The 445,514-nt window shown below is 41.3% G+C and carries 362 protein-coding genes, 3 tRNA genes and 2 pseudogenes (1 of these 367 running past the window's edge); 168 read left to right on the top strand and 199 right to left on the bottom strand.

Annotation, left to right across the window (positions count from 1 at the left end; translation table 11 throughout):
- Positions 1–1,150 (top strand): WD40 repeat domain-containing protein (locus AACU32_RS37450; protein WP_445223206.1); only part of this gene is annotated, 1,150 nt, incomplete at its 5' end.
- Positions 1,151–1,485: 335 nt separating this feature from the next.
- Positions 1,486–1,737: a hypothetical protein gene (locus AACU32_RS37445; protein ID WP_339378593.1), complete on the top strand. Its 252-nt coding sequence runs from the start codon at positions 1,486–1,488 to the stop codon at positions 1,735–1,737.
- Positions 1,738–2,107: 370 nt separating this feature from the next.
- Here the strand turns inward: AACU32_RS37445 and acsF are convergent, their stop codons facing one another.
- Entirely contained in the window at positions 2,108–3,184 is a 1,077-nt protein-coding gene (gene acsF / locus AACU32_RS37440) for a magnesium-protoporphyrin IX monomethyl ester (oxidative) cyclase (RefSeq protein WP_096607292.1), read from the bottom strand.
- 423 nt (positions 3,185–3,607) lie between these two features.
- Between acsF and hemF the strand changes: the two genes are divergently transcribed.
- The 3 genes from hemF to AACU32_RS37425 all read left to right on the top strand — a co-directional run bounded on the left by hemF (position 3,608) and on the right by AACU32_RS37425 (position 5,910).
- Positions 3,608–4,672 (top strand): oxygen-dependent coproporphyrinogen oxidase, encoded by a 1,065-nt coding sequence (hemF, locus tag AACU32_RS37435; protein ID WP_096607291.1) that lies wholly within the window; start codon positions 3,608–3,610, stop codon positions 4,670–4,672.
- A 140-nt stretch (positions 4,673–4,812) separates the two neighbouring features.
- Positions 4,813–5,658, top strand: a complete 846-nt coding sequence (locus AACU32_RS37430) for a fatty acid desaturase (protein WP_096608348.1) — start codon at positions 4,813–4,815, stop codon at positions 5,656–5,658.
- 102 nt (positions 5,659–5,760) lie between these two features.
- Complete coding sequence (locus AACU32_RS37425; RefSeq protein ID WP_339378592.1) at positions 5,761–5,910, top strand: hypothetical protein; 150 nt, start codon at positions 5,761–5,763, stop codon at positions 5,908–5,910.
- A gap of 35 nt (positions 5,911–5,945) precedes the next feature.
- Here AACU32_RS37425 and AACU32_RS37420 read toward each other — a convergent pair whose 3' ends face one another.
- Positions 5,946–7,121, bottom strand: a complete 1,176-nt coding sequence (locus AACU32_RS37420) for an AGE family epimerase/isomerase (protein ID WP_096607290.1) — start codon at positions 7,119–7,121, stop codon at positions 5,946–5,948.
- Between the two features lie 318 nt (positions 7,122–7,439).
- Between AACU32_RS37420 and AACU32_RS37415 the strand changes: the two genes are divergently transcribed.
- The 8 genes from AACU32_RS37415 to AACU32_RS37380 all read left to right on the top strand — a co-directional run bounded on the left by AACU32_RS37415 (position 7,440) and on the right by AACU32_RS37380 (position 21,522).
- A complete protein-coding gene (locus AACU32_RS37415; protein WP_096607289.1) occupies positions 7,440–8,057 on the top strand; it encodes a hypothetical protein in 618 nt (205 codons plus the stop codon).
- Positions 8,058–8,123: 66 nt separating this feature from the next.
- Positions 8,124–9,173: a tyrosine-type recombinase/integrase gene (locus tag AACU32_RS37410; RefSeq protein ID WP_096607288.1), complete on the top strand. Its 1,050-nt coding sequence runs from the start codon at positions 8,124–8,126 to the stop codon at positions 9,171–9,173.
- A 348-nt stretch (positions 9,174–9,521) separates the two neighbouring features.
- Positions 9,522–9,656 (top strand): hypothetical protein, encoded by a 135-nt coding sequence (locus AACU32_RS37405; protein WP_339378591.1) that lies wholly within the window; start codon positions 9,522–9,524, stop codon positions 9,654–9,656.
- 161 nt (positions 9,657–9,817) lie between these two features.
- Complete coding sequence (locus AACU32_RS37400; RefSeq protein ID WP_096607287.1) at positions 9,818–14,461, top strand: plasmid replication protein, CyRepA1 family; 4,644 nt, start codon at positions 9,818–9,820, stop codon at positions 14,459–14,461.
- 422 nt (positions 14,462–14,883) lie between these two features.
- Positions 14,884–15,432, top strand: a complete 549-nt coding sequence (locus AACU32_RS37395) for a hypothetical protein (RefSeq protein WP_096607286.1) — start codon at positions 14,884–14,886, stop codon at positions 15,430–15,432.
- Positions 15,433–15,436: 4 nt separating this feature from the next.
- Positions 15,437–20,116 (top strand): tape measure protein, encoded by a 4,680-nt coding sequence (locus AACU32_RS37390; RefSeq protein WP_096607285.1) that lies wholly within the window; start codon positions 15,437–15,439, stop codon positions 20,114–20,116.
- Between the two features lie 178 nt (positions 20,117–20,294).
- Positions 20,295–20,696 (top strand): hypothetical protein, encoded by a 402-nt coding sequence (locus AACU32_RS37385; RefSeq protein ID WP_096607284.1) that lies wholly within the window; start codon positions 20,295–20,297, stop codon positions 20,694–20,696.
- Positions 20,697–20,847: 151 nt separating this feature from the next.
- Entirely contained in the window at positions 20,848–21,522 is a 675-nt protein-coding gene (locus AACU32_RS37380) for a recombinase family protein (protein WP_096607283.1), read from the top strand.
- Positions 21,523–21,694: 172 nt separating this feature from the next.
- On the opposite strand, the gene AACU32_RS37375 is transcribed toward AACU32_RS37380, so the two are convergent.
- The 3 genes from AACU32_RS37375 to AACU32_RS37365 form a co-directional block, all read right to left on the bottom strand.
- Positions 21,695–21,895: a hypothetical protein gene (locus tag AACU32_RS37375; protein WP_339378590.1), complete on the bottom strand. Its 201-nt coding sequence runs from the start codon at positions 21,893–21,895 to the stop codon at positions 21,695–21,697.
- 151 nt (positions 21,896–22,046) lie between these two features.
- The gene (locus AACU32_RS37370) at positions 22,047–22,538 is read right to left on the bottom strand and encodes a hypothetical protein (protein WP_096607281.1); all 492 of its coding nucleotides are present in this window, start codon (positions 22,536–22,538) and stop codon (positions 22,047–22,049) included.
- Between the two features lie 271 nt (positions 22,539–22,809).
- A complete protein-coding gene (locus tag AACU32_RS37365; RefSeq protein ID WP_339378589.1) occupies positions 22,810–23,034 on the bottom strand; it encodes a hypothetical protein in 225 nt (74 codons plus the stop codon).
- Between AACU32_RS37365 and AACU32_RS37360 the strand changes: the two genes are divergently transcribed.
- Positions 23,021–23,335 carry a hypothetical protein gene (locus AACU32_RS37360; protein WP_096607280.1) on the top strand — a complete coding sequence of 105 codons (315 nt, stop codon included), beginning with the start codon at positions 23,021–23,023 and terminating at the stop codon, positions 23,333–23,335. The two genes, AACU32_RS37365 and AACU32_RS37360, sit on opposite strands and share 14 nt — an antisense overlap.
- 365 nt (positions 23,336–23,700) lie before the next feature.
- Here the strand turns inward: AACU32_RS37360 and AACU32_RS37355 are convergent, their stop codons facing one another.
- The 14 genes from AACU32_RS37355 to AACU32_RS37290 form a co-directional block, all read right to left on the bottom strand.
- Positions 23,701–24,003 carry a hypothetical protein gene (locus AACU32_RS37355; RefSeq protein ID WP_096607279.1) on the bottom strand — a complete coding sequence of 101 codons (303 nt, stop codon included), beginning with the start codon at positions 24,001–24,003 and terminating at the stop codon, positions 23,701–23,703.
- Between the two features lie 203 nt (positions 24,004–24,206).
- Positions 24,207–24,383: a hypothetical protein gene (locus AACU32_RS37350; protein WP_339378588.1), complete on the bottom strand. Its 177-nt coding sequence runs from the start codon at positions 24,381–24,383 to the stop codon at positions 24,207–24,209.
- Positions 24,377–26,236, bottom strand: a complete 1,860-nt coding sequence (locus tag AACU32_RS37345; protein WP_096607278.1) for a hypothetical protein — start codon at positions 26,234–26,236, stop codon at positions 24,377–24,379. The genes AACU32_RS37350 and AACU32_RS37345 overlap by 7 nt, the downstream gene beginning before the upstream one ends.
- Before the next feature lie 62 nt (positions 26,237–26,298).
- Positions 26,299–27,045, bottom strand: coding sequence for a hypothetical protein (locus AACU32_RS37340; protein WP_096607277.1), 747 nt, complete (start codon positions 27,043–27,045; stop codon positions 26,299–26,301).
- Entirely contained in the window at positions 27,045–27,425 is a 381-nt protein-coding gene (locus AACU32_RS37335; RefSeq protein ID WP_096607276.1) for a hypothetical protein, read from the bottom strand. Before AACU32_RS37335 ends, AACU32_RS37340 begins: the two co-directional genes overlap by 1 nt.
- A 33-nt stretch (positions 27,426–27,458) precedes the next feature.
- Positions 27,459–27,722, bottom strand: a complete 264-nt coding sequence (locus tag AACU32_RS37330; protein WP_096607275.1) for a hypothetical protein — start codon at positions 27,720–27,722, stop codon at positions 27,459–27,461.
- Between the two features lie 4 nt (positions 27,723–27,726).
- Entirely contained in the window at positions 27,727–27,882 is a 156-nt protein-coding gene (locus tag AACU32_RS37325) for a hypothetical protein (RefSeq protein WP_339378587.1), read from the bottom strand.
- Between the two features lie 43 nt (positions 27,883–27,925).
- Positions 27,926–28,138 carry a hypothetical protein gene (locus tag AACU32_RS37320; RefSeq protein WP_339378586.1) on the bottom strand — a complete coding sequence of 71 codons (213 nt, stop codon included), beginning with the start codon at positions 28,136–28,138 and terminating at the stop codon, positions 27,926–27,928.
- Between the two features lie 187 nt (positions 28,139–28,325).
- Positions 28,326–28,607, bottom strand: a complete 282-nt coding sequence (locus AACU32_RS37315; RefSeq protein WP_096607273.1) for a hypothetical protein — start codon at positions 28,605–28,607, stop codon at positions 28,326–28,328.
- Positions 28,608–28,625: 18 nt separating this feature from the next.
- Positions 28,626–28,838 (bottom strand): hypothetical protein, encoded by a 213-nt coding sequence (locus AACU32_RS37310; RefSeq protein ID WP_096607272.1) that lies wholly within the window; start codon positions 28,836–28,838, stop codon positions 28,626–28,628.
- Positions 28,835–29,281, bottom strand: coding sequence for a GIY-YIG nuclease family protein (locus AACU32_RS37305; RefSeq protein ID WP_096607271.1), 447 nt, complete (start codon positions 29,279–29,281; stop codon positions 28,835–28,837). Before AACU32_RS37305 ends, AACU32_RS37310 begins: the two co-directional genes overlap by 4 nt.
- 158 nt (positions 29,282–29,439) lie before the next feature.
- Positions 29,440–29,619: a hypothetical protein gene (locus AACU32_RS37300; protein WP_339378585.1), complete on the bottom strand. Its 180-nt coding sequence runs from the start codon at positions 29,617–29,619 to the stop codon at positions 29,440–29,442.
- 29 nt (positions 29,620–29,648) lie between these two features.
- Entirely contained in the window at positions 29,649–30,200 is a 552-nt protein-coding gene (locus AACU32_RS37295; RefSeq protein ID WP_096607270.1) for a hypothetical protein, read from the bottom strand.
- Positions 30,201–30,211: 11 nt separating this feature from the next.
- A complete protein-coding gene (locus AACU32_RS37290) occupies positions 30,212–30,613 on the bottom strand; it encodes a hypothetical protein (protein WP_339378584.1) in 402 nt (133 codons plus the stop codon).
- A 564-nt stretch (positions 30,614–31,177) separates the two neighbouring features.
- Here AACU32_RS37290 and AACU32_RS37285 point away from each other — a divergent pair.
- From AACU32_RS37285 to AACU32_RS37275, 3 genes are all read left to right on the top strand, one after another.
- Positions 31,178–31,342: a ribbon-helix-helix domain-containing protein gene (locus AACU32_RS37285; protein WP_096607268.1), complete on the top strand. Its 165-nt coding sequence runs from the start codon at positions 31,178–31,180 to the stop codon at positions 31,340–31,342.
- Between the two features lie 193 nt (positions 31,343–31,535).
- Entirely contained in the window at positions 31,536–31,751 is a 216-nt protein-coding gene (locus AACU32_RS37280) for a hypothetical protein (protein WP_096607267.1), read from the top strand.
- 651 nt (positions 31,752–32,402) lie between these two features.
- Positions 32,403–33,227 carry an alpha/beta fold hydrolase gene (locus AACU32_RS37275; protein WP_096607266.1) on the top strand — a complete coding sequence of 275 codons (825 nt, stop codon included), beginning with the start codon at positions 32,403–32,405 and terminating at the stop codon, positions 33,225–33,227.
- Between the two features lie 554 nt (positions 33,228–33,781).
- Here AACU32_RS37275 and AACU32_RS37270 read toward each other — a convergent pair.
- Positions 33,782–34,600: a GH25 family lysozyme gene (locus AACU32_RS37270; protein WP_096607265.1), complete on the bottom strand. Its 819-nt coding sequence runs from the start codon at positions 34,598–34,600 to the stop codon at positions 33,782–33,784.
- 104 nt (positions 34,601–34,704) lie between these two features.
- Complete coding sequence (locus tag AACU32_RS37265) at positions 34,705–35,259, bottom strand: retropepsin-like aspartic protease family protein (RefSeq protein WP_096607264.1); 555 nt, start codon at positions 35,257–35,259, stop codon at positions 34,705–34,707.
- A 318-nt stretch (positions 35,260–35,577) separates the two neighbouring features.
- Between AACU32_RS37265 and AACU32_RS37260 the strand changes: the two genes are divergently transcribed.
- The 9 genes from AACU32_RS37260 (at position 35,578) to AACU32_RS37220 (ending at position 64,008) form a co-directional block, all read left to right on the top strand.
- Positions 35,578–57,747: an FG-GAP-like repeat-containing protein gene (locus tag AACU32_RS37260; RefSeq protein WP_096607263.1), complete on the top strand. Its 22,170-nt coding sequence runs from the start codon at positions 35,578–35,580 to the stop codon at positions 57,745–57,747.
- A gap of 284 nt (positions 57,748–58,031) precedes the next feature.
- On the top strand, positions 58,032–58,736 hold the full coding sequence (locus tag AACU32_RS37255) for an ankyrin repeat domain-containing protein (RefSeq protein ID WP_096607262.1): 705 nt from the start codon (positions 58,032–58,034) through the stop codon (positions 58,734–58,736).
- A gap of 350 nt (positions 58,737–59,086) precedes the next feature.
- Positions 59,087–59,947 carry a phycobilisome linker polypeptide gene (locus tag AACU32_RS37250; protein WP_096607261.1) on the top strand — a complete coding sequence of 287 codons (861 nt, stop codon included), beginning with the start codon at positions 59,087–59,089 and terminating at the stop codon, positions 59,945–59,947.
- A gap of 41 nt (positions 59,948–59,988) precedes the next feature.
- Complete coding sequence (locus AACU32_RS37245; RefSeq protein WP_096607260.1) at positions 59,989–60,738, top strand: phycobilisome rod-core linker polypeptide; 750 nt, start codon at positions 59,989–59,991, stop codon at positions 60,736–60,738.
- A gap of 111 nt (positions 60,739–60,849) precedes the next feature.
- Entirely contained in the window at positions 60,850–61,608 is a 759-nt protein-coding gene (locus tag AACU32_RS37240) for a phycobilisome rod-core linker polypeptide (RefSeq protein ID WP_096608347.1), read from the top strand.
- Positions 61,609–61,783: 175 nt separating this feature from the next.
- Positions 61,784–62,209: a phycobilisome linker polypeptide gene (locus AACU32_RS37235; RefSeq protein ID WP_096607259.1), complete on the top strand. Its 426-nt coding sequence runs from the start codon at positions 61,784–61,786 to the stop codon at positions 62,207–62,209.
- Between the two features lie 121 nt (positions 62,210–62,330).
- Positions 62,331–62,861, top strand: coding sequence for a phycobiliprotein lyase (locus tag AACU32_RS37230; RefSeq protein WP_096607258.1), 531 nt, complete (start codon positions 62,331–62,333; stop codon positions 62,859–62,861).
- 180 nt (positions 62,862–63,041) lie between these two features.
- Positions 63,042–63,665, top strand: a complete 624-nt coding sequence (locus AACU32_RS37225) for a CpcT/CpeT family chromophore lyase (RefSeq protein WP_096608346.1) — start codon at positions 63,042–63,044, stop codon at positions 63,663–63,665.
- Complete coding sequence (locus AACU32_RS37220) at positions 63,643–64,008, top strand: CpeR family transcriptional regulator (RefSeq protein WP_096607257.1); 366 nt, start codon at positions 63,643–63,645, stop codon at positions 64,006–64,008. Before AACU32_RS37225 ends, AACU32_RS37220 begins: the two co-directional genes overlap by 23 nt.
- Before the next feature lie 173 nt (positions 64,009–64,181).
- On the opposite strand, the gene AACU32_RS37215 is transcribed toward AACU32_RS37220, so the two are convergent.
- The 3 genes from AACU32_RS37215 to AACU32_RS37205 form a co-directional block, all read right to left on the bottom strand.
- Complete coding sequence (locus AACU32_RS37215; protein ID WP_096607256.1) at positions 64,182–64,877, bottom strand: hypothetical protein; 696 nt, start codon at positions 64,875–64,877, stop codon at positions 64,182–64,184.
- 102 nt (positions 64,878–64,979) lie between these two features.
- A complete protein-coding gene (locus tag AACU32_RS37210) occupies positions 64,980–66,077 on the bottom strand; it encodes a hypothetical protein (RefSeq protein WP_096607255.1) in 1,098 nt (365 codons plus the stop codon).
- Between the two features lie 259 nt (positions 66,078–66,336).
- Positions 66,337–67,026 carry a response regulator transcription factor gene (locus tag AACU32_RS37205; RefSeq protein WP_096607254.1) on the bottom strand — a complete coding sequence of 230 codons (690 nt, stop codon included), beginning with the start codon at positions 67,024–67,026 and terminating at the stop codon, positions 66,337–66,339.
- Positions 67,027–67,935: 909 nt separating this feature from the next.
- Here AACU32_RS37205 and AACU32_RS37200 point away from each other — a divergent pair.
- The 4 genes from AACU32_RS37200 (at position 67,936) to AACU32_RS37185 (ending at position 72,687) form a co-directional block, all read left to right on the top strand.
- Complete coding sequence (locus tag AACU32_RS37200) at positions 67,936–68,685, top strand: phycobilisome rod-core linker polypeptide (RefSeq protein ID WP_096607253.1); 750 nt, start codon at positions 67,936–67,938, stop codon at positions 68,683–68,685.
- A gap of 495 nt (positions 68,686–69,180) precedes the next feature.
- Positions 69,181–70,923: a GAF domain-containing sensor histidine kinase gene (locus AACU32_RS37195; RefSeq protein WP_096607252.1), complete on the top strand. Its 1,743-nt coding sequence runs from the start codon at positions 69,181–69,183 to the stop codon at positions 70,921–70,923.
- Between the two features lie 521 nt (positions 70,924–71,444).
- Entirely contained in the window at positions 71,445–71,726 is a 282-nt protein-coding gene (locus AACU32_RS37190) for a phycobilisome linker polypeptide (protein WP_096607251.1), read from the top strand.
- 205 nt (positions 71,727–71,931) lie between these two features.
- A complete protein-coding gene (locus AACU32_RS37185; protein ID WP_096607250.1) occupies positions 71,932–72,687 on the top strand; it encodes a phycobilisome rod-core linker polypeptide in 756 nt (251 codons plus the stop codon).
- 162 nt (positions 72,688–72,849) lie between these two features.
- On the opposite strand, the gene AACU32_RS37180 is transcribed toward AACU32_RS37185, so the two are convergent.
- Positions 72,850–73,269 (bottom strand): helix-turn-helix domain-containing protein, encoded by a 420-nt coding sequence (locus tag AACU32_RS37180; protein ID WP_096607249.1) that lies wholly within the window; start codon positions 73,267–73,269, stop codon positions 72,850–72,852.
- Between the two features lie 147 nt (positions 73,270–73,416).
- Here AACU32_RS37180 and AACU32_RS37175 point away from each other — a divergent pair, with 147 nt between their 5' ends.
- Entirely contained in the window at positions 73,417–73,542 is a 126-nt protein-coding gene (locus AACU32_RS37175; protein ID WP_339378583.1) for a hypothetical protein, read from the top strand.
- Positions 73,543–73,656: 114 nt separating this feature from the next.
- Here AACU32_RS37175 and AACU32_RS37170 read toward each other — a convergent pair.
- Positions 73,657–73,973, bottom strand: a pseudogene (locus AACU32_RS37170) (glutamine amidotransferase-related protein); the annotation flags it as partial.
- A gap of 47 nt (positions 73,974–74,020) precedes the next feature.
- A complete protein-coding gene (locus AACU32_RS37165; protein WP_096607247.1) occupies positions 74,021–74,542 on the bottom strand; it encodes a hypothetical protein in 522 nt (173 codons plus the stop codon).
- Positions 74,543–74,644: 102 nt separating this feature from the next.
- Here AACU32_RS37165 and AACU32_RS37160 point away from each other — a divergent pair, with 102 nt between their 5' ends.
- On the top strand, positions 74,645–75,124 hold the full coding sequence (locus AACU32_RS37160) for a hypothetical protein (protein ID WP_096607246.1): 480 nt from the start codon (positions 74,645–74,647) through the stop codon (positions 75,122–75,124).
- An 18-nt stretch (positions 75,125–75,142) separates the two neighbouring features.
- Here AACU32_RS37160 and AACU32_RS37155 read toward each other — a convergent pair whose 3' ends face one another.
- The 9 genes from AACU32_RS37155 to AACU32_RS37115 all read right to left on the bottom strand — a co-directional run bounded on the left by AACU32_RS37155 (position 75,143) and on the right by AACU32_RS37115 (position 86,084).
- On the bottom strand, positions 75,143–76,555 hold the full coding sequence (locus AACU32_RS37155; RefSeq protein WP_096607245.1) for a vWA domain-containing protein: 1,413 nt from the start codon (positions 76,553–76,555) through the stop codon (positions 75,143–75,145).
- A complete protein-coding gene (locus tag AACU32_RS37150; protein ID WP_096607244.1) occupies positions 76,500–77,594 on the bottom strand; it encodes a hypothetical protein in 1,095 nt (364 codons plus the stop codon). The genes AACU32_RS37155 and AACU32_RS37150 overlap by 56 nt, the downstream gene beginning before the upstream one ends.
- Positions 77,595–77,609: 15 nt before the next feature.
- Positions 77,610–79,874: a hypothetical protein gene (locus AACU32_RS37145; protein ID WP_096607243.1), complete on the bottom strand. Its 2,265-nt coding sequence runs from the start codon at positions 79,872–79,874 to the stop codon at positions 77,610–77,612.
- Between the two features lie 19 nt (positions 79,875–79,893).
- Positions 79,894–80,775, bottom strand: a complete 882-nt coding sequence (locus AACU32_RS37140) for a hypothetical protein (protein ID WP_096607242.1) — start codon at positions 80,773–80,775, stop codon at positions 79,894–79,896.
- Positions 80,762–81,646, bottom strand: coding sequence for a hypothetical protein (locus tag AACU32_RS37135; protein WP_096607241.1), 885 nt, complete (start codon positions 81,644–81,646; stop codon positions 80,762–80,764). The genes AACU32_RS37140 and AACU32_RS37135 overlap by 14 nt, the downstream gene beginning before the upstream one ends.
- A complete protein-coding gene (locus AACU32_RS37130; protein WP_096607240.1) occupies positions 81,643–82,443 on the bottom strand; it encodes a hypothetical protein in 801 nt (266 codons plus the stop codon). Before AACU32_RS37130 ends, AACU32_RS37135 begins: the two co-directional genes overlap by 4 nt.
- On the bottom strand, positions 82,440–83,027 hold the full coding sequence (locus AACU32_RS37125) for a 4Fe-4S single cluster domain-containing protein (RefSeq protein WP_096607239.1): 588 nt from the start codon (positions 83,025–83,027) through the stop codon (positions 82,440–82,442). Before AACU32_RS37125 ends, AACU32_RS37130 begins: the two co-directional genes overlap by 4 nt.
- Positions 83,028–83,146: 119 nt before the next feature.
- Entirely contained in the window at positions 83,147–84,301 is a 1,155-nt protein-coding gene (locus AACU32_RS37120) for a hypothetical protein (RefSeq protein WP_096607238.1), read from the bottom strand.
- A 115-nt stretch (positions 84,302–84,416) separates the two neighbouring features.
- A complete protein-coding gene (locus AACU32_RS37115) occupies positions 84,417–86,084 on the bottom strand; it encodes an AAA family ATPase (protein ID WP_096607237.1) in 1,668 nt (555 codons plus the stop codon).
- Between the two features lie 116 nt (positions 86,085–86,200).
- Here AACU32_RS37115 and AACU32_RS37110 point away from each other — a divergent pair, with 116 nt between their 5' ends.
- Positions 86,201–86,458: a hypothetical protein gene (locus AACU32_RS37110; RefSeq protein WP_339378582.1), complete on the top strand. Its 258-nt coding sequence runs from the start codon at positions 86,201–86,203 to the stop codon at positions 86,456–86,458.
- Positions 86,459–87,062: 604 nt separating this feature from the next.
- On the opposite strand, the gene arsS is transcribed toward AACU32_RS37110, so the two are convergent.
- The gene (gene arsS, locus AACU32_RS37105; protein WP_096607236.1) at positions 87,063–88,070 is read right to left on the bottom strand and encodes an arsenosugar biosynthesis radical SAM (seleno)protein ArsS; all 1,008 of its coding nucleotides are present in this window, start codon (positions 88,068–88,070) and stop codon (positions 87,063–87,065) included.
- Positions 88,071–88,650: 580 nt separating this feature from the next.
- Here arsS and AACU32_RS37100 point away from each other — a divergent pair.
- Positions 88,651–90,873 (top strand): pentapeptide repeat-containing protein, encoded by a 2,223-nt coding sequence (locus tag AACU32_RS37100; RefSeq protein ID WP_096607235.1) that lies wholly within the window; start codon positions 88,651–88,653, stop codon positions 90,871–90,873.
- 183 nt (positions 90,874–91,056) lie between these two features.
- Here AACU32_RS37100 and arsM read toward each other — a convergent pair whose 3' ends face one another.
- From arsM to AACU32_RS37085, 3 genes are all read right to left on the bottom strand, one after another.
- The gene (gene arsM / locus AACU32_RS37095; RefSeq protein ID WP_096607234.1) at positions 91,057–92,025 is read right to left on the bottom strand and encodes an arsenosugar biosynthesis arsenite methyltransferase ArsM; all 969 of its coding nucleotides are present in this window, start codon (positions 92,023–92,025) and stop codon (positions 91,057–91,059) included.
- A gap of 213 nt (positions 92,026–92,238) precedes the next feature.
- Complete coding sequence (locus AACU32_RS37090; protein WP_096607233.1) at positions 92,239–92,913, bottom strand: response regulator transcription factor; 675 nt, start codon at positions 92,911–92,913, stop codon at positions 92,239–92,241.
- Between the two features lie 186 nt (positions 92,914–93,099).
- The gene (locus AACU32_RS37085) at positions 93,100–93,387 is read right to left on the bottom strand and encodes a Mo-dependent nitrogenase C-terminal domain-containing protein (RefSeq protein WP_096607232.1); all 288 of its coding nucleotides are present in this window, start codon (positions 93,385–93,387) and stop codon (positions 93,100–93,102) included.
- Positions 93,388–93,832: 445 nt separating this feature from the next.
- Between AACU32_RS37085 and AACU32_RS37080 the strand changes: the two genes are divergently transcribed.
- On the top strand, positions 93,833–94,447 hold the full coding sequence (locus AACU32_RS37080; RefSeq protein WP_096607231.1) for a class I SAM-dependent methyltransferase: 615 nt from the start codon (positions 93,833–93,835) through the stop codon (positions 94,445–94,447).
- Positions 94,448–94,611: 164 nt separating this feature from the next.
- Here the strand turns inward: AACU32_RS37080 and AACU32_RS37075 are convergent, their stop codons facing one another.
- Together AACU32_RS37075 and AACU32_RS37070 are read right to left on the bottom strand one after the other, a co-directional pair.
- Positions 94,612–97,863: a CheR family methyltransferase gene (locus AACU32_RS37075; protein ID WP_096607230.1), complete on the bottom strand. Its 3,252-nt coding sequence runs from the start codon at positions 97,861–97,863 to the stop codon at positions 94,612–94,614.
- 266 nt (positions 97,864–98,129) lie between these two features.
- A complete protein-coding gene (locus AACU32_RS37070; RefSeq protein WP_096607229.1) occupies positions 98,130–98,630 on the bottom strand; it encodes a GNAT family N-acetyltransferase in 501 nt (166 codons plus the stop codon).
- A gap of 202 nt (positions 98,631–98,832) precedes the next feature.
- On the opposite strand from AACU32_RS37070, the gene AACU32_RS37065 reads away from it, so the two are divergent.
- From AACU32_RS37065 to AACU32_RS37050, 4 genes are all read left to right on the top strand, one after another.
- Complete coding sequence (locus AACU32_RS37065) at positions 98,833–99,033, top strand: hypothetical protein (protein WP_096607228.1); 201 nt, start codon at positions 98,833–98,835, stop codon at positions 99,031–99,033.
- Between the two features lie 320 nt (positions 99,034–99,353).
- Entirely contained in the window at positions 99,354–101,576 is a 2,223-nt protein-coding gene (locus tag AACU32_RS37060) for a CHASE3 domain-containing protein (protein WP_096607227.1), read from the top strand.
- Positions 101,577–101,621: 45 nt separating this feature from the next.
- The gene (locus AACU32_RS37055; RefSeq protein ID WP_096607226.1) at positions 101,622–102,065 is read left to right on the top strand and encodes a response regulator; all 444 of its coding nucleotides are present in this window, start codon (positions 101,622–101,624) and stop codon (positions 102,063–102,065) included.
- Positions 102,066–102,448: 383 nt separating this feature from the next.
- Positions 102,449–103,645 carry an ATP-binding protein gene (locus AACU32_RS37050; RefSeq protein ID WP_096607225.1) on the top strand — a complete coding sequence of 399 codons (1,197 nt, stop codon included), beginning with the start codon at positions 102,449–102,451 and terminating at the stop codon, positions 103,643–103,645.
- A 250-nt stretch (positions 103,646–103,895) separates the two neighbouring features.
- Here AACU32_RS37050 and AACU32_RS37045 read toward each other — a convergent pair whose 3' ends face one another.
- The 19 genes from AACU32_RS37045 to AACU32_RS36960 form a co-directional block, all read right to left on the bottom strand.
- Positions 103,896–105,353: a sensor histidine kinase gene (locus tag AACU32_RS37045; RefSeq protein ID WP_096607224.1), complete on the bottom strand. Its 1,458-nt coding sequence runs from the start codon at positions 105,351–105,353 to the stop codon at positions 103,896–103,898.
- Positions 105,350–106,069 carry a DUF4079 domain-containing protein gene (locus AACU32_RS37040; RefSeq protein WP_096607223.1) on the bottom strand — a complete coding sequence of 240 codons (720 nt, stop codon included), beginning with the start codon at positions 106,067–106,069 and terminating at the stop codon, positions 105,350–105,352. The genes AACU32_RS37045 and AACU32_RS37040 overlap by 4 nt, the downstream gene beginning before the upstream one ends.
- A gap of 108 nt (positions 106,070–106,177) precedes the next feature.
- A complete protein-coding gene (locus tag AACU32_RS37035) occupies positions 106,178–106,636 on the bottom strand; it encodes a DM13 domain-containing protein (RefSeq protein ID WP_096607222.1) in 459 nt (152 codons plus the stop codon).
- Between the two features lie 189 nt (positions 106,637–106,825).
- Positions 106,826–107,605, bottom strand: coding sequence for a GNAT family N-acetyltransferase (locus AACU32_RS37030; RefSeq protein ID WP_096607221.1), 780 nt, complete (start codon positions 107,603–107,605; stop codon positions 106,826–106,828).
- A gap of 290 nt (positions 107,606–107,895) precedes the next feature.
- On the bottom strand, positions 107,896–108,927 hold the full coding sequence (locus AACU32_RS37025; RefSeq protein ID WP_096607220.1) for a WD40 repeat domain-containing protein: 1,032 nt from the start codon (positions 108,925–108,927) through the stop codon (positions 107,896–107,898).
- Between the two features lie 29 nt (positions 108,928–108,956).
- On the bottom strand, positions 108,957–109,253 hold the full coding sequence (locus AACU32_RS40840) for a WD40 repeat domain-containing protein (protein ID WP_445223246.1): 297 nt from the start codon (positions 109,251–109,253) through the stop codon (positions 108,957–108,959).
- A 9-nt stretch (positions 109,254–109,262) separates the two neighbouring features.
- Positions 109,263–109,997 carry a WD40 repeat domain-containing protein gene (locus AACU32_RS37020; RefSeq protein ID WP_096607219.1) on the bottom strand — a complete coding sequence of 245 codons (735 nt, stop codon included), beginning with the start codon at positions 109,995–109,997 and terminating at the stop codon, positions 109,263–109,265.
- A gap of 156 nt (positions 109,998–110,153) precedes the next feature.
- The gene (locus AACU32_RS37015; protein WP_339378581.1) at positions 110,154–110,276 is read right to left on the bottom strand and encodes a hypothetical protein; all 123 of its coding nucleotides are present in this window, start codon (positions 110,274–110,276) and stop codon (positions 110,154–110,156) included.
- Positions 110,277–110,347: 71 nt separating this feature from the next.
- Positions 110,348–111,268 carry an NAD(+) kinase gene (locus AACU32_RS37010; protein WP_096607218.1) on the bottom strand — a complete coding sequence of 307 codons (921 nt, stop codon included), beginning with the start codon at positions 111,266–111,268 and terminating at the stop codon, positions 110,348–110,350.
- A 6-nt stretch (positions 111,269–111,274) separates the two neighbouring features.
- Complete coding sequence (nuoK, locus tag AACU32_RS37005) at positions 111,275–111,580, bottom strand: NADH-quinone oxidoreductase subunit NuoK (protein WP_011319473.1); 306 nt, start codon at positions 111,578–111,580, stop codon at positions 111,275–111,277.
- Between the two features lie 59 nt (positions 111,581–111,639).
- Positions 111,640–112,251 carry an NADH-quinone oxidoreductase subunit J gene (locus AACU32_RS37000; protein ID WP_096607217.1) on the bottom strand — a complete coding sequence of 204 codons (612 nt, stop codon included), beginning with the start codon at positions 112,249–112,251 and terminating at the stop codon, positions 111,640–111,642.
- A 103-nt stretch (positions 112,252–112,354) separates the two neighbouring features.
- The gene (ndhI, locus tag AACU32_RS36995; RefSeq protein ID WP_096607216.1) at positions 112,355–112,939 is read right to left on the bottom strand and encodes an NAD(P)H-quinone oxidoreductase subunit I; all 585 of its coding nucleotides are present in this window, start codon (positions 112,937–112,939) and stop codon (positions 112,355–112,357) included.
- An 86-nt stretch (positions 112,940–113,025) separates the two neighbouring features.
- Positions 113,026–114,144, bottom strand: a complete 1,119-nt coding sequence (gene nuoH, locus AACU32_RS36990; RefSeq protein WP_096607215.1) for an NADH-quinone oxidoreductase subunit NuoH — start codon at positions 114,142–114,144, stop codon at positions 113,026–113,028.
- A 342-nt stretch (positions 114,145–114,486) separates the two neighbouring features.
- Positions 114,487–115,623 (bottom strand): citrate synthase, encoded by a 1,137-nt coding sequence (locus AACU32_RS36985; protein ID WP_096607214.1) that lies wholly within the window; start codon positions 115,621–115,623, stop codon positions 114,487–114,489.
- Positions 115,624–115,735: 112 nt separating this feature from the next.
- Positions 115,736–116,230, bottom strand: coding sequence for a phosphohistidine phosphatase SixA (gene sixA, locus AACU32_RS36980; protein ID WP_096607213.1), 495 nt, complete (start codon positions 116,228–116,230; stop codon positions 115,736–115,738).
- 424 nt (positions 116,231–116,654) lie between these two features.
- Positions 116,655–117,878 (bottom strand): HNH endonuclease, encoded by a 1,224-nt coding sequence (locus AACU32_RS36975; protein ID WP_096607211.1) that lies wholly within the window; start codon positions 117,876–117,878, stop codon positions 116,655–116,657.
- 74 nt (positions 117,879–117,952) lie between these two features.
- Positions 117,953–118,099: a hypothetical protein gene (locus tag AACU32_RS36970; protein WP_339378580.1), complete on the bottom strand. Its 147-nt coding sequence runs from the start codon at positions 118,097–118,099 to the stop codon at positions 117,953–117,955.
- A 182-nt stretch (positions 118,100–118,281) separates the two neighbouring features.
- A complete protein-coding gene (locus AACU32_RS36965) occupies positions 118,282–119,568 on the bottom strand; it encodes a DHH family phosphoesterase (protein ID WP_096607210.1) in 1,287 nt (428 codons plus the stop codon).
- Between the two features lie 968 nt (positions 119,569–120,536).
- Entirely contained in the window at positions 120,537–121,034 is a 498-nt protein-coding gene (locus tag AACU32_RS36960) for an HNH endonuclease (RefSeq protein ID WP_096607209.1), read from the bottom strand.
- Between the two features lie 307 nt (positions 121,035–121,341).
- On the opposite strand from AACU32_RS36960, the gene alr reads away from it, so the two are divergent.
- The 9 genes from alr to AACU32_RS36915 all read left to right on the top strand — a co-directional run bounded on the left by alr (position 121,342) and on the right by AACU32_RS36915 (position 134,042).
- Positions 121,342–122,529: an alanine racemase gene (alr, locus tag AACU32_RS36955; RefSeq protein WP_096607208.1), complete on the top strand. Its 1,188-nt coding sequence runs from the start codon at positions 121,342–121,344 to the stop codon at positions 122,527–122,529.
- A gap of 161 nt (positions 122,530–122,690) precedes the next feature.
- Positions 122,691–122,772, top strand: a tRNA-Leu gene (locus tag AACU32_RS36950).
- Between the two features lie 1,270 nt (positions 122,773–124,042).
- The gene (locus tag AACU32_RS36945; protein ID WP_096607207.1) at positions 124,043–125,089 is read left to right on the top strand and encodes a response regulator; all 1,047 of its coding nucleotides are present in this window, start codon (positions 124,043–124,045) and stop codon (positions 125,087–125,089) included.
- Positions 125,090–125,162: 73 nt separating this feature from the next.
- A complete protein-coding gene (locus AACU32_RS36940) occupies positions 125,163–125,540 on the top strand; it encodes a response regulator transcription factor (protein ID WP_096607206.1) in 378 nt (125 codons plus the stop codon).
- A 4-nt stretch (positions 125,541–125,544) separates the two neighbouring features.
- A complete protein-coding gene (locus AACU32_RS36935) occupies positions 125,545–126,042 on the top strand; it encodes a chemotaxis protein CheW (RefSeq protein ID WP_096607205.1) in 498 nt (165 codons plus the stop codon).
- A gap of 59 nt (positions 126,043–126,101) precedes the next feature.
- Positions 126,102–128,930 (top strand): methyl-accepting chemotaxis protein, encoded by a 2,829-nt coding sequence (locus AACU32_RS36930; RefSeq protein WP_096607204.1) that lies wholly within the window; start codon positions 126,102–126,104, stop codon positions 128,928–128,930.
- 233 nt (positions 128,931–129,163) lie between these two features.
- The gene (locus AACU32_RS36925) at positions 129,164–132,247 is read left to right on the top strand and encodes a hybrid sensor histidine kinase/response regulator (RefSeq protein ID WP_096607203.1); all 3,084 of its coding nucleotides are present in this window, start codon (positions 129,164–129,166) and stop codon (positions 132,245–132,247) included.
- A gap of 314 nt (positions 132,248–132,561) precedes the next feature.
- Complete coding sequence (locus tag AACU32_RS36920) at positions 132,562–132,999, top strand: TOBE domain-containing protein (protein ID WP_096607202.1); 438 nt, start codon at positions 132,562–132,564, stop codon at positions 132,997–132,999.
- Between the two features lie 467 nt (positions 133,000–133,466).
- The gene (locus tag AACU32_RS36915; RefSeq protein ID WP_445223205.1) at positions 133,467–134,042 is read left to right on the top strand and encodes a Crp/Fnr family transcriptional regulator; all 576 of its coding nucleotides are present in this window, start codon (positions 133,467–133,469) and stop codon (positions 134,040–134,042) included.
- 136 nt (positions 134,043–134,178) lie between these two features.
- Here the strand turns inward: AACU32_RS36915 and AACU32_RS36910 are convergent, their stop codons facing one another.
- Together AACU32_RS36910 and AACU32_RS36905 are read right to left on the bottom strand one after the other, a co-directional pair.
- Positions 134,179–134,463: a DUF427 domain-containing protein gene (locus AACU32_RS36910; RefSeq protein ID WP_096608345.1), complete on the bottom strand. Its 285-nt coding sequence runs from the start codon at positions 134,461–134,463 to the stop codon at positions 134,179–134,181.
- A gap of 228 nt (positions 134,464–134,691) precedes the next feature.
- A complete protein-coding gene (locus AACU32_RS36905) occupies positions 134,692–134,997 on the bottom strand; it encodes a small RNA NsiR4-regulated ssr1528 family protein (RefSeq protein WP_096607200.1) in 306 nt (101 codons plus the stop codon).
- A 165-nt stretch (positions 134,998–135,162) separates the two neighbouring features.
- Between AACU32_RS36905 and AACU32_RS36900 the strand changes: the two genes are divergently transcribed.
- Complete coding sequence (locus tag AACU32_RS36900) at positions 135,163–135,549, top strand: hypothetical protein (RefSeq protein WP_096607199.1); 387 nt, start codon at positions 135,163–135,165, stop codon at positions 135,547–135,549.
- A gap of 85 nt (positions 135,550–135,634) precedes the next feature.
- Here the strand turns inward: AACU32_RS36900 and AACU32_RS36895 are convergent, their stop codons facing one another.
- The 3 genes from AACU32_RS36895 to AACU32_RS36885 form a co-directional block, all read right to left on the bottom strand.
- Positions 135,635–135,889: a hypothetical protein gene (locus AACU32_RS36895; protein WP_096608344.1), complete on the bottom strand. Its 255-nt coding sequence runs from the start codon at positions 135,887–135,889 to the stop codon at positions 135,635–135,637.
- A gap of 201 nt (positions 135,890–136,090) precedes the next feature.
- Positions 136,091–139,183, bottom strand: a complete 3,093-nt coding sequence (locus AACU32_RS36890; protein WP_096607198.1) for a phosphoenolpyruvate carboxylase — start codon at positions 139,181–139,183, stop codon at positions 136,091–136,093.
- A 103-nt stretch (positions 139,184–139,286) separates the two neighbouring features.
- Positions 139,287–139,523, bottom strand: a complete 237-nt coding sequence (locus tag AACU32_RS36885) for a hypothetical protein (protein ID WP_096607197.1) — start codon at positions 139,521–139,523, stop codon at positions 139,287–139,289.
- Between the two features lie 220 nt (positions 139,524–139,743).
- Between AACU32_RS36885 and AACU32_RS36880 the strand changes: the two genes are divergently transcribed.
- From AACU32_RS36880 to psbA, 3 genes are all read left to right on the top strand, one after another.
- Complete coding sequence (locus tag AACU32_RS36880) at positions 139,744–142,764, top strand: D-alanyl-lipoteichoic acid biosynthesis protein DltD (RefSeq protein ID WP_096607196.1); 3,021 nt, start codon at positions 139,744–139,746, stop codon at positions 142,762–142,764.
- A 64-nt stretch (positions 142,765–142,828) separates the two neighbouring features.
- Positions 142,829–144,328 carry an MBOAT family O-acyltransferase gene (locus AACU32_RS36875; RefSeq protein ID WP_096607195.1) on the top strand — a complete coding sequence of 500 codons (1,500 nt, stop codon included), beginning with the start codon at positions 142,829–142,831 and terminating at the stop codon, positions 144,326–144,328.
- A gap of 244 nt (positions 144,329–144,572) precedes the next feature.
- Complete coding sequence (psbA, locus tag AACU32_RS36870) at positions 144,573–145,655, top strand: photosystem II q(b) protein (protein WP_096607194.1); 1,083 nt, start codon at positions 144,573–144,575, stop codon at positions 145,653–145,655.
- 153 nt (positions 145,656–145,808) lie between these two features.
- On the opposite strand, the gene AACU32_RS36865 is transcribed toward psbA, so the two are convergent.
- The 3 genes from AACU32_RS36865 to AACU32_RS36855 form a co-directional block, all read right to left on the bottom strand.
- Positions 145,809–148,262: an EAL domain-containing protein gene (locus AACU32_RS36865; RefSeq protein WP_339378579.1), complete on the bottom strand. Its 2,454-nt coding sequence runs from the start codon at positions 148,260–148,262 to the stop codon at positions 145,809–145,811.
- Between the two features lie 472 nt (positions 148,263–148,734).
- Positions 148,735–149,466 carry a DUF928 domain-containing protein gene (locus AACU32_RS36860; RefSeq protein ID WP_339378578.1) on the bottom strand — a complete coding sequence of 244 codons (732 nt, stop codon included), beginning with the start codon at positions 149,464–149,466 and terminating at the stop codon, positions 148,735–148,737.
- A gap of 262 nt (positions 149,467–149,728) precedes the next feature.
- Positions 149,729–151,318, bottom strand: coding sequence for an NF038122 family metalloprotease (locus tag AACU32_RS36855; RefSeq protein ID WP_339378577.1), 1,590 nt, complete (start codon positions 151,316–151,318; stop codon positions 149,729–149,731).
- A 627-nt stretch (positions 151,319–151,945) separates the two neighbouring features.
- Here AACU32_RS36855 and AACU32_RS36850 point away from each other — a divergent pair.
- From AACU32_RS36850 to AACU32_RS36820, 7 genes are all read left to right on the top strand, one after another.
- Positions 151,946–152,485, top strand: a complete 540-nt coding sequence (locus AACU32_RS36850; protein ID WP_339378576.1) for a late competence development ComFB family protein — start codon at positions 151,946–151,948, stop codon at positions 152,483–152,485.
- 56 nt (positions 152,486–152,541) lie between these two features.
- Positions 152,542–155,547: a beta strand repeat-containing protein gene (locus tag AACU32_RS36845; protein ID WP_096607191.1), complete on the top strand. Its 3,006-nt coding sequence runs from the start codon at positions 152,542–152,544 to the stop codon at positions 155,545–155,547.
- Complete coding sequence (locus AACU32_RS36840) at positions 155,537–158,140, top strand: CHAT domain-containing protein (RefSeq protein ID WP_096607190.1); 2,604 nt, start codon at positions 155,537–155,539, stop codon at positions 158,138–158,140. The genes AACU32_RS36845 and AACU32_RS36840 overlap by 11 nt, the downstream gene beginning before the upstream one ends.
- On the top strand, positions 158,104–158,253 hold the full coding sequence (locus AACU32_RS36835) for a hypothetical protein (protein ID WP_339378575.1): 150 nt from the start codon (positions 158,104–158,106) through the stop codon (positions 158,251–158,253). The genes AACU32_RS36840 and AACU32_RS36835 overlap by 37 nt, the downstream gene beginning before the upstream one ends.
- A 6-nt stretch (positions 158,254–158,259) precedes the next feature.
- Positions 158,260–158,520 carry a ribbon-helix-helix domain-containing protein gene (locus AACU32_RS36830; protein WP_096607189.1) on the top strand — a complete coding sequence of 87 codons (261 nt, stop codon included), beginning with the start codon at positions 158,260–158,262 and terminating at the stop codon, positions 158,518–158,520.
- A 6-nt stretch (positions 158,521–158,526) separates the two neighbouring features.
- The gene (locus AACU32_RS36825; protein ID WP_096607188.1) at positions 158,527–158,859 is read left to right on the top strand and encodes a type II toxin-antitoxin system RelE/ParE family toxin; all 333 of its coding nucleotides are present in this window, start codon (positions 158,527–158,529) and stop codon (positions 158,857–158,859) included.
- Between the two features lie 136 nt (positions 158,860–158,995).
- The gene (locus AACU32_RS36820; RefSeq protein WP_096607187.1) at positions 158,996–160,351 is read left to right on the top strand and encodes a YcjF family protein; all 1,356 of its coding nucleotides are present in this window, start codon (positions 158,996–158,998) and stop codon (positions 160,349–160,351) included.
- 42 nt (positions 160,352–160,393) lie between these two features.
- Here the strand turns inward: AACU32_RS36820 and AACU32_RS36815 are convergent, their stop codons facing one another.
- The 3 genes from AACU32_RS36815 to AACU32_RS36805 all read right to left on the bottom strand — a co-directional run bounded on the left by AACU32_RS36815 (position 160,394) and on the right by AACU32_RS36805 (position 164,995).
- Positions 160,394–161,239, bottom strand: coding sequence for a hypothetical protein (locus AACU32_RS36815; RefSeq protein ID WP_096607186.1), 846 nt, complete (start codon positions 161,237–161,239; stop codon positions 160,394–160,396).
- Positions 161,236–163,569, bottom strand: coding sequence for a hypothetical protein (locus AACU32_RS36810; protein WP_096607185.1), 2,334 nt, complete (start codon positions 163,567–163,569; stop codon positions 161,236–161,238). Before AACU32_RS36810 ends, AACU32_RS36815 begins: the two co-directional genes overlap by 4 nt.
- 445 nt (positions 163,570–164,014) lie before the next feature.
- On the bottom strand, positions 164,015–164,995 hold the full coding sequence (locus AACU32_RS36805) for an aldo/keto reductase (RefSeq protein WP_096607184.1): 981 nt from the start codon (positions 164,993–164,995) through the stop codon (positions 164,015–164,017).
- Positions 164,996–165,243: 248 nt separating this feature from the next.
- Here AACU32_RS36805 and AACU32_RS36800 point away from each other — a divergent pair, with 248 nt between their 5' ends.
- A complete protein-coding gene (locus tag AACU32_RS36800) occupies positions 165,244–167,154 on the top strand; it encodes a GTPase family protein (RefSeq protein ID WP_096607183.1) in 1,911 nt (636 codons plus the stop codon).
- An 866-nt stretch (positions 167,155–168,020) separates the two neighbouring features.
- Here AACU32_RS36800 and AACU32_RS36795 read toward each other — a convergent pair.
- The 3 genes from AACU32_RS36795 to AACU32_RS36785 all read right to left on the bottom strand — a co-directional run bounded on the left by AACU32_RS36795 (position 168,021) and on the right by AACU32_RS36785 (position 170,089).
- Positions 168,021–168,299, bottom strand: a complete 279-nt coding sequence (locus tag AACU32_RS36795) for a hypothetical protein (protein WP_096607182.1) — start codon at positions 168,297–168,299, stop codon at positions 168,021–168,023.
- Between the two features lie 101 nt (positions 168,300–168,400).
- Positions 168,401–169,447 carry an ABC transporter permease gene (locus AACU32_RS36790; RefSeq protein WP_096607181.1) on the bottom strand — a complete coding sequence of 349 codons (1,047 nt, stop codon included), beginning with the start codon at positions 169,445–169,447 and terminating at the stop codon, positions 168,401–168,403.
- Positions 169,448–169,570: 123 nt separating this feature from the next.
- Positions 169,571–170,089 carry an adenine phosphoribosyltransferase gene (locus AACU32_RS36785; protein WP_096607180.1) on the bottom strand — a complete coding sequence of 173 codons (519 nt, stop codon included), beginning with the start codon at positions 170,087–170,089 and terminating at the stop codon, positions 169,571–169,573.
- Between the two features lie 567 nt (positions 170,090–170,656).
- Between AACU32_RS36785 and AACU32_RS36780 the strand changes: the two genes are divergently transcribed.
- Complete coding sequence (locus tag AACU32_RS36780) at positions 170,657–171,283, top strand: DUF3038 domain-containing protein (RefSeq protein ID WP_096607179.1); 627 nt, start codon at positions 170,657–170,659, stop codon at positions 171,281–171,283.
- Positions 171,280–172,767, top strand: coding sequence for a DUF4335 domain-containing protein (locus tag AACU32_RS36775; protein ID WP_096607178.1), 1,488 nt, complete (start codon positions 171,280–171,282; stop codon positions 172,765–172,767). Before AACU32_RS36780 ends, AACU32_RS36775 begins: the two co-directional genes overlap by 4 nt.
- A 142-nt stretch (positions 172,768–172,909) precedes the next feature.
- Here the strand turns inward: AACU32_RS36775 and AACU32_RS36770 are convergent, their stop codons facing one another.
- Positions 172,910–175,180 (bottom strand): transglycosylase domain-containing protein, encoded by a 2,271-nt coding sequence (locus tag AACU32_RS36770; protein ID WP_096607177.1) that lies wholly within the window; start codon positions 175,178–175,180, stop codon positions 172,910–172,912.
- Between the two features lie 435 nt (positions 175,181–175,615).
- Between AACU32_RS36770 and AACU32_RS36765 the strand changes: the two genes are divergently transcribed.
- The gene (locus AACU32_RS36765; RefSeq protein WP_096607176.1) at positions 175,616–176,311 is read left to right on the top strand and encodes a hypothetical protein; all 696 of its coding nucleotides are present in this window, start codon (positions 175,616–175,618) and stop codon (positions 176,309–176,311) included.
- Between the two features lie 321 nt (positions 176,312–176,632).
- Here the strand turns inward: AACU32_RS36765 and lspA are convergent, their stop codons facing one another.
- The gene (lspA, locus tag AACU32_RS36760) at positions 176,633–177,109 is read right to left on the bottom strand and encodes a signal peptidase II (RefSeq protein WP_096607175.1); all 477 of its coding nucleotides are present in this window, start codon (positions 177,107–177,109) and stop codon (positions 176,633–176,635) included.
- 147 nt (positions 177,110–177,256) lie between these two features.
- Positions 177,257–177,838, bottom strand: coding sequence for a biotin transporter BioY (locus AACU32_RS36755; RefSeq protein WP_445223204.1), 582 nt, complete (start codon positions 177,836–177,838; stop codon positions 177,257–177,259).
- Positions 177,839–178,268: 430 nt separating this feature from the next.
- Here AACU32_RS36755 and pstS point away from each other — a divergent pair, with 430 nt between their 5' ends.
- The 4 genes from pstS (at position 178,269) to pstB (ending at position 182,359) form a co-directional block, all read left to right on the top strand.
- Positions 178,269–179,444 (top strand): phosphate ABC transporter substrate-binding protein PstS, encoded by a 1,176-nt coding sequence (gene pstS, locus AACU32_RS36750; RefSeq protein ID WP_096607174.1) that lies wholly within the window; start codon positions 178,269–178,271, stop codon positions 179,442–179,444.
- Between the two features lie 202 nt (positions 179,445–179,646).
- Positions 179,647–180,597, top strand: coding sequence for a phosphate ABC transporter permease subunit PstC (gene pstC, locus AACU32_RS36745; protein ID WP_096607173.1), 951 nt, complete (start codon positions 179,647–179,649; stop codon positions 180,595–180,597).
- 19 nt (positions 180,598–180,616) lie between these two features.
- Positions 180,617–181,498 carry a phosphate ABC transporter permease PstA gene (gene pstA / locus AACU32_RS36740; protein WP_096607172.1) on the top strand — a complete coding sequence of 294 codons (882 nt, stop codon included), beginning with the start codon at positions 180,617–180,619 and terminating at the stop codon, positions 181,496–181,498.
- 54 nt (positions 181,499–181,552) lie between these two features.
- The gene (gene pstB / locus AACU32_RS36735) at positions 181,553–182,359 is read left to right on the top strand and encodes a phosphate ABC transporter ATP-binding protein PstB (protein WP_096607171.1); all 807 of its coding nucleotides are present in this window, start codon (positions 181,553–181,555) and stop codon (positions 182,357–182,359) included.
- A gap of 143 nt (positions 182,360–182,502) precedes the next feature.
- Here pstB and AACU32_RS36730 read toward each other — a convergent pair whose 3' ends face one another.
- The 7 genes from AACU32_RS36730 to grpE all read right to left on the bottom strand — a co-directional run bounded on the left by AACU32_RS36730 (position 182,503) and on the right by grpE (position 191,617).
- Entirely contained in the window at positions 182,503–183,135 is a 633-nt protein-coding gene (locus AACU32_RS36730) for a Uma2 family endonuclease (RefSeq protein WP_096607170.1), read from the bottom strand.
- A 117-nt stretch (positions 183,136–183,252) separates the two neighbouring features.
- Positions 183,253–184,845: a glycoside hydrolase family 57 protein gene (locus AACU32_RS36725; protein WP_096607169.1), complete on the bottom strand. Its 1,593-nt coding sequence runs from the start codon at positions 184,843–184,845 to the stop codon at positions 183,253–183,255.
- Positions 184,846–185,149: 304 nt separating this feature from the next.
- Positions 185,150–186,295, bottom strand: a complete 1,146-nt coding sequence (gene rsgA, locus AACU32_RS36720; RefSeq protein ID WP_096607168.1) for a small ribosomal subunit biogenesis GTPase RsgA — start codon at positions 186,293–186,295, stop codon at positions 185,150–185,152.
- The gene (locus AACU32_RS36715; protein ID WP_096607167.1) at positions 186,292–186,549 is read right to left on the bottom strand and encodes a sulfurtransferase TusA family protein; all 258 of its coding nucleotides are present in this window, start codon (positions 186,547–186,549) and stop codon (positions 186,292–186,294) included. Before AACU32_RS36715 ends, rsgA begins: the two co-directional genes overlap by 4 nt.
- Positions 186,549–187,676, bottom strand: coding sequence for a molecular chaperone DnaJ (gene dnaJ, locus AACU32_RS36710; protein WP_096608340.1), 1,128 nt, complete (start codon positions 187,674–187,676; stop codon positions 186,549–186,551). The genes AACU32_RS36715 and dnaJ overlap by 1 nt, the downstream gene beginning before the upstream one ends.
- 676 nt (positions 187,677–188,352) lie before the next feature.
- On the bottom strand, positions 188,353–190,311 hold the full coding sequence (gene dnaK, locus AACU32_RS36705; RefSeq protein ID WP_096607166.1) for a molecular chaperone DnaK: 1,959 nt from the start codon (positions 190,309–190,311) through the stop codon (positions 188,353–188,355).
- 565 nt (positions 190,312–190,876) lie between these two features.
- Positions 190,877–191,617, bottom strand: a complete 741-nt coding sequence (grpE, locus tag AACU32_RS36700; RefSeq protein WP_096607165.1) for a nucleotide exchange factor GrpE — start codon at positions 191,615–191,617, stop codon at positions 190,877–190,879.
- A 415-nt stretch (positions 191,618–192,032) separates the two neighbouring features.
- On the opposite strand from grpE, the gene AACU32_RS36695 reads away from it, so the two are divergent.
- The 4 genes from AACU32_RS36695 (at position 192,033) to AACU32_RS36680 (ending at position 197,269) form a co-directional block, all read left to right on the top strand.
- Positions 192,033–194,045: a GspE/PulE family protein gene (locus AACU32_RS36695; RefSeq protein WP_096607164.1), complete on the top strand. Its 2,013-nt coding sequence runs from the start codon at positions 192,033–192,035 to the stop codon at positions 194,043–194,045.
- Positions 194,046–194,135: 90 nt separating this feature from the next.
- Positions 194,136–195,263: a type IV pilus twitching motility protein PilT gene (locus tag AACU32_RS36690; protein WP_096607163.1), complete on the top strand. Its 1,128-nt coding sequence runs from the start codon at positions 194,136–194,138 to the stop codon at positions 195,261–195,263.
- 137 nt (positions 195,264–195,400) lie between these two features.
- Complete coding sequence (locus tag AACU32_RS36685) at positions 195,401–196,621, top strand: type II secretion system F family protein (RefSeq protein WP_096607162.1); 1,221 nt, start codon at positions 195,401–195,403, stop codon at positions 196,619–196,621.
- A gap of 90 nt (positions 196,622–196,711) precedes the next feature.
- Positions 196,712–197,269 (top strand): hypothetical protein, encoded by a 558-nt coding sequence (locus tag AACU32_RS36680; RefSeq protein ID WP_096607161.1) that lies wholly within the window; start codon positions 196,712–196,714, stop codon positions 197,267–197,269.
- Between the two features lie 101 nt (positions 197,270–197,370).
- Here the strand turns inward: AACU32_RS36680 and bioU are convergent, their stop codons facing one another.
- Positions 197,371–198,393, bottom strand: coding sequence for a (S)-8-amino-7-oxononanoate synthase BioU (bioU, locus tag AACU32_RS36675; RefSeq protein WP_096607160.1), 1,023 nt, complete (start codon positions 198,391–198,393; stop codon positions 197,371–197,373).
- Positions 198,394–198,715: 322 nt separating this feature from the next.
- Here bioU and AACU32_RS36670 point away from each other — a divergent pair, with 322 nt between their 5' ends.
- From AACU32_RS36670 to AACU32_RS36650, 5 genes are all read left to right on the top strand, one after another.
- Positions 198,716–198,982, top strand: a complete 267-nt coding sequence (locus tag AACU32_RS36670; RefSeq protein WP_096607159.1) for a ribbon-helix-helix domain-containing protein — start codon at positions 198,716–198,718, stop codon at positions 198,980–198,982.
- A complete protein-coding gene (locus tag AACU32_RS36665; RefSeq protein ID WP_096607158.1) occupies positions 198,979–199,161 on the top strand; it encodes a type II toxin-antitoxin system RelE/ParE family toxin in 183 nt (60 codons plus the stop codon). Before AACU32_RS36670 ends, AACU32_RS36665 begins: the two co-directional genes overlap by 4 nt.
- A 74-nt stretch (positions 199,162–199,235) precedes the next feature.
- The gene (locus AACU32_RS36660; RefSeq protein ID WP_086766708.1) at positions 199,236–199,475 is read left to right on the top strand and encodes a hypothetical protein; all 240 of its coding nucleotides are present in this window, start codon (positions 199,236–199,238) and stop codon (positions 199,473–199,475) included.
- 77 nt (positions 199,476–199,552) lie between these two features.
- Positions 199,553–199,738, top strand: coding sequence for a type II toxin-antitoxin system RelE family toxin (locus AACU32_RS36655; RefSeq protein WP_339378732.1), 186 nt, complete (start codon positions 199,553–199,555; stop codon positions 199,736–199,738).
- 21 nt (positions 199,739–199,759) lie between these two features.
- Positions 199,760–200,428 (top strand): hypothetical protein, encoded by a 669-nt coding sequence (locus AACU32_RS36650; RefSeq protein ID WP_339378574.1) that lies wholly within the window; start codon positions 199,760–199,762, stop codon positions 200,426–200,428.
- Positions 200,429–200,434: 6 nt separating this feature from the next.
- Here the strand turns inward: AACU32_RS36650 and AACU32_RS36645 are convergent, their stop codons facing one another.
- Together AACU32_RS36645 and AACU32_RS36640 are read right to left on the bottom strand one after the other, a co-directional pair.
- On the bottom strand, positions 200,435–202,378 hold the full coding sequence (locus AACU32_RS36645) for a tetratricopeptide repeat protein (protein ID WP_096607157.1): 1,944 nt from the start codon (positions 202,376–202,378) through the stop codon (positions 200,435–200,437).
- Positions 202,379–202,417: 39 nt separating this feature from the next.
- Positions 202,418–202,747, bottom strand: coding sequence for a toll/interleukin-1 receptor domain-containing protein (locus tag AACU32_RS36640; RefSeq protein ID WP_096607156.1), 330 nt, complete (start codon positions 202,745–202,747; stop codon positions 202,418–202,420).
- Positions 202,748–203,084: 337 nt separating this feature from the next.
- Here AACU32_RS36640 and AACU32_RS36635 point away from each other — a divergent pair, with 337 nt between their 5' ends.
- Positions 203,085–203,402 carry a hypothetical protein gene (locus AACU32_RS36635; protein WP_339378573.1) on the top strand — a complete coding sequence of 106 codons (318 nt, stop codon included), beginning with the start codon at positions 203,085–203,087 and terminating at the stop codon, positions 203,400–203,402.
- Between the two features lie 100 nt (positions 203,403–203,502).
- Positions 203,503–205,785: an FUSC family protein gene (locus AACU32_RS36630; protein WP_096607155.1), complete on the top strand. Its 2,283-nt coding sequence runs from the start codon at positions 203,503–203,505 to the stop codon at positions 205,783–205,785.
- A 631-nt stretch (positions 205,786–206,416) separates the two neighbouring features.
- On the opposite strand, the gene AACU32_RS36625 is transcribed toward AACU32_RS36630, so the two are convergent.
- From AACU32_RS36625 to yidD, 4 genes are all read right to left on the bottom strand, one after another.
- Complete coding sequence (locus tag AACU32_RS36625) at positions 206,417–206,863, bottom strand: DUF2127 domain-containing protein (RefSeq protein WP_096607154.1); 447 nt, start codon at positions 206,861–206,863, stop codon at positions 206,417–206,419.
- Between the two features lie 69 nt (positions 206,864–206,932).
- Positions 206,933–207,649, bottom strand: a complete 717-nt coding sequence (locus AACU32_RS36620) for a M15 family metallopeptidase (RefSeq protein WP_096607153.1) — start codon at positions 207,647–207,649, stop codon at positions 206,933–206,935.
- A 145-nt stretch (positions 207,650–207,794) separates the two neighbouring features.
- Positions 207,795–208,379, bottom strand: coding sequence for an SH3 domain-containing protein (locus AACU32_RS36615; protein WP_096607152.1), 585 nt, complete (start codon positions 208,377–208,379; stop codon positions 207,795–207,797).
- Between the two features lie 188 nt (positions 208,380–208,567).
- Positions 208,568–208,807 (bottom strand): membrane protein insertion efficiency factor YidD, encoded by a 240-nt coding sequence (yidD, locus tag AACU32_RS36610; RefSeq protein WP_096607151.1) that lies wholly within the window; start codon positions 208,805–208,807, stop codon positions 208,568–208,570.
- A gap of 62 nt (positions 208,808–208,869) precedes the next feature.
- On the opposite strand from yidD, the gene AACU32_RS36605 reads away from it, so the two are divergent.
- Positions 208,870–209,577, top strand: coding sequence for a diacylglycerol/polyprenol kinase family protein (locus AACU32_RS36605; RefSeq protein WP_096607150.1), 708 nt, complete (start codon positions 208,870–208,872; stop codon positions 209,575–209,577).
- A gap of 181 nt (positions 209,578–209,758) precedes the next feature.
- Positions 209,759–210,622, top strand: coding sequence for an N-acetylmuramoyl-L-alanine amidase (locus AACU32_RS36600; RefSeq protein WP_096607149.1), 864 nt, complete (start codon positions 209,759–209,761; stop codon positions 210,620–210,622).
- Positions 210,623–210,897: 275 nt separating this feature from the next.
- Here the strand turns inward: AACU32_RS36600 and ribBA are convergent, their stop codons facing one another.
- Positions 210,898–212,580 (bottom strand): bifunctional 3,4-dihydroxy-2-butanone-4-phosphate synthase/GTP cyclohydrolase II, encoded by a 1,683-nt coding sequence (gene ribBA / locus AACU32_RS36595; RefSeq protein ID WP_096608339.1) that lies wholly within the window; start codon positions 212,578–212,580, stop codon positions 210,898–210,900.
- 544 nt (positions 212,581–213,124) lie between these two features.
- Between ribBA and argC the strand changes: the two genes are divergently transcribed.
- Positions 213,125–214,183, top strand: a complete 1,059-nt coding sequence (gene argC / locus AACU32_RS36590; RefSeq protein ID WP_096607148.1) for an N-acetyl-gamma-glutamyl-phosphate reductase — start codon at positions 213,125–213,127, stop codon at positions 214,181–214,183.
- A 93-nt stretch (positions 214,184–214,276) separates the two neighbouring features.
- On the opposite strand, the gene eno is transcribed toward argC, so the two are convergent.
- Complete coding sequence (gene eno, locus AACU32_RS36585) at positions 214,277–215,566, bottom strand: phosphopyruvate hydratase (protein ID WP_096607147.1); 1,290 nt, start codon at positions 215,564–215,566, stop codon at positions 214,277–214,279.
- A 266-nt stretch (positions 215,567–215,832) separates the two neighbouring features.
- Between eno and AACU32_RS36580 the strand changes: the two genes are divergently transcribed.
- The 3 genes from AACU32_RS36580 to clpB all read left to right on the top strand — a co-directional run bounded on the left by AACU32_RS36580 (position 215,833) and on the right by clpB (position 220,640).
- The gene (locus AACU32_RS36580) at positions 215,833–216,678 is read left to right on the top strand and encodes a LolA family protein (protein ID WP_096607146.1); all 846 of its coding nucleotides are present in this window, start codon (positions 215,833–215,835) and stop codon (positions 216,676–216,678) included.
- Between the two features lie 111 nt (positions 216,679–216,789).
- Positions 216,790–217,221: a lactoylglutathione lyase gene (gene gloA, locus AACU32_RS36575; RefSeq protein ID WP_096607145.1), complete on the top strand. Its 432-nt coding sequence runs from the start codon at positions 216,790–216,792 to the stop codon at positions 217,219–217,221.
- 749 nt (positions 217,222–217,970) lie between these two features.
- Positions 217,971–220,640, top strand: coding sequence for an ATP-dependent chaperone ClpB (gene clpB / locus AACU32_RS36570; protein WP_096607144.1), 2,670 nt, complete (start codon positions 217,971–217,973; stop codon positions 220,638–220,640).
- 124 nt (positions 220,641–220,764) lie between these two features.
- Here the strand turns inward: clpB and AACU32_RS36565 are convergent, their stop codons facing one another.
- The 3 genes from AACU32_RS36565 to AACU32_RS36555 form a co-directional block, all read right to left on the bottom strand.
- Positions 220,765–221,556 carry a DUF6745 domain-containing protein gene (locus AACU32_RS36565; RefSeq protein WP_096607143.1) on the bottom strand — a complete coding sequence of 264 codons (792 nt, stop codon included), beginning with the start codon at positions 221,554–221,556 and terminating at the stop codon, positions 220,765–220,767.
- A complete protein-coding gene (locus AACU32_RS36560) occupies positions 221,556–223,181 on the bottom strand; it encodes a HEAT repeat domain-containing protein (RefSeq protein WP_096607142.1) in 1,626 nt (541 codons plus the stop codon). Before AACU32_RS36560 ends, AACU32_RS36565 begins: the two co-directional genes overlap by 1 nt.
- A 141-nt stretch (positions 223,182–223,322) precedes the next feature.
- Positions 223,323–224,135: an HAD family hydrolase gene (locus AACU32_RS36555; protein ID WP_096607141.1), complete on the bottom strand. Its 813-nt coding sequence runs from the start codon at positions 224,133–224,135 to the stop codon at positions 223,323–223,325.
- 105 nt (positions 224,136–224,240) lie between these two features.
- On the opposite strand from AACU32_RS36555, the gene AACU32_RS36550 reads away from it, so the two are divergent.
- Positions 224,241–225,056: a hypothetical protein gene (locus AACU32_RS36550; protein WP_096607140.1), complete on the top strand. Its 816-nt coding sequence runs from the start codon at positions 224,241–224,243 to the stop codon at positions 225,054–225,056.
- A gap of 121 nt (positions 225,057–225,177) precedes the next feature.
- Here AACU32_RS36550 and AACU32_RS36545 read toward each other — a convergent pair whose 3' ends face one another.
- The 3 genes from AACU32_RS36545 to AACU32_RS36535 form a co-directional block, all read right to left on the bottom strand.
- Positions 225,178–225,891: an ATP-binding cassette domain-containing protein gene (locus tag AACU32_RS36545; protein ID WP_096607139.1), complete on the bottom strand. Its 714-nt coding sequence runs from the start codon at positions 225,889–225,891 to the stop codon at positions 225,178–225,180.
- Positions 225,892–226,052: 161 nt separating this feature from the next.
- Positions 226,053–227,249 (bottom strand): ABC transporter permease DevC, encoded by a 1,197-nt coding sequence (gene devC / locus AACU32_RS36540; RefSeq protein ID WP_096607138.1) that lies wholly within the window; start codon positions 227,247–227,249, stop codon positions 226,053–226,055.
- Between the two features lie 136 nt (positions 227,250–227,385).
- On the bottom strand, positions 227,386–228,804 hold the full coding sequence (locus AACU32_RS36535; RefSeq protein WP_096607137.1) for an HlyD family efflux transporter periplasmic adaptor subunit: 1,419 nt from the start codon (positions 228,802–228,804) through the stop codon (positions 227,386–227,388).
- A 1,119-nt stretch (positions 228,805–229,923) separates the two neighbouring features.
- On the opposite strand from AACU32_RS36535, the gene AACU32_RS36530 reads away from it, so the two are divergent.
- A complete protein-coding gene (locus AACU32_RS36530; protein ID WP_096607136.1) occupies positions 229,924–230,184 on the top strand; it encodes a hypothetical protein in 261 nt (86 codons plus the stop codon).
- A gap of 147 nt (positions 230,185–230,331) precedes the next feature.
- Here the strand turns inward: AACU32_RS36530 and AACU32_RS36525 are convergent, their stop codons facing one another.
- The 5 genes from AACU32_RS36525 to AACU32_RS36505 form a co-directional block, all read right to left on the bottom strand.
- Complete coding sequence (locus AACU32_RS36525; RefSeq protein ID WP_096607135.1) at positions 230,332–231,573, bottom strand: SUMF1/EgtB/PvdO family nonheme iron enzyme; 1,242 nt, start codon at positions 231,571–231,573, stop codon at positions 230,332–230,334.
- Between the two features lie 7 nt (positions 231,574–231,580).
- On the bottom strand, positions 231,581–232,657 hold the full coding sequence (locus AACU32_RS36520; protein WP_096607134.1) for a trypsin-like peptidase domain-containing protein: 1,077 nt from the start codon (positions 232,655–232,657) through the stop codon (positions 231,581–231,583).
- Between the two features lie 331 nt (positions 232,658–232,988).
- Positions 232,989–233,585 carry a Maf family protein gene (locus tag AACU32_RS36515; protein ID WP_096607133.1) on the bottom strand — a complete coding sequence of 199 codons (597 nt, stop codon included), beginning with the start codon at positions 233,583–233,585 and terminating at the stop codon, positions 232,989–232,991.
- A 170-nt stretch (positions 233,586–233,755) separates the two neighbouring features.
- Entirely contained in the window at positions 233,756–234,301 is a 546-nt protein-coding gene (psbP, locus tag AACU32_RS36510) for a photosystem II reaction center PsbP (protein ID WP_096607132.1), read from the bottom strand.
- A 105-nt stretch (positions 234,302–234,406) separates the two neighbouring features.
- Positions 234,407–234,877, bottom strand: a complete 471-nt coding sequence (locus tag AACU32_RS36505; protein ID WP_096607131.1) for a hypothetical protein — start codon at positions 234,875–234,877, stop codon at positions 234,407–234,409.
- A 5-nt stretch (positions 234,878–234,882) separates the two neighbouring features.
- Between AACU32_RS36505 and AACU32_RS36500 the strand changes: the two genes are divergently transcribed.
- The gene (locus AACU32_RS36500; RefSeq protein WP_339378572.1) at positions 234,883–235,521 is read left to right on the top strand and encodes a hypothetical protein; all 639 of its coding nucleotides are present in this window, start codon (positions 234,883–234,885) and stop codon (positions 235,519–235,521) included.
- Between the two features lie 193 nt (positions 235,522–235,714).
- Positions 235,715–236,713 (top strand): DUF2278 family protein, encoded by a 999-nt coding sequence (locus AACU32_RS36495; protein ID WP_096607130.1) that lies wholly within the window; start codon positions 235,715–235,717, stop codon positions 236,711–236,713.
- 112 nt (positions 236,714–236,825) lie between these two features.
- On the opposite strand, the gene AACU32_RS36490 is transcribed toward AACU32_RS36495, so the two are convergent.
- The 20 genes from AACU32_RS36490 to AACU32_RS36395 all read right to left on the bottom strand — a co-directional run bounded on the left by AACU32_RS36490 (position 236,826) and on the right by AACU32_RS36395 (position 264,788).
- A complete protein-coding gene (locus AACU32_RS36490; protein WP_096607129.1) occupies positions 236,826–238,217 on the bottom strand; it encodes a PP2C family protein-serine/threonine phosphatase in 1,392 nt (463 codons plus the stop codon).
- Positions 238,218–239,063: 846 nt separating this feature from the next.
- Positions 239,064–240,752: a signal recognition particle-docking protein FtsY gene (ftsY, locus tag AACU32_RS36485; protein WP_096607128.1), complete on the bottom strand. Its 1,689-nt coding sequence runs from the start codon at positions 240,750–240,752 to the stop codon at positions 239,064–239,066.
- A gap of 149 nt (positions 240,753–240,901) precedes the next feature.
- Positions 240,902–241,531: a transcription antitermination factor NusB gene (nusB, locus tag AACU32_RS36480; protein ID WP_096607127.1), complete on the bottom strand. Its 630-nt coding sequence runs from the start codon at positions 241,529–241,531 to the stop codon at positions 240,902–240,904.
- A 541-nt stretch (positions 241,532–242,072) separates the two neighbouring features.
- Entirely contained in the window at positions 242,073–242,822 is a 750-nt protein-coding gene (locus AACU32_RS36475) for a DUF502 domain-containing protein (RefSeq protein ID WP_096607126.1), read from the bottom strand.
- A gap of 520 nt (positions 242,823–243,342) precedes the next feature.
- On the bottom strand, positions 243,343–244,236 hold the full coding sequence (locus tag AACU32_RS36470) for a glycosyltransferase family 2 protein (protein ID WP_096607125.1): 894 nt from the start codon (positions 244,234–244,236) through the stop codon (positions 243,343–243,345).
- Between the two features lie 70 nt (positions 244,237–244,306).
- Entirely contained in the window at positions 244,307–245,149 is an 843-nt protein-coding gene (gene hpsJ-B, locus AACU32_RS36465; RefSeq protein ID WP_096607124.1) for a hormogonium polysaccharide biosynthesis protein HpsJ, read from the bottom strand.
- 466 nt (positions 245,150–245,615) lie between these two features.
- The gene (locus AACU32_RS36460; protein ID WP_096607123.1) at positions 245,616–246,287 is read right to left on the bottom strand and encodes a TIGR04282 family arsenosugar biosynthesis glycosyltransferase; all 672 of its coding nucleotides are present in this window, start codon (positions 246,285–246,287) and stop codon (positions 245,616–245,618) included.
- A gap of 92 nt (positions 246,288–246,379) precedes the next feature.
- Positions 246,380–246,898 (bottom strand): pilus assembly FimT family protein, encoded by a 519-nt coding sequence (locus AACU32_RS36455; RefSeq protein WP_096607122.1) that lies wholly within the window; start codon positions 246,896–246,898, stop codon positions 246,380–246,382.
- A gap of 54 nt (positions 246,899–246,952) precedes the next feature.
- Entirely contained in the window at positions 246,953–247,915 is a 963-nt protein-coding gene (locus AACU32_RS36450; RefSeq protein ID WP_096607121.1) for a glycosyltransferase, read from the bottom strand.
- A 39-nt stretch (positions 247,916–247,954) separates the two neighbouring features.
- Positions 247,955–248,929, bottom strand: a complete 975-nt coding sequence (gene hpsE / locus AACU32_RS36445) for a hormogonium polysaccharide biosynthesis glycosyltransferase HpsE (protein ID WP_096608337.1) — start codon at positions 248,927–248,929, stop codon at positions 247,955–247,957.
- Positions 248,922–249,914 carry a hormogonium polysaccharide biosynthesis glycosyltransferase HpsE gene (gene hpsE, locus AACU32_RS36440; protein ID WP_096607120.1) on the bottom strand — a complete coding sequence of 331 codons (993 nt, stop codon included), beginning with the start codon at positions 249,912–249,914 and terminating at the stop codon, positions 248,922–248,924. The genes hpsE (AACU32_RS36445) and hpsE (AACU32_RS36440) overlap by 8 nt, the downstream gene beginning before the upstream one ends.
- 225 nt (positions 249,915–250,139) lie before the next feature.
- Positions 250,140–250,823, bottom strand: coding sequence for a pilus assembly FimT family protein (locus tag AACU32_RS36435; RefSeq protein WP_096607119.1), 684 nt, complete (start codon positions 250,821–250,823; stop codon positions 250,140–250,142).
- A 25-nt stretch (positions 250,824–250,848) separates the two neighbouring features.
- Positions 250,849–251,829 carry a hormogonium polysaccharide secretion pseudopilin HpsC gene (gene hpsC / locus AACU32_RS36430; RefSeq protein ID WP_339378571.1) on the bottom strand — a complete coding sequence of 327 codons (981 nt, stop codon included), beginning with the start codon at positions 251,827–251,829 and terminating at the stop codon, positions 250,849–250,851.
- 307 nt (positions 251,830–252,136) lie between these two features.
- Positions 252,137–252,817: a hormogonium polysaccharide secretion pseudopilin HpsB gene (gene hpsB, locus AACU32_RS36425; RefSeq protein WP_096607118.1), complete on the bottom strand. Its 681-nt coding sequence runs from the start codon at positions 252,815–252,817 to the stop codon at positions 252,137–252,139.
- A gap of 143 nt (positions 252,818–252,960) precedes the next feature.
- Complete coding sequence (gene hpsA, locus AACU32_RS36420) at positions 252,961–257,565, bottom strand: hormogonium polysaccharide biosynthesis protein HpsA (RefSeq protein ID WP_096607117.1); 4,605 nt, start codon at positions 257,563–257,565, stop codon at positions 252,961–252,963.
- Positions 257,566–258,532: 967 nt separating this feature from the next.
- The gene (gene rpmB / locus AACU32_RS36415; protein WP_096607116.1) at positions 258,533–258,769 is read right to left on the bottom strand and encodes a 50S ribosomal protein L28; all 237 of its coding nucleotides are present in this window, start codon (positions 258,767–258,769) and stop codon (positions 258,533–258,535) included.
- Between the two features lie 415 nt (positions 258,770–259,184).
- Positions 259,185–261,173 carry a molecular chaperone HtpG gene (gene htpG / locus AACU32_RS36410; RefSeq protein ID WP_096607115.1) on the bottom strand — a complete coding sequence of 663 codons (1,989 nt, stop codon included), beginning with the start codon at positions 261,171–261,173 and terminating at the stop codon, positions 259,185–259,187.
- 280 nt (positions 261,174–261,453) lie between these two features.
- Entirely contained in the window at positions 261,454–262,533 is a 1,080-nt protein-coding gene (locus AACU32_RS36405) for a radical SAM/SPASM domain-containing protein (protein ID WP_096607114.1), read from the bottom strand.
- A gap of 456 nt (positions 262,534–262,989) precedes the next feature.
- A complete protein-coding gene (locus AACU32_RS36400; RefSeq protein ID WP_339378570.1) occupies positions 262,990–263,871 on the bottom strand; it encodes a CPBP family intramembrane glutamic endopeptidase in 882 nt (293 codons plus the stop codon).
- A gap of 476 nt (positions 263,872–264,347) precedes the next feature.
- Positions 264,348–264,788, bottom strand: a complete 441-nt coding sequence (locus tag AACU32_RS36395) for an AbrB family transcriptional regulator (RefSeq protein ID WP_096607113.1) — start codon at positions 264,786–264,788, stop codon at positions 264,348–264,350.
- 1,790 nt (positions 264,789–266,578) lie between these two features.
- Between AACU32_RS36395 and AACU32_RS36390 the strand changes: the two genes are divergently transcribed.
- Positions 266,579–267,586: a succinate dehydrogenase/fumarate reductase iron-sulfur subunit gene (locus AACU32_RS36390; protein WP_096608334.1), complete on the top strand. Its 1,008-nt coding sequence runs from the start codon at positions 266,579–266,581 to the stop codon at positions 267,584–267,586.
- Between the two features lie 108 nt (positions 267,587–267,694).
- On the opposite strand, the gene AACU32_RS36385 is transcribed toward AACU32_RS36390, so the two are convergent.
- From AACU32_RS36385 to psbX, 4 genes are all read right to left on the bottom strand, one after another.
- A complete protein-coding gene (locus AACU32_RS36385; RefSeq protein WP_096607112.1) occupies positions 267,695–268,219 on the bottom strand; it encodes a TolB family protein in 525 nt (174 codons plus the stop codon).
- Between the two features lie 87 nt (positions 268,220–268,306).
- Positions 268,307–268,876, bottom strand: coding sequence for a TolB family protein (locus tag AACU32_RS36380; protein ID WP_096607111.1), 570 nt, complete (start codon positions 268,874–268,876; stop codon positions 268,307–268,309).
- Positions 268,877–268,913: 37 nt separating this feature from the next.
- Positions 268,914–269,825: a Ycf66 family protein gene (locus AACU32_RS36375; RefSeq protein ID WP_096607110.1), complete on the bottom strand. Its 912-nt coding sequence runs from the start codon at positions 269,823–269,825 to the stop codon at positions 268,914–268,916.
- A 254-nt stretch (positions 269,826–270,079) separates the two neighbouring features.
- Positions 270,080–270,199, bottom strand: a complete 120-nt coding sequence (gene psbX / locus AACU32_RS36370) for a photosystem II reaction center X protein (RefSeq protein ID WP_096607109.1) — start codon at positions 270,197–270,199, stop codon at positions 270,080–270,082.
- A 581-nt stretch (positions 270,200–270,780) separates the two neighbouring features.
- On the opposite strand from psbX, the gene AACU32_RS36365 reads away from it, so the two are divergent.
- Positions 270,781–271,074 (top strand): YggT family protein, encoded by a 294-nt coding sequence (locus AACU32_RS36365; protein ID WP_096607108.1) that lies wholly within the window; start codon positions 270,781–270,783, stop codon positions 271,072–271,074.
- 250 nt (positions 271,075–271,324) lie between these two features.
- On the opposite strand, the gene accC is transcribed toward AACU32_RS36365, so the two are convergent.
- Positions 271,325–272,668 carry an acetyl-CoA carboxylase biotin carboxylase subunit gene (accC, locus tag AACU32_RS36360; RefSeq protein WP_096607107.1) on the bottom strand — a complete coding sequence of 448 codons (1,344 nt, stop codon included), beginning with the start codon at positions 272,666–272,668 and terminating at the stop codon, positions 271,325–271,327.
- 370 nt (positions 272,669–273,038) lie between these two features.
- Between accC and AACU32_RS36355 the strand changes: the two genes are divergently transcribed.
- Both AACU32_RS36355 and AACU32_RS36350 read left to right on the top strand, forming a co-directional pair.
- A tRNA-Leu gene (locus tag AACU32_RS36355) sits at positions 273,039–273,119 on the top strand.
- 225 nt (positions 273,120–273,344) lie between these two features.
- Complete coding sequence (locus tag AACU32_RS36350) at positions 273,345–273,968, top strand: chorismate lyase (RefSeq protein ID WP_096607106.1); 624 nt, start codon at positions 273,345–273,347, stop codon at positions 273,966–273,968.
- Between the two features lie 69 nt (positions 273,969–274,037).
- Here AACU32_RS36350 and AACU32_RS36345 read toward each other — a convergent pair whose 3' ends face one another.
- A complete protein-coding gene (locus tag AACU32_RS36345) occupies positions 274,038–276,185 on the bottom strand; it encodes a peptidase domain-containing ABC transporter (protein ID WP_096607105.1) in 2,148 nt (715 codons plus the stop codon).
- A gap of 605 nt (positions 276,186–276,790) precedes the next feature.
- Positions 276,791–277,018 (bottom strand): hypothetical protein, encoded by a 228-nt coding sequence (locus tag AACU32_RS36340; protein ID WP_096607104.1) that lies wholly within the window; start codon positions 277,016–277,018, stop codon positions 276,791–276,793.
- Between the two features lie 904 nt (positions 277,019–277,922).
- Between AACU32_RS36340 and AACU32_RS36335 the strand changes: the two genes are divergently transcribed.
- From AACU32_RS36335 to AACU32_RS36315, 5 genes are all read left to right on the top strand, one after another.
- Positions 277,923–279,902: a response regulator gene (locus tag AACU32_RS36335; protein WP_096607103.1), complete on the top strand. Its 1,980-nt coding sequence runs from the start codon at positions 277,923–277,925 to the stop codon at positions 279,900–279,902.
- Between the two features lie 518 nt (positions 279,903–280,420).
- Complete coding sequence (locus AACU32_RS36330; RefSeq protein ID WP_096607102.1) at positions 280,421–282,121, top strand: DUF3352 domain-containing protein; 1,701 nt, start codon at positions 280,421–280,423, stop codon at positions 282,119–282,121.
- Between the two features lie 195 nt (positions 282,122–282,316).
- Positions 282,317–283,372, top strand: coding sequence for a c-type cytochrome biogenesis protein CcsB (gene ccsB, locus AACU32_RS36325; RefSeq protein ID WP_096607101.1), 1,056 nt, complete (start codon positions 282,317–282,319; stop codon positions 283,370–283,372).
- A gap of 238 nt (positions 283,373–283,610) precedes the next feature.
- Complete coding sequence (locus tag AACU32_RS36320) at positions 283,611–284,411, top strand: hypothetical protein (protein WP_096607100.1); 801 nt, start codon at positions 283,611–283,613, stop codon at positions 284,409–284,411.
- 74 nt (positions 284,412–284,485) lie between these two features.
- Positions 284,486–285,151 carry a hypothetical protein gene (locus tag AACU32_RS36315; protein ID WP_096607099.1) on the top strand — a complete coding sequence of 222 codons (666 nt, stop codon included), beginning with the start codon at positions 284,486–284,488 and terminating at the stop codon, positions 285,149–285,151.
- Between the two features lie 228 nt (positions 285,152–285,379).
- Here the strand turns inward: AACU32_RS36315 and AACU32_RS36310 are convergent, their stop codons facing one another.
- Positions 285,380–285,631, bottom strand: coding sequence for a hypothetical protein (locus AACU32_RS36310; protein WP_096607098.1), 252 nt, complete (start codon positions 285,629–285,631; stop codon positions 285,380–285,382).
- A gap of 65 nt (positions 285,632–285,696) precedes the next feature.
- On the bottom strand, positions 285,697–286,377 hold the full coding sequence (gene sufR, locus AACU32_RS36305; RefSeq protein ID WP_096607097.1) for an iron-sulfur cluster biosynthesis transcriptional regulator SufR: 681 nt from the start codon (positions 286,375–286,377) through the stop codon (positions 285,697–285,699).
- Positions 286,378–286,621: 244 nt separating this feature from the next.
- Between sufR and sufB the strand changes: the two genes are divergently transcribed.
- From sufB to AACU32_RS36285, 4 genes are all read left to right on the top strand, one after another.
- Entirely contained in the window at positions 286,622–288,061 is a 1,440-nt protein-coding gene (gene sufB / locus AACU32_RS36300) for a Fe-S cluster assembly protein SufB (RefSeq protein ID WP_096607096.1), read from the top strand.
- A 113-nt stretch (positions 288,062–288,174) separates the two neighbouring features.
- Complete coding sequence (gene sufC, locus AACU32_RS36295) at positions 288,175–288,963, top strand: Fe-S cluster assembly ATPase SufC (RefSeq protein ID WP_096607095.1); 789 nt, start codon at positions 288,175–288,177, stop codon at positions 288,961–288,963.
- On the top strand, positions 288,963–290,297 hold the full coding sequence (gene sufD, locus AACU32_RS36290) for a Fe-S cluster assembly protein SufD (RefSeq protein ID WP_096607094.1): 1,335 nt from the start codon (positions 288,963–288,965) through the stop codon (positions 290,295–290,297). Before sufC ends, sufD begins: the two co-directional genes overlap by 1 nt.
- 31 nt (positions 290,298–290,328) lie before the next feature.
- Positions 290,329–291,591, top strand: a complete 1,263-nt coding sequence (locus AACU32_RS36285) for a cysteine desulfurase (protein WP_096607093.1) — start codon at positions 290,329–290,331, stop codon at positions 291,589–291,591.
- Between the two features lie 40 nt (positions 291,592–291,631).
- On the opposite strand, the gene AACU32_RS36280 is transcribed toward AACU32_RS36285, so the two are convergent.
- A complete protein-coding gene (locus tag AACU32_RS36280; protein ID WP_096607092.1) occupies positions 291,632–291,928 on the bottom strand; it encodes a hypothetical protein in 297 nt (98 codons plus the stop codon).
- Between the two features lie 605 nt (positions 291,929–292,533).
- Positions 292,534–292,752 carry a hypothetical protein gene (locus AACU32_RS36275; RefSeq protein WP_339378569.1) on the bottom strand — a complete coding sequence of 73 codons (219 nt, stop codon included), beginning with the start codon at positions 292,750–292,752 and terminating at the stop codon, positions 292,534–292,536.
- Positions 292,753–292,892: 140 nt separating this feature from the next.
- Here AACU32_RS36275 and AACU32_RS36270 point away from each other — a divergent pair, with 140 nt between their 5' ends.
- On the top strand, positions 292,893–294,437 hold the full coding sequence (locus AACU32_RS36270) for a glycosyltransferase family 39 protein (RefSeq protein ID WP_096607091.1): 1,545 nt from the start codon (positions 292,893–292,895) through the stop codon (positions 294,435–294,437).
- 33 nt (positions 294,438–294,470) lie between these two features.
- Here AACU32_RS36270 and AACU32_RS36265 read toward each other — a convergent pair whose 3' ends face one another.
- From AACU32_RS36265 to AACU32_RS36250, 4 genes are all read right to left on the bottom strand, one after another.
- The gene (locus tag AACU32_RS36265; protein WP_096607090.1) at positions 294,471–295,091 is read right to left on the bottom strand and encodes a TenA family protein; all 621 of its coding nucleotides are present in this window, start codon (positions 295,089–295,091) and stop codon (positions 294,471–294,473) included.
- A gap of 102 nt (positions 295,092–295,193) precedes the next feature.
- Positions 295,194–295,964 (bottom strand): pentapeptide repeat-containing protein, encoded by a 771-nt coding sequence (locus AACU32_RS36260; protein WP_096608333.1) that lies wholly within the window; start codon positions 295,962–295,964, stop codon positions 295,194–295,196.
- 70 nt (positions 295,965–296,034) lie between these two features.
- On the bottom strand, positions 296,035–296,187 hold the full coding sequence (locus AACU32_RS36255; RefSeq protein ID WP_339378568.1) for a hypothetical protein: 153 nt from the start codon (positions 296,185–296,187) through the stop codon (positions 296,035–296,037).
- A gap of 652 nt (positions 296,188–296,839) precedes the next feature.
- Positions 296,840–299,995, bottom strand: a complete 3,156-nt coding sequence (locus AACU32_RS36250) for a hypothetical protein (RefSeq protein ID WP_096607089.1) — start codon at positions 299,993–299,995, stop codon at positions 296,840–296,842.
- A gap of 704 nt (positions 299,996–300,699) precedes the next feature.
- Here AACU32_RS36250 and AACU32_RS36245 point away from each other — a divergent pair.
- The 5 genes from AACU32_RS36245 (at position 300,700) to AACU32_RS36225 (ending at position 307,005) form a co-directional block, all read left to right on the top strand.
- A complete protein-coding gene (locus AACU32_RS36245) occupies positions 300,700–302,598 on the top strand; it encodes a hypothetical protein (RefSeq protein ID WP_339378567.1) in 1,899 nt (632 codons plus the stop codon).
- A gap of 108 nt (positions 302,599–302,706) precedes the next feature.
- Positions 302,707–303,177, top strand: coding sequence for a BON domain-containing protein (locus tag AACU32_RS36240; protein ID WP_096607088.1), 471 nt, complete (start codon positions 302,707–302,709; stop codon positions 303,175–303,177).
- A 237-nt stretch (positions 303,178–303,414) separates the two neighbouring features.
- Positions 303,415–303,846, top strand: a complete 432-nt coding sequence (locus tag AACU32_RS36235) for a CAAD domain-containing protein (RefSeq protein ID WP_096607087.1) — start codon at positions 303,415–303,417, stop codon at positions 303,844–303,846.
- A 375-nt stretch (positions 303,847–304,221) separates the two neighbouring features.
- Positions 304,222–304,629 carry a hypothetical protein gene (locus tag AACU32_RS36230; RefSeq protein ID WP_096607086.1) on the top strand — a complete coding sequence of 136 codons (408 nt, stop codon included), beginning with the start codon at positions 304,222–304,224 and terminating at the stop codon, positions 304,627–304,629.
- Positions 304,630–304,758: 129 nt separating this feature from the next.
- The gene (locus AACU32_RS36225) at positions 304,759–307,005 is read left to right on the top strand and encodes a cation:proton antiporter domain-containing protein (RefSeq protein ID WP_096607085.1); all 2,247 of its coding nucleotides are present in this window, start codon (positions 304,759–304,761) and stop codon (positions 307,003–307,005) included.
- A gap of 69 nt (positions 307,006–307,074) precedes the next feature.
- Here the strand turns inward: AACU32_RS36225 and AACU32_RS36220 are convergent, their stop codons facing one another.
- Positions 307,075–312,462: a trifunctional serine/threonine-protein kinase/ATP-binding protein/sensor histidine kinase gene (locus tag AACU32_RS36220; RefSeq protein WP_339378566.1), complete on the bottom strand. Its 5,388-nt coding sequence runs from the start codon at positions 312,460–312,462 to the stop codon at positions 307,075–307,077.
- A gap of 232 nt (positions 312,463–312,694) precedes the next feature.
- Between AACU32_RS36220 and AACU32_RS36215 the strand changes: the two genes are divergently transcribed.
- On the top strand, positions 312,695–313,555 hold the full coding sequence (locus tag AACU32_RS36215) for an SGNH/GDSL hydrolase family protein (RefSeq protein WP_096607084.1): 861 nt from the start codon (positions 312,695–312,697) through the stop codon (positions 313,553–313,555).
- Here AACU32_RS36215 and AACU32_RS36210 read toward each other — a convergent pair.
- Together AACU32_RS36210 and AACU32_RS36205 are read right to left on the bottom strand one after the other, a co-directional pair.
- Positions 313,552–315,114 (bottom strand): metallophosphoesterase, encoded by a 1,563-nt coding sequence (locus tag AACU32_RS36210; protein WP_096607083.1) that lies wholly within the window; start codon positions 315,112–315,114, stop codon positions 313,552–313,554. The two genes, AACU32_RS36215 and AACU32_RS36210, sit on opposite strands and share 4 nt — an antisense overlap.
- A gap of 118 nt (positions 315,115–315,232) precedes the next feature.
- Positions 315,233–316,198 carry a YegS/Rv2252/BmrU family lipid kinase gene (locus AACU32_RS36205; protein ID WP_339378731.1) on the bottom strand — a complete coding sequence of 322 codons (966 nt, stop codon included), beginning with the start codon at positions 316,196–316,198 and terminating at the stop codon, positions 315,233–315,235.
- Positions 316,199–316,835: 637 nt separating this feature from the next.
- Between AACU32_RS36205 and AACU32_RS36200 the strand changes: the two genes are divergently transcribed.
- The 5 genes from AACU32_RS36200 to glgA all read left to right on the top strand — a co-directional run bounded on the left by AACU32_RS36200 (position 316,836) and on the right by glgA (position 326,025).
- Positions 316,836–318,440, top strand: a complete 1,605-nt coding sequence (locus tag AACU32_RS36200; protein ID WP_096607081.1) for an AAA-like domain-containing protein — start codon at positions 316,836–316,838, stop codon at positions 318,438–318,440.
- A gap of 200 nt (positions 318,441–318,640) precedes the next feature.
- Complete coding sequence (locus AACU32_RS36195) at positions 318,641–321,214, top strand: AAA-like domain-containing protein (protein WP_096607080.1); 2,574 nt, start codon at positions 318,641–318,643, stop codon at positions 321,212–321,214.
- A 1,224-nt stretch (positions 321,215–322,438) separates the two neighbouring features.
- Complete coding sequence (locus AACU32_RS36190; RefSeq protein ID WP_096607078.1) at positions 322,439–322,861, top strand: lysozyme inhibitor LprI family protein; 423 nt, start codon at positions 322,439–322,441, stop codon at positions 322,859–322,861.
- 630 nt (positions 322,862–323,491) lie between these two features.
- Positions 323,492–324,463 (top strand): hydroxymethylbilane synthase, encoded by a 972-nt coding sequence (gene hemC, locus AACU32_RS36185; protein WP_096607077.1) that lies wholly within the window; start codon positions 323,492–323,494, stop codon positions 324,461–324,463.
- A 116-nt stretch (positions 324,464–324,579) separates the two neighbouring features.
- On the top strand, positions 324,580–326,025 hold the full coding sequence (gene glgA, locus AACU32_RS36180; protein ID WP_096607076.1) for a glycogen synthase GlgA: 1,446 nt from the start codon (positions 324,580–324,582) through the stop codon (positions 326,023–326,025).
- Between the two features lie 315 nt (positions 326,026–326,340).
- Here glgA and AACU32_RS36175 read toward each other — a convergent pair whose 3' ends face one another.
- The 7 genes from AACU32_RS36175 to AACU32_RS36145 all read right to left on the bottom strand — a co-directional run bounded on the left by AACU32_RS36175 (position 326,341) and on the right by AACU32_RS36145 (position 338,282).
- Positions 326,341–328,323, bottom strand: coding sequence for an ATP-binding response regulator (locus AACU32_RS36175; RefSeq protein ID WP_096607075.1), 1,983 nt, complete (start codon positions 328,321–328,323; stop codon positions 326,341–326,343).
- A 147-nt stretch (positions 328,324–328,470) separates the two neighbouring features.
- Entirely contained in the window at positions 328,471–334,473 is a 6,003-nt protein-coding gene (locus tag AACU32_RS36170; protein WP_096607074.1) for a hybrid sensor histidine kinase/response regulator, read from the bottom strand.
- A 220-nt stretch (positions 334,474–334,693) separates the two neighbouring features.
- The gene (gene wecB / locus AACU32_RS36165) at positions 334,694–335,809 is read right to left on the bottom strand and encodes a non-hydrolyzing UDP-N-acetylglucosamine 2-epimerase (RefSeq protein WP_096607073.1); all 1,116 of its coding nucleotides are present in this window, start codon (positions 335,807–335,809) and stop codon (positions 334,694–334,696) included.
- A 346-nt stretch (positions 335,810–336,155) separates the two neighbouring features.
- Positions 336,156–337,067 carry a metallophosphoesterase family protein gene (locus AACU32_RS36160; protein ID WP_096607072.1) on the bottom strand — a complete coding sequence of 304 codons (912 nt, stop codon included), beginning with the start codon at positions 337,065–337,067 and terminating at the stop codon, positions 336,156–336,158.
- A gap of 79 nt (positions 337,068–337,146) precedes the next feature.
- Positions 337,147–337,542 (bottom strand): cupredoxin domain-containing protein, encoded by a 396-nt coding sequence (locus AACU32_RS36155; protein WP_096607071.1) that lies wholly within the window; start codon positions 337,540–337,542, stop codon positions 337,147–337,149.
- A gap of 85 nt (positions 337,543–337,627) precedes the next feature.
- Positions 337,628–337,918: a peptidase gene (locus tag AACU32_RS36150; protein WP_096607070.1), complete on the bottom strand. Its 291-nt coding sequence runs from the start codon at positions 337,916–337,918 to the stop codon at positions 337,628–337,630.
- Positions 337,919–337,928: 10 nt separating this feature from the next.
- Positions 337,929–338,282, bottom strand: a complete 354-nt coding sequence (locus AACU32_RS36145) for a hypothetical protein (protein ID WP_096607069.1) — start codon at positions 338,280–338,282, stop codon at positions 337,929–337,931.
- Between the two features lie 438 nt (positions 338,283–338,720).
- Here AACU32_RS36145 and AACU32_RS36140 point away from each other — a divergent pair, with 438 nt between their 5' ends.
- The gene (locus AACU32_RS36140; protein WP_339378565.1) at positions 338,721–339,335 is read left to right on the top strand and encodes a sigma-70 family RNA polymerase sigma factor; all 615 of its coding nucleotides are present in this window, start codon (positions 338,721–338,723) and stop codon (positions 339,333–339,335) included.
- A 6-nt stretch (positions 339,336–339,341) separates the two neighbouring features.
- Positions 339,342–340,115 (top strand): anti-sigma factor, encoded by a 774-nt coding sequence (locus AACU32_RS36135; protein WP_096607067.1) that lies wholly within the window; start codon positions 339,342–339,344, stop codon positions 340,113–340,115.
- Between the two features lie 209 nt (positions 340,116–340,324).
- Here AACU32_RS36135 and AACU32_RS36130 read toward each other — a convergent pair whose 3' ends face one another.
- Positions 340,325–340,699: a hypothetical protein gene (locus AACU32_RS36130; protein WP_096607066.1), complete on the bottom strand. Its 375-nt coding sequence runs from the start codon at positions 340,697–340,699 to the stop codon at positions 340,325–340,327.
- Between the two features lie 717 nt (positions 340,700–341,416).
- On the opposite strand from AACU32_RS36130, the gene AACU32_RS36125 reads away from it, so the two are divergent.
- The gene (locus AACU32_RS36125; RefSeq protein WP_096607065.1) at positions 341,417–342,754 is read left to right on the top strand and encodes a type IV pilus twitching motility protein PilT; all 1,338 of its coding nucleotides are present in this window, start codon (positions 341,417–341,419) and stop codon (positions 342,752–342,754) included.
- A gap of 163 nt (positions 342,755–342,917) precedes the next feature.
- Complete coding sequence (locus AACU32_RS36120) at positions 342,918–343,718, top strand: circadian clock KaiB family protein (RefSeq protein WP_096607064.1); 801 nt, start codon at positions 342,918–342,920, stop codon at positions 343,716–343,718.
- A 93-nt stretch (positions 343,719–343,811) separates the two neighbouring features.
- Here AACU32_RS36120 and AACU32_RS36115 read toward each other — a convergent pair whose 3' ends face one another.
- Positions 343,812–343,964 (bottom strand): lmo0937 family membrane protein, encoded by a 153-nt coding sequence (locus tag AACU32_RS36115; RefSeq protein ID WP_096607063.1) that lies wholly within the window; start codon positions 343,962–343,964, stop codon positions 343,812–343,814.
- A 145-nt stretch (positions 343,965–344,109) separates the two neighbouring features.
- On the opposite strand from AACU32_RS36115, the pseudogene AACU32_RS40835 reads away from it, so the two are divergent.
- Positions 344,110–344,517 (top strand): annotated as a pseudogene (locus AACU32_RS40835) (circadian clock KaiB family protein); the annotation flags it as partial.
- Positions 344,518–345,000: 483 nt separating this feature from the next.
- Here AACU32_RS40835 and uvrA read toward each other — a convergent pair.
- Positions 345,001–347,901, bottom strand: a complete 2,901-nt coding sequence (gene uvrA / locus AACU32_RS36105; RefSeq protein WP_096607062.1) for an excinuclease ABC subunit UvrA — start codon at positions 347,899–347,901, stop codon at positions 345,001–345,003.
- A 566-nt stretch (positions 347,902–348,467) separates the two neighbouring features.
- Complete coding sequence (locus AACU32_RS36100) at positions 348,468–352,349, bottom strand: PAS domain-containing protein (RefSeq protein ID WP_096607061.1); 3,882 nt, start codon at positions 352,347–352,349, stop codon at positions 348,468–348,470.
- A gap of 100 nt (positions 352,350–352,449) precedes the next feature.
- Between AACU32_RS36100 and AACU32_RS36095 the strand changes: the two genes are divergently transcribed.
- On the top strand, positions 352,450–352,617 hold the full coding sequence (locus tag AACU32_RS36095) for a hypothetical protein (RefSeq protein WP_339378564.1): 168 nt from the start codon (positions 352,450–352,452) through the stop codon (positions 352,615–352,617).
- 30 nt (positions 352,618–352,647) lie between these two features.
- On the opposite strand, the gene AACU32_RS36090 is transcribed toward AACU32_RS36095, so the two are convergent.
- The 4 genes from AACU32_RS36090 to AACU32_RS36075 all read right to left on the bottom strand — a co-directional run bounded on the left by AACU32_RS36090 (position 352,648) and on the right by AACU32_RS36075 (position 357,867).
- Complete coding sequence (locus tag AACU32_RS36090; RefSeq protein WP_096608330.1) at positions 352,648–353,214, bottom strand: Uma2 family endonuclease; 567 nt, start codon at positions 353,212–353,214, stop codon at positions 352,648–352,650.
- A 143-nt stretch (positions 353,215–353,357) separates the two neighbouring features.
- Positions 353,358–354,854, bottom strand: coding sequence for an amidophosphoribosyltransferase (gene purF / locus AACU32_RS36085; protein ID WP_096607060.1), 1,497 nt, complete (start codon positions 354,852–354,854; stop codon positions 353,358–353,360).
- A 254-nt stretch (positions 354,855–355,108) separates the two neighbouring features.
- A complete protein-coding gene (purL, locus tag AACU32_RS36080; protein ID WP_096607059.1) occupies positions 355,109–357,472 on the bottom strand; it encodes a phosphoribosylformylglycinamidine synthase subunit PurL in 2,364 nt (787 codons plus the stop codon).
- Positions 357,473–357,612: 140 nt separating this feature from the next.
- On the bottom strand, positions 357,613–357,867 hold the full coding sequence (locus AACU32_RS36075; RefSeq protein WP_339378563.1) for a hypothetical protein: 255 nt from the start codon (positions 357,865–357,867) through the stop codon (positions 357,613–357,615).
- Between the two features lie 146 nt (positions 357,868–358,013).
- Here AACU32_RS36075 and AACU32_RS36070 point away from each other — a divergent pair, with 146 nt between their 5' ends.
- From AACU32_RS36070 to AACU32_RS36055, 4 genes are all read left to right on the top strand, one after another.
- Positions 358,014–358,268 (top strand): TIGR03643 family protein, encoded by a 255-nt coding sequence (locus AACU32_RS36070; RefSeq protein WP_096607058.1) that lies wholly within the window; start codon positions 358,014–358,016, stop codon positions 358,266–358,268.
- Positions 358,269–358,510: 242 nt separating this feature from the next.
- Positions 358,511–358,708 (top strand): DNA-binding protein, encoded by a 198-nt coding sequence (locus AACU32_RS36065; RefSeq protein WP_096607057.1) that lies wholly within the window; start codon positions 358,511–358,513, stop codon positions 358,706–358,708.
- A complete protein-coding gene (locus AACU32_RS36060; RefSeq protein ID WP_339378562.1) occupies positions 358,708–358,863 on the top strand; it encodes a hypothetical protein in 156 nt (51 codons plus the stop codon). The genes AACU32_RS36065 and AACU32_RS36060 overlap by 1 nt, the downstream gene beginning before the upstream one ends.
- Positions 358,806–359,111, top strand: a complete 306-nt coding sequence (locus AACU32_RS36055) for a type II toxin-antitoxin system death-on-curing family toxin (RefSeq protein WP_339378729.1) — start codon at positions 358,806–358,808, stop codon at positions 359,109–359,111. Before AACU32_RS36060 ends, AACU32_RS36055 begins: the two co-directional genes overlap by 58 nt.
- 165 nt (positions 359,112–359,276) lie before the next feature.
- Here the strand turns inward: AACU32_RS36055 and AACU32_RS36050 are convergent, their stop codons facing one another.
- The 3 genes from AACU32_RS36050 to AACU32_RS36040 form a co-directional block, all read right to left on the bottom strand.
- Positions 359,277–360,041, bottom strand: coding sequence for a chromophore lyase CpcT/CpeT (locus AACU32_RS36050; protein WP_339378561.1), 765 nt, complete (start codon positions 360,039–360,041; stop codon positions 359,277–359,279).
- Positions 360,042–360,253: 212 nt separating this feature from the next.
- Positions 360,254–360,877, bottom strand: coding sequence for a hypothetical protein (locus AACU32_RS36045; RefSeq protein WP_339378560.1), 624 nt, complete (start codon positions 360,875–360,877; stop codon positions 360,254–360,256).
- A gap of 603 nt (positions 360,878–361,480) precedes the next feature.
- The gene (locus tag AACU32_RS36040) at positions 361,481–361,966 is read right to left on the bottom strand and encodes an allophycocyanin subunit alpha-B (protein ID WP_096607053.1); all 486 of its coding nucleotides are present in this window, start codon (positions 361,964–361,966) and stop codon (positions 361,481–361,483) included.
- A 236-nt stretch (positions 361,967–362,202) separates the two neighbouring features.
- Here AACU32_RS36040 and rlmD point away from each other — a divergent pair, with 236 nt between their 5' ends.
- Complete coding sequence (gene rlmD / locus AACU32_RS36035; protein ID WP_096607052.1) at positions 362,203–363,609, top strand: 23S rRNA (uracil(1939)-C(5))-methyltransferase RlmD; 1,407 nt, start codon at positions 362,203–362,205, stop codon at positions 363,607–363,609.
- 388 nt (positions 363,610–363,997) lie between these two features.
- On the top strand, positions 363,998–364,453 hold the full coding sequence (locus AACU32_RS36030) for an ATP-binding protein (protein ID WP_096607051.1): 456 nt from the start codon (positions 363,998–364,000) through the stop codon (positions 364,451–364,453).
- Positions 364,454–364,582: 129 nt separating this feature from the next.
- Here AACU32_RS36030 and AACU32_RS36025 read toward each other — a convergent pair whose 3' ends face one another.
- Positions 364,583–364,861: a DUF6439 family protein gene (locus tag AACU32_RS36025; RefSeq protein ID WP_096607050.1), complete on the bottom strand. Its 279-nt coding sequence runs from the start codon at positions 364,859–364,861 to the stop codon at positions 364,583–364,585.
- Positions 364,862–365,102: 241 nt separating this feature from the next.
- Between AACU32_RS36025 and AACU32_RS36020 the strand changes: the two genes are divergently transcribed.
- Together AACU32_RS36020 and asnS are read left to right on the top strand one after the other, a co-directional pair.
- A complete protein-coding gene (locus AACU32_RS36020) occupies positions 365,103–365,471 on the top strand; it encodes a hypothetical protein (protein ID WP_096607049.1) in 369 nt (122 codons plus the stop codon).
- 139 nt (positions 365,472–365,610) lie between these two features.
- A complete protein-coding gene (gene asnS / locus AACU32_RS36015; protein WP_096607048.1) occupies positions 365,611–367,002 on the top strand; it encodes an asparagine--tRNA ligase in 1,392 nt (463 codons plus the stop codon).
- A gap of 90 nt (positions 367,003–367,092) precedes the next feature.
- On the opposite strand, the gene AACU32_RS36010 is transcribed toward asnS, so the two are convergent.
- The 3 genes from AACU32_RS36010 to AACU32_RS36000 all read right to left on the bottom strand — a co-directional run bounded on the left by AACU32_RS36010 (position 367,093) and on the right by AACU32_RS36000 (position 370,057).
- The gene (locus tag AACU32_RS36010) at positions 367,093–367,569 is read right to left on the bottom strand and encodes a hypothetical protein (protein ID WP_096607047.1); all 477 of its coding nucleotides are present in this window, start codon (positions 367,567–367,569) and stop codon (positions 367,093–367,095) included.
- Positions 367,570–367,832: 263 nt separating this feature from the next.
- The gene (locus AACU32_RS36005) at positions 367,833–368,627 is read right to left on the bottom strand and encodes a hypothetical protein (RefSeq protein WP_096607046.1); all 795 of its coding nucleotides are present in this window, start codon (positions 368,625–368,627) and stop codon (positions 367,833–367,835) included.
- Positions 368,624–370,057, bottom strand: coding sequence for a serine/threonine-protein kinase (locus AACU32_RS36000; protein WP_339378559.1), 1,434 nt, complete (start codon positions 370,055–370,057; stop codon positions 368,624–368,626). Before AACU32_RS36000 ends, AACU32_RS36005 begins: the two co-directional genes overlap by 4 nt.
- A gap of 731 nt (positions 370,058–370,788) precedes the next feature.
- Between AACU32_RS36000 and AACU32_RS35995 the strand changes: the two genes are divergently transcribed.
- On the top strand, positions 370,789–371,103 hold the full coding sequence (locus AACU32_RS35995; protein WP_096607045.1) for an ATP-binding protein: 315 nt from the start codon (positions 370,789–370,791) through the stop codon (positions 371,101–371,103).
- A gap of 567 nt (positions 371,104–371,670) precedes the next feature.
- On the opposite strand, the gene AACU32_RS35990 is transcribed toward AACU32_RS35995, so the two are convergent.
- Together AACU32_RS35990 and AACU32_RS35985 are read right to left on the bottom strand one after the other, a co-directional pair.
- Complete coding sequence (locus tag AACU32_RS35990; protein ID WP_010997804.1) at positions 371,671–372,348, bottom strand: response regulator transcription factor; 678 nt, start codon at positions 372,346–372,348, stop codon at positions 371,671–371,673.
- Between the two features lie 333 nt (positions 372,349–372,681).
- Entirely contained in the window at positions 372,682–373,155 is a 474-nt protein-coding gene (locus AACU32_RS35985) for a (2Fe-2S) ferredoxin domain-containing protein (RefSeq protein ID WP_339378558.1), read from the bottom strand.
- Positions 373,156–373,491: 336 nt separating this feature from the next.
- Between AACU32_RS35985 and groES the strand changes: the two genes are divergently transcribed.
- The 10 genes from groES to AACU32_RS35935 all read left to right on the top strand — a co-directional run bounded on the left by groES (position 373,492) and on the right by AACU32_RS35935 (position 383,791).
- Entirely contained in the window at positions 373,492–373,803 is a 312-nt protein-coding gene (groES, locus tag AACU32_RS35980; protein ID WP_096607044.1) for a co-chaperone GroES, read from the top strand.
- Positions 373,804–373,887: 84 nt separating this feature from the next.
- Positions 373,888–375,525, top strand: a complete 1,638-nt coding sequence (groL, locus tag AACU32_RS35975; protein ID WP_096607043.1) for a chaperonin GroEL — start codon at positions 373,888–373,890, stop codon at positions 375,523–375,525.
- A gap of 168 nt (positions 375,526–375,693) precedes the next feature.
- Positions 375,694–376,089 (top strand): hypothetical protein, encoded by a 396-nt coding sequence (locus AACU32_RS35970; RefSeq protein WP_096607042.1) that lies wholly within the window; start codon positions 375,694–375,696, stop codon positions 376,087–376,089.
- Between the two features lie 11 nt (positions 376,090–376,100).
- Positions 376,101–378,794 carry a P-loop ATPase, Sll1717 family gene (locus tag AACU32_RS35965; RefSeq protein WP_096607041.1) on the top strand — a complete coding sequence of 898 codons (2,694 nt, stop codon included), beginning with the start codon at positions 376,101–376,103 and terminating at the stop codon, positions 378,792–378,794.
- Positions 378,795–378,873: 79 nt separating this feature from the next.
- Positions 378,874–379,692, top strand: coding sequence for a DUF4351 domain-containing protein (locus tag AACU32_RS35960; protein WP_096607040.1), 819 nt, complete (start codon positions 378,874–378,876; stop codon positions 379,690–379,692).
- Positions 379,693–380,028: 336 nt separating this feature from the next.
- The gene (locus tag AACU32_RS35955) at positions 380,029–380,967 is read left to right on the top strand and encodes an SPL family radical SAM protein (RefSeq protein ID WP_096607039.1); all 939 of its coding nucleotides are present in this window, start codon (positions 380,029–380,031) and stop codon (positions 380,965–380,967) included.
- Entirely contained in the window at positions 380,960–382,246 is a 1,287-nt protein-coding gene (locus AACU32_RS35950) for a photosystem II assembly protein (RefSeq protein ID WP_096607038.1), read from the top strand. The genes AACU32_RS35955 and AACU32_RS35950 overlap by 8 nt, the downstream gene beginning before the upstream one ends.
- 32 nt (positions 382,247–382,278) lie before the next feature.
- Positions 382,279–383,118 (top strand): urease accessory protein UreD, encoded by an 840-nt coding sequence (locus AACU32_RS35945; protein WP_096607037.1) that lies wholly within the window; start codon positions 382,279–382,281, stop codon positions 383,116–383,118.
- Positions 383,119–383,161: 43 nt separating this feature from the next.
- On the top strand, positions 383,162–383,464 hold the full coding sequence (gene ureA / locus AACU32_RS35940) for an urease subunit gamma (protein WP_096607036.1): 303 nt from the start codon (positions 383,162–383,164) through the stop codon (positions 383,462–383,464).
- An 18-nt stretch (positions 383,465–383,482) separates the two neighbouring features.
- Complete coding sequence (locus tag AACU32_RS35935; protein ID WP_096607035.1) at positions 383,483–383,791, top strand: urease subunit beta; 309 nt, start codon at positions 383,483–383,485, stop codon at positions 383,789–383,791.
- Between the two features lie 137 nt (positions 383,792–383,928).
- On the opposite strand, the gene AACU32_RS35930 is transcribed toward AACU32_RS35935, so the two are convergent.
- Positions 383,929–384,714 carry a DUF6602 domain-containing protein gene (locus AACU32_RS35930; protein ID WP_339378557.1) on the bottom strand — a complete coding sequence of 262 codons (786 nt, stop codon included), beginning with the start codon at positions 384,712–384,714 and terminating at the stop codon, positions 383,929–383,931.
- A 230-nt stretch (positions 384,715–384,944) separates the two neighbouring features.
- Here AACU32_RS35930 and ureC point away from each other — a divergent pair, with 230 nt between their 5' ends.
- From ureC to AACU32_RS35915, 3 genes are all read left to right on the top strand, one after another.
- Positions 384,945–386,660 carry an urease subunit alpha gene (gene ureC, locus AACU32_RS35925; RefSeq protein WP_096607034.1) on the top strand — a complete coding sequence of 572 codons (1,716 nt, stop codon included), beginning with the start codon at positions 384,945–384,947 and terminating at the stop codon, positions 386,658–386,660.
- Between the two features lie 3 nt (positions 386,661–386,663).
- Positions 386,664–387,617 carry a transposase gene (locus AACU32_RS35920; RefSeq protein WP_096607033.1) on the top strand — a complete coding sequence of 318 codons (954 nt, stop codon included), beginning with the start codon at positions 386,664–386,666 and terminating at the stop codon, positions 387,615–387,617.
- A 171-nt stretch (positions 387,618–387,788) separates the two neighbouring features.
- Complete coding sequence (locus AACU32_RS35915) at positions 387,789–388,100, top strand: hypothetical protein (RefSeq protein ID WP_339378556.1); 312 nt, start codon at positions 387,789–387,791, stop codon at positions 388,098–388,100.
- A 26-nt stretch (positions 388,101–388,126) separates the two neighbouring features.
- On the opposite strand, the gene AACU32_RS35910 is transcribed toward AACU32_RS35915, so the two are convergent.
- Positions 388,127–390,562 carry an NACHT domain-containing protein gene (locus tag AACU32_RS35910; protein ID WP_096607032.1) on the bottom strand — a complete coding sequence of 812 codons (2,436 nt, stop codon included), beginning with the start codon at positions 390,560–390,562 and terminating at the stop codon, positions 388,127–388,129.
- Between the two features lie 168 nt (positions 390,563–390,730).
- Between AACU32_RS35910 and AACU32_RS35905 the strand changes: the two genes are divergently transcribed.
- The 3 genes from AACU32_RS35905 (at position 390,731) to AACU32_RS35895 (ending at position 393,906) form a co-directional block, all read left to right on the top strand.
- A complete protein-coding gene (locus AACU32_RS35905; protein ID WP_096607031.1) occupies positions 390,731–390,961 on the top strand; it encodes a hypothetical protein in 231 nt (76 codons plus the stop codon).
- A gap of 340 nt (positions 390,962–391,301) precedes the next feature.
- Positions 391,302–392,447: a hybrid sensor histidine kinase/response regulator gene (locus AACU32_RS35900; RefSeq protein WP_096607030.1), complete on the top strand. Its 1,146-nt coding sequence runs from the start codon at positions 391,302–391,304 to the stop codon at positions 392,445–392,447.
- Between the two features lie 76 nt (positions 392,448–392,523).
- Positions 392,524–393,906, top strand: a complete 1,383-nt coding sequence (locus AACU32_RS35895; RefSeq protein WP_096607029.1) for an aldehyde dehydrogenase — start codon at positions 392,524–392,526, stop codon at positions 393,904–393,906.
- A gap of 130 nt (positions 393,907–394,036) precedes the next feature.
- Here AACU32_RS35895 and AACU32_RS35890 read toward each other — a convergent pair whose 3' ends face one another.
- From AACU32_RS35890 to AACU32_RS35880, 3 genes are all read right to left on the bottom strand, one after another.
- Positions 394,037–394,630, bottom strand: a complete 594-nt coding sequence (locus tag AACU32_RS35890) for a sulfite oxidase-like oxidoreductase (protein ID WP_096607028.1) — start codon at positions 394,628–394,630, stop codon at positions 394,037–394,039.
- Positions 394,631–394,924: 294 nt separating this feature from the next.
- Entirely contained in the window at positions 394,925–395,101 is a 177-nt protein-coding gene (gene rpmF / locus AACU32_RS35885; RefSeq protein WP_096607027.1) for a 50S ribosomal protein L32, read from the bottom strand.
- 472 nt (positions 395,102–395,573) lie between these two features.
- Positions 395,574–396,143 carry a hypothetical protein gene (locus AACU32_RS35880; RefSeq protein WP_096607026.1) on the bottom strand — a complete coding sequence of 190 codons (570 nt, stop codon included), beginning with the start codon at positions 396,141–396,143 and terminating at the stop codon, positions 395,574–395,576.
- 193 nt (positions 396,144–396,336) lie between these two features.
- Here AACU32_RS35880 and AACU32_RS35875 point away from each other — a divergent pair, with 193 nt between their 5' ends.
- Positions 396,337–398,337, top strand: a complete 2,001-nt coding sequence (locus AACU32_RS35875; protein ID WP_096607025.1) for a caspase family protein — start codon at positions 396,337–396,339, stop codon at positions 398,335–398,337.
- Positions 398,338–398,461: 124 nt separating this feature from the next.
- Here the strand turns inward: AACU32_RS35875 and AACU32_RS35870 are convergent, their stop codons facing one another.
- Positions 398,462–398,839 (bottom strand): Mo-dependent nitrogenase C-terminal domain-containing protein, encoded by a 378-nt coding sequence (locus AACU32_RS35870; RefSeq protein ID WP_096607024.1) that lies wholly within the window; start codon positions 398,837–398,839, stop codon positions 398,462–398,464.
- 721 nt (positions 398,840–399,560) lie between these two features.
- On the opposite strand from AACU32_RS35870, the gene AACU32_RS35865 reads away from it, so the two are divergent.
- Both AACU32_RS35865 and AACU32_RS35860 read left to right on the top strand, forming a co-directional pair.
- The gene (locus tag AACU32_RS35865) at positions 399,561–400,757 is read left to right on the top strand and encodes an anion transporter (RefSeq protein ID WP_096607023.1); all 1,197 of its coding nucleotides are present in this window, start codon (positions 399,561–399,563) and stop codon (positions 400,755–400,757) included.
- 65 nt (positions 400,758–400,822) lie between these two features.
- Entirely contained in the window at positions 400,823–401,860 is a 1,038-nt protein-coding gene (locus AACU32_RS35860) for a hypothetical protein (RefSeq protein WP_096607022.1), read from the top strand.
- Between the two features lie 133 nt (positions 401,861–401,993).
- Here AACU32_RS35860 and AACU32_RS35855 read toward each other — a convergent pair whose 3' ends face one another.
- The 4 genes from AACU32_RS35855 to AACU32_RS35840 form a co-directional block, all read right to left on the bottom strand.
- A complete protein-coding gene (locus tag AACU32_RS35855; protein WP_096607021.1) occupies positions 401,994–402,389 on the bottom strand; it encodes a hypothetical protein in 396 nt (131 codons plus the stop codon).
- A gap of 188 nt (positions 402,390–402,577) precedes the next feature.
- Complete coding sequence (locus AACU32_RS35850) at positions 402,578–404,350, bottom strand: ribonuclease J (protein ID WP_096607020.1); 1,773 nt, start codon at positions 404,348–404,350, stop codon at positions 402,578–402,580.
- A 284-nt stretch (positions 404,351–404,634) separates the two neighbouring features.
- Complete coding sequence (gene dapA / locus AACU32_RS35845; RefSeq protein ID WP_096607019.1) at positions 404,635–405,519, bottom strand: 4-hydroxy-tetrahydrodipicolinate synthase; 885 nt, start codon at positions 405,517–405,519, stop codon at positions 404,635–404,637.
- Between the two features lie 125 nt (positions 405,520–405,644).
- A complete protein-coding gene (locus tag AACU32_RS35840; protein ID WP_096607018.1) occupies positions 405,645–406,682 on the bottom strand; it encodes an aspartate-semialdehyde dehydrogenase in 1,038 nt (345 codons plus the stop codon).
- 942 nt (positions 406,683–407,624) lie between these two features.
- Here AACU32_RS35840 and tig point away from each other — a divergent pair.
- The 4 genes from tig to AACU32_RS35820 all read left to right on the top strand — a co-directional run bounded on the left by tig (position 407,625) and on the right by AACU32_RS35820 (position 412,449).
- The gene (gene tig, locus AACU32_RS35835; RefSeq protein WP_096607017.1) at positions 407,625–409,043 is read left to right on the top strand and encodes a trigger factor; all 1,419 of its coding nucleotides are present in this window, start codon (positions 407,625–407,627) and stop codon (positions 409,041–409,043) included.
- Positions 409,044–409,369: 326 nt separating this feature from the next.
- On the top strand, positions 409,370–410,068 hold the full coding sequence (gene clpP / locus AACU32_RS35830; protein WP_096607016.1) for an ATP-dependent Clp endopeptidase proteolytic subunit ClpP: 699 nt from the start codon (positions 409,370–409,372) through the stop codon (positions 410,066–410,068).
- A 9-nt stretch (positions 410,069–410,077) separates the two neighbouring features.
- Complete coding sequence (gene clpX, locus AACU32_RS35825; protein WP_096607015.1) at positions 410,078–411,421, top strand: ATP-dependent protease ATP-binding subunit ClpX; 1,344 nt, start codon at positions 410,078–410,080, stop codon at positions 411,419–411,421.
- A 110-nt stretch (positions 411,422–411,531) separates the two neighbouring features.
- Positions 411,532–412,449: an alpha/beta fold hydrolase gene (locus tag AACU32_RS35820; RefSeq protein WP_096607014.1), complete on the top strand. Its 918-nt coding sequence runs from the start codon at positions 411,532–411,534 to the stop codon at positions 412,447–412,449.
- Positions 412,450–413,512: 1,063 nt separating this feature from the next.
- Here the strand turns inward: AACU32_RS35820 and AACU32_RS35815 are convergent.
- A complete protein-coding gene (locus AACU32_RS35815) occupies positions 413,513–414,100 on the bottom strand; it encodes a Uma2 family endonuclease (RefSeq protein ID WP_096607013.1) in 588 nt (195 codons plus the stop codon).
- Positions 414,101–414,174: 74 nt separating this feature from the next.
- Positions 414,175–415,158 carry a GntR family transcriptional regulator gene (locus tag AACU32_RS35810; RefSeq protein ID WP_096607012.1) on the bottom strand — a complete coding sequence of 328 codons (984 nt, stop codon included), beginning with the start codon at positions 415,156–415,158 and terminating at the stop codon, positions 414,175–414,177.
- A gap of 178 nt (positions 415,159–415,336) precedes the next feature.
- On the opposite strand from AACU32_RS35810, the gene AACU32_RS35805 reads away from it, so the two are divergent.
- Both AACU32_RS35805 and AACU32_RS35800 read left to right on the top strand, forming a co-directional pair.
- A complete protein-coding gene (locus AACU32_RS35805; protein WP_096607011.1) occupies positions 415,337–416,077 on the top strand; it encodes a dienelactone hydrolase family protein in 741 nt (246 codons plus the stop codon).
- A gap of 79 nt (positions 416,078–416,156) precedes the next feature.
- Positions 416,157–417,059: a S1 RNA-binding domain-containing protein gene (locus AACU32_RS35800; protein WP_096607010.1), complete on the top strand. Its 903-nt coding sequence runs from the start codon at positions 416,157–416,159 to the stop codon at positions 417,057–417,059.
- A gap of 419 nt (positions 417,060–417,478) precedes the next feature.
- On the opposite strand, the gene AACU32_RS35795 is transcribed toward AACU32_RS35800, so the two are convergent.
- From AACU32_RS35795 to AACU32_RS35785, 3 genes are read right to left on the bottom strand one after another with little or no spacing between them, the layout of a single operon-like run.
- Positions 417,479–417,721 carry a YgiT-type zinc finger protein gene (locus tag AACU32_RS35795; protein WP_096607009.1) on the bottom strand — a complete coding sequence of 81 codons (243 nt, stop codon included), beginning with the start codon at positions 417,719–417,721 and terminating at the stop codon, positions 417,479–417,481.
- Positions 417,722–417,725: 4 nt separating this feature from the next.
- Positions 417,726–418,022 (bottom strand): DUF4258 domain-containing protein, encoded by a 297-nt coding sequence (locus tag AACU32_RS35790; protein WP_096607008.1) that lies wholly within the window; start codon positions 418,020–418,022, stop codon positions 417,726–417,728.
- A gap of 60 nt (positions 418,023–418,082) precedes the next feature.
- Positions 418,083–418,556, bottom strand: a complete 474-nt coding sequence (locus AACU32_RS35785; protein WP_096607007.1) for a hypothetical protein — start codon at positions 418,554–418,556, stop codon at positions 418,083–418,085.
- A 222-nt stretch (positions 418,557–418,778) separates the two neighbouring features.
- On the opposite strand from AACU32_RS35785, the gene AACU32_RS35780 reads away from it, so the two are divergent.
- Positions 418,779–418,991, top strand: a complete 213-nt coding sequence (locus AACU32_RS35780) for a helix-turn-helix domain-containing protein (protein WP_096607006.1) — start codon at positions 418,779–418,781, stop codon at positions 418,989–418,991.
- A 118-nt stretch (positions 418,992–419,109) separates the two neighbouring features.
- Here the strand turns inward: AACU32_RS35780 and AACU32_RS35775 are convergent, their stop codons facing one another.
- From AACU32_RS35775 to AACU32_RS35765, 3 genes are all read right to left on the bottom strand, one after another.
- Positions 419,110–419,562: a type II toxin-antitoxin system VapC family toxin gene (locus AACU32_RS35775; RefSeq protein ID WP_096607005.1), complete on the bottom strand. Its 453-nt coding sequence runs from the start codon at positions 419,560–419,562 to the stop codon at positions 419,110–419,112.
- The gene (locus tag AACU32_RS35770) at positions 419,559–419,825 is read right to left on the bottom strand and encodes a FitA-like ribbon-helix-helix domain-containing protein (RefSeq protein ID WP_096607004.1); all 267 of its coding nucleotides are present in this window, start codon (positions 419,823–419,825) and stop codon (positions 419,559–419,561) included. Before AACU32_RS35770 ends, AACU32_RS35775 begins: the two co-directional genes overlap by 4 nt.
- A 78-nt stretch (positions 419,826–419,903) precedes the next feature.
- Positions 419,904–420,935 carry a serine/threonine-protein kinase gene (locus AACU32_RS35765; RefSeq protein WP_096607003.1) on the bottom strand — a complete coding sequence of 344 codons (1,032 nt, stop codon included), beginning with the start codon at positions 420,933–420,935 and terminating at the stop codon, positions 419,904–419,906.
- Positions 420,936–421,136: 201 nt separating this feature from the next.
- Here AACU32_RS35765 and AACU32_RS35760 point away from each other — a divergent pair, with 201 nt between their 5' ends.
- Complete coding sequence (locus AACU32_RS35760; RefSeq protein WP_096607002.1) at positions 421,137–422,543, top strand: hypothetical protein; 1,407 nt, start codon at positions 421,137–421,139, stop codon at positions 422,541–422,543.
- Positions 422,544–422,570: 27 nt separating this feature from the next.
- The gene (locus AACU32_RS35755) at positions 422,571–423,287 is read left to right on the top strand and encodes a flagellar motor protein (RefSeq protein WP_096607001.1); all 717 of its coding nucleotides are present in this window, start codon (positions 422,571–422,573) and stop codon (positions 423,285–423,287) included.
- 2 nt (positions 423,288–423,289) lie between these two features.
- On the opposite strand, the gene AACU32_RS35750 is transcribed toward AACU32_RS35755, so the two are convergent.
- Complete coding sequence (locus tag AACU32_RS35750; protein WP_096607000.1) at positions 423,290–423,490, bottom strand: hypothetical protein; 201 nt, start codon at positions 423,488–423,490, stop codon at positions 423,290–423,292.
- 130 nt (positions 423,491–423,620) lie between these two features.
- Between AACU32_RS35750 and AACU32_RS35745 the strand changes: the two genes are divergently transcribed.
- Positions 423,621–424,001, top strand: coding sequence for a hypothetical protein (locus AACU32_RS35745; RefSeq protein WP_096606999.1), 381 nt, complete (start codon positions 423,621–423,623; stop codon positions 423,999–424,001).
- Positions 424,002–424,301: 300 nt separating this feature from the next.
- Here AACU32_RS35745 and AACU32_RS35740 read toward each other — a convergent pair whose 3' ends face one another.
- The 4 genes from AACU32_RS35740 to AACU32_RS35725 form a co-directional block, all read right to left on the bottom strand.
- Positions 424,302–424,598, bottom strand: a complete 297-nt coding sequence (locus tag AACU32_RS35740) for a type II toxin-antitoxin system RelE/ParE family toxin (RefSeq protein WP_096606998.1) — start codon at positions 424,596–424,598, stop codon at positions 424,302–424,304.
- Entirely contained in the window at positions 424,595–424,783 is a 189-nt protein-coding gene (locus tag AACU32_RS35735; RefSeq protein ID WP_096606997.1) for a hypothetical protein, read from the bottom strand. Before AACU32_RS35735 ends, AACU32_RS35740 begins: the two co-directional genes overlap by 4 nt.
- A 131-nt stretch (positions 424,784–424,914) precedes the next feature.
- Positions 424,915–424,999 (bottom strand) — tRNA-Ser (locus AACU32_RS35730).
- Between the two features lie 88 nt (positions 425,000–425,087).
- A complete protein-coding gene (locus AACU32_RS35725) occupies positions 425,088–426,017 on the bottom strand; it encodes a TIGR04168 family protein (RefSeq protein WP_096606996.1) in 930 nt (309 codons plus the stop codon).
- Positions 426,018–426,186: 169 nt separating this feature from the next.
- Here AACU32_RS35725 and nadA point away from each other — a divergent pair, with 169 nt between their 5' ends.
- Both nadA and AACU32_RS35715 read left to right on the top strand, forming a co-directional pair.
- A complete protein-coding gene (gene nadA, locus AACU32_RS35720; RefSeq protein WP_096606995.1) occupies positions 426,187–427,161 on the top strand; it encodes a quinolinate synthase NadA in 975 nt (324 codons plus the stop codon).
- A 184-nt stretch (positions 427,162–427,345) separates the two neighbouring features.
- Positions 427,346–428,023, top strand: a complete 678-nt coding sequence (locus AACU32_RS35715; RefSeq protein ID WP_096606994.1) for an HAD family hydrolase — start codon at positions 427,346–427,348, stop codon at positions 428,021–428,023.
- An 88-nt stretch (positions 428,024–428,111) separates the two neighbouring features.
- Here AACU32_RS35715 and AACU32_RS35710 read toward each other — a convergent pair whose 3' ends face one another.
- Complete coding sequence (locus AACU32_RS35710; RefSeq protein ID WP_096606993.1) at positions 428,112–429,188, bottom strand: PEP-CTERM sorting domain-containing protein; 1,077 nt, start codon at positions 429,186–429,188, stop codon at positions 428,112–428,114.
- A gap of 446 nt (positions 429,189–429,634) precedes the next feature.
- Between AACU32_RS35710 and AACU32_RS35705 the strand changes: the two genes are divergently transcribed.
- The 4 genes from AACU32_RS35705 (at position 429,635) to AACU32_RS35690 (ending at position 436,770) form a co-directional block, all read left to right on the top strand.
- Positions 429,635–431,212 (top strand): CPBP family intramembrane glutamic endopeptidase, encoded by a 1,578-nt coding sequence (locus AACU32_RS35705; protein ID WP_096606992.1) that lies wholly within the window; start codon positions 429,635–429,637, stop codon positions 431,210–431,212.
- A 1,443-nt stretch (positions 431,213–432,655) separates the two neighbouring features.
- Entirely contained in the window at positions 432,656–432,931 is a 276-nt protein-coding gene (locus tag AACU32_RS35700) for a TM2 domain-containing protein (protein WP_096606991.1), read from the top strand.
- A 725-nt stretch (positions 432,932–433,656) separates the two neighbouring features.
- Entirely contained in the window at positions 433,657–436,074 is a 2,418-nt protein-coding gene (locus tag AACU32_RS35695) for a heavy metal translocating P-type ATPase (RefSeq protein WP_096606989.1), read from the top strand.
- A 192-nt stretch (positions 436,075–436,266) separates the two neighbouring features.
- A complete protein-coding gene (locus tag AACU32_RS35690; protein ID WP_096606988.1) occupies positions 436,267–436,770 on the top strand; it encodes an FHA domain-containing protein in 504 nt (167 codons plus the stop codon).
- Positions 436,771–436,938: 168 nt separating this feature from the next.
- On the opposite strand, the gene AACU32_RS35685 is transcribed toward AACU32_RS35690, so the two are convergent.
- The gene (locus AACU32_RS35685; protein WP_096606987.1) at positions 436,939–437,286 is read right to left on the bottom strand and encodes a hypothetical protein; all 348 of its coding nucleotides are present in this window, start codon (positions 437,284–437,286) and stop codon (positions 436,939–436,941) included.
- Between the two features lie 575 nt (positions 437,287–437,861).
- On the opposite strand from AACU32_RS35685, the gene thyD reads away from it, so the two are divergent.
- A complete protein-coding gene (gene thyD / locus AACU32_RS35680; protein ID WP_096606986.1) occupies positions 437,862–438,782 on the top strand; it encodes a thylakoid membrane protein ThyD in 921 nt (306 codons plus the stop codon).
- Between the two features lie 33 nt (positions 438,783–438,815).
- Here the strand turns inward: thyD and AACU32_RS35675 are convergent, their stop codons facing one another.
- The 3 genes from AACU32_RS35675 to AACU32_RS35665 all read right to left on the bottom strand — a co-directional run bounded on the left by AACU32_RS35675 (position 438,816) and on the right by AACU32_RS35665 (position 440,064).
- On the bottom strand, positions 438,816–439,058 hold the full coding sequence (locus AACU32_RS35675; protein ID WP_096606985.1) for a hypothetical protein: 243 nt from the start codon (positions 439,056–439,058) through the stop codon (positions 438,816–438,818).
- Between the two features lie 99 nt (positions 439,059–439,157).
- Positions 439,158–439,580, bottom strand: a complete 423-nt coding sequence (locus AACU32_RS35670; RefSeq protein WP_096606984.1) for a tetratricopeptide repeat protein — start codon at positions 439,578–439,580, stop codon at positions 439,158–439,160.
- A gap of 127 nt (positions 439,581–439,707) precedes the next feature.
- Complete coding sequence (locus AACU32_RS35665; protein ID WP_096606983.1) at positions 439,708–440,064, bottom strand: HesB/IscA family protein; 357 nt, start codon at positions 440,062–440,064, stop codon at positions 439,708–439,710.
- Between the two features lie 307 nt (positions 440,065–440,371).
- Here AACU32_RS35665 and AACU32_RS35660 point away from each other — a divergent pair, with 307 nt between their 5' ends.
- From AACU32_RS35660 to AACU32_RS35645, 4 genes are all read left to right on the top strand, one after another.
- Entirely contained in the window at positions 440,372–442,012 is a 1,641-nt protein-coding gene (locus AACU32_RS35660; protein WP_096606982.1) for a DUF6930 domain-containing protein, read from the top strand.
- Between the two features lie 507 nt (positions 442,013–442,519).
- Positions 442,520–442,723 (top strand): high light inducible protein, encoded by a 204-nt coding sequence (locus tag AACU32_RS35655; protein ID WP_096606981.1) that lies wholly within the window; start codon positions 442,520–442,522, stop codon positions 442,721–442,723.
- A gap of 44 nt (positions 442,724–442,767) precedes the next feature.
- Positions 442,768–442,971, top strand: coding sequence for a high light inducible protein (locus tag AACU32_RS35650; RefSeq protein ID WP_096606980.1), 204 nt, complete (start codon positions 442,768–442,770; stop codon positions 442,969–442,971).
- A 44-nt stretch (positions 442,972–443,015) separates the two neighbouring features.
- Positions 443,016–443,219 carry a high light inducible protein gene (locus AACU32_RS35645; protein ID WP_096606979.1) on the top strand — a complete coding sequence of 68 codons (204 nt, stop codon included), beginning with the start codon at positions 443,016–443,018 and terminating at the stop codon, positions 443,217–443,219.
- A gap of 193 nt (positions 443,220–443,412) precedes the next feature.
- Here AACU32_RS35645 and AACU32_RS35640 read toward each other — a convergent pair whose 3' ends face one another.
- The 4 genes in view from AACU32_RS35640 to AACU32_RS35625 are tightly spaced (at most 36 nt apart) and all read right to left on the bottom strand, a layout consistent with a single transcriptional unit that may run on beyond the window.
- Positions 443,413–444,534 (bottom strand): sensor histidine kinase, encoded by a 1,122-nt coding sequence (locus AACU32_RS35640; RefSeq protein WP_096606978.1) that lies wholly within the window; start codon positions 444,532–444,534, stop codon positions 443,413–443,415.
- 36 nt (positions 444,535–444,570) lie between these two features.
- The gene (locus AACU32_RS35635) at positions 444,571–444,972 is read right to left on the bottom strand and encodes a hypothetical protein (RefSeq protein WP_096606977.1); all 402 of its coding nucleotides are present in this window, start codon (positions 444,970–444,972) and stop codon (positions 444,571–444,573) included.
- On the bottom strand, positions 444,973–445,470 hold the full coding sequence (locus AACU32_RS35630) for a Rab family GTPase (protein ID WP_096606976.1): 498 nt from the start codon (positions 445,468–445,470) through the stop codon (positions 444,973–444,975).
- Between the two features lie 10 nt (positions 445,471–445,480).
- Positions 445,481–445,514, bottom strand: partial view of an OmpA family protein gene (locus AACU32_RS35625; RefSeq protein WP_096606975.1) — the 3' portion only. It continues 1,832 nt past the right edge of the window; the window shows 34 of its 1,866 coding nt (coding positions 1,833–1,866); the start codon falls outside the window, past its right edge; its stop codon occupies positions 445,481–445,483.

The raw sequence follows: 445,514 nt of genomic DNA, 5'->3' as shown, positions 1-445,514 counted from the left end.
CAAAACCCTCAAGGGGCATAGCGGTTTTGTCTTTAGTGTGAGTTTCAGTCCCGACGGCAAGACGATTGCCTCTGCTAGTTTTGACAGGACAGTCAAACTCTGGGACATCTCTGGCAAACTACTCAAAACCCTCAACGGGCATAGCGGTTCTGTCAATAGTGTGAGTTTCAGTCCCGACGGCAAGACGATTGCCTCTGCAAGTTCTGACAGCACAGTCAAACTCTGGGACATCTCTGGCAAACTACTCAAAACCCTCAAGGGGGATAGCGGTTTTGTCTTTAGTGTGAGTTTCAGTCCCGACGGCAAGACGATTGCCTCTGCAAGTTCTGACAGCACAGTAATTTTATGGGATTTGGATTTAGATAATTTATTAACTAGTGGTTGCAATTGGCTGAATAATTACTTAGTTATTCATCCAGATGTGCTGGCAGACCTCAAAGCCTGCCAAACTACAGCTATTAAAAAAGAAGCCGCACCAGCATTAGTTACCCAAGGTGAAGAATTAGCCCGAAATCAAGATATTAATCTTGCGGTTGCCAAGTTCCGCCAAGCATTAGAATGGAATCCCAGCTTAAAATTTGACCCCCAAGCAAAAGCCAAACAATTGGCAAAAGCTTCAGCCTTAGTTGAAAAAGGTGAGAGCCTAGTACAAGCAGGCAATCTTGACGGTGCAGTTGCTAATTTCCAGCAAGCATTACAACTAGACCCCAGTTTAGACTTTCAACCAAAGGCAAAAGCATTTTCTCTGTTGGTTGAGCAAGGAGCAAGCCTGATCGCAGAAGATAAGTTTAAGGAAGCATTAGCAGCTTACACCAATGCCCAACAGTTAGATCCAAAAGTCAAAATTTCTGCCGGTTCTTGGAATAATTTATGCTGGGAAGGCAGTTTGCAAAAACAAGCCGCCGATGTGATGGTTGCTTGTGAACAAGCCGTGAAGCTTGCCCCTAAAGATGGCAATATTCGTGATAGTCGTGGCTTGGCGCGGGCGTTAACAGGTGACTATCAAGGCGCAATTGCTGATTTTAAAGCCTACATCGCCCAGGCTGATAATAAAGATTGGAAAGCACAACGGGAAAGCTGGGTAAAAGACCTCAAGGCTGGGAAGAATCCTATTACAGATGATGAGTTGAAGCGTTTAAGTAATTTGTAATTCAGAAAGCTGCTATATGAAAAGTGCCGCGCTTTCACTTCACCAATTTGAAAGTTGACATTAGGGAGCAAGATGCTTCTTAGGGAGCAAGATGCGGGAGCATCCCAAATGTGTAAAAACATATTTTGTCATTGCGAGCGTAATGAAATGAAGCGTTCGCTGAAAGCGTTCCCGCAGGGTAGCAATCGCAGCAGATAGACTTTGCGATTGCTTCATTGGGCTGACGCTCCTTCGTCGCTAACGCTGCGCTAACGCTCCATTCGCAATGACTAGTTTTAATTTGATAAATTTGCACTCATTGGGATGCTCCCGCAAGATGCTGCTTAGGGAGCAAGATGCTCACTACAAATTTATTCAGGTCAAAATTGGGATGCTCCTGCGCTTTCATTACACCTATTTTCCAGTGCGATCGCAATTACAGCCTGATTCAAAAACAGCGATCGCTTTTCCACAACACCAATTTACAGCAGCAAGTACAGATAATTGTCAGGGCATGGCAGTGCCATGCCCCTACCCGCATACCTGATTTACCTAAAATACGCTGTAAAAGTGCGATCGCAATGAAAATGAATGCATTTCTCGTGTAACAACTTCAGGGTTCTTTGAATCAACTTCAGGGTTCCCGGAATCAACTTCCGGGTTGACGTTTCCGTGTTTCGCGTACCCGGAATCAACTTCAGGGTTCCCAGAATCAACTTCCGGGTTGACGTTTCTGTGTTTCGCGTACCCGGAATCAACTTCAGGGTTCCCAGAATCAACTTCCGGGTTGACGTTTCCGTGTTTCGCGTACCCGGAATCAACTTCAGGGTTCCCGGAATCAACTTCAGGGTTGATGTTTAAGTGTTTTCCTCAGACATAAGAAAATGTAGAGACAGTACTGAACAATCTCTACATACCATAGGGTTGCAAAATTGTAGTTGTTTTACTTGAAATTAAAAAAGCGATCGCTTCGGCAAATTAACAAACTTGTCCGCGCAAAGCTTCGGTATTGATGGGTTTAATCAAGTAAAGTAGCAATAGATTCCAAACAATTGCCGCAACTAAGGGTATTTTCCGAATTACCTTCACAAATTTAGGCTGAGAACTGCCCTCAATTTCTACCAATTTCAAGTTGTAATCAGAGCAGCGATGCAAACGCGAGAAAAACTTGGGATGTTCCGTATTTAACATTACAGGAAAAGCTCGTCCAGCCGTTTCATTAGTTTTGCACACAACTTGGCGGTCAAATTCTGTGGCATCCAGCCCCAATGAGTCATAAAATCCTGCCCGTTCGTGAACTGTTAAAGTGTGGGTAGCAAACACCGATAACAGGAAAAAGCGACTTAACAGCCTGGCTTTCCAAGTTTTCCACAGTTGGGGTTGCGATCGCAATAAAGCTTTAAATATATCCCCATGACGGTTTTCATCCTGACACCAGCTTTCAAAATAGCGGAAAATTGGGTAAAACTGGTTTTCTGGGTGCTGTTGCAAATGGTGATAAATAATGATGTAACGCCAGTAGCCAATTTTTTCTGAGAGATATACCGTGTAAATTACCCAATCGATGGGGAAAAACGTATAGGTGCGTCTTTTCGTCACATCAGCCAAATCCAGCGACAGTTTAAAATCGCCCATTGCTTTGTTCAAAAATCCTGCATGACGCGCTTCATCACGCGCCATCAAATTAAATATCTCCGCCAACAGGGGATTGCGAGTTTTCAGCTTGCGCGATAGTTCCTTAAACAGCAAAAACCCAGAGAACTCGGAAATACAAGAACGTTCCAAATACTCAATAAAAGACTGGCGTGCTTGTGCGCCGATATCTTCCCAAGACTGCTCAAACGCCTCATCCCGCACAAAATGGTGGCGGTTGTAATCTGCCCGCATTTCTGCTAACATCGCCTGCAACTCTTTTTCCTGAGCAGACAAATCTAGGCTAGCCGCAGTTTCAAAGTCTGTAGTGTAAAACCGGGGAGTCAGTACAGTTTCTTTGCTTGGTGCTTTAATTCCCTGCTTTGGTTCCTTAGGCGCAGACTGGGATAAGGTATTAACCATGAGTTCTCCGGTAGTTAGCTTAACAATTAGATAGCTATCAAGTTATGATTAGTGTAATTTGTAGACTAGCTATTTTTGCTAAAAGATTTACAATCCTTTAATTTTGCAATTGGGGGATGAGGGAGACAAGGAGGAAATGTTGACGGTTGACTGTTGACTGTTGACGGTTGACTGTTGTAAGGGCGGGTTCACAGATATCCTCGTGGATCAACAATGATCTAAATAAACCCGCCCCTACAGACTGTTGCCCAATGCCCAATGCCCCATGCCCAATGCCCAATGCCCCATGCCCAATGCCCAATGCCCCATGCCCAATATCCTATTTGTTAAGTTTTAAAACGTACCTGCAATATAAAAACTCAATAACTATAGAGTTATTTAAGAGGGTAATCACGCTTACTAAGAGTTTAAGAGATATTCAGTATGGGTCGTAATTCAGACAATCGTCCTCAGGAAAACAAAAATCACACACTATTGCTCACACCTCCCGTCAATGCAGGGAATATACCGCCCGTAGATTCACGCCAACGGGTGAAGCAGTTTATGCAGAAAATCCAGGATGAAATTTGCACCGGCTTAGAGCGGCTGGATGGCGAAGCCAAATTTCATGAGGATCATTGGGAGCGGAAAGCTGGTGGTGAAGGACGTACCCGTGTGATTCGGGAAGGGCGAGTGTTTGAACAAGGTGGTGTCAACTTTTCGGAAGTTTGGGGTGATACTTTACCGCCTTCGATTTTGACTCAACGCCCAGAAGCAGCCGGACATCAGTTTTTTGCCACTGGAACTTCGATGGTGCTGCATCCGCGCAATCCCTATGTACCAACGGTACACCTCAACTATCGCTACTTTGAAGCAGGCCCCATTTGGTGGTTTGGTGGTGGCGCAGATTTAACACCTTACTATGCCTTTGCCGAGGATGCGGTTCATTTTCACCAAACATACAAAGCCGCTTGCGATCCTCATCATCCAGAGTATTATCCAACCTTCAAACGCTGGTGTGATGAATACTTCCACCTGCGTCATCGCCAGGAACAACGGGGTATAGGCGGTATCTTCTTTGACTATCAAGATGGCAGTGGTAACCTGTATGTCACCTCCCAGACGGATACACCAGCAGCGCTTTACAGTCAGCAAGTAGGAAAAGTCACACGTACTTGGTCAGATTTATTTGCTTTTGTGCAAAGCTGCGGTCAGGCATTTTTACCTGCTTACTTGCCAATTGTAAACCGACGACAAGAAACTGAATATAGCGATCGCCAGCGCCAATTTCAACTATACCGTCGCGGTCGTTACGTAGAATTTAACTTGGTATACGACAGAGGCACAGTTTTCGGCTTGCAAACCGATGGTAGAGCCGAATCAATATTGATGTCCCTACCACCGTTAACACGCTGGGAATACGGCTATCAGCCAGAACCCGGTACACCGGAAGCACAACTCACCGAAATCTTCCTGCAACCTCAAGATTGGGCAAGTAAGACGATTTGATGTATTGGGCATGGGGCAAGAGTCAAAAGTCAAAAGTCAAAAGTCAAAAGTGAAGAATAATTAGTTATTTCTTCCTTGTCTCCTTTGTCCCCTTTGTCCCCCTACCCCCTGCCTATTCTGTGTGAGGAAGTATTGTGAGATTGAAATTACAAAATTTGCCAGAGAAAGACGAACCTTTGCGTCTTGATTGGCTGACGGTGTTATTTTTTGGGGCTATTCATGCAGTAGCATTATTGGCTCCCTGGTTTTTTTCTTGGTCGGCTGTAGGTATTACGCTGTTACTACATTGGCTATTTGGTAGCATTGGAGTCTGCTTAGGCTATCACCGACTCCTTAGCCATCGAAGTTTTAAAGTGCCACGATTTTTAGAATATGCGATCGCTATTTTGGGTGCTTTATCATTACAAGGCGGGCCTATCTTTTGGGCGGCTGGACATCGTTTGCACCATGCTCATACTGAAGACGAAAACAAAGATCCTTACTCCGCCCGCAAAGGTTTCTGGTGGAGTCACATGATGTGGATTTTTTATCCCCGTGCAGAGTTCTTCAATTATGACAACTACCAGCGATTTGCTCCCGATTTGGTGCGAGATCCTTTTTATCGCTGGCTCAATAGCAACTTTCTCTTCTTGCAAATTCCCGTTGCATTATTGCTGTATGCATTAGGCGGTTGGTCATTTGTTGTGTATGGTGTGTTTGTTAGAGCAGTCATTCTTTGGCATACAACCTGGCTGATTAACTCAGTCACCCATATGTGGGGATACCGCACCTTTGAAATTAATGATAACTCCCGCAATCTCTGGTGGGCAGCTATTCTCACCTACGGCGAAGGCTGGCACAACAATCACCATGCATATCCTCATGTCGCCAAGTGTGGCTGGCGCTGGTGGGAAATTGACATTACTTGGTGGGCGATTTGGTGTTTAAAAACAATCGGCTTGGCAAAGGATTTAAATCTACCACCTGCTCAGGCTGGGAAGGCGTAATGGACTAACAAATTATGGGAAGATTGAGGCTGACGCGGGGACAGGGAGAGTGGGTGACGCGGTGATTGTTGTTGATGAAAATTCCCAGATTATCCTGCAATTATGCAACGCCCAAATTATTTTATCGCCGTGTATGCAGAGAAGGCAGAGGAAGAAGAATCTGATTATCGTCTTTCCTCTGTGTTCTCTGTTACCTCTGCGGTTAAAATAATTATTTTTTTGACCCGCAGAGGACACAGAGGCGCAGAGTAGAGATGTGTGTAAACTGTAGCTTCCGGTGGGGAGTTTCAATGCGAACTTAAAGCCTCAAATTGCTGCCAGCAAAGATACAATGCACGCGGTACGTGGAAACAGCCTTTCCATTTACCGCCTTTGAGGTTTAAAAGTACTTCCCCACGGCGATTAAGATAGCCGAACCATTCACCATGCTGGGGATCGGCAAAGTGTGACCAAGCATAATCATGCACTTTTTGATACCATTCCCAACAAACGTCACGCCCTGTCAATTGATAGCCCATTGCTAATGCAACCAAAGTCTCTAGGTGAACCCACCACAGCTTTTGATCCCATTCCAGTTGTTGTGGGGGATGTCCCTTGGCATCCATAAAGTAATACAATCCGCCGTATTCGCTATCCCAGGCAAAATTGAGGATATTCATCACCACATCTACAGCTTGGTTGATGGTTTGGGTATCGTTGCGGCGATGGGCAATATCCATAATGAACCACATCGCTTCAATTCCGTGGCCAGGATTAATTAATCTGCCTTCAAAACAATCAATGTGGGAACCATCAGGAGCAACATTTTCATACATTAAACCCTGGTCTTTATCAAGGAAATCGCCCATTACTTCCTGAACAGTCATATCCAAGACTTGCTCCAAGGTTTCGCTGGGTAGCAACCATGCCATTTCTAGAGTTAGGTTGGCTAAAATCATGGGTACAGCCAAAGATTTCATCGGGCGTGTACCTGGATAAGTTTTGGTATATTTACCTTTTGGGTTATCCTTACGGCGTAAAACATTGTTATAAGCCTGCATTGCGATATCTCTAGCCCAATCTTCATCACAGGCGAGGGCGTATTGACTAAAAGCCATTGCGGCAAAGCAATCAGAAAAGATATTGTAAGGCTGGACTAAGGGCTGTCCTTCACGGGTGAGGGCAAAGTACCAGTTACCATCAGCATCTCTGCCATGTTGAGAAAGAAAATTTGCGCCATTAGTAGCAATTTTGAGCCAATTATCGCGGTTTTCTAGCTGGTTGTAAAGCATGGAGAAAGTCCACACCTGACGGTTTTGTAACCAGATAAATTTATCTGTGTCATACACATTACCAACGCGATCGAGACAAGTAAAATAGCCACCTTGCTCCCAATCAATTGAGTGTTTTTCCCAAAAGGGGAGTACATCGTTAAGCAGTGCGTTTTTGTAGAGTGCCGCTAGTTCTTGAAAATCCTGTCTCATAAATGTACCCCAATTTTGCGTCAAAACCACAGTAATCCAATTGTGATATTTTTGATGACGCGATCGCTCTTTTTCATTGAAAGCGTCGGGAAGCCCGCAAATCAATGAAAATCTCTCTTAAGAGTCAACAGTCTGTAGGGGCGGGTTTATTTAGATCATTGTTGATCCACGAGGATATCTGTGAAGCCGCCCCTACAACCGTCAACCGTCAACCGTCAACCGCGCCGCACTGAAGCTCACTCGAAGTGTCAACCGTCAACATTATTTTCCAGACAGTGCAGAATAGAAAACAAAGAGCAATTTATCCAGAGTGTGTACATGAGCGCTGATGTAACATCTACGGCTACACCTGATTTTGCGATCGCATTATCTCAAGCTGCGGCTGCCTATCGTGGAGACGGTGGTAAACTTCCGACTCCGGCTTTGCTGGTGGATGCATTGCTAGCAGCAGAAAAAGCCGCCAAGCAGCAACGTTTAGCTTATAATTTTGAGTCTCTTGTAGGTAAATGGCGGCTGTGCTTTGCTACTGGGACTCGTAAAGTCAGACAGCGCGGGGGAATTGTTTTAGGTAAGGGTGTGTATCTGCCCAAATTTGCCGCAGCGCAGATTTCCTTTAGTGCGACTTCAGAACAGGATTTAGGTAGAGGCGAAATTGGTAATCAGGTGCAAGTCGGCCCGGTGTTGTTGAAGCTGACAGGGCCAGCAAAATATTTAGATAAGAAAAATTTATTGGCGTTTGACTTTACGCAAATGCAAATTAACCTGTTTAGTCTGACTGTTTACAAAGGACAGATTCGTTCTGGTAAAGTGCCCTCAGGAGATTTTTACAATCAGCCCATAGCCAAATTACCGTTTTTTGCCTTCTTTGTGATTACAAAAGATTTTATCGCAGCTCGCGGTCGTGGGAGCGGATTGGCTCTGTGGATTCGAGAATAGAGTCAAGAGTCAAATAAAGAAGTCGAGTTAGCTGCCCTACTTTAAGATGCAAAATTGGTGCAGCCTATGCCACGGAATCGTAAGGGGACAGTATCAGTACGCGATCGCAACGGAAACATCACATTAATCTGGCAGTACGGGGGGAAACGCTTTTATTTAGCGCTAGGACTCCCTTACACCCCGCTAAATCTCGGATTGGCAACTGTAACTAAATCACAAATAGAAATAGATATAGTTACAGGCGCGTTCGACGTAACTTTAGAAAAGTACCGACCCGATCATCAAAACAAACTAAATATACCCGCACAAAGTCTGTCTTTCGTAGAAGATTTTCTAAAAAAACCAATGCTCCGCCAGACTTCTGATGTCTATCGCGGTGCAGTCCTCAAATTTCGAGAGCATTTTGGCGATCGCAAAACAGAAATTACCAAACCGGACGTTGAGGACTTTATACAATGGCTACGCACTCAAACCGCAATCACCACGGCTAAGGAGTACACAGCGAGACTTGCAGCGATTTGGACATGGGCAATAGAAGAAGAAAAAATACAGCCTCCAAATCCCTGGACGACGCAGTGGCGAAAAATCAAAACACCTCCACCACAGCCAAAACCATTTTCAAAAGAAGAAGTAGCGAAAATACTCCAGTCGGCTCAATCTAAACATTACGGCAGTTTTATCGAATTCCTATTTCGCACAGGCTGTAGATTGGGTGAGGCAATATCACTGAAATGGGACAACATCAGCGAGGATTGCAGCAGAGTGACAATATACTCGCCAAAAACGAATAGAACTAGGGTTTTTAGTCTCTCCCCTAATACACAGCAGCTATTGATCACCCAGCCTAGAATTAGCGACCATGTTTTTACAGCGCCCCGTGGCGGAAAGATATTAGGGACGACGTTTCGGGAACGGATATGGAAGCCATTACTGGCAGAATTACAAATCCCCTACCGCAAGCCCCATAACATGAGAATCACCTTAGTGAGTCACTCCCTAGAATCGGGAATCGATCCGGTGCGACTCTCAAGAATCACCGGACATAGTACCCAAACAATGTTTAAGCACTACTTAGGTAACACCGGAATAGATTCTGTTGTCCCTGAAGTTTTTTAGAGTCTAACTTTATTCTCTGAAGGTAACTTATTCGCAAGTTAGAGTCTAAGGATTATTTTACGGCTGTAACTAATTCACGAGTTACAGTCTAAGGAATAAGTTACAGCCGTAAAAAAACGCTCTAACTCTAACTCACTCAATTTAGAGCGATCGCCCTGACCACTGTCAGTAATTTTTACTATTTCTCAAAATATTTTTTGAACCCCGAAAGCCAAGCTCAGAGCTGCTTTCAACGTCTGAAAGCCTTATTTAGAGCTAATTACGGCGTGAGTTAGAAACTACTCAAACACTGTTTGAAGCTGTAGAATAAACGTATAAAAGCGAACTCAGTACAATTCCTCGTTTTTTATGAAAGGAACAACTGTAAGTATTCGGGTAACACACGAGGAACTAGCGCAGATTAAAGCGCTAGCTAGACAAAACCTCACCTCTGTAGCCACGCTCATCCGCCAAAGCTTGGATCTACCTCCTAAAGAAAAGTAAGCGAGATTCGCTAGACCGCTACAGAAATTAAAAAGCGCCTCGGACGGCAATCCAAAAGCGCTTTTAAGTTTCTTCAAAAATGTAAACCCCATCCAGTTAGCTTTACCAGGGCGAGTCTGGATGGATTCGTAAAACAACGACGTAAGGAACGTCGATTAACCATGATTTCTAATAGTAAATTATTCCGTAAAAATCATCAAGATAATTCTACCTCTAATTTTAGCACGGATGCACCGAAACTCTATGGTAGAGAGGCTTTCGATGCTCAAGTAAATTTATCTTACAGCGAATACGATACCATCTGGATTAAGCTGGGGAATGGTATTTTTTTCGTTGGCGAAGTCTCAGAAGATGGTCGTTTTGGTGTTTGGGCAACAAAGGGACAGAAAAAAGACCGTGTTCAAACTACTTACTATGACGACGCTTTTGATCACATCTCAGAATTAGCTTACGAGCAAGACGGTGGTGTGTTTTACATACCAGGGAAGCCCGAAGAATTCCCGCTAACAGAATATTGCAAAGAATCAAACGACATCGGCGCAGAAATGGATGATGGTTCCGAAGCCGATCAGCGATTTAGGATCGAAAATTTCGCCATCCATAGCGGACTGATTCCCAACTTCCTTGTTAGCTCTGGAGGGAAAAGTCTACACCCTCACATCATCTGTAAGGAGCCTCTAGAAATAAAGGTACGCACACACTTTTCCAGATTATTTGCGATCGCTATCTTGGGAGATCCGCACGTAACAAGCCCTCACCAACCGATGCGGATCTCTGGGTTTTACCGTAAACGTGAGAAAGAAGGTAAAGAAGGGAAAGAACAATACCTACAGGTATTTACGGACAGTCGCTACAGCGAGGAAGCATTAGAAGAAGGATTTAGGAAGTATTTCGAGTTTCACAATTACAAGTTCCCGACTCAATCAGAATTGTCTGATAGTGTTTGGACAAAAATATATGGAGTCTTGACCAACAAGAGCTTAACGCTAACTGACAAGCAGAATACAATTAGAGATTTGCTTGTCAACCCAGATAAAAAAAAGGTAGCTGTCGCTAAAGACAGCGAAGATTACACGCGGGGAAGTGTGCCCACTGTTAGCTATAAGGGACAAAAGATTAAACCACTTCTTGCCTATGTCTCTCGGAAAACCTCGCAATTCGTCACAGAAGGTGTAACAGAGGGGGGACGTAATAAAACTGGGTTCAGAGTTGCGTTTCACCTTATAGGGGCGGAGAATGCACTTAGAAGGCTTGGAATTGAATATAGTGGCGATTCCAAAACTTTATTCGAGCAGTACTGTAACAACTGTAATCCTCCAATAGATGATTGGGAGAGGTCACAAATTTGGGACTCTGCTGAAGGACGTGACCCATCATCAGTAAAAAGTGATGAAATTTTAACTGCGATCGCAACTGAAGACTGGTCAAAAATTAAAAAATCTTCTAAATCCGAAGTTACAGAAGTCAGTTTAGAAGTTAGCCCTGCCACCGAAGCTACGACAGGAGAATTAGAGGTTAGCTCTAGCACTGAAGTTACAGAAGAAAACTTAGAAGTTAGCCCAAGCCCTGAAGTTAGAGAAAGAAAGTTAGAGGTTAAGGAATTTAACTTAGAGGAATGGCGCAAAGCTAAATTAGCCGAGGCTTACCCAGATGGTGGCATTAAATTGTGGCTTAAGGGCAAGGTAATCAAGTCTACGAAGGTAGAAAGTGAAGACCTAGAACCAGGCGAAATATACCAGCATCCATTATCGGAAGCGATAGCAGAAAAAATTATCGATCGCTATGGCAGCAAGGTTAAATACAAATGGCGAAATTCAGGATGGACGATCGCCTACGGAAATCCTAACCTCCCTCTAACTATCGCGAGTCCTAAGCGCTCTCAAGAACTTTTAGAGACTGGCATCGTAGCTCTAAGCTACACCAAAGGCGGGAAAATCAAAACCACCAAAGAACTCAACGACTCTCTAAAAATTTTCGCCACCAAAAAGCGTGATATTACCTTAGACGTTGACTCTTTAGACGAAAAAACGACAGAAATCTTAGGTATTGCGCTTATTGAGCAAAAATGTAAGGTTTACGTAAGTCACGGTAACTTACGGATGCCTTTCTTACGCTGGCAACAGCGAAATTTATTCTCTATCTCTCACGACACGCATAAATTAGACTCTCAATACTTAGACAAGGACATTTATCTAAGTATTGACGACTTCTTAACAGGTGTTAAGAGTCCCAAAGGGAGTGGGAAAACACACGCGCTCAAGAGCCTTGTTGACGATACCAGAAAGAGATTAAAAAAAGTTTTGGTCATTGGGCACAGGCGGCAGTTGTTGTCCGGTATGGCTGTTGACCTAGATTTATTCCTCCCCGAAGACGTAACGGAGTCCAACGATGATATTTACACCTACGGAATGGCTATCTGTGCAGATTCCCTAGTAGAAGATAGTAAAGCGAAATTCATCCCCAGTGATTGGGACGGAGCGCTATTGATTATTGATGAAGTAGAGCAATTTCTAGATCACCTACTATCAGGAAACACGTCTGTCAAAGAACGCAGAGTTAGAGTACTAGAGAATTTAGGAGAATTACTAGTGCGACTCCAACGTAGCGGTGGTCGTATCTTGTGTATGGACGCTGACCTGACAGATGTCTCCATTAATTTCTTCAAACAGTTAATTATTGATAACGGTGGTGTAGATTTTACCCCCAGGATTGAAGAAAACATCTGGCAACGTTCGAGTGGGACACGGGTATTGAACCTATTCCACGAAGCTAAACCCACACAGGCTTACGAGAAGCTATGCGAATTTATCGAGGCGGGCTACCCCGTAATTTCGATGATCGACTGTGTTGATGAGGCTTCGCCTTTTTCAGCCCGTACTCTAGCTTCTCGTATTGCTGAGAAATACGAAAACAAGCGGATTTTGGTTATTGATTCGCAAACGACACACGATCCAAGACATGAAGCTTTTTCGATAGCTGAACGCATTAATGAAGCCTTGTTGGATATTCCAGAAGAGGATAGAGCAAATGCTACGGCTAAATATGATGTTGTTTTTATCAGCCCTGCTCTAGGGACAGGTGTAAGTTACGAGCCTGAGAAACTGGGACTGCCCAGAGTTTACAACAAATCTGTAAGTTTCTTTAGCGGTGTAAATGGTGCTAGTGGCGCAATGCAGCATCTGGAGCGCGATCGCTGTGATGAAACAGAAAGGTGGGTATGGGTACGATCTAGAGGCACGGGAACCTACAAGTACAACCAGAAAACGAGCTTAGACGATTTTACAAAGTGCCGTGACGCTAGATATGTCAGCGATCGCAACACATTGAGAAATACCGGAAGATACTCCTTAGACCTAACTACTGGCACACTAACAGGGTCATCTATAGCGGAACTAACTCACGTCAAGTTGATGGTGCGGAAAAATGTCGAGTGTGTAGATTTTAGAGATAACTTTATTTTCTACGCTCAGTCGCAAGGTTACATCATCAACGATGTTGAACATCAGGATGGTGATAAGGCTAAGGAAATTATGGAGGAGATGAAAGACGTATGTGATCGTAATTTCACCTCTGTAGCTAAAGATATTAAGTCATCTCCTGTCCCCGAAGGGAGAGAAATTTGGAAGCTTAAGGAGAAACTGAAAGAAAAGAAAGTAAAAACCAAGGACGAGCGTAATTTAGAAATCAAAGTTAATCTGCTCGATCTTTATGCAATCGAAAACGACGAAGACCTAACCGTAGAGTTGATTAAGAAAGATAAAACTGAGGACTTTTATCCTAAAGCACAATTAGACTTCTACAGGACAGTCGGTCGTGAATATTTGTCAGACCGTGACGCTAACGTGGCCGATAGCATCAAAAAAACTAACCCAAAAATCATGAAACATGATTTACAAGGTAAAGTTCTGGGTGGCATTATCCAGTGGATGGATGCGGTAAAAGTAACCGAGATTGCGTCTATGGAACAGTTAGAAAGTGATGATAAGAATTTAGAGGAATTCGCGGATCGTGTTTTGGGCGATCGCACCAAAGAACGACTGATAGAGGTATTCGGGCAGAGTGGAATTACATTCTCTAAATCTGACTCACCTATAAAAGTGATATCCCGTATATTCGACAAGCTCGGTTACAAGTTGGAAATCGTAGAACGTAAACGGAGAGTAAACGATGAAAGGTATAGAGTTTATAAACTAACTGACGAGTTTGGCACGATAAGAACCGAGCAATTTAAGCGGTGGAAAGGACGCGAAATTAAAAAACGGCGTGAAACCCTTACACAGAGTACGTCCCAGCCCGGGCCACTCGATTCTTATATATTAATAGAAAATAAAACATCATCAAGTGGCCCGGAATCAAGTGGCCCGGAATCAAGTGTCCCGAAATCAAGTGTCCCGAAATCAGGTGGACAGGCTCCTACTCCCACTCCTACCCTTGCCGGACGTACACCAGGACTTACTTTAGAAGCTTACTTGACAGACGCTTTCTTGTTAGATAACTTAGCTTCCTTAAAGTGGCAGTTAGCCTCATTAGAAGAGAGATCCTTAGCCTCATCTGCTTTAGAATTACCCAAGTCCTTGTTAGACGGTCATTTTGATAACCCTTCTAACTCTACTCGTGCCGAGATTTTAATTAGAAGTAAAGCTAAGAGCGAAATGCCACACTACAAAGATGTTTTACTCCGCGATGCGGATCACTGGACACGCTTCTTTAAGATTACGGACACGGAATTAGAGTCAATATCCTCTAAACTACCGAATAGCCCTAAACAGTTGATTGTGTCTGACTGTGAGTGTATTGCCTTCTAACTTAGGTTTAGCTTAGACATAGCTTAGGATTTTACCTCTAACTCTTAAAATCCTAAGTTACGCCTAACTCTAAAAAATCCTAACTCTAACCGAATGGTTAGACTTGAGGCGATTGGATGGCTCGAAACTATTCCTGCTTACGCATTAGAAGGCGGTGCATAAAAATTTCTGGATGTCTGCTAATACGGAGTATTCTAAGCTACAATGTAGAAGTTGATAAATTCGTTTTTTTATAACTAAAGTTTTATATTTTTACCTTTGGGATTGCGAAAGTAGGTGAGAGTTAGTGGGCTGGAGCCTCCGTATTAAGCGGAGGCTTTTTAGTATTTAAAAGTACCGTAGAATTGTATTAAGCACATAAAAAATACGTAAACGTAATTTTCTACCCATACTCCAGCAACTAACACAAACTCACTCTAAAAATGGCTAAAGAAGGAATTATAAAAAAACCGCAGCATCCTTGGGACTTCGACCCTAGCATAGACACGTCCAAATCTTATGAAGCTTTCTGTATCTACAGAGATTTAGGGGTAAATAGAAGCTGTGCCGAAGCTGCGAGGATATTAGGAAAGAGCTACAAAATCGTAAGTGATTGGGCAACAGCAAATAATTGGCAAGAACGTGCAATCGCCTACGATTTAGATCAAGATAAGATTCGTAGAGATTTCTTAGAAAAGCTCACTATTGAAGAGCATGTAAACAAGCTTTCTAAATTCCGCATGTTATGCGAAAACCTTGGATGGGCGAACTTAGAGCTAGCAGCAGATTGCTTAGATATCTCTAAAAAAGCGATCGCACAATATAGAGAAGATCCGTCCATCGTGCTTAAACCATTTGAAGTTAAAGCCCTCGCATCTGCTGGCGTTTCGAGTGCAGAAATAGGGATTAAATTGGTCGCAGAAGCATTAGCTGTAGATAAATTACTGCAACAGCTTCCAGTAGACGTTGAAGCCGAGGAAGTGGAGGAATAAAGCAATGGATTATGGTCAGTTAGTTGTCGAGTTGGTCGGCGATTATTCTAAGCTGAAACGCGATTTAGAGAACGCTAAACAGCAAGCTCTAAAGGATGCACAGGATTTAGAACGGATTTACAGACTATCGCCCTCTCTAAATACAGAACAACTTAAGCGTGATGTGCAATTTTTGGGTCTGGAGTCGGGGCGATCGCTAGCCAAAAATCTCCAGCAAGGGTTGAATAACCAGAAGATTTCTCTAACTAACGTAACTATCGATGCCAAATCCCTAAAAAAGGTAGGTGTGGAAGTTGGCGCAGGACTCGCAGAAGGTATCCGGCAGAGTAATTCGCAAGCACGTAAAGCGGCCGCTGATTTAGCTGTAGTCACAATAGACGAAACCAGACGGAAGCTTAAGATCCACTCTCCGTCGCAAGTGTTCAAAGAGATTGGGGAGAACATTGTCCAGGGTTTAGCCAGTGGCTTGGCGACAGGAGGAACGTTAGCCGTAGGCAGTCTAATTAATGGCGTAATAGATACAGCTAAAAATGCTGTAGACAAGGCTTTTGAGTTCACGGGCGACTCAATTAACAAATACGCGAACCAGAAGGCAGTTACAGCCCAATTAAGCATCCAGTTAGGCGACACGAAAGCTGCTCAAAATTCCCTAAAGTTTGTCCGGGAAGAAAGCGATCGCTTAGGATTCTCTTTAGAAAATTCACAGAAACAATTCGCCAGCTTAGTCTCTAATGCCAAGGGGTCAAAATTAAGCCTGGAGCAACTTAAGGAAGTTTACAGTGCTTTTAACACGTTAGGACGTATTAACCAACTGTCTAACGATGACTTGAAAGGCGTATTTACAGGTTTAGAACAGAGTTTTAGCAAAGGCAAACTTCAGGCAGAAGAATTGCGTGGGCAGATAGCCGAACGCTTACCCGGAGCGCTTGCTATCGTTTCAAAAGCATTAGGTGTAACGCAAGCGCAGTTAGACAAATTACTTTCTAGCGGACAACTTAAGCCTGACCAAGTTTGGTTACTATTCGCCCGTGAAGTGCAGAAGGAATATGGCGGTAAACTTACGGATTCTCTAAATAATTCAACCGTAGGCTTTACTAAATTAAGTAATACTATTTACGAACTTCAGACCAGCTTAGGCGAAGCGGTGGAACCTGCTGTAATTAGCGGTTTGACTTTTATCACCGACGTAGTTAAGCAGTTAGGTGAAGCAGGATTATTTAACGACCTTAACCAAGGCGCACAACAGTTTAGCGAATATTTGAAGCAGAATCCGCAGATTGCTAAGGAAACGGCTGATATTATCTCTAATGCGTTAAAAACGTCTCTAAATTATGTTGTAACTTTATCTTCCAACTTACTTGGGTATCTTAAACAGCATCCAGATGCGATCGCGCAATCCGTAGATACGATGAAAAGTTTTGCGGATAAAATCATCGTGGCGACTCAAGCGGCCTGGAAGTTGGTGGAACCATTCGCCAAGTTAGCTGGATTCATAGCCGAAAGTGAATCAAGGTTACAACAAGCACAGAAGAATGTGTCTGAGTCAAAGCAGGGATTGTCCCTTTTTGACGATGGACAACCGTTAGGGGCTGTAGGCGGTCTGTTGCCCTTTTTACGTACTCCTGGGCGTAACAGTGCTTCTACAGCCACAACTAACGCTACAGGCTCTCCTACATCGCCTTACGGCACAATCTCGCCCATCCCAGGTATGACCAGTTCAGGTGGTGGAGGATACCCGGAGGATACGGGATTAGATATTTTGTCTAAGTTAGGTTCGACTGTTGTTGCTGCAAAGTCTGGGACTTTAATTTACGCCGAACAAGGGCATAACAGGCAACAGAATCAGGATTCAGATCCGAGTACACCAGGCTTCCAGCCATCTCACAGCGCTTTGGTTAAGCTTGATGAGCCAATTACATATAAAGGTAAAAAATACTCTTATATGTGGTATACCCACATGCGATCGCTCAATCCTGAGATTGCGAATCGGGGAACTGATAAGGGACAGGCGATCAGGATTCCTCAAGGGATGCAGTTGGGTGAGGTTGGCGTAGCGAATAATGTCAGCCATTTGCACTTTGGGATTGTTGGCGATCGCAATCAGCGACAATACCTGAACTACAAAGAAGTTCAGGATGTTCTGTACAACGGACTTTCTAACGCCAGAACGGTAACTCGCCCACAGCTACCGACTAGACCGACTGCACCAAATATCAATCCTGCTGACGGCTGGATGAGAACCAAAGTAAGTTACTATGGTGGCGGCGATGGATTCGACAACTCACCCACAGCTAGCGGTGAACGTTTCGACGCAAGAAAACTTACAGCCGCGATAAACGAAAATTTAAAACGTAATTTAGGTTTGAAGTGGGGCGATCGCGTTGAAGTTGTCAATCCCAAAACTAACCAAACTGTAGTTGTAAGAATTAACGATCACGGCCCGTACGAGCCAGTAAAACCCGGACAGAAACCGATTCCGCATCACGAAAGAGGTTTCGACCTTAGCGCCGCAGCCGCAGCACAGTTAGGAATTACAAATGAAGGCGTAGCGAATATAATTTTTAGAGTTTTAGGTAAAAATCCTAAGACAATAACTCAAAATGTACCAAAGACAACTTCTAACAGCACAATCCCTACCCCTAATTCTGTTTCTAATTCAGGTGAATTAGGTCAAAGACCCGCTAATATTGACGCAATTTTACGCCAGCAAGATGAAGAAAATAAGATTAAGCGCAGGAACGCAATCAGACAGTCTCAGGATTTGGCTAGAAGTAACGCTAAAACCGTCTCTGACGCTATCTATAGCTCTAATTTAAATCCTACTCAGGATGAACGTAATGTTAGAGCGGCACAGGAGAAATTAAGGCAGTTAGACGACCAAATACTGGTTATCCAGCGAAAGAAAGAAGACGCGCAGTCACGAATCAACATTAACCAGAATAAGGTTAAATCTGGCAGTTTAACCGAGGATGAATTAGCCGATACTAAGCAAGCCTTAGACCTAGACTTTAAACTTATTAAGCAATTAGACACTTCCCTAACTCAACTAACAGCAACTCGTAAAAAGACATCTGATGTTTACGCTGAATTCAACGATCGCGATCGCAAATTTAGGTTACAAGCCTCAGACTTGCGCTTAGACCAGCAACAGAACGAAACTTTAGAGAAGAAAATCACGGGACTTAGGGAATTACAAAACATCAATCCTTACGCCAAGGAGCTAGAAGCATTACCAAAGCTAGAGCGTGAGTTAGCCTTAAGGCAAGAACAATTAAAGCTAAACCAATCCTTACTTGAATTAGAGCAAAGTTACTCAAAAGGGGAAATAGACTCCGCAGAATATAGCGTAAGACTCGACAACTTAGAAAAATTAAATGCTGCTGAAGTTAGAAATATAGACATTAGATATAAAGCAGCCCAAGCCGCAGAACAACAGCGAACCAGCACTTTAGAACTTAATAAAGTATTACGGGAATTAGGCGATATTTCAGATGATTTAAAGCTTAAATCGCAACTACGAGAATATGGTATTGGCGATGGCGATCGCTATGAAATAGATAGGGATTCAGCCTTAGTTGACGCGAACTCTAAATATTTGCAAGATGCAGCGCAATTAACAGAACGAGCAAGATTAGAGCAGTTTACGCCGGAGCAACTTACAGGTGAACGTATCCGTCAAGCCATTAGAGATAACCAACGACGTAGCTTAATCAATGCCCAGTACGATCGCCAAATTAGCGATAGAGACTTTAACTCTGGATCTAAGGTAAGTGAGAGCTTACAGAATCTTCTGTCTGCACAAGTCGAACAACGTCAAGGTTTAGGACTAGATGCTAGACCGTTACAGAAACAAACGGCTATCTTGGGTCAAAATTTAGACTTTAGGAACCAAATTAGAGGACTGGAGGATTTATTTAGAAAAGGAGATATTACAGCCGATGCGTTTGACGTAATTCGGGAGAATTTAACAGCCCTAAATCAGGTGAAGTTACAGAGTATTAACAATGAATTTAACCAGTTTAGCGACGTAATTAAGGGCGTTAAAGCTGATACACAGAACGTATTTAAGGATTTTATTTTGGGCACTGAAGACTTTGGCTCTAGCATCTCCAAAATATTCCAAAGTATCCTAAATAATCTTGCTGACATGGCTAGCCAGATGTTAAGTGACCAGTTATTTGGCTCTATCTTCGGCGTGGGTCAAACACCTGACTTTGGCGAAAACTTGTTTGGCGATTTATTCGGAGGTTTATTCGCCAACGGTGGTGAAATTCCTAATTACGCTAGCGGCGGTTTGGTTGGCTCTATCGCTGATGCTATGAGTAAAGAGCGATCGCTCACTGGCCGCCAGCCTCATTTAATCGTAGCGAGCGAGGGGGAACGGGTACTGAGTGCGGACGAAAACAAGCAATGGCATCGCATCCAGTCAAGCGGACGTTTACCTAATTTCGCCAGTGGCGGTGAGGTGGGGATGTCTTCGGGTATTTCTCGTATTGCTATCGCAGGCAGTGGCGATAGCATAAATGCACCTGTAACTGTGACTGTGAACGGGGGGAACAGCGAAAGTATGAATATTCCAATGTTCCAGAAGCTTATGGAAAATAAAATCCAAGCTGTAATCCGAGAAGAACGACGGCCCGGAGGAACTCTAAGCAATACCCGAAGCGAAATGTACGGGCGTTAGTTCGGAAAGGGGTTCGGGAGAAAAACCCCGCACAAGATTTGAGTCAGTGTAAGCCTTTGGGCGATTTCTAAGGCAATATCCCCGTAACCTTTAAAAAATATCTCCTATACCTTTACCCCTACGTAGTAGGGGTTTTGACCATTTAAAACTCGATTATCTCCTCTCCGGTTTTGTACCTATGTTTACAAACGAATTACTAAAACCCAACCTAAAGCTCACTTTTAAATTAGGCTCTAGCGAATTTACACAAGACGAAAGCGGAAATGACTTAGAAATTACGAGAGATATCATAATCTACGCCAGTGTTAAGCGTGCGAACTCTCCGCAGTTATACCAAATGCCGGGAGTTAAAATTACAGATTTGTTTCTCAAAGGCAAAGTTGTGACACAGATGGGACAACCTCGTAAGTTACCCGCCGGAATAAATTACGAATTAGATGCGATCGCAGTTTTAACCGAAGTCCACAAAAACACAACAGGGAGATTTAGATTAATTCCTGTAGTTCAATCGCGCTTAAGCGAAATTAGAGATACGTTTGGTGAACGCATAAGCGGAGTATTGCAAATTACTGCGCGTTAGACTTAATGTGCCAATTGTCACATATAAATTAGTTTCTAGAATTTTAGATAATTCATAGAGATATGCTTATATGTGCCAGTTGCTTTATTACATTTATTTCAATAAATGTAATGCTATAATTGCTGTATAGATTATATAGAAAGAAATATAAATGAAACTGGTAGGTTATATTAGAGTCAGTAGTGAGTCGCAAGCGGAAAATACCTCTCTTACCGAACAACGTAAGAAGATAGAAGCTTACTGTTACGCTTTCGGTCACGAACTATTACAAATCTATGAAGAAGTCGGCAGTGGTAAAAATGTCGAGCATCGTCCGCTATTTCAAGAAGCGCTTAAGCTCGTAAGTGAACAAGCCGATGGAATTATTGCAGCAAAGTTAGACAGACTCGCTCGTAACACCCGTGATGTGTTGGCGTTGGTGGACGATGTGTTGCAGCCGCAAAAGAAAGCTTTAATTCTTCTGGATCTGCAAGTGGACACAACCACACCACAGGGTTACATGATTCTGACTGTAATGTCAGCCGTCGCCAAATTAGAGAGAGACATTATTAATGAGCGAACGCAGGGCGGTAGACGTGCGAAAGCTGCTAAGGGCTGTTACGCCTATGGCGCTCCGGCTTTCGGCCAGAGAGCTATCGAGGGGGAACTAGTCCCTGACGAGGATGAATTAGCAGTAGTCGAGATAATCCGTAAACATCACAAGTCGGGTAAGTCATTTGGTGCGATCGCCCAGTTTTTAAATCTGAACGGCTACACAACCAAACGTGGATCGCAGTGGCAAGCGAATTCTGTTAAGAGGGTAGTTGATCGCTTATACGCACGGTAAAAGCTATACTCACGACGTAAACAACCCCTTTCTAGAATCGCCTAGAGAGGGGTTGTTTTTTTATTCGGCTTATGATTGCACCTACCATTTAGGTTAAATATTACGCACACGAACTATTAGAGTAAAAAAAATAAGGCGTTTGGATAACCCAAACGCCTTACGGAAGTTGTGCCTAAGCGGCAGCCTCTAATATTTCGTCGTAGACTTTGACAAACGCCTCGACCTGCCTTAGAGCTAGCGCCAATAATTCTACTGGCACTTCCCAAGCACCACAGCCAGCACCGGAATAGCTTTGGTCTAATTCAATTCTTAGGTACACGTCAACATATTCTGAGTCTGTCAGGTATTTGATGTTTATCGAATAGTCGGGCATGGACGGTAACTGGGATGTGATAGACCCATTATCGTTTTGTCTAACATCGTTTAATCCATGAATCTGAGCGAGTGTAGTTAATTGCATTTGTCTAATTTCCTAATTTCGTAAGTTAACTTAGACAGTTTAGAGTCATGTCCAGGACGTGGAGTTACGCCACGGTTAGCACTCGCAATCCTAAGCTTGCGATCGCATCTCTGGCGCAACCAAAGTAATGATTATTGCTTCGTAAGTTACGCCGAATGTACCAATAGCCCTTAGAATTACAGCCTAAGTAACAAACGCGATCGCCAAAGTAACTGAGGTAAGTTCCAAAGCTTAACCAGTCTATTTGACCGTAAGTTAGGTTGTAGGGTACGCACGCTTGCTTAAGTTCTTTGACTTGGCGTGCGTTACGCTCGGCGACTGTCTCTTCTGCTAACTCAGCTTTTACGATCGCTACCAGAGATTTAAATTGACTAACGTTAAACCGTGCATAACCACTGGTAACTTTAACAACAACTACGCCAGCATCTATCCATAACATCTCAAAGTCGTCGGGTGTAACTTCGTAGGGGTAATCGCTCCGATTGATGATGATTGAGATTATCTTGCGGTCTGTGTAAGTCCATATCTTGTTCTTGTTTCGAGTTAAGGTAGTCATAGTTCAATTCCTGTTTAGGTTTTGGATTCTTGAGATAGGGCGGTCGCTAACTTTGGTAGGTGGGCGATCGCCCTTTTTAATTGCATCTAGTAGCAGCCGTTGTAGTGTGGGCTGTTGCTAGATGTTTAGTTTCACTGCGTTGCAAACTCCATCTCTGGGAAAGGTCTACGGCTTGGTTTCTCGTGCTAGCTGCACTAATCGGTTAAAGTGTGATGGCACTGAGTTTTAACTACCCAAACTCTAAAGTGACTCAAGTTCCGTCTCGCGTTGGTCATACATGGCTGTGCAGGCGTTTATCGAGTAGCTCATGCTCGATAGCGTTAGCTTTTAACTGTGTTGTGACCTCATCGTTAGGCGACCGAGTGCTGGGGCATTTACGGCTACCATCAGCATCTTTCGCATCACCTCGGAGTTTCTTGCGTCCCTCCCTCACCGCTATATTTATAGTATAACACGGTATACCGTGGCAAACAAGCGATTTTATGCTGCGATTCATACGTTTTTTCGGTAATTTTATCTCTAAATACGCGATCGCAATTAGTACAACTTATCAATGGTATACCGTGGATATGATATATTTAGGAATAGTTGAGGGAATTAATATGACTAGACCAATAGATTCGGCAGGGAGAAACGACAGAGGACAGTTTATAGAGGAACCTGGATCATTAGCGGATTCACCTATATGCACTAAATTCTCTAAGGAAGTTGACGCGCTACTGCGATCGCTGCCAAATAGAAGCGAGTACGTTAGGGATGCGGTGATAGCCAAACTAAAGCAGGACGGATTGTTGTAAGGTAGCCTACCGGGGGGGTCGAGAAACACCGGGGGTGTTTACAAAGGCGTGGGGGTACTTGACAGTCACAACTTCCGCTAAAAAAAATATCAAAAACAAAAATCCCCTCTAGCTTCTGTAATCTTTGCTAGAGGGAATTTCACTGTTGTTAGGATATGAATATTATAGCATTTTTACAAAGGGAATCACCCTGGTAACTATAGCGGGGTGATTAATAATAGATGTCATCTAATTTTAGCTCGATCACACGGTTTTCACCTTGGATAAATGTGTGATAGGTAGGGGGGGGAGTCCCGAAGAAGGGGGGTGTATTGTAAGTCTCGCTTGCCCCAAAAAAATTTAAATTTTACCCCTAAAATCATCGCTTAAGCGCTCTTAAGTTTAGATGAATATTTAATGCGATCGCCTGATTCAAATTCTAATTCACCGTTAGCGATCGCCTGTTTCTTGTATTGGTGAAATAGCAAATCGTTAGCTTGGTTTGTGAAATCTGGCGCGTAGATATCACCAAAACCTATAGCCTGTTTATAGCGTATCTTCTGTTCTTCTAGTGTTTCAATGCCAGCGTACATCAAGCATTTGTTTAGGGTACCTGAAATTGGATCGGAGCGGTCGCCAGCAGGGAAGAAGATCCAATTCGGTGCGTCAGCAGGGAAAGTTTTACACATTAGTTTAGACCTTATGGTTTGCAAGTAATTGTCAGTTAGCTTAAATTCATTGTAACTAAAAAAGCCCTCTTACGCCTAGTTTCGTTGTGGCGTAAGAGGGCTTAAGGTTTAAGTGAGTATTTAAAAAATTCTCCTAACAGTTATTTAAAAAATTCTAACCATAACATTTGCATTTTTACGTGGCGGTAATGGTAACCGACGGGTTACCGACCGTTAACGGAGTCGGTAATGCTCCGGTAAGGCTTCGGTAACGTTACCGACCTTACGCAGTAAGCATTACCGAGTTTTGCGCGGTAACCGTTAACGGTGGCGTTAACGGAGTCGGTAAGGGTTTTAGGGCTAGTTTTTACCCTTACCGAAGCCGTTAACGGAGCTACCAATCTACTTTTAAATAATTGCCATCCTCATCAACATCCAGAATCTCGGCTGCTACCAATTGGGCTAAAGCCTTCATTAACTGCTGATGGTTTAGCTCTCGTAATTTGTTAGCGTCCTTTAGATCCTTAACTGATTTTGGGGACTTAACTTTGACATTATTGAAGTAACTAAGTAGTAGTTCAGCGTCGTTACTTAACCTAACTGACTGTTTTGGGTCGTCGTCTGTGCGCTTATCATCATCCTTCACTTCCATCTGGAATAATTGCTCTAAGGTTTCTCTTTCTTCATCTTCTAATTCGGAAATTACTTCACTAGCAGTAAACCAAGTAGATCTATAAGCCTGATATTCTTCATAGATATCTTTTGGCACTATCCCTAATCTCCAGTTGTTAAAGTTTGCTAATACCCACGGTTCATTGTCACTGGCAACTTGCGTAGTAAAAACTTGTTTAAGCTGCTGACGTTTTTGGTTGTCGCCGATAAGGTTAGGATTATTCATCGCTTGTTCAATGAATTCACGTTTATCATTCTTGGCTAAGAATATTAAATCGCCTACGCTCCTACTTTCCCTACTCCCTACAAAAGGGAGCGCATCAACATTACTAGAATGAGAGCTAACCCAGAGACATAAATTATATTCCCTACCCACTAACCAAGCTTCGTTCAATGAAGAATAGAAGCAATCAATCATCGGTACAGCTTCGTTATCCTCTAGTTCTATTGCGGTCTTTTTATCAAAGTAAATCTGGAGGGTTCGTGGGTTGATAAACTTGCCCTTTAGCGACATTTGGAAGTACTGGTTAGCGGTCAGAAAGTCGTCGATAAACAGTCTTTTCACGTAACCATCCGTTTTTTTTCCCTGACTGATAAACTTGATAACCGCGATCGCAGCATCTATTACCGAATCGTGAATACAGAGTGCCTTGTCGCTACAAGCTTGGAATGCCTGTAAATCGCTACTCTTCACCACTATGGAGAGAGATTTAAATTTAGTTCCGTAAATCTTCTTCAATCTACCCCAAGCAGTGCCCAGGAAAGTAGTTTTACCAGCACCGGGCGCTGCAAGAATCACACAACCACCAAGCTTAGATTTATCAGCATCCTTCACCAATCCTTCTAAGATGTCCAGGGCATTTTGCAGTGGATTCAAATCTTCTCCTGAAGGCTGTAGCACTGTAGGCGCATCAGCCTGTAAAACCGTTATCGCGGAAACTTGCTCTAATGCTTTAGGAACAGTAGGACATTTAACCGACACGCCAGATTTAAGCTTACGGATCGCGTCGATCAACTCATCGCGTGTTAGACCGTAATACTGGCAGCAAGAATCCAAAGCAGCAGCCATCGGATTCTTACCATCATTCCTAATCAACGTGCGATTATCTTCCAGATGTCCGGCACTAGCAGCGTACAGGGAACCTAAAAATATATCTGTTCTCGCAAACTCCCATAGACACGCCCAGTTAATCGCCTGATCACTATTTAGAGCAATTCTGTATTTACGTAATCTCTCTAAAATAGGCTGGCGTTCATGATGTTGCGCGATCGCTAGACTTACAACTCCGATAGCTGAAGCCGCAGCACTGGTAGCAGCCGCTAACCCTAAGAACGGATTTAAAACCGTAATCCCTGAAATTACGCCAGCAGCCGAAAAGACTGAGAATATACTCGACCAGTGTAAAAAGGTGTGTTCGTTTTCCGAATTAGATTCTAATTCTTCTAAATCCCTCACAAAATCTTGAATAGCTTTAGTCTTGGAGGGAATATCGTTAGAGTCGCAGGATTCTAAAAACTCTAAAAATAGTGATCGGAATGGATCTCTAGACAGGTTAGACGGAACAATGTTAGAGTTATTCATATTTCTCCGTAAGAAATTAATTGATAGCCCCTAAGCATTGATCGTGCTTGGGGCTATTGTGTTTAGATTTGTGCGTGGTCTTCTTCGGGCGAATTAACTTTGTCACTGACTGCACCTAAGACAGCAACGGTAGAACTAACTAGCTCCAGACATTTCTCAGGAAGAATTAGAGAAATTGCAGCTTGAACAATGGCGAAGAAATTTAAGCCCGTAGCAAGGAATGCATAAGTTACAACCAAACCCGTTTCTATGGCGTAAGTTGCTAAACGAATTCCCTTAAGAGTTCCGTGATCCATCGAGAGCCAATTCTGTAACCGTTCGCCTACGTTCTCGTGTGACTCGGTTTCGTGTTCTGGGTTGATTCCCAGAGTTTTGTAGGCTTCCGCAATATCTCTTCTAAGTTTCCAAAGTTGCGGCGCTAATTGGTAGATGTTTAAGCCTGTGCCTAACAACACGCCAAGACCGCCAGCACCAATACCCCAGATTCCCGACAAACCGAGCAACCGACCTAACCAAACTCCGATCGCATACCATTGAGAAGCGGCTACGGTACACACTGCGCCGAAAGAGACGATCGCAACTAAACAAGGTGTGGTTGGACTGGAGAGTAATTTAACTAATAACGAGAAGCAGAATACTGTAAGCTGTGACGCATTTTCGATTATGAGCCATGCTAACTTGGCTAACGCCTTAAGTACACTAAAAATCTTACGTATTAGGGCTTGCAAGCCATCAAAGAATGTACGCTTGGCGCGTCTTTCTTTGCGGTTGGTGTTGGATTGTTCAGAAGATTTTGGGTTTAAGCCCATTATTTTTCACCTTTGATAGATAATTGGTTGCGTACTTCTTTGCGGCTGTAAACCTGCGTAACTTGTAATTCTCCATCCAGGTAAGAGACTTGCAAGAATTGCTGAGTTTGTGGCGAATAAACACAAGTGCTTGGCAGTCGTCCGTATTCCGTCCCGCCGACAGTGACGAAATCGCCTAATTTCCAAGGTGCAGATGCTTTTACTTTCCAACACGTATCGGCTTTAACGTGTTTGGCTAAATTCTCTAAGCCTTTAGCCCTAGCTGCGATCGCATTGTCCGAAGTTACGCGATTCTGGATGACTGACGCACTTACAGATAAAACAGTACAGACATTTACTCCTAAAAACAGGCGAAGTAATACGTTAGATGCGAATTTCATATTTAAAGAGGCGACAAAAGCCGCCCCAGTGGATTAATTAGGCTGTGATAGTGCGCGAAGTAAAGCTATTTTTTCGTGGCGTTTAAGTTCGTGTAGGCGATCCACGATTTCCTCTGCTTCCGCAGTTGGCGGATTCTCGTAATCACTTTCAAGCCACAGAATATGAGCAATTCTGCTGATAATCCAGAGACAATCGTCCTCACTCATCGCTGATGCACCGTCTCCGAAAGTTTCCGTGATGTCTTGGATTAGAGGATTATCTTGAGAAAGTCCGAAATATCCGAATGGCTTGGTCATGGTTTTATTTCCTAATTCCTGTAATTTGTAGTCCGTCAATCGTGTTAACGAGGGTAATCAATCCTTTACGCTGCAATGGATACAGCACTCGCTCGCTAATATTCCCGATGGGTAAATATTGCTGTGTCTTAAGTCTCGTGAGTAGTTGTGTGGAGGTCATTTTAAATTCACTTGATGCTGTAATTTGTGCTAAAATTTCCCTATCAATCTTTTGATTGTGGATGAACTAGAGGGCGATCGCTGGTAACTGATGGAAGGTTTACGCGATCGCTTTCTAATTTTTTGTGTCTACTGTGCAGAATTAGAGTTAGGGAAAGGATAGTTAGAGTTAGCGCACCCCAATTCACCAGAGGGTAAGCTGCACTGCGTCTGGTGTAATTTCGGTGATATTTCGATGAAGGTTGGTGACGTAACATTTTGTATGTACCTTTTGTCTGTTCAAGATAATTCGTGACTGTTTTCGCTGTCCGGGCAGTGGCTCAAAATGATATTGCGGATGCTTAATTGAGCCTTTATCAAATAAAAAGCGGCATAAAATTCCATCAATTTGGTAAATTCTGCCGCTACTTAACAGCGTCGTGTCATACACACGTTCTAAGTCTTTCATGCTTCTGCTAATGCCAGTTCTAAGTAATAAGCGTCAAGTTCTCGCTGTAACTGTCCCGGTATTGAGTTCCAAGGTAAGCCGTCCGGGTTTACGTTACGTAAGTTGGAGTCAATTTCTAAATAAGCCGATGCTTGTTTTATGTTGGCGATCGCGTCCTCTAAATCGCTGTCGGCGAAGCTTAGAAGTAAGAGATTTAGAGCATCCCAAGTTACAGCGTCTTGCTTTAGAGTTTGGAGCGAAGCTAAAGCCACGTTGAGCAAGTCTTGATTTAGGTTCATAGGGTAAAGTCCGTTTGTTTAGTCGTTGGTTAGGGAATCTAATTCAGCACTTAAGCTATTTAGGAATTGTCTGCAATCTCCTAAAGTTACGTCACCGTTTAAATCTTCCGAAATGCTCTGATAGTAAGGGTTCTGGCTAATGAGATTTAGCGTTTCTTGCGCGATCGCTACGAGATGTTCCAAGTTGTCTCGGTAGTGCTGATTAATCATTTCAGATATAGTTTGAGTCATTTAGAAACAACCAATTCTTGTATAGCTAATAATGCCTCATCTAATGTGAAGTCACCGTTGTCTCTGGACAACTCACAAAGATGTGAAAACAAGTAGGGGTTTGATGTCTTGAGAGTATCTAACTTGTTAAAGATAAGTTTCAATTCAGCAAAGAATATGTCACCTGGCTCTCTCTCTATAGCGTTCATAACGACGGTTACGGATTCGTAATCATCAAACTCGAACCATTCGTTATGCCGTCTAAATGATTCGTACTGATTATGTAGCTTATTCTCTACATTTTTGTAGTTAGGAACCGTAATCCAATGAATAAGTGTGACAGGATGAGGTTGTTGCATCCGATTTAATTCTTTAATTCGTAAACTGATAGGTCTACGAGAACTACCTATTTTGTAAAGGCTTGTTCCCTCTGCTCTAACTAGATATACGTGACCAATATCCATTACTTACCTTCCTTCTAACTGCGATGTATATTCCGTTGGTGGCTTATGCGAGACTTCTAAACTCTTGGCTACGTAAGCTCCAAAAAAAGCAGGGATTGTAATTAGCAGAAGTAAAATTACAATCCCTGTATTTGTCTTATATCTGTAGGGTGTAAGCATTATCTATCTTGAATTACCTTCCAAGCTACTCCGGCAACGATCATGCCCATTCCTAACGGGCTAATTACAGCACCAAAGCCAACAGCAAAGCTTAAAGCAGCAATACCAGTACCGCATACTAAATTATTCAAAAATTGCACTTGATTAATCTCCTCAAAATAATGTTCATATAGCCTCAAGAGGCTATCTCTTAAGGCTATTTCCTGACTTAAGCCGAGAACGAATTGATTAGAGATTGGAATTCGTTCAATACTTCCGTTGCTGTCGGACGCTTTTTTTTAATTCCTTGCCGTCTCAGGAATTCGTGCGGATCTCGTGATTGTGCTGCCTTCAAAATACTTGAGGCTTGTTCTGCAAAACTTTGGTGATAATCGCTTAACCCAGCCTCCACAGTCTCGCTGTGAATTAATTTGTAGTCAGCGACTAGCTTTTGAGCATTGATATAAGCTAACTGTTCTACAATTAACCCGCTTAATTCACCAAAGTTTTGTGGAAACACCTCCAAAACTTCACGTCTAATTTCGGCTAACTGACTGATTTTTTCAGGTTCCAACTCTTCCTGTAATTCAGCCTCGTAAGATGGTTGACTACCTGTAAGTTGTGCTTGAGACTCCGCCTTAAATATCTTCAGAAGTGTGTTGTATTCGCCATCCGAAATTTCCGTCACACTGTCGTAATTGGTCACGATTCCGTCTAACGAAACACGGATAAAGTCTTCGTCCAAACCTAATTCTTTAACGATATCTTTGATAGCTTTCATGTTTCAGTCTCCTATGCAGATTTGCGAATAACTTGTGAGTAGGTTGCTTGAAATTTGAACTCAGAGAACTCTTTAGGATTTGCTTTAAGGTAATTCTCTACTTGGTAAGCTTTGCGAGTAGCCATCATCAGTCGTCCGACTTTCTGAAGTACCCAACACTGGTATGGGGTTAAGAATGCTTCTCTGTCAGGCGCAAGTATCTTTAATGCGCCTTGTGGTCGTTTTGGGTATGCATCTCGGTATTCTGAGAGATGCTTGAATGCGATCGCATCCCAACTGATCAGCGTACTTCTTGCTATCTGCAAAAACTTAGCTAGATGTGTTTTAGGGGTAAATCCCTCGAAATATATAGGGATAGAGTCTAAAGCTAGACCCTGTAAGGGTTTTTGTTCGGTCGTACACGTATCGGTCATTGGGACTACATTAGTGTCTAGTAGGTGTCGTATTTGTTGGCTGCAATCATTGAGATTAAAGAAAAAATACTGTTTAGTCACTGTCGTGTGAGTGACTCGCTAGTTGGAATCAATCACTGGTTAATGATTGACGAGTGACTTACAAAAAAAATGGGATTGGTACAGTCGATTGACTGTAGACAAGCCAAGAAAAAAAGAACACAATCCCTAGCATCTATTCGGCTGCAAATCCGCTTCCCGTTTTTATTGCAGCGTACTCTCTACGTGGTCTCAGATAAGTCTTCCGGCTCTCCACCATGTCCCTCATCCCTTCTTGCGCAAAGTTTCCGTTACGGCGATTGTGGTTTATTTAGTTGTCATGGTTCTGTAAAAGTCTTGTCTAGAGCTAGTTTCACGCCTCACTCTTGCTTTGTTCTTACAGGTTGCTTCTGCTGTCGTGTGGGTGTCTTGTCCCTGTATGCTCTTACTATAGCATAGAATTCTAGGAATGTGTAATAGGATTCTATGACTAAGTGCAAAAATGCAATGATAAAAGAGTAGAATTGTGAAAGAGTGAATTAAACTATGACTAAAAAAACTACTATTGTTGTGCCAGACGCGATCTATGCAGATTTGATTACATGGGCAACCGAAGAGGGACGACCCACAGCTAATTTATGTGCATTCATCATAGAGACCGCTATCAGGAACAGATTCCCTGAGAAATATCCCTCGATTACCAAGAGATAGACAGCTATATATATGTAGCAAATCATACTCAACCGTGTGATCGCTAGTCCTAACCTCATGCCTAAGCCTAACTTTTATTCTTCCTAGGTAACTTATTCTCTAACTCTAAGAGTCGTAAATCCTAATTTTTAGAGTTAGAGTTCTAACTTCTGTAAGTTAGAGCTTAGGTCAGGCGATCGCTTATTCGTAAAAAATGCGACGGTTAAGCTTTGTTAATGAATTGCGACATGAAGGATATAAAAGGCGCAAAATTGGTGCAGCTAACTCGCGTTCTGGTAAAGTGCCCTCAGGAGATTTTTACAATCAGCCCATAGCCAAATTACCGTTTTTTGCCTTCTTTGTGATTACAAAAGATTTTATCGCAGCTCGCGGTCGTGGGAGCGGATTGGCTCTGTGGATTCGAGAATAGAGTCAAGAGTCAAATAAACCTCGTCCATTTTGAAACCTGGAATAGTGCGGGCAAGATGCCCGCTACGAAGAACAGGGAGCAAGATGCTCCCACTACTTTTAAAACTATGGTTCTCAAAATAGATGTGGTTTAATCTCATGAGTACGATTATTAGTACTCACAATTATGACTAAAGATGGTGCAGTTCCTGCTGCCCTGGCTGAGGGTTTTGTAGTGATCGCGCTGGCTGCTTTTATCGTTACCAGTTGATATCACAAAGTGTGTAATATCTCAGTTAACTGGTATCTTAAATTAAGAACTTCAGGAGTCTAAGTTTAACCAAAGTTTAAGAATAAAGATAACTGATTAGGGACTTCCAATTAAAAAAATACCTCCGGGGGTAGGGGCACGGCATCTACAAACTTTCGGTATTACCAATATTTTATCGGTGCCGTGCCCCTACAAGTTGGATAATTTATTTTTTGGAGTTCCCTTAAAAGTTAGATCATCTGCCTGAGCGAGTAATCAGGTAATCAAAATAAGACTGCTGAAATCAGTTATATATCAACCGATCAATTGCTACTTTATCGGTTTGCGATCGCGGATGCAGTTATCTTTACAGTCGGAAGCAGATACAGATTGGGAAACGCTCACAATTTACATAGGAGCCACATGAGTACAATCACGACTAAAGATGGTACGCAAATATATTATAAAGACTGGGGTACAGGACAGCCCATTGTCTTCAGCCACGGCTGGCCACTGAGCGCGGATGCTTGGGAATCGCAGATGTTTTTTCTCGCTTCCCACGGTTACCGCTGCATTGCACATGATCGTCGCGGTCATGGCCGATCCAGTCAACCGTGGCACGGTAATGACATGGATACCTACGCCGACGATCTGGCGGAACTCTTCGAGGCGCTGGATATTCAAGATGCGGTGATGATCGGACACTCTACCGGCGGCGGTGAAGTGGCGCGTTTCATTGGACGGCATGGCACCAAGCGCGTTTCCAAGGCAGTGCTGGTGGGTGCAGTGCCGCCACTGATGCTCAAGACCGAGGCAAATCCGGGTGGGCTACCCATTGAAGTCTTTGATGGCTTTCGGGCGGCGTTGTTGGCTGACCGCTCCCAGTTCTTCCTGGATGTACCCAGTGGGCCATTCTTTGGCTTCAATCGACCTGGTGCCAAAGTCTCCCAAGGGCTAATCAATTCCTGGTGGATGCAGGGGATGATGGCTGGGCATAAAAACACCTATGACTGCATTAAGGCGTTTTCGGAAACAGATTTTACTGAGGATTTGAAGAAGTTCGATGTGCCGACGTTGATCATTCATGGTGATGACGATCAGATCGTGCCGATTGGTGCTTCTGCGCTCCTGTCTGCGAAGCTCGTTAAAAATTCGATTTTGAAGATTTATCCCGGCGGAGCGCACGCTCTGGGTGACACGAGCAAGGAACAGATCAACGCCGATCTGCTGGAATTTATCAAATCCTGATGCATGGATTTAAAAACCTCAATGGGTGCATTCTTGTAATACCAATTCAAATAATGTTTGCGACACATCAATATATTCTAGAGGGCACGGCAGTGCCCACCTGTGTCAACTTAAGTTAAAAGGCTTATTCCACAAGCGTTTTACCCCACCCCTTTATCCCCTCCCCGTAAACGGGGAGGGGAAGTTTTGGCTTTAGACAAAACTGGGGTGGGGTAACGGGGATCTTGATGGTAGACGATTTGAGGCAAAATCAAGTCTTGATAAGGCTTTCACGTTAAGTTGACACCAATGGGCAGTGCCGTGCCCCTACACGCTAGGATATAATTTTGTATTGCATCCAACTCTTAAGTAAAGCGTGGTCTATTTACCTGAAAATTGCTGTAATCTCCTTAGTTGTAAACGAAAAATTAAGCTATATAAACCTCTCCCGGTTGCGGGGAGAGGTTTGGAGACGGGTTCTTAATCTCTAGAACTCCTTAATTGACAATTTAAATATAAGTATTTGTGTTACAAAAAATGCTTATGAAATCAAAATAAATAACGCCAACTAAATTTTAAGCAACCAGCAATTTGTCACCAGGCGGAACAGTGGCTGTAACCGCAATTTTGTTAGCCTGCTGATAAGCTGTAACAGCTTTTTTCGTACCTGGGCCAAAAATTCCATCTGGTACACCTGGATCAAAGCCAAGTTTTTTGAGATTTTGTTGTAACCTCTTCACTTTCGGACCCATACGACCTTCTATAACCGGAACTTCCTTCACAGTTTCCGCTTGTAGACGATCCAAAGTACCATTAAATCTATTTCGGTCTACATCACCTGGGATACCAGGAAAACCAGTTTGATCGCCGATGTACTGATGGAAAGTATGAATTTCCCAACCACCGGGAATACTGGGATTATTAGTTTCATAATGTGCAATCCACAAGTCATAGTCAGCGAAGCGTTTGGTATTTCCCATCGTATCTCGCCAAAAACTAGGGCCAGTATAAATTATTGGCTTGTAGCCTGTAGCCAGTTCTACAGCTTTTAATACTTCAGCAACACGGTCTAGTCTTTGGGAGAGACTCAAATCATGCCAACTTTTAGCCGTTTCAATGTCTACAACCGGGGGAAGATCACCTGATTCTATTTCGAGATTTTGGGCGAAAATTTTAACTTGCGCATCAATATCCTGGGTAGGGCGGAAGAAAAAATATGCTCCCCGAATAATACCAGCTTTTTTCATTGCCGGCCAGTAAGTAGAAAACAGGGTATCTGTATGGATTGTGCCATCGTTAACTCTGGCGAAAGCAAAACGAATACCTTGACTTTTGACTTTTTCCCAATTGATATTTTCGCTGAATTCAGCAATGTCAATACCTTCGACTGCCATAGGTAGTTGTCCTTGAATGTAAGTAGACTGCAATAACTACCAATAACTATCAGGTAGTTACGGAAATTTTTTAGCATATAAATAAAATTTTCACCAACTGCGACTCAGCGGTGGCGAAATTCTACTTCAGTTTCCAGAATCTTGATATCGTAGTTATCAAAAAAATCGTGCCCTAGTAATCCGATAGCCGCTTTAGGCGCGATCGCAACTTCAATATTATTAGCTACAGCTGAACCAACAGTAATATAATTTACTTTGCTCGTCACAAATTGCACTTCCGTACCATCGGCAATTTGGGCGTTTATCTTACCTGTTGGCTGAAGTTTGAGCGCATTTGCCATTTTGAGAGTAATCAGGGTACTGCTAGCACCAGTATCTAAAATCATCTCAAAAGTTTGTTCCTGATTGAAGGTAACATCAAGAACAGGAGTTTTACCCATCCGGCGTTTAATGGGAACGCGAAACACTCTACTATCTATAGGTGTTGCACCACAAAGCGTTCCTAAACTGATAGTTTTCCCAGATGAAGTTACCATAAAACAACTTCCTGGATCTTCAGCCCTTGCTTGATGCAGAAATGCTAAAAATATCAGCGTTGGCATTACTACCATCGCCGCTTGGTTAATAGACATCATCCAACGCTTTTTAGCATTCTTCATACAATTGTCTGCTCCAGAGTTCCATATACCCCTGATTATTAGATTACCCAGATTCCTGTGAAAATTGGGCATGAACATTGGGCATTGGCTCTTGTTAGGCCTTATACACTGTATTAACCGTCGTATAAACTTATCGTTTCCGGGCTAGATGTGCAATCAACTTATTTGGAGTGATTTTACGTGCTTATACTCATGGCAAAATTGCTTATACTTCACACATTCCTGTTTCTAGAACCGGAAACTTTACAGTATATTTATCATGTGCATGTAAAACATAACACACAATATAATATTTAGTTATTATCCTAACAGTGAAGTATGACATCCTCTGTTTCGCCCTTCTTACTGCTCAGCGACAACTCTCTTGTTCTTGATGTCAACTCTCTGTTAGCCCTAGAACAGGCTATATTAACTACAAGGCAAGAATTGCAGAGCTTTGCCCACAGATCTGAGTTTGGGCTATTAATGAAAGTGGCTTTTGGCGATCGCTTCCAGCCAGATCAGCTACAGCAGGCTTGGGTAATAGGAGACTTTCAACAACTTCCCCGGATTCAAATTTGCGCATCAGCTACAATTAATGGACTAAATGGCGGATATGTAGCCGCCAATAATACTATTTATCTATCTCAAGAATTTCTCCGCAACCATATCGACAACCCCCAAGCGATCGCTAGTGTCTTCGCTGAAGAAATTGGACACTTTCTCGATCAACAGGATGGTATAGATGCGCTGGGGGATGAAGGGGAACTTTTCTCGAATTTTGTGCGCGGAATAGTCCTAAATCCGCTGCAAATCCAGCAAATTCAGCAGGAAAACGATAACTTTGCGGTTAATATCAACGGACAAACCGTCAACTTAGAAGCCTCTGGCGGCTTAAGTGAAGCGATCGTTAGAGAGATTCGAGATAACTTAGATCGTGTTCTCGCAGGTATTCAAGACACATTAGATAGCCAGTTACTCAAAAATTCGGTTATTAGAGCAATTTTTGGCGATCGCCTAGAAAATAACCCTCTGGTTGATCAACTAGATAGTCTGCGAGCAAAACTCCAAACCATTAATATCCAGAGTTATTCTGCTTCAGAATTAGTAACTACATTAAATACTCAAGTTCTTCAAGGTACTGGGGCTAGTCTGAACTATAACCAAACTAGTGATAAATTTACTTTCAATTTTAGCAGTACTAAATCAAATAATTTAGGTTTTAACAGTAATTTAGGTCTGGCTAATGTCGGCATAAATTTCTCAGGAAATGCAACTTTAACCGCCACATTCAATAGTGGCTTTGATTTTAGTGTTGGTTCGGGAACATTTATTCTCAATCCAACTGCTAATAAAGAATTTTCCTTCAATTTCACAGCACAAAACAACGGTAATCTCACAGGAAAGTTAGGTTTTCTCGACCTAACTGCTGCAAATAATGGTACAGCACAAGCTTTTTCTAGTAACTTTAGTTTAAATGCAGATCTCAACAGTAGTGGTTTAATAGAAAGTATCACGCCTACAGCAAATCTCAATTTAAATTCTTTAGCAACCCTTAGTGGTGGTCAGTATTTACCCACTTTTACAACTAATTTAGTTTACAACAGCAGCAATTCCAACCTAGCGTTTAATGATGTTAAAGTCAGTTTAGGTTCCATCTTCAAAACAGCTAGTCCCTTTATTAAAGATGTTAAGGGAGTTGTAGATAAATTCGATCCAATTCTTGACTTTTTAAATAAACCACTACCTGTAATTGATAAATTCGGTCTTAAATACTCTATTTTAGATTTAGCCAAAAACCCGGTTCTGAAAGCTTATTTTTCTCAAGTTTCTGGGCTTCCTCCTATTGATACTAGCTTTATTAACAGTATTAGTAAGCTCAGTAATCTCATTAAAAAAATAGATGGCTTAACTAGTTCAGGTTATTTTAATCTGGGAGGCTTCAATGTCACGAATTCAGGCCAAATTGTAAATACTACATCAAATAACAGCGCTAATACCAAGGCTACCAGTCTCATTGGTGACACCGCCTTTACTTTACCAATTCTCAGTAATCCGACATCAGCATTTCAATTATTATTAGGTAATCCCAATGTTGATTTATTTAAATTTACTGTTCCAGGTTTAAATGTCAATGTCGGGGGGATGCTTACCTTTCCCATTTGGGCTGTTCCCCCTGTATCAGTTGGCTTTGGAGGTAGTATTGGAGCAACGATTCCCAAAACAACTTATGGTTTTGATGCCACAGGATTACTAAAGTACAGAAATAGTGGCAAATATGAGAATATTTTTGAAGGATTATATCTCTATAGTAAAGATCCAGCCACAGGTAAAAGAGCAGGGCTTCAGTTAAATTCCAAATTATTCTTAGACGTTAATGCTGGCATTAGAGGCATTGCTAGTGTCGGTGGTGAAGCTTATATTCAAGGGATAATTAATCTGGCTCTTAACGACCCCAATAATGATGGCAAAATTCGCTGGTTAGAAATTAAAAATAATTTTAATCAAGGTTTCTCTTCACTGTTTGATGCCTCTGGCGGCGTTTCTGCTGGCGCAAATATTTATATTGAATATCCCACTTATAAACCTTCTAAGTGGTTCTCAGGAAAAGTCTTTGAACGGGAAAATATTTATGAATTTGGGCCGATTCCTATTCCCGGTTTACAGTTTGGTTCTAAACCAGCTTCTCGTACAGTAGTTGCACCCAATCTTGCAGTTTTAAGTAATGGGCAATTGCGGTTAAATATTGGCACTTACGCAGCTGCCAGAACTAATAATAAAGACGATGTAGGAGAGGTATATAACTTAACCCTAGGCGCAGGGAAAGTTATTGTCACTGGCCCTACCAAAGGTCAAGAAAAAGAAGAATTTTCTGGAGTTAGCCGCATCATCGGTAATGCCAATAAAGGAAATGATAACCTGAATGCTTCTGCCTTAAATATTGCCGTGGAATTTAGCGGCGGAGTCGGGCGAGATACCTTAAGCGGCGGAAATCAAAATGACTCTTTAGCCGGAGACGAAGACAATGATATCCTGTTTGGTAATGGCGGGAATGATACCCTCACAGGTGATGGTGGAGATGACCAACTTGATGGCGGTGCAGGAGATGACAATCTTAAAGGTGGCGAAGGAAGCGATCGCCTTTACGGACAAGCCGGAAATGATAACCTGTTAGGTAGTATCGGCAACGACACCCTCGAAGGCGGTACAGGCAATGATACTCTAGACGGTGGCTTAGATAACGATACATTAATTGGGGGAGACGGCGCTGACAAGCTGTTAGGTAGTGCAGGTGACGATCTTTTACAGGGAGAAAATCAAAATGACACCCTTGATGGCGGTTATGGGCAAGATATTCTAGAAGGTGGAGAAGGAGACGATAACCTTCAAGGTGGTCAGGGAAATGACTCCCTCAAAGGACAAGGTGGAAATGATTTTCTTGCAGGCGATGAAGGCAAAGACTACTTAGATGGTGGAGTTGGCAATGATACTATCTATGGAGGTACAGGAGATGATCTTCTCCTTGGCAATGAAGGAATAGACTCTCTTAAAGGTGGCGATGGCAACGATACCTTAATCGGCGGACAGGATCAAGACTACTTGTCTGGAGACGCAGGTAACGATATTCTGCTAGCCAATAGCGGTGATGACAGCCTTGAGGGCGGCGATGGTGAAGACACGCTTTATGGCTATGAAGGTATAGACACTCTTACAGGTGGCAATGGCAACGATACCTTAATCAGCGGTCAGGATCAAGACTATGTTTCTGGAGACGCAGGTAACGACTCCTTAGAAGGAAATGAAGGCGACGATATTTTATGGGGTGGGCGACAAGATAACCTCAAAGGTGAGGGAGATGTCATCGGTGGTGGCGATGATACACTTTTCGGCGGTGCAGGTAGCGACAAACTCTATGGTGGAATTGGTAGCGATCGCCTAGAAGGAGAAGCGGATAATGACGAATTATATGGTAATGCTGACAACGATACCCTCATTGGTGGTCAGGGAATAGACTCACTTTATGGTGGTGCGGGAATAGACTCCCTTTATGGTGGAACTGAAAGCGATCTCCTAGTAGGTGGTACAGAAAGCGATCGCTTAGAAGGAAATGAAGGCGACGATATTTTATGGGGTGGGCGACAAGATACCCTCACAGCAGGAAAAGCCGATGACATCACTGGTGGCGATGATACACTTTTCGGCGGTGCAGGTAACGATACACTCTATGGTGGAGTAGGTAAAGATCGCCTAGAAGGAGAAGCTGATAATGACGAATTATATGGCAATGCTGACAACGATACCCTCATTGGTCAATCTGGCAGAGATACTCTGACTGGCGGAGAAAACGACGATTTACTACTAGGCGGTACTGGAAACGATACCCTATATGGCAATGAGGGTAATGACAGTCTTTATGGACTTTATGAAGATGACAAACTCGACGGAGGTACTGGTAAAGATAGCTTAATCGGGGGTTCTGGTAATGACACGCTCTTGGGTGGGGACGAGAATGATACACTCCGAGGAGATGGAGAAGCCAGCGATTCCCTGTTGGGAGGCGAAGATAGTTTAGTAGGTGGTAAAGGAAATGATCTTCTCTGGGGAGGTGAATTAAAAGATACTCTCCTAGGACAAGAAGGTGATGACACACTATATGGAGAAACTGGTAACGATATCCTCAATGGCGGTGCAGGAATTGACACTGTTGACGGCGGCGAAGGAAACGATACCCTCAGCGGTGGTGCAGAAGACGCAAGTAAAGACTACCTCTATGGAAGAGCAGGGGATGATTCCTTAACAGGTAACGCTGGTGATGACGAACTTTACGGAGGTAGTGGCGAAGATACACTCTCCGGTGATGATGGCAACGACACCCTTACAGGAGAAGATGGCAATGATACCCTCATCGGCGGACTAGGGGGTGATAGTCTCATCGGGGGACTGGGAGATGATGTCCTCAAGGGGCATTTACTAGAACTCAAAACAGAAATTGCCAATAACGATGGTAACGATACCCTAGATGGCAATGAAGGCAATGATGAACTTTGGGGTAGTGATGGCAATGATTCGCTGATTGGTGGCGTAGGCAATGATATTCTCTACGGCGATGATTCTGATAACCCATCATTAGACACCAGTCCTAATATTGCTGCCCCCTATGGCAAGAGAGGAAATGATACCTTAGAAGCGGGTGCAGGTAATGACACCCTTTATGGTGGTTTAGGAGATGATATTCTCAAAGCCGGATCGGGGTTTGATCGCCTGTATGGTGGACAAGGTAATGATACCCTTTATGGCTATAAGGGAGCAAAAGAAACATCAAATGATGGCGTTGTATTTGTATTTGCCCCTGGTTCTGGTACAGATACAGTCTTTGATTTTGATATTACAAAAGATGTGATTTTCTTAACTGGTGGACTAAGTGCCAGTTTTATCAAATTTGAAGAAACACTAGAAACAATCCAAGGTCAATTAAAATCTGTTACTACACTAATTGACCTCGACACTGACCAAGTTTTGGCGAAGTTTGTTGGGGTGGCGGCGGCGGATTTGCGTAGCAGAATTGACGAGCAAAATGTACCACCAGACCGCTTAGAATTTAATAGCAAGAAACCAATCTACGCTAAAGAAGAAACTATCAGCCTTGTTGATGCTCAAGTCAGAGATCCTAACGGCGCAAGCGACATCGAAAAAGTTGATTTTTGGGTGCAAGATCCAAATGGCGCTTGGAAAGATTTAAAAGACGTAGGCTTAACTGGAGTTAAGTACGGTAATGCTGATTGGGGTGATTTTGATAAAGATGGTGATTTAGATGTTTTGGTGACTGGTTACACAGCAAAAGTTAGAAGTGAAGGACAAAAGGATAAAACTTTCGATCTCGTTCCAGTTACAAAGCTCTATCGTTACGATAAACCGAGCAATCAGTTTGTTGAAGTTTTTGATTTAAATAATGTCAAAGGTAATTTTGATATCGTTCAAGGACTTACCTCACCCCTTGCCCAACTTTATGATGGCACAATTACTTGGGGAGATATTGAAGGCGATGGAGATTTAGATATCCTGCAAACGGGTAGTAATGTACCTGGTGGTTATAGTGTTGTGAAGATTTATCGCCAAAATTATACTGGTAATTTTTCTGCACCGATTACTATCTCACTTCCTCAAATCGTCAATAAAGAAGTAACTTGGGGCAAATTTGACGGAGATAATGTCCTCGATTTGATGATGGGACATGGAATTTATAGAGGACTTAATTTAACCAATGCAACCTTTAGCGTAACTCCCTCCCCAGTTATTACTAACGCCTATAACGCTACCCCTGGTACTCGTATCTCTACTACCTCAAAACCGACATCGCCACAGTTAGGCATTTCCGGAAATAGCATAGTTTGGTACGATTACAGCTCCTATACTAGCAGCAATGAAATCTTTTTCTATAACGGTATTTCTGGTGGCACTCCCATTGAGCTACGTAATATTGGCTACAGTTCTGACAATATTAATCCTCAAATTTCGGGAAATAACGTAGTTTGGCAAGGCTATGACGGCAGTGATTATGAAATATTCTTATATAACAGTAGTTCTGCTAGTAAGCCAATTAAACTAACTAATAATTATAACAGTGATACTTCCCCACAAATTTCGGGAAATAACATAGTTTGGCATGGCTATGACGGTAGTGATTATGAAATTTTCTTCTATAACAGTAGTTCTGGTGGCGCTCCCATTCCAATAACTAACAATAATTACGCTGACTATACTCCGCAAATTTCCGGAAATAATGTAGTTTGGTATGGCTATGATGGCAATGATTATGAAATTTTCTTCTATAACGCTAGTTCTGGTGGCGTTCCTATTCAGCTAACTAACAACAATTACGATGATACTTCTCCACAAATTTCTGGAGATAACGTAGTTTGGTATGTCTATGATGGCAATGATTCAGAAATATTCTTTTATAACAATAGTTCCGGAATTATTCAACTAACTAACAATAATTATTATGACAATTCTCCGCAAATTTCGGGAAATAACGTGGTTTGGTATGGCTACGACGGCAATGATTATGAAATATTCTTGTATAACAGTAGTTATGGTGGCGTTCCTATTCAGCTAACTAACAACAATTATGATGATTATTCTCCGCAAATTTCCGGAAATAACGTAGTTTGGTATGCTTACGACGGCGGTGATTCTGAAATATTTTTCTATAACGGCAGCAGCATATTCAAGATTACAAACAATGATTACTCAGATAGCTCTCCTAAAATATCAGGAAATAATATTGTTTGGAGTCGCCTTCCTGGTAATAATGCTAATTACGAAATATATACCCAAGATGTCTCCAAACTTGGGGTAAGTTCTAACGATTGGAGTGATTTTGATAGTGATAATGACCTCGATTACGTTCAAACTGGTTATAACCTAAATGGTGTTCCATACACCACAGTTTTTGAACAACAGTCTCCTGGATTCTTCCCAGCTGATCGACAAATTAACCTTACTGGCGTTGGCGATGGTAAAGCTGTTTGGGGAGATTACGACAACAATGGCAAGAAAAATGATATTCTTCTGAGTGGTAGAGCCTCAGATGGTAGTACCGTTACTAAGATTTACAAACTTAATGTTAGTTTTCCTGTTATTAATGGCTTAAGTGTTAAGCAAGTAACACCAGAAGAAGTCCCAGTTCTGTTAGCGCAAGATACTAACAAGAACGGAATTTTAGATGCCGCAGAACGTAGCAATCTCACTTCCCTGACAGGAATTTATCAAGGGGATATTAGCTGGCAAGATTTTGACGGAGATGGAAAATTAGATATTCTCCTGACTGGTTTTACCGGACAAACTCGCCGCACTGCGGATGGTAAAACTGTTCCAATTCCTGTTACTAAAGTCTATCAATTAAAAGATGCCGTCGCCGGAATTTATTTCGATGCCAACATTAATTTAAGCGGTGTCGCTAATAGTTCCGTTAAAGTAGAAGACTTTGATGGCGATGGTAAGAAAGATTTATTAATTACTGGGGAAGATATCTTTGTCCGTCCAGACGACCAAGCGCAGTTGTCTTCATCCCAGATGGAAGGCGGAAATCCCACAACTACTGTTTATCGTAATGTTTCCAGTAACGGACAGATTAAATTTGTTAATCCCGTCTTTAATACTAACGAAAATGATAAACGTTGGGCAAACTTTAATTATCAATTTGAAAGCAGCAATCTTACCCAACCTGGTGTTTATCAACTCAAAGGAATCGCCTACGACCATCCGACTGGGGGATTAGAATTAGTTCCAGGTTATGGAAATGAATCCACTAGGCTGGAAAAGACTTTTAATGGCGTAAATGATTATGTTGGTTTAACCACAAACACTACTTATGGTGGGGCTATTACTGTTGAAGCATGGGTTTACGTTGAGAATGTAAAGCAGAATTGGGCTAGAATTATCGACTTTGGCAATGGACAACTCAGTGACAACATTATCTTGGGTTGGTACGGAGACAGTGGTCTGATGTTCTGGGAAACTTATCAGGGGGCGAATTCTCAAAAAATAGTTACTAGTGAAGTTTTTCCCGAAAAACAATGGGTTCATGTCGCTGCTGTCAATGATGGTCTTGGTAACGCTTCTATCTATTGGAATGGTCAGCTAAAAGCATCTAGTAATAACATTTTTGCTCCCAATTATATAACTCGTAACAATCAGTATGTTGGTAGAAGTAATTGGCCATATGATGCTTACTTCAATGGCAAAATGGATGAATTACGTGTCTGGAATACGGCACGAACTCAAACGGAAATTCAAAATAATATCAATACAAAGTTGAATCCAGCCCAACAAAGCGGATTACTTCAGTATTTACCCTTTGATGACAGCCAATCCCTACAAGGTACAGCCGGACAAAATATATTTGTCATTGGTAATAAAAACCAGAACTTTTACAACAGAACAATCATAATTGAGGGCTTTAACCCTAACCTCGACCAGCTACAACTTTACAATAACCAAGATGACTATTCTGTAGTCGCCAGTGGAAATGATACTATTGTTAAAGTCAAGTCTGGGACTAAAGCGTTTCTGCAAACTCCAAACCTTCAAGTAATTCTCAAAGGAGTCACGAAAGATGCGATCGCTTTAAGTAATAATTTCAAACAAGGAAATGTCATCTTTGCAGATCCCAAACGGGATGACACCGAAAGCGTCCAGTTTGTCATCACCAATAATGGCGACAAGAATGATAATAACCTTACTGCTTCCAGTGCTTATGTAGTAGAAGGTTACCGAGTAGAGCAAAATCAGCTGCAATCAGATTCTTTGAATAAATTGGGAGTTTTAGCTGGTGGAGATGGAAATGATAGTCTTTATGGTAGCCAAAGCCTCACTGATACTAAAGACGGAGTATTAGTAACTTACCTTGATGGCGGTGCTGGAAATGACACGATTAAAGGTAGCAACCTCAATCTCGATAATTTGGGAAGACCTGTTACTGATGTGCTGTTGGGTTGGGAAGGAGATGATAACCTCCAAGGCTTACAAGGGCGTAATTACTTAGATGGCGGTAGTGGAAATGATTCCTTAGTCGGTGGTTTAAATAGTGATACTCTCGTAGGTGGACAAGGTAACGATAATCTCAATGGCGGGGGAGGAGTCGATACTGCTACTTATGCAGATTCTCCCGCAGGTGTGATAGTTTCTCTAGCAGCAGCAACAGCTAGTAACGACGGTTATGGAACTCAAGACACTTTCGTCAAAGCGGGTACTTTATCCACTGTTGAAAATGTCAGCGGCTCAAATTATGGAGATAAACTGACAGGAGATAACCAAAATAACCTCATCTTAGGGTTAGCAGGTAATGACACTCTCAGCGGTGGTATCGGCAATGATACCTTGGACGGCGGTACAGGTATTGACTCACTAGAAGGCGGAGATGGGTTTGATACCTTAATTAGCGGTGGTGGCGCAGATATTCTTAAAGGCGGTTTAGGGGTAGATACTTATATTGTTCGTTCTAATCTGCTTACCCTGGAACAAGCTTTTGCTGCTTTAGGCGGTAACTACAAAACACGGGGTAGTGTTAATGTCAAGCTGAATGGACAGGATAAAGCCATTACCTGGGAGATGTTCCGAGTTTGGTCTGATCCCGATCGCTGGAGCGATCGCCAAGTACAATGGGAAAAATATCGGGCGATTGGACTAGAAGCAGACCCCTTGCTATATGAAAAAGCCAAAACAGATCCTCAGCAAGGATGGTTGCGTCAATCTCTTGCGGGTACACAAATTACCGATCAAGGTGGTGAAGATACCCTCATCATCGCTGCTGATGCTCCTCTATCAAACACTGGTCTTAATGTTGGCAAAATTGGCTTTTATCAGTCAGGAAATGATTTAATTCTTGACCTCAATAAAGATGGTATACCTAACGTACAAGATGACCTTACCATTAAAAACTTCTTTGATGGCAATACAGGCGGTACAGGTAGCATTAGCACAATTCGCGTTTCTGGTTTAGAAGCAACTTATTACGCTTTAACAAACGGCACGAATTTTAATCAACCTGTTATCACTCGCATCGACCCGACGATTAATTTCAACTGGGGAAATCAAGCCCCCACAGCACTGAACAAACGCAGCGATAACTTTGGTGTTATTTGGCAAGGCTTCATCAAAACTAATGTCACAGGAAGTTATAAGTTCAAGTGGAATATAGACTTGGACGATCCTGCGGGAACGCAAAAAGTTAGACTTTTTATTAACAACACGCAAATTACAGACCCTAGCCAAACCTTAAACCTCAGTGCCAATCAAGAATATAATCTGCGCTTAGAGTATATCGAAAAAACAGGTAATGCTCAGGTTGAACTTCAGTGGTCAATTAATAATTCAGAATTCCAAATTATTCCCGAATCACAACTTTTATCTCCGCAAACAATTGGGGCAGCAGATATTCTCAACACCAATAGTGGGTTTACTCCTGTCCTATCTCCAGACGCACAAAAGTTGAATATTGTCACCACCAAAGGTTGGAATAGCTCTGCTAGTTTTGGTGATTATGACCAAGATGGGAATCTTGATTTTCTATTGGTTGGCCGCGATCAATATGGTAATGGGACGGCGCGCATTTATCATAATAGTGGTAATTTCTTCAACCCAGCAGAAACCTATACTATTGCTTTTGAATTAACTCAGCTTGAACGTTTTGATACTGCTGTTTGGGGAGATTATGACAACGATGGTGATTTAGATATTTTAGCCACTGGCAGCAATACGATTCTTAATTCTACTACTGGTCTACCTGAAACAAAATACCAGGTTAAAGTATTGCTGAATCAGAATGGTCAACAATTCACCGAACTTCCTATTACTGGTCTATCAAACCAAAACTTTAATAGTGTAGTTCAAGCTCACTGGGTAGATTTTGATAATGATGGCAAATTAGATATTGTTTCCACCAACGATAACCAAGTTAAAGTCTATTTTGCCAATAATAGTCAACAATTAATTTCTACCATTGTTAATAATGGCAAAATTACCTTAGGAGATTTAGACAACAATGGTTATGTTGACATCGTTCTCACCGGAAAATCTTTAGCTTCAAATTCATGGACTCCTACTGGTACACAATCCCTATCTTCCACTAGTCTAAAAAATAGTAGCAACAACAAATATTATCAAGATTTCACTTTACAACAAATAGACTTTGATCCGTCTACTACTGTTAGAGGGTTTACAGATAAACATTTATATCAAATCAGTTTATCTTCCAATCAGTTTGACACCTATTTGGAAATTATTGATGAACAAGGCAATGTTTTTGCCTCTGATGATGATAGTGGAGAAGGGTTAAATTCTTTATTATCTTTTGAATATGACGGCAATAAATATGCTAACTACAAAATTCGAGCAACTAGCTATGCAAGTGATACTGTAGGGCAGTTCCAACTATCAGTTAAAGAAATTAATGATAGTGTTCAAATTTTCAAAAATACTGGAAATTCGTTTACATCCTTAAATCAGCAATCTCTGAATATTTATGGTGCGGAAACAGCAGCATTAGGAGATTATGACTTAGATGGAAAATTAGATCTAATTATCACGGACAAAGATCGGAGTAAAGTTTATCACAATCGGACAGATGTAGCAAATCAAGGTAATATCTCCTTTAGTGAATTTATTGGGCGAACCTTAACAGGGCAATTAATTAATACAGATTCAAACAATCCTCTGCGTTCAGGACGTTACTACAAGTCCTATACTATTACTGATTTTGTTAATGATACAAACAAAGAGCAGTTAGTCGAACTGAATTTAATCGCAGGCTTTGATACTTATCTACAAATTGTTCAACCAGATTCTACTGCTTCATCTGGCTACCGAGTAATTACTTACGATGATGACAGTGGAGAAGGGTTAAATTCTCTGCTTCGCTTCAACTACACCCCAGATTTAAAAAATGCTCAAGTATGGGTAACAAGTTTTAGTTCTGGTACGACAGGTACTTATAACCTAGCTGTCGGCGGAATAGGTTTATCTAATAGCGTCAATGGGGCTACAGCTTGGGGAGATTATGACAATGATGGAGACTTAGATGTTGCTTTGAGTGGATTAGGAGACAATGGTTCATTTACTAAAGTTTTCCTGAATCCGGTTGTGAGTCCTACCATCAGTCAAACCTTTAGCGAACAACCAGCTTTTCTACCAGGGCTGCAAAATGGTTCTACAGCTTGGGGGGATTATGACAGCGATGGGGATTTAGATTTATTAGTAACAGGAACATTAGGTGCTACAGGACAGCCGTTTGTCCAACTTTATCGTAATAATACTTTCGATCCCGACCTAAACAGTGGGACACCGAATTTACTTCCTACTGCTCCTGTGTTCGCTCAAGAACGTCAAATTGATACAGTTATTTTATTCAGTTGGTTCGACTTAGACGAAGGTGCAGAACCTTACACCTACAACCTCCGCATAGGAACTACTCCAGGTGGTACAGATGTGCTGTCTCCTCTAGCAGATAGTGAAGGAAAGCGGACAGTTGCTCAGATAGGAAATGCTGGCTATGTTCCTAGAAAGGCATTTAATAATAGTAATTTTGCTAAGGGAGTTACTCACTACTGGAGTGTACAGTCAATAGACAACAGTTTTGCTGGTTCTGCTTTCTCTGAAGAGAGTTCTTTTACTACAAGTCCCTTTTCTTCGCTATCAGTAGGTGTAACGATTATTCCTCCTACTCTGCTAGTAACCAAAGAAGCAGGAGACTCAGCAAGTTTTAGCATCCGCCTTAACAGTCGCCCGACTCAAAATGTAGTTCTAGAGTTTACAATTTCCGACTCTACCGAAGGGCAATTATTACTCCCTAGCCTGACCTTTACCCCAGATAATTGGAATGTAGTCCAGAATCTAATAGTAAAAGGAATTGACGATACTTTAGATGATGGAGATATTAACTACGCTCTACAAACTACTGTAAAAAGTGCTGACCTAACCTATAATAACTTGCCTATCTCCCAGATAAGTCTTGTTAACCAAGATAATGATGATGTTATCAATCGAGTTAGTGTAGCTAGCGATGGAACTCAATCTAATAACAGTAGTATTTCTTCTACTCCTAAAATTAGTGCCAATGGCAACTATATTGCTTTTACTTCCAGCGCCAATAATCTAGTTGTTAATGATACAAATAGTAGGCAAGATATCTTTGTTTATGACCTGACTACAAAACAAACAACCCGCGTTAGTTTAGCTAGTAATGGAACTCAATTATTTAATGATAGTTCTAACCCTAGTATTAGCGCTGATGGTTCATTTGTTGCTTTTATTACCTATAGTTCTTACGTATCCAATGGGCTTTTAATTGCTTCAGATGATATATCAATCTATAACAGGACTACAGCGCAGACGACCCGAATAAATAATGCTACTGATGGCAGCAGAGCTAATAGTCGCAGTTTTAATCCTAGTATTAGTGGTGATGGCAATTATATTACTTACACATCTGCTGCTACTAATTTAGTTCTAAATGATAGTAATAGTGCAGACGATATATTTGTCTATAACCGCAATACAGGAGAAACCACCCGTGTCAGTATCGCAAATGATGGGACTCAGGCTAATGCTAGTAGTTCTTTGGCTAGCATCAGTGCTGATGGACGCTACATTGTTTTTCAGTCTAATGCTAGCAATTTAGTTGCTAACGATATAAATGCTCAAACAGATATCTTCCTTTACGATCGCACAACCTCAAATATAACTAGAGTTAGTGTGGCTAGTGATGGCACTGAAGCTAATGGCAACAATTACGGGGCTAGCATTAGTGCTGATGGTGGCTATATTGTCTATTCGTCTGCGGCAAGCAATCTAGTTGCCAATGACAACAATAATAGATCTGATGTTTTTGTTTATGACAGGACTACAAAACAAACAACTCGGATTAGCATAGCTAGCAATGGCACTGAAGGTGATGACAGCAGTTTCAGCCCTAGTATCAGTAGTGATGGGCGTTATATAACTTATATCTCTGCTGCTACTAATTTAGTTGCCAATGACAGTAATTTTCAAAGCGATGTATTTGTCTATGACCGCAATACACAACAGACGACTCGTGTCAACCTAGCCGGCAATGGCACTCAAGCTAATTTTAGTAGTTCCAGTCCTAGTATCAGTGGTGATGGTCGCTATGTTGCCTTTGACTCTTTGGCAAATAACTTAGTCCTTAATGATACTAATAATGGTCGGGATATTTTTGTCTACGATCGCAGTTCAACTTTTAACACAATTTCCCCGAATGTAGTTCAGGGTTCTTGGGTAGATTTCGACAATGACGGGGATTTAGATATCTTAAGTCCTCTGAATACTGACCTGATTCTCTATCGCAATCAAGGCGGAAACTTTACTGCTGTTAAAAACTTTAGCAGTGCTTCCCAAGGTTCTTGGGCAGATTACGACAATGATGGCGATTTTGATCTGCTTGTCATCCAAAATAACCAAGCCAACCTCTACACCAATCAAAATCAAACTTTTAACTCATCGATTTCTCTTGACTGGACAAATCAAGGACTTTGGGCAGATTATGACAATGATGGCGATCAAGACATGATTCTCCTTGGTCGTTCTCAAGCAGGAACTGGAACCCGTCTGCTGCAAAATAACTCTGGTATTTTTAGCGAACAATCAATATTACCAAGTTTAATCGTCGGCACAAGTGCAGTCACAGGAGATTATGACCATGATGGCTGGATAGATTTAGCCATTACAGGTAATAGTGGCACAAAGATTTATTTAGGTAGTGTGAATGGCTTCAAGGAATATATCAATCAAATTTCCGGTAATTACGCCACCATTACCCAAAAAGATGTCGATAACGACCAAGATTTAGATCTATTCTTCTCTAATGGCACAGGAATTAGCCAAATCTTGCGAAATGATGCTTTCAATCGCAATACTGCCCCAATTGCACCGATTAATTTCCAAAGCATCATCAATAATACCAGTGTTACCTTGCAATGGGGTGGGGCGACTGATGATCATACTCGCACTGCGGGACTGAGCTACAATCTGCGGGTAGGCACAGCAGCTGGTCAAGGAGATATTTTCTCCAATGTAGTCACAATTAATGGACAAACAATTCAACTGCCAACGGGTAATGTTGGTCAAGGTGTTGGCTTAGCAAATGGCGATCGCGCTTGGACATTAAAAGGACTTGCACCTGGGGTATATTTCTGGAGTGTGCAAGCTATTGATGGTAGTCTCGTTTCTTCGTCTTTCTCTAGCGAGCAGACTTTTAGCATTGCTGCGCCCCCGGTACAGGAAACGCCTACTCCTAACATCACATTTGCTTTATCCAGCCTATCGGTAACTGAAGGTGATAGTGGAGAAACGCCGCTGACGGTCACAGTGCAATTGTCGCAAGCCAGCACTCAAACAATCACTGTCGATTATAGTGTCTATCAGTCTGCCTCAAATACAGCAGTTGCAAATGAAGACTTTCAACCCCTGGTTGGGCAGATTACCTTTAACCCTGGTCAAACTACCCAAACAATTAACTTGACGATTCTCGGAGATACGCTCCCAGAAGCCGGGGAAACTTTGACAATTGCGCTGCAAAATCCCACCAATGCTCAACTAGTACCCAACCAAGACCAAGCAACTGTCATCATCAACAGTGAATTGAGTGATGGGGTGATTCTGTTACCAGACTTGCAACTACTGCAAATATCTAGCCTGAACACTGCGCAACAAACCCAAACCCTAGATGTCGGTTGGAAAGTTCAGAATATTGGCTCTGCTGGAGATGCGCAAACTCAGTATAATACCTACATTTACCTCTCCACTGATGACCAACTCAGCCAAGATGACCAATTCCTAGGATTTAACTCGCAACTTTTACCAGGCGCAGGTCAAACCCAAAGTGGTACTCAGTCTATTACCATTCCTCAGGCGGTAAACAGTGGCAATTACTACCTGCTGTTAACGACCAATCCTGAGCAAGAGCCGAGAGAAAGTAGCGCTTTTAACAATACCATTGTTCGTCCCATCAGCATTACTACCACCATACTGCCAGATTTAAAATTGGTGGATGTTTCCTCCCCCGCCACCGCTAGCCCGGGAACAATCATCCCAGTCACGGGGACAGTGAGTAACATTGGCACAGTTGCAGCGCCAGCGGGTTGGCAAATATTGGGCTATTTTTCTGCGGATAATGTCTTAGATGCCAATGATATTTCTTTAGTAGCTAATTCTGTTACTAACCCGCTGCTCAATGCTGGTGCGACAACATCCTTCAGTAGTCAATTTACTCTTCCGACTACTAGCTTGAGTCAAGGATATCTGCTATTTAACCTGGTTCCAGCTAATGGTAATTACGATGTAGATATCAAAAATAATATTCTCGCACAGGCGATTACTATTCCTTACACCAGTCAAGGGCAAATCTCTCTGAGTGCTTCCCTAGTCAGCATTCTGGAAGATGACAGCAAGCAGTTGACTTATACCTTCACTCGTACTGGCTCTTTGAGCAACCCGTTAACTGTTAACTTTACTGTGTCCGGAACGGCTCAATTTAATAGTGACTACAGCCAATCAGGGGCGACTACCTACACCACTACAGGAGGTAGCATCACCTTTGCAGCGGGATCGAATACAGCCGTTCTTACCCTCAGCACACAAAAAGATGCGATCGCAGAATTAGATGAAACCATTACCCTAACTCTCAGCTCCAGTAGCGACTATATCCTAGAGACAACGGTTCCAGTTACTACGACGCTTGTCAATGATGATCGCCCTCTCAATGATGACTTCGCTAATGCGTTCAGCCTGAACGGTTCATCGATTAGCACGAGCGCCGCCAATCGTCAAGCTACCGCAGAAGTTGGCGAACCTGTGCTGCTGAATGAGACAACAAGTAATTCTATTTGGTGGGAGTGGACTGCACCCATCTCTGGTAAAGTGCAAATCTCGACTAATGGCAGTGATGTTGATACTTTACTAGGAGTCTTCACGGGCGCAAGTGTATCTAACTTAACTCTAGTAACTCAAGACGATGACTCCGGTGAAGGAGAAGCTAGTGTAGTTACCTTTGATGCCGTTGCGGGAACTTCTTACCGGATTCTGGTAGATGGGGCAGAAAGTAATACAGGTAATATTAGCCTGAATCTCCAGTTCATTCAAACTAGCCTCAGTATTGTTGATTTCACTGTCATCGAACGGGATACTCTCAGCGAAGTTATTGTTACCGTTACCTTAGACCAAGCGAGTACAGAAGACATTACCGTCGCCTATACTACTAATAACGGCACAGCGATCGCTGATCAAGACTATACCGCTACATCGGGTACTCTCACCTTCGCGGCGGGAGAGACGAGTAAAACGATTAACATTGCAATTTTGGCTGATGCTTTAGCTGAGGCGGACGAAACTTTTACCCTCAACTTCTCTGCCATTACTAACAATGTTCTGCTTCCCAACGCAACTACCCTAATTACGGTTAAAGATCCAGTTAAGGCTAATGTCAGCACTACTTTGGGAACAACAGACAATAACCTGTTACTAACTGGTGCTGCGGCTATTAATGGTACTGGAAACAGCGCCGATAATATCATCCTCGGCAATTCCGGCAACAATATCTTGGATGGAGGCGACGGAAATGATACCCTTGATAGCGGAGACGGGAATGATACGCTGATTGGGGGTAATGGTAGCGATCGCTTAGACGGTGGCGCGGGTATTGATACCGTCAGAGAATCAGCCGATGTGAATTTTATCCTCAGCGATTCCCAACTCCAAGGCTTAGGCGTAGATGCTCTCAATAACATTGAGCAAGCTGATTTGACTGCCGGCACAGGTAACAATATTTTAGATGCTTCCGGTTTTAGTGGTAATGCTCTGCTCAGTGGCCAAGCCGGAGAAGATCTGCTGATGGGTGGGCTGGGTAATGATACGCTCAACGGGGGCGATGGCAATGATATCCTCAGTGGAGGAGTAGGCAATGACAACATCATCGGCGGTTTAGGAAACGATCTGTTAGTAGAGTCAGGCGATCTCAACTTTACCTTGACTAATACCCAACTCATGGGCAATGGTACAGATACCTTAAATACCATTGAACGGGTGAATCTCACTGGCGGAGATACGGACAATATCCTCAACGCTGCTACCTTCACTGCTGGCTCAGTTGTGCTGAGTGGTGGTGCAGGCAATGACAGCCTCACTGGTGGGTCAGGCAATGATACTCTTGATGGTGGCAGTGGCAACGATACCCTGAGCGGTGGGCTAGGAAACGATGTTTATGTTGTAGATAGCTCGACTGACACCATTAAAGAAAATTCTGGGCAAGGTACAGATACCATTCTCTCCTCGTTGACCTTTAGTTTGTCTGCCTTACCTTATGTAGAAAACTTAACTCTAACTGGAATAGATCATCTCAATGCTACTGGTAATACTACCCACAACCAAATAACGGGAAATGCAGGTAATAATAACCTGACAGGTGGACTGGGCAATGATACCCTTGATGGCGGTGCAGGTGTAGATACCGTCATTGAATCAGGTAATGTGAACTTTACCTTAACTAATACTCAACTTACTGGCAATGGTATAGACACCCTCACTAAAATTGAACAGGCAGACTTAACTGGAAGTAGTGGGGATAACATTATTGATGCTTCAGCCTTTAGCTTGGGCGATGTTACTCTCAATGGCGGTAGCGGAAATGATACCCTCAAAGGCGGAACGGGTAACGACATCCTCACAGGTGGACTGGGTAATGACAGCCTTGATGGCGGTGCAGGTGTTGATACAGTAGTTGAATCAGGTAATGTGAACTTTACCCTCACTAATACTCAACTTATTGGCAATGGCACAGATTCCCTCAGTAATATCGAATCGGTGAGACTGACTGGAGGAACCGGTAATAATCGCCTTGATGCTTCTGCTTTCACTGGTGATGCGATCTTAGACGGTGGCGCTGGGACAGATCAACTCCTGGGCGGGACTGGTAATGATACTTATATCGTCGATCGCATTACGGACAGTATTACAGACAATGGTGGCACTGATACAGTAGTTGCCAATTTTACCTATACTTTGGCTAGCTTGCCCAACATTGAAAACCTGAGCCTCAGTGGTAATGCCAATATTAACGCTACTGGAAACAATGCCAATAACATCATTACAGGTAACTTGGGAGATAATCGCCTTGATGGTGCGGCTGGTAATGATACTCTGATTGCTAACGGTGGCAATAACACCCTCATCGGCGGTTTGGGTGATGATATTTATCAGGTAGATAACACCACCGACATGATTACTGAGTTAGCAGGCGAGGGCACAGATACAGTGGTAGCTTCTGTCAGCTTCTCCTTAGCGGCCCTTTCCCAAGTGGAAAACCTAACTCTTATTGGTTTCAACAACTTGCAAGCTGCTGGTAATGCTAGCAACAACGTAATCACAGGCAATTTTGGCAATAATCTGCTTGAGGGTGGTGCGGGTAACGATACTCTTAACGGCATTGCCGGAATTGATACCTTACAGGGTGGTACAGGAGATGATACTTATATTGTGGATACCACCACTGACGCGATCGCAGAAAATACAGCGGAAGGGATAGATATTGTACAATCTTCTGTCAGCTACGAACTGGGCAACAACGTAGAAAATCTGCTTCTCACTGGTACAGAAAACATTGACGGTACGGGTAACGCTCTCAATAACGCGATCGCGGGGAATAGTGGCGATAATATCCTCAACGGTGGATTAGGTAACGATACCCTGGTTGGCGGTAACGGCAACGACACTTATATTATCGATAGCACCGCAGACACAATTACAGAAACGGCAAACTCCGGTATTGATACTGTAGTTGCCTCTGTTGACTACAACCTTGGCGCTAACTCAAACTTAGAGAACCTGACACTGAGTGGCATTGTAGTTAATGGTATCGGCAACGAACTCGACAATGCGATCACAGGTAATGCTGCTGCCAACACCCTCATTGGTGGATCTGGGAATGATACCTTAATTGGTGGCGATGGCAATGATTTCTTGGATGGTGGTACAGGCAATGATCTGCTTACAGGTGGAGTTGGCAATGACAGTTATACTGTGGACAGCATCGGCGACACCATCATTGAGGAAGTCAATACAGGCACAGATTTAGTCCAATCTTCAGTCAGTTGGTTACTGGGAACGAATCTGGAAAACTTGACTCTAACTGGAACTGAGGCAATTAATGGCACAGGTAACAGTCTCAATAATATCCTCACCGGAAATACTGCTGCCAACATCTTGAGTGGAGACGATGGCAATGATACCCTCATCGGTGGTACAGATAATGACAGCTTGTTAGGCGGTGCAGGTAACGATAGCCTTGATGGTGGTGTTGGTAACGATAGCCTTGATGGTGGTCTGGGCAATGACATTTACACTGTAGACAGCCTCAGCGATACAATTACTGAAACAGCGAATGCAGGCACAGATTTAGTCAACTCTTCAGTAACTTGGGTACTGGGAGCGAATCTGGAGAACCTGACTCTCCTCGGAACTGGAGTAATTAATGGTACTGGTAACATTCTCAGTAACATCATCACCGGAAATACTGCTGCCAACATCTTGAGTGGAGACGATGGCAATGATACCCTCATCGGTGGCACAGGTAATGATAGCTTGTTGGGCGGTTTGGGTAATGACAGTTTAGATGGTGGTGTCGGTACTGACAGCCTAGATGGTGGACTTGGTAATGACATTTACACCGTAGACAGCCTCAGCGATACAATGACTGAAGCCGCGAATGCAGGCACAGATTTAGTCAATTCTTCAGTAACTTGGGTACTGGGAGCGAATCTAGAAAACCTTACTCTACTGGGAACTGGGGTAATTAATGGTACTGGTAACAGTCTCAGTAACATCCTTACCGGAAATACTGCTGCCAACATCTTGAGTGCAGGAGATGGCAATGATACCCTCATCGGTGGTTCAGGTAATGATAGCCTCAATGGCGGGGCAGGTGACGATAGCCTAGATGGTGGTATCGGTACTGACAGCCTAGATGGTGGACTTGGCAATGACATTTACACCGTAGACAGCCTCAGCGATACAATGACTGAAGCCGCGAATGCAGGCACAGATTTAGTCAACTCTTCAGTAACTTGGGTACTGGGAGCGAATCTGGAGAACCTGACTCTCCTCGGAACTGGAGTAATTAATGGTACTGGTAACATTCTTAGTAACATCATCACCGGGAATACTGCTGCCAACATCTTGAGTGCAGGAGATGGCAATGATACCCTCATCGGTGGTACAGGTAATGATAGCCTCAATGGCGGGATAGGTGACGATAGCCTAGATGGTGGTGTCGGTACTGACAGCCTAGATGGTGGACTTGGCAATGACATTTACACCGTAGACAGCCTCAGCGATACGATTACTGAAGCAGCAAATGCAGGCACAGATTTAGTCAACTCTTCAGTAACTTGGGTACTGGGAGCGAATCTGGAAAACCTTACTCTCCTGGGAAATGGGGTAATAAATGGCACAGGTAACAGTCTCAATAATCTCCTTACTGGAAATACTGCTGCCAATATTTTAAGTGGAGACGATGGCAATGATACCCTCATCGGTGGTACAGGTAATGATAGCCTCAACGGTGGTGCAGGCAACGATTTACTAATTGGTGGCACTGGTCGAGATCTACTGACTGGTGGCACTGGTCGAGATAGCTTGTACCTGACTGATACGCGCACTGGGGGTTATGATATTATTACTGATTTTAGTGTTGCGGATGATACACTGTTTATTTCCCAAGCCGAATTCGGACTGAGCCAATCTCCGGATACTTCCCTTGACCCTAGCTTGTTACGACTTGGTGCTAGTGCTACAGCCGCGAGCGATCGCTTTATCTACAATCAAACTACAGGTAACCTGTTCTTTGATGCAGACGGAATTGGTACTGCAACGCAAGTTCAGATAGCGCAGTTATCGAATAAGGAACAGATCACGAGTGTCAATATTATTGTAATTGCATAGCTTTGTTAAGCTGTGCCCCTGCCGACTTACTTAAGGGAACTCCAAGATATTATCCCACAAGTAGAGGCACGGCTCCAATAAGATGTCTGTTTGAACGAAAATCTTGCGGTGCCGTGCCCCTACAATTAGGGTATTTTTTAAATTGGCAGTCCCTAATTACCAGTTCGTAATTCGTAATTCGTAATTACAATAAGTACGAGTAAGCACCCCGATCAAAGATTTGTGGTGCTTCTAGGTGGATGTTTTCAGCCGCCCACTCATTGTAAATACGAATTATTTTAATAATGTCTTCTCTCAACGAAAACCTGATCCGCGCGATCATCAAAGGTGACACTGCTACAGTGGAAAGCTTACTATCCCAAGGCGCAGATGCCAACACTACTGGCGGTGTCACAGCCTTGGGAGCCAGTAATACAGCATTGATGTGGGCAGCCACAGAAGGTTATCTTGAAATTGTGGAACTGCTACTAGCTCAAGGTGCTGATGTGAATGCGAAAAATTCAGCAGACTACACAGCTTTAATGTTTGCCGCTGAAAGCGATCGCCGTAATATTGTTTCTGTGCTACTGGATCGCGGTGCTAGTCTTGGCGATCGCAATCCCTACGGCGAGACTGTACTGATGACAATGGCGCGGCGTGGTCAAACAGATATTGTACAACGTCTAGTCCAGATGGGCGCCCAGGTAAATGCCAGCAATAAGATTGGTGACACAGCATTATATCTAGCCGCAGATAATGGACATTCGTACACCGTCAAAGCATTAATTGAACTGGGTGCTGAAGTTAATACTGCTAACATCGGTGGTTGGACTCCCTTAATGATGGCAGCAGCCCGGGGCGATCTAGAAACCATCACAATTTTATTAGAGCATGGCGCAGACTTCCGCCCCCAAAATCGCTGGGGTGCTACAGCCTTAAGTGAAGCCCGCAATTCCTTCCGTTCTAGGCAAGCCGTTGATTTGTTAATCCGCGCCGGGGCGACGGAGTGAAATAAGGGGGCAGGGAGGCAGGGGGGACAAATGCCCAATGCCCTGTTTGCCCAATGACATCAAAATCATTTGTGCAAACTAAGTGCAAAATGTTCTAAGTTTATCAAGATTTACAAATCTTGACGCTCACCGTTACGCGCTCATAAGAAAATTGATCATAACAAAGCGTATAAAACGCCTAGAAAGCTTCAGCATCCAGGTAATTAGACTTTCCATACAGATGGAATCTGGGGATTTGGCTGCCAGCTAATGTATCCAGTAGTCTGATTTACCAGGATGAGCAATCTGAAATTTCTTTACATCTTGAAACATTTTTCTCAAATTACTTCGTTAACAGGAGATAAAATCTGATGCCATTTGGACCAGCTTCACGCTTGGGAGTTAGCCTATTTGATGAAACCCCTCCCATTGAGTGGGTACCCGGTCGCTCACAAGAAGAAGCAGAAACAATCATTAAGGCAGTCTACAGACAAGTTTTGGGCAATGCCTATGTGATGGAAAGTGAGCGGTTGACTGTACCCGAATCCCAGTTTAAGTTGGGTCAATTGAGCGTCCGCGAGTTTGTCCGGGCCGTAGCTAAATCTGAACTGTATCAGTCTCGCTTTTTCACCAGCTGTGCGCGCTACCGGGCGATAGAACTCAACTTCCGGCATTTGTTGGGTCGTCCGCCACTAGATTTAGAAGAAATGCGGGCACATAGCACAATCCTTGACACCAAGGGTTTTGAAGCCGAGATTGATTCCTATATCGACAGCGACGAATATCAAAATACTTTTGGGGAAAACTTTGTTCCCTATATTCGGGGCTACAAGACAGAAGCCTGCACAAGCATGGTGCAATTTACCCACACCTTCCAGTTGGTGCGGGGTGCTTCTAGCAGCAGCCTCAAGGGTGACTTATCGGGTAAGACTCCCAAACTGAATGCTCTGGTAATTCAAAGCACACCTACAGCAGTAATTTCACCTGCTAGTGACGGTGCTACCTTCTCGACACCACCCATTGGTGCGCGTACTCGTCTGGGAGTGGATGCGAGTGCTGGTGGTAAGGTCTATCGGATTGAAGTCACAGGTTATCGCTCCAAAACCTTCAATAACATTTCCAAGTTCCGCCGCTCTAACCAAGTCTTTCTGGTGCCCTTCGATAAGCTCTCTCAGGAGTATCAGCGGATTCACCAACAAGGCGGTGTGATTGCCAGTATCACTGCTGTATAAATCAGCTAAAAACTTATCAAAATAGAGGAGTATAGATTTTAATGGCATCCCAGACAATTCTTGAACTATGGCCTAGCAGTAGCTTAGAAGAAGTCCAGACAGTTATTCGGGCAGTTTACAAGCAAGTATTAGGTAATCCCCATGTCATGGAGAGTGAGCGGTTGGTGACAGCAGAGTCACAATTGTGCGATCGCTCGATCAGCGTGCGAGAATTTGTCCGCGCCGTTGCCAAGTCTGATTTTTATCGTACCCGCTACTTCTCATCCTGCGCTCCCTACCGCTTTGTGGAACTCAACTTCCTGCACTTGCTCGGTCGCGCACCACAGGATCAAAGAGAAGTGTCCGAGCATATTGTTCGCACTGTAGCTGAGGGCTACGATGCTGAGATAGACTCCTACATCGATAGCAGTGAATATCAAGCAGCCTTTGGCGAAAACGTAGTACCCTACTATCGTGGCAAAAACAGCGAAGCTAACGCTAAACAAGTCGGCTACAACCGCATATTTGCCCTTGATCGTGGTCCAGCACAAATTGACAGTGCAGTCAAGTCTGCTCAATTGGTTTATGCAGTTGCTACCAACAGTGCCAATGCTATTAAAGCCTCTTCGGCAAATGTGATTGGTTCTGGTAGCGAAAAACGCTTTAAAATCTTGGTCAGAGGCTCCAAATTTGACAGCCCCCGGCGCATCAGTACCACTGAGTACATTGTCCCGGCTAGTAAAATGACCCCCCAAATTCAGCGCATCAATCGCACTTCTGGCAAAATCATCAGCATTACTGAAATTGCTTAAGTCCTGGTGACGTTTAACAGGCTGGGCTTAGCCCAGCCAACATGATTAACTTTTTAATTTTCAATTTTTCAAAAAATCGCAACACAATCATAAACTTTAGGAGGCATGGATATGGCACTTTGGATCGAAACAGAGTCCGTTGAATTACGCCCCAACGCTACCGAGGACGATCTGCAAGCAGTAATCCGAACAGTGTATCGGCAAGTTCTGGGCAATGCGCATATATTCGATGACCAACGGCTCACCAGTGCAGAGTCTCAATTACGGAATGGCGATATCACAGTCAGAGAATTTGTCCGCGCCGTAGCTCAATCCGATCTGTATCGTTCGCTGTTTTTTGAAACTTCCTCTGCCTATCGATTTGTGGAATTGAATTTTAAACATTTGCTCGGTCGTGCGCCCCAGGATCAGACTGAAATTTCGGAACACGTACAAATTTATCACGAGCAGGGCTACGAAGCTGAGATTAATTCCTACATTGGTAGCGACGAATACTCCAAGAGCTTTGGTGACAATGTCGTACCCTCTGCCCGTGGCAATCGTACCCAAACTGGGATAAAAAATGTCGGCTTCAATCGGACATTTGCCTTAATGCGCGGATTTGCTGCTAACGATCTGGGCAAATCCGCAAAATTGATTAGTGATATTGCCAGTAATTTGCCGACCAAAATTGTTGCCCCAGTCAGTGGTTCCGGTGCTTCTAGTAATACGGGTAAGCGGTTCCGTGTCACGGTTTCTAAAGGCAGTTTTGGCCCTCGCGTGAGCCAAAGCCTAGCCACATTTGAAGTCGGATACAACCAACTCTCCCAAAAAATTCAGAGCATCCAGAAAACTGGCGGTAAAATTCTCAGTATTACGGAAGCAGGTTGATACTAAGTTTTAGCTAAGAGTTTAGTCCTGTTTTCCAGCACGCTTTTGGCTGACTACAAAAAGGGTGAATAATTTCGTAGTCAGCATTTTATTCGTTACTGAATGATTCGGTTGTCCATCGATTCCAGTTGATGATAAGTTGCGATCATGAAGCATCGAATTCAAGGTGATTTGTATGGCAAGCACGATTATTGCTGCTAGCGGACTCAGTGACTATAGTAGTCGCCGAGTCAAGCTGGAAGTCACAGGGGGTTATCAGGGGATGATGCGGCGAGGGAGATATACAATTACCATTCCTTATAGTTGTCTGTCTCAAACGATTCAAAGTATTCATCGCCTCGGTGGCAAGATTACCAAGATCACCTTACCGTCTGCTCATCCTCAAGCCTTACCGATTGAGTTCATTCAGCCGTTACCGCAAATAACTCAAAGCAATACTCTAGCTTCACCACAGAAGGCTGAATATAGATCTCCACAACCCCAATCTCATGAGCCGCAAAACACTACCGATAAGTATCAGGAGGAAAAACCACCTCAGCAAGAAAAACAATCCATACCAGTTTTCAAATCAGTAGAGTACACCTTTACAGAGGAGTGGTGATTGGGTTCTGGGTACTAGCATGGTTTTGATTAATCACTAATCCTTAATCTCCAATCCGAAAAACCATAATGGTGTACCCACATCCAAGACAAAATAGAAAGAAACGGAAATCAAAGAGTTGATGGATATTCAGGAGTTTGTGGCAAATTCTATTGGGCGTTGGCGATCGCAACGCAGCGCCCATCATTTAGCATTCGGTCACTTTGAAGCCGTACAATCTGAGATAGATATCATTGCTCTGGCAGATGATGACCCGGCAGTGATAGAGCTTTGTAAAAGCTATAACATTGATCAAAAAACGGTGGTTTCCCCCTTTCGGATGAGTTGGTCAGGTCAATCAGACTGGGATGACAGTGAAATCAAAGGCAGTTGCATCCTTGTCCCCGTACCCGACTCCACCGATTCTCATCGCGGTAAACTCCTGCGCGATCAAGGCTATGCGGAAACGATCGCAGCGGCTGGTGACTATTACTTGACGGAAGACGGCACATTTGTGCTGATTACCGCCTATGATCGCGCCGCCGCTGAAGAAAAAATCTGGTTTGTCAACCCTAATGTCCGTTGTCGGGTTTCCCTAATCAAAACCAGTGCCGGTACGGGGGTTGTAACTGCCTCATTTTCCTCGGAAATTCGCCAGAATATTCAAAAATAAACTAGATCCAAAAATGCAAGGCTAGGTATTTCTAGTCATATATATACAAAGTTAGGGCGTGCAGTCTAAATAGGAACTGAGCACCTTAGTTTTGTCATGCCATTTTTCATTGGTTATTGGTCATTTGTCATTTATGAACGAATTTTGAATTCTGTATTGTTTATTTATCCTGATGTACTTATGACTTCTTCACCACCAGATATTTGGGAAACTACAGCTAATAATTTAATTACCCTGGCTCGTTGGATGGCAGGTGATTTTAGCAATTATAAACAGGCTTTTGAAAATTCTAAAGATTTCGCCCATATTCATGTTTTTTTTCGGCCGTTACCGTTTGAATTCTTCTCGGGAATTGGGCTTTATTCAGAACAAGTTTATGACTATGATTTGTGGCGACCTTATCGACAGGGAGTCCATCGTTTAATCGATCAAGGCGAGCAAATTTACATCGAAAACTACAGTTTAAAAAATGCACTCTTCTATGCTGGTGCAGCCCGTGAGTTAAGCATTCTCAAAACCATCACCCCAGACTGCATTGAACGCCGATATAACTGCTCAATGATTTTTAAACGAGAAGGAGATAAATTTATCGGCAGTGTTGAACCGGGAAATCTGTGCTTAATTGAGAAAAATGGCTGTCAGACTTATCTTGATAGTTACGTTGAAATTACAGAAACAACCTGGGTGAGCCTAGATAAGGGCATGGATGTCAATACAAAAGAGCAAGTTTGGGGATCTACCTTTGGACCCTTGCGGTTTGAAAAACGGGAGAGTTTTGCCCATGAAGTCCCAAATATCATATGATCTTTCCCTGGCTAATCTGGAGTCTGTTAAAGCGAATATGCTACCCCCAGAAGCGCAGAAAAAAATGCAGTGCTGGATTCGTAGCAGGCATTTAATTTGTTCAGGTAATTTCTTTGTTTTTGAAACTGTAGATTATAGTGCAGTTGAGCGTTTTTCCCAGTGTGTCTCAGCGTTAGGCGGGACTGTTATTTCAGTTGACCCAATTGACAAAATTTGGATGGGCGATCATCGTCAAGTTATTTTATATCAAGCAAAAGCTAGTTTACATACTCCCTGCCACAATTTGAAACAATATTGGCTAAAATACGGTGGCTTTCGCACCCGATTTGATGCACAGGCGTGAAGTAATACCAATTCAAATAATGTTTGCGACACATCAATATATTCTAGAGGGCACGGCAGTGTTCCCTACCATCTGTCGCATTCTTTTTTCAAATTGGTATTAGGCTTTCACTCCCCTCTTCTTTGAGAAGAGGGGTTGGGGGTGAGGTCAAAATTTTGTGCATCGAACTCACATTAATTTGTCACCCATCCATTTGCAGAGCATACTCCTAGTTGATTTTGAGGGATAAGTGTAGACAAGCACCAGTAATTTTTTCCATCATAAATAACGCCATTTTTAATCAATTTCAACTCAGAAATAGGTCGCCATTGATGAGATGCCTCTTCATCATAATATCGATATGCGCTCCCCTTAATTTCTAAACCCTGATCCGTATTTCCTAACCAATACAAACCTTCTGATATTTCTGATATTTCTGAAGCTACTGCACAAACACTACCTAGTAATGAGAGGCTTCCGGGAGAATTTGCTGGAATTGCAGTCACCGTACCATTTAAATTCACTATCCATCCAGGCTCTGTAATCAATTGACTCAAATTAGAGATATTGGATATTTGCTGAATATCTTTGATTTCTTGAGCATTTGCCCAGGAAGGAATAGGTAAGTTTAATTGACTAACACTTTCATTGCGTTGAATCTTTTCTTTATCACAATATGGTGTAACTCCAATATTTTGTCTGTAGGAATCATTTTTTTCTATTCCATATCTGAATACTGTCCAACCACTTTGGCTAACAGGTTCGGCATTAGTGAAAACAGACAAAGTAGCTCCATCGCTTGTTTTATCTCTCATCCTGATTGTTCTAGCTGTGGCAGATAGAGGAGTTACGAAAAAAATAATCAGTGAAAATGCTAAGATTTTTTTCATGATAAGGGTCTTCCAGTTCAATACAATTAATAGCTAAACTTGATTTTTTGAGTAATCATAAATTCTCGGGTGATATCTGCTCAATTTTGCTGTTGACAAAAATTATTTCGCTGGAATCCAGCCATTTTCAGAGCATACTCCTATTTCGCGTCTTGGCGGGATACACCAATAATTTTTTCCATCAAATACTAAATTTTCTTTGATGGAATTTAACTCAGAAATTGGTCTCCACTCTTTTTTTCCTTCCTCGTCATAATATCGATACTGTTCCCCTTTTACTTCTAAACCCTGATCTGTTCCTCCGAGTATATAAAACCCGTCTGCAATTGGAGGTGATGAGGCTTCGAGCAAAGATGACTCACAAACTGTTCCTTCACCTTTACAACCTTTTGCTATTTGTCCATCAGATGTTAGGCTGTAAATTTTACCGTCTTTTAAAAGTAATCCTAAGCCACTTCCATCTTGCAAGATGATGGGATTAGAAAATTTACCATTATATTGGACCGAACTTTCAAATTTACCGTGAAGCTTAACTATAGTGGTTCCGTCAGACGCGATCGCAATCGATTGACCAGTTCCATTTCCGCCGAGAAAATTAAACAATCGAGTGCCGATAAACGGTGGTTTTCCTTGCTCAGAAGAAACCAAGGTTTGTTGATTACTATTTGTCCCCTTCTCAATCCACCAACGCCAAACCACTCGTTCTATATTACTGCGGTCAGCTATCGTCGCCGAGATCGACAAAAGTTCTCCAGCTTTGTTAGTAAACTCAAATAGACAAGCCCCGATTCCTGTTCCTGAACAGTCTTTAACCTCCTCATACCCGAAATCAAATAATTCTTTCACAGAGGTATCCTGGAGATTGGGAGCATCGCCCTGTAAATTCGGTTGCCAACCTTGTTGAATCACCAAATCTCGCGCTTTTTGATATGGCATACCTTCTTTGAGATCGAGTTTTGCGACTCTATTGGCAGAATTTTTAGTACTCGAGCGAACCTTCTGCGCTTGATTTACTCTCGTTGAGGAATTGTTTTCTAGTTCGCCGCCAACAGTTTGAGTTGGAGTGTTAGTATTTACACCGTTGCCTTGCTGCACATTTGGAGTCGCAGAGCTAGTACATCCAGTTGCGATCGCTCCCACTAAACTTGTAAACATAGCTCCGGCGATCATAGAGCCACACAAATTCCTGTTTTTCAACATAGGTTACAAAACTTAATAAAAAATGCCAAACTTTCAATCGACGACATCAAAATTTAGGTAGAGTCCTAACTAGATTTTGATGATTTGTCGATTGCATAAACAGGTTAAGAGTTTGAAAAAGAACGCAGAAACAACTAGACAGCAAGCTAATTGCATAATTAATCAAAACAATTCAGGCAGAACTGTAAATTAATACATATAATTAACACTTCTTTCCGCAAATTTACTTGGAGTTGTTGTTGTTTTCCCTGTTCATAAATCAGTGTTGGAGTGGGGAGAATTCATTGAGGCGATAACCCATGCTGTGAACTGTCTCGATCAGGTCTTCTATGGCTCCTGCTGCTTTGAGTTTTTGGCGCAAACCCCGGATGTGAACCTTCACTACATGTTCTTCCGGTGGCGATTCTAACGCCCAAATATGTTCAATCATCACACGACGACTGAGAACCCGGCGACCATTCCGCAACAGCAACTCTAAGATTCCGTACTCTTTGGGGGTTAAATGGATGGGGGTTTGTCCATAGCTGACTTCATAGGTGCTGGGATTGAGACGCAAGTCACCCCATTGCAGAATCGGCGGTGATGTAATACACCCCCGACGTAGTAAGGCGCGAATCCTTGCAAATAATTTTTGTAAATCGACTGGTTTAACTATATAGTCATCTGCACCCACATCCAGCCCATTAATTTCATCGTTGATGGTGTCACAGGCTGTGAGCATGAGGATCGGCCAGTTATAACCATGCGATCGCAACCGATGGCAAAGACTTATACCATCCAATTCTGGTAACATCACATCCAGCAACAGCAAATCATAATCTAAGACTTTTGCTTGATACCACCCGGCTTCTCCATCATGGACAACATCAACCACATAAAGCTGGTCGGTTAGGGCTTCTGCCAAGGTTTCTGCAAGGCGCACATCATCTTCAACCAGGAGAATCCTCATAAAAAATCGCAATTATGTTTGACAACTCTGCGTCTTTAGCCATGAGATCCCCTGCACAATTTTACTGCGCTTTGCGTGTCATTTGTCAGTAATCAATTGTCAGTTGTTGTTGTTCTTTTCAAGAAAAAGCACTTATATCATATTTTGTGAATAATATTTTTAAATAAATAAAACCAAATATCAATATTTATTGAGTTTAGTAATTCTTTCCGATTTCTTTACCATTTTCTCACCAGTTTCCTTACTGGCGGTATGCGATCATCTAGTCTTAGAGGCGAATGGCACGCTTGTTAAACCGATGCTCTGAGGCTCTGACAGGGAGACATGGGGAAAATTCATATAAAAATATCTCCGCATCTTTGTGTATCTCCCTTTTTGCCTCAGTCTCAACCCTTAACAAGCTTGCTATTCGATTCACACAGCCCAAACATCACAGGCGATCCTCAATTCAAAATCCTTGCATCCAAAATCCAAAATGGTATGAGTCTCGCGATCGCTTCCGTTAAAATACTGCCATCTACAGCCCAAAAAAAGTTGCAAAGCTGAATTCGCAGTCGTCATGTCATTTGTTAGAGAAACTTTTTTATCTTTGAGACTGTAGAGTATACAGCCTGAGAACGATTTAGTGAATGTATTGCGGCCTTAGGGGGAACGGTGATTTCCGTAGACTCGATTGGCAAGTTTTGGATCGGCGATCATCGTCAAGTAATTCTGTATCGAGTCATAGCCAGTTTGCACACTCCGCACCATGACTTAAAACAATACTGGATTAAATACGGAAGTTTTCGGACGAGATTTGATCAACAAATTTGACTGTGCCAATTTGAAATTTTGGATTGCCGATTTGAGATTGAAAGATTTTCCTCATCCAAAATTTAAAATCCAAAATTGATTGACTGGAGAATCCTTATGTCAATTCCTCTGTTAGAGTATGCTCCCTTATCTCAAAATCATCGAGTAGAGGGGTTTGAGGTTCCTGGTGATGAACAACCTAGGATTTACACAACTGATAATCTCCTAGCTGGCTCGGAAATGGATATGTTGATCATGGCAGCCTATCGGCAAATTTTTAACGAGCAACAAACACTAGATAGCTATCGTCAGCGATTTTTGGAGTCTCAGTTGCGGGCTGGTCAAATTACTGTGAGAGACTTTATTCGGGGATTGGTAATGTCCGATTCCTTTCGCCGACTCACCTACAACAGTAACAATAACTATCGGTTTGCAGAGATTTGCATTCAGCGGCTTTTAGGTCGTAATGTGTATAGCGATCGCGAAAAACTTGCTTGGTCAATTGTGTTAGCTACCAAAGGACTCCAAGGCTTTATCGATGAATTACTCAATACCGAAGAATACCTGAGTAACTTTGGGTATGATACCCTTCCATATCAACGTCGCCGTATCTTACCACAACGCACTCAAGGTGAACTACCCTTTGCTCGGATGGCGCGTTATGGTGTAGAATATCGCAACAAACTTCCCTTTCCTAGCCGTCCACTGCGATCGGTTCCCACTGGAATTTTTGACCAATTTGAGCGGTTTAGTCTCTATACCTTCGTAAAAAGAGCTAACTGGACTAACAGCTTCACTGTGATCGGTTTTTTCATGGTATTGGTAATCCTCCTGATCCTGTTTTCTCAAGTCCACAATTTGACATGAGGTTAATTTTGCGCATCACAGCTTAAATATCAGGATGAGGGGGATGAGGGGAAATTATCGAAATTTTTGGGTTGAAAACCCTGTCCTTATAAGACGGCTTTAAGTGGTAAAATGATGGCAACAGGAAGGGTAATTAACCTGTCTAAAAACCCGATTGCTGCCTAAACCGCAGACTCTGTACCTTGACAATTGAAGATATGGGGTTCTATTCCATAGTTCTAGTTCCTGACCAGGAATAGGTAAAATGTTCATGGGGACTAGACGATCAGAATTTAAATCAAACAAATTTTGGAATAATCCAACTACCGAGGGGCACTCGGAAAGTTAACGCTTGAGGAGAGAACCACCTCTGGACTAGATACCGCAAAGAGTCTAGTCTAAGTGGACTCGTTGAACCAAGAATCCCCGCACCTTTAGGTCGGGGAGTGTCAATAATTGTTTGCTTCCCCATTTTGCCGATAATAGAAAAGTAGCCACCATCAGCCTTACGCCCCGATGCTCTCCCTGAAGCAGTTTGGTGTTACCTATTGTGCCAACATCCTCAGCCGCTATGGCGTTGGTATTGGAATGAGTATTTTGTTGCTCTTGGGCATATACTATTTATTGCAACGACAGATTTTGCAGCGTCAGCGGGCAGAGATATTGTTGCGACACCAAAGCGATCGCGAACGGTTGGTGACGCAAATCGCCCAGCAAATTCGCCAATCTCTGGCGCTCGATCAGGTGTTAGCAACAACGGTGGCCGAAGTCCAGCGCTTTCTCCAAGTTGATCGCGTTCTCATTTACCGTCTGTGGAATAATGGCACCGGTAGCGCGATTCACGAAACAGTTTTACCGCCTTACCCCCAGGTTTTAGGGCAAATATTCCCGGAGGAGGTGTTTCCTAAAGAGTACCATCAAGCCTACTCTTTGGGGAAAACCCGCACGATTACCAACGTTGAGCAGGCAGATATCCAGCCTTGTTTGGTAGACTTTGTCAAGCAGTTTGGCGTACAGGCGAAATTGGTTGTGCCGATTATCCACGAAAACCGCCAGGAAAGCCTTGATTCTGTTTCCTATCTCTGGGGATTATTGATTGCGCATCAGTGCAGTTATCCACGCCAATGGGAAGCTTGGGAAGTGGAATTGATGCAGCAACTAGCAACGCAAGTGGCGATCGCAATTCAACAATCCCAACTCTACACCCAACTCCAGCAACTCAACACTGAATTGGAACTGCGAGTGCAACAACGCACGGCTGAACTACGGGCAGAAATTGCCGAACATCAGCGCACTGAGGTAACTTTGGGCAAGAATGTGATAGAACTGGTTCATCCGGATGATTTGATGATCACGCGCGATCGCCTCACAAATACAATCCCCAGTCCCGAACTAACGCGCCCCATTGAGTTCCGCTATCGCCATCAAAATGGTTCTTGGCGAATATTAGAAGCCATCAGTCAGCCATTTGTGGACAGTGTCGCCACTCTCCAGATTATCGTGAATGCTCGCGACATCACACAATGGAAGCGACTCGATGAAATTCGCTTGGCGCTGGAAAGAGAGAAAGAACTCAGCGCCCTGAAAACCCGATTCTTCTCAATGGCTTCCCATGAATTTCGCACTCCCCTAAGCACCGCCCTAGCAGCAGCTCAAGTCCTAGAAACCTGTCGAGATGAATGGGATATTTCCGAAAAAAGGCTGCGAAACCTGCGCCGGATTCAAGACTCCGTCAAGCATATGGTGCAGTTACTCGACGATATTTTAACTATCAATCGCGCCGAAACTGGAAAACTGGCATTTAATCCTCAACCCTTGGATTTAGAACTATATTGTCGGGATTTTCTGGACGAAATGCGCGAAAGTGTAGGTAGTCAGCATAACCTCAGCTTTACTTGTCAGGGAAAATCCGTGCTTGTTTGTCTGGATGAAAAGTTATTGCGCTCCATGCTGTCTAATTTGCTATCAAATGCCATTAAGTATTCTCCACAAGGTGGGATTGTCAATCTGAGCTTGGAGTTTCAGTCAAATCAGATGATCCTTGCAGTGCAGGATCGGGGAATTGGTATGTCACAAGAGGATCAAAAGCAGTTATTTGAACCGTTTCATCGCGGTAAGAATGTCCGAACTATTCCCGGTACAGGACTGGGATTAGTCGTAGTGAAAAAATGTGTGGACTTACATCAAGGAACCATTCGCGTTATCAGTGAGGTGGGAATTGGTACAACTTGCTTAGTCACAGTCCCATTATCAAATTAAAGTTAAATATCATGATCTGATCCACAAGAGTGAACCTCTGCATCTTTCTTTACAATCTGAAAACTCTTGTTTGGTAACCATATTCAACACTGTGGGTTCAGGCATACTTGACAATTTAGCTTTTAATCTTCTCGCTAAAATTAGGGTTTTATTGAGAATTAAACAGCAACGAATCAGTGTAAGAAAACACTTGAGTGAAAACTCTGGCAAATTTTGAGCAAGATTCGGGTAATACACAGTTCAAGGTAAGGATCAAAGAATTGTCATCGAGTTTTCTTGGCTCCAAACCCCTACACTGACAAAATTTTCGCTTTGTGGGTGGCAATTTTTCAATTCTTGGCTAGAATGTTTTGCAGTGATTTTAATTACAATATTTACTGAATTTACAGCCAGATACTGAATTTTTTAATCACTGCTACTTGCTGGCATCGAAGATAAATTGTGTTCGTCTTGTTTTTAACTTTTGACTTAATCAGTAAGTAGCATTCCGCAAAACTCATACAGGGGAGATAAGAGAACTAATGTTCGGTCAAACTAAACATGGCACTAATAGCCTTTCTGCATCTGCTAGTCGAGTATTTCTTTACGAAGTTGTAGGCTTGCGGCAAACTTCAGAAACTGTCAACAATCAATTCGGCATTCGCCATAGTGGTAGCGTATTTATCACTGTGCCCTACAATCGAATGAATCAAGAAATGCAACGCATTAGCCGTCAAGGTGGCAAAATTGTCAACATTGAGCCGTTAAATTTGGCGATCGCTAATCCCAGCGCCGTGCCTTACCGTGGTGGTAGTAGACGCTAGGTTGAGAAAAAATCTGATTGCCGTAAATTTTCTATTGGGTCTTTGAAAATTAGGTAATCCCCAGAGACGGCTTACGGCAAGAAACCTGACTGATTCAATTAAGTTATGTAATTTTTATTAAACTAAATCGAATAATGTCCCCCTTGTCCTTTATGATTATGAGAACTTTGTAAGATTTCATAAAGGAAAGGGAGATTTTGTATTCGTGGCAATTCCTCTTTTAGAATATTCCCCTATTTCTCAAAACCAGCGTGTAGCAAGTTATGAAGTTCCTGGAGATGAGCAACCCCGGGTCTTCTCTACAGAAAACCTGCTTTCCGCAACAGACTTGGACATTCTGATTGAAGCAGCCTATCGTCAGATTTTCTTCCATGCCTTTGCTGCTGATCGCGAGCGTTTCTTAGAGTCCCAGCTCCGCAGTGGTCAAATCACAGTGCGCGACTTCATTCGCGGCTTGCTGCTATCTAATACTTATAAGCGCAGTTTCTACGACCTAAACAGCAACTATCGTTTTGTCGAACAGACAGTTCAGCGGGTTCTTGGTCGTGATGTTTATAATAACAGAGAAAAGATTGCTTGGTCGATTGTCGTAGCGACAAAGGGTATTAAAGGCTTTGTCGATGACCTACTCAACACTGAGGAGTACCTCGAAGCCTTTGGGTACGATACAGTACCTTACCAACGTCGTCGGGTACTACCCGGTCGGACAGAAGGTGAACTGCCTTTCAACATCAAGTCTCCTCGTTACGATGCATACCATCGTGGTCAGTTGGGCTTCCCACAAGTGATTTGGCAAACTACTGTGCGCAGCTATGCTGCTCCAGATAGAAAGCCCACAGCAGGTAACCCAGCTCTGTTCCTGAGTATGGCGCAGAGTATCAACCCACAAGGTAACGTACCTCAGCGGCTATCAGTACAAAATATTGATATCGAAAAATCAGTACCATATCGTCGTAAGTAAGCCGGACTAACAAGTCTAGCATCGCGTATGTCGCATCTGAATCAAGATCCGGCATACGCTTTTTTATGGGCATTGGGCATTGGGCATTGGGCAACAGTCATTTGTCTCCCTTGTCTCCCTTGTCCCCCTTGCCCCCTTGCCCCCCTCATCCCTCATCCCTGTTCAGGCACATTCATCATTTTCGGCGTGAAATCCGAGTTCCAGCAAAGCTTTGCGGATTTTGGCTTTAGAAGGACGGACTTTGGGAACGGTTAATCCCAGTTCTCTTGCAGTCTCAAATAAATCCCGCATCAAGATATCCAGGGAAATATCATCTGCGTCTTCGGGAAGCTTCTCAATTCTGGCTTCGTATGCTAGGGTATAAAGCTCCAAGTGATGTTTTCCCATAACTCTAGCCAGTTTCCTCAAGGTTTCAGGCGTAGGACAGGTTCCCTTAAAGCAAGCACCTCTAAGTCGAGGTTGAGGAACACCAGACAAATCCGCCAAACGGTTCATACTGATACCTTGTTCTTCCAAGTATTGAAGAATGAATCGTCCTAAAGGGGAGCAATCTTCAGCTTTTATTTGCAACCTTGCTGGCATTGTTTGAGAGCAGGAATTTCTAAATATTTACAATATAGCGGAATCAAAGCGATTAGATATAATATCACATTTTGATAAGATTTTGGCTGAGTTGAAAATAGGGGCAGGGGAGCAGAAGAGGCAGAGGAGTCTAATGCCTCATGCCCAATGCCCCATGCCCAATGTCCAATTTCCAACCTAGATGTGTTGCCAACATTTTTCCAATTCGGAGAAGATGCGATCGCTTGCTTCTGCACAAGTTCCGTATATTGTCAACTCCATAGCCTGAATTAAGGCTTTAGCTTTGAGTAGGGTTCCCTTAATTGGCTTAGTTTCTACCTAACCTAGGCGATCAATCTGCAAAAACCTTTCTGGAGATAAACAGGCGATCGCTATTTCCCCAAACCTTCTACCGTGTCGCACTTCCGGTGCATGAATTACTCTACCGCCATATAAGTAGCCAAGTCCTTGATGACCCAGACAAACTCCCAACAAGGGGACATCCGCTTTTCCAATTATCTCTCGGCAGATGCCAAAATCGGCTGAATTTTCTGGACGACCAGGCCCAGGAGAAATCACAATATTGTCAAATGGAATTTATTTAACTTCATCCCAATCAGGCGATCGTTACAAATTACCAGAGGTAGTTCCCCATTAACCTCGGCAATCATTTGGTACAGATTAAAGGTATAAGAGTCATTGTTGTCAATAATTAATGTTCGCAAAGTTACTTTTTATATAGCCAAATAAAGACAGGCTATTTTACAGTAGCTCAATCTATGCTCCACTTATCTGTTGCAGCGCGTGAACTGATTTGCGGTTCTGTTTCTTGAACAGACTGTGATGTATTTTCAGACTTAGTATCTTGCTTTTCTAGCTCTTGCTTTTTCGTCAAAGAGGAAATACCGGATTTTTTTCGATCGACAACTTTTATATTTGGGTTAGGTATTTCTGTATGCTGTGGAGTCTTTGTTTCAATAGGATTGGCTACAATGGATGATTGGGTGTATGGTATTTCTAGAGGCAACATAAAACGTCTTTTGTAATGCTCCTTAATACCTTGACACCACTCAGCAATAATATACTCTAAAATATCAGCGCTAATTTCGGATCTATAAAGCTTTTCTTGTAAGTTTTTGCGTAATATTTCTCGGTTAGCTAATCCGACTACAGTTTGAGATTCAAAAAAGTCTTTGGGGTGCTGCTCATAAAGTCCTGACAGAACTATAGAGTCTACGACTACTTCTTTATTTCCTGCCAGTATATCTCGAATAATCAAAGTGTACTCAGGCATTTTGATAATTTATAGCAAGTGAAAGTTTACTTAATTATATCTTGAAAATGTTAGTGCTTTTAGCATAAAATAAAACTAATTGTATTAGTTAGAAGTATTGCTGTGTCTAAACTGCAAGAAAAATATCTTTATTCGGCGATCGTGATAGCAAATACTTTTCTATTAGCAGGTTGCGGCGATAAAACTGAGAGTACTAAGGATCAATGCCAAAGATTCACCCAAGTGATGCAAACTGTTGTTGACGAAAATCAGAAATTGAAGCAAAGTTCAAAATTTGATAAAGAGACACTCACAAAATTTATCAATATTTCTCAAAAAGCTGCTAAAATAATCAAGAATCAACCACAATTTAACGACAAGTCACTTGTGAATTTTCAAAGTAAGTTTATTAACTTGTATAATAAATATACGGTTGCTGGCTCAAATATTCTCAAACCAGCTAAGATAGATATAAATACTGACAATAGATACAGTAGTTTGAATATAATAAAACTATCTATTCCCGAAGAGCAAAACCTATTAATATCTTTTAACGATTACTGCAAGCCTCACGGATTCAAAATAAATAATGTAGCTCCTTAGTTAATCACACTGGTTTACTTAATTGTTGATAGCTCTTTCAGAATCGGATCTCAGTTGACTAGTCCAGCGCCAGAAAATCAGAAACCAAGTTATAGCAAAACCCACAGTGATTGCTATGACAATCAGGTAATTCTGTAAAGAAAGTGCAGCTTGAAATCCTATATTGTTGAGTCGAATAAGCTTTTCTGGAGAAGAGAACTTAAAATTTCTTTCTTGAGAAGTAACAGTGACGATAGTTTTGTATTGTGTTGCTTGTTTGGCATCTTTCTGTTGATATGTTACTTCATACTCTCTGAGAGTTTTAAAGAAAGTAATTAAACTATTTGCGACATCCTGTGAATTTTTAGAAAACTTATATAATCCGCCTGTAGCTTTGGCTATATCATTGAGTCTTTGCTCATCAACAATAAATGTATTGAGATCGGTAGTAGGAGGCGCATACTGATTATCTGTTCCCTTAATTAATTGCATGGCTTCAAATATAAATTCCTCAGATGTCAGCTTGGGTAGTTTACAAATTGTGCTGACGTTATTAACTGTTAATTCGCTATCTTTGAGGGAACATTTGGTGCGATCGCGTAATTCCTCTAAAGTTTCTCCATACCCAATGGTGTGAACTGTAACCTTAGTACTGTATGTTTGCAAAACCTTCCTTAAACTATCAAACTGCTGCTGTTCGTGAGCGCGATCAACCACATGGTAGCCATCGGATAGTAAAATTACTGCGAGTCGAGGATCTGTTTTTTCTTGAGGTTGTAGGGAATTTCCAGAAGTACTTAAAAACTTCACCGCTGACTCGACTGGTTGATAGAGATTTGTTGCAGCACATACATTCTGGCTAGCTAGTTCAGTAATTTCATTGTCGAGATTAGTATCTTTGATATCGCGAAAACTGTTTTTGATTTTGTTTTGGCTGACATCATAAACTATCGAACACAGTTTTTCTGAAGGTGAAAATCCAAAAGGTACAATGGCAATTTGATAAGGTAATTTCTGCTTTCTTAGCTCTTGTAAAATTTCTCGGATTGCTTGGGTTGCGCCATTGAGTTTCCTGACTTTGTTAGCATCTCTTTGCTGCATACTACCACTCATATCTAGCAAAATAACGATCTTGGCAGGATCTGGTTGGGAAAGTTCTGGGGAGATGACTTGAACTGCGGGGAAACTTGCTGCTTTACCTTGCTCATCAACTGTTTTAATTTGAAAATTCTCGCGACTCAGACTAGAAACAGGCTGATTTTCTGAGTCTAGTACTCTTACCTTTAGAATCACGCGATCGCCATCGGTTTTATAATTAAGAATTTCCACAGAACCATTAGCAGCTAATGTGGGAGTAGGTATCCAGGTTAAGAGAATCGCTAATAAGCTTAGCTTGTTATTGCGGATCGAGGAAGCGATCATAGAAAACAAACCGATAAAATTCTTCACCATCTGGATTTTTAAAGGTGATAATTTGATTATGCCAGAGAGTGTATTTAAAATTTTGGGATTTCTTCCTTGGTTTAGGATAAAGTTCAACCACACTTGTATGATGACAAGTAATCTCAGCGTAGGGAATTTTGACTTGAATTACTGCACATTGGGGAGGTATTTGCGGTAGATAGATGTCATCCTCAGTGCTACCACCAATTGTAATAATTCTCCCAGCTGGTAATTGAATAGATAACCCTTCTTCAATCACATCAGGTTCTTTAGCATTAGTTCCTTCGTCTGCTGGTTCAATTACAAATTGGAATGCACCTCTTGGTTTTAATTTAGGGCGATCGCGGATGAATCCGTTCTTAATTTCTTCCTCAATTACCTTGGGATTAATCGATTCTAGCCCTTCACCTGCGCGTAAGGCTACTTGGCTAGTTGGGGAAGTAGCAAAATACAACAATAATCCCAGAATAAAACCGAAAACTAAGAAACCAAATGGTTCATTATATTCTTTGGGCAAAGTTTTATTTTGAGATAGTTTCTCAATAATTAAAGCAGCAGTAAATCCAGCCAGACTACCAAACAAAATTGTGTTGTTAATTCGTTTATTTCCTTGATTAGTTAAGCCTTCTACACTGCGCGATCGCCAGCTTAAGCCTTCACATATTCCTGTGCATAATCCAATAATGCACCAAGCAATCCGCTTGATGTTCTCCGCTGATAAGCGCGTTACTTCGTATAAAATAAAAGTAGAAATTGCGGCAACTATGCCCGCGATCGCACTCCACAATATAGTTTTGATAAAATAGCTGCGTAGTGTCTGAAAATTATTTCTATATCGAGTTGGGTTGCTGAGAAATATCTCTGTAGCTACCATAGTAATAGCAAAGAAAAATGCTAGAACAGGTAATAAAATAAAATCTGGTCTAAATGGCAGAGTACCACTACTTATAATTCGCGCTATTCCCAAAATAATCTGACTAAAATTCCAACTTACCAAAGCAGCAATAATACCTGATAATATGTATAGTATCAGTCTCTCAATTCTCACACTTAACCTCTTTTTTCATTTGTTATCTAAGATTTGTACACAATCTCCAAACTCTTTTATTTCTTTTTTATTTGCACAATTTTCCAGAGGTTTAAATATCTCTATATAAAGTTTTTTCTCTTCAAGAGATTGTTTTAAATAATCCAAAATAATTAATACATATTGGTCAATAATTTGACTATTATTTGTAGCTTTTAATTGTACATCTACCCTTGAATTGATAAATAAGTTTTCTATATCTGAGTATGTTTTACTATTTCTCAGCCTACTTTTTTCATCGTCACTAATTTCCTTTTTCTTCAGACGATTAAGTGTATTTATTTCTCTTATAAGTATGTTTTTTAGTTCTAACTCACATTTTTGTAATTGCTTTTTTGATTCTGAAGATTTAGTAGTATTAGCATCTATATTTTTGCACTTTTCAATACTTTCTTTTAAAGATAGCTTTGATGAACCTGTCCAATAGTCAAATAAGTAAATGGACAAATTAGAACCTATTTGCAATAATACAGTTGGCATACTTATGAGAAAAATAATCACAATCAGACGATTTCGCCAGATTCTAAAACTATATCCTCTTTCTTGTGGTTTTTCACCTTTCAAAATTGTCTGTATTCTTTCTTTATGATTTGGTTTCAGCTTTAAGAAAACACTAAATGGTATGCTACCTTCACTATATTGATAGCAAATTGCCGACAGAAAATTAACATCTAATAGTTGCTCATTGTACTGATGTAAAAATTGTTTAACTGGGTTAATTTCAGCTTTGACTTTTTCTTGGAGTAAGTTGGCTAGATTACTCAGCCCAACATTATTACTAGTGCCTTTCCACCAGGTAAGATGATCCCAATTATTATTTTCTGTTTGTTGTTGCTGATAATTCATAAACAGAGTTGCTAGTTTGCTAAAAACATTTTGTGTAATTTTTCCACCAAACTCTTCTGTTATACTCGGATCGGTATATTTTCTTTCCAAATAAATTAAAAAATCTATAACATATTGATTGATTTTTTTAGCCCAAATATTATGCTTCTGCTTGACTAACAACCATTTACATTTTTCATAATTATTTGTTTCACTATTCACTAACTCATCTAATAAAGTCGAAATCCCATCATAAAGACGCTGATTAATCAATTCTGTTTGTTGCTTTCTACATTCTTTAATTAAAAATATTTGAGTTTGAAAAGAAATTTTTATATGTTTTTGATTTTTTCGTAGCCAATCCAGCCATTCAATGATTTTTTCTGGAATAAAAATAGGCATTAGGGCATAATATCTCACAGCTTCTATTGGAGGATATGCATCTTCGATATCTTTGATATGTTGATTATCTGCAACAAAAAATTTACGCCAATCTAAATTTTCTTCATGGCATAATATTTTGACAATAGCACGAGCTTTTTCGGTAATATTTTTGTCACTAGCCGATATAAATTCGTCCAATTTCATCTCAATTGATTTTTCATTTACAGTCAAAGAACCTCTATCTGCTCTTTGGATTCTTTGATTTGGCAGAGGATTTACGCCATCGGGGACATCATTTCTGGCTAATTCACGCTCGATGGTTTGTTTAGCAGCTTCATTTTCACACCAAATAGCCACATACATTGCTGGAAAATTAAGTTTGCGGACATTCCAAGCCCATGCAAGGGGAAGTCTTCTGTTTTTTGCTTCTTGAGCAGCCTGAGTATGTAAGTGGATGAGATTTTTTCTCTTGTAATCAGCTAATGTGAGAATAGCAGGTTTAATAGGATAATTTTGTTGGTTATGAGGATGATAACTATCGGTATCTTCTATATATTCACGACAAACTAACTTTTTTCTTGTAAACGAATCAGGATTCATTTGAAATACAAAGCGATTCTTCAGCCACCAGTTTAGTAAAGTTACTACACCATCCATTGATGATAACTTTTGATTAGTTTTTGAATTTTTGTCTAGCCAAAAGTAGCGATATCCAACAATACCATCCCTGCCTTTATTATCTTTACCCTGATAATTAGCCACTGCTAAAACACAGTAGCGATCGCCGATAACTCTAGCAATCAAAGCTTCTTCACCTTGAGCAGGTGCAAAACCAGTGGGTATGCCGAAGATATTTTGGTTATTGTTAATAAACTCTTGAATAGAACTTGGTATCTCACCATCATAATTAGAACGATCGATCGCATTGCCAAAACCGCCGGATATCCACCGATTATTTTCAAATACTTCGGTAAAACCTCTAGAAAATTCGTATATTTCAACTTCTCTACGGTGAATTTTCAAAGAAGACATAATTCAACCTCTACTATGCTTATCGCAATTGACGATCGTCTTTACCTGTTTGCAACCAGTATATGGGAGCAACTAAACCGAAAGCCTGCCAAGCTTCGGGTTTGCTTAGAGTATATGCGCTACTTCCCTGAATTGGCCGACAATTAGGTTGAAGTGTATCACCAATAAAACCAAATGCAGAACACATGAAATAATTCATTGAACATCCCCAAGTTTGTTGCCAATTTTGTAATATGGCGAAAGTCTGAGAAAATTTGAGTTCGGCAAACTCTTGAGGCTTGCTGCGATAAATATCATTCTGTTCACCTTTAGTAAAGACAATTGCGATTCTGTGTCTTCTTAATCTGCGTCGATTTCTCTGGATGCCCAAAATATTGTTTAATTCTCTTTGTAAATTAGCAACTGCCTTAGCATAATCTGGATCTCGTTTAGGAGTAGTACTATCAAGCACCAGCATTAAACCGACTACAGAAGCACAATCATTAAGAGCATCTTGCGTAAAAGTTCCGGCTATCAAATGCTCAATTAATTCTCCTGTAGGTGCTGTGATAGATATGTTCAGTCTGAGAGGTTTTCTCTGAATTGTCGCAATTGGATTCATGAAGAATCTTGGCTTGAGCTTGATAGAAAACTTACAAGAGTCAGCGTATTCACTTGCTGGCATTTCTATCCCATTTCTTAACATATTCTCAGCATTGTCTTGCAGAAGTTTAGCACCAGACCCATAGGGATCAACAGACATAATGCGTCCGTTTAGATAACTCTCCGCTTGCCAACAAATGGAGAGGGCTGCAAGATATGATGTTTTACCCACATCACGAGCGCCAATCATGCGGATATCACCGCCTGGTAGGTTAATCGGAATTGCGTTGAAAACGTTAAAAAATTTAAAGAAATTCATTATGTAAATTTTCTCCTGTACCCAACCAGTAAATTGGTTCAATTACGCCATAAGGATTCCAGTTATCAAAATCCCGCAAGCGAGCGCGATACTCGGCATGAATACCATCATCTTCAGTATAAAATCGATTGGGTCGGGGGTCGTATTTTCCTAAAATGCCATAAGCCGAACAAGCAAAAAAGTTAACTTTTTTCTTTAATCTGGTTTTCAGTAAGTTATAAGTTTTGTGTAATCGAATCTTAAATAAGTCTGCTTCTGGATCGAGACGACCACCCCAAATTTCGCCGCGTTCACATTTAGCCATGACAACAGCAATTCTGAGGGTTTGTATAGACCTTAATTTACTATTCTCGTCGATGCGATCGCACAGCCATTGAAAAACCTTAAAATAGTCTTCGTCTTTGCCCGTTTGCCATTCTGTCAGCATAAACATCCAACGATTCATGGTGAAACATTGAATCAGAAACTCGCGGACATCTTGCTCAAGTTCTTGCTGCTCTTTGAGAGATTTTCGGCTACCAGGGTTGATAAAAGCATCAAAAATTCGGTCGAAACGTTCTCCAGAAAGATCCTTGGCACTTAGTTGGATTTTGTTAGCTTGACGAAAACGTTTAGCATTCTGAATTGCAATATCAAACCGATAATCGTATTCTTCGTTTAAATCTGTGGGAGGAACTGCTTTTTTTTGTTTGATAAAATTGCTAATTATATCTTCCAGTTTGTGTAGTTTTAATCCCCCGGCTTTAATACCATTGCCATCTTGTTCTTTTAATCCAGGGGCTAGCAAAGATGCTAGGTAAGTTGTTTTACCTGAAGCTCTCGGCCCCATAATACACATTTGTAAAGGTATAGATTTAGTTGTAGGTATCATCTGCGTTCCTCTGCTTCTGAACTCAAATATGTGCCCAAACTCAACCAAGGAATTTCTAACAAGTTTCTATCTTTATTTGTGGTAATAAAAAAACTTAATTTAGAAGCTCCTACTTGATTAATATTAAATTCGCGAATTACATCTTTAGCAACGCCAAAGTAGCGAGTTCTAATGCGGTCTAAATAAGTCCCAAAATCATTACTTCCAGAAGGATTATATCGCCATCGTGAACTCTCCTCTTTGTAATTACAAAAAAGATCAGCTTTGTGAAGACAAATAAAAAAATGTTTAGTTAATTTGCAATTATTTTTGAGTGTTTGCAGATTTCTTTGCAGGTTTTTGACCCAGACGTCACGAGGATACAAATCGTCTTCTTTATTCAGGGTATTAAAATCTGATTTTAAATATTCTGCTCGCACTAACTCTTGATATGGATGCAACAGTAAAATAATGTAACGAGCCTGAGCAATCTTTTGCATAAAATCTTGGTAGGCACTAGGAAATTTATATTGAGGACTTTCTGTTGCCTTGATATCTCCCCAAAATTCCCCACGCGTATCGATTAAATTAACTGTAATTTCTCTAGGTCTTGATAGCCTTAAATAGATTGTGAGGGAATGTAAATTGACGGGATTTTCTGTGGGTAATACTGTTCCGTGGGGACTCAGTTGTTCTTTGAGTCGGCTGCAATCATCCTCATCAACAACAACATATTTCTCTTGTGGAGACGGTTCGCACAAACCCAAAATCATGCTGCTCTTGCCAACTGCTCTATCACCAATTATGATTACACTCATGAAATTTTTCCTTCTGTTTCTACTCTCTCACCTGGAATTGGAAACCCTGTATAAGTGAAGAGTGCATCATTAATAATCCACTCCTGACGCGGAATATTTTTCAAGTCGGCTTGGGTAATTCGTCCTGACAAAAAGTGTAGTTGTTGATTACTTGAACCCCTTAATACATCATCACCTAATTGTTGTTGTAGAAACAGACCATCGATTAATAAATCTACATGTTGTAATAGATGATCTGCGCCTTTGATTTGACCTGAGCGTAATTGTTCTAAGCGGTATCCCGTCCAGCAAACCACTGTTTTACCAGCAGATTGTACAAAACTAGCTAACTCAGCTAAAGCTACAGCTTGCGCGAAGGGTTCACCACCGGAGAAGGAAATACCGGCTAAGTCAGGTAGTTGTTGGAAAATTTGCCAGACATCATCTACAGTTACTACCTGATTGATGCGAAATTCTAGAAAGTCAGGATTTTGACAACCAGGACAGCGAAACGGACAACCCTGCACCCATAACACCATCCTTGTTCCGGGGCCATTGGCAGAAGAACGAGGTAACCACGAAGCCAGATTTAATAGTTTTGTCATTTGTCATTTGTCATTTGTCATTTGTCATTTCTCCGTGTCACCGCGTCACCGCGTCCCCGTCTCTCCTCATCTCCCTTGTCTCCCTTGTCTCCCTTGTCCCCCTTGTCCCCCTATTCACGTTAATAACTTTCGATCTCTGTCCGACGTTGAGGAGACTCTAGTAATGGCGGCTCCATTTCTAAGGTGGCTACTTCTGGTGCTGAATATACTTGTCTATATTCTTCTGGTACAGGTTGACCATCTAAGCTATCCCACTCCAAGTAATAACCTTGCTCTTGAAACATTTGCAGGGCTTGTCCTGTTCTCGCAGCACAGTTAGCAGTTTCTTCACGAGGCCCGAATAAGTCTATTTGCTCGCCAGCAAATTGCACCCGCATAACTGTGTTCACTATTTCTCCTGTTTCCTGGTTTTCATGGGTTTCAATTTCCACAACAACGTCACCATCATCAATGCCAACAATCTGAGCTATGTAGTCAACGCCTGGAGTCTGCCATGCTGTGACTAAATTTTCAGCGGCTTCCCAGACTCGATCAATTTGCAATTCGGCGACGGTGATTTGTTGATGAATGGCTAACAAATCTGAGTCACCGATCGGGCGATCGCTTTTACGTATACGCTCAATTTCGGTTGCTAAATTTTGGGCGATCGCTTTTGGTAAGCGTTCGGCGATCGCCCAAAGTCTGCTTTGGGCATATTTTGCTTGTGATTGCAGTTGCGATCGCAGTTGCGCAAATGCTTCTATCCTGGCATTATCCAGTGCTTGCAGATATGCCTCTGCTGCTGGCAAATCTCCACAATCTAGTGCTTGCTCCACACTTCGGATCGCTTGTAAAACAGTAGATTCATCTAACAATTGCCGCTCAATTAGATTTTCATACTCTTGTTTAATGTTCGGCAAACGAGATTTCTGTTCGCTAATTTTAATTTGTAAATCCCTGGATTTAAACTGTGCATCATTGTTGAGAAGCAAATTCACTAATCTTGGCTGAGAAGTTGTTTCAGGTAATTTTACAATCATCTTATTTCTAGAATAAGAACGTCGAGCCTCAACAATTTGGCGTTGGATTTCTTCTTCTTGCTGTAATGCTTTCTCTGCTTCTCTTTTAATTCTTTCTTGATATGCTTTAGCAGCTTTAGCAGCCATCACTAGCGCTGTTCCTGTTGCCATTACACCAGAGGCAACAACAAAGCCTGCTACAGCCACCCCCGCCACCACTGCTTGTGTTGCTAGTGGTGCAATACCTGATACTGTATATGCTTTTGTGCCACTCATTTTCTGAGCCTCCAAAAATATAGCAATCCTATTTCATATCCGAACAAAAGGGACAAGGGAAGGGAGACAAGGAGGAAAGATGTTTTTAACTTTTACACAAATTGCCATAGAAAATTTATAAAATCAGTTGATTTAAAAAACCTGGTTCACCAATTGAAGCAGCCATTCCCGAGCCATCTGACAAAACTTTTAAATACTTTTGCAACAAAGTTTGCATCTTCCCAGTCCGATATTGGGGATTTATTTTTGCTAGAGCTTGTGACCAATTACTATCAGTTAGTGTACCTTGAAAACCTGCCAGATATTTTGACTCTTTAACTAATTTATCTAACTCAGCCCCCGTAAAGCCTACTGTTTGATTGACTAATTCTTCTAAAGTATAGTTATCAATAGCTGAAAGGTTATGGTTCTGAATACATTTTTGAATAATTTCCCCGCGTTCTTGAGTATTTGGTGGCATGACAATGAAGATTTCATCAAAACGACCTGCGCGAAAAAGTTCTGGAGGCAGCTTTTCTCGGTCGTTAGAAGTAGCAATGAAAAAGATGGGATATTGATGATCGTTTAACCATGATAAGAAAGTACCAAACTGACGGGTACTCACTCCAGAAGTGTCAGTACCTGTACCAGAAAAAGCTTTCTCAATTTCATCCATAAAGAGAATATTAGGAGCAGAGGCTTCAATTGCTCTTAAAGCATGAAATGTATTACTTTCTGATTCACCCACAAATTTAGATTGGAGACGAGAAATTTCAAAATTAATTTGTGGTACACACCACTCCTGCGCGATCGCTCTGGCAATGAAAGTCTTACCACAGCCAGGAAAACCCTCGAGTAAAATAGCTCGTGGGCGCATTTGGGGTTCTAAATCTTGCTCAAACCAAACTTTCCGACTCTCAATCCAAGCTTTGATATTTTCTAGCCCACCTACACTTTTTAATCCTTCTCCTTGAGGAGTATAATATTCCAAAACCCCAGTTTTTCTGATTTCCTGTTTCTTGACTTCTAGTAACAATTTGCCTGTAGCTTCCGGTTGTGTCCACAATTTACGAGTCGTGACTAACATTGCTGCTTGAATTGCCGCTTGGAGTGGTATACCTTGAGCAAGTTCAGCTAGTCGTTTGGCTTCTGTTTCTAAAAGTTCATATTTCTCAGATGCAACACTGAAGATATTATCGTAAAGTTCCTTTCCTGTGGGTAAAGCTAAATCGAGAATATGAACTTGATTACGCACAATTGGAGGAATTGACCAGTCTGCACCAATAACAATTAATGTCATGCGCGGACGTGGTATTCTATCTTCAATATCTAGAAGTAATTCTTTAAGTCTGCGTGCTATCAAGCGATCGTCTGAGCCGATCAAAGCTGACCAATCAGGAAGAATATAAGTAAATTGTCTATCTGGGTACTTAATGACAAAATCTTGTAATTGTCTTTGTAAAATATCGAGAGCTTGGATAACAGGATTAGTATTCTCTGAAGGTGGATTTGCTAACTGTTGCCACTGTGTTTCTTCTGAGCCTTGCTTCGGTAATAAACGTTTTTGGAAACCGATTTTGCTATCCCATCGGCAAAGATCGCCTGATTTGATTTTGATATCATCTATGCATTGGTCATGCGATCGCATAGCACATCTAACAGCCCTGTTTTCTTCAGACGAGCGCAAAAAAACTAAAGGATAACGTGAGCGTAAAAGATCCCGGAGTTCTAGCAAACATTTTTCGTAGAGTTGATCGGCCGGAACATGATCGTACTCTTGTTGGGAGTTATGGTAGCTATTCATTATCCTTGTATCAAAAGTTAAAGATACGAAGATTAAGCGGTTTTACTTAAGTATACTACAATGTAGGATGACGGAACATATCCAGCTTAAAAGCTACTAAAAGCAGTATTACTGCAATGAATAAGATTTTTCAGTTTCTCAGGTTTCGGGAACTGATTGAAGAGTATCTACCTTTTTCGTTGTCCTTGCGAATTGTGCGATCGCGCCTGCTTATCCTTTCAGCCGATTTAGTATCCGCAGAAGATCATATAACTCATTTCGCTGGCGATTCAAGGAAAAGTCTTCCGAGAAACTATATTGAGATTTATACAACTTCACAAACATCGAATAAGTGCCATTACTCACTAAACCAAGGCGATCGCACTAAAAGCTAAATTCAGTAGAACGGTTTAAATAATTCACGCTATGTCATTGCGAATGAAACGAAGTGGAATGTAGACGCGAAGCGGCTTCCCGAAGGGTAGCAATCGCAAAGGTTATGTCGATTTTACATTCTGTTACATAGTTAGGTTTATTCTCACCGACTTATTTATCATGGCGACATCTAATTTGTGAATGTACATAAAGAAAAAGACCGTGAAACATAATGTTTCACGGCTTTTAGTGTGGTGTGAGGAGCTTAACTAATATCATAATAAAGTAGCTGACCAGTCACGATACGCTCGTTACAATTTTGGTAACAGAATATTTACTGATAACGCCACTATCAACTCATTCGTCTGTTAAAAAATTCAAAGTTAAAATATAGTACATTAGTTTCCTTCAAAGAAATGTCTCATTGCTTGAGAAAAAAATAAAAACCGTGGAAACTAACAGTAGTCCACGGCTTTTGGTGTGGTGTGAGGAGACTTAACTAATGCCATCATAAACCCATCTCACTAGAAGTATTCCCAGCTTAACAGCTTTGTAACAAAATTATCATTTGATGACATAGAAGCCTCAATCTACCGTTAAGCAAGAAGTATAAATTAGTTTACTTTATACTAAAGAACCACCACAACTAGAACCACAACCAGCCGTACAACCATAGCAATAGGTAGCAGTTTGGATTTCACTAATCAAATCTAAGCTACCAGCTTCTAGCAGTTTGGCAACTGTTAAAGGTTCACCATTACGAGTTTTTGCCGGCAGATTCATCATTTGGTTAAAATCGCAATCATAGACATTGCCTAAATAGTCAATTGATAGCTGATCGCGACACATTAAATGGCCAAGTGTATCGCTATTAAAATGAGATTCTAAAAACTCTAAATAATTTGTGTACAATTTCTGGCGTTCTAGATACATTTTAGTTCTACCAACTGGTATATTGGTGATTGTAAATAGGTTGTTAAAGACTATATTAAAATGTTCTTGCAAGAACATTTTGTAAGTTTTTTCTAGGTTTGTCTGTTCAGGAGCCAAGGAAAATTTTCCCGATTTAGGCAACTGTGGATTATATACTAAGTCCAAAATTAAATTTGATTTTTCACCATAGCCAAGACTGTTAAGCCACTGCAAAGCTTTAATGGAATCATCAAAAACACCAGCGCCGCGCATTTTATCTACATTATCAGCCAGGTAGCATGGTAGAGAAGCAACTATTCTGACTTGATGTTTGGCAAAGTATTCAGGTAAATCACCAAACCCATCTACAAAATAAATAGTCAAATTTGAACGTACAATTACTTCCTTTCCTGTTTTCCTTGCAGCTTCGACTAATGGCTTGAATCCATAATTCATTTCTGGTGCGCCACCAGTTAAATCGACAATTTTAATTTCTGGAAATTTGTGAATTAATTCAATTAGCTGTTCGCAAATTTCTCTTGAAAGTTCTTCTGTGCGTCTTGGGCTGGCTTCGACATGACAGTGTGTACAGGCAAGGTTACAACGTTTACCTAAATTAATTTGTAATACAGATATACCTACTTTGCTTAAAGGGGAACTGAGTTTTTGGTTGAATGGTGTTACTTTTATATCTGGTAAATTTAGCGATTGAATCTGCATTGTTTATTTGTCTCCTTGAATATTTACTGTGATTTTATTTAACTTTAAGGGATTTCCAAAAAATAAATTACTACTACTTGTGGGCGACACGAGCGCCCATAACTGGCTACTTTCTATCTTCCATACCCGTCTAAATATAGCAATCCTAAATCAGTTGTGAGATATAAAATGGCTGAAAAGCTTATAAATGCGTACTTTGTATCACCGTATTTTCTCAGGTTTCAATTCGGATTGCTATATTAGGCGATCGCCCTTAATTAAGTACAACAAAGTAGCACATTATCAAACCTATGTATGATAATCGTTTTCAGCCTTAATTTCTGAAATCGCAGCTATCTCGGCTCAACCTCGTGTAGATGTCCGACATATCGCAATAAATGATAAGAATGTCTAATAAGTAAAAATCAGGAAGACTTTATATTCAAAGTGTATTGTTCATTAGTCAGGGAAATTATAAGGTGTAAGGTTAGGAGTCATCTATGAGTAATGACGATTTACTGAATAATATTGTGCTAGAAGCCGGAAAATTGCATACTTATTGTGTATCAGAGCATAAATCCCCACATTTATCAGCCAAGGTATGCCCCAGGACTTCTCAGGTCAAAATCTTCGTGGGCGCTCCTTCAAAGGACAAAACCTTGAAGGAGCAAATTTTAGTGGTGCAGATATTCGGGGGGCAGATTTTACAAGGGCGAATCTGAGGGGGGCAAACTTCAGTCATGTTACTGCTGGACTACAAAGGCGTTGGGCTATTTTTTTAGTCTGTCTTTCGTGGATGCTGTCTGGAATTTCAGGATTATTCTCAGCCTTTGCTGGAGTGTTAATATCTTCTAACAGTTCAAGTGTAGAAAATCAGGTCGATAGCTGGGTTGCCTTAATAGTACTAATTCTTATTTTTATAGTTATCCTTCGCCAAGGATTCAACTCAGCCATCGCCGGAGCCATCGCCTTCGCCTTCGCCGTGGCCTTCGCCGCCGCCTTCGTCGGAGCCTTCACCGGAGCCGGAGCCATCGCCGGAGCCATCGCCATCGCCATCGCCTTCGTCATCGCCGGAGCCATCACCTTCGCCATCGCCTTCGCCGTCGCCTTCGCCGGAGCCATCGCCATCGCCTTCGCCGTCGCCATCCCCTTCGCCATCCCCTTCGCCGGAGCCTTCGCCTTCGCCTTCGCCATCGCCGGAGCTTTAGTTAGTGCTTACATTGCTTGGAGAGCAATGAAGGGAGATGAAAAATACGCTCTTATTCGCAACATCGCTGTCGCTTTTGCTGCTTTAGAGGGTACAAAGTTTGGGAATGCCAACTTAACTGATGCTAATTTCACGGCTGCCATACTAAAAAGTACAGATTTTAGAAAAGCTAATCTGATTCGCACCTATTTCCATAAAACTAAAAAACTAGATCGTGTTCGCCCAGGAACAACTTACTTGCAAAACGCAAAAGTGGTAAGTGTGTTAGTTACTGGACAGGGGCAGGACTTGAATTTTGACCGTGAGGATTTGCAAGGAGTAAATTTTCAAGGAGTCAATTTAGTAGATGCCAGTTTTATTGGTGCTGACCTGAGCTATGCCAACTTACAAGGAGCCAATTTAGTAGATGCCAGTTTTATTGGTGCTGACCTGAGCCAAGCCAACCTACAAGACGCAGATTTATCCAGAGCAAAGCTCAAACAGACCCAACTCGACGCAACTGATTTCACAGGCGCTACGCTCACCGGAGCCTACATTCAAGATTGGGGCATTACCACCGATACAAAATTTGATGGAGTGCGCTGTGAATATGTTTATATGCGACTCCCCACCAAAGAGAACCCTGACCCCCTCCGCAAACCAGATAACAATAAAGAAGTGTTTGCAGATGGGGAGTTCGGTGATTTTATTAAACCTATTTTTGACACACTGGACTTGTACCACAGCCAAGGTGTTGACCCAAGAGCAATTGCTGTTGCCTTTAAAGAATTAGCTGAAAATAATCCAAGCGCAGAACTTGAAATTATAGCAATAGAAAGACGGGGAGACGATAAAATACTGCTCCGAGCTAAAACCGCAGCAACAGCTAATAAATCTGAATTGAGTAAAGAATATTTTGTAAATTATAACCACCTTAAAGCAATAGCAGAAAAAGATTTTCAAGCATTAATAGCAGCAAAAGAATATCACATCAATAGGTTGGAAACTATGATAACTACGACGCTTGAACGTCCTAATTTTTATGTGGAAACTTATACTAATCAAGGTGATACTATAATGCCAGAAGGTTCTAAAAAACAATCTAATTTCAACTTGCAAGGCGCTCAATTTGCTGGTGATATTGTAAATGCTGAAACCGTCACGGCACATCAAATAGGCGGGAATATCACCAATTACACAACTGAACAAAAGCAAAATCTAACTCTTGCCGCAACAGAAATTCAGCAACTCCTACAGCAGTTAGAGAAAACAAACCCCACTGCAACAACCTCTGAAAAAATGACAGTTGTAGCTAAGGTAGTTGATGAAATTGAGAAGAATCCAACTTTGAAAGCGTGGGTAATTGAGGCACTACTGTCTGGTCAGAGAGAAGCTTTAAAAGAAGCTATTGAACATCCTTTAGCTAATATCTTGATGGCATCTATAAATGAGTGGCAGAACGAAAGAGATTCACTTGAACAAGCCTACGCACTTCAAAGCCAGAAAATTGCAATTATTAGAAATGCATGGGTAATTGAAACAGACCCATCCCGCAAGTTTCAATACGAGCAACAGCTTCAGTCAGAAGAGCGCATACTGAAGAAATTGGATGATAGATTGAATGCAATTAAAAAATAGTTGTAAGCTACTGATAATTCAGCCAAGTTAGCTTTTTTTTAATACAGACAACTAATAATACCAAAATTAACCTATGTCAGAGTCAGAAGACCAGAAAGAAGTCTCCAATACTGACTTACGCAACTCCCAGGCGGTAACAGGCGGTAATTGCTGAAAGCGCCAACCGCCAGTAAGAGTTTAAAATTAACAGCAACCACCACCGTTATAGTGCCATGTAGAATCGGTAATCATGATTTCTGTCGGCTTTAAAGCCGCAAGTTTAGCCGCAGTTTTATCACATACTGCTGCGGGAATACCGCGTTGCAATAAATGACCTGCTGAGTCATCAAACAAGGGTTCTGTACCCGCATAAATTGCTGTTTTGCCAGTAAAAATACAGGCTCCATCTTCTGGTATGTCAACTTTGAAGGAGACAGAATCAAGACTTTCTAGCAGTAAATTCTCCTCCAAGTTATAAGTTACAGCATCTAGTAGGCGGTAAGGGCGACGGGCACGAATTTCTACTTGACCAAAACCAGCATTGACGATCAGTTGGGTATACTCTTGATATGTAAGTGCGCCTGATAAGCACATAGCACGTAAGCGTTCATCTTGTTGTAGATGTAATGGAATAGGACGAGTCGCAATGGGATCGCTCATTTGCAAACGTCCCCCTGGTTTCAAGACGCGAAATGCTTCTTTTAAAGCGCGGGTTAAATCTTCTGGTTCAAATATGTTGAAGAGACAGTTTTGTGCTACTACATCTACAGCAGCATCAGCAACAGGTAAGTTAAAAGCGTCACCTGCGCAGATTTCTACAAAGCTGGTGTCAAACCAAGGATTTTCTTGAGCAGCGATCGCCAAATTACGTGCTGCGGCTTCTCGCATTGCTGCTACTGGTTCAACAGCAATTACAGCCCCAGGACGGCGGGAAAAATAAGCGAATTGCAAAGCTTCTAAGCCACCACCAACCCCAACATACAGGACGGTTGGTTGATTGGCTAGTTCAGTTAGGTGAACAGTAGTACCACATCCATAATTCATTTCCTGCATTGCTAAAGGAACTTTCAGCCCTGGTAGTTGCAGGGGTGTACTTTGGACACAACAAAGTCCAACTTGCGGTGTTTCTGCAACTTCACGGTAGAATTGGGCTGCTGTTTCTAAATAGGTCATTGCAATCTTAACTTTGTGCGCTATTCTGTAAAGTCAACTTTGTGCATCCTAATACAATTCACTTTTAATTGTATGAGTCTTAGATGAGAATACAAGAAACGCCAAAGCTTCCTAAAGTAGGAGAGTATAATTGTCTAGAGTTTGGCTTACAAACAACAAATCCCCCAAACACCGATAAAATAAGGAGGTTTGGGGGATTAGTGCAAGTCTGGATTAATTATGTAAAACGTAGCCGATACCATATACAGTTTGCAGGAGAGGTTTTTCGTTATTAGCCTCAAGTTTTTGGCACAAATAGCAAATGTACTTTTCTATGATCTGCGAATCGCACATGAAATAGTTACTCCAGACTTCTTCTAAAATGCGATCGCTTGTAATTACCTCTCTTGGATGAATCAGTAAATACTCCAGTAAATCAAATTCCTGTTCGGTTAAATCAATTAACCGCTGGCCTCGATATACTTTTCGTGTCCGACGATTTAAACTGAGGTCTTCAAATTCTAAGATATCTGCGGCATCTATTCGCTGGATTTTTCGCAGATGGGCACGAACTCTAGTAACTAACTCTTCGACACCAAAGGGTTTAACTAGATAATCATCCGCACCAGTGTCTAAGCCTGCAATGCGATCGCTGGCTTCATCCTTGGTAGTTAATAAAATTATCGGTACTTGATCGCCAATACTTCGCAGCCGTCGGCAAGTTTCGCACCCAGATAATCCTTGTAACATCCAGTCTACAATTACTAAATCAGGATGCAACTTCTGTGCTGCGGTAATGGCAGTGAATCCATCGTAAGCAACACTGACTTGATAACCCTCATAATTCAGTTCTAATTCTACAAATCGTGCGAGTGTGACTTCATCTTCAACCAGTAAGATGTGCGTCATAGATGATGTTGATGATTTCAGCAGGGTATGGTTAGCACAGAAACAGATTCAGCAAATTTAGAGAGGTACTAACTGTAAATAGTTAGACATCTAATTAGTACTCCGTCAGCTTAGTATAGTTCTGAGTCAGTAACAACCGTAAATCTGCGGTTACTGATGACTGCTACATCACAAAACCCTGAAGATTTAGCAGTATACTGCTACATCTTCACCACATTCATCCGCAAGATAACAGAGAGCTTTAAATCGCAAAGTTACTACTTGTTCGTAAAGAGGATTTAACTTACACATCGGTGGAATGTGAACTAACTTCCGACCGAAGAGTGTAATGTCTCTCTCAAACGGACATTGAGCAGGAATGGCTTTGCACAAAAAATGAGCTAGTTTGCGGTTATGAATTTCTATACTTTCTAACCATTCACGCACTGGGTAGAGTAGGTCGTGATGTAACAGAATTTGAGTAAAGCATGACATAATTTTTCTCCTAATAATTTATAATTGCAAAGTTCGCTTAGTCGATGGGATTTGTATCCCTATAAATTTATAGGCTAAGTTATTGAGTTTTATGCACACCAATAGGGGTTCTTAGTGAGTTCTCTTGTAGGTGCATTTGTCCTTTTAAGACAAATCTAACTACACACTCAAGTTTTTATTTTCCGGATGATTACTGGTGCGATCGCTATCCTATCGTCTGAAAATAAATTTGCCATGCCAAATTGGCGATTTTTCAGTAGGTTTATCCGAACTTTATCAAGCGTTTATACCCACATGCAGGAGTGTGAGCTTTAGGCTAGAGTACAGGAAGGGATGAGGGGGATGAGGGGGACAAGGGAGACAAGGGAGACAAGGAAGATGAGGGAGAAATAATAAATGCTCAATGCTCAATGCCCAATGCCCAATGACAAATGACAAATGACAAATGACCAATGACTTTATTACTAACAAAAAGCAAGCGTTTGACCTTTGGGCGCCAAGCTATGACTGGCTTTTACCTTCAGTGTTTTACCAAAGTATCCACAAACGATTGCTAGAATACGTTGATTTACCACCTCGCTCTCATGTACTCGACTTAGGTTGTGGTACAGGTCGGTTGCTGGATCGCCTTGCTACTAAATTTCCTGATTTACGCGGTACTGGATTAGATTTATCTCCAAAGATGGTGCGCCTAGCTAGACAGAATAACCGCCATCGTCCCCGGTTGATTTATGTTGAAGGTAAAGCTGAGTCTCTTCCTTTTGCTGAGGGTCAGTTTGACGCAGTTTTTAACACTATCAGTTTTTTACACTATTTAGAACCCAAACAGATTTTGCACGAAGTAGCACGGGTGCTATCCCCTGGTGGCAGGTTTTATTTAGTTGACACCACTGTTAAAAGTCAGCCAGAATTGCATGTAACATTGGGTTCCCTTGGGAATGTTAGATTTTATAGCCCAAATCAACGGGAACTTATGGGTGCTGCGGCTGGATTAGCCTGTGTCGGTCATTACTATTTATTAGCGCCTGTATTGCTGACAATTTTTGCGAAACCGACGTAATTGATCGCGACCTCACCCACCCAGCCCCTTATCCTACAAGGAGCTACGGCACATAACAACTTTCTTTAACAAGATAAAAACTTTGTTTAACAAGGTCAGAACTCCGAATTAAAACTCGAAATGTAATTTTTTTGTGAAGGAAAGCCTCGTGTAACGGCAAGCCGTTAAGTTCGTTTAGCAAAATCGGCAACTATTGCACCCAGTTGAACCAGATCAACGGGTTTAGCTATGTGCATTTGAAACCCAGCCTCGATCGCCCGTTGTTGTGCTGCTTTACTGGCATAGCCGGTCAGCGCGATCGCCGGAATTTGTCCTCCGGCTGCCGCACTGAGCGATCGCACCTGTTGAATCAGGAAGTAGCCATCTTCCTCAGGCAAGCCGAGATCAGAAATCAGCACATCATAGCGGTTAGGGCTTTCGCGGAGCGCAGAGAGCGCTGCTCTGGCAGTCGTTACGGTCAGCACCTCTGCCCCGTAAGTCTTTAGCATCAACTGCAAAACTAAAAGCATATTGACCTGATCATCAACCACCAGGATCTGCAAGCCTTCTAGAGAGGGGAGATTTTGCGAAGCGTCCAAAGATGTTTCTACCTTCGGTTCGACAATCGGTGGTGAGGTTGGGGGCGGGACGTATAAAGGCAACCGCACAGTCAGTGTGGCACCTTGTCCTTCGCCCGGACTTTCTGCCAGCACAGTGCCACCATGCAGCTCGATGAGATACCGCACGATCGCCAAGCCCAATCCTAGCCCTTGATTGGTTTTGGTTGTACTGGAATCGCCCTGATAGAACCGCTCGAAAATATGTGGCAATAAATTTGCTGGAATACCAATTCCTGTGTCACTGACTTGAATTTGCGCCTGCTGGTCAACCTGTGACAGCGTGATGTCTACTCGTCCACCCGCAGGCGTAAACTTGATCGCATTCGAGAGCAGGTTCCCCAGCACTTGCTGCAAGCGTTCGGCATCCCCCAGCACGGAGATCGAACTCAACGATGACACTAACTGAATATTTTTTGCCACCGCCGATAAGTTAACGCTATCGAGAGCAGCTTGAACCAATAAGCTCAAGTCGATCGGGTGGCTATTCAATTGCAACTTGCCACTCGCAATCCGAGAGGTATCCAGAATATCTTCAATTAGGTAATGGAGTTGCTTACTGCTCTGCTCAATGGCTTCTAAGGCGTGATCGACTGTTGCCTCGTCGCAGTCGCGGTTGCGGAGCAGTGGCACCCAGCCCAGTAGCACGGTGAGCGGATTTCGCAGTTCATGGGACAGAATAGCGAGAAATTCATCTTTGGCACGACTGGCCGCTTCAACCCTCTGGCGTGCCGTGCGCTCGGTAACATCTGAGATCGCTAGCAAAATCATGTCTATGTTGTCTTCTCGGTGCAGTTTGCACCCATTGAGCAGCATATTTTTATGCCCAATCTGCTCAAAATCATGATTGACCTCAAAATCCTGCACCGCAAGCTCATCCGCCAGAATACTGTTCAACATTGATCGCAGTTTGGGAATATCCCACTGCCCATTGCCTAATTCAAACAGCAACATCTGGATGGTTTCAGCTTCAGAAACGCGAAATGTCTGGTAAAACGCGCGATTCGCGGCATTCACCCGTAAATCAGCGTCCAGCACAACCAGAGGGATTTGCACCGTCTCAATGATGGTTTCTGCATAGTTGCGAGCGCTCTCTATGCTGGCGGTGTAGCGTTTGAGGGCATCAATATCCTGTAGCACCATTGTCACACCGTCAATTTGGTTTTCAGTGGTGCGATAGGGGCGAATGCGGATACTATACCAGTATCCGGCTTCTGTTTGGATCTCCTGTTCTTTTGTATTGAGGGTCTCCAACACCTCCAAAATCATCGGTTCTAGCTGGGAAACGTCAAAATTGCCATGCAGGTCAGTGAAGGGTCGTCCGATATCGGTGGGGATGAAATTGAACAGTCGCTGGGCGGTTGGTGTAAAGCGGCGAATCCTTAAGTCATTCGTCAGCATCACAATCGGGATATTAATGCTGGCGATAAAGTTGTTGAGATCGCTATTGTCTCGATTTTGTTGCAGATTCCGACTCCGCAGTTCTTCATTGGTCGTCGAGAGTTCCTCATTGGTGGCTTGAACTTCTTCTTTTGCTGTTTGCAGTTCTTCATTCGTGCTTTGCAGTTCCTCATTGCTCGATAGGATCTCTTCATTCGCTATGCGTAAGTTTTGGTTGAGTTGGTTTTGCTCCTGAATCACCGTTTGCAGATGCGCTTGGGCCGAGAGTTCGCGTTGGGTGGCAGCAGACAGCGCCTGACGAAGCGTTACAAGCTCACGCGCTAAGTCCGCTGGCTCCAAGTTTTCTACCGTTGCGGGACTGGTCAATGTGTTAGAGGCAGGGGCAGAGGGCGAGATGGGATTAAAAAGCACCAAAAAATAGAGCGTGTTTGTCAGGGCTGGGCGAAATGGCAGCACCTCCAGATTCAGCCGCGTTCGCTCACCCTGTTCCATTTGAATGTCTTCCAGCCGCACCAGCACGTTCTCTGCCTGAGCCTGATACAGGGCGGTGCGAAGGGGTGTTACCAGCCCTTCGCGTGCCATAGACAGCAGGTTTAGCTCTGTGGTGCTAGGGGTCAACTTCAGGTAAAGATCGAGGTCTTTGCGTATCTGTAAGATCTGCATCTGTTCATCGACCACGACTGATAGCGGCATATAGCGATTGGCGATCAGTTGGTCAACTTCTCGGGCTAAATCAAAGGGAATGGAACGATTTTCTGGGATGGGCTGCGAATTATGGAGACTGGGGACGCGCCCAGAAGTAGCTGTAAACGCAAATAAGCGATTAGATAAGCTCAATTTTCGGGCATAGATTTTGCAGGCTTCATCCACGGGCGTAAACAAATTTGAGCTAGCTTTGACGCTTTCTGCCGTACCCAACACCAGGCAGCCCGTTAAGTTGAGACTGTAATGAAACAACGCCATGATGCGCTCTTGCTGGCGATCGGATAAATAAATCAGCAGGTTGCGACAGCTAATCAGATCGAGATTCGAGAACGGGGGGTCGTCGCATAAGTTATGATGGGCAAACACACACAATTCGCGAATGGTACTGCTAATTTGATACCCTCCCTCTGCCTGGGGGACAAAGAACCGACTTTTACGCTCCGGTGAAACGCCTTCCATCTGGCTTTCTAGGTAGAAGCCTGTTCGGGCTTTGCTAATGGCTGTTTCGCTAATGTCGGTAGCAAAAATCTGAATCAACGGGACGGTGGCGCGATCGCTGAAAAAAAAGTTAGAACTTTCTTTAACAAGGTCAGAACTTTCTTTAACAAAGTTAGAACTTTCTTTAACAAAGTTAGAACTTTCTTTAACAAGGTCAAAACTTTCTTTAACAAGACAAGCTTGGGTTGAGGAACGAAACCCAACATCCCAAAACATGCCCTAAGTTCCTTGCGGGACATGGGTTTCACGTTACAGCAGTTTTCATGTATTTACAGCCATTTTCAGGTAAAAATACCACACTGTAGGGGCACAGCACTGCTGTGCCCTGACGATAGATGTGGTGCAAATACGTGAAAACTGCTGTCAACCATCATTATGAGACCTAACCCCCAGCCCCTTCCCTTGTAGGGAAGGGGAGAGAATCAAAGCCTCTCCAATAATAAAAGCTGCTCCCCCCTGTCTTCAGGCGATAGAATATTTTTTTAATTGGAAGTCCCTGAGTGTGGATAGTGCATAAACACCACAGGAACTCGAATCAGCTTTCTACCTAATTCTGACAATCGAAACTTAGGTTTGAGCGATCGCGGTAAATCTTCAAAAGCAACGGTTACAAAGCCAAAGCGGCTGTAAAACTCTGCTAATCGCTGACCGAGACATTCTAAATATAACGGCTGAGTGGCTGTAGCGATCAAATGCTGGGTGAGAAAACTGCCCAAACCACGACCTCGCCAAGCTGGTGCAACAACTAAACTACCTAGTTCTTGGATATCAGAAAAATTACGTAGCTGTCCGCAAGCTGCTAACTGGCGATCGCGAAGCGTGTGCGAAGCACTCTCGCATTCAATCACCCAAAACTGCTGCCAACGTAATTGAGTCGGGTCTAGTTTAGCAGATAATACCAGCAACCTAATCGACCAATTATCCTCAGATGTTGCCTTGCGAACAGTACATCCAGATGGTAAAGCTAAATTGCTCTGTTGCATTAATTCTACTTATATATTTTGTATAGCAGCCATTACACTTTAATACTCAATCACACCTCGTGAGAATTGATGTTTGATAAATAATACTAAACATTACTTCCGATAGAGGAAGGAAGCAGGTATAACTATATTCTAGATAGATAAAATTGCACTCCTGTTGTTCTTAAAATATAGCCAAGAATTAATCACAGGAGTTCTAATTATGTCTGAACAACAAAAGCAAAAATCTAATAATGAAGGTACTACACCTAACGCTTCTGGTGGTTACCAAACCCCCCTTGAAGACGAAATCCGCAAAACTGGTGATGCTGAAAAAAGCGATGCTAGAGAAACCGCTAAGCCAGAAGCACCTGGTGAAGATAATGTAGCAGGTAGCCCCAATCAAGGCACTGAATCTCGCTAATTACTCTCAACTGCGTCAAATTGACCCAGTCTAACAAAGCTTTTTTGTTGACCCTAATTCACCAATTTTTGAGTGGAAATTGTAGATGAGAGCGCAATTTCCACTCAATTTTTTTGTTTATATAGCAGTCTTAAATCATTCGTGAAAAATTAGATCCCCGACTTCTTTGAGAAGTCGGGGATCTGAGCATCTCGATTTTCACAACCGAAATAGGATTGCTGTATATATTCCCCGTACAGTATATTTGTACCATTGTATAAACATATCGTCATTGACATTGAATCTGAGATAATACTCAGCAACGCTTCTGTGAATAGGCGATGAAAAAAATAACAGAAAAATTTATTGCAGGTGGTTTTGGGTTAGCACTACTGTTGTTGTCTAGCGTGGGCGTAGGTTCATACTGGAGTGTGCAAAAGCTTAAAGAAGATAAGCAATGGGTAATTCATACCGATCAAGTTTTAAATATTTTGGATAATTTGAATCACGGATTTCTCAATGCCGAAAGTGGACAACGGGGTTTTATGCTCACTGGCAAGGTAGATTACCTCAAAAATTATGGAGCAAACAAGCAACAGGTTTACCAGGCATTTCAAGAATTGCACCAATTAACCAAGGATAATGCTAAGCAACAACGCCGATTAGATCTACTTAAACCCCTGATTGCTCGCAGATTTGATTTACTTGAAGAATTAATTAATCTACTCAAACAAAATCCGGCAAATAAAGCCAAGCAAATAGTCATTACAGATCAAAATAATGCAGTAGCTAAACAATTCCAGGCAATTAGCCAAGTAATGAAAAATGAAGAAATCATTTTATTGCAACAGCGAACAGCAGTAACGAATTATAGAATCAATCAAATTATTCTGGTAATTAGTCTAGGATATGGCTTGAGTTTTCTCTTGCTCATAAGGGTTTACTTATTACTGCAAAAGCAAATTCAAATTAACAAGCAATTATCAAAAGAATCTATTCATCTGGAAAAACAAGCTGCCAAAGCGCAATTAGCAAATATTTTAGAAACAGTTTCAGATGCTTTTGTTGCTATCGATCGCAATTGGTGTTACACCTACGTTAATGAAAGAGCAGGGCAAATTTTTAACCGCAATCCTCAAGAATTAATTGGTAAGAATATCTGGGAAGAATTTCCCGAAGGTGTTGGACAAAAGTTTTATCATGCCTACTACCAAGCTGTAGCAACACACCAAGTGATTGAAATAGAAGAATATTATTCTCCTTGGGAACGCTGGTTTGTAAATCGCATCTATCCTTCAGAGCAAGGGCTATCAATTTTCTTTCAAGACATCACCGAACGCAAAATTGCAGAAATTGCCTTAGAAAAAAGTGAAAACCGTTATCGTTCGCTAGTGATTGCTACAGCTCAAGCAGTTTGGTTGGCTGATGCTCAAGGCTTACCCAAAGAATATTCCTCTTGGATAAATTTAACTGGTCAAAATGAAGAAGAAGCCAAGGGTTGGGGATGGTTGGATGCAATTCATCCTGAAGATAGGCAGTTAACAGAGTCTATTTGGAATCAAGCATTCACACAGAAGAATATTTATCAGGTAGAACATCGTGTGCAAGTTGCTGATGGTAGTTATCGATTTTTTGCTGTCCGGGCGATTCCGGTATTAGATGCGAATGAGCAGATTATAGAGTGGGTAGGTACTCATACTGATATTACCGAGAGAAAACTTGCCGAGCAGGCGCTGCAACAGGCAAAAGCAGAGTTAGAAATTAAAGTTGCCCAAAGAACAGCCGAACTATCTAAGCTGAATGAGGATCTTAAACGTTCTAACCAGGAGTTAGAGCAGTTTGCTTATGTAGCTTCTCACGATTTACAAGAACCATTACGCGCTGTAGCTGGTTATAGCCAATTGTTAGAAGAAGAATATCAGCAGTTTTTGGATGAGTCGGCGCGGGAATACTTGGGTTACATTGTCGATGGAGCTACGAGGATGCGACAGTTAATTCAAGACTTGCTCGCTTATTCTCGTGTGGGGACTCGCGGTCAAGCATTTGTTCACACTGACTGTAATATTGTACTCAATCAAGCACTCAGTAATTTACAAATAGCGATCGCCGAAAGCAACGCAATCATCACCCATGATCCTTTGCCTACTCTGCTTGCTGACAAAACCCAACTAGTGCAATTATTCCAAAATCTCATCGCTAACGCCATTAAGTTTCGCCAAGACAAGCCACCTCAAATTCACATCGGTGTAGTTAAAGGTGCAGAAACCCTTGAGGCTGAGGTACAGATAGAGAAAGCACAGGAGCCACCAGAAGCCCAATTTCTCCATCCAAAATCCCATGAATGGCTTTTTTGGGTACAAGATAATGGCATCGGGATTAAGCCCCAATATCTGGAACGAATTTTTGAAGTATTTCGCCGCCTACATACCCGGCGAGAATTTTCTGGTACAGGTATCGGTCTAGCTATCTGCAAAAAAATTGTTGAGCGACACGGCGGTCGAATTTGGGCAGAGTCTCAGTTAAAAGTAGGAACGACATTTTATTTTACTTTGAAGGAGAATTAGGGTTAATCTATAAAGTGTGTGACATGGCGATCATAAATACTTATAATGTTGAATAATCAGGCTTTTAGATGTATTGAAATTTTGCTAGTAGAAGACTCTCCTAGTGATGCCAACCTTACCATTAAAGGCTTCCAAAATGCCAAAATTGCCAACAACTTGCACTGGGTTGAAGATGGTGAAATGGCGATGAACTACCTGCGACAAGAAGGTGAATTTTCTGATGCGCTTCGTCCAGATTTAATCTTACTCGACTTAAATTTGCCTGGTATGGATGGGCGCGAAGTTCTCACAGAAGTCAAATCAGATCCAAATTTCAAGCTGATTCCTGTTGTGGTTCTGACAACATCAACAGACGAACAGGATATTCTCCGCTCTTATAATCTTAGTGCTAATTGCTACGTAACCAAACCGATAGATATCTACCAATTCATCCAGGTTGTGCAATTGATTAAAGACTTCTGGCTAGCAGCAGTGGCGCTTCCGAAATAGTCGTCTGATTTTTTTTATGGGTTATGGAAAACCTTTTTCTAAATCTTGTTCTTATAAGGAAAAAAACTTTTAATGTTACCCCAAAGAGAGAGGGAAGGGCATTCAGGTGTTAGGTTTTTCCTGGGCTTTTCCACATCAGGCGACAAGTCTTGTCTATCGAACTCAGGTTAAGTTAAATTCCTGTGGTTGAAAATTTTCAGGTAAATTATGCTCAAATTTTCTCTCAACCTCATGTTAAAAAATCTTAAGCAATCACAGATAAATGCATAAAAACATTAATAACCACAGATATATCTGTATTTGATCTTAGCGAGTGCCTGTAAATGCTTAGTGACAAGTGGCAAACAAGCAGATTATCTAGCCAATTCATCAAAGCCTACCTTATGGAAAAGACCAAAATTCACATCCTACTGGTAGAAGATAGCCCTACTGATGCCATGCTCATCCGTCAGATTTTGTCGCGTGCAAATCCCAGTGAATGGCAGATGACTCATGTTGAGCGGTTATCTGAGGCAATAGATATGAGTAGAGAAAATACTAGACCAACTACCGATGATTGTCAAACCCAAAGTGGTGAGCAACAAAGATTTGATGTTGTTTTGTTAGACCTCCATCTCCCCGACTCGACTGGACTAGATACGTTAAAAGAATATCGCTCCGCAATACCTGATATTTCAGTTGTAGTATTAACTGGGCTGGATGATGAAGATTTAGCAATCCAAGCCATGACCGAAGGCGCACAAGACTATCTTGTCAAAGACCAAATTACAATCCAGCGGTTATTGCGTGCAATGCGTTACGCTATTGAACGGGGCGAAATTCTCAGAAAACTGCGAGATAGTGAGGAACGTAGCCGTCAAGCTCTCGCAAAAGAGCAAGAACTCAACGAGTTAAAGTCCAACTTTGTCGCGATGGTTTCCCACGAGTTCCGTACTCCCATGACCACGATTCGCACCGCGATAGAAATCCTCGAATATAACAACGATAAACTCACTGACGATCGCCGCGCTAAATACTTTAGTCGAATTCAAAAAGCTATTAACCAGACTCTTGAGCTTTTAGATGAGATATTGTTCTTGAGCAGAACTGAAACATCGAAATTAGAGCTATATCCGACACCTTTAAATTTAGAAAATTTTTGTTGTGAACTGATAGAAATCTTCCAAATTAGTGGCGGTAATCAGCACAAGATTATTTTCAATTATCAAGGAGAATGCACGCAAGTAGAAATGGATGAAGAATTGCTCAATTGCATCTTCACTAATTTACTGTCTAATGCCATCAAATATTCTCCACCACAAAGCAATATTTTGTTAGATTTGCTCTGTAAAGATGACATAGCAACTTTTAGAGTCCAAGACCAAGGTAGAGGAATTCCCCTCAAGGATCAACCTTATCTATTTCAAACTTTTTACCGCGCCAGTAATGTGGGAACAACTCAAGGTACAGGGCTGGGACTTGCTATTGTGAAAAAGGCTGTAGATCTACATGGAGGAAAGATTCAAATAGAAAGTCAGCAGGATGTAGGCACAACAGTAATAGTCAAGTTGCCATTACACTCTGTTGCTTCATCAAAATAAGTCTTTCAGCGGCATTCATACCACTATTTTTATTAAGTTTTTATACAGCCTTCTAGAGTTGCTGATAATTTTGCTTCAGCAGTTTAATACTTGCGACTTGCGATTTGCGACTTCATTTTTTATCTATCAACTGGCGTTGAATGTGTACCTATGTTTTGGTTTACTTGGTGTTTATTTGAAGGAAATTATGAGTTAAATTAGTATAAATTAAGTTAAATGAAAATTCTTTGAAAAAACTTCAATCTTGAGATCAACTAGTTTGATGATTGTAGCGATGTTCCAGTAACGGTGAAGTGGGTAAGCTAACTGTAAAGACACTACCTTCACCTAAGCGCGATCGCACGCTCACACTCCCACCCATACTTTCTAACAGTGTTTTCACAATCGATAACCCCAAACCAGAACCCCCAGTAGAACGGTTACGGGTTTCATCTACGCGATAAAATCGCTCAAAAATGCGAGACTGATGTTTTAAAGGTATACCATGACCTTGGTCACAAACTTGAATAATTGCCTCTTCACCTTGGTGATTTAACTTGACAATTACTGGACTATCTGATTCAGAATATTTAACAGCATTATCAATTAAATTTAATAATACTTGTTTGAGGCGATTATAGTCTGCTTTGACCTCAATGGTGTGATTTATAGACTCAATGATAATTTGGCGATCGCTATATTTCTGTGCCATCCCCACAACTTCTACAACTAAGTCATTCAGCACACAAGGTTCCATCGAAAAATGTAAATAACCACTATCTGCTCGTGCTAAATCCAGTAAGTCTTGTAAAAGCCGAATGGTATGTTCTGCTTCTAACGCCGCAGTTTCTAAAGCTTCTAATTGAGTAGGTGTTAAATTATTTTGCCGACGCAATACGCTTTGTAAGTAACCATGAACAATTGTTAATGGTGTGCGTAACTCATGGGAAACATTGCTGACAAACTGTCGCTCTTGTTCCCAAGATTGCGAGAGACGCGATAACATCATATTGAAAGTCAGAGCTAATTCTTTAACTTCGCTAGGTGCTTGATCGAGAGATAATTGTGCTTCTGGTAAATCGGCGGCGGAAATGACTGCTGTCATTTGACTAAGCTGACGCAGTGGCTGTAGAGAACGCTTGATATAAAATGCGATCGCTAGTGAGATGACGATAATTGCTACAATACTAGCAATTCCTAAACTTTCCACTATTGCCAAATACATAGTCTGTTCGCGGGTAACATCCTGTACTACAAATAGCTTTCCTAGCACCTTACCCTTGACTGGTAATGAACCACCACATAAAACAAAGTAACGTTGCTGAACTTTAGTTATTTGGGGTTTAACTGACATCTCTGTGAGAGACATTAACTCAGATGCTGCTGCATCTGATAGCTGATTCCAATTATTAGATTTAGCGATAATTTGATTTTCAGGGTTTTTTATCCAGATAAATGTATCTGTATTGATTAAGTTATCAACTGACTTTTGTAACCCCTCCATTGGTGACATCATTTCGCTATAGATTTGCACATCACGGGGTAGGCGATCGGCAATTTGTTCAATATGATGTTTATGACTATTAATTAAAATTTGCTGCATTTTCCAGCTAGTCCAAATTGATAGGCTACCCAATCCCAAAGCGGAAAATACAGCAATGCCAACCGTTAAGCGTACCCGTAATGAAAAAGGATCAATTTTTGGCAAAATTTTGTTGATTTGATTCACTTTGATATTTGAGGATTTGGTGTCAAACAAGTTTTTTGAGCAAAATCACACTGATAAATGTAAGGTTCTTGCCAACTTAGGGGAATTGCTAGTAAGTCTCGCGTTCCTGTCAATCCTTGCCCAATAAATAGTAATATAGCAATACAATTTAAAATCGTATGGACAATGCGCCATCGCTGGGATTTATCCTGATAAATATCTTGGACAATTGACACAGAGAAAATCATCAGTAAAGCTGCGGTAATCCCAATATAGTAGTGCGACCAATACCACTCATTCGTCAGGCGATAAACTCCATCTTGACAACCAATAATCACTAAACCTGCACCAGTTAAAGAAGCAAAAATACCCCGCCACAGCCGCTGCCGTGCTTGATAGAGTAATATTAAACATTTAATAGTGGCAGAAAATATCAAGACAATAAATAATACTTTCAAAGGTGCTGTACTCCACAATTGATGTTTGACAATATTTTTACCAATTGCATAACCTAAACCTAGCAAAGTTACACCCACAACTGCACTTGTTAGCAACTCACCAAACTTTCTATGATCTGCGCCAACTACTGGGGGTATCTTGCTTTTACCATTAGCTAAAGTTTGTAAACGTCGTTGGCGTGTTTGCCATGCGAAATTGACTACATTGCCAATGATTGGGAAGACAAAAATAATTGCGATCGCCGGATGTATCAGCCCCAAAAAATCTGCTAATTCCATATAATACCTAATTTTGACGCAATGAATTAATACGGCTGTCTTACAGATAACCGCTAGGCTTTGATCTCACACTTTTTTGCGAGATATTTTGACTAATTAAGTGCAGCTTTAACTACTAGCTAAAGGAGCATAACCGAAAGTAGCATTGAATTTACGACACCAAATAGCCACAGATTTAAATTCTCCTAGCTTCACTTTTTCAGGTACAGCATAACGTTGAGTACCGCTGATTTTTTGTAAGGGAGCAATACTCAGATAATCTTTCTCTTTAATACCAGATTGTGGTGGAGCATCAGAACGATACAAAATTACATATAAATCTGGGCCTTTATCGGTTTTAAAATTTTGATCGAACTCTAAGTAACTTTTTCCTTGTTCAGTGACGACTTTGACTTTTCCCTGAGTAGGATGTTCCCCAGCCTTAAACACACCAACTCCAGAACCGGAACTCGCTACCGTTGCGGGAGGCTTTGTTTGGGTATTTGTCTGATTTGAGGGTTCCTGGTTTGCACAGCCTATGCTAATCACAGTAATCATACTCAAAATAGCTAAATGCTTGAACTTCATCACGCTAACGTCCTCAAACTCTTCTCTGATAACAATTTAAAGCTTGGCGCTCTTGAAAAAATTAATTTAAGCTGAGAATTGATTAAAAATTTAGGCTGTTAATTCACATATTCAGATCCCCGACTTCTTGAAGAAGTCGGGGATCTTGGCGATCGCGAATGATTTAGCATTTCTAGATTTTCTTTACACTTACTTACTCTGAAAACTTTGGGAGTGCCATCTAGTAAATTCTTCGATATTCGATATAGTTAAAAAATCAATTGTTTTGAATTGTCTGTCAATAGCTGGCAAACTACATATTTTTGCCCCAATATTCAAGTATGCTTGCACAATATTAGGAATATTCACATTACATGAATCAGGGCAATGTTGAGCCAATTCTAGAGAATATTGTGCATTTGGGTAAACCAAAATACTGGGATGCATCAAGTTATGAAGCTGAAAATAATGATAAGCACAAGTAGCTTGTAAAGGATTTTGTGTGAGTAAAGATGCACAACCAAAAAAATATTTACTTTGACTACAAATTAGATAATGTGCTAATCCTTGCCATAGTAATAAAAGTGCTTGACTATTACGGTATTCTTTAGCTATACAAGCTCTGCCAATTTCTACAGACATCGCAAGTACTGTATTAGGAATCCCATTGAGATTAAAAATATCAGCAGCATCAAAACCCAACCCTTGGGAAGCCATTGTATAGGTTTGCATCCGATAAGTGCCAATGGTTTTACCAGTCAATTTAGAAATCAGCATTAAATGATGGCAAACTGTATCAAACCTATCGCGATCCATTTGGGTAAGGCTAGAATTAGAAAAACCTAGACCTAGTTCAAGATTAAAAACTTCAAAGCGCAACCGCAAGATTGATGCTAATTCTTCTTCAGTTGTAGCTAGTTTTAAGATATAGTTTTTGCTTTGAAGCACAGGAAAATCTATTAATGATGAAGCAGGACTAGAAATTTCCATCTGTCTTCCTACTGGGAATGGGCAAAATATTCTAATAAAATTTAAGCATTGCGCAAATAACTATGTTGTGGAATAGCATTTACTTAAACGAAACTTTTTGCCCAGATCCCCGACTTCTTTAAAAAGTCGGGGATCTAGAGTGTTAGTATTATGAATATAATTGGCAAAAAAATCCGTCAATAAGATACAGAATTTTTTGCTTATCTATTTTATCTGTCTATTTCGATTATTTAACCTAGCTCGATAATCTTTTCGCACAACAACGTAATTCCGCCTGGGAAAGGAAATAATTATTTTAAAACTGGTAGTCCCCAAATTTTCATTGAACTATCGCGAACTCGATTGCTACCACTATATATAGTTTGCCCGTCTGGACTAATCGCGATCGCATCAACGCAAGATATATGTCCCTCAAGAGTTTTAACTAACTTGCCTGTTTTTGCATCCCATATCTTGATAGTAGCGTCTTCGCTACCACTAAAAACTACCTGACCGTAAGGACTAATAGCAACAGAATATACTTCTCCAGAATGTCCCTGAAAAACATGCATTTTCTCACCCGTTCGTAAATTCCACAGCACAACAGTTTGATCGTCACTACCGCTGACTAAAAGATTTCCATCTAAGCTAATAGCGATAGAATTTACTTGCTTTCTATGACCAACAAGTGAGCGTATTTCTTTACCTGTCTGCCAATCCCAAACTATAATGGCATTATTATCCATGCCAGTTACCAGCATATTTTCATCTAAACTAATAGCAGCACAATTTACTTTTATAGAATTCTTGGAAAAAGTACGAATTAAATTTCCTGTACTAATATCCCACAGATGGATTTCCTTATGGCAACAAACAAGAGTCTTACCATCAGGGCTAATTACAATATCGTTAATTTGATATAAATCAACTGGTAAAGAACCTGTTTTTTTTCCTGTTTGTAAATCCCATGTTGTTAAATTTCCATATGAACTACGGCTAATTAAAGTTTTGCTATCGGGGCTAATAGCAACACAGGGAGGGTTTCCAATTTGCGGTAAAGAATGTAGATGTTGTTTTTTGATTGTATCCCATACTTCAAAACTATCTAAAAAAGATCCTGTTACCACAATCTTACCATCTTGACTGAGCCATAAACTATGTACGTATCTTGTCCCACCTAAAGTGCTAATTTGTTGTTTTTTATGCCAATCCCATAATCTGATTATCTTGTCTGCGCTACCTGTTACTAAAGTTTTTCCGTCTGCGCTTAAAGCTAAAGCAATAACTGGTTTAGAATGGGATTCTAAATTATTTATTAACTGTCTTGTCTTTAAATCCCACACTTCAATAGGTTGTTTCCAAGGGCTGATCGCTAAGGTTTGTCCATCCTGACTGAGGTCGTAAATGAATTATCTTCATTGTTAAAAGAATATATTTCTTGCTTCGTTTCCAAATCCCATACCTTAATTGTTTTCAAACTCATACCTGCAAGAAAGCGATCATCTAAACTAATAGTTAAAATATCAATCCAATTAAATTTACAATAATGTTTTGAATTAACTTTGAAAGTTTTAATAATTTCACCTGTCTGCCAGTTCCAAATTATGACCTCGTCCCAAGCACCGCTAAAGAGAGTTTTTCCATCTGGACTTACACAAAGAGCAGCAATATCTGATTTCTATTCAAAACTACGAAGCAAATCTCCTGTTTGTAAATCCCAAAATTTGATGTAGTTGTCTTCACTATTAAAAAGTATTTTTCCATCTGCACTAATAGCAAGGGAAGCTGCTAGATTATTTTTTGCATTGGAGCGCCCTTCTAATGTAAAAACTTTAGTTCTTGTATTTACATTCCAAACTTCTATTTCGGAATTATATTTAGTAGATATACAAATTATTTTTTCGTTTGAACTAAAAGCGATATTGATATTGTAAGCTTTTCCCATACGCTTACTAACATGCGTTTCAATATTTTGGATAACTCTTTCTGTGTGTAAATCCCACACTTTAATAGTCAGATCTTTACTGACGCTAATAAATTTTTTGCCATCAGAACTAAAACGAACCCAGCCAACCTCATATTGATGCCCCTCTAATGAGTCAATACACTGAAAAAATTCATATTGGTTGCACTTTTCTATTAACTGCTTCGCTTTTGAATCTGGGTGCTGGGATAGTAGAGTATAAGCAAATTGTTTTAACTGTGGTTGATGTTGGAAAGCTTCTATTATTAAATCTAAACCTGCATCACCATATTTAAGTGCCTCTTTAAGCGCTGCTAGTCTTGGTTCTATTGGTTTTAGAGCTAAACGTTTTTTAACTCCTTCAATTCCCCCTAACACCACACCATCTACAGGAACTTGTAATTGTCCACCAAGTACAGCATCATATTCTTTTGGTTGGTTATCTGGCATAGCACCCTGACCACTTTACTATAGCGGTTTTCAGTTGAGTCCAATACACTCTTGAGGGCACGGCACTGCCGTGCCCCTACCCGCAACGATATAATTTTGTATTGCATCCAACTGAGAACCGCTATATTGCTAGTATTCCCACTACACAGCTATCAATTACTCTCTGCTGAGGCGGAATGCGGTGTGAGAATTATCTGTCCATTGATCGCGGTTTAATCGCGATCGCAATATAGCCAACAAGCCCACGGTTTTACCCGCAGGCTTGTATAATTTTTGCACCAATTATCGATTGAGATGACTTTTGCTACTGTAGAGAAGGGCAGGAAACTAAAAAAGGGACAAACTTAGCATCAATTGCGGTGATTATTACTGTAGCGAACCCTAGTACCTGCCCAAAGCAATTTCTCTCGTAGGGTCTGATAATATGAATTGTTCTCCCGCAAAATAATAAATTTCGCCCGACAATCAGCCATGCGCACATCTACGCGGTGTCCTGGCCATATTGAAGTAGCTAATACGCCATCTGTCCACAGCTTAGTACTCAAATCGTAATCCCCCAAAGGCCAAACGCTGACCACAGAACCAGGGGGTAAGACGAGGGGACGGCTAGAAAGACTCATGGGACAGATGGGAGTGATGGTAACCGCTTCCATCCCATCGTGCATAATTGGGCCGTTAGCAGAAACGGTGTAACCAGTGGAACCAGTGGGAGTGGAAACAATTAACCCATCGCCAACATATTGATCGACAACTTCACCATCAATTTCCATTTCTAAAATTGAGGTAATCATGCGATCGGCTGAGGCGGGTTTGATACAGAATTCATTCAAAGCCAAATAGCGATCGCTTACTGGTTCTAAATTCGATCCATAGCCTTCAAACACTGCTGCTTGCAACATCATCCGCCGCTGAACAGCATAGCGGTCTTCAAACAGCCTATCCCACACTTTTTCCGTATCTTGGAATTCTTCAACTGACTCAGTTAAGAACCCCAGATGACCTCCCACATTCACTCCCAGAATAGGGATGCCAGCTGGAGCTAAATGTCTGGCTCCTGTTAATACAGTACCATCACCACCAAGTACCAATGCCAGATCGATTGGCTGACCCACTGAAGCCAAAAACACCGGGTAAGGGTTATCTTTTGGCCCGCTAGGTCCGATCAATACCTGACACTGGCGATTTTCTAGTTGTTTAGCACAGACTTCTGCCCAGCGTTTACTCTGGGCATCTCGCGCTTTATAAGCAATGATTACCTGCTTGAGTTGCACGCACAATTACCACTTGAGGAGATTAAACTGCTCCATATCGACGGTATCACGGTTGCGATAAATGGCAAGCACGATCGCCAACCCTACCGCCGCTTCGGCTGCGGCCACGGTGATCACAAATACGGTAAACACCTGACCCTTAATTAATGTTGAGTCAAGATAATTGGAAAATGCCATTAAATTCAAATTAACAGCATTCAGCAGCAACTCAATTGACATCAGCACCCGCACGGCGTTGCGGCTGGTAATTAAACCGTAGATGCCAATACAAAATAAAGCTGCCGCAAGTAACAAAAAGTATTGGAGTTGCATGAATCTCTGTATTCCTTCTGAAAAACCTGGCTTTTTACTGGCAAGAGCAGTTTTAAATATTACTCTTGTGTTTCCTGACTTGCTGATACTAGTTCTCTAGGCCGTTCTGGTAAAGTCAAAACGGTTTGTGGCAATTCGGAAGTAGTTCCTGGTTCTGGTAAGTATTCGCGACGTGCCAAAATAATCGCTCCCACCATAGCCATCAGCAACAATACAGAAGCCAATTCAAAAGGTAGGAGAAAGTCAGTAAAGAAATGCTGACCAATCAAAACTATGGAACTTTCAACAACTACAGGAGCAGTTGCATAAGCCCAAGGAGTTGCTAAGATCATCGTGCCCAAAAGAGCGAAGAGTCCCAGACTGACTACAGCTGTTAATATTTTCCGGATTCCAGCACTAGGAAATGGTGCAAAATTCTGCCGCTTGTTGACCAACATGATCGCAAACAAGATCAGCACGTTAACAGCACCAACATAAACCAGTATTTGTGCAGCTGCTACAAAATCACCATTCAGCAACAGGTACAACCCAGCGATGCTGATGAATACGCCACCAAGCAAAAAGGCAGAATAGACGATGCTAGAAGACAACACCACGCCTATTGCTGCCCCAATCATCATTACAGCCAGTACACCAAAGGAAACAACCTGTACTCCTTCTGCTAAATTCACTGTTTTTTGTCCTCAATCAGTTGTCATTGGTCATTGGTCATTAGTCATTAGTCATTAGTCATTAGCAAAAGACAAATGACAAAGGACAGATGACTAACTAAATTTATTTTTCTGCTTGTTCTACCAAGTCTTGGCGAATAGCACCGGGAAGTGGTGCGTCGGCGGGTAGATCGTGGGGTTCCATGACACCTTTGGGCAGGTAAACTAATTCGCGTAATGGTGTCACCATTGGGTCATTTGTTACCTTGTATGGCAAACGTCCCAATGCTACGCTGTCATAGTTCAACTCATGGCGATCGTAGGTGGAAAGTTCATAATCCTCTGTCATTGATAGACAGTTGGTTGGACAATATTCCACACAGTTACCGCAGAAGATACAAACTCCAAAGTCAATGCTGTAGTGATTGAGCTTTTTCTTCTTGCTGGCTTTGTCAAATTCCCAATCGACTACGGGTAGGTTGATGGGACAAACGCGCACACAAACTTCACAGGCGATACACTTATCAAACTCAAAGTGAATTCTGCCGCGAAATCGTTCGCCAGGAATTAGTTTTTCGTAAGGATACTGGACGGTAATCGGCCGCCGCCGCATATGGTCGAAGGTAACAGATAACCCTTGACCAATGTAACGACCTGCTTGCACTGCTTCTTTGGCATAATCGCCAACTTGTTTGAGGAACTTTAGCATCGTGTTTTACTCTCTCTTATGCTCAGTTGTCATTGGTCATTTATCATTGGTCATTTGTGAAATAACTCATGACTCATGACTCGTGACTAACCACCGAAGGCTACGGGAAAAGCTAGTTTCAGGGCTGCGGTTAATAGGAGATTAACCAAACCAACTGGTAGCAAAAACTTCCATCCTAAATCTAACAGTTGGTCAATTCGTACCCGTGGTACTGTCCAGCGCAACAGGATGGCGACAAATACTAGCAAGTAGGCTTTGAGTACGGTCATAATAATACCCAAAGAAGCAGTTACTATCTGCAAGACTGGGTTTGCTTCACTGATTCCCAACAAATTAGCAATAACATTGATGGGAATCGGAAAATCCCAGCCGCCTAGGTATAAAATAGCAACCAGTAAGCTAGAAAGGATTAAGTTGACGTAGGAACCGAGGTAGAATAGACCGAATTTCATGCCGGCATATTCAGTTTGATAACCTGCAACTAGTTCTTCTTCTGCTTCCGGTAAGTCGAAGGGCAAGCGTTCACATTCAGCAAGGGCTGCTATCCAAAAAATGAGAAACCCAACAGGTTGTCGCCAAATGTTCCAGCCTAATATACCGTAGCCTGATTGCTGGTTGACAATATCAACGGTGCTGAGGCTGTTAGACATCATAGCGATCGCTAGCACGCTCAACGCCAAGGGTATTTCATAACTAATTGATTGCGCTGCTGCCCGTAAGCCCCCTAAGAGGGAGTATTTATTATTCGATGCATAACCAGCCATCAACAAGCCAATTGGCTGAATGCTAGATAGGGCAATCCACAAAAATACCCCCATCCCCACATTTGTAATCACAATATTCTGTCCGAAGGGAACAATCAGAAAAGACAGAAACACTGGAATTACAACAATAATTGGGCCGAGGGTAAATAGCCAGGGGTCAGATTTGGCTGGTACGATATCTTCTTTAAATACCAGCTTTAGACCATCTGCAACTGGCACTAGCAACCCAAAAGGTCCCATGTATTCTGGGCCAATCCGCTGCTGGGCTGCTGCGGAAATTTTTCGCTCCAGCCAAGTGGCAACTAGTACCCCCACTGTGGCTCCAATGAGCATCAGTATCATTGGCAGAGGCATCCAAATAGCTTTGGCTGCATCTGGTGGTAGTCCTAAATCCGTGAGGGATTTAATAAAAGTTCCTTGGAGGTCAATTCCTGAGTTCATGTTTCCGCTCTTTAAGTCAACTGAAGTGTGAAGTATGAAGTATGAAGTATGAATTGTAAAATTTCAGTCTTCAGCCTTCAGCCTTTATCCTTAGATGATGACGCCTGATTGAATTTTGATTGCTAATTCCCATGCCTAGTATATCGTTGGATGGTTTTAGCCCCTCGCATCAAAACCACAAGTTCTACTTATGGCAATGATTGGGATTCACGCAGCAAAACCCCTAATACCGCTGCCACAAGATCAAGTTCCCGCCTTCATTGTGGCAACGGTTTGTGCTTTCTTCAATTTTTGTGATTCCCCTTGGTTGAAAGCTGCTATAATTGGCAGTCATTCTGCCCATTAGCGTTGGTCAATGGCGACATAAGGAACTTCGTGCCGACCGTTATAAACCTGAGTAGGACGGAAAATCCGGTTTTCTTCTAGTTGTTCTTTCCAGTGGGCTAGCCAACCAGCAACACGAGCGATCGCAAAAATGGGTGTAAACAAGTCTGTGGGAATGCCCATTTTCCTATACACCAAACCGGAGTAAAAGTCAACATTAGGATAAATTCCTTTGTGACCCAGTTTTTCTGCTACTACCCGTTCCATCTCTTGAGCAATTTCATAATATTTGTCGTCTCCAAATTTGGAAAACAACTGTTCTGCCAAGTTCTGTAAAATCGTGGCTCTAGGGTCTTTCACCTTATAAACACGATGCCCAAAACCCATAATCTTTGCTTTACGTTGCAGCAGGTCTTCCACATAGGGACCGACATTGGCCACCGAGCCAATTTCTTCCAGCATTTGAATTACTTCTTCATTAGCTCCACCATGTAACGGCCCGCCCAAGGTTCCCACTGCACTGGCGACTACAGCATAGGGGTCTGTGAGAGTAGAAGCTGTTACCCTGGCACTAAAGGTAGAAGCATTCATCGTATGCTCGACATGAAGTATCAAGCAAATATCAAAAATTTTCGCCGCCAACTCATCGGGTTGTTTCTCGTTGAGCATATAGAGAAAATTGGCGGAGTAGTCTAAGTCATCGCGCGGCCGTACAGGGTCGTTACCCTTGCGCATTAACTGAAACGCCGCCACCATTGTGGGAATGGTTGCTATCAAGCGAACAACTGCATCTCGAATGTATACGGGATTATGTAAATCCCGGCGAGAGTAAAACAAGCCTAATGCCGCAGCCGAGGCTTGTAAAGCATCCATTGGGTGACCGCTTTCTGGAAAACATTTCATCATATCCCGGATGCGATATTTAATCCGCCTGTGGTGGCGAACTTCATCCTCAAATGCTTCCAATTCTTCCTTGCTTGGCAGTTCACCCCAGATTAAAAGATAAGCAGTTTCCAAAAATGTACTTTTTGCTGCTAGTTCCTCAATCCGGATACCACGATATTCTAGTATTCCCTTTTGCCCGTCAACATAGCTGATACTGGATTGGGCAGCAGGAATGCCTTCCAAACCGGGCTTGTATTCGCACACCGACATGGCAACACCATCTGCTTTGTGAAAGATTTGCTCAGGCTAACTTACCAGAAATCGTTATCGCAATAACAGTGACAGTTATAACCTAAGTCCTTTCATAACTGTTAGAAAACCGTTATAGCAAGTACTTGGGTGGTGTCAACCAATACATCTGACTACGACCCAAAGGAGAGCCTATTTCTGGTAGTTTTATCCCGATCATACCTGCTTTTTTCAAGACTAAGCTGGCTTTAGCATCTCCCCACAGAAGAATTTCTGCCCACTGGCTCAAACAAGGTTCATGACCCACCAGGGCAATTTGGCTATTTTGGGCATAATTTCTCGGCTCTAGCCAGTCTTTGAGCCAACTATGAATATTACCATCAGGAGCAAGGTGGTGAGATTCCTCAATTTGTGAACTGAGTCCTGCTGCGATGAGGATTTCTGCTGTTTGGCGCGCCCTTGCTAAAGGACTTGTCAAGATTAAATTAAAGTGTAGATCCAGCTTAACTAATCGCTGGGCTACTTTTTCTGTCTTTTGTCTTCCTTCCTTAGTAAGAACTCGGTCTTCATCTTTAATATCAGCTGTTCTGTCTTCGGCTATACCATGACGAATTAAATATAGTTCCATAACATAATTAAGCTTTGTCAGCGTTACGGATATATTATCGAAGACTACGCACCCAAGTATGACTATCAGCTAAATCTTGGCGATGTCTACGACGGGCTACGCCTACGCGCCACATACCAATAAACCTATCATTTACTAAATCAACATTTGCTTTTTCAGAGCCAGATTTAACTACTGTATATTTTTGTCGCAAAAAAGCAATAAAGTCTATTACTTGACGCTGTGCTTCAGCAGGTATTAGCCATAGCTGCTTAGTCCAAAAATCGCTTTATCTTCATTTTACATTTACCAACTTCTATCGTTTCAATTTCAGATAGTTCACCAACCAATTCAAAATCCATACAAACCAGATTGATTCAAAAATAGCTGTCTTAGCACTTGCGCTACATTCCATTAAAACTATTATTTAGCTAATTGTGCCTCCCTACTTATCTTGACACCATTGACACTGCTCGAACCGTTGTTTCAAGAACTTTTGCTTGGGACGATAAATTTCATTTTTTGGAACTCGCAGTTCTCTTCCGTTAATTTCTCGATATTCAGTTTTGTGGAGAGTAGGTGCAATATATATTTTAATTGTTTCTGGATGAATTACAATGAGGTTTAAGTCAAATAAAGTATGCAAATCAGCACGTAATAACAAACCATTTGATGGATGATTGTTTTCTGTTTCAACATATGGAATTATGTGAGCAGCTTCTAGGGCTTCCTCTGCATCAAAATTGGTAATTGCACACTTACAAGAATAGGCATCTAGCAAAGACTGGCGAAACTTTGATTGTCCCTGTCTCCTAGCTATTGATACTGTAATTTTTTGGCGAGCATCGGCATCACTTTTAACAATGAAGAATTTGTCTTGTTCGAGTGTTTCTCTAGCCAGCAATAATTCATTCATCTCTGGAATTGGTTCTGTTTCTATCGATTGTATCGATGGTTCTGGATGCTGAAAATTCTTGCCTTTTGGGTTCAAAATATCTTCACAATGTTTGATTTTATTAATTGCCTTGCTGTATTTTGAATCTACCTTTAGAGCTAACTTATAAGCGTCTATTGCAGCTTGGTACTCCTTCTTTTGCTTAAAATCCTCTCCCTGCTCAAAGAAGATATCAACAAGCCTACGTCCTCTTCCTTGTCTTTGTTGTATTAAAGAATGCTTCTCCCATTCGGAATCTAATGAGGAAACAGATTTACTATTAAATCTACAACCACTTCCTCCAAAATTGAAATTTATTCCTTGAAATTGTGGCAATTTTTTTAAATATTTTTGTTTTAAAGGAAAATTAAAGTCTACAACTGAATCTATTTGTAAGTTAACAGCAAAATATCCATCATAATCAGATATGTATGCTTTACTTAAATCTGAATATCTGCTGTCTAAAAGTCTTAATTGCTCATCTTCTGGCGCAGCTATAACATAACCAGCAGCAATAAAGCCACTAGGTTGATTGCCAATATTGCCACTCCTCTGAAGATAGGCTCTATCTCCAACTTTTATAAATTTGGAATTGCCGCAACTCCAGGATGTTCTATAGTAATCACCTGATGAAATCACTGACTTTATTAAGCCAGGAAGTTCCCTATTTTTAATAATTCTTGTCCCCATGTAATATTCTGCGTCACCATTGCACAGAAAAACTATAGTTTCCATTAGATACAAAATTGAATAATCATGAACATTATGATATTAGCTATTGAGCATCTAAAAAGTTTGCGTATAATTAACTAATTTGCGGATTGCGAAGATTCACCGACAAGTTTCAAAATAATTTGCTGGGTTTCAGAATCTACACGAAAACCAAGAGCGACTTCACTTTGAAGCTGTTCTGGTTCTATTTTGAGAGCTAATATAGTTTCTTCAGGAATAGTCAATGTCAGTTGGTACAGAACAATCCATACATTACTTAATATTTAAGAAAGCACAAGTAGATAAAAAGCCAAGAAATAAACATTTCTTGGCTCAAAGCTAAATTCAGTTCAAGAGGAATAATTGCCCTCTTTTAGTCCAATTTAATAGACTTTTCTGACTGATTACTTGTACTTTCATCTTTGGCTTACTCTGACTGAATTGGGTTGTCTTTAGGATTGACTAACTTGAGCAGCTTTTGCTTAATTTGAGTATCGAATACTTCCCATTTAATTTTTGCATAAGCTGAGTTTTCGTTACCGCCAGACAAGAAACCCATCGGAATTTCAAAGCCACCTGCACCTGTCCTTCCGCCACCAAAAAAGCGCCCGTTATTATCTTGTCCGAACGCTTCTTTGATGAATTCATCAGGATCGAGGGTGAGTTTAGTGGTTCTGAGGGAGCCAATAACTACTTCTAGTTCATCATCCTCATCGTGAACAATACCGTACACGACTGCGGTGTGAACGTTTTCTTCTGTCACCAGAAAATCAGCTGCTTGGGGAATCGCATCGCGATCATCATAGCGAATGTAACCAACACCAGCAATGGAAAAGTTATTTTGGACGATGCGGTTCTTGAGCGCGCGCTCAATCACATCCATCACCCGCTTGGAACGATTAGCTTGTAAAATAGCGTTCAGCAGTTGGGCATCATAAAATCGACTGAGATACGCAGCAGCCATAAAATCCTCTTCTTGTGCTTGCATCAGTCGATTTGTATCCGATCGCAAGCCATGCATCAAGGCAGTAGCACATTTAACGTGCTGGGTAATGCTGCTATCTAATGTCAATAACCCCGACTGTAAGTACTGAGTAAAAATCGTTGCCGTTGCTCGGACATAAGGACGGACATCGATAAATTCAGGTTTGAGATCCGGCTGTAAGCTGTGATGATCTATGACTGCAACTAGGGGAACTCCTGCTTGCTGCACCGTCGATAATAGCTGACTTGTGGTTCCTTGGTTATCAATTAATATGAAACCTTGGTAAGATGACAAATCTTTACCTTTGAGGGTTTGCAATGTCCAGCGCTGGGCAGGCAAATTAGTCAGCTTGACTAAGGCAATATTCTCTTGGTGGCTTAAAGTACCAGCATAAATAATTTCACATTTGATATCATATTGCTGTGCAATTAACTGGTACGCCCAAGCGCAAGAAAGGGCATCAGGGTCAGGGAAATCTTGCAGAATTATCAGTTGACGCTCGTGTCGGTGTGCGAGAAAAGTCTTTTGCAGCTCTTCTGACTTCTGAGACACCAAGGAATTACCACGCTGAACTAGATACATACCTCCTTCACTTGTCGATGGTGGCATGGAGGTTTTGCTAACTGGGACTTCAACGACAGGTACTGCGTCTATTTCAGCATCCTCTTGGTTCGGCTCTGTGGTCAATGACAAACTCTCAAACTGCATCAAAGAAGGATTCAATTGCATATGGAAGGTTTTTGTAAGCGTGAGGCTCCATTGATTAGTTAAGAAATATTAAAATCAGTGTTGCACTGATTTGGCCACACATTACGATCTTCGCAAAAATAGACAATGTTGGCACTCTATATCTCGGTCTATTTTTTATCAGTGACAATAGTTAGCATTTACCAAATTCCACCCGTGTATTGAGATAGCTTTTGGTAACTACTATACTTAGTAGTATGTAATACATTTTAAAACAATATAATTTTTTTCATCTTCTTGATTTTTCTCTTTTGCAGAGAAATAAACAGGACGTTTCTTCTCAAAGCTGGTCTAATAGCTGAGCTTTCAAGGCACAAGGTTTGTGGATGTAGAGGCTTGCTTTTATACAGCTTTATTTACATAATTATGCTACCAATTAAATATTTTTCAGCTTTTTTTTACATTTTTAGGCTGATGTTCATTAAGTAGGCTTTTAACTTCATATTTCACAAGCAATTGCTGCTGAGTCTGATTTTATGGCTAACAGTTTTATCCTAGTCAATAACGAATAGTTAACAATTATTTTTATTGTTAACCAAAAATGTGCTTTTATTAACTAAATTAAAAATTATGCTATTTACCCATATTCATCTTGATATTTGCTTTGGTGTAGGGTATAATCAAACGCTTACTATTAATACCCATACTTCCTAGTCATCTGTCTAGTAAGTTTACTGAACTACTTAATTCCACGACTAAAGTCCTGAGTACGAAACAATTTACCCCTCAGAAATATTGCTCTAGCCCATTAATTTTGATGCGCTGCAAGATCCCCGACTTGTTGAAGAAGTCGGGGATCTGACCCCGCATAACCACTCAGAAGTAGTCTAGGTCATTAATTTTAAGAGTTCATAGCCAGCACTAACTACTACCATGTAAGACGCTGTTTTGCGTCTAAAGTGCTTCAAATCCCAGGACTCAAATCCTGGCTAAGAAATAATCACAGTAATTCAAAGACCGATCACATATTTTTGCCACTCTTGGTGTAATCCACTTTTTAGGTGTTTACTGACTTCAAAATAAAGGCTACTGTAAGGTTGGCGAGGAGGATGACGTAGAAGCATATGAGCTTCATGGGGTGTGCGACTGCCTTTTTTGACATTGCAGCGTACACAAGCTGTCACAATGTTTTCCCAGCTATCTCCCCCGCCACGCGATCGCGGTATCACATGATCTAACGTTAACTCATCTCCAGTGTAACCGCAGTATTGACAAGTATGACCGTCGCGGTGCAATATATTTCGGCGAGTGAGAGGAATTTCTTTGTAGGGAACACGCACATAATGACGCAACCGGATTACAGTTGGCAAGGGAAAATCCGAGTATAGGAATTTACCGTTATGTTCAACGTGTTCTGCCTTGCCTTTGATTAACAAAACCACAGCACGACGCCAGCTCGTGATATTAAGGGGTTCGTAAGAGGCATTCAGGACTAAAACCTTACCCATTGGTAAACGCTCAAGGTATTAGTTTTACATATATTAACACAGATATACACTTCTTGGGAAATGAGAAGAATTTATACTTTCGCCGAGTTAGTAGTAAAAATGACCAACAGGGATTAGGGGCTAGGGGCTAGGGGGATGAGGGGGACAAGGAGGACAACTGACAACTGACTATTGACTCTTACTTATTGCGTCTTGTGACAACTCCATAATCAAATGTAAACTTCCAGATTAATCTGATTCCATTTTTTGCAATGGAAGAAATAGATTATCTCGCAGCCAAGTACTGGTGTGATAGGAGTGAGTGAAAATGTTAAGTAGCAAGCAAATTTCTGGTGTTGCTTTTGGGCAAGATTGTGATACTTATGCCTGGTTTTCTCAACGCGCTTGGGTGGAAATTGATTTAGCAGCTTTGTCCCACAATGTACAGCAGTTAGTCGGGTTGTTATCGCCGCGTACCCAACTGATGGCAGTGGTGAAAGCTGATGCCTATGGACACGGAGCGGTGACAGTAGCTAAAACAGCTTTAGAATCAGGAGCTAGTTGGTTAGGAGTCGCAACAGTTCCAGAAGGGATTCAACTGCGAGAAGGCGGAATTAACGCCCCGATTTTAATTTTAGGAGCAACGCACACACCAGAACAAATTCACGCGATCGCTCACTGGAAATTACAGCCAACACTGTGCAGCCCCAAACAAGCTCTAGTATTTTCGGATACTCTAGAAGCTATTCAGTATAGTTCTCCCTTACCTGTACATATCAAATTAGATACAGGTATGTCTAGGTTAGGAACTAACTGGCAAGAAGCGGGAGAGTTTGTCAAGTTAGTGCAAGGCTTACCTCATCTTGCTGTTGCTAGCATTTACTCCCATTTGGCAACAGCAGATAGCCCTGACACCAGGATCATGCAAGAACAGCATAAACGATTCTCCGAAGCGATCGCTCAAATTAAAGCAATGGGCATAGAACCACCATGCTTGCACTTAGCAAATTCAGCCGCAACTCTCACAGATTCAGCTTTGCACTACGACATTGTCCGCGTAGGTTTGGCAGTTTACGGACTTTATCCATCTCCTCATTTACGAAATAAAATCAACCTCCGGCCTGTTTTACAAGTTAAAGCCCGTGTCACCCAAGTGAAAACGATAGCAGGTGGAACTGGCGTTAGCTATGGTCACCAATTTATTGCCCCCCACGAACTACGGCTTGCCGTTGTAGGTATTGGTTATGCTGATGGTGTCCCGCGTCATCTCTCCAACAAAATGCAAGTTTTAATTCGCGGTCAACGCATTCCACAAATTGGCACAATTACAATGGATCAGTTAATGGTCGATGTGAGTGCTATACCCGATATCCAAGAAGGAGAAGTAGTCACATTACTTGGGGAACAGGATCAAGAAAAAATCTCCGCTGATGATTGGGCAGAGAAATTAAACACTATTTCTTGGGAAATTCTCTGCGGATTCAAGCATCGTTTACCCAGGGTAGCGATGTTGTAGCCTAAAATAATTAGGATTTACACAACTAGCACAATCAATCAAGGTTAGGGTTGTCAATAGTCAAAAGTCAATAGTCCATAGTAGAGAATTTCTTGACCAATGACCAATGACAAATGACTATTGACCATAAATAATTTGTTGTGCTACAATCTTAAACTGATGCGGATGTGGCGGAATTGGCAGACGCGCTAGATTTAGGTTCTAGTTCCGAAAGGAGTGAAGGTTCAAGTCCTTTCATCCGCACTTTTAAACGAATAGACCAAAGCTAAAAATTACAGTGGGCAGGTAGCCCCAAAGTGTCAGAGTCAAAAGTTAAGAAAATTGACTCTGACACTTTGTTTTGATTAATTCGTCCCTAGCAACAGTGGAATAGCGAAACGGCTAACTTAACGTGAATTCGACACCTGATATAGTGTCTGTCTAATTGGCTCAATAAAAAGTCCTCTCCTTGATTTTACTGCGCAAAACCGTCCCTCTCCGACTCGGAGAGTGACAGTCTTGAACTTTAGTTTAAGACAGGGAGAGGTTCGTCGAACTCACGTTAATTTAACCTAAATTATAAAAACCTCACCCACCCAGCCTCTCTCCTGTTAGGATGTTGTTGGCTAATAGGGGGTAACACCCCTCAATACTGATAACAAACTAATAACAACAATTCTCTGGGATGGGCGATATACAGACCAACGGAATCGATAGCCACTAGCTCTCGATCCAAAGCCTGCTTTTGTAGGCTTTGTGAAATTAGCCGCAGTATTCTATGGTGCTTACAGTCGGCTGTGAAACAGTCCTGAAGGAGGGTTTCCCACGCCAGTTGCTACTCTGGGGGTAGGGTGTCGGTTTCTGTGCCGTTCAACTAGCAATTTTCGCCGCTGAAAGCCTTCTCTGTTAACAAAAGCTGTGCAAAGGCACAGTTTCTGTTATACGCAGGCTTGTAGCGTCAATCCGGAGGATGAAAACAGGATTGAGGGGGAGTGGGGGGTCTTACCCCTGATTCGCCAGTGGTATTCTATGAGCAGAGGGGTTAGGGATGAGGTCAAAATCCTGTGCATCGAACTCACGTTAACAGCAAAAGTAATTTAGATCACAGCTAAGTAAAGATACTTATTGTTGAATAAATAGTAAGTTGAGTTTTAGTACTGACAATTTTTAAGTGTAAATACTGAAAGAAAGGAGCCAATTATTGTTAATTAACTAGTATTATTACTTTCAAAAGTTTACAAGAAGCTACTAAAAACCCATCGACTTCATCTAGTCTTTAAATTTGATTTAATTATTCTCCAGACATGTCTGATAATCTCAGTATAAGTAAGTAAATTGACAATAACTTCATAATTGACTAAGACTTTATAATCTGAAAACAAAGCTATGGTTAACTTTATTCACAAACAAGGATAAAAAATTTAGTATGTTATGCTACATGGCACACATATTTTATAACTGGATTGGAATTGTATAGAAGCTCTCTGTACAAGTTTGGTTGACAAGTATTGAATTTAGCTGAAGTAAAAGCAAAATGAGCACAACTCCTATAGGTAGCTACAAGTTGTTCCAGAAATTACATCCTTTATCTCTGTTAGCACAATTAACCAGTCGTCATGCTACAGGATGTTTAAGGGTATATACCGAGACGACTTCTTGGTCGATCTATCTAGAGGACGGTAAACTTACTTATGCCTCTTATTCAGATCAAGTGTTTGAAAGGCTGGATAGCCACTTGCGGCGCTTGAGTCAGCAAATTCCCGCTCTCAACAGCGCAGTTAGAGTGCAAATGCGGCTGATGTTTGAAACAAATAATGAAAATCAATTCACATCAAATGCAGATTATCATGCTATTTGCTGGTTAGCTGCCCAAGATTATATTACTTCTGCGCAAGCAGCAGTTCTGATAGATGAATTGGCGAAAGAGGTGTTGGAATCATTCTTAGCTTTAAAAGAAGGAAGCTATGAATTTAATCCCGAAATTAATTTAGATGGATTACCCAAATTTTGTAGTTTAGATTTACGGTTAATAGTAGAACACTGTCAAAAGCAGTTAAGAAACCGTCAACCGCCTATCCAAACACCACTTCCTGCGGCTGGGAGTTCTTTAGGTACACCCACAACTAAGTTACCGCCAACTCAGTTATCTAAACAAAGTAATTTTTCTGAAACTGGGGATAAAAATAATACATTCGCTCAAAAACATGCTAGTAAAGGACTTTATACAATCGCATGTATTGATGATAGCCAAACAGTCTTGAATTCCATTAAACACTTCTTGGATGAAGAAACATTTTCTGTTGTGCTAATTAACGATCCAGTCAAAGCTTTAATGCAAATACTCAGGAGTAAACCCGATTTAATTTTACTAGACATCGAGATGCCAAATTTAGATGGTTATGAACTATGTTCTTTGTTGCGTAGGCATTCACAGTTCAAGGATACACCAATTATTATGGTGACGGGCAGAACAGGAATTATTGATAGAGCCAAGGCAAAAATAGTCAGATCTTCTGGCTATTTAACAAAACCCTTTACACAATCAGATCTGCTAAAAATGGTGTTTAAGCACATTGGGTAATTTCCTAATAGGTAGTTAATCTAAGTAACACCGAATTTAGTACTTAAAATAGCATTTTTTAGGAGATTTAGTAGTGAGCCTTACTTTGATTGTCACAATTCTGATTGTTGAAGATTCCCCTAGTGAATTACAACTAATGAGTTATTACCTTACAGAAAGTGGCTACAACGTAATTTTAGCTACGGGTGCAAAAGAAGCTTTAGAAAAAGCTTTATTACAAAAACCAGATGTGATTGTTACTGATGTAGTCATGCCAGGGATGAGTGGTTTTGAGCTATGTCGCTATCTGAAAAAAAATCCAGTTACAGCGACAGTCCCGATTGTGATTTGTAGTTCAAAAAATCAGGAAATTGACCGATTGTGGGCTATGAGGCAAGGAGCTGATGCCTACTTGACTAAACCATATACTAGGGAACAACTCATACGTGCTATTAGATCACTGGTAAATTGAATCGATGAATAGTTCAAAAAATACAATTACTGTGGAACCGAGTCCGAAAAACTTAGGAGATGGGTATATAAAATTTCAGCTAAATCAACAAACTGCTGCTATTTTATCAATGAGGCATACGCAAGAAGCGATTATTGTGCCTGTTGAATCTGTAACTTCAATGCCAAATATGCCCGCCTGTATACTAGGATTAATGAATTGGCGGAGTCGCATAATTTGGGTAGTAGATCTGCCAAGAATGCTGAATTTAGAATCTTTAGACAATAGGCTGCGGCAGTACAATGCGATCGTTGTCAGGGTGGAATCAATGCTGTTGGGCTTAGTTGTACAAGAGATAAAAGGTACAGCTAAATTTTTACCCGATGAGATTTGTTCTCCTGTAGGACAAGTCGCATCTAGTTTAGTACCTTATCTCAATGGATGTATTATGCAACAATCTGAAATATTACTGGTATTAGATGCACAAGCTATTGTCCATTCTTCTATTCTCCGCAGTGATTAGGGTGTACTACTAACAAAAAAGAATAGTGTTCTCATTCACATATTCAGGGGAATTAATTTATGTTTAATAAAACTGACACGGCTAAGACTAGTGATGTTGAAAATCGAGCATCATTAGCAGCATCACAAAAGGTCTTTGATACTACAGTTAAAGAATCAAATTGGCCGATTAATTTAACTCCTAATGATTCGCCCCTGAAGCAAGTAATAGCTTATTTACAGAGACTCAGCTTAGGTACAAAAACTACAGTATTGGCGATCGCGATCGGGACACTACCGACATTAATCATTGGCGCGATCGCTTATAGCTTTGCTAATAACTCTATTAATCAGCAAATTACTCAAGCTCAAGAAGCCGAAACTATTGGATTAATCGATAAAGTTAATCGTTACATTTTGGGGCGTTACGGAGATATTCAAGTACTATCCAATCTGCCATTTTTGACAAATCCTCAAGTTAGGCAAATTCTGAGTTCCCCAGACAAGCAAGCAGTTTTAGACCGGATGGTCAACGCTTATAAAGCTTATGATAGTATTGCGGTCTTCGACCTTGAAGGTAACGTCATTGTCCAATCTACAGGCGAACCTCTAGAAAACCACAAAGACCGGCAGTATTTTCAAGACACTCTCAAACAAGATACTCCTGTGATTAGTCAGCCAGAGAAATCACAAACTACTGGTCGTGTGAGTATTCACATAGCTGCACCAGTGAAAGATGCAGTCACGGGTGAAAGCATTGGCGTGGTGAGAGCAAGAATGCCCGTAAAATCTCTAGAAGAGACGATCAAAAATTATGCCAATAAAGGACATGATTATCATTTAATTGATAAATCTGGGAAAATTTTTCTAGCTACAGAAAATAATCAAGAAGGTAGAGAAGCTAAAGCAGATTTTCCGGGTTTTAGTAAGCTGCAAGAGCCAAACAAGGTAAAAAGTTTTATTACAGTTAACAACCTGAATAAAAAACAGCAATTAGTCACTTATGTAACCGCAAAAAAAATTGAAGGCTTGCCTGATTTAAAATGGGATGCAATTATTGCTACAGATACAGCAATTACCTTTGCGCCCCAAAGACAATTATTGTGGACGATCGCACTGGGAACTGCATTAACCGCAGTGGTTGTAGCCGCGATCGCCGCTTGGTTTGCTAAACGTGCTACACAGCCAATTTTGAATGCAAGTGAGGCGGTGAGTAAACTTGGTGACGGTCAACTCAATACTCGTCTGGAGGTAGAAAGAACAGACGAGTTAGGAATTTTAAGTGTAAATATTAACCGAATGGCTGAGCAATTGCAGTTATTGCTACGAGAACAACAGCGAGAAGCTGAAAGAGTTAAATTAATTGCAGATATTACTCTGCTAATTCGGAAAAATCTCATAACTGAAGATATTTACACCACAGCAGTTAACGAAGTTCGCCAAGCGCTGAAAACAGACCGGGTAATCATTTATCAACTAAATCCCGAAAGTTGGGATGGGGTCGTTGTTGCAGAATCTGTGATTCACGATTGGCCGAAAATGATCGGAGTACGAATTGACGACCCCTGTTTCCGAGAACGCCATGTAGAGCATTATCGCGCCGGACGAGTCAGGGCGATCGCTAACATTCATCAAGAGCCAAACCTTACTGATGCTAATTGTTATATTCAAGCCCTGGAAAAATTCGCAGTTCAAGGGAATTTGATCGCACCAATTCTTAGCCAAAATCAACTCTTGGGTTTATTAATTGTCCATCATTGCGAAAGTCCCAGGATTTGGCAACAGCCAGAAATTGATTTATGTCAACAGCTAGCAATGCAAATCGGTTATGCCGTAGAACAAGCTAGGCTACTAGAAGCATTGGAAATAGCCAAATCTGCTGCTCAACAAGACACTCAAGAAGAAAGACAGCAAAAAGAAACACTGCAAACCCAACTTTTAGAATTGTTGAGTAATGTAGAAGGTGCAGCCAGTGGCGACCTCACAGTGCGGGCTGATGTCACCGCTGGAGAAATTGGCACAGTTGCTGACTTTTTCAATTCTATCGTCGAAAGTCTCCGGGATATTGTTACCCAAGTCAAACAAGCAGCTACCCAAGTAAATACGGCGATCGGCTCTAATGAAGGAGCGATCCGCCAGCTAGCAGAGGAAGCACTCACCCAAGCGGCGGAAATTAACCGCACCTTGGATGCTGTTGACCAAATGACTAATTCCATTCAAGCTGTAGCCGCAAACGCGCAGCAAGCAGCGATAATAGCTAATCATGCTGCCCAAACAGCAACCAAGAGTGGGCAAGCAATGGATTTAACAGTGCAAAATATTCTTTCTTTACGAGAAACTGTTGCTGAAACTGCTAAAAAGGTCAAACGGTTAGGAGAATCTTCCCAACAAATTTCTCGTGTTGTGTCTTTGATTAACCAAATCGCCGTCCAAACTAACTTGTTAGCGATTAACGCTGGAATTGAAGCCGCACGCGCGGGCGAAGAAGGTCAAGGTTTTGCTGTAGTTGCGGAAGAAGTAGGCGAATTAGCAGTCAGAAGCGCCGCTGCTACTCAAGAAATTGAACAAATTGTGGAGAATATCCAACGGGAAACCAGTGATGTAGTGCAAGCAATGGAAATCGGAACCACCCAGGTAGTTGAAGGTACGCGCATTGTAGAGGATGCTAAACATAGTCTCAATCAGATTTTGGATGTGTCGCGTCAAATTGATCAGCTAGTGCAGTCAATATCTGTGGCGACTGCGTCTCAAGTAGAAACCTCGCACGATGTCAGTAATTTAATGAAAGCAATTGTGGCTGTTTCACAGCGTACCAGCGATTCTTCCCGTTTAGTTTCTGAATCTTTACAACAAACTGTGGAAATTTCCCAAGAGTTGCAAGAGACTGTGGGCACATTTAAGGTCAGTTAAGTACTTGTCCATAGTCAATAGTCAAGAGTCAATAGTCCACAATCCAGAGTTAAATGACCATTGACCATTAACCAGGGACGCGGGGACAAAGCAAGGAAGACAAGGGAAGGAGGACAAGGAGGACAAGGAAGACAAGGAAGACAAGGAAGACAACTGACAACACTTCGAGTGAGCTTCAGTGCATCGCTGACAACTGACAACTGACCATTGACTATTGACAAAAAAGCAAAGCCATGTCACAGGACAAAGAACTGGAAATCCAGATGCAGTTTCTGGAAGAAGCTACTGATTATCTCAATACCCTAGAAGGGGTACTGCTAGAAATCGACACTAGTAATCGCATAGATTCAGATAAAATAAACGGGGCACTGCGAGCGGCTCATTCCATCAAAGGTGGCGCGGGAATGATGGGATTCCGAACGCTCAGTGAATTAGCGCACCGTCTGGAAGATTCTTTTAAAGTTTTAAAAACTAGGAAAAATTCTTTAGAAATTGACACCCAGTTGCAAAGTTTACTGTTATCTGGTGTTGACTGGTTGCGTCAAATCGTAGAATTGCTCTCAGAAGGCAATGCGATAGAAGAGCAGTGGTTAGAAACCTTTTGTTACCCCGTGTTTGATGAGCTGCACCAGCGTTTGGGTGATCCGGAGCCGGAAGATGTAACAACCATGCTCTCACCAGAAGACGGGCAGGATATTATACCTTTGCTGTTTGAAACAGAAGTAGAAGGGTGTTTGCAGCGCCTAGAATCGGTGTTAGCAGATCAAGACCAGCCTTGTTTGCAAGAAGAAGTGGCAATCATGGCTGCGGAATTGGGCGGTTTGGGAGAAATGCTGCAATTGCCAGCTTTTACCCAGCTTTGTGAGTCAGTCACCCACCATTTAGAAACAGTTAACCCCAACCAAGTTGCAGCAATTGCGCAATTAGCCTTGCAAGCTTGGCGGCGATCGCAAGCTTTAGTTTTGACAAATCAACTAGATAGTCTGCCAAGAGCGATTAAACTAGAGGATCTATCGACTGCCGAGTTCTTATCCCCACAAGCAGCGATGCCTTCTCTACGAGACACTGCGGGAACGGCAACCCCTGCGGGGAACGCCCAATTTCTTTCCACAGACAACGCCACAACCCATTCCTGGGAAGTAGAATTTCTCTCAGATGAAACTGAAGAAAGTTGGGGTGAAGAACAAGAAGAACATGCGATCGTTTTGGCGCAGTTTGAAACTTTGGATGTCGAGTTTGCTGAGCCGATTCTAGAGCCAGTCAAGCCGTCAGAGCCAATGATCTTAGCGGCGCGGGAAACTTTGTCTACAGAATATAAATTTGGCGATCGCAAAACCGAAGCAATTGGTAATGGTAAAGACCGTGAAATTCATGAAAATACAGTCCGAGTTCCTAGTAAGCAACTTGAGCAAATCAATGATTTATTTGGGGAACTAATTATCCAGCGTAATGGGCTAAATTTACAACTAGAAAGATTACGCAAACTCGTCCGCAATCTCGGCCAGCGTGTCCAAAATCTCGAGCGCGAAAATCAGGATTTACGTACAGCTTACGATAAAATTGCTACTCAGGCTCCAGGAGCATCTAATTTGTTGTCCTTACCTGAGGATCAGCATCATCCCCAAGACATCAACACTAGTTTTGATGTCTTAGAGCTGGATCGCTATAACGAATTAAACCTGCTGTCGCAGGAAGTAATGGAAACCATTGTTCAAGTACAAGAAGTGACAACTGATGTCCAACTCAGCGTTGATGATACAGATCAAATTGCTCGGAAGCTGAATAAAACATCAAAGCAGTTGCAGACAAAGCTGACTCAGGTACGGATGCGTCCCCTATCAGATTTAACTGAGCGTTTTCCCCGCGCCTTACGTGACTTGAATGTGGAGTATGGCAAAAATGTGCAGTTAAAAATTGAAGGTGGTAATACTTTAATTGAACGCAGCATTTTAGAGGCTTTGAATGAGCCTTTAATGCATTTGTTAAGGAATGCTTTTGATCATGGGATTGAAGATCCAGCCACCCGCAGTAAATTGGGTAAACCAGATCAAGGTGTAATTGAAATTAAAGCAACTCACCGTCGCGATCGCACGATCATTACTATCCAAGATGATGGTCGGGGTATCTCTTTAGAGAAAATTCGCGATCGCGCGCTAGCTATGGGGTTAGATGCTTCTTTATTAGCTACTGCTAGTGATGAAGAACTGTTATCACTGATTTTTGAACCAGGGTTTACTACTTCCAACACAGTCACAGCTTTATCTGGTCGCGGTGTCGGTATGGATGTAGTGCGTAATAACCTTAAATCTGTGCGGGGTGATGTTAAAGTTGATACTGATTTAGGAGTTGGTACTACCTTTACCTTATCAGTACCGTTTACACTTTCGGTGGCCAGAGTACTGTTAGTCGAAAGCAACAGAATGCTCTTGGCATTTCCTACAGATGTGGTTTCAGAAATATTTTTACACCAAAATGAACAGGTTTTTGCGATCGCAGGCAATGAACTGATCAATTGGCAAGGAAGCATGTTGCCATTTATTCGCCTTAGTCGCTACTTAGATTTTAATGGGCCTCGCTATGATAACCCAGAGTTAGAAACCCCACCAGCTATTAATGCTAGCAGTATCTTAATAGTCAAAAGCAACAATCAATTAGTAGCGATGCAAATAGACCGTTGTTGGGGTGAACAGGAAGTTGCCATTCGGCAAGTGGAAGGTAATATACCTCTACCCGAAGGCTTTAGCAACTGTACTATTCTCGGTGATGGTCGGGTTGTGGTACTGGTAAATATTAATGAGTTACTGTATAAAATTGCTAGTAATGAGCAAAGTTCTCGAAACAATCAATTACCATCAACTAGGTTAAAAACAGCATTCTTGTTTCCTCAAGAAAATAAACAGCCCGCATCGAGTTCCCATCAGAAAAGTACAATTTTGATCGTGGATGACTCGATTAATGTGCGGCGCTTTTTAGCCTTAACTCTGGAAAAAGGAGGGTATCAAGTAGAACAAGCCAAAGATGGTCAAGATGCTTTAGAAAAGCTGCAAAGCGGGCTTCAAGTTCAAGCAGTGATCTGCGATATTGAAATGCCACGTCTTGATGGTTATGGCTTTTTAGGTCGTGTCAAATCTCATGACGATATGAAAAATATCCCAGTTGCCATGCTAACTTCACGCAGTAGTGATAAACATCGTCAACTGGCAATTCAATTGGGCGCACGCGCCTACTTCTCTAAACCTTATAATGAGCAAGATTTACTCCGAACCCTACAGGAAATCATTCTTTCCACCGATGAATCAGTAACATCTCGTAATTAAATTGATAATTTTGTCATAAACAAATGTTACGGGCAATTTTTAGCTGTTAGTTGTGAGTTAATTTGTGGATATTTTGATTCACAACTAACAAATTAACCATTTTAATTAAATTAATTTTGCTCGAACTTTGATCAATTATCTGCAAAAATTAGCAGTATTTTAACTACTGGCTATAAGTTTATTTTTATACTTTTAACCAAAAAAGCACTTTTGCTAGTTATAGAAAGCACTGAGATTGATTTTGTTTTAAAGGATTCACCCTTGATAAGATCATAGCAAGATCAGAAGTAAATACCAACTAAATTGGTAAAAATATGCCAAGAAAAGAACAAGGATGGGTAACATTTCAAACCTCAGAAGAAGAGCGTAAAATTCTGGAGGAGTTCTGCAACCAATCTCAGCGTACTAAGACAGAAATTCTCCGGGAATTGGTACGTGGTCTTGGTCACTACTCGTCATCAGCAATATCAGCACCAGCCAAAAAAGATGTTATAAAAGATGCTTATAGTGCTGAGGTAGAAATTACTACTCACAAAAAACCATTAAAAGTTAGCTCGCGGAATATATTAAAGGGAGTTGTTAAACGGGTAATTACAGGAGCGGTTAATACGGAGGTGACTCTAGAGATTGTTCAAAAAGTTGAGCTAACCTCGATGATCACTAGAGTATCAGCAGAAGAGTTGGATTTGGTTGAGGGAACAGAAGCCTACGCGGTAATTAAGTCCAACGATATCGTCATTGCCAGGGAATAGAAAGTAGTTTGTGGTATTTTTGGCTGCTTGGTAGGTTATGGCGCAAATATCATTGGAATGCTGAGATTTTGCTTGATTCTCAATCACTATAAAGTAGGCACTGCCACAACGTCATAATCTCATCAACCTGATGATTGATCCTGGTCGGGGGTCTATTACTCATCCCCCGACAATTCATCTCAAAACTGAGCTATCAGCTTCAGGATCAGGCTAGTTATTAAAATACGTAAATAATTCAGATAATTCGACCAAATCTCTATATAGAGGTATGGTTATTTCCCAATTTATGTGCTATTGATAACCAGATAATATAGCATCCCATATTTACACATAGATGATGTGTGTGTTAAATCTGCTTTGTCTAATTTCACTGCAAGTATTAAATTATCCTAAGTCAATTCTTGCAACTGAGATAATTCCGGTAACTTCTAAAGCAACCTCACAATTTTCTCTCGCCAAATTTTTCTATGATGTATTCTACTCAGGTGTCCTATAACTCTGCTATTAAAGATCAAATACCCTATCGTTTATTTACCAGGCGGGAAATGATCCCACCACGCAACGATGTATTGTGGCGAATCGAACGTGGTGCAGTCCGTACTTTAACTTGGAGTGAAGAGGGAACATTTATTACATTAGGTTATTGGGGTTCTGGGGATTTAATCGGTTCTCCTTTGTCAAAAGTGAAGCCTTATCAAATTGAGTGTCTGACTAATGTAGAAGTCAGCATTGTCCCACCTCATCTTTGGTATCACGATGTCAACGCTTTACTCTCTCACATTCAACAAGCAGAGGAACTTTTAAGCATAGTGCATTGTAAACCAATGTCTGTGCGTTTATGGCAATTTTTAGTCTGGTTAAGTGGCAAATTTGGTCGGGAAGTAGAAGAAGGTAAACTGATTGACTTGAATGCTACTCATCAGGAGATGGCAGAAGTATTAAATACAACAAGAGTAACAGTAACACGCCTTCTACAGCAATTTGAAGAGGAAGGAACGTTAGTACGCCAAAAACGCCAGCTTATATTGCGTTTACCAAATTAATTAATCATACAATGTTTCCATATTTGGTGATTGAGCTAACTCAACCATCCAAAAAACGGTTGAATTATAGCTCAATAGCTTAAGTAAATGCCCAGAAAATGAAATAGTTCCACAAGTGGGTAAAGATTAATTTCTCCTAAGCTTCTACTTTCACACCACGCCAGAAAGCAACATAGCCTTCAATATTTTTTGCCTTTTCTTTGGTGGTGGGGTAGTACCAAGCAGCGTCTTGATTAACTTGCCCATTGACTTCGATACTATAGTAACTAGCAACACCTTTCCAAGGACAAGTGGTGTGAGTATTACTTTCTTGAAAATACTCTTTATTAATAGCATCAGGTGGAAAGTAATGATTGCCTTCTACAACTATAGTGTTATTGCTCTCGGCTAAAGTAGCTCCATTCCAAATTGCTTTCGGCATAATTTTAGTTGACCAATAAAATTGACTAAGTAATTCGTCATTCGTCATTCGTCATTTGTCATTTGTGATTCGTAATTAACAGGATACAGACCCCAGTAAGTCAGGGGAAATAAACCAAACTATATTACGGCACTTAAACACCCTTTAAACCTTTACCAATCACAAATGACAAGGGACAAATGACAACTATCGCCTGTTATTTTTAATTGCGCCGACCTAGATATATTGCTATTTTCCGCTGTAGAAAAAGGCAATTTCTTTTTCTTTCAAAGGCGCAAAACCTGCATCTACTAGGAAAGTGTCAAGTTCAGCTTGAGGAATATGTTTTGCACCAATGCGGACAATGCGCGATCGCATGGTATTTGATACACCACTACGCTGTCTATTAGCCTCTAGTGCCATGACTTTGTTATATAGTTCTAGCTTGGCGGTGGGAATCGGAGAACCGTCAAAATCAATTCCCTGTGCGATCGCTTCGTCAATAGCATCAGCACCTGTGGTTGTTTGATTTACTTGATTAGTTTCAGCAGTCATGACCATTCGCTTATAAGGCTATCAGTATATTTTACCAGCCCTGCTGAGGCTAAACACCAATTACCCCCTACGCTGCCAGATTGATTCTCACTGGATCTGTACCCTTGTCACTTTTCCAGATTTTGGTTTAATCTCAAACCATCGGTATAGCTATAGGTTAATGCTATGTCTGAAGCTCAAACCCCTCCAAACCAGGATCGTACTCTCGAACAAGCTCTGACTAACAAAATCATCAATGATTATTTTGACAACTCGGAAAGTTGGCTCAGAGCCATTTTGCGGATGTGTATCTTCTCTTTGGCTCACCTGGATGGAAAACCGGTTTTCGTCGTCGAGTGTCCAAATCAAGCAGTAGCCAAGCGACTCAGCCGTAAAACTTATCCTTTTCGCGGAATTGTCTATTATTTAACAGATTACCTTGATGGAAGCGATCGCACTTTATTTTGCTACCAAGAAGTTCAAAGCGGAAAATGGCACTGTTATGACACCAGTACCCAATCTTGGAAAGCCCTAAGCCATTTGCAAACACCTACTGCTTCTACGGATAATTAATAGTCATTGGTAATTGGTCAATAGTCATTTGTCTTCCTTGTCCTCCTTGTTCTCGGTCATTGGACTTTGGACTCTAGACTATTGACTACTGAGAATTTTGGCGAGTTGCCAAACCTGCGACAAATGCTCCTAAAATCGTACCCATCCATAATCCGGTCGTGCTACCTTGCCATATTGCTCCTGGTGCTACCCAAGTGTTGCACAATTGATTTAATGCCCAAGGCTGGTTTTGACACTTCTGGCTATGCATCATTAGGGTGATTTGTCCAGAGATATAACCACCAAAAATTCCTGATGATATTGCCACAAATGAGCAAATTAAAGTTCTATTTTTAATCATTAGTCCATAGTCAATAGTCCATAGTCCATAGTCCATCGTTTCTTGTCTATTGACTATGTAATATCAAGTTCGGTTAATTACTGATAATTCAAAACGCTTCGCGTCTCTGTTTGACCAAGTTTGTCCGTCAGCCTTAATTATCAGTCGGCAATTGCCCCAAACATTACGAAAATTCAAGACAACTGACAACTGACAACTGACTCAACCTGTATTTCTCATCCCCGCAGCAATACCGTTAATGGTTAACAATGCGCCACGCAGTAACTCACCTTTACTGTAACGAGAGTGGATTACCCCAGATGGCCCAGTATTGCGTGATTGTCGCAGGCGCTTGAGGAGGGAAACTTGAATAAACCCTAAAGGTACAATGGTGCCATTGCGTAACTGTACTGAACGCTGCAAAACCGGATCGCCATCAAGAAGTCGATTGTGTCCAGTAATTTTTAAGACCAAATCTTTAGTGAGGTAGTATTCACTAGCAATTTGCTCAAAAACCTTTTCAAATCGGGGTTTATCTTCGGGATTTGACAGTTCTTGGACGTAGTGGCTAGCCATTTGCATGTCTACTTTTGCCAAGGTCATTTCTGCTTTAGAAATAACCATTTTGAAGAAAGGCCACTTCACGTAAAAGTATTGCAAAAGCTTTAAGTGCTCTTCTGGTTCTGCTTGCAAAAATTCTTGCAAAGCTGTACCAACACCGTACCAGGAAGGTAATAAAAATCTCGTTTGTGTCCAACTAAATACCCAAGGAATGGCTCGCAGGCTGCTTAAATCTTTCTTCCCAGATGGACGGCGCGCCGGACGAGAGCTAATTTGTAACTGGCTAATTTCTTCGATGGGAGTTACTTGGTGGAAGAAGTCGATAAAATCGGGTTGCTCGTAAATCAAGGCGCGATAATGAGTACGCGATCGCGCTGCGAGTTCCTCCATAATCTCGTTCCAAGGTTCGATATCATCGAAACCTGTGCGTAACAGGCTGGCTTGAATCACTGCTGTGGTAATTGTTTCCAAGTTGTACAAAGCTAAATCTAGCAAGGAGTATTTGGAAGCTAGTACTTCTCCTTGTTCGGTGATTTTGATTCTGCCATTAATACTGTGACCTGGTTGAGCTAGAATCGCTTCATAAGCAGGGCCACCACCTCGACCGACAGAACCACCGCGTCCGTGGAAAATCCGCAGGTTCACGCCATACTGTTCGGCTATTTGCTGGAGTGATTTTTGCGCTTTATGAATTTCCCAGTTACTGCTTAAAAAACCAGAGTCTTTATTACTGTCAGAATACCCCAGCATCACTTCTTGCAAGTCCAATGTCAGCGGACAAGTGGCTTGAGTAGAAAAGTCAGCTTGATCTTTTTCTCCCTTGTCTCCCTTATCCCCCTTGTCCTCTAATTGCTGGTAACCTCCGGCTAACAAAGCGCGGTACAATGGTAATTCAAATAGTTGACGCATCACACTGCGGGAGCGTTGCAAGTCTTCTACGGTTTCAAATAAAGGTACAACCTGAATTGTCCCTACAGCGATCGCTGGATCGAAAAGTCTGGCTTCTTTCGCTAATAGCAAAACTTCCAATACATCGCTGACTTGGCGGCACATACTGATAATGTAAGTTTGGCAGATGTGGACACCAAATTCTTGTTGTAGCGATCGCACTATCCGGAAGGTTTGAATTACATCGTTAGTTTTTTCCGAAAATGGCAATTCTGCGGGAATTAATGGTCTGCGGGTTTGTAATTCTCCGGTTAACCAAGCTACTCGCTGTTCTTCTGTGAGTTCATCATAAGATTGCGGTAATACTTGCAAATATTCCAGAATCTCGTTGAGTGCATCGGAGTGACGGGAAGATTCTTGGCGAATATCTAATTGGGTGAGGTTAAAGCCAAAAATTTCTACCTGCGCAATCAAATTTTCTAATTCCCGACAGCTTAAACCTGTTTCGGTCAAGTTACGTTGAATTAACCGCAGTTCTGTTAAAAATTCCGACCCTGAACGATACATGGGTTGGTCTTCATTTTTTGGTGTTTCCCGGTGATATAACGCCAGATTGCGATCGCGCGTATTTTCTAGTCTTCTGAGGATATAAGACAGTTTCAGGCGATAAGGTTCTTGGCGATAACGTAGTGCCAATGCATCATATACTTCACTCTGCTGTGACTGATCCAACTCTAAGGATTCTAACAGGTCTGGTAAGACATCACTCCAGTGCATCGACACGCTCAATAACTCAATCAGCTGCTTCACGGAGTTAATATATCTACCTAACACCATTTTGCGCTGATAACACGCTGTCTGCCAGGTAATTTCTGGTGTAACTGAGGGATTTCCATCTCTGTCTGAACCTACCCAAGAGCCAAAAGAGCAGAAGTTTTTCTGCGGTGCTTCCAGCCAAGGGAAGGTTTTATGCAAAGCGTATTTCAACCGTTTATGCAGTTGGGGAATCCCATCAAATAAAACTTCTTGAAAGTAGTGCAGAGCATAGTCTACTTCATCTAGGACGGTAGGCTTAAATTGGTGGAGTTCATCCGTGCGCCACCACAGGCGAATTTCTTCGAGTAATTTTTCCCTGATTTCTGCTGCTTCCCAGGGATATCCGCCAATTGTACTTCCAGCGCGATTTTCTACCGAATCTAGCTGTTGTAGTAAGTTTACCACCTGTCGTTGCTTATCCCGGATCGTATGACGCACAATTTCTGTGGGATGGGCTGTAAACACTAAACGGACATCTAGTTGGGCGATCAGGCGTTGAATTTGCTGGGGCGGTACATTGAGTTTAAATAAATGGGGGAATAAAGCCGCAAAAGTACCTTTTTGTTTTTCTTTGGCTTTTGTCACCCAATTCTTAGCTAATAGATCTGCGCCTATTCCTCTATTAACAACAGGTGCATCGTTTTCCCGTTGGTTAGATGAAGAGCTAATATTAGCTAAGATTTCTGAATCTTCTGTTTGGCTTTCTGCTTCCGAATAACGAGTTAATTGCTGCCGTTGTTCATATTCCTGCTCTATGATGTTGATCAACTGGAAATAGAGAGCAAAGGCACGAGCTGCTCTGATGGCCTCATTGATATTGAGTTGTTCAATCAACTTGACAGCCGATGCGGCTTGGTCATGAGTTGCTTGACCTTCTGGCGAACATAGATCGCGCAGTTGACCCAACAAATCTACCATTTTTTGTCCGCATTCTTGTCGGAGTACTGACTCCCACAATTCCTCCACTATTTGGAGGCGATGGCGCAAAAATAATTCCGATGCGGGGTAGATGTTCGCCGCCTGAGACCAAGAGTATAAAAGGGAACTCATATTCTCTATTCTTGCAAGACAATTATTGTTTTGAATGCTATGTTCTGTAAGCAACACTCATGGCAGCTGTCCAGAGTGACTTAAATTTCTTAGAGTAAAATTTTTAACTGTTGTTTATTTCGTGATCTTCTGGAAAGTCGAGTATGGGTAGGCGATCGCCCCGAAATAATTCTTCACTTGTTTGCCCCATAGTTTCTAGGGCTTGCAGCGAAGCTTTGCCAGCTGTTAACAAGAGTAATGTAGATGCTGTACCTAGTTGTACAAGCATTGATTGGGGAATGCTAAATAGCAACAAATTTAATTCCGGATTGGCTTTTGGTTTACGGGTAGCTGAAGACATGGTTAATTCTTGGTTATTTGCACATTAGTAAAATCAACGGAAAATCTAAACATAGGCATAGCTCGCAAATGTACATAAATAACTATCTTTGCCCATATTGCTAAGGAAGAAGGTAACAAAAGTGTTAAAAACAAACGTCAGGGTGTGATAAATCTATGGTTCTAGTTTACAAGTGCAAGCACTATCCCCCAATACTCGCTGCCTCTAAAGTTAATTGCCCATGAAAAAAGCATCACTAGATCGCCAGAAATCAATAGTGCAATGGGTAAGCCAAGCAACTGGAATTAACACTTTCGGCGTGAAAGTCCGGTTGCGGGGAAATGACCTACATATCCTTTGTGAAGGGACAGAGTGTCCGCGACGTTGGCACATTCTCTCTGACTTGCTGCAAGCACTCCAGCAAACAGATTTAGATATCCTCACAAACAGCGAACAACCCTCAATATACCAAGTATTTGTCTACGGCCGAAAAAAAGGGGAGCATCGACCCCAATGGTGTCATCGGGTTTACTTAAATCAACTCGAAAAACATTTGGAGCAGGTGAAGCAAGCTCTGCTAGAAGACGAGATGAGATCCCAACAATCAGCTGGGGCGCTGATTGTCTCTAATGAAAGCTTAGCAAAACAAGGACATCCCGATGCGATCGCCCGCTACCTTAGCGAAACTCTGAGTACCTTGGGTGTAGCAGTACAGGTGAAAGTCAAGCCGCAAGAGGGACATCGCCTGTGGATATTTTGTCAGTCGGGTTATAGTCCCGATTCAGCATTACTCGCAGAGCCAGTAGCCCAAAAGTTAAGACATCTCAAGCTTAGTGGCTATCAAGATGCAGTGATTGTTTCGCAAGTGAATGGTGAAACTTCACCTGATTGGCTGCTGCGGATCGATTTGACACCACCAGAGGTGATGCTTAAAGATTGGGCGCGTTGGGGAGATGTGCAAGCGATCGCCAAACTATTAACCCAGATGTTATCAGAGTTGAAGGTGGCTGTTCAAGCTTCGTTGCAAGAATCAACATTACATCTGTTTTGCAGCCCAGTTTTTGATCCTTTAGAAACAGCCCCAGCACCAGAAAAACAGCCTTGCTTACAGGCGATCGCATCGCAGCTAGAAGCGATCGCACCCCAAGGTATCAAAGCCGCTACCTTATATGGACAAAAAACAGCCGACAAACAACCAGCTTGGATTGATTGGCTTTCCTTACCCGCAACCCAGCATCCAGCCCTAGCCCCATCAGCCCTAGAGTTAGCCACGACTGGCGATCAACCCGCCATCCATTACCTCCTAGAACGGTTACTTAATCCTGACTTAGATTGGCGATTAAAAACAGGTGGTATTCGCGTAGTCCCCCTAATTAAAGGTGACTTATTACACGTCATGTGTGATGCTCCTGTTTGCCCAAATCGCAAAAAAGTCGCCAAAAAAGTCTCGCAATTAATCCGTGAGTTAAAAATTCCTGGAGTTTTGGGAGTACGTGTCTATGGGCGGCGTGCAGGTAATAAAGAACCAACGTGGCATCATGGCGAAGATTTTATACCTCGTCAACGTTTAGTACCAGAAGCCACTCCAGAATTTGCCGCCACTGCGATTTACATTAAAGATCTAGTAGCTTCCCCGCCCAATGAACCAATCTTACGTCCCGACTTGACGACAGAGGCAGTTCAAACTTTTATTCAAGAAGTAACGCGGGATCAGGTAACCACAGCAACAGCAAAAGTTAAAAAGTGGTTATTACAAACCCAGCTATTTACAGAAATTGATCGCCCAACAGAGTATAATCTGGAGGCTCAAGGTCTAAAAATAGGCATTGTCTGGGGTACATTAGGATTATTGCTGACTATGCAAACTGATTGGGTGTTGGGTCAAATTATGACTCGCAACATCCCAAGTTCGCCGCCTCAGGTTGCTAGTGTCGTCACGCCATCATCCTCTGCCCAAAAAACAACTCCCCAATCTGGGGAAAATCCCAACCAAAGAACAGCATTTTTGGCTAACACCAGTCAGAATAAACCTGATACAAGCCACAGTTCTGTATTCAATGCTTCTAGCTTTACCGAGAATGAAGATAGCGAAACAGAGAACTTGCAAGCTGCACCACTAAAGGGAAAAGCCACCGCCACCGCCATTTTGTTAGCAGCGCGATCGCAAATGCCCAGTTTTAATGCTAGGCAATTAGATGAGCAAATAGCCTTATACAAACAGCGGTTGGCTAAAAATGGTAGTCCTCCCCATGTGTTGATTATTGGCTCATCTCGTGCCCTTAGAGGAGTCGATCCTGCCGCTCTTTCGCAAACCTTAGCAACTCAGGGTTATCCTAACGTTGATGTTTTTAACTTTGGTGTCAATGGTGCCACAGCCCAAGTTGTAGACTTTATTATCCGTCGCGTATTAGAACCACAAGAACTACCAAAACTGATTTTATGGGCAGATGGTTCCCGTGCATTTAATAGCGGACGGAAAGATATGACTTTTGCCGCGATCGCCTCATCAGCAGGCTACAAACAGGCCTTACAGAAAGCGATCGCCACAGGTACCACTGATGACTTACTCAAAGATCCGGCAAATTCTTCTGGCAAGAAAAAAACAAAAACCCAAAAGCCAGAAATGAGTAGCTATCAACTTGCCAATGAGTGGCTTAATCAAGCTTTAGCCGCTGTTTCTGCTAGCTATCCAAACCGCGATCGCATCAAAGATTTATTACGAAAACAACTCAACTCCTTACCTTTAATGAGTGAGCAAACTCAGGTAAAAACCTCTACGCAGTTAAGTAACGACGTTTTAGAAGAAGATACTTCTCAGCAGTCCGTTGACTTTGATGGTTTCCTACCTTTATCTATCCGCTTCCATCCGGATAGATACTATCAAAAACACCCCAAAGTTTCAGGTAATTACGACAACGATTATCAATCTTTTCAAATAACAGGTGAACAAGACGCTGCTTTCCAAGCACTGCTTCAGTTTACCCAATCTCGAAAAATTTCTCTAGTATTTGTCAACATGCCCCTAACCGCAGAATATTTAGACCCAATACGTCAAAAATATGAGCAAGAATTTCAAAAATATATGTTACAAATGTCTAAAAATCCCAACTTTATCTATCGAGACATAAGTAAATTGTGGCCAAAAGTTAATGACTACTTTTCCGATCCCAGTCACCTCAACCGCTTTGGAGCCTACGAAGTCTCACAAAAACTAGCTCGCGATCCGATGATTCCTTGGCCGACGGGCGAAGTAAGCAGATGAGGGGGATGAGGAAGACAAATGACAAATGACTATTGACAAATGACTATTGACTATTGACTAAACAATGAACTTCATTTCTCTTTTCTATGGAATTTTCCTGCTGAGTGTACTAGGAATTTACTGGTCTTTGTCAGAACAAAGATTACGGTTGTGGACTCTGTTGATTGCCAGTCTGATATTTTACGCATCTTTAAATGTTCAGTACATACCACTATTATTAGCACTGACTTTTATTAATTTCCGTTTAGGACTGGAGATTGGCAAACATACATCACCAGGACAACGTTCTCTTGATGGAAGAATTTCTAATGATGAGTGGCTATTTGCTCAAGCTGATTGGAATCAACAGCGGTTAAAAATTTTATGGGTTGGAGTAATTTTAAATGTTTTATTGTTACTAGGATTTAAATATCTACCACTGGTATTCAAAGTGGCTTTTCATGTGCAAACAAACTCAGAAGATGCCGCTTTTAAATTTATCGCCCCTTTGGGAATTTCATTTTTTACTTTTGAATGTATTTCTTATTTAATTGATGTTTATCGGGGTGCGCCTGCTACGAATCAATTTCTTAAATTTGCCGCTTATAAATTATTCTTTGCGAAACTAATTTCCGGTCCAATTACTCGCTACCACAACCTAGCAACTCAAGTAAATACACTACAATCACCTATTCCCGCTCAAGTCGCTGAGGGATTGTGGTTAATTGCTAGAGGTGCAGTTAAAAAAGGTATATTGGCAGATCATTTAGGAATTTTTGTAGATTTATGTTTTGGTAATTTGACTAGAGCAGGCAGTACAGACCTGTGGTTAGCTATATTTGCCTATGGTTTACAGTTATATTTAGATTTTAATGGTTATGTAGACATTGCTCGTGGTAGTGCATTGCTATTTGGCTTTGTCTTGCCAGAAAATTTTGACTTTCCTTACTTCAGCACCAGCATTGCAGAATTTTGGCGGCGCTGGCATATGACTTTGGGTGATTGGTTACGGAACTATGTTTACTTTCCTTTGGGTGGTTCCCGTAGAGGTTTAACACGCACCTGCTGGAATTTACTAATTGTCATGCTAATTGCTGGTATTTGGCATGGTTCAGCCTTAGGTTTTATCGTCTGGGGTGCATATCACGGTTTAGCTTTGATAGTTCACCGCCTGACAGATGCGATCGGCGATCGCAATGAAAATTTGGATCATTTTTGGCAAAAGCCTCTAGGCATATTTTCCGCTTGGCTATTTACCCAACTGATGGTTTTCACATCTTGGATCTGGTTCCGACTACCCAACCTCAAAGATTCTTCTTTGGTATTTCGGCATCTGTGGGGTTATCCGGCTGATATCCAGTTTGCCCAAAAAGTCTACGTAGAAGCCCTTAACATCAGCCAATCCCAACTTGCTGGCAGATTAATATTTTTAGCTTTGTTCATGACCCTTGTCTATGCCTTCAAGAGTCGGCTTAAAGTAGAATTCAACTGGCCTGTCAAACTTGTCTTTGTACCTCTTTGCTTCTACGCCGTGTGGTTATTGGCTCCAGAAGGCAGCTTGCCATATATATATTTTGATTTTTAATCCACCCAAACAGATCTGGGGCAGAGGAAATGGTAAAGATCAGGGAGACATATCAATTCAAAATCAAAATTGAAACCAAAGCCCAATGCCCCTAGCCCCTATAAGTAATGTTAATGATTATTGCAAAATATTATAAAAAAATAAATAACATTTTTAACTTAAATTCATGTACAGTTAATAAGTATCGGTAAAAAATACTTTACCGTAGATTATTCACCCATAAATCATTAGCACTCATAAAACAATGACAACAACCTTACAACGGCGCTCAGGCACCAGTGTATGGGATCGGTTTTGCGAGTGGATCACCAGCACCGAAAACCGCATTTATGTCGGTTGGTTCGGCGTATTGATGATCCCCACCCTGCTAGCCGCTACCGCTTGCTTCGTAATCGCTTTCATCGCTGCTCCTCCTGTGGACATCGATGGTATCCGTGAACCTGTTGCAGGTTCATTGATTTATGGTAACAACATCATCTCTGGTGCAGTTGTTCCTTCTTCAAACGCGATCGGTTTACACTTCTACCCCATCTGGGAAGCTGCTTCCTTAGATGAGTGGCTGTACAACGGTGGTCCTTACCAATTGGTAATTTTCCACTTCTTGCTAGGTTGTGCTTGCTACATGGGTCGTCAGTGGGAACTCAGCTACCGCTTAGGTATGCGTCCTTGGATCTGCGTAGCTTACTCTGCACCTCTAGCTTCTGCTACCGCAGTATTCTTGATCTACCCAATCGGTCAAGGTTCATTCTCCGACGGTATGCCCTTGGGTATATCCGGCACCTTCAACTTCATGATTGTGTTCCAAGCTGAACACAACATTCTGTTACACCCCTTCCACATGTTGGGTGTAGCTGGTGTATTCGGTGGTTCCTTGTTCTCTGCAATGCACGGTTCATTGGTAACCTCCTCCTTGGTTCGTGAAACAACCGAAACCGAATCTCAAAACTACGGTTATAAGTTCGGTCAAGAGGAAGAAACCTACAACATCGTTGCAGCTCACGGCTACTTCGGTCGCTTGATCTTCCAATACGCTTCTTTCAACAACAGCCGTTCACTGCACTTCTTCTTGGCTGCATGGCCTGTAGTCGGTATCTGGTTTACCGCATTGGGTATCAGCACAATGGCGTTCAACCTGAACGGTTTCAACTTCAACCAATCCGTAATTGACTCTCAAGGTCGCGTCATCGCTACTTGGGCAGACGTAATCAACCGCGCTAACTTAGGTATGGAAGTAATGCACGAGCGTAACGCTCACAACTTCCCCTTAGACTTGGCTGCTGGTGAAGTTGCTCCTGTTGCTTTGACTTCTCCTGCTATCAACGGCTAATATTGAAGTCTTAGCTTAATAAAAAGCGCCTTCCAGAAATGGGAGGCGCTTTTTTATTTTGCCCAAATAAGCTCACTTCAGGAGTATTGGCGTTAGGGTCAATCATCAAACTCTTATGCAGATAAAAAACTCATCTGTAATAATTTTGTGCGCTTACTTATTTTCAAATTGGCGGTTTAGTAATGCAGTTGCACTCTTACTATCTAAGGGCTTAGAGAAGAAATAACCTTGTCCATATTCACAACCTAGTAATTGCAGTTTTGCTTTTTGCTCGGCTGTCTCTACACCTTCTGCAACCACATCCATTCCCAGTGCATGGCTAAGCAGGATCACTGTCTCAACAATTGCTTGATCTTCGTTCGTATCCTCCATCCGGCTCACGAAAGATCGGTCTACCTTTAAAGTGTTGACCGGAAAGCGGTGTAAATAACTTAAGGAAGAATATCCTGTGCCAAAATCATCAATACTTAGCTGTAGATTTAACGTTCTCAGTCTTAGCAGTATGCTAATTGCAGCTTCAACGTTATTCATTGCTACAGTTTCAGTAATTTCTAATTTTAAACTTTGTCCGTTGATCCCTGTCAGCTTCAGAATTTGCTCAATGTATTCCACCAAGTCTGGTTGAGCCAACTGATGTCCAGAAAGGTTGATACTCATTATCAGTGGTGGATCTGAAAAAAATTGAGCTTGCCAAATAGACAATTGCTGACAAGCTGACTGTAAAATCCACTTACCTAAAGGAATAATCAACCCTGTTTCTTCTGCAACTGGAATAAATTCTCCTGGAGAGACAAATCCATGCTGAGGATGTTGCCATCTCACGAGTGCTTCAAACCCAATAATTGTATCTGTTGCTAAGGAGACTATTGGCTGATAGTGGAGATAAAATTCCTGCTTGTCAATGGCGCGACGCAGGTCTATTTCTAACTGAAAACGCTTAAAAATTTGCGTATGCATATTTGTGGCAAAGACTTCATAACGTCCTTTACCCTGGTCTTTAGCCCGATACATAGCTGTATGAGCATCTCTTAGCAAAGTCACTGATTCATAGTCAAGTTCGCTCTGATTGAAAGCGATACCAATGCTAATGCTGGTGAATATTTCTTGCCCATTGTTGTGGAATGGCAAAGTCATTTCCTTGTGTATTTGGTCAGCTATGCAATTCACCTCACTGCTATCGGTTATATTTTCTAGCAAAATAGCAAACTCATCTCCTCCAACTCGTGCTATTGTGCCTCTTCGTCCTAGACAAGCTTTTAATCTTTGAGTGGCATTGATTAATAACTGGTCACCAATTTGATGACCAAGACTCTCATTAATCAGCTTGAAGCGGTCAATATTCAAAAACAGCAGGGCAAAGCGTGAATTTTTGCGCAATTTCGTATCTGCGATCGCCCATTCCAATTGTTTCAAAAACAGATCGCGATTAGGAAGGCTAGTTAGAGCATCATGCAGCAAATTGTGCCTGAGCTTATAAGCCAAAAAACTTCCACCCGTTGCTACAAACGCTAGCATTGATGGTATTATAGGTATCCAGCCAGCTTGTGTAAATATACCAAAGCAAATAATAGATAAGCCCCATAAAGAAATTACTCCAGCAACTCCTAAGATTAAGGGATGACGAATTCGCCATACCATAACACCCCCAATCAAAGCCCAAGTCCACACCCATAAATATTCTGTCCATTCCGGCCAGAACCAGAAGATTGGTTGTTTGTCTAAAGTGGCGCCCAGGAGTTGACTCACAAGTTGAGCATGAAGTAGCACCCCAGGCATCCCTGGGTTTGCAGACTTACCAGCATTATAGGGAGTGAAGAACAGATCCTTGACACTAGAGGCAGTTGTACCAATTAATACTACTTTGTCCTTAACCCATTCCGGCTCAAACTCACCCCGTAGCACTTGTGTCAATGACACCCGTCGTGCGACTTGTTCAGGCGATCGATAGGAAATCATGATTTGAGTACCTGCATCATCAATGTTGTGATAGCCACCAGAATTGGGATGTAAAGGGGGGAATATAGTATTACCTAACCGTACATTCGGGTTAATTTTGACCAAAATTCCCTGTTTGCTAAGGTATTTTAGGCTTAAGCGCAAGGAGAAAGAATAGTATTGTTTCTCGCCTTGGTAAGCATGTATCCAATTGCGGCGCACAACTCCATCTGGATCAATCACAAAGTCATTGAAACCAATGTGTTCTGGGGATAAACCAGGAATAGGGGAGACTCCTTCTGCATTAGTATCACCAAGATTAGTAATAGTAATGACATTAGAAGCTTGAAGTTGCTGCATGAAAAGTTCATGGCCCGGTGGTTGGGGGAGATTACGGTAAAGGTCTAAGCCAATAGCCCTAGGTTGAGCCTGTTGCAGCTTGATTAATACTTCAGAGAGAGTTTGATCCGAGAGGGGCCACTTTTTCTGTTGTTTGATATCGGCTTCTGAGATTGTGACTACCAAAAGTCGTGGATCGGGGCCAGCATCACCGACAAGACGCACCATGTGATCAAAACAAACCAATTCCAAGAACTCTAACCAGCCAAGTTGTCTGACACCAAGCACCAGCCCTGTAATCAGAATGCTAGTAATTAGAACTGATTGCTTCAAACTCAATTTGACGATAGATCTATTAAGCTGGCGCTGACAATGGTTAGTAACTACTGATACTATAGATAAAAATTTTGTGGAATATTTAGCAATCACAATAATTCTAGATTGAGAGAGTGGACTTTTATAGATAACCGATATCAGATGAAGTGATGTCTACTGCAAACTGATGTTTTCCTTGTAATAAGAGTGTTCCCTAAGACTCAACTCAAAACTCATCTTGAAGCCATCTATATTCAAGCAATCTAGTAGTCTGTGCCATTAATTTTGATGGGCTGCGAAATCCCCGAATCATCAAAATCAATGTGGCGGAGTACTTTAACAGACCAATAATGTGTTTTCAAACAAGACATTTTGTCATCGAAATCATCATAGGGTGCGTTATGCTGCTAACGCACCCTATGATAATTGATTCTCGGTAATTATACGTATAGTAGTGAATAGGTATTTGAGAAAATTACTTAGCTTCTAATTAGCGGTCTTTTTGGATTTTGATATTCAAAAACGTTTCTTGTGCGATCGCATCCAATTTTTCAGACTGTAATAGCTCTGTCCAACTAGCAGCTAGCTTGGAGTCACGAGGTTGACTATACCGGAGTTCTGCTAAAGTAGCTAGCGCATCTTGCCACAGTCCTGCTTTAGCATATAGATTAGCACGCTCTAGCAATGATGCTTGTTCTACTTTTCTAGCAAGATTTGGGTCAACGGCTACTCGTTGAATCCATCCATGCACAACAATATCACTAGCTCTATTTTCTGGATCGCAAATTATTGATAAGTACCAATGGTATGTTTTACCTGTGATCAGTGGCGGTAAGGATGTAGAATCCAGCAAGCTAAGATTGATGATTTCTCCAGAATCAGTTTTAGTATCAGAACCGTTTTTTGTGAAAGTTTTTTCATAGACTGAATTACGACTATCATCTTGAAGCACAAACTCCATTGTTATTGGTTTAGAAGTTTGAGGTATATAGAATAAGATGTTTGGATAGGCTTGTTGTGTTAAAGCCAAATTGTTTTCTGGAACCAATGCCATTAATTTTCCAGCATTACTGGAGCATTCTCCACGGGTTCCACCTCCAGTTCTGCGTCCAGGTAAGCCCTCCTTTGGTTTATTTTCAGTGGCTAGTACCTGATTGGGAACAGCACAGGAGAGGGTAAGCAGCGCGGTTAAACAGATAGCGGTAAATGCCTTGTTCTTCATGGTTATCTTCATCAGCCTCAAGCTTGATTTAATATCTTTTATCAGTTCTACCTATTTAATCAATACTCTATTTATTAGCAATCTGCTATATTTAAATTAATTTTTATATAAATAATCAATTTTTATTTGTCGGTAATTTTTACGGAAATTTACTTAAGTAAAAATTACAATCATCTCCAGAAAGTAATTTTTATTTTTAATTATTATGATTTCTAACCTAATTACCAAGTCTATTTATGCTAGCATTAATCCGATTTGAGCCTTAATGACGCTTGAATAACCAGCCCAAGCCCATTAATCCTATAATTCCCAACCCACAAGTAGTTCTTGGTTCTGGTACAGAGACAATATCATGACTATCTTCTTCATGATCTTCATGATTATGAGTAATAAAATCTTGATTAAAGTCAGCATTTTGGATAATGTCATCTATAGTATATTGTGTTTTGTTGGCTTCGTATTCACTAGGTGATAAATAATTAATATCTAATGCTTCCAAATAGTTAGTTCCCGTAGCTGTATAATTCTTGCTACCCCTGGAAATATAATTATCAATAATACTAGCATTTAATGCTCTTTTGGGTTGTTTGATATTGACATCTACTTCAATCATGTCCTGAGATTGAGAATTGATCTCCCAGCCAATCACATCTAGTAATTTCAAATCGATATCCGATATTTCTAACTTTTCACCTTTTTTGAGAACAGGATGCATTATTCCCAATGCTTCGCCTTCACTAGCACTCCAGTGACTTGTTTGATAATTCGCACCATCAAAATTACCCAGACGTGTTTGACCGCCATCAATAGAAAAGTACTTTCCAGAACCTTTAGACCAATCAAAAACGCCTTGGTTATTGCTATTTTCAGAATAGCGAAACAGATCTATTGGAGTAACAAATGTTAAATCTTCATCATTTAAAGGTGGACTATTACCTTTAGTAACGCTGTTCATTAATACTTCAACAGCATCACTACCACTAATAATACCTAATGCGTGGCCAATTTCGTGTTGAGCTACACTAAGAAAGTCAAATTTTTTACTAGCAATAGTAGCATTATGAGAATAAACACTTGAGAAGTCCCAAATAGAATCTTGGACGAAATTACCAAATCCTGATTGCTGGGCTAACCACCCAGAATAGCTAATAATTTCTCCATTACTAGCTCGCATTGAATTACCAAGAGAAATTTGGGCATCAAATCCACTTTCATTACCTGCAATCAGATTCAGAGCTTTGGCGTTAGCACTACTCAACCAAATTGTCTTGTTATTAGCATTACCGTTATTATCTAAGATAGTATTACCAGATGATGTTAACCTTTGATAATTATCAAAATTTACAGCCCTAGAATTATTCATGACCATACTGAATTCAGAACCCATAAATTTTAGATATTTCCGGCTGAGATTTTGAATTTCTTGAAGGTCTCTGTTGGCAAAAATATTTTTATAATTATTATTTATTTGCAGATTTTTCATAGCTAGCAAATCATTATTGTCCGTTATATTTTGAAAAGTATTAGTGAGAAAATCATCGTATCCCACCTTCACCATAGTTGGGCGTGTTCCTCCCAGCGCTTTGGGGTTAGATAATTCTTGAAAATTGATATAAAGATTGACTGTAGTATCACGATTACATAGGCAATTGATATCAAAATATTTGTCCTGGAGTTTAGAAGACCAGATATTACCAGCTTTATTAAATCCATCTATGATTTCCTGAGGACTGTTTTCAGCATAGGTGAAGTTGAATTGTATCGCCTGCGCTGGAGAAATGCTGCTCAATGAACCTAAGGCTATAGTTAGTTGTGTAACTAGATTTGCTTGGTACTTAAGTTTCGCTTTCATATTTGATTTTTGGGTTACTAGTAAATAAATTTTTTTGAACATTTTTCTCAAATGTGGTGCGATTAAAAAATATTAAAATTACTATTACTAATTTTTTGAGTGAAAAACTCAGAATACTCGCTCTATGTACATCTATAGCTCAACTTTATATCAACGGCAAAATCTAGAACAGCGAAATTTCTCTGAAGCGATAATTAGGAGACTTAACTACAGTTTTATAAAAATTCCATAAAATACTAGCATATATGTAATTTTTTATACAAAAACTTTATGTTTATAAAAGTACTTATGTACACAATACTAGTAATTGCAAGAATATTTATTTAGATAATTATATAATATAAAGTATATTTTAATACTAAAAAATCTTTACTAGAGCTTTATAACGGCAATTAAATTTGGTAAGTAAACATATTATCTGTACCTAAAATTTAAAATTTTTTAGCAAAATTATTAATATCTTTAATCTGACATACATCCACAAAAAGTGGGTAAAGTCAGATGTTAGCTAATTTTTTTAATTACTTGTCAAAACCCTAGAAAACATGTTAGTTAGACGCAATATAAGGGCAATATAAAGCCGTAAGTAAAAGTTGAGATTGTATTGCTCTGTGGGGAGTTTCTTTCATGGTTTATCAGGGTCATGCTTCAGTTCAGCAATCTAAACAGCAGCGTGCATTTACAAAAAACTCGCGAAATGTGATGGAAGTGCTAGTTGTAGAGGAAGTAGAGCAACAATTCCAAGCTTTGCCCGCTAAAACTGCCAAATACACTAATCCATCTGAGGTAATTGCTTATGCATTAAATCGTCTGCCTGCGCTGTATGCTACTAGCAAGCGAGGATGGCAGCGGCAATGGCATCGGGGAAAAACCGATTTGCGATCGCAAATCGTGACAGCTGTCAGGCAAGGAATTATGGCTGTGCAACGAGACCCGCTGCGCAGTGAAAGTTCTCTAACTTTTGAGGAAGAAAATGCAGCAATGGCTGCTTTGCAAAAACTCAAAGTCTTACTTCAACGAGATGATTTATCTTGGGAGAACTTAAATGATGTGGTTGAGCAAACCTTATTAGATACGTTGCGAGGGAAGATTACCTGGGGTCAGCCTGGTGATTCAAACGAGGAAATCTTTGATTGGGAGAAGCATCCACATCATCAAAATGGATAAATTGACCCAGAAATCATTGTCAATCAAGCTCTGTCTTCTCTCAATGTTTTTAGGTAATGCGCAACCAACCAATTATTCAAGCGCTGAGACAGTATCATTACCTGCTGGCGATGACAAGTGGAATCACTATTTGCTGTTTCAGCACCATCTACCCAACGTCTGCACAAATCAGAGCCGATAACAAGCTTCCTAATGGACAAACTGTAGTTTCACCAGGAATCCAACCAGGGTTGAATTTTGTAATTACAGGCGGAACCCAAGCAGGTAGTAACCTTTTTCACAGCTTTGCAGAGTTCTCTGTCCCTAGAGGAGGCTCTGCAATTTTCCATAATCAGAACCCAGGGATTGAGAACATTATCAGCCGTGTGACTGGTGGGTTGAAATCTGAGATCAACGGTTTAATCCAAGCAAATAGCAACTTATTTCTGATCAATCCCAATGGTATTGTTTTTGGCTCCAATGCTTCACTAGATATTCGTGGCTCATTTATCGCCAGTACTGCCAGTAGTTTAAAGCTTTCTAATGGAGATGTTTTTAGTGCTACTAATCCTGCTCCACCCTTGCTAACTATCAGTGTTCCCCTAGGGTTACAATTTGCTGCCAAATCTGGAGACATTAAAGTAGAGCCTGCACAAGATGATCCGTCTTTGAGTCCGTCTTTGTTAGTGCAGCCTTTTCAAACTTTAGCTCTAGTTGGTGGCGATATTTCTGTGGCTGGCCAGTTCCTAGTTGCGCCTGGTGGTCGGGTGGAATTGGGGAGTGTGGGAGATGATAATTTTGTTAGCCTGACCCCAAGCTCTCAGGGATTTGCTTTGGGATATACAGGTGTGGAAAAGTTTCAGACAATTCAGCTCGATGGCACTGGAATTGATGTCAGTGGTGCTGGTGGTGGGAATATCCAGATTCAGGGTCAAGTAGTCACCTTGAATGAAACACAAGTGTTGGCTAATACAGATGCCAATGGTAGCCAAAGCGGTGGCTCAATAACTATCCGAGCTAATCAACTGACTTTAAATGATTCTATTGTTCAAGCAATGACATCTGGTTCAGTGCATGGTGGAGATATCAACCTGGAAGCTGCGAAAGTGACAGTTCAAGGATCATCAGCAATAGTTTCTACAGAAACAGAAGACATTGGTAAGGGTGGTAACTTAACTATTCGCGCTGATGATGTGAAATTGGCTAACTTGAGTCTTTTAGGAACAGAAACTAGAGGACTAGGTGCTGGAGGAGATGTCACAATTGAAACTCGAAAATTGAGTATCCAAGATGGCGCACAGATAGTAGCAAATACCCGCGATCGCGGTTTTGGTGGCAAACTTATAGTGAAAGCTGCTGATTCTATTGATATGCAAGGGATGGGACAGCTATCCGATACAGTGTATTTTAGTAGTTTGGTGGCGGAAACTACCAGTTCTGGACAAGCTGGGGAAGTAATTCTGGAAACCCCAATGTTGAGTATCCGTGATGGAGCCAGGATATCAGCTTCTACATTTGCTGAGGGATCAGCAGGCAGTATTAAAATTTACGCTAAAGAAACAGAACTGCTAAGTTCCCCAACAGTTGGTCAAGCTAGCGGTGTGTTTAACCAAGTGGAGTTAGGAGCCACCGGTCAGGGGGGTAACATTACCTTAGCAACTGAAAAATTACTTATCCAAGGCGGTGCGCAAGTTTCAACCAGCACCTTTAATACGGGAGATGCTGGGAGTATTTCTGTAATTGCCCCTCAGATGGTGACAGTCTGGGGAGAGCCTACAGATATCACCTTTAGTGGCTTATTTGCGCAGGTAGAGTTAGGTGCTAAAGGTCGGGGAGGTAACCTATCTATAGATACTGGGGAATTAATTCTTCAAGGAAAGCAGGCACTAATTTCCGCCTCTACTAGAGATGTAGGTTGGGGGGGGAATGTCACGATTAATACCAGAGAATTAATCGTGCGGGATGGGGCGCAGATTCAGGCGGCGACTCAGGGGAAAGCGCCTGGTGGATTAGTCAAGGTGACTGCTACAGATAAAATTCAACTGCTGGGGACTTCCTCGGTGGATCAATCATCTAGTGGTTTATTTACTTCAACATTAGGCGATGCTCCCGCCGGTAACTTGATTGTAAATACAGGCAATTTATTCATTCTGGATGGGGCGAAGATTTCTGCTTCTACCTTGGGTACAGGTGGCGGTAAAACTCCTTATGGCTCTGATAGCGACGACGGAATTAGTAGGTCTGGTAATGGTCAAGCAAACAGTGGATTGTTTGCACAAGCAAGTGGCGAAGGAAGAGCAGGCAGTATTAATTTAACAGCTCGTAATATTTTTCTTGATCGCTCTGGAGCAATTTTGGCGGAAACTACGGCTGATGATGGTGGTGATATTTCCCTGGGAGTCAGCAATATTCTGCAAATGGGACACAATAGCTTAATTTCAGCCACTGCTGGCACTGCTAGTCAACAGGGAAATGGGGGCAATATCAAGATAAATACAACTTTTTTAGTGGCAGATCCCTTAGGGAATAGTGATATTACTGCTAATGCATTTCAAGGATGGGGGGGTAACATTCAAATTACAGCTCAGAATGTATTTGGGCAGAAGTTCCGCGCACAACAGACTTCTTTGAGTGACATTACTGCTAGTTCTACCTTTGGGATTAATGGTGTTGTAGAAATTAAAACTCTTGATGCTGATCCAACTAAAGGTTTAGTAAACTTACCTCCGCAAATTACTGATAGCTCAAAACTTATAGTTCAAAGTTGCACTTCGACTTTGCTCAGTGACCAGAGACAGATTGGTAATCGGTTTGTAGTGACTGGAAGGGGTGGGCTATCACCTAGTCCTGAAGGCATACTTAGTAGCGATAGTCTGCTCGAAGATTTGGAGACGACTCCGATCAAAAATTCACAAAATATAGCTGGGAAAACTTCTGCCCCACTTGTTCCTAGTTCTAATGCGATAGTGGAAGCCCAAGCTATAGTAGTAAATTCCCAAGGTGAAGTGTTATTGATGGCACAGGCTCCTACCGCAACTCCTTATAGTACTTGGTCGCCCTCAACTAATTGTTATGCACATTAATCTATATTTTTATGGTCATAAAAGTACCTGGAAACGAGTATATGTTCGTTTCATTGTATTTATACTTTGGATGTTCTTAGGACTAGTTTGTAATTTATTGCCTGCGATCGCCAAAGTTGATTCTTTGCCACCATCCCTAATGCAAGTATCATCCAATGTGGCAAAGCAGGAGGAGCAAGGCAGGCAATATTATGATGCAGGGCAGTTTTTAGCAGCAGTCAAAATCTGGCAGCAGGTTCTCCAGATTTATCAGTCACAGGGAGATACACTCAATCAAACCAGAGTTTTGAGTAATCTATCACTAAGTTATCAGCAACTAGGTCAATGGACTGAAGCTACCCAAACAATTGCTACTAGCCGAGAATTGTTACAGAAAAAACAGGGTGAGCAAGAATATTTGCCAGTCTTGGCTCAAGTCCTAAACACCCAAGCTAGTCTCGAGTTAGCAACGGGAAAATCTGAAGCTGCACTCTTCACTTGGCAACAAGCCACGACCACTTACATCCAGGCAAAAAATGAGACTGGGGTGCTGCGTAGTTTGATCAATCAATCTCAGGCTTTAAAGGCGCTGGGATTATATCGGCGAGCCTTATCGACACTAACTCAGGTAAACCAAATCCTGCAAAAACAACCTGATTCACCGCTCAAAACAGCTGGGTTACGCAGTTTAGGAGCAAGTTTGCGCTTAGTGGGGAATTTAACAGAAGCACAGCAGGTATTGCAACAAAGTTTAGCGATCGCCCAAAAGTTACAATCTCCGGCAGAAATTAGTGCGACATTGATAGATTTGGGAAATGTGGCGCGTGCAAAACAAGATTCTGAATCGGCGTTGGCTTTGTATCAACAGGCAATAGAGCTTGCACCTTCCCAGATGCTGAAAATGCGATCGCAATTAAATCAACTCAGTACCTTAATTGATACCAAGCAATGGGCATCGGCTCAGACACTATGGAGTCAAATTCAACTCCAACTTGCTGATCTACCTCCTAGCCGCACAGCAATTTATGCGCAACTGAATTTAGCCCAGAGTCTCACTCGCCTCAAGCAAGCAAATCTCCCCAATGCGCCAACCACAGAAAATATTGCCCAATTAGTAGCGAATAACCTGCAACAGGCCAAAACTTTGGGAGACAAACAAGCACAAGCCTATGCACTGGGGAAACTGGGCGGACTTTATGAACAGACTCAGCAATGGACAATTGCCCAAGATTTGACACAGCAAGCGCTGGTGTTGGCACAATCTATTAATACACCAGAAATTGCCTACCGTTGGCAATGGCAGTTAGGGCGACTTTTGAAAGTACAAGGAAATGAAGAAGGTGCGATCGCGGCTTACACCCAAGCTGTCAATACTCTACAATCCTTGCGTAGCGATTTGGTTGCCGTCGATCCAGATATTCAATTTAGTTTTCGGGAAAGTGTAGAACCAGTCTACCGCGAACTAGTCAGTTTACTTTTAGAACCTGGAGCCGCTGAACCTAGTCAAAAAGCTCTGATCCAAGCTCGTCAAGTGATTGAGTCCTTACAATTGGCAGAACTAGATGACTTTTTCCGCGAAGCCTGTTTAGATAGAAAATACACTCAAATCGATCAGTTAGATCCGGTGGCTGGAGTAATCTACCCGATTATCTTGCCAGACCGATTAGAAGTTATTATTAGCTTACCGCAGCAACCTTTACGCCACTACGCGACTTCTTTACCTCAAGCTCAGCTGGAAAGTATTGTCGAAAAACTGCGGAAAACTTTAGTCATCCGTTCCAAAGAAGACTTTTTGCCCTTGTCTCAACAAGTATATGACTGGTTGATCCGTCCAGTAGAAACCGACATAGTTAAAAGTGGGATTAAAACCTTAGTGTTTGTACCGGATGGTGTTTTCCGAAATATTCCGATGGCAGCACTACATGATAGGAATCATTATTTGGTAGAAAATTACAACATTGCTTTAACCCCAAGTCTCCAGTTACTACCTCCTAAGAAGTTGGCACAGCATAACTTTAAAGTACTTGGTGCCGGGTTAACTGAAGCCAGACAGGGGTTTTCTGCCCTGGAGTATGTAGAACAGGAAATGAAGGAAATCAAATCCGAAGTCCCAAGTACTGTTTTATTAAATGAGGAATTTACCAGTCAAAATCTGCAAACTCACTTGCAATCAGCCGTTTTCCCAATACTTCACATTGCTACTCATGGGAAATTTAGCTCCAAAGCAATAGAAACCTTTATTTTGGCTTGGGACGATCGCATCAGAATTAATGACTTAGATCAATTACTACAGATACCTGAACAGAAAAAGCAACAAGCGATCGAATTGCTGGTACTCAGTGCTTGTGAAACCGCAGTTGGAGATAAACGTGCTGCCTTAGGTTTGGCAGGAATAGCAGTCAAAGCAGGAGCTAGTAGCACTTTAGCAACATTATGGTCTGTTAATGATGAAGCAACAGCCAGTTTGATGCGTCAGTTTTACAAGCATTTGAGCAGTACTAAAGAAACCAAAGCAGAGGCCTTACGTAATGCCCAAATAGCTCTTTTAAAAGATCCCCTATCTGAGCATCCAGTTTATTGGGCACCTTACATTTTAGTGGGGAACTGGCTGTAGAGATACAGGCGATCGTCGGCACACAAAATTTAAAACAAGAGGTAGGAGAGATTCGTTGGGTGAGTGAGGTTTGTCGAATTCACGTTAAAATAGTAGCGATTAGTTATGCTTGAAGCCTGATGAATATCAACATTGATATACCTGATGAAGTGCGCGTTTATCTTGAGGCACAAGTCATGACAGGTGCTTATAATAGCATTGCCGAATATTTTTTAGATTTAGTGCAGCAAGACCAAAAACGGAAAGCACAAGCAAAGTTGGAAGCTCTTTTACTCGAAGGTATTGATTCTCAAGGACAGGAAGTAACGCCGGAATATTGGCAAAATTTGCGTTCTACGGTTTTAGGTGAGAACAGTATGGACAAATCGAACGATGCGTAGTAACTCATGAACTATCGGTTAATTGTCAAAGATCTGGCAACGCAAGATTTGCGACAGTTGGCAAATTATATATTGGTCAATGGAAATGCTGATGTAGCTGTTAAATTTTTAAATGCTGCGGAAGTCACTTTTGAACAGTTGGTAAAAACCCCTGGTATGGGAAAAGTAACGCAGTTGGTGGTGTCGAGATTGGGTGAAATCAGACAATGGCGCATCAAAGATTTTCAGGATTATCTAATTTTCTATCGTATTCAAGATACAACTATTGAGATCCTGCGGGTATTTCATGGAGCAAGAGATTTAGCAGATGTACTTAGCGAGTTAGACGAAGAATTTTAACCCAAAATCAAAACCTCCCATCCACATATCAATGCTTCTATGTCAAATATGACCATTGACAAATAGCAACTGACTGCGGCGCATCCTAAAATAATAAACAGGTTTAGTTTGGCATCTATCTGCCGTTTTGATACCAATGACTGAGCAACGTGATGCTGATTCATTACCAGCAGATTCTCAGCAGTTAAGTGAAACTAAAAGCGATCGCCTGGAGACGGAAAATCTACCCCCGGTGTTACCTGCTGCTGATTCTTGGAAAAACCGGATTGCTGATGTTTGGCACAAGACAACACCACGCCTGGTGAAATTACTACCCGTAGATCAGTTAGCACAGAGCTTTGCCAAATGGTTTAGTGTCAGCGAAACTCAGATTGCCGAAATTTTGGCGACGGTTCGCGCTGAACTGCCAACTACCGAAGCCCTGTTGATTGGTAAACCCCAAGCGGGTAAAAGTTCGATTGTGCGCGGTTTGACAGGAGTTTCTGCCGATATCGTTGGTCAAGGATTTCGCCCCCACACTCAACATACTCAGCGCTATGCCTATCCTTCTGACGATCTGCCTTTGCTGATTTTTACGGATACGGTGGGATTGGGTGATGTCAATCAGGATACAGAGGCAATTATTAAGGAGTTGGTTGGAGATTTAGAACAATCCAGCCGCAGTGGCAGAGTTTTGATTCTGACTGTGAAAATTAACGATTTTGCCACTGACACATTGCGTCAAATTGCCCAGCAGTTGCGTCAGAAGTATCCAGACATTCCTTGTCTATTAGCGGTTACCTGTTTGCACGAGGTTTATCCGTCTGATATAGTCGATCATCCTGATTATCCGCCAGATTATGAGGAAATTAATCGGGCTTTTGATGCAATTCAAGAAGACTTTGCTAAAGTGAGCGATCGCTCTGTTCTCATCGACTTCACCCTAGAAGAAGACGGTTACAACCCGGTATTCTACGGCTTAGAAGCACTGCGAGACAACTTAGCCGAACTACTTCCCGAAGCCGAAGCCAAAGCCATTTATCAATTATTGGATCGGGAGGAAACTGGTAAACAACTAGGTAATCTCTACCGAGATACGGGACGGCGTTACATTTTACCTTTTGCAATCATGGCAGCCACACTTGCCGCCGTACCATTGCCTTTTGCAACCATGCCCGTGCTGACTGCCTTGCAAGTATCTATGGTAACTGTATTGGGTAACTTATACGGGCAGAAATTGACACCATCTCAAGCAGGTGGAGTTGTGAGTGCGATCGCCGGCGGTTTTCTCGCCCAAGCTGTAGCACGGGAACTCATCAAATTTGTCCCTGGTTTCGGTAGCGTGATTGCTGCATCCTGGGCTGCTGCTTACACTTGGTCACTTGGTGAAACAGCCTGTGTATACTTTGGTGACTTGATGGGTGGGAAGAAACCTGACCCGAAGAAGATTCAATCTGTGATGCAAGAAGCTTTTAAAGCAGCGCAAGAACGGTTTAAGGGAATTCAACGTTAGGGTAGTTAAACAGTTTTTCCATCTATAATACCATGTTTTAACTCATTTTTTTCGTTTTGGAGTTATCAAACTGAGTAAATAGACTATAACTCCCACAAATCCTAACTCATTCCACAGCCATCGCCACAGTTGTTTGCGATTGCGGATGTCGTGAAATTTATTTAAATAATTTTCCAAACCCTGCACTGTAATCATTTGTTGTTGTGCAGATATTAATTGCTGTTCTGAATGGTTGATTTCTAAGCGAGTATTTCGCACATCTTGAATAAAATTTTTAATTTCCTCCTCACCACCAATTGTTTCTACAACTCGGTTTAATTCCTGAATCAAATTCTGGGTATATTGATTTTTTTGAGAATATATATCTATGACTTTTTTGACTTCAATAAATTTAATATCTATTTCTGCATTTAATGTTTCAATTTGTGCTTTGATTGTATTTACTTCTTGAAGTATCTTCTGAGATGTTTGGAGATGAACTTGGACTTGCAACAATATATTGTGAGATTCTTCGGCTGAAGATTGACTTTCTTGTGTAGCATTATTAATTTTGTGAATTACTAGTTCTAAATCTCGCAAAACATCTTCGCTAATACCCAGTTGCTGTAGTTGATTTGGTATTTCTTGTAAAATTTTTAACTGAGCTTGTAAGTTTCTAGCTTCGACCAAATGATTTGATGCATATTCTTCAACTTGCTTTAAATCATTATTCGCGTTTAATAGTTCTTTGCGACTCAGGTGAATTTCTTGAATGAGTTCGCGAATTTTATCTATTTCCTTAGCTTTATTCAGAATATTTTCGGCTTTAGCTATAGAATTATTAATAACTATAGATAAGGCTTTCAGGTCTTGGGAAACTTGCAAATCTGTGGGGTATTCTTCATTCATAATTCACCTGTGTTACCAATTTTATCTATAGCCGCATTGCAGAGTAGAGTTACTAAATAACCTTCATGATTGGATATTTCTTCTCTAAAGGGAAAATCTTCGGGAAGATGCATTCCAATTTTCATGCGTACTCTAGCAGCTTCATATAAAAGTCCTTTTCTCTGAAGCCTATCTGCAATTCTTAATATTAAGTTTTCATATTCTTGTTCTTGAGGATTGATGTTTTGCAATTCAGATGCTACTTGAACTGCTTCCCAAGAACTATCTAAAGCCATTAAGAGTAAGCATTGTAGGGGAATGCGATCGCTAGGACTATCAATTTGCTGAATTTGCCGTAATTCTTCATATAAAATTTCTTTAGAATGATTTGCAAGGATTTTAATTGCTTGCTCCTCAATTTGTGTAACTTTATTATTATCAATTCTTGCTAGCCTAAATGCAGCATAAGTATCCCAATAAATTTGCACAGGCTGATTACTTAAACCTTCGTAAATTATGTTACATAATCCTGTGATATCTTTAAATAAGTGTTCTCCATTTGCCCACTCTGTAATCCAATCAAGAGTATCTATATTTGAAGTATTAAAAAACTGACATTTTTGAAAATGTGATCTTTCAAATCTATTGATTTCATCAGTAGTTGCAATCACAAGTAATCGGTAACGCGGTCTGGTAAAAATTGTGTACCAATTATTTGCTTCTTCAAATGATGGTTGTCCCTGTCCTTTAAATACAGAGAAAGCAACACAAGCATCAAACTCTCTACCTTTAGCTTGATGAAATTTTATATAATCTAATCCCGGAAGATTACTATATTGTTCGGGAATATCTTGATAAATTAGTTTGACTTGGTTAGAAAGAAGTCTCAATATAGAACGCTGTTCTAAAGCGCAGGTATATCTTACTTTATCACTTAGGTCATTAAGAATTTTCAGCGCTTCTTCTTGTGATGTGCATTCTAGAATCCTCACAGGTTCGCCTTGTTCAAAAGCTTCTTCCGGTTTACTAACTTCAGGTAGTTTTTTACCTCCTGAATTTGCTTGCTGTGCAAATAGATGAAAGCTATTGGCGAATTCTAGAATATATTTTGTATTGCGATAATTATATTTAAGGTTGTGTCTTTTATTCAGTTTTAAATGTCCCCAATTAAAATCTATGGGTGTAATTCTTTGATTCATATCACCCAATAGAAAAAGTATAGAAGCGTGATTACTATCCTGCTGCCATCTCTCCAGCATTTTAACGATAGCATTGATTTCATCTATGAGATAATCTTGAGCTTCATCAAATATGAACAGTGTTGTATTACTCTGCTGTAAAGGACGAGCATTTTCTGTAATTGCATTTACTCCGTCTATCCAGATTTTTTTATTTCCTAATCTCTGCTGTAATTCAGATAATTTAATTTTTTTTAGTTCTCCAATCCAATGCTTATTTTCTCGATAAATGGGGTAATCAGATTGTTCATGCTTGTGTTTATTGGCTATAAATCCTCTAAATAAAATTAAATCATTTATATTCAAATATTCATTGTTATCAATCACATGAATTTTTCGTGCTTGTGATTGTAGAGCCTGTAACTCTTGTGATACAGTTGCTACTGTTTCATATATATCTGGTGCAGCTTGATGTAACCATTCTGCAAAAGTTCCTACAAAGAAATTAGCTTCCCTAATCTGTAAAATTTCTTTAATCTCAGTAAACTCTTTGATTTCAGCACATAAAGTTTCAGGAAGAATTAAGGCAATATTCCAATAATTGTTTGCATATAATTCACTAGCCATTAAAGCAGCACATACAGTCTTACCAGTACCCGGCGCACTTTGTACTAAAAGGCTATTAATATTACTATGGTTTGATCCAGAGTGTAGTGAGGAATTTATTACTTCCTGAAAAATTGCTTTTTGTTCTTGAGTCAAAACAGGTGAATATAAATAACCACCATAAACAAATTGATTCCAAGAATTAGTTTGAGTAGGATTCCATATATATGTAGGAACATCTTCTACTGTTTTTTCTCCAATATCAATTACATCAGCTATATCTATTTCTGGGTTTCTATTTATATCCTCAATAATTCTTTTATAAATATCTTTACGTTGTCCTGCTATTAATATTAAAAATTGGTTTTGATTTTTTGTCCAAATCACTCTAACATCATGTTTCTTAGTTCTCCATAAATCTTTGTAACCTTCTAATTTCCGATAGTCTCCCAGGTTACCGTCACTAATATTTTTAATTATTTCTGCTACCAGCTTGAAATATTCATGTGGTAATTTCTGGATTTCTCGGACAGCAGCGCGGACAATTCTAACGGTATAAACAGGCATGAAGATACCTCATAATAAAACAATCTCATTACGTTGATTATTTAAATAATACTTATTTCGATAATCATGAAGTTCAACTATTTAATTACATGAGCATTTTGCATAACAATGTTTATCTATAGCCATCCTATTTGATTGGAAGAAATTATTTGCTTAAGGAGCTAACTAGAAACAATAAAAATGCTTTTTTGAGTTGTACTGAGTGAGTATTTTGCAGAAATCGAATGTGACTGCTTTAACAAAGAGTCAGCAGAAAATAATAGTATATTTCTATACTAGAAAAATATTTTCCTCCAGAAAGCATTTAAGACTGGAAGAGTTTGTAGCAATTTTTTATACTTTGCTCATAATATAGTAGCCTACTAAAAAGGCAATTGCCTAGTAAGCAAATGATATTGAAATTAAGCGTTACTCACGCTAGGCTAAAACCCGATTTTTCGTGATTTTACTGAGTCTGAAAGATATTTTGTACCATTTTTTTATCTATACTCGCAGCAGCTTGATCGAGTGCAGCTATCTCCCCAGAGTCTAACAGCCAACCTAAAGCACCAATATTCTCCTGCGCCTGTTTCACAGTTTTCGCACCAGGAATGGGAATAGTTCCTTTACAAATGCACCAGTTAATTGCTACTTGTGACATAGTTTTGTTTCTGGACTGTGCGATTTCTCGTAAACAGGCTAAAAGTGGATCGATACCTGGTAATAATTGCTTAAACAATAAACCACGGATACCTTTGGGAACAGGGCCAGTCTTGGAATATTTTCCTGTTAATAACCCTAATCCTAAAGGGCTATAGGCAATCAATTTTATACCCATGTCGTCGCAAACTTGCTTGAGTTGTAGTTGCGTCACCGGATATGTGGAGAGTAGGGAGTATTGAACTTGCAGAGTTGCGATCGCCACTCCTCGTTCGCTAAACTTTTTATGCACCCGTTGCAGACGTTTAGGGCCATAATTAGATAATCCCACACCCTTAACTAATCCTTGCTCATAAAGGTCAGCCAGACCATCCAAAAGCCTCTCCTCTTGCCAAGGTGCATAGTTGGCTGTAGACCAATGCATCTGTACCAAGTCTACATTTCTTCCCAGACGTTGGGCAGAAGCTTTGCAAGCTTGTAGCATTGACTGACGTGTCCATCTCCAAGGATAAGCCGCCAGCTTGGTAGCAATGCAAATATTTTCTGCGTTGATACCGTGATATTCTCGAGAAAATTTGCCGAGAAGTATCTCACTGCGTCCCTTGAGTCTGCCAGTTCCGTAAGAATCTCCTGTATCAAATAAAGTCACACCGTTGCTGACACAAAGGTTAAAAACGGCTTGCAACTGCTCATCCATACTTTGATCGTATCCCCAGAGCAGTTGGTTTCCCCATGCCCAAGTTCCACAGCCCATAGTTGGGAGTGATAATTCCTGGCTAATTTGCATATTCACTCACTGTAGATTTCCTGATTATCTTTAGATCGCCTCTCTCAAAGTTAATTATCAGGCAATTCATAACCACTATGCTGAATAGGTGTGAGTTGCTGCGTTTTTAGTTTTTAAATGAAGGGCTAAAGCCCTGTGCCAGAATAATAGAATTCTGCCCAAATATAGAAACGATAGACTTTATACAAGCGTAATTTGATTAAACAAACTGATTATTCGTAATTTGTTATCGAGGTAGGTATCAGGTAATGGTGCGTTTAAAACTTTGGCAATGGGTTGTATTAGCAGCGCCGATCGCATTGATCGTCACTTTCTTACTGGTAGCCGCAGGTTCCCAGATCCATGCATGGGGGATTAATTGGATTTGGGCTGTGTTTACGCTAGTATTTGTCGGCTGGCGTTGGTTGCTAGTCAAATGGACTCGTACCGAGGTAGAACAAATAACGCGAGTATTAGCAGAAGTCAGTGAAGAATTAACAGCAACGGCGGATACTAACCAATTACCAGCAGGAAATGACGCTACCAGTCAAGCCCAAGCAGTCTTAAATGAAGTTTTACAAGCCGCACAAAGCGATCGCCCAATTTGGGAAGATTGGGCAACTTTCTTTTCGCGATGCCAAAATTTAGTAGTGGCGATCGCTCATATCTACCATCCTGAGGTTAAATATCCCCTATTAAATATTTACGTTACACAGGCTTACGGGTTAATCCGGGGAACGGTTGATGATTTGGATCTATGGATGCAAAAGCTATCACCAGCCTTAAATCAGGTAACAGTTGGACAAGCTTACCAAGCATACGAAGTCTATCGGAAGTTAGAACCATCCGCCCGCAAACTATTTAAAGCTTGGAACTGGGCACAATGGTTATTAAACCCGGCGGCGGCTTTTGCAAAAAAAGCCAGTCAGCGCTACACCAGCCAAGCAAATCAGCAATTGTTGGTTAATTTAAGCCAAATGTTGCAAGAAGCGGCTTTAAGAAATTTGTGTCGGCAAGCGATCGCTCTTTATAGTGGTAATACTTTACCAAAGGCAGAATTTTCTTCCCCAACTCCCACCTTACCCAAAGCTAAAACTCAAACTCTACGGGAAATCCTCGCCCAAGCAGAACCCGCTGAAACTGTTGCTGAAAAACCAGTAAATATTCTGCTTGTAGGGCGTACAGGTTCGGGAAAAAGTAGTTTAATTAACACATTATTTAATTCAGAACTAGCCGCAGTTGATGTGTTACCTAGTACCGATGAAATTCAAAATTACCAATGGCAGACTGCCAGTAAAGAAACTCTGACACTATGGGATACTCCAGGGTATGAGCAAGTCAACCATGCAGATTTTCGCGAGCTAGTTTTAGATTATGCCACAAAAGCAGATTTACTATTATTAGTCACACCTGCCCTAGATGCAGCCCTGCAAATGGATGTGGACTTTCTCAAGGATATGCAGGCGGAAGTTAAAGATTTACCTGTAATTACTATTGTTACCAAAGTGGATCGGCTGCGTCCCATCCGTGAGTGGGAACCTCCTTATGATTGGGGTACAGGCGATCGCGCCAAGGAAATCTCGATTCGGGAAGCTACCCAATATCGGGCGCAATTGCTAGGGGATTTTTCTAAATTAGTTTTGCCTGTGGTGACTGCTGATAGCAAAACTAACCGCGCTGCTTGGGGAATCGAAGCATTATCTTTAGGATTAGTAGAGGCGATCGCACCTGCAAAACAACTCCGTCTCGCTCGCTTTTTACGTAACTTAGAAGCCCGTACCGTTGAAGCTGCTAAAATTATTGATAACTACAGCTTCCAGATGGCGACAACTCAAGGACTGACATCACTGCTAAAAAGTCCTGTCCTTCAGTTTATTTCCACCCTATCAACCGGATCGCCTACTTTGGCATATCTGCTAGCAGAAAAAATTCCCGTGGAACAGTTGCCGATTGTCATTGGTAAGCTACAAATGGCTTATGACCTGTTTTCGCTGTTGAATACTGGTAACTCAACCAACTTTGATTTGCTAGCCCTTTGGCCGTTGCTGGTGGAAAATACTACTGCCAGCGATGCTTGGGCTTTTGGTCATGCTTTAGTCGAATACTGGACTCAAAACCTCACAATTGAACAACTCCGAGAGCGATTTAATTACTATCTTCAGCTGTCGATAGCCAATTGACGACTACCTTAGGGACTTCCAGATAAAAAAATATACAATTACTTCTTGTGGGGTGGGTGTCTCACCACCTGTGTCAACTTAAGGCGAAACCCTTGCCAGGATGTGATTTGATACAAAATCACGTACCATCAAGATCCGCGCTACCCCACCCCAGTTTTGTCTAAAAGCCAAAACGTCCCCTCCCCGTTTACGGGGAGGGGATTGAGGGGTGGGGTAAAATGCCTGTGGAATAAGCGTTTTGACTTAAGTTGACACCAATGGTGTCTCACCCGCCCATAATCAAGGCTGGGCTTTCCTGCCCACCCCACAAGATTAGATTTCTACTTTACTTTAGACGTTGGACAGTGATAAAAAAATACCCAGCGATAAATAAAGATAAGTAACCACACAAAATTGATTACAGTCATTGCGAGCGAAGCGAAGTAATCCCAGCCGTTGCGATTGCTTCATTTCGCTTCGCTATATTCGCAATGACATTGTGTAATTAATTATGTTTAACTACTTAGTATTGGCTAATTAGGTGAAGATTCAACCCCTAGTTTACCCGAAATACCGCCGTCACCATAGAATGGTGCGGCTAAAACAACAAAGCCCACCTTTGTGGGCTAAATTTTCTTAGCCCACGTACGACGAAGTCGTTCCCGTTCCCCGAAGGGGTTCCCACAGGGTAGGGTAGGTGGGCTTTGCATCGAGAGCCAGTGGCTTCTAGCCTGTGGGCGTTATAACAACACAAAACTAAGGATTTTGTGGTGAATAATCAGACATATCACCAATTAACTAAGAGCGATGTCTACTCACTCAATCGCCATATTTTAGAATTCTCTTCAATAAACTCGCTATCCACCACCCGCAGATGTTTTCTGCATTTAACCATGTTGCAAAAACTCAACCTTGGGTAATAAAGGGTCAGTCACAATACCTATACCCATAAAACCCCAGCGTTTGAGTAAACTATTCACCTGTGTACCCGGAATAGATTCTACAGCAAAGCGGTTTGCCACCTCAGCAGCGTGGGTATTGAGATAGCTCAAAGCATCAAAGTTTTCCTTAAACAACAACAGGTAACCTGATGCTTCAGCATTGGGACGAGCTGTAAGGTAACGACCATCAGATTTTGAACGTACCAGATAATATACTTCCAGCATGGCGGGATGAGGAGACGGGGATGAGGGAGATGAGGGGGACAAGGAAGACAAGGGGGACAAGGGGGACAAATGACAAATGACAAATGACCAATGACTATTGACTAATTCAAATTCTCTAACTTAATACGTGGATCGGCAGCTTTCAGCATTAAGTCAGCGATTAAGTTACCCACAATCAACAGTACCGCACCCATAACCAAGCTGGCCATTAATAAATACAAATCCTGAGCTAGTCCAGCCTGTAATGTTAACCTTCCTAAACCTGGCCAGTTGAAGAACTGTTCCGCAATAAATGCACCGTTTAATAAACCAGCTAGCTCAAAACCCAATAAGGTAATTAAAGGGTTAATGGCGTTACGCAAAGCATGAACGTAAATTACGCGATTTTCTGGCAAGCCTTTCGCCCGCGCCGTTTGGATATAATCTTGACGCAGAACATCTAATAATTCGCCGCGAGTGATGCGTTGCAAACCAGCGAAACTCGTAATCGAAAGTGCGATCGTTGGTAAAATCATGTGCCAACCAAGATCCAGGAGTTTACCAAACCAGGACAGTTCTGAGTTATTAATGCTAGTCATGCTACCTACTGGAAAAATCGGCGAGGTAACTTGAGCTACAATTAACAGAAATAGGGCAGTAATAAAGCTGGGAAATCCTTGCCCAGTGTAGCTAATTACCTGTAAGACGCGGTCAATCAGCTTATTTTGCTTGACAGCGGCGATAATACCCAAAGGGATAGCGATCGCCCATGTGCAAATTAAAGAAGCGATCGCTAATAGCAAAGTCGCCGGTATCCGTTCCCACAACAGCGACACCACAGAACGTTGGTAAACAAAACTCGTACCAAAATCTCCCTTTGTGAAGATTCGCCACAGCCACAGCCCAAATTGCTCTGGCCAAGACTTATCCAAACCAAACTGTCGCTTAATTTCCTCAATTCTTTCTGGAGAAATTTTTGGATTTTGCCGCAATGTATCTACATAATCCCCTGGAGCCAGTTGAATAATGAAAAATGACAATGCTGAAGCCAAAAATAGAGTCAACAATGCCTGTAGAAGCCTTTTCACTACATAAATAAAAGTCTCACTCGTAACCAGCCTAATTAGCCAGTTCAGACCTGTCTCCAGAGAAATTTTTGTAGAACTCATTGCAGTTTAGCCAAAGGTCAATGGTCAAGGGTTAAGGGTCAAGGTCAAGGGTCAAAGGTTAATGGTCAATAATCATTGAACTATGGACTGTTGACTATGGACTATGGACTTTTTGACTCTTGACTAATATTCAATCAGCGAGATAATTGGCACATCTGGCAGATGTTTACGCCCTTGTAAATCCCGTAGCTCGATAATAAACCCAAAGCCCACTAATTCGCAGCCAATCTTCTGCAATAACTTCGCCGTTGCACTCGCCGTTCCGCCTGTGGCGATCAAATCGTCCACAATCAAAACACGGCTACCTGGATGTAAAGCATCCTGATGCACTTCTAAGGAGTCTGTACCATACTCTAATTCATACTCGATAGAGTGGACTGCTCCTGGTAACTTACCTTTTTTACGCGCTGGAATAAAACCAGAACCTAACTTATAAGCCAAAGGAGAGCCAAAAATAAAGCCCCGTGACTCCATACCCACAATGTAATCTGGGTTCATTTCCCGGTCGATACACTGTTGGGCAAAAAAGTCAATAGTGTAGCGCAATCCTTGAGGATCACGCAGCAATGTAGTGATATCTCGAAATAGAATTCCAGGTTTGGGAAAATCTGGTATATCACGAATTAGCGACTTCAAATCCATAAAAATTGATATTAGGGATTGAGTATTGGGAATTGGGTACTGGAAATTGGAAATTGGGCATGGGGCATTGGGCACTTGTACTGAGAGGAGTCGAAGTATTGGGCATTGGGGAGGCAGTGCGTTGCTGGTTCCAGTGTTGTGCAAACTGCCGTCATTGGGTATGGGGTATTAGGAAAAAGTTATTCCTAGTCCCTAGTCTCTAACCCCTAGTCTCTAGCTCCTGATCCCACGCCCCATGCCCTGTGCCCCATGCCCCAATCCCAATTCCAGATACCTGACAAATCGTACACTATAATGTCTTACGCTGGGGATCGAAGCCCCAGTTTCGTTATCCATTGACGATCACTTGAATCTAATTCAAGCTAGGGATGGAATTGCACTACCGAAAGAGGCTGATACACTTATATGTTAAAAACTTAGATTTAAGTATACGGAAACCTTTGATTAGAAGAAGTAATGTATATATCAGGCAGGAATACTACTGCTACAAGCCTAATGTTTTTGTTTGGCTATTTATCTTAAATTAGTTTTACCTAGTCTGTTGGAACCGCACAAGGTATCTATAGAATGAATGTCTCCGCTAGTTTAACATCTTTCAACAGTCCTACTCCCCCCTCATTGCCTATGATTCTGGATACCTTACCCGATCCGGCGACTGAGGGACAAGGATGTCCCCGCAGAACTCGGGTACAAATAGATCTGATTTTACTAGCAATTGAAGCTTTAGAACTAGGTGGTTCTGAAGCCATCCTAGCTTTTGCTGACGAATTGGATCTAAAAGGAATTATTAAAGATAGAGTAAATTTATGGCGAATGCGTAGTTCTAACCCACTACGACGAGCGCACATGCGCCGCCCTTTAACCATCATGGAAGCAAAAGCTTTGGTGGTTATTGCTTGTTACATAGCGCGGCGTTTGACAGTTGTTATCCGCCAGTTGCTGATGATTTATCAACAAATGAATGATAAGCAAATCCCATTGGAACAGAATTTGCGACTCTCTAATTATTTAGAGCGGTTTAGAACGCATTTTAAGAGTAGGATGAGTTCCCGGCGTTATGGAGCGCTAGCCTTAAATTCTGATGAAAAATTAGACGATCTGGCGATAGATCTATTGGGACAACTACTCTTCTGTACTGGCACAGCTGGAATGCAGCGGTTCTGGATCAGTCTTTTCGATGGGGAAGTAGAATGAATATTCAACGTAAGTATAGTCTGCCTAATTGTACCTTACTTTTAGAAGGTTTAAGTGATGCCACTAGGGCTGCACACTTTCAAGAACTGCGCCCGGAATTATCAATATTGGTAAATGCAGAATGCTATTTATCTAGCTATAAACAGCCTTTAAGAGGAGGACGGGAATTTTTTGAAAGCTTGGTCAGAGCAGTTAGTGCTTATGCTCAAGAATTTTTGAGTAATATCCCCAATCCTCAAGCACATAATCGAGATTCAGAGTTAGTAGAGTTACAGAAAATAGATATCAATCGGCACAGATTGATTGTACATTCTGAGGGTGAAGCCGCAGGTTTTGATACTAATCCTAACCGTGCGAAAGAACCTATTCAAATAGATTTGAATACGGTACAGTTATTTGATTTAGTGGAAGCAGTGGATCAGTTTTTCGCTGATAGCCAAACTTTACCAGAATTATCACTGGAATTACAACCAGTTACCAGACGCAGTAGTATTGCCAGCCAAGCTGTCGTGAAACAGGCAGTACCTGCTAGTATTGGCGTTTCTAGTTTGGCGGTAGCAGCACTAGCTTTAAGCTTGATACCATCGCCGCAAGTACGTCCACCAGAGCCAAAGCCACAAGAGCAAAGTAGCTCTACAACCCCTACTGCTACACCAAGCGCTACTCCTGCGGCTGTTGAGTCTACAACTCCTGTATCGACGGCTCCCACACCTAACCCAACTGTGACACCAACAGCTACGGCGGCTACAACTCCTATTGCTAGTCCCACCCCAACAGCAACCCCCGCAGTTAAAGATTTAGAAGCACTTTTAACTACAGTTCCAGAAATTACTGATGCGTCTAAACTACGGGCATTAAATCGCCAGGTGTATAACCAAATTAATCCCGCTTGGACTGATCGCTCAGGATTACAAGAGGATTTAATTTATCGTCTAGGCGCAGCTGCGGATGGTGCGATTATTGGCTATAAGGCGGTGAATAAAAAGGCAAATGATGATGTGCAAAAAACTCCTCTACCTAACTTACTTTACAACCCTGCCACCCGTGGCCCTATCAGCAACGAACCCATCGCCCAATTTCGAGTTGTCTTAACTAGAACAGGTGAGCTGCAAGTTAGTCCTTGGCGAGGATATACCAAAACACCAGAAGTTGTTGGGGCAAAAATTACCGAGCCTAATGCAGTTAAGGATTTAAACCAGAAACTTTATAATACAATTCGCCAAAATTGGGCTGGAACACCCCACTTTGACAGAGATTTGAAGTATCGGGTGGCGATCAATAAAAATGGCGCGATCGCCGACTATGAACCACTCAACCAAGTTGCCTATGATTATGCTAGAGAAACTCCTCTTCCCCAGATGTTACAAGCAGCTTACGGCTCTAATTTAGTTGCTCCCAACACCAAAGAACCTCTTGCCCATTTCCAAGTAATATTTCAGCCTAGCGGTAAACTAGAAATCGCTCCTTGGCGTGGATATCAGTAAAAAAGTAGGGTTGGGGGACTGGAGGGATGAGGAGGACGAGGGGGGATAAGGGGAAAAGGGAGACAAGGAGGATAAGGGAGATGAGGGAGTGTGGGGAGTTTTCTGCCCCATCCCTTCGCCATGCCCAATGCCCAATGACTAGTTACTTAACAATTCGCCCCATATAGTTACCCCATAACTGAGCTGCTTGCGCACTACTACCAGATGTGGGGGAGTTATTGTCATTACCTAGCCAAATCCCAGTAACCAACCGCCGACTGGGAATAAAGCCGATAAACCACAAGTCAACGTTGTTATTCGTTGTACCTGTTTTACCAGCTTCCCCTAATCCAATAGCCGCACTGCGTCCTGTACCCCTGCTAACTACCCCCCGCATCAAATTAGTCATTTGATCAGCGATATCATTGGATAGCACTCGCTTGTTGGCATCAGGATCTTGGTCGAAGGAGTAAATTACGCGACAGGTTTTTAAATCTTTAGGATCGCGGCAATCACCACTGTCTAAAATCCTACTAATTGCATGTGGAGGATTCCACACCCCACGATTGCCGATCGCGCCAAAAGCACCAGTCATTTCCAAGACATTCACTACGCTTTGACCAAGCACCAAGCCGGGAACTGGATCGAGTGCTGATTTTATCCCTAAACGTTGAGCCATTGCTACTACTTTATTCAGCCCAATTTCTCGTGCTACTCGCAAAGCGATGGGATTTTCCGAAAGCGCCAAACCTGTAGCTATATCTAAACTAGTACCTGCACCAGCACGACAGGGTTTGTAAGTAAAGCCTTGCCAAGTTAAAGGAGCGCAGGAATAACTTCTAAATGGTGAAATTCCTTGCACTAGGGCAGCGGTATAAGCAAAAATTTTAAAGGTGGAACCTGGTTGTCTTTTGGCTTGTACCGCACGATTAAATTGGCTTTTTCTGTAATCTGTGCCCCCCACCATAGCCAGGATACTGCCATTGCTTGAATCCAAGGTCACCATCGCTCCTTGAGAAAAGCCAAAACTTGACCCTGAGGTATTCACTGAATTACGTAAAGCTGCTTCTGCTTGCGCCTGAATAGCAGGATCTAGCTGAGTTTCAATAATATAATTGCCTTCTTTTGCCGCTCCCTCCCCCAAAATTGATTCGAGTTCTTGGAAGACATAACTGTAAAAATAAGGACTAATGGTTTTAGCTTGCTGTTCGCAAACTTTTGGGCTGATTTGGACGGTGGAACGTCTAGCGCGGTTCGCATCCTCCTGTTTAATTTGACCCATTTCTACCATCCGCTTAATCACGCGGTTGCGATACTCAGCTGCTTCTAGCTTATTGGGGCCATCCCCACAAAAATCAAATGCGTTGGGGCCTGGTAAAATACCTACTAAAGTCGCGGCTTCCGCCAAAGTTAATTCTTTAGCTGACTTATCAAAGTAATACTTAGCAGCATCCTCAAAACCAGAGGTATCCGCACCTAAAAACACTCGATTTAAATAAGTCAGCAAAATGTAATCTTTGCTGTAAAACGTTTCCAATTTCAAAGCAACAACTGCTTCTCGCAATTTCCGTCCTAGGGAATCTTGTCTACCTACATAATCGCGGAACAAACTGCGAGCAACTTGTTGGGTAACTGTACTGGCTCCTTGCTGCACATCACCGCTACGGCTATTAATTAATACAGCGCGCAAAATTCCTAAAGGATCAACGCCAAAGTGCCAGTAATAGCGACTATCTTCTGACGCAATCACAGCTTTTGGCAAATAAGGGCCAAAATCCTCCAACCGCTTCATATCTATGTGAGATGTAGTTCTCGGCTCACGCAGCGGCGTAGAACCATCACGGGCGTAAACAACCACTGGCGCACGAGTAATTGTCGGTAAAGACCTAACTGAGAATTTCAGCCATTCAACGCCAATTACTAAAGCCAACAAAGCCGTAACCCCACCTACACCGTAAGTAGCCCAAGTTGCGGCTTTCCAATACCAAGCTGGTGGATCGACATATTGCAGGCGCACGGAAGCTGCGAGTTCTGGCGGCCCTAAGGTCAGAACATCGCCATGACGTAATTCTAAAGAACTGACCCGTCGCTTACCACGGTAAATACCATTGGTGGAGTTTTCGTCTTTGATGATGAAAACCGGGGTGCGTTGCGTAGAATCCCGCGACAATGACAGATGAATTTGGCTAACTACTGGGTTGCGAATGACGATATCGCTAGATTTGGAGCTGCGACCTAAAATATAGCGATCGCCTAACAACGGATATACCTCCGCCTTATCTGCCCCCGCATCCTGCACCCAGAGTTCTGGTACTTTAGCATTAGGCTTGAGCGCTAGTTTGGAAAAATCCACCCTAGCTTGAATTGTATGTACTGCTTGCGTCAGTTGACCAAGTATCGTTTGGGGCTTTTGAGGGGGTTGCGGGGAACTCATCGGCTATTTACATTACGCCTATTAACGAAGAATCAGGAAAATTACAATTTTAATGGTACTCTTACACCATTCTACTCATAAGCCTAAACAGAAATTGGCTGTACTGATTTTTTTACTAAAATATTTTACATTTAATATATAGTTATTCAGCATATTTACTTGATTGAGATTGAGCAATTATTTACCTGAACAATTACTTGAATTTCGCTGCTAAAATGCCTATTATATATACTATTAACCAGAATAACGACCCCAGCCATTAGATTTAACTTTGTAATTGTCAAAACTACCAATCAAAAAATCAAGGGTGTAAATTTTACCGCTTTAATAGATCCACATATATTGCAGTAAAAATATACATCCCCATTTAGACAGATTTTATAAATAACTTTGTTTGTTTTAATGGGCGGAGTGTTCCGTTGAGGTTAATTCAGAATGAAGGGAAAAACTCTGAGCCTGATTGGCACAGCTATAACTTTGGCGCTAACCACCAATGTTGCTGTTGCCGAATCAAGTAAATCCTCCATAGCTCAATCTAATAGCTCATCCACTAGTTCACCAACGGAAATCCAGATGTCACCAGAAGGAATGAAGCTTCTGTGTGAGCATTTTCCGCTAAATTCACGTTGTGCAGGTGCAGGTGGCACATCAGTAGATACTGGCGCTCCTAATAGCGGTACAACAACCAGCCCTACTCCTGAAAATACAACACCAGGTAGCACTACCATACCTGGATCTAGTCCTACTGATACAACAAATTCATCACCAAACAACAATACAACACCAGGGTCTAGTCCTTCTGATACCACTCCAGCACCAGGAAGCACAACCACACCTGTAAATCCAGCTCCAGGAAGCACAAACATTCCTGATTCTGGTACTCCCAATAAATTAACTCCAGTACCAGGCGGCACAACCACACCTGATTCTGGTACTCCTGGTAGTTTAACTCCAGTACCAGGCGGCACAACCACACCTGATTCTGGTACTCCTGGTAGTTTAGCACCAGCACCAGGCGGCACAACCACACCTGATCCTAGCAACCCAGGTAACACTACCGAACCAGGCGCTAATTCTCCAACTCCAGTTCCAGGTACAGGGTCGCAAAAAACTCCCACTACTGGTAACTAAAAGCTGAAGTAGAATTGTGGGATTAATTTGCTAGCCATCAATAGTCAGTTCATCTGACATTTGGCATCAGTTAATAAAATTCCATACTGTGCAATGCAAAGTTGCAAAAGCACATAGCTCAAATTCTGATAAAATCTCCTTAAACTAAGGATTTGAACTAATGTAAGCCTGAGGGTAAATACCCCCAGGCTTAATTGTGTCAAAGCTTAACGTCGGATATATGGGATCGCGATTTATGTAAATAAACCACCCATTGCAAATCTCTGCAAACCTAGCAAAAAAGTAATTACGAATCACCAATGACCAATGACCAATGACGAATTACCGCGATCTTTGATTTGAAGTTGGTGATTTTTGCCAAGAAGCAATCAGCAAACAAACAATACCGATACTTATAAATGAATCTGCCATATTGAATACAGCAAAGTTAATCAAGCGAAAATCTAGAAAATCAACGACATAACCTAAAATAAACCGATCAATACCATTACCCATTGCGCCACCCAAAATCAAACCATAGCCCAGCTGATCCCAAAAGTTCAATAAGGGTCCAAATAATGCTAGGCCAATCAAAACCAAACTCACTGCCAAAGATAGCCAGCGCAACCATTCGACTTTTCCACTTAAAATACTAAAAGCCGCACCAGTATTAGTCACATAGGTAAAGTGAAAAATATCTTGTAAAATTGGTAGCGTCTGCCCTAATTTAAAGGTTTGCACCACCCAGTATTTTGTCAGTTGGTCGATGAGAAAAGCTATGAAAGCAGCAAGCCAGAACAGGTGATTTTTTAAACGCATGAAATTAGAGACCAGGGACTAGGGACTAGGGACTAGGGACTAGGCTTCGGCTACGCTCAGCCGAACGGAACTAGGATATAGGAATTAGAAACATAATTTTTGATTTCACTGTCTAACCCAAAACGCTAGCTACCAAACCCTGCATAACTAGTAAAACATTAAATGTCTTAATACATATGCTATTACAGTAACAGCACAAACTACAGTAAATTGTCCTGGTAGTACTGACCAAGAGTATTTAATAATTGCTTGCATTAATGTCAAATCTTCTGTGCCTTTCCATTGGCAAATATAGCTGATAGTCAAATAAGTAATACCGCAGATGTGCACAGATAACAAGCCACAAAAACAACTAAATGCGAGAGTTTCGACTTTAGGCCTGGCTTTAAATGCTAAAAAGCCACAAATCCAAGCTCCAGGAATAAAACCCAGCAGGTAACCAAAATGAGATAATTTAACATAACCAATCCCACCACCTTCGGAAAATACTGGGAGTAATGTTAAACCCATAACTAAATAAGCTATTTGCGAGAGCGCCCCAGCATTTTTACCTCCCACACAACCTACCAGAAGCACCGCACCAATTTGATAGCTGACACCTAAAGAAAAAGTTTGAATTCCGTGCTTACTCCAGCTCCAAGGTAAGGTAATGCCATAGGCTTCTAAAAAAGTGCTACCCATTGTCAGAAGTAAGCCAATCATCGACCATAGTAATTGAACAGTTGCCATATTTATAGGACTTTGTGCCTTGTCTGTCTCGGAAATGCTCATCTAATACTCAAAAAAAGGGTTTTCAGTGTTTTCTTGCTAAATTGCTTGTATGTTTTTATACGTAATTAAGTTTGAACTTTTACTATCTCTTTTACCTCATTAAAGAAGAAAACAGGGTTGGGGCGACTCTTAAAAGTTTTCCTTATTTCTTTTTACCTATCCGGGAGCAAGAAACCTCCACAACTATATACATAGATTTATTTAGTATTTTTTACAAAAACTTCAGGGAATGTATAAAAATTTATCTTTATAAATAAAATTACTCGTTACAAAATTCACTAAAAAAAGACAAATTTTTGTACTTTGTTAACCTCTTTTTTACCCGCTAGGTTACATTTTAGAGATATTGTAGAATCGCTCACTTGGAAGTTGACGAAAATTGACAGCAATGCTTTCATACTTAAGTGCAATAAAAAATACTAGATTTCAAATTTCATTATCAGTATTAGCACTGACAATTAGTCTAGCTGCTTGCGGCGGACAGCAAACGCCAGATAATACAGCTACCAAAGAGACACCTGGTACTGCTACAGATACTACTGCCTCTAACCCAGGTAAAAAATTAGATTTGGGTGGAAACATTTCTTTAACAGGGGCTGGTGCATCTTTTCCTGCACCTCTGTACGCAAGTTGGTTTACTGATTTGAATAAAAAATATCCCAACTTGCAAGTTAACTATCAATCAGTTGGTAGCGGTGCTGGCGTGGAGCAATTTATCAAAGGTACTGTGGATTTTGGTGCCAGTGATGTTGCCATGAAGGATGAAGAAATCCAAAAGGTGCCCAAGGGTGTGATTTTACTGCCTGTGACAGCTGGTAGTATTGTCCTAGCCTACAATTTACCTGATGTTAAAGAGCTAAAGCTCCCACGAACAGTTTACACCGATATTTTATTAGGCAAAATTAAGTCCTGGGATGACCCCCTCATTGCTAAGGCTAACCCTAACGCCAAGCTTCCTAAACAGCCAATTACAGTTGTATATCGTTCTGATGGGAGTGGCACCACAGGTGTGTTTACAAAACATCTGAGTGCTATCAGCCCAGAGTGGAAAACCAAAGTTGGGGATGGTAAGAGTGTAAAATGGCCTGTAGGTGTTGGAGCTAAGGGTAACGAAGGTGTTACTGCCCAAATTCAACAAACTCAAGGTGCAATTGGTTACATTGAATATGGCTATGCCAAACAAAATAACCTCACATTCGCCGCTTTAGAAAACAAAGGCGGTAAATTTATTGTACCTAGCGATGAGTCAGCATCTAAAACCCTAGAAGCAGTAACCCTACCACAAGATCTCCGCGCTTTCATTACCGATCCAGAAGGTGCAGATTCCTATCCTGTAGTTACCTATACATGGATTCTGGCTTACAAAAAGTATGATGATGCGGCAAAAGGCAAGGCAATGGAAGCATTAATCGAATATGCTTTAACTGATGGTCAAAAACTTGCTACCGAATTAGGTTATGTTCCTTTACCCCAACCAGTGATTGCTAAGGTGGCTGCTGCTGCCGATCAAATCAGTCCTGATTATAAGATTGCTGTTGGCGGTGCTACTAGCGCTAGTAAATAGCAATTTTGATATTCAAAAGTTAAGCCGTACAGTATGGGGAGTTTTCAGTCAATCAAGTTGACTAATTATTAGATTTGTCGCTTTCTGGGCACTCCCAAACTAAAATCCTCATTTCCGGTTAAAGAGTTGATTAGGCAATAATTCTACTAAATCTGGTTCTCTCCCACATTTTTCTCGATCTAACTTTTTAAAGTCAGTAGTCATGGCTACAAATACTCAGAATCTGCCATCAGCGATCAAAAATCGCTCGGAAATAGAAAAGTCGCTAGATAGAAGTTTTATTTGGCTGACTCGGATTTTTGCATTGGCGATCGCTGCTACCTTATTGTGGATTACAGCACAGGTGGCGATTGGAGCTTGGCCTGCTATCCAGCAGTTTGGTCTGGGCTTTTTAGCCGAGAGTACGTGGAATCCGGTTAATAATCAATATGGTGTTCTACCACAAGTTTATGGAACTTTAGTGAGTTCTTTTGTTGGTTTATTGTTAGCTGTACCTATTGGTGTTGGTACTGCTATTTTATTAAGTGAGGATTTTCTGCCATCTAAAGTACGGCTGGTATTAGTATTTTTGGTAGAACTGCTCGCAGCTATTCCTAGCGTTGTTTACGGAGTGTGGGGCATTTTTGTTTTAGTCCCTATCGTCACTAACTTGGGCAAATGGCTCAATAGTACTTTGGGCTTTTTACCAATCTTTAGTACCACTCCTACAGGCCCGGGAATGTTGCCTGCGGGAGTTATTTTAGCAATTATGACCTTGCCAATCATCACAGCCATATCTCGCGATGCCTTGATTTCGATTCCTCCGACTTTGCGTCAAGCAGCTGTGGGGTTAGGAGCAACTCGTTGGGAAACAATTTTTCAAGTTTTAATTCCCGCCGCCTTTTCTGGCATCGTTAGTGCTGTAATGCTAGCGCTTGGTCGGGCTATGGGAGAGACAATGGCTGTTACAATGTTAATAGGTAACTCTAACAATATTAGTCTTTCACTTTTAGCACCAGCCAATACGATTGCTTCACTACTGGCAAATCAATTCTCGGAAGCTAGCGGTCTGCAAGTAGCAGCTTTAATGTACGCAGCTTTAGTTCTGTTTGTATTAACACTCATAGTTAATATTTTTGCAGAGTTGATTGTTATCCGCATGAAGCGAATTTAGCGTAGTTGTGGGTTGAATTATGACTTCAAGTTATCCAGAAAGCAGCCTAAGACGCGCTCCTATGTCTAAGAGGACAATGTTTAATACAGTGATGACTGTCTTAGCATTTACATGTGGGATATTGGCGCTTCTACCTTTGTTGGCTGTGCTTTCTTATGTGATCGTCCAAGGCTTCAGCAGTCTCAGTCCTAGCATATTTACAGAGTTGCCACCAGCACCTCTGCGAAAGGGAGGCGGCTTTGGTAATGCCATTTTAGGAACGCTAATAATGGTAGGAATTGGTGCATTGATTAGCATCCCATTTGGCGTTTTAGGGGCGATTTATTTGACAGAATTTAGTTCTGGCAAAACAGCCAGATTTATTCGATTTGCGACTAATATCCTCAGTGGGGTACCTTCGATTATTGCTGGGGTATTTGCTTATGGGATTATAGTTTTGACTTTGGTAAAACTCAACTTAGGTTCTTACTCAGCTATAGGTGGTGGGTTTGCGTTAGCAATTTTGATGCTGCCAATTATTGTTCGCACAACTGATGAGGCATTACAGTTAGTACCACAAGATTTGCGACAAGCATCTGTAGGTTTAGGTGCGACTAAATTTCAAACTGTAACACAAGTGGTATTGCCAGCGGCTGTACCAGCAATTGTAACAGGAACAACGTTAGCGATCGCTCGGGCAGCTGGAGAAACGGCTCCTTTGCTATTTACCGCTTTATTCTCCCAATTTTGGCCGAGGAGCCTATTCCAACCTACAGCATCTCTAGCTGTTTTAGTTTATAACTTCGCGACTACTCCCTTTAAAAATTTACAGTCACTAGCTTGGGCAGCTTCTCTAATTTTGGTGTTAATGGTACTGATAACTAGTATCATTGCCCGCTGGGCAACTCGCCAGAAAGCTTAGTGCAGTATTGTCTTCAGGGCATTATTACTACCCCAAACTTACACTAGACTCTTTATGGCTTCTAACATTAGCACAGTGAATGGTACCGAAACTGTATTACGTACAGAAAACCTGAATATTTACTATGGCAATTTCCTAGCTGTGCGGGATATTTGGCTAGACATTCCGAAAAATCGAGTTACAGCCTTTATTGGTCCTTCTGGTTGTGGTAAAAGTACATTGTTGAGATGTTATAACCGTCTCAATGATTTGATTGAATCTTTTCGGGCAGACGGGAAAATTTATTATTACGATAAGAACCTATACGCACCTGACATCGATCCAGTAGAGGTGCGTCGTCGAATTGGCATGGTATTTCAAAAGCCGAACCCGTTTCCTAAATCAATTTATGACAATATAACTTTTGGAGCCAAGATAAATGGCTACAAAGGTAATATGGATGAATTGGTGGAGCGGAGTTTGCGTCAGGCGGCTTTATGGGATGAAGTGAAAGACAAACTGCGCCAAAGTGGCTTATCTTTATCTGGTGGACAACAACAGCGTTTATGTATTGCCAGAGCGATCGCTGTGCAACCGGAAATTATCCTCATGGATGAACCATGCTCTGCGCTCGATCCGATTTCTACCTTGCGGATTGAAGAGTTGATTCATGAGTTGAAAGAGCAATACACTATTGTAATCGTTACCCACAATATGCAACAAGCTGCGCGGGTTTCCGATATGACAGCCTTCTTTAACGTCCAACAGTCAGAAAAAGGCGGTCGTAGCGGTTACCTAGTAGAATACGATGCCACCGAAATAATTTTTAACAATCCCAAGCAGGAAGATACTAGGGATTATGTCAGTGGCAGATTTGGTTAAATACACCTTGTAAAATCATTTGCTATAGCAATCTCAATTGAAATCTCAAAAACTGATGTGTGGCTGTTAAAAGTTGACAGCCACAGATTATTTATTAACAGCACTTAGGAAAAAATAACCCTGAGTTTCGATAGACTCGCCTATCACGATATCTGTTGCTTAACCCAAGTGCGAAAATTACGGATTGTCGCTATTTGTCCAGATTTTTTGCTTTCTATAATAAAATTAGGAATATCTTTTACTCGCACAGGAATAAAAGTAGGGCTGATTTCGGCTTCTGAATATTTTCCACCAGAAAGAGTGTAAATCCGCAACACAGTTCCGTTGTATCTCCAAAATTCGGGAACACCCATAGAAGCATAAAGACTCAATTTATCAATTTTGGGTCGGGAATATTCAACTTCCAGAACTAAGTCTGGAGGTGGATCTGAAACTAAGTTTATATGTTCTTTATTTCGGACTAGTAATTCATTCTGAATGTAGTAGCTGCTATCTGGTTCTGCGCCATGCTCTAAATCATCTCGCGTCATTGTTAAAGAACCAGCGCTTTTAACTTCTAAACCGAATTCTTCACACAATACAAGCACAAAACTCTCAATCAAACGATTTGAGTTTTCATGCGGCATTTGTGGGGTCATTATTTCTACTATACCTTTTTCATACGCTAGCCTGGTGTTGCGCTCGTCTGCCATATCTGCCAACATGGCTTTGAAAGTTTGCCAACTGATACCTTGGAGTAAAACCCTACTTTCTTCGGGGGTTACTATTGCTACCATGTGATGACCATTGGGTAGTATTTATTCAATTTTACTCCCCGTCAAGATTTGGGAGACAACAAAAGCGATCGCTATAAAATTAGGGTAGGCAATACCCACCCTAATTTCTGTGCAAAATTATGACAACGGACGATAGACGCGATAGTTGATACTGGGGAAGATATTATCCATCAACTCGACTTTTTCTAACCAACCGCTATCAACTTTGCCAATTTTCACATCTTCGTAGAGTTTATTGAAGCGCATCAAGTGCGATCGCGTTCTTCTCACGGCATAGGGTACCATTGTTCCCGTCCGCATGATAAATGCCCAGTCGGACGATTGTGCCAATAGTAACTCCCGCGCTGCTTGGTTTAACGCCTTCGATTGTAATTCGTCCTCTGGTTCCAAGCGAGAAATTTCAATCATGCGTTCAGCAGCTTTGTGCAAATGTGGGTAAATCCACGCATTTGTGTCATTTAACCAATACTCATGGAATCCCTTGAAACCCCAACTCGACTGCGAAGGACGACATACTTGCTGATTTGGTTGTTCGCGTAAATAATCTGCCAAATGAGTCATGGCATAGGTTTTTTGGTCATACCATGATTTGCGGAACAAGTAGTCAATGAACCAAGGGCCTTCGTACCACCAATGTCCAAATAACTCTGCATCGTAGGGCGACACGATAATCGGCGGGCGCTGCATGATCCCATGTAGATGTTCAGCTTGCCGTTCTCGATTATACATAAAGTTAGCAGCGTGTTCTGCTGCTTTTTCCTTTGCCCAGTAAGGGTCATATAGTGCTTTATCGGAAAGTCCTAAGCCACGCCCAGTAATTTTATGATACTTAATACCAGTGTTTTTCCGCTGACCATTGGGCATGATGTAGGGCTTGATGTACTCATATTCTGCTTCCCAGCCCAAATCTTTGTAAAATTCGCGATATTCTGCTGCACCAGGATAGCCCACCTCAGAAGACCATACCTGTTGAGAAGATTCATGATCGCGACCAAAAACAGCAACACCAGTTTCGCTAAAGATGGGGGCATAGGTGCCAAACCGAGGACGGGGACGGGCGTAAAGAATACCATGACCATCGGTGAGGAAGTAGCGCAACCCTGCATCTGCCAACATCCGTTCTAACCCTTCATAGTAAGCACATTCAGGCAACCAAATGCCTCTGGGTGCTTTACCAAAAGTTTCTTCGTAGTGTTCGCAAGCTACCTGAATTTGTGCCCACACAGCTTGTGGATACATTTTCATCAGTGGTAAGTAGCCGTGGGTAGCACCACAAGTAATAATTTCTAGGTTGTTAGTATCTTGGTACTCCTTAAAAGCTGTTACTAAATCTCCCTTGTAGCGTTCCCAAATCTGACGCGCTTCGTTAAACTCCGTGGCATAATGTTCTGCTAAATATTTAAGATGCCCATTGTGGACATTACGCTCAGCTTCTAGTTCAATCAGTTCTTCGAGTTGGGTTAAGTGTGCATCATAGCGTTCTTGTAAGAGAGGATCGCGGAGCATTGATACCAAAGGCGGTGTCATGCTCATCGTGATTTTAAAGTCAATACCGTCTCGCTTTAGTCCTTCAAATACTTTTAATAAGGGAATATAAGTTTCAGTAATGGCTTCATAGAGCCATTCTTCCTCCAACACATAATCACTTTCTGGGTGACGAACGAAGGGTAGATGTGCGTGGAGAACAAGCGCGACGTAGCCGATAGCCATAATTATTCTGGGGTGGTACGTGTAAGTTGAAGGTCGAGAGGTTTGGCAGAAATTAACAATATTTTAAGACTTTATGGGAATTGTGACATTAGTTAATGATTTTTTCTCCATAAATATTCTTCTACAGCAGAAGCGATCGCTCCACAGCCGATCCCTATTTCCATCAAAACAGATCTGCACCAAAGTTTGTAGGGTTCATCATGGCTAAAACATTCAAGTCAATGACTAAAGTCCTGACTACGTAATTACCCAACCAGGCAAAGTTACTGTGAAACACTACGAGTGAGATAAAATTGCTATCTGCTTATTCTTCACTATCTTGATATAAATCCTGTAAAGCTTGCAGTTGGGTTTTACGCGCCACACGGCGATATTTTTTACTTTCTAACTTTGGTTCGTATTGAGTCTGACCTTTGCCTTTAGTTTTTAACTTTAGGGTAGATTCTGGATCTGCTTGCTGGTGACGGTGAGTTTGATAGGCGATCGCATCGTCTAAAAATTCTAGATAATGTTGATAGCGTTCCCAGTCTCCCCGCACAACACAGTCAGGCTCATCTCGATGCAGACAATCACTAAAGCGACAGCTACCAACTGCTAACCGCTCTCTGGTTTCGGGGAAATAATATACTAATTCTTCGGGAGTACAATCGAGGTCTGGTTGGTTAAAGCCTGGAGTATCTGCGAGTAAACCTTTGCTAGGCAATTCAAATAATTCTACGTGGCGAGTAGTATGGCGACCACGAGCTAATTTCCCCGAAACTTCACCAACGCGCAAATTTACATTCGGAACCAGTGTATTTATTAGACTTGATTTACCAACACCAGATGGGCCAGCAATTACAGTAATTTTATGATTTAAGTATTCAGATATTTGGTCAATATTTATAGTATTTTTCACACTAATAAATAGAGGTTGATAACCCCAAGCACCAAGGCGATCGCTAATTTGCTGCTGCTCTTGTGGTGAAACTAAATCACTTTTATTCAGACATAAAACTACATCTAAGTCAGTAGATTCCGCCTTCACCAAAAAGCGACTTAACTGATAGGGTTCCAGAGGTGGATCGGCAACAGCAAACACTAGCAAAATTTGGTTGACATTGGCAATTGGGGGACGGTCTAACTGAGTTTGACGGGGTAAGACATCAGCGATCGCACCTCTTCCCCCAGCCCAATCTGGTTCTTCGATGACGACGCGATCGCCAACCATCACCTGTTGTCCAATTTTTTTTAAGCGTGTTCTGCGGGTGCACAGGAGCATCGGGGAAGCGGAAGACGCGGAGATAGGGAGAGGTAGAGACGCGGAGAGTGTTTGTGATAAATCCTCCGTGTCTCCGTGTCTCCGTGTCTCCGTGTCTTTGACATCCAGCTGTACTTGGTAAAAATTAGCTTGTACAGCTAACACTGTACCCAGTAACTGTCCAGTGGCAAAATCTACTTTTCCTGTCATTGGGCGATCGCGGGACGGCGGACTAACAAGGAAAAATAACCAGTGCAATCTGCTATTTGTTCTACCTGATAACCTGCCATTGATAAGCTATCAGGAACCTGCTCAATTGGCTCTCCAGGGTCTAGCCATACTTCTAGCAATCCTCCCGGTGGCATTTTTTCCAGACGTAGTTTTGTCCGGACAAAATTAATTGGGCAAGGAGTACCACGCAAATCAAGTTGAGCATCAGGAAATGATAGAGAAGATAAACTCATTATTTAAACAGATTACCCAAGAATCCTTCTAGACCGCCTTTACCAGTGCGCTCTCCCTTAATTTTAGCTAGCTTCTCTAACAATTCCCTCTCCTCTGGAGTTACCTTGGTGGGAATATCAATCAGTACCGTCAGCATATGGTCACCCCGACTCACAGGATTTCCCAAGCGTGGTACACCGCGATTTTCTAGCTTCATCACTGTATTTGGTTGGGTTCCCGGCGGAATTATTAATTCCACTGGTCCATCGACTGTCTCTACCTCCAAACGACAGCCTAAAATTGCTTGCAGGTAACTAATTTTGATTTCTGAGAGAATGTTAATGCCATCGCGGTGAAATTCCTCGTCCTCATTCACGAACAAGTAGACGTATAAGTCTCCAGGAGGACCACCTCTTTGCCCCGCATCTCCTTCTTGGGAAATTCGCAGGCGCGTGCCATTATCTACACCAGCGGGAATGGTAATTTTGAGCTTCTTAGTGATTTGATTTGTGCCTTTACCCTCACAAGCGTCACATTTGTCTTCAATCACCATTCCTGTACCATTACAGGTAGGACAAGTGGAAACTTGGGTAAAACTGCCAAAGGGGGTTCTTGTGACACGACGTACTTGACCTGAACCGCTACAAGTAGAACAAGTCCGAGGACGAGTACCAGGTTTTGCACCCGAACCGCTACAGACATCACAGGTTTCTAGATGAGAAATGCGAATTTCTTTTTCACCACCAAATACCGCTTCCCGAAAATCTAACTTCAGGTCTAGTCGCAGGTCATCACCCCGTACAGGCCCACTGCGTCTTCTTTGCGTTGGGCCACCCATTCCACCAGCAAAGCCACTGAAAATGCTTTCAAAGATATCGGCAAAGCCGCCCATGTCACTCATATCTTGAAAACCAGCAGCCGCCGCACCAGAGACACCAGCCTCCCCAAAACGGTTGTAACGCTCTCTGATTTCCGGCTCAGAAAGCACTTCATAAGCACGGTTAATTTCCTTAAACCGCTCCTCTGCTCCCGGTTCTTTGTTCACGTCTGGGTGATACTTCCGGGCTAAGCGGCGGTAAGCTTGTTTGATTTCTTCTTTGTCGGCGTCACGAGAGACACCCAGAATTTCATAATAGTCGCGGGCCATATAGCAAAGGTAAAAGTTAGAAGGAAGAAAGCAGAACAGCCACTGCACAGTAATGGATTTTCCAGCTTGTACTTTGAAAGAGAACTCACTGGGTAGCATGTGGCTTGGCAGAAGGTAGGGGGCGAAAGGTAGTAGTTAAATTTTGTTAATAATTGATTTTACCTTTTCCCCTTTACAAAAATCACCAGCAAGTATTGAGCAACAGGTGCTTTGCTCATTAGAGACGATAAAAGCTACGGATAAGGACGAGCAAAGCAGAACCCTGCTCTGACTTCTCACTGCCTGAGGCTGTCTCTTTTACAATTGTGCTACGTAGGTAGGGAAAAACCCGCCCATGCACCAGAGGGGCTAGCCGCACTATTAGGTGTGGAAAACCCCCCTAAGAGCGTTTTGGTATCTGTGCTGGGACACATCTAGCCCACGGCAATTTGCTTCTACAATCTAGCAAACTTAGAGATTAGGGACTAGGGACTAGGGACTAGGAAAGACTTGTCTCAATTCCTAATACCAATCCCCAGTACCTAATATCCAAATCCCCAAGACTCAATTCTTAATTCTTAATTTCTCATTTCCTGTCGCCAATTCCCTGTCGCCAATTCCCTGTCGCCAATTTCCTGTCGCCAATTTCCTGTCGCTAATTTCCTGTCGCTAATCCCCAGTACCAAGTACCCAATCCCTAATCTATCGCCTCGTAATCAGCCTGTGCCGTGTTTTCGTCATCAAAATCAAAGTTAAATTGTGGTATTAGTGTGCCGCCGATTGGTTGCTCCGGTGGTGAAGCAAATTGTTCCTGAGAAACCTCAGATTCTTCAGTAGTTTGGGTGGTACCCCGGTTGTACACATTAGCGCCGATGGCAAAGAGAGTTTTTTGGAAATCTTCTAAGTTTTGCTGAAATTCTTGTAAAGAAATATTAGAGTTAATCATGGCTGCTTGCAGTTGTTTGACTTTCTCATTGGCCAAATTTTTCATCTCTTCAGGAATTAAGTCGCTATTATCCTTTACAGTCGCTTCGTAACTAAAAAAGAGATTCTCGGCCTGGTTTTTCAGTTCAACTAGTTCTTTACGCCTTTTATCTTCGTCAGCAAACACTTCGGCTGCTTGCCTCATCCTTTCTACTTCTTGGGTAGTTAAGCCACCAGTATTAGTAATCCTAATACTCTGCTCTCTACCTGTGCCTTTGTCTTGGGCAGAAACTTTGAGGATGCCATTAACATCAATTTCAAAAGCCACTTCAATTTGCGGCACGCCACGGGGAGATGGAGGAATTCCTGCTAACAGGAACTTGCCAAGACTTTTGTTATCTCGCGCCATTGTCCGTTCACCTTGCAGAACGTGAATTTCCACTGAGGTTTGCCCATCAACTGCTGTGGAAAAAATTTGGGATCTACTAGTGGGAATTGTGGTGTTACGTTCGATGATTTTGGTAAAAACTTCTCCCAAGGTTTCAATTCCCAATGATAGGGGAATGACATCCAACAACAGGAGATTATCGACTTCCCCACCCATAACCCCAGCTTGGATAGCAGCACCTAGTGCAACTGCTTCATCAGGGTTAACAGAGCGATCGGGAGTTTTGCCATTGAAAAACTTGATCAGGGCGTTTTGGACTGCGGGAATGCGAGTGGAACCCCCGACCAAAATAATCCGATCTATGTCTTGTGCTTTGCAATCGGCATCTTTCAGCGCTTGACTCATGGGTTCGATAGTAGCTGCTATTAAATGCCCTGTAAGTTCTTCAAATTTTGAGCGGCTAAGTTCTAGTTCTAGATGCTTTGGGCCTGTGTCATCGGCGGTGATAAAAGGCAAATTAATCGAGGTACTAAGCATACTGGAAAGTTCAATTTTTGCCTTTTCCGCTGCTTCTCGTAAGCGTTGCAGTGCCATTTTATCTTGAGATAGGTCTATGTTCTCTTGTTGCTGGAAGCCTTCAATTATCCAGCGTAAGACACAGTCATCAAAGTCGTCGCCACCCAGTTGATTATTACCATTAGTCGCCTTAACTTCAAATACCCCATCTCCTAGTTGCAGGATGGATACGTCAAAAGTTCCACCTCCCAGGTCAAAGACTAAAATTAGCTGCTCTTGGTCTTGTTTATCTAAACCAAAGGCTAAAGCTGCCGCAGTTGGTTCGTTAATGATCCGTAGGACCTCTAGCCCCGCAATTGTTCCGGCATCTTTAGTTGCTTGTCTTTGTGCATCTGTGAAATAGGCTGGTACGGTAATTACTGCTTGAGTCGCAGCTTCACCCAAGAAATTTTCTGCATCCTGTTTGAGCTTTTGCAGGATCATGGAAGATATTTCTTGTGGTGTATAGTTACGTCCGCGAATTTGCACATCCACAGTATCATCTCGACCTTTAACACAGGTATAAGGTGAGCGATCGCGTTCTGTTGTTGTTTCTTCCCAACGACGACCGATAAATCTTTTGATACTGAAAACTGTGTTTTCCGCATTAGTGACGGCTTGTCGCTTCGCTAGCTGACCGACCAAGCGATCGCCCCCCTTACCAAATCCCACAATACTAGGAGTTGTCCGTCCACCTTCAGAATTAGCGATCACAACCGCTTTACCGCCTTCCAAAACTGCGACGCAACTGTTAGTAGTGCCTAGATCGATTCCAATAACTTTTCCCATACTGTCCAGTATTTTTACGGATCTTTCTGCCGTGAAGCTTTGCCGACTATCTTATTTGATTTTTTTGCTACATACCAATACCCACGCCAATGTTTGTGCTCAATGAGTCAAGGGTCAAGAGTCATTTGTCATTTGTCATTTCTGAAAAAGTTCTGTTCATCGGAGAAGTTGGTGTTCGCGCAGCGTCTCCCCTTGGGAGAAACCATCGGAGGAAACCTCCGATCAGACTTTGCGCTTTGTGACTTGTCAACAAGGCAATAGGCACTCTTGCAATAGTCATTTGTCCTTTGTCATTCTCCTTTGTTCACCCTGCCCCTGTGCCCCCTCTCCCCTTTGCCCCTGATCGCCAAAGGGGGCCCCCAAGTCCCCCCTTACAGTGTCAGGGTTTAGAGCCAATAGACCTCTCTCCCCCCTTTGCCCCTGATCGCCAAAGGGGGCCCCAAGTTCCCCCTGCCCCTCTACCCCCTCATCTGTTAGTGATTATGTTTAATCGCAGTTTTGGGAAGTGATGCTCGCCATGACAACAACCAAGGCACTTTTGGTCAGTGAGGTGAGCAACTACAGATTATGAGTTAGCTGGCGACTGATTATCTTGTGCTGGTGTATCTTCCTTGGGAGCAGCCACCTTCACCATTGCATGGCGCAGTACGCGTTCACCCAAGTAATATCCACGTACTAACTCTTCTAACACTGTTCCTTCAGGATGTTCATCCGTAGGTTCGCGCATTACAGCTTCATGCAGATTAGGATCGAATTCTTGGCCTTCAGGACGCATTGGTGATACACCTAAGCGTTTGAGGCTATCCACTAATTGTTTGTAAACGCTTTGGTAGCTTTTATGAATTGTCATTTCGCCGTCGGTTTGTGGTTTGAGGTGCGATCGCGCCCGCTCAAAATTATCGACAACTGCTAGCAATTCCGTAATTGTGTTGCGCTTCACCTGCGCTTCTAAATCTTCTTTTTCTTTTTGGTTACGTTTACGGTAATTCTCAAAATCTGCCGCAATTCTCATATATTGAGTGTTGCGTTCTTCTAATTGCGCTTTCAGAGACTCGATTTTTTGAGTCAGTTCTGCTATGGCTACCGTTTCCTGTTCAGTTGTCTCAGTGACTACCGTAACATTTTCCGGTGTAAATGCAGTATCTCCTGATACATTATTTTGTGCTGCTACTGGCTCAGTCACTTCGCTGCCAGATTCGTTAGAGTTTATTTGGGTTGCGGAGTCGCTCATCATTACTTGCTTTACCTCTATTGGTTCACCCAATTGCTGGCTTGTATTGTTTACCTGTTTATTTTCGTCTATCATTGTCCACTCATCCCAGATACTATTTACGGCATTATTTCACCACACAAATCAAGGTGGTTTTTCTGCCGATATTTTCCTGGAAATGATGTCACCGTCATCTTATTGTGACAAATGGTGAACAGATTAGCGTAGATGCTGCCAGGGCGGTAACCCGAACGTTTTATGGCATGGGGCATGGGGCATGGGGCATTGGGTAAGAGCTATTCCTCCTCTGCTTCCTCTGCCTCCTATGCCTCTGGTCGCCGAGCGGAGCCGAGGCGCTGCTTCCCCGCCCCTCATCCTCCTCATCCCCCCTACACCACAATCCAAGAACAGCAAAAATTTTTGGCTAGAATTTAGTCCATATAAATGAGCATTCTGTGCCACAGATTGGGAATACTTTATTCAGAGGTTTTCCCTACCCATTGCTCAATTTATGACTTATTCGTCACCGCAACGGCGCAGTACCGCTCTAACCACAAAAACAGAGTTTTCGCCTTTTGGCAATAAGCTAGTGCAGGCTGGCTATGTCAATAGCGAACAGATGAGGCAGGCTGTAATTGAAAGCCGCAAGTCTGGTGTCCCCCTAACGGAGATGCTAGAGTCAATTACCGGACGACAACTATCACCTGAGTTACTTAGGCAATACAAGAAACAGCAGTTATTTGAACTAAAAATACTGTACGGTGTTGAATTCCTTGATCCGGAAGTCAACCAGCTTGGCAGTACGATGGTGGGGAGGCTGATTGAAACCCTAATCCCAGTAGATATTTGTCGTCGCCATCGTTTAATCCCACTATCCAAAGATGAAGACCAAAACCCACCCTGCGTTTTAGTGGCAATGGTCGATCCGGATAATCTAGAAGCTTCAGATGATCTCAATCGTATCTTGCGCCCACAAGGCTTAGCATTGCAGCGCATGGTAATTACCGCAGAGGACTACCAAAAGCTGATCAATCAATACTTAGATGAACTAGCTATACGGCAAAAACATCTAGAACAAGAAAAGTTTACAGACATCAATCAGGATTTAGAAAATCTTGCCAATCTTGATGCAGATGATTCTCCTGATGATATGGAAGCTGACTTGGGGGCGGCGATGAAGGGTGCAGAAGATGCGCCCGTCATCAATCTCGTCAATAGAATTCTGGCTAAAGCTTTGCATGAGAAGGTTTCTGATATTCATATCGAACCGCAAGAAGAAAACCTTCGCATTCGCTTTCGTAAGGATGGGGTTTTGCGTCAAGCTTTTGACCCGCTACCAAAAAAAATTATTCCGGCAGTGACAGCCAGATTTAAAATCATTTCCAGCCTAGATATTGCTGAGAGGCGTTTACCCCAAGATGGACGCATCCGGCGGATGTTTGAGGGACGCAAGGTGGATTTTCGTGTCAATACCTTACCCAGTCGCTACGGGGAAAAGGTTTGTCTGCGGATTTTGGATAACTCCTCCACTCAACTGGGATTGAATAAGTTGATTACCGATCAGGAGACTTTGGATATTGTCTTGGATATGGTCAGTCGTCCCTTTGGTTTGATTTTGGTTACAGGCCCGACTGGTTCTGGTAAAACCACTTCACTGTATTCTGCACTAGCAGAAAAGAACTCTCCGGGAATCAACATTAGTACCGTAGAAGACCCGATTGAGTACAGTTTGCCAGGGATTACTCAAGTACAGGTAATTCGGGAAAAAGGGCTGGATTTTGCTACTGCTTTGCGGGCTTTTCTGCGACAAGACCCAGATGTGCTACTGGTGGGTGAAACCCGAGACAAGGAAACTGCAAAAACCGCGATTGAGGCAGCTTTAACAGGTCACTTGGTATTAACCACTTTACACACTAATGATGCTCCAGGAGCGATCGCTCGTTTGGGAGAAATGGGCATTGAACCTTTCATGGTTTCTAGTTCTCTAATTGGCGTTTTAGCACAGCGCTTGGTACGGCGTGTCTGCTCTGAGTGTCGTATTGCCTATACTCCTACAACAGAAGAACTTGCTCGTTACGGTCTATCAGCTTCTAAAGAAGTGAATGTCACTTTCTACAAAGCTAATACATTGCCAAACGAAGTTCAGTCCGAAGCAAAAGCCAAAGGCCAGGCTTGTCCTGCTTGTAATGGTGTTGGTTACAAAGGCCGTTGTGGTGTTTACGAAGTTATGCGAGTTACCGAAAACTTGCAAACCCTAATCAACGAAGAAGCACCCACAGAACGCATTAAAGAAGTAGCAGTAGAAGAGGGCATGAAAACCTTGCTGGCTTACAGCTTGGATTTAGTCCGCCAAGGTTCCACCACTCTAGAAGAAGTTGAGCGGGTGACATTTACTGATACTGGTTTAGAAGCCGAATTAAAAGCTAAACGCAAGAGTGGTCTAACATGCCGTACTTGTGATGCCACATTACAACCGGAATGGCTAGATTGTCCCTATTGTATGACACCACGTTTTTCTGATTAGTCAATAGTCATTGGTCAATAGTCATTGGTCATTAGACAAATAACAACTGACAACTGACAAATAAATAACAAATAACAAGGAAGCAAAACTATGGAAATGATGATTGAAGACTTGATGGAGCAGATGATTGAAATGGGGGGTTCGGATATGCATTTATCCGCAGGGTTACCTCCCTATTTCCGGATTAGTGGCAAACTCACTCCCATCGGCGACCACGTATTGACTGCCGATCAGTGTCAGAGACTGATCTTTAGTATGCTCAACAATACTCAGCGTAAAACTTTAGAGCAGACCTGGGAACTGGATTGTTCTTATGGTGTGAAGGGCTTGGCTCGTTTCCGCGTCAATGTCTATAAGGATCGTGGTTCTTATGCTGCTTGCTTGCGTGCGCTGAGTTCTAAAATTCCCAACTTTGATAAATTGGGTCTGCCAGATGTCGTGCGGGAAATGACAGAAAAGCCTAGAGGACTAATTTTGGTGACAGGGCCGACTGGTTCTGGTAAAACAACTACTCTCGCGGCAATGATTGACTTGATTAACCGCACTAAGGCGGAGCATATTTTGACAGTAGAAGACCCAATTGAATTTGTTTATGAACCAATTAAAAGCTTGGTTCACCAGCGACAACTTGGTGAAGATACAAAGAGTTTTGCTAATGCTTTAAAAGCAGCCTTACGGGAAGACCCAGATATTATTCTGGTGGGGGAAATGCGAGATTTAGAAACAATTTCTTTGGCTATTTCTGCTGCGGAAACAGGGCACTTAGTATTTGGTACTTTGCACACTAGTTCTGCTGCCCAGACAGTTGACCGGATTATCGACGTTTTCCCCCATGAAAGACAAACTCAAGTGCGGGTGCAGTTATCTAACTCATTAGTGGCGGTATTTAGCCAAACTTTAGTACCCAAGAAAAATCCCAAACCTGGTGAGTACGGTCGGGTAATGGCTCAAGAAATTATGATTATTACTCCCGCTATTTCTAACTTAATTCGCGAAGGCAAAACATCTCAAATTTACTCAGCAATTCAGACTGGCGGTAAATTGGGTATGCAAACTCTAGAAAAAGTTTTAGCCGATTTATATAAAGCTGGAACTATCTCTTTTGAAGCGGCTATTTCTAAGACTTCTAAACCAGATGAAATTCAACGTTTGATCGGTGGGGCACCACCAGCAGCAGGTGCAAAACCTGGCGCTAATGGTGTTGCGAAAGCTCACTAATGTGGATGGAGATAAGGGGGATGAGGTAGATGAGGAGACGCTAGTAGCGAAGAGAATGACTATTGCTTATTGCCTATTTTGCCTCTTAACCCTTGACGTTTAACTATTGACTCTTGACTATTTTGAATTTATAGCCTATGCCTACTTATGTTGCCCGTGTTCGGGATGCACAAGGAAAATCCCGAACTGAAAAATTTTCTGCTGAATCCCTAGCTCAAGCTCGTAATAATCTTAGAGATCTAGGTTTTGTTATCCAAGATTTAAAAGAATCCCAAGGCGGATTCAGCTTTGATTTGCAGAAATTCCAGACATCAATGGTGAAGGTTTCTGTTAAGGATAAAGCGGTTTTTTCTCGCCAATTTGCCGTTTTGACAAATGCAGGTGTAGCAATAGTCAGAAGCTTGGGAGTACTGGGTGAGCAATGTAGCAATCCTAAATTAAAAGCAGCCTTGCTTGACATTAGTAATGATGTTCAAACTGGCACAAATCTTTCAGATTCAATGCGTAAGCATCCTGATTGCTTTGATAATTTGTATGTCAGTATGGTTCAAGCTGGCGAAATTGGTGGTGTTCTCGACGAAGTGTTAAATCGCCTAGCTAAGTTGTTAGAAGATGTTGCTCGTTTACAAAACCAAATTAAAGCGGCATTGTCTTATCCAATGGTTGTGGGTTTTTTAGCAACCGCAATTTTTGTCGGGATGACGGTTTTTTTGATTCCCATTTTTGCCAAAATCTTTAAAGACATAGGTATCGAATTACCTGCTTTAACACAATTCTTGATGAATTGTAGTGACGTATTACGCAGTTATTGGTCTCTAGCGATTATTGCTGGAATTATGGCATTTGTATTTGCCTATAAGCAATATTACAAAACCCCTGTTGGTAAATTAACTATCGACCGTCTTTCTCTCAATGTGCCTTTGTTTGGTGATTTGATTCAAAAATCCGCAGTTGCCCGCTTTAGCCGTACTTTTGGCTCGCTGACTCGTTCTGGTGTACCCATTCTCACTTGTTTAGAAATTGTCCGGGATACATCAGGAAACCAAATTGTGGCTAATGCGATAGATGCAGCCCGTATAGAGATTCAACAAGGGGGCATGATTAGTGTTGCATTGCAAAAAGACGCGGTTTTTCCAGCTATGGCAATTCAGATGATGAGTATTGGCGAAGAAACTGGGGAATTGGATGGGATGTTGATGAAAGTTGCGGATTTTTATGAAGATGAAGTTGAGCAGGCTGTTAAAGCTTTAACTAGTGTTTTAGAACCACTGATGATTGTGGTTTTAGGGGGCATGGTGGGTACGATTTTGTTAGCAATGTATTTGCCTATGTTTAAAGTATTTGAAAAACTGGGCTAACAAAAGGCTAAAGAATGAAGTTGGAAGTATGAAAATTGTTTTACTTCCGACTTTATCATTCATTATTCATATTTTCGACTTTGCAGAAATATGCCTGTGCAAAAATCTGATTATGAAGCTAGTTTAGCGGAGTATAGTCATCATCTGGCTGCGATCGCGTTATTAAAAGAGTATCGACCTTACTGGGAGATGATTCCCAGTCTGCGCCGTCCTAATGAAAGTGTGATCTCTATTCCTTTGCCGATTGTGCGTCTGCGCCAAACTGAAACGACGCCTGCCCAAACAACTTGTCTACCCTGTGATATAGCAATATTAATGTGCGATCCAGAGTGGAAAATTAAAACTGGAGCCGAGATTTTAATCTTTATTCATCGTCCCCATGAAGATTTTTCTGATTTGTTGGGACGGTGGCGACAAACTCAAGTTCTGCTTGACAAGGATTATGAGTGGTTGATGCCCGAACGTCACCATCATATTTTGAGTGAAGGGGCTAATTCTGTTTATCCTTTGTTTGTCGTTTTTAGTGAGTCTTCAGAACGCATTCAACAGGGTCTTGTAGGCGCAGAACTGCCATTTATTATACAAAAGTTAGAATGGTTAGATGAAGAGGAAAGAAGGGATGAAGAAGGGCTAGGGGCTAGGGGCTAGCACTTCGACTTCTCTGCGAGACGCTACGCGAACGCTCAGTGAGCAGGGGGGCAGAGGAAGCAGAGGAAGCAGAGGAAACCAATGCCCCATGCCCTATGCCCTTATTTCACAAATTGCGGCATAATTTCGGCAGCAGTAAAGATTCCATAGATGCTGCGTTGCTGCAATTGCCGACCGGCTTTAAGATAACCAAAGGCAGGACCGCAGACATTGGCTGCCATGCTGGTTTCATCGCCTAAAGTGAAGGTATGGGTGGAAATTTTCCCTTCAAAGGTACGTCCTGTAACTTTAACGTTGGTGCTGAGGGGCTTTTTAGGATTGCGCGTATCCACGACACCACCAACTGTCACGCGATCGCGCCCTACTATCCCTGCTACTTCTAGCATAATATCATCGGCGTGTTCCATGTTCTCTAAGGTCAGCACGCCGTTGGTTTTATCTAGTAGTGCTTCTACTTCTGCGTCACTCATTGCCCTAGCGGCTTCGACTGAATAACCGGGCATGTGTCCAATGTCTTCGCGAACGGTGGCGCGGTAAGCTTCCCAGTTAGCAATTCCTACCCCAAAAGTAATTTCAACTTTGTGAATTTCGGCGTAGCTTTGAGCGGCTAAAGCGGCTGCGGCTGTTAATAATCCAGGTGTCGCGCCACATCCTGTCATATAGGTAATTCCGGCGGCTTCCAGTTCTTCTTTCATCGCCAAGAGTTGTTCTACAGCACTGGTGCGCTTAATCGCATCCACTAGCACCCCTTGCCAACCTGCGGCGATAAACTGCTTGGCGACAGAAGGAATAAAATCGTTGGGTAAATTGGGTAAAGCTAGAAAATACCCATCTACAGGTTGTGTGGTGTCAATTAAATCTTGAATGCTGTTATTTGTTAAAGTTCCAACTGGCTCTAAATAACCTACCGAACCTTGAGATTGGTAGGTTGCAATACATTCTTGCACATTTAAACCTTCAGCAGCGTAAGCGAAGCCCTTTTGATCTGCTACTGCTACTAAAATCATTTCCCGTTTACCAGCAAGTACCTTGGCGGCTGCTTGTCCGAGTCCGCCGAAACCCAGTACTCCTACGCGAATCGCTGGCGAAATATTAAGAGAACTTTTGACTGGTTCTGGATTCATAGTCAATTTGTAGATTTGAATCGAAAGCTTTTAGCATTCGGCATTTCAGCTTGTGGCTGATGGCTGATAGCAAAAAGCTATAGAGAATAATTATGATTCATTATCCTGGGTTATTCCATTCCTAGAGCCGTTTTTTTACCAGAACTTTTTGGTTGGCGATTTGGGAAGATAGAAGTGCGACCATTCACAGTGGTTGGATTATCGAAGAAGGTTCACTAAGGCGATCGCCTAGGGTAGTTTGCAAAGCAATGCCACTTACCCAGATACATGAAGTTTTTGGACTTAAAATGGTGCTTATATACAGCCTCAATCTAAATTTCCTATGAGCATCAGTCTCACTCCTAACCAAGAACGCTTTATTCAAAAAAAGCTCCAAGCAGGGAAATACAACTCTGTAGAGGAGTTGCTGGAAATTGCTCTACGGTTGCTGGATGAGTATGATCGTGGTGAGGCTGAATGGGTAAAGGATGTCCGAGAAAAAATTGATGCCGCGATCGCTGTTTCAGAACAGACAGCACCCATTGATGGTGAAACATTCGTAAATCAAATTTTAGATCGGTTTGAGCAACAACGACAGGCAGAAAAATGAATCGCTACGTTATCAATATTCTTGCCAGTCAAGATCTCAACCAAATTGCTGAATATTTTGCACAAAATAACCTGGAAGCAGGTAAGCATTTTTTTCAAAAATTTAACCGCAAGTGTCAACAAATTGTCATATTTCCTAACAGTGGTAAAAGCTATGCAGAAATCCGCTATGACTTGTGAGCATTACCGCTTGAAGACTATGTCATTTTTTACAGAGTATGGGATGAATGATTAAACCTTAAGAGGTAGTGAAAATGAAAACTGACCAAGAACGCGAAGAATTAATCCAATCTATTAACGTACTGTTACATCAAGCTTATGACAGTACCCTAGATGAAATTTATGCCCTACTTCAAAGAATCGAAGATGAAGAGGATGAGGAAGATTTGAAAGCTGTTAAGGAATCTAGAGAAGAGATACGCCTTAACGGTACTATCTCTTGGGAAGAAATCAAAAAAGAAATTGCCGAAGAGAGAAAACAGGACGTGGCGTAATTGTGACTTACAAAGTAGAATTCTCTCCTAGTGCAAGAAAGATGTATAAAAACCTCTCTCAAGATTTATAAGACCGTATACAACCTAAAATAGATGCATTAGCCACAGAACCGCGTCATAGTGGAGTTAAAAAGTTAAAGGGTGAAGAGAATACTTACCAAATTAGAGTAGGTAGTTATCGAGTTGTATATGAAATTTATGATGATGTTTTGTTGATTACTGTAATCAGAGTGGGTGTTCGTGGGGAGGTTTATAAAGATTAAAAGTTCTAAAGAATTCAGAACTTGAACGATCGGGCTTTGAAGTCAAGCGATCGCCTTTCTTACTCGACAATTCGTGTTCTGAACTTGAACGATGAGGCTTTGAAGTCGAGCGATCGCCTTTTTTACTCGACAATTCGTGTTCTGAACTTGAACGATGAGGCTTTGAAGTCAAGCGATCGCCTTTTTTACTCGACAATTCGTGTTCTGAACTTGAACGTTGAGGCTTTGAAGTCGAGCGATCGCCCTTTTTGCTCGACAATTCGTGTTCTGAACTTGAACGTTGAGGCTTTGAAGTCGAGCGCTCGCCCTTTTTACTCAACAATTCGTGTTCAGAACTTGAACGATGAAGCTTTGAAGTCGAGCGCTCGCCTTTTTTGCTCGACAATTCGTGTTCTGAACTTGAACGTTGAGGCTTTGAAGTCGAGCGCTCGCCCTTTTTGCTCGACAATTCGTGTTCTGAACTTGAACGTTGAGGCTTTGAAGTCGAGCGCTCGCACTTTTTACTCGACAATTTGTGTTCCGAAGTCGAAGGATCGCCTTTTTTACTCGACCATTCGTGTTACAAGCTGCAAGTTCCGAGTTCACAACTTGAATTATAAGGCTTTGAGGTCAAGCGATCGCATCCTCAACAACAAGCGATCACACACCCTTGAGATGAATAAAACTGCAAATATTTCATTAACTAAATAAACGCCCTTAAAAACCCTTGTTCTTATTCCTAATAGTCTTTAAGTTTTCACGAAACAGAGCGTTAGTAGGTTCGAGATGAACAGCTATTTCTAATTCGGCGATCGCTGCTTCTAGCTTTCCTTGATCGTATAGCGCACTCCCCAAGTTATTGTGAACTAGTGCAAAGTTTGGGTCGAGGCGCAGGGCTGTTTGATAGCTGGCGATCGCTGCTTCTAGCTTTCCTTGATTGGAAAGCGCTATCCCCAAGTTAAAGTGAGCGTGTGCAAAGTTCGGGTCGAGACGCAGGGCTGTTTGATAGCTGGCGATCGCTGCTTCTAGCTTTCCTTGATTGGAAAGCGCTAAACCCAAGCCATTGTGAGCTTGTGCATAGTTTGGGTCGAGGCGCAGGGCTGTTTGATAGCTGGCGAGCGCTTGTTCCAACTTCCCTTGATCTTGTAGCACTCTCCCCAAGCTATAGTGAGCATTTGCATTGTTTGGGTCGATTTGCAAGGCTCTTTGGTAGGCGGCGAGCGCTTGTTCCAACTTCCCTTGATCTTGTAGCACTCTCCCCAAGCTATAGTGAGCATTTGCATTGTTTGGGTCGATTTGCAAGGCTCTTTGGTAGGCGGCGAGCGCTTGTTCTAGCTTTCCTTGATGGAGCAGCGCTAAACCCAAGCCATTGTGAGCGTGTGCAAAGTTTGGGTCGAGGCGTAGGGCTGTTTGATAGCTGGCGATCGCTGCTTCTAGCCTACCTAGTTTGTGCAGCACATACCCCAAGTTATAGTGAGCGGGTGCATAATTTGGGTCGAGGCGCAGGGCTGTTTGAAAGCTGGCGATCGCTGCTTCTAGCCTACCTAGGCTGTCCAGAACAAACCCCAAGTTATTGTGAGCGAGTACAGAGTTTGGGTCAAGACGGATGGCTGCTTGGTATTTGAGGGCGGCTTCCTCGAACTTTTTATCTTCGTCGTGTAAGCGATCCGCTTCGTTAATCAGGCTTGTGACTTTATCTTGGCGCTTTTCTTGCTCTTGTACTATAACTTGCTCCTCAAGCAGAGTTACATCCTCATCCCTGAGTTTTAGCATCTGCTGATAATTCTTGAGTCCTTCACGGCTGTGTTCGCTGAGTGGATATTCCCATTGCAGGACTTTGATTAATTCTTGCTCGTATCGTCGCAACTTTTGCTGATAGTCCTCCAGTGATACCTCTACCTTTTGAAGACTGACAACTTTGAGATACAAATCTCCCCGTTGATTGGTTATCGGGTTAAGTTTACCTTTACCTCGAATCCGCAGTTTCTTACCAGGACTAAAACCAGATGGAACAGTAACAGTAATTGAGCCATCTTCCAATGCAATCTTCTTTTCTGCACCGTAGGTCAATTCAGCGATGTTCAAAGGAAGTTCTAGCGTTAGGTCAGTTTCAACTTGATTACCAGGCTGAGATGGAGCATTATCTGCTGCGGGTTTGAGAGCAAGAGGCTTTTGGTTTGCTGAACTGTCTTTGGGGGGTGAATAATTTGAGCTAGCAACTAATCGCGCCACTTCTTGCCGAATTCCCTTAACAACTTCTAAGAATGCTTCATCTCTGTCACTCCAGCTTTTTATCGGTTTGCGATTATTTGGCAGGGGTGACAATTTATCAATGGGAGGATTGTCCCAATCTGCATGGCGTAGCAATACGGGAATCACACGAGCTTTACCTGCGGCATTTTGTTCTAAGGCTCGTGTAACTTCAACTGTCCAGTGATAGTCCGAAGCAATAAAATCTGGACTCACCAACAGTAAAATTAGCCCAGCCCGTTTGAGGTACTTATTAATTTCAGCTTGAAACTCTTGCCCTGCGATAATTTCGCGCTTGTGCCAACTAGTAATAAGTTGTTCCCGCAGCAAAGTCGCTAGATGCTTCTCTAACTCTTCGCGCAGTTCTTCATCTTTTTGGTGATAAGAAATAAAAACTTCAATAGACTTCATAGGAGATATGGCAAGAGGTTGGCTGGTTTAAAAGTCAGACTAAAAAAGCTTTTGCTCGATTTCCTCAAGCTGCTGATCTAATTGCTTCAGTTCCGTTTCGGTTTCCTGAATTTGTTTTTCTAACTTTTCTTTGTCGTAGCAGTAATCTGAAGCCAGAAAGTTAGCACTTACCAGCAGCAGAATGATATCTGCAACTTCAAGATTTTCATCAATGGCATTTGCCGATTCACTCCCAGCACTGATTTCGCGATCGTGCCAAGCTTCAATAACTCCTTGACGTTTCATCATGCTCAGATGAGTTGCCAATTCGTCACGTAAAGCTTCATCTCTGTGGGAGTAGGAAAAAAATACTTTAACCGCATTAGGCATATTTTTAAATTTACTTGATTAAATGGCTGTATAAAAGTATATAAATCAATTTTCTCAAAATAAAAGCCTAAACAGTAATTTATTAATCATCCTCTGTGAGCCAACTGCGGTTTATTACTGAGATATATCCATTATATTCATCAGGTTCCAAAGGAGCCTCACACCCATATCGTCATTCTACTGAGTATCACTAACTTCACAGATATCAATATTAATAATTTTGTTAGTGTTATTATCCAATTCTCAAAAAAGACAAAACGATACCTGGGTTGGGCTGCACCAACGCCCTTTTGACTCGACAATTCGTGTTCCAAGCTGCAACTTTTGAGTTCCGAACTTGAATTATCAAGCTTTGAAGTCGAGCGATCGCCCTTTTTGCTCGACAATTGGTGTTCCAAGCTGCAACTTCCGAGTTCCGAACTCGAATGATCGTGTTCAGAAGTCGAGCGATCGCCCTTTTTGCTCAACAATTCGTGTTCGGAAGTCAAACGGTGAGGCTTTGAAGTCGAGTGATCGCCTTTTTTACTCGACAATTGGTGTTCCGAAGTGCAAATTCCGAGTTCTGAACTGGAGCGATCGCCCTTTTTACTCGACAATTGGTGTTTTAATATCTAAGCTTTGCGTTCTGAACTGGAATGATGAAGCTTTGACTTAGAGCAATTGACAATAACTATTCGCCGCACAGTCATATCTAGTTACAATTCTTGAAGAAGCGATCGCTCTCTACTTTTTTTCAACAATCCCCAGCCTAAATAATGCCATCTACAGATCGAGGTTCTTTTAGTTGGCTGTTACAGCAGTTTCAACTCAAGCCAGGTAAGCCAGCATTTGCTTACGGATTGCGGACTCTGTTAGCGCTAGGTGTTCCGGTTGTTATCGGAATTATGACAGGTAATGGTGCTGCAAGTGCGATCGCGGTTATGGCGGCGATGTTTGTGAGTATGGTGGATGTGGGCGGAGCTTATCGTCAAAAAGCCACTGCGATGATAGCAGCAACTATCGGGGTAACTGTAGCATTCCTGTTAGCAAATTTAGTTAGCAGCACCCTGTGGTTAGCGCTTCCCACAACATTCATTGTCATCTTTCTCGCAGGTTTAGCAGGTCTGTTTGGCAGTGTAGCGGCTTCTGTTAGCTTGGTAATTTCGATTATGTTTGTTGTCTCGCTGGCGAGATTTGCTTCATTTCCCGATTTATCTGCTGTGCTGTTGCAATGCTTATTATGTCTGGCTGGTGGCATCTGGGCAATGGTGCTGTCTTTAGGGTTGTGGGTGATCCGTCCTTACACACCTGTAATGGAGTCTGTTGCTAAATGTTATCTCTCATTAAGTAAATTCGTGGAATTAGCCAGCCAGAGGATATTAAATCCGGAAGATCTTCGAGATTGGGCACAGCAATTGTTGCAAGCTCAGGATACTGTGACACAGGATTTAACATCTGCTCGTAATACTTGGGCATCTGTCTGGAAGGGACAAAGAACCGTGAATTTACGGGGGAATCAGTTACTAATTTTAATCGAGGATGCCAACCAAATAATTAATTCTGTGGTGGCTGAGGTAGAATTATTGGCGATCGCATCGTCACGCCCGTTGTTTTCTGGGATAAAAAGAGAAATTTGCCAAGTAATGGCAGAGTTAGCAATTGCACTGCAAACTTTATCAGCAGCAATTACCAAAGGTAGAAGTTCAGTTAACCTGGGGGATTTGGAGCGAAAGATTGAAGCATTAGAACATCAATGGCAAATATTGCGAAGTCAAGTTGTTAATCAGACAGGCGATATTCAAACAGATGAATATTCGGATTTAGTCAGCTTGAGGAAGATTACAACTACTCTGACAAAGCTGAGTCAACAACTTCATACCGATGCTGAGATTGTTACAGATTTGAGTACGGGACAACGGCGGAGTCAAATTTGCCGCGAAGTATCTTTGCCAGTGCAATCAGAGGGTTTTTCATTCCTTGACACGCTGCGGGATAACCTGACTTTTGATTCAGTTTTGTTTCGTCATGCGTTACGCCTAGCATTAATTACCACAATAGCCGAACTGGTAGCCGCAGTATTGCAACTCCCCAGAGGCTATTGGGTAACCCTAACTGCTGTAGTTGCACTTAAGCCCAATTTTGGCGGAACGTCGCAGACAACAGTACAACGAGTCTTGGGTACTTTCTTAGGCGGAATAATTGGTATTACGCTAGTTGTACTAATTAAAAATCCCATTGCGATCGCAGTTTGTATTTTACTGCTGATGTTTACAGCGATGTCAGTGCGATCGTTAAGCTACAGCATATTTATTATTCTGCTGACTCCCGTGATCATTCTGTTACTTAACGTTATTAGTGCAGATGGCTGGCAGATTGGAGTATTGCGGATTGTTGATAGTCTCGCTGGGGGAGTGTTAGCACTGCTGGGGAGTTATCTGCTTTTCCCCAGTTGGGAACGTCAGCAACTCCCCACCCAACTAGAAAAAACCATGCGAGCAAATCTTGTTTACTTTCAACAAGTGATTGCTAATTATCTCAATTCCCGACAAGCTGCTGCTAATTCTATTAACACCCTACGCCATCAAGCGGCACTGGAAAACGCCAACGCTGAGGCGGCTGCCCAAAGATTATTTGGCGAACCCCGTCATGTTCAGGGCGAAGTTGAACCTGTAATGACGCTGATGATTTACATTCGCGCCTTTTTCAGTTCAGTGACAACCTTAGCCGAACATCTGCGAGAATTTAGCGGCGAGTATCAATTTACTGAACTCAGGCGAGTGGCTGATGAGATTATCCCAGTTTTAGAGAACTTAGCAGATGCACTGCAACAAAGACAGCCACCGCAAGCATTACCAGAACTAGATAGTTATCTCGAAGCAATTCACAATGAAATTGAACAGCTACATAGACTGCGGATATCAGAAATAGCCACAAATCCCCACACTGTAACGCCCACATTACAAGCCGTGCGCGAACAAACTACCCTATCCACAGAATTAGAGCGGATTGTGAATGAAGTTAAAATAATGCATTGTGCGATCGCGCTGCTGCAAAAATAATTGTGATGGAATAAAGGCAGTGCTTCCTTTGACTACGGGAAGCAACCGGGCAGATAGCAGAAGGGAAGAATTTATTTTCCCTCTTTCTGGGTTCAGAGTCAATTTATACCCATTCAAATAATGTTTGCGACACATAAATTATTCGTAAGGGCACAACAATGTTCATACGTGTCAACTTAACGTGAAACCCGCTTGGTGACAAGGTTTCGCCCTCACCCCCAGCCCCTCTCCCCTGGGGAGAGGGGAGCTAGAGATCCAATTCCCCTTCTCCCTGGGGAGAAGGGGTTAGGGGATGAGGGCGAGAGGGTTTTGCACAACGCCTGCCCTATATAGCTTTTAGCTTAAGTTGACACCAATGAACAATGTTGTGCCCCTACTACCCCTTTCAAGGTGACTCGTAAAATCCGTTTTTTCTCTGCGCTCTCTGCGGACTCTGCGGTTAAAATAGTAATTTATTTAACCACTCCAGACACAGAGGACACAGAGATAAGAGATTAAAAAGAGATTTTTTGAGCAAAATTTTTACCCACCTTGAAAGGGCTATTGTGCCCTACCCATCTGTTGCATTATTTTTTTCAATTTTGATTTTTGATGAAAAATCAAAAAATTTGCCATAAATCTACTGCAAAAATTAATGTTTATGTTTAGGAAAATTACGGAATAAATACCAGAATACTCCGACATTAATCAGAAATACGATTAATTTAACTGGAGATATACCCTTAATTAATTCATAAATTTCTGGTGGAATACTAATCCCAACTAGTATCAATACTAGAATATGTGCCCATTGCTTTTCGTACCATAAACCAATAGCTTCAATGGCAGTTACAATCGAATAAATCCCTGCACCAATTCCACTGAATGCTAATGTTTTAGGATTAAAATTCAGAATTTTTTCGACAATCCAATCAATAATTCTGGCTTTACCTTCTAAAACATAATCGTCCGAAAACTCTTCAAGATATTGATAATGTTTTAATGCAAATAATAAAGCGATAGAAGTAACCATTAATAGTGCGGCAGTAAAAGCTTTGTAAAAAACAATAGCTTTTAAGCCAAATGAACGCTTGTGCAAATAACCTCCTCAGTAAAGTCTCCACATGGTTTGACACCTGTAGTTCATTTACCTGAAATATGCTGTAAATTAGCCATCTATTTTAAACCGCCCATAGCGAGCTGTAAAAGAATTCTCCGGATTAGATTTATTACTTAACCAAGCCCACATTTGATCGCCAAAAGAAAAATGCCACCATTCTCTAGGATTGCGTTGAAATCCAGCTTTTAACATGACATCGCGCAATAACTGGCGGTGAGTGTGATACTGTTGTGCTTCTGGATACTCACTATTGATATAGTAATCAGGAAGCGATCGCTCTGACAATTCATCAATCGGTGAACCCATATCGACGATTTGCCCTTGCTCATTTACCAAGGTCACATCTACCGCCGCACCTGTACTATGAGGTGGGGGCGTTTTTTCATCTAAGCTAGGTGCAGCCCAAATTTGATAAACTAATTCCCAAAGTTCTTGGCGCTGGTTTGGCGATAATTCCGCCTCAATCAGTCCTCTCTCATTTAGGGCTTGAGCAAAGCTGTAATCTACCATAAACTGCTGCACAGCCACAGGACGATAAGCGTCAAAAATTTGGATGTACCAATGAGGACGCAGCGCTCGCAAGTAATTTTGAGCTTGGATTAAATTTTCCACCACACTCTGCCGCAGATAATAAGGAGAATGTGCCCCATAAGGTGCTAACAGTTTTTCATAAGGATGGGGAGATTCCACAGCAAATAATTTTAAAGGAATCCCTACTAATGGTTCACCACACTCAAAGATTGGTATTTGATGATAGGGTCTCATTCTTACTTTTAGATTTTAGATTTTGGATTTATACAAAAAAAGCCCAACTAAGCAGGCTATAAACTCGTATGATATATTTGCTAGATTGCAAATAATTTAAGTATAAAATTACACAAAAAATGAGTTGCTAATTCTATGATTACAGCTACTTTCCCCATTCTTGACCAGATGGAGCGATTCCTTTATTGTCTGAAACTACTGTACCGTCATCTTTAATAATTATCAGATGGACTTCACCTGACGGAACAAAATCGACCTTATATGTCAATGGTGGCTCGCTTGCACGGTATATAATATGTTGATTTGCCTCTATTTCTTTTGTCGCAGGGACTTTCAATAACTCGGTATCTTTATTTAGTTGATCGTAGACATTCATAAGTACTTTTCCTCCTTCTTTAAAAATTCTTACCTCCTTATCTTTAGTCTTAAAATGCAAAAGTGGAGGGTTTTTGTCAGAATTTGGAGAGGATGGGATTGGAGATACGTCAATCACACTTTCATTTACAAAACCCTCAATATTTTCGTAGCTAACTTTATACCATTTGCTAAATTTTTCGCTTACGGCTTCTCCCTTGGTTTCTCCAATAACCTTGACCTTAGTACCTGGCGCTACTTCTTTTAGGATGTTATTTTCTTTAGTTGTGGCTGATGAGCGAATCCTAATTTCTTGCTGAGGATTCTTGGGAGTATTACTCTTCAGTGTGCCGATGCGTTCAAATGTACCACTCATAGTAGATGTCCCTAGTTACTTAAAGTAAGTTTCTTTGGCTCCATACGTATATTTTCTGGGACAGATAAATGTGAAATTCTTTAATCATTCTAAAAATTTTTCTCTAAAGTAAGAGAGTAAAAACATTTGCCTAAATTTTTACTCTACAAAACTTATAGGGCAGATCTTTTAACAGATCACGTCTACAACTAGCAACAATCTTTTGTTTTTTCAACTACCTCCGGTACTGGATCGTAACCACCGGGATGAAATGGATGACATCGCAAGATGCGGCGAATTCCCATCCAAGTACCGCGCACAGCACCAAATCTCTCAATTGCTTGCATGGTGTACATGGAACAAGTGGGTTGAAAACGGCAAGTAGGCGGAAATAGCGGTGAGATAAACATTCGGTAGCCCCGAATCAGCCAAATCAATAATAGTTTCATAGCAGCAACCAAATCTAATAAAGTAGAAATAAAGACTCAAATTTTTCTTTCTAGTAATATCTTTGGTGAATACATTTCCGGCTTTAGACTCAATTTCTCCTTTATGGCTACAAATTGCGATCGTTGCGGTTTGGGTATTATTCATTTTAGCGATCGCCGCTTGTGTTAATCGCCTCGCCCATAAAGATCCAGAAATTGTCCGCAAGATAGTGCATATTGGCACTGGTAATGTGATTTTACTTGCTTGGTGGTTAAATATTCCTGCGAGTATCGGCATTACAGCTTCAATTTTAGCCAGCGCGGTCACCTTATTGTCCTACCGCTTGCCGATTCTCCCCGGTATTAATAGTGTCGGTCGTCAAAGTTTGGGTACATTTTTTTACTCTGTCAGTTTCGGTATTCTCATTGCCGTTTTTTGGTACTTGCAACAACCCCAATACGCAGCATTGGGAATTTTGGTGATGACATGGGGAGATGGACTAGCAGCTTTAATCGGTCAGCGCTTTGGTCAACATAAGTATAAAGTTTTTGGTTCACAAAAAAGCTGGGAAGGCTCTTTGACGATGACTTTTGTTAGTTATCTCGTCAGTAGTTTAATTTTGCTGGGTGTCCAAGGAAATATTTGGCAAACTTGGGTAATATCTTTACTAGTAGCAGTTGTCGCTACTGGTTTAGAAGCTTTTTCCCTGCTAGGAATTGACAATTTGACAGTTCCTTTAGGTAGCGCGGCTTTAGCATTTTTCTTAGTTCAGCGACTTCCACTTAGTTAAATCCGCAATAGCGTAGTTAAGAAATATTAATTCATACTACGCTCAAACCCTGATTATCTCCAATAGGAGATTACCTTCATACTTCATACTTCATACTTCATACTTCAGTATATTTGTAGCCTAGTTTTCACTGATATCAAGATATTAAAATTACAATTAACTGTTTTATAAGTATCAAAAAATGAGATTTAGAGAATGGGCGACTAAAGTCATGCTGATTTTTCTCGTGTTCGCCACTCTAATTTTGGCGCTGTTTGCTGGGAAAGTAACAAAACCACAGAATAATACAGCTACATCGATTCCAGAGGTGATAGCTTGGAGTGAGTATCCTAAAGCACAATTACAAACAGCAAAAAACCAGAGTAGCGAATCTCAGGAGGTTCGGAAATCAAGGGTCAAAAAAAGTCAGCCTGTAGCCAGGTATCGGACTACTATGGCTTTTGCGAAATACAGACCTCAGTATGAAATCGCACGAGTTGATCCAAGTAACTACGGTGATAGATATACCAAAGATATTAATAATGTACCTGTACGCAATCAGCCTATTGTAGTACTACATGAAACTAGTAATTCTGCGTCTAGCGCGATTAATTTCTTTCAAACACATCATGATAATGAAAATATTCAAGCGAGTTATCACACTTTAATTAAGCGAGATGGGACGGTGGTGTATCTAATACCACCAGAAAAGCGCGCTTTTGGTGCAGGTAATTCGGTGTTTGATGGGCCTAATGGCGCGGAAACTGTGAAAACTAACCCTAATTTGCCACCATCCGTCAATAATTTTGCTTATCACGTTTCTTTGGAAACACCACCTGAAGCTTGGGGAAATGACTACGTACAAACTCATAGTGGCTACACTGAGGCTCAATATCAATCTCTGGCTTGGTTAATCGCTCAAAGTCAGGTTCCAGACGATCGCATCACTACCCATAAAGCTGTAGACCGTTCACGTCAAAAAGTTGACCCCATAAATTTTGATTTTAACAAGTTCTTCGATTTACTTCATAGTTATCGGCAATCCCCGCAGGGAATTCAAAATTAAGTCGCTAAGCTAAGGGCGGGGTTTCCCATACGTGTCAACTTAACGTGAAACCCGCTTGGTGACAAGGTTTCGCCCTCACCCCCAGCCCCTCTCCCCTGGGGAGAGGGGAGCTAGAGATCCAATTCCCCTTCTCCCTGGGGAGAAGGGGTTAGGGGATGAGGGCGAGAGGGTTTTGCACAACGCCTGCCCTATATAGCTTTTAGCTTAAGTTGACACCAATGGGGGTTTCCCCGCCCCTACAGGGTTTGGCATTTTTTGTGAGATTTTACCAAAAATTATTTGCTAAAGCTGTAGATTTGCTGAGTTTCTAAGCGATCGCAAATTGCCGAAGGTAGTGTATCATCTGCAAAGGTCTGGCGATCTACTTGGACTTGCAAATTCGTCAGGGGATCGCTACCTGAAGAAATCATAAATTCCAGCTTTTGGATATAGGGTAAAGTGGCGAGATTGTCAAGTATGTGAAAGATAGCTTGGAGGTAAGGATGATGCTTTTGCTGATACCAATCACCCGCAGCTACTTTCGGTTGGTCAAAACCTAAGTGTACTGTTAAGGAAGGTTTGTCAAAGAGAGCGATCGCTAATGGTCGCGCTTCTTCTTGCAGCAATAAGTCATAATTTTTGGCTAAATTGCGGATTTTTTCTAAGCGTTCATAGCGTTGGGTTACTGATTGGGGATCATCTTGCCAATGTATAGCTACTGTCACCAGATAAGTTTGCAGGAGCATGTGACCGAGCTTTTTGGCCTTGGTTGCTAGGTAATAAGAATTGTAGTCATTCGCCTCAATCAATAACGGTACGCGATCGACTACTTCCAGACCATAGCCCTTAACACCTGCAATTTTACGGGGATTATTCGTAATCAGGCGAATCTGTTTGATACCCAAGTCCATGAGCATTTGTGCCCCCATACCATAGTCCCGCAGGTCGGCGGCGAATCCCAAGCGCTCATTAGCTTCCACCGTATCCAGACCCATATCTTGTAAAGAATAGGCTTTCAGCTTATTAATCAAGCCAATTCCCCTGCCTTCTTGGCGCAGGTATACTACGACACCTTGACCAGCCGCTTCAATCATTTTCAATGCTGCTTGCAGTTGCATCCGACAATCGCAGCGCAAAGAACCCAAAGCGTCTCCAGTTAAACACTCAGAATGCATTCTGACCATTACTGGCTCATCTTTGAAGTGAGCGGGATCGCCTTTAACAATGGCTACGTGTTCGCAATTATCTAGAGTATGGCGGTAAGCGTAGATTTTGAAGTGACCGAACTGGGTGGGTAATTCGGCAATACTTTCGCGAGTAACTAAGCGATCGTGCTGGAGGCGATAACTGATTAAGTCCGCAATACTAATAATTTTGAGATTGTGAGTGCGAGCATACTCAATTAGCTGGGGTAAACGCGCCATTGAACCATCTTGGTTTTGAATTTCACAAATTACACCAGCGGGATATAGCCCTGCTAATCGAGATAAGTCTACAGCCGCTTCTGTATGTCCCGCCCGTTTGAGTACGCCTCCCTCCTTCGCGCGAATCGGGAAAATATGACCAGGGCGACGTAAATCTAAAGGCTTGGTTGCTGGGTTAAGAGCCACCTGGATAGTACGAGCGCGGTCTTCGGCTGAGATTCCAGTACTTACACCCAAATGAGGCCCAGCATCAATGCTAACGGTAAAAGCTGTCTGGTTAGTGTCTGTAATATTGCTCACCATTAATGGTAAGTCTAGTTCATCGAGGCGATCGCCACTCATGGCCAGACAAATCAACCCTCTTGCTTCCACTGCCATGAAGTTGATCGTGTCAGGTGTGGCAAATTGGGCAGCACATATCAAGTCGCCTTCATTTTCGCGATTTTCGTCATCTACCACAACAATGACTCGACCAGCTTTTAAATCTGCTAAAGCTGCGTCAATGGAATCAAACTTAAAGGATGGGAGTGAAGAGCTAGCACCGTTATCAGCCAACTGAGGCGACTGCTGAAAGGCTTTCTCTACTTGCGGAGCCACCCCAGTGCTCTGGTCGCTAGAGTTTAGGGGAGTGGCTGGCGACTGCCGTTGATTGTTAGGCTTTGACACAGAGGATTTCCAGCTACCAAAAGTAAATTTTTTTAACAATTTCTTATTTTAGATTGTAACTCCTTTATAAGGCAGAGAAGTACACTAGCAATGATTTGATAACATGGCCAGAATTTCTGCCCTAAAATTAAGGTTTAGTACTCAAATGCAGCAGCAATACGCCTTTAACGGGAGTATACTATCAAACTCATTCCACCAATAAAAGGTTTGGGATGGCGTTGATGTCAGCACCCCTGGCTTCAAGTCGGGTGGCTCGCAGCGAAAAAAGCTAAAAAACTGACTTTTGGTGAGAACATAGAATCTCATCACTATTAAGTGCGGAGCCTCCATAACCTGGCTCAAGTCCGTGGCTAATTGCGCTTTGCGCGTCTGGTCGCTGATATGTTGATAGCTAAGAACTAATTAAACAAAAGCGGATAAGGATTTCATCATCATGGGCAATAATGGGCGCGTACCAGTTGGGATTGTTGGCGCGTCAGGCTATGGCGGAGTGCAGTTAGTTCGGCTACTAATGGATCATCCAGAAGTCGAACTAGTTTATTTAGGCGGTGAGAGTAGTGCAGGAAAACCCTTTGCAGATCTCTACCCCCATCTGGCTCATGCAATTAACCTGCCAATAGAGGCGGTAGATCCAGAAATCATCGCCCAACGCACTCAAGCAGTGTTTCTGTCCCTACCAAATGGTCTGGCTTGCCAAATTACCCCAAAACTTATAGAAAAAGGAATTAAGGTACTGGATCTCAGTGCTGATTATCGATTCACTAATTTGGCAACCTATACCACTTGGTATGGAACAGACAGAAGCGATCAAAAAATTGCGGCTACAGCAGTATACGGATTACCTGAACTTTATCGCGATCGCATTGCCGAAGCGCAGCTTGTCGGCTGTCCCGGCTGCTATCCTACAGCTAGTCTTCTAGCTCTTTCACCACTCTTGAAGCAGGGTTTAATTGTGCCCGAAACCGCCATTATCGACGCTAAATCAGGTACATCTGGCGGAGGACGACAAGCTAAAATTAATATGCTCTTAGCTGAGGCAGACAACTCCCTCGCTGCATACGGAGTTGCTCGTCACCGTCATACCCCAGAAATTGAGCAAGTTTGTAGCGATTTGGCAGGACACGAGCTGACAGTCCAATTTACTCCCCATCTGATCCCGATGGTGCGGGGAATTTTGGCCACTGTGTATGCCTCACTGCGCGATCCCGGTCTTGTCAGAGATGATATGTTAACAATTTATAATGCTTTTTACCGTAACGCTCCTTGGGTAAAAGTCTGCGAAAGTGGCATTTACCCCCAAACAAAGTGGGCTAGCGGCAGCAATCTCTGCTATATCGGTATAGAAGTTGACCCGCGTACCAGACGCGTGATTGTGATGTCAGCAATCGATAACCTCATTAAAGGGCAGGCGGGTCAAGCGATTCAGTGTTTAAACATCATGATGGGTTGGGATGAAACCTTGGGATTGCCCAAACTTGGGTTTTATCCATGAAGTATGAAGTATGAAGTATGAAGGATGAAGTTAGGAATTTTTCAGCCTTCATCCTTCATCCTACCCTTCGGGAAGGACTTCGTCCTACAGCCTTTATTTCGGCCCTAAGCCAACTGCACCGGCATAAAGGGCGCGATCGCCTAGTTGATCCTCAATGCGTAGTAAGCGATTGTATTTGGCTACTCGTTCGCTACGGCATAAAGAACCAGTTTTGATTTGACCGGCACGGGTAGCGACAGCTAAATCCGCGATCGTTGTGTCTTCAGTTTCACCAGATCTATGGCTAATTACTGAGCGGAAGCCGTTGCGGGTCGCTAGGTCAATTGTTTCCAAAGTTTCTGTCAAAGAACCAATTTGATTGAGTTTAATCAAAATGGCGTTGCCAGCTTTTTGTTCAATACCTTTTTGTAAGCGAGTAGCGTTAGTTACAAATAGGTCATCACCTACCAACTGCACCCGCGAACCAAGCTTCTGAGTGAGCAATTGCCAACTCTGCCAATCTTCCTCATGCAAGCCATCTTCAATTGAGACAATCGGGTATTGGTCAACTAACTGGGCTAAATAATCAATAAATTCTGTGGGCGCGTGGGGTTTACCGTCATAGACATATTGTCCATTTTTGTAGAACTCACTAGCTGCCACATCTAAAGCTAAAGCTACTTGTTCTCCTGGCTTGTAACCCGCTTTCTTAATAGCAGCAACCAGTAATTCCAAAGCTACCTGATTAGATTCTAAGTTTGGGGCAAAGCCGCCTTCATCGCCCACTCCGGTGAGTAAACCCTTTTCATCCAATACCTGGCTGAGGGTAGCAAACACTTCCGCACCCCAGCGCAAAGCTTCTTTGAAGGAAGAAGCGCCCACTGGGACAATCATAAACTCTTGAAAATCCACGTTGTTAGCGGCGTGGGCACCACCGTTAATTACGTTCATCAACGGTACTGGCAACAAATTCGCTAAAGGCCCGCCTAAATAGCGATATAAGGGAATTCCCAGAGATTCAGCACCAGCTTTGGCGGCGGCGAGAGAGACTGCCAAAATTGCATTCGCACCCAAATTGGATTTATTTGGCGAACCATCCAGGGCGATCATCGTCCGGTCTAGCAGTTCTTGGTTCAGCACATCCAAGTTTAATAACTTTGGCGCAAGTGTCTCATTGACGTTTTGCACCGCCTTGAGTACTCCTTTACCCCCGTAACGGCTTTTATCGCCATCTCGCAGTTCGTGGGCTTCAAAAGTGCCGGTAGAGGCTCCACTGGGAACCTGTGCCAGTCCCACAGCACCGTTGAGCAAATGTACTTCTGCTTCAACTGTAGGTCTACCCCGTGAGTCGAGAATTTCACGGGCAACGATCGCCTCAATGGCGGTATCTAGAATTGTACTCATGTGTGGTTTATCCTTTGTTTCCTTTATAAGAGTACCTATTTCAGGTTTCCTCTCTATAGTCCTGTGGCTTAACCCAATCGTTAGCATAGGCTTTTAAAGGACTTTATTGGCTGAGATTAAACAAGATTTCCCAATCATTTTTTCATTGGGTATCCCTTCGACTCGCCTGATTTAATTCCACGTTTGTCCGTATCAACCAGCATCCTTGTTACCATTGGCACAATACCGGGCATTTGGATTGTGAATTCTTGGCGGAGAAACTACCTATGAAATCGAAGTTGACAACGATCGCGGTTTTCAGCATCATTGCCATGTTGGCGGGAGCAGTAAATGCTGTGCCAAATCAACCCTCCCAACTAATTTCTGCTGAAAATGCGACAACTATCAGTCAGGCTACGGAACAAGTTGATCTGCCTTTGCTAGCTAAAAGTATCACCAATTTTTTTGGGAGCGATCGCTATCAAACTGAATCTCAAATAGAGTTTAACGTAGGCATTGAAGATAGTGAAATTACAATTTATCTCCAAACTAAAATAATTACTCAGTCAGATCAAAAGTTTCGCGCCGAAATTGCTTGGCGCAAATTAGGGGAACAAACAAAATCTGGTAATCTCGTAGTTTCTGATGGTAAACAAGTTTGGATTTACCGAGCTGACTTACAACAATATGCCGTCAAGTCCTATCAAGAGTTCCAAGATTCAGGCGATTGGATTTTTATTAGTCCGTCTTCTATAGCTTCTTTACAGGTATCTGAACAGTATAAACAAGTTATTGCAAATGGAGGTTTATCAGATGAAAAAGTTTTGGCAGAACTTGGCATTCTTAGTAAAGATTTTCTCAAAGGTGATAGACGGACAATAAATGGCGATTCCTTTTACGTATATACTTACAGAGATTTAAAAGAAAAATTTACTTTTACTGCTTTTGTGCAACCAGAGACTGCAATCCTCAAGCAATTACAATTTGCAGGTACAAACCAAGGCACAGACATTGTACTCACAGAAAAGATCCTGAGTAGAACCGCAAATCCGCTTGTCAACGCCCAGACTTTCAAATTTTCGCCCCCCAAAGGCGCAAAACGAGTAAAATCTCTGTCTCTCAGTCAATTTTGACGGACTATTGGGTGTAAGTTGTCAACAGTCAACCTTCAACGTCTCCTCATCCCTTCCCATGTATCACCAGTCCCAATTTACAATCGGTAAAGAACTAATCAGGAGTTAATCATGCGCTTACTTCATACAATGCTACGGGTGGGCAATCTTGAAGAGTCCTTGAAATTCTACAGTGATGTCCTGGGGATGAAATTGCTGCGGCGAAAAGATTATCCAGATGGAAAATTCACTCTAGCTTTTGTTGGCTATGGTGACGAAAGCGATCATACAGTCCTAGAACTAACTTACAACTGGGGGGTGGAAAAGTACGAATTGGGTAACGCCTATGGTCATATTGCCATTGGCGTGGATGATATTTATGGAACTTGTGAAGAAATCAAAAAACGTGGCGGTAAGGTAGTCCGCGAACCAGGCCCAATGAAGCACGGTACTACGGTAATTGCATTTGTGGAAGATCCAGATGGGTATAAAGTCGAACTTATACAAGTTAGGACTCCAGAAATAGAGGTGAAACAGGAATCACAACAACTAGTAACTCAGTAATCATTTAGAAAAAACAGGTACTAAAGTTGAGCGTGAAGCAATGCCTGGGGCTAAAAGTTAATTTTCTGAGTCAACTGATTTTGAGACAATAAACTGGGTGACTCAGGCATTGCGATCGCGATTGCGATCGCGCACAATCATGGAGAAGTAATTTCTATTACTTAGTACTTTCAAAAAGAAACTCATACCAGAAATAGCTGTTTGTTCAGCAATCTCCATGTAATAGAACGGGAAGATTTATCTGTTAACAAGCTCATCTGAAAATTGATTAACAAATCCACGGTTAATCCCTTCTAATACCAAATTGGCATAGGTAGAATTGTTTGAGAATCCACAGAACAGCCTTGTGTTATAGGTTTTGAATCTAAAATCTCAAATTGGTATGAGCGGTTCCTAAGTATTCTCAGCAGTAGCTAGAGTTAGTGAGAAAGCTAAACTGTATGCGATAGCATGACTTGTAGGAGGATGTCGCAAAATAGGTAATGTGTTGCACTACAATCAAGTACTAAGTTTAAATTGCAACTTCAGATACACGCTAATACATGGCAATAATGTTTGGATATTTAATATGCAGCATCACAGTTTTCATTCTCGGCTAAGGCAGTAAATACATCGCTATATATTGTGCTTTTTGTGTGTTGATTCCTCCCTAATCGCCAATTTATACAGTAAAATTCGCCACTTGGTATAAGCCAAAGAAGCCTGACAGTGGCTCCTAAATCTGAACTCTCAACCAGAAAATTGTCAAAATGCAACCTACAGATCCCAATAAATTTACTGATAAAGCCTGGGAAGCAATTGTCAAATCTCAGGATATAGTCCGTGCTTATCAACAACAGCAATTAGATGTTGAACATTTAATTATTGCCCTTTTAGAAGAACCTACTAGCTTAGCAATACGTATTCTCGCCAGATCTGAGGTTGATCCGATTCGCTTACAAGAGCAACTGGAAGCTTTTACCAAAAAACAACCTAGGGTGGGGAAAAGCGATCAACTGTACCTAGGACGTAGTTTAGACGTTCTGCTCGATCGCGCCGAAGAACATCGAGTCAGGATGAAAGATGGCTTCATTTCTGTAGAACATATACTGCTAGCTTTTGCGGAAGATGACCGAATTGGGCGGCGGCTCCTCAAAGGCTTTAACGTAGATAATACTAAGCTAGAGGCGGCAACGAAAACTGTGCGCGGTAGCCAAAAAGTGACCGATCAAAGCCCAGAGTCTCGCTATGAAGCCTTACAAAAATTTGGCAGAGATTTGACAGAACAGGCAAAATTAGGGAAGCTTGACCCAGTAATTGGGCGAGATGACGAAATTCGCCGCGTTATCCAGGTATTATCTCGCCGGAGTAAGAATAACCCCGTATTGATTGGCGAACCTGGAGTTGGGAAAACTGCGATCGCCGAAGCTTTAGCACAACGCATGGTTAACGGTGATGTACCCGAATCGCTGAAAAACCGCCAACTTATTTCTTTAGATATTGGTAGTTTAATTGCTGGTGCTAAATACCGAGGTGAATTTGAAGACCGTCTCAAAGCTGTTCTCCGGGAAGTTACGGAATCAAACGGGCAAATCGTTTTATTTATTGACGAACTGCACACCGTTGTGGGTGCAGGTTCCAATCAACAAGGGTCAATGGATGCAGGGAATTTACTTAAACCCATGCTGGCGCGGGGCGAGTTGCGTTGTATTGGGGCGACTACTTTAGATGAATTCCGTAAACACATCGAAAAAGACGCAGCTTTAGAACGCCGTTTTCAGCAGGTATTTGTCGATCAACCCACTGTAGAAAATACGATTTCGATTTTGCGGGGTTTGAAAGAACGTTATGAAGTGCATCACAACGTCAAAATTTCTGATTCTGCGTTAGTAGCCGCAGCCACTTTGTCAGCGCGTTATATTTCCGATCGCTTTTTACCCGATAAAGCCATTGACTTAGTAGATGAAGCCGCAGCCCAGCTGAAAATGGAAATTACCTCCAAACCTGCGGAACTGGAAACCATTGACCGTCGCTTGATGCAGCTAGAAATGGAAAAGCTGTCCTTAGCTGGGGAAGATAAAGGTACGCCGCAAACCAAGGAACGTTTGCAGCGAATTGAGGAAGAAATTACCTCTTTAACAGTTAAACAGCAAAAATTTAACGACCAATGGCAAGGTGAAAAGCAGCTATTGGAAGCTATCAGTGCTTTAAAGAAAGAAGAAGACGCTTTACGGGTACAAATTGAGCAAGCAGAACGGGACTATGACCTCAACAAAGCTGCCCAATTAAAGTATGGCAAATTGGAAGGAGTACAGCGCGATCGCGAAGCTAAAGAAGCGCAACTGTTAAAAATTCAAAGTACAGGTGCTACCCTGCTGCGAGAACAAGTCACAGAAGCCGATATTGCGGAAATTGTTGCTAAATGGACAGGAATTCCCGTAAATCGCTTGATGGCATCGGAACGGCAAAAATTGCTACAACTAGAGCATCATTTGCATCAACGAGTAATTGGACAACAAGAAGCAGTAACAGCCGTAGCAGCAGCAATTCGCCGCGCTAGGGCGGGGATGAAAGATCCCAACCGTCCTATCGGTTCATTTTTGTTAATGGGACCGACAGGCGTAGGTAAAACTGAACTCGCCCGTGCTTTAGCGCAGTTTCTCTTTGATTCTGATGATGCTTTAATCCGCTTGGATATGTCCGAGTATATGGAAAAACACTCGGTTTCCCGGTTGGTGGGTGCGCCTCCAGGATATGTTGGCTATGAAGAAGGCGGTCAACTTTCCGAAGCAGTTCGCCGTCACCCCTACTCTGTAGTGTTATTGGATGAAGTTGAAAAAGCTCACCCCGATGTATTCAATATTTTATTGCAAGTATTGGATGATGGGAGAATTACTGATTCCCAAGGCAGAACAGTAGATTTTCGCAACACTGTGATTGTGATGACCAGTAACATCGGTAGCGAACACATCCTGGATGTATCTGGTGATGACTCCAAGTATGAAATGATGCAAAATCGGGTAATGGAAGGGTTGCGATCGCACTTCCGTCCAGAATTTCTCAACCGTGTAGACGACACGATTCTCTTCCATACCCTCAGCCGTTCAGAAATGCGCCAAATTATCTACATTCAACTCAAGCGCGTGGAAAATCTCCTCAAAGAGCAAAAAATCTCCTTTGAGATTTCCGCCTCTGCTTGTGACTACCTAGTAGAATCAGGCTATGACCCAGTTTATGGCGCACGACCCCTAAAACGAGCAATTCAGCGTCAAATCGAAAATCCCATAGCCACTAAGTTACTGGAGAATACCTTTATTTCTGGAGACACAATTCAGATTGATAAAGGTGAAACTGGACTGACTTTTAATAAAAAAGTGACAGTGAAAGTACCAGCAGCACAAACTACTGTTCAGTTATTAGAACCTTCGGCTGATATTTAGGCGATTGTAGAGATGTTTTATGAAACGTCTCTACAATGAGAGATTTTTCATTCTTTTTTCAAATTGCGATTCAATTAACGATCGTGACATACGCATTGTCGCAAAGGGCGGGGAAACCCCGCCCCTACGGATACATATGTCGCATTCTTTTTTCAAATTGCTTGCTTGTAATTCTTGTACCGCGCTCGACATATACACTGTATCCATCGACATATTGTACCGCCGCTTCCGCTTCGCTATGAAGGCGATTTTCATTGTCGAATAAAAGCTTACAGGGGCGATCGCATAATACTGCTTGCTTCTTCATGGGAAACAATTTACCCATGTTTGTGATCAGGTTTTGATAAATTATCCATCTTTGTTGGTCAACGACACAATTTAAAACAGAAATACAAAAATCTAAATAAGCACCAGCTTCTGCCCACAAATTACAAACACCGCTTGCGGCTAAAGTTATCTCTGATGTTTGCAATTTTCTGTTAGATTTACTATCTAAAATACTCCACATTAAATTCAATTCATTACTTAAAAGCGGTTCAATATCAAGTTCGCGATGCAAATAAAATAACAATTCATCTTGAATTTGGGGAGTCAATTGATATCGGAGTTCATTTATTAAATGTATTTTTAAATTGCCGGTGATCAATTCAATTTCATTAATTATCTGCCAACGTTCTTTCTTTGGTAGGTTAATAATTTCCACTAATCGCTCGTTCCAAGCTGCATAAGGACTATCAAAGAAGATAATTTCCGGTTCTGGTAAGTCTAGAAGCTGGTAAGCTACTGTGACTGATTCTCTGGCTTTTTGGCGGTCAATTGGTATTGTTGAGAGCGCAATACTTGTCCACTTTTCCCGATAAACGGGAATTAAAGCTGCTTGTTCAGGAGTTAGTTTTGCAATTCTTTGATTGGACATTAGCTATGTATACAATAAAGAGGATTGTAATAACCAAGAGCTTTTTGTAGAGAATCAATTGTTTCTGCTAATTGTGTAAAATTTTGAGTTTCTTCTAACATCCGTAACAGCGCAGATAATGATTCTGGAGTGACAATTTTGCCTAAAGCCGCGAGCGTATTTGTACGCACTTTCGCTTCTTCATCTGTTAATGTCACAATGAGTTCGGGAATGGCAGATTTCGCACCAACTTCTCCTAAAGCAAAAGCAGCTTTACTACGAATGTTAACATTGCGATCGCTCAAAGCCTGTCGTAAAATTTGTACACATTCTTCAGAACCTATAGCCTGAGCAGCATTCAACCGCACCCAAATATCCGCATCACTCAAAGCTTGCTGTACACCCAACATTGCTGCTGCTGTTGGGATTTTACCTAATGCTTCGACAACAAGCGATCGCACTCCTGCACTTTCATCGTTCAATGCTGCAATTAGTGCTGTCGTTGCTGATTCCGCACCAATTTTACCCAATCCCTCAGCAGCTGACCAACGTACCGCAGAATTCTCATCATTCAAAGCCTGTATTAGTCCCGCTACTGCTGACTCTGTACCAAGAATCCCTAATTGCTCCGCAGCACAGCGACGTACCCCAACGTATTCATCATTCAACGCATGTTGTAACAACGGTATTACAGCTTCAGAAGCAACTCCACCCAATTTTTTAACGGCGCTAAAACGAACTGATTCGTCTTGATCGTGTAAAAGTTGTTCCAAGCTTACCAAGTTTGGCTGAGAGCTAGTTGGAGTTAATTGCGGCTCATCTTCATTAATGCTAGCTTTGGCATTAATAGCGTCCAAGACCATAGCTGCATCTTGACGCAGGTAATCATCATATTCTTCATTTTCTAAAAATTTCTGGAGTTCTGGTACAATCTCCGGGGTAGCAATTGGAATCAGAATCTCAGCAGCAATACTGCTAAAATCTGTCCAATCGAAATATTTCAGACACCAACGCACTAGCGCTTGTCTTGCAGACTCAGAATTGATATTTGCTAATGCTTGTGCTGCTTCAGTGCAGGCTCCTAACATGTCATAGTCATTCCACCGTTCATCGTTCATGATTTCTATAAGTACTTCCACTGCTGCTTCTGTACCAATTGTTGCTAACGGATAAATGACATCATCTATCTCTTTTTGAGAATTGTTCCTTTGTGCGTCGTGGTATATTTCTATGAGTACTTCCACTGCTGCTTCTGTAGCAATTTTACCTAATGTGTGAATTGCATAATATGCATTTTTCTCTTCGTTCACAACTTTGACTAGAAACGGAATTGCTGCATCAGATCCAGTTATACCCACTAGGTCAAATAAAAATGCTGGAGAAACCTCAGTAGATATTACCCAATCTACTGTAGTGCTTTGTAGCTCTGGTTTCACTGCTCCTGCGAGTTTAGCTCCTAAACACAAGTCTATTTCTAAAGCTAACTTCACTACTCGTAACGCAGTTTCATCATTGACTAGGGGTAATATCTGTGCGATGGGTTCTGTCCATTGCAATTGGTTTAAATACTCAACTTGTAATTCGCGATCGCCAAGCATCTGTAACTGTTGGTATAAAATGTCTGCTGTATTATCTGCTTGAGACATAACTTCCTCTGAACCCACATTATTTAGTACAATTGTACTATTAAATTAAGATACTATTGGTCTGTGTTATGAATTTTGACGAATTCGTCGTCAGTACAGAGCGCGCTTGTTCAATTCATCGGCTGAAGTTTTGACTAAGAACTAATTTATACCTTGCAAAATATAGTTAGATAACTCACAAAATCCCTCACCTTCCGCAGCAGTAGTCACATAAGCAGGCTGATGCTGTAGCTGGGTAGCATATTTTAATACATTTGCTACACCCACAGAAATGGGAAAATAACGCCGATCAAATAAACTTTCATCATTAGGACTATCGCCTACTGTCACAACTTGTTCTAATGAATATTCAGTCCAGTATTGCTGTAATACTTGCAACAATCCAGTAGCCTTATCTTGAGTTTGGGGTTTAATGTGACATTGCACATTACTGTAGGTGAATCCCCATCCCATTTCTTGACAAAGATGGGCTAGAGTTTGTAGTTCACTAGGCGTTAATGAAGCTACGTCAAAAGTCCAGTCGGTGAGCCGAAAGCGATTGTCCGCAGATTCTTGGATTTGCGGAAATTTGATTTGTAATTCCCTAAAAGCCGCAGCTAATTGCTGACGATGGCTATCTAAGTCAGGAATTGGTGTTAAAGCGATCGCGCGATCGCATCCAGAAAGATAAAATAAACCACCGTTTTCTGCTATAGCACCCACCACAGGCATTAAACTACTTAGTCCACTCACCCATCCAGCAGAACGACCTGTAACAATTAATACTTTGATTTCTGCTGCTGCTAAATTTTCTAAAGCTTGCAGCAATTGATTTGTAAATTTTCCGTTACTGGTTAAAGTGCCATCCATATCTGTAGCCACCAGGCGAATATTGTTGGGGCTAATTGAGTCAGCTTGGGACAAGGGTAAAGAATTTATCAAACCTTCACCAGACGGGCTAAGGTGTCTGTACATATACGATTTAGCTACATGTCTAAAAAACAGTAATAATACCGCAAAATGGCAGGCAAAATTTGGGCATCCTAAACATCAGGAATGAAATTTTTCTTTTTACCAACTATGTCAAATTTGATATTGATGACGGCGCAATCGCCAAAGCCTAAAAAGGCATCTCAGGAAGTACCAGCTAGTAATGCCGAAATACCACCTGTGTTAATTTTAGGTTCTGGAGCATTAGCTTTAGCTCTGATAGCTGTCATTGTTTATGGCAAGATTTTAATGTCTGGGCTGGAGAAAAAACTCAAGTTTGAACAATTCCGGGCGCGGGAATTAGAGAAAAAGTTTAAGTTAGCGCTGGAAACCATTCGCAAAATGGAAACTAATCCCGACTTAGTGAACTCACGGGACTTTAACTTAGATTATCTGCGGATGCGGATGTCAGAGGAGGTATTTCATTTTGCGATCGTTAATCAAATTAAAATCAAAGTTAAAGATAAAATTTCTCAAGCTTTGCGTCCAAATCAATCCCAACAGGGAATGGTAGGGATTGCCAGTAATACCGCACGTCAGGTGGATGAAATTTTTGATGTCGAGTATGAAACTGGGACTCCACCCAACATTGCCAAGCGAGTACTATTCCGGGTGCAAATTCGGTTAATGAAATTACCAACGCAAGCGACTTCTGCCACTATTAGCCAAATTATTGATTGTATTGAAACTTACCTTAGTCCCACAGAAGATGAAGATACTTGGCAACCGACAATTCAAGGGCGCGTTGCCCATATGCAATGGGATCAAAAGGCTAAGCCTACTCCGCTTTTAGTACTTGAGCAATCAAATGAAGGGGTCAATGTGACATTTCGTACTAGCCGCCAAGCTAATTCCCCAAAAAGTTTGCAAGAGTCTATATTTAAACAATCAGGTTCTACTAAATAACCCAAGTTTCTCAGCCTTGGGCATTGGGCATTGATGATTTCTCCCTTATCCCCCTTGTCACCCTTCCCTCATCCCCCTTCCCTCATCCCCCTCATCCCCGTACTGCGATGGTCGGGGACTCTCAAGAGTTATGGTTTTTAACCATACCTTGGGAATCACGGGTCAAAAGACCATCTTCCATTTCGACAATGCGATCGGCTATATCCAAAATCCGGTTATCATGGGTGACTAACAAAATAGAGGTTCCTTGGTCTTTGGCAAGACTCTGCATGATTTCTACCACATCACGTCCAGATTGCTTGTCTAAAGCGGCTGTAGGTTCATCTGCTAGTACTAGTGGGGGACGATTCACCAAAGCTCTGGCGATCGCAATTCTTTGTTTTTGACCCCCAGACAGATTATCTGGATAGTAATTGATTCTGTCTTCTAAGCCAACTGCTTTGAGCATGGCTTCTGATTTAGCGATCGCTCTACTTTGAGCAATCTCGTCATTCAACTCTACCGCCATTTGCACGTTCTGTCTGGCGGTTAAAAAACCCAACAAATTATGAGCTTGAAAAATATAACCAATTTTGCGTCGGACTTGCACTAATTGGTTCTGACTAGCACCAGCTAATTCTGCACCTAAAAATTTTAGACTACCCTCTTGTACAGACCTTAAACCACCAATTAAGCTCAATAATGTTGTTTTACCTGACCCTGATGGCCCAGTCATAATTACAATTTCACCAGGGTAAATTTCTAGGTTAATATCAAATAATATTTGTCTCTTTAGTGCGCCTCTGCCATAATAGTGATTGATATTTTTAATAGCAATTACAGGTTCTTTTTTCATCATAAATTAATTACCTAGAAGTTACCAGCCCTGAGATAGAACTGTTGTAAAATAAATTATCAATTATTAATGATAATTTATTATTTTCAATAAGTGTTGAGCATTTATAATCATTTTATTTTTGCCATCATTTAATTAGGCGCAAATATTTACAGAATTATTTAAAATATATCGGCTGGATCAGCTGAACTTAATTTACGTACAGCTATTGCGCCAGAAATAAAGCACATTGCAATAGTTAAAAATAAGACTAATAAAGCCCGTTCAAGATTCATAAATACTGGTAATAAAGTTGCATCTTTTGCTGCTTTGTACATTAATAAAGCAGAAGCAAAACCTGGTAGATACCCGATTAAAGCTAATATCAAAGCTTCTTGCAAAATCACCATTAACAAATAATTTTGCGTATATCCTATTGCTTTTAACGTAGCATATTCAGCTAAATGATCTGCAACTTCTGTATAAAGGATTTGATAAACAATTACAGTGCCCACAATGAAACCCATAATTGTACCTAAGGTAAAAATAAACCCAATAGCGGTACTAGTAGCCCAATAATTACGTTCAAAGTCAATAAATTCTTGTTTTGTTAAAACATTGATTTCTTTAGGTAAGTAATTTTTTAATTCCTGAGTAACAGCAATTACATTTGCGCCTGGTTTTAATTTAATTACGCCAATATCAATTAAACCTCGCTGACGGGTGTTGAATATCCGCAAAAAATTGACATCACTAGTAATGAGATTACCATCGGCTCCAAATGATGCACCTAAAGTAAATAATCCGCCTACTTTTATTCGCCGTCGCCTTACTTCTGCTGTCACAGTTTTGCCTTGGTCAATATTAGCTGCAATTGGCCCATACTCTAATCTAGAAGAACGGTCATATAAAACGACATCAGGCAGTTTTAATTTCTCTAAATTTTCTTGAACTCCAGGTAGATTGAATAAGTTAACTTCAGGATTAAATCCAAATATAAGAATGCTCCGAGGGCGGCCTGTTTCCGGATTTTTCCAGCTTGTATAGTCTAAATATATAGGATGTACTGATTGGACTGTTGGTAAATCTAAAGCTTTATATAACCGTCGTTGAGAAAAACTTTTCATCGACAAGACAGCATTAGATTGGCTATTGATTAAAATAATGTCGCCCTGCAAACTTGTATGGAAACGAACGTTACTATAATACAAAGCATCTCGGAAACCAAGTTGCATAAACATCAAAATATCAGCAAAGCCAATACCTGCCAGAGCCACGGCTAAGCGAGTTTTCTCCCTTGTTAATTGTAGCCATGATAAAGGTATTTTTTTCTGGGGATTAAAAGGTTGAAAAATACTAGCAATCAGTTTATTAATCATTGGTCATTGGTCATTGGTCATTGGTCATTCGGAATTAGCTGTTTACTCTTGGTTTCAGACATTTGCTATGGCTGGTATATTTATGCGATCGCTTAAAACCCTTACTAATGACAACTGACAACTGACAACTGACAAATTAGTTATTAATTTCCACAACAACCTTGGCGTAGGTTAAGCCTGCAACTTTGGTACTATCTTCTGGAGTCAGGGCGATTTTTACTTCTACAACTCTGGCATCCACATCAGCCGCTGGATCTGTATTCAGTACATCTTTTTTGCCAATTTTTCTGCCAATTTCTGTGACTGTTCCCCTTAATTCGCTAGTAAAGGCTCCATTATCACTACTAATTGTGGCATTTTGACCGAGACGCACTTTACCAATACTGTCTTCAGTTACTTCAGCAATCACAATCATTTGATCGGTTTGCCCAATTTCCGCAATTCCCATTTGATTAATAGCTTCACCTGATTTGGTGTGAATTTTTAATATCTCACCATTAATTGGTGCTTTCACATAGCTCAATTTGAGTTCTGCTTCCGCTTTTCTCACCATTGCGATCGCATTACTCACTTGTGCTTGCGCCATTTGTACATCAGCAGGGCTAACTTCTAGAAGTCTTTGAAGTTTGGCTTTTTCTTCCTCGATTTGTCTTTGTAAAGTAGCTACGGTTTTATCGCGGTTAACTTTCGCTTCAATTAGCTGCTGTTGTAAGGTTGATAAAGTTTTGACTTGATTAGCTCTAGCTTCAGCAATTTGTTGGCGGATAGTTGCAACAGTTTGTTTGAAAGTAGCTTGACTTTCCACAACCTGCTGATTGCTGGTGACTGCACTTAAGCGTCTTCTATCTCGCTCTTGTTGAGAAATAGCACCTTCTTTATACAACATGTCATAGCGTTGAGCATCAACTTGGGCGTTACGCTGTTCAGCTTGTATACGTGTAACGGTTGCTCTTAAAGTATCTTTTTGTCCACTCAGTTCCGCTTCTAAGCGATTAATCATGGCTTGTTGGACAATTTTTTCCCCACTTAACTGAGCGGCGATCCGCGCGATCGTTGCTTGCTGTGCATCCCTTTCTCCACGTAACTGGGCTTCTAAGCGAGCAATTACAGATGTTTGGGCTTGAATATCTCTTGGCGATCCGGCTCTGACTTGTCCTAAATTGGCACGAGATTCTTGCAATTTGGCTTTTGCTTCTTCCAGTGCTGCTGTTTGGGTGTCGTGGTTATCCAAAATCGCAACTACTTGACCTTGTTTCACCTTATCGCCCTCTTGAATCAAGAGTTGTTGCACTCGCGAACCCGCTTGCATCCCCGCCATTGGCGCAGATAACTTAATGACTTCGCTTCGTGGTTCCAAATGACCAACAGCAGTGATACTGTTGCTCATTGGTCTAATCGGTACAGATGCAGCCAGCTTTCTTAACTGTTCGACTTTGGCTGTACCGAGTACCCCAGCAGCGATTACTATTGGTAGGGCTACAGCAATACTCCACCAAACTTTAGGTTGCTCAACTGACTGCTCTGCGAGCTTTGGCCTCTCAGTCACCCTTGACATGATATATTGCCCGTTTATCTGAATTGTGCTGATCGAAGAAAAAGCAAACTTTAATTCGTAATTTGTCAGTTGTCATTCGGACAGAATCTAGATGTTTGGGTTTGAATCTGTTGCCGAGTTTTCGATAATTACTATTACCCTTAGTTAAATGAATCGACTATTGCATTAATAGGTTTGTAGTCAGCAGTTTAGTGCTGACAAATTCAGGACTGAAGTCCTGACTACAAAAGCAATTGGCTAGAGTAGCAATTACGAATTATATTGACATGATTGGTGATGCTGAAAATGTATTGTATTTGCAAAAATCTCTAGAATTTAGCAGGTTTTATCGTTAGGATAGATGCTTTGATTATTGTGATAATTATGTAGAGTTTCACAAAGCTAAAATTACCATTTCTAGGCTAACTAAACTGTATTAGCTTTGATATTCAAAGACAACTAACTCTCTTTAGATTAGATATCCAAAGACTTAGTTTATCTGCGGTTTTTGACTGAGGGACTGAAAATTAAAAGAATACCCAATTTGTAGGCGGCGTCAGGAAATAATACATCTGCTACATTCTCCATCTCTAGGACTGTCACACCCTACGAACTTAGTTTCTTTACTGCTTTTAACTGACTCCATCAAACTTTGGTTAACTGAATTCTACATTCATCAGTTGCGGGAAAACGTAACAGAACCTACAGATGGGGGATGAGGGTAGGCTGTTGACTCTGTGCCTTTTTAGGGGGTAAAAATTCATGCAAAATTTGTATAGTCATTGCGAGCGGAGCGAAGCAATCCCAGGTGATTGCTTCGCTCCGCTCGCAATGACACCAGAAAGATTTTGCGCTGACACAAAAATAGCATGAACCAAAAAAACCCAAATCCCATCAAAATCAACAGCCTAGGATGAGGGGACAAGGGGGACAGGCTTCTCTGCGAGAGGCTGCGCCAACGCTTAGGGCGCAGCCTCTCCGACAGGAGAAGCTATGCCGCAGGCTTTACGACTCCGCTCAGCCTTCGGGGGATGAGGGGGATTAAGAATTTGTGTAAAGTTATAAAACGGTTGCTTTTCAACAGGATTCTTTATTTTGTATCCTTAGTTACAGAAATAATTTGATATTAGTCCATTAGCTATGAAACTAGATTCTGAGAGACCAGATTTTGCAGTGCAACTCAGAAGGCGGAATCTGGATGTTACCAACAAGTCTTACGCCAAGGAGTCACCACAGAAGTTTGCAGCTTCTGGGTGGGTGAAGCTGTTGCAACTTCCCAATCCCTTTAGTTTTGATGAAGCGCTGTTATTGTGTCCGGTTTCGGAAGATGAGTGGCTAGCTTGGATTCCCGATCATGGGGAAGCGATATTGCATAATGGGGAGTTTATGACGAAAAACTAAGCCTTTGCGATTACTTCGCTTAAACGAGTAATGACGTAAAATCGTAGTCCATGCGTAAGTCCTGAAAAAAATTTTTGTCGCCTCATGGTGACAAAAGAGAAAAAAAGAACAAGTGTAAGGGGCTAAGGACTAAAGTATAAAGGGATACTAGAAAATATTCCCAGCCGCGCACACAACACGAAAACCAACAAAACTGAAGACGTAGTCGCGCACCGCCCAATAGAGATAAAGGCGAGACGCGGAACGGCAGCCGTTAGGAACGACGATCCAGGAACCGCCCCGCAGCAGGGCTATTCCTTGTTTTTGGGAAAGATTATTATTATCATTAAACCATGCGCTGCTATCTGTTGGCGCTCCTTCATAGTTACTGTGCCAATCATCGAGGCACCATTCCCATAGGTTTCCGTGCATATCGTATAATCCAAAGGCGTTAGCTACTTTAAAACTCCCTACTTCTGTTGTTTCTTTTCTATATGTTCCTTTCACACCAGCACCATAAGTTTTGGTAGCATTGTAGTTAGCTAACTCTGATGTGATTGTTTCACCAAAATGGAATGGTGTTGTTGTTCCAGCGCGACAGGCATATTCCCATTCTGCTTCGCTGGGAAGACGATAGCTGTTGCGAGTGTATTGAGAGAGGCGATCGCAAAATTCAACGGCATCATACCAAGAAATGCTCTCAACTGGTAGACGATCGTGACCCTTGAAGCGAGAAGGTTTTGGTTCTAAATATCTATTGATTTTAGGCAGAAAACCAGCAACTTTTTCCCATTGTTCTTGAGTAATGGTATATTTCCCCATAAAGAAAGTTGGAACCGTTACTTCATGTATGGGACGTTCAGAATCACTACTGTCTTGTTCTTTGTTAGAAGCGCCCATCCAAAATGTACCACCAGGAATTTCAACCATCTCTAGCTTTACACCATAGGGCAAATCTTCTACAAAATAATTAGCTTGCTTGCTCTCCTTGTAAGAAATAACACTCTGATTTTTTACATATAATTTCGCTGTTTCAAAATTAAATACTGACAATTTTGAAGCAAAATTTTGTTGTTGCCTTGTATTTATATCTGCTTGTTTTTCTTGGATAATCAATTGTGATAACTTACTTATCTCTATCTGGACATCTGCACCTACACTTTCACTAATTAACTTTAAAAATTCACATAGGGCTATGTTTTCTGAGTTAGGCATTGTCCCGTAGGCATCTAGTCTGTCTATTAAATCGGGAATAATATTACTTAATGCTGTATCCCAATTAATCTGATTCGATATAGATGAATTTACACCGAATAAAAGGAATAATTTACTTTTACACTCGTTTTTATCTCTCAGATGTCTTTGAAGCAAGCTGACTAATTTATTCGTTAGGTTCCCACTGATCGCCATTGCTCAATTACCCCTGCAATTGTGCGTAAATTTCTGGTGCGTTTGTTTGCAAATCTTTTAGCACAGCTATCATACTTGTACCCGCATTGCGTAAATATTTGCGCTGTGTACTTGGCTCTGTTAACATTCCCCCGCTATGATGAATTGCTACTACATGAAAATCATCATCAAATACAGGTGAGCCAGAAGAACCGGGAAGAGTGCTAGTAGTATATTGCACAACTTTGGTGTCAGCATAGGCGACAAAGTTATTTTGGATGGAGATTTTTTTTAAATGTCCCCCAGGATGCTGAATAATTGCTACTCGTTCATCTCGACGTACTTGCTTGTTCTTAAGTTTTAAATGATTGCCAAAATCGGGAGGATTATTAAGTTTAATAACTGTATAATCTAATTCTGAATTGGTATAAAAATTGCCATTAGGTAAGGCGTTGACTGTCACAATAGGACATTCTTTACCATTTTTATCTAATTGGTAATTAAAGGTATATTCAGCTTTTTCAGCTTCCTCTTGGCTAGCGATCGCATGATTGTTAGTCATCAATAAATCTGGTGCAATCATAAAACCTGTAGCCGCTTCGGTAAGTCCATTTAATTTGGGAATTTTGATATGAACAACGGCTTTAGCTGCATCCAGTGCCATATCTAAAATATAAATGTGGCGTAATGTATCTTCACCAATAATTTTTTCTTTAATATCAGCTATATTATCAGTGCCTCGCCAACGATCAATTAAGCGGTTGGGAGTAGCTGGAGTATCAAGCGGATATGTTTGAAATAAATCTTGAATGAAAGAATTATCTTCATCGCCTGTATATGGTTGAATATAATTGAGGAAAATTCCTAAAGCTTCTTTGCCATAAGCCACCTGTCCAAAATTGCCAAGGAAGCGCACTACTTCTACCGCCACATTCATCGGCATACCATCCAAATCTAATCGTGCCAAGATGATATCTGCTTGAGGTACACCTTCTAAAGCACCTGCAACTAAACGACGGCGATCGCGCACGTTAGCAAAGTCTGGTAAATTAGAGACTATCTTAATCAGGCGTTGAAAGTCGGGTTGCGATAATTGAATTGTCATAATTAAGATTTATTTGCCGAAAAAACCGGATTCCTGTTTGGATACATCCTAAATATCATATTTTTCCGATTTTCCGGCAATCTTCACTAGATACATCCGCGCTATGCAGGGTTTAGCAGTGTTCATTGATGTCAAGTTAACGTGAAACCCTGATCAAAACGTGGTTTTGTGTTTTTTCGCTTCCCATGAAGATCCGTTTTACCCCACCCCGGCTTTGCTGACGCAAAACCTCCCCTCCCCGCAAGCGAGGAGGGGATGGAGGGATGGGGTAAAACGTATATCGGGTAAGCGTTAGAAGCTCAATTTGACACCTATGGCGGTTACCGCGCCCTTACGATCGCCAAAAATCAATAACGTTGTATCCAAGTTCTGCAAGCATGTGGCGCAGTAAAGGTAAACTCAGACCAATGACGTTGCTGTGACAACCGGCGATTTTTTCGACAAATAAACTACCAAAACCTTCTAGCGCAAAAGCACCGGCACATTTGAGGGGTTCGCCGGTAGCTACATAAGCTTGAATATCGCGATCGCTCATTTGCGCAAAGTAAACTCTAGTTACCTGACATTTGGTGACAGTGCGGTTTTGCGTCAAGTCAATCAAGGTATGACCAGTGTACAGGTCGCCAAAGTTACCTTGCATAATCTGCCAACGGGCGATCGCTTCGTTAGCATCGGCTGGTTTACCATGAATCTCACCATTAACAGCCAAAACTGAATCACAACCCATAATCAAAGCTGATTCAAACTGCTCAATTACAGTTTCCGCTTTGCGTTGCGAAAGAGTTTGCACCAACTCATCAGCATCATTTAATTGAATTTGCGATTCATCAAAATCGCTAGGATAAACTATTGGTTCAATCCCAACACTTTGCAGTAAACGTCGTCGCGCTGGCGAAGCAGAAGCAAGTACAAACTGGGGAATTGTCATAGAAAATTATGAATTATGAATTATGAATTATGAATTATAAATTATCAATTAAGGGTTGAATCTAGGGGCTAGGAGCTAAGGATTAGGGGAATGAGGAAGAGGATCAATGACAAATATTCAATGCCCCATGCCCCATGCCCCATGCCCCATGCCCCATGCCCCATGACCATTTAATAAACTAAGAATGAACTTACAACCTGTTCCATAGCAGATTTAAGTTTCTGCCAACGTTTTTCCGGAATTGAGGCATTAAAAGTAAAAAGTTTACCACGGCTGAGGGCAACGCTGGCGATGTTATGGCGTTGTTGTTGATTGGGTAGTTTCACCAAATACTCTAGCAAGTAGTAATTCTTACCATCAGATTCTCGTTCAAAAGCATTTACTAATTCAGCCGAACGACCAGAGTCTGGGGGAGCGAGAGCAGCTTTACCCAATTTATACCCTACTTCTGTTGGTGTTCCTAGTTGTGCTAAAGTTTCACCTTCGGGAACGGGGCTAATTACTACTGAGACATTTTCACTGATTTCAATTAAATCATGGAAAACTACGTCGGGGCCGTTAGCAACTTTCACTTGCACCCAGCCGTTAGGATATGAGAACTCATAGCCATTATCAGTGTTTACAAAGTTTTTGAGTCCAGCCGCCGCTGCTACACCAGGGTGACTTAGGCTGAAACTCAATACCAATAGAAACATGAATACAATTCTTTTCCACATTTTTTATAAATTCCTTTGGACTGGAAGCAAAACAAAGCAAGCACAATTTCTCATTGTCCCATCAACCGGGACTCTGTTTAATAGCGTCAGGTGCTAGTTATGTGGTTATAAGTGATGAGGGGGATGAGGGAGTGTGGGGAGTGTGGGGAGTGTGGGAAGGAAGACAAACTGTATTGTAAATTGATGATGCCTTTTGAGGCTTTGAACTCCGTTAATGAGGCTTTGAACTCCGTTAATCAGGCTTTGAACTCTGTTAATCAGGCTTTGAACTTCGTTAATCAGGCTTTGAACTCCGTTAATCAGGCTTTGAACTCTGTTAATCAGGCTTTGAACTTCGTTAATCAGGCTTTGAACTTCGTTAATCAGGCTTTGAACTTCGTTAATCAGGCTTTGAACTTCGTTAATCAGGCTTTGAACTCCGTTAATCAGGCTTTGAACTCCGTCAACGAGGCTTTGAACTCCGTTAATCCGGCTTAATGCCCCATGCCCCATGCCCAATGCCCAATGCCCAATGCCCCATGCCCCATGCCCCATGCCCCATGCCCCATGCCCAATGCCCAATGCCCAATGCCCCATACCCAATGCCCACTAACATTATGTTTGTCAGTCACGAATTACGCTGGTTTTATCCTGGTAATCTCCCGGAAAATATTCAACTTTGGTTTCAGCATCATTGTCTGCTTGACCCGTTAAAATCACCAGAAGTAAGGGAAGATGTTTATCTTTACTCGCCAGGATGTGATTATCTGGGAATCAAACTGCGACAGGGAAGGCTGGAAGTAAAATGGCGACAAGCAGAACTTGATGTGATGGATTTGGGCGAATTAGTCACAGGTAAGGCTGAAAAATGGGGTAAATGGCTGTGTGAAGACTCGAAAGGCGAAAGTTTTCAGCCGGGGATGGTTTTAGATAATCCTTCCTGGGTGAGTGTGCAGAAAGTTCGCTATTCACAGCTTTTTCAAGTTTTAGGGGATTTTTCGGTTCAAGCTGTCGCAACTAATGAACGTATAGATAACGGTTGTAGTGTAGAAATCACTAATTTGATTGTTCGAGAAAATGCTTGGTGGAGTTTGGCTTTTGAAGCTTTTGGCGAAGATAGCCGAATGCAGGAAAATCTCCAAGCTACGGCGAATTGGGTGTTCCATAGTTACCAAAATTCCCAATTAGCGATCGCAAATTCTTACGCTTATCCCCATTGGCTAGGACTAATTGCTCACTGAATTACTTACGGAAAAAATTACCCTAGAGGGTACTACTGTATCTCATCATGCTCAAGCAAAATTGAGCATAATAGCTGATTTATCTTGATAATTTAACTTTTACTTAAATTATCTTCTGACAAAGTAAGTAAAATATGAAACCTGCTTTGTCTCAAAGTAAAGAACTAACGCTGAGAAATTCAGGAGAATACAGATGCCATTGAAAAATTACGGGGTTCTCAAATGCCAAGCTGTGGATCGCCAGATGGGTGAAGGCCCCTCTCCCCATTACCAAGTTCTAGTAACTGACGACAAGAATAATAAGTATCGCATCGCCATCAATGTCAAATCAAAGCAAAGTCCTTCAGAATTACTGTATTTTGTTGACGAAAACTTTTCCCATCCCATCACTAAGGAACTGGAAGAGTTAGATTTTGGCTTCAATGTGTTGCCGAGTAAACCAGGAGGTGTCGCTTTAGACTACATCCGGGGGAATTTATTCGACCCAACACAGATGAAGCCATTACCGTACAACGTTCCTGGCCCAGATAACGACCTCAACGAGTTGCTGGAATTATACATTGGGCGGGCGATCGCTTCACCAGAAGCAGTACTATATCCGTTTGGCGAAAGATGGGGCCCAGAAGCAGGTGTGAAGGATAAGTATTTTGGTTTTCTTCCTGGTAACGGTATTCATGACATCCACTTTAACCAGGGTAGTGTCGGTCAATTCCAAAAAGATAATGGTGTTTGGCAAGATGGGGGACTGTTAATTCACTATCCAGCGCGAAATCAGTGGGTAGGTATATTTTTAGCCTTCCAGTCTCAATCTTTCCATACTGATGACAAAACTGGTAACAGAATCGATGATATTACGCCAATTGCGGCAACAGCAGCAGTCCGAATTATTGCGGCTTTGGTAAATCCAGCTGGCGATGATGTTGGTAAGGAGACAGTAACTTTAATTAATACTTCACCGGATCAAGTTGATTTGAGTGGTTGGGCGATCGCCGATCGCCTCAAACGCAAACAGCCCCTCAGTGGCACTATTAATCCAGGGGAAGCGCTCAAAGTGCCTTTAGATCAAGACGGTATCCAATTAGATAATAATGGCGGTATTATCACCCTGCTTGATCGCCAAGGTATCAAGGTTGATGGTGTTTCCTACACGAAGGGAGATTCCCGCAAGCAAGGTTGGACAATCGTCTTTTGATATTGGTCAATAGTCAATAGTCCAGAGTCAATAGTCCAGAGTCAATAGTCCAGAATTTAAAATTTTTTGACCATTGACCATTGACCATTGACCATTGACCATTGACCATTGACTATTTAATTTGTAAAACCACAAGTGTCATATCATCGGTGTTTTGTTTATCATCACCGATGAATTGCTGTACTTGGTCAAAGAGGTAATCAACAATTTCTTCTGGGCCATCACAATATCTACAAGCAGCACTAAAGCTAGCAACGAAGTTTTCTTCGTCGAAGCGATCGCCACCGGCAGCTGCGGCATCAGTTAAGCCATCTGTATAGTAAATAACTGTATCCCCAGGTTCTAATTGTGCCTGGGCATCTTCATATTGACTATTCGCATCTAAACCTATTAACATTCCCAGAGTATCTAATCTGGTTACAGTTTTTGTGGCTGCGTGCCACCACAAGGGCGGATTATGTGCAGCATTACTGTAAGATAAAATGCGGGTTTGGGGATTAAATTCTGAATAAAATAGCGTCACAAAGCGGTGAGAATTTTCTAAATCCGCATACATGACTCGATTTAAATTTTGCAGAATCTTGGAAGGAGAATTACCATGCAATACTTCTCCTCGTAACATTCCCCGCATCATTGTCATAATCAATCCGGCGGGGACACCTTTACCCATGACATCCCCAATTACTAAACCCAAAGGCCCAGTTTCTAAACCAATTTTATTGTGGATTTGAATCTGATTTTGATTTGTGGGAATAAAATCGTAATAATCTCCACCAACACGATTAGCTGGTTTACACCTTGCAGCTAAGACTGCACCGGGAACAATGGGACATTGGCGTGGTAAGAGTCGCCGTTGAATTTCTGCACCAATTTCTAATTCTTGATCTAAGCGTTCTTTTTTCTTGAGTTCTACTGCTAGTTCATCGTTTTCAATCGCTACTGCGGTTTGATCTGCCACTAACCGGACTAACTTTTGTCTAGTTTCTGTCCAACTATATTCTGGATCGCGGCTTAAAACATATAGCCATCCTCGTTCTGTATGTTTTACCAAAATAGCAGTGCCAAATATTTGCACATCTGGCCCCAAATAACGATGCATCTGATCGTCTAAAATCCCTGTGGCAGTTGCAAGAGGGGCAGTATTTGGCAAAAGTGTGATTTGACTGGTAGCTGTTTCTAAGGCTTTACGAATATTCCGACGCTGTCCGCTATCTTGCCAGTGTAGTTGTTCTAATCTGACTTGACCGTTAGGTTTATAGAGAAATAGGGCGCTGCCGTCCCCATCTGTAACTCTAGTTGCCATCAGCGGAATCAGCTCCAAAAATTGATTTAAATTATTGAAACTTCTGAGGGCAAATCCTAAAGAACTTAACAAATCCTGAATTTTGTTCTGTTCCCGGTGCAGCCTTGACACAAGTTCTTTGAGTGCTACGACAGGAGTTACATCCGGTGCAGCACTACTATTACTGTCAGTGGGTTGAGAGGGGAGTTGAGACACAGGCACAGGTACTATTGCATTTTAAGATAGGCAAACTTTCGATTACTGATTAATCTCTTGCTTTTGGCATTGCTAAACCATATTGGGATAAGATTTGTCATTTTAGCAAGAGTAGAAAGACGTAAGACCGGAATTATATAAGTATTGCATTGGCTTATTATATTTGTTACTAAAGACAGTAATTTTAAAGAATGTATCCTGACTCAGAAACTACTGGGTCAAAATCAGCTATTTCTTGTAGATACTAGCAAACTTGTGATTTTTTCATAACGTAATTACTCAGTTATATCTCTTGCGACTGAAAAATCCTTCATCAGGAAAATAATATATTACGTTGTCAGCTTCATTTATCGGGGTGAGGGGTCTGGGGGTCTAGGGGTATAAGCTACTTCCAGAGGGTGGAGATATCAAAGAGAATACTATGACAAAAGACGCTGTGCGGAGTTCGTAATTTGTAATTCGTCAGTACCTTTTGGCTAGGGTTGGAGACATTGCCAATGGTTGATTGATTTACTATGCAAAGCCTGTCAGTTGTTTTTGATCTAGTTTAATGCCTAACAGATCCCCGACTTCTTGAAAAAGCCGGGGATCTAAGACCTTGCAACTCCCTTGATGAGGGAGTTAAAAATGCAGTATTAGAGTAGAATTCTAGCAAAAGTCGGACAAAGTTTCGCAAAAACTCATGATTTTTGAAATTATGCTGTTTGCGGTACTTCGTTAGTAAATAGGCTACGCGGTAGGGAACCCTTACTATGATTGACAATGGTGCCAGAACTGTGGCGATCGCACAAGGGTAATCAGTGCTAAATCTATGAGTTAGCAAAAGACAAATCTTCACGGCAAAATTTGAAATCAGCCACTCAAGAGTGCTTCGACAAACTCGTAGCTAGAAAAAGGACGTAGATCCTCAATTCCTTCACCAGCACCAATAAAGCGAATTGGTAAACCTAGTTGCTGGACGACAGCAAGCGCTACACCTCCTTTGGCAGTACCATCTAGCTTAGTTAATACCACGCCGCTGAGTTGGGCAGCTTGGGAAAATACTTCTGCTTGTCGCAATCCATTTTGACCTAAAGTGGAGTCTAGAACCAGAAGCGATTCTACTTTAGCATTAGGGGCTTTCTTGTCAATAATCCGCCGAATTTTAGTGAGTTCGTCCATTAAGTTTTTCTTATTTTGCAAGCGTCCGGCGGTATCAACTAAAAGTAATTCAGTTTCTCTAGCTTGAGCTGCGGCGATCGCATCAAATACCACGGCAGCCGGGTCAGTATTTTTACCAGGGTTTGAGATTACTTCTACACCACTGCGACTCCCCCATACTTTTACCTGTTCCACAGCAGCAGCGCGGAAAGTATCAGCTGCACCAATCAAGCATTTATAACCTGATTTTTGGGCGAGGTGAGCGATTTTACCGATAGTCGTAGTTTTACCTGCACCATTAACGCCTGTGATCAACCAAATATTCAGGGTTTCCTTTTCTGGAGCAAAGGAAGGTTTGTAATTTTTTTGTACTGGATTATCCAGCATATCCCGGAGAATTTTTTTGAGGTAAGCGATCGCCTCCTCTGGGGGAGTCACTTCTTCTCGCAGTTTTTTCTGTAGGGAATTAATAATTAAATCTGTAGCTTCCACACCCACATCAGCTTGGAGAAGCAAGGCTTCGATTTCTGCTACAGCCGCTTGGTTGAGCGGCCCTTGACCAACAATTGACTTAAGTTGGTTGAGTATGCTCCGTCGGGTTTTGTCTAAGCCTTGGCGTAACTTTTTCAGCCAGGTAATTTCTTCAATGGAAACATCTTCTGCCCGCCTACCTTGGGCTGCTAAGATTTCTGCTGACCAAACAAACCCTTCATCAAAATCCAGTCCAGTAATTTGTTCTGTGGTTTCTGGTGTGGCGGTGGTGGCGGTAGTAGCTACTGGTTGTACTATTTCCGGTTCTGATACTTCGATAGCATTAGCTATCAGCCTTTCCTGCTTCGCTTGGCGTTCCGCCGCCGCCCGTTCTAAAAAGGATAAGTTTGCTGGTGCTGTTGGCTGTGTTACCTCCGCTTCTGGTTCTACCTCACTCACAGTTAATTCTGGGCTGACGACATCTGGCGTTGCCGTAATTTCTTCAACAGAAGTAGCTGTACTTTCTTCGTCTGTAACAGATAATTCCTCAGCAGTTGTAGGCGTAACAGTTGCCTCAAGTTCTAAACTTGGTGTGGCTTCTGTAACTTCCGCAGATTCTTCTGCAATTGTTTGGCTAACAGTAGCATCTACTTGTGGTGATGCTACTGATTGTGCAGTTTCAATTTCCACCTCTGCTGCTGACTCTGGCTCAACTGCTTGGGATTGCTGTTTTTGCTGAATATTTTTGTAAGCAGCTTTAGCAAAAGCCAACAAATCTGCCGCTGTCTCCGGTGCGGTATCTGCTGTTGGCGTTGACGGTTCGGCTGTTTCTGGTTGGGGTTCTTGGGTAGGAAGAGTTTCTCCCTGCTGTTGTTCGGCGGGAAGCTCAGAGGATTCGTTATATTGACGGCGGAACCAATTAAAAACCATTGCAGCTACTAATATTAGTTGTTATGTTAAGTATGAGTTATCAGTTATGAGTGTAATTTAACTCCTGACTTTTTTTTGGTGTGAAAACCGCCAGGATGTCCTCACTCCTCACTTCTCACTCTTAACTCACAACTTAACACCCATAGGCATCAGGCAGTCTTTTTTTGTTCTGTAAATCGGCGCAGAACACCATTAATAAACCGATGACCTTCATCGCCGCTGTAGCGTTTAGCTAGTTCCACCGCTTCGTTGATGGCGACACTATCAGGCAAGCCTAAAAATAGCATTTCTGCCACCGCAATTCGCAGAATATCCCGGTCGATTTGGGCGAGGCGAGCGACTTGCCAATCTACTAGTGCAGCGGTAATTTGTTCATCGATCGCATTTCGTTCTTCGCTGACTGTCTTGACAATTTCGATAGCGTATCTACTGACTGTCTTGTCTTGATTTGCGAGCTGAATCAATTCCGGGAACTCTACTGCTGCACCTAGTTTATTGATTGCTGTTTGCGTGTATGCGATCGCTTCTTGCAGCATTGTTCTGGCAGTATTAATGTCAGAAGCACGAGTTTGACTACTTAAAATGCGATCGTGACTGCGTTGCAATTCACCCGCCGCGTTATCCAAAGTATCTTGAACTTCCGATCGCAGGGTGCGTACTGCTGCTAGTACTAACTTGGGAAGTTGTTCCTCTGTCAGTTTCTTGGGGTTGACTGGTAGCTGGCTGAGGCTTAACAGCGCTAATTCACGAGCCAGTTGCTGGGGTTTACGGTCTTGCATAAAAGTAACTTTGGATTAATTATTGTCAGTTGTCAGTTGTCAGTTGTCAGTTGTCAGTTGTCGTTGTCAGTTGTCAGTTGTCAGTAGGGGCGGGTTTCTTGAGATCATCGTTGATCAACTTAGATATCTGTGAAGATGCCCCTACAGTTGTCAGTCGTCAATAAGGTAATAGGTAACAGTTATTTGTCCTCCCTTCGGCTGACGCTCCTTCTCCCAAGGGGAGACGCTACGCGAACGTCGCTAACGCCCGTCGCCTGCTCCGGGAAACTCTACCAAGATAAATGGTCTGGACTTGTCTTCCTTAATCCCCTAGCCCTTCCCTAGCCCCTATTTTCAAGCTAGTCTTTCACGCTAGGTTTTGGCACAATCAAGCAGAAAAATCTGTTTTTCCCATGCCCAATGACGCCACTTGCTTCTCACTCGGGGAGACGCTGCGCGAACAAGCCGGGAAACCCGGACAACGCAGTGGCTCCCCCATACCCCATGCCCATTTTTAAGTTAGAAGTCAGTAGATTTTCGCACGAACAGACAACTATATTATCTATTTGCTTGTAACTTTGTCGGAATGATTTAAATTTTCTCCCATAGGGATGACCTGCGAATTTGTTTCTAAGGTTGGCAACAGGGTATTGGGGGCGACAATACCACCAGAAACTACGATTTTAAAGGCATCTTCTATCGACATTGACAAGTTCACCACCTCATCTTCAGGAACTATTGCGTACCATCCTGTAGTGGGGTTGGGAGTAGTCGGGATAAAAACGCTCAACATCGGACGAGACATCTGGGCTTGAATCTCACTGCTAATTATGCCTGTGACAAAAGCGATCGCCCACACTCCTCGCCTCGGATACTCTAGCAAAATTACCCGCCGAAATTTTCCGGGAGAATCTTTGAGCAGCGTTTCTAAAAGCTGCTTTAGCGTTTTGTATACCTGTCCGGCTAAGGGAATCGCCTGCAAAACTTGCTCGCCAAAATCTAGCAACCAGCGCCCCACAATATTGCGAGCCATCAAGCCAATCAACAAAATACCCAATAGTGGTACAGCTAGTCCCACTACCAAATTCAGTATATTTACTAGTATAGGATGCAATCCTTCAAAGGGATTCAGTTGTTTGGGAACTTGGGTAAGAAAGTTGATGACCCAATTAGCAATGGTAATAGTTAGCCAGATTGTAGTCGCGAGTGGAATTACAACTAACAATCCAGCAATCAGGTCATTTTTTAAGTCCTGTTTTAAGCGATTGATTACCAAATCCCTATTCTCCTTTTTTAGGCTCGTAAAACATATACGTCAACCAAAGGAGACATTACTTGAAGCACAAGCTACCACAAGTAGCTGTCTCCACTGACAGCTTAGCCACAGCTGGGAACAGACGCGTTCCTTGTCGGAAATCTAAATTTTTCCCCCATCACATGAGCTTAATTAGCTTATGGGTGAATCAAACACAACTTTTCTTAAATTGCAGTTATTCGTCTCAGATGATGTTACTTTTCTTTATCAGACTTGTAAATGATTGTTGCAAGTATTGTGGTTATACTAATGTTAACGTCCATCAGCACAAGCAGCTTAATGTTGCTAAAATTCTTAGCAGACAGTCTAAATAGCCGTTTTTGCTTGTAACCAAGTCAACTCAGCCTGCAAAATTTTCTGATAAAACTCTGTAAAAATATTAAGTTCACCACAAAGAACTGCTCAGTTCTGACACTGAGGCTGTAAATATCGACATATAGGTGCATAAGCAGAAAAAAGAAGACAAGGGAAAAACTGTTTCCTCATCTCCTGAAACTATCTCAGCAAATAACTTTTTTTAAATTAACTTTATGGAAGCTGCATTATCAGCCTCTGTATTTTTTTCAGGAACAGAGGATTGTGTATCTAGGGTGGTTACGGGCATGTGTTTCATTTCCCAAACCTTGAGTAAAATTAAATATTCGTAAAATGCCTGTAATGTACACCAAGCAATACCGGCGCGTCCATCTAAAAACCCACCTAATAAAAAATACATATAGAAGAAGCGGATCAATGGTCTACCAGGTAACCGTAAAGATAAGTCTTTTAAGGCGCGGCGTCTTTCTACTTCTGATTTACCAAAAAATAAATTTCGCCATTTAACGCTACCTTGTTCTATTTGATGCAATGTTTCTGTCGCTTCATCAGTAGAATAACGGTTGTGCTTTTCAATCCAACGACTCAAGCCTTTGCTACAGGTGTAATGAGGGTAAGTTGCTTTTAAAAAGCTGGTTGTACCGTTACAAACTTCTCGCTCAGTATGACCGTAGTCTGTAAACCAAACTTGACCATGACGAAAAAGGCGCATTTGGTAACGCGGATATTGGGTACTGTAGCGAATCCAACGATTCATGAACATAACACGTTCAGCAACGTAGTAGCCAATGTAATCTGGATGCACAATTGCTTGTTCACATTCTGCAAACAGTTCCGGTGTCATGCGCTCATCGGCTTCTAGAATATAAACCCATTCATGCTTTGGCAAAATAGATTCTAGCATCCAAGTACGTTGGCGGCCATGACTCTCAAAAGGATGTTGAACGACACGGATCGGATAGGAGTTGGCGATTTCTACAGTGCGATCGCTACTGCATGAGTCTACAACAATAATGTCATCCGATCGCATCGCTGACTCTATACATGCAGCAATATCTAATTCTTCGTTATATGTCAGAATGTAAATTGAAAACATGCAAAGGGAAGGGAAGGGGGACAAGGAAGACAAGGAAGACAAGGAGGACAAATGACAAATGACAAATTACTTAACGTGGTGCAGGAGTTTTGCGTCCACCACTTTGTAAAGTACCCATCCCTTTTAATCCTGTCCAGCCGATGATTATGTAACCGATTGATAAAAGTAAACTGCTAATCCCAGTTCGCAGTCCAGATTTCCAAGCGTTGTCTCTAGCTTGTTGTTCAGCTTCTTCCTTACGTTGGCGGACTTGGCTTATTTGTTGATTACGTAATCCCTCAATATCTGTTTGTTTTTCAATAGCTTTATCAAGCTCTTTGGGATCTGCTTTAGCTTTCTTGAGTATCTCTTTTACAGCTGGGGGAATTTGCGGACTTTCCAGTGCTTGCTTGTATTTTTGATCGTCTTTAAGAATGGCAGTCAACTGATCTTTGGTTTGATTCCTCGCCTGTTGTAGCTGAGCTTTTCCTTGATCTGTATTCAATTGTGCTTGCAATTGCGATAGCTGATTGTTGATTTGCTTTTCTGCCTGTTCTGCATCTTGCTCAATTTTATTTACTGTTTCATTTTTAGCTAGATTCACATTATTAAGATGCAGTGGAAAAATTAGCAAGAACAACAAACCCAAGATACTTGATAGTACCAGGACTGGAAATCTTAAATCTAAACTTGGTGAGCGATCGCTATCACTAGCGCTCTCAATCCAATGTGCAGCAAACAGTATCCCTAAACCTACCAAAGGCACAATTCCTCGATCTACAAGATTTGTTGCCAAATTGATTTGCCATCCTCGATCAGTTGGTTGAAAGGGAAACAACAGCAGCAAAAAATCTAACAAAAAGGACAAAATTAAGATGATGCCCACGACTTTTAATGTCAGGGCTGTGCTTGCAGAAGTAAAACGGTTCACCATAGTTGTTCGGTCTTTTGATAAATTAGAGTGATTGTCCTATTTCAAGTTACTTGAATATTGTTCCCATAACCTTACTCGTTATATGGCAACAAAAGGCAGATGCAACAAAATTACAGAATACCAACGCTTGATTAGCCATCTGACTTTTCACCTCATGTGGAAAAGCCTACGAAAAGCCTAACCTCCTAACCTTTGATGGACGCGATCGCGGGTAAGGTTCAAAATCTCTCTAATAATCAAAGCTGCTCCTTTACCCTCTCCTGGTAGGAGAAAGTTAGGGAGAGGTAGAAGAGAGATTTAGAGAGGTCTTCCAGATCCCTGCTTGTAGTTTTCTGCCTTTTGACATAGAAACTACACCACAGTAGCATCTGTCCTCCTGGGTGTCCTCAGAATTTACTTAGTGTTTTAAAACACTGATAAATTATAGAAAAGTTTTATTTAACGTCTCTATACCCAAATTTTAGTATCATTTACTACTAAAATTGCTAAATTCCTGCTCCAGAGTTTGTTGCCAAATTGGTAAATCCTCTGGATAGTCAACATCACTCAAAGCAGGCAAGTAAATCTGTGATAAATTCAGTTTTTCAGCAATGTTAACAGTTTGTTGCAGTACTTGAGGAGTTCCCCAATCGATGTTAGCGAATAAATTCGGTATCAGGTGACGCAAACCAATTAAATAATAGCCACCATCAATTGCAGGGCCGAGGATAACATCACAGGTGCGTACTTGCTCAAAAGCCGTTGCTAGCAGCCCAGAATTCACCCCAGGACAATCTGTGCCGATAATTATTACTTGTTCCATACCCGATTGAAAAGCTTCAAAGTGCGATCGCCCCATGCGATCGCCTAAATCCCCTTCGCCTTGAGACTTGTACAGCAAATCCAACCCCAGCCAATCTTGCATTAATTGTAAATTTCCACCTGCGAATCGCACTTCAAAAGATATATCAGTTGTTTTTTGCAATTCTTTAACCTGAAATATGGTGTATTCGGTCATCTGCTTTTGGAGATTAGCAGCACCCAAATCACCTAAAGCAGGTATCAGCCGGGTTTTTGTCTTCCCAGGTTCTGGATAGCGAGTAAAAATAATCAAGTGCTGTTTGCAGCTATCTGGTGATTTCCGTACACAAGAGTCCATAGTCAACAGTCCACAGTCAAACAGTCAACAGTCCATAGTATATAATTTGTTGACCAATGCCCAATGCCCAATGCCCCATGCCCAATGCCCAATCAATAACAATACTTACCATCTTGAGCTGTAGTCTGCTCTCTACTAGTTCGCATCGTTCCTAAAATTGTCGAAACAAAAACACAGCGTTTAGCTCTACCACCTAGCTTACTAGATAAAGTAATTCTTCCAAGTGGCGGTTGATCGACACTACCCATATGATCAAATTTGATTCGCCTGACACCATTTGATTCTTGTAAGGTTGTTTCTAGGTCTAAGCGAACATTGACATCTAAATTATTCCAATTAGCATTAGCAGGATTCACACTTGCAGGGTGAATCGTCCATTGGACAATACCATTATTCTCTCTAAAACTGGCTTGCCAAGTCAATTTTTGTGTTTTAGCTTGGCTTTGGGCTTGACGCATGGCGCGGTGAACTTGATCCTGCGCAGTATTCAGACGCTGAGTATTTACAAAAGTCTGCCAACTGGGAACTGCGATCGCGCTTAAAGTACCTATTACTAAAATAACTCCCAACAGTTCCAACAACGTGAAGCCGCTATTAGAGTAATTTTTCACAATATGTTTTACCTTAAATTAAATAAAAGTTATATTTTTTATTATTTAATATTTTTAATTACTTTTTATAGTTCGATAGCCAGTTTTTATGCGTGCTAATAATGCCGTAGATATAGCGGCAGGGAAAACAATAATTACAGAAATTTTTAATAATAATTTCAAAGTAAACTTTATCTGCTTAAACCTGGAATGATCGTTAATAAAATACTTCCATAAAAATACAGCAGCAGATCTACCTTTATTTCGACTAAATGGCTGTTGTAGAGCTTTACATGTAAGGTAATTATAAAGATTTGCGCTTGCCTTATGCCAAATCTGTTTATCAAATGATCTTGCTTTATATGCTCTTTCTAGAACTTGTAGACCAACTTTTTCCTGTCTGGCAAGATTAGCAGAAAGTGAATTAGCACTGACTCGATATAAAATCTGCACAGATGGCACACATACAAAATTAAACTTGTCAGCTAGCCGTAAATACATATCCCAATCCTGAGCAGCACTTAGAGATTCATCAAATCCGCCTAATTCAGTAATAGCTTCTCTACAAATTAATGGGTTAGAGCCATTTTCTAAAAAATTATTGATCAATAATTGCTCATAAACATCTCCATTGGCTGTAAAGTGTCTACCTGAAACCAAAAACTTACCATGAGCATCTATATAATCAGTCCAGCTATAAGCAACCTTGCAATCTGGATTTTGTTGTAAAGTTTGCAACTGACTTTCTAGCTTATCAGGTGTCCAAATATCATCTGCATCTAAGAAACTGACAAAATCTCCAACTGCATACTTTAATCCCCGATTACGGCTAACATTTCCGCCGGCATTTTCAAAAGAAAATATTTTTAATCGGGAGTCATTAATTTTGGAAATAATTTCTAAAGTTGAATCTGTTGAACCATCATTAATTACAATTAATTCTAAATCCGTATAAGTTTGTTTTAAAACAGATTTAATGGTGACTTGAATAGTTTTTTCTCCATTATATACTGGTATAACCACAGAAATTTTAGGCATTGCTTACTTAACCTATATAGTATTGACCATTATTTCTAATCAGCACTTTCCTAAATAACATTTTAGTAAATAAAAAGGACTGATCATACTACCTAAGTAAAAATGGATTTCCACTAGAGTAATAAGGTCATGATGATCTTGAAGTTTATACTTAAAAACATGCTTTAAGAAGCGAAGCATATTACTAAATAAAATTTTAAAAAATACTATAAATTTTTGCCAATTACTAGCATTAATAAAGCGTAACTGACAAATACAAAGACCGCTACCACGAGCCAGAGCTAACAAGTACTCTCTTTCTAATCGCCAATGTGGTATTTGATGATAAGTATGCATAGTGGGGTTATACCAAATTTCCCAACCTGCTTTGTTGAGGTATAGGAGAGCTTCTGCATCATCACCGCCAACCATTAACTTATTTAATCTTCCCTTAAAAACCAAGTTTTCAGGAACACTTTCACACCAAGCTTGTTTACGGACAACAAGCGCAGCGCCAGGAGGAAGGCGTAAATTCTTAGCATCAAATATATAGGGTTGTGTGCCGTTTTCCCTAATAGCTAAAAAAGATTGAATTCTGTCAAAATTTTCTGGCGGATTGACTTCAAAATCTCCATGTATTTGACCGCTCCATGCACCTGCTTTCGGATAATTTTTCGCAAAATCATCAGCTTGAAAAACCCAATTTGGATCGGGTAAATTATCATCATCTAAAAATGCTATTAATTCTCCTCTAGCTTCGCTTACAGCTCGCTGTCTTGCAAAGGCTATTCCCTGCTTTGGCTCGCGAAAGTACCTTAATACAGATTTGTGATTCCAGTTATTTTGGTAATTATGAATAATTTCTGGTGTGTTATCAGAACTATTATTGTCAATAATAATAATTTCCCACGTTAGTTTTTCTATTCCTGTCTGTGCCAAAAGACGCGCTAAAATTTTAGGTAAACGCTCTGCACCATTATAGGTGGGAATAGCTACAGAAATATCTAACTGTTCATCTAATGTTTTATTATTCATATATACTAATACTTTTATCATCACTATTAATATTTAAATAACCTGCTTTCCAAAGATAAAAAGGACTAATTAAACTGCTCAAAAATAGTTGCATTTCGCAAGCGGCAACTAAATCTAATTTCACTTGTCTGCGATATTTGAGTAAATGCCAAGCAATTTTACGCAAATCATTGAGCATATAACCTAACAATGCTATAAGTTTAAAGCCAGGTTTGATGCTTACCATTCTAGTAACATAGCGGCTTAATCCAATTCCTTTAAAAAATGGAATTAAATAATCTTTTTCTAAGCGAGAACTTGGGATTCTATGATAAACTTCCATTTCTGGGTTATACCAAATTTCCCAGCCTGCTTTTTGGATGTAAGACAACATTTCTAAGTCTTCACTGGTAAGCATATTTCCAGTAACCCTTCCAGTTAATATAGGCTGATTTGGTACGCTTTCTAACCAAGCTTCCTGACGAACAACAAGTCCAGCAGAAGGTGGTAGTAACTTCTTGCTTGGTTTATACAGTAACGGTAAATCTCCTCGTTCTGTAATTGCTAAAAATGCTGCAATTCGCTGAAAGTTTTGCGGAGGTTCTACTTCCCATTCTGGATGAATTTGACTACCATAAGCCCCTGCATGTGGATATTTTTGACCAAAAGTATAAGCTGCTGCTACCCAGGTGAATATTGGATAGTTGTCATCATCAAGAAAACCTATCAATTTTCCTTTAGCTTCTACTACTGCTCTTTTCCGTGCATAAGCTGCTCCTTGTTTTTCTTCAAAGCAATACTTCAAAGGGTAAGGAGATTGCCAAGTTTCTTGATAGGTTTGAACAACTTTAGCTGTATTATCCGTGCTATTATTATCAACAACAATAATTTCCCAAGAAAAATTTTCAGTATTATTCTGATTACGTAGCCTTTCTAATAGCTCCGGTAAACGACTTGCACCATTGTAAGTTGGGATGGCTACCGTAAAATCAAGACAATTATTCATCATAGGTTAGTCAAATTAGTAAATTTTAAAATTTTTTAGATGACGTTTAATAGCAAAAACACGTTGGGAGGGTATACTATATTGGTAATTTAATAAAAGTAATCAAATAAAGTTGTCAAACACAAAAAACTGCTCCTGATGTTTCAATTTTGCTACCAAGAAGCAGTTTAATGTACCGTGTTTATACGGGTTTTATTATAATTTTTAGCAAAAAACTCAGTTAATTTAATCGCAATCCTTATCTTTCGCAGTTAGCGTTGAGCCTAAGAGAGTTTTCACAATCACGCATCGTTTATAACCACTAGCCAGTGTAGTACTTCCTGTCTTAGGTGTAGCTACTACTATTTTTAAACCAGGTGCTTCTGTTGATCCTGATGGTATAGTACCAAAGTTGGCATTTGGCAAAGTTCCCATGTAGTCAAAGGTAATAGTTACTTGCGTACTCGAGTTATAGGATACGGAAGTACCAGCAGTGTTTTCCGCACTGAGATTTGTACCCATTAAGATTTGCTTAGAGTCAATTCCTAAATCTCTAGCTAAATTACGCCAAGTTGGTGTGACACCAACCGGATAAACCGCAAATTGAGGAATGTTGCTGTTACTTTTAAAACTGACACTGTAACTAGTTTTTTTGATTTTAGCTTGTCGCTGGGCTTCTTGTAGCGCCGTTACAATAACATCGCTAGCTTTATTGACTCCTTGGCGTTTGACAAATGCCAGCCAGCTAGGAGCCGCGATCGCTGATAGAATTCCGATCATCACTACCACTACAAGCACTTCCATCAAGGTAAAGCCAGTATTCTGCTGAGTGTATCGAGATCCCAAATATCGCTGTATACTTTTTCTATTCCTGCTGTGTGGGTGCAATAATTTCCCACTCAACCTTTCCCTTTCGTAATCAGCAGCCATTGCTTAATCCTCTGATTTGCAGCATTTACTTAAACAAGTAACCCCGCCCTTGTACTCTTAAGCTTGTAGTCGGAAAATAAGTCTTTTTCCCATCAGCGTAGTTAATTCTACTGCTGTCAGTTTCGGTTCGGGCAAGTGCATTACCTCGTAATATTACCTGCGCCGTTGTATTAGCTCTATCAATACAGGCATAGAAGCCCGTCATTTTACCAGTATCAATAGTATTAAAGCTAGTAGGTGTTACTTTCGACCATGTAATCGCAGGACTTGTGGAGTCAGGAGGACAAGTTGCCGTTGGCGCTCCAGTTGTTGTTTGATCAATAAAATCAACAAGTACTCGAAAAGGTGTTTTTGTCAAGTCATAAGCTGTTGTGGCTTTTGTCCATTCATTCATCTTTTTCTCTAAACTGCCCGAACCATCGAGTTTAAATGGGGCAAAACCTGTATCAGGACAATTACCGCTGATATACTTGCCAGTATATCCAGTACAATCTACACCACTTGTAGCTGACACACCATCCCTAAGTTGCCATCTAGCGATCCGAGCAGCTTTAGACCAAGTGGAGCTAGTATCTTTGATTAAATAATAGGCAACTAATGAGTAAACAAAAGAGTCATCTTTTGTTTTGTCTTCAGCTTCGATTACCGCACTAACTAATTCCCGCTTCCAAAAAACTAGCACAGGGACTTTATCTGTAGCGTCTTTGTCAGGTAACTGAGCCTTAATCTTATCAATTCCTGTAGCGTCATAAATGTAAACTGCCTGTTGTAAATCGCGGTTAATATAATCTAGTGCAGCTTGAAGTTCTTGCTCAGAATTTGCCTTAGCTTGCTCCTGTCGATCTGTATTCATGACGTTGATCATGAATCCGAGCAAAGGGGTAATGACAAGAAATGAGATCAGCAAGGCTACCAACAATTCAATTAGGGTAAAACCACCTTCTTGCTCAATTACTCGAGAGCATTTCATCCGGCTCCTGAGTATAAATTTTAGTGCCCTTATCATAATCTGGTCTTTCCTTTACTGATAGATACACAGCGATCGCACTGTAAATTTGGCATTGCTGAGTGAAAATAGGCATTAGCCTCACCCACAGACACTCCTAGTGCAAAAAATAAAAGTTGGATATATAGCGTTTCCTAATCACTTCAGGTACATCATCGCCCCCTCATCGCTTGCTCTGAGGGGGTTGGGGGACTCGGGTCCCCCTCTGGGGATAGGGGTTGTTTTACCTCACTTAACGGAGAAATGCTATATGATTTTTTTGAATTTCATACTCATCTTCAGCAATGCTGTCAATTTTTCCAGTATTTTATTGACAGGTTTTACCTGAGGCAGGGCCAAAACGCTGACATAAAGCCTGAAATGTTGTACTAACATTGTTAATATCAGTAGTCATTTCTACTAATGGAGCTTGTTTGCTACCTAATCCGCCAGTAAAAGTTTTTTGTTTAGTTGAAGTACTTGTACTAGCTAATAAAGATTTACTGAAATCAATATCTGACCTATATACCCGAATTGCTAAACGATAACCATCATCGCTTGAGCTATCCTTAACTTTAATTTGTGCAGCCTGAATATAAAATTGATCAAAATTATTTTCTTGACAATTTGTCGTACTAGTGACACTAATAGTATTGTTTTTAAAGCAATACAAATCTGTATCATCCTTTGTGGGAACAGGCATTTTTGTCGTGTCAACCAAATTATCTGCAAGGGTTCTGGGCTTAGCCGTAGTTGGCGCTTCAAGTGTAATAGTTTTGGTTGGCGCTGTAATTGATCCAGTTTTAACACCATCAATGAATGTCTTGGCAACGCGAGTCGCCAGTTCCACCCGTCTAGCTTGAACACGGGTTGATGTTGACATGATCAAGACGGGAGCGATCGCCGCTAGTAAAATAGAAACTACAACTATTGCCATCAGCGACTCAACGATAGTAAAACCAGAATCATCACTAAGGGGAGTTGTTTGCGGTTGTTTGCGCTGAATCATTTTTTATCACCAGCTTCTGAGATTTTAGGCAGTATCTAAAAATAACAGGACTTAAGCAGAAATAATGTGAAAGTTTTGATTTACGGTAGGGGCAATTCATTAATTGCCCCTACAAATTGGGTATTGTTGAAATTTTCAGTCTCTTATGATTTGCAGTCGCTAGAGCGTTGTTTTGCGTCTTCTATTGCGTAAGGAGTACCAGTTTCAGTTGTTTTGGCGCACAACAAAGTTTTTACCCATTTGTCATCTCGACCAACTTCTCGGAAGTATTCATTTGGCAAATCAGGTGGTGTCAACACCAATTTTTGGGCAAACAAGTCAGGAGACTGAGACAGCAGCCCAACATCATAACCCCACTGTCTTGTAGGTGGAAGATAACCAGAAGATCTACCACTGTTAAGTGCAATCTTATAGAGCAAACTAGAATCTAAAGAAGTGGCGTATGGTGCAGTAGCATAGGCACTCTTTTTCACTTGCATGAAAGCACCGTTAATTCTGGCTTTAATCGCTGCTGTCGGTCCATCGGTTGGATTCCAGTTTTCCATGAAGCGCACAAAGTTGCCTAAACCACCGTTATCTTCGGTATTCCGCGCTGGGGTGTCTCCTGTAGCTGCGATGAAGTTAAAAGTAGTATCTTGAGCGATTTGTAACCAATTGTTGTGTTGACCTGGTCTTGGTTTAGGGTTGATATCATTAGTGTTATCTGGAGATAGGGGATTAACAGCTAATGGTTGTTTAATTTGTAAAACAAGTTCCAAACCAGTTATTTGACCACTGCTGATAGTAGGCTTCAACCAAGGCATGGAGTAATTGTTACCTGGTGGTGGTTGCAAATCAACATTATCGACTGATTTCTTGTCTCCTAGCTTGAATCTTGCTACTTTATCGTTCTTATCAACAGCTAAAACTTGAAGAGGGTCAAGTACTTTACCATTTAGATCGCGTACAAGAGCAAGTCGCCGGATAACATTTGATCCAGCAAAGCAGTTACCATTTCCGTTATCGTTCTTTTTCACGTCATCGAACGATTGGAATACAAAGCCAGTTTTGATTCTATTACTGACTACAGGAGTTATATTTGCGTTGTCTCCAATAATATTCTCATGCAAATAACTACTAGTTGTCTTGTTTCCTACGTCATTACAAGAGTTTCCTACTTGAATCCTCCAGTTATTCTGGTTGTTACAATAAGTGGCTTCGTTTTGCCCTGTGGGTACAACGCAAGCTTCAGTCAAATATGACCCTGGTATTGTTCTAAGAGCAATTGGTGTAACAAAGTTGTTCAGGTAAGAACTAAAATAGTTGGGTATACCATTGCTATCAGCCCATTGAGCTAGTGGCACAAAGCTATTGAATTTTGAGAACCCAGTAGGTACTGTAGCTGGAGCAGTATAGCTATCATTCCAGTCATAGTCGCCCTCGTCGCGGTAACCTTCTTTGAAATTAGCGGATATCAGGCTAACAGCATCTGATAGCACAGTTGCAGGTCGCCATTTATCACCTGTAGTACAAGTAGCTTTCAACCTTGGGTCATTTGGGCGACAGGCAAAGTTGGCGTTGAGCGTTTGGCGATCGTAGAATTTATCCCAATTTTCTGCGATTGAAATATCTGTGAACTCTTCTTGGGTGTGTTTATTAAAATCACCCTTAATATACGCAGGTAAATTAGTCGCTAAAATCAACCCTTTTTCTTCATCTCGATAATTTTCTTCCCGCCATATTTCCGCACCATTGATCAGCATGATTGCATTCGGGCGGCGAGTGTGGTCTAGCTTATAATCCACAGGGCTTTCTAGCTTTCCTGCCTCTGTAGGTTGTGTCTTACTAGCAGCTAAATCTGCACTCATATCAGGCAGTGCATCATCACGAGTTGCGTAAATAATGCCGCTATTTGGTAATAAGTAATCTGCTGGAGATGAACCTGTAATTGATGTTTTACGCAGCAGGTCTATATCTAGTACAGTAGCGCGAATTTCCAGAGGTTGGCGGTCTTCCAGTGGTAAATTGTAAGTTGTGTCTAATGCAGTTTTGCTATTTTGCTTCACCTGCCTTCCATCTAAAAAGGCTGTTTCTTTGATTGCACCGTGAGGAATTAGCGCATTTGCTTGAGTTGTAGTTAAAGGCTTGAAAGTTGAGTCAAATAGAATTTGTAGGGCGCAAAGCTGCGAATCAATAGCAGACTGCTCTGATAAAGTACGATCTTTTGTTTTTGATAAAGCTCTTGCTAATAGTCCATCATCTATCAAACGTCCATTGGGATACTTTAATTTGGATTGATAGGTGAGGAGTGTTTTGTAATCAGTCTCTGTTTTAGTAGCAGTCCCATACACTATACCGTTGTTGGATAGCCCACCAGTGCCAGTATTCCAAGGCAGTGTATTACTATTGTATGTCGGTTGGTTTTTCGCTGTAGTGCTATTAGTAGGAACATAAAAACTACTAACACAAGCTATTGGTTTCGGTGCTGTTTGGTCGTATTTATCAGAGTTGTAGTGATAAACTGCCGTAGCCCGCATCTTTAAGTATGGTGTGGTGGTATTGGTATCATCCAGACCAGGCCATGTATATGTAATGTCAGAGAATTTGTAACCATTTGTAGCAACGTAATCATACATCCAATATGGCTTGATAGTTTTTACTACATTGTTACTTGCGTCTTTGGGTAGTGTAGACGGTAGTCCTGCTTGCGGAACTGGTTTTGTATCCGGCCAAATGGTTGTGTCAGCAGAGGTTAAGTCAGTGGTAGCTATATCGTTTTTACGTAAATAAATACCTGCACCAGTAATAACTCGCAAGCCGCCTACTGGTTCGGTAGAATCTACTGGTTTTTGGGCTGCTGCTAATTCCCAGTCTCCATCTCGGTCTGTTGACCCCACATCAGCCAATGTCTCTACTAAAGTGCGACGGGTACGAGTTATAGTTGTAGCTGAGGGAGCATCCCACTTGATAACAGTACCGTCCTTAGCTTTAACATCTTGGGTTTCATCAGGATTTGGCCCAAAAAATCGTTTTTCGGTTTTCTCCCACCATAGCTGAGGTAAATTGTTACCAACCAAAACGCGATCGCCTAACAAATCTTCTTTGCCATTATTATCTTTGACTGTCTTCGGTTCAGTTGCTGTGGGCGCAAGGCTAGAACTAGTGGTATTTAGTTCAAATCCCGTATTGCTTGCGTTTGTAGTGGGATTAATCGGATAAATCCACGGATCTGTGGGACGTAAATTCTCTGTATCCTTATCTTGTAGCGGAGTAGTTACAGCATCTACGTTTGTCTGTTCATCACCAAAAGCAACTTCTTTAAAGGGTACACGGCGGGTACGTTTTCTAAAGTAAATCTCTAGTTGTTTACGGCGAATTTTTGCGTCTTCTTCAGTGGTATAACTTGATAAATTGAGCTTTTTCTTATAGCTGGCAATGCCTTCTTTAACTTCTGATGGGTCTTTATCACCTGTAGAATCGTTAGTAATCTGGGCAGTAACTAATTTATTAATGCGCTTTTCATAAGCCAGATTATTGTATGACAATTCAGTGGTTGTTGCCTTTACTGATTTAACCAAATCCTTTTCAGTGGATACGTATTTTGATACAGCCCATGTCTCACCCTTAGAGGGTCTTTTGATAAATAAATCAACTTTAGCTGAACCCTCATCATCTTTTCCAAGAATACCAAGAGCTGTATTGCCTCCGACTATAATTTTGGAGTTATCAGCTTCATAAAAACAGGATGCTGGACTACTAACTTGATAGAAGCGAACTTGTCCATCTGTGTTAAGTGCAGATGCAATAAAGTTACTATTGGTAAAAATTCTCCCATTTAAATTTAGGACTGTACTACCTACAGAAACTGCTAAGTCATCTTCATAAACTACAGCATTATTATTGGGTGGTAACTGCACCCTATCTTGCTGATACTCTATAGCAGAAAAGCCCAGATTTCCTTGATAGCGTTCATAATTAGTTGTATCTGTAGGTGTACTAGTAATAGGAACAGTGGCCGTGTAGACAAAAAAGGCTTTCTTTAACTTATTATTTTGTTTTACCCAACCAGTATTACCCACTAAAAGCGCACTTGTGCCAGCACCACAATTTTCATTTAAATTTACTTCTGCCATCGGCGGAGTTCTGGCTTCTAAAGGAGTTCTGGCACGGCTATATTGATTAGTACTTCCACTAGCAACAGGGGGTGTTTGAAAGTAAATTCCATAAAGTATATAGCTATCAAATTTCCCGTTGTTATCAGTATCAACAGGAAATCTCCATGCTGTTCTTAATTCGTCTGTCCCAGAAAGCAGCTTTAGCGGAGTTTCATCACCAAATGTATAATCCTTGATTTTATCTAAGCCTGTTGTAGTATCTGTCGCAGTCAGAGCGGTGTACAATGCATCATCAGTCGGTGTAGCTCGTGGTAAAGTTTTGTCTTGAAATAGCTTATTTAATTTCGCTCTAGCGCGATCAATTGCCGGAGTTGCAGCGTTGAGAACAGCTTCATTGACTCTGACATTACTAGCATTTTTAGCTCTATCAAAAGAGCGAAATAAAATTGCAGTGGTAAGTAGCACCACTACAAGTGCGACCATTGCTACTGTTGGCAAGACAAAACCGGCATTCACAGAGCCGCGCCTTCTCCTGGTAGGGAAAATAGATCTAAGCAGCCAAATAATGAATTTTTTAAATGCGGTCAAATACTGCCTGAGCAGGCGATTGAATGATTTTTTAGCTGCCTTGAATAGATGGCGTTTGGTAGACATGGTTGCTTTCCTGTCAAGTATTTCATTACGGTTTTGAAAAGGTTTGTGTTATTTGCAGTCATGCCTGCTGAGTATACCCATAGATTAAATTAAATTTTCTACTTACTTAGCTATTAACTGACTTGGGAATACCCAAAAACACAGCACATAAAAATACGATTTGTTCTGAGTTATATCATGGCTGCGTTTTCAATTTTATTCGGGAAATACTGATTTTTAGAAAATTATTTAATTCATTATTATTTATAGGCAATGACACCGTAAATTTACATTAGCTTTGCATAAATTTAATTTGCCCGCAGGCAACTTCATGAAGATGTTGTCAGCAGAGTAAGCTTATATTACCCATTTGATAAAGGAAATATATCAAGCAGTCGCAAAATGATTTTAAAGAATTTAAAACCTCCCCAAGTGGAGAGGTGGCAAAGTGAGTGTTTGCAAATTTAGGTTAAACCTAAGAACTAGGGTTATCAGTCAAAGACCATATCCACAAAGGGTTTTGGCTGACTTTGTTTTAACGGCTAATAGCTAAGAGCTTGTCTTAAGCTTATGCCTCTTTTATCACTTTCGGCGGAGAATAATCTGGAATGCTTACAGCATAAGACTTTTACTAAGAAAACATAATTTCAGCCATTGTGTTAGAAAATAAACGCTCAAATGCCTGTTCTATCTACAGTTCAAAATTTGGCTTTGATTTTTCTTTTCCCGGAGTGACAAAACATGGTTATACCAATTCAAATAATGTTGGCGACACATAAATTATTAGTAAGGGCACAACATTGTTGTGCCCCTACCTAGATGTCGCATTCTTTTTTCAAATTGGTATTAAGTACCTAAACAAAAATCTTTACAGTCATTGCGAGCGTAAAGCTTTGGGTGAAACCGAAGGAGTACGCTCTATTCGCAATGACATTGTATAACTAATTATGTTTAAGTACTTATATAGCGCTTTTGCGGGAAATGCTGATTAATAATGATTTAGGTTAATCCCAGCTTCTTTAGCCATTGCTTCTAGACCTTTAACTTCCAAGGTTTTAATTGCTTTGGTGGATAGCTTGAGTTTTACCCAGCGATTTCCACTTGGCCACCAAACGCGCTTGGTTTGCAAGTTGGCTTGCTGAAGGCGTTTGGTACGGCGGTGGGAATGGGAAATTGCAAAGGCGTTATTTGCTTTTTTACCTGTAAGTTCACAGCGACGAGACATAGGGAGTTTCTCCAGATTGCTATTTCAATACAACCTTTCTATTCTAAGAGGTTTGGGGTGAAGATTAGGAGCGGGGACTGACAAATCAAAAAACATCCCAATCATAAATTTACCAATGGTATAACTCGTAGGGGCGGGGTAACCCCCATTGGTGTCAACTTAACGTGAAACCCTTATCAAGACTTAATTTTGAATTAAATCACCTACCATCAAGATCCGCGTTACCCCACCCCAGTTTTGCTGGCGCAAAACCTCCCCTCCCCGTAAACGGGGAGGGGATTGAGGGGTGGGGTAAAATGCCTGTGGAATAAGCGTTTTGACTTAAGTTGACACCAATGGGTAACCCCGCCCCTACAATTTGGGATGATTTATTTTTTGGTCTTCCCCTAATACAGGATGCCGGATGATAGGCGGTTTAGTTACTTACTTGTTGTGTAAGCTTGGTAAGTACGTCATTTGAACGTTCCACAAAGGATTTCATTCCTTCACCGTCAAATCCTTTTTGTGACATCAGTGCTAAATCGTAGACGTGTTGGCAAATCATGTTCACTAATTGCGCGGTGGGAGACAACCCATCACCTTGAATGATGCTACCTTGACTGAGATTCGCCAAATTTTGAATCAGCGGATGTGCGGTATTGACTAGCAAAATATGGTCTTCAGGAAACTCTGTGGTTTGCTGCTGCATCATGGCGTTCATTTCCCGCAGGCGACGCAGAATCTCTGGTAGCAATACCATTGCTGGTGGAGTTCCTTGGGGATTATCTGATTTTAAAGCTTCGGTACGGATATTAACCTTGGGTTTGTTGAGGGCTTTCTCAAATAACTCTTTGATGACCTCACTCTTTGTTTTGTTGGTTGTGGGGTCTACGATTTCCCCGGATTTATCTTGATCCAACAGGGTATTATCCAAGTCGGAATCTACCCGGGTAAATTTGACATCGTTATATTCCCGTTCCAGGAAGTTGATGAAATGGGTATCGATGAAGGAGTCCATAAATAGGACTTCTAAACCTTGGTTTTTATGTAATTCTACGTATGTTGCTTGTGTTGCTTCATCGGTACAGTAGAAAACTTTGTTTTCGTGGCGTTCTTTGTTACGTTCTAAGTACTCTTTGAGTGTGGTGTAAGGAATACTAGTTGCTAAATTTTCTGTGCTGGGTGCAGTTGGGGTGACATCTTGCCAAACATCGCCTTCGGAAGACTGGACTTCAACTGCGGGAGTTTCGGCAGCTTTTTGAGCAATTTTGGCGGTGGTGCGGAAGATGATGATGTCTTCGACTTGTTTTTTGAATTTCTCATCGTTGAGAACACCAAATTTCACAAAAGTGCCCAGGTCTTTCCAAGTACTAATGTATTGTTCGCGGTTGTCGCGGTAAAGTTCTTTGAGCCGATCGCCTACCTTCTTAGCAATATAATCGCCGATTTTGCGCACAGTGCGATCGCCTTGCAATGCACTCCGGGATACGTTCAGCGGAATATCGGCGCTATCAATTACCCCGCGCATGGGCATGAGAAACTGTGGGATAATTTCTTCACAGTTGTCGCTGACAAACACTTGATTGCAAAATAGCTTAATTTGCCCTTTAGTGACATCAACATCGGGTCTCATTTTGGGGAAATACAAAATCCCATTAATAATGAAGGGATAATCTGTATTTAAATGCACCCAAAGTAGTGGTTCTTCCTGAAACGGATAGAGATAGCGGTAGAACTCTAAATATTCTTCTTTGCTGAGGTTACTAGGAGATTCTCGCCAAGGTGCTTTTTGCTTGTTTAATACTTCACCTTCCAGTTTGATGGGTACTGGCATGAAGTCGCAATAAGTCTTAACAAGATTTTTGATTCGTGATGATTCTAAATACTCTTCTTCTTCTGCTTGCAGAGTCAGGGTAATCGTAGTACCACGAGTTGTACGAGATGATTCATTTAAGGTGAACTCTGGCGAACCATCACAACTCCAGTGTACTGCCTGCGCCCCTTCTTGGTAGGAAAAGGTATCGATTTCGACTTTTTGCGCCACCATGAAGGAGGAGTAGAAGCCAAGACCGAAGTGACCGATGATTGGTTGGTCTGATTTACCTTGATACTTGTGAATGAATTCTTCGGCACTAGAGAAAGCAACCTGATTGATATATTTCTTCACTTCCTCTGCTGTCATGCCGATGCCATTATCGGAGATAGAGAGGGTTTTTTTGCTTTTGTCTATGGCAATTTCAATTTCTGGTTCGCCAATCTCTCCCGCATAGTCCCCAGCGCGGGATACCATTTTCAGCTTTTGGATAGCGTCTACAGCGTTCGATACCAGTTCCCGCAAAAAGATTTGATGGTCGGAGTAAAGAGACTTTTTGATAATCGGGAATATATTCTCAGTATGAATACTGATGGTTCCTTGTTCTAACATGTTTGGTAATCTTCAATGCAAGGATCTAAATGATGAATATAGCAAATACACCTCACCCCTCGGCTTCCCAGATAAATCCAGAGAATGTCGGAGGGCATGATATCAATTAGGATTTTAATGGTATAGCTTAGGCGATCGCTTCTTTTTTCAGCATTGTTTCCCCCATACTGAGATTCGGATTTCCCTACCCTGAACCAAAAGAATAATTCACTTTTCTTAATGATCGCTGAGAATTGAAGCGAGAAATATGGCTACAATCAGACATTATCAGCAAATCAGATTAATCTTCACTCCAATGCTGCACCGTTTTAGAAATGCGGGTATTCCGTTTGCGGAGGTTGTAAATACTGATGTACCAAGTACAACGCTGACAGACATCTGGAAAATCACCCCTTTCGTGACGTTGAATTATTTCCTCAATACCTTTACCCGCCCAGATTTCTGCTAGTGTCGATTCTTTAAGGTCGCCGATAACTAATTCTGCTTCCACATCACGACAAGCACAGGCATTAACTTTACCATTAGCGAGGATGATTGGCTTCATATATAACAGTTCACAAGCACCTCGCTTGTAAGGCATAATTACTGGTTCTAGCCCGACTTGCTTGAGATCCTCATCTTTTACCTTTCCCGCCCAACTATCATAAGCAGTAATAAAGTCAATTTTAATTAGTTTTTGACTTTGCCAATGATTAAACTTTTCCCATACATCACCAGTCCATTTTGCTGGTGGACAACGTAAGGCGATCGTTAAAACAGTTGAGGAGCATAATTTTAACTTTTTCTCTACAAATGCTTCAATATTTTGGCTTACTAGATTAAATTGATCCACGCCCATGATTGTTTTGTAAGTCTCTCGGTCAAATCCTCCCCAAGACACATAAATATTTAATTTATCACCATAAGCAAGCAGCTTTTCACTAATTTGTGGCTTCATTAAAATCGCATTTGTGTAGAAGTAGAAGCCTTTAATTCCTGGAAGTTTATCTAAATAATTAAGTCTATCAAATAGGTGGCGATCTACAAAAGGATCGCCAACTATAGGTGTTAGGGAGACATATTGACCGCCCATTGCCACATATTCATCTATAATGCGCTGAAAGTCTTGCATTGGCATCGTTTCTTTTGCTCTTTCCATTTGTGGATAGGCGCAGAAAGTACACTTGGCATTACAAATATTAGTACCTTCAAGATGAAGATTTCTAGGCAGACGACGAATCAAATTTAATTCTGATTGAATTTTCTGCCGTCGAAAGTGAAAATGATACTCGGTCGAGATTGTATCGAGCCAATATTCAATTTTAGGCTTTAGTAAACGTTTCCAGTTTTGAGGTAATAAACTTTTAATTTTATTAAGCATTATGTATACCTAAAATATTTAATTAATTTAATAATTTTAATATAAGTATTTAACATTTTATAAATAATCTCGATATCAATCAATAAAGTTCAGTTAGCCTTAATGCTCAAGGGCGCAGGCTTAGATAAAAATATTGAGATATAAAGATACAATCCAAAAATATTTCCAGCCAAATTTTCTCCACCAAACTGTCACGAGCGAAGATTATTTAATATTTACCTAGTAAGAAAACAAGCCTATTGTAACTGAAGACACCAAGACCAATCCTCAGGGAAATTAAGTAATTTATTTCTAATTGATTAGATTTCAGTAATATCCTGTATTTTCGTTGCTGGCACACTTGTCAAAAAATACAGGATAACAATAAACTGCTACGTTATTATACTGATGGATTTTGTGGCTGTAAGCATCCATGACTAGCGATCGCAGTTCTCACCTTCACTCGCTAACAATTACTCAGTAATTAACATTCCTCCAGCCAGAAAATAACCAGAGAATCGCCCCAGCCAAAAGCACACAGACAATTCCGGCTACACCAGCTAGGGGTTTTTTGTTCTTACCTGTAAACCATTCCGAAGCTTTACCTGTGTAAGTAATTAGTTCGGCTGTGTCTAAAGTAGCGATCGCCCATATCCATCCGGCGTGTAATCCCCAAGCTATACCCAAATTACCGCGATCGGCAAACCTCGCCAGTACAAGTACCATCCCCATCAGCCACAGTCCGGGAAGTTGGGGAATAGTTTCGCGTTGTTCCCAAACTAGGTGCAGCAGGGCAAAAATCAAGCTAGAAATTACAGCGGCTAACCAAATTGGATATTCTCGATTTAACTCAGTGAATAAGAAACCCCGAAAAATTAACTCTTCTATAGCACCTACTAATAAAGCTATCAATGGAATTGGTAGCAAGTTGGCTAGGACTAGCTTGTGATTCTGTTCTTGCCATTGGCACCAACCTAGCAAGAATTGCAAAGCAAACACAACAGCTAAGCTAATCACTCCCAAGCTAAAGCCTAGAAGTAAAGAACTCAAAATTGAAATCTCACCAATAAAGCCGTAATCAGCAAAGGATCTCAACCCTAACCGACTCATTCCCCATAAAATCAACGGTGCTAATAGGTAGAGAGGTATTAATAAGGGTAACTTTTGCTCTGGTTGTAAAGTTTTATGAGGTTGCCATTTAAGTGCGATCGCTATTACTACTGCTATCGGTAACCAGCACAATACCCAAACGATAAAAAAAGCCATCACTACAACTAATACTGGTGCATCTTTGAGAAATACCAGTAAGGTGTCGGCTGATGGCTTCAGGAATGTGATCAAAATAGGCACAAAAAACACGACTAACTTCTTGCAACAATAGATTTCTTGCTTATTAATCAAGACTCTACTAGATTTAGTGACTTCTGCAAGAGGTCTAATCGTATTTTTGGGATGCGACAAATTATCCAAGGACAGTCGCCAGTTTGTTGTATTCGTAGAGATAAGTGATTGAGCATGAGCTTTCAACCTATCCCTATCAAAAACACAACTTACTGCTATACAGAAATTGACTAAACTTGTTTCAAGCTAGTCATTCAACTAAAGAACACTTGATAGGTTATCCTTCTTGCTTCAATCTAGCGTGTTGGCTCTTTCTGGTTAACAAGCGTAACTGCGGGTGATCTCACCCTACAAGTGCCAAATGCTAGTCAGGTAGTCAGAAACTTTGAGTTATTACGTAACTAAAGTTCACTAACTTTTTCTAAAGTTAGTCTTGCTTTGCGCAATTTTGACTAACTTTCACCAATTGTGAAGAAGTGTTTGCCTATTTAGTATTACTCTTCGTCTTCTAGATCTTCATCGTCTACTTCGTCAACGTCTAAATCTGACGCAGTTAATTTTTTGTCAGCTTCACCAAGTTGAATCAAGTGAATATGCTTGTATCCCAACCTAATTTCAAATTCATCACCTGGCTTTAAGCCCATTGCTTTGGTGTATGTAGCACCAATCACAATTTGACCATTTTGATGGACGCTAACTCGATATGTCGGTTCGCGACCCCGGCCATCTTTGGGTGCTTCTGGACTCAGAGGAATTCCTCTAGCCGATAGCAATGCGTCATAAAAATCGGTGAGATTGACACGAACTTGATTATTCTTGGTGACCGTGTAATAGCCGCACTGCTTTGCTCGTTCTCGACGTGGTAAATTGGAAAGCTCTTTTACTTTAGCAAGCAATGCTTTTCCGGTTAATGGTGCGGTTGCAGTTTCAGTCATTATGCTCAAAATTTCCTTACTTTCTCCAAACTAATAAACGATCTCATCTTGTACCAGCATTTAGCCTTTTAGCATCTGCACAGAGCTACTCTGGTCACTAATCTGTGGGTAAATTCCTGCTGCTATGGGTAAGCCCAAGCGCCTCTATTATGGTTACCCACAAAAGATTAGAGTTCATGCGATCGCATGGGTCAATTTTGGTGATTTTACGTCACTTTTAACCATGATTCGCCAACGAAAATGAAATTATTTTTTCTTTTGGCGCTAATGTAGCGGTGTAACTTTAAGCCACCTTTACAAATTATGTGGGTTCTACTGCAAATAAGTCCAAGAGACCAATAAATTGCAGATCTTCCACTGTCAGTGCTTGTCTATGTTGCCTTTGAGTTATAGGGTTTACCCTAATATTACTCTTGGGCTTCAGACAGCATGAGATTTGATTATGGTCATACAGGCATACACCCTTTTGCCCTGCTAGTAGAGACGTAAAATTTCTTGTCTCTACATTACGAAATCAACAAAGCAGTAGTAGCCGCGCTTGTACGGCTATTGATACTGGTTTGGTTACTGCGTAATTTTATATTAAATACTAGCATGGACTAATAATAGCAAAATTGTTGTTTTATTTAGAATTAAATTTGCTGGTAAATTTTTATTTAAATCTCCTAGCTCCAGGAAGTAAAAAACGGTGAGGATTTTTCTGGTGCTTGATGGGGGTGATGAGGATTGTAGCAGTGCTTTTCTCAAAATTCCGCTTTCTTTAGACTACTAGTTTTGACAGGTGAGTTCATCGAAGATTTGCTTGATTGTGAGGAGACAAAAATTAATGAGGATTTTTCTGGTGCTGTTAGCCAACAGACAAAAAGCGGACAGAGTATTCTTGAGGTCTGTCTTGGGGAAGAATCAGTTTTTCTACATCTGTCTATTGCATTATTGCCAATACTAGATGTTGATTATCGCTTTCACACTTCTCCATAAACAAAAGTTCGCAATTCATAACCTTTTGAGGTATCCTTGGCAGGAGGTCTTGACTGTTGTTGACATCAAGATGTAGTGCAACCCTCAGGTAGATTTAATTTTAAGACTTAAGCAACTGACTCAATAAATCAGGGTTAGGGTTGTCATAAGTCCATAGTCAGGAGGGGCGGGTTTTGTGAGATATTGACTCTCGAAAAAACAGATGTCGGTTAAACCTGCCCGTACAATAGTCAAGAGTTGAGAATTTCTTGACGATTGACTAGGGACGCGCTGACACGGAAGGAAGATCAGGAAGACAAGGAAGATAAATGTCAAATGACTAATGACCATTGACTAATGACCATTGACAAAATATTGCCCGCCTTACCCCGAAAACTCAACTTTTAATGGTTATCCTGAAACTAGTACATCTGATAAGTAAGTCAAAAGTCAAACGACTTTGACGTTCAGCTTTTGTCAGGTTTTAAATGCTAGGCTGATTGACATGCCCGTCGTCCTAGTACCTTTGTGCGGAAATTAAAATATCCTCAGGGAAGCTACCCCAGGGTTGTCTACAAAATTCATCATACTTTGGGATAAGCCAGCTAGAGGGAGACGACAAAAATCTTATATTTTAGTCTTTTGAGGGATTTTTGGGTATTACTCTATTTCTAGAGTGCTGTACTAGAATCAATAGGTCTTTAATCATCAGCCTATTAACAGCTAGCTGGAATAAAGGGCAAAAAGAGTATAGCTCATTTTTAGGAGTAACCTGTCTGGAGTTGAGATTTCAAAAGATGGGTAGAAAAATTTCAAAATTTGGGTTGGTAATAATGGAAGTTCGTTTTCAGGTTATTCGACAGCAACAAAATTCTTCTCCTGTTTTTCAAACTTACCTTTTGGAGGTAGAACCAGGCAATACAATCTTGGATTGTCTCAATCGCATTAAATGGGAGCAAGATGGCAGTTTAGCGTATCGCAAAAATTGTCGCAATACAATTTGTGGCAGCTGCGCTATGAGAATTAATGGGCGATCGGCTTTAGCTTGTAAGGAAAATGTTGGCAGTGAAATTGCCAGATTACAAAAGACCCGATCGCCATCCGGTGAGGAAAATACTATTCCCGAAATCACGATCGCACCTCTGGGGAATATGCCCGTCATTAAGGATTTGGTCGTGGATATGAGCAGTTTCTGGAATAATTTAGAGGCGGTGACTCCTTATGTGAGTACAGCTTCGCGACAAATTCCCGAAAGAGAATTTTTGCAAACCCCCCAAGAGCGATCGCTTCTCGATCAAACTGGTAATTGTATTATGTGTGGTGCTTGCTACTCAGAATGCAATGCCCGGGAAGTGAATCCAGATTTTGTCGGGCCCCATGCTCTCGCCAAAGCTTACCGGATGGTAGCAGACTCCCGCGACCAAGAAACTGAAAAACGTATAGAAAACTATAACGAAGGAACTAAAGGAGTTTGGGGTTGTACCCGTTGTTTATACTGTGATTCTGTTTGTCCGATGGAGGTAGCACCACTAGAGCAAATCACCAAAATTAAACAAGAAATTCTCAAGCTAAAACAAGCCAGCGATGGTCGCTCAATTCGTCACCGAAAAGTATTGGTCGATTTGGTGAAAGAAGGAGGTTGGGTTGATGAACGTAAATTTGGTTTACACGTCGTGGGAAATTATTTCCGCGATTTGCGAGGATTACTCAGTTTGGCTCCCCTAGGTTTGAGAATGATCTCTAAAGGTAAATTCCCACTTTCCTTTGAATCTTCCGAAGGTACGCAACAAGTGCGATCGCTCATTGAAGCTGTGCAGGCTTTAGGGGCTAAGGACTCTTAAGATGAGGGAGATGAGGGAGTGTGGGGAGTTTTCTTCCCCATCTCTTCCCAATGCCCAATTCCCAATGCCCAATGCCCAATGCCCAATGCCCAATGCCCCTTGACTTCTTTACCTAGGATCTTGAGGTATATTTAATGGTCGTCCAAAACGGTCATAAACTAAAATATCCCACTGCCCATTATTAGTAGATTCAAAAGCAATCCTAGTACCATCAGCGCTAATCGTGGGATTGCGGACTTCTGCTTGCAGATTAGCAGTTAAATTCCGCGATTGGCGTGTTTCCTTGTCGTAGAGGAAAATAGCCGATCGCCCTTGACGGCTGGCGGCGAAAACTACATAACGACCATCTTCAGAAACACTGGGATGAGAAGCGATCGTATCTAAGGAATTTAAACCTGGCAAATCAACCAAATTGGCAGTTATGCGATCAAATAAGTAAACATCTTGGCTGCCCCGTCTATCACTAGTAAAAACAATATATCTACCAGCAATTTGGGGATTTAATTCCGACGCTAAACTGTTGAGGCTGCGACCTCCGGGATCGAAAGGATAACTCAACAGGCGGGGATAGCCAAAACAGCCAGTCAATAAACTTGAGCAGGCAATTACAGATATAAATATAGATTTTTTCATATGTTAGTCATTAGTCATTAGTAAATCGTAAATATTCTAGTAACTAATAACTCACAATTTCTTCTGATTTTTACTTCTTATTTTTATTTATGGTGCTGTGGGTGGTGGAGCGACGGTTGCACCATTGGGAAGATCCAACTCAATATTTGGCCCCCGGTCTAAGACTTCAATGTCCCACTGACCGCGACTAGCGGTTTCAAAAACAACATAACGTCCGTCTGGGCTGATAGCTGGTTTTCGCACCCAGCCCCGATAAATTGGGGTGATAATTTGTGACTGTTGGATAGCGCGATCGTAAAGTGCTACCACTGGTCTACCTTGGTCGCTAGTTAGATAAACAATGTAACGTCCTGTGTAGCTCAAGCTGGGACTTTCGGCAATTGTCTGGGGTCGGTTTAAGCCAGGGGTGCCCATAAAACTTTGCCGCTCTAAATCGTACACCAAAATTTGGTGACTACCATTACGATTAGAAACAAACGCTAAAAAGCGCCCATTTCCACTCAAAGTCGGTTGCTCTTCTGTATAACGACTATTGAGGGACGTAGGCCCAATAGGAATATCGCTGGAACTACAAGATACAAGCACACTCGTCAAGCTAAAAACTAGGCTCCAATGAATTGGTCTTTGGAGCCAAAATACTGATGTAAATTTTTTCACCTCAACCGTTTTCCATTGCCCTTGACTGTTTTAAACGTCATCTATCATCAAAATTGCTGGAATCATCAGAATTATCATCTAGTCTTTCAATCGGTTTGTATTCTACGTAATCAGTTGGTATCGCCTCATCATCCTCACGTTCTCTGCGAGGAGTCGAGTCAGTGGGTGGACGGCGTCTTCTCGGTCTGGGGGTGACATCTTCATCACGAGTTTCTGGTCGTGAAGGTGCATTATTACCACGGCGAGAAGATTTTCTGACTTGTCCTCCCGAACTGTCCCAATCATCAACTTCTTTCGCAGCAGAACCCCAATCTTCTTCTGGGAACTTCTCAGAGGAACGATTTCCAGAACGCCCAGAAGTGCGGTTGCGACTTTTGTCCCCGGATTCTTGCCTGTCATTACTATTACGACGTTCTGAACGCCGGGGTGGTTGATCCTCATAATAATCATCACGAGATGAGCGATCGTCCCTGCTAGCCCGAATCCTTGGACGCACCGGGCGTTCTTCCTCTTCTTCATAAGGCAAAGGTTCGTAATCGTCATCCACTTCAGCCTGGTATGGCGATCGCCGCTTATTATAAGAATATTTGTTACTTACTGGACGGTCTTCATCCACAATTGGAGTGTTACGCTTGGCTTGCTGAGTCGCAATACTACGCAAGCGAATACTTTCAACCGCAAAAAATACAGTTGTGCCGACTAAAAGTAGCTGACCAAATTGCAAAATAGGGTCTAGTCGCCAACCTTGGAAAATTAAAATAAAGCCACAAAGTAAGCCTACCGCTGCAAAAAAGATATCTTGATCTCGTGACAGTTCGGGACGCACAGTCCGCAAAAAATACAGTGCTGCCCCAGCCACAGCCAGGAAAATTCCTAAAATACTGGCTGAGTTTGTCCCAAAATTTACCTGAGCCAGAATACTGGCTGAGTTCAGCCCAAAATTTATCATTGATCTTTTCCCAATATCAAATCTATGTTAGCGAGTCACAATTAAAATCACTACTCTAATTAGGCTCAATATATTGAAGCTTCAAAGCATCAGGTAAAGAAGCTTTGAAGCTGTCCACCGCAAGCTAAAAAATTTTTTGTCTGTCAGCTAAGTATACCCTGTCCTCTCAAAAGAGGAATTGCTGCTCTGGCTGCAATTAGGTAGTATAGCCAACAGACAAGCGGTTATCAGAGTCAGACTGACTCCCGCAAAGATTATGAACGCTGGATTTTATCTTTTTGGCTAATGAAAATCAACCCAACTGTCGCAGGAATCACGACAATCAAAGAACCCCAAAATAGACTCCAAAGAAAATTTGCTAAAGCAGGTGTCATCTAAAAATCCTCCGGGAAGTTGGAAACTAAGGATTAGAAATCCAAAAGAGAAAAACAGACAAGGGCAATTTTAATTGCCGTCGTTAAAAGCAGAGTTTTTATGCGATAAGCCAGGAACTTTGCAAAACCCATGTATATATCCCTTCGCCACTGACTGCCAGAGAGGTTAAAAACTAGGGAGCATTCTTAACGTCTTTTGGGCTACCACGTCCAGACAGTCAGTTTTCCTCACTTCGGACAGGCTAGACACTGTTTTAGTCTCAGATTAAGAAGTTGGTGAGGCTTCCGCTTCCAAGCCCCATGTCTTTAGACCGGGGTTAGTGACAGTTCTCAACCTTTTGTTACATACTTCATATTAATTCTAATGGTGTATCACTTCCTTGAGAAGCCTCAAATCATCAACCAAAAAATGACCACTGCCTTCACTAATCTTTATGTGAACTGAAGCGAGCGTATTTGCTTTTCCATCCATGAGAGGAAATGACAGCATTTGGTTAAAATTATAGAGAGTGCTTTACAAAGCTTAAAATTTTTGGCTCTGCCTAGGTTTTTTCTGCGTTTACAGATGGTACTTCAAACCAATGACTGGTGTTAACCTGACTACTTGGATTCTCAATCCTGTATTGGGATTGATGATATTTTTGTTTATTTTTCGCATCATTCTCACTTGGTATCCGCAAGTGGATCTAAATCGGTTCCCCATTAATCTCATAGCTTGGCCGACCGAACCCTTTTTAGCGCTGTTGCGAAAGCTAGTCCCACCCATCGGTGGAGTAGATATTACCCCGATTATTTGGGTCGGGATTTTCAGTTTGTTACGAGAAATTCTCCTTGGTCAGCAAGGATTACTGACCATGTTGTCACGGGTGAGTTAGGGAAAGGGGCATTGGGCATTGGGCATTGGGCATTGGGCATTTCTTATTTATCTCCCTTGTCCCCCTAGCCCCTAGGGCGTGTCTTCAAAGTATCGAATGCAACTACATAAGGCTGACAACGGGACAATGGGACGCGGCGACGCGGTGAAAATTTGTTCAAAAAGCTCTCCGCGTCACCGCGTCTCCCCCTCTCCCCCTCCTCCCCTTATTCAAGAAATGAGTTTGAAAACACGCCCTAGCCCCTAGCCCCTTAGCTTTTCAACTCCTGCACGAAATTAGTGTAAACATTACCCTGCAAAAACTGTGGGGTTTCCATAATTTTTTGATGGAAGCCAATAGTTGTAGGTAGTCCGGTGATGGCACATTCCCGTAACGCCCGTTTCATGCGGTTAATTGCAGTGGGACGATCCGCTCCCCAAACAATTAACTTACCAATTAGGGAATCATAATAGGGAGGTATTTGGTAATCGGTGTAGACGTGGGAATCAATGCGGACACCAGGGCCCCCTGGTGGGAGATAACCACTGATACGTCCCGGCGAAGGGCGAAAATCGTGATCGGGGTCTTCGGCATTAATCCGGCATTCAATGGCATGACCTCGTAAAACTACTTGGTCTTGAGTCAACTTGAGTCTTTCTCCTTGGGCAATGCGGATTTGTTCCGCTACCAAGTCTACTCCTGTAATCATCTCTGTTACGGGATGCTCAACTTGAATCCGGGTATTCATTTCCATAAAGTAGAATTTACCGGATTTATCCAAAAGAAATTCGATAGTGCCTGCCCCAGTGTAGTTAATAAATTGGGCAGCTTTCACCGCAGCTTGTCCCATTTTCTCTCGCAGGTCTGAGTCGAGGGCAGGGCTGGGAGCTTCTTCTAAAAGCTTTTGATTACGTCGCTGAATTGAGCAATCACGTTCACCTAAATGGATCACGTTGCCATAATTATCTGCCAAAATTTGAAATTCAATATGGCGTGGACGCTCAATAAATTTTTCTATATAAACGCCGGAATTACCAAAGGCTGCACCTGCTTCTCCTTGCGCTGCTAGAAAGAGTTTGACGAAGTCGCTTTCACAAGTTACTAGACGCATACCCCGACCACCGCCACCGGCTGTGGCTTTGATCATAACTGGATAGCCAATATCTTTGGCTAGTGCTAATCCTTCTTGCTCAGACTCTACCAAACCGTCACTACCAGGTACTGTAGGGACTCCCGCCTTTTGCATGGTTTCTTTGGCGGTGGATTTATCGCCCATTAAGCGTATAGCTTCGGGGGTTGGGCCAATAAAAGCAATATGATGGTCGGCACAAATTTCGGCAAACCGGGCATTTTCTGCTAAGAAGCCATATCCAGGATGAATGGCGCTGGCATTACGCGTTAAGGCGGCAGCAATAATATTGGGAATATTCAAATAACTTTTACTGCTGGCTGGTTCGCCAATACAAACGGCTTCATCGGCAAGTTGGACGTGTAGAGCATTACGGTCAACAGTGGAGTGAACGGCTACTGTTGCAATTCCCATTTCTTCACAGGCGCGGAGAATACGAAGGGCGATTTCTCCCCGATTGGCAATTAATATTTTGTCAAACTTCATTTTTTAGCTTCGATATCTGTACCAGTAGATTGACATTCTCTCCCATTCAACTTGCAACAATGCTTTCCGCCTTATTTCAAATTATGACAGGAGATTCCCCAACCTCTTCCCAAGAAGGGTGTATCAACCCTCAGGGCAGTTTCCCAAAGGGTAGGATTTGGCTGAGAGTGCCTACGGGGTTTAACTAGATTAACAATATTGCTACTGTTAGTCTCTTACATTCACCCAAACTAGGTTTTTGCAAGCGTATCCTGCACCCACGTTGGCTATACCCCTTTAATATCTCTCGTGTTGTGACTATATTTCTGTCAGTCTAGTATCCACTGGCAGAAAATTTATGCTATATTCTAAATTCAGTGATAAAACCTGTGCGGATGTGGCGGAATTGGTATACGCGCACGCTTGAGGTGCGTGTGGCTTTGCCTTGCGAGTTCGAGTCTCGCCATCCGCATTTTTTCAGTGAATAGTTCAAAGTTTAAGGTCAATAGTCAAGGGTCAAAAACCGGAGGCTATTGACTTTTGCTATGGGATGTCATTTGTCATTGGTCATTGGTCATTGGTCAGTGGTCAGTGGTTTTGACTGTGGACTATGGACTGTGGACTCTTGACTATGGACTATGGACTATTGACGATTGACAAGCCTATTATAGAAATAGATGAACTTTTGTAAAGAACATTGACTGCTATTTTTAGACCGACAAACAACTTAACATTGCCAGCAGCATGGCATCGTCTGACTCCGATTTGGCAAGGTGGGGAGGATGTAATTAAGCAAAGTTTGCCTCACACACAGCTTGCACCTGCTTGGCAATTACTACTTTTGGGTGATGGCTCACCAACGCGCCATTTAGAATTGCTCACAGGTGAGCCAACGGAAGTGGATGTAATTGATATGTCATTAATTGGGATGGATTCTGATGCTGCTCCCGATTTAATTCAAGTTGTCCCAGGCCCGAGACTGAGGCGACAGGTTTGGCTGCGGACTGCTTCTGGTCAGCGATTGGCATATGCTACTTCTTGGTGGGAAGCTAGCCATGTAGATGAGTATTTGCAAAACCGTTCATTACCGATTTGGGCTAGTTTAGCGCGTCTGCGGACGGAGTTGTATCGGGATGTACAGGGGATTTACTATGGCTCCTCGCCTGCTTTAGAGTCTGGTTTTGAGGTGAGTGGACCTTTTTGGGGTCGCCATTATTTGTTTTGGCATCATGGACAGCCTTTGACATTAATATACGAAGTTTTTTCGCCTTATTTAACTAAATACTTAGGCCCTACCCAGCTAAGTTCTAGCGATCGCTAATAAACTACAATTACACTTATCAGGTTTTTCTGAGATATGTAAAACCAGCTTCAACCAAAGTCAGTATAATCACGGAGTGAGAAAATCTAAATGGTCGCCTGGTAAGGAACGTAACTCATCTACCTTTCCTTCCATTTTTAATTTTCCCTTTTCCAAAAAAACAATCCAGTCAGCACGCTCAATCACCCTAGGACGGTGGCTGATGATAATTGTAGTTTTGCCGATTCTGTAAAATAAAAGTTTATCTAAAACTTCTGATTCGCTGCTGGGGTCAAGTCCGGCTGTAGATTCATCTAAAATTAGTATAGGTGGATTATGGACTATGGCGCGTGCTAGTGCTAGTCTTTGTCTTTGTCCACCGGAAATATTAGCGCCAAATTCTCCTAACACTGTTTGATATGTGTCTGGTAACTTACTAATAAATTCGTCAGCAAGGGTAATCTGACAGGCGTTGACAATTTCTTCAAAACTGACATTTGGAGAACCTAAGCGGAAGTTTTCAATAATTGAGCGACTCCAAAAATGAGCATCTTGCGGGACGAGAACTACTTGTTTTCGTAAAGATTCTAAAGATAAATCTTGCTGATTATAAACGCCATAGCGGATATTGCCAGATTGAACTGTATGTAACCCGGCAATTAATTTTGCTAAGGTACTTTTGCCACAACCTGATTTGCCAATTAAGGCAATAACTTGACCACCAGGAATGGTGACTGAAAAATCTTCTAATAAGTCTACCCTACCAGCATAATAAAAATTTAATTTGCTACAAATAATATCTGTATTATCAGGAATATTTGCCCAAGGTTTCTGTGTCTCTGGAGAAGATTCAGGGGTACTGTTAATAACTTCTTGGATACGGGTATTAGCAGTTTGTACCTCGGCAAATTCATCCACAATACCGATAATAAAACTAAATAACCCAGTGACATTAGCAGTCAAGCTAGCAAATGCCAGTAATTGACCTATGGTTAATTCTTTACTAATAACAAGTTGACTACCGAGTAATAATAAAATTGTACTACCAATATTATTAACTAGCCCAGAAAATTTTTGATTAATGATTTGAATTTGGATTGTTGTTAAAGATAATTTAGTCAAGCGGCTAAAACGGCTTTGTAATTCTTCCCAAAACTGTGCCGCAGCGGTAGTAGTTTTCAGGGTTAATGCACCTTTAAAAATTTCTACTAACACACCTTGATTTTCGGCATCCAAAACCATATATTTCCGGATTTTTTGCTGGACAATAGGTAGAAATGCTATTGTACTGATGCTCATTAAAGCCGCAATTAATAGAGAAAATAAGGATAATTTCCAACTGTAATAAAACATCAAACATAAGCAAACTATTGCCATAAACAATCTGGTTGGAAAACCAATTACGCCTTGGGCAATAAAACTATTAATTTTCTCAATATCTCTGAGTCTGCTGGCTACTTCTCCACTACGACGAGCTTCATAGTATTTCAAAGGTAAATTTAAGATTTTTTGTCCAAATTCTAACATCAGCTTTAACTGAAAGCGTTGGGCAAAATTAGCAATCAGCATATTTTGCACTAACTCTAAGCTGGCGTTGACAAAGTGCATGACAATTACTGCTAATACTAGAGAGATTAGCAAATCAGCATCACCCCGCACTAAAACATCATCAGTGAGAATTTGTATCAGGAAAGGAGAGGCTAAAGACAATAAGCCAATTAATTGGGAAATCACCAAGGCTTCTAGAATCAGACCTCGGTATGGCAAGATACCCTGAATAACCTTTTCAAAATTATTAAGTTTGTCATCGGGTTCTGCAAAAAAACGATTTGCATCTGGTTGGAGTAATAACACGACTCCATTTTGCCAACCTTCAATGAGTTCCTGCTGAGACAGATAACGAATACCTATTGCGGGGTCGCCAATAATATATTGTTTACCACGCTGACCATACAAAACTACCCAATGATATCCTTGCCAATGGATAATCGCAGGTAGTGGCATTTTTGACAGTTTTTTGAGAAAATTATCTGATGCTTTACCAGTTCGAGTATAAAGACCTAAAGCTTCTGTTCCACGTCTTAAACCTAACAAAGTAGTTCCCAGTTGACCGCTACCTATGGACTCGCGGATACGGTTAATAGATAAATTACGCCCATAAAATTTGAGAATAGAAGCAACACAAGCCGCCCCACAGTCTTCTTCACTGTGCTGTATCACAACTGGGTATTTCTTCATAGATGAAAATTATTTTTTATGTGGCGATTGATACTAAAAATTAAATGATTATATAGCTGTTATATTTGATCTGCGAATTTTTCATGTCAGGCTTTTAACTTGAGTGTGGTTGATACAGAGAGCAGGAAGACAGAAGCATTCAACAGACAGGTTTTTTCACTGCCTCAATGAATGCAGTAAACTGTCTTCTCTAACCGTAGGCTCGTTTTTTGAAAGTGGATTTTAATGAATTGTGATTAATAAATTTTTATTTTTAATATTTCAGAATCCAAAACCTAAAGTAATTAAAGTAATCAAGGCATGAGCTGGCTGTAAATATTAGCTAAAAATATAGCTTTTACAACCAGCTAATGCTATGGTATGCATAAGCCATTAAATGACTAAGGCGATATAGAGTGCGGCTATCCCTATTAGCCGCATTTCTACATTAAAGCTGATGCTAACCATTTTTAATTACACCCAAGCAACGATTGGGACTGCTAAATAACAAAACATCCAAAGTTATTTCTTGTGGGATGGTGTTGTTGCCTGTCAAAGGTAAGAAGGAGGCAAGATGCCCGCACCACAAGGTTAGATAATTGATGTTTGCTATCTCCTTGCTTTGATTAATAGCAAGATGTTGGTTTTGGAGGCTCACATACAGGTGGTGGAGGTGGGCATACAGGTTTTGGAGGTGGACAGGGCGCTACATATTTTTTTGGCGCACACCAACTCAAAAGCGCAACCAGTAAACCTAAAGTACCACCGGAAATTGTTGATTGATTTTCATCAGACAAATCAGATAAGCAGCTTTCATCAATAGAAAGCAATTGATTTTCAGAGTTGATCATCATGATAAACTTCCTTATTTTGGAATGTTAATTTTGATATTTATGAGCTTTTCTACATTTTTAGTAATTACAGATGTTAGGAAATTCATCTGCAAAAAAACAAAAATGCTCTACATAACATGAGTTACAAAAAAATCAAGCCAAAATGGCTATTTTTTTGGTAATTCTGGTTAGGTCTTAAGCTCATGGCTATCAAATTACAGCATCTTAAAAAAAAAGTACAGTCTTTTTTAAGTTTTTTAAATAAAATCCTGTTAAGTAATAATTTAATCATTATTTATTCAGTGATGATCGGTAATAAAAAATAAATATTTAGAGAGATAAAACTTGATAATTAAAGCATTGTTGGGGGTTTTAAAATTGATATTTTTACTAGTGCATAGTCAAAAAATAAAAGTAATTTTTTATACATTAATACAAGTGTTTAATATCAAGTTACACTGAATAAAATTGAAAAATTTGCTGATAAAGACAAAAAATTTACCGATGATGATATATTTTTTTACAGTAGGAAAATTACGATTTAAAAACAGTCAATAATATAAATCCTTTCTCCAAAAACACACATTTTTATGCATATGTGCGTTTGTACTATAATTTAAGTGTGTGGGAAAACTTTGTTTAAATTTTTTTTAAATTTTTTGGCTCTATGTTTAAATAAATTACTGGTAAACCACAGAGGTAAAACGAAAAGTCACCAGCTAAGAATTCCTTATATCAGAAATTTTCAACGCAAAACACACAAAGATAAAAATTTTAAAAGTCAGGTTGAAAAGGCTAACACTGTTGTACAGAAGTCAATTTTAGTTTAATGATGAGTCTGCTTTACAAGTCCTCAGTTTTTTGATATAGGCGGATTTTTCGGCTATATCTTGAGCAAAACAATAGTTTTTTAATATCAAAATATATGATTAGAGTTTTGCTGGTAGATGACCAAGAATATATTAGAGATTACTTAAAGTCATTGATTCTCAAAGAAACAGATTTAGAAGTAGTGGGAGTAGCAGATAATGGAAAAACCGCTATTCTCCAAGTCGCTAATTTACATCCAGATGTCGCGATTATAGATATGGAAATGCCAGAGATGGATGGTATTAAAGCGACAAAGATTATTAGTGAAAGATTTCCGAAGACGAAAGTTTTAGTATTGAGTGGTTATGACAAGCATCAATATATTCAGGCAGCCTTAAATGCGGGAGCATGTGGTTATATACTAAAAGATGCATCTCCAGGAGAACTGAGAGATTCAATTCGCTTGGTGGAAAAAGGCTATACTCAGTTAGCACCTGGGTTAATTAGTAAAATTATTCCTCAACAGCCAATATCCGATTCACAAATTGTCAATATTCAAAAAAGTTCTGAATTGCCGATGTCAGGAATAGTTATCCAAGAAAATACTCCTACTTTTCTGGATGTAATTCAGACAGAGGAAATTTTACCGAATACAACTCGGTGGGTAGAAGTAGGAGGGCTGTTTTTAATTGCAACTGTTGTCACAGGGGTTATTTTATCTGCGGTTATTCAATATAAAGTAGTTGTGAAAGCACCTGCAAATGTGCGTCCTTCTGGAGAAATACGTTTAGTACAAGCAGCACAAGAAGGAACGGTTAAAAGTATTCTTGTCAAAGAGAATCAGATGGTGAAGACACAAGATATTATTGCCACCATTGATGATAGCCAACTACAAATTAAAAAAAGTCAACTTCTAGGGAATATCCAGCAGAATGAAATGCAACTGATGCAACTGGATGCGCAAATTAGGGCTGTGGATAGACAAATAGCCGCAGAAACAGACCGGAATCAGAGGGCGATCGCATCGGCGACAGCAGATTTGCAACGCACCCAAAGAGAATATCAGCAAACCACTGTCTCGACTAGCGGACAACTAGAAGAAGTCCAGGCAAATATTAAAATTGCTCAGGATGAATTACAAAAAGCCGAATTTGATTTTAAATCAATGCAAGCGAATGTGAAAGCGACAGAAGCAGCATTGAAAGCGGCTAAATTGAAGCGCGATCGCTATCTCAGTATTGCGACCTCTGGTTCAATTTCTAAAAATCAATTGGAAGAGGTGCAACTAGCACTAGAACAGCAGCAACAATCTCTATTGTCACAAAAAGCGACTTTAGAAGCTCAAAAACAAGTGATCGAAAGGCAACAACAAGCTTTAGCCGCAGCTACTAGCAAATACAAACCAGCAGCAGCAGCAACCAATCCTAGTGATGCTATTCTCGCAATGGCACAGGAAAAAATCGCTCAAGAACGTGCCACAGGTGCAGGAAGTTTGGCACGATTGAAGCAAGAAGAAAACAGTTTGAACCAGCGGAAACTCGAACTGCAAAGTATAATTAACAGCGCTAAAAAAGACTTAGGACAAATAGAAAAACAACTGCAATTAACGATGATTCGTTCTCCAGAAACAGGGACTATTTTGAAGTTAGAATTGCGAAATCCGCAGCAATTAGTGCGCCCAGGAGAAGCGATCGCTCAAGTTGCGCCTTCTGAGGCTCCTTTGGTAGTCAAAGCTAATGTCAGCGTGGAGGATATTAGTAAAGTAAAGGTTTGTAAATCGCCAAAAGTTACTGATTGCCAAGAAGGTAAAGTGCAAATGCGAATTTCTGCTTACCCTTACCCAGATTATGGGATATTGCACGGTGCTGTGAGGAGTATTAGCGCCGATGTGATTGAAGAACCTCAAAATAATCCTATGACTGCAACTGCGCCTTATTATGAGGTGACTATTGAACCAGAGAAACTGAATTTACAAAAAGGCGATCGCTCCTATCCCATTCAACCAGGAATGGAAGTCAAGGCGGAAATAATTTCCCAACAAGAAACTTTATTGACATTTATTCTGAGAAAGGCACGGTTGCTGACTAATTTATAGTTCAGTTTGTGTTGATGGTTGACGGTTGATGGTTAACTGGTAACAGCATCGGGATAAATCTTCCGCCGTCCAAAAATTGATGTCGCGACTGTAACTGACTGTCCGTCCTACATCCGCGCCTGTTGCGGCGGTGTGGGACTTGTTGCGTGTTTAAGTAAAAAGTCTCCCTGTTGTTGCTCTTAAGCCAGATTTCATCGGTTTTTTAGCGCGCACTCATGTCACAGTAAAAGCAACTGACTTGCAGCTTTGTCAAGTTAGTTATATCCTCAGATCGCTTGGGATAAGGGATTTACTTTGGGAAAATTTCCACTTTGTCCTGCGAAATAAACTAAAGTGTGTTACCAAAGGTGATTAACCACAAAAACAAGGCTTTGTGTTGTTGGGAAAGTTGATGCTCAAAGGAGCATCACTATCCAGGGTGGATAAATTAATCTTATAGCTGCCCTAGAAGATGGGAAACCTTTTGGTTTACTTGACCAATCAAGTCATAAGTTCGTAAGTATGAGGTATAGGTTTCAATGGCACTGCCTATTGTGTCTGTTCCGATGAAGAAAACAAAGAAACCGTCTTTGGTGCTGACACTCTCTGCTGCTGGATTATTGATAGGTTTGGGGAGTGCAGCATACTGGCTATTAACTCAAGGCCAACCATTTTCCAGAGATTTGCCCGTAGGTGCGACGATTATTCCTCAAGATGCCCTGTTGGCGGTTTCTTTAACCACAGATCCTAAACAATGGCAGCAATTGCGGCAGTATGGGACAAAAGAAACTCAAGCAGAACTGGATAAGAATTTAGTCAAGTTGCGCGATCGCTTTCTCACTAATAATGGTTATGACTTCCAAAAAGATATTCAACCTTGGGTGGGTAACGAAGTCACCCTAGCAATTCTCGCACCCCAAGCTAGTCAACCCGCACCCAAACCAGTTTCGACTAACGCAGAGGCTGTTAGTAGCCAGCAGTCGATGGTTATGGTTCTGCCCATAAAAAACCCCCAAAAAGCTCAAAGCCTATTAGCAGAACCTAAAACCTTAAAACAAAGCAAATGGATTGATCGCACCTATCAAGGATTCGCGATCAAACAAACCGATGGACAAACAGGGGAAAACATCTCCGCAACATTATTAGATGGGCAGTTCTTAGTAATTACTGATAATCCCAAAGCGACAGAACGAGCGATTGATGCTTATAAAAATAAAACCTCTTTAGCAACAAGCGGGGGATTTGGCGAAAATTTTCCTAAAATTGCTAATTACCAACCATTTGCTCAGTTTTATGTCAATGTGCCCACAGCTGCGAGGATAGCGGCAGCTGCACCCAATCGCCAATTACCTGCCCAAGTTTTAGCTCAACTTCAAAATAACCAAGGTTTAGCAGGCACAATTAACTTAGAACCACAAGGAATACGTTTAAAAGGTGTTTCTTGGCTCAACCCAAATAGTCAAAGGGTGCTGGCGGTGGAGAATAAAGCCGGGAGAATGCCAAGCCTAGTTCCCGCCGAAACCTTGATGATGCTTTCGGGCGGGAATTTACAACGGTTGTGGGGAGACTATGTTTTAACATCCCAAGGAAATCCCCTCTCGCCAATCACCCCAGAACAGCTGCGAGGTGGTGTGAAATCCTGGACAAATTTGGATTTAGATCGAGATTTACTGCGGTGGATGAAAGGCGAGTTTTCTTTATCAGTCATTCCCAATATCCCAAAAGATCCTTCTATCGCAAAATTTCGGGCTGGGCTGCTGTTTATGGTACAGGCAAGCGATCGCACTTTAGCGGAAACATCCCTAAAACAGCTCGATGATGTGATGAAAACTCAATACCAGTTTCAAATTCAACCAGGAAAAGTAGCTGGTAAATCCGTTGTCAACTGGGTGGGACTGAATGACAACTTAATCGCTACCCACGGCTGGTTAGATGGAGATGTTGCTTTTTTACTATTAGGTGCGCCGATTGCCGATAAAATCGTTCCCAGACCCAGCAATACCCTAGCCAGCACCATCCCTTTTCAACAAACAGTACCTTCAGAACCCAATCCCACAAATGGTCAATTTTTCTTGGATGTTGAACAGACAGCGAAAAATTTTCCCCTACCAACGTTATTTCCCAATCAGCAAAATTGGTTAGCAGCAACCCGTTCTATTGGTGTGACAACTGCTGTCAGCGACAATCGCAGTACCCGCTATGATATTTTTCTGGCGCTGAAGAAAAGCGATCACTCTTAGGGGCTAGGAAGCAGGGGGACAAGAGGGACAAGGAGGACAAGGAGGACAAGGGAGATCAATAAGAAATGCCCAATGCCCAATGCCCCATGCCCCATGCCCACTTTTAAAAAACCTATGACCCAATAACCTCTAAGCAGCTAGGATCAGAAAAGTCAGAATGAATATTTTTAAAGAATCGACTGGGGAGAACATTTTATGAATCTGGTTGTACTCCAGAACTGGCTGGATAATGCTTCCTTTGCTGTCTTATTCCTCACCATGCTGGTGTATTGGGTAGGGGCGGCTTTTCCGAATCTGCCGGCCTTTGCTGCTATGGGGACAGCTGGAATGGCGATCGCAAATTTGTGTATAGCGACCTTATTAGGGGCAAGATGGATAGAAGCGGGCTATTTTCCTCTGAGTAATTTGTATGAATCGCTGTTTTTCTTGACTTGGGGTATTACCGCCGTTCATCTGATTGCCGAAAATTCTAGTCGCAGTCGCTTAGTGGGAGTGGTAACAGCCCCTGTGGCGATGGGGATTACAGCTTTTGCCACCCTAACACTACCATCGCAAATGCAAGTGGCAGAACCTTTAGTACCGGCACTCAAGTCTAATTGGCTGATGATGCACGTTAGTGTAATGATGTTAAGTTATGCGGCTTTGATGGTGGGTTCATTGCTAGCGATCGCTTTTCTCATTGTCACTCGCGGTCAAAATATCCAACTACAAGGCAGTTCTGTTGGTACTGGTGGCTATCGCAGCAATGGCTATAAGTTACACAAAGCAGGTGAATTAGTTACTGAACCTCAAGTAGCTGCGGCTGAAAATAATGGTTTTGTACGCTATGAAAGCAATAGCAATGGTAACGGTAAAACCGCAGTTTTAGATTTAGTAACTGCGCCGCAGTCGGAAACCGTCACAGATGCTGAATCCCTTTCACCCCAACGGCTGAGTTTAGCTGAGACTCTAGATAATATTAGCTATCGCATTATTGGTTTGGGATTTCCCTTACTGACAATTGGGATTATTGCCGGTGCTGTTTGGGCTAATGAAGCATGGGGTTCTTATTGGAGTTGGGACCCTAAAGAAACTTGGGCATTAATCACTTGGTTAGTTTTCGCCGCCTACCTCCACGCCAGAATTACTCGCGGTTGGCAAGGTCGTCGTCCGGCAATTTTAGCTGCTAGTGGCTTGATTGTTGTTTGGGTTTGCTATTTGGGTGTGAATCTTTTAGGTAAAGGGTTACATTCTTACGGTTGGTTTTTATAGGGAATTTATCCCTTTCTCTGTGAGTAGAGAAGGGGATAATTAATTTTTAAACGCAGATTCACGCGGAGTCAACGCCAAGGTACGCAGAGTTTTGATGAGATTAAATTCTGTATTTAGTTGTTAATTAATATGGTTCAAATTCCAGTTCAGAAATTAACTTTAATTTATAAATTTTAGCGAAAGAATATCTTATAGTTGTACTATATCAATATATTGTAGTAATTTTTGAAAAACAAAGATGAAATATACAGTAAATCTTAAAAAATACAATATTAGTATTAATAAGCATTTATCTGAATACAATTATCTTGAGATGAACGATAATGAGTTAATTATTAAAGATTACAAAGATGATAAAACTGATATAGATAGTAAAGAAAATTCTGAAGTTGATGATATAGATAGTAAAGAAAATTCTGAAGACAAAGAGAATGATAAAAGTAAAAATATATATGAAGAATTGACAGAAACACAGAGAATTATCCTAGGAGCAATTATGTTTACAGGTGGGATAATATTTATATGTATATATTCAATGGCTATGCTTGTACCTATAGTACTCTTATTATTGATACCCATAGCACGTTTATTGATATCCTTGTTGGGATCATTATTTCATGTTTTTCTGACTAATCCTATATTCATGATACCTTTCTTAATATTAAGTTTATACAATTTATATAAATTTATATTTAAACCTTGTAAAATTAACAGAGCATGTGGCTTTTTTAAGCTTTCAAATACATTAAGCTTTGTTGAAAATAAGTATTATCGATTTAAATTTAAAACTAATTGCTCTAGTTGTTGTGAATATCCGCTATCAGATATATCTAAAGTGCTTTGTATTAAAAGTAGTGAAGTCAATAAAAATCAAGGGAATAGAATTTATTATAAATATGAAGTTAAGCTAGTTATGGAATCTAAAAAAATAGTAGTTGATTTATGTAATATCGATGGGATAGAACCTTTCGATAATGAATTAGCAAAAAACATTAGTGATTTCTTAAAGGTAGAATATGAAGTAATTGGGCATCATTAATAAATATCTAGTTCTATATTTTTAGAGCTAAAATACAAAAATTATTTTGCTTAAATATCCCTGAGGAAAAAAACATGAAAGATTATACGAGTAATATATTAAATGACTACTTAAGTATAGACCAATTTAAAAGCAATTATTCTTATGTTGAATATGATGGGGAGGCATTGATTATAAGAAACTTTGATAAAAACAAAAGTTTAAAACAACCTATTATTATAAATACTTTTCTAGAACTAATAAAATCTTCTTTTTTATTGATTTCGGTTTTCGCAATTAGCTTTTTTGTTTATAGCTTGCTATATTATTTACTTACAATGATTTTTAATTCAAGAGATTATGCAAAACATGTAGATGTTCAGATAATAATATTAACTTGTTTGTTGACTTTATACTATATTACTATACCTTGTATTTCTAAATATTTTTATTTTAAAAGCTATGTATGTGGCTTTTTTAGAGATTATAATGTTGTAGTGTTTAATAAGGGTGTAAATTTATTTTTCAATAATATCAGAATTTATAGTAAATATTATGAATATAATTTATCGGATATAACAAAACTTATTTGTGCGAGAACTCCAAATGGAAATAGCATTAGTCTAATGATGGAATCAAAAAAAACGATAATTAATTTAAATTATTTCATCAATGAGGAAAATTGTTTGGGAAAAGATATTAGTAATTTTTTAAATGTGGAGTATGAAGAAGTTGGCATTAATCAAGTCATTCAAAAGTGACGCACGTATTTCTGTACCCACCATTCTAGCGATATTGGTATTATTAGCCCAACAGGGCATGAAACCGAGATACGTTTAAAAACCTGCAAGATGTTCTGAAAAACCTTATCCTGTATAGTTTTGATAATTTAATACAGTAGGGTCAATTTAGATGTGTTTGGTAACGGAAAATCAAGTCTTTTGAGGTCATCTTGCCGTTTGTTGGTCAAGATGTTTAATAAGAAAACCTTACCACTTTAAATAAGCAGCTTCAATTCCCTGTTCTCGCTTAATTTTGCTATCTTTTTCAAACCAAGCAATTACCTGTGCTGTTGTTAATTCTTCTATAGTCACTCCATTTTCTTGGGCAATATGTGTCAAAAGCTTCAGGGATGAAATTGTCAATCTTGTTAAAAACTTTTCTGAAGAAGATAACAAAGCTGCATCTACTTTTGCAGACTCTTCCAAACTTAAAAATTGTTCTGATGGGGAATTTGTCATTGGTCAGTAGTCAGTGCTCAGTGGTCATTATATCTTCCTTGTCCTCCTTGTGCCCCTTCTAGTCCCTAGTCCCGCGCTTGGACTAAATAGCCACAGCGATGTTCGCCATTGATAATCCAGTGGGTGCGCTCTACTGTACAATCGGGGAGGACGGCGGCGAACATTTCTAGTTCATGACCGCAAACGCTAGGAAAAGATTCGGCAACATTAGAAATAGCACATTTATGCTCGATGAAGAGAAAGCGATCGCTCTTTGTGGAATCATCAGGCTCTACAGGATGATACTCTGCCATGAAGCCTTCAGCTTTTCTAAATTCTACTAAATGGGCAACACGTTCTTTTAAGGAACCGTTACCGAGGCGATCGCGATATTCCAGGGCTTTGCGTTCCCATTGTTTTTGTAAAATGTTCTTAACTTGGTCTTTCCCTACCGTTTCTGCTAAAGTATCAAGCAGGGAAACAGCAAAATTTCCGTAACTATCACCCAAGCGATCGCTATCTTGACGATACAGGCGATCGCGTCCTAAAGAACTTAGTTGATAAACATGCTGCGGTCTCCCCATGCCCGCTTGCACCATCGTAGAATACAAAATTAGCTCTTCTGCCTCCAAATCCTTCAGATGGCGGCGAATCGCCTGGGGGCTAATATCTAAGACTTCGGCTAGCTCAAAAGCAGTTGCTTGTGAGTGTTTCAGAAGATATTCCAGAATATCTTGCTTCGTTGAGGACTGGTGGATAGTCGTCATCTTCTCTGCTAGACGCTGCGCGAACGTCCCAAAAAATTTTTTTGAAAATTTGACTTTAACAACATTGTTGTTGTTAATCTAGCGTAAAATGAAGATAAGTTAAACAACACTGTTGTTGTTTTAGTCTCCATTCTTATTTTAACAGCCGTGTAACCACTCTGTAACCCCAGATGGGAATCGGCTAGAACCAAGTCCGTCTCCCATCCTTAAAAGAGATTTCCACGAACACGAGAGATTATTACTAATGAGTGCCACTGTCAAAACCTTAGTCAACCAACCTTACAAGTACGGCTTTATCACCGATATTGAGGCCGACACTATTCCGCGTGGACTAAACGAGGACGTTATCCGCTTAATCTCCGCCAAGAAGAACGAGCCGGAATTCATGCTGGAGTTTCGCCTCAGAGCGTATCGCCAGTGGCAGAGAATGACAGAACCTACTTGGCCTAATGTCAAGTATCCACCAATAAATTACCAGGATATCATCTACTATTCCGCGCCGAAACAGAAAAAACAAAAGCTGGAAAGTTTGGATGAGGTTGATCCCACCCTGCTAGAAACCTTTGAAAAGCTAGGTATTCCCCTAACTGAACAAAAGCGTCTAGCAAATGTCGCCGTTGATGCAATTTTCGATAGCGTTTCCATCGCTACTACATTTAAGGAAAAGCTGGCTAAGGATGGCGTAATTTTCTGTTCCATTTCCGAAGCATTGCAGGAACACCCAGAACTGATCAAAAAATATCTGGGTAGCGTTGTTCCAGTAGCTGACAATTACTTTGCGGCTTTGAACGCTGCTGTATTCACTGATGGTTCTTTTGTCTATATTCCTAAAGGCGTAAAATGCCCGATGGAACTTTCTACCTACTTCCGCATCAACTCTGGTGATACGGGACAATTTGAGCGCACATTGATTGTGGCTGAAGAAGGTAGCTATGTTTCCTACCTGGAAGGTTGTACAGCACCAATGTACGACAGCAACCAACTCCACGCGGCTGTTGTTGAACTTGTGGCGCTGGATAACGCGGAAATCAAATACTCCACAGTGCAAAACTGGTACGCTGGTGATGCTAACGGCAAAGGTGGGATTTATAACTTCGTCACCAAGCGCGGTTTGTGTCAAGGTGTGAATTCCAAGATTTCCTGGACGCAAGTAGAAACAGGTTCAGCAATTACTTGGAAGTATCCTAGCTGCGTGTTGGTTGGTGATAACTCTGTGGGTGAATTTTACTCGGTGGCGCTGACAAATAATATGCAGCAAGCTGACACCGGTACCAAGATGATTCATATTGGGAAAAATACTCGCAGCACAATTATTTCTAAGGGAATCTCTGCTGGTAACTCTAGTAACAGCTATCGCGGTTTGGTAAAAGTTAACCCGAAAGCCCAAGGCGCGAGAAACTATTCTCAGTGCGACTCGATGCTCATTGGCGATAATGCTCATGCCAATACTTTCCCATATATTCAGGTACAAAATAATACTGCGAAAGTAGAGCATGAAGCTTCTACATCGAAGATTGGCGAAGATCAGCTATTCTACTTTGCGCAAAGAGGTATTTCCCCAGAAGATGCTATTTCGATGATGATTAGCGGCTTCTGTAAGGATGTATTTAATCAGCTACCGATGGAATTTGCGGTGGAAGCTGATAAGTTATTGAGCCTGAAGTTGGAAGGTTCAGTTGGATAATCTAGATAATTTACCTTCGTTTCTTCGTGTCTTTGTGGTTAAAAAATATTAACGAACCGCGAAGGCGCGAAGAGCGCAAAGAAAGAAAGAAAGAGAGAGAGAAGAGAGAGAAGATGATTATTGAAAATAGTGAAGTTGTGCTGTCAGTTAAGGATCTGACAGCTACAGTTGATGGAACGCCGATTCTTAAAGGTGTGAATCTGGAAGTTCGTGCCGGCGAAATTCATGCGATTATGGGGCCGAATGGTTCTGGTAAAAGTACGTTTTCTAAGGTGTTAGCCGGACATCCAGCATATCAGGTGACTGGTGGCGAGGTAATTTTTCAAGGACAAAATCTGCTGGAATTGGAACCAGAGGAACGCGCCAGAACTGGTGTATTTTTAGCGTTTCAATATCCTTTAGAAATTCCTGGTGTCAGCAATTTAGATTTCTTGCGGGTGGCTTATAATTCTCGTCGCAAAGCACAGGGTTTAGAAGAATTGGATGCTTTTGATTTTGACGATTTGGTAGAGTCAAAGTTGGAAGTGGTGAAGATGAATCCATCTTTCCTCAACCGCAGTGTGAATGAAGGGTTTTCTGGTGGTGAGAAAAAGCGCAATGAAATTTTGCAAATGGCGCTGCTAGAACCGAAGTTAGCAATTTTGGATGAAACCGATTCGGGTTTGGATATTGATGCTCTCAAGATTGTAGCTGGTGGTGTAAACCATCTGGCAAGTCCAGAAAATGCCACAATTTTGATTACCCACTACCAGCGGTTACTCGACTATATTGTGCCCGACTTTGTCCATGTGATGGCGCATGGGCGGATTCTCACCAGCGGTGGTAAGGAATTGGCGCTAGAGTTGGAGTCTCGCGGTTATGACTGGGTGTTGGAAGCAGATGCGGTTGAGGTGGGTGTGTAATGACTATTCAAGTTTCTCCCAGTTCTATTGCTAATTTGTTGGATAAGGATGAGGATTTAACTGGGTTATTAGCACAGGTAACTACCCAAAAAGCAGCAAGTTGGTTAGAAGGTTTACGTCAAGGTGCTGCTGATGGGGTTCGTCATGCGAATATCCCTACCACCCGCGAGGAAGAATGGCGCTTTACTGATTTGTCAGGGTTGCGCAAGGTGGAATTTCAGCTAGGGAAGCAAATTCCGACTGATATTTCGGCGTTTGCTTTACCAGAAGCGGCGAATAGTCGCTTGGTGTTTGTTAATGGTGTGTATGCGCCAGAGTTGTCAGCTATTGATTTACCTCAAGGTGTGGTTGTCGGAAATTTGACAGCTTTATCGGCTGAGGTACAGGAAAATGTTAGCAAGTATTTGGCTAAAGCTGAGGGAGCGCAAGAAGTTTTTACGGCGCTGAATACTGCTGGGTTGGCTGATGTGGCAGTGGTATTGGTGAGAAAGAATGTAGTCGTTGAAACACCAATTCATTTGTTGTTTGTTGCTGTTGCTGGGGAAGAAGCGACGATTTCTCAGCCGCGTTGTTTGGTGGTGGCGGAAAGTGGTTCTCAGGTGACTTTGGTGGAAGAGTATAGGAACCGCAGAGGCGCAGAGGGGGGAGTTTACTTTACGAATGCGGTGACGGAGATTTGGGTGGCTGAGAATGCCGAAGTGAGTCACACTAGGGTTGAGCGGGAAGGTGGAGAGGCTTTTCATATTGGGAAAACTGCGATCGCTCAGGCGCGTGATAGTCGCTATACTTGTAACGCGATTAGTTTTGGTGGGAAGCTGTCACGCCATAATTTAGAGGTTTTACAAACTGGTGAGCAAACGGAAACGACACTCAACGGTTTGACGATGATTTTTGGTAATCAGTTAGCGGATACTCACAGTGCGATCGCGCTGAATCATCCCTATGGTAAAAGTGAACAATTGCATAAGTGTATTGTAGGCGATCGCGCTCATGCAGTATTCAACGGTAAGGTTTTTGTTCCTAAGCCAGCACAGCTAACAAACGCAGCCCAATTAAACCGGAATTTGCTACTATCATCTAAAGCGAGAGTTGATACCAAACCTCAACTGGAAATTACCGCAGATAATGTGAAGTGCGCTCACGGTGCTACTGTTAGCCAGTTGGAGGATGATGAAATATTCTATCTCCAAAGTCGGGGCATTGATGAAAATGCTGCCCGGAATTTGTTAATTAACGCTTTTGCTGCCGAAATCATCAATAAAATACCCGTTGCTTCCCTGCGACAAAGCCTATTAACCACAGTCAATAGTCTTAAGTCATCCAATGACAAATGACAAATGACAAATGACAAATGACTAATCACCAATGACTTTTACTTCTACCAAAACTCTAGCCGATTTAGTTCGCGCTGACTTCCCGATTTTGCATCAAGAAGTCAACGGTAAACCCTTAGTTTACCTAGATAATGCGGCTACTTCCCAAAAACCTCTCCAGGTGTTAAATACCCTGCGAGATTATTACGAAAAGTATAATGCTAACGTCCATCGAGGCGCGCATATTCTCAGCGCTCAAGCTACTGATGCTTATGAAGGCGCTAGAGATAAAGTTGCCAAATTTATTAATGCTGCATCGCGTCAAGAAATTGTCTACACCCGCAACGCGAGTGAAGCGATTAACTTGGTGGCGTATAGCTGGGGAATGAATAATTTGCAGCCAGGAGATGAAATTATTCTGTCGGTGATGGAACACCACAGTAATATAGTTCCTTGGCAATTTGTGGCACAAAAAACGGGTGCGGTACTCAAATTTGTTGAACTGACTCCAGAACAAACTTTTGATTTTGAACAGTTCAAAACACTAATTTCTGATAAAACTAAATTAGTGTCAGTAGTTCATGTTTCTAACACCTTGGGTTGTATAAATCCAGTGAAAGAAATAGCTGCGATCGCTCACAGATACGGTGCGAAATTCTTAATGGATGCTTGCCAAAGTGTGCCTCATATGCATATCGATGTGCAAGCAATAGACTGTGATTGGTTAGTCGCCTCTGGGCATAAAATGTGTGCCCCGACGGGGATAGGCTTTTTGTATGGCAAATTAGAACTGTTAGAATCTATGCCGCCATTTTTTGGTGGTGGTGAGATGATTGCTGAAGTATATTTAGATCATTCCACCTATGCGGAATTACCCCATAAATTTGAAGCGGGTACGCCAGCAATTGGGGAAGCGATCGCGCTCGGTGCAGCAATCGATTATCTTACTAATATAGGTATGGATAAAATCCATGCTTATGAAGCCGAATTAACAGCTTATTTGTTCCAACAATTAGCGCAAATTCCCCAAGTTCAAATTTACGGGCCGAAACCGGATGCTAATGGTGAAGGTAGAGCCGCTTTAGCCTCGTTTACCGTAACAGATGTTCATGCAAATGACCTATCTACATTATTAGATCAAGAAGGCGTTGCCATCCGTTCTGGACATCACTGCACTCAACCATTACACCGTTACTTAAATGTAGCGGGAACCGCACGGGCAAGTTTATATTTCTACAATACCCGTGAGGAAATTGATATTTTTATCAAAGCCTTGAAGGAGACTCTTGATTTTTTTGCAGGAATATTTGCTTAATTTCAGCTGGGCATTGCCCAGCTTTTTTAATCTGCAAATTTTAAACTTTCTCTAACTGTTCAATTTCTGCACCTGCAATTAAATTCTTCAGATAGTCGCGGGTTTCAGCGAAGGTTAAATACAAAAAATTATTGTGCTGAATCAGTATCTCGTATTGATCGATAATGACATTATTAGCATCTTCACGCCAACTCAGACCGTCAATTAATCCTAAATTACAAGCCTTGTTTCCCATCTCACCAATTTCTAAGAGTATCTCTTTATATTCCGGTTTGAGTTTCCCAGTTCTAATCATCTCATCAAGTAGGGCTTGATATTCAGTATTCGCTTCACTCATGAATCGTATAAATTTTAGCAACAAGCACCTGTAATTATAACCGCTAAAAATTAAAATTACTGAAATTGAGAAACAGCCCATTCACGCACGCGGTTATGCGCCACTCCTGAACCTGTGCGATGATAAGCTTCGAGAGCAGATTGGCTCTGTTGAACCATTTCATCTTCAGTAAGCGATTATAAGGGCACAACACCAACGAATTACCTGCCGATGCGTAGACGCAAAGCGGCTTGTCGTAGACATCGCATTGCCAATCAATGCATTTGTAGGGGCGGGGTCTCCCCGCCCTTGACGATGATTTATGACACAAAATCAATATCCCCAAATGTATCGCGTCCTTCAATGAAGGAAAACCTTTGAGCATTAATTAAAAGACCTAGGGCGGGGAGACCCATACGTGTCAACTTAACGTGAAACTCTTGCCAAGACGTGATTTTGAACTCACTCGCTTACCATCACTCAACGCGTCACCCCACCCCTCAATCCCCTCCCCTTGCCAAGGGGAGGGGATTGAGGGGTGGGGTAAAATGCCTGTGGAATATGCGTTTTGACTTAAGTTGACACCAATGGGGGAGACCCCGCCCCTACGGGATGAAATGCGATGTCTACGACAAGCAGCTAACGCTAATGCGTCTACGCATTGTTACCCGATGCAATTCAATTGCAGGGCGATGCATTAATATAACAAGGCGATGCAATTCAATTGCAGGGCGATGCAATTCGATTGCAGAGCGATGCAACTCAATTGCAGGGCGATGCAATTCAATTGCAGGGCGATGCAACTCAATTGCAAGGCGATGCAACTCAATTGCAGGGTGATGCATTAATATAACAAGCCTCGGCGATCGCACAATCTACCAGTTGTACTGATTCAAAACTATAAACACAGTTGACCTATTAATCATTACTCAAGCCAAAAATTTCGTTGACAGGCGTTACTCTTGCCAAGATTGAGGTGATTGCGATGAGGAGTGAATACCGTCAGTGGGTGAAAAACAGTATTAGTTCTTATTTTCCGCTTATTGCTATAACAATTTTAGGTGCATTGCTTCGCTTTCATCAGTTAGGAAAAGAACCTCTATGGTTTGATGAAGCAGCTACTTTACGCTTTGCACAAATGTCACTCTCTCAACTTTGGAGTGAAGACGCTGTCAGAGAAACAAATCCACCGCTTTATTATACGCTTCAACATTTCTGGCTAGTTTTTGGACAGTCAGAAGCAGCATTACGTTCTCTCTCAGCTATTATTGGGATAATTAATATACCACTCCTATACTTGCTAGGCCGGATACTAGGAGGTCATTGGCTAGGATTGGTTGCATCTGCACTGCTTGCAACTTCAGCGATTAATATTCAATATAGTCAAGAAGCACGAACCTATGCACTGCTAACTGCGGCTGCTACATTATCAATATCGGGTTTAGCATATCTACTGACTAATCCAGCTAAAGCGATCGCACCAATTGGTCAAGGGTTCATTTCTAGTCTACAAGGCTCTGTTAGTATTCAAGGTAAACTTGACAATTTGTCATCTGATTTAGCTTGGCTGGCCTATTTGATTGGTGTGTCCTTTGCTCTTTATTGCCACAATACAGCATTACTACTATTTATATTAGCTAATGTTATTGCTCTTGTTTGGTGGGCAACAACTGGTTGCTGGAGAAAGCAATTTTTTTTGAATTGGATAGTTGCTAACTTAATCCCTATTCTCCTCTGGTTTTGGTGGCTACCAAAAATATTGAGACAGACGGTAGTTACTCTTCAGGAATTTTGGATTCCTTCTCCGACAGTACGCACTTTGATAAAGACTTTGATCGCGCTTTATGGTAATAAATATTATTTCCTCATACTTTTAGGTTTAGCATTATTAGGAATTTGGTCTTGGCGACATCAATTAATTAAAATAAATTTAACAATTACTTTTGGTATTGGTACTATTCTGCTAGCATTTTTAATCAGTCTTTGGCGACCAATTTTTATTACGAGAATTTTCCTCTGGACGACCATACCATCTTTTGTACTGATTGCTGCTGGTGTCTTGAGTTTTCGCAAAAAACTATTAATTGCTATATCATTAGCAACTTTACTAAGTATACAGATGATTAATACAGGACAATATTACCAATATGCCCATAAAGAACCTTGGAATTTAGTAGCATCTTATATCCAATCTTCGATAAAATCAGGTGATACAGTTGTGTTATACCCAACTTTAATAGAGATGCCATTTAATTACTATTTCCCAGCATCTCAGCAAATAAATCAGTATGGACTGCTATCCACTATTTTAAATGAGCGAATTTTTATAGATACGCAATTACCTAAAATATCAAATAATGAATTATTCAATAATCACAAATTTCAGCGAATTTGGTTAGTGATGAGAAATCGTCTTCGTGTAGACCCAAAGGATTCATTAATATCCAATATGAGACAAAAAATGACTCAGGTAGAAAAGCGTAATTTTGGTAGTAATATTGAAGTATTCATATTTGAAAAACTCGACTGAATAAGAGTAAAAAGCAAAATTACAGAGCGATGGCTATAGCATCCATGCAGCTTGAAAAAAGTCACGCTCGCAGAACATGGCGTAACGATAGGTAGAGTGTACCAACGGTGTGGCGCTAGCGTAATTGTCAACTAAACTTTCCAATTGTTGTGTCAAAGGTTGAAAATCTGCGCTGCTGTATGTCTCAATCCAATTTGCATATAAATGATTAGGAATACCATTAACAGCTAACTGTTCTCCCAAAAAAGCATACAGGCGCATACATGGAGACATCGCCGCAGCAGTTAAACCTACATCCCCACCCCAAGCAGTCGCTAATAAAAAGTCAGTGTAGCGACGGGTTGCTGCGCCTGGTTCTACAGCACGTAAATTGACACCCCATTGCGCAGCATAGCTTTCATGTAGCTTTAGTTCCTGCAAAACTCCATCAGCTAGGGCGTGAAATGTAGTGAATCCTAGCCAGTCTGGTGCTTTAGCGGCGGCGATGCTGTAAGCACGAGCAAAAGCTTCTAAGAAAAAAGCATCTTGTCCGACATAATAAGCAAATTTTTCCGGCTCAAGACTACCATTACCAATGCCTTGCACAAAAGGATGCTCTAGACAAGCTTGGGCTAAATCTTGATTTGCTGTCCATAATTCAAGGGATAGGGGCATTTGTCATTTGTCATTTGTAAAGAAGGCAATAGTCAACAGTCAACCGTCAACCGTCAACAGTCAACAGTCATTTTTCCTCCTTGTCTCCCTTGTCTTGCTTCCCTAAAAGGGAAAGAACTGTAATAAGACCGAACCAAGACTACCTACAAAGTCAAAAAAGCTGGGTTTGCCAACATTCACTTTACCATCTGGGGGTGTTTGTAGTTCTTTAATAAATGCTTGCGCTGTTTGGATACCAGGAGCATTTTTTTGCTCTGTAAAGATTTTGGCTGCAATCTCCGCATCTTTGAATGCACCTGGTCTATCTAATACTTGGTAACGGGCGACACCACGGGCTAGGTAAGCTTCGGCGTATTCGGTTTTGGCTGCGATCGCTTGGTTAAAATAATCAATAGCTTGTTGTGTATTGCCTCTTTGTGCTTCTGCTACACCCCAAGCATAAAACTCTTCGGGTGTGGCAATTTGTGCTGGTATGCCAATTGCACCCTGAAGATAAGTACTATTCAGGTTTACTCCAGTTAATTCTGCATTGACTAGATAGGAGTTTCTTAAGTCTGTACTTGCCAAATTTGCACCAGCGAGTCTAGCCGCGCTGAGGTTCACGCCGAATAAACTAGCACCAGTCAAGTTTGCACCCCGCAAATCAGCACCAGTCAAGTTTGCACGGCTGAGGTTAGCACCTGCGAGATTGGCTCCGCTTAAATTGGCTCCAGTTAAGTCAGCCAATACTAAACCAGCGCCTATCAAGTCACAGTTCTGACATTGTTTCGTCGCTAATAATTGTCTAATATGTTCGGAATTTGCGGCTTCGACTCTCGTTGTCAAGCCGATTATTGTTAAAAATAGAGTTGTGGCTAAAATTTGGCTTTTCATATTCTCTGCTGCCATAATTTATACTTCAGCCTATGATATGAATAATCTTAGCTATGCGCCACAATTAGTATTAAAGATTACCAACAACTTGGGTTAACTTGAACACTTGATGAGGATGTAAGTTGATGCTGCCAGTTGTCTGTTTGGGAGCAGCGCCAGTCAAACCTGTAAATAGACTAAGGCTTAAGGTGAGGCCAAGGGCCAGTAATAATTTTTCGAGCATAAAAGTTACTCCTCATACTTGCCACGTAATAACCGAGGATTATTCTCATTGTAAGTATTATTTATTTTTACCCAAAGCTAAGTGATAAACACTGCGATTTCCTGTGATATATGTCTGATAGCTTTGTGATAGCGATCGCACATCAATACACTGCACTTCTTAACTAGATAGCCTACAAGCATTGTGGCATCAGGGAAAAGCTTCCAAGGTACAAGAGTTAGAAATTGTTACTTAGCTATTTTTGTCAGCGCAAAAGCCTCCATGTACCAACTTAAAAACTGTCACAATGAAGTTACCTGGCTTGAAGTTATATGTACTTTTTTATACAAAACTTAGTTAAAAATTATTGCGATCGCCAGATATGATGGTTCCCAAACTCATCAATTAAATTTTGAAACTAAATAAAACTAAATCTTGGGACTGACAAAAAATAAATTACCCATATTCCGTAGTGCGAGCATCTTGCTCGATGAATGAACATCAGCTCGCGAGACGCTCGCACTACAAATTTATTGGGTATTTAAAAAATTGGATGTCCCCTTTAGAAAAAATAAGCCTGCTCGCAACCTGAAATATAGGCGAAGCAGGCTTATTTTTTGTTTTATGAACTCCGCAGACTTAGGCGAAGTGAATTACATAGATATGCAAACCTTTAGCTGATGAAGTTTAACCCACCTGTGGCGGCGATGACACCAGCGATCGCACTCGCAACCAGAGAAGTTAACGCTGTTCCAAATAACCACCAAGCAGCAGAGGCGACGGTTTTTTTGGTTTCTTCAACTTGCTTTTTGGCTTGGTGTTGGATGGCTTTGATGCGTTTTTGCGCTTCCTGTTGGATGCGTTCGCCGCGTTGGAGTACGCTATCTCGCGCTGCTTCGATTTGATCGATGATGCGGTTAGCGTCTTCCTCGGAAATATCCTGGCGTGAACTGATCAGCGCCACTAGGGTATCACGATCAAAGTTGCTGAGGCGATCGCGTAAGGCTTCAAATCCAGCTTGGGGATCGTCAAAGACTTTTGCAAAGTCTTGCTTGATGTTTTCGTAGTTAAGTTCTGGACGATCCAGGGAGTTGAGATACTCGCGAATTTTACCAAAGGAACTATCAAGCACCGATTGTACTTTTTGCTGAATCTGCTGATATTGCTGACTCAAGGTGTCGCGCACAGACTCGATTTGATCGACAATGCGGTTGGCTTCTTCTTCTGAGATATCTTCCCGTTGGGATAATAAACTGACAATGGTTGAACGGTCGAATTTGGATAGGCGATCGCTTAAATTTCCAATTCCCAATCGTGGATCTTGCAGCAGTAATTGTAAATCGCGCTTGATACTGTCTGGGTTGAGTTCTTCTTTATTGGTGTGACGCAGGTAATTTTCCAGACTCTTACCAAAGTCTACAACTTGTTGGCTGGTGCGGTTTGCCAAGCGTCGTGGCGCTTTGACAATATTATTAATCGCATCTTGGACTTGATCGATAGTCTGATTAACTTGTTCTTCGCTCAAGTTTCCGCGTTGGCTGAGGAGTTGTACCAAAGTATCACGATCAAATTGGGATAAGCGATCGCGTAACGCCACAGCACCTTCTTTCGGATCGGAAAGTAGGGTTTCTAAATCTTGGCGAATACCTTCAGGGTTGAGTTCTTCCAGATTAGTATTGCGGAGATATTCAGCAATTTTGGCGCTAGTTTGCTCGTATTGTTCTTTGGCTTTATCTGCTAATACTTGGGGTGCTTGCAAGATGTTATCGCGTACACCTTCTAACTGATCGATAATTTGATTAATCTGTTCTTCGCTCAAATCTTGACGCTGAGAGAGCAGTTGTACCAAAGTATCACGGTCGAATTGGGAAAGGCGATCGCGTAACGCAGCAATTCCTGCTTGTGGGTCTTCGAGTAAAGTTTGAAAATCGCGTTTGATACCTTCAGGATTGAGTTCTTCCTTGTTAGTATTTCGCAGATATTCTTCTACTCGTTGGCGCAGTTCAGCAGTTTTAGCTTGTGCTTGGTCTTGCAATTCTCTAGCACTATTCAATACAGAATCACGAGTGCTTTCGAGTTGGCTAATAATATTATTAGCTTCCTCTTCACTGATGTCTTGACGTTGCTGGAGAACTTGGACAAATGTCTCACGGTCAAATTGTGAGAAGCGATGTCTTAAATCTTCCAAACTTGCTTGTGGATCTTCTAGCAACTCAGAAAAATTCTGCTGAATATTTTCTGGTTTGAGTTCTTCTTTCCCTGTGGAACGCAGATAATTTTCAATCTGAGTCCGCACATCTTGCCATTTTCCTCTTGTTGTTTCTTGTTGGACCGTTTGTAAAACTTCTTGGCGAATACTTTCTAGCTGTTGAGCAATTTCTTTTACTCTCTCTTCACTAATATCGCCTCGCTTTGTTAGCAAGTTGGTAAGATACTCTGAATTGATTTCTGACAACTCTCGGCCAGTAGTTGCAGGATCTGCTTGTGGATCGTAGATGACATCTTGGAATTCATCTTTGATTGTCAGGCGGTTAAAATGCCAAGGGAAAGAATTGGAGATGTATTCCTCTACATCTACTTTAATATTGTTGCGGTTTGATGTTGGTAACTTTTCGGTGATTTGTTCGCTAGTTTTATCTGTGAACTTTTGCAGTTCGCTGGTGATTTTGTCAACGTCTATATCTTGAACTTTGTCTTTCAGCTTTTGTAATTGATTGGTAATTTTGTCCACATCTATATCAGAGAGATTAACTCTATCTAATACCAATGGGACAGCCGCACCCACGCCATATTGCACAGCTTGCTTGAGTCCACCATTGCTACTACCATTACCATTTCCTCTACCGCCAACTCCAACCAATTGCTGAAGTCGTTCACCTAAATTTTCTGATTTCAATTCTTCAGGTGTAGCAGATTTGAGCAAATTAATGACTTGCTCTGTGGGATTTTTGCGAGATGAAGCTTGTTTCCAAGCAGCTTCTAATTGATCGGCAATTTTATTAATATCGCCTTTAGACAAATTTACGCGATCGCTAATTAAATCCACAAAGGTTTGGCGATTTACATTGCGGAGTGCATCGCTATTAGCAATATCCTGGAAATCGACATCTTTGAGTATCTGCTGAAATTGATTGCCAATTTCTTTGACATTCAGGTTTGGTACTTGCAGAGACTTTAAGGAACTCTGTAATGTATTCTTAATACTGTCAGGGTCAAAACCTGAAGTTAATTCCCGGCGCACAGCCGCTGTGATTTCCTCAGCAGTGGAAACCATTTGTTTTTGTGCTAAATTTGCACCGATACCAGCAGTTGCTGTACTAGTTAGGGTTTGCAAACCAGAAGTAAAGGTGTTAGCAAGAGAACCAATTAAGGAACCTACTGTAGATGAACCTAACCAAACTACCAAAAAGAAAAAGGTAGACCAGATAACTACACCGATAATGGCTCCAAATAAGGCACTTTGAATTAAACTCAGTTTAACTGCTAAAAAACTAGCAGCAAATATCGAAATCGTCGAGGTAATTAATGCCCAAATCCCAATTTTAGATTCTACGGCGCGAATTTTATGCCCCAAACTTTCGGAGCGATCGTCATCATCATCGTCATCAATATCCCATGATGAAATGCCTGCGGCTACAGAAAAATTTGTTAACAGTAATTGAAAGGCTAATGCCATTAAAGTACCAGCCAAGAATGCAACGAAAAATTTTGGACTGGAAAAGACAACAGACACTCTTTCTGGACTGATAACTTCTGGTATACCGCTGGTGGATGTTACTCCCAACGGTAGCCAGTCCCATCTCAATATAGTTTCAAAATTTTGAACCATAGTATTTACTCTCTTCCGTGCGATGAATAAAATTCCATTTCTTGAGAAAATGGCTTATTTATCAGTCTAGAAAGCAGTTATAAATAGATACACTTTCCTAAGTAATAAATTTATTAATCAAAAGATATACTTCTTGTTGACTTAGTATATATGAGGCTAAAATTTTATTTTTGTAATAAAACGTAGGCATTGCCCAGCCGACAATTAAGCTAGTGATTTTATTAATTCAATTCACGGACAATATTCACAAAAAAAATTTTTTATCCGGAACAAGCCTATTTGATATCAAATTTAAATATGAGAAACCCTACCTATGAGTTAAATTTATTTTGTTTTTGAGGTTACAAAAATATTGGCAAATGTTAATAATTGTAAAAATTGTCTAGCAGTCTGATTTGATTGGTGAAAATCAGTAGGCTTCACATACCCGAATTCTTTAGTTAGTCGGGGTTCAAGTTGTGAGCGCAGAATTTAGAATTGCTATAAATCTGGAATTGTTTATATAAAACAACTCATGAAAACAGATTTCAAAGTTATATATTTGGATATATTTTGCAGATTTTTAATTTATCTATATCCAATGATAGATAAATAATTTCTTCCAAATGATTGATGAAAATTAATTTAAAAAACAGCATAAATAGAACTATCGAGCTTAATAAATTAGCTGTTTTAAGTAATTTTCTTATTTCCAGGAGAAACAAATGGTTGTAGTAACTAGACGTGCTATAGGCGTATTTCATAATCGTAGTGATGTTGAGCAAGCTCTGCGCGAGTTGGGCAATGCTGGGATTGTCATGGATAGAGTATCAGTAGTTGCCAGAGATGGAGACAATAACCGTGAAATTGCTGGAACGCCAGTAGAAGAGCGCGTCGGCGATAAAGCTGATGAAGGTGCAAAAGTCGGCGCAGTTTCCGGTGGTGCATTGGGTGGTTTGACAGGCTTGTTGGTTGGTCTTGGTACTTTAGCAATCCCCGGAATTGGCCCCATCATGTTGGCTGGCGCAGCAGCTACAGCCTTGGCTACAACTATAGCTGGTGGTGCCATCGGTGCGGCAGCTGGTAGTTTACTTGGCGGATTAATTGGTTTAGGAATCCCCGAAGAACAAGCCAGAGTTTACAACGAAAGAGTTGAGCGAGGCGGTTATTTAGTAATTATCGATGGCACAGACGAAGAAATTGCTAGAGCCGAACCTATTCTGCGCCGTTGGAATATTGAAGACTTCAATGTTTATGACAGACCACGCAGCGAATATGATGTTCCTGGTGCTCCTGTTGCTCCCGTTGGTACTCCTGTTGGTACTCATGGAGATGTTCGGGCAAATAGAAGAGCGATTGGTGTATTTGCGCACCGACGCGATGCAGAAGCAGCACTGACAGAACTGCGAGATGCTGGTTTCCCCATGAGCCGAGTCTCAATCATTGGCAAAAACACAGATGGCGATCGCATTGCTGGGGTGAATACTGGTGTAGATAGAAACGTCGGCACTGGGAATAAAGCAGATGAAGGTGCGAAAGCAGGTGCAGCTACAGGCGCAGCATTGGGCGGTTTAGGTGGTTTATTGGTCGGTTTGGGTGCATTAGCTATCCCCGGAGTCGGCCCTGTAATTGCTGGAGGCGCAGTAGCTACAGCCTTAGCCACAACAGCCGCAGGTGGTGCGATCGGTGCAGCCGCAGGTGGGATTACAGGCGGATTGGTCGGTTTAGGAATTCCCGAAAATCGGGCGCGAGTGTATAGCGATCGCTTCCAACGCGGTGACTATATTGTCATGGTCGATGGTACAGAATCGGAAATTCACCAAGCTGAAGCCATTCTCAAACGTCGGGGAATTGAAGAATTCGCCGTTTATGATGCCACTGATTTAGATCGAGTGCATCACCACGATCGCCCAGTTGGTGACCTTCATACAGGTGGCGTGCATACAGGTAACGTTCACGCAAATAGAAGAGCGATTGGTGTATTTGCGCACCGACGCGATGCAGAAGCAGCACTCACAGAACTGCGCGATGCTGGTTTCCCCATGAGCCGAGTCTCAATTATTGCCAAAAACACAGATGGCGATCGCATTGCTGGGGTGAATACTGGTGTAGATAGAAACCTTGGCACTGGCAATAAAGCAGATGAAGGTGCTAAAGCAGGTGCAGCTACAGGTGCAGCCTTGGGCGGTTTAGGTGGTTTATTAGTCGGTTTGGGTGCATTAGCTATCCCCGGAGTCGGCCCTGTAATAGCTGGGGGTGCAGTAGCTACAGCCTTAGCCACAACAGCCGCAGGCGGTGCGATCGGTGCAGCCGCAGGTGGAATTACAGGCGGATTGGTCGGTTTAGGAATTCCCGAAAATCGGGCGCGAGTGTATGGCGATCGCTTCCAACGCGGCGACTATATTGTCATGGTCGATGGTACAGAATCGGAAATTCACCAAGCTGAAACTATCCTCAAACGTCGGGGAATTGAAGAATTTGCCGTTTATGACGCTACTGATTTAGACCGAGTGCATCACCACGACCGAAATGTTGTTGATACTTCTCGCATCAATCATCCAGCTGAATTGGGTAGAGATGAGCCAGCTGTGTTGATTGTTGATCGCCGAGATGAAACCCTATAGGGCGCATAAATTTCAGTAATTGGAGCAAGAGTCAAAAAACTTGCTCCTGCTTCCTCCCACACACCTCAGCACAAACCAAAATTCGCATTTTATACCAAGAGCAAAGAAATGAAAAAACTAACACCTTTCTTAATTAGCAGTCTTCTAATTTTCGGTGCTGTTGCTTGTAATAATACTGAAAAAACAAGTGAATCAGCACCTAATAATCCCAACGAAGCAGTGCAAAAACCAGATGCTCAAGCAACGGAAGCTGCTCAAAAAGATGCTCAAAGCGAGACTCGCCGCAGACAATTAAATTCTGATATTCGCGCTCGTGAACAGCGGAACAACACTACTGGCGGCGATACAAACAGAGCTACAGGTGACCTTGCTAGCGAAGTTCGCTCTAAATTAGAGGCTAATATTCCTAATGGCGCTCTTACAGTTGAAGCTGCCAAAGATGGTACAGTTACTGTTGGTGGAACTGTAAATAATCAGCAACAGTTCGATAAAATTGTACCTTTATCAAAGGAGATTAAAGGTGTGACCAAAGTAGTGGTAAAAGCAGTAGTTGCTCCGCCAACTCAGCAAAATAGATAACAATAGGGAGTTCCAAGTAAAAAAAATGTTCACAGTTGACGGTTGACTGTTAACTGTGAACCGTCAACAATCAACGACTTTTTAATAAAAACCAAAGCCTGTAATCAAAAAATATTATATAATTGATTATAGGCTTTTGTCGCGATTGCAATGATTTTTAACGACAATCTAGACTATTATATTGATTGACATTGAATCAATAATCAAAACTCTGGTTAAGAACACAATACAAAAATTATGGCAACCGAACAACCACAAATTGAATTAGCCAACTCTAACTCCACAGAAGCAACTGTAGCTCTTACAGGTGTAGACAATCAAAACTTGCCAAAGCTACCTCCAGCTAGTCAATCTAATGAGCAATGGCAACAAATTGGTGGTCAAGTTTCTGACTTCTTAGCACAGCTTCCGGTATATTTAGGCAGATTTTTTAATCAATATCAACAGCCTTTGATCACTCTAGTTTTGATTTTGTCTGCGATTGTCACACTAAAAGTAGTGTTAGCAATTCTAGGTGCAATCAATGGGATTCCTTTAGTTGCACCAACTTTTGAGTTAATTGGTATTGGTTACACAACTTGGTTTAGTTTCCGTTATCTGATCAAAGCTTCCAGTCGGCAAGAATTAGCTCAGGAAATTCGACATTTCCAAAATCAAATTGTCGGCTAATAAAGATACCGCCACTTTAAGCTATTGCTTTATCTAGAAAACCTAAATCATTCTCTTCAATAAGATCCCAGACTTCTTAAAGAAGTCTGGGATCTGAGCATATCGATTTTCACACATCAAACAGAACTGCTACATGTCGTTAATTTTAATGAATTCGTAGTCAGGACTGAAGTCCTGGATTTTTAAGCACGCTTTGTGCAGACTACAAACCTATCAAACCCAGGAAAATAGGAAAATAATATATATATCTTTGGATAGAGTAAATAGTTGATTATTGTAAGTAATTCACTTCTAAAGATAGTATTTTTATCTAGATTAAAAGCTTAATCTAGTTCAAGAAGTTAATCAAAAAAAAGTTTAACGAGGACTTGATTTATGGCTAATAAAGAAGTTAAGAAAGCAATAGATTCATCCGATCGCGTTGAATCAGATGCATATGATAGAGGTATTATCCCTGCGGAAACCGCTGCACGTAAAGAAAGAGAAGGAGACTCGTACAAAACAGTCCCCACAGAAGAAAGAGAAGCCAGCGCTCCCACCGACGACCAAACCGACCCCCAGAGCATACGCACTACAGACGGTTACACGGTTGATAAAGAAGGTTTATTGAACAACTATGCTGTTGAGCCAGAAATGTACTATGAAGTACCTGGCGATGCAAAACAATCAGCAGAACAAGACACTGCTAACCGTGCTGAGGAACTCATCGAAGCAAATGAAGATAAAGAAGGTGAGTTAACCGACAAGGGTGACAAACGGGGTAGAGGCCCAGGACTCGTTTAGCTTGTTGCTGCAACAATGGTGGAAGGTTGATAGGTATTCTGTAATTGTGATGATGAGGATTTTTGCCTCATCATTATTTTTATGTAACGACTGCAATCTAGCTGCATTAATCACACACTAGTTGAACACATGAATTTACTGCTTAACCTTTTACTTGCGTCTGGCGCATTACCAGAAAAAGGTCTAATTAAGCCCCTTGGTCACCATGAGTTGCTGCTAGTGTTACTGGAATTAGCTTTGCTACTCTTGGTTGCTAGAGGCTTAGGGGAGTTGATGCGACGAATTCAGCTACCACCAGTAGTCGGTGAACTACTTGCAGGGGTGCTGCTGGGCCCATCGGTATTCGGCTGGATTTTGCCCAATTTACAGCATCATATTTTTCCTAAAAGTCAGGTGCAGTCTGATTTGCTTTCGGTTGTTTCTTGGTTAGGTGTGCTGTTTTTACTAATTGTGACGGGATTAGAAACAGACCTAAACTTGATTGTCCGTAAAGGTAAAACAGCATTACTAATTTCCTTGGGGGGTATTATTGTTCCCTTTGCAACTGGATTGGGGTTGGGTTGGTTTCTCCCAGATAGCTTTTTGGCAAACCCTGAGCAAAGGTTAATTTTCAGTCTGTTTATTGCTACTGCCATGAGTATTTCAGCAGTACCAGTAATTGCCAAGGTGTTAATGGATTTAAAGCTAATTCGGCGAGATATTGGTCAGGTAACTCTCGCAGCGGGGATGACCGATGATACCTTGGGCTGGATTCTACTGTCAGTAGTGTCTGGGTTAGCGACCAGTGGTAAATTTGATTTCCCGACGGTATTCAGGTCAATTAGCGGTGCAGTACTATTTTTGGGAATCGCTTTTACCATAGGGCGATCGCTCATGGCCAGAGTGTTACGCTGGGTAGATGATTATATTGGTGGGCCGACAGCTAGTTTATCAGCTTTATTGGTGTTGGCGTTGAGTGCGGCGGCTTTTACTCACCAGCTAGGAATTGAAGCTGCTCTAGGGGCATTTGTCACGGGGATTTTGGCTGGACAATCACCACGCTTTAGCCGTGAAGCTGGTTTGACTCTCGAACTGATTACTGCTGGGTTTCTCGCGCCGATTTTCTTTGCTACAGCCGGATTAAAGGTAGATTTAGTACAACTGTTGGTTCCCCAAACATTTGTCGTTGGCTTGGTGGTGTTAGCGATCGCCTGTGTTGGCAAATTCACTGGTGCTTATCTAGGTTCCCGTGTAGGAGGATTAAGCCACTGGGAAGGAATTGCAATGGGATCGGGAATGAACGCCCGAGGCGCGATGGAGATTATCGTTGCTACCATTGGGGTTTCCTTGGGTGTACTGAATCCGCCGATGTATTCCATTATCGTCATGGTGGCGATCGTTACTTCACTCATGGCTCCGCCTTTGTTACGCTGGTCACTTTCCAAAGTCTCAATTGGTGAAGAAGAAGCCCAACGCTTAGAGCAAGAAGAACTGGCTAGCCGCAGCTTTGTCAAGCGTATTCGCCGCGTATTAGTACCCACTCAAGGCGGGCCTAACGTCAAGTTAGCTGCTCAGTTAGTTAACCATCTAGCACAGCAAAATTCCCTGGAAGTGACTGCTTTATATGCCAAAAGTGATAAAAAGCCTCTACGTAAATCAGTAAATGCCCAAGCAACTGCCGTTCAAGATAATACAGCAGAAACCGCTATTGCTACCGTAGTTGATGAAATGAATCTTCCTACTGGTTCGCTGCTGCAAACCAAAGTTGAATCAGGACAAAATAAGGCTGATGTGATTCTCAAAGAAGCTAATAAAGGCTATGACTTGATTGTGTTGGGTGCAACCGGAAATCAAAGTTCTCGTGGTTCTGTGTTCAATTTGTTAGTTGATCGAGTGGTTCAGGAAGCTCCCTGCGCCACAATGGTGGTGAAGTCGAATTTATCTACAACCGAGTCAACTGGCTATCACAAACTTGGTCATATTTTAGTACCCACTAGTGGCAACGATTACAGCTTACACGGCGTTGAGGTTGCAAGTACAATTGCTGCTCAAACTGGCGCAACGGTCACTCTGATTAATGTCGTTAACCGGACTCAGCGCGAATATGTTTTATTTGAGGAGCAGACAATTCATTCAGTAACAGATATAGCCAAACAGATTGTGCAGCAGCAAGCTGAGGTGGGAAGAGGATTTGGTGCTGAAATCAAAACGGCAATTTTGGCTGGTATTCCCGAGTTTGAAATTCTTAAATATGCCCATACTAAGCAAGTAGATTTGATTGTTTTGGGTAGCAGTATTCAGACAATCACAGGTCGAGTGTTTTTTGGTCATCGTGTAGATGCAATTCTCAATAAAGCACGCTGTCCGGTAGCTGTGATTACTGTCAGTAGCAACTAATATTAATTCAAAATTCAAAATTCAAGATTCAAACATCAATCATTTTTAGGGTTGCATCTCTGTGCGCTCCTAGTCCAATGGCAGGCGGATCACAAACTCTGTACCTTGACCAGGAGAAGAATTACACTCAAGAGTACCACCATGTTTTTCGGTAATAATTTGATGACTGATAGATAATCCCAGCCCTGTACCTTTACCTTCTGCTTTAGTAGTAAAGAAGGGATTAAAAATTAGCTGCTGTACTTCTTGTGATATACCGAGTCCGTTGTCTGCAATCCTAATTACTGCATATTCATCTTCTACTGTTGTTTGAATATGAATAATGTTGGGTTGTTGCTCTAAATCATGATATTTCTTACCTTCATTAGATGCGTCTAAAGCATCAATGGCATTTGCCAATAAATTCATAAACACTTGATTGAGTTGTCCCAGGTAACAGGGAATTTGTGGTAAATTACCATAGTTTTTAATTACTTGAATTGCTGGACGATGAGATTTAGCTTTGAGCCGATGTTGCAGGATCATCAATGTGGTGTCTATCCCTTTATGAACATCGCTAAGTTTTCTTTGCCCATTATCATTCCGAGAATAATTCCGCAATGATTGCATAATATCTTGAATGCGATCGCTTCCTAGCTGCATCGAGTCAATCATCTTCGGCAAATCTGCTAATAAATACTCTATTTCAATCTCTTCTCCATGTTCTTGGATAATTGTCGGCGGATTTGAGTAGTGCTGCTGGTAGAGATTTAAATGAGCAAATAAATCTGCAATGTACTGTTTGGCATTGCAGAGACTACCACTGATGAAGCCCACGGGATTGTTGACTTCGTGAGCAACGCCAGCTACTAGTTGTCCTAGAGACGAGATTTTTTCAGTTTGTACTAGCTGCGCTTGCGTACGCTGGAGTTTTTCTAGGGATTGTTGCAGTTGTTGGGCTTTTTCTTGCTCACGGGCGTAAAGGCTAGCGTTTTCAATGGCAATAGCGGCTTGGGTTGACAAAAGCTTGAGAATTTCTAAGCGATCGCTAGTATATGCATCAGTAGTTAAGTTATTCTCTAAATAAATTATACCAATCAATTTACCTTGATACAAAATGGGCGTACATAAAACAGATTTTGGTTGATGCTGGAGAATGTAAGGATCGGTGCTAGCAATATTTTCTTGGCTAGCATTGCCTAAAATTAAAGCTTGCTGGGTTCTAGCAACATAGTTAATTAAGGAAACTGGGACATCTACACTGCTTTCTACAGGGGTAGATTGCATGATGATCAAAGAATTGTTTTGTTCTTTATCAATGGCTTTGATAAATAACTCACCGTCTTGTTCTAAAATCAAACATCCCTTCTGAGATGCTGTATTTTCTAACAGAATGTGCAGCAGCTTTCTCAAGAGATTATCAAGAATAATTTCGCTGGAAATAGCTTCTGCAGCTTTCATCACCGTTCCCCAGTCTAAGATATTGTTAGTGTTATTATTGTTTGTAATTCTGGTGATATTTTGGAGAGCGGTGATTGATGTTAACCAATCATCAATGATTCCTTGATTACTTTTACCGATAACCTGAGTGCGAGGAATCAAATCTGCATAGCGTTTTTCTAAGTCTGTTACCTTAGCGATCGCTCCCCATTTAATGTAACCATAATATGCCTCTGTCATATAGGTTTTGGCAATTTTAGTTTTGCCCAAATCCAAGTAAAACAGTGCAGCACGTTCGTTTGCCAAAGACTCTTCTTGAATGTAGCCATTTTCGCCAGCGCCAGCAATGGCAGAATCATACAAATTCATTGCTGCTAAAACTTCTCCTTGGACTCTCGCGATTTCTGCGGCTACTAGATCATATTTATGTTGAAAGTTACATGGTGCATGGTTTGCCCAATGCTTGAGTTTTTCTTGATTAGCCTGTACTTGTTCTAAGAGTTGGCTTTGTTTGTCTACTTCAATTTGCGTATAGTTAGCTAATAGCGCCAAAGAATAGTAAAAGTAGTAAACAGAAAGCAATATGATTCCTAAAGTCGCTCTTTGATAAGGAGCAGCTTTTTTGCTGTAATTAATAGCTTGCTCATATTCTGAGAAGATATACAGAATCATTAACTTAGCAATATAAGCGGCAAAAAGTCCTTGATAGTACTTAGGTTGCTCAAACCAGGAGACAATATTTGTCTCATCAAAAATTTCTCCAATTAAATCACAGGTTTTGGCAACCGCACCTTGAAGATTTAAAACTAATTGTCCCCAAATTCTGGCATATCTTACATAAGGCTGTTGTTTTAACTTTCGCAGCAAATCAATATATTGATGTTGACGATTGTTAACTAATTCTAAGTTTTCTCCAGAGAGGAATAGTTGGGTACAATAAGCAATAACTGTTAAGCCAGCATGAGTAATATTCCCAACTTCTAAACCGCTGTGAATACCTTTAATTAAGGGATTAAATGTAGATTTTATATGTTCTTTACCAGGTAAAGCATAGGTAGCAACTACCATGTAGACTTTGACTTCTAATTCTTTAGCTGGATATTGTTCTAATAAGCTAAAAGCAATTTGACCTGAGTGATAAGCAGCAGCCGGATCGCCAATAATAGATTGCAAAAATGCAGTATAAGCACCATAAACATAAGATGCTAATGACGAGTGACCATGTTCTAGGCATAGATTCACCATTGTCAAAACTATCTGGGGATAAATATCCGGTGCAGATTGATAAGCAGCGGCAGAAATTTTGCTGAGAATGCGAATACTAGCTAAATGACATGGATCTGTCATTTCTGGAAAAGTTGCTAAATCTGATAGTAATGGTAGCTGCGGTAAACTGTGGCGATCGCCTGTATAACTAACTAAATAAATTCCTAACATTTCTACTGCTTTTATCCCAACTTTCACAGCTTGAAATTGTTGAGTTTGGGCAATATTCATGTCTATGATCAGTTCATAAACCTTGACTAAATCAAGTAAATTAACTGCTTGCTGAATGACAATATCTGATAATTTCTGCGCTAATTCAAAATTCGTTGTTAAATACTCGGCTTCTGCACCTTCAACATAAATATCTAAGGATAAATTATATTGATATTGCCAACAATTTTCAGCTAAAAGTTCTCGCGCTATCCGCAAATAACTTACAGCGGCTTCATGGGCAGCAGATGCTTTTGCTTTATGTCCAGCAGTTAAATTTAATTGTGCTAATTCATCTTTTTGGGGTTGTGTAGAAAAAAGGTCAATGGCATAATTAAATTGATTAACAATGTCAAAAATGCGAGACTCAATTTCTGATTTTGATTTGCTTTGCAGAAGTAATTGACCAATTTTGAAATGGGTTGCTTGCTTCTGCGACTCCAAAATTAGTGAATATGCTGCTTGCTGGACGCGATCGTGCAAAAAACGGTATGTTATTTGTGAATTATCAAACCCCATCATGTCCAACTCTTCATCGGCAAACAACAGGGGTATGTTGTATTCATTACTCAACGGCAAAATTAATCCCGCCTGTAAAGCAGGTTCCAAAGCCGCAGCCACAAAGAGCGATCGCTGTTCGCTAACTGTGGCTAAAATATTTAAACTGAACCTAGCACCGATACAAGCTGCTAATTTCAGAGTATTTTGGGTAGTTTCTGGTAACTTGGCAATATTACCCGCTACCAACTCCACTACACTCTTATCTGCAATTCCCGTAGCTTGAATATGTTGTAAATCCCATTGCCAACAACCTTGAGCAAAATCAAACTTCAGCAGTTGATCCTGGTGTAAGGTTTTTAAGAGTTGGGTGAAAAAGAAGGGATTACCTTGAGTTTTGTTGAATAATAATTCTGCTAAAGATAGGCTGGTTTTGCCATCATTTAAAGTGTCTGCCAAAATTTGCTGTATATGCTTCAGTTCCAAGGCATACAGCACAATATTTTTGATGACGGTTCCGGCTTGAGAAATCTCCTCTAATGTCTTCAGCAGTGGATGACTACCAGTTACTTCATTATCTCGATATGCGCCAATTAGTAGCAGATATTGAGTATCTGGGTTAGTCATCAGCACTTGGATGAAATCTAAGGAAGCAGAATCAGCCCATTGCAAGTCATCCAAAAATATAGTTAAGGGATGTTCCCTTTGGGTAAAAACCTGAATAAAACTTTGAAATACCTGATTAAATCGGTTTTGGGCTTCTTTTAACCCCAATTGCGGTATTAGGGGCTGTTTGCCAATAATGCGTTCGACTTCGGGAATAACATCAATAATTACTTGTCCATTACCATTCAAAGCTGATAGCAACTTCTGTTTCCAGAGTTCTAATTGAGCATTAGTTTCTGTCAGTAACTGTTGTATCAGACTTTGTAATGCTTGAATTAAAGATGCATAAGGAATATTACGCTGAAACTGATCGAACTTACCACGAATAAAATAACCCCGTTGGCGAACAATCGGCTTGTGAACTTCGTTGACTAAGGATGATTTACCAATCCCAGAGTAACCAGACACCAGCACTAACTCAATTTTCGATTGTGATGCTGCTACCCGCTCAAACGCAGATAGTAACATGAATACTTCTTTCTCCCGTCCGTAGAGTTTCTGGGGGATGAGAAGATTCGCTGTGCGATCGCGTTCTCCTGGGATAAATTTTGAAATAGTACCTTGAGTTTTCAGTTGCTCTAAACACAATTCTAAATCTGCCAATAGCCCCGCCGCAGTTTGATAGCGGTTTTCAGCATTTTTCGCCATCAGTTTGGCAATAATTGCAGCCAAGACTTCCGGTACTTCTGGGTTCAACTGCTGAATGGGCGTTGCTTGCTTGGCAATATGGTAGTGAATTAACTCTAAGGCTTCATGGCTTTGAAACGGCAATTTTTCTGTAAGTATTTCGTAAAATGTCACCCCCAATGCATAAAAGTCACTGCGGTAATCTACACAACGATTCATTCGCCCTGTTTGTTCTGGCGACATATATGCCAGTGTACCTTCCATGTGGTTGGGATTGGTGATTTGCGGCGTTTCCTTATCTAACCGTGAAGCGATACCGAAGTCGGTGAGTTTAACCTGCTCAGATTGAGGATTGATAATGATGTTAGCAGGCTTAATATCTTTGTGGACGATATGGTATTGATGCAGAGAGTCAATTGTTCTAGCTAGTGAAACTGCGATGTTCAGGAAACAGAGGAGAGAAGGTTTGTGCGTTGAGAGCCATTGTTTGAGACTAATACCGCCAAAGTCTTCGCAAACCATCACCAGACGATGTTCATAATCTTCAATGCGATAAACTTTGACTACGCCTGCTAAATTTAAATTTTCTCTGATTTTATATTCGTGTTTGAGCCGAAAAATCTGTTCTAGGCTAGGATAGTCAGCTTTGAGTACTTTGAGAATTACTGGTTGTTGGTTCGTCTGGGAGGTTCCTCTGTAAACAATGGTGTCTATCCCCTCATGAACAACTTCTTTGACTGCATACCCTGGTATCCCGAACAATGCCGACACTATATTTTTCCTTTTTTATAAAAATATTTTTATATCTATAGATTGCCCTTATAACAATCCTAAATAACTATAGCAAGTAAAGAAATATAAATTAGTCTGTCAATTACTTAAGAAGGTAAATAGCCTGATCATCAGCATTTTCAGGCAATAAACCTATTAAGAAAATTTTTGTGCTATACATGTATCCAAATTATTCTTCAATTTGTTGATTATCAGGAAGTATTGCGTAAATATGACACAGCAATTTCACCGATCAGAGCTACAGCATTTCAGCAATCTTTATATTTTTGGTGACAGTTATTCGGATACTGGCAATGCTTTCAATACTACTGGCGGTGTTTTAGCCGCACATCCCAACTATCATGGGCGATTTTCTAATAATCTTCTCTGGATTGACTATCTAGCAGAAAGCTTAAAATTAAGCCTACAACCAAGTACAGAAAATAATTTAAACAATCATAGTATCAATTTTGCTTTTGGAGGCGCAACAACAGGGCTAGAAAATTTATTTCCTGCGGTGATCCCAGATTTACCAGAGTTACCTGGATTGCAACAACAAATACAGTCATATATCAGCCGCAAACAACATAGTCAGCCGAATGCACTATATATTATCTGGGCTGGTGCTGCGGATTACGCCCCTTTTGTCAATGGCGTTCCTCAATATAGCGACACTACGACTACTATCAGCAATATTTCTACAGCTATCAAAGATTTAACTGAAGTCGGTGCAAGAAATATTTTGTTAGTCAACGTTATTGATATTGGTAAAACACCTCTAGCATCAGAAGTAAATCAGATTACAGATTCCCATCTAGTTAGTCAGGTAGTAGAGAAACATAACCAATCTTTGAAGGAAATTGCTTATATTTTTGAAGACAAAATTAATTTGATGTTGTTCGATGTCAAGTCTGTTGTGAATGACGCGATCGCACATCCGCAAAAGTTTGGCTTTACGAATACAACTCAAGCTAGTTCGTTGGTGGAATCCAGCAATCCAGATGAGTATGTATTTTGGGATATGGTACATCTCACCAACAAAACCAACCAATTAATAGCGGATGCAGCTTTAGCAATATTATCCAAGCGCTAAATCTCAAACCCTGCAATTTCGCGATCGCACCACTCCCGCTGATACCATTCAGCCACCAAAGGACGGACAATAAACTTAGGCTGGCGATCGCCTTTGACATCAATCCGCAGACAAGAGTAAGGTCTGTGTTTGTGGGAACCCTGTCCACTCCGTCCTAGAAACAGCTGCGATCGCGCTACTAATTTCTCTTCATCCCCCCTAACTTCCGTCAATTCTGCACCTTCAGGTCGTTGGCGGCGTAAACTAAAACCACTTCCACCACAAACAATCCAGGGGATATGAGAATCAGCGTGTCCTGTGTCTGCTGTTTGCAGATATTCTAAGCAATGGGCGTGACCGTTAATTACCAAATCAACTAAAGGACGATTTTGAGTCAGGGAACCTAATTTTGCCGCTACCGCATCGAAAACTCCACGCAAACGGTTACGAATCGCTAAAGTTTGGGCTTGTTGCCATTTTGTCGCTTCAGTAACATAGGGAGGATGGTGAAAGAAAATTATCCTTCCGCGCACTTCTTGCGTATTCCAAGATTCAATTAATCTCTGCTTTAACCAGTCTAGCTGTTCGATATCAGTCAGTAGAGTTTTGTTAGGATCTAATTGCTTTTCGATATCTACAATAATTTCTTCAATTTGGGTGAGTTTAACTTGCAAATCATCTAATTGTTCAGCATCCTTGGAGTTGCTAGGATTGAGAATTGCTGAATCTGCCATAATTTGCTGCTTTTCTTGCTCTAAATTAGTGCGGCGTTTCTCTAAAATTCTGCGATCGCTATCACCTGCTTGAGTTTTTGGCAGTGGTGGCGGATCATTAAATGTATTAGAATCCAATGCAAAGAAATCAATTCCCCCGTAACGAAAAGTATAATAACGATTTGGCAACCGGGTAAAGCTTCCTGGTTGATAGGAAAGACAGCGACCAGTGTCTGTTTTAATCGTATAATGCTCGTCTAAATGACGGGCTAAATCTCCCGGAAACTTAAAAGCGCAGAGATAGTCTAAAAACGCCCGCGCATAAGCATCACCTGTTCCTGAACCATATAAACCGACATCCAAATCTAGCCGCGATTGCAATAAGCGCCGGATGGGTAAAGTACTAATAGAAACTAAGCCAAATAAAAGTGGTAAATCATAGTAATCATGATTTCCCGGTACAGGTAAAATCGGGAGATTGAAAACCATTTTGTCATAGGCAATTTTCTTTGGCTGTTCTCCACCGACGAGAAACTCTTGGTAAGGCTGGATAAAGTTTTGTTGATAGTATTCTTTCGACCCCACAAGATAAATTACATCACCTGTATGCAACATGAAACGGCATTCATGATGATGAGGTAGCATCAGTTCAGCAACCTGTCGTTGGGGGTTATGTCCCTTGTGCGTCCCGGAACCACTATCGCCGACAACCAAAAACGAAAACTCCGGATCATCTGCATGACCATCTGACAGTACAAACTGAGTTTGGTCAATGCGACGTTCTAGAATTAGCGGGTCTTGCCATTTTACCCGCTGTTGCATCTTGCGAATTTTTTTTGCGATCGCCGGATCAGAATATAGTTTCAATAGACTTTACTCCTCAATTGGTTATGGGGCATTGGGCAATACTCATTACTCATTACTCATTACTCATTACTCCTCCTTGTCCCCCTTGTCCCCCTTGTCCCCTTATCCCCTTGTCCCCTTACTCTTTCAACTCAATTGTCAAATTAGGCAGACCATCTAGTTTTTCTATCAGTACATCTTCTTCTACTAGTGGGACAAAAATTGTCAAGCCCTTTGGCACACACCTGACTTCAATTGGGGTTGTACCGATGATTTCACCATCTAGGACAACTTTTTGTGGTGGTTCTGTAGTGATTTTAAATTGTTTGGCGCGTAGGTAGCCAATATCATCACGTTCCACTGCATGACCCGCAGAAGCAGTTTGAAAGAGATGATATGTAGCTGCGATCGCACCTGCTTTATTCACTGGAGCTACAATTGTCAAATCTAGCAATCCATCATCATAAATAATCCCTGCTGGCCCCTGAGCTAAAACAGAAGTGGGAGGTGCAGCATTGGCGACTGTGACAGCCGCCGCGCTAGTTTTGATGATCTTGTCTTCTGTCTCAATTTCGACATCAAAAGTTTCAAAATCCCGCAATTGCTGAAGTCCAGCTAAGACATATGCCATAATCCCAAAGCGATTTTTGGCATCTCGGTCTGCCTTTTCTACAGTTTCAGCCTCAAAACCCACACCTACCAGCAAAACCATTGGCAAATCGTTGCAGTAAGCTATATCTACATTCCGAGTTGCTCCTTGCAAGATATTTTCACAGGCGGCTTCAATGGTGTCAGCAATGCCTAAAGCAGTGGCAAAAGCGTTTGCCGTACCTCGTGAAATAATCCCTAAGGGAATCCCTGTATTGACTACAGCCGCTGCTGCTGCCGAGAGTGTACCATCACCGCCCGACGCAATAATTTCATCTACCCCACGCTCAACCGCTTCCTTTGCAAGTTGGTCTGCACCAATTTCTTCGGTAGTTAGGTAAATATCTAAATCAATTTCTGGCTCTAGTATTGCCCGAATCTGCTCCAGTTCTTGTTCTGAATCACCTTGACCAGCAACGGGATTAAAGATTAGGCAGGCGGAACGCTTCATAGGAATAAAAGTTAAGATACAAGATCATAAAAATATCAAATTATTAATACCATACCTATAAAATCTCTACTTCCTCCTGATGGCTAGTTCCTTGTCTAGGGACAGCCAATTTTTTAAATACCCAATAAATTTGTAGTGCGAGCGTCTCGCTCCATGAATGAACATCAGCGAGCAAGATGCTCGCACTACGGAATATGGGTAATTTATAGCGATTCTCACTTGAATGCAATACAAAATTATATCGTTGCGCGTAGGGGCACGGCACTGCCCATACGTGTCAACTTAACGTGAAACCCTTGCCAAGATATGATTTGATACAAAATCACGTACCACCAAGATCCGCGCTACCCCACCCCAGTTTTGCTGACGCAAAACGTCCCCTCCCCGTTTACGGGGAGGGGATTGAGGGGTGGGGTAAAATGCCTGTGGAATAAGCGTTTTGACTTAAGTTGACACCAATTGGCACTGCCGTGCCTAAGACAGTGTATTGGACTCAACCGAAAACCGCTATATTTCTTGTAAGTCCCCTAGCAAACTGCCAAGATTATACCGATGTTTGCCTTAGAGTCCGAAAAACCCCATACTCAAAATGTAGATATCTGCCAGTTTAGCCTGACTTTTGGACTTCTGTGGTTAAAATCTCATGATGAGTAAGCAAAATCAAACTCGGAAAATCTTACTTTTATCCGCAAATCCCAGAGGTAGCAGTCAGCTGCGTTTGGATGAAGAGATGCGCGAAATTAAGGAAGGGTTGAAAAGGTCAAAGAATCGTGACCAATATTTCATAACCACAGCAGAAGCATTACGCTACAGGGATATACACCGAGCGATTTTGGAATCCGAACCGCAGATTATTCATTTTTCTGGACATGGCACTGGAGAAAAAGGTTTAGTATTTGAAGATGAATCGGGTCAAATCAAGTTAGTTGATGCTGAAGCTTTAGCTGGGCTATTTCAATTATTTGCTGACCAAGTAGAATGTGTGGTTCTCAATGCCTGCTACTCTAAATACCAAGCTCTGGGAATATCTCAACATATTAATTATGTTGTCGGCATGAGTCAAGAAATTGGTGATAAAGCAGCCATTGAATTTGCTGTAGGTTTTTATGATGCACTAGGCGCAGATAAAGGTTATGAGTTTGCTTATAAGTTAGGTTGTAGCTTGATTCGTGTAGCTGGAATAGCAGAGAATCTGACACCTAAATTAATGACGAAATCAGATACAGTATCGTTAAATTCTTCAACAAAGGCGACGACAATATATATAGAAAGACCGCCAATTGAGGAGAAATGTTGTGAGGCAATTTTACAACCAGGGGCGCTGATTCGCATTAGATCGCCGCAGAGGATGGGGAAAACATTGCTGTTGGAGAAAGTACTCAATCATGCGAGAGCGCAAGGTTATCAAACAGCAAAATTAGATTTAAAACTTGCTGATATTAATATTTTGGCTGACACAAAAACATTTTTGCAATGGTTATGTGTTAATGTGTCAGACAGCCTAGAACTAGAACCACAATTAGATAAATACTGGCAAGAGGTTTTTGGGCTAAATAAAAACTGTACTCGTTATTTTCAAAAATATTTATTAGGGGCTAGTGATAGTCCTTTAGTTTTAGCTATAGATAATTTTGAGCGACTATTTGCATATCCAGATATTTTTCCCGAATTTTGTTTATTACTGCGGGGATGGTATGAAGCAGCTAAACAAGGAGACAAAATTGGTAATCTCTGGAAAAAACTGCGCTTAGTGGTAGTTCATTCCACAGAAGCGTATCCTTCCTTAGACACCAATCACTCACCATTTAATGTAGGATTTGCAATTGAGTTACCTGAATTTAACCTGCAACAAATAGAATCTCTTACCCAGCAGTATGAATTAGCAGATAAGTTGGGACAACAAGATTTAAATAAGTTGATGAAGTTAGTAGGCGGACATCCTGATTTAATCCAGCAAGCAGTTGCTTACCTCAAAAATCCCCAAGCTACCATAGAAGAACTTTTGCAACTTGCGCCAACAGAACAGGGAATTTTTAGCGACCATTTGCGACAACAATTGTGGCATTTACAACATAATTCTCAGCTTGAGTTAGGGTATAAAAATGTGGTCATGGCGAATGCGCCTCAACGTTTAGATACTGATGTTGCATTCAAGTTACATAGTTTAGGATTGGTAAAACTTTCAGGTAACGATTGTATTCCCAGTTGTGAATTATATCGTCAGTATTTCTCAGTCCGTTTAGGGTAATATCGGGAGTATTCCAAATGTGTAAAAACATATTTTGTCATTGCGAGCGTAATGAAATGAAGCGAAGCAATCGCAGTAGATAGACTTTGCGATTGCTTCATTCCGCTTCCCTTCGGGACGCTCCGCGAACGCTCCATTCGCAATGACATTCAAAAAAGTGGGATGCTCTCCGATAACAAATGACAAATAACAAATGACAAATGACAAATCATCACTATCAATTCTCTGGAAGTCTACCAGAAAATGCCAGCACCTACGTCACCCGCAAAGCTGACAGTGATTTGTATGCAGGACTAAAAGCAGGAAAGTTTTGTTATGTATTAAATTCCAGACAAAGCGGAAAGTCTAGCTTGCGTGTGCGCACCATGCAAAGACTCAGAGAAGAAGGTGTACAATGTGCAGCAATTGACCTTTCCGCTGGCGGGATTCAAAACGTCCCACCCGAACAATGGTATGCAGATTTAATTGATAATTTAATTGAAACTTTTGACTTAGATGTAGATTTTGGTGATTGGTGGGAGACTAATCAGTTAAATTCGCTAGTAACTAGATTTCGGAAGTTTTTAGAAGAGATATTACTTGTTGAAGTTAAAGAAGATATCGTTATTTTTATTGATGAAATTGATAGTGTACTCAGCTTAAAATTTCCCACAGATGATTTTTTTGCCTTGATTCGCGCCTGTTATAACAAGCGGGTTGATAATCCTGAATATAATCGCCTCACCTTTTGTTTGTTGGGAGTCGCATCACCTAGCAATTTGATTGAGGATAAACAACGCACTCCCTTTAATATTGGTCAAGCTATCTCGTTGACTGGTTTTCAATTGCATGAAATTGAGCCATTAGCAAGGGGTATGTCAGGGAGATTTCCTAACCCTGAAGTAGTCATGAAGGAAATTTTATCTTGGACAGGAGGACAACCATTTCTGACGCAAAAACTGTGTCAGTTGATGATTGAAGAATCTCTGCAAGACAAACCTCGGACTGTTGAGCAGGTAGTGAAGTCTCGGATTATTGAAAATTGGGAATCTCAAGATGAGCCTGAGCATTTACGAACAATTCAATCCAGAATTTTGCGCGATGAGCAACGGGCTGGATATTTACTAGAACTGTATCAGCAAATTCGCTTGCGGAATGAGCAATCTGAGATTACAGCCGATGATACTTTAGAGCAAAGTGAGTTACAGCTTTCAGGATTGGTTTTTAGGCAGCAAAATAATTTAAGAGTTTATAATCCCATATATCAAGAAGTTTTTAATCAAAATTGGATAGATAATCAATTAAAAAATCTGCGTCCATATTCAGAGACTTTTCGCTTTTGGGTGGCTTCTGGAGGAAAAGATACATCAAGATTATTGCGGGGAAAGGCTTTACAAGGCGCGGAAGCATGGGCTAAGGATAAGAGTTTAAGTTATCAAGATAGGCAGTTTTTAGCAGCGAGTAAAGAGCAAGAAATTCAAGAAGAGATTGCTGCTAAGGAACAAGAAGCTGCTTTAGAAAGAGAAAGACAGGATAGAGAAGCAGCAGAATATAGAAATAAATTACTTAGTGAAGCTAATCGCAAAGCTAAAAAACAAATTCGTAATGGAACTATTATTTTAGTTTTGACTTTATTGGGAGCAGCAATTGCAGTGATACTGGCTGGAAAAGAAGTCAAAGAAGCGCAACAAAAACTTAAACAAACATACACATATGTAGCATATCCCCAACAGCTAAGAGAATTGGCGAAAAAATTTACCCTGAACTCAGAAGAAGCTCAGTTGATATCCAAACAAGCAGCTATTAAAATTAAAGACGCTCAAATTGAACAAGTTTATCTCCACGCTTCTAAATCATTAGCTTATCAAAAACTAAAAGATTGGAAGTCAGCAGAAGAATCTATCAAACAGAGTATGAACTTTTTAAGGGGATGGAAAGAGAATAAGGAGAAAAGAGAAAGTAGAGAATCAAACAGTGAATTCTTGCAGACAAAAATATTTGCATTGAATGTTGAAGGCAATTTACTCATTGAACAAAAAAATACTCAAAAGGCAATAGAAGCTTATCAAGAAGCGTTCATACTCCTTCAAAGCAATAAAATTAGCGCTTTTAAAGCAGAATTTTTTATTGTAGATCTGGAGACTGTTGAATCTGTATATCGAAAACTTTTTAATTTATTAGCAGATCAAGATCCAAAAAATTTAAACCTGGAAAGGGTTCGGGAAGCTTTAAAACAGCACCTTTTTCTTGAATTGGAATACTTTTTGAAAGCGAAAAAATGGCAAGAAGCTGACCAAACAACTTTGCAAATAATGCTTTTGGTTGCTAATAGAGAACTTGAAGGTTTCCTTGATTACCCACAGATAGAGAATTTTTCCTGTCCTGTCCTTAAACAAATTGATGAGTATTGGGTGCAAAACTCAGAAGGACATTTTGGTTTCAGCGTCCAAAAGAATATTTGGGTAGATACAGGAAATAGACTGGGTATTAAACCAGGAGATTGGAATTCTAACCATATGAAAAATTACTTTCGCTTTGTCAGTGCTGTCGGATGGTATAATTACAAAAAAAATAATGAAAAAGAGTCCGACTGGGTGCAATACAACGAGTATCTGAAGCGTATAACAGAAAACGCATACGACCCTTCAATGAGGGGTGGATTACCACTTCCTACAGGCATGGAAGGGTTGGGGTTAAATGAGATTGAAATGGGTAGGGGGGTAGTCTGGGCGATAGGAGGGGGATATCCTTTTGGTGGGCATCTCCTCTCTCGCGTTGCGATTTGTAAACTATAAAAATATAGTGTGATTTGTTGGCTAAAAACTTGCATCAACCAACAATGCAATCTCATCCACTGACAAAGCCATTCTACCGGGTGACAATGCGATTGCATCGAGTCACAATTCAATTGTATCGGGTGACAATTCAATTACATCGACTGACAATGCGATCACATCAACGATAATAGAGACAGTACCAGCAATACATTTAAAGGTGTAGGTTGGGTTGAACGCAGTCAAACCCAATACCAATAATCCCCGGTTTTGTTGGGTTTCGCAAAGCCTCAACCCAACCTACAAAATACTGACTTTTATAACAATGTGATCGCATCGCTAACAATGCCATTGTATCGGCTGACAATGCGATTGTATCGGGTGAAATTGCGATCGCATCGACTCAGATTGCAATCAGATCGACTTTGATGACGATCAAAACGACTTTGATGACGATCAGATCGACTTTGATGACGATCAAAACGACTTTGATGACGATCAGATCGACTTTTATTGCGATCAAAACGACTTTGATGACGATCAAAACGACTTTGACGACGATCAAAACGACTTTTATTGCGATCAAAACGACTTTGACGACGATCAAAACGACTTTTATTGCGATTTGTATCGAGTGACAATGCGATCGCTCTGTAGTTGATTAAGTTTTTTTATTTGCCCTAGAATCCGAAAAACCGGATAATTGAATATAAGCCAAGCAAAGCAAAGCCGATGAAAATAAATCGTCGCCTGTAGGGGCACGGCATCGACAATTTTCTGGTATATACAATAATCTTACTGGTGCCGTGCCCCTACGAAAGGATCTGTGGTTAAATTACCTGACAATTGCTGTAAAGCGTGTGTATCTGCTAATACTGATGTCATTAAACAATATCCCTAGGAAAATTCCCCCACATTTCTTGGCGTGCATTAGCAATATCTTCTTCTGTAATATCTACCTTTAAATCAGTACATAAACCTCTCACACTGAGTAAAGCAGGTTTTTTATTTGTTTTTTGGTACAGAAATTCTGCAAAATCTCATAATTCTTGTTGCTTATCTATAGGTAGCTGCCGCAATTTCTCTAACACAGCTTGTTCAAGATTCATAATATTTCCCCATGATTATGCCATCGCATCGGCTCACAATGTCATTGTATCGAGTGACAATGCCATTTTATCGACTCACAATGCGATCACATCAGCTTTATGCTATTTTGATGCATACACGTAAATTTTAAATATCATGCATCGTTTTTTACTACATTTTTTCAGTATTCTCGCCCTCAGCAGTTTGTCTGTCGGTACTTTGGCAATGGCAAGCACAACACCGGAAACCTCAAAGATACAGTTAGCCCAAAAGCTCAACTGTAATAACGCCCAAAGTCAAGCCGAAATTAATCAATGCGCGCAGATATCCTATCAAAATGCTGATAAAAAATTGAATCAAGCTTATAAACAACTGCTGCCAACTTTATCTAGTTCCAGAAAACAGAAATTAATTACTGCACAGCAAGCATGGATTAAGTTTCGTGATACCAGTTGTCAATTTGAAACAAGCCAATATGAAGGAGGCACTATTGCACCGACTATTTATTTTGGTTGCTTAGAAAAGACTACACAACAACGTACTCAACAATTACAAGAATACCTCAATCCAGAGCGTTAATACTGAAGGATGAAGGGTGAAGGGTGAAGGGTGAAGGGTGAAGGGTGAAGTATGAAGTATGAAGGGTGAAGGGTGAAGGATGAAGGGGACATCCAATTTTTTAAATACCCAATAAATTTGTAGTGCGAGCGTCTGGCTCGCTGTTGTTCATTCATCGTGCAAGATGTGTAGTGCGAGCGTCTGGCTCGCTGTTGTTCATTCATCGTGCAAGATGTGTAGTGCGAGCGTCTGGCTCGCTGTTGTTCATTCATCGTGCAAGATGTGTAGTGCGAGCGTCTGGCTCGCTGTTGTTCATTCATCGTGCAAGATGCTCGCACTACGGAATATGGGTAATTTATTTTTTGTAAGTCCCAAGGGTGAAGGGTGAAGGATGAAATTAACCTAACTATTAAGGGGTGGGGGTTGAATTGAGCAAAAAGCTTGATTTTTTTGATTGGAATGCTTGTACTCATTTTCACTTCATCCTTTATCCTTCATCCTTCATCCTTTTTTCATCCTTTATTTGGTAAATAAATGTAAAGAAAATCGAAACTAAACTTAACCGAAATTAAGCAATTAGCATCCGGTAAGTCACTCACTGCGGTAGTCTAGATGAGAGTGAATTTATCGCCTTGTTTGACATTTTGTTTTATGACTTCAGCTGTTTCCAGTCCTGCACGCACAATCCGCATTGGTTCTCGTAAGAGTCAACTTGCTCTAGTTCAAACCTACTGGGTGCAAGAACAACTCCAAAAAAGCTATCCTGATATTGCTTTTGAAGTCCATACCATGTCTACCCAAGGCGACAAAATCCTGGATGTAGCATTAGCCAAGATTGGTGATAAAGGATTATTCACCAAGGAATTAGAAGTTGGGATGCTCAATCAGGAGATTGACTTTGCGGTTCATTCCCTGAAGGATCTGCCAACTCATTTACCAGAAGGGTTAACACTAGCAGCAATTACCGAACGGGAAAACCCAGCAGATGCTTTGGTATTGCACGAAAAGCATAAAGGGCTGCAAATTGATACTTTACCAGCAGGTGCGGTAATTGGTACATCTTCCCTACGGAGATTAGCACAGTTACGTAATAAATTCCCCCATTTTACATTTAAAGATGTGCGGGGAAATTTGAATACACGCATGGCTAAATTAGATGCGGGTGAGTATGATGCTTTGATTTTGGCAGTTGCAGGGTTAGAGCGGTTGGGAATGAGCGATCGCGTTCACCAAATTCTACCAAAAGAAATTTCGCTTCATGCTGTAGGCCAAGGTGCATTGGGTATAGAATGCCGTGCTGACGATACAGAATTGATATCTCTGTTGAAAGCTATCGAACATCCCCAAACACGCGATCGCTGTTTAGCTGAACGCGCTTTCTTACGCGATCTCGAAGGTGGCTGTCAAGTACCTATCGGTGTTAACACTGAAATTAAGGGTGAGCAATTAACACTAACAGGCATAGTTGCTAGCGTTGATGGGCAAAACCTGGTTAAAGACACCGTTACCGGAGAAGCCAAAAATGCCGAACAGCTAGGTACAGAACTCGCCAATCTGCTGCGTCAACAGGGCGCGCAAGCAATTTTGGATGTAATCTTTACCGAAATCCAAAGAGGTTCTTAAGCTACTCCGCAACCTGATATGGTTAGATAAGTAATCAGTGAACAGTGAAAAAGTGATAACTGAGTAACTGAAAACTGAATCACTGTGTAGGCAGAATCGGGGAAACACATAATACCATGCGGATTCTATTTGTTGCAGCAGAGGCAGCTCCCGTTGCAAAAGTTGGCGGAATGGGTGATGTTGTCGGAGCATTGCCCAAAATCTTGAGAAAAATGGGGCATGATGTGCGGATATTCTTGCCCTACTATGGCTTCCTCCCAGACAAAATGGAGATTCCCAAAGAACCCATCTGGCGGGGATATGCCATGTTTCAGGATTTTGCTGTTTACGAAGGTGTTCTCCCTGGTACTGATGTTCCCTTGTATTTATTTGGACATCCCGCCTTCTTACCCCGCCGCATTTATTCGGGAGATGATGAAGATTGGCGGTTCACTTTGTTTGCCAACGGTGCAGCGGAATTTTGCTGGAATTATTGGAAGCCAGAAATTGTCCACTGTCACGATTGGCATACAGGAATGATTCCTGTGTGGATGAATCAAGATCCAGATATCACCAGTGTGTTTACCATTCATAACTTGGCTTATCAAGGGCCTTGGCGTTGGTATTTAGAAAAGATTACTTGGTGTCCTTGGTATATGCAAGGACACAACACAATGGCAGCGGCGGTACAATTTGCCGACAGGGTAAATACAGTTTCTCCCACATACGCCGAGCAAATTAAAACACCTGCTTACGGTGAAACTATAGAAGGTTTGCTGTCTTTTATTAGCGGTAAGTTATCTGGGATTATTAACGGTATAGATACCGAAGTTTATAACCCAGAAAACGACAAATTTATTGCCCAAACCTTTACTACTGATACCCTAGATAAACGTAAAGCCAACAAAATTGCTTTACAAGAAGAAGTAGGATTAGAAGTTAATTCCAATGCCTTTTTAGTTGGCATGGTAACCAGGTTAGTCGAACAAAAAGGCTTGGATTTAGTTATTCAAATCCTCGATCGCTTCCTGGCATATACTGACGCGCAATTCGTATTGTTGGGGACAGGCGATCGCTACTACGAAACCCAAATGTGGCAGTTGGCATCCCGTTATCCCGGACGCATGGCAACGTATCTACTGTATAACGATGCCTTGTCTCGTCGCATCTACGCAGGTACTGATGCCTTCTTAATGCCTAGTCGGTTTGAACCCTGCGGTATCAGCCAAATGATGGCTTTGCGTTACGGTTCCGTGCCCATTGTCCGGCGTACAGGCGGGTTAGTTGATACGGTATCCCATTTCGACCCTGTAAATGAAGCAGGTACTGGTTATTGTTTTGACCGATATGAACCCCTAGATTTGTTCACCTGCATGATCCGCGCCTGGGAAGGTTTCCGTTTCAAACCCCAATGGCAGGAATTACAAAAACGCGGTATGAGTCAGGATTTCAGCTGGTATCAATCTGCCAAGCAATACGTGAAGCTGTATAGATCAATTTACGGTTTACCAGAAGAAGAGGAAGCACCTCAACCAGAGTTGGTGCTAAACGAGGCGGAGGCGGAGGCGGTAGCTAGTAGCTAACAGCAGCTGAGTCTCTTCGCCATGCGAAGAGACTCACCTACATATAGCAATCCTATTTCAGTTGTGAAAAATATCGGTTTTGACTGTTGACTGTTGACTGTTGACTGTTGACTGTCAACAACCCTACATGTAATATTTCACAAATCCTCAACGGATTGCTATAAGTAGGTCAACATAATTAAATGTAAGATGTCATTGCGAGGAGGAACGACGAAGCAATCCCAGTATGCAGCGATTGCTTCGTTCCTCTCTTCGAGACGCTACGCAAACGCAATGACAAAACATATTATATTTATTTAGGTTGATCTACTTATCTCATCGGTTCATCTGCATAAATAGTCCTTGGCAAAGAACCTCAGATAAAGTTTGCAATAATTCCTGAGTTGTATAGGGCTTAGAAATAAATTTGTTGACAGTCGCATCTTTGGTAATGTTATTGCTGGTTACCAAACCGCTAACAGCAACAATCTTCACCTGGGGATTCATTGTTTGCAATGTACGAATGGTAGTTGCACCATCCATCAACGGCATCATCATATCTACCACAACTACACTGATTTTATCTTGGTAGCGGGCATACAGTGCGATCGCTTCAATACCATTGTTGGCAGTCAGCACTTTGTAGTTATAACTTTCTAAAGAAATTTTAGTAGTTTCGAGAATTTTCGCTTCGTCATCTACTACTAAAATTAATTCTCCGTTACCATCTGGCAGTTCGAGATTGTCCGCTAACGATGTTGCCATAGTCTCCACTGCTGGTAAGAACAATTTAAATTCAGTTCCTTTGCCGATTTCGCTATGGACGTTAATAAAACCACCGTGACTTTTGATGATACCTCTCACGGTTGAAAGACCCAAACCTGTACCTTTACCAACTTCTTTAGTGGTGAAAAACGGCTCAAATATTCTATCTAAAATTTCTGGCGGCATCCCCATTCCTGTATCCGCAACAGTAATTACAATGTAGGGCCCAACCTTGGCCTCCAGATTCATTCGGGCATATTGTTCATCAATCAACAAATTTTTGGCAGAAATACTGAGAGTACCACCGTTGCACATAGCATCACGAGCATTGACGGTGAGATTCATCAGTACTTGATGCAAATGTGTGGCATCTCCAATCACAGCCCAAAGATCTGACTGAATATCAGTAGAAAATTCTATAGATTTCGGAAATGTGCCATGCACAATCTGCTCAATTTCTGAGAACAGGTGGCTAATTAGCACAATTGAACGCTTACCTTCAACCCCGCGTGCAAACTGTAGCACTTGCTTAACTAAAGCAGCTCCACGTTTAGTGTTAGTTTCTATTGTTCTATACATTTTCTGACTCCATTCATCAGCATTAGGGCGTTTTAGCTGTAGCAGTTGCGCTGCCGACAAAATTGGTGTCAGTATATTGTTGAGGTCATGGGCAATGCCGCCAGCAAGTGTACCCAAACTTTCTAGCCGCTGCGTGCGGAGAAATTGGCTTTCAAGTTGTTTTTTTTCTGTAATGTCGGTGTTAACTATCAGAATCGATTTAGGTTGTCCATCGCGATCGCGCATTAAAGTCCAACGACTAGCAACAATAATTTTTTCGTCTTGTTTGGTAACTTGCTGCAATTCACCTTGCCAGCAACCATGTTCAGCTAGACTTTTGCGGATATTTTGTAGTTGAGGTAAGATTTCCGGTCGATAGAGAAGCTGATTGATATTTTTGCCAATTACCTCTGATGCTTGCCATCCGTATAAATTTTCCGCTCCTTGGTTCCAAAAGCTGATTTGATTGTCCCAATCGTTAACGATAATTGCATCTGTAGCGATATCTAGCAAAGCAGCTTGTTCATGAATTTTTTGTTCTGCTTGCTGGCGCTCAGCAATTTCCCTCTCCAAACGCTGATTTTGCTCTTGCAGTGTCTTGGTTAAGTGTCGCAGCTGGAGATGAAGTTTAATCCGGGCTAAAACTTCTTCATGCTGTAGCGGTTTAGTAACGTAATCCACGGCTCCCAAACTCAAGCCTTTGACTTTATCCACTGTTTCGGTGAGTGCAGTCATGAAAATAATGGGAATATCTTGTGTTAAGGCATTCGCTTTTAAACGGCGACAGGTTTCAAAACCGTCTATATATGGCATGAGTATGTCCAACAGGATCAAGTCAGGTGGGGCATATTCGGCTCGTGCGATCGCACTTTCACCATCTTCCGCAACCAAAACAGTAAATCCTGTATCGGCTAAAAAATCAAACAAAATTTCTAAATTTGTTGGGTTGTCATCAACAATTAAGATGACTCCTGGATGATTCAAATCAGTTTTCATAAAACCTCATTTTTCAATTAGGCAGAGGTCAGCAATTATGTTAATCTACATCCCTAGTAACGCTGCATGGAAGTCAATAGTCAAAAGGCAAAAGGCAATATTCAACTGACAACTGACCATTGACCAATAATATTTAATTACGCCAACCTACTTACTTTTTGCCATCTGTGAATATTCTTTAATAAAATCTACAATTTGTTTTCCTTTAAACTCTTTAGCCAGTTGGCGCAAATGATGTGCAAACGGTAACAATTTTTTATCAAACTCCTCTAATTTTGTTGCTCTTTGGGCAATACTCCTGAGGTCTCCCTTCATTGCCAAATCTAGCAGAATTCCAATTTCTTCTGCTGGTGGAGGAATTAATTGTAAATTTTGAAGTTTTGTTTTTACATTAACATTTTTTTGTTCTTTTGGCTCATTTTCTATATCTTCATAAATCCATTCCAAGCCTAAGTGAATTCTTAATTTTTCTAAAAGTTCTGCTACCAAAAATGGTTTAGGCAGAAAATCATTACAACCTACTTCTAGACTCTGCTTTTGCTCAAAATCAAAAACGCTAGCTGATATAGCAATTACTGGTACTTCCTTAAATTTTGGTAACAGCCTCAGACGACGTGTGGCTTCAAAACCATCCATTACGGTCATTACCAAGTCCATAAAAATCAAATCTGGCTTAAATTCTGGTGCTTTATTCAGACAGTCTAAGCCATCGGTTGCTTCTAAAAGTTCAAAACCTAAGCCCTGTAGTAAATTGACTAAGACAGAACGATTTGAGCATTTATCATCTACTACTAAAATCTTCTTTCTATCACCAACAAAACCAATGATGTTACGTTCAACAACTTTCTTAACATTAATTGCTGAACCAACCTCAGCTAAATCCAAATCTAGCCAGAAAACGCTACCTTTACCTAACGTACTTTTCACCTTCAGTTCACCGCCCATCATCTGGACTAATTGACGGCTAATTGCTAATCCTAAACCTGTACCTTCTGTCTTGCGGCTATCTTCCCCTACCTGTTTAAATGGCAAAAATATTTCTTCTAATTGCTCTTCGGCTATACCGATGCCTGTATCTTCTACTTGAAACCGTAATTTTTCCCCATGATATCCTACCTGGAATTTTACACTACCTTTTTCAGTAAATTTGACAGCATTGCTCAGTAAATTAATTAAAACTTGCCGTAACCGTTTCTCATCGGCGCGCACAATTTTAGGTACATGAGATAGTTGATGATAAACTAAAGCAATTCCTTTTTGTTCACTACGAATCTGGCAGATTTGCACAATACTTTCCAGAAAATCTGGTAAATAAAATTCTGTAGGATAAAGTTCTAATTTTCCTGCCTCAATTTTAGAAAGATCTAAAATATCGTTAATCAGTGTTAGTAAATGTTCCCCACATTGATGGATGATGTTGATACCATTCTTTTGTTCAGCAGTTAAAGTGTTATGTTTATTCAAAATTTGTGCGTAACCCAAAATCCCATTGAGGGGTGTACGCAGTTCATGGCTCATGCTAGCAAGGAATTGGCTTTTGGCGCTGTTGGCGGTTTCAGCTGCTTCTTCGGCGCGTTGGCGATCGCGGATTTCCTGTTGTAGTTGCAAATTCTTACTTTGTAATTCCAGAGTTCGCTCTTTGACTCTGACTTCCAATGTGCGATTATATTCTTCTAAATCATGATAAAGACGCGCATTTTCAATTGAGATTGCTGCTTGTGATGATAAAAGTTGTAAAACTTCCAAGCGCTCTGGCGTAAATGCTTTAGTAGTTAAATTATTTTCTAAGTACAGAATACCAATGAGTTTATTTTGGTGGATAACTGGTGTACATAAAACAGATTTCGGCTTTTGATTGATTATATAGTTGTCTGCTGTAAATGCTCCCTCATTGGCGGCATCATCTAATAATACATATTCCTGAGTTCGCGCTACGTAATTAATTAGGGATATCGGTAAGTAAGGGCTACATTCAACTGATGTCGATTCCTGTAAACTTATTTCATTACATCCCACATTTCCTGAAGCTTCTATAAGTAGTTTTCCTGCCTTTTCTAAAATTAAAAATCCCAGTTCCGCTCCGGCAATTTCAATGACAATTTGCATTAATTTAGCCAACACTTTATCTAGAACTATTTCACTAGACAGAGCTTGTGAGGCCTTCATAACTGCTGATAAATCGAAAACTTCTGGATTCCCAATAGTCGTAGAGCTAATTGTGCGATTCATTTCTAGAGTTTTGGTTTTGCGCTCTCCACTCTGGGAAAAAATTTGCGGATAAGTTGTTTCTAAAAATCTGATTTTGGCAGTTGCTCCCCACCGAACATAAGCGTAATAAGACTGGGCTAAATAATCTCTAGCAATATTTTCCCTACCCCGCATAAAATAAAACTCTGCTGCAAGTTCCGCACCCAGCGCTTCTTCTTGGATATAACCTTGTGCTTTGGCTCCGGCTATAGCGCGGTCGTAGTATTCCATAGCTAGTAATGGTTGCCCAATTATCCTAGCTTTCTCTGCCTCTACTAAATTATATTTATGTTCAAAATTACAAGGTGCATGAAATGCTTTTAACCCCAAACTTTTTTGATTCAATTCCAACTGCTGTAAACACTTTTCTTTTTCACCATCATCAAGCTGTTGGTAATAAGCAAGTATTATTAAAGAATGGTAAAATTTCAATTCATAATCCATCAGCATTGCGACTACGCCTTGGATATTCGCTTGGGCTAAATTTGCATATTCAAAAGCAGCCTTGTAATCTTTAAATAAATAAGCAAGTATTGCTTTAAATAAATAAAAGCAACAAATCACAACTTGCCAATTAGCTGTCATCACAATTGGCAATCTGGTTTCTTCACAGAAACTTTCACCTGTTAAAGTTAGCTTATCAGTAGCTCGCCCAAGCAAATTGAGTGTAACTTGTCTAGCCAATCTAATGTAATTAATGCCTAAATCTTGTTTAAACTGATCAACTAACTCAACATAAGGGGCAATTTTTTTCTCTACTGTTTCTAAGTTTTCACCACTAAAAAACAAGTAAATTCCATACTCAGAACTACCATAACCTAAAAACTCAATATTGCCAGTTTCTAAAGCAAATTCACTAGCTAATCTTAAACTATCTACAGCTTCTCGTAAATGCTCCTTACAAAATTGTAGATGACTAGCATATACTTTAAGGGCACAAGTTTTGATAACTTTATCATTAAATTTCTCGGCTACTCGCAACGCTAATTGACCAAATTCATAGGCGGAATCATTATCTTCAAATACACCAGCAACTAACAAACCATACATAGAATAGCCAAATGCTGAGGCTCCACAATTACCATACTTCACCGAGAGACTAACCATTGTTGACATCATTGGCATCACAAGGTGTGGTCTGACAATGTAAACGGGCCCTGGCATAGTATTTAATATTTCTATTGCCGCTTGTTTATAAGGGTCGCTAATTAATGGTAAATTTGCGAGTTGGGCAATTTGGCTTTGATCAAACATCAATTCTTGCCGCAATTGCTCACAATATATATTGATGCTTTCTAAATCTGTTGGTATGGTTACTCCTAATAATTCTAGAGTTTGTAAAGCTATATCAATTGCTGCTGGTAAATCTGCTTTAACAATATAAAAGTTAATGGCTCTTTTATAGACTCTGACTTTATCTAAGATGGTTTTAGCGTAGTTTAAAGCAATATCAATTAAATTTTTAGCTTCCTGATAATTAGCATTGAGATACTCGGCTTCAATCGTGGCATCATAAATATCTAATGTTAAATTATATTCCTCCTCCCAGCTATCTATCGCTAAGAGTTCAATTCCAGTACTTAAATATTTCAGAGCAGTTTCATAAGCATTTGCTAGTCTGGCTTTATTACCTGCAATTAAGTTGAGTTTAGCTAGCTGATATTTTTGAGCCTGCTGGGTTATCATTCCCGCACCAATATCTAGCTGGTTAACAATCTCAAAAATGTTTTCTTCAATTTGGGTTTCTGGCGTATTCTTGAGTAACAAATTGCCAATTTTTAAATGAGTTTGCTTTTTTTGGATATCGGGAATTAGTGTATAAGCAGCTTGCTGAACACGGTCATGTAAAAATTTGTAAGTAATTTGTGATTGAGAAAGTTTAAAATCCTCGTCAAATACTAGAGGAATTTTATCAGCATTAGTTAGAGGAATAACTAAACCTGCTTCTAGAGAACCCCACAAATCTGCGGCTGTTTCTGTCAACGTTTTTTCAGTCACAATACTCAAGACTTCTAGAGTAAATTTGTCACCAATACATGCAGCTAATTTTAATATATTTTGCGTTTGTGGTGATAATTTTTGAATTTGATTGACCATCAAATCAACAACATTATCAGTAATATCAATTTGTTTTATTAGTTCGATATCCCACTGCCAGCAACGGTCACTAATATTAAAAAATAATAAATTTTCTAGATACAGAGATTTGAGGAGTTGAGTTAAAAAGAAGGGATTTCCTTGAGTTTTAGCAAACACTAACTCAGCTAGCATCTGTATTTCTTCCGGATGAGTACGGAGAGTATCACTCACCAAAAGTATGACATGGGAAATTTGCAAAGGTTGGAGAACAATATTGTTAACTATTGCCGAAGATATTTTAATTTCTTCTAAAGTCAACATCAAAGGATGAGTTGCATTGACTTCATTATCTCGATATGTACCAATCAGTAATAAATATTGACTATCTGGATTACAGACAAGCAACTGAATTAACTTTAATGAAGCTAAATCTGCCCACTGTAAGTCATCCAAGAACAGCACTAAAGGATGTTCTTTTTGAGAAAATATATGAATAAATTTTTGAAACAGGCGATTAAATCGGTTTTGCGATGCCGTGGGGCCTAATTGCGGAACATCTGGTTGATGTCCAATTATTCGTTCGACTTCGGGAATAACATCGATAATAACTTGCGCATTATCGCCCAAAGCTTTTAAAATCTTTGCTTGCCAAATTGCTATTTTTTCACTACTTTCTGTTAATAACTGCCGGAGCAATTCTTGAAAAGCTTGAATTAAAGAAGCATAAGGAATATTACGTTTAAATTGGTCAAACTTACCGGAAATAAAATAACCTCGTTGACGTATTATGGGTTTATGAACTTCATTCACTAAGCAGGATTTGCCGATACCAGAGTACCCACTTACTAACATCATCTCAGTTGCCCCTAGACTCACTCGCTCAAAGGTATTCATGAGAATGGCAACTTCTTGCTCGCGACCATAAAGTTTTTGGGGAATGACAAATTGGCTATATAAATCAAGCTGACCGATGTTGAAATTGGGAATTTTTCCAGTTGCTTGTAGTTGTTTTAAGCATTCTTCTAAGTCTGCTTTTAACCCTAAGGCATTTTGATATCTCTCCTCAGCAGTTTTGGCTAATAATTTCATCACTATATGAGAAACTACTGAAGGAATTTTTGAGTTAATTTCTTGAGGAGGTATTGGTGTTTTGGCAATATGGCTATGAACTAATTCTAAAGAGTCATGAATTTGAAAAGGTAGCTGACCCGTTAACATTTCGTAGAAGGTGACACCTAAAGAGTAAAAGTCAGTACGATAATCAATGGAACGATTCATTCTCCCAGTTTGTTCTGGTGACATATAGGCGAGAGTGCCTTCTAACAAATTAGGATCGCTGGGGTGATGATTTTCTTTGGATAAATATGATGAAATACTAAAATCAATAATTTTAACTTGACCTGTTTGCGGATTAATTAAAATATTTTGCGGCTTAATATCTTTATGAATAATATTATTTTGATGTAACTGAGAAAGAATAGTAGCTAGTTGAATAGCAATGTTCAAAAACTGGCTTAAGTCAAGTTTTTGGATGTTAATAAAATTTTTTAGAGTTTCTCCGGCAAAATCTGACAGAATTAGTGCTAAACCGTTTTGATAATTTTCCAACGCCAAGGGTTTAACAATTCCTTCTATTTTTAAACTTTGGAGTATTTGATATTCATGTCTTAATTGAGTAAGCTGTTTTATAGTGGGATACTCAGCTTTCAGAGTTTTAATAATTACCGATGTTTGCTCAGGCTCGCGTAAAGCACGATAAACATAGGTAGTAGTACCGTCATAAAGGACTTCGATGAGATTGTAACCAGTAATGGTAATACTCATATTTGATTTCTGATTTGTAAAAGTTACTTAAGCACTAAGCTGATAGCTTTCCCATTTATGCTAATTTCTCCTCCTGTTAAAGTTAAGGAGTGTCATTAATTGTTTACATAAATTAAAATCCCCTGCGGATAAGAGATCCGAGGGGAAAATGATGAATAAAATAATTGCTATCTATCGATTACCCAGCGAACACAGCTGTATGGTATTGGGATAATATTGTTTAGCTAATTGCTAAGTAATTGTTGACGATTTGCAAAATGCGATCGCTTGCTTTACCATCACCAAAAGGATTAATCGCATTTGCCATTGTTTCATAGGCTATGGAGTTGCTGAGTAACTCAGCAGCAGCAGCCACAATATTCTCGGTTTGAGTGCCTACAAGTTTAGCGGTACCGGCGGTGACTGCTTCCGGCCTTTCTGTGGTTTCCCGCAGAACTAGTACAGGTTTACCGAGGCTAGGTGCTTCTTCTTGCAAACCGCCAGAATCAGTGAGCAAAAAATGCGATCGCGCGATCGCACCCACTAATTCTTTATAATCTAATGGTTCTGTCAAAAAAATTCGCGGATGATTTCCCAAAAGTCCTTGTAATGGTTCTCTTACCGTAGGATTGCGGTGTAGTGGTAATAGCAAAGCTGTATCGGGAAACTTATCTAATATTTGTAAAAATCCTTGCGCGATTCCTTGCAGTGGTTCTCCCCAATTCTCCCGGCGATGAACTGTCGCCAGCAGTGTGCGATAGGATGACCAGTCTAACCCAGGTATATTGCAGGCTGGTTGATTTGCAGCTACATTTAACAGCGCGTCAATTACAGTATTACCTGTTAAGTGAATTTCACCCAACACACCAGAACGCTCTAAGTTTTCCACAGCCAGAGGCGTTGGTGCAAAGTGCAATTGCGTAATTTGCGAAATCAGCCGTCGGTTAGCTTCTTCTGGGTAAGGATTAAACAAGTCATCAGTTCTTAAACCCGCTTCTACATGACCTACAGGAATTTTTTGATAAAATGCTGCCAAAGCTGCGGCAAAAGCTGTAGTCGTATCTCCTTGCACTATGACTAAATCTGGCTTGCTTTCCTTAAATAAAGCCTCCAAACCTCGCAGACTGCGACAGGTAATATCACTCAAAGATTGCTGAGGCTGCATAATCTCCAAGTCATTATCTGCTTTCAGGTCGAACAGCTGCATTACTTGCTCAACCATTTCCCGATGCTGTCCAGTCAAAATTACTTGTGACTCGAAATCTGGAGACCTTTGAAAGACTTGAATTACCGGAGCTAGTTTAATCGCCTCCGGACGAGTACCTAAGATTATATAAACTCGTTTTTGATTAGTCATTAGTCAATGGTCAATGGTCATTGGTCAATAGTCAATCATGGTTATTCAATAGTGATTAGTCAACAGTGATGAGTTAATCACTTACGACAAAGGACAATTAAGAAAATTAGAACCTACGCAACTGGCATATTATTTTAAGTTCGTAGTGTAGACGCACTCCCTGCGGCTTCCCATAGGGTGCAGGGATAGAGCCACTGACCACTGACAAATGACAAATGACTCGCGAAGCGCAATAAAATGTACCCTGGACGTATAAAAGATTTTCGGCTGATTTCCGACAAAATTAACACCTTAGTCAATACCTCCTAACTAGCTGATGTCTATTGGATACAATTCTATCGAGACTCTAAGCCAGAGAATGCTGGTCAATTTTGACATCATTACCAGGTACAAATTCCAGTGTGCGGAAACCCAAAACAGCCAGTAAATCCTTTTCTGGTAACTTGACAGGGCCTGGTTTTTCAGCTTTTCCTGGCGCAGGTAACGGATAAGCAATAGATGCAGCCGTACTAAATCGAATGTTACCTTCGCTATGTTGAATTACTTGATGAATATGACCGCTGAGGACGGTAACAGAAGAAAAGCGGGATAATAACGAGAGTACTTTACCTGATTCAACAGTTGCCCAACCCCATTGAGGATAAAGATTATACAAAGGAATGTGACTAAAAATAACTATTGGCGTGTCTTGTTTCTGGGCTGCGAGGTCTTTTTCTAGTAAATCTAGTTGGGCTTGACCGAGTTTCCCTTGACCAGTTTCCCCAAATTCCAGCACATTGGTCAGGGAAATCAAATGCACGCCGTTATAGTCCCATATTTGCAAACCTTCTTTTTTATCCTTTTGGCTGAATGCTTCTGCATAAGCTTTCCCCCTGTCTCCGATGGTGTCATGTTCGCCAGGAAGGGTAAACAGTGGTGCTTTCAATTGGGAAAGAAATTGTTTTGCCGTGTCAAATTCTTCCGGTTTGGAAAGGTGCGTGATGTCTCCAGTATGAACAATGAATGCTGGTGGTGTGGGTAGTGAGTTTATAGCGTTGATGGTTTGTTGCAGACTGGTAGTAACGTGGGGGTTGGCTTCCTTATTGAAACCTAGATGTGTGTCGCTGATTTGCACAAATGATAAGGGTGCAGAATTTGCTAATTTCTTACCTTGCGAATCTCCGACCGAACAGGATTCAAGTAAACCATTTCCCCCCACTACCCACAGAATACCAAGACCAGTCCAACCAACGTGTTCAATAAACTTTCTACGTTTCATTTTGTTTTCCTATTTGATGTGAAAGTTGCTTTGCTTTAAGTAAAAAGTCAAAAGCAAGAGGTCTTTTATGAGTGCCTTTTTACTTTTTACTTGTGTTAACAGTAATTGTTCCTTGCATGTAGGGATGAATCGAACACAAGTAAGGGAAAGTTCCTGGTTGCGTGAAGGTGTGTTTCCAAACTTGGGTATTATCCAATCCCTTAGAATCAAAAGAGCCATCTTTGGCAGTAATGGTGTGTGGTTCTTCATCTTGGTTGACGAACTGCACAGTCTCACCAGCACCTATTTTGAGGTTTTCTGGTAGGTATTTGAAATTGACAATTTTGACGGTAGGATTTGCGGGATTGGCGGCAAGTTCCTGTGGTTGGGGTGTGGGTGCTACAGATTGTCGGTTGGGGGTGCAGGATGATAAAGAAAACACAATTACCAGAATTGTAGAAGCAAGTCCTTGAAGCAAGTAAGAGATATATTTCATATAGCGATAGACCCGAAAATTATTAAGTAATCGCACCAGACGACCTACAAATACAACAGATAAAAAGAGGTGATTTGTTGCATTTTTAGTTTTTAGTTTTTACTTGTTCTGATTTGCGCCTTTGAGAAAATAGACCCATCATATTTAGTCCGGTGGCAATTAAACTCAGCAATCCTAATCCGTTGAATACAGGTAAAATTGCTGACAATCCCAAAAATTGGAACGTATGAATTTTGAGGAGAAATCCGACTAATGTGGCTTGGTGCAACCATTCATCCGCAACTGTCATGGCAATACCTGTAACTGCGGTGATAATTAGTGGTAAGCAGACTGTAAGTGCAATCAGTCGGTGATATTTGCGGAAGGCTAATCTCATTATCAAATTCCTAATCTTCTTCTTCTAAGGCTTGTAGTTGTGCTTCGAGTGCGTTTAAATATCCTTTGTCTGATAGAGTTTGCTCTGGTAGTAGCTTTGCCTTCACCGCACCTTGAACAATATCTTTAGCTGTTAGCATTCCCGACTGATGCGCGTTCAACAAATCATTCCCACTTGTGATACCTACATTTTCTAAATAGCCGCGTTCAGCCATAAAAGCCAGATTGAAAGGATTAATTTGACTGGCTTTGGCACTGTTTGCCACGACTGAATTATATGTGATTGGGGTTTGTGCTTGAGCAGTAGTTGCTAGTACAGGAGATATTAATAAAGCTGATACAATTGGGAGAATATAACGTTGCATAGTTCTACCTCGTTAATCGAGTTGTTGGCATAAAGCAATGAAAGCAGGTAAGAGAAAACCTACCCAACTTGTTTTCATGTGGGTGATGTGTGAGTAAAAAAGGCTGTTTTCGAGAGCTATAATTAAATAGCGTGTGCGGATTCTCTTCTAGAGAGACTCACACACTGTGAAGGGCATCATATCTCTACAATCAAACATTACCGAAATCTATAATTGTTTGGATTAGTGTTCGCTTCTATTGCTATAACGAACGAGATGAGAATTTGGATTTAACCTCAATCTAAAATCTAAAATCCGTCTTGAAAAGTTTGCTCAACGGGGGAACCCCCGCACGCAACTTTTGTCTGCGACACGCTACGCGAACGCAAAATCTAAAATCCAATTGCCTCCGTCAATCGTTATAGAAATAGAAGTAAAACCTCTACCATTGCCAACCAAATGGTATATAACCTGACATCCACCCAGGTATATTCACACCCCAGCATGGAGTCACATTCTCCCTTACATCAGACAGATACAGATTTGCTCCACGCCGTGAAAGCAAAACAGCCTGGGGCATTAGGTATTCTCTATGACCGTTACGGTCAGGTCGTCTACGGAATTGCACTGAAAGTATTGCAAAACCCGCAGGAAGCGGAAGATTTAACGCAGGAGATTTTTCTGGCTTTGTGGTGCAATGCGACTATCAATCCCAACCATAGTCATTTCCTGCGTTATTTGATAGCGATGACGCGCTCAAGGGCAATAGATAAAATCCGCTCTCGCAGTCGCATTCTCAATCTCTTGCAACGCTTTGGGCAAACAGTCACCGCCGAAACCCTTTCTCCAACTCCGGTTGAGCAAGCTTCGTTAACAGAACGCTCTCTTGCCGTTCGCTCTGCCCTTACCCAACTGCCAGACAACCAACGTCAGGTTATAGAAATGGCTTATGATGCTGAACTTAGCCAGTCGAAGATTGCTCAACAACTAGACGTACCATTAGGAACTGTGAAAACTTGGACGCGCCAAGGACTGCTGAAGCTAAAACAAATATTACTTGATGCTATTGATTAGTTACTTATGACTGCACCAGAAAATTCTCAATATGTACAACAGTTAGCAGCAGGCTATGTCTTGGGTGAACTGGCTCCTGAGGAAGCTCTTGAGTTTCAGCAGATGCTCGCAGAAAATCCTGAGTTGGTGGTGGAAGTAGAGCAGTTACAGCAAGTATTAGATGAAGTGCTTTATGGTTTAAATGCTGTTGAGCCGCCACCGCATTTGCGTGCAGCTATCCTCAGCAATTTAAAGGACGTAGAGACTGAAAATCTCTTCGCGTCCCAGCGTCGTCCAGTCCGCGCTTTTCCCTATAGTCTCTCCTGGCGCAAAATCATCGGCAGTGTCGCGGCACTATTAATTTTGTATTTGGGAATAGATAACTATCACTTGCGTAGAGAATTGCAGATAGCTGATAATCTCCAGACACTGCTGCAACAAAAAGCAACCCGCCTGTTTCCTCTGAGGGGTGTGAATTTAGCAAAAACTGCCTCTGGTAGTTTTGTGCTGAATCTGGAACAGCAAACAGGTGTCATTGCGATTCAAAATCTTCCCCCTGCGCCTGTTGGAAATGTTTACCGAATTTGGGCAGTTGTTGAGGGCGAAAAAATCCCGTGCGGACAGCTTCGTGCCATTACACAGGGTAAGATTGTCGAAAAATTTGCGATGCCTGCTGATTTCTATGATGCTCCGGTATCAGAAATGTTTGTGACGCTGGAGACATCCACTGATTATCGGTATCCACTAGGACAGGTGATGATGAAGAGTGCTTTTACCTTTGGTGATGACAGCAAACTTTAACATCGGCTACGGTGTGATATCGTGTCCGTTTAAAGACTTATCATTAAGGCAGCAGGGGGGCAGAGTTTTTGGGTTTTCTGCATAGATTCGGGAATTATAAATAATGAGCCGGACTTGATGTGAGTTATCTTCTAGCAATTACCTTTGACAAATAAACATGAAAAAACCCGGCTGAACCGGGCAGATGTACTGTTTGTCGAATTTAGCAATTACATTTTGATGTCGCAAGTTAATGGGCAAGCAGCGTAAACTGTAGTTTGCAATTGTTCTGCTTCTCCATGCAGCCAGCTTAACCATTTGATTTGTTTTGGATGTACTCCCTTAGCAGTTAGTACTCCAGCAGCTAATACAACTGCCATGACATTAAACAAAATCAAACCGCCTGCTACTAACAAAACTGCACTAACAGGCATTACAGATTGCAACACAATCGACAACAGACACCCGACCGTAGCCATCAAAACCACTAATGGAAAACCGACAACCAACAAACATACTGCCAATGTGAAAGTCCAGATCAAAAAGCTTTTGATCATTAACAAGGAGTAGGTCTTTCCGAGATTAGAGCTATCAGCCGCAACCATGACTTTTCCTCCCAAATACACAACAACAATTTAACTTCAGTTTTCTCGGTTAGCGAGTTAACTGAATTCTTTAATTAGAAGTTAAGTATATAAAAACCTATTCACCAGATGAGCATTTATTTACTAAACTTTACAGTTAATTTTTTGTAATTATGAATGTAAATTCGAGTTTATATATAGGGAAAAACCTTGATATCAGCATCTATCTGGAGGTATAGAAGCTAAACTAACTCGGCTTTAAAGGTGCGTTATCGCCCCCTTAGTGCGATCGCGCTTAACATTTCTTATATTAACAGACTGAGGTTCTCATAATTCACGAGATGTGTCTGAATAAAATATCTGCTAATGTTTTGTGCTGTTAATTGCTATCAACTTTTGTCTAAACCTGGGATGAAATTTCTCATTTAGACAGCGTAAATAATTTATTATTAAAAACTTGTATTTAATATTACTTATATTTATTAGTATATTTACCAGTGTTGATGACTGGTTTTAGTGTGTTAAACAGGTTGGTATAGAGTCCAGAAAAATACTGGGAATCATTGATGATAGCAAACTAGTAAAAAAAAATACTAATAACAGGCACAAAAATTAACTGACTGTTGCTTTCACCTGATTAGCTACTAGACACCGACTACTCTAGCTTTAAGCGCCCTTAGAGCATTCACAAATAACTTGTTTCTAATTTATTGTTTGTTGGTTTCATTGTAAAGATTTATGACAGACTTACAGCGTCCACCAAGTTCCAATTCTGCTGTTACACGTCCAGCACCGCCAGCGCCACCAGCGCCACCACCACCGCCAGCACCGCCAGCACCACCACCACTGCCAACGTTAAGTACACAACGTCAGCCTACGGAAACAGTGGATTTGTCAAATTCCCCAGGAATAAGTGCTGCACCGCCACCCCTACCAACTGCTAACCCAGCTGCGGCTCATCGTCCAGGGACTCCACCACCAATCCCTAATATTGCAGCGAAGCAAAATAGCAGTTCAAGTGTGACATTAGAAGACCTAATCAAGGAAGCCTTCGATAAAGGATTTTCTGACATTCACCTGGGTGTAGGTGAAGTACCCCGCTTTCGGAACCGAGGGGAAATTGAGTCAACGAATTATCCCGAAACTGATAAAGAAACTTTTATGAGTTGGATGCGGGAGGTATTAACAGAAGGGGAGATTCAGCGGTTTCAAGAACAATTAGAATTTGACGGCGCAACCCAGTATGAATTTGCTCGTGTGCGGATCAATATTTTTGACTCGCTGAAAGGCTCTGCAATGGTCTTGCGGTTAATTCCGTTAAAAATCTTAACGATTGATCAGTTGCGGTTACCTCCTATTTTTCGAGATATCTGTCATGTTCACAAAGGTTTAATTTTGGTAACTGGACCCACTGGTTCTGGTAAGTCTACAACGATGGCGGCAATGATTGACTATATCAACAAAGAAATGCCGAAGCACATCATTACCATCGAAGACCCGATTGAATTTGTTCACAGAAGCCAAAAATCGTTAATTAAACAACGGGAAGTGGGAATGCACACCCGCAAATTTGATAACGCCTTAAAAGCCGCTTTGCGGGAAGACCCAGATTTGATTCTAGTGGGTGAAATGCGGGATAAAGAAACAGTCAACACTGCTTTAAAAGCTGCGCAGACAGGTCACTTGGTAATGGGAACCCTGCACACTAATAGTGCGGTAAAAACCATTGAGCGGATACTGAATCTTTACTCTGGTGAAGAACAAGATGCTATGCGGGTGGCAATCTCTGAGTCTCTAGTGGCGGTGATTGCCCAAGGTTTGTGCCGCACAACAGATGGTAAGCGGGCTGCGTTCCACGATATCCTAATTAACACCGAGGCAATTAAGGAGTGGATTAAAGACGGTAAGTATGATGAAATTAGCGAACTGATGAAACAAGCCAGCTTTGACGGCATGATTACGATGAATCAGTCGTTATATAACCTCTACCAAGACGGGCGAATCACTGAAGAAACAGCCTTGGAAATGTCACCAACTCCTAACGAAATGGCGCAATTCCTCCGAGGCAGAGTTTAATTTAAGAAGGCAGATGGCAGGAGGCAGGGGGGTAGAGAACAGTGTTGACTGTTGACTGTTGACTGTTGTACGGGCGGGTTCACAGATATCCTCGTGGATCAACAATGATCTAAATAAACCCGCCCCTACAGACTGTTAACTAATGACCCATGCCCAATGCCCCATGCCCACAAATGTTAAGTTCTCTACTTCCTTAACGACGTTGAATACAGGCAAACTATCTCAACCCCAGCTATTTAAAGGGATTGCCCTATTTACACCCGGAGGAGATTTGATTTATACCATCGACCCTAGTAAACAAGGTCGATGGCATTTGCATTTGTGTGCTGCTTTACAGGAAATATTAGACTTAGTAGAACCGCCTCATTTTTTAGTTCCTTGTTACACTGCGACTGTCGATCATTGGTTAGATCCGCGCACACAACAAGTGCGAACCTTTGCTGAAGCCTATCCAGCAGTATTAAGACATCAGCCTGTGTTAAATGCCGTTTTTGGCACAGGGGATTTAGTATGGCAAGCAGCACCCTGGCCAGAGGGATTGTGCGATCGCATGGTATTGGCAACTTATCGCTCTTCATTTCCCCAGCTTTGGGAAGACCATGATTTAATTGTGCAATTAGATCTTGTCGAACCAGCCTTTGATTACGATCGCGTCCCGACAAAGGCGCAAAACATCCCACTAAAAACTCAAGCCTATGTGCTGCGCTTGTTTGTAGCGGGACATAGTGCAGCTACTGAACGCATTTTACATAATTTACATGAATTATTAGAGCGATCGCTCGCCCAACCCTATACTCTCAAAGTTGTTGATGTTTTAACTAATCCCGAACAAGCAGAAATCGATCAGGTTACTGCTACCCCCACCCTAGTCAAAGTCTGGCCGCATCCAATTCGCCGCTTGGTGGGAGATTTAGATCGTGTAGAAAAAATCTTACAAATGTTAGGTACTCCAGAAAAATCTTAAGCTGAATTAACAGCGTCAAATTGCTAATAATTTGAATGTGTTTCAGCAAATTAAGCCCTATTGGCTCTATTAGCGCTATTTGATGACTTTTATTTAGACATCACGCGCTTTGAAAAAATTATAGATAGCCAGGGCAATGGCTAAAAGTAAGACTGCATGAATTAAATTTCCGGCAATATGAAGTGCCAGTCCTAATGCCCAAAAAGCAATCAGTACAACAACAATACCCCAAAGTATACTCAACATAATATTTGCTCAGAGTCAAGTAAGTTTTAACTTGTTCAGATATTTTACTTCCTCACTTCATTTTGATTCTATTTGTCTTCAGAGAGGTATATAGGCTTAAATCATCTTTCTTAAGATAGAAAATTAATTAACAACTCAGACTTAGTGCGATCGCATGGTATTGTCAACTTATCGCTCTTCATTTCCCCAGCTTTGGGAAAACCATGACTTAACTGTGGAATGAGATATTGCTGAACCTACTTTTCAGGACTATCACTTACCCAAAAAGTTGCAAAATTTACTGTTAAAAACCAAAGCCTACATGCTGCGCTTGTTTGTGGCGGTAAATAGTGCAGCTCCTGAATGCATCTTAACATAATTTACATGAATTATTAGAGCGATCGCACAACCTTATACTCTAAAATTTGTTGATGTTTTAACTAATCCCGAACAAGCAGAAATCAATCAGGTTACTGCTACCCCCACTCTAGTCAAAGTCTGGCCGTATCCAATTCGCCGCTTAGTTGGAGATTTGAATCGCGTAGAAAAAATATTACAAATGTTAGGTAATTAAGAAAAATATTCAGCTGAATTAACAACACTAAATCCCTAATTTAAATATGTGTAAGTTAATTAAGCCATCTTGGCTGAACTAGCAAAGCTCAACCTGATATGATTGACTAGTCTTAACTACAAATAACCATCCATTTACTTTCCCTTCTAGACCCCTAGAAGGGTTTTTACTGACATCTATTGTATTTATGTATTATTTTTTAATACACGTAGAGTGGGCATTGCCCACCTATGGGAATTACTACTAATACCAATTCAAATAATGTTTGCGAAACATCAATATATTCTAGAGGGCATGGCACTGCCGTGCCCCTACAATCTGTCGCATTCTTTTTTCAAATTGGTATAACTTATTTCAACAATCTACTTTCTTCATTTACATTATCGTCAGGGCACGGCAGTGCCGTGACCCTACAATCTGTCACATTCTTTTTCCAAATTGCTATTAAATATTCAAGGCGACAGAAAAATATCACACACTCGACTATTTCATCGCCGGATACTGCTGCAATACCTGATGCAAATATTGCCCAGTGTAAGACCTGGGATTATTCGCTACTTCCTCTGGTGTTCCCACTGCAATGACTTCTCCCCCTTTATCTCCACCATCAGGGCCTAAATCTATCACCCAGTCTGCACAACGAATTACATCTAAATTGTGTTCAATTACCAAAATTGAGTTACCTTTATCGACTAAACGCTGCACTACATCTAGCAATTTATGGACATCATAAAAAGATAACCCTGTTGTTGGTTCATCGATTAAATAAAGTGTTTTACCTGTAGCGCGGCGAGATAATTCTGTTGCCAATTTTACCCGCTGTGCTTCGCCACCAGATAAGGTGGTTGCAGGTTGACCTAAGTGAATATAACCTAAGCCAACATCTACTAAAGTTTGTAAGCGAGTAACAGCTTTGGGAATGTTTTGACAAAAGTCTAAACTCTCTTCAACTGTCATGTTGAGAACGTCAGCAATGCTTTTATCTTTGTATTTGACTTGCAAAGTTTCGCGGTTGTATCTCGCACCTTTACAAATTTCACATTGCACGTAAACGTCGGGTAAAAAGTTCATTTCAATGACGTTTACACCCTGTCCACTACAAGCTTCGCAACGTCCACCTTTAACATTGAAAGAAAATTGTCCGGGTTTATACCCTCTAGCTTTGGCTTCTACTGTTTGGGAAAATACATCCCGAATGACATCAAAAACACCTGTGTAAGTTGCAGGGTTAGAACGTGGTGTTCTCCCAATAGGCGATTGGTCAATAACTATGGCTTTATCAATGGAATTTAATCCCTTGATTTCTTCTAATTCTTTCGGTAAGGGAACTCTCTTAGTTAAATGATGTTGTAATGCTGGGTACAGTAATTCATTAATTAAAGTAGATTTTCCCGAACCAGAAACACCAGTGACGGCGACAAGTTTACCCAAAGGAATTTCGACATCGATATTTTGTAGATTATTGCGATGGGCATTTTTAATTACCAAACTTCGCCCATTTCCTTCGCGGCGTTCTGCTGGTGTGGTAATTACCCGCCTTCCTGATAAATAAGCACCTGTTAAAGAATCTTCTGTTGCTAGCAAAGTCTGGAAATCACCTTGGGCGACAATATGACCGCCGTGAATTCCTGCACCAGGGCCAATATCAACAATGTAGTTAGCAGCACGAATGGTTTCTTCATCATGCTCAACTACAATTAAGGTATTACCTAAATCGCGTAATTTAGTTAAAGTTTTGAGTAATCTGTTGTTATCTCGTTGATGCAAACCAATACTTGGTTCATCTAAAACGTAAAGAACTCCTGTTAAGCCAGAACCAATTTGTGTGGCGAGGCGAATGCGTTGGGCTTCTCCACCGGAAAGGGTCATGGCGGGACGGTCTAGGGTGAGGTAATCTAATCCGACATCTAATAAAAATTGCAATCTGGCTTTAATTTCTCTGAGGACTAAATCAGCGATTTGAAATTGGCGATCGCTCAATTTTAATTGTTCAATTCTCTGACGACAATCGCGAATAGAAACACCAGTTAAATCTAAAATTTGGTACTGTCCTAAACGTACTGCCAAAGCTTCTGGTTTTAACCGCTTACCCTGACAAACTTCACAAGGCTGATCGATTAAATAATCTTCTAATTTTTGCTTTATTATCTCCGAACTGCCTTCATATTGCCTTTGCAAAATGGGAATCACGCCTTTAAAACTCTGTTTCTTTTCAGCTGCGGTAGTGGCTGATTCTCCATACAATATAATTTGTTGCTGTTCTTGAGTTAATTTACTCCACTGCACTTGTAATTCAAAACCGTGAGCTTGCCCTAAACTATAAAGCAATTCTAAATAATAAGAATTATCTTTTTCTGACCACGGGGCAATGGCTGCATAGACTGGTGCTGAACTATCTGGTACGATTAAATCTGGTGAAAATCTTTTTAAACTGCCTAGTCCATGACAGTTAGGGCAAGCACCATAAGGTGAGTTAAAAGAGAACAATCGCGGTGATAATTCTTCCATGACCGCCCCATGTTCTGGACAAGCAAAGTTCTCGGAAAATACTAATTCTTCGGAGTCAATTGTCATTTGTCCTTTGTCATTTGTCATTTGTCCTTGGTCGTGACCGATGACAATATTGGCAATTCCACCTGATAGTTTGAGACAAGTAGATAGGGAATCTACTAGACGTTCTTGAATGCCATCTTTTTTGATTAAGCGGTCGATGACTACTTCAATAGTGTGAGTAAAATTTTTGTCTAATTCAATCGAATCAGATAATTCTCTAACTTCGCCATCAACGCGCACTCTCACAAAACCTTGGGAAGCCAAACTAGATAATAGTTTGCGGTGAGTGCCTTTTTTACCCCTGACTACCGGGGCGAGAATTTGAAAGCGAGTGCGATCGCTAAATTCCATGATCCGATCTACCATCTCATCAATGGTTTGCGGTGAAATACAGCGATCGCATATGGGACAATGAGGTTCACCTGCCCGCCCAAACAACAGCCGCAAATAATCGTAAATTTCTGTTACAGTGCCGACTGTAGAACGGGGGTTATGAGAGGTAGACTTTTGATCGATGGAAATCGCCGGACTTAAGCCTTCAATCGCCTCTACATCCGGCTTATCCAATTGTCCCAAGAATTGTCGTGCATAGGCGCTGAGGGATTCTACATAGCGGCGTTGTCCTTCAGCAAATATGGTATCAAAGGCTAAAGATGACTTACCCGAACCAGAAACGCCAGTGAAGACAATGAGGCGATCGCGTGGTAATTCTAAATCAATATTTTTCAGATTATGCTGCCTAGCACCCCGAATACGAATTGTATTCTGGTTGAGGTGGCCTGAGTGCGGAAGATGTCCATTTAAGGATTCGGCTAGCTTTTGATCTGACATATCGGCAGTCTGATTGTGAGAAGAGGCGTGAAACAGTCCTTAATAATACTATCTTTACTGCGCTTCTAGTAGAACGTCCGTACTGTTTTATTTTAGTAGTGATTTTACGACCTAGGGGAGTTCACCAAGAGACGCGGAGAGTGAGAGACGCGGGGACACGGGGACGGAAATTGGGCGAAGATTGTGATCAAGCGTCTGAATCTTTGATTCAGACGGGGTTTCAGAAAAGAGGAACTTCCGTTCCGGACACGGGGATTGAGACGTATCAAACGCTCCGCGTCTTTGCGTCTCCGCGTCCCCGTGTCATCTTCGATGAGGGAGTGTGGGTAGAGACGCGATAACCCTTGTCTGTACAAGTGTGGGGAGATGAGGGAGACAAACTGTATTGTGAATTAAGGATGCCTTTTGAGGCTTTTAGCTTCATTAACGAGGCTTTTAGCTTCATTAATCAGGCTTTTATCTCCATTAATCAGGCTTTTATCTCCATTAACGAGACTTTTAGCCTAAAAGTTTGAGCTTGCCCAATGCCCCATGCCCCATGCCCCATGCCCAATGTCCAATGCCCATTACCCATTGCCGCGATATTTAACTTCTTGCTCGATTACCGTTGCTAATTGATCTGGATCGACGGGCTTAGTAATGTGCCTTTGGAAACCTGCGGCGAGAATTTGTTGATTGTTAGTTTCACCGGCAAATGCTGTGAGGGCGATCGCGGGTAGTCTTCCACCATGCAATAGTTCCAATTCTCTAACTTGACGGATGAGTGTATAACCGTCGATTTCTGGCATGGCGATATCGCTGATTAATAAATCTGGTTGAATTTTAGCGATCGCTTTTAGTGCTTCACGAGCTGAAGAAACCGCTGTGACTTCAACGCCATATTGCTCCAGGATAAAAGTGATTAAATCTAGGTTATCAACATCATCATCTACAGCCAATATCCGCAAACCTTGAAGATTTGGGCAATTACTTGGCAACTCGTTATTTTCACCTTTTTGAGCGACAGCAGTCATCATGGGTAGCGTCACCGTAAAGGTTGCGCCTAAACCTTCTCCTGGGCTTGTGACTTGGACAGAACCACCGTGAAGTTCGACAATGTGACGGACAATTGCTAACCCTAAGCCTAAACCACCAAATTTTCTGGTTGTTGCTTCATCTGCTTGCCGAAATCGCTCAAATACGTAGGGCAAAAAGTCGGGACTAATTCCTTTGCCTGTGTCTGTGACGTGGATTTGGGCATGAGATCCCATTTGCTGGAGTTTGATTTCTATTCGACCTTCTGACGGTGTAAATTTCACAGCATTTGTCAGTAGATTTACTACAACTTGCTGCAAGCGGTTGGGATCGCCTTCGACTTTACCCACCGTGGGGTCAAGCTTGGTCTGAATGTGAATCGATTTAGCTTCAGCTGCTAAACGCACGGTTTCTAGAGATGCTTCCACAGTAGCAACCAGGTCAACTATACAGATATTCAGACTGAGTTTGCCACGGAGAATGCGGGAAACATCAAGTAAATCATCAATTAATCCTGTTTGTAATTTAGCATTGCGCTGGATGATTTCTAGTGCTTGAGTTGTCTTTTGGGCATTCAATTGGCGGTTGAGCAAAAGTGTTGACCAACCTAAAATCGGATTGAGTGGAGAACGTAGTTCATGGGAGACAATCGCCAGAAAATCATCTTTCATGCGGCTGGCTTTTTCTAGCTCTATACGGGCGGCGCGTTCTCGTTCCAAAGCCTGGGCGCGTTCCTCAATTGCCAACTTTTGATCGTGAATATCTGTGCAAGAGCCAAACCAGTTAAGGATTTGACCTTCTTGATTTCGTAATGGAAATGCTCGTCCTAAATGCCAGCGATATTCACCATCAGCACGCAGAAAACGGTACTCAATCTCATAAGTTTTGCCAGTATGCAGGGAATTTTGCCAAACTTCAATCGTGCGTTGCACATCATCGGGATGCAAAACTTTTTGCCATCCTTCGCCGCGTGTTTGTTCTAAGGTTTTTCCTGTGTAGTCATACCAGCGTTGATTGAAATATTCATGATAGCCATCTGCTTGGGTAATCCAAAATATTTGCGGCATTGTATCCGCTAATGTGCGAAACATTAATTCCCTTTGACGAAGTGCGGCTTCTGCTTGTTTGCGATCGCTAATCTCAAACAGCATTCCCAACATGCGTATGGGCTGACCTTGTTGGTTGTACTGAAAGCGTCCAAAAGCTGATACCCAATGTATGCTACCATCCGCCCAGAGTACTCGGTATTCGTCTTCATAGTCTTGCTGCTTTGCCATCGCGGTTTGAACCTTTACCTCAACGCGAGACAAATCCTCGGGATGAACGCAGTTAACCCAATCCTGATAAGTCCGTTGCGGGTTTCCCGGTTCATACCCAAAAATCATTTCATGGTAAGGAGTCCACATCGTCTGATTCGTCTGGAGATCCCAATCCCACGATCCCATCCTAGCGGCATCAAGTGCTAGAGTCAGGCGTTCTTGGTTCTCCCGCAATGCATTCTCTACCTGTTTACGTTCTGTTACATCCAGAAATGCCCCAATTACACCGCGTACAGTACCATCTTCATCCCGCAATGGCACAGCTTTGCCGTAGATCGATCGCACATCTTCGTCACTAAAGACAAATTCAAGTTCCGCTTCAACAGGTTCCCCAGTGCTACCCGCCAGTTGCATTGGTAATTCTTGAGGTGGAATATCTTGACCATTTTTTTGGATTTTGAATTTAAAGGGAAACTCGCCATCAGCAGGAGTTGCTGTTAACACCGATCCTGGTGGTAGCCGCATCAATTCATAAGCAGCTCGGTTAACGCTCATATAATGGCAGTGTGGATCGTGGGCAATCCAGACAGCAGCGGGAACCGTTTCCATGAAAGTTTCTAATTCTTGGGCCCGTGCTTTAGCGATCGCTTCACTTTTTTGGAGGGCGAATTCTGCTTGTTTGCGTAAGCGAAGCTCATCGTAGACATCGCTAATATCAACATTGATGCCGACCATGCGTAAAGGTTTACCCGCATCATCGTAGAATACTTTTGCTCTGGCGTGCATCCAATGAATACTGCCATCTTGCCAAATTACGCGCCAATCGGTGAACAATTCGCCTGTTTTCAGCGAATTCATCACATCTGCTTCTGCTTTGGCTAAATCATCGGGATGAACCCATCTCGCCCACTCTTCATAACTACCACCAAACTCACCAGGTTTTAAACCGTAGAGCGCTTCTAACTCTTTCGACCAGATATTGACATTGGTTTGAATATTCCACTCAAAGCAACCACTTTTAGCTGCTGATTGTGCTAAATCTAACCTTTCTTGCTTTTCTCGCAATTTATCTTGTATCTGCTTGCTGTGAGTGATATCTGTACAAACACCAACCCACTCCCTAACCTTGCCCGATGCTGTCAAAACTGGTACGCCGCGAACTGAGAAATCACGGTAAATGCCATCTTGACCACATACTCGATATTCATTCTCGTAGATACTTCTTTGCTGAAGGGCTTGTGTCCAAACTTGGGCAGTTTTTTGCCGATCTTCTGGGTGCAATGCTGCCAACCAACCCCAACCTTTTACTTCTTCAGGACTCTGCCCTGTATAATTTATCCAGTCTGCTATATCAACTCCCTGTCCATCAGGGTCAGTCGTCCAAACAATCTGAGAAGTTGCGACTACCAAAGAACGGTACCGTTCCTCACTTTCTCTCAAAGCGACTTCGGTCTGTTTGCGTTTAGTAATATCGGTGAGCATGGCGATCGCACTTGAAAATTCACCTTTGTGATTCAAGATGGGACTAGTAGAGACAATCGCCCAGATTTCTGATGTGTCTTTACAACGTAAACACAAGTCAAATTGCTGGTTAATCTCTTGAAAATTGTGCCTTTGTTGCTCTAACCATTGGTCTAATTCAATTTGCACCTGAGGTTCCACAAAATCGAAAATTGGTTGACCAATCATTTCTTTTATGGTATAGCCAAGCATTTGGGCTAAACGCTGGTTGACGTATTCTGTTTGTCCTCTACTGTCAAATATCCAGATACCTTCATTGGCTGTCTCTAGCAATCGCCGATAGCTTACCTGTAGTTTTGCGAGCTTTGCTTCTGATGCTTGCTTGGCAGTACGCAGTTCTGCATTTAACGAACTAATTAATAGTGCTACTGAGCTAAATATGACTAGCTCTAAAACATCAGAGCCATTTTTCAGTGTAAAAACGTATATAGGCTGTGTAAAAAAATAATTATTAGCTAAGATCGCTAAGACTGTACCTACCAAACCAGGGAAGAATCCACCGTACCAACTACTAAAAACTACAGCAGCAAAAAAAAGTGGCGAAACTTTTATTTGTAGCAATCGTTCCAGCATTAGACCTAATAGCAACGCCATTAGCACTGACAAAATAGCAACACCGTAGCGTTGCATTTGTAAACGCTGGACTTTTAACATACTGCTTTTTGATGAGGTAGACTCTTATTTTACCGTGGGCAACTGGCTTGAGGAATATAGCTTTGGGTAATCGTCAACGGCGGTAAACTAGTGATGTGTAGTGCGATCGCTTTCTGATTTCAACGAGTTAGCTACTAAAGAACGGCAACAGGCTGAACAAGAACGCCAGCGTGCTGAACAAGAACATCAACGTGCTGAACAAGAACGCCAACGTGCCCAAAGATTAGCAGAGCAGTTAAGAGCCTTAGGAATAGAACCAGAAACTTGAGATTAGATAGTGCGATCGCTATCTCATCTTTTATTTAAACAAAGGAGCGATCGCACAATTAAAATCAGGCAATATGGGTGATGTCAATTCATCATCCCGGAACAAAGTCGCAGCTAACTTTAAAATCTCTTGTTCTCGTCGATAGACTTCTATCTGTTGCTTGCGCCAATCCACAACCCAATATTCCCTGACACCCCGCGATGAATAGAGCTTCAGTTTAAGTTCTCTGTCCCGCTTTTCATTCTCCATCCCCGCAGATAGCACCTCTACCACCAATTCTGGTGCAGCAGTCAAATGTCCCGCTTCGTCTAACACAGTAGCTAGTTTCTCATTGCTAGCCCAGACAACATCAGGAATCACATTATCACTGTCGCCAAAAATTATGCCTGGAGCCGTCACAACTTCTCCCAAACCACTAACTTGTGACCATTGATCTAAAACCCCGCTAATTCTGACACAAGTTTTTTGATGCTTCCAGTGAGGCGCTCTCGCCACAAACAATTCCCCGTCAATAATTTCATAGCGGTTCCCGTTATCTGGAAACAACTCCAAATCAGCGGTGTTCCAGCGCACTCTCTCACTTGTCTGCTGGTTCATTAGATATTTCTCTTGGGGCATTTACCTAATTTTAGCTTGGGGAGAAGGGTCAAGGGTCAAGGGTAAAAAGGGAAAAGGGTTTAAAGGTAGAAATCTATTCTCTCTTCCCCATTACCCATTACCCCTTCCCCCTTCCCCAATTCCTACACCACCACCTTTTCTAAGATCAACTTAGAACGCTTCACCTGCTCAGGAATCGCCACGGGGTAATCTCCTGTAAAGCAAGCAGAACAGAAACTATTGGTGTCTTCTCTAGTTGCTTCTAGCATTCCTTCCCAACTGAGATAAGCGAGGCTGTCTACTTCCAACTGCTTGGCAATTTCTGCCACTGATTTGGTAGCAGCAATTAACTGATCTTGGGTGTCGGTATCAATACCATAAAAGCAAGGATGAGTCACCGGTGGGGAGGAAATTCGCATGTGTACTTCTAGCGCACCGGCTTCCCGCAGAGTTTTAACTAGTTTGCGGCTGGTGGTTCCCCGCACAATGGAATCATCCACAATGACCACTCGTTTGCCTACTAGCACATCTTTGAGCGGGTTGAGTTTCATCCGCAAACCAGATTCCCGCATGGTTTGGGTGGGCTGAATAAAGGTGCGTCCTACATAGCGATTTTTAATCAGTCCTTCACCATAAGCAATACCAGAAGCTTGGGAAAATCCAATGGCAGCTGGTATACCAGAATCAGGAACACCAAAGACTAAATCAGCTTCAACCGCAGATTCTGCTGCTAGCCGTCGCCCTAAACGCATCCGGTAACTGTATAAAGTTTCCTCATGCATGAGACTATCCGGACGGGCAAAGTATATCATCTCAAAGATACACAACTTCCGTTGGGATTGTTGATGCCATTGAATAGAAGTTAGACCTTCTTCATTGATCCAAACTAACTCCCCTGGTTGTACATCCCGCAGATATTCTGCACCAATAATGTCTAAGCCACAAGTTTCCGAGGCGAGAACATAACGATCTGGATCGCCAATTAAAGTCCCAATTACTAATGGGCGAATGCCGTTCGGATCGCGTACACCCATCACCCCATCAGGAGTCCCAATTACTAAACTAAAGGCTCCTTGGCAACGGCGACATGCTTGGATGCAACCATCTAGCCAATTTGCACCAGCATTTACTTCTTCGGCGATCGCAAAGGCAATCATTTCTGAGTCTGTTGTCGTTACTAGGTTGCATTTGCTCTGAAGCAACTCTTCACGCAATTGTACTGTATTGACTAAATTACCATTGTGTGCTAAGGCTAATGTCCCTAAGCGGCTTTCAACTACAGCAGGTTGGGCGTTAACTTTCCGGCTAGAACCTGTAGTTGAATAACGATTGTGTCCAACAGCTAGGTTACCTGGTAACTCTTGGAGAACAGATTCATTAAAGACTTGAGACACCAAGCCCATATCTTTATGGAGGTGGACTTTTGTACCCTCAAATGTGGCAATACCAGCTGATTCTTGACCCCGGTGCTGGAGTGCATACAATCCAAAGTAGGTTAGTTTGGCAACGTCTTCTCCTGGTGCGTAGACACCAAAAACACCACAAGCTTCTTCTGGCTTGTCGGGACGATTTTCATGACTATTGATTTGGTTGCTTGACTGTTGGGAATAGTCATCCATAGTGGAATCGTGGGGAATCATGCTAGCTTTGCTCCTGGTGGTGGTGTCAAGTCACTGGGATTAGGCGAGATCAAATTTGGATAACTCCTAATTATTAAGATTTCTGGAGAATACTTATGGATTGTAAAGACAGATAACGTTTTTGCAATCCATAATCCAAAAGTGATCTGAGTGGAGAGTCACAGTTTTCTTAATAAAACTTTAACTCTCCATTAAAACAGTACCGTAATTATGCTAATTGACGTTAGTGATTCAGATAGGGGGGATTGTACGAATTAACTAGGGGTAGTTATGTGAACCGCTAACCGTCGAGCGATCGCCTGAGAGTAGCGATCTATCATATCGTTGATACTAACTTTTATTAAGGTGTGGTTATCAGAGGTTAAGACCCCCAAACCCATCTCTGAATTCACCACTGTACCCAGTTTTTGCCATTGTTGACCGAGATGTTCCTGTAAGTAGGATTCCCAAATTTCTTGTTGTTCTGAAGCTACGGACACGAAAATTTGTCCCCCACCTTCGCCAAATAGCAATGTATCTAGGCGTGTTGACTGATTGGCTGGCAATTCTAAAGTGATTTGGGCACCCAAATTGCCAGCAATACAAGATTCTGCTAAGGCGATCGCTAATCCTCCCTCAGCGCAATCATGGGCTGAACGTATCCAGCCAGCACGAATCCCCTCACGGCAAACTTTCTGTATCCGGCGTTCCGACTCAAAATCCACCTTAATTGGTTTACCAGCAATAGTGTTGTGAATTGTGGCTAAATATTCTGATGCTCCCAAATTATCGTTAGAGGTAGGCAGCAAACCTAAAAGATAAATCACATCGCCAGCAGTTTGCCAAGCTTGACCACAAATTTTGCTGATATCGGGAATTAATCCCACCATACCCACAACCGGGGTAGGATAAATAGGCTGGGGATTTCCTTGCGAATCAAGGGTTTCATTATACAGAGAAACATTCCCACCAGTCACAGGCGTAGCCAATTCCCGACAACCTTCTGCTAAACCGCGACAAGCTTCTGCTAATTGCCAATAACCAATTGGTTTTTCTGGACTGCCAAAATTCAAATTATCAGTCACTGCTAGCGGTTCAGCGCCCACACAGCTAAGATTGCGTGCAGCTTCTGCAACCACAGCCTTAGCACCTTCATAAGGGTCAAGGTAGACATAGCGCGGATTGCAATCTACTGTAGCTGCTACACCCTTGTTACCCCCTCCGTTTACTGTTGGGGGGGGTTCTAGAGGACGTAAGCGCACCACAGCCGCATCAGCACCACCAGGGAAAATTACCGTATTATTCTGCACTTGATGGTCATATTGGCGATAAACCCAGCTTTTAGAAGCAATGGTGGGAGTATCCAGCAAAGTTAACAGAATCTCATGCCAACTTTGCAGACTTCCTTGAACTTCAATACCAGCATTAGTGCAGGGAGGTAAAGCATCAGCCTTCCATTCCCAAGCTTGGCGCGCATATTCTGGAGGTTCCGCTAACAATTCCCGCTGATATAGGGGAGTGTTTTCTGCCAAAGCATCAGCCGGAATTTCTGCTGCAATTCCCCCCTCAAACAGAATCCGCACAATCGGTTCAGCAATCACCGTCCCAGCGACAACCGCCTGGAGTCCCCAACGGTGAAAAATATCAATTAACTCCTGTTCCCGTCCTTTGTGGGCAACAAACAGCATTCGTTCTTGCGATTCCGAAAGCAGATATTCATAGGGAACCATCCCCAATTCCCGCACCGGAATTTTATCTAAATCCAGTTCAATACCGACACCGCCTTTAGCCGCCATCTCCGATGTTGAACAGGTAATACCCGCAGCACCCATATCTTGGGCGGCGACAACTGCACCTGTTTTAAACGCTTCTAAACAAGCTTCAATTAACGACTTTTCCAAAAATGGATCGCCAACTTGCACAGCGGGGCGATCGTCTATTGATTGATCGCTCAATTCTGCACTAGCAAAACTTGCGCCTCCCATCCCATCGCGTCCCGTGGTGGAACCAACATACAGCACAGGGTTTCCAATTCCAGCAGCCCCAGATTTGACGATTTCTGGAGTTTCCATCAATCCCAAAGCCATGACATTTACCAAAGGATTTCCAGAATAAGCGAGGTCAAAGTAAACTTCACCGCCGACAGTGGGCACCCCAACGCAATTACCATAGTGACTGATCCCAGCTACAACACCTTGGAACAGCCTTTGAGTTTTCACATCTTCTAAGGAACCAAAGCGCAGGGAATTTAATAAAGCTATGGGACGCGCACCCATTGTAAAGATATCTCGCAGGATACCTCCGACTCCCGTCGCCGCACCTTGGAAAGGTTCAACTGCTGAGGGGTGGTTATGGGATTCAATCTTAAAGGCCAGTTCCAATCCATCGCCTAAATCTACAACACCAGCATTTTCACCAGGCCCAACCAAAATCCGGGGACCTGTAGTGGGAAACTGTTTGAGTAAAGGCCGGGAATTTTTATAACAACAATGCTCTGACCACATCACCCCAAACATTCCTAGTTCAGCTTTGTTGGGATGTCGCCCTAACCTGCGGACAATTTCTTCATATTCTTCTGGTTTCAAACCTTCAGCGGCGATTTCTTTGGGTGAAAAGGGAGCAGAGGATTGGGCAGTCATGGAAATAATGCACCAAAAGGACAGAGAATTATTCTATCGGTTTAATGATGCAAATGCAGGTAACTGCTGAGTAAATTGCTCTTGGGTTAAACCGAGAAGTTCACGAGTAGCGCGAAGACGCTGACCAAGCTGTCCCTTACTCAATTATTTTTTTCAAAATTGAGCAGCATAACCCAGGTGGAAATTGTCAGTCCTCCGGTAAGACAACAAATAGTAAAAAAGTCAGCTATTTCCTGGTTTGTTGCTATGTAGAAAGGGTGGGTTTGGGAACACCAAGAGCAAGAACCAAATCCACCTGCTTCTGCTGCCCAATCGAGAACCGACTTAGAATAGTAGGCGGGAACAGAGAATATGACGATTACCATCGCAATAATAGCAAGTTTGAGTTTTATCATTTATGTTCCATCCTTAAGAAACCGAAGTTTTCAGTTTATAACCTGTCCTATTTTGTGGATATCTCGGCAGACACCCTTATTCAAATTTTTACTCCCTCTGCTTCCTCAAGTAAAATAGATATCGAATTGACCTGACAAGCAAAAGCATGAAGTTACCAAATTTTGATCAGCAAACCATTGATCGCATCATTGAAATGGCATGGGAAGATAGAACACCTTTTGATGTTATTGAAACTCAGTTTGGGCTAAAAGAAAAACAGGTAATTGTCTTAATGCGGCAGCACATGAAAGAATCCAGTTTCTGTATGTGGCGAAAGCGAGTTACCAAACGCAAGACTAAACATTTAAATAAGCGAGAGTTTATTGCAGGTAGGTTTAAGTCACAAAATCAAAAATCATGAACATGAATGTATGATTGCCAACGTTAAAGGCAATGGTAAAATTAATTGAGAAAGTGGCGAACGCATCCTCAAACTTATCCTGAATCCAGAAACCCAAAAATAAATTGCTGAAATATTTGGCAGTTATCAATAATTTCGATGCGATCGCTTTCTCATAATTAAACTCCCAAAAGCGCGATCGCGCTTTTGGGATATAAGTTACAGTGCTACAGTAATGCTATCTTCAAGCCTCAGATAAAACCATGAATACCATTACAATCAACATTACCGATGAGCATTTGCTGAAGTTGCAACAAAAAGCGACTCGTCTTAGTATATCAATAGAAGAATTAGTGTTAATGAGTGTTGAAGAATTACTTAATCAGCCAGAAACATCATTTAAAGATGCTATGGACGATGTACTCAATAAAAATGCTGAACTTTACAAGCGGCTAGCATAATGCGCTATCTGACTTTTCAAGAGGTGTTGGAACTTTATAATCGCATCATCAAGCAATCGGGAGGTTCTCTTGGTATTGCTAACCTTGGCGGTTTGGAATCAGCTTTAGCGCAACCAACCATGACCTTTGGTGGAGAGGAACTTTATCCGACATAGTTGAAAAGGCTTCAGCACTGAGTTTTTCACTGATTAAAAATCATCCTTTCATCGATGGTAATAAACGCATCGGTTACGCCGTAATGGAAGTTTTATTGGTTTTGAATGGTTTTGAGATTAACGCCACAGTGGATGAACAAGAACAGGTTATTTTGCAAGTAGCATCTGGTGAGTTAGGACGAGATGAATTTACACAGTGGCTTCGCAGTCATATCGTTACCCTAGTTGATTTTACAGATTTTGTATAGTTTCAAAGCTACAGCAGATTGCAGGTATATAAGGTACACAAATTAATCATATAGCTCTTGTAGTGCGGGCCGGAAAGCCCGCTACTAGTGTACCTCACTCAAATGAAATCCGCTGTATTTTCTCAAATATCCAAAAATAAAGCCTGCGTCAGCAGCCTTTATTTTTTATGACTGTTTACTACTAACTGATTTCATCATCAAGACTGGAGTTTGCTTTTTCCTTTTCAGGAATACTAAGCCAGCACCCGCGATCGCCAATCCAGCTAAAGGCGAAGACTCCGGAACCGTTGCTATCCGCTGAAAATTGACGGGGGTAGCAACCAGCAACTGACCACTGCTGCTAAAAATTTGGTCTAAGGAGTTGATGCTGTTGGCTTGAATGGAAACGTTGGATACCACCTTACCGCCAGTACTTGTAGGACAACCGTTTGGTTCATTCCTACCAACATAGCTATTATCTTGATAGGTGAGATTGAGACTACAAACAGCAGCAGCAAGATTATTCTGGCTAATAATTCTTTGGGATGGGGGGCGATCGCAAAGTCCACTCAAACTGCTGGAATTAATAAAGCTACGAATACCAAGGTCTATCGCACCACTACCTAAACCAAAGGAATAAAAGCGTACTCGGTTGAATACGGGGCTACTCTGTTCTAAGTAAACATTTTGAGTTCCATTTGTCCCACTATCACCATCTAATTGCACCTGACAATTTGTCATGGAAATAAATGGTACTGAAGGATTGCTGGCTACATCCTGGGCATTATTAAATTTTCCCGTAAACCACTCTATTATTTCTTTAAGCTGGTCTGCAAGAGGTGGTGTATCAGCAGCAAGACTTTTTTGGGGAAAAACAAATCCAGCCAATAAAAACGTTAAGGCGTAAGCTTTCAGTTGATTCATCATCGCTATTGCCAGTGAATCTCTCATCACCAATTTTCTAGATTAAATAATGGAGATTTTAAAGGAATATACAGTCAAAATCTACTGCTTAACGTGATATTTATCAATTAGAAACCTTATCTTTAATTAAAGCTGAGTCTGTTTATATTAGGATTAAGTTTGGGAATTTCTATTCAATCAGCTGCACAAAGAAGCGATCAAAATTCATCTATGTATAGGAATCGAATTTGCTGAATTATTCACTTAACTCCAGCAACTTGCAGATTCTGTAAAATCAAATCTGCTCTGGGTGGAAATCCATCACCGTATTCCGCTGGGAAATGGGTAAATACATAAAAAACTTTACCATTTTGCTGACCCAGGTAAATACTTCCTACGATATTTTTACCTTGACTGAAAACAATCTTTTCTTTTGCCCAAGGATAGGAAACTTTTTGATTTCGGTCAACAACCCGCCATTTATTAGATGCAATTAAACCATTTTTACCATTCACAAAGCTTTTTAACTGTCCCAGCGTTTTGACTTCATTCAAAAAAGCGACGTGGACATAAGCATTATCATTTCTGCTACCGCCAAAATTAGCAATAAACCTCACTCCTGTCCCTTCACCAGAACTACCACCTTCAGCCAAAAATTCTTTGTCAGGAAAGTAGGTGGTAAATAAATTGCTGTATTGGTCATACAGTTTCAGGGTAATCGGAACTTTTTCCCCTTCAACACTAATAGTGGCAGTTTTAGTGGCTGGTCTATTAGTTGTTGAGTTATAACTGGTTTGAATACCAGTAGGCGTAGCTGTAGCACTAATATTATCTGGGGAGATTTGGTTATTGATTGGCGCTGCACAACCCAAGCATGTTGTCAAGAGGATTGCCCCAGTTAGGAGCTTTACAGGATAAAGATGCATTTTCCCGCTTACAGATTGGTGTTTATAGATAGTGAGACTGTGTAGCTTAAGGTACAGTTCCTGTTGCTTTTATGTGCATTTTTCTTGTAATCGCAAGCAATCTCTTAAATAGATACAGGCGGGCTGTGACCATCCAGTGATAACAATCACAGGTGTTCATGATTAAGATCGTCTCTGTATAATTGCCAAACTGCCATACTTCCTTATAACTGAACTCTAGCCGAGTCATTAATAGGGAACACAATATTTGCCGACAGTCTTTTATCAAGGGCTGTCGGCTTTTTGTTTTTAGTCCACAGTCAATAGTCCACAGTCCATTGACCCTTGACCCTTGACCCTTGACCCTTGACCCTTGACCCTTGACCCTTGACCCTTGACCCTCGACTAAGCATAAAATTTCCCCACACATGGTTGGTAACTTGACATAGGACTTGCCAGAGCCTCAACCAGTTGTGGGGAGAGTTATGATCAAATTAGAAATGTTATGGATTTTGAGTGCTGAGATTTAGCACTCACTCAGTGAACCAAAAGTACACTAATCGAACCAGCACACACTTTGTATCAAGACATTGCCTGAATAATGTAATCAAAGTATGGTGCTGTTTCAGCTGCGTCTTCTGCACTAAGCAAGTCAAGGGAGGCTTTTTTGAGGGAATTGATAGCTTCTACCATTCCGGGTACGGGAACGCCCAGAGAATTGTACATTTCCCGCACGCCAATTAAACCAATTTTTTCAATTGGCTCTTTGTCGCCAGCAAGTACGCCATAGGTAATCAGGCGCAAATACCAGCCAAAATCACGAATACACAGAGAACGCTGACGTTCGCCGTAAGCGTTTCCACCAGGAGAGATAAAGTCAGGACGCTTCTGCCATAATTGTTTGGTTGCTTGCTGAACAATCTTTTTTTCGTTCTCAGCTAGGGTGCTAGCAATCCGTGTGCGCTTTGCACCGGTTTGCATAAACGCTTGGATACTTTTGAGTTCGCCACTGCTGGGATAACGCAGTTCATCGTCGGCTTGGAGAATAACTTGGCTAATTACGGTCATGATTATTGCAATCAAGCGAAATATTATTTGCTAGTTTAACGAGTCTGAGGTACACAAGTGAAGGGCTATAAGCCGGTATGTATTGAAATTACACGATTGGGTAGTGGAGAGTAGGGGGATGAGGGGGATGAGGGGGACAAGGGGGACAAGGAAGCAGAGGATACCAATGCCCGATGCCCAATACCCGATGCCCAATGCCCAATGCCCAATGACAAATGACAAATGACAAATGACAAATGACTAACACAGCTTGGCAACAGGGTGAATTAATTGAAGTAACGATCGCGGATTTGAGTGATACTGGTGACGGTGTCGGGCGATATGACGATCGCGTTGTCTTTATTCCCGATACTGTACCAGGCGATCGCGTTCTGGTTCGCTTGCTACATGTTAAGCCCAAATACGCCCACGGTAAGCTTCAGCAATTATTGCAACCATCTCCCCAGCGTCAATCGCCTAGTTGCATTGTGGCTGATAAGTGTGGTGGTTGCCAATGGCAGCATATAGATTATCAGTTCCAGCTGGCAGCTAAACGCAATCAAGTTATCCAAGCTTTAGAGCGTATTGGCGGTTTTCAACAGCCACCAGTAGATCCCGTACTCGCAGCGGCATCATCTCTGGGCTATCGTAACAAAGCTACATATCCCCTTAGCAAATCTTCAACAGGACAAGTCCAAATCGGTTATTACCAAAAAGCCAGCCATCAATTAATTAACTTGAATCAATGTCCAGTACAAGACTCCAGATTAAATCCAATACTGGCACAGGTGAAACAGGATATTCAACAGCGGGGTTGGCAAATTTATGATGAACAACGTCACCAAGGGCAAATCCGTCACCTCGGTTTACGCATTGGACGGCGGACTGGGGAAATATTACTGACTTTAGTTGTCAAAGACGGGAATTTACCAGGAATTGAAACCCAAGCTCAAGAATGGTTAAAACGCTATCCCCAATTGGTGGGAGTGTCCTTAAATCGCAACCCTGCACGCACAAATGCCATTTTTGGCAAAGAAACTCGTTGCATTGCGGGTATGCCATACTTGCGAGAAAAATTTGCCGGATTGGAATTTCAGGTACTACCCGATACGTTTTTTCAGGTTTATACTGAAACAGCAGAGGCACTATTAGAAGTAATTCAGTCAGAACTGAATCTTCAAGGGTATGAGGTATTGGTGGACGCCTACTGCGGAATTGGGACTTTAACTTTGCCCTTGGCGAAACAAGTCCGTTTGGCAACCGGGCTAGAAGTACAGCCAGAGGCAGTACAACAAGCAATTTTGAATGCTCAATGCAATGGAATTAATAATGTCAGCTTCCAAACTGGGGCGGTAGAAAAATTGCTGCCACAGATGGAAAATGTACCAGATGTGGTATTACTTGATCCGCCGCGAAAGGGGTGCGATCGCTCTGTGATTGAAACTTTACGGCAAGTGAAACCATCCCGGATTGTTTACGTCAGCTGTAAGGTATCTACCCTAGCTCGTGACTTGCAATTACTTTGCCAAGATGGCTTATATAGCCTCAAACGGTTACAACCAGCGGATTTTTTCCCGCAAACTGCTCATGTAGAAGCAGCTGCATTTCTTGTGTTATCACCGGAAAACAGGGGTACTACCACCTTGACAAAAACTCAAATTTAAAATTTGTAGTCTAGTGCATAGTAAAAATGCTAAAATTGAATTAAGCTAAAAATAAGTTTGATTTTGTTTAAAAAACTGAAGTTGCATAGACTCTAAAAATTATGACCCAGATTGTTTAAATGGCAAATCGGCCCACAGACATAACATAAAAATGCTATTTCTAAATCAAGAGCATTTTTTAGCAAATGACTGCCTTGAGAGTTTTCTCCGAGCCGATTTAAAGATTAAGCGATCGCCAATCATAAACTTGAGTCAATGCTCCCTAGCATTTTCAATATTTAGTTTTAAAGACGCAAGTTTGAAGGCAACATGACCACCTCAACTTTTATCAGGGTGCCTGTAATAGCAAACTGATGTCTAGCTAACTGAAAGCTATGGGGTTTCTCTTGTGATTACCATCTCACTCCGTCCAGTAGGACGTTATTGGGGCACTATTAGTTTTGCCTCAACTCTCTATCTATGTCCAATCTTAGATCTACTGTTGGCAGAAATTCCCGAAAAATTACAAGCCGAGCTGCGCCTAGGGCTACAAGAAGCCTTAGTAAATGCAGCCAAACATGGCAATAATCTTGATCCTAGTAAAACAGTTGTAGTACGGTTTTCGTTAATAGATAATCAATATTGGTGGGTAATATCAGACCAAGGAAGAGGCTTTGTGCCGACTGCTGAATCTGATGATGATACCGATCCAATAGACTATCTACCACCAGACGAAGCAGAAAGTGGTCGAGGTCTTTGTCTTCTCCATCAGATTTTCGATCAGGTAGAGTGGAACCGCAAAGGTACAGAATTAAGACTGTGTAAACAGCTAGAAACTCGCCCTAGGCTATCTCTGCGGCGATGATGGAAAGTTGGGGATCGGGCATGGGGCATTGGGCATTGGGCATTGGGCATTGGGCATTGGGCATTTCTTATTTATCTCCCTTGTCCCCCTTGTCCCCCTGCTCCCCTGCTCCCCTGCTCCCCTGCTCCTTCACTTCTTCTCGCCATGACTGGGACAAGGGGGAGCAGAAATAGAGCGATCTAACCAACCTACGGCTTGTTCTAATCTAGCTAGAGCTTCCTGTGGCTGATCTTTGAGGAGAAAGACAATTGCGGCGGCAGCTTGTTCCCGAGCGCGAGAATTGCGGTTAGACTTGAGGCGATGCCAATCGTTAGGGGAAATGCTTAACCTCTCCATGAGCGCTTGGGCTAGTTCCAAATTGCTAAATTCATTCAGTTGACTGGTTTTAGGCAGCTGGGTTTGAGACATGACTCTGAGTACTGAGTTTTAAGTGCGGAGTGAGTCCATAGTCTGAATTTTAGCTATTGACTGAAACAAGGATAAAAGATGAAGTGAAAATCGATGCAAACCTCGCCCTTAAAGGGTTTGTTATTTATGCCCCATCGGTTTATGGATAGGGTAATTTCATACTTCATACTTCATCCTTTATACTTCAGCCTTCAGTTGACTATTGGCAGACTCACATTTAATCATAGTTTACTATTGCAAAATGAAGCCGCCTCAACATTTTTCTAATTCTTCGCCAGAGGGAAATTCAGAATCAGAATTTGCACAAGAACTCGAAGAAGTAGAGCGATCGCTTGTATCCTTAAAAGAACGTTACACCCAAGTGCAAAGCGACAAGGAACACAAAGCACAATTGCAACAGCGTCGTCAAGACTTGCAGCACAATAAAAATCCCACGCCAGAAATCAAGGCAGAGTTACGGCAGATTAAACAGCAGTTGGAAGTGCTAGAAATAAATTTAGAAAGCCAGTTATTTTCTTGGCGTAGCTTCAAGAAACCGTTCTGGCAAGCCGTCCGCTTTGGGGGAATGGGCGTTATCATAGGCTGGATATTAAAGTCCTGCGTGAGATGATCCCCAGCGGGACATTTTGCAGCCACTGCGTTGCGAACTTTTCCAAAGTTGTAGCAAGTGGCATGATTTTCAATGGGGATAATTGTTAAGATTCTCTAATCTCCGTATTCTTGACGTTGCTAAAAATAAGTTGTATAAAATGCTAAACCGACGGATTGCAGAAATATTACGTAGTGGTCAACCTGATGAGTCCCTCTTAGTTCAAGGCTGGGTAAGGACAAAACGCGAGTCTAAAGGGTTTGCTTTTATTGAAGTTAATGACGGTTCATCCTTAGCTAATTTGCAAGTTGTTATCAATCAGGATGTGCCAGACTACGAAGATATATTGAAAAAATTAAATACTGGTGCTGCTGTTGAAGTCACAGGGGTACTGGTAGCATCTCTTGGTAAAGGACAGCGGATTGAACTCAAAGCCGAGACGCTGAAAGCATACGGGGAAGCTGATCCCGAAACATATCCACTGCAAAAGAAACGCCATTCCTTTGAATTTTTGCGTACTATTGGACATTTGCGATCGCGTACTAATTCCTTTGGTGCAGTTTTCCGCGTCAGAAACGCTTGTTCCACCGCCATTCACCAATTTTTCCAAGAAAGAGGCTTTTTGTGGGTACACACACCCATCATCACTGCTAGCGATTGCGAAGGCGCAGGGGAACTTTTTAACGTCACCAGCTTGGATTTAAAAAATATTCCCCGCACAGAAAACCAAGCAGTAGATTACAGCCAAGACTTTTTTGGTAAACCCACCTATTTAACAGTTAGCGGCCAATTAGAAGCGGAAGTCATGGCGATGGCGTTTAGTAACGTCTACACCTTTGGCCCCACCTTCCGCGCCGAAAACTCCAACACTTCCCGCCACCTCGCCGAATTTTGGATGGTTGAGCCGGAAATGGCTTTTTGCGACTTAGAAGGTGATATGGATTTAGCTGAGGCGTTTCTCAAATATATATTTGAATATGTCTTGGCAAAATGTCCAGAAGATATGGATTTTTTCAATCAACGGATTGATAACTCTGTATTAGCCACAGCGGAAAATATTATTAATAATAAATTTGAGCGCCTAACTTATACAGATGCTATTAAACTTTTAGAAAAAGCCGATGTTAAGTTTGATTATCCTGTGAGTTGGGGCTTAGATTTACAATCGGAACATGAACGCTATTTAGCAGAACAACTGTTTAAAAAGCCAGTAATCGTCACAGATTATCCCGCGCAAATCAAAGCGTTCTATATGCGCCTCAGCGATGATGAAAAAACCGTCCGAGCAATGGATATTCTCGCACCTAAAATCGGCGAAATCATTGGCGGTTCCCAACGGGAAGAACGTTTAGATGTTCTAGAACGTCGCATAGTAGCGCAAGGAATGAAGCCAGAGGATTTGTGGTGGTATCTCGATTTACGCCGCTTTGGTACAGTTCCCCATGCTGGTTTTGGCTTGGGTTTTGAAAGACTTGTGCAATTTATGACGGGGATGGGAAATATTAGGGATGTAATACCCTTCCCACGTACACCGCAAAACGCTGAATTTTAATTTCGCGCAAAGGTGTAAATAAGAGTGCATTAGTTGAGGATATGTATTATCACTTCCTTAATGCACTCTTTTATTTAAACAAATTTAAGATTATTTTGATTGAAAAGGATCAGAAGTAAAAGGTTTTCGATCCTTGAAATTACTGACTCTAGCTTTTAACTCTTCTATTACAACTAAAACCTTATCTAAATTTCCTTCTTTTGAAACTAACTGAGTATCATCAATCCATTTAGCCACTTCAATAGCAAGGTTTTTCTGCTTGATTATATAGTTAGTATTTGCCTTCTTTTTAAGATATTCATAAGCTTGATTTAGATTTTTAGGTTCTGTCTCTGTCAGGTTGTGGCTGTACTTTCTTACTAGTGAATCAGCAGAAATTTTAAATATTAACATATCTTGGTTTTCAAATTTCGTTCCATATATCCACATTCCTATACAAGAAGAAGGTGGATTTTTCTTATAAATTGCACTAACTTGATTTTTCAGGGTTTGAATTAAAGTATCAATCTCTTTTTCAAATGGAGTTGAGGGTTCGGGAATAGAAGCACAAAATGGATTACTGAACATAAAAAATTAATTATTCACTTATGGATTGATATAGGTGGATTGTATTTACTTTTTTATACCAAAAATGCTATTTAGTATGTTAAATATAATTAAGAATTTATTATTTAAAAAAATGATAATATTTATGAATTAATGCAAAATTCTGTAGTTAGAAGGACTAGTGTTTCCTCGCATTAATTGTGCTGAGTTGCAAGATACCCGACTTTTTTAAGAAGGCGAGTATGTGACCACTGCCAAGCATTAAGAATTAATGCGATAGACTACTAGTTACCAATTAATTCTTGCCTGCGTTGCTCCTGTTCTTGATGCTCAATCTGTTGTCGTACTGACTCATATTTATTTACTGCTGTTTCAGTTTCATTATATATCGTCTGCCTCAATTCGCGAGCGTTATTATCATCACCTAAAATAGAAATTAATTCTTTTCTCTGCTGCTTATCAAGCGTGATAAACCATTGTATAAAAGATTGTAAAATTTCTATTTGAGAACCACGTACATTATTATGAGCAACAACGCAAGACGGACAAGTATGTATTAAATATAAGCTATTATCCTTATTAATAGGATAAATAAAAATTGGATAAAGAGGATCTATTTGCAAAGTTCTAACAAAGCCTCCTTCTGCAATGTTATTTCTTAAATAATCGCATCCTCTATTATAAACATCTTGATTAGCAAGACAATCTAATATGTTTGTGTTGTCTCGGGTTGAAGATGCTATTTTATTCGCAAGCATTCCAATAACTACAGCACCAGGATAACCTGGAAGCATTTCTCCTGTTGAAATTAGCCAAGGAAATCGTGAAAAAACTAAAGAGTAATGATATCTATATCTAATACAGTCTTTTAAATCCCTATCATTCCTATCATCAACAGTAATAGTACCCAATCCCATTTGATTACGGTATTGAGATGAAAATACATCTCTCTGGCAACTTTGAGCAACCTGAGTCATTATTTTTATATTAATACTTGCATCACTTTTCATCGGTATCAAAAATAAAGCAGAGCTAGTTATAAATAAATTAATTAAACTTCTAACAGCTAATTTAATCATTGTTTTCTCTTTCGTATTACATCTTCTAAGTTGTCTGGAGCCTCAGAAATAGGATATGTTGATTCCCAAGGTTGTGAGATATCGATTATATGTTCACTTGAACGTGCTTTATTTTCTAACTTTTTCCTAGCTAATTGTGGTTTTGGTGGTAATTGCCCTTTATTCGTAATTGTCACATTGTTTTTTAGTTTTATGGGCAAAGCTTTTTTAGTCTTTGGTGCAGATATAGGAATTTTAACAACTGGTGAAGAGTTAGAAATACTAGGACTAATATTTGGTATTTTTTCTTCAGTAGCAACTATGTTTTTATTTTTAGTCTGGTTCAAAGCAGCAATAGCAAAACACCCTAAACCTAAAATAATAAACCAGCACCAATTTTTAAATTTTTTTTTAGTTAATCTGGCAGCGGTGTAAACTGATAGGCTTCCACTCACTGATCCAGTCGCTAAAGAATTAGGTGAATTATTATTATTTGATTTTATTTGCGCTGTATTTACTAAAATATGAGGTTGCTTTAACACCTGTTCAATTTTATTCAAACGCTGCAAAATAAATTGTGTATTTTGAGGACGCTGGCTAGCTGTAAGAGCCATTAAATGGTCGATTAAATCTGCCAATAAAGGAGAAATATCAACTGCATATTGTCGCCAATGCAATTCATTAGTCAGAGGATCATAAATAACTTTATCCTGTGGTTCTTTACCTGTGAGCAGAAAAATAAAAGTCCGTCCCAAAGCAAAAAAGTCTGACTGTTGTACTGAATAACCATTTTGTTGTTCTGGCGGTGAATAGCCTTGTGAAATAATTCTGGTATGAGAATTGCCTCCTAAAATAGTTGTAGTAACTTCTCTAACTGCCCCAAAATCAATTAACACCAGTTGTCCACTTGGTCGTAGCATGATATTTTGAGGCTTAATATCACGATGAAAATATTGATGAGCGTGTACTAAATCGAGAATTTCTACAAGCTGCTTCAGCCAATTAACAGCTTGAGCTTGAGAGATAGGTTGATAGTTGTTAGACTCCATCCATTTTTCTAAATCTACACCCTCAATTTTCTCCATTACTAAACAGTGCAATGGTACAGAGCTATTTTTAGGTAAAACAGTAAAGTAAGCATCGGAATCTACTTTGGGAATTCCCGTACTATTCAACTGACCCAAAACTTTTGCTTCTTGCTTAAACAATTCAATAGCTTTTGAGTTATTCTCAGTTAGTACTTTTACAACTTTAGCCGTACCAGAATCATCAACCTCAAAAGTTTGACCAAAGCCACCACTTCCAAGTTTTTTGATTACTCGATAACGGCCTCGCAACAGAATATCTGACCCACAGTTGTGACAAATGCGGTTTTTTGCATTTGCTGGGTCAGTAGGTTTTGGGCAATGAGGATTGATACAATAACTCATTGAATAGATATAAATTCCCAAAATAATGATTTTTGAGTCATATTCCGAGAATAAGCAGTAAAGTTCTAGTAATATAGTTCCCTAAAATTCTGAGAAATTCACAAACAGTTTTTATAATAATTAATTAAGACAGACATCTTAACCAGAATAGGGTTATCAACAGGCGTTATCCTTACCGTTTAAGCCTTGGCGCTGAAATTGAATCTATAATCGCCTGCAAGCTTTGATTTTAAAGGAAAATTTTGATAAGAAGCAGGGGGCAGGGGAAAAGGTACAAACCTTGCCCCTTGTGGGCAAAAGCCCCCCGGCTCCTTTTCTCCCTTGGTTTAAGCCCCACCCCTTGTGGGTTGTTTTTCTCCCCTGCTCCCTGCTCCTTGCTTTTTGACATTTAATTAAAGTTTCAGCATCATACCTACTGAAGAACCAAAATTATTAAATTGCAATGATATAACAATTAATTTTTACAGCGTTTTTCAAGTAAATAGACCACGCGGTAGGGGCACGGCACCAGTAATATTATTGTATGTACCAGAAGATTGTGGATGCCGTGCCCCTACGAGAATCTGTGGTTCCATTACCTGGAAACTGCTGTAACCCGCTTTTGTCACTCTCCGGGAGGGTAATCCCTAGAAGCCTCATCAGGCAATCAATACAAGCTATCCTATTAGAAAAAAATGGGTGTTGTATTTGTTATTAGAAAAAAATCGTGTTAACCCTTGCTAGATAAAAGCTCTAGAATTCAGAAATGGCAAATGTTTTCGGAGAGTGACAGAACAGGGGTAAATAATCCCAAAAGTTCCAGTATGTTATTACCTCCCTTTAGTATGCAAGTATCCGTGCCTAATGGCATATCTGAGTTTGAGTTAACAACGAATTTAGTCAAAGTTCTGCTGATTGATAACCAAATAATTATTGGTGAAGCCATCCATCGTATTCTCGCTAGCGAAGCAGATATTTCTATTAGCTATCAAATTATCGAAAGACATAAAGGTACTATTCATGCGAAATCTCAAACTGGTGTGGGAACAGAATTTGTCATTGAAATTCCCATAGCCCTAGTTGAGTAAATAAACACTCGCTTGCTTAAATTCATGGTGCAATACAATGAGGCGATGCTGACCTTGACTCAGATATAAACAAGCGAGTGCTATCTATCGATAATAGTCATATCTCTCCATCGTCATCTCAGCCAATATCGGGCAAATTTACATCATCCATCAAGCTTGCCCTAAGTCAAAGGCCGTGAATTAATGAAAGCACAGATAATTACTAACTTGTGAACCATAAAATACCGATGATAGTCCACAGGCAAAATCACCAATTTTACTCAAAAAATTGAAGGTGTGCGTGAAGATTCCGCATTTAGACTTCACAAAAATGGTAGAGTTGCCAAAATCAGGGAGCAAGGACTCTATTATTAGTTATGAATTATGAAGTACACAATTAGAAAATTTAATCCTGAGCTTCACAATTCATAAGTTATCGGTCTGGAAATTTAATGCAAGAATTTTCTGAATTGGATTGAGCACAAATGCGCCAATTCATCTTGGGAGCAGACCGATAGGAATTAAACTATCAGCTATCAGCAGTCAATCAAAGCAGTTAAGACCTGACTGCTGAATGCTGATAGCTATTTAAGCCATTTGATTTTCAATCGCCCACCGCGCTAGTTCAGTGCGGTTATGGAGATTGGTTTTGCCCAACATATTGGACACATGGCTTTCAACGGTACGCTGACTGACATTTAGTTCTTCAGCAATTTCCCGGTTAGCTAAACCCCTAGCAACAAACTGTACGACTTTCAGTTCGGTGGGAGTTAACTGCACATCGAAGGGAACCTGGATACGAGAACCATTTTCTCCTCCTTTGGCTTGGTGTTCTTTCCAACGGATAGTTTGCTTCAGGGAAGATTCTACTTGCGCTACGAGTTCTTCTGGCTCAAAGGGCTTGACCATATAGACATCAGCACCTTTATTCAGACCTTTAACTCGGTCTGCACTTTGTCCCTTAGCTGAAAGGAATAGAACGGGAATCCAGCTAGTACGTTCATTTTGCCGGACTTGTTCTACAAAAGTATATCCGTCCATTTCCGGCATCATCACGTCGCAGATAATCATATCTGGAACATCATGCTCTAAAATTTCTAGAGCTTCTCTTCCGTTTTCAGCGGTGATGACTTCATATCCCCGGAATTCCAAGTAATCCTTCACCAGCAAGATGAGGTTAGGGTCATCATCAATCAGTAGAAGTCGTTTGTGATCTTTCATGCTGGGTTCTTTCATAGCAGTGGCACTTGTCGCGCTTCGGTCCATCAAGGTCTTGTATATTTATCCTCTATGGTGGATTATTTGAGATGTTGTCTTTTTTTCCCACTTAACTTGCCTTTGCTTGTTGTCAGTCTCATAGCGCGGTGATTGCAGTTAAGAGACTGGTAGATCATTGGCACTAGTCCAGTAAGGATACGTAGAGCAGTAGTAAATATAATCCGTAATTATATATCGCTTTGACCGTGGCGGGTGAAAAAATGCTGATTAAATAATAATCCTTCCGATTCACAGGTTAAGTATTGGCTGAAGATGACCCTAGCGCCAAACCAACCACCGCTTCAGAGCGCTTACTACTTAATTACGATATCCTCACGGATGTTAAGCCGCTATCAGATGTTCACAAGCAACCAGAGAAGTTTCTGGCAAAGGATGGGTTAAAAATGCAAATTCTTCAACCACCATTATGCCTATCAAGTGTTCTTGGATGATCCGCTCAATCACTTCCAGGTTTGCTTGACGATACCAGACACCATCCGGGTAAACCACCATTATCGGTCTAGAACCACAAACGCGCAAGCAATTGGCTTTATTTCTAAACATGCAAAGGGGAAGACTTTTTTGCGGTTGGTCGAGTTTGAGCTTCTGCAATCGCCTTTTTATGTATTCCCAGGATTCCAGACTAGCTTGTTTTGCGCCGCAGTTGGCAGTTGTTTGCTGGGCACAAATAGAAAGATGTCGTTGAATCTTTGCAAGTCCTAAAGTTTCTACACAATTACGCGGGGCTTTATTGTCTAGAGATTTAGTGTTTTTGGGGATTTTACGGCTGCACTGGATCACTGTATTGTTACTCATCAAGCTGCTCCCTGATTACAGTTCTATAACAATTTCCCCGCTTTGCAAATAAATTTGTTCATAAAAAAATATTCGTAACTTAATGAACAGAACCTGAAACTTTAAAATAAATAAGTATTTGTACTTAAGTATCTGTATTTAAAGGGCATGGGGCATTGGGCATTGGGCATTTCTCATTTTTTATCTCCCTTGTCCCCCTTCCTTTGTCCCCTTGTCCCCTCATCCCCCTCATCGCCTAGTTCGGGAACCCGTACACAAAAAATTGTTGCCATTGTATGGCTATCTTCGGTAAATTAGCACTCAGGAGTTGAGAGTGCTAACTCTGGAGAAATAAATATGGCAGCAGTATCTTTAAGCGTTTCTACAGTTAAACCTTTAGGCGATCGCGTTTTCGTGAAAGTGAGCGCCTCTGAGGAAAAGACCGCAGGTGGTCTGTATTTACCCGACACCGCGAAGGAAAAGCCCCAGGTTGGGGAAGTGGTCGCTCTAGGCCCTGGTAAGCGGAACGATGACGGTTCTCGTCAAGAGCCAGAACTTAAGGTCGGCGACAAAGTGCTGTACTCCAAGTACGCTGGCACTGATGTCAAGCTCGGCACAGAAGAATACGTCCTGCTTTCAGAAAAAGATATTTTAGCAATCGTTAGCTAATGGTCATTGATCATTAGTCATTAGCCAATGACTAATGACAAATGACAAATGACAAATGACAAATGACAAAGGACTATTAAAATTATGGCAAAGCGCATTATCTACAACGAAAACGCCCGTCGCGCCCTAGAACGAGGCATGGACATCCTAGCAGAAGCTGTGGCAGTTACTCTTGGCCCTAAAGGTCGTAACGTCGTGCTAGAAAAGAAATTTGGCGCACCGCAAATCGTCAATGATGGCGTAACCATTGCCAAAGAAATCGAATTAGAAGACCACGTTGAAAATACTGGCGTGGCTTTGATTCGCCAAGCTGCTTCTAAAACCAACGACGCTGCGGGTGATGGTACCACCACAGCTACCGTTTTGGCGCACGCAATTGTTAAAGAAGGCTTACGCAACGTTGCTGCTGGTGCAAATGCAATTTTGTTGAAGCGCGGTATTGACAAAGCTACTACCTTCTTGGTAGAGAAGATTGCTCAACACGCTCGCCCCGTAGAAGATTCCAAAGCCATTGCGCAAGTTGGTTCCATCTCCGCCGGTAATGACGAAGAAGTCGGTCAGATGATTGCCCAAGCAATGGATAAGGTGGGTAAGGAAGGCGTAATTTCCCTAGAAGAAGGGAAATCCATGACCACCGAATTGGAAATCACCGAAGGGATGCGCTTTGACAAAGGCTATATCTCTCCTTACTTCGCTACCGACGCAGAACGGATGGAAGCTGTCTTCGATGAGCCTTTCCTCCTATTAACCGATAAGAAAATCGCTTTGGTACAAGACCTAGTACCCGTGCTTGAGCAAGTAGCGCGTGCTGGTCGTCCCTTAGTAATCATCGCTGAAGATATTGAAAAAGAAGCTTTGGCAACTCTAGTAGTTAACCGCCTGCGCGGTGTGCTAAACGTGGCTGCTGTTAAAGCACCTGGATTTGGCGATCGCCGCAAAGCTATGCTAGAAGATATCGCCATCCTCACCGGTGGTCAGCTAGTCACCGAAGATGCTGGTCTCAAGCTAGATAACACCAAGCTGGATAGCTTAGGTAAAGCTCGCCGCATCACCATTACCAAAGACAACACCACAATTGTTGCCGAAGGTAACGAAGTTGCCGTTAAAGCTCGGATTGAGCAAATCCGTCGTCAAATTGACGAAACCGAATCTTCCTACGACAAAGAAAAACTACAAGAACGCCTAGCTAAGTTGGCTGGTGGTGTTGCAGTTGTTAAGGTCGGTGCAGCGACTGAAACCGAAATGAAGGACAAGAAGCTGCGCTTAGAAGACGCTATCAACGCTACCAAAGCTGCTGTGGAAGAAGGTATTGTTCCCGGCGGTGGTACAACTCTGGCTCACTTGACTCCTGAACTGGAAGAATGGGCAAACAAAAACCTCACTGGTGAAGAGTTAACTGGTGCGTTGATTGTTGCTCGTGCTTTACCTGCACCTCTGAAGAGAATTGCAGAAAACGCAGGACAAAACGGCGCTGTAATTGCTGAACGTGTGAAAGAAAAAGAATTCAACGTAGGCTACAACGCTGCAACCAATGAGTTTGTTGACTTGTTTGTTGCTGGTATTGTTGACCCTGCTAAGGTAACTCGTTCTGCTCTGCAAAACGCTGCTTCCATCGCTGGTATGGTGTTGACAACCGAATGCATCGTAGTTGATAAGCCAGAACCTAAAGATGCTGCTCCTGCTGGTGGCGGTGGTATGGGTGGCGGCGACTTCGATTACTAATACTTTCTAGCCCCCTATTTGTGAAAACAGCTGCTTCCCTTGTGGAGGCGGCTGTTTTTTTGTGTCAATATTCAGGTTTTTCAAACCAGAAAATAACAAATTAATAATGTTAAGGTAATTGCTATTTAATAATATACTGATCTGGCTTTAAATTTAATTTAACTAAGTATGGAAGATTATCAGGCAGCTTTTATTGATCGCCATAGTGATACTGAAACTCTCAGCCAATCAGGAAGAAAGGTTGGGGCTATGCACTTTGGTGGTGTAACCATTGAGTGTCTAATAAAAGCTATTATTTGTAACACTTTACGCGGAGTGACAAGTGAGAATTTGAGAACACATAGTTATGCGGAACTGCTCAAACAACATAATAAGCTCAAATCTAGGATTGATAATTTTTCTGAAGGAAGGAAATGGCTGGATCAAGTTGAGAATCCAATGGGTCAACATTTTATAGATATGCGTTATTCTGGCCTTGAGCCTGATGAGTCAAATTACAGACGCTGGTTATACGCATACAAGAGTATCAAAAGTTGGTTACTCAAACAAGCTACTCAACTTTAAAGAGGTAAAAAATGCAAGAAAATTGGCAGGTTTTGCTAAAACAGCAGATTAAAAACCAGTATGTACATAATTCGCCAGAGTGGGTTGATATAAATATTTCCACATCAGGCTTGCTTAATCTAACAATTGTGAGCGAGCAATTTATTAATTTATCTAGTCTTCAGCGCAAAGAACAAATTTCTAACTTACTTAAATCACAAGTTCCTCATTTATCTCCTGGGTTTATTTCCTTATACACTCCTCAAGAAGCAGATTCACTAAATCTTTCAGCACCGCAAGCTTTTAATACAGCTTCAGTACAAACTTGGCAAGATTTAGCAATTCAAGCAGCAAATCCGCAAAATCAACCTCCTATACCTGAGCGTGAACTCAGGTTACCCAGAACAGTGACATTTTATTCTTTTAAAGGAGGAGTAGGTCGAACTACGGCATTAACCCATGTTGCCTCAATTTTAGCAATGCGGGGTCTTAAAGTTGTAGCTGTTGATTTAGATTTAGAAGCACCTGGGTTGAGTACAGCATTCAATCTAAGGCCACAACCCAAATATGGAATTGTTGACTATTTTTATGAGCGTTCCTATTTACCAGAAGGAGTAGAACCAAGTATTTCAATTGCTGAAATATTTGGCGAAGTAAAAATATCTAACGCCACAGGAAGATTATTTGTTGTTCCTGCTGGTTCTCTTAATCTTGATTATGTATCTAAAGTTGATGATCTTCATGCTACTACTGTTATTGATGGAGATCAAAGTCTTTGGTCTGTTTTTAAAAGAGAAATTTACGAACAATTAAAACCTGATATTCTCTTAATTGATTCGAGAACTGGAATCAATCAATGGGGAGCTTTATCATTAATTCAAGCAGCTGATGAAGCAATAGTTTTTCTTTTCCCTAACGAACAAAATAAACAAGGGATAGAACTGCTAATACAATCCCTGCAAGGACTAAAAAATTTATCAATAAATTTTGTTTTTTCTCCTGTTCCTGATGTTACTAAGATTGGTCTGTCTAAAGTAAAACAAATTTGGGAATCATTGCTGAACAAAATAAAAACAGCAACAAATGAAAACTATGAAACAGATGAATCTGAAACAGATTTAGATAATTCTCAAACTCCAACAGAAGAACTTTTAGTAGTACCTTATCTGTTACCAATCGCTTTGGCTGATAGCTATCCTGTACAAGGTAACCAAGATTATTACACAAAAATCGCTAACTTAATTGATGAAAAAACTGATGAACTAAAACGTAGCAATGTTTTAAATACAATAGATCAGCGGTGGAAGATTATTGAAAGTTTGCAGTTTCCTGAAGTAAATGCTGCCGATCAAAGACAAGATTTAAATCTACTATTTCAGCGTACTACTGATTTTGAAAGATTTTTAGACGATACAACTTGCCTAATTAGAGGGCGAAAAGGCACAGGTAAAACTGCACTGTATTGGCTTTTTTTACAACATAAAAGTGTTGCTCAAAAACTAGCTCATGGACGGTTAGATAACACTACATTTTTGTCAGCACACGGAAGATTCCAAGAAAGCCGCCCATCGCGTGAGGACTTCCAATTTATCCACAAAAATTTGCAGTCAAATAGTGCTACATGGGAAGCTTTCTGGAGAGCTTATTTACTGCTGAGATGTCATCAGGAAAATTTATTTACTTTTCCTAAAGGTAAGAAAGGCGCAAAGTTTAGTGAAATTAAAAAAATTATTAATAACTTACCTACAGAAAGATGGCAGTCTGAATACACTCAAGCTTTGCTATTATTATCTACTAACTCTGAACTAAGGCTCATAGTCAAGGATGCCATAGATATTCTTCTTAATGAAGAAGCCAAAAAGAATTCTCTAAAACTGTGGTTTCTTTATGATGATTTAGACGAAGATTTTCCAGAACTAGGAGGAGTACGACAGCAAGCACTTACTGGCTTGTTTCAATTAGTTCAATCTTGTGATGCTAACAGATTAACAGAAATAAGATTTAAAATCTTTTTAAGAGAAGATATATGGAATCGTTTAAGTTTCGACAATAAAAGTCATTTTACTGGACGGGATATTATTTTACAGTGGACTAGGATCGACTTTCTCCGATTAGCACTTCGTCAAGCAATACAATCTGAAGATTTTAAACATTTGGTTGACCGAATATCTCCTGTTGCTTTTGAAAGTATTGATCAAGCTAGTGAAGAGGCGATTGATAAAGCTTTAGAAATACTTTGGGGAAGTCGTCGCCGAGGTGGAAACAGAGCTAAAAATGTATCACGATGGGTTTATGAACGATTAACAGACTCAAGTGATACTACTTTTCCTCGGAGTTTAAGTATATTACTAAAAGGGGCAAAAGAACAAGAACTAACCTATAAGGGTCAATCATCAAGTAAATTCCGTACAGATCGTCTACTACAAGGAAAATCACTTGAATTTGGCTTAAAAAAAGCATCAGAAAAGCGGTGTGAAGAAATTAAAGAGGAATACCCTGATTTGACTAAATTTTTTGACTCTCTTAAAGGGAAATTGGCTTTCTTATCTAAAGAACAGTTACAAACAGTATGGCAAGAGTCAGCACATGATATTGCTGATTTTGAAGAATTTGCTTCTTTTTTAAGTGAAATTGGCATTATTGAATGGCGCGAAAAAGAGAAACGCTATAAGGTTGCTGATATCTATGTATATGGTTTTGAAATGGATCGTAGAGGCGCAGTATAAAAATATCACGAAATGTAGAGTAAGAGAGCGAATTCATATAAGGTAAAAGATTGTTGTATAGAAACAGAAAAATAGTAACTTGAGTTACGACAACGCTTGTAAATATTTAGCTGAACAGTACCCAGCAGATTTTGTTCGCTGGTTGCTAGGAGTAGACGCGCCACAAATTGAAATCTTAAAAACTGAACTGACACTAGAACCAATTCGTGCAGATTCTGTGACATTTTTGCAAGCAGCTAACAAAATTTTACATATTGAATTTCAAACATTAGCGATATCCGATCCGCCACTGAACTTCCGAATGCTTGATTATTCCGTGAGGTTGAAGCGCCAATATCGATGTCCTGTAACCCAAGTAATCATCTTTTTACAGGAAACTACTAACGAAATGGCTTTCACTGAAGAATATCGAGATGACACAACAATTCATCAATATCGAGTAGTTCGTCTATGGGAGCAAGATTCAGCAGCATTTTTGGCAAATCCTGCACTGTTACCTCTAGCAACATTAACCAGAACCGACTCACCTCAAGGACTGCTTGCCCAAGTTGCCGAACGAGTCGCTACAATTCCAAATAGGGAGCAGCGACAAAATATAGCAGGTTGTATAGAGATTTTGGCTGGATTGCGGTTTGATAAGGATTTAATTCGCCAATTATTACGGGAGGATATTATGAAAGAATCTGTAATTTATCAAGATATTTTGCAACAAGGTAAAAAACAAGGTGAAGAAAGTTTGATTCTACGCCAACTTAATAGGCGTTTTGGTGATATTGATGCACCAATAATTGAGCAGGTTCGGAATTTACCAACTGAAAAGTTAGAAAACTTAGGAGAAGAGTTGCTTGATTTTTCGCAACTTGCTGATTTGGTAGCTTGGTTAGAACAGCAGAATTAGGGGTATAAAGTTTTCCAAATAACCATGTTTAATAACTATCTATTTTTGTTGACAGCTATTATTTATTAGCTGAAACTATTGCCGCAATTTGCTCTAAAATACTATTCTGTTCTTGCTTAATCACTTCTAGCCTACTTAAAAGTTGAGTTAGCCTGTAGCTGCTATCTTGAGAACATGGTATTATTCACCTGCTCACTTTCAAGTCACTGATATCAGCTCTGGCGATACAAAAAAAAATTAAAATTTTTTGTGAAACTTGTATAAGTCGTAAATAAAACTGGGAATTATAGAAAATAAGGTGAGTTGATAGACCATATATAAAATATAAAATTTACAATGGCACAACCAAGGTATCAAGGTTATTGCACAGGTAAGCCAACTAAATTAGTCAAGGAAAAATTTGGGAGTGCTAATGTTTATGCTCAAAATGCTAAATCCCTTTTGACTAAGGCTACAGGTTTTATTGAGGCTTATGATTTTACGCTAAATCCTTATCGGGGTTGTCAGTATGGATGTAGTTATTGCTATGCTGCTGCATTTAGTCCGAATACTAAAATGCGCCAAGATTGGGGAAATTGGGTGATTGTTAAGGAAAATGCAGCGGAGATTTTAGCTAAAGAATTACAAAAATGGTATGAGAAAAATCCGCAAAATCCTCCGAGAATTTATCTGAGTAGTGTGACAGATCCTTATCAACCTTTGGAGTCTCAGCAGCAGTTGACTCGCAGGCTTTTAGAGGTGATGCTTGATGTTAGGGATAATAATCATCCAACACCAACTTTAGTAATTCAAACTCGCAGTCCAATTATTACTAGAGATATTGATTATTTACAAAGATTTCAGCGATTGCGAATTAATATGAGTATCCCTACTGGTAGTGAATCAGTGCGCAGGGATTTTGAACCGCGATCGCCTAGTATTAAAGCTAGATTAAATGCTCTTTTAAAGATTAAACAAAATATAGAGCCTTTTAAAGGTTTTGTTCCAAAAATCTCTATTACAATTACACCTCTACTTCCAACTTTAGCAACTGATGAATTAGCTTTTATACAGCAACTATCTATCGCTGATAGAGTTGTAATTCAAGATTTTCATCCTACTTATAACCGTTCTCTAATAGCATCAACCCGCTCAGAAGCTGAAGAAATTAAGCAAAAATACGCTTGGTGGTATCAAAATCAGCAATTAAACTATATGAAGTTTAAGAATAAATTAATTTCTCAGCTTACAAATATAGAAATTAAAGAAGGCAAAGACGGATTTGGTTATGAGTAATCCTATAGCAAATTGGTGGCTTAGTCAGCAGTTCAAGCTAGCATTAAGCCGTGGAGACACACAAAAAGCTGTCAAAATATTACATGATATTCAAAAATCTGGTGCCAAATTTTCATGGTTAGAAAAATTATTTAGAGATAAGCTGCAACTTGAGCGTTATTCTCTGGACTATAAAAGAGAAATAGCAAATTTAAGCCAAAAATTAACACACTTTCCTCAGGTACAAGCAGATAATCTCAAGTTATCACCAAATGAAGAATTTGTAAATTTAGTTTATCAAATATTTCAATTAATCCAGCACGATCAATACAAAATTCAATCTACTGGGATTGATAAAGATATCTTTGAAAATTTGGAAATAAAATTGGTTGAATATCTCCACGAAGAGTTTAGTAAAGTTCCTGAAAAGCAATTATCTATAAAACTAGAAGATGCTTTTGAAGATATTAATAATTTAAAAATCGGACAAGACCCAAACTATAGTTTTAGTCTGACTCCTCACGTCTACTTTATGAAGTTTTTTTTAGAAAATGTATATTGTCTATATTTAGCTTGGTTTTTCATTTATCAAAACGGCTTATTTAGCAATAAACTTAATATCCTCGATATTGCAGCAGGCCCAGGAACAGTTGCTTACGCTTTAGCTCTATTTCTGCAACGTATCAGTGATTTTGATAATCTATCACAAACTCATATATCCTACTATTCTCTAGAAAAACAAGATTCATTTCAATTTCGAGGACTTCAGTTTTGGCGAAAGTTTATAGAATTAAGCACGAATCCAATTAATGCTTACTTTCGCTTTGTAACTGTTGATTTATTTTCAGGGGAAGATAAATCTCATAAATTACCTCAAGATTTTTTTGATTTTATTGTCATTTCTCACTGTTTCTTTTCAGATATATCTGCTAGACTACAAGCCAATAATATCTACAAATATGTATTTGCTAATTGCCTTAAAAAGGAAGGTTACGTTTTATTAATTGTACAAGATAAAAAATTATTTAAATTTTACAATGCTCAACAAAGTGAAGACCAAGAAATAGAAAGAAATGTAGTTATAAAATTTACTTCCGAACTCGGTTTAGAGCTGGTTTGGTATAAATATCTAACTTCTAGAAATTCTAGGCTACCTTGTTCTGCTAGGGAATTTGCCAAATTCGCAGAAGAGACTCTCCCTAAGCAAATTTACATGACGCAGATGATTCAGAAGTACTTCAATCAGAAACATGATTCTAACTATAAATTAGATGATTACGTAATTTTGGCGAGAAAATGAAGGTTACCATCAATTTAATGTTTACTTAATACATGAATTCTGTGCTACACAGCGTAGAAAGTTGGCATGGCAAACTTAATTTAGTCTACGCCGATCGCAAAAATGCCACCCAGCTAATTTACAACCACCAGCAAGCACCGCTAAAGGTACAGCGTCCGTTTTATCCAGAAGGCGAAAAAGTCTGTCATAGCGTCATTTTACATACGGCTGGGGGAGTTGTGGGAGGCGATCGCTTGTCTCTCAATTTCCACCTCCAACCCCACGCCCAAGCATTAATTACTACAGCCGCCGCTAGTAAAATCTACCGCAGTAATGGACAGCAAGCTAGACAAATTATCGATATCAAAGTCGATGCTGGCGCTTGTTTGGAGTGGTTACCCCAAGAAACAATTTTGTTTAACAGCGCGATTTATCGGCAAGATTTACGGGTAGAATTAGCAACCGAAGCCAGTTGGTTAGGCTGGGAAATTACGCGATTAGGGCGCAGTGCTAGAGGAGAGAAGTTTTTGCAAGGAGAATGGCGATCGCATACCGAAATTTGGCAGCAAGGTGTACCCTTGTGGATCGATCGCCAATATTTACCTGGTAGCGAAGAGGTTTTCCACAGTCCCCACGGCTTGGCTGGACAACCAATTGTCGGTAGTCTAGTTTGGGTGGGTAATCCAGTTGACTCAGAAATAGTGGCAAAAGCCCGCAATTTATGGGATGGTGCAGGAGAGGTGGGGGTGTCGCGACTACAACATGGACTTTTATGTAGATATCGCGGTGCTTCGTCATCTGAGGTGCGAAACTGGTTTACGTCTGTTTGGCAGATGCTACGGGTTAATTTTTTGAGTCGTGGTAGCTGTGTACCTAGAGTTTGGCAGGTTTGAATGAACCGCCAAGAACGCCAAGAACGCCAAGAGGGAGAGAAGAATGCAACTTACGCCGCAGGAAAAAGATAAGTTGTTAATTTTTACTGCTGCTTTAGTGGCAGAAAGACGTAAGAATAGAGGTTTGAAATTAAATTATCCAGAAGCAGTTGCTTATATTTCTGCTGCGATTTTAGAAGGTGCTAGAGATGGGCAAACTGTCGCTGAATTAATGACTTATGGCACAACTTTGTTAACGCGAGATGATGTGATGTCAGGTGTGCCGGAAATGGTGCATGAAGTGCAAGTGGAAGCAACTTTTCCTGATGGGACAAAGTTGGTAACTGTGCATAATCCGATTCGTTAATTTGCAAAGGAGAAAACAATGATTCCAGGGGAAATTATCACACCAGCAGGAGAAATTGAACTTAATGCTGGTCGTGAAACTATTAAATTACAAGTAGCAAATACAGGAGATCGCCCGATACAAGTTGGTTCGCATTTTCACTTTTTTGAAGTTAACTCAGCTTTAAATTTTGACCGAGAACAAGCGCGAGGAATGCGCCTTGATATTCCTGCCGGCACAGCAGTTCGCTTTGAACCAGGCGATGAAAAAGAGGTTTTTTTGGTTTCATTAATGGGGAGTCGTGAGGTATATGGATTTAATAGTTTGATTAATGGTGTTTTGGAGTAAAGCTAAGGAAGTCTTAATAAGAAGAGCAATGATAAGGAGCAAAAGAAGAAGTATTATCCAACATAACTAATAAATTAAATATTGTCATTTAACTGAAAATGTTATGTTAATTTGTGATTCTAATAAAAAACTATTTTTTACATATCAAATAGCTCAATAGCATAGTAACTTGAAAGTGTTTTCTTCAAAAAATATGAGCTTCTATTGTCATAAAACACACCTTTCATTTTATCTGATCTATAAAGATTGCCTATCTCTGTCTCTACTAATCTATAAACAGATAAATAAAAATGCTGCAATGCATTGATTTCAGTACCTTTTTCACCCTCATAAAAATACGAGCTATATCCCATTGAATCTCGACCATAGCAGACTACTAAATCTTTCTTCAAATGAAATGATTCATTTATTCCTGTAATTTCATCAGGTAAAAAGTAATAGGTATCATGGTCAAATTCAGTTCTATCATCTTTGTGATTATAGGAGTGTAGATACTTTTCAATGCTTTCAATGCCCTTACAATTATATATAAATAGATAAGTATGTGCTTGCGAAATATTTTTTATATTTTCAAAATAATCAATACCATTATGAAAAATTTGTTTGTTTATTGTTGTCTTGACTTCAATAACAGCAATGACTGATTCTTCAGGAACTATTACTATATCATTGAGCCTATAAAAAGGTGCATAAAGATGAGAATTATAAATTAAGATGTCACATTGTTTAGACAATTCTCCATTTTTTGCGCGTATGAAACCTTGTTCAACGCTCACCATCCTTGGTAAGTTTTTTTTCAAAAAATCTCGTAAAATTTCTTCCGTCAAAACGCCTATAGTCGGATTGTGTTTTTTGATAAACTCTTTAATCTGATTGAGTCTATTTTGTAGCTCTTTACTAACAAACTCAAAATAATCCTCCACAATATGCCTCACTTTTACTAAAAATTACATTTTAAATTAAAAATATGACTACAAACATCATTTTCATTATATGTATAATCAACATTAGTTTTAATTTATTTAAGTTTAATTAATATTTATTTTTTAAAATTTTCTCCTATATAAAATTATAAACTTATACAAACATCCTTTATACCCTCCCTAAACTTGTTCAAAAATCATCAAAGTAATATACACCCAGGAGTGCATTTATGCCTTACAGAATGGATCGCCGTGCTTATGCAGAAACATACGGGCCGACAGTAGGCGATCGCGTCCGACTTGCGGATACAGAATTATTTATTGAAGTAGAACAAGATTTCACCACCTATGGCGACGAAGTGAAATTTGGTGGCGGTAAAGTTATCCGCGATGGGATGGGACAATCCCCCATTTCTAACGCCGATGGTGCTGTCGATTTAGTAATTACAAACGCTTTAATTCTCGATTGGTGGGGTGTAGTTAAAGCCGATATTGGTATTAAAGACGGCAAGATTTTTAAAATTGGTAAAGCGGGAAATCCTTATATTCAAAATAATGTCGATATTATTATTGGCCCCGGAACCGAAGCTTTAGCTGGGGAAGGGATGATTCTCACGGCTGGAGGTGTGGATTCCCACATCCATTTTATTTGCCCGCAGCAGATAGAAGTTGCGATCGCCTCCGGAATTACTACCATGATTGGCGGTGGAACAGGCCCCGCTACAGGGACAAACGCCACTACCTGCACCCCAGGCCCTTGGAATATGTACCGGATGTTGCAAGCGGCTGATGCTTTTCCTGTGAATTTAGGATTTCTAGGTAAAGGTAACGCCAGCCAACCTCAAGGACTTGTGGAACAAGTACAAGCTGGTGCAATGGGGTTAAAGTTGCATGAAGACTGGGGAACCACACCCGCAACCATTGACACTTGCCTCAGCGTCGCCGATGAGTATGATGTACAAGTGGCAATTCACACCGACACCCTCAACGAAGCCGGATTTGTTGAAGATACCATCGCAGCTTTCAAAAATCGTGCTATCCACACTTACCACACCGAAGGCGCAGGGGGAGGACACGCACCAGATATTATCAAAGTTTGTGGTGAGGCGAATGTTCTCCCATCTTCCACCAACCCCACACGTCCTTACACCCTCAATACTTTAGACGAACACCTGGATATGTTGATGGTATGTCACCATCTCGATCCCGCGATCGCCGAAGATGTCGCTTTTGCTGAGTCTCGCATTCGTCGGGAAACCATCGCCGCCGAAGATATTTTGCATGATTTAGGCGCGTTTAGCATGATTTCTTCCGACTCCCAAGCAATGGGGCGAGTAGGGGAAGTAATAATTCGCACCTGGCAGACATCTCATAAAATGAAGGTGCAACGGGGAATCCTTAACCCGCAAGGAGATGAGCAAAGGGCAGATAATTTTCGAGCGAAAAGATATGTCGCCAAGTACACCATCAACCCAGCCATTACCCACGGAATAGCCGAGTATGTCGGGTCAGTGGAAGAGGGTAAACTTGCAGATTTATGTTTGTGGCGACCAGCCTTTTTTGGTGTGAAGCCAGAAATAGTCATTAAAGGCGGAATGATTGCATGGTCGCAGATGGGCGACGCTAACGCCAGCATTCCCACACCGCAACCAGTGCATATGCGACCGATGTTTGGTAGTTTTGCAGGGGCGCGTCACGCCACATCATTAACTTTTGTTTCCCAAGCGGCGTTAGAAAGGGAGATTCCCAGCCAGTTAGGTTTAAGAAAATCGGCGGTAGCAGTTTCCGGGACACGCCAAATAACTAAGCGAGATTTAAAGCTAAATGATGCGCTACCTCATATTGAAGTAGATCCAGAAACCTATGAAGTCAGGGCTGATGGCGAATTGTTGATTTGTGAACCTGCGACAATTTTACCAATGGCGCAAAGATACTTTTTGTTTTAGTCCATGACCGAGCAATCTACCGATTACGATAGTCCTTGGAAAGAAATCATTGAGCTATATTTTCCCCGGTTTCTGGAATTCTTTTTTACCCTAGCTTACGACGCGATCGACTGGACGCGACCTTATGAATTTCTGGACACCGAATTGCAACAGCTAGAACCCGATGCGGAAATTGGACGGCGTTTCGTTGATAAAGTCGCCAAAGTTTGGTTACTTGACGGCGAAGAAGCTTGGGTATTAGTTCACGTAGAAGTCCAAGGACAATATGACAGCCAATTTGCCGAACGGATGTACACCTACAATTACCGCTTGTTTGACCGCCATAAAAAGCGAGTCATCAGCTTGGCTGTATTAGCCGATGAACAAGCAAATTGGCGACCTTCCAGCTACGGCTATGAACTGGCGGGATGTCGTGTCAGCTTAGAGTTTCCCATAGCGAAGTTATTAGACTATGAACAAACCTGGGAAACTCTAGAGCAAACTATCAATCCCTTTGGGATAATAGTGATGGCGCATCTCAAAACCAAAGCGACGCAACGCAACCCAGAAAGTCGGCTACAGTGGAAACTAAGCCTAGTTAGACGACTTTTTGAAAGGGGGTACAGCCGGGAAGATATTCAAGAACTATTTCGGTTTATCGACTGGGTGATGGTTTTACCAAAAGAATTGACAAGTAGTTTCAAAACAGAAGTGAGAAATTACGAGGAGACAAATAGAATGCGGTACGTAACTAGTATTGAAAGGTTAGCAAAAGAAGAAGGTATTGTCGAAAATGCTAGAGAAAGCGTGATTGAAGTTCTAGAAACTCGCTTTGGAGAAGTGCCAACTGCTATTGTGGAAGCTATCAATGCTATAGAAGAACCATCGGTATTAAAGACACTTCATAAAAGAGCGATCGCAATTCCTTCGACATCAGAATTTCAGCAACTCTTAGATAATCTTACTTCTGGACAATGAGCGATCGCAATTCCTTCGATATCGGAATTTCAGCAACTCTTAGATAATCTTAGTTCTGGACAATGAGCGATCGCCTATTTTGTGGTGAGAGAGCGATCGCTTTTCTTGAGAGCGTCAGCATTACCACTTTTTAAAAGCTAAAATCAAAGTGCAGCACTCCGTGTTCAACTCATGATGACTCCGAAATTGATGATTGAACCTTCATACTGGTTGGGAACAGGAATCAAACTAGAAAAAGTTAATAATCTTAATTTTTTTAAGTTTACCGATGAACTGCAAGCACGTTCAGATGAACTGCTAGAACGCAGCAAATCAGGGTTAATCACGCCAGAAGAAAAAGCGGAATTAGATGGTATATCTGAGTTAGCGCAGATTTTTACCTACGCTAATTCTGTTTTAGCTGCTGAATCAAAATGGTTCCCCAATCCATCCGAGAAATCATCGCTGACAGAGCAAAATACCTCTATGAATATTGTTACTTAATTTTCAATTTTTAATTCAATCTCTGCTTACAGCAAGATATCATCAATTTTATTTCTAACTTCACGGCTAACATAACAATCGCTATTTAGACAATCTACAAGAATTTTTTTTGCTATGAAATAATCTCTTAATATTAACTTTTGTTGATTATTAAACTGCCATTCATATCCTATATTCCGATAATCTATTAGTATGCTTCTGAATTGTTTTACCCAATTTCTACCAAATTTATTCCATAAAAATTTAAATACGCTTTTATCTTTCTCAGGATTAGGGATTTTTTGTTGAAATCTTCTTAAAGATCTCTGTAATTCTCTACTATCAGTTAAGGAAATTGAGCGGTTTATAGTATATTTTAATTTATTTACATTCTCAATTTTTGGTAAATCACTTTCAGCAAGAATGACTGCTTGATTTAAAGCGGATAAAAGGGCATTATCCAAGTCTAAATCTGGAGAGTGTATACTAGTATTAAGTAAACCATTATCATCTTCTTTATAAAAGCCCAGCAACAAATTTATATCTATTGGTGAGAACCAGCTCTTATAAAAGTCTTTCTTAATAAAAGGATTTGTTACCTCGATATCCTCATAATCGATATCCTCATAATAATGTTTGGTATCTACTATAAATTTTATGTCATTATCATTTTTATCATGTTTCTCAAAACCTATATCATGATTTATATAAAATTCTTGTATTTCTTCTAAATGATGGTTAGCTTTCACAGAAATAGATTTTTGATTAACCCAAATAAACCATTTTTTTATTTCTTCATCTTCTGCAATTAAATTATCAATTTTTGCCTTCATTAATAATAATAAATTATCAGCTTTACGCATCATTCCTACTGCAATCAAAAACACCTCCCGCCACCGTCTTTCAATAATATGTTCTACGAAAATTTCGTAAGCAGAATTAGCAACTATTTCCCTTGCTGTGAAATACTCTTGAAAAGTAAGATGCGAAAAAGAATATATACCCTTTGCTCGTTCAACCAATAGCCCATGCTGTGATTCAATGGACTTCAAAACTGCTTCGCTATCTAGTTTTAATTCCTCTGGTTCAGTACGAGCATCGCGTAAATTGTAAATAAAATCAGCAATATAAGCCTCAACAGTTTTTTGCTTAAAGAAATATTCCTTGCGTTCAAAGGTAGCTAGAGCAATTTGACTCAACAAATCTACCTTACGATTCAAAGATAGATTTTTATAAACTTGATCGCGCTCAATGTTACGTTTGGCATCCCATTTTTTCAACAATACTTCCACCCCTTCTTTATACAGTTCAGAGCGATTGGTTGGAAAATCTGCGCTTTCTCCAAAGACTAAACAAAGTAGGGTTAGCAATAGCGGATTGGTCGCTAGTTCATAAATCGGCTCGTTATCTTCAAGTTTTTGAAGAAATCTTTCAGCTTTCAATGGATCGATTAACCGAAACCAATTCTGTGCAAAAATCACGATTTGATCTTTATCAAAATCTGCTACTTCAACTTCAGTAAACTTCTCAAAAGTGTATTCTTTAGCAGCTATGCGACATGTGATGACAAACTGATTGGTATAAAAATTCTCAGAAATTTCTAGAATTTGCCGTAACACTTGCCTTGTATCTTCTTCCCGAACTTCGTCTAATCCATCTAGTAATACTAATGCTTTACCATATCTTAACAATTGTTCTATTTTCTCTTTTGCATTCTGTATTCCACAAAATGATAATTTTTCAACAAAATATTCCAGAATATTTGGCTGTTGAGATTCTTCTGCAAATTCCTTTAAGGTGATGAAAAAGGGAACTCTGTTGATTAAATACTGCCCCTCAATACACTGTATAGCCAGATACTTCAAAAATGTGGTCTTTCCTGCGCCTGGTTTACCTAACACCATCAGCTTGTTGTGACGCTGCACTGCTTCCAGCCCTGGTACTCGCTCCTCTTTAACCCTGTTAAGACCAAAGCGCTCAAAGTCATCTGTTTCGCAGTTTTGGAGCAGTTCTCTAATTTCCAGTCGCCTGCGTCCGGTGATTTTTTCTAGAATGTTGACATTGGTATAAATACCCCGTTCGCCAGTTAACTCTATTGGCTGGGACATATCCAGTACCCGCATGGTTCCACACTTTTCTTTAATGCTGGTTTTAACTTGTTCGCGGATTTCTTGAACTAGAGCAACAATATCAGCTTCTGCAACTTCAGCAGTTGAGCTACCAGCTAGTTTCTGATGGGAATACCGTTTTTGTAGATACTCTCGCAGACGGCTTTCTTTGACAGGTCCACTGCCACTGATACTGAACTTATTGTAAATACCCGTCAAGCAACTACTGAGATTGCTTTGAGAGATGTTGAGCGCTTGTGTAACTTGCACTCGACTCTTGCCATTACCAAAGATTTCCACAAAAACTGTCTTTTCTCTATGGGATAATTCGCTGTATTGCTCTAGTTGTGTTAGGAAGTTTTGTGGTAACGACATATACTTAGAATGAAATCGCTTTAAATTTCAGTTTAGCTGGCGTTTTTAGGGATTTAGGTCAAATTATTATATGTCAAGACAAGTCAATATAAGTCACTTCAGGTCAAATAAATAACTACAAAATAAAATTGCGACATTGAACTCAGTCAATTAACTGAGGCGATCGCAATGTTAGAAACACTTATTCCCCTAGTTATCAACAAGTCTGTAGAAATTATCCTGGGGCTACTGCTGGAAAAATTCTGGGCTTGGGTTCTGAAGGATAACAACTGCCAACGCCTGAACCAATTCCTGAAAATACAGATTCTCGCACTCTATATCGATTGGGTTTTGCTCAAAACCCCTCTAAAATATCTACCTGAGTCCGCACAAGATAATAATTCAGAAATCAGTGCTTAGTATCAAATAGGGAGGATATGACGCAGGATAAAGGCTGACTTTAGCGGATACGCTCAACCTGTGTCTATGCTCCACTCTCAAAATTGGAAAGCAGCAAAATTACTGCCTGCTGTTTACGATATATCAACTTGCTATATATCTATTTTGAAAAATTAACCAAATATGATTCAATTAGTGAGTAATTATTTGCCTAGGAAAAATGAGCAAATTTAACATCATATAAAATTAAAAAATCAATTTAAGCTTTTAGGTAAATAATCTTGATTCAAGAGTAGATTAACTAAAATTGATATAAATATAGCTAAGATTACAAACCTTCAATTTTACCTACACCCGCTACATGAACTCACAAAATTCTCGCTCTGACAAAATTTTGGTTGTAGATGATTCTCCAGACAACGTGTTTTTAATCAAAACTATTTTGGAGGAAGAAGGCTACACAATTAGCACAGCAGAAAATGGTGCTTCGGCTTTAGCACAACTAGAAGCATCTCCTTGTGATTTGGTATTGCTGGATCTGATGATGCCAGGAATGGATGGTTACGAAGTTACTAGGCGTATACGTGGTAATACTGCCATGCAGCAATATATCCCCATACTGCTGATTACTGCCCATGATGCGCCAAATGTCGCTAAAGGATTAGATTTAGGTGCTGATGATTTTATCCGCAAGCCTGTAACCGTGGATGAATTGCTGGCGCGGGTGCGATCGCTCTTACGGCTAAAACACAGTATCGATGAACGTGATGAAATTGCTCGCCAACGCGAAGATTTTGTTTCTCGCCTCACCCATGACTTACGCACCCCCCTAGTAGCAGCCGATCGCGTACTGATGCTGTTTCAGCAAGGTGCTTTAGGAGCTTTATCGAGCCAAATGGAAGAGGTGATCGCTATCATGGCGCGTAGCAACACCAATCTGCTTTCGATGGTAAATACCTTATTGGAAGTTTACCGCTTTGAAGCTGGTCGCAAAACCTTGGCGTTTCAACCAGTGAACCTCCGCCAGTTACTAGAGGAAGTGGTAGGGGAATTAACACCTTTAGCTGAAGCAAAATCACTAGCAATGAATTTGGAAGTTGCTCAAGAGTTAACTATCAACACACTCATGAGCGATCGCTTAGAATTGCATCGTCTATTTACTAATCTCATAGGTAATGCCATCAAATTTACCGAGTCTGGCTCAGTAAATATTCGTCTAAGCTCAAAAACGGAAAGCAGCAAAAAGTCTTATTTAGATGCTTCGGGAAATTCTACTATAAGTGACTACCTAATAGTTGAGGTAGAAGACACAGGCCCCGGTATTTCTCCTGAAGAACAAACCACTTTATTTGAGCGATTTCGCCAAGGAAGTCACAAGAGTTCTGGTAGTGGCTTAGGACTATATCTTTCGCGGCGAATTGTCGAAGCCCATCAAGGCAATATTTTAGTTAAATCTGAGTTGGGTAAAGGTAGTTTATTCATTGTTATGCTACCTATAAAACAGTGAGTCAATAGTCAATAGTCATTTGTCCCCCTTGTCCTCGTTGTCCCCCTTGTCCTCCTTCCCTAACCCCTATAAAAAAATGATTACTGAATTATCAATTCCTGTGGCTGATATTATTCGGAAACAGCGCGAATTTTTTCAAACTGGTAAAACTAAAGATGTTGCTTTTAGAATTGCACAACTCAAAATTCTTAAACAAGCAATTCTGGAGAATGAACAAGAAATTGTGCAGGCATTAAAAGCTGATTTAAATAAAGCAGAATTTGAAGCTTATGCTACAGAAATTTTAGTCACAAAGGAAATTGATTACGCCATCAAGCATATTAAGGATTGGACAAAGGCTCAAAAAGCCGCAGTTCCTATTGAATTTTTTCAATACTCAGCAAAGATTTATTCAGAGCCGCTAGGAGTTGTTTTAATAATCGGCCCTTGGAACTATCCATTTAACTTAATTATTGCCCCATTAGTTGGTGCGATCGCGGCTGGAAATTGTACATTTCTCAAACCTTCAGAACTTGCACCTCATACCTCTAATTTTTTGGCTGGAATGATTCCTAAATATTTTGACCCAGCATATATTGCAGTGGTAGAAGGTGGTGTAGAAACCAGCCAAAATCTCTTAGCAGAAAAATTTGACTATATCTTTTTTACTGGTGGTACAAGTGTAGGCAGAATCGTCATGGAAGCGGCGGCAAAACACCTCACACCAGTTACCTTAGAATTAGGCGGTAAAAGTCCTTGTATTGTAGATACTGAAATCAATCTAGAACACACCGTAAAGCGAATTACTTGGGGCAAGTTTATTAATGCCGGACAAACTTGTATTGCTCCTGACTATATTTTAGTTGATAAAAAAATTAAAACAAATTTGATAGAAGGTCTGAAAAAAACTATCAAAGAATTTTATGGGGATAACCCTGCCAGTAGTCCTGATTATGCCCGCATAATCTCTCAAAAACACTTTGATAGATTAGCAAATCTCCTGAAAAATGGTGAATTTGTCATCGGTGGAGAAACTAACCGAGAAGAACGTTATATAGCTCCCACAGTAGTTGATAACATCTCCTGGGAAGATGCCATCATGCAGGAAGAAATTTTTGGGCCGATTTTGCCCATCATTGAATATAGTGATATCACAGAAGCGATCGCCTTAATTAATTCTCGACCAAAACCCCTAGCTTTATACTTATTTTCTCAAAATAAAAACCTGCAAAAGCGCATTTTGCAGGAAACTTCATCTGGTGGAGTTTGTCTCAACGACACAGTGATGCATTGTGGTGTATCATCATTACCATTTGGTGGTGTGGGTGATAGTGGTATTGGTAGTTATCACGGTAAAGCCAGTTTTGACACCTTTTCCCACCGTAAAAGTGTCTTGAAAAACTCCTTTTTATTAGACTTAAAATGGCGTTACGCTCCCTATGAGGGAAAATTAGCTTTCCTCAAACGGCTTCTTGGTTAAGAAATGAACAATAATCGTCTTCAACAAGATACCCGACTTCTTAAAGAAGTCGGGTATCTAAAACTATCGATTTTACTTTTCAAACAACCTCTTAATTACGAATTACGAATTACGAATTAGTAATTAATTATTAGTAACTATAACGTTCCTCAGCCCAAGGTTCACCCCGTTGGTGGTAACCATTACGTTCCCAAAAACCAAGTTCTTCACGATTGAGAAACTGTAAACCATTAATCCACTTGGCACTTTTCCAAGCGTAAAGATGGGGAACAACTAACCGCATCGGCCCACCATGTTCTGCTGGTAAAGGTTCACCAAATAGTTTAAAAGCAAAGAAGTTTTCTTCCCGGAGAAAATCTGCCATTGCGATATTAGTAGTGTAGCCACCATAGCAATGTTCCATCACATGAACTGCTTGGGGATCTACCTCGATCAAATTCATAAAGTCTGTAACTTTAATCCCGGTCCACTTAACATCGAGTTTAGACCAGCGTGTTACACAGTGAAAATCTGCTGTGAATTCAGATTGAGGTAAAGCCATAAAATCTGCCCAAGTAAAAGCGGCAGGTTTTGCTAAACCCCAAACTTTGAATTCCCATTCTTCTGTACTTATTTGCGGTGTTTCACCATAAGTTAAAACAGGGAAGCCCTTAGCCAGGTATTGGCCAGGAGGTACCCGTTCATTCTCTTGTTGCTCTGGTTTCTGAAAAAATTTTCCTAACATATTCTTAGAAAAATCACTTTTTCAAGATAATTGGTTTTCTTGAGATGATTGTCTAAGGATTTGAGCATCTGCGCTACCCTCAAAAGGAGACAAAATAGCAATTGCGCAAAGTACTAAAAATCCAGAAACTACAGATACCTTAATTTTTATAAATTCCTTGAGCATCAGCCATATGCAATAGTTAATGGAACTTGTCCAATTAACTATAACTATGTATGGATAATGCCCTCAGAAAAGCAGCGAAAAAGCGCTAATTTAACAGCGCTGTTCGTGCTTTTCTTACTACCGACATTATTATTCGTCTTCTGCTTCCTCGTCTTCAGCAGCTGGGTAGACAAATGTAGAGCGTCCAGTCAAAATCGACTTGCCTAGGGAAAGAGCTTTTTGAGCTTCAACAGTAGCTTTATGTCTCCAGGTAGCTCGGCGCTTATCTCTTTTGGACTTAGATGTTTTCTTCTTAGGAACAGCCATGATAGCGGATATCGCAATTCTTGACAACCTTTTTATTCTAAGCGATCCATTGACACTGACAACAAGAACTCAGTCGAGAATTCAGACAAGGAGCGGTAGACTTAGAGAAATTTTCATTCTCCGCATCTGCGTCCCTAAGCATTTTCTTCAATGCTTAGGGACTTCCAAATAAAAAAACATCCCAATCATTAACTTACCAAGCCCGCAACTCGTAGGGGCGGGGTCACCCCCATACGTGTCAACTTAACATGAAACCCTTGCCAAAGCTTGATTTTGAATTAAATCGCTTAACATCAAGATCCGCGTTACCCCACCCCAGTTTTGTCTAAAGCCAAAACGTCCCCTCAGAGTTTACGGGGAGGGGATTAAGGGGTGGGGTGAAAGACTTGTGGGATAAGCGTTTTAACTTAAGTTGACACCAATGGGTCACCCCGCCCCTACAATTTGGCATAATTTATTTTTTGGAGTTCCCTTATTTGGTAGTAGCTGGTTGATCTGGTTTGGGGATTGCAGGATTTTGTTCGGAATTGGGAGGTAGAGCATTTTGTCCTAGATTGGGAACTACAGGATTTTGTCCTAGATTGGGGATTACAGAATTTTGTCCCGAAAACAGTAGCGATCGCGCTGTCTTAAAATAACTTGCCCAACGCTGGGGATCGGGGCGATTACGCCATTGCGGGCGAGTCACTTCTAAAGCTAAAACTGGGGCGATCGCTCCCTGACTTTGTACGGTGACAATTACTGAAACATCTGTAACTAAAATATCTTGATCGAAGCTCCTCTGCGTTGCTGCTCTCGCTGCCGCTTCTGCCCTTCTGAGTACGGTTTCGTAAGTTTCTTCCGGTAGGCGATCAATCGCTAGATCTACTCTAGCTGTATAAGCTCTGACAATCTGCGGGGCGATCGCTTCGCACACAAACCATACAGGAACAGCAGAAAAAAGCAAAACTGCTAACTGAACTATCCGGATTTTTCTGGCAATTTGGCTAATAACTGAAAAGGAAATGATCGATGATGGTTGATGAGCAACACTTCTACTCATGACTTTCTAACTCCTGACTGAACAATCTCTAATTTAAATTGAGTGCAAGTATTTTCCGGCTAGTTTATGTAATAAAAATTACATATAATCTTCATTTCGATAGGAATCTCCTAGACTATAAGACATAGGTTAACTTTGTTTTTTCAGCAAAGCCAACAGCAATTTTAGGTAAACAAGAAGCGACAAACAGGAGATGGTAAATTACTGGGCGATTACTATTGGCATCAATCAATATCATTTATTTCAACCTTTAAGTTGCGCTCAAGCAGATGCTCTTGCACTCCAAGAGTTTTTGGTTAAAGAGGCAGGTTTTACAAACCGGCGCTGTCTGCTGATGACGGATACTTCACCGCCAATGGGAGATAAATCCACATATCCCACTAAGGAGAATATTCTTCTTTTACTAGAGGATTTGGCAGCAGGATTTTGGCAACCACAAGATTATTTGTGGTTATTCTTTAGCGGCTATGGGATCAACTACAAGGGACAAGATTACTTAATGCCAGTGGAGGGTAACCCCGATCTTGTGGAGGAGACTGGCATAGAACTGCGATCGCTGATGCAAAGTTTGCAACTGACTGGGCTGAATGTATTGCTCCTACTGGATATCAACCGCGCTTTTGGTACGCAAGCGGATGCTCCCGTTGGGCAGGAAACTCTAGAACTTGCCCAAGAGCTACAATTGGCGACAATTCTTTCTTGCCAACCAGAGCAATTCTCCCACGAAAGCCGGGAATTAGGTCATGGATTCTTCACCGCAGCGTTGTTAGAAGCTTTGCGTTCTGGTCGTGGTAGTAGCCTGGGAGATTTAGAAAACTACCTGAGCGTTCTCACCCCAGAATTATGTCAACATCATTGGCGACCAAAACAAAACCCGATCGCTGTTATCCCATCCCAGCAGCAAATTATCTTACCGCCATTGAGAAGTAAGATTACACCAACCCAAAGCGCAGCAGAAACCGTGATTTTTCCAGAAGAATCCTTTGCGGTTGCGCGTGCAGCACCTAATATTGCCGCAAATTCTGCCAAAACTGCCTCTAAAGTCCAAAAAACTGGCGGACAACAGCCACTCCAAGGGATGGAAACTACTGTTAGCCCCAAATCCCCACAAGGGAAGTCTCCAAAGTTGACAGCAGTCAGTGAAAAATCTCAGAGTCAGCCCGTCCAAAATTCAGCTGCTAATGTAGCCTCTGGGCCAGTTCTTCACCCAGAACGGAATTTTCCACAGCCACCCCAGGTACTCCCATCGGCGCAGGAAGTTGCTGGAGAACGGTCTATTCCTGATTCTTCCTCAGCTTTTATCTCCCAACCACCTGCAACTCAGGTCAAAACTTCATTCTGGAAGCAGCTTTTATGGTGGCTAGGAGGTAGCTTATTAATATTAGGTTTAGTTGCAGTAGTTTTTCTCCGCAATCAAACCAGATTGAGAACGGCTGAAGTATTCAGCACATCGTCTAATAGTGCGACTAATCGGGCAAAAGACCTGAATAATGTACCAAATAGTCGCTCTGTCTCCAATTCCACTACACCAACTCAACCAACTCAACCCCCAAAACCATCAACCGCGCCAACAGTTGTTAATTCCGAGTCACAACAACGGAATCAAGCTGTGTTAGACCTAGCGAAAATGTCTTTGAGGGAAACTCAAGCCAGCGATTTAAGTTTAGCGATCGCCACTGCTCGGAAAATTTCATCGGGTGAACCGCTTTACGAACAAGCGCAAGAGGATATTAAAATCTGGAGTCGGATGATTTTGGATTTGGCAGAAGGTCGCGCTCAACAAAAACAGTATGCCAGTGCAGTGGCAGCGGCGCAATTAATCACTAAAGACGAACCACTTTATCCCAAAGCACAAGCACTGATTAACCAATGGCGGCTAGAAGCCAAGCAGTATGTCAGTAACAAAACTCTTTTAGATGCGGCTAATGCCTTAATTAAACCAGGACAAGCATCTACATATAATCGTGCTATTGAAGTCGCCAAGAAAGTTCCACCAGGTCAACCAGGCTTCGATACAGCCCAAAAATCTATTAATCAATGGAGTGAGAAGATTTTGGATATGGCGAAGAATCGCGCTGTCCAAGGGGAACTTAATGCAGCAATTGCAACTGCGGCTTTAGTACCAGAAATGACTTCTGCTTATGAAGATTCCCAAGAAGCCATTCAAAAATGGCAGGTAAGGCGGATTAAATAATTAGTCCAGATTCCAAAATCCAGAGTCCAGAATCAATGGCAGTTTGCTGTAAATTCTGGACTCTTTATTTAATGTCTCAAATTTGAGGAATAATAACTCGCAACTCACAACTCAGCACACTTTACTAGCAATACTGAGAAACATCCTCTCCACATTCATCAGCTAGATAGCATAACGCCCGGAAACGTAAGCCCACTACTTCCTCATATAAAGGATTTAGCTTACACATTGGCGGAATATGAAATAAGGTTTTGCCAAATAACTTGACATCACGCTCAAAAGGACACTGAGAAGGAATTAATTTACACAAGCGGTGTGCTAATTCGCGATCGCTGACTTGAATCCTGTCTACTTTTTGTCGTAGGGGCTGGAGAAAATCACAGTAAGACTTAGTAGCAGAACGTGGCAGCTGGTTTTGTTGGGTATTAGTAGCTTCTGCTTGATTGATTGATACCCAGCTTGCCAAAAAAATTCTTTTTGTGGTATTATCGAATACCTTCATGGTTACTCCTCTATTTAATGGAGGGTATTCACCTTTACGATGAACATATACATACTGGCTACTACCATTCCCGGAAAAATCTTGTCTCTTCTAGATGCAATCTGATGTTATCCGTAGCCACTTCAGTGAGAACTCATTTATTACTACGTCAAGTTAAACGCAATTTCCCTGGAATCGGAAGTGTGATCTACCGATCTTGTTCATAACTTGACATAGTTAAGATTTTAGTGAAGACATCTATCTTTGGATTGATTTTACAATATTTGTTACAAAACTTAATTATATAGTATAACACTGAGTGCAAAGACTAACTGCTAAATTCTATACATATCAGGCAGCTTATGCATGATATTGTTTCGCTTCCAGGTTGTAACAATTAAACGGATACAGGGTTATAGGGAAGTAAAGACGCGGTAAATAATGTATAGCAAGATTTTGGGGAATTGATATTAGCTTGACAGGAGATGTCTATCATGTGCTGTGATATATGTCAATAAACAAGGAAAAAATTTCTGCAATGATTCCTCGTTGTTAGACTTGTTACTCGAAAGGATTTGTTCCCTAAGGAATGGGCATGGGGCATTGGGCATTGGGCATTGGGCATTGGGCATTGGGCATTGGGCATTGCTCAATTGTCCTCCTTGTCTCCCTTGTCCTTCTTGTTTCCCTTGTCCCCCCTGCCCCCTCTGCCCCCCTACCCCCTCAATCATAGGTAACGCGAGTGACTTTCCAGCAATTTGCAATCTATGGCGTATTAGCCTTGACTTACCTGGGGTTGGCATTGGGCTACATTCCTGGGTTACGCATGAACCGTGCCACTATCGCCCTAGTGGGGTCTGCTTTTTTAATTGCTTTGGGTGCTGTAAAATTGCCGGAAGCATGGCAAGCAATTGATGCCAATACCATCGTATTTTTGCTGAGTATGATGGTAATAAATGCCAACCTCACTTATGCAGGATTTTTTGGGCGATCGCTTTCCATACTTTTGAGCATTACCCGCAGTCCTCTAGGCTTGTTGATTGCTTTAACCTTTGGTAGTGGTATCCTCTCTGCCCTATTTCTCAACGACACAATAGCGTTAATTTTTACACCACTGACATTGGGACTAACTCAAGCCTTGGGTTTAAATCCCATACCTTATTTACTAGCGATCGCAGGTGCAACTAATATAGGTTCTGTAGCCACCTTGAGCGGTAATCCCCAAAATATTTTAATTGGTTCATTTTCAGGTATTCCTTACCTCGATTTTCTCTTCGCACTCGCCCCAGTCGCCTTAATTGGTTTAGTAATTCAGATAGGATTGCTCTGGTTACTTTATCCTGATGTCCGTTCCACCCAACCTTGTCAGGAATTAGTTGCGGGAAATCATCGGATTTACAAACCTTTATTTAATAAAACATTAGTCATCACCACAGGATTACTTATCGCCTTTGCTATGGGCTTACCTCTAGCGGAATCTACTTTAGTTGCTGCTAGTTTGTTATTAATTACGCGGCGAATTAAACCACAGCGCATTCTCCAAAGAATCGATTGGAATTTGCTAGTGATGTTTTCGGGATTATTTATTCTGACGCGAGTCACAGAAAAATTAAATTTATTGCAGCTATTTACTCATGCAGTCAATTCTTCTGCAAGTTTTTTGAGTGTAACTGTTGTCTTATCTAATTTAATTTCTAATGTTCCGGCTGTTCTTTTATTGCATCCTTTGATCCCCAAGGATAATACTCAATATTGGCTATTACTAGCAGCCGGATCTACATTAGCAGGTAATCTCACTTTGTTTGGTTCAGTTGCTAACTTAATAGTTGTCGAAGCCGCTACCAATTTAGGCTACAAGCTCACTTTCTGGGAGCATCTACGCTTTGGTGTACCGCTTACATTGTGTACTTTATTTCTAACTTATCTGTGGATTCACTAGGTACTTAAACTCATACTATAGACTATAGTTGAAACACGAGTTTACCTAATAAAGGTCAAAAAGTCATGAATACATTTAATATTACATTTGATATTCCTGATTGGATTCAAGAAGGTTTAAATAATAGTCAATATCAACGCTTTGGTGGTGTTATTCGGGAAACGAACAGTGGAAACATAGTAGCTCACTTAAGAGAAACTAGTTTTTGTATTGATAAAGCTTTATTGAGTATAACTGAATTAGGAAGTCTTGCTAGTATTTTAAATTTAGGTGTAAGTGTAGTAGGTTTTACTTTAATTTTAAATAAATTAAATGATATAAATAATAGGTTACTTTCTATTGAAAGTAATTTGCAAAGAATTGAACTTAAAATAGATAATATTAATTCTAAAATTGACTTAAGCTTTAAAAGCGAACTTATAGGAGCTTTGAATCAGCTTAATAAAGCTATGCTTATAGATGAAATTCCACTAAGAAAACAATTAATTGTTAATATAGTTTCTATCTTTGAAAAATCAAAAGAGTTATTTAAAAATTTATTATTAAAAGCTTTGGAAGAAGTTTTTTATAATTATGAAGGTTTATTATCTTTGTATCAGTTATACATTCTTTCATACTTTTCTTATATCGGTTTAACTATTTCATATCTAGAACTTGAAGAGTTACATATATCAAATACAGTTTTGAAAGAAAGTTATGCAATATTAAAAGAAATTTACGAAGAAATTTTATTGGTATCAGATGATAATTATGACGTAGAAAAACTTGAAGAGGAATTTATATCTATGGTCGAGTATTTGGGTGTAGAAAAATTCACTATACCGCCTTCATCTTTAATAGAATACTTATTTATAGGAGAGAAACTACATCCCGATCATGAAGCAATAAAAATAAGAAATGAAAAAAAAATAGAATATGCTAAACAGGTAATTAAAGAAATGAGAATAATTTGTTTTAGTTTAGATAATTTTATAGAAGAAATTAATTTTATACAAAAATTGCAATTAACTTGGGTAGAATGGAAGACAATAAAACCTGTTGACATTACTGACAAATCTGAATATATGTATATTATTAATACTACTTCAACCTTTCCCACCTAATTCGTGTTATACATAGTGGTTAAATTGTTTATTTAAACTTGTTTGTCAAGTGCATAATAAAATAAAACTAAATCTACTAACTTAAAATAAAGCCTCTGCTTTAATTATCAGAGGCTTCACTGTAACTAATTATTTATTCATTTACAAAGTTAGGGTTATTCCAATCTAATGTTTTACTAGATAAAAACAGCGTTCGTATATCTTTACCATGCACGGCATAGCAGGCATCATCAACTACCGTCAGGATTAGATCTAATAAACTACTAGATTCAGCCCAAGTTTTGCTGTGAATCTGGAATATCCAGTCTAGCAAATCAATAGAGTTGTTACACTGTTCGAGATCAATTTCATAATAATGACTACCATTGCACTCAATTTGAATAGTTAGGTTGTCCCGCCGGAAGTAGACGTAAAAATCACCTTCCCTGACTCCGTTGTGAAGCCTCTCCTGTCTTTCCTGTTTCTGCTTCTGAAAAAGCTCCGCCACACTGAAGAATTCTGGTTTTATTATATTGTTTTGGCTAAACATAAATTTATTTTTCTATACTGCTTTCTACTGTAGCGAAAACTTTCTGGTATCGTTGGTAGAGATATCAGAATAGAAAGTTCGGTTAAGCCTAATTGATATTTCCTTCAACTCTCATGCCAAAACGCAAAGACACTCAGAAATAACTTTGCGTCTTCGCGTCTTTGCGTTAAATTTTAATTCTCAATACCTTACGATGCTACCTGAGCCGCTGTCCTAGGCCGCCGTCTTCTCCCATCACTGACTTTTACAGGTGGCTCATCAGGAATCTGCATTAACAATGTCACAGTCGGTTGACATTGCAGTTCCCGACGGATGGAGCGTTGCAATTCTCTTTCTAACATACCTTGCAAACCACCCCAATCTACTTCGGTTTGCTCTCCTTCACCGGGTTGGGTAAATTCTGACCAACGAACGCCCAAAATTTCTTCAATTCGCTGTTGTACCCATTTTTGTAAAAGCGATCGCTCTATACTTGTTACCACACCCCGCAGATGAATTTCTGGCTTCGCTAATAATTTACCACTCCAATCGATGGCGGCGGCGATGGTGACAATACCTTCGGAAGCCATGCGTTGGCGTTCTTGCAATACTTTAGCGCTAACCATTCCAGAACTAGTAGTATCTACCAATTCTATTCCGGATGGCACTTTCCCGGCAACGCCAATCGAGTTTTCTGTCAATTCGACGATATCGCCATTCTGGATAATCACCATGTTTTCTGGCGGAATACCCATACTCTGTGCTGTTTGCGAGTGCTTCACTAGCATCCGATGTTCACCGTGAAATGGTACGAAAAACTTCGGTTGAGTTAAAGCAATCATCAGCTTTTGGTCTTCTTGACAACCGTGACCGGAAACGTGAATTCCTTTCTCGCGACCATAGACGACGTTTGCCCCTTGGAGCATCAATTTATCTATAGTATTCACAACAGCGATGGTATTTCCGGGAATCGGGTTAGCGGAGAAGACTACTGTATCGCCTTGACGAATTTTAATGTGGGGGTGTTCTTTGTTAGCAATTCGTGTCATCGCTGCCATTGTCTCCCCCTGAGAACCAGTGGTGAGAATTAGCACTTTCTCATCTGGTAGACCGCGAACAGAGTGCAACGGTTGCAGCAGATGGTCTGGACATTTGATGTAACCTAAATTGCGAGCGTGGGCAATTAAATTTAGCATCGAACGTCCGACAACTGTCACTGTGCGGTTGTGTTTCTGCGCCAGTTCCAAAATCATGTTGATGCGATGGACGCTGGAAGCAAATGTCGTGACAAATAATCTCCCGGTGGCTTGAGAGAATACGCGGTCAAGATTGGGATAGACGGAACGTTCGGAAGGGGTAAATCCGGGTACTTCTGAGTTAGTCGAATCACTCAACAGACAAAGCACGCCTTTTTCGCCATGTTCTGCTAGCCGTTGTAAGTCAAATCTTTCCCCATCCACTGGGGTGTGGTCGATTTTAAAATCTCCGGTGTGGATGACTATACCGATGGGCGTATGAATCGCCACGGTAAAACTATCAGCGATGGAGTGGGTGTTGCGAATGTATTCGACAAAGAAGGATTTGCCAATTCTGACGACATCGCGGGGTAAAACTGATCTTAACTCTGTGCGATCGCGTACTCCTGCTTCTTCTAATTTCCCCTCTAGCATGGCCATTGCTAGTCTCGGCCCGTAAATTACAGGTATGTCAAACTGTTTGAGGTGAAATGCAATCCCGCCTATATGGTCTTCATGACCGTGGGTAACGATCATGCCTTTAATTTTATGGCGGTTTTCCCGTAGATAAGTCGTATCTGGCAGGACAATATTTACACCATGCATCGCCTCTGTCGGAAAGGCTAAACCTGCATCTAATAAAACAATTTCATCGTCGTACTCGAAAACACAGGTATTTTTACCAATTTCATGTAATCCGCCCAAAGGAATAATTTTTAGGGCGGAGCTTGTATCGTTTTTAGCCATTTGCTCCTTGAATTGTTGTTTGTGGTTAATTTAAGTTAATAAAGTTAGCATCTTGTATCAAAGACAACATTAGCTGTCTGATCGAGCCATTCCCAAAGCAGCCTAGTTTAAATCAGATTTTCTATTGTTTGTTCAATAAAAAGGGATTTTACGCTGAAGGATTCATAGTTTAGCTATTCAGTCGTAACACAGGAGTTGCCAGTGTACCCTGGTATAAATTATGTATTTTCCTTGTTTATTATGTATCTTTGGAAACTTATAACTTGCGAATACTCAACTCGTTCTTAGATTAAACTGAGTTCTTTCAGAACCACCTCTAACTTGTGACTGACTTCAGGCTCGGCTTCGCATAGTGGTAGCCGAGTTGAACCTACCTCCCAACCTTGAATTTTTAGTGCTGTTTTCACCGGAATGGGATTTGTAGTTAAAAATAAAGCTTTAAACAGCGGAAAAAGCTGAAGATGTATTTGGGTCGCAACCTCAATTTTCCCCACACTAAAGGATTGGATCATCTGCTGTAGTTGGTTTCCTACCAGATGAGAAGCTACGCTTACCACGCCTTTGGCACCGATCGCTAATAAAGGCAAGGTTAAAGAATCATCTCCAGCGTAAATCTGAAATTCTTTTGGTGTCAAGCGGCGAATTTCACTCGCTTGGTCTAAACTTCCACTAGCTTCTTTTATACCAACTATATTATCAATCTCCGCTAACCGGGCAACTGTTTCGGAACTAAGGTTTTGACCGGTACGACCGGGAATGTTGTACAAGAGTACAGGTAAATCGGGACAGCCTTGTGCTATCGCCTGAAAATGTTGATAAAGTCCTGCTTGCGGCGGTTTATTGTAATAGGGAACAACTTGTAAACTACCATGTACTCCTATTTTAGCTGCCTTTTGGGTGGCGGCGATCGCTTCTTTGGTGGAATTAGAACCACAGCCGGCGATCACTTTGGCTTTTCCCGCTACCGCCTGCAACACTTCCACAAACAGCTGATATTCCTCCTCCCAACTGAGAGTGGGGGATTCACCTGTTGTACCACATACCACCAATGTATCTGTACCGTTAGCGGCTAGATGTGCTGCTAGTTCTGCCGCTACATCATAGTTGACACTGCCGTCTTCTTTAAACGGCGTAATCATAGCGGTTACAACTCTACCAAAATCTCCCACCCTTTTTTCACTCCTGATTATCCTTTTTGTTGTTTGTCACTTGGTGGTTTTCTATTTTAATAATTTTTGTCAGTTGTCGGTTGTCCAAAACCCATGACTATTGACCAATGACCAATGACCATTGACTAATGACTAATAGCTAATGGTTTTAGTAGATTTTTCTCTACTAATAACTCAGCAATTTGGACTGCGTTTAATGCTGCACCTTTACGGATTTGATCGCCACATAGCCACAGTTCTAAGCCACAAGGATGAGAAATGTCTTGACGAATTCTTCCTACTAAAACTTCATCTCGACCAGTGGCTTCAATTGGCATGGGGAAATGATTTGCCTGCCAATCTTCTACCAACTTAACTCCAGGAGAGTGACTTAAAATTTCTCTAGCTTCATCTGGGCTAAACGGGGTCTCGAATTCTATATTAACTGCTTCTGAGTGGGCGCGAAGTACGGGAACCCGCACACAAGTGGCAGTTATTCTTATTTGTTGGTCACCAAATATTTTCCGGGTTTCGTTGACCATTTTCATTTCTTCTTCACAATATCCCCAATCGGTTAATGGGGAATTATGGGGAAATAAATTAAATGCCAACGGGTAAGGTAATACTTCGGCGACTGGGGTTTTGCCTTCTAAGATGGCGCTGGTTTGGGTTTGCACTTCTGCCATTGCTTTGGCTCCAGCACCGCTGGCAGATTGGTAGGTTGCTACCACCAGCCTTTTGATTGGTTTTACCTGATGTAAAGGCCATAAAGCTACTGCCATTAAAATTGTCGTGCAGTTGGGGTTAGCAATGATGCCTTGATGAGCAGCTGCGGCTTGGGGATTTACCTCTGGGACTATCAATGGTACATCCTCTTGCATCCGGAAGGCACTAGAGTTGTCAATTACTACTGCGCCTTTTTCTACAGCTTTTGCTGCCCAAGCTTTTGATGTCGAGCCACCTGCACTTGCCAGTACTATATCTACACCAAGAAAGGCGCGATCGCTCACTGCCTCTATTGGTAAATTTTCTCCTTTAAAGGGCAACGTCCGCCCCACACTCCTTTGGGAGGCTAACAATTTTAAATTCGCTACCGGGAAATTCCGGCTCTCCAGTAATTCCAGCAACTCGGTGCCTACAGCACCAGTCGCGCCCAGAATAGCTACACTATAGGATTTAGACAACCTTACTTCCTCCTTTAAGAGGTTATTTATGATTGATTGAACCGATGCAAAAAATGCAAAACTTATTTCACTATGGGAATCGTAGTTGTAAACATTAACATTAAATAAATTTTTATTTACTTTTAATTTAGTCTTTGGCTTTACCTGGGGACATTATTAAGTTTTCTTGCTGTTAATAAATTTTAGTGCCGTTTTACTTTTCCTTAATTTACTTTCTTTTGCTGACATTCATATTTTGTTACTTTTATTTAAATTATCTTATTATACAACGAATTTATCAGCGGCGAAAGAATTAAAATTCTGTCATTAGGTGTTGTTCGAGTTTCATAGTTTCTAGCTAAGTCAACAATTTTGAGAGTGAAATTGTGCTGCCAAGATGATGGATGTACTATGATCCAAGTGAACGAAAACCAGCAAAACAATAAACTGAGCTATGCAGCAGTGCAGTCAGTGCCAATAAATCCCAACTGGGAATGCAAATTCCTACTTGAAGACCAGGATATCACGCTGTTAGCCCTCTGAATCATAAATCCACTTATGTGCCCAGACATGGAGTGTGCAACCCCTAATATCAGTACATAATCTCTGGTTTTGGATGATTCAACAGTGACGGGGAGTGAGGATGAACCATTGATTGTCATTGACTGTAGAGGTGCGATCAGTAAACTTATTGCACTAAAGTGTTCAGTCTTTTGCCATTAGCAGTACACTGGATCTCTGCTGAAGGGCAAAGTCTGAGCTAAGGCTTCCTTAGATCAGACGGCAGTTCCTTTAAGCGGGCGAACCCCGCCAACGGACTGCCTCAACTTTGTCAGAAGGGCACTTATCCAGATTTGGATTATATAATGCCTTGTGCAGCCAAGAGACATCAACGAACAGCAGCGAGCGATCGCGTGCGTGTCTGTACTCGGAGTTAAAAATACCAGAAACCAGAAACGAAGCATGAAAGTCACCCAGGAAAAACTTCCCGCCAGTCAAATAGGGCTGGAAATAGAGATTACGCCGGAAATTACCCAACAAACCTACGAACAGGTAATTAAAAACCTAGCCAGTACTGCCAATATTCCTGGGTTTCGCAAAGGCAAAGTGCCTCGGCAAATATTGCTACAGCGCCTAGGTACAACTCGCATCAAGGCAGCCGCCCTAGAAGAACTAATTCAAGATGGCATAGAAAAAGCTGTTAAACAAGAAGAAATTAAAGCAATTGGGCAACCACAGTTACGCTCTTCCTTTGATGACTTAATTAATAATTATCAACCAGGGCAACCGCTGATCTTTTCTGCTGCTGTCGATGTGGAACCAGAAATCCAGATAGACCAGTATACAGGTTTACAAGCCAAAGCCGAGGAAGTCAAATATAGCCCAGAGCGTGTTGATGAAGTTCTCGATCAGGAACGCCAAAAACTGGGGACCTTGATTCCGGTGGAAGGACGTGCAGCGCAAATTGGCGATACCGCTGTTTTAGATTTTCAAGGCGTATTGGCAAAAGCTGAGGGTGAAGACGAAGCCGCCGAACCAACACCCATTCCTGGAGGAGAAGCAACTGATTTTCAGGTGGAATTATACGAAGATAAGTTTATTCCCGGATTTGTAACTGGCATCGTCGGCATGAATCCCGGGGAAACCAAAGAAATTTCCGCCCAATTCCCAGATCCTTATGCCAACGAAGAGTTAGCAGGTAAACCAGCTGTGTTCACCGTGACACTTAAGGAACTTAAGGAAAAAGAATTACCCCAATTAGATGATGACTTTGCCCAAGAAGTCAGCGACTTTGAAACCTTAGCCGAATTGCGGGCTTCCTTAGAAGAGCGCTATCAAAAAGAAGCGGAACAGAAAACCAAAGCTAATAAACAAGAAGCCTTATTAGCGGAACTACTCAAGTATGTAAAAGTTGACTTACCAGCTACTTTAATTGACCAAGAAGTAGATGCCATGCTGACACAAACAGCAATTCGGCTGTCGCAGCAGGGACTGGATGTCAGGAAATTATTTACCCAAGATATTATTCCCCAGTTACGGGAGCGATCGCGCGATGAAGCAATTGAACGCCTGCAACGCTCCCTCGCCTTACGGGAAGTCAGTAAACGTGAATCTATCCAGGTGACAGAAGAAGAAATACAAGCTAGAGTCACAGAGTTAATCCAGCAGTACCAAGACGACGATGTAGATCAAGATAGACTGCGCTCAGTAGTGGAAAATGACCTCACAACCGAAAAAATTGTCGATTGGCTCTTAGAACACTCATCAGTTGAACTTGTGCCCGAAGGCTCTTTGAGTACCCCAGACGAGGAAGCAGAAGCAGAATCGTCCCCAGAAAACGCCGCAGAAAGTGGCGAAGCGGCTGCAACTGAAGGGGAATAGGGAATAGCAGGGGAGCAGGGGTGACAAGGGGGACAAGGAGGAGAAAGGAGTTTTCTTCCCCATCTCCCCCTCCCACAATGCCCAATGCCCCATGCCCCATGCCCCATGCCCCACACCCCATATCTAATTTTCCCGCTAGAATGGTTAACAAATGTTAAAGAAATCACCACATCTGTAACTATCTTGGCGAGATACTGGGTTACACGATAAAAATTTAGATGAGGCATAATGGTTAACACATAGCGCAAATAAAAATCTAAATTAGTGAAAGAGGCAGTGTATTGCTGCTTTGATGTTTGTCCCACTTAGTTGTCAAATGTTTTTTTATGCTTTTATCGCAGTCGGGAAATTACCCAATTAGCAGCTTAAGTCGAATGAATATTAATTCTCACTTGAGCGGCCCCAACAACATCGTACCGATGGTTGTAGAACAATCTGGTATGGGAGAAAGGGCATTCGACATCTACTCCCGCCTGCTCAGAGAGCGGATTATCTTTTTGGGAACACCAATCGATGATGCAGTTGCCAATTCGATTGTTGCTCAATTATTATTCCTGGATGCTGAAGACTCTGAAAAGGACATTCAGCTATACATAAATTCTCCTGGTGGTTCGGTCTACGCAGGGATGGCAATCTATGATACAATACAACAAATCCGTCCCGATGTTGTTACTATCTGTTTCGGATTAGCCGCAAGCATGGGGGCATTTTTGCTGACATCAGGGACTCAGGGTAAGCGTATGTCTTTACCCGATTCTCGGATTATGATTCACCAACCACTTGGTGGAGCTCAAGGGCAAGCAATTGACATAGAAATTCAAGCCAGAGAAATTCTTTACATTAAGGGTAAGTTGAATCAGTTACTGTCTCAGCATACTGGTCAATCCTTAGAAAGAATTGAAGCAGATACAGAACGCGACTTTTTCATGTCGGCAGAAGAAGCGAAGACCTACGGTTTGATTGACCAAGTCATTTCCAGACAAAATATTCCCACACCAGGGGAAAACGTCACCATTCTGAAATAAGAGGCTGGTATGTCTAAGTACGACTCCCATTTAAAATGTTCGTTTTGTGGCAAGTCTCAAGAGCAGGTGCGTAAATTAATCGCAGGGCCGGGAGTCTACATCTGCGATGAATGCGTTGACTTGTGTAATGAAATACTTGATGAGGAATTGCTTGACACCAATGGTGCCGCAGCGACGCAACCAGCACCAAAGTCTGAGCCTCCTCAGAAACGCCGTACCCGCTCTTCCAGTCTTTCGTTTAACCAAATACCTAAGCCTAGAGAGATTAAAAAGTATCTAGACGAACACGTCATTGGTCAAGACGAAGCGAAGAAAGTTCTGTCAGTGGCAGTCTACAATCACTATAAGCGGTTGGCAATAGTTCAGTCTAAGGCCAGTGGTAAGCCGGGGACAGAAGATGCTGTAGAACTGCAAAAGTCGAATATTTTGTTAATTGGCCCTACTGGCTGTGGCAAAACACTCTTGGCGCAAACCCTAGCGAAAATACTCGATGTCCCCTTTGCTGTTGCTGATGCCACAACTTTAACAGAAGCTGGGTATGTGGGCGAAGATGTGGAAAACATCTTGCTGCGACTGTTGCAGGTGGCAGATTTGGATGTCGAAGAAGCCCAACGGGGAATTATCTACATCGACGAAATTGACAAAATTGCGCGAAAGAGTGAGAATCCCTCAATTACACGCGATGTCTCAGGCGAAGGTGTACAGCAAGCTTTGCTGAAAATGCTAGAGGGGACGATCGCTAACGTACCACCCCAAGGCGGCCGTAAGCATCCCTATCAAGACTGTATCCAGATTGATACCAGCAATATCCTGTTTGTTTGTGGCGGAGCCTTCGTTGGTTTAGAGAAGGTTGTGGATCAGAGAGTGGGTAAAAAGTCAATAGGCTTTGTACAACCTGGAGAAGGACAAACAAAAGAAAAACGGGCAGCAGATACGCTCCGCTATCTAGAACCGGATGATTTGGTAAAATTTGGCATGATTCCCGAATTTATCGGGCGGATACCAATGGTAGCCGTGGTAGATCCCCTAGATGAAGAAGCGTTGATGGCGATTCTCACCCAACCACGCAGCGCCTTAGTCAAGCAGTACCAAAAACTCCTGAAGATGGATAATGTCCAATTAGACTTTAAACCAGATGCCTTGCGAGCGATCGCTCAAGAAGCCTACCGCCGCAAAACTGGAGCTAGAGCATTACGGGGCATTGTCGAGGAACTGATGTTGGATGTCATGTATGAGTTACCCTCTCGTAAAGACGTAACTCGCTGTACAGTTACAAGAGAAATGGTTGAGAAGCGTTCCACTGCCGAACTTTTAGTACATCCCTCTTCCCTACCGAAACCAGAATCAGCATAAGAGTCAAAAGTCAAAAGTCAAAAGTCAAGAGTTTTTAGTACCAAAAAATAATCAATAATAAAAAACAAATGACTAATGACCAATGACCAATGACAAAGGACAAATGACCAATGCCTTACATTAATGTTCGTGGTGTTGAGCATTACTACGAGTGGGTGAGAAAACCATCTAATTCCTGGGTAAAGCCAGTGATGGTTTTCATCCACGGTTGGGCTGGTTCGGCTAGGTACTGGCGAAGTACAGCTAATGCTTTAGTAGATCAATTTGATTGTTTACTTTATGATTTACGAGGCTTTGGGCGTTCTGCTGGTAAACCAAGTATAGTCCAAGCCAGTGAATCTGTTGCGGAATCGCGATCGCTTGCACAAGAAGTAGCAGCAATCCAAGAATTAACATATGAATTAGAAGAATACGCCGATGACTTGGCTGCGTTGCTAGATCAATTGCAGCTTCAGCGTGTTTATATAAATGCTCACTCGATGGGCGCGTCCATTGCAACACTGTTTACCAACCGCTATCCCCAAAAAGTCGAACTGTTAATTTTGACTTGTAGCGGAATTTTTGAGTACGACGAAAAAGCCTTTGCAGCTTTTCATAAATTCGGCGGCTACGTAGTCAAATTCCGTCCTAACTGGTTAAGTAAAATACCATTTGTAGACCGGATGTTTATGGCGAGATTTTTGCATCGCCCCATACCAAAAGCCGAGCGACAGGCTTTTTTGCAAGATTTTCTGGAAGCTGATTATGATGCGGCTTTAGGTACAATTTTTACTTCTGTAAGCAAGGCGCAATCGGAAGTAATGCCGCAAGAGTTTGCTAAACTAACAGTACCAGTACTGTTAGTTGCGGGAGAGTATGACAAGATTATTCCCGCTGCAATGGGGCGGCAAGCCGCAGCGATGAATGATAATGTTGAATTTGCCATGCTTGCAAATACAGCTCATTTCCCAATGTTAGAAGATGCGTCCACTTACCTACAGCGGGTGCGGGAGTTTTTGCAACTTCCCACAACAGTTGATGAAAGTTGATGTCAAATCTGACTATTTTGTTTCTAGAATGCGCGGATGGGTAGGTGTTGAAAATGGGGTTTATACAAAAATGCCTGAGACTCCTCAACTGTAAGACTTTCAAAGATTAATTGCTGTTAAACCACCCGCGCGCCTTACACAGACTCACTTTCAGCGATTTTGGTTTTGCTTTTTCTCTATTGCTGATGTTATTATTTACCTATCCGCGCACCATAAATTTGACAACCTTATATTACTTGACTTTCAGGCTGCCGCAGTTGAAATTTCATTTAATCCCTATTAGGGATTGAAACTTTGCTCAAATCTCTTCACTGCTTCATAAGTTTCTGGTTGAAATTTCACGTAATCCCTATTAGGGATTGAAACTTATCTATATCGTGAACGAGCCAATATTCAATGTTGAAATTTCACGTAATCCCTATTAGGGATTGAAACTTATTAGGTATATAGTTTCTATTGCTAAAAATGTGTTGAAATTTCACTTAATCCCTATTAGGGATTGAAACTATTTCATTCATATTTAACCTATTGAACTTCTACGTTGAAATTTCACTTAATCCCTATTAGGGATTGAAACTATTTCATTCATATTTAACCTATTGAACTTCTACGTTGAAATTTCACTTAATCCCTATTAGGGATTGAAACCGCTCCTTAATTTTTTCCGTTCTGCAGGAACTTTACAGCAGTTTTCGCCTAGTTGAACCACACTCTCAGGGCACAGCCGTGCTCATACGTGTCAACTTAACGTGAAACCCTTACCAAGACGTGATGAGCGAATTCTCTCACTTAACATCATGATCCGCGTCACCCCACCCCGGCTTTGCTGACGCAAAACCTCCCCTCCCCGTAAACGGGGAGGGGATTGAGGGGTGGGGTAAAATGCCTGTGGGATAAGCCTTTTAACTTAAGTTGACACCAATGAGCCGTGCTGTGCCCCTACGGCAAATGTGGTCAATTTACCTGAAAATAGCTGTGTTTTGAATCATAAGTTGGTTCATCCCCAGAAATGGTGAAGCCATCGCCACACCTCCAAATAGTTGATAATTTAATTATCACAACCTTAATATCGTCCAGCCAGAACTCGTTCAGCACTCAAATCCAAGTTTGGGAAAGTAGGAGAGATGATGCGTTCGTGGTTTCGGAAAGCGATCGCATCATAAAATCCTTCTACTAAGGTACATATAGTTACTACCTCTTGAATCGGATCGACAATCCAATATTCAGGAATTTCCAGAACAGCATACTCGGAACGCTTGCTGCGGTAATCTGTGGTTTGAGTAGATTCACTCACGACTTCCACAACAAGTATCGGGGGAGGTTCGTTGAGTTCGATGATTGCTTCCCGGTTGAAGAGTGCTTCCCACTGCTCTGTTGGTAAAACTACCACATCTGGTATGCGTGAGGTGTCCCAGCGTCCCCCGCGTGGCGAACGAATCCCGACAGCAAACTTTTGTGCTGTCCAATTCCTCCCCATTTTGGCACTTTCGTCATCGAAGGTGCGCTCTAAAAACTTGGAAATTCCGCCATGTTTACCAGTACCAAGACTCATGGGGATTAATTCTCCATCAACTAATTCGTATTGGGTATCCGTACCATCCTTATAATTGAGATACTCTGCAAAAGTCAGTTTCTTGGTGACTGCGGTCATAGCGATCGCTTTCCTCCTCTGGGCACCTCTGCGCCTTTGCGTGAGAAAAAACCACAAAGACACAGAGATAGGAATTAACTCAAACCCAATTCTCGTTTCAATAAATTAATCGACTTAGCACCAATATAATTATCAACCTTAATCAACTTGGGCGGACGAATAATATCTTCCGCAGCAGCATGTACCGCAGCTTGCACTGCTGTATAACTGGCTTGATCGCTGATAATTACTTCAGCCCGCTTGACGATCGCCTGAAGTTTGTATGCATCTTTTGGTTGGGTAGTCATCACCAGTAGTTCATCTCCCCGCAAGCCGTGGAGAATGACTTCGGCGGCGCGGGCTATTCCCGAACTCAGGCTAACTATACCGACACAGTTTTCTTTGGGTAAAGTTTTCAGCAGGTTGAGTTCTTTTGAATAATCGTAAATATCCAGAGGAATTACCCTTACAGCTTTTGGGGAAGCGATTTCTTCTACCTCGCCAATAAAATACCGACTAGTGACTACTGTCGCAGAGGAAGTTTTATCTAGTACAGATGCTAATTCTTCCATTGGTATCAACTGGATCGGTATTTGCAGCGCTTTTTCTAATTCATAGACCATCAACTCGCCTGCACCCATATCATAGGATGGGACAGCCACTAGCACCTGGGCGCTGCAACGCAAGCGCCAATCTATTTCTGCTAAAAATAGCTCCCGCGCCTCAGAAAGCGAACATCCTTGGGAAAGTAGCTCATCAAGTGCTTGCTGGACAACTTTGTCTGCTTCGGGATGTTGTTTAAGAATCGGTGATTGCAGTCTGCTACCGCCCTCATGACCTTGAGCGCGGACATAAATCCCTGAACCTGCTAGACTTTCAACAAATCCATCTTCTTCTAACTGACGATAAACCTTGCTGATCGTATTACGGTGTAAACCTGTTTGCATAGCCAGTGCCCGCGTGCTTGGTAATTTATACCCTGGTGGATATTGCCGGGAAGCGATCGCAAACCGGATTTGATTAAACAGCTGGGTTGATGCGGGAATTTCACTGTCTGGCTGAATACGGAATTGAATCATCACCAAACCTCCAAGAGTGCTAATAGCGGCATGTTACCAGCTGTATCTGCTACTTGGAATTTCTCTAGGGAAAATCTCTGGTGTACCGACTTTTGTTAATAGATAATCTGATGGTTCTAAGCTTTGAGATACTGGCATAGTTATATCAAATAAACACGCAACCCTGGTAAAAACTATTATGACAGAGCAAGCAATCGACACCACAACGGTTCAAATTTCGCAAGATAATTTTTCAATGGTAGCTTACTTAGCACAGCCACAAGCATCAGGCTCTTACCCAGCAATTGTAGTCTTGCAGGAGATTTTTGGTGTTAACGATCATATTCGCGATGTCACAGAAAGAATCGCCAAGCTGGGTTATGTGGCGATCGCACCTGCACTGTTCCAACGTCAAGCACCGGGCTTTGAAACTGGCTATACTTCTGAAGATATCGAAATTGGTAGAGGCTATGCAATGCAAACCAAAGCCTCTGAGTTATTGAGCGATATTCAAAGTGCGATCAATTACACCAAAACCCTCCCCAAAGTCAAACAAGATAGCTTTGGCTGTATCGGCTTCTGTTTTGGTGGTCATGTAGCATATCTTGCTGCTACCCTACCAGATATCAAAGCCAGTGCTTCCTTTTATGGTGCAGGAATTACTACCCGTACACCAGGGGGTGGTGACCCCACTGTGACCCGTACCAGAGATATTAAAGGTACGCTTTACGCCTTTTTTGGTCTAGAAGATGCCAGCATTCCCGTTGAACAGGTAGATGAAATTGAAACAGCGTTAGAAAAATACAAAATTCCGCACCGTGTCTTTCGCTACGATGGAGCTGATCACGGATTTTTCTGCGACCGTCGCGCCAGTTATAATCCTAAAGTTGCCGCCGATGCTTGGGAGCAGGTAAAACAACTCTTTGGTCAACTGGCCTAAAAACCTCCGCCGTCAGTAGTCAGTGGTTAGTCGAAAACAACTGATTATTGAAAATTAACAATAATTATCTTCAAAAGTCATGAATTCCGAATCGAAACGTTCTCAAACAGCCAATTCGCCATTTACAATGGACGATTTTGCCAAAGCACTGGAAAAACACGATTACCAGTTTCAAAAAGGACAAATAGTGCATGGTAAAGTTTTCCAACTTGACCATGATGGGGCTTATGTTGATATTGGTGGCAAATCGTCGGCTTTTATTCCCCGTGATGAGGCTTCTTTGAGAGCAGTTACCGATTTGTCTGAAGTTTTGCCAATGCAAGAGGAACTGGAATTTTTAATTATCCGCGAGCAGGATGCAGAAGGTCAAGTCACGCTTTCGCGGAAACAATTAGAAATTCAGCATATCTGGGAAAAACTAGCGCAAATGCAAGAAAATTCCCAAACTGTACCAGTGCGGGTGACGGGGGTAAATAAAGGTGGTGTCACCGTAGAGATTCAATCTTTGCGGGGATTCATTCCGCGATCGCACTTGATTGAGCGTGATAATTTAGAAGCACTCAAAGGTCAAACTCTCACTGTCGGCTTTTTGGAAGTAGACCGCAATAACAAAAAGCTGATACTTTCCCAGCGTTTGGCGACTCGTTCTAGTAGCTTTAGCTTGTTAGAACTAGGTCAATTAGTGTCAGGTAAAGTTACTGGCATTAAACCTTTTGGTGTATTTGTAGATTTAGATGGTGTCAGTGCTTTACTGCATATTAAGCAAGTCACCCAAAAATTTATTGAGTCTCTGGATAAAGTGTTTCAAATTGGTCAGCCGATTAAAGCTGTGATTATTGACTTAGATGAAGGTAAAGGCCGGGTTGCACTTTCCACCAGAGTTTTGGAAAATTTCCCCGGTGAAGTTTTAGAAAATATGGATGAAGTCATGGCTTCAGCGGAAGCGCGTGCTAATCGTGCTAGTCAAAAAGCTGACCAATAGCGTAGACACGCCACGACTATTAATTTTTACTCATCAGACGCTTTTCTTACTAATTACTTTTGCGGTGGTAAGAAAGCGTCTTTGTATTAACGCTCTATAATGGCAATAGCAGACTAACGAAGAAGATAATGGATTAATACTTGCGCCTAGATTTTTTAGGAAAGCCGAACAAAAAATTCAAAAATTGAGTAGGGCTAAACTTAGAAAGCGTTCACCAAATTTCAAAAAGAAAATCAAGGCTTCTAGAAGGTCGAAGAAAACGACTAAGTTAGTTAGTAAGTTGAATAGAAAAGTTGCTAGCCAACAGACAGAATATTGTTCACCAGGAAACACAGGGATATATATTCCAAAAATTAACTCAGCAAATCTACCAGTAACTTTTGGCTGTCTGCCGTATTTGAATTTTTATGCAGCGTTGATTAAGCTGATTCTAGATGAGTAACCGGAATTTGTTCAGTTCTCTCAGGGGCTTTTGCTCCAGTTGCAACAGCATGAACCGCATGAAGAATATCGGCTGAGTAGTATCTATTGCCACAGGTATCACAAACACCAATCGTTACATCTTCAAGTATGACGAATCCATCTCGATGTTTGAATGCTTCGCGTTTAACTTTGCGGGGCTGAACGGTTCCTTCGCAATACTCGCATCTGTATCCGTACATAAGGCTATCTCTCAAGTTCAGTGACTTCATAAACCGTGATGATGAGGTAACGTCCGGTACTAGCGAAACGTCCAACCACTCCCACAGGTGTTTGTTGAGCTAATGCAGTCCCCACTACTACATATTTTGTCCCTCTAGGGTCATCTTTTTCAACTCGAATAACTTGACCGTTCAAAACAGCCTCTTCCACATCCAAAATTGTCAGCATATCCTCAGCCATCTCTTCCATTGCATGAGCTGACATATCGTATTGTTGAAGTCTAATCTTTTCTCTGATCCGGTCAATATCACTGGGAGGCACTTTACTGATTGAGGTTGTGTAATAATCTTAAAAATCCACTAGAAGTTCTCCACTCAAAAGTCATTTTTCCTGGTGATAGCTATTTCGGAGTGACTCTAACTTTTCTGCATTAAAAGCAAATTGAATTGACTCAACTAGTTCTACCCAACTTTGTAACATAGCCTCCGAGCGAGCTTGACAGAATTCATTAGCGAAAAATTCCGCCCACCACTGGGGTGCTTGCTTATTTTGATGAGGTTCATGTTGCTTGCGCCAGCGTCTGCGCCATTTGACAAAGTCTGCTTTGTTAGGTGATTTTACACCCAAAATTGGCGGAAAATCAGCATAGCTGACGAACTTGCTCACGCCTTTACCGTGGACATAAACCATGTACCGCCAGCATTCCACTGTATATATATCTTCAATGCTAATTTGGAATATTAAGCAAATTGCCTCTTCTGTGACAAATCGCGCCAATGGGTGAACAATTGCTGATTTGTGAACAATTTTTGACTCACGGATGACAAGCGCGTTGGGCTTGAGTGATGATAACATAAGACTAAATTTCTGTTTAAAAGGAATGGGATTTCTGCTTAAAGGGAATGGCTTCCGTTTAAAGGTAATGCTTTCCGTTAGCAGAGAGAACTTCTCTGGAAACAGGATGTACGTGAAAAACCCAAATACGATCGCCCTTTAGTTTTCCAGGCCAGAGGGCGATTGTTATTATTTAGGATATAATTATTAAACGACTCATATCAGTCATTTGTCAAGTAAATTATGGGAATGGTTAGGCTAAAGATTCGAGAATTTGCTGCGGAGAAGGGCTGGACGCTGAAAGAGGTATCTGACCGTTCTGGTGTGGTTTATAGTACTCTCAGAACCTATGCGCGATCGCCTGGACTTGCAACTGTAGATTTTACCGCAATTGTGAAGTTAGCACGCACTTTTGATGTGATGATTGAGGAATTGGTTGAGGTGGTGCAAGAATAATTTATGCGCTCATGAGGGCGATGTCTAACGACAAGCCGCTGACGCTCCTTAGTCGCTAACGCTGACGCTCGAAGACTCGCTACCGCTACGCTAACGCTAATGCGTCTACGCTTTTATCTTAAGGCAACGGTGGCACCTCAAACTCATTAAACGACGAAACATCGACAGATGAAGCACTTAATGCTCTCAAGAGCTTACCGTCGAGAGTCAGCAAAGTAGCACCCACCTGTTGTGAAAGCGCAACATAAGAAGCATCGTAGGCTGAAATGCCATAAGCTAAAGCAATAGTCACTGCATTCGCCATCAAATCGGCTGTGGAGACAACACGTAACGGGAAAGCTTTGAGAGTAGCTAAATCTGCCTGTACCTCAGCAGCAGTGTACATCCCAGCGCGGACATATTTCCATAAAGCGTTGGCACATTCGATGTAAAACAGGTCTGGGACATAGATTTCAGTCTGTGGATTGGTAAGATGTCCAAAGAGTTGATTAACTTTAGCAGTTAATGGATCAGCGATAAAATACTTGATGCACACATTGGTATCTACCACGCATCTGAGAGGGTTGCTCATCTGTCGCGGTCTTCTCGAATCAGTTCAGTACTATCAGGTAATCCAAAGTCTGCTGGATTTAAGCGACGACGATTACTACTTTCCTCTAAAAGCTTGAGGACATTCTTTCGCCTTTCTTCTTCTGTTTGCTGTATCTTTGTTTCTAAGGCATTCTGCAATATTGTAATCACTTGAGCATCAATTGAGCGATGTTCAGCTTCAGCTAACTCTTGCAATCGTTTATATAAATCATCGGGTATATTTAGCAGATTCAGAGTTGCCATTGTTCGACCTCTCAAAGGTATTTACTGGTAATAGTAGCATGATGTAAGTTAGGGGATAAAGCAGGCGATCGCTTACATCTAAATATCCAAATTGAAAACTTTTTCTAGCAATAAAGACTGTTGTCTTTTAGGTTCAGTATCTCTTTTTCCTGGTAGTAATCCAGCAGCATAAAGGATTGCTAAAATAAATAACACACCCATGAGGGAATAAAGAATTAGATTACTTGTTGATTCATGACTTATTTGATATATATTTACCGCTGGTGCTATCGCTTTCGTGCTGACAAAATTTGTTGCCGTTGGAGTTGTATTTAAATCTTTTAGTACTTCTTCTATTGATTGATATCTAATACTAAATTCATAGCGAACCATTTTAGACAAAATATTTGCTAGCCAATCACTAACTTCTGCTTGATCTCGCCAGACAACCTCTCCGAAACTATCCAATGTTAAAGCTTGAGGTTCTAAACCTGTGAGTGCTTCAATTGCAGTCATTCCTAATGCATAAATATCACTGTTGAATTGAGGATATCCCCGCATTTGCTCTACCGGAGCATAACCTTGTGTAAAAATCTGAGTTCCCGGTTTCTGGAGCCGAGTATTTTTGGCAATAAATTCTTTAACTGCGCCAAAGTCAATTAAAAACAAATTATCATTGGGAGTCAAAATAATATTATCTGGTTTAATATCCCGATGGATAATATTATTGCTATGCACAAATAGCAGAATATTTATTAATTTATCTAATATTTTGATAACCTCAGGTTCTTCTAGCCTCTTGCGAGATTTTATTTCTTTAGTTAAAGTATGTCCTTGAATATACTGTTGGATGAGGTAAAACTCTTGATTTTCTTCTAGGTAGCCAAAAAACTGAGGAATCTGCGGATGTTTATTTAAATTTTTCAGAATAGTGACTTCGCGCTGGAAAAGTTGCTTCGCTATAGCCACCTCACTTTGATTAGTGCTGGAAAACGTAAAATGCTTGACTGCATACTGAACACCAGACACAGACAAGTCATTAGCTAGATAAGTTCTGCTAAAACCACCTTCTCCCAGCAATGCAACAATTTCGTAACGTCCGCCGAGAATTTTTGATATACCTGTATTCATGTGACACCACTGTGGCAGAGATTACCCAAGCAATTCTGGTCAATTTATCTTCAATCCTCTACCTCAAACCCAGGAAACTAGATTGAGCAAAGGATGTAACATATTTTATACTACAACAAATATGATATGATTTTTTTTACACACTTAGAAGTTTTATTACGTATTTTTCATTTATTAATAAGTTGTTGAACTTGCCGCATTATGAATCAACTATCACTGCGCTATGGTGTATTTATAATTTGTTTTGGATTACTATTGCTTTATGTAATTACACCATCATTTATACCTTGGTTTCCTGTCTTAGTAGTTATCGCTTTTATCGGATTAACTGCCAAATCTACCATTGACGGATTTCGTCTAAAGAATGGGTTATTAAACCAAGTAAATATCATTGAACAACAAATTAAGAGTGAGCTAGTTCAGAAAGTTAAAGTTATTAGTAAAAATCAATATGAGAAAATTAATAAACTAGCTCTGATAGAAAAAATATGTAGTGAAAATAGAGAATTGAAAATTTGGGAAAGAAATAAACGCTCTTATCAATTACTACCAAACTCCCTGCTAGCACTTGGATTACTGGGTACTTTCTTGGGTATTACCATGAATTTATTCTTAATCAGTAGAAATACTGGTGGTGAACTGCAACTGCAAAAAGCCTTACCAGATATTATCGGTTCAATGGCGATCGCATTTGTGAGTAGCCTTGCAGCTTTAGCCGGAAGTGTGTTTCTGACGAAATTTCATCCGACTTATGATTTAGATTTAGAGAAAGATAAGCTGCTGATTTCTTTAGAAGATTACCTTGATAATGATTTTTTTATATCTCAAAATCAGCCCACGGTGGCAGATAAGATTGATGTTCTCATTAAGACAATAGACAATTATTCCCAAAGCTTAAAAAGTTTTATTACAACTCTACCGAAAAATACTCAAGATTTTCAAAATGCTGTCACAGCAGCTTCTAATACACTAAATACATCTGCGAATAATTTTCAGGCTGTAGCGAATCAGTCTTCGCAGTCGATGCAAACAGGCGCTAATGTCTTAAGTAACGCGACTAACAACTTGGCAAAATTAACCACAACTTTTACTGATATTACATCTTCGCTTCGTGACTCGACAAATTCTTTCGATAACGCCATAGATAAATTACAAAACTATGCAGATAATCTGCAAGCTATTGGTAACACTTTGGTTAATAATTCTTCACAGATCCAAAGCTTAATTCAGAATAATCAACAAAACCTGACTCAAGTGAGCGATCGCCTGGTGCAAAATGCTAATACACTGTCAGCAAGTAGCCAATCTTTCAATACTAATGTATCGCAGCTAACAACATCTTTAACTCAGCACACAGGACAAGTCGGTACACATAATAATCGATTGCAGAGTTTAGCTGGAGTAATTGAAAATACTACACAATCTTCTAATACTAATATAGCGCAAGTAGTTTCAGTATTAAATCAAAATGCATCTTTACTAAGTAACCAAATTAATCAATTGCAAAATATCACTGAAAAAATTGATCGTAATACTCAAGGAATGAAGCAAATTCAAACTAGCATTGCTGATTTATTAGCTGTATTAGCCAGATTACAACAACCTTGAGGTAAATCTCAATGGAGAAAATAAAATATGCCAAGAAGAACAAGAAGTTTACCGATGAATGAAACTTTTAGCATCTGGACTTCTTTTACAGATTTAATGTCCAATGCTTTTATGATTATTACGCTGCTGCTATTATTAGTAATAGCGAGAAACTCAAAAAATATTAATAATCCCCAGATAGGAATTGGTGCTGATGAGAAACCAACAATTATTGAACTACCAGCAGCCAAATATGAATTTCCTTCAGGTAGTGCAGTTTTACCACGCAATTTAAAAACCGATATTGGTCAAAATGGCATAATTTTAAAAGAAATTGAAAATAATATTAAGCTAATTGAAAATAGTAATAAAAAAGTTGATGTTATCGAAGTTATTGGTCATACAGATGGTGAAGAAGTAGGTTCTTTAAAGTGTAGTAATCAAAATGGCGGTAATTTAGATACAAAATTAGAAGAAGTCGCTAAGGGTAATAAGGATGTTTCGATTCTTTGTCCTGGTTCTAATGCTGATTTAGGCTTAATGCGAGCCTTAGCGGTAGTTAAAGAATTGCAAAATGTGCAACGTCAAAGAAAATCAGGACTTTTCAAACGGCTAAAATTTAGAGCCTATTCAGCGGCGCAATTGCTGCTACCAGACGATCAAGGATTTGCGTCACCAGACAGAAGCGACAATCCCAAACGCCGGCGGATTGAAATTCGCTTCGCTCAGTTGGGACAGTATAAAACCCCAGGTAATAACCGTTAATACTAACTTTCTGACTGGTTATTTTTATTTCTATCCAACTTCTCTTGTATTGCATCTCTACAGAATTGTGCTGGATCATCTTGTGACTTAACAGCTTCCTTCATTGACTCAGTAACACGAAAGCTGAGGTTAGCCGTTAATGGTTCTTCACCTTTTGCTTCTATTGGTTTCAAGCTTTCTGGATTACCTTTAGGATTAGGCATTATTGAGAAATGTTAATTAGCTTTTGAAACATAAGCGCGCAAGTGTTTAATAATTTATTAGTGGTTGTCTAAACTTTGGCGAGTACAGCAACCACTAAATATCCACTTACAAAATGGACATTACCATTCTATGTTTTCACGAACTGAATTAGAAGTATTGACAATCCCTGAACTTAAAGCATTGTGTCAACGCTACGGTGTGAAGCCGACGGGTTCAGAGGCTTACAAAACCAGCTACTTAACTTCTTTGATGGCGTTTCCTGCGATCGCCCTAAAACAGATGGAAGAAAACAGAGGGTTAAGAATGCTCTCATTCGCTAACCTCCAGAATCTAGGTGTAGCACTGGATGAAATGAACTCACCTACTGATGAACAAGTAGCGTTAATCAGGGTGTCATTTGAAGGTAGGAGGATGGAATATCCCCAAAGGTATGATCAAGAGAAGCTGTTAGCGCTGTATAGGGCTAAGTTGCTACTGGAAGAAACGATTAACCGGCTATCACCACTGTAGGTAAACTGACTGAGTCACTAAAGGGGGGATATAGCGGTTCACGGGAAAGATGCAACATAATTGAGGGTGGGGAAACCCCGCCCCTACCAAAATCTTAATTACATATCAGAACCCGGATTGGTATAAGCACAAATCCTCAAGAATAACTCTATAACTCAATACGGTTCAGTTAAATTGAGATGCAATACTCGTAGGGGCACGGCACCGATAAAATTATGTGATACACCGAAAGATTTTAGATGTTGCCTACAATTTGTCTTAACTGAACTGTATTGAGCTTTAACCAAATGAAACCAGACATTACTCATCCACAGAACTCGATGTAAGTTGCTGTGAACCATGTATCACAGCCAGTACTTCAATTTGTTCGGGTTTAATATAATAAATAATTCTATATGATCCTTCAATCACTTCTCGAATTTGCTCGGTTTCAAATTCCGATACAATTCGACCCGACAAAGGAAAATTTGCAATCTGTTGGGAACGTCTAGTTATACGGTCAACTACCCTAGCCGCATACTGTGGAGAAGTTTGGGCAATATAAGTATAAATTGCTGAAAGATTTTCTACTGCTGTTTCTGTCCAGTAAACATTCACTCTGGCAGTCCAAATTTTTTCCGCACTTCTTGTACAGAAATTACATTACCAGCTTTGCTATCTGCTAGTCCAGCTTCCACTGTTTGTCGCACATAAATTTGATACATCAAATCATCCCATGTGGAATTTTCTGGTAATCTATCAATTAATTTATGAGCTTCTTGTTTAATGTTGATATCTTTCATCACTAGTTAACCAAATAGTATTTGTGCAGCTTTGGATATATTGTAGATGCAAAAAAGCTGTGCTACTTGGTCTGTGCATATCTTTTAGGAAAGAGCCTTCTGCACTTCTATGACTTAGAAAAAATATTCAACGGAGAGGGGGAGATTCGAACTCCCGGAGGTTTTAGCCTCATCCGATTTCAAGTCGGACGCAATCGACCACTCTGCCACCTCTCCAGTAAACTGTCTAGCTTGTTGCGTACCTGCTATGCAAACGCTTTCCTAAGTTAGCACAAAAGCTGACAGATCATACTATATCTTACATTTACGCAGATTGCACTACTGGGCGCGATCGCTCGTAAAAAATTTCCTCTGAGACTATCCGGTAATCATCGCCTACCCAAACTAGGGAGACTTGGGACACCACACCCGCCTCTAGGGAGACTAAAGAAAAATTACGCTGCTTATTACCGTTAACTTCTACTATCCTGGGGACACTAGCCGCATTCAAGTAAATTGTCCCTTCGGGGCTTCTCAGCACAGGCTTGCGTAGCTCTTTCTTCGTATGCCGTAGACTATGGTGCATATGTCCAAATGTCACCAGAGGAATGGTTTTACCAGCGTTGAGAGCCTGGGAAATCGCTTCGCCAAAGTCTGGATCGCCAAAATCGCCACCAATCGGGAGCCAGTCTTTGCCACAGGGATCTTCAGGGCGATCGCCTAATCCACTAGGCCCATTGTGCCCGAGAAAAATAATCGTGTCGTAGGCAGCACTTTTTACCGCCGCCATAATTTTATTTGCTGATTCTTCCAGATCCGTTACACCGTAACGTTCTTTGCAGATGTCAGCAAATCTCCACTCTGGCCCACCCCAGCTAAAAGGACGACCACCCACCACCGTTAAATTCCACTGAGGAAAATCTAGCTTGCTGTAACCGACATGGGCAGTTCCTAATAAATCGAGTTGTTCCTGTACCCAGTCTTCCTTGGAGCGGTCGTAGGGACACTTTTTCCGTCCCCATTCTGTGGCAGTGTACCATGCATCGTGGTTGCCCATTACGGCGGCTTTGGGAATATCAAGGGAAGCGATCGCTCTTACCACCTCCACCGACTCATTGCCAAAATCCCCCACAAACAGCACTAAGTCCACACCCAAATGCTTGAGTGCTATACCATCTTCTTCTTCCCATTGGTCGTGAACGTCGCCAACTACAGCTATTTTCAGGTTTGTTGATTTTGTTATCTCACTGGTCATGCCACTGTCCTTGCCGTCTACTTTTAGGATAGGCAACTCAGCCGGATTTGGACACAAATTGGCAACATGAAGCCTCAACGATTTTTGGTAAAAACCACTATATTTTTTGGTAAAAACTACTATAATTAATCCACAGGTCAAATACTTGCAACTTTAAGCAACCCCTACTGTGTTCAACACTGCACTTGCTCAACGAGAAACCACCCATCCGGGTGCATTACCACTGGATTTATTTGCGGCGATTGAGAGTCTCAAAAAAGAACTCAACGCGGTGATTTTAGCCCATTACTATCAAGAGCCAGATATCCAGGATATTGCAGACTTTATTGGGGATTCATTACAACTAGCCAAAGCCGCAGCTAATACCAATGCAGATGCGATCGTCTTTGCTGGTGTTCACTTCATGGCAGAAACAGCAAAAATACTTAATCCTGATAAATTGGTACTGCTACCAGATTTGAATGCTGGTTGTTCTTTAGCAGATAGTTGTCCGGCTGAGGCGTTTGCAGCCTTTAAAGCCGCCCATCCCGATCATCTAGTGGTTTCTTATATTAACTGCTCTGCCGATATTAAAGCCATGAGCGATATTATCTGCACCAGTTCCAATGCTGTGAAGATTGTGCAGCAAATACCGAAAGAGCAGCCGATTATTTTTGCTCCCGATCGCAATTTGGGGCGCTATGTGATGGAGCAAACCGGACGAGATTTGGTACTGTGGGACGGTAGCTGCATCGTCCATGAAACCTTCTCGGAAAAGAAAATTGTCCAGTTAAAAATCGCCCATCCCGAAGCGGAGGCGATCGCCCACCCAGAATGCGAAACTAGCATCTTGCGCCACGCTAACTATATCGGCTCTACAGCAGCTTTACTCACATATTGTCAAAACAGCCCTGCGCAGGAATTTATCGTGGCTACAGAGCCAGGTATCATTCACCAAATGCAAAAACTAGCTCCCCAAAAGCGGTTTATTCCTGCGCCACCAATCAATAATTGTAATTGCAACGAATGTCCGTTTATGCGGTTAAATACTTTGGAAAAAGTGTATTGGGCGATGAAAAATCGTACTCCGGAAATTACCATGTCTGAAGAGATTCGGTTAGCAGCTTTGCGTCCAATGCAACGGATGTTAGAAATGAGTGTTTAGGTTGCTTAAACCCCTCTTCCCTGGTAGGGAAGGGGGTATCGAGTCCCCCTCTGGGGATAGGGGTAAAAAGATTTGAAGAGGAGTTTTAAGTATACTTTGCGACTTTTAAAACATCCTCTCAAACAAAAAACAATGTAAAATATGTAAGTAAAGTTAACATTTATTTACAAATTACCTAGAAGACATGCTAACTGCAATTCTCTTTGACCTAGACGGCACTATTGTCAATACTGACCCCATACACTACCAAGCTTGGCAGCAAAAACTGGCTAGTTATGGCATAGAAATTGACGAAACTTTTTACCAATCTAGAATTAGTGGACGACTAAACCCAGAAATTGTCAAAGATATATTGCCACAATTATCACCCGCAGATGGAGAAAAATTTGCAGATGAGAAAGAAGCGCTTTTTAGAGAACTAGCAGCAAATCTCCAGCCGCTGAGTGGATTTTCGGAATTAATAGAATGGACCCAAGCACATCAGTTAAAACGTGCTTTAGTTACTAATGCCCCTAGATTAAATGTAGAATTTATCCTAGATGTTTTGGGCATCAAAGAAGTTTTCCAGACAATTGTTTTAGCAGAAGACTGCACAGCAGGTAAACCAGACCCCACACCTTACAATGTTGCCCTAAATAATTTGGGGATTCAAGCACCAGAAGCGATCGCACTTGAAGATTCTCCCTCTGGAATTCGTGCGGCTGTTGCTGCTGGTATCCGCACCATTGGTATAGCTTCTACTCACGATCCCAAAATCTTACTAGAAGTCGGTGCTTTTATCGCAATTCCCGATTTTACTAATCTGCAACTGTGGACATTACTCAACTCCATGAGTAAACAAGATTTGAGTATAGCAATCTAAATCATTCGTGAATAACAAGATCCCCGACTTCTTAAAGAAAAAGGGGATCTGAAGCTCACTGATTTAATTACGAATTACGAATTACGAATTACGAATTACGAGACCTAGCTTTAACTAATAAACCAATACCAATCAAAGAACCTAGCACAGTTGTTGGTTCAGGTACTTCTGTAGGTGGTTTTCCTGATTTTGCTGGTAGTGGCTGCGGAACTACAAATTCCCTATTTATGGCGTTGTTAGCTGTATTAAGAGCTTGACCACCACCACCACCACTACCACCACCACCACCACCAAGCAGTGCTAACAGTCCTGCGAGTGGAAACATACTACCTAATATTTCTCCCCCTCCTGCTCCCCCAGCGCCGGCTGGGATTACAGGTAATAAACTTGATCTTTTTAACTTTCTGACAGACCAAGACTGAACTCTAGCTTCAGCATCACTGAATTTGGAGAATAAATAAACATATCCCTGATCTTTTACAGCTTTGTTAGCATCTGTAAAAAAACCGTTGTTGATATACACAAAGTACTTATAGCTACCATCTTGAGATTTGCTATCTTGAAGCACAACTGTATTTGGCTCCAAATCGAAAGTTTTGCTAGCCTTACCATTGAAGTTGGGATAGCTAATCAGATTAGGAGAATTTCCCAAGAAAATCTCTAATTTTTCCAATACAATCTTTGCTAAATCTGGATTTGGTTTTGTTTGAACTGGCTCCTTGACAGTTAAGATAAACTCACGGTAATCTGTCCCACCTATGTTGACGATTGGCACATCACTTAACTTCAATGAGTGGGATACTTGTTGTTTTTTGCGAGCGTCTAACTTAACCACAAAAGAATCTGTGTTGTAGCCTTGTATTGTTGGAGTGTTTGCTGAGGCTTCAATCTGTAAAAATGTATTTAATTCATCATCGCTTTTAAGAGTCTCTTTGCTAATCTTTTTGATGCAAGCATCCTTACCTTTGATGCAAATAGACTCACTGGGATTAATCAAGCTGATCCTCGTAGCTGAAGCTTGAGCAGCAGCAATTTTGGTTAAGAAAATCATGTCAGATAAAGCTATTAATCCGAGTTGAGCGAGAATTATCCAAATTTTTGGCCAGAATATTTTTTTTGTGTATTGTAGCTCTAATTTACTAGGTAACAATAATAACGCCACCATTTTAAGTAATTACTCCGTCAGTATAATTTAAGCAACTGTATAATTCAAAGCAGAAAAATTATGAATTTAATCTACACGTTACCATTACTAGTAATTTAGTTTGTGTTTTTTATACAATCTTTATATTAATTACTTAAGTAAAAATTTTTAATGAAGCTATTTAACCTCTGGGGGGAAACCGCTTTCAAACTCAGGGTTTGAGCAAACAGCAAGTAGTCGCATCCGGTTTGGGAATCAGTGTAATATCATGTCAGTCTAATCACTGACAATATGTAATTGCGATCGCTCTTAGCAGTAGAACGGCGCGATCGCTAGCTTCGTCATGACAAGTCTTGAGTGGGACAGGCGATAAATTCCCGATCCCGAAATATATCCACCGCCTGCTTTTTCTTGCGATAATTCCCAAGGAGCATATGCTCTACACTGGTTAATCAACGGAAGTATAGATGAGCATCAAACGGTTGGGTTTAATAGGGCTAACGCTAATATCGTTGGTGTTGTCCGGCTTTTCTTTATTCAGCAGTTGGCAGGAACCTCAGTTCCAAAGTCGTCTAGAACTTTATCAAATAAATATTGCGCTGCAAGCGCAAGCTTGGCAACCAGAAGATAGCAAAGACGAAAATTTTCAGGTAGTTCGGGATGCCATACTAGGCGATCAACCCTTGGAAACCGCTACTAAGCAATATCAGCAAGCGCAAAAATCGGTGCAAACCAATTTGGACAAAGCCAAAACTCAACTGGCAAAATTGCGTTCTGCGTCAGTTACCACTCCTGCACCTCCTAAACCCTTACCAGAAACTCGTCCATCGGAAAAACCCTCAAATCCACAGGAGCAACAGTTACAGCAGTCCCTCAACCAGCTGCAAAAATTGTTGGCTGAATTAGATTTACGCCTGGGAATTTTACAAGCAGAGCAAGGAAAGACAGATCAAGCACTCTCAACTTGGACTGATTTGCAGCAACGCTCAGATATTAGTCCCGAATTTCCCGAAACATCTGCTGTGTTGATTGGTTTGTGGAGTAATCCCCCCCGTCTGCTACCAAATGCTCAACAGCTGATTCAAAAAAATTTAGAAGGTTGGTTTCGCTCCACTGCTCTAGTGCAACTGTACCAAAAGCAGCAACGGCAAGAAGCACTCTCAGCAGTTCAAGCTGCACAACAAGAAGCTGCTACCCAAGCTGTATTTAAATTAGCGCTGATTGGGATTGTCCCTACCTTGACAGCTTTGGTCGGTATGGTACTGCTGATTGGTTTGTTGGCTCAGCGTTTGGTTAAAGGAAAAGCCGCCTTACTCGCTCAAAATGCTGATGTCCCTTGGTCAACGCCTTGGGGTGGAGAAACGATTATACAGGTGTTTATTATCGGCTTTTTCTTGATGGGACAAGTGTTTATACCGCTGTTATTCTCGCTGCTTCCCATCCAACTTGCCGGTGGTAGTGTCCGCTTTCAGGCTTTCTCTGTTTTGCTGCGTTATGTTGTGGTAGCAATAGGTGCGCTATTAGTACTGTATCTATCGATCAAGCGCTTTTTCCCTTTACCAGAATACTGGTTTCGCTTCAATTTCCGAGGTAATTGGTTTTTATGGGGATTGGGTGGTTATTGCGCCGCTTTACCGATAGTCGTGGTAGTGTCTTTGATTAATCAACAACTTTGGCAAGGACAAGGTGGTAGTAATCCGCTCTTGCAACTGGCACTAGAAAGCCAAGATTCCGTAGCACTTGGACTGTTCTTCGTCACAGCTGCGATCGCTGCCCCATTTTTTGAAGAAATACTGTTTCGCGGCTTTTTGTTGCCCTCCCTGACTCGTTACCTACCCGTTTGGGCAGCCATTGGGATCAGCGGTCTGCTCTTTGCTGTGGCTCACCTTAGCTTATCGGAAATTTTACCACTCACCGCCTTGGGGATCGTTTTAGGTGTAGTTTATACGCGATCGCGTAACTTGCTTGCGCCGATGCTATTACACAATTTATGGAATAGTGGTACTTTACTCAGTCTGTTTCTTCTCGGCAGTGGCAATCAATAATACGTATTATTACGGTTGCTAAAACCTTGAATTATTTGCTTTCATCTGGATATATCACAATAATATATAGTAGGACTTACGCAACTGGGACAATAAATAAAAGTTAGGGTTGTCAAAAGTCCAAAGTCTAGAGTCAATAGTCAAGAGTCAATAGTTAATAGTCCAAAGTCAAAGGACTAATAAACCTTGACTCTTAACCAATGACAATTGACCAATGACCAATGACAATTGACACCCTCAACGGGAAAGCGCGAGACAAGCCGCTTTAGTCCTGAATATGTCATTTTCACTTTAGGCATATCGAAAAAAGTCCGGATACAAAACTGATGGACTTGTAGAAAGGGTTATTCCAGCAATAAGAGTATTTGCTGATTATAATTAAGTAACGCATTCCCCACGACTAAAGTCGGAGGCTTTTAGCAGCCCTGAGAAAATAGCGGCTTGGTTCCTATACAGGTTCCGAAACACTATCCCCCGAACCTCTAGGCGCGGTTACGATTGAACAGAGGATGGACTCATCCCCACGCCCCAAAAACACATTGGTCTGCTATTTAGCAAGCAATATGTTTCTACCCACTACGAGACTACGCGACAGTCTCTTATCTACTGGAAAGCTGTTTCTGCGGGGTAGGCAGTGCCTTGTCCTATTTCGATATAAGAATATTCTCTCATGGTTTACTGTATTTTTAACGACGAATAAATACGCACTCATCGCCTTACCCCCATGCATGAATGCAGTAGCTCTCCTCGGCGCGAGGACTTTGGTGAATTCTCCTCAAGAGAAATGTCTCACTTACGAATTTACACAGCTAATTTGCCAAAGACTACTACTACTGTGCCACGTTAATTTTGATGGGCTGCGAGATCCCCGACAACTTTTACGAAGTCGGATATCTGACACCTCGCAATTCAAGAAAAATTATGTGATGGACTACTAGCCCCAATATGTGAATATTTATCGCCCCTTTCTATAACGCTATTTTATTACTCTGAAAAAATAAAAATATTTAGAGGTGGGTTTAAGGCTTTGCGTACTCTATTGGCGTTCCCCTAGCCTTAACCCTTTCGGGGAAGCAGTTCTGTATCGCAGTACGCGTTTACGTTACGCAAACGCCACTTGTCCAAGCCAAGTTTCCCCTCCAGGGCGGTAGCTTCCAAAGCTATACCTAGATTTATCAAAACCTATCAACATCAAGGTTGATGATTTTTATTTGATGATAGTAATAGAAAAGCAATAGTTACAGGCAATATCAAATTAACTCATTTTTGTAATTCTGAAGAGCGTTTCATAGAGAATCGTGGCTTTTTTGTTATGGCTATTTTTCTAATAACTTGCTTTTTTTGCACAGAAAGTAAAAATATATTTAGCTGTTAAATATATTTACTTTTTTCTGAAATAATCATTAAAAATTACACCTAATTTATCAAGGAGCAACCCTAAAGATGGCAAATCTCAACTCCCGTCAAACAAGTAAACAACTTATGGCTGGCTACTGTGGGATTATTTTCGGAGGTTTTGGTGTCCATAAATTTATTTTAGGATATTCTCCAGAAGGTTTTATCATGCTAGTTATTTCTGTAGTAGGTGGAACTTTCACCTACGGTTTTACATTTTTAATTATGCAACTTTTGGGTTTAATTGAAGGCATGATTTACTTAAACAAAAATCCAGAAGAATTTGTCAATACCTACTTTATCAATAAGCAAGGCTGGTTTTAAAATTCCTATTTCAAAATTTCAGCCATATTTATTTTTCAAGTTTGTCTCAATGACAAAAATTCACAAATCACCAATCAAAAGAAATAACACTTATGTGACAAGATTTTTATTTATTTTATCTAGTAGCTGTATGGGCGGATTACTATTATAGCGGACGAGTAAATAAATGACCTATTAGACCTCTTGCATAAATATTTTTTGTCTCACGCATAGACGCGCAGCGGCTTCCCGTAGGGTAGGCGCAAAGCCGCAAAGAATAACGCGAAAATAATCACTTTTGCAAGAGGTTTATTGAATAGATCTGAACAACTTGAAAAAGCTAATTACGAATTACGAATTACGAATTACGAATTACGATTACTGGTATGCTAACTTTCAAACGTCAAAAGCTTTCCTTGGTCTTATTCTTGCTAGTAGGCTTAGGATATTTCAGTGTTATGTCTAATTTAGAAATTAATTATTTTTTTAAAAGCATGATAGCCATCCTACCTATTCAGGTTGGAGCATTGATCTACATGTCTCATCCACGGTGGAGTCGTCGTTGACAAGGGGGCTGGGGGCACAGAGGAGCAAATAACAAATGCCCAATGCCCAATGCCCCATGCCCCATGCCCAAGATTAATATCTTTGACATCGAGTCTTAGTTCCAGATTTCGCCTACCCTGAAATTAGGACGCTTTTAGTCAAGCGTCGGATTTTGAAGCGAATGTAACTAAACTCTTGCCATGCAACTTGTTCCTGAAACTCAACTCAACCCAGAACCGATCCCCATGACAGAGAAAATTATTCTGGATGTTGGGGGTATGAAGTGTGCAGGGTGTGTAAAAGCAGTAGAAAAACAGCTAACTCAACAGCTAGGAGTCAAGAGTGCTTGTGTGAACTTGGCGACAGAGGTAGCAGTGGTAGAGGCAGAAGTTGGTACACTCGATGCAGAACAACTGGCAAAGCATTTGAGTGCCAATGGCTTTCCAACTCAACCCCGAACAGCCGCCGGGGCTATATCTTCCACAGAAGATCCAGAAGCACGACAGCGCCGAGAAATGCACTCTTCCATGAGACAATTGGTGGTTGCTGGGATACTACTAGTCTTGTCGGGAATTGGACATTTTGGTAGTATGGCAGGCTTAACATTGCCATTGTTCAATAACATCTGGTTACATTGTGGACTGGCAACATTAACCATACTGCTTCCAGGTCGCCCAATTTTAGTTGATGGCTGGCTGGGCTGGCGAAGAAATAGTCCCAACATGAATACCCTAGTAGGATTGGGAACCCTGACAGCCTATACGGCTAGTTTAGTGGCGCTACTGTTCCCCCAAATGGGTTGGGAGTGCTTCTTTGATGAACCAGTGATGATGTTGGGGTTTATTCTCCTGGGAAGGACTTTAGAACAACAAGCCAGAGGTAAAGCCGCCGCAGCATTTAGGCAATTGTTAGCACTACAGCCTCAGGTGGCGCGGTTGATTGCTAACCCAGAGAAAATTGGGCAAGCGACTGATGGAGAGGGTTCGCACCGCAACCAAAATAATGTTATTGGTTCAGCTAGCATCGAGATTCCCGCAGAACAGGTGCGAGTTGGTGAATGGTTACAAATACTGCCCGGTGATAAAATCCCCGTTGATGGTGAAGTTCGCTGTGGGCAAACTACGGTGGATGAGTCAATGCTGACAGGGGAAGCCGTACCTGTAATTAAGCAACCAGGGGATTTGGTAACAGCAGGGACTCTGAATCAGTCGGGGGCGATCGCTATCCAAGCAACCCGTACAGGTAGCGATACAACTTTAGCTCATATTGTCGCCCTAGTAGAAGATGCCCAAACCCGTAAAGCACCAGTTCAGAAATTAGCAGATACGGTTGCGGGTTACTTTACTTACGGGGTATTAACAGCTGCTTTATTAACTTTTATCTTTTGGTACTTCTGGGGTACGCATATCTGGACAGATATCTCCATGTTTAGCAGCATGGAAATGACTCATCACTCAACACTGGCTCATACTCATTATTCTCCACTCCTGATCAGTTTAAAACTAGCGATCGCAGTTATGGTAGTTGCTTGTCCCTGTGCTTTGGGGCTAGCTACACCTACAGCTATTCTTGTCGGTACTGGTTTGGGTGCGGAACGTGGTCTATTAATTAAAGGTGGCGATGTTTTAGAACGGGTACATCAGTTAAATACTGTGGTATTTGATAAAACAGGCACTCTGACTACAGGTAATCCTACGGTAACAGATTGTCTGCCAATAGAGGCAGAATCTTCTCAATCACTTTTGCAACTGGCAGCAGCAGTAGAAAGCGGCACATACCATCCGCTAGCTAAAGCTATTCAACAGTCAGCTCAGCGTCAACAGTTAGCGATCCCCGAAGCTAAAGATTTCCATACCGAACCAGGACTCGGCGTGTCAGCTATAGTGCAAGGTAAAAGCGTACTACTAGGTAATTGGGAATGGTTAAGTTGGCACGGAATTACAATTAGCGATACTGCACAACAGTTGAGTCAAAAGTTAGCGACAGAGGGTAAAACAGTTGTTTGCGTAGCAGTGGACTCAACTTTAGCCGGAATTATTGCTGTTAGCGATACCTTGAGATTAGATGCGAAAGCTACAGTAGACCAATTGCGCCAGATGGGTTTACGAGTAATGTTGCTGAGTGGCGATCGCCCAGAAGCAGCTAGTGCGATCGGTAAACAACTGGCGCTAGATAGCACTGATATCATCGCTGGTGTCCCCCCCAGTAAAAAAGCCGCCGCCATTCAAGAATTACAAACCAAATCCGCAGCTGTTGTGGCAATGGTTGGAGATGGGATCAATGATGCTCCAGCTTTATCGCAAGCAGATGTGGGAATTGCTTTATACTCAGGAACAGATGTGGCAATGGAAACGGCTGCTATTGTACTGATGCGCGATCGCTTAAGCGATGTTGTCGAATCAATTCACCTCAGTCGTGCCACCTTCAACAAAATCCGTCAGAATTTATTCTGGGCTTTTGCATATAATACAATTGGTATTCCCTTAGCAGCTGGTGTTTTATTACCCAGTTTGGGTTTTATACTTAGCCCATCTGGCGCCGCCGCATTAATGGCCTTTAGCTCAGTTAGTGTTGTTAGTAACTCAGTCTTATTACGGCGTTTAGCTCATCGACCTTAAAATTCCTCGATCTCCTTTCTATGCTGATTGGGCAGACTACAATCGTAATCAGGAGTTAAGCATCTACTAAAGCCTGTTGAGAATCTGACAAAAGTTAAACTAACAGGAGTAGAACAGTCAAATTCTACTTTTTTGAGACCATATGCAACTTAATGCTTATTAAAGCAGTACCATAGGCTGTAAGACGTGAGAATGGCAGGAAACTATATTAAACAATTCTTGGTAAATCACAGTTCAACCGATTTGAGCCGCGATGCATCAATGGCAACACAAACCAATGAAAGTCATCTTCTGATTATTGAAGACGATCAAGGTCGTAAGGAATTTACTCTAGAAAACCCCGTCTACTCTATCGGTAGAGACCGCGAGTGCAATATCCGCTTGGTGTCGCAGTTTGTCTCCCGTCGCCATGCAACATTAGTGAGATTGCCAAGAGAACAGAATAGTCAAAGCTACTATTATCGCATTGTCGATGGTGATGCCAAAGGCAAGCTCAGTTCTAACGGTCTGATGATTAATGGGCGGAAAATGCCATCCTACGATCTCAAAAATGAAGACGAAATTATTTTTGGTCCTCAGGTACGTGCCATTTATTACTTGCTACGTAACTCTCATCGCTCCGGACAAACTGATGCCAGTGAGTATGATATTACACTCATAAACCCTGGTATGACTGAGGATCTAGAAGAAATCTAGAACCAACAACATTCAAGAAAATTTATTGATTTCCAGGCGCTTGCTTCATAAATGTCAAGCTTTCTAAATCAAACTTAGGCGTTCGCTATAAGTATGGTCGGCGTGTTGCTTGAGCTAGCTTTGTCATTGAGCTAGCTTTAGCGAACGCCTGGAAAAAATTAGCAAAATTTACCCAGCTATACTTTCAATCAAATGCCAATGGCGACTGCGTTCAATCGCTTGCTTCACAAATTCAAATGTTTGTCGGCAGTGATTATCAAGTTGGAGTGGCAATTCCTCATTTTTAACCACAATACTCAACCGGGTTTCTGTTTCCGTGGCTGTTGATTTATCAATCAGTACTTCCACCTTCACTAACTTGGAAAAAGAAACAGTACCGGGAATTTCACGCGCCATAATGTAATCGGCATTGTAGTATTGAACATCCAATTCACAGTCTTGTAGCAGATCTACAAGCAAAGGCTGGAGATGCTCAACAGGAACAGAAACAATAAATGAACAGGTATAGCGAGCCATAATAGCCCCACGCCTTGCAACACTCCGTCCATCCTATAATACCTAAGTATGTAAACTCCAAGTCTTTATCAATTCATTAAATAAAAAAGTCAGTTGTCATTGGGCATTGGGCATTGGGCATTGGGCATTGGGAGGTGTGAGAAGCTTTTTTATATTCTCCCCACACTCCCCACACTCCCCATATCCCCCTCATCTCCCTGATTCCCTCCTCGCCATTACCAGTAATAACTAGATAACTGGCAATTTACGTTAAAATAAGGGTCTGGCAGAGGTGTGCATGTTCACCAACCTCACCCTTGAAGGGTGAGGATTGTCTAAACCAATTTAGGCAACGCAAGAGGTGAATACCGCATTGAGACACAGGTTGGTACGCACTTCCAGATACTTCCCTAGTCTGGACTATCTGCAAGCCTAATTGGTTAGGTGCTGTTAGACAGGACATCTTATCTGTGTTGCGGGAAGGGACTTAAACGGGTTTTGCTGGTTTCCTGGGCTTATCGCCATTTAAAAACCAGTCCCCGTAAGGGGCTTGTAAAGCCGTCCTAGAAGGACGGGGTTTCAGACCCATTTTTCTGATGAAAGTAGCAATTACTGGAGCAACAGGATTTGTGGGGAGTCGTTTGGTACAACGGCTTCATCAAGAAGGTCATAGTGTGTTGGTGTTAACGCGTAATCCTGCCTTTGCCCAAAAGGTTTTTCCCGCTAAAGCTTTTCCCAATGTAGAAATAGTTGCTTATCAACCTACTACAACAGGTTCTTGGCAAGATGCGATCGCCGGTTGTGATGGCGTTGTTAACCTAGCAGGCGAACCCATCGCTGAGGAACGCTGGACACCAGAACAGAAACAGAAAATTCTCAATAGTCGCAAGCTAGGTACACAAAAAATTGTCCAAGCAATAGTCCAGGCTAGCCCTCAGCCCAAAGTGTTAGTCAACGCTTCAGCTATCGGCTTCTACGGCACTAGTGAAACTGCTACCTTTGACGAAACCAGCCCGTCTGGAAATGATTTTTTGGCCGAAGTCTGCCAAGCTTGGGAAGCAGAAGCAAACAAAGTTCAAGATGCTGGTGTGCGATTGGTAATTCTGCGTTTAGGTATTATCTTGGGAATGGGTGGTGCTTTGGGTAAAATGATTACGCCCTTCAAAATTTTTGCCGGGGGCCCCATTGGCAGCGGTCGGCAGTGGTTTTCGTGGATTCACATAGACGATTTAGTCAGCCTGATTGTGCAAGCTTTAACCAATCCCCAAATTGAAGGTGTATATAATGCTACCGCTCCCCAGCCTGTGCGGATGGCAGACTTGAGCCAAACTATGGGGCAAGTAATGAATCGCCCTTCCTGGTTACCAGTTCCGGCTTTTGCCCTCGAAGCACTGTTGGGAGATGGGGCAAAAGTAGTGTTAGAAGGGCAAGAAGTTCTTCCCAAGCGCACTGTGGCAGCGGGCTTTGAGTATCAATATCCTAATTTGCGCTCTGCATTAACACAAATTTTGCAATAAGTCAATGGGGATTGGGCATTGGTTTGTTTACCATTAATCAGCTTGGAATTTTCGCGAAATCCAACTGATCAGTCCGGTGAGAATTGCGCCGCCCATGAGAATACCAATGGCTGGGTTAAACACAGGTTGCCATAGTTGATGCCATAAATCTAATCCTAAATTTACACCAGAGGCATCACCAATAACTGCGATCGCGAACCACCCAAAGCCAAAGAAAACCAGAAATACATCTGCAACTAAAATCAGGTTTAGCCAGTTTAACAATTTATCTTTCATACAGGGACTAGGGACTAGGGATTAGGGGTTAGTGATTAGGGGCTAGGGGGATGAGGAGGACAAGGGAGATAAATAAGAAATGCCCCATGCCCCATGCCCCTAATTATCAAACAGCCAGCCTTTAACTTTTGTCAAACTCTGCCAATCTGGTTTTCTCGTTAAACCATCTTCAATGCTTTTTTTGACTTCGTCCTCCCATTCTTGATTTACAAAAATTAACTGTTGGGCGAAATCAACATGTTCCCGCAAACCTTTTTGCTTAGTTTCCAGCATGGCTACAGCCAGATTAATTCTGGCTTGTGGGTCTTGGGGATTAAGCTTGACTGCTTTGAGTGCGGCTTTGTAAGCTAAGTTGCCTTTGTTTTCCAGCAGATACAACCAAGCCAAACAAGTCCAAGCAGAACTACTTTTAGGAGCGCGATCGCAAATTTCTTTAAATACAGGAATTAAAGCAGCGGCGCTTTCTCCAGCTTTATAGCGTTCCAAACCTGTATCAAACAGGGATTCAACGGTATTAGTCATTGGTCATTAGTCATTTGTCATTTGTCCTCTCTTACAAAGTTCTGATCGGAGGAAACCTCCGCTCCGACTTTGCGCTTTGTCATTGGTCATGAGAAATTTCACAACTGACCCCTGACAAAGGACAATCTTACACTCCAAATGACTTTCCGCAACCACAGGTTTGGTTGGCGTTGGGGTTAGTGAATTGGAAGCCGCCGCCAATCATAGAATCGCTGTAATCGAGCATCAAGCCATAGAGGTATAATAAGCTTTTGCGATCGCAAACAATTTTGAAGCCATCATAGTCAAAAACTTCATCCTGCGGGGTAATCTTGCTGGCGTCTTCAAAGTCCATCATGTAGGACATTCCAGAACAGCCACCTTGTCTCACGCCTACCCGCAAGCATAAATCTTGACTTTGCTTGTCACGAAGGGATTTTACCTGGCGTAATGCCGCTTCGCTTAACTGAATTCCACGCTGTTGTGGCTGAGTTGCTTGTGTCATCTGCTTTTCAACTCCTTAATTGGTCTAACCAGTAGCCTGGGGTTGTCGTTGGTGTTTTTGTATCCATTCTAGCGACATTGATGTCTCTGATTGCCAAATTGTAAAGACTCCGTCAAAAGTGGCTAAATATTTTTATTCTAGAATTGAGAGATTCGGTGGGTTTAGAGATTCGCTATTTTTGGAGATTCAGCCTGATGGCAGCACCAATCGCCACCAATCTTCTTTCTTTAGCTCTGGAAAATTTCATCCGAGGCTAGCCATTCCCAAAAATTGCCGAGGATATTGCTTCTTTTAATTAATTTACTCTATGACAAGTTTTAATCGCTCTACCAGTCGTCGGTTGAAGAAGTTATCCCAAATTCCTTCTGTATGGGAGGGCGATCGCCGTCCGTTGTCATCATCGCAAACCCAGCCAATAGACGCAGAGTCCAAGGGGGACTGCATACTGTGGGTGGATGGCTCTCAAGGTATTGTTAGAGGAATGGACGTAGTCTCACCCGACACTGGCCCAGAAGCAGTGGTTCGCACTTTAATGCGGGCTATGGAGCATCCCCATAGTCCAGCCAAACCAGCTAGACCGCAAAGAATTGTCGTGCGCGATCGCGAGATCCAATTTTATCTGCGCGGTGTGCTACAAGACTTGGATATTGCCATTGAGTACGTACCAGAATTGCCTTTGATTGATGAGCTGTTTCGCTCTTTTGGGGAAATCCTCGATAGTCAAATCCCCGATTTACCGCCGCAGTTTGCCCAAGCTTTACAAGAGAAGGCTTTCGCCATTTGGCAAGCCTCTCCTTGGGAATTTTTAGAAGAACAGCAAATCTTGTCTATAGAGATTAATAAATGGGATGTTGGTAAACTCTACGCCTCAGTTATGGGAATGCTGGGGATGGAATATGGAATTTTGTTGTATCGTTCCGAAGAGTCCCTCAAGCAGTTTCGCGCCGCCGTGTTAAGAGATGAAGAATCACAAGGGCGTTTAGAAGAAGCATTCCTCAAACAAGATTGCCTATTTCTGACCTTTGAGCAAAGTGAGGAAACAGAAGAATTTGAGGATGATGACGGTGATTTAGCGGATTTGCCATTATCAGAAATTGACCCGACTTTCGGTAATATCCATCCTTTAGAAGGACTGCGATCGGTTTTATATGACGAAGAAGCACTTGTGATGTTTGTGGCTTTAGAAAGCCTGAGCCGCTTTATCCGCGATCACCGTCGCCAACTCTGTGCAGATTCCTTCCCCAGCCTCAACCATCGCTATCGAATTACGCTTCCTCAGTCCAATGAAGCAACTAAAACAGTATCTGTAACTGTCTCTACCATGCCAGAGTTAGCAGCAGAATTAGAGGAAATGGCAGGTATAGATCTCGAGGATGACGAAATGGGGGAATCTTCCTCGATGTTCCGTTCATTAAGAGATGATTTGATCCCAGAAGATTCTTTTCTCAGCTTGGGAGTAGTCTCTTGGGAGATGCTGGCGTATTTGCGTCAAGGCGTTACCTATCATCCCATCGGTGAAATTCCCCAAGTAGGTGACGGATTGCCTGTAATTTTAATTCAAACTTCCCGTCCTCGAGCTAAGACGGTAATTGAAAATCTAGAGGCCACTGGTGGATTGAAAGCCATTTGCTTTAATCCTGGTGCCGATCCCTTTGATGGTAATAGCTACGACTTAGGTTTATTACAAACTCAGAATGATGAATTGTTTTTATTTGGGGAATTTTTAGATGACGATCCCGTTCATGTAGAAGCGAGAAAAAAATGGAATCAGCGGTGTAAAAATACCAAAGGCTACTGTGGCTTAATCATTGCCAAAGGATTGACAGGATCTTCCCGTGGTAACCCCCAATTACGGGATATGATGGCTCTGTTTGAAGCGCGATCGCTTTCTCCCAAAGATTTAGGTATTGGGACTTTGCAACTGGCTCCCCAACTTCAATTTGAATAGTCGTTAGCTATAAAGCAGTCTTTGACGCACCCACCGTTAGAAGAGGTGGGATTGGTGCTATGCCCACATTGGGCGATCGCGCCTATAATCTGCTACCCCAGCACAACGAGGACATGAAAAATCATACCGCTTGTGCCCTCTTCTGCCTTATTTCCAAAACAGTCAATCACGGAAAAATCTCACAACCAAAAATGAAAATTTCTCTTCCCTAGTCCCTAGTTCCTAATTCCTAGCCCCTAATTTTATTACAGCCTCAATAATTGAAATTTGTTAATTAATTGGCATATTTCCTCAAGCCAATTAACTAGAAAATATGTGCTTGTTTGTTGTCTGCGTTACATTTATTTACAATTAGTTTTTTATCACCCTCTGAGGGTGGATATATTAGCTGCAACAACTTCTTAATTATCATCCACAAGAAGTGGCTATTGTTTGTGTCTACAGACAGAACGCAACTTCTTTATAAATCGTTACATTTAAATCAAGAAACAAATTGTTAAGGGAAAAATGGAACCTCGCTCTTCCACTGATTTACCAACAATTGCTACAGAATATAACGGCGTAGATCGGAATGCTTTTCTGTTTGGTTGGACACCGCAAGCAGAAATCTGGAATGGTCGTTTAGCAGCTATTGGCTTTCTTGCTTATTTATTGTGGGATTTAGCAGGATATAGCGTGCTGCGCGACGTGTTGCACATCATTGGTTACTAACTGATTAAATAATCAAAAATCTGCTCAATTTAGGAGATAAAAAAATGCAAAATCGTCCTTCTACTGATTTACCACCTGTTGCTACAGAATATAATGGCGTAGATCGGAATGCTTTTCTGTTTGGTTGGACACCACAAGCAGAAATCTGGAATGGTCGTTTAGCAGCTATTGGCTTCCTCGCTTATTTATTGTGGGATTTAGCAGGATATAGCGTACTGCGCGACGTATTGCACGTCATTGGTTACTAACCGTTTAAATAATCAAAAACCTGCTCAATTTAGGAGTTAAAAAAATGGAAACTCGTCCTTCTACTAATTTACCACCTGTTGCTACAGAATATAACGGCGTAGATCGGAATGCTTTTCTGTTTGGTTGGACACCACAAGCAGAAATCTGGAACGGTCGCTTAGCAGCTATTGGCTTCCTTGCTTATTTATTGTGGGATTTAGCAGGATATAGCGTACTGCGCGATGTTTTGCACTTGATTGGCTATTAAGTAGTTCGATTTCAATTTAATTAAGTCATAGATGCCACCAGTTAGGGCACAACATTGTTGTACCCTAACTTTTTTAGTGCTTATATTTATCTGTCAAGTCGCTTTAGTCCAATTCGTAATTACGAATTACGAACTACGAATTACGAATTATTAGGTCATTTGTCCTTTGTTATTTGTCTAATGACCATTAACCTCAAACATTTTGTTCTGGTTTATTCAGACGAAACCAGAACCTTGAACCGCCTTGAGGACGAGGTAAATAACCAATTTTACCTCCCCAACGTTCAACTGTAATGCGACAAAAGTAAAGTCCAAGCCCAGCTTTACCCGATTTATTTTCACCTTGGGCAAATTTTTGAAATAAATTTTCTACTATCTCTGGCGCTACTCCTGTACCTCGATCATCAACTGTCACGAGAACAGATGTTTCATCTTGTTGTAAACCAATTTCCACAGTAGATTCTGGTGGACTGTGGCGCAAGGCATTTTCTACTAAATTTGACATCACCCGATCTAAACGGGAGCGATCGCCCACTACTCTCCAGTCTGCTGTTAAGTCTATATTGCTGGCTAGTTGTAGTTGCAGATGATTGACTGCAAAACTAGGACTTAAGAGCTTGATGGCTTCTTGTACAGAAGCTAAAATATCCGGTGCTTGTTCCGCATCTAGTGTAAAAGCTTCTAGCGATCGCATCTCTGCCGAGAATGCATTTAATATTTCCCGAATCAGCATTTCTTGCTTAATTGTCTGCTGTCTTCCTATATTTAACCGTTCTTCTCCTTTAGGTGTTAAATTTTCAAATTCCAACAGAGCTAGACAACAATTAATACTGCTTAATTGTCCGGCTATATCATGAATAATACAATGAATTAAAATTTCTTTCTTCTGCTTATCTTTTAATAATTGTTGATAACTTAATTGATTTTCTCTGGCTTTTTGAATAATGTATTGCCTTTCTTGATAAACATCTTCTAATAATTCAATTAATAAAATTTTTCTCTGATTTAGAGAAATTGCTGAGGCTTCAAAATGGTATTCTTGTCCAGTTAAATCCCGCTCAGTCCAGAAGCCGGAACTAAGTTTTGTAGCACTATGATCTTGCCAAAATTCTTCTGCATCAATTAAAAAATTTTCTAAAAAAGGAAATTGTTCTTCCGGTATTAAGACTTCCATACCTGATGTAATTCTGGGATGACAAAAACGTTTTAACCAATTTGGGACTGTCCCAGTCACTTTAAAAGAGCCAGGATTAAGTCGCTCTAACACTAGAATATTCAAGGCTGCGAATAGGTCGTCTGTGATAGAGTCATTCATGATTTCACGCCATAATAAATTAACTATTTGATAAGATTACTGGTTTAAAATTTTAATTAATTTTTCTTGCAACAAGCTGAATTCATTTGCTTGTTGTTGAATGAGTGCGCAATGTTTTTCATCCCAAGTAGCATCTAACAATAATACCCAATCACCCTCCTCGGAAGGAAAGAGATGAACATCTGCACAAACACCATATTCAGTTTTCATTCGTGGTAAAAATAAAGGAAAATCGTCTAATGGCAACATCCCTTCTAAAAAAAAGACCTGTTCTGTGATATTTTCTCCTGGTTTCAGGTTAGTAACTCCGTATATAGCTAATTTTCCTCCCCAAGCAGATAAACAGCCATCTTTGTTGACTAAAAGATAGGCAAAAGACCTTCCTTCTAGAATGAAAGTCAATAGATAAGCAATCACAGGAGTGGGAACATCTAACATTTATCCAGCCATTATTTTTTCAGCAAGAGTTTGAAAAACTTCTGCTACCCCGATACCATGTTTCGCACTAGTTTTCATCACAATCCAATTTTTCTGCTTGATTGCGTCGATTTCTACAGGATCAATCTCCCATTCATCTTTTAAATCCCATTTGTTCAGTATCATAATAAAAGGAACGTTGCCAATAGTTTCTTCTACTCTTGTTTGCAAATCAAAAGCTTTTTCAAGAGTATTTTTCCGAGTACCATCTACTACTAATAAATAGCCAGATGAACCTCGTAAATAAGACATGCGCACTTTTTGAAATTCATCTTCACCATAGAGATCCCAAAGGATAAGATTGATTGTTCTATCTTCAAGATTTACTGTTTTCTTATCGATTTTTACTCCTACAGTCGTATGGTAATTTTCGGAAAAAATACTGCTAACATATCTGGCCACTAAACTTGTTTTACCAGTGGCAAATGCACCTACCATACATATTTTTTTTTGGAGCATAAATTCATAATTACTGAGCGCGAGAAGTGTTGGTCATGAATATT

This window comes from Calothrix sp. NIES-2100 (assembly GCF_963875285.1).
Taxonomy (GTDB): Bacteria; Cyanobacteriota; Cyanobacteriia; order Cyanobacteriales; family Nostocaceae; genus Aulosira.
Note: the sequence above shows the minus strand (reverse complement) of the source record. Positions and strands in the feature narration are given on the sequence as shown.

Coding starts and splice junctions, on each gene's coding strand:
- AACU32_RS37445 (WP_339378593.1), top strand. CDS start 1,486: ATGCTCACTACAAATTTATTCAGGTCAAAATTGGGATGCTCCTGCGCT.
- acsF (WP_096607292.1), bottom strand. CDS start 3,184: ATGGTTAATACCTTATCCCAGTCTGCGCCTAAGGAACCAAAGCAGGGA.
- hemF (WP_096607291.1), top strand. CDS start 3,608: ATGGGTCGTAATTCAGACAATCGTCCTCAGGAAAACAAAAATCACACA.
- AACU32_RS37425 (WP_339378592.1), top strand. CDS start 5,761: ATGCAACGCCCAAATTATTTTATCGCCGTGTATGCAGAGAAGGCAGAG.
- AACU32_RS37420 (WP_096607290.1), bottom strand. CDS start 7,121: ATGAGACAGGATTTTCAAGAACTAGCGGCACTCTACAAAAACGCACTG.
- AACU32_RS37415 (WP_096607289.1), top strand. CDS start 7,440: ATGAGCGCTGATGTAACATCTACGGCTACACCTGATTTTGCGATCGCA.
- AACU32_RS37410 (WP_096607288.1), top strand. CDS start 8,124: ATGCCACGGAATCGTAAGGGGACAGTATCAGTACGCGATCGCAACGGA.
- AACU32_RS37405 (WP_339378591.1), top strand. CDS start 9,522: ATGAAAGGAACAACTGTAAGTATTCGGGTAACACACGAGGAACTAGCG.
- AACU32_RS37400 (WP_096607287.1), top strand. CDS start 9,818: ATGATTTCTAATAGTAAATTATTCCGTAAAAATCATCAAGATAATTCT.
- AACU32_RS37395 (WP_096607286.1), top strand. CDS start 14,884: ATGGCTAAAGAAGGAATTATAAAAAAACCGCAGCATCCTTGGGACTTC.
- AACU32_RS37390 (WP_096607285.1), top strand. CDS start 15,437: ATGGATTATGGTCAGTTAGTTGTCGAGTTGGTCGGCGATTATTCTAAG.
- AACU32_RS37385 (WP_096607284.1), top strand. CDS start 20,295: ATGTTTACAAACGAATTACTAAAACCCAACCTAAAGCTCACTTTTAAA.
- AACU32_RS37380 (WP_096607283.1), top strand. CDS start 20,848: ATGAAACTGGTAGGTTATATTAGAGTCAGTAGTGAGTCGCAAGCGGAA.
- AACU32_RS37375 (WP_339378590.1), bottom strand. CDS start 21,895: ATGCCCGACTATTCGATAAACATCAAATACCTGACAGACTCAGAATAT.
- AACU32_RS37370 (WP_096607281.1), bottom strand. CDS start 22,538: ATGACTACCTTAACTCGAAACAAGAACAAGATATGGACTTACACAGAC.
- AACU32_RS37360 (WP_096607280.1), top strand. CDS start 23,021: ATGCTGCGATTCATACGTTTTTTCGGTAATTTTATCTCTAAATACGCG.
- AACU32_RS37365 (WP_339378589.1), bottom strand. CDS start 23,034: ATGAATCGCAGCATAAAATCGCTTGTTTGCCACGGTATACCGTGTTAT.
- AACU32_RS37355 (WP_096607279.1), bottom strand. CDS start 24,003: ATGTGTAAAACTTTCCCTGCTGACGCACCGAATTGGATCTTCTTCCCT.
- AACU32_RS37345 (WP_096607278.1), bottom strand. CDS start 26,236: ATGAATAACTCTAACATTGTTCCGTCTAACCTGTCTAGAGATCCATTC.
- AACU32_RS37340 (WP_096607277.1), bottom strand. CDS start 27,045: ATGGGCTTAAACCCAAAATCTTCTGAACAATCCAACACCAACCGCAAA.
- AACU32_RS37335 (WP_096607276.1), bottom strand. CDS start 27,425: ATGAAATTCGCATCTAACGTATTACTTCGCCTGTTTTTAGGAGTAAAT.
- AACU32_RS37330 (WP_096607275.1), bottom strand. CDS start 27,722: ATGACCAAGCCATTCGGATATTTCGGACTTTCTCAAGATAATCCTCTA.
- AACU32_RS37325 (WP_339378587.1), bottom strand. CDS start 27,882: ATGACCTCCACACAACTACTCACGAGACTTAAGACACAGCAATATTTA.
- AACU32_RS37320 (WP_339378586.1), bottom strand. CDS start 28,138: ATGTTACGTCACCAACCTTCATCGAAATATCACCGAAATTACACCAGA.
- AACU32_RS37315 (WP_096607273.1), bottom strand. CDS start 28,607: ATGAACCTAAATCAAGACTTGCTCAACGTGGCTTTAGCTTCGCTCCAA.
- AACU32_RS37310 (WP_096607272.1), bottom strand. CDS start 28,838: ATGACTCAAACTATATCTGAAATGATTAATCAGCACTACCGAGACAAC.
- AACU32_RS37305 (WP_096607271.1), bottom strand. CDS start 29,281: ATGGATATTGGTCACGTATATCTAGTTAGAGCAGAGGGAACAAGCCTT.
- AACU32_RS37295 (WP_096607270.1), bottom strand. CDS start 30,200: ATGAAAGCTATCAAAGATATCGTTAAAGAATTAGGTTTGGACGAAGAC.
- AACU32_RS37290 (WP_339378584.1), bottom strand. CDS start 30,613: ATGACCGATACGTGTACGACCGAACAAAAACCCTTACAGGGTCTAGCT.
- AACU32_RS37285 (WP_096607268.1), top strand. CDS start 31,178: ATGACTAAAAAAACTACTATTGTTGTGCCAGACGCGATCTATGCAGAT.
- AACU32_RS37280 (WP_096607267.1), top strand. CDS start 31,536: ATGCGACGGTTAAGCTTTGTTAATGAATTGCGACATGAAGGATATAAA.
- AACU32_RS37275 (WP_096607266.1), top strand. CDS start 32,403: ATGAGTACAATCACGACTAAAGATGGTACGCAAATATATTATAAAGAC.
- AACU32_RS37270 (WP_096607265.1), bottom strand. CDS start 34,600: ATGGCAGTCGAAGGTATTGACATTGCTGAATTCAGCGAAAATATCAAT.
- AACU32_RS37265 (WP_096607264.1), bottom strand. CDS start 35,259: ATGAAGAATGCTAAAAAGCGTTGGATGATGTCTATTAACCAAGCGGCG.
- AACU32_RS37260 (WP_096607263.1), top strand. CDS start 35,578: ATGACATCCTCTGTTTCGCCCTTCTTACTGCTCAGCGACAACTCTCTT.
- AACU32_RS37255 (WP_096607262.1), top strand. CDS start 58,032: ATGTCTTCTCTCAACGAAAACCTGATCCGCGCGATCATCAAAGGTGAC.
- AACU32_RS37250 (WP_096607261.1), top strand. CDS start 59,087: ATGCCATTTGGACCAGCTTCACGCTTGGGAGTTAGCCTATTTGATGAA.
- AACU32_RS37245 (WP_096607260.1), top strand. CDS start 59,989: ATGGCATCCCAGACAATTCTTGAACTATGGCCTAGCAGTAGCTTAGAA.
- AACU32_RS37240 (WP_096608347.1), top strand. CDS start 60,850: ATGGCACTTTGGATCGAAACAGAGTCCGTTGAATTACGCCCCAACGCT.
- AACU32_RS37235 (WP_096607259.1), top strand. CDS start 61,784: ATGGCAAGCACGATTATTGCTGCTAGCGGACTCAGTGACTATAGTAGT.
- AACU32_RS37230 (WP_096607258.1), top strand. CDS start 62,331: ATGGATATTCAGGAGTTTGTGGCAAATTCTATTGGGCGTTGGCGATCG.
- AACU32_RS37225 (WP_096608346.1), top strand. CDS start 63,042: ATGACTTCTTCACCACCAGATATTTGGGAAACTACAGCTAATAATTTA.
- AACU32_RS37220 (WP_096607257.1), top strand. CDS start 63,643: ATGAAGTCCCAAATATCATATGATCTTTCCCTGGCTAATCTGGAGTCT.
- AACU32_RS37215 (WP_096607256.1), bottom strand. CDS start 64,877: ATGAAAAAAATCTTAGCATTTTCACTGATTATTTTTTTCGTAACTCCT.
- AACU32_RS37210 (WP_096607255.1), bottom strand. CDS start 66,077: ATGTTGAAAAACAGGAATTTGTGTGGCTCTATGATCGCCGGAGCTATG.
- AACU32_RS37205 (WP_096607254.1), bottom strand. CDS start 67,026: ATGAGGATTCTCCTGGTTGAAGATGATGTGCGCCTTGCAGAAACCTTG.
- AACU32_RS37200 (WP_096607253.1), top strand. CDS start 67,936: ATGTCAATTCCTCTGTTAGAGTATGCTCCCTTATCTCAAAATCATCGA.
- AACU32_RS37195 (WP_096607252.1), top strand. CDS start 69,181: ATGCTCTCCCTGAAGCAGTTTGGTGTTACCTATTGTGCCAACATCCTC.
- AACU32_RS37190 (WP_096607251.1), top strand. CDS start 71,445: ATGTTCGGTCAAACTAAACATGGCACTAATAGCCTTTCTGCATCTGCT.
- AACU32_RS37180 (WP_096607249.1), bottom strand. CDS start 73,269: ATGCCAGCAAGGTTGCAAATAAAAGCTGAAGATTGCTCCCCTTTAGGA.
- AACU32_RS37175 (WP_339378583.1), top strand. CDS start 73,417: ATGCCCCATGCCCAATGTCCAATTTCCAACCTAGATGTGTTGCCAACA.
- AACU32_RS37165 (WP_096607247.1), bottom strand. CDS start 74,542: ATGCCTGAGTACACTTTGATTATTCGAGATATACTGGCAGGAAATAAA.
- AACU32_RS37155 (WP_096607245.1), bottom strand. CDS start 76,555: ATGGTGAAGAATTTTATCGGTTTGTTTTCTATGATCGCTTCCTCGATC.
- AACU32_RS37145 (WP_096607243.1), bottom strand. CDS start 79,874: ATGTCTTCTTTGAAAATTCACCGTAGAGAAGTTGAAATATACGAATTT.
- AACU32_RS37140 (WP_096607242.1), bottom strand. CDS start 80,775: ATGAATTTCTTTAAATTTTTTAACGTTTTCAACGCAATTCCGATTAAC.
- AACU32_RS37135 (WP_096607241.1), bottom strand. CDS start 81,646: ATGATACCTACAACTAAATCTATACCTTTACAAATGTGTATTATGGGG.
- AACU32_RS37130 (WP_096607240.1), bottom strand. CDS start 82,443: ATGAGTGTAATCATAATTGGTGATAGAGCAGTTGGCAAGAGCAGCATG.
- AACU32_RS37125 (WP_096607239.1), bottom strand. CDS start 83,027: ATGACAAAACTATTAAATCTGGCTTCGTGGTTACCTCGTTCTTCTGCC.
- AACU32_RS37120 (WP_096607238.1), bottom strand. CDS start 84,301: ATGAGTGGCACAAAAGCATATACAGTATCAGGTATTGCACCACTAGCA.
- AACU32_RS37115 (WP_096607237.1), bottom strand. CDS start 86,084: ATGAATAGCTACCATAACTCCCAACAAGAGTACGATCATGTTCCGGCC.
- AACU32_RS37110 (WP_339378582.1), top strand. CDS start 86,201: ATGAATAAGATTTTTCAGTTTCTCAGGTTTCGGGAACTGATTGAAGAG.
- arsS (WP_096607236.1), bottom strand. CDS start 88,070: ATGCAGATTCAATCGCTAAATTTACCAGATATAAAAGTAACACCATTC.
- AACU32_RS37100 (WP_096607235.1), top strand. CDS start 88,651: ATGCCCCAGGACTTCTCAGGTCAAAATCTTCGTGGGCGCTCCTTCAAA.
- arsM (WP_096607234.1), bottom strand. CDS start 92,025: ATGACCTATTTAGAAACAGCAGCCCAATTCTACCGTGAAGTTGCAGAA.
- AACU32_RS37090 (WP_096607233.1), bottom strand. CDS start 92,913: ATGACGCACATCTTACTGGTTGAAGATGAAGTCACACTCGCACGATTT.
- AACU32_RS37085 (WP_096607232.1), bottom strand. CDS start 93,387: ATGTCATGCTTTACTCAAATTCTGTTACATCACGACCTACTCTACCCA.
- AACU32_RS37080 (WP_096607231.1), top strand. CDS start 93,833: ATGACCAATGACTTTATTACTAACAAAAAGCAAGCGTTTGACCTTTGG.
- AACU32_RS37075 (WP_096607230.1), bottom strand. CDS start 97,863: ATGTTTTGGGATGTTGGGTTTCGTTCCTCAACCCAAGCTTGTCTTGTT.
- AACU32_RS37070 (WP_096607229.1), bottom strand. CDS start 98,630: ATGCAACAGAGCAATTTAGCTTTACCATCTGGATGTACTGTTCGCAAG.
- AACU32_RS37065 (WP_096607228.1), top strand. CDS start 98,833: ATGTCTGAACAACAAAAGCAAAAATCTAATAATGAAGGTACTACACCT.
- AACU32_RS37060 (WP_096607227.1), top strand. CDS start 99,354: ATGAAAAAAATAACAGAAAAATTTATTGCAGGTGGTTTTGGGTTAGCA.
- AACU32_RS37055 (WP_096607226.1), top strand. CDS start 101,622: ATGTTGAATAATCAGGCTTTTAGATGTATTGAAATTTTGCTAGTAGAA.
- AACU32_RS37050 (WP_096607225.1), top strand. CDS start 102,449: ATGGAAAAGACCAAAATTCACATCCTACTGGTAGAAGATAGCCCTACT.
- AACU32_RS37040 (WP_096607223.1), bottom strand. CDS start 106,069: ATGGAATTAGCAGATTTTTTGGGGCTGATACATCCGGCGATCGCAATT.
- AACU32_RS37035 (WP_096607222.1), bottom strand. CDS start 106,636: ATGAAGTTCAAGCATTTAGCTATTTTGAGTATGATTACTGTGATTAGC.
- AACU32_RS37030 (WP_096607221.1), bottom strand. CDS start 107,605: ATGGAAATTTCTAGTCCTGCTTCATCATTAATAGATTTTCCTGTGCTT.
- AACU32_RS37020 (WP_096607219.1), bottom strand. CDS start 109,997: ATGCCAGATAACCAACCAAAAGAATATGATGCTGTACTTGGTGGACAA.
- nuoK (WP_011319473.1), bottom strand. CDS start 111,580: ATGCAACTCCAATACTTTTTGTTACTTGCGGCAGCTTTATTTTGTATT.
- ndhI (WP_096607216.1), bottom strand. CDS start 112,939: ATGCTAAAGTTCCTCAAACAAGTTGGCGATTATGCCAAAGAAGCAGTG.
- nuoH (WP_096607215.1), bottom strand. CDS start 114,144: ATGAACTCAGGAATTGACCTCCAAGGAACTTTTATTAAATCCCTCACG.
- AACU32_RS36985 (WP_096607214.1), bottom strand. CDS start 115,623: ATGTCGGTGTGCGAATACAAGCCCGGTTTGGAAGGCATTCCTGCTGCC.
- sixA (WP_096607213.1), bottom strand. CDS start 116,230: ATGGAACTATATTTAATTCGTCATGGTATAGCCGAAGACAGAACAGCT.
- AACU32_RS36975 (WP_096607211.1), bottom strand. CDS start 117,878: ATGGAAACTATAGTTTTTCTGTGCAATGGTGACGCAGAATATTACATG.
- AACU32_RS36965 (WP_096607210.1), bottom strand. CDS start 119,568: ATGCAATTGAATCCTTCTTTGATGCAGTTTGAGAGTTTGTCATTGACC.
- AACU32_RS36960 (WP_096607209.1), bottom strand. CDS start 121,034: ATGGGTAAGGTTTTAGTCCTGAATGCCTCTTACGAACCCCTTAATATC.
- alr (WP_096607208.1), top strand. CDS start 121,342: ATGTTAAGTAGCAAGCAAATTTCTGGTGTTGCTTTTGGGCAAGATTGT.
- AACU32_RS36945 (WP_096607207.1), top strand. CDS start 124,043: ATGAGCACAACTCCTATAGGTAGCTACAAGTTGTTCCAGAAATTACAT.
- AACU32_RS36935 (WP_096607205.1), top strand. CDS start 125,545: ATGAATAGTTCAAAAAATACAATTACTGTGGAACCGAGTCCGAAAAAC.
- AACU32_RS36930 (WP_096607204.1), top strand. CDS start 126,102: ATGTTTAATAAAACTGACACGGCTAAGACTAGTGATGTTGAAAATCGA.
- AACU32_RS36925 (WP_096607203.1), top strand. CDS start 129,164: ATGTCACAGGACAAAGAACTGGAAATCCAGATGCAGTTTCTGGAAGAA.
- AACU32_RS36920 (WP_096607202.1), top strand. CDS start 132,562: ATGCCAAGAAAAGAACAAGGATGGGTAACATTTCAAACCTCAGAAGAA.
- AACU32_RS36915 (WP_445223205.1), top strand. CDS start 133,467: ATGATGTATTCTACTCAGGTGTCCTATAACTCTGCTATTAAAGATCAA.
- AACU32_RS36910 (WP_096608345.1), bottom strand. CDS start 134,463: ATGCCGAAAGCAATTTGGAATGGAGCTACTTTAGCCGAGAGCAATAAC.
- AACU32_RS36905 (WP_096607200.1), bottom strand. CDS start 134,997: ATGACTGCTGAAACTAATCAAGTAAATCAAACAACCACAGGTGCTGAT.
- AACU32_RS36900 (WP_096607199.1), top strand. CDS start 135,163: ATGTCTGAAGCTCAAACCCCTCCAAACCAGGATCGTACTCTCGAACAA.
- AACU32_RS36895 (WP_096608344.1), bottom strand. CDS start 135,889: ATGATTAAAAATAGAACTTTAATTTGCTCATTTGTGGCAATATCATCA.
- AACU32_RS36890 (WP_096607198.1), bottom strand. CDS start 139,183: ATGAGTTCCCTTTTATACTCTTGGTCTCAGGCGGCGAACATCTACCCC.
- AACU32_RS36885 (WP_096607197.1), bottom strand. CDS start 139,523: ATGTCTTCAGCTACCCGTAAACCAAAAGCCAATCCGGAATTAAATTTG.
- AACU32_RS36880 (WP_096607196.1), top strand. CDS start 139,744: ATGAAAAAAGCATCACTAGATCGCCAGAAATCAATAGTGCAATGGGTA.
- AACU32_RS36875 (WP_096607195.1), top strand. CDS start 142,829: ATGAACTTCATTTCTCTTTTCTATGGAATTTTCCTGCTGAGTGTACTA.
- psbA (WP_096607194.1), top strand. CDS start 144,573: ATGACAACAACCTTACAACGGCGCTCAGGCACCAGTGTATGGGATCGG.
- AACU32_RS36860 (WP_339378578.1), bottom strand. CDS start 149,466: ATGAAGAACAAGGCATTTACCGCTATCTGTTTAACCGCGCTGCTTACC.
- AACU32_RS36855 (WP_339378577.1), bottom strand. CDS start 151,318: ATGAAAGCGAAACTTAAGTACCAAGCAAATCTAGTTACACAACTAACT.
- AACU32_RS36850 (WP_339378576.1), top strand. CDS start 151,946: ATGGTTTATCAGGGTCATGCTTCAGTTCAGCAATCTAAACAGCAGCGT.
- AACU32_RS36845 (WP_096607191.1), top strand. CDS start 152,542: ATGCGCAACCAACCAATTATTCAAGCGCTGAGACAGTATCATTACCTG.
- AACU32_RS36840 (WP_096607190.1), top strand. CDS start 155,537: ATGCACATTAATCTATATTTTTATGGTCATAAAAGTACCTGGAAACGA.
- AACU32_RS36830 (WP_096607189.1), top strand. CDS start 158,260: ATGAATATCAACATTGATATACCTGATGAAGTGCGCGTTTATCTTGAG.
- AACU32_RS36825 (WP_096607188.1), top strand. CDS start 158,527: ATGAACTATCGGTTAATTGTCAAAGATCTGGCAACGCAAGATTTGCGA.
- AACU32_RS36820 (WP_096607187.1), top strand. CDS start 158,996: ATGACTGAGCAACGTGATGCTGATTCATTACCAGCAGATTCTCAGCAG.
- AACU32_RS36815 (WP_096607186.1), bottom strand. CDS start 161,239: ATGAATGAAGAATACCCCACAGATTTGCAAGTTTCCCAAGACCTGAAA.
- AACU32_RS36810 (WP_096607185.1), bottom strand. CDS start 163,569: ATGCCTGTTTATACCGTTAGAATTGTCCGCGCTGCTGTCCGAGAAATC.
- AACU32_RS36805 (WP_096607184.1), bottom strand. CDS start 164,995: ATGCAAATTAGCCAGGAATTATCACTCCCAACTATGGGCTGTGGAACT.
- AACU32_RS36800 (WP_096607183.1), top strand. CDS start 165,244: ATGGTGCGTTTAAAACTTTGGCAATGGGTTGTATTAGCAGCGCCGATC.
- AACU32_RS36795 (WP_096607182.1), bottom strand. CDS start 168,299: ATGCTGGAAGTATATTATCTGGTACGTTCAAAATCTGATGGTCGTTAC.
- AACU32_RS36790 (WP_096607181.1), bottom strand. CDS start 169,447: ATGAGTTCTACAAAAATTTCTCTGGAGACAGGTCTGAACTGGCTAATT.
- AACU32_RS36785 (WP_096607180.1), bottom strand. CDS start 170,089: ATGGATTTGAAGTCGCTAATTCGTGATATACCAGATTTTCCCAAACCT.
- AACU32_RS36780 (WP_096607179.1), top strand. CDS start 170,657: ATGAATGTCTCCGCTAGTTTAACATCTTTCAACAGTCCTACTCCCCCC.
- AACU32_RS36775 (WP_096607178.1), top strand. CDS start 171,280: ATGAATATTCAACGTAAGTATAGTCTGCCTAATTGTACCTTACTTTTA.
- AACU32_RS36770 (WP_096607177.1), bottom strand. CDS start 175,180: ATGAGTTCCCCGCAACCCCCTCAAAAGCCCCAAACGATACTTGGTCAA.
- AACU32_RS36765 (WP_096607176.1), top strand. CDS start 175,616: ATGAAGGGAAAAACTCTGAGCCTGATTGGCACAGCTATAACTTTGGCG.
- lspA (WP_096607175.1), bottom strand. CDS start 177,109: ATGCGTTTAAAAAATCACCTGTTCTGGCTTGCTGCTTTCATAGCTTTT.
- AACU32_RS36755 (WP_445223204.1), bottom strand. CDS start 177,838: ATGGCAACTGTTCAATTACTATGGTCGATGATTGGCTTACTTCTGACA.
- pstS (WP_096607174.1), top strand. CDS start 178,269: ATGCTTTCATACTTAAGTGCAATAAAAAATACTAGATTTCAAATTTCA.
- pstC (WP_096607173.1), top strand. CDS start 179,647: ATGGCTACAAATACTCAGAATCTGCCATCAGCGATCAAAAATCGCTCG.
- pstA (WP_096607172.1), top strand. CDS start 180,617: ATGACTTCAAGTTATCCAGAAAGCAGCCTAAGACGCGCTCCTATGTCT.
- pstB (WP_096607171.1), top strand. CDS start 181,553: ATGGCTTCTAACATTAGCACAGTGAATGGTACCGAAACTGTATTACGT.
- AACU32_RS36730 (WP_096607170.1), bottom strand. CDS start 183,135: ATGGTAGCAATAGTAACCCCCGAAGAAAGTAGGGTTTTACTCCAAGGT.
- AACU32_RS36725 (WP_096607169.1), bottom strand. CDS start 184,845: ATGGCTATCGGCTACGTCGCGCTTGTTCTCCACGCACATCTACCCTTC.
- rsgA (WP_096607168.1), bottom strand. CDS start 186,295: ATGACAGGAAAAGTAGATTTTGCCACTGGACAGTTACTGGGTACAGTG.
- AACU32_RS36715 (WP_096607167.1), bottom strand. CDS start 186,549: ATGAGTTTATCTTCTCTATCATTTCCTGATGCTCAACTTGATTTGCGT.
- dnaJ (WP_096608340.1), bottom strand. CDS start 187,676: ATGGCCCGCGACTATTATGAAATTCTGGGTGTCTCTCGTGACGCCGAC.
- dnaK (WP_096607166.1), bottom strand. CDS start 190,311: ATGGGAAAAGTTATTGGAATCGATCTAGGCACTACTAACAGTTGCGTC.
- grpE (WP_096607165.1), bottom strand. CDS start 191,617: ATGATAGACGAAAATAAACAGGTAAACAATACAAGCCAGCAATTGGGT.
- AACU32_RS36695 (WP_096607164.1), top strand. CDS start 192,033: ATGACTTATTCGTCACCGCAACGGCGCAGTACCGCTCTAACCACAAAA.
- AACU32_RS36690 (WP_096607163.1), top strand. CDS start 194,136: ATGGAAATGATGATTGAAGACTTGATGGAGCAGATGATTGAAATGGGG.
- AACU32_RS36685 (WP_096607162.1), top strand. CDS start 195,401: ATGCCTACTTATGTTGCCCGTGTTCGGGATGCACAAGGAAAATCCCGA.
- AACU32_RS36680 (WP_096607161.1), top strand. CDS start 196,712: ATGCCTGTGCAAAAATCTGATTATGAAGCTAGTTTAGCGGAGTATAGT.
- bioU (WP_096607160.1), bottom strand. CDS start 198,393: ATGAATCCAGAACCAGTCAAAAGTTCTCTTAATATTTCGCCAGCGATT.
- AACU32_RS36670 (WP_096607159.1), top strand. CDS start 198,716: ATGAGCATCAGTCTCACTCCTAACCAAGAACGCTTTATTCAAAAAAAG.
- AACU32_RS36665 (WP_096607158.1), top strand. CDS start 198,979: ATGAATCGCTACGTTATCAATATTCTTGCCAGTCAAGATCTCAACCAA.
- AACU32_RS36660 (WP_086766708.1), top strand. CDS start 199,236: ATGAAAACTGACCAAGAACGCGAAGAATTAATCCAATCTATTAACGTA.
- AACU32_RS36645 (WP_096607157.1), bottom strand. CDS start 202,378: ATGAAGTCTATTGAAGTTTTTATTTCTTATCACCAAAAAGATGAAGAA.
- AACU32_RS36640 (WP_096607156.1), bottom strand. CDS start 202,747: ATGCCTAATGCGGTTAAAGTATTTTTTTCCTACTCCCACAGAGATGAA.
- AACU32_RS36630 (WP_096607155.1), top strand. CDS start 203,503: ATGCCATCTACAGATCGAGGTTCTTTTAGTTGGCTGTTACAGCAGTTT.
- AACU32_RS36620 (WP_096607153.1), bottom strand. CDS start 207,649: ATGAGACCCTATCATCAAATACCAATCTTTGAGTGTGGTGAACCATTA.
- AACU32_RS36615 (WP_096607152.1), bottom strand. CDS start 208,379: ATGAGTGGTACATTTGAACGCATCGGCACACTGAAGAGTAATACTCCC.
- yidD (WP_096607151.1), bottom strand. CDS start 208,807: ATGAAACTATTATTGATTTGGCTGATTCGGGGCTACCGAATGTTTATC.
- AACU32_RS36600 (WP_096607149.1), top strand. CDS start 209,759: ATGAGATTTAGAGAATGGGCGACTAAAGTCATGCTGATTTTTCTCGTG.
- argC (WP_096607148.1), top strand. CDS start 213,125: ATGGGCAATAATGGGCGCGTACCAGTTGGGATTGTTGGCGCGTCAGGC.
- eno (WP_096607147.1), bottom strand. CDS start 215,566: ATGAGTACAATTCTAGATACCGCCATTGAGGCGATCGTTGCCCGTGAA.
- AACU32_RS36580 (WP_096607146.1), top strand. CDS start 215,833: ATGAAATCGAAGTTGACAACGATCGCGGTTTTCAGCATCATTGCCATG.
- gloA (WP_096607145.1), top strand. CDS start 216,790: ATGCGCTTACTTCATACAATGCTACGGGTGGGCAATCTTGAAGAGTCC.
- clpB (WP_096607144.1), top strand. CDS start 217,971: ATGCAACCTACAGATCCCAATAAATTTACTGATAAAGCCTGGGAAGCA.
- AACU32_RS36565 (WP_096607143.1), bottom strand. CDS start 221,556: ATGTCCAATCAAAGAATTGCAAAACTAACTCCTGAACAAGCAGCTTTA.
- AACU32_RS36560 (WP_096607142.1), bottom strand. CDS start 223,181: ATGTCTCAAGCAGATAATACAGCAGACATTTTATACCAACAGTTACAG.
- AACU32_RS36555 (WP_096607141.1), bottom strand. CDS start 224,135: ATGTACAGACACCTTAGCCCGTCTGGTGAAGGTTTGATAAATTCTTTA.
- AACU32_RS36550 (WP_096607140.1), top strand. CDS start 224,241: ATGTCAAATTTGATATTGATGACGGCGCAATCGCCAAAGCCTAAAAAG.
- AACU32_RS36545 (WP_096607139.1), bottom strand. CDS start 225,891: ATGAAAAAAGAACCTGTAATTGCTATTAAAAATATCAATCACTATTAT.
- devC (WP_096607138.1), bottom strand. CDS start 227,249: ATGATTAATAAACTGATTGCTAGTATTTTTCAACCTTTTAATCCCCAG.
- AACU32_RS36535 (WP_096607137.1), bottom strand. CDS start 228,804: ATGTCAAGGGTGACTGAGAGGCCAAAGCTCGCAGAGCAGTCAGTTGAG.
- AACU32_RS36530 (WP_096607136.1), top strand. CDS start 229,924: ATGAAACTAGATTCTGAGAGACCAGATTTTGCAGTGCAACTCAGAAGG.
- AACU32_RS36525 (WP_096607135.1), bottom strand. CDS start 231,573: ATGGCGATCAGTGGGAACCTAACGAATAAATTAGTCAGCTTGCTTCAA.
- AACU32_RS36520 (WP_096607134.1), bottom strand. CDS start 232,657: ATGACAATTCAATTATCGCAACCCGACTTTCAACGCCTGATTAAGATA.
- AACU32_RS36515 (WP_096607133.1), bottom strand. CDS start 233,585: ATGACAATTCCCCAGTTTGTACTTGCTTCTGCTTCGCCAGCGCGACGA.
- psbP (WP_096607132.1), bottom strand. CDS start 234,301: ATGTGGAAAAGAATTGTATTCATGTTTCTATTGGTATTGAGTTTCAGC.
- AACU32_RS36505 (WP_096607131.1), bottom strand. CDS start 234,877: ATGGGGCATTGGGCATTGGGCATTGGGCATGGGGCATGGGGCATGGGG.
- AACU32_RS36500 (WP_339378572.1), top strand. CDS start 234,883: ATGCCCACTAACATTATGTTTGTCAGTCACGAATTACGCTGGTTTTAT.
- AACU32_RS36495 (WP_096607130.1), top strand. CDS start 235,715: ATGCCATTGAAAAATTACGGGGTTCTCAAATGCCAAGCTGTGGATCGC.
- ftsY (WP_096607128.1), bottom strand. CDS start 240,752: ATGGTTTTTAATTGGTTCCGCCGTCAATATAACGAATCCTCTGAGCTT.
- nusB (WP_096607127.1), bottom strand. CDS start 241,531: ATGCAAGACCGTAAACCCCAGCAACTGGCTCGTGAATTAGCGCTGTTA.
- AACU32_RS36470 (WP_096607125.1), bottom strand. CDS start 244,236: ATGTTTTCAATTTACATTCTGACATATAACGAAGAATTAGATATTGCT.
- hpsJ-B (WP_096607124.1), bottom strand. CDS start 245,149: ATGGTGAACCGTTTTACTTCTGCAAGCACAGCCCTGACATTAAAAGTC.
- AACU32_RS36460 (WP_096607123.1), bottom strand. CDS start 246,287: ATGGACTCTTGTGTACGGAAATCACCAGATAGCTGCAAACAGCACTTG.
- AACU32_RS36450 (WP_096607121.1), bottom strand. CDS start 247,915: ATGCCTAAAATTTCTGTGGTTATACCAGTATATAATGGAGAAAAAACT.
- hpsE (WP_096608337.1), bottom strand. CDS start 248,929: ATGAATAATAAAACATTAGATGAACAGTTAGATATTTCTGTAGCTATT.
- hpsE (WP_096607120.1), bottom strand. CDS start 249,914: ATGAATAATTGTCTTGATTTTACGGTAGCCATCCCAACTTACAATGGT.
- AACU32_RS36435 (WP_096607119.1), bottom strand. CDS start 250,823: ATGGCTGCTGATTACGAAAGGGAAAGGTTGAGTGGGAAATTATTGCAC.
- hpsC (WP_339378571.1), bottom strand. CDS start 251,829: ATGATAAGGGCACTAAAATTTATACTCAGGAGCCGGATGAAATGCTCT.
- hpsB (WP_096607118.1), bottom strand. CDS start 252,817: ATGATTCAGCGCAAACAACCGCAAACAACTCCCCTTAGTGATGATTCT.
- hpsA (WP_096607117.1), bottom strand. CDS start 257,565: ATGTCTACCAAACGCCATCTATTCAAGGCAGCTAAAAAATCATTCAAT.
- rpmB (WP_096607116.1), bottom strand. CDS start 258,769: ATGTCTCGTCGCTGTGAACTTACAGGTAAAAAAGCAAATAACGCCTTT.
- htpG (WP_096607115.1), bottom strand. CDS start 261,173: ATGTTAGAACAAGGAACCATCAGTATTCATACTGAGAATATATTCCCG.
- AACU32_RS36405 (WP_096607114.1), bottom strand. CDS start 262,533: ATGCTTAATAAAATTAAAAGTTTATTACCTCAAAACTGGAAACGTTTA.
- AACU32_RS36395 (WP_096607113.1), bottom strand. CDS start 264,788: ATGACTGAAACTGCAACCGCACCATTAACCGGAAAAGCATTGCTTGCT.
- AACU32_RS36390 (WP_096608334.1), top strand. CDS start 266,579: ATGGAAGTTCGTTTTCAGGTTATTCGACAGCAACAAAATTCTTCTCCT.
- AACU32_RS36385 (WP_096607112.1), bottom strand. CDS start 268,219: ATGAAAAAATCTATATTTATATCTGTAATTGCCTGCTCAAGTTTATTG.
- AACU32_RS36375 (WP_096607110.1), bottom strand. CDS start 269,825: ATGATAAATTTTGGGCTGAACTCAGCCAGTATTCTGGCTCAGGTAAAT.
- psbX (WP_096607109.1), bottom strand. CDS start 270,199: ATGACACCTGCTTTAGCAAATTTTCTTTGGAGTCTATTTTGGGGTTCT.
- AACU32_RS36365 (WP_096607108.1), top strand. CDS start 270,781: ATGACTGGTGTTAACCTGACTACTTGGATTCTCAATCCTGTATTGGGA.
- accC (WP_096607107.1), bottom strand. CDS start 272,668: ATGAAGTTTGACAAAATATTAATTGCCAATCGGGGAGAAATCGCCCTT.
- AACU32_RS36345 (WP_096607105.1), bottom strand. CDS start 276,185: ATGAAGAAATACCCAGTTGTGATACAGCACAGTGAAGAAGACTGTGGG.
- AACU32_RS36340 (WP_096607104.1), bottom strand. CDS start 277,018: ATGATGATCAACTCTGAAAATCAATTGCTTTCTATTGATGAAAGCTGC.
- AACU32_RS36335 (WP_096607103.1), top strand. CDS start 277,923: ATGATTAGAGTTTTGCTGGTAGATGACCAAGAATATATTAGAGATTAC.
- AACU32_RS36330 (WP_096607102.1), top strand. CDS start 280,421: ATGGCACTGCCTATTGTGTCTGTTCCGATGAAGAAAACAAAGAAACCG.
- ccsB (WP_096607101.1), top strand. CDS start 282,317: ATGAATCTGGTTGTACTCCAGAACTGGCTGGATAATGCTTCCTTTGCT.
- AACU32_RS36320 (WP_096607100.1), top strand. CDS start 283,611: ATGAAATATACAGTAAATCTTAAAAAATACAATATTAGTATTAATAAG.
- AACU32_RS36315 (WP_096607099.1), top strand. CDS start 284,486: ATGAAAGATTATACGAGTAATATATTAAATGACTACTTAAGTATAGAC.
- AACU32_RS36310 (WP_096607098.1), bottom strand. CDS start 285,631: ATGACAAATTCCCCATCAGAACAATTTTTAAGTTTGGAAGAGTCTGCA.
- sufR (WP_096607097.1), bottom strand. CDS start 286,377: ATGACGACTATCCACCAGTCCTCAACGAAGCAAGATATTCTGGAATAT.
- sufB (WP_096607096.1), top strand. CDS start 286,622: ATGAGTGCCACTGTCAAAACCTTAGTCAACCAACCTTACAAGTACGGC.
- sufC (WP_096607095.1), top strand. CDS start 288,175: ATGATTATTGAAAATAGTGAAGTTGTGCTGTCAGTTAAGGATCTGACA.
- sufD (WP_096607094.1), top strand. CDS start 288,963: ATGACTATTCAAGTTTCTCCCAGTTCTATTGCTAATTTGTTGGATAAG.
- AACU32_RS36285 (WP_096607093.1), top strand. CDS start 290,329: ATGACTTTTACTTCTACCAAAACTCTAGCCGATTTAGTTCGCGCTGAC.
- AACU32_RS36280 (WP_096607092.1), bottom strand. CDS start 291,928: ATGAGTGAAGCGAATACTGAATATCAAGCCCTACTTGATGAGATGATT.
- AACU32_RS36275 (WP_339378569.1), bottom strand. CDS start 292,752: ATGCATCACCCTGCAATTGAGTTGCATCGCCTTGCAATTGAGTTGCAT.
- AACU32_RS36270 (WP_096607091.1), top strand. CDS start 292,893: ATGAGGAGTGAATACCGTCAGTGGGTGAAAAACAGTATTAGTTCTTAT.
- AACU32_RS36265 (WP_096607090.1), bottom strand. CDS start 295,091: ATGCCCCTATCCCTTGAATTATGGACAGCAAATCAAGATTTAGCCCAA.
- AACU32_RS36260 (WP_096608333.1), bottom strand. CDS start 295,964: ATGAAAAGCCAAATTTTAGCCACAACTCTATTTTTAACAATAATCGGC.
- AACU32_RS36255 (WP_339378568.1), bottom strand. CDS start 296,187: ATGCTCGAAAAATTATTACTGGCCCTTGGCCTCACCTTAAGCCTTAGT.
- AACU32_RS36250 (WP_096607089.1), bottom strand. CDS start 299,995: ATGGTTCAAAATTTTGAAACTATATTGAGATGGGACTGGCTACCGTTG.
- AACU32_RS36245 (WP_339378567.1), top strand. CDS start 300,700: ATGGTTGTAGTAACTAGACGTGCTATAGGCGTATTTCATAATCGTAGT.
- AACU32_RS36240 (WP_096607088.1), top strand. CDS start 302,707: ATGAAAAAACTAACACCTTTCTTAATTAGCAGTCTTCTAATTTTCGGT.
- AACU32_RS36235 (WP_096607087.1), top strand. CDS start 303,415: ATGGCAACCGAACAACCACAAATTGAATTAGCCAACTCTAACTCCACA.
- AACU32_RS36230 (WP_096607086.1), top strand. CDS start 304,222: ATGGCTAATAAAGAAGTTAAGAAAGCAATAGATTCATCCGATCGCGTT.
- AACU32_RS36225 (WP_096607085.1), top strand. CDS start 304,759: ATGAATTTACTGCTTAACCTTTTACTTGCGTCTGGCGCATTACCAGAA.
- AACU32_RS36215 (WP_096607084.1), top strand. CDS start 312,695: ATGACACAGCAATTTCACCGATCAGAGCTACAGCATTTCAGCAATCTT.
- AACU32_RS36200 (WP_096607081.1), top strand. CDS start 316,836: ATGATGAGTAAGCAAAATCAAACTCGGAAAATCTTACTTTTATCCGCA.
- AACU32_RS36195 (WP_096607080.1), top strand. CDS start 318,641: ATGACAAATCATCACTATCAATTCTCTGGAAGTCTACCAGAAAATGCC.
- AACU32_RS36190 (WP_096607078.1), top strand. CDS start 322,439: ATGCATCGTTTTTTACTACATTTTTTCAGTATTCTCGCCCTCAGCAGT.
- hemC (WP_096607077.1), top strand. CDS start 323,492: ATGACTTCAGCTGTTTCCAGTCCTGCACGCACAATCCGCATTGGTTCT.
- glgA (WP_096607076.1), top strand. CDS start 324,580: ATGCGGATTCTATTTGTTGCAGCAGAGGCAGCTCCCGTTGCAAAAGTT.
- AACU32_RS36175 (WP_096607075.1), bottom strand. CDS start 328,323: ATGAAAACTGATTTGAATCATCCAGGAGTCATCTTAATTGTTGATGAC.
- AACU32_RS36170 (WP_096607074.1), bottom strand. CDS start 334,473: ATGAGTATTACCATTACTGGTTACAATCTCATCGAAGTCCTTTATGAC.
- wecB (WP_096607073.1), bottom strand. CDS start 335,809: ATGACTAATCAAAAACGAGTTTATATAATCTTAGGTACTCGTCCGGAG.
- AACU32_RS36160 (WP_096607072.1), bottom strand. CDS start 337,067: ATGAAACGTAGAAAGTTTATTGAACACGTTGGTTGGACTGGTCTTGGT.
- AACU32_RS36155 (WP_096607071.1), bottom strand. CDS start 337,542: ATGAAATATATCTCTTACTTGCTTCAAGGACTTGCTTCTACAATTCTG.
- AACU32_RS36150 (WP_096607070.1), bottom strand. CDS start 337,918: ATGAGATTAGCCTTCCGCAAATATCACCGACTGATTGCACTTACAGTC.
- AACU32_RS36145 (WP_096607069.1), bottom strand. CDS start 338,282: ATGCAACGTTATATTCTCCCAATTGTATCAGCTTTATTAATATCTCCT.
- AACU32_RS36140 (WP_339378565.1), top strand. CDS start 338,721: ATGGTATATAACCTGACATCCACCCAGGTATATTCACACCCCAGCATG.
- AACU32_RS36135 (WP_096607067.1), top strand. CDS start 339,342: ATGACTGCACCAGAAAATTCTCAATATGTACAACAGTTAGCAGCAGGC.
- AACU32_RS36130 (WP_096607066.1), bottom strand. CDS start 340,699: ATGGTTGCGGCTGATAGCTCTAATCTCGGAAAGACCTACTCCTTGTTA.
- AACU32_RS36125 (WP_096607065.1), top strand. CDS start 341,417: ATGACAGACTTACAGCGTCCACCAAGTTCCAATTCTGCTGTTACACGT.
- AACU32_RS36120 (WP_096607064.1), top strand. CDS start 342,918: ATGCCCACAAATGTTAAGTTCTCTACTTCCTTAACGACGTTGAATACA.
- AACU32_RS36115 (WP_096607063.1), bottom strand. CDS start 343,964: ATGTTGAGTATACTTTGGGGTATTGTTGTTGTACTGATTGCTTTTTGG.
- uvrA (WP_096607062.1), bottom strand. CDS start 347,901: ATGTCAGATCAAAAGCTAGCCGAATCCTTAAATGGACATCTTCCGCAC.
- AACU32_RS36100 (WP_096607061.1), bottom strand. CDS start 352,349: ATGTTAAAAGTCCAGCGTTTACAAATGCAACGCTACGGTGTTGCTATT.
- AACU32_RS36090 (WP_096608330.1), bottom strand. CDS start 353,214: ATGAACCAGCAGACAAGTGAGAGAGTGCGCTGGAACACCGCTGATTTG.
- purF (WP_096607060.1), bottom strand. CDS start 354,854: ATGATTCCCCACGATTCCACTATGGATGACTATTCCCAACAGTCAAGC.
- purL (WP_096607059.1), bottom strand. CDS start 357,472: ATGACTGCCCAATCCTCTGCTCCCTTTTCACCCAAAGAAATCGCCGCT.
- AACU32_RS36075 (WP_339378563.1), bottom strand. CDS start 357,867: ATGATAAAACTCAAACTTGCTATTATTGCGATGGTAATCGTCATATTC.
- AACU32_RS36070 (WP_096607058.1), top strand. CDS start 358,014: ATGAAGTTACCAAATTTTGATCAGCAAACCATTGATCGCATCATTGAA.
- AACU32_RS36065 (WP_096607057.1), top strand. CDS start 358,511: ATGAATACCATTACAATCAACATTACCGATGAGCATTTGCTGAAGTTG.
- AACU32_RS36060 (WP_339378562.1), top strand. CDS start 358,708: ATGCGCTATCTGACTTTTCAAGAGGTGTTGGAACTTTATAATCGCATC.
- AACU32_RS36050 (WP_339378561.1), bottom strand. CDS start 360,041: ATGAGAGATTCACTGGCAATAGCGATGATGAATCAACTGAAAGCTTAC.
- AACU32_RS36040 (WP_096607053.1), bottom strand. CDS start 361,966: ATGACCGTAATTAGCCAAGTTATTCTCCAAGCCGACGATGAACTGCGT.
- rlmD (WP_096607052.1), top strand. CDS start 362,203: ATGACTAACACAGCTTGGCAACAGGGTGAATTAATTGAAGTAACGATC.
- AACU32_RS36025 (WP_096607050.1), bottom strand. CDS start 364,861: ATGTCTCAAACCCAGCTGCCTAAAACCAGTCAACTGAATGAATTTAGC.
- AACU32_RS36020 (WP_096607049.1), top strand. CDS start 365,103: ATGAAGCCGCCTCAACATTTTTCTAATTCTTCGCCAGAGGGAAATTCA.
- asnS (WP_096607048.1), top strand. CDS start 365,611: ATGCTAAACCGACGGATTGCAGAAATATTACGTAGTGGTCAACCTGAT.
- AACU32_RS36010 (WP_096607047.1), bottom strand. CDS start 367,569: ATGTTCAGTAATCCATTTTGTGCTTCTATTCCCGAACCCTCAACTCCA.
- AACU32_RS36005 (WP_096607046.1), bottom strand. CDS start 368,627: ATGATTAAATTAGCTGTTAGAAGTTTAATTAATTTATTTATAACTAGC.
- AACU32_RS35995 (WP_096607045.1), top strand. CDS start 370,789: ATGTTTTCGGAGAGTGACAGAACAGGGGTAAATAATCCCAAAAGTTCC.
- AACU32_RS35990 (WP_010997804.1), bottom strand. CDS start 372,348: ATGGACCGAAGCGCGACAAGTGCCACTGCTATGAAAGAACCCAGCATG.
- AACU32_RS35985 (WP_339378558.1), bottom strand. CDS start 373,155: ATGAGTAACAATACAGTGATCCAGTGCAGCCGTAAAATCCCCAAAAAC.
- groES (WP_096607044.1), top strand. CDS start 373,492: ATGGCAGCAGTATCTTTAAGCGTTTCTACAGTTAAACCTTTAGGCGAT.
- groL (WP_096607043.1), top strand. CDS start 373,888: ATGGCAAAGCGCATTATCTACAACGAAAACGCCCGTCGCGCCCTAGAA.
- AACU32_RS35970 (WP_096607042.1), top strand. CDS start 375,694: ATGGAAGATTATCAGGCAGCTTTTATTGATCGCCATAGTGATACTGAA.
- AACU32_RS35965 (WP_096607041.1), top strand. CDS start 376,101: ATGCAAGAAAATTGGCAGGTTTTGCTAAAACAGCAGATTAAAAACCAG.
- AACU32_RS35955 (WP_096607039.1), top strand. CDS start 380,029: ATGGCACAACCAAGGTATCAAGGTTATTGCACAGGTAAGCCAACTAAA.
- AACU32_RS35950 (WP_096607038.1), top strand. CDS start 380,960: ATGAGTAATCCTATAGCAAATTGGTGGCTTAGTCAGCAGTTCAAGCTA.
- AACU32_RS35945 (WP_096607037.1), top strand. CDS start 382,279: ATGAATTCTGTGCTACACAGCGTAGAAAGTTGGCATGGCAAACTTAAT.
- ureA (WP_096607036.1), top strand. CDS start 383,162: ATGCAACTTACGCCGCAGGAAAAAGATAAGTTGTTAATTTTTACTGCT.
- AACU32_RS35935 (WP_096607035.1), top strand. CDS start 383,483: ATGATTCCAGGGGAAATTATCACACCAGCAGGAGAAATTGAACTTAAT.
- ureC (WP_096607034.1), top strand. CDS start 384,945: ATGCCTTACAGAATGGATCGCCGTGCTTATGCAGAAACATACGGGCCG.
- AACU32_RS35920 (WP_096607033.1), top strand. CDS start 386,664: ATGACCGAGCAATCTACCGATTACGATAGTCCTTGGAAAGAAATCATT.
- AACU32_RS35915 (WP_339378556.1), top strand. CDS start 387,789: ATGATGACTCCGAAATTGATGATTGAACCTTCATACTGGTTGGGAACA.
- AACU32_RS35910 (WP_096607032.1), bottom strand. CDS start 390,562: ATGTCGTTACCACAAAACTTCCTAACACAACTAGAGCAATACAGCGAA.
- AACU32_RS35905 (WP_096607031.1), top strand. CDS start 390,731: ATGTTAGAAACACTTATTCCCCTAGTTATCAACAAGTCTGTAGAAATT.
- AACU32_RS35900 (WP_096607030.1), top strand. CDS start 391,302: ATGAACTCACAAAATTCTCGCTCTGACAAAATTTTGGTTGTAGATGAT.
- AACU32_RS35895 (WP_096607029.1), top strand. CDS start 392,524: ATGATTACTGAATTATCAATTCCTGTGGCTGATATTATTCGGAAACAG.
- AACU32_RS35890 (WP_096607028.1), bottom strand. CDS start 394,630: ATGTTAGGAAAATTTTTTCAGAAACCAGAGCAACAAGAGAATGAACGG.
- rpmF (WP_096607027.1), bottom strand. CDS start 395,101: ATGGCTGTTCCTAAGAAGAAAACATCTAAGTCCAAAAGAGATAAGCGC.
- AACU32_RS35880 (WP_096607026.1), bottom strand. CDS start 396,143: ATGAGTAGAAGTGTTGCTCATCAACCATCATCGATCATTTCCTTTTCA.
- AACU32_RS35875 (WP_096607025.1), top strand. CDS start 396,337: ATGGTAAATTACTGGGCGATTACTATTGGCATCAATCAATATCATTTA.
- AACU32_RS35870 (WP_096607024.1), bottom strand. CDS start 398,839: ATGAAGGTATTCGATAATACCACAAAAAGAATTTTTTTGGCAAGCTGG.
- AACU32_RS35860 (WP_096607022.1), top strand. CDS start 400,823: ATGAATACATTTAATATTACATTTGATATTCCTGATTGGATTCAAGAA.
- AACU32_RS35855 (WP_096607021.1), bottom strand. CDS start 402,389: ATGTTTAGCCAAAACAATATAATAAAACCAGAATTCTTCAGTGTGGCG.
- AACU32_RS35850 (WP_096607020.1), bottom strand. CDS start 404,350: ATGGCTAAAAACGATACAAGCTCCGCCCTAAAAATTATTCCTTTGGGC.
- tig (WP_096607017.1), top strand. CDS start 407,625: ATGAAAGTCACCCAGGAAAAACTTCCCGCCAGTCAAATAGGGCTGGAA.
- clpP (WP_096607016.1), top strand. CDS start 409,370: ATGCTTTTATCGCAGTCGGGAAATTACCCAATTAGCAGCTTAAGTCGA.
- clpX (WP_096607015.1), top strand. CDS start 410,078: ATGTCTAAGTACGACTCCCATTTAAAATGTTCGTTTTGTGGCAAGTCT.
- AACU32_RS35820 (WP_096607014.1), top strand. CDS start 411,532: ATGCCTTACATTAATGTTCGTGGTGTTGAGCATTACTACGAGTGGGTG.
- AACU32_RS35815 (WP_096607013.1), bottom strand. CDS start 414,100: ATGACCGCAGTCACCAAGAAACTGACTTTTGCAGAGTATCTCAATTAT.
- AACU32_RS35810 (WP_096607012.1), bottom strand. CDS start 415,158: ATGATTCAATTCCGTATTCAGCCAGACAGTGAAATTCCCGCATCAACC.
- AACU32_RS35805 (WP_096607011.1), top strand. CDS start 415,337: ATGACAGAGCAAGCAATCGACACCACAACGGTTCAAATTTCGCAAGAT.
- AACU32_RS35800 (WP_096607010.1), top strand. CDS start 416,157: ATGAATTCCGAATCGAAACGTTCTCAAACAGCCAATTCGCCATTTACA.
- AACU32_RS35795 (WP_096607009.1), bottom strand. CDS start 417,721: ATGTACGGATACAGATGCGAGTATTGCGAAGGAACCGTTCAGCCCCGC.
- AACU32_RS35785 (WP_096607007.1), bottom strand. CDS start 418,556: ATGTTATCATCACTCAAGCCCAACGCGCTTGTCATCCGTGAGTCAAAA.
- AACU32_RS35780 (WP_096607006.1), top strand. CDS start 418,779: ATGGGAATGGTTAGGCTAAAGATTCGAGAATTTGCTGCGGAGAAGGGC.
- AACU32_RS35775 (WP_096607005.1), bottom strand. CDS start 419,562: ATGAGCAACCCTCTCAGATGCGTGGTAGATACCAATGTGTGCATCAAG.
- AACU32_RS35770 (WP_096607004.1), bottom strand. CDS start 419,825: ATGGCAACTCTGAATCTGCTAAATATACCCGATGATTTATATAAACGA.
- AACU32_RS35765 (WP_096607003.1), bottom strand. CDS start 420,935: ATGAATACAGGTATATCAAAAATTCTCGGCGGACGTTACGAAATTGTT.
- AACU32_RS35760 (WP_096607002.1), top strand. CDS start 421,137: ATGAATCAACTATCACTGCGCTATGGTGTATTTATAATTTGTTTTGGA.
- AACU32_RS35755 (WP_096607001.1), top strand. CDS start 422,571: ATGCCAAGAAGAACAAGAAGTTTACCGATGAATGAAACTTTTAGCATC.
- AACU32_RS35750 (WP_096607000.1), bottom strand. CDS start 423,490: ATGCCTAATCCTAAAGGTAATCCAGAAAGCTTGAAACCAATAGAAGCA.
- AACU32_RS35745 (WP_096606999.1), top strand. CDS start 423,621: ATGTTTTCACGAACTGAATTAGAAGTATTGACAATCCCTGAACTTAAA.
- AACU32_RS35735 (WP_096606997.1), bottom strand. CDS start 424,783: ATGAAAGATATCAACATTAAACAAGAAGCTCATAAATTAATTGATAGA.
- AACU32_RS35725 (WP_096606996.1), bottom strand. CDS start 426,017: ATGACCAGTGAGATAACAAAATCAACAAACCTGAAAATAGCTGTAGTT.
- AACU32_RS35715 (WP_096606994.1), top strand. CDS start 427,346: ATGCTAACTGCAATTCTCTTTGACCTAGACGGCACTATTGTCAATACT.
- AACU32_RS35710 (WP_096606993.1), bottom strand. CDS start 429,188: ATGGTGGCGTTATTATTGTTACCTAGTAAATTAGAGCTACAATACACA.
- AACU32_RS35705 (WP_096606992.1), top strand. CDS start 429,635: ATGAGCATCAAACGGTTGGGTTTAATAGGGCTAACGCTAATATCGTTG.
- AACU32_RS35700 (WP_096606991.1), top strand. CDS start 432,656: ATGGCAAATCTCAACTCCCGTCAAACAAGTAAACAACTTATGGCTGGC.
- AACU32_RS35695 (WP_096606989.1), top strand. CDS start 433,657: ATGCAACTTGTTCCTGAAACTCAACTCAACCCAGAACCGATCCCCATG.
- AACU32_RS35690 (WP_096606988.1), top strand. CDS start 436,267: ATGGCAGGAAACTATATTAAACAATTCTTGGTAAATCACAGTTCAACC.
- AACU32_RS35685 (WP_096606987.1), bottom strand. CDS start 437,286: ATGGCTCGCTATACCTGTTCATTTATTGTTTCTGTTCCTGTTGAGCAT.
- thyD (WP_096606986.1), top strand. CDS start 437,862: ATGAAAGTAGCAATTACTGGAGCAACAGGATTTGTGGGGAGTCGTTTG.
- AACU32_RS35675 (WP_096606985.1), bottom strand. CDS start 439,058: ATGAAAGATAAATTGTTAAACTGGCTAAACCTGATTTTAGTTGCAGAT.
- AACU32_RS35670 (WP_096606984.1), bottom strand. CDS start 439,580: ATGACTAATACCGTTGAATCCCTGTTTGATACAGGTTTGGAACGCTAT.
- AACU32_RS35665 (WP_096606983.1), bottom strand. CDS start 440,064: ATGACACAAGCAACTCAGCCACAACAGCGTGGAATTCAGTTAAGCGAA.
- AACU32_RS35660 (WP_096606982.1), top strand. CDS start 440,372: ATGACAAGTTTTAATCGCTCTACCAGTCGTCGGTTGAAGAAGTTATCC.
- AACU32_RS35655 (WP_096606981.1), top strand. CDS start 442,520: ATGGAACCTCGCTCTTCCACTGATTTACCAACAATTGCTACAGAATAT.
- AACU32_RS35650 (WP_096606980.1), top strand. CDS start 442,768: ATGCAAAATCGTCCTTCTACTGATTTACCACCTGTTGCTACAGAATAT.
- AACU32_RS35645 (WP_096606979.1), top strand. CDS start 443,016: ATGGAAACTCGTCCTTCTACTAATTTACCACCTGTTGCTACAGAATAT.
- AACU32_RS35640 (WP_096606978.1), bottom strand. CDS start 444,534: ATGAATGACTCTATCACAGACGACCTATTCGCAGCCTTGAATATTCTA.
- AACU32_RS35635 (WP_096606977.1), bottom strand. CDS start 444,972: ATGTTAGATGTTCCCACTCCTGTGATTGCTTATCTATTGACTTTCATT.
- AACU32_RS35630 (WP_096606976.1), bottom strand. CDS start 445,470: ATGCTCCAAAAAAAAATATGTATGGTAGGTGCATTTGCCACTGGTAAA.